The 451,675-nt window shown below is 67.2% G+C and carries 421 protein-coding genes, 13 tRNA genes, 1 other RNA gene, 2 pseudogenes and 2 riboswitches (2 of these 439 cut by a window edge); of the genes and pseudogenes, 187 read left to right on the top strand and 250 right to left on the bottom strand.

Annotated features, from left to right (window positions below; all coding sequences use genetic code 11):
- The 9 genes from LGM89_RS16415 to madL all read right to left on the bottom strand — a co-directional run.
- Positions 1-160 carry the beginning of an acyltransferase domain-containing protein gene (locus LGM89_RS16415; RefSeq protein ID WP_226273437.1) on the bottom strand. It extends 773 nt beyond the left edge of the window, so the window shows 160 of its 933 coding nt (coding positions 1-160); it begins with the start codon at positions 158-160; the stop codon falls past the left edge of the window.
- Positions 157-1,023 (bottom strand): triphosphoribosyl-dephospho-CoA synthase MdcB, encoded by an 867-nt coding sequence (mdcB, locus tag LGM89_RS16420; RefSeq protein ID WP_226273438.1) that lies wholly within the window; start codon positions 1,021-1,023, stop codon positions 157-159. The genes LGM89_RS16415 and mdcB overlap by 4 nt, the downstream gene beginning before the upstream one ends.
- Positions 1,020-1,688, bottom strand: a complete 669-nt coding sequence (mdcG, locus tag LGM89_RS16425) for a malonate decarboxylase holo-[acyl-carrier-protein] synthase (RefSeq protein ID WP_226273439.1) — start codon at positions 1,686-1,688, stop codon at positions 1,020-1,022. Before mdcG ends, mdcB begins: the two co-directional genes overlap by 4 nt.
- Positions 1,675-2,382: a biotin-independent malonate decarboxylase subunit gamma gene (mdcE, locus tag LGM89_RS16430; RefSeq protein WP_226273440.1), complete on the bottom strand. Its 708-nt coding sequence runs from the start codon at positions 2,380-2,382 to the stop codon at positions 1,675-1,677. Before mdcE ends, mdcG begins: the two co-directional genes overlap by 14 nt.
- A complete protein-coding gene (locus LGM89_RS16435; protein WP_226273441.1) occupies positions 2,369-3,322 on the bottom strand; it encodes a biotin-independent malonate decarboxylase subunit beta in 954 nt (317 codons plus the stop codon). The genes mdcE and LGM89_RS16435 overlap by 14 nt, the downstream gene beginning before the upstream one ends.
- Positions 3,319-3,633, bottom strand: coding sequence for a malonate decarboxylase acyl carrier protein (gene mdcC, locus LGM89_RS16440; RefSeq protein ID WP_047900325.1), 315 nt, complete (start codon positions 3,631-3,633; stop codon positions 3,319-3,321). The genes LGM89_RS16435 and mdcC overlap by 4 nt, the downstream gene beginning before the upstream one ends.
- Before the next feature lie 10 nt (positions 3,634-3,643).
- The gene (gene mdcA, locus LGM89_RS16445) at positions 3,644-5,290 is read right to left on the bottom strand and encodes a malonate decarboxylase subunit alpha (RefSeq protein WP_089494558.1); all 1,647 of its coding nucleotides are present in this window, start codon (positions 5,288-5,290) and stop codon (positions 3,644-3,646) included.
- A 134-nt stretch (positions 5,291-5,424) separates the two neighbouring features.
- A complete protein-coding gene (gene madM / locus LGM89_RS16450; protein ID WP_089439681.1) occupies positions 5,425-6,192 on the bottom strand; it encodes a malonate transporter subunit MadM in 768 nt (255 codons plus the stop codon).
- An 11-nt stretch (positions 6,193-6,203) separates the two neighbouring features.
- Complete coding sequence (gene madL / locus LGM89_RS16455; protein WP_034186756.1) at positions 6,204-6,599, bottom strand: malonate transporter subunit MadL; 396 nt, start codon at positions 6,597-6,599, stop codon at positions 6,204-6,206.
- Between the two features lie 328 nt (positions 6,600-6,927).
- Between madL and LGM89_RS16460 the strand changes: the two genes are divergently transcribed.
- Both LGM89_RS16460 and LGM89_RS16465 read left to right on the top strand, forming a co-directional pair.
- Positions 6,928-7,776: a LysR substrate-binding domain-containing protein gene (locus LGM89_RS16460; protein ID WP_085040476.1), complete on the top strand. Its 849-nt coding sequence runs from the start codon at positions 6,928-6,930 to the stop codon at positions 7,774-7,776.
- A gap of 166 nt (positions 7,777-7,942) precedes the next feature.
- The gene (locus LGM89_RS16465; protein ID WP_089494557.1) at positions 7,943-8,227 is read left to right on the top strand and encodes a DUF4148 domain-containing protein; all 285 of its coding nucleotides are present in this window, start codon (positions 7,943-7,945) and stop codon (positions 8,225-8,227) included.
- Positions 8,228-8,261: 34 nt separating this feature from the next.
- Here the strand turns inward: LGM89_RS16465 and LGM89_RS16470 are convergent, their stop codons facing one another.
- Entirely contained in the window at positions 8,262-9,179 is a 918-nt protein-coding gene (locus LGM89_RS16470) for a 3-hydroxyacyl-CoA dehydrogenase family protein (RefSeq protein ID WP_226273442.1), read from the bottom strand.
- A 247-nt stretch (positions 9,180-9,426) separates the two neighbouring features.
- On the opposite strand from LGM89_RS16470, the gene LGM89_RS16475 reads away from it, so the two are divergent.
- The gene (locus tag LGM89_RS16475) at positions 9,427-9,867 is read left to right on the top strand and encodes an Hsp20/alpha crystallin family protein (protein WP_089494555.1); all 441 of its coding nucleotides are present in this window, start codon (positions 9,427-9,429) and stop codon (positions 9,865-9,867) included.
- A 16-nt stretch (positions 9,868-9,883) separates the two neighbouring features.
- Entirely contained in the window at positions 9,884-10,294 is a 411-nt protein-coding gene (locus LGM89_RS16480) for an Hsp20/alpha crystallin family protein (RefSeq protein ID WP_226273443.1), read from the top strand.
- A gap of 89 nt (positions 10,295-10,383) precedes the next feature.
- Here the strand turns inward: LGM89_RS16480 and LGM89_RS16485 are convergent, their stop codons facing one another.
- Both LGM89_RS16485 and LGM89_RS16490 read right to left on the bottom strand, forming a co-directional pair.
- On the bottom strand, positions 10,384-10,719 hold the full coding sequence (locus tag LGM89_RS16485; protein ID WP_089494553.1) for a zf-TFIIB domain-containing protein: 336 nt from the start codon (positions 10,717-10,719) through the stop codon (positions 10,384-10,386).
- Between the two features lie 93 nt (positions 10,720-10,812).
- Positions 10,813-11,568, bottom strand: coding sequence for a TerC family protein (locus LGM89_RS16490; RefSeq protein ID WP_089460756.1), 756 nt, complete (start codon positions 11,566-11,568; stop codon positions 10,813-10,815).
- A 108-nt stretch (positions 11,569-11,676) separates the two neighbouring features.
- Between LGM89_RS16490 and LGM89_RS16495 the strand changes: the two genes are divergently transcribed.
- Both LGM89_RS16495 and LGM89_RS16500 read left to right on the top strand, forming a co-directional pair.
- Positions 11,677-12,570, top strand: coding sequence for a LysR family transcriptional regulator (locus tag LGM89_RS16495; protein ID WP_226273444.1), 894 nt, complete (start codon positions 11,677-11,679; stop codon positions 12,568-12,570).
- 115 nt (positions 12,571-12,685) lie between these two features.
- A complete protein-coding gene (locus LGM89_RS16500; protein WP_226273445.1) occupies positions 12,686-13,774 on the top strand; it encodes a DUF2242 domain-containing protein in 1,089 nt (362 codons plus the stop codon).
- A 229-nt stretch (positions 13,775-14,003) separates the two neighbouring features.
- Here LGM89_RS16500 and LGM89_RS16505 read toward each other — a convergent pair whose 3' ends face one another.
- Positions 14,004-14,924: a pyridoxal-phosphate dependent enzyme gene (locus LGM89_RS16505; RefSeq protein WP_089494551.1), complete on the bottom strand. Its 921-nt coding sequence runs from the start codon at positions 14,922-14,924 to the stop codon at positions 14,004-14,006.
- 158 nt (positions 14,925-15,082) lie between these two features.
- Between LGM89_RS16505 and LGM89_RS16510 the strand changes: the two genes are divergently transcribed.
- From LGM89_RS16510 to LGM89_RS16535, 6 genes are all read left to right on the top strand, one after another.
- The gene (locus LGM89_RS16510) at positions 15,083-15,994 is read left to right on the top strand and encodes a LysR family transcriptional regulator (protein ID WP_089495270.1); all 912 of its coding nucleotides are present in this window, start codon (positions 15,083-15,085) and stop codon (positions 15,992-15,994) included.
- Between the two features lie 743 nt (positions 15,995-16,737).
- Entirely contained in the window at positions 16,738-17,943 is a 1,206-nt protein-coding gene (locus LGM89_RS16515) for an MFS transporter (protein ID WP_226273446.1), read from the top strand.
- Positions 17,944-18,523: 580 nt separating this feature from the next.
- Positions 18,524-19,024 carry a spore coat U domain-containing protein gene (locus LGM89_RS16520; RefSeq protein WP_089495269.1) on the top strand — a complete coding sequence of 167 codons (501 nt, stop codon included), beginning with the start codon at positions 18,524-18,526 and terminating at the stop codon, positions 19,022-19,024.
- Between the two features lie 15 nt (positions 19,025-19,039).
- Complete coding sequence (locus LGM89_RS16525) at positions 19,040-19,759, top strand: molecular chaperone (protein ID WP_226273447.1); 720 nt, start codon at positions 19,040-19,042, stop codon at positions 19,757-19,759.
- A gap of 7 nt (positions 19,760-19,766) precedes the next feature.
- The gene (locus LGM89_RS16530) at positions 19,767-22,151 is read left to right on the top strand and encodes a fimbria/pilus outer membrane usher protein (RefSeq protein ID WP_226273448.1); all 2,385 of its coding nucleotides are present in this window, start codon (positions 19,767-19,769) and stop codon (positions 22,149-22,151) included.
- The gene (locus LGM89_RS16535; RefSeq protein WP_319000775.1) at positions 22,133-23,110 is read left to right on the top strand and encodes a spore coat U domain-containing protein; all 978 of its coding nucleotides are present in this window, start codon (positions 22,133-22,135) and stop codon (positions 23,108-23,110) included. The genes LGM89_RS16530 and LGM89_RS16535 overlap by 19 nt, the downstream gene beginning before the upstream one ends.
- 36 nt (positions 23,111-23,146) lie before the next feature.
- Here the strand turns inward: LGM89_RS16535 and LGM89_RS16540 are convergent, their stop codons facing one another.
- The 4 genes from LGM89_RS16540 to LGM89_RS16555 all read right to left on the bottom strand — a co-directional run bounded on the left by LGM89_RS16540 (position 23,147) and on the right by LGM89_RS16555 (position 27,237).
- Positions 23,147-23,455: a hypothetical protein gene (locus LGM89_RS16540; RefSeq protein WP_226273449.1), complete on the bottom strand. Its 309-nt coding sequence runs from the start codon at positions 23,453-23,455 to the stop codon at positions 23,147-23,149.
- 104 nt (positions 23,456-23,559) lie between these two features.
- The gene (locus LGM89_RS16545; RefSeq protein ID WP_226273450.1) at positions 23,560-24,582 is read right to left on the bottom strand and encodes a histone deacetylase family protein; all 1,023 of its coding nucleotides are present in this window, start codon (positions 24,580-24,582) and stop codon (positions 23,560-23,562) included.
- A 41-nt stretch (positions 24,583-24,623) separates the two neighbouring features.
- On the bottom strand, positions 24,624-25,895 hold the full coding sequence (locus LGM89_RS16550; protein WP_226273451.1) for a Zn-dependent hydrolase: 1,272 nt from the start codon (positions 25,893-25,895) through the stop codon (positions 24,624-24,626).
- Between the two features lie 31 nt (positions 25,896-25,926).
- Entirely contained in the window at positions 25,927-27,237 is a 1,311-nt protein-coding gene (locus LGM89_RS16555; protein WP_089424965.1) for an MFS transporter, read from the bottom strand.
- A gap of 188 nt (positions 27,238-27,425) precedes the next feature.
- On the opposite strand from LGM89_RS16555, the gene LGM89_RS16560 reads away from it, so the two are divergent.
- Positions 27,426-28,382 (top strand): LysR family transcriptional regulator, encoded by a 957-nt coding sequence (locus LGM89_RS16560; RefSeq protein ID WP_124575889.1) that lies wholly within the window; start codon positions 27,426-27,428, stop codon positions 28,380-28,382.
- A 57-nt stretch (positions 28,383-28,439) separates the two neighbouring features.
- On the opposite strand, the gene LGM89_RS16565 is transcribed toward LGM89_RS16560, so the two are convergent.
- The 4 genes from LGM89_RS16565 to speB all read right to left on the bottom strand — a co-directional run bounded on the left by LGM89_RS16565 (position 28,440) and on the right by speB (position 33,133).
- Positions 28,440-29,510, bottom strand: coding sequence for a porin (locus LGM89_RS16565; protein ID WP_226273452.1), 1,071 nt, complete (start codon positions 29,508-29,510; stop codon positions 28,440-28,442).
- A 160-nt stretch (positions 29,511-29,670) separates the two neighbouring features.
- Positions 29,671-31,101: a purine-cytosine permease family protein gene (locus LGM89_RS16570; RefSeq protein WP_089494541.1), complete on the bottom strand. Its 1,431-nt coding sequence runs from the start codon at positions 31,099-31,101 to the stop codon at positions 29,671-29,673.
- Between the two features lie 303 nt (positions 31,102-31,404).
- Positions 31,405-32,082, bottom strand: coding sequence for an SOS response-associated peptidase family protein (locus tag LGM89_RS16575; RefSeq protein WP_226273453.1), 678 nt, complete (start codon positions 32,080-32,082; stop codon positions 31,405-31,407).
- A 94-nt stretch (positions 32,083-32,176) separates the two neighbouring features.
- On the bottom strand, positions 32,177-33,133 hold the full coding sequence (gene speB / locus LGM89_RS16580) for an agmatinase (protein ID WP_089494539.1): 957 nt from the start codon (positions 33,131-33,133) through the stop codon (positions 32,177-32,179).
- A gap of 127 nt (positions 33,134-33,260) precedes the next feature.
- On the opposite strand from speB, the gene LGM89_RS16585 reads away from it, so the two are divergent.
- Positions 33,261-34,178, top strand: a complete 918-nt coding sequence (locus tag LGM89_RS16585; RefSeq protein WP_226273454.1) for a LysR family transcriptional regulator — start codon at positions 33,261-33,263, stop codon at positions 34,176-34,178.
- 24 nt (positions 34,179-34,202) lie between these two features.
- On the opposite strand, the gene LGM89_RS16590 is transcribed toward LGM89_RS16585, so the two are convergent.
- Together LGM89_RS16590 and LGM89_RS16595 are read right to left on the bottom strand one after the other, a co-directional pair.
- The gene (locus LGM89_RS16590) at positions 34,203-34,832 is read right to left on the bottom strand and encodes an NAD(P)H-binding protein (protein ID WP_226273455.1); all 630 of its coding nucleotides are present in this window, start codon (positions 34,830-34,832) and stop codon (positions 34,203-34,205) included.
- A gap of 126 nt (positions 34,833-34,958) precedes the next feature.
- On the bottom strand, positions 34,959-35,987 hold the full coding sequence (locus tag LGM89_RS16595) for an AraC family transcriptional regulator (protein WP_226273456.1): 1,029 nt from the start codon (positions 35,985-35,987) through the stop codon (positions 34,959-34,961).
- A 245-nt stretch (positions 35,988-36,232) separates the two neighbouring features.
- Between LGM89_RS16595 and LGM89_RS16600 the strand changes: the two genes are divergently transcribed.
- Complete coding sequence (locus tag LGM89_RS16600) at positions 36,233-37,183, top strand: alpha/beta hydrolase (RefSeq protein ID WP_089495267.1); 951 nt, start codon at positions 36,233-36,235, stop codon at positions 37,181-37,183.
- Positions 37,184-37,201: 18 nt separating this feature from the next.
- Here LGM89_RS16600 and LGM89_RS16605 read toward each other — a convergent pair whose 3' ends face one another.
- The 4 genes from LGM89_RS16605 to LGM89_RS16620 form a co-directional block, all read right to left on the bottom strand.
- The gene (locus LGM89_RS16605) at positions 37,202-38,266 is read right to left on the bottom strand and encodes a porin (protein ID WP_226273644.1); all 1,065 of its coding nucleotides are present in this window, start codon (positions 38,264-38,266) and stop codon (positions 37,202-37,204) included.
- 238 nt (positions 38,267-38,504) lie between these two features.
- Positions 38,505-39,956, bottom strand: a complete 1,452-nt coding sequence (locus LGM89_RS16610; RefSeq protein WP_089494534.1) for an aldehyde dehydrogenase family protein — start codon at positions 39,954-39,956, stop codon at positions 38,505-38,507.
- A 29-nt stretch (positions 39,957-39,985) separates the two neighbouring features.
- Positions 39,986-40,780, bottom strand: a complete 795-nt coding sequence (locus LGM89_RS16615; RefSeq protein ID WP_089494533.1) for a class II aldolase/adducin family protein — start codon at positions 40,778-40,780, stop codon at positions 39,986-39,988.
- A 142-nt stretch (positions 40,781-40,922) separates the two neighbouring features.
- Entirely contained in the window at positions 40,923-41,879 is a 957-nt protein-coding gene (locus LGM89_RS16620) for a LysR family transcriptional regulator (protein WP_226273458.1), read from the bottom strand.
- Between the two features lie 211 nt (positions 41,880-42,090).
- On the opposite strand from LGM89_RS16620, the gene LGM89_RS16625 reads away from it, so the two are divergent.
- Both LGM89_RS16625 and LGM89_RS16630 read left to right on the top strand, forming a co-directional pair.
- On the top strand, positions 42,091-43,767 hold the full coding sequence (locus LGM89_RS16625; protein WP_226273459.1) for a GMC family oxidoreductase: 1,677 nt from the start codon (positions 42,091-42,093) through the stop codon (positions 43,765-43,767).
- Between the two features lie 67 nt (positions 43,768-43,834).
- Positions 43,835-44,782 (top strand): MBL fold metallo-hydrolase, encoded by a 948-nt coding sequence (locus LGM89_RS16630; RefSeq protein WP_089430852.1) that lies wholly within the window; start codon positions 43,835-43,837, stop codon positions 44,780-44,782.
- Between the two features lie 46 nt (positions 44,783-44,828).
- Here LGM89_RS16630 and LGM89_RS16635 read toward each other — a convergent pair whose 3' ends face one another.
- The 8 genes from LGM89_RS16635 to LGM89_RS16670 form a co-directional block, all read right to left on the bottom strand.
- Entirely contained in the window at positions 44,829-45,392 is a 564-nt protein-coding gene (locus LGM89_RS16635) for a DUF924 family protein (protein WP_226273460.1), read from the bottom strand.
- Between the two features lie 80 nt (positions 45,393-45,472).
- A complete protein-coding gene (locus LGM89_RS16640; protein WP_089424952.1) occupies positions 45,473-45,742 on the bottom strand; it encodes a hypothetical protein in 270 nt (89 codons plus the stop codon).
- Between the two features lie 11 nt (positions 45,743-45,753).
- Positions 45,754-47,130 carry an aldehyde dehydrogenase family protein gene (locus LGM89_RS16645; RefSeq protein ID WP_226273461.1) on the bottom strand — a complete coding sequence of 459 codons (1,377 nt, stop codon included), beginning with the start codon at positions 47,128-47,130 and terminating at the stop codon, positions 45,754-45,756.
- A 60-nt stretch (positions 47,131-47,190) separates the two neighbouring features.
- Positions 47,191-47,508 (bottom strand): nuclear transport factor 2 family protein, encoded by a 318-nt coding sequence (locus LGM89_RS16650; protein ID WP_069353673.1) that lies wholly within the window; start codon positions 47,506-47,508, stop codon positions 47,191-47,193.
- Positions 47,509-47,607: 99 nt separating this feature from the next.
- Positions 47,608-48,381, bottom strand: a complete 774-nt coding sequence (locus tag LGM89_RS16655; protein WP_069353701.1) for an SDR family oxidoreductase — start codon at positions 48,379-48,381, stop codon at positions 47,608-47,610.
- Positions 48,382-48,475: 94 nt separating this feature from the next.
- A complete protein-coding gene (locus tag LGM89_RS16660; protein WP_069353672.1) occupies positions 48,476-49,375 on the bottom strand; it encodes an SDR family oxidoreductase in 900 nt (299 codons plus the stop codon).
- Positions 49,376-49,427: 52 nt separating this feature from the next.
- Complete coding sequence (locus tag LGM89_RS16665) at positions 49,428-50,165, bottom strand: SDR family oxidoreductase (protein ID WP_069353671.1); 738 nt, start codon at positions 50,163-50,165, stop codon at positions 49,428-49,430.
- Positions 50,166-50,323: 158 nt separating this feature from the next.
- Entirely contained in the window at positions 50,324-51,175 is an 852-nt protein-coding gene (locus LGM89_RS16670) for an oxidoreductase (RefSeq protein WP_174975752.1), read from the bottom strand.
- A gap of 388 nt (positions 51,176-51,563) precedes the next feature.
- Here LGM89_RS16670 and LGM89_RS16675 point away from each other — a divergent pair, with 388 nt between their 5' ends.
- On the top strand, positions 51,564-52,925 hold the full coding sequence (locus LGM89_RS16675; RefSeq protein WP_226273462.1) for an AraC family transcriptional regulator: 1,362 nt from the start codon (positions 51,564-51,566) through the stop codon (positions 52,923-52,925).
- Positions 52,926-53,056: 131 nt separating this feature from the next.
- Here the strand turns inward: LGM89_RS16675 and lpdA are convergent, their stop codons facing one another.
- The 5 genes from lpdA to LGM89_RS16700 all read right to left on the bottom strand — a co-directional run bounded on the left by lpdA (position 53,057) and on the right by LGM89_RS16700 (position 59,242).
- Positions 53,057-54,448, bottom strand: coding sequence for a dihydrolipoyl dehydrogenase (lpdA, locus tag LGM89_RS16680; RefSeq protein WP_226273463.1), 1,392 nt, complete (start codon positions 54,446-54,448; stop codon positions 53,057-53,059).
- Between the two features lie 7 nt (positions 54,449-54,455).
- Positions 54,456-55,784 carry a dihydrolipoamide acetyltransferase family protein gene (locus LGM89_RS16685; RefSeq protein WP_226273464.1) on the bottom strand — a complete coding sequence of 443 codons (1,329 nt, stop codon included), beginning with the start codon at positions 55,782-55,784 and terminating at the stop codon, positions 54,456-54,458.
- Between the two features lies 1 nt (position 55,785).
- Positions 55,786-56,826: an alpha-ketoacid dehydrogenase subunit beta gene (locus LGM89_RS16690; RefSeq protein WP_043182180.1), complete on the bottom strand. Its 1,041-nt coding sequence runs from the start codon at positions 56,824-56,826 to the stop codon at positions 55,786-55,788.
- A gap of 2 nt (positions 56,827-56,828) precedes the next feature.
- Complete coding sequence (locus tag LGM89_RS16695) at positions 56,829-58,061, bottom strand: 3-methyl-2-oxobutanoate dehydrogenase (2-methylpropanoyl-transferring) subunit alpha (RefSeq protein WP_089424947.1); 1,233 nt, start codon at positions 58,059-58,061, stop codon at positions 56,829-56,831.
- A gap of 470 nt (positions 58,062-58,531) precedes the next feature.
- On the bottom strand, positions 58,532-59,242 hold the full coding sequence (locus tag LGM89_RS16700; RefSeq protein ID WP_197523792.1) for a response regulator: 711 nt from the start codon (positions 59,240-59,242) through the stop codon (positions 58,532-58,534).
- 372 nt (positions 59,243-59,614) lie between these two features.
- On the opposite strand from LGM89_RS16700, the gene LGM89_RS16705 reads away from it, so the two are divergent.
- Genes LGM89_RS16705 through LGM89_RS16735 form a run of 7 tightly spaced genes read left to right on the top strand, consistent with a single transcriptional unit; the run spans position 59,615 to position 66,089 of the window.
- Entirely contained in the window at positions 59,615-60,253 is a 639-nt protein-coding gene (locus tag LGM89_RS16705) for an energy transducer TonB (RefSeq protein ID WP_226273465.1), read from the top strand.
- A gap of 56 nt (positions 60,254-60,309) precedes the next feature.
- Entirely contained in the window at positions 60,310-61,098 is a 789-nt protein-coding gene (locus tag LGM89_RS16710) for a MotA/TolQ/ExbB proton channel family protein (protein ID WP_226206660.1), read from the top strand.
- 3 nt (positions 61,099-61,101) lie between these two features.
- Entirely contained in the window at positions 61,102-61,533 is a 432-nt protein-coding gene (locus tag LGM89_RS16715) for an ExbD/TolR family protein (RefSeq protein WP_089494523.1), read from the top strand.
- 28 nt (positions 61,534-61,561) lie between these two features.
- Positions 61,562-61,990: an ExbD/TolR family protein gene (locus LGM89_RS16720; RefSeq protein WP_089494522.1), complete on the top strand. Its 429-nt coding sequence runs from the start codon at positions 61,562-61,564 to the stop codon at positions 61,988-61,990.
- 24 nt (positions 61,991-62,014) lie between these two features.
- Positions 62,015-63,376: an MFS transporter gene (locus LGM89_RS16725; RefSeq protein WP_226273466.1), complete on the top strand. Its 1,362-nt coding sequence runs from the start codon at positions 62,015-62,017 to the stop codon at positions 63,374-63,376.
- Positions 63,369-64,418: a dipeptide epimerase gene (locus LGM89_RS16730; protein WP_089494520.1), complete on the top strand. Its 1,050-nt coding sequence runs from the start codon at positions 63,369-63,371 to the stop codon at positions 64,416-64,418. Before LGM89_RS16725 ends, LGM89_RS16730 begins: the two co-directional genes overlap by 8 nt.
- Before the next feature lie 9 nt (positions 64,419-64,427).
- Positions 64,428-66,089: a serine hydrolase domain-containing protein gene (locus tag LGM89_RS16735; protein WP_226273467.1), complete on the top strand. Its 1,662-nt coding sequence runs from the start codon at positions 64,428-64,430 to the stop codon at positions 66,087-66,089.
- A 33-nt stretch (positions 66,090-66,122) separates the two neighbouring features.
- Here the strand turns inward: LGM89_RS16735 and LGM89_RS16740 are convergent, their stop codons facing one another.
- Together LGM89_RS16740 and LGM89_RS16745 are read right to left on the bottom strand one after the other, a co-directional pair.
- Entirely contained in the window at positions 66,123-67,589 is a 1,467-nt protein-coding gene (locus LGM89_RS16740; RefSeq protein WP_226273468.1) for a M81 family metallopeptidase, read from the bottom strand.
- A gap of 127 nt (positions 67,590-67,716) precedes the next feature.
- A complete protein-coding gene (locus tag LGM89_RS16745; RefSeq protein WP_089494517.1) occupies positions 67,717-68,709 on the bottom strand; it encodes an ATP-binding protein in 993 nt (330 codons plus the stop codon).
- 264 nt (positions 68,710-68,973) lie between these two features.
- On the opposite strand from LGM89_RS16745, the gene LGM89_RS16750 reads away from it, so the two are divergent.
- The 9 genes from LGM89_RS16750 (at position 68,974) to LGM89_RS16790 (ending at position 81,113) form a co-directional block, all read left to right on the top strand.
- Positions 68,974-71,352 (top strand): TonB-dependent receptor, encoded by a 2,379-nt coding sequence (locus LGM89_RS16750; protein WP_226273469.1) that lies wholly within the window; start codon positions 68,974-68,976, stop codon positions 71,350-71,352.
- A gap of 18 nt (positions 71,353-71,370) precedes the next feature.
- Positions 71,371-73,038, top strand: a complete 1,668-nt coding sequence (locus LGM89_RS16755) for a serine hydrolase domain-containing protein (protein WP_226273470.1) — start codon at positions 71,371-71,373, stop codon at positions 73,036-73,038.
- A gap of 857 nt (positions 73,039-73,895) precedes the next feature.
- Positions 73,896-74,921: a substrate-binding domain-containing protein gene (locus tag LGM89_RS16760; RefSeq protein WP_089494469.1), complete on the top strand. Its 1,026-nt coding sequence runs from the start codon at positions 73,896-73,898 to the stop codon at positions 74,919-74,921.
- A 63-nt stretch (positions 74,922-74,984) separates the two neighbouring features.
- Positions 74,985-76,013, top strand: a complete 1,029-nt coding sequence (locus LGM89_RS16765) for an ABC transporter substrate-binding protein (RefSeq protein WP_089494468.1) — start codon at positions 74,985-74,987, stop codon at positions 76,011-76,013.
- 16 nt (positions 76,014-76,029) lie between these two features.
- Positions 76,030-76,854 carry an ABC transporter permease gene (locus tag LGM89_RS16770; RefSeq protein WP_089430828.1) on the top strand — a complete coding sequence of 275 codons (825 nt, stop codon included), beginning with the start codon at positions 76,030-76,032 and terminating at the stop codon, positions 76,852-76,854.
- 10 nt (positions 76,855-76,864) lie between these two features.
- A complete protein-coding gene (locus LGM89_RS16775; RefSeq protein WP_089494467.1) occupies positions 76,865-77,767 on the top strand; it encodes an ABC transporter permease in 903 nt (300 codons plus the stop codon).
- Positions 77,768-77,780: 13 nt separating this feature from the next.
- Positions 77,781-78,812 (top strand): ABC transporter ATP-binding protein, encoded by a 1,032-nt coding sequence (locus LGM89_RS16780; RefSeq protein ID WP_089460689.1) that lies wholly within the window; start codon positions 77,781-77,783, stop codon positions 78,810-78,812.
- An 84-nt stretch (positions 78,813-78,896) separates the two neighbouring features.
- Positions 78,897-79,721: a phosphodiesterase gene (locus LGM89_RS16785; RefSeq protein WP_226273471.1), complete on the top strand. Its 825-nt coding sequence runs from the start codon at positions 78,897-78,899 to the stop codon at positions 79,719-79,721.
- Between the two features lie 192 nt (positions 79,722-79,913).
- Positions 79,914-81,113, top strand: coding sequence for an MFS transporter (locus LGM89_RS16790; RefSeq protein WP_226273472.1), 1,200 nt, complete (start codon positions 79,914-79,916; stop codon positions 81,111-81,113).
- A gap of 21 nt (positions 81,114-81,134) precedes the next feature.
- Here the strand turns inward: LGM89_RS16790 and LGM89_RS16795 are convergent, their stop codons facing one another.
- The gene (locus LGM89_RS16795) at positions 81,135-82,343 is read right to left on the bottom strand and encodes an EamA family transporter (protein WP_226273473.1); all 1,209 of its coding nucleotides are present in this window, start codon (positions 82,341-82,343) and stop codon (positions 81,135-81,137) included.
- A gap of 513 nt (positions 82,344-82,856) precedes the next feature.
- Here LGM89_RS16795 and LGM89_RS16800 point away from each other — a divergent pair.
- Both LGM89_RS16800 and LGM89_RS16805 read left to right on the top strand, forming a co-directional pair.
- Complete coding sequence (locus LGM89_RS16800; RefSeq protein ID WP_226273474.1) at positions 82,857-83,210, top strand: type II toxin-antitoxin system RelE/ParE family toxin; 354 nt, start codon at positions 82,857-82,859, stop codon at positions 83,208-83,210.
- Positions 83,207-83,488, top strand: a complete 282-nt coding sequence (locus tag LGM89_RS16805) for a helix-turn-helix domain-containing protein (RefSeq protein WP_089439637.1) — start codon at positions 83,207-83,209, stop codon at positions 83,486-83,488. Before LGM89_RS16800 ends, LGM89_RS16805 begins: the two co-directional genes overlap by 4 nt.
- 69 nt (positions 83,489-83,557) lie before the next feature.
- Here the strand turns inward: LGM89_RS16805 and LGM89_RS16810 are convergent, their stop codons facing one another.
- The 3 genes from LGM89_RS16810 to LGM89_RS16820 all read right to left on the bottom strand — a co-directional run bounded on the left by LGM89_RS16810 (position 83,558) and on the right by LGM89_RS16820 (position 85,377).
- The gene (locus LGM89_RS16810) at positions 83,558-84,346 is read right to left on the bottom strand and encodes a molybdopterin-dependent oxidoreductase (RefSeq protein WP_089494463.1); all 789 of its coding nucleotides are present in this window, start codon (positions 84,344-84,346) and stop codon (positions 83,558-83,560) included.
- Positions 84,347-84,375: 29 nt separating this feature from the next.
- Complete coding sequence (locus LGM89_RS16815; RefSeq protein WP_089494462.1) at positions 84,376-85,008, bottom strand: cytochrome b/b6 domain-containing protein; 633 nt, start codon at positions 85,006-85,008, stop codon at positions 84,376-84,378.
- A 93-nt stretch (positions 85,009-85,101) separates the two neighbouring features.
- Positions 85,102-85,377 (bottom strand): pentapeptide MXKDX repeat protein, encoded by a 276-nt coding sequence (locus tag LGM89_RS16820; RefSeq protein ID WP_011351498.1) that lies wholly within the window; start codon positions 85,375-85,377, stop codon positions 85,102-85,104.
- Between the two features lie 272 nt (positions 85,378-85,649).
- Positions 85,650-85,766: riboswitch (TPP riboswitch) on the top strand.
- Positions 85,767-85,890: 124 nt separating this feature from the next.
- Between LGM89_RS16820 and thiC the strand changes: the two genes are divergently transcribed.
- The 5 genes from thiC to LGM89_RS16845 all read left to right on the top strand — a co-directional run bounded on the left by thiC (position 85,891) and on the right by LGM89_RS16845 (position 91,560).
- Positions 85,891-87,822 (top strand): phosphomethylpyrimidine synthase ThiC, encoded by a 1,932-nt coding sequence (thiC, locus tag LGM89_RS16825; RefSeq protein WP_226273475.1) that lies wholly within the window; start codon positions 85,891-85,893, stop codon positions 87,820-87,822.
- Positions 87,823-88,061: 239 nt separating this feature from the next.
- Positions 88,062-88,274 (top strand): glycine zipper 2TM domain-containing protein, encoded by a 213-nt coding sequence (locus LGM89_RS16830; RefSeq protein ID WP_069247576.1) that lies wholly within the window; start codon positions 88,062-88,064, stop codon positions 88,272-88,274.
- 218 nt (positions 88,275-88,492) lie between these two features.
- On the top strand, positions 88,493-88,747 hold the full coding sequence (locus LGM89_RS16835) for a hypothetical protein (protein ID WP_226273476.1): 255 nt from the start codon (positions 88,493-88,495) through the stop codon (positions 88,745-88,747).
- A 151-nt stretch (positions 88,748-88,898) separates the two neighbouring features.
- Positions 88,899-89,825 carry a DMT family transporter gene (locus LGM89_RS16840; RefSeq protein ID WP_226273477.1) on the top strand — a complete coding sequence of 309 codons (927 nt, stop codon included), beginning with the start codon at positions 88,899-88,901 and terminating at the stop codon, positions 89,823-89,825.
- Positions 89,826-90,279: 454 nt separating this feature from the next.
- Positions 90,280-91,560, top strand: coding sequence for an EAL domain-containing protein (locus tag LGM89_RS16845; RefSeq protein ID WP_089495262.1), 1,281 nt, complete (start codon positions 90,280-90,282; stop codon positions 91,558-91,560).
- A gap of 58 nt (positions 91,561-91,618) precedes the next feature.
- Here the strand turns inward: LGM89_RS16845 and arfB are convergent, their stop codons facing one another.
- Genes arfB through recC form a run of 4 tightly spaced genes read right to left on the bottom strand, consistent with a single transcriptional unit; the run spans position 91,619 to position 101,362 of the window.
- Positions 91,619-92,023 (bottom strand): alternative ribosome rescue aminoacyl-tRNA hydrolase ArfB, encoded by a 405-nt coding sequence (gene arfB / locus LGM89_RS16850; protein ID WP_011351491.1) that lies wholly within the window; start codon positions 92,021-92,023, stop codon positions 91,619-91,621.
- Entirely contained in the window at positions 92,020-94,320 is a 2,301-nt protein-coding gene (locus LGM89_RS16855; RefSeq protein ID WP_226273478.1) for an AAA family ATPase, read from the bottom strand. Before LGM89_RS16855 ends, arfB begins: the two co-directional genes overlap by 4 nt.
- Complete coding sequence (gene recB / locus LGM89_RS16860; protein WP_089494458.1) at positions 94,317-98,027, bottom strand: exodeoxyribonuclease V subunit beta; 3,711 nt, start codon at positions 98,025-98,027, stop codon at positions 94,317-94,319. The genes LGM89_RS16855 and recB overlap by 4 nt, the downstream gene beginning before the upstream one ends.
- On the bottom strand, positions 98,024-101,362 hold the full coding sequence (recC, locus tag LGM89_RS16865) for an exodeoxyribonuclease V subunit gamma (RefSeq protein WP_226273479.1): 3,339 nt from the start codon (positions 101,360-101,362) through the stop codon (positions 98,024-98,026). Before recC ends, recB begins: the two co-directional genes overlap by 4 nt.
- 182 nt (positions 101,363-101,544) lie before the next feature.
- Here recC and LGM89_RS16870 point away from each other — a divergent pair, with 182 nt between their 5' ends.
- Together LGM89_RS16870 and LGM89_RS16875 are read left to right on the top strand one after the other, a co-directional pair.
- Positions 101,545-103,836: an FUSC family protein gene (locus tag LGM89_RS16870; protein ID WP_226273480.1), complete on the top strand. Its 2,292-nt coding sequence runs from the start codon at positions 101,545-101,547 to the stop codon at positions 103,834-103,836.
- Positions 103,837-104,129: 293 nt separating this feature from the next.
- Entirely contained in the window at positions 104,130-105,497 is a 1,368-nt protein-coding gene (locus LGM89_RS16875; RefSeq protein WP_089472452.1) for an amino acid permease, read from the top strand.
- A 148-nt stretch (positions 105,498-105,645) separates the two neighbouring features.
- Here LGM89_RS16875 and LGM89_RS16880 read toward each other — a convergent pair whose 3' ends face one another.
- Positions 105,646-105,807 carry a hypothetical protein gene (locus LGM89_RS16880; protein ID WP_006476417.1) on the bottom strand — a complete coding sequence of 54 codons (162 nt, stop codon included), beginning with the start codon at positions 105,805-105,807 and terminating at the stop codon, positions 105,646-105,648.
- A gap of 243 nt (positions 105,808-106,050) precedes the next feature.
- Here LGM89_RS16880 and LGM89_RS16885 point away from each other — a divergent pair, with 243 nt between their 5' ends.
- Genes LGM89_RS16885 through LGM89_RS16895 form a run of 3 tightly spaced genes read left to right on the top strand, consistent with a single transcriptional unit; the run spans position 106,051 to position 109,553 of the window.
- Entirely contained in the window at positions 106,051-107,094 is a 1,044-nt protein-coding gene (locus tag LGM89_RS16885) for a Fe(3+) ABC transporter substrate-binding protein (RefSeq protein WP_089424913.1), read from the top strand.
- The gene (locus tag LGM89_RS16890; RefSeq protein WP_089494452.1) at positions 107,084-108,775 is read left to right on the top strand and encodes an ABC transporter permease; all 1,692 of its coding nucleotides are present in this window, start codon (positions 107,084-107,086) and stop codon (positions 108,773-108,775) included. The genes LGM89_RS16885 and LGM89_RS16890 overlap by 11 nt, the downstream gene beginning before the upstream one ends.
- 4 nt (positions 108,776-108,779) lie before the next feature.
- Positions 108,780-109,553 carry an ABC transporter ATP-binding protein gene (locus tag LGM89_RS16895; RefSeq protein ID WP_226206678.1) on the top strand — a complete coding sequence of 258 codons (774 nt, stop codon included), beginning with the start codon at positions 108,780-108,782 and terminating at the stop codon, positions 109,551-109,553.
- A gap of 55 nt (positions 109,554-109,608) precedes the next feature.
- Here LGM89_RS16895 and LGM89_RS16900 read toward each other — a convergent pair whose 3' ends face one another.
- The 4 genes from LGM89_RS16900 to LGM89_RS16915 form a co-directional block, all read right to left on the bottom strand.
- Complete coding sequence (locus tag LGM89_RS16900) at positions 109,609-110,079, bottom strand: Lrp/AsnC family transcriptional regulator (RefSeq protein ID WP_069247564.1); 471 nt, start codon at positions 110,077-110,079, stop codon at positions 109,609-109,611.
- A gap of 252 nt (positions 110,080-110,331) precedes the next feature.
- Entirely contained in the window at positions 110,332-110,973 is a 642-nt protein-coding gene (locus LGM89_RS16905) for an NAD(P)-dependent oxidoreductase (RefSeq protein ID WP_089494450.1), read from the bottom strand.
- A gap of 129 nt (positions 110,974-111,102) precedes the next feature.
- Complete coding sequence (locus tag LGM89_RS16910) at positions 111,103-111,558, bottom strand: Rrf2 family transcriptional regulator (protein WP_089494449.1); 456 nt, start codon at positions 111,556-111,558, stop codon at positions 111,103-111,105.
- Between the two features lie 90 nt (positions 111,559-111,648).
- Positions 111,649-112,077 carry a hypothetical protein gene (locus tag LGM89_RS16915; RefSeq protein ID WP_089494448.1) on the bottom strand — a complete coding sequence of 143 codons (429 nt, stop codon included), beginning with the start codon at positions 112,075-112,077 and terminating at the stop codon, positions 111,649-111,651.
- Positions 112,078-112,270: 193 nt separating this feature from the next.
- Between LGM89_RS16915 and LGM89_RS16920 the strand changes: the two genes are divergently transcribed.
- The 3 genes from LGM89_RS16920 to LGM89_RS16930 all read left to right on the top strand — a co-directional run bounded on the left by LGM89_RS16920 (position 112,271) and on the right by LGM89_RS16930 (position 116,219).
- Positions 112,271-112,606 (top strand): hypothetical protein, encoded by a 336-nt coding sequence (locus tag LGM89_RS16920; protein ID WP_089494447.1) that lies wholly within the window; start codon positions 112,271-112,273, stop codon positions 112,604-112,606.
- A gap of 264 nt (positions 112,607-112,870) precedes the next feature.
- On the top strand, positions 112,871-114,064 hold the full coding sequence (locus LGM89_RS16925) for an ammonium transporter (protein WP_069256214.1): 1,194 nt from the start codon (positions 112,871-112,873) through the stop codon (positions 114,062-114,064).
- 190 nt (positions 114,065-114,254) lie between these two features.
- Entirely contained in the window at positions 114,255-116,219 is a 1,965-nt protein-coding gene (locus LGM89_RS16930) for a PhoX family protein (RefSeq protein WP_089494446.1), read from the top strand.
- Between the two features lie 132 nt (positions 116,220-116,351).
- Here LGM89_RS16930 and LGM89_RS16935 read toward each other — a convergent pair whose 3' ends face one another.
- From LGM89_RS16935 to LGM89_RS37315, 13 genes are all read right to left on the bottom strand, one after another.
- Positions 116,352-116,957: a type II secretion system protein gene (locus LGM89_RS16935; RefSeq protein ID WP_413227469.1), complete on the bottom strand. Its 606-nt coding sequence runs from the start codon at positions 116,955-116,957 to the stop codon at positions 116,352-116,354.
- Positions 116,954-117,358, bottom strand: coding sequence for a type II secretion system protein (locus LGM89_RS16940; protein ID WP_226273481.1), 405 nt, complete (start codon positions 117,356-117,358; stop codon positions 116,954-116,956). The genes LGM89_RS16935 and LGM89_RS16940 overlap by 4 nt, the downstream gene beginning before the upstream one ends.
- Before the next feature lie 9 nt (positions 117,359-117,367).
- The gene (locus LGM89_RS16945; protein WP_226206682.1) at positions 117,368-117,910 is read right to left on the bottom strand and encodes a type II secretion system protein; all 543 of its coding nucleotides are present in this window, start codon (positions 117,908-117,910) and stop codon (positions 117,368-117,370) included.
- A gap of 3 nt (positions 117,911-117,913) precedes the next feature.
- The gene (locus LGM89_RS16950) at positions 117,914-120,034 is read right to left on the bottom strand and encodes a secretin N-terminal domain-containing protein (protein WP_413227470.1); all 2,121 of its coding nucleotides are present in this window, start codon (positions 120,032-120,034) and stop codon (positions 117,914-117,916) included.
- 174 nt (positions 120,035-120,208) lie between these two features.
- Entirely contained in the window at positions 120,209-120,808 is a 600-nt protein-coding gene (locus tag LGM89_RS16955; protein ID WP_226273483.1) for a hypothetical protein, read from the bottom strand.
- Positions 120,805-121,371 (bottom strand): hypothetical protein, encoded by a 567-nt coding sequence (locus LGM89_RS16960; RefSeq protein WP_089439615.1) that lies wholly within the window; start codon positions 121,369-121,371, stop codon positions 120,805-120,807. The genes LGM89_RS16955 and LGM89_RS16960 overlap by 4 nt, the downstream gene beginning before the upstream one ends.
- Entirely contained in the window at positions 121,368-121,898 is a 531-nt protein-coding gene (locus LGM89_RS16965) for a hypothetical protein (protein WP_089494439.1), read from the bottom strand. The genes LGM89_RS16960 and LGM89_RS16965 overlap by 4 nt, the downstream gene beginning before the upstream one ends.
- Positions 121,895-122,761 carry a hypothetical protein gene (locus LGM89_RS16970; RefSeq protein WP_226273484.1) on the bottom strand — a complete coding sequence of 289 codons (867 nt, stop codon included), beginning with the start codon at positions 122,759-122,761 and terminating at the stop codon, positions 121,895-121,897. The genes LGM89_RS16965 and LGM89_RS16970 overlap by 4 nt, the downstream gene beginning before the upstream one ends.
- Positions 122,742-124,469 carry a GspE/PulE family protein gene (locus LGM89_RS16975; protein ID WP_226273485.1) on the bottom strand — a complete coding sequence of 576 codons (1,728 nt, stop codon included), beginning with the start codon at positions 124,467-124,469 and terminating at the stop codon, positions 122,742-122,744. Before LGM89_RS16975 ends, LGM89_RS16970 begins: the two co-directional genes overlap by 20 nt.
- Before the next feature lie 18 nt (positions 124,470-124,487).
- Entirely contained in the window at positions 124,488-125,690 is a 1,203-nt protein-coding gene (locus tag LGM89_RS16980) for a type II secretion system F family protein (RefSeq protein ID WP_226273486.1), read from the bottom strand.
- 47 nt (positions 125,691-125,737) lie between these two features.
- A complete protein-coding gene (gene gspG, locus LGM89_RS16985) occupies positions 125,738-126,199 on the bottom strand; it encodes a type II secretion system major pseudopilin GspG (protein WP_089494435.1) in 462 nt (153 codons plus the stop codon).
- Between the two features lie 172 nt (positions 126,200-126,371).
- The gene (locus LGM89_RS16990) at positions 126,372-127,046 is read right to left on the bottom strand and encodes a response regulator (RefSeq protein ID WP_089494434.1); all 675 of its coding nucleotides are present in this window, start codon (positions 127,044-127,046) and stop codon (positions 126,372-126,374) included.
- A 59-nt stretch (positions 127,047-127,105) separates the two neighbouring features.
- Positions 127,106-127,738: an SCO family protein gene (locus LGM89_RS37315; protein ID WP_373452537.1), complete on the bottom strand. Its 633-nt coding sequence runs from the start codon at positions 127,736-127,738 to the stop codon at positions 127,106-127,108.
- 614 nt (positions 127,739-128,352) lie between these two features.
- On the opposite strand from LGM89_RS37315, the gene LGM89_RS17000 reads away from it, so the two are divergent.
- Entirely contained in the window at positions 128,353-129,471 is a 1,119-nt protein-coding gene (locus tag LGM89_RS17000) for an ATP-binding protein (protein WP_226273488.1), read from the top strand.
- A 12-nt stretch (positions 129,472-129,483) separates the two neighbouring features.
- Here the strand turns inward: LGM89_RS17000 and LGM89_RS17005 are convergent, their stop codons facing one another.
- Positions 129,484-130,263 (bottom strand): response regulator, encoded by a 780-nt coding sequence (locus LGM89_RS17005; RefSeq protein ID WP_226273489.1) that lies wholly within the window; start codon positions 130,261-130,263, stop codon positions 129,484-129,486.
- 530 nt (positions 130,264-130,793) lie between these two features.
- Here LGM89_RS17005 and LGM89_RS17010 point away from each other — a divergent pair.
- Positions 130,794-131,417: a lytic transglycosylase domain-containing protein gene (locus LGM89_RS17010; protein WP_226273645.1), complete on the top strand. Its 624-nt coding sequence runs from the start codon at positions 130,794-130,796 to the stop codon at positions 131,415-131,417.
- Positions 131,418-131,540: 123 nt separating this feature from the next.
- On the opposite strand, the gene LGM89_RS17015 is transcribed toward LGM89_RS17010, so the two are convergent.
- From LGM89_RS17015 to LGM89_RS17065, 11 genes are all read right to left on the bottom strand, one after another.
- Positions 131,541-132,050, bottom strand: coding sequence for a DUF1269 domain-containing protein (locus LGM89_RS17015; protein ID WP_226206691.1), 510 nt, complete (start codon positions 132,048-132,050; stop codon positions 131,541-131,543).
- 131 nt (positions 132,051-132,181) lie between these two features.
- The gene (gene ccsB / locus LGM89_RS17020) at positions 132,182-133,396 is read right to left on the bottom strand and encodes a c-type cytochrome biogenesis protein CcsB (RefSeq protein ID WP_226273646.1); all 1,215 of its coding nucleotides are present in this window, start codon (positions 133,394-133,396) and stop codon (positions 132,182-132,184) included.
- Positions 133,397-133,548: 152 nt separating this feature from the next.
- Positions 133,549-134,274 carry a c-type cytochrome gene (locus LGM89_RS17025; RefSeq protein WP_226273490.1) on the bottom strand — a complete coding sequence of 242 codons (726 nt, stop codon included), beginning with the start codon at positions 134,272-134,274 and terminating at the stop codon, positions 133,549-133,551.
- A gap of 156 nt (positions 134,275-134,430) precedes the next feature.
- The gene (locus LGM89_RS17030) at positions 134,431-135,819 is read right to left on the bottom strand and encodes a cytochrome C (protein ID WP_226273491.1); all 1,389 of its coding nucleotides are present in this window, start codon (positions 135,817-135,819) and stop codon (positions 134,431-134,433) included.
- A 158-nt stretch (positions 135,820-135,977) separates the two neighbouring features.
- A complete protein-coding gene (locus LGM89_RS17035; RefSeq protein WP_226273492.1) occupies positions 135,978-137,666 on the bottom strand; it encodes a c-type cytochrome in 1,689 nt (562 codons plus the stop codon).
- The gene (locus LGM89_RS17040; protein WP_226273493.1) at positions 137,663-138,493 is read right to left on the bottom strand and encodes a hypothetical protein; all 831 of its coding nucleotides are present in this window, start codon (positions 138,491-138,493) and stop codon (positions 137,663-137,665) included. Before LGM89_RS17040 ends, LGM89_RS17035 begins: the two co-directional genes overlap by 4 nt.
- 5 nt (positions 138,494-138,498) lie before the next feature.
- Entirely contained in the window at positions 138,499-139,338 is an 840-nt protein-coding gene (locus tag LGM89_RS17045) for an outer membrane lipoprotein-sorting protein (RefSeq protein WP_089494425.1), read from the bottom strand.
- A gap of 63 nt (positions 139,339-139,401) precedes the next feature.
- Complete coding sequence (locus LGM89_RS17050; protein WP_226273494.1) at positions 139,402-139,905, bottom strand: hypothetical protein; 504 nt, start codon at positions 139,903-139,905, stop codon at positions 139,402-139,404.
- Positions 139,902-148,793, bottom strand: a complete 8,892-nt coding sequence (locus LGM89_RS17055; RefSeq protein WP_226273495.1) for a choice-of-anchor Q domain-containing protein — start codon at positions 148,791-148,793, stop codon at positions 139,902-139,904. Before LGM89_RS17055 ends, LGM89_RS17050 begins: the two co-directional genes overlap by 4 nt.
- 17 nt (positions 148,794-148,810) lie before the next feature.
- Positions 148,811-150,460 carry a multicopper oxidase domain-containing protein gene (locus LGM89_RS17060; protein WP_089439599.1) on the bottom strand — a complete coding sequence of 550 codons (1,650 nt, stop codon included), beginning with the start codon at positions 150,458-150,460 and terminating at the stop codon, positions 148,811-148,813.
- Between the two features lie 66 nt (positions 150,461-150,526).
- Positions 150,527-152,110: a multicopper oxidase domain-containing protein gene (locus tag LGM89_RS17065; protein WP_226204748.1), complete on the bottom strand. Its 1,584-nt coding sequence runs from the start codon at positions 152,108-152,110 to the stop codon at positions 150,527-150,529.
- A 766-nt stretch (positions 152,111-152,876) separates the two neighbouring features.
- Here LGM89_RS17065 and LGM89_RS17070 point away from each other — a divergent pair.
- The 5 genes from LGM89_RS17070 (at position 152,877) to LGM89_RS17090 (ending at position 162,249) form a co-directional block, all read left to right on the top strand.
- Positions 152,877-153,701 carry an IclR family transcriptional regulator gene (locus LGM89_RS17070; RefSeq protein ID WP_089494421.1) on the top strand — a complete coding sequence of 275 codons (825 nt, stop codon included), beginning with the start codon at positions 152,877-152,879 and terminating at the stop codon, positions 153,699-153,701.
- 254 nt (positions 153,702-153,955) lie between these two features.
- A complete protein-coding gene (locus LGM89_RS17075; protein WP_089494420.1) occupies positions 153,956-155,317 on the top strand; it encodes an MdtA/MuxA family multidrug efflux RND transporter periplasmic adaptor subunit in 1,362 nt (453 codons plus the stop codon).
- 15 nt (positions 155,318-155,332) lie between these two features.
- Positions 155,333-158,446 (top strand): MdtB/MuxB family multidrug efflux RND transporter permease subunit, encoded by a 3,114-nt coding sequence (locus LGM89_RS17080; protein WP_226273496.1) that lies wholly within the window; start codon positions 155,333-155,335, stop codon positions 158,444-158,446.
- 6 nt (positions 158,447-158,452) lie between these two features.
- On the top strand, positions 158,453-161,761 hold the full coding sequence (locus LGM89_RS17085; protein WP_226204744.1) for an efflux RND transporter permease subunit: 3,309 nt from the start codon (positions 158,453-158,455) through the stop codon (positions 161,759-161,761).
- A gap of 104 nt (positions 161,762-161,865) precedes the next feature.
- A complete protein-coding gene (locus LGM89_RS17090; protein ID WP_226273497.1) occupies positions 161,866-162,249 on the top strand; it encodes a VOC family protein in 384 nt (127 codons plus the stop codon).
- A gap of 79 nt (positions 162,250-162,328) precedes the next feature.
- On the opposite strand, the gene LGM89_RS17095 is transcribed toward LGM89_RS17090, so the two are convergent.
- Positions 162,329-163,828, bottom strand: a complete 1,500-nt coding sequence (locus tag LGM89_RS17095) for an NYN domain-containing protein (protein WP_226273498.1) — start codon at positions 163,826-163,828, stop codon at positions 162,329-162,331.
- 267 nt (positions 163,829-164,095) lie between these two features.
- Here LGM89_RS17095 and LGM89_RS17100 point away from each other — a divergent pair, with 267 nt between their 5' ends.
- Positions 164,096-164,725 (top strand): NAD(P)H-binding protein, encoded by a 630-nt coding sequence (locus LGM89_RS17100; protein ID WP_089439591.1) that lies wholly within the window; start codon positions 164,096-164,098, stop codon positions 164,723-164,725.
- Positions 164,726-164,805: 80 nt separating this feature from the next.
- On the opposite strand, the gene LGM89_RS17105 is transcribed toward LGM89_RS17100, so the two are convergent.
- Positions 164,806-165,357 (bottom strand): peroxiredoxin, encoded by a 552-nt coding sequence (locus LGM89_RS17105; protein WP_226273499.1) that lies wholly within the window; start codon positions 165,355-165,357, stop codon positions 164,806-164,808.
- A gap of 279 nt (positions 165,358-165,636) precedes the next feature.
- Here LGM89_RS17105 and cdpA point away from each other — a divergent pair, with 279 nt between their 5' ends.
- Together cdpA and LGM89_RS17115 are read left to right on the top strand one after the other, a co-directional pair.
- A complete protein-coding gene (gene cdpA, locus LGM89_RS17110) occupies positions 165,637-167,379 on the top strand; it encodes a putative bifunctional diguanylate cyclase/phosphodiesterase (protein WP_206150870.1) in 1,743 nt (580 codons plus the stop codon).
- A 27-nt stretch (positions 167,380-167,406) separates the two neighbouring features.
- Positions 167,407-168,906, top strand: coding sequence for an HDOD domain-containing protein (locus LGM89_RS17115; RefSeq protein WP_226273500.1), 1,500 nt, complete (start codon positions 167,407-167,409; stop codon positions 168,904-168,906).
- A gap of 120 nt (positions 168,907-169,026) precedes the next feature.
- On the opposite strand, the gene LGM89_RS17120 is transcribed toward LGM89_RS17115, so the two are convergent.
- The 16 genes from LGM89_RS17120 to hpnI form a co-directional block, all read right to left on the bottom strand.
- Positions 169,027-169,821 (bottom strand): ABC transporter substrate-binding protein, encoded by a 795-nt coding sequence (locus LGM89_RS17120; RefSeq protein ID WP_043182082.1) that lies wholly within the window; start codon positions 169,819-169,821, stop codon positions 169,027-169,029.
- A 355-nt stretch (positions 169,822-170,176) separates the two neighbouring features.
- Positions 170,177-171,232 (bottom strand): succinylglutamate desuccinylase, encoded by a 1,056-nt coding sequence (gene astE, locus LGM89_RS17125; protein WP_226273501.1) that lies wholly within the window; start codon positions 171,230-171,232, stop codon positions 170,177-170,179.
- Positions 171,216-172,556: an N-succinylarginine dihydrolase gene (gene astB / locus LGM89_RS17130; protein ID WP_047850485.1), complete on the bottom strand. Its 1,341-nt coding sequence runs from the start codon at positions 172,554-172,556 to the stop codon at positions 171,216-171,218. Before astB ends, astE begins: the two co-directional genes overlap by 17 nt.
- Before the next feature lie 14 nt (positions 172,557-172,570).
- Positions 172,571-174,034: a succinylglutamate-semialdehyde dehydrogenase gene (astD, locus tag LGM89_RS17135; RefSeq protein ID WP_226273502.1), complete on the bottom strand. Its 1,464-nt coding sequence runs from the start codon at positions 174,032-174,034 to the stop codon at positions 172,571-172,573.
- A gap of 7 nt (positions 174,035-174,041) precedes the next feature.
- Positions 174,042-175,073: an arginine N-succinyltransferase gene (gene astA, locus LGM89_RS17140; RefSeq protein WP_226273503.1), complete on the bottom strand. Its 1,032-nt coding sequence runs from the start codon at positions 175,071-175,073 to the stop codon at positions 174,042-174,044.
- Positions 175,070-176,122, bottom strand: coding sequence for an arginine/ornithine succinyltransferase subunit alpha (gene aruF / locus LGM89_RS17145; protein WP_226273504.1), 1,053 nt, complete (start codon positions 176,120-176,122; stop codon positions 175,070-175,072). Before aruF ends, astA begins: the two co-directional genes overlap by 4 nt.
- A gap of 30 nt (positions 176,123-176,152) precedes the next feature.
- A complete protein-coding gene (locus LGM89_RS17150; RefSeq protein ID WP_226204733.1) occupies positions 176,153-177,385 on the bottom strand; it encodes an aspartate aminotransferase family protein in 1,233 nt (410 codons plus the stop codon).
- A gap of 1,037 nt (positions 177,386-178,422) precedes the next feature.
- Complete coding sequence (locus LGM89_RS17155) at positions 178,423-179,466, bottom strand: GlxA family transcriptional regulator (RefSeq protein WP_089494408.1); 1,044 nt, start codon at positions 179,464-179,466, stop codon at positions 178,423-178,425.
- 22 nt (positions 179,467-179,488) lie between these two features.
- Entirely contained in the window at positions 179,489-180,289 is an 801-nt protein-coding gene (locus LGM89_RS17160) for an ABC transporter ATP-binding protein (RefSeq protein ID WP_039348269.1), read from the bottom strand.
- A 20-nt stretch (positions 180,290-180,309) separates the two neighbouring features.
- Positions 180,310-181,023, bottom strand: coding sequence for an ABC transporter permease (locus LGM89_RS17165; protein ID WP_011351456.1), 714 nt, complete (start codon positions 181,021-181,023; stop codon positions 180,310-180,312).
- Complete coding sequence (locus LGM89_RS17170) at positions 181,020-181,709, bottom strand: ABC transporter permease (RefSeq protein WP_089439580.1); 690 nt, start codon at positions 181,707-181,709, stop codon at positions 181,020-181,022. Before LGM89_RS17170 ends, LGM89_RS17165 begins: the two co-directional genes overlap by 4 nt.
- A 271-nt stretch (positions 181,710-181,980) precedes the next feature.
- The gene (locus LGM89_RS17175; protein ID WP_011351454.1) at positions 181,981-182,538 is read right to left on the bottom strand and encodes a hypothetical protein; all 558 of its coding nucleotides are present in this window, start codon (positions 182,536-182,538) and stop codon (positions 181,981-181,983) included.
- Positions 182,539-182,625: 87 nt separating this feature from the next.
- Positions 182,626-183,675 (bottom strand): lysylphosphatidylglycerol synthase domain-containing protein, encoded by a 1,050-nt coding sequence (locus LGM89_RS17180; protein WP_226204730.1) that lies wholly within the window; start codon positions 183,673-183,675, stop codon positions 182,626-182,628.
- Positions 183,672-184,556: a hopanoid biosynthesis-associated protein HpnK gene (hpnK, locus tag LGM89_RS17185; RefSeq protein ID WP_226273505.1), complete on the bottom strand. Its 885-nt coding sequence runs from the start codon at positions 184,554-184,556 to the stop codon at positions 183,672-183,674. The genes LGM89_RS17180 and hpnK overlap by 4 nt, the downstream gene beginning before the upstream one ends.
- A gap of 3 nt (positions 184,557-184,559) precedes the next feature.
- Positions 184,560-186,002, bottom strand: a complete 1,443-nt coding sequence (hpnJ, locus tag LGM89_RS17190) for a hopanoid biosynthesis associated radical SAM protein HpnJ (RefSeq protein ID WP_306426902.1) — start codon at positions 186,000-186,002, stop codon at positions 184,560-184,562.
- A gap of 136 nt (positions 186,003-186,138) precedes the next feature.
- Positions 186,139-187,314, bottom strand: a complete 1,176-nt coding sequence (gene hpnI / locus LGM89_RS17195) for a bacteriohopanetetrol glucosamine biosynthesis glycosyltransferase HpnI (protein WP_089494404.1) — start codon at positions 187,312-187,314, stop codon at positions 186,139-186,141.
- A gap of 641 nt (positions 187,315-187,955) precedes the next feature.
- On the opposite strand from hpnI, the gene LGM89_RS17200 reads away from it, so the two are divergent.
- On the top strand, positions 187,956-188,954 hold the full coding sequence (locus tag LGM89_RS17200; RefSeq protein WP_226273506.1) for an LLM class flavin-dependent oxidoreductase: 999 nt from the start codon (positions 187,956-187,958) through the stop codon (positions 188,952-188,954).
- 36 nt (positions 188,955-188,990) lie between these two features.
- Here LGM89_RS17200 and LGM89_RS17205 read toward each other — a convergent pair whose 3' ends face one another.
- The gene (locus LGM89_RS17205) at positions 188,991-190,052 is read right to left on the bottom strand and encodes an alpha/beta fold hydrolase (RefSeq protein ID WP_089494403.1); all 1,062 of its coding nucleotides are present in this window, start codon (positions 190,050-190,052) and stop codon (positions 188,991-188,993) included.
- 173 nt (positions 190,053-190,225) lie between these two features.
- Between LGM89_RS17205 and pdxY the strand changes: the two genes are divergently transcribed.
- From pdxY to LGM89_RS17220, 3 genes are all read left to right on the top strand, one after another.
- Positions 190,226-191,086, top strand: a complete 861-nt coding sequence (gene pdxY / locus LGM89_RS17210; RefSeq protein ID WP_039348286.1) for a pyridoxal kinase PdxY — start codon at positions 190,226-190,228, stop codon at positions 191,084-191,086.
- Between the two features lie 278 nt (positions 191,087-191,364).
- Positions 191,365-193,509, top strand: coding sequence for a phosphocholine-specific phospholipase C (locus LGM89_RS17215; protein WP_089494402.1), 2,145 nt, complete (start codon positions 191,365-191,367; stop codon positions 193,507-193,509).
- A gap of 364 nt (positions 193,510-193,873) precedes the next feature.
- Positions 193,874-195,022 carry a branched-chain amino acid ABC transporter substrate-binding protein gene (locus tag LGM89_RS17220; RefSeq protein ID WP_226204722.1) on the top strand — a complete coding sequence of 383 codons (1,149 nt, stop codon included), beginning with the start codon at positions 193,874-193,876 and terminating at the stop codon, positions 195,020-195,022.
- 137 nt (positions 195,023-195,159) lie between these two features.
- Here the strand turns inward: LGM89_RS17220 and LGM89_RS17225 are convergent, their stop codons facing one another.
- Positions 195,160-195,909 carry a FadR/GntR family transcriptional regulator gene (locus tag LGM89_RS17225; RefSeq protein ID WP_089483607.1) on the bottom strand — a complete coding sequence of 250 codons (750 nt, stop codon included), beginning with the start codon at positions 195,907-195,909 and terminating at the stop codon, positions 195,160-195,162.
- A gap of 358 nt (positions 195,910-196,267) precedes the next feature.
- Here LGM89_RS17225 and gudD point away from each other — a divergent pair, with 358 nt between their 5' ends.
- Positions 196,268-197,620: a glucarate dehydratase gene (gene gudD, locus LGM89_RS17230; RefSeq protein WP_089473229.1), complete on the top strand. Its 1,353-nt coding sequence runs from the start codon at positions 196,268-196,270 to the stop codon at positions 197,618-197,620.
- A 78-nt stretch (positions 197,621-197,698) separates the two neighbouring features.
- Here the strand turns inward: gudD and LGM89_RS17235 are convergent, their stop codons facing one another.
- From LGM89_RS17235 to LGM89_RS17245, 3 genes are all read right to left on the bottom strand, one after another.
- Positions 197,699-198,163 carry a DUF2214 family protein gene (locus LGM89_RS17235; RefSeq protein WP_089494399.1) on the bottom strand — a complete coding sequence of 155 codons (465 nt, stop codon included), beginning with the start codon at positions 198,161-198,163 and terminating at the stop codon, positions 197,699-197,701.
- Between the two features lie 39 nt (positions 198,164-198,202).
- Entirely contained in the window at positions 198,203-199,009 is an 807-nt protein-coding gene (locus tag LGM89_RS17240; RefSeq protein WP_089494398.1) for a hypothetical protein, read from the bottom strand.
- A 237-nt stretch (positions 199,010-199,246) separates the two neighbouring features.
- On the bottom strand, positions 199,247-200,311 hold the full coding sequence (locus LGM89_RS17245; RefSeq protein ID WP_089494397.1) for a glycosyltransferase family 4 protein: 1,065 nt from the start codon (positions 200,309-200,311) through the stop codon (positions 199,247-199,249).
- Positions 200,312-200,874: 563 nt separating this feature from the next.
- On the opposite strand from LGM89_RS17245, the gene LGM89_RS17250 reads away from it, so the two are divergent.
- On the top strand, positions 200,875-202,707 hold the full coding sequence (locus LGM89_RS17250; RefSeq protein WP_089494396.1) for an ABC transporter ATP-binding protein: 1,833 nt from the start codon (positions 200,875-200,877) through the stop codon (positions 202,705-202,707).
- A 78-nt stretch (positions 202,708-202,785) separates the two neighbouring features.
- Here LGM89_RS17250 and otsA read toward each other — a convergent pair whose 3' ends face one another.
- Positions 202,786-204,165: an alpha,alpha-trehalose-phosphate synthase (UDP-forming) gene (otsA, locus tag LGM89_RS17255; protein WP_089494395.1), complete on the bottom strand. Its 1,380-nt coding sequence runs from the start codon at positions 204,163-204,165 to the stop codon at positions 202,786-202,788.
- The gene (gene otsB, locus LGM89_RS17260) at positions 204,162-204,914 is read right to left on the bottom strand and encodes a trehalose-phosphatase (protein WP_089494394.1); all 753 of its coding nucleotides are present in this window, start codon (positions 204,912-204,914) and stop codon (positions 204,162-204,164) included. The genes otsA and otsB overlap by 4 nt, the downstream gene beginning before the upstream one ends.
- 282 nt (positions 204,915-205,196) lie before the next feature.
- Between otsB and LGM89_RS17265 the strand changes: the two genes are divergently transcribed.
- The 3 genes from LGM89_RS17265 to LGM89_RS17275 are packed head-to-tail and all read left to right on the top strand — an operon-like array spanning position 205,197 to position 207,168.
- A complete protein-coding gene (locus tag LGM89_RS17265; protein WP_226273507.1) occupies positions 205,197-205,829 on the top strand; it encodes an SCO family protein in 633 nt (210 codons plus the stop codon).
- A 12-nt stretch (positions 205,830-205,841) separates the two neighbouring features.
- Positions 205,842-206,288: a copper chaperone PCu(A)C gene (locus LGM89_RS17270; protein WP_226273508.1), complete on the top strand. Its 447-nt coding sequence runs from the start codon at positions 205,842-205,844 to the stop codon at positions 206,286-206,288.
- A gap of 10 nt (positions 206,289-206,298) precedes the next feature.
- On the top strand, positions 206,299-207,168 hold the full coding sequence (locus tag LGM89_RS17275; RefSeq protein WP_226273509.1) for a cytochrome c oxidase assembly protein: 870 nt from the start codon (positions 206,299-206,301) through the stop codon (positions 207,166-207,168).
- 22 nt (positions 207,169-207,190) lie between these two features.
- On the opposite strand, the gene LGM89_RS17280 is transcribed toward LGM89_RS17275, so the two are convergent.
- Together LGM89_RS17280 and LGM89_RS17285 are read right to left on the bottom strand one after the other, a co-directional pair.
- Positions 207,191-207,676 carry a GNAT family N-acetyltransferase gene (locus tag LGM89_RS17280; protein WP_034186526.1) on the bottom strand — a complete coding sequence of 162 codons (486 nt, stop codon included), beginning with the start codon at positions 207,674-207,676 and terminating at the stop codon, positions 207,191-207,193.
- 126 nt (positions 207,677-207,802) lie between these two features.
- The gene (locus LGM89_RS17285) at positions 207,803-208,675 is read right to left on the bottom strand and encodes a pirin family protein (RefSeq protein WP_124575952.1); all 873 of its coding nucleotides are present in this window, start codon (positions 208,673-208,675) and stop codon (positions 207,803-207,805) included.
- Between the two features lie 109 nt (positions 208,676-208,784).
- Between LGM89_RS17285 and LGM89_RS17290 the strand changes: the two genes are divergently transcribed.
- Entirely contained in the window at positions 208,785-209,702 is a 918-nt protein-coding gene (locus tag LGM89_RS17290) for a LysR family transcriptional regulator (protein ID WP_226273510.1), read from the top strand.
- A gap of 102 nt (positions 209,703-209,804) precedes the next feature.
- The gene (locus LGM89_RS17295) at positions 209,805-210,308 is read left to right on the top strand and encodes a GAF domain-containing protein (RefSeq protein WP_011351430.1); all 504 of its coding nucleotides are present in this window, start codon (positions 209,805-209,807) and stop codon (positions 210,306-210,308) included.
- 158 nt (positions 210,309-210,466) lie between these two features.
- Here LGM89_RS17295 and map read toward each other — a convergent pair whose 3' ends face one another.
- Complete coding sequence (map, locus tag LGM89_RS17300; protein WP_226273511.1) at positions 210,467-211,273, bottom strand: type I methionyl aminopeptidase; 807 nt, start codon at positions 211,271-211,273, stop codon at positions 210,467-210,469.
- On the bottom strand, positions 211,273-211,509 hold the full coding sequence (locus LGM89_RS17305) for a ParD-like family protein (RefSeq protein ID WP_089439561.1): 237 nt from the start codon (positions 211,507-211,509) through the stop codon (positions 211,273-211,275). Before LGM89_RS17305 ends, map begins: the two co-directional genes overlap by 1 nt.
- Positions 211,510-211,649: 140 nt before the next feature.
- Here LGM89_RS17305 and LGM89_RS17310 point away from each other — a divergent pair, with 140 nt between their 5' ends.
- Together LGM89_RS17310 and LGM89_RS17315 are read left to right on the top strand one after the other, a co-directional pair.
- Positions 211,650-212,273, top strand: coding sequence for a helix-turn-helix domain-containing protein (locus tag LGM89_RS17310; protein WP_089494388.1), 624 nt, complete (start codon positions 211,650-211,652; stop codon positions 212,271-212,273).
- Positions 212,274-212,329: 56 nt separating this feature from the next.
- A complete protein-coding gene (locus LGM89_RS17315; protein WP_226273512.1) occupies positions 212,330-212,878 on the top strand; it encodes a GNAT family N-acetyltransferase in 549 nt (182 codons plus the stop codon).
- A gap of 102 nt (positions 212,879-212,980) precedes the next feature.
- Here LGM89_RS17315 and LGM89_RS17320 read toward each other — a convergent pair whose 3' ends face one another.
- From LGM89_RS17320 to uvrC, 9 genes are all read right to left on the bottom strand, one after another.
- Positions 212,981-213,544: a TlpA disulfide reductase family protein gene (locus LGM89_RS17320; RefSeq protein WP_089494386.1), complete on the bottom strand. Its 564-nt coding sequence runs from the start codon at positions 213,542-213,544 to the stop codon at positions 212,981-212,983.
- Positions 213,534-214,601: a transporter gene (locus LGM89_RS17325; protein WP_226273513.1), complete on the bottom strand. Its 1,068-nt coding sequence runs from the start codon at positions 214,599-214,601 to the stop codon at positions 213,534-213,536. The genes LGM89_RS17320 and LGM89_RS17325 overlap by 11 nt, the downstream gene beginning before the upstream one ends.
- A gap of 151 nt (positions 214,602-214,752) precedes the next feature.
- Positions 214,753-215,127, bottom strand: a complete 375-nt coding sequence (locus LGM89_RS37320; protein WP_319001503.1) for a DUF2946 domain-containing protein — start codon at positions 215,125-215,127, stop codon at positions 214,753-214,755.
- Between the two features lie 754 nt (positions 215,128-215,881).
- Positions 215,882-215,955, bottom strand: a tRNA-Cys gene (locus LGM89_RS17335).
- 100 nt (positions 215,956-216,055) lie between these two features.
- A tRNA-Gly gene (locus LGM89_RS17340) sits at positions 216,056-216,131 on the bottom strand.
- A 51-nt stretch (positions 216,132-216,182) separates the two neighbouring features.
- Positions 216,183-216,258 (bottom strand) — tRNA-Gly (locus LGM89_RS17345).
- Between the two features lie 53 nt (positions 216,259-216,311).
- Positions 216,312-216,387, bottom strand: a tRNA-Gly gene (locus tag LGM89_RS17350).
- Positions 216,388-216,522: 135 nt separating this feature from the next.
- The gene (gene pgsA, locus LGM89_RS17355; protein ID WP_011351424.1) at positions 216,523-217,110 is read right to left on the bottom strand and encodes a CDP-diacylglycerol--glycerol-3-phosphate 3-phosphatidyltransferase; all 588 of its coding nucleotides are present in this window, start codon (positions 217,108-217,110) and stop codon (positions 216,523-216,525) included.
- Positions 217,111-217,192: 82 nt separating this feature from the next.
- Complete coding sequence (uvrC, locus tag LGM89_RS17360; protein ID WP_226273515.1) at positions 217,193-219,226, bottom strand: excinuclease ABC subunit UvrC; 2,034 nt, start codon at positions 219,224-219,226, stop codon at positions 217,193-217,195.
- A gap of 76 nt (positions 219,227-219,302) precedes the next feature.
- On the opposite strand from uvrC, the gene earP reads away from it, so the two are divergent.
- From earP to LGM89_RS17375, 3 genes are all read left to right on the top strand, one after another.
- On the top strand, positions 219,303-220,496 hold the full coding sequence (earP, locus tag LGM89_RS17365) for an elongation factor P maturation arginine rhamnosyltransferase EarP (protein ID WP_226273516.1): 1,194 nt from the start codon (positions 219,303-219,305) through the stop codon (positions 220,494-220,496).
- 127 nt (positions 220,497-220,623) lie between these two features.
- Positions 220,624-221,181, top strand: coding sequence for an elongation factor P (gene efp / locus LGM89_RS17370; RefSeq protein ID WP_011351421.1), 558 nt, complete (start codon positions 220,624-220,626; stop codon positions 221,179-221,181).
- 269 nt (positions 221,182-221,450) lie between these two features.
- Positions 221,451-222,836 (top strand): sigma-54-dependent transcriptional regulator, encoded by a 1,386-nt coding sequence (locus tag LGM89_RS17375; protein ID WP_089494381.1) that lies wholly within the window; start codon positions 221,451-221,453, stop codon positions 222,834-222,836.
- 189 nt (positions 222,837-223,025) lie between these two features.
- Here the strand turns inward: LGM89_RS17375 and nagZ are convergent, their stop codons facing one another.
- The 22 genes from nagZ to LGM89_RS17485 form a co-directional block, all read right to left on the bottom strand.
- Complete coding sequence (nagZ, locus tag LGM89_RS17380; protein ID WP_226273517.1) at positions 223,026-224,054, bottom strand: beta-N-acetylhexosaminidase; 1,029 nt, start codon at positions 224,052-224,054, stop codon at positions 223,026-223,028.
- A 16-nt stretch (positions 224,055-224,070) separates the two neighbouring features.
- A complete protein-coding gene (gene acpS, locus LGM89_RS17385) occupies positions 224,071-224,499 on the bottom strand; it encodes a holo-ACP synthase (protein WP_011351418.1) in 429 nt (142 codons plus the stop codon).
- A 72-nt stretch (positions 224,500-224,571) separates the two neighbouring features.
- Complete coding sequence (gene pdxJ / locus LGM89_RS17390; protein WP_046545252.1) at positions 224,572-225,348, bottom strand: pyridoxine 5'-phosphate synthase; 777 nt, start codon at positions 225,346-225,348, stop codon at positions 224,572-224,574.
- Entirely contained in the window at positions 225,345-226,181 is an 837-nt protein-coding gene (recO, locus tag LGM89_RS17395) for a DNA repair protein RecO (RefSeq protein WP_011351416.1), read from the bottom strand. The genes pdxJ and recO overlap by 4 nt, the downstream gene beginning before the upstream one ends.
- On the bottom strand, positions 226,168-227,067 hold the full coding sequence (gene era / locus LGM89_RS17400) for a GTPase Era (protein WP_006476493.1): 900 nt from the start codon (positions 227,065-227,067) through the stop codon (positions 226,168-226,170). Before era ends, recO begins: the two co-directional genes overlap by 14 nt.
- A 60-nt stretch (positions 227,068-227,127) precedes the next feature.
- Positions 227,128-228,354: a ribonuclease III gene (rnc, locus tag LGM89_RS17405; RefSeq protein ID WP_226273518.1), complete on the bottom strand. Its 1,227-nt coding sequence runs from the start codon at positions 228,352-228,354 to the stop codon at positions 227,128-227,130.
- 154 nt (positions 228,355-228,508) lie between these two features.
- Positions 228,509-229,402, bottom strand: coding sequence for a signal peptidase I (lepB, locus tag LGM89_RS17410; RefSeq protein ID WP_027788005.1), 894 nt, complete (start codon positions 229,400-229,402; stop codon positions 228,509-228,511).
- 16 nt (positions 229,403-229,418) lie between these two features.
- Positions 229,419-231,212 carry a translation elongation factor 4 gene (gene lepA / locus LGM89_RS17415; RefSeq protein WP_089494377.1) on the bottom strand — a complete coding sequence of 598 codons (1,794 nt, stop codon included), beginning with the start codon at positions 231,210-231,212 and terminating at the stop codon, positions 229,419-229,421.
- A 160-nt stretch (positions 231,213-231,372) separates the two neighbouring features.
- Entirely contained in the window at positions 231,373-231,615 is a 243-nt protein-coding gene (locus LGM89_RS17420; RefSeq protein WP_089494376.1) for a glutaredoxin family protein, read from the bottom strand.
- A gap of 7 nt (positions 231,616-231,622) precedes the next feature.
- Positions 231,623-233,125 (bottom strand): DegQ family serine endoprotease, encoded by a 1,503-nt coding sequence (locus LGM89_RS17425; protein ID WP_226204692.1) that lies wholly within the window; start codon positions 233,123-233,125, stop codon positions 231,623-231,625.
- A 16-nt stretch (positions 233,126-233,141) separates the two neighbouring features.
- Entirely contained in the window at positions 233,142-234,194 is a 1,053-nt protein-coding gene (locus tag LGM89_RS17430) for a MucB/RseB C-terminal domain-containing protein (protein ID WP_059527587.1), read from the bottom strand.
- Positions 234,195-234,199: 5 nt separating this feature from the next.
- Complete coding sequence (locus tag LGM89_RS17435) at positions 234,200-234,817, bottom strand: sigma-E factor negative regulatory protein (protein ID WP_226273647.1); 618 nt, start codon at positions 234,815-234,817, stop codon at positions 234,200-234,202.
- 86 nt (positions 234,818-234,903) lie between these two features.
- Complete coding sequence (gene rpoE / locus LGM89_RS17440; RefSeq protein WP_006490873.1) at positions 234,904-235,503, bottom strand: RNA polymerase sigma factor RpoE; 600 nt, start codon at positions 235,501-235,503, stop codon at positions 234,904-234,906.
- 91 nt (positions 235,504-235,594) lie between these two features.
- Complete coding sequence (locus LGM89_RS17445; RefSeq protein ID WP_089494373.1) at positions 235,595-236,059, bottom strand: hypothetical protein; 465 nt, start codon at positions 236,057-236,059, stop codon at positions 235,595-235,597.
- Between the two features lie 12 nt (positions 236,060-236,071).
- Positions 236,072-237,304 carry a beta-ketoacyl-ACP synthase II gene (gene fabF, locus LGM89_RS17450; protein ID WP_226273519.1) on the bottom strand — a complete coding sequence of 411 codons (1,233 nt, stop codon included), beginning with the start codon at positions 237,302-237,304 and terminating at the stop codon, positions 236,072-236,074.
- Positions 237,305-237,468: 164 nt separating this feature from the next.
- Entirely contained in the window at positions 237,469-237,708 is a 240-nt protein-coding gene (acpP, locus tag LGM89_RS17455; RefSeq protein WP_004197638.1) for an acyl carrier protein, read from the bottom strand.
- Positions 237,709-237,852: 144 nt separating this feature from the next.
- Positions 237,853-238,602, bottom strand: coding sequence for a 3-oxoacyl-ACP reductase FabG (gene fabG, locus LGM89_RS17460; protein ID WP_006476504.1), 750 nt, complete (start codon positions 238,600-238,602; stop codon positions 237,853-237,855).
- Positions 238,603-238,638: 36 nt separating this feature from the next.
- Positions 238,639-239,571 (bottom strand): ACP S-malonyltransferase, encoded by a 933-nt coding sequence (gene fabD, locus LGM89_RS17465; RefSeq protein ID WP_226273520.1) that lies wholly within the window; start codon positions 239,569-239,571, stop codon positions 238,639-238,641.
- An 83-nt stretch (positions 239,572-239,654) separates the two neighbouring features.
- Positions 239,655-240,644 (bottom strand): beta-ketoacyl-ACP synthase III, encoded by a 990-nt coding sequence (locus LGM89_RS17470; protein WP_027788011.1) that lies wholly within the window; start codon positions 240,642-240,644, stop codon positions 239,655-239,657.
- On the bottom strand, positions 240,645-241,751 hold the full coding sequence (gene plsX / locus LGM89_RS17475) for a phosphate acyltransferase PlsX (protein WP_089494370.1): 1,107 nt from the start codon (positions 241,749-241,751) through the stop codon (positions 240,645-240,647). It abuts the gene before it with no gap.
- Between the two features lie 129 nt (positions 241,752-241,880).
- Positions 241,881-242,060 carry a 50S ribosomal protein L32 gene (gene rpmF / locus LGM89_RS17480; protein WP_006051932.1) on the bottom strand — a complete coding sequence of 60 codons (180 nt, stop codon included), beginning with the start codon at positions 242,058-242,060 and terminating at the stop codon, positions 241,881-241,883.
- Positions 242,061-242,158: 98 nt separating this feature from the next.
- On the bottom strand, positions 242,159-242,794 hold the full coding sequence (locus LGM89_RS17485) for a YceD family protein (protein WP_089494369.1): 636 nt from the start codon (positions 242,792-242,794) through the stop codon (positions 242,159-242,161).
- 229 nt (positions 242,795-243,023) lie between these two features.
- Here LGM89_RS17485 and LGM89_RS17490 point away from each other — a divergent pair, with 229 nt between their 5' ends.
- Both LGM89_RS17490 and LGM89_RS17495 read left to right on the top strand, forming a co-directional pair.
- Positions 243,024-243,656 (top strand): Maf-like protein, encoded by a 633-nt coding sequence (locus tag LGM89_RS17490; RefSeq protein ID WP_089494368.1) that lies wholly within the window; start codon positions 243,024-243,026, stop codon positions 243,654-243,656.
- On the top strand, positions 243,653-244,375 hold the full coding sequence (locus tag LGM89_RS17495) for an SAM-dependent methyltransferase (RefSeq protein WP_089494367.1): 723 nt from the start codon (positions 243,653-243,655) through the stop codon (positions 244,373-244,375). Before LGM89_RS17490 ends, LGM89_RS17495 begins: the two co-directional genes overlap by 4 nt.
- A gap of 63 nt (positions 244,376-244,438) precedes the next feature.
- On the opposite strand, the gene LGM89_RS17500 is transcribed toward LGM89_RS17495, so the two are convergent.
- Genes LGM89_RS17500 through LGM89_RS17515 form a run of 4 tightly spaced genes read right to left on the bottom strand, consistent with a single transcriptional unit; the run spans position 244,439 to position 247,511 of the window.
- Positions 244,439-245,431, bottom strand: a complete 993-nt coding sequence (locus LGM89_RS17500) for a S49 family peptidase (protein ID WP_089494366.1) — start codon at positions 245,429-245,431, stop codon at positions 244,439-244,441.
- Positions 245,432-245,443: 12 nt separating this feature from the next.
- Positions 245,444-245,845, bottom strand: coding sequence for a Rieske (2Fe-2S) protein (locus tag LGM89_RS17505; protein ID WP_089494365.1), 402 nt, complete (start codon positions 245,843-245,845; stop codon positions 245,444-245,446).
- Entirely contained in the window at positions 245,842-246,501 is a 660-nt protein-coding gene (locus LGM89_RS17510) for an HAD-IA family hydrolase (RefSeq protein ID WP_089494364.1), read from the bottom strand. Before LGM89_RS17510 ends, LGM89_RS17505 begins: the two co-directional genes overlap by 4 nt.
- A 5-nt stretch (positions 246,502-246,506) precedes the next feature.
- A complete protein-coding gene (locus tag LGM89_RS17515; RefSeq protein ID WP_039348433.1) occupies positions 246,507-247,511 on the bottom strand; it encodes an RluA family pseudouridine synthase in 1,005 nt (334 codons plus the stop codon).
- Between the two features lie 725 nt (positions 247,512-248,236).
- Between LGM89_RS17515 and LGM89_RS17520 the strand changes: the two genes are divergently transcribed.
- The 6 genes from LGM89_RS17520 to LGM89_RS17545 all read left to right on the top strand — a co-directional run bounded on the left by LGM89_RS17520 (position 248,237) and on the right by LGM89_RS17545 (position 255,462).
- The gene (locus LGM89_RS17520; RefSeq protein ID WP_226273521.1) at positions 248,237-251,371 is read left to right on the top strand and encodes an Rne/Rng family ribonuclease; all 3,135 of its coding nucleotides are present in this window, start codon (positions 248,237-248,239) and stop codon (positions 251,369-251,371) included.
- A gap of 131 nt (positions 251,372-251,502) precedes the next feature.
- Positions 251,503-252,615 carry a GTP 3',8-cyclase MoaA gene (moaA, locus tag LGM89_RS17525; protein WP_226273522.1) on the top strand — a complete coding sequence of 371 codons (1,113 nt, stop codon included), beginning with the start codon at positions 251,503-251,505 and terminating at the stop codon, positions 252,613-252,615.
- Between the two features lie 28 nt (positions 252,616-252,643).
- Positions 252,644-253,261: a molybdenum cofactor guanylyltransferase MobA gene (gene mobA / locus LGM89_RS17530; RefSeq protein ID WP_089494361.1), complete on the top strand. Its 618-nt coding sequence runs from the start codon at positions 252,644-252,646 to the stop codon at positions 253,259-253,261.
- A 105-nt stretch (positions 253,262-253,366) separates the two neighbouring features.
- Complete coding sequence (glp, locus tag LGM89_RS17535; protein ID WP_226273523.1) at positions 253,367-254,665, top strand: gephyrin-like molybdotransferase Glp; 1,299 nt, start codon at positions 253,367-253,369, stop codon at positions 254,663-254,665.
- A 39-nt stretch (positions 254,666-254,704) separates the two neighbouring features.
- Positions 254,705-254,980: a hypothetical protein gene (locus LGM89_RS17540; RefSeq protein ID WP_006401288.1), complete on the top strand. Its 276-nt coding sequence runs from the start codon at positions 254,705-254,707 to the stop codon at positions 254,978-254,980.
- A complete protein-coding gene (locus tag LGM89_RS17545) occupies positions 254,977-255,462 on the top strand; it encodes a GNAT family N-acetyltransferase (RefSeq protein ID WP_089424836.1) in 486 nt (161 codons plus the stop codon). Before LGM89_RS17540 ends, LGM89_RS17545 begins: the two co-directional genes overlap by 4 nt.
- Positions 255,463-255,552: 90 nt before the next feature.
- On the opposite strand, the gene rmuC is transcribed toward LGM89_RS17545, so the two are convergent.
- From rmuC to pncB, 5 genes are all read right to left on the bottom strand, one after another.
- Complete coding sequence (gene rmuC, locus LGM89_RS17550; protein ID WP_089430778.1) at positions 255,553-257,031, bottom strand: DNA recombination protein RmuC; 1,479 nt, start codon at positions 257,029-257,031, stop codon at positions 255,553-255,555.
- On the bottom strand, positions 257,028-258,017 hold the full coding sequence (locus LGM89_RS17555) for a 2-hydroxyacid dehydrogenase (protein WP_089425869.1): 990 nt from the start codon (positions 258,015-258,017) through the stop codon (positions 257,028-257,030). Before LGM89_RS17555 ends, rmuC begins: the two co-directional genes overlap by 4 nt.
- A gap of 81 nt (positions 258,018-258,098) precedes the next feature.
- Positions 258,099-259,529, bottom strand: a complete 1,431-nt coding sequence (locus LGM89_RS17560) for a sodium:proton antiporter (RefSeq protein WP_226273524.1) — start codon at positions 259,527-259,529, stop codon at positions 258,099-258,101.
- 43 nt (positions 259,530-259,572) lie between these two features.
- A complete protein-coding gene (locus LGM89_RS17565) occupies positions 259,573-260,235 on the bottom strand; it encodes a LutC/YkgG family protein (RefSeq protein ID WP_089494357.1) in 663 nt (220 codons plus the stop codon).
- An 88-nt stretch (positions 260,236-260,323) separates the two neighbouring features.
- Entirely contained in the window at positions 260,324-261,523 is a 1,200-nt protein-coding gene (gene pncB / locus LGM89_RS17570; RefSeq protein WP_226273525.1) for a nicotinate phosphoribosyltransferase, read from the bottom strand.
- A 320-nt stretch (positions 261,524-261,843) separates the two neighbouring features.
- On the opposite strand from pncB, the gene fdxA reads away from it, so the two are divergent.
- The 8 genes from fdxA (at position 261,844) to LGM89_RS17610 (ending at position 266,208) form a co-directional block, all read left to right on the top strand.
- Positions 261,844-262,167 (top strand): ferredoxin FdxA, encoded by a 324-nt coding sequence (gene fdxA, locus LGM89_RS17575; protein ID WP_011351384.1) that lies wholly within the window; start codon positions 261,844-261,846, stop codon positions 262,165-262,167.
- A gap of 102 nt (positions 262,168-262,269) precedes the next feature.
- Positions 262,270-262,345, top strand: a tRNA-Asn gene (locus tag LGM89_RS17580).
- A 75-nt stretch (positions 262,346-262,420) separates the two neighbouring features.
- Positions 262,421-262,496 (top strand) — tRNA-Asn (locus tag LGM89_RS17585).
- Between the two features lie 121 nt (positions 262,497-262,617).
- A complete protein-coding gene (locus LGM89_RS17590) occupies positions 262,618-263,103 on the top strand; it encodes a CreA family protein (RefSeq protein WP_089455827.1) in 486 nt (161 codons plus the stop codon).
- 62 nt (positions 263,104-263,165) lie between these two features.
- Complete coding sequence (locus LGM89_RS17595; protein ID WP_226273526.1) at positions 263,166-264,065, top strand: AraC family transcriptional regulator; 900 nt, start codon at positions 263,166-263,168, stop codon at positions 264,063-264,065.
- 93 nt (positions 264,066-264,158) lie between these two features.
- Positions 264,159-264,926 carry an AzlC family ABC transporter permease gene (locus LGM89_RS17600; protein WP_226273648.1) on the top strand — a complete coding sequence of 256 codons (768 nt, stop codon included), beginning with the start codon at positions 264,159-264,161 and terminating at the stop codon, positions 264,924-264,926.
- Positions 264,923-265,261, top strand: coding sequence for an AzlD domain-containing protein (locus LGM89_RS17605; protein ID WP_226204662.1), 339 nt, complete (start codon positions 264,923-264,925; stop codon positions 265,259-265,261). Before LGM89_RS17600 ends, LGM89_RS17605 begins: the two co-directional genes overlap by 4 nt.
- A 161-nt stretch (positions 265,262-265,422) precedes the next feature.
- Complete coding sequence (locus tag LGM89_RS17610; RefSeq protein WP_089494353.1) at positions 265,423-266,208, top strand: DUF4088 family protein; 786 nt, start codon at positions 265,423-265,425, stop codon at positions 266,206-266,208.
- 123 nt (positions 266,209-266,331) lie between these two features.
- Here LGM89_RS17610 and LGM89_RS17615 read toward each other — a convergent pair whose 3' ends face one another.
- Positions 266,332-266,727, bottom strand: coding sequence for a hypothetical protein (locus tag LGM89_RS17615; RefSeq protein WP_089494352.1), 396 nt, complete (start codon positions 266,725-266,727; stop codon positions 266,332-266,334).
- 270 nt (positions 266,728-266,997) lie between these two features.
- Between LGM89_RS17615 and LGM89_RS17620 the strand changes: the two genes are divergently transcribed.
- From LGM89_RS17620 to fumC, 3 genes are all read left to right on the top strand, one after another.
- Complete coding sequence (locus LGM89_RS17620; protein ID WP_006486208.1) at positions 266,998-267,216, top strand: RNA-binding S4 domain-containing protein; 219 nt, start codon at positions 266,998-267,000, stop codon at positions 267,214-267,216.
- Between the two features lie 135 nt (positions 267,217-267,351).
- The gene (gene norM, locus LGM89_RS17625; protein WP_226273527.1) at positions 267,352-268,740 is read left to right on the top strand and encodes a multidrug efflux MATE transporter NorM; all 1,389 of its coding nucleotides are present in this window, start codon (positions 267,352-267,354) and stop codon (positions 268,738-268,740) included.
- A gap of 155 nt (positions 268,741-268,895) precedes the next feature.
- Positions 268,896-270,290, top strand: coding sequence for a class II fumarate hydratase (gene fumC / locus LGM89_RS17630; RefSeq protein WP_226273528.1), 1,395 nt, complete (start codon positions 268,896-268,898; stop codon positions 270,288-270,290).
- Positions 270,291-270,362: 72 nt separating this feature from the next.
- On the opposite strand, the gene LGM89_RS17635 is transcribed toward fumC, so the two are convergent.
- Together LGM89_RS17635 and LGM89_RS17640 are read right to left on the bottom strand one after the other, a co-directional pair.
- Positions 270,363-270,875, bottom strand: a complete 513-nt coding sequence (locus tag LGM89_RS17635; RefSeq protein WP_039370920.1) for an acyl-CoA thioesterase — start codon at positions 270,873-270,875, stop codon at positions 270,363-270,365.
- Between the two features lie 129 nt (positions 270,876-271,004).
- Positions 271,005-271,148 carry a hypothetical protein gene (locus LGM89_RS17640; protein WP_179254789.1) on the bottom strand — a complete coding sequence of 48 codons (144 nt, stop codon included), beginning with the start codon at positions 271,146-271,148 and terminating at the stop codon, positions 271,005-271,007.
- A 193-nt stretch (positions 271,149-271,341) separates the two neighbouring features.
- Between LGM89_RS17640 and LGM89_RS17645 the strand changes: the two genes are divergently transcribed.
- A complete protein-coding gene (locus LGM89_RS17645) occupies positions 271,342-272,049 on the top strand; it encodes an ArsR/SmtB family transcription factor (RefSeq protein WP_226273529.1) in 708 nt (235 codons plus the stop codon).
- A gap of 162 nt (positions 272,050-272,211) precedes the next feature.
- The gene (locus LGM89_RS17650; protein WP_226273649.1) at positions 272,212-274,758 is read left to right on the top strand and encodes a DUF6600 domain-containing protein; all 2,547 of its coding nucleotides are present in this window, start codon (positions 272,212-272,214) and stop codon (positions 274,756-274,758) included.
- Between the two features lie 104 nt (positions 274,759-274,862).
- On the opposite strand, the gene LGM89_RS17655 is transcribed toward LGM89_RS17650, so the two are convergent.
- Together LGM89_RS17655 and LGM89_RS17660 are read right to left on the bottom strand one after the other, a co-directional pair.
- Complete coding sequence (locus tag LGM89_RS17655; protein WP_089494348.1) at positions 274,863-275,834, bottom strand: thymidylate synthase; 972 nt, start codon at positions 275,832-275,834, stop codon at positions 274,863-274,865.
- 41 nt (positions 275,835-275,875) lie between these two features.
- Complete coding sequence (locus tag LGM89_RS17660) at positions 275,876-277,273, bottom strand: sigma-54 dependent transcriptional regulator (RefSeq protein WP_089494347.1); 1,398 nt, start codon at positions 277,271-277,273, stop codon at positions 275,876-275,878.
- Between LGM89_RS17660 and LGM89_RS17665 the strand changes: the two genes are divergently transcribed.
- The 3 genes from LGM89_RS17665 (at position 277,274) to LGM89_RS17675 (ending at position 278,877) form a co-directional block, all read left to right on the top strand.
- Positions 277,274-277,492 (top strand): hypothetical protein, encoded by a 219-nt coding sequence (locus tag LGM89_RS17665; protein WP_089495254.1) that lies wholly within the window; start codon positions 277,274-277,276, stop codon positions 277,490-277,492.
- A gap of 392 nt (positions 277,493-277,884) precedes the next feature.
- Positions 277,885-278,103 (top strand): hypothetical protein, encoded by a 219-nt coding sequence (locus LGM89_RS17670; RefSeq protein WP_413227471.1) that lies wholly within the window; start codon positions 277,885-277,887, stop codon positions 278,101-278,103.
- A gap of 273 nt (positions 278,104-278,376) precedes the next feature.
- The gene (locus tag LGM89_RS17675) at positions 278,377-278,877 is read left to right on the top strand and encodes a dihydrofolate reductase (protein ID WP_089494345.1); all 501 of its coding nucleotides are present in this window, start codon (positions 278,377-278,379) and stop codon (positions 278,875-278,877) included.
- A gap of 83 nt (positions 278,878-278,960) precedes the next feature.
- On the opposite strand, the gene pmbA is transcribed toward LGM89_RS17675, so the two are convergent.
- On the bottom strand, positions 278,961-280,331 hold the full coding sequence (gene pmbA, locus LGM89_RS17680; protein ID WP_226273530.1) for a metalloprotease PmbA: 1,371 nt from the start codon (positions 280,329-280,331) through the stop codon (positions 278,961-278,963).
- A 127-nt stretch (positions 280,332-280,458) separates the two neighbouring features.
- On the opposite strand from pmbA, the gene yjgA reads away from it, so the two are divergent.
- Together yjgA and mog are read left to right on the top strand one after the other, a co-directional pair.
- Positions 280,459-281,064 (top strand): ribosome biogenesis factor YjgA, encoded by a 606-nt coding sequence (gene yjgA, locus LGM89_RS17685; protein WP_272482667.1) that lies wholly within the window; start codon positions 280,459-280,461, stop codon positions 281,062-281,064.
- Positions 281,045-281,665, top strand: coding sequence for a molybdopterin adenylyltransferase (mog, locus tag LGM89_RS17690; protein WP_011351366.1), 621 nt, complete (start codon positions 281,045-281,047; stop codon positions 281,663-281,665). Before yjgA ends, mog begins: the two co-directional genes overlap by 20 nt.
- Positions 281,666-281,681: 16 nt before the next feature.
- Here the strand turns inward: mog and orn are convergent, their stop codons facing one another.
- Complete coding sequence (gene orn / locus LGM89_RS17695) at positions 281,682-282,302, bottom strand: oligoribonuclease (RefSeq protein WP_089494343.1); 621 nt, start codon at positions 282,300-282,302, stop codon at positions 281,682-281,684.
- A 117-nt stretch (positions 282,303-282,419) separates the two neighbouring features.
- Here orn and LGM89_RS17700 point away from each other — a divergent pair, with 117 nt between their 5' ends.
- The 3 genes from LGM89_RS17700 to LGM89_RS17710 all read left to right on the top strand — a co-directional run bounded on the left by LGM89_RS17700 (position 282,420) and on the right by LGM89_RS17710 (position 285,004).
- On the top strand, positions 282,420-283,679 hold the full coding sequence (locus LGM89_RS17700) for a M48 family metallopeptidase (RefSeq protein ID WP_011351364.1): 1,260 nt from the start codon (positions 282,420-282,422) through the stop codon (positions 283,677-283,679).
- A complete protein-coding gene (gene rsgA / locus LGM89_RS17705) occupies positions 283,676-284,617 on the top strand; it encodes a ribosome small subunit-dependent GTPase A (RefSeq protein WP_226273531.1) in 942 nt (313 codons plus the stop codon). Before LGM89_RS17700 ends, rsgA begins: the two co-directional genes overlap by 4 nt.
- 66 nt (positions 284,618-284,683) lie before the next feature.
- Positions 284,684-285,004 (top strand): putative signal transducing protein, encoded by a 321-nt coding sequence (locus tag LGM89_RS17710; protein WP_089424817.1) that lies wholly within the window; start codon positions 284,684-284,686, stop codon positions 285,002-285,004.
- Between the two features lie 64 nt (positions 285,005-285,068).
- Here the strand turns inward: LGM89_RS17710 and LGM89_RS17715 are convergent, their stop codons facing one another.
- The 6 genes from LGM89_RS17715 to rpsP form a co-directional block, all read right to left on the bottom strand.
- Entirely contained in the window at positions 285,069-286,007 is a 939-nt protein-coding gene (locus tag LGM89_RS17715) for a CobD/CbiB family protein (RefSeq protein WP_011351361.1), read from the bottom strand.
- Between the two features lie 120 nt (positions 286,008-286,127).
- Positions 286,128-286,814, bottom strand: a complete 687-nt coding sequence (locus tag LGM89_RS17720) for a CoA pyrophosphatase (RefSeq protein ID WP_069247448.1) — start codon at positions 286,812-286,814, stop codon at positions 286,128-286,130.
- 87 nt (positions 286,815-286,901) lie between these two features.
- Complete coding sequence (gene rplS, locus LGM89_RS17725) at positions 286,902-287,294, bottom strand: 50S ribosomal protein L19 (RefSeq protein ID WP_006753174.1); 393 nt, start codon at positions 287,292-287,294, stop codon at positions 286,902-286,904.
- 133 nt (positions 287,295-287,427) lie between these two features.
- On the bottom strand, positions 287,428-288,222 hold the full coding sequence (gene trmD / locus LGM89_RS17730) for a tRNA (guanosine(37)-N1)-methyltransferase TrmD (RefSeq protein WP_089472387.1): 795 nt from the start codon (positions 288,220-288,222) through the stop codon (positions 287,428-287,430).
- A 1-nt stretch (position 288,223) separates the two neighbouring features.
- A complete protein-coding gene (rimM, locus tag LGM89_RS17735) occupies positions 288,224-288,904 on the bottom strand; it encodes a ribosome maturation factor RimM (RefSeq protein ID WP_226273532.1) in 681 nt (226 codons plus the stop codon).
- Positions 288,905-288,946: 42 nt separating this feature from the next.
- Positions 288,947-289,201, bottom strand: a complete 255-nt coding sequence (gene rpsP, locus LGM89_RS17740) for a 30S ribosomal protein S16 (RefSeq protein WP_006476550.1) — start codon at positions 289,199-289,201, stop codon at positions 288,947-288,949.
- Positions 289,202-289,354: 153 nt separating this feature from the next.
- Here rpsP and LGM89_RS17745 point away from each other — a divergent pair, with 153 nt between their 5' ends.
- Both LGM89_RS17745 and LGM89_RS17750 read left to right on the top strand, forming a co-directional pair.
- Positions 289,355-290,494 carry a PQQ-dependent sugar dehydrogenase gene (locus LGM89_RS17745; RefSeq protein ID WP_226204639.1) on the top strand — a complete coding sequence of 380 codons (1,140 nt, stop codon included), beginning with the start codon at positions 289,355-289,357 and terminating at the stop codon, positions 290,492-290,494.
- A 109-nt stretch (positions 290,495-290,603) separates the two neighbouring features.
- The gene (locus LGM89_RS17750) at positions 290,604-291,071 is read left to right on the top strand and encodes an NINE protein (protein ID WP_226273533.1); all 468 of its coding nucleotides are present in this window, start codon (positions 290,604-290,606) and stop codon (positions 291,069-291,071) included.
- 49 nt (positions 291,072-291,120) lie between these two features.
- On the opposite strand, the gene LGM89_RS17755 is transcribed toward LGM89_RS17750, so the two are convergent.
- Together LGM89_RS17755 and LGM89_RS17760 are read right to left on the bottom strand one after the other, a co-directional pair.
- Positions 291,121-292,302, bottom strand: a complete 1,182-nt coding sequence (locus LGM89_RS17755) for a PA0069 family radical SAM protein (protein WP_089494341.1) — start codon at positions 292,300-292,302, stop codon at positions 291,121-291,123.
- Between the two features lie 90 nt (positions 292,303-292,392).
- On the bottom strand, positions 292,393-292,881 hold the full coding sequence (locus LGM89_RS17760) for an Lrp/AsnC ligand binding domain-containing protein (protein WP_011351353.1): 489 nt from the start codon (positions 292,879-292,881) through the stop codon (positions 292,393-292,395).
- Between the two features lie 145 nt (positions 292,882-293,026).
- On the opposite strand from LGM89_RS17760, the gene LGM89_RS17765 reads away from it, so the two are divergent.
- A complete protein-coding gene (locus LGM89_RS17765) occupies positions 293,027-294,313 on the top strand; it encodes a D-amino acid dehydrogenase (RefSeq protein ID WP_226273534.1) in 1,287 nt (428 codons plus the stop codon).
- A gap of 207 nt (positions 294,314-294,520) precedes the next feature.
- Here LGM89_RS17765 and LGM89_RS17770 read toward each other — a convergent pair whose 3' ends face one another.
- The 5 genes from LGM89_RS17770 to LGM89_RS17790 all read right to left on the bottom strand — a co-directional run bounded on the left by LGM89_RS17770 (position 294,521) and on the right by LGM89_RS17790 (position 298,952).
- Positions 294,521-295,456 (bottom strand): electron transfer flavoprotein subunit alpha/FixB family protein, encoded by a 936-nt coding sequence (locus LGM89_RS17770; protein WP_059666582.1) that lies wholly within the window; start codon positions 295,454-295,456, stop codon positions 294,521-294,523.
- Between the two features lie 16 nt (positions 295,457-295,472).
- Positions 295,473-296,222, bottom strand: coding sequence for an electron transfer flavoprotein subunit beta/FixA family protein (locus LGM89_RS17775; RefSeq protein ID WP_089439507.1), 750 nt, complete (start codon positions 296,220-296,222; stop codon positions 295,473-295,475).
- Between the two features lie 228 nt (positions 296,223-296,450).
- On the bottom strand, positions 296,451-297,245 hold the full coding sequence (locus LGM89_RS17780; protein ID WP_089494339.1) for a MetQ/NlpA family ABC transporter substrate-binding protein: 795 nt from the start codon (positions 297,243-297,245) through the stop codon (positions 296,451-296,453).
- Positions 297,246-297,274: 29 nt separating this feature from the next.
- The gene (locus LGM89_RS17785; RefSeq protein ID WP_011351347.1) at positions 297,275-297,928 is read right to left on the bottom strand and encodes a methionine ABC transporter permease; all 654 of its coding nucleotides are present in this window, start codon (positions 297,926-297,928) and stop codon (positions 297,275-297,277) included.
- Positions 297,918-298,952, bottom strand: a complete 1,035-nt coding sequence (locus LGM89_RS17790; RefSeq protein WP_226273535.1) for a methionine ABC transporter ATP-binding protein — start codon at positions 298,950-298,952, stop codon at positions 297,918-297,920. The genes LGM89_RS17785 and LGM89_RS17790 overlap by 11 nt, the downstream gene beginning before the upstream one ends.
- A gap of 219 nt (positions 298,953-299,171) precedes the next feature.
- Between LGM89_RS17790 and LGM89_RS17795 the strand changes: the two genes are divergently transcribed.
- The gene (locus tag LGM89_RS17795) at positions 299,172-300,092 is read left to right on the top strand and encodes an alpha/beta hydrolase (RefSeq protein WP_226273536.1); all 921 of its coding nucleotides are present in this window, start codon (positions 299,172-299,174) and stop codon (positions 300,090-300,092) included.
- Between the two features lie 30 nt (positions 300,093-300,122).
- Here the strand turns inward: LGM89_RS17795 and LGM89_RS17800 are convergent, their stop codons facing one another.
- Positions 300,123-301,046 carry a histone deacetylase family protein gene (locus LGM89_RS17800; protein WP_226273537.1) on the bottom strand — a complete coding sequence of 308 codons (924 nt, stop codon included), beginning with the start codon at positions 301,044-301,046 and terminating at the stop codon, positions 300,123-300,125.
- A 43-nt stretch (positions 301,047-301,089) separates the two neighbouring features.
- Between LGM89_RS17800 and mltB the strand changes: the two genes are divergently transcribed.
- Positions 301,090-302,433: a lytic murein transglycosylase B gene (gene mltB / locus LGM89_RS17805; protein ID WP_226204631.1), complete on the top strand. Its 1,344-nt coding sequence runs from the start codon at positions 301,090-301,092 to the stop codon at positions 302,431-302,433.
- A 79-nt stretch (positions 302,434-302,512) separates the two neighbouring features.
- Here the strand turns inward: mltB and cysM are convergent, their stop codons facing one another.
- From cysM to gyrA, 16 genes are all read right to left on the bottom strand, one after another.
- A complete protein-coding gene (cysM, locus tag LGM89_RS17810) occupies positions 302,513-303,415 on the bottom strand; it encodes a cysteine synthase CysM (RefSeq protein ID WP_089494336.1) in 903 nt (300 codons plus the stop codon).
- Between the two features lie 211 nt (positions 303,416-303,626).
- Positions 303,627-303,968 carry a ComEA family DNA-binding protein gene (locus LGM89_RS17815; protein ID WP_089494335.1) on the bottom strand — a complete coding sequence of 114 codons (342 nt, stop codon included), beginning with the start codon at positions 303,966-303,968 and terminating at the stop codon, positions 303,627-303,629.
- Between the two features lie 74 nt (positions 303,969-304,042).
- Positions 304,043-305,035 carry an ADP-glyceromanno-heptose 6-epimerase gene (rfaD, locus tag LGM89_RS17820; RefSeq protein ID WP_089472377.1) on the bottom strand — a complete coding sequence of 331 codons (993 nt, stop codon included), beginning with the start codon at positions 305,033-305,035 and terminating at the stop codon, positions 304,043-304,045.
- 63 nt (positions 305,036-305,098) lie between these two features.
- Positions 305,099-306,049 (bottom strand): D-glycero-beta-D-manno-heptose-7-phosphate kinase, encoded by a 951-nt coding sequence (rfaE1, locus tag LGM89_RS17825; protein ID WP_011351339.1) that lies wholly within the window; start codon positions 306,047-306,049, stop codon positions 305,099-305,101.
- A 7-nt stretch (positions 306,050-306,056) separates the two neighbouring features.
- Positions 306,057-307,457 carry a UDP-glucose dehydrogenase family protein gene (locus tag LGM89_RS17830; RefSeq protein WP_089494334.1) on the bottom strand — a complete coding sequence of 467 codons (1,401 nt, stop codon included), beginning with the start codon at positions 307,455-307,457 and terminating at the stop codon, positions 306,057-306,059.
- A gap of 90 nt (positions 307,458-307,547) precedes the next feature.
- Positions 307,548-308,720, bottom strand: coding sequence for a lipopolysaccharide assembly protein LapB (gene lapB / locus LGM89_RS17835; RefSeq protein ID WP_089494333.1), 1,173 nt, complete (start codon positions 308,718-308,720; stop codon positions 307,548-307,550).
- A gap of 53 nt (positions 308,721-308,773) precedes the next feature.
- On the bottom strand, positions 308,774-309,067 hold the full coding sequence (locus LGM89_RS17840; RefSeq protein WP_021157458.1) for a lipopolysaccharide assembly protein LapA domain-containing protein: 294 nt from the start codon (positions 309,065-309,067) through the stop codon (positions 308,774-308,776).
- Positions 309,068-309,276: 209 nt separating this feature from the next.
- A complete protein-coding gene (locus tag LGM89_RS17845; RefSeq protein ID WP_006486894.1) occupies positions 309,277-309,600 on the bottom strand; it encodes an integration host factor subunit beta in 324 nt (107 codons plus the stop codon).
- A 22-nt stretch (positions 309,601-309,622) separates the two neighbouring features.
- Positions 309,623-311,335 carry a 30S ribosomal protein S1 gene (gene rpsA / locus LGM89_RS17850; protein ID WP_011544885.1) on the bottom strand — a complete coding sequence of 571 codons (1,713 nt, stop codon included), beginning with the start codon at positions 311,333-311,335 and terminating at the stop codon, positions 309,623-309,625.
- 141 nt (positions 311,336-311,476) lie between these two features.
- On the bottom strand, positions 311,477-312,163 hold the full coding sequence (cmk, locus tag LGM89_RS17855) for a (d)CMP kinase (RefSeq protein WP_226273538.1): 687 nt from the start codon (positions 312,161-312,163) through the stop codon (positions 311,477-311,479).
- A 13-nt stretch (positions 312,164-312,176) separates the two neighbouring features.
- Positions 312,177-313,481: a 3-phosphoshikimate 1-carboxyvinyltransferase gene (aroA, locus tag LGM89_RS17860; protein ID WP_226273539.1), complete on the bottom strand. Its 1,305-nt coding sequence runs from the start codon at positions 313,479-313,481 to the stop codon at positions 312,177-312,179.
- A 13-nt stretch (positions 313,482-313,494) separates the two neighbouring features.
- Complete coding sequence (locus LGM89_RS17865; protein ID WP_089424800.1) at positions 313,495-314,421, bottom strand: prephenate dehydrogenase/arogenate dehydrogenase family protein; 927 nt, start codon at positions 314,419-314,421, stop codon at positions 313,495-313,497.
- A 186-nt stretch (positions 314,422-314,607) separates the two neighbouring features.
- Entirely contained in the window at positions 314,608-315,690 is a 1,083-nt protein-coding gene (gene pheA / locus LGM89_RS17870) for a prephenate dehydratase (RefSeq protein WP_069247429.1), read from the bottom strand.
- Positions 315,691-315,723: 33 nt separating this feature from the next.
- Positions 315,724-316,806 carry a 3-phosphoserine/phosphohydroxythreonine transaminase gene (serC, locus tag LGM89_RS17875; RefSeq protein ID WP_089494330.1) on the bottom strand — a complete coding sequence of 361 codons (1,083 nt, stop codon included), beginning with the start codon at positions 316,804-316,806 and terminating at the stop codon, positions 315,724-315,726.
- A 155-nt stretch (positions 316,807-316,961) separates the two neighbouring features.
- Positions 316,962-317,561 (bottom strand): DUF2059 domain-containing protein, encoded by a 600-nt coding sequence (locus LGM89_RS17880; protein ID WP_011351329.1) that lies wholly within the window; start codon positions 317,559-317,561, stop codon positions 316,962-316,964.
- Between the two features lie 83 nt (positions 317,562-317,644).
- Entirely contained in the window at positions 317,645-320,248 is a 2,604-nt protein-coding gene (gyrA, locus tag LGM89_RS17885; protein WP_089424798.1) for a DNA gyrase subunit A, read from the bottom strand.
- A 539-nt stretch (positions 320,249-320,787) separates the two neighbouring features.
- Between gyrA and ompA the strand changes: the two genes are divergently transcribed.
- The 7 genes from ompA (at position 320,788) to LGM89_RS17920 (ending at position 325,381) form a co-directional block, all read left to right on the top strand.
- Complete coding sequence (ompA, locus tag LGM89_RS17890) at positions 320,788-321,459, top strand: outer membrane protein OmpA (RefSeq protein WP_039343284.1); 672 nt, start codon at positions 320,788-320,790, stop codon at positions 321,457-321,459.
- A 155-nt stretch (positions 321,460-321,614) separates the two neighbouring features.
- Positions 321,615-322,313, top strand: a complete 699-nt coding sequence (gene ubiG / locus LGM89_RS17895; RefSeq protein ID WP_089424797.1) for a bifunctional 2-polyprenyl-6-hydroxyphenol methylase/3-demethylubiquinol 3-O-methyltransferase UbiG — start codon at positions 321,615-321,617, stop codon at positions 322,311-322,313.
- Positions 322,314-322,326: 13 nt separating this feature from the next.
- Positions 322,327-323,043 carry a phosphoglycolate phosphatase gene (gph, locus tag LGM89_RS17900; protein WP_089494329.1) on the top strand — a complete coding sequence of 239 codons (717 nt, stop codon included), beginning with the start codon at positions 322,327-322,329 and terminating at the stop codon, positions 323,041-323,043.
- A gap of 17 nt (positions 323,044-323,060) precedes the next feature.
- Positions 323,061-323,430: a transfer-messenger RNA gene (ssrA, locus tag LGM89_RS17905) on the top strand.
- Between the two features lie 176 nt (positions 323,431-323,606).
- Complete coding sequence (locus LGM89_RS17910; protein ID WP_226273540.1) at positions 323,607-324,848, top strand: tyrosine-type recombinase/integrase; 1,242 nt, start codon at positions 323,607-323,609, stop codon at positions 324,846-324,848.
- 20 nt (positions 324,849-324,868) lie between these two features.
- The gene (locus LGM89_RS17915) at positions 324,869-325,138 is read left to right on the top strand and encodes a hypothetical protein (RefSeq protein ID WP_226273541.1); all 270 of its coding nucleotides are present in this window, start codon (positions 324,869-324,871) and stop codon (positions 325,136-325,138) included.
- Between the two features lie 54 nt (positions 325,139-325,192).
- Positions 325,193-325,381 carry a hypothetical protein gene (locus LGM89_RS17920; protein ID WP_226273542.1) on the top strand — a complete coding sequence of 63 codons (189 nt, stop codon included), beginning with the start codon at positions 325,193-325,195 and terminating at the stop codon, positions 325,379-325,381.
- Between the two features lie 4 nt (positions 325,382-325,385).
- On the opposite strand, the gene LGM89_RS17925 is transcribed toward LGM89_RS17920, so the two are convergent.
- The 16 genes from LGM89_RS17925 to LGM89_RS18000 all read right to left on the bottom strand — a co-directional run bounded on the left by LGM89_RS17925 (position 325,386) and on the right by LGM89_RS18000 (position 335,503).
- Positions 325,386-325,883: a hypothetical protein gene (locus tag LGM89_RS17925; RefSeq protein WP_226273543.1), complete on the bottom strand. Its 498-nt coding sequence runs from the start codon at positions 325,881-325,883 to the stop codon at positions 325,386-325,388.
- 18 nt (positions 325,884-325,901) lie between these two features.
- The gene (locus LGM89_RS17930; RefSeq protein ID WP_226273544.1) at positions 325,902-326,204 is read right to left on the bottom strand and encodes an excisionase; all 303 of its coding nucleotides are present in this window, start codon (positions 326,202-326,204) and stop codon (positions 325,902-325,904) included.
- Between the two features lie 94 nt (positions 326,205-326,298).
- Positions 326,299-326,649: a hypothetical protein gene (locus tag LGM89_RS17935; protein WP_226273545.1), complete on the bottom strand. Its 351-nt coding sequence runs from the start codon at positions 326,647-326,649 to the stop codon at positions 326,299-326,301.
- The gene (locus LGM89_RS17940) at positions 326,646-327,671 is read right to left on the bottom strand and encodes a phosphoadenosine phosphosulfate reductase family protein (RefSeq protein ID WP_226273546.1); all 1,026 of its coding nucleotides are present in this window, start codon (positions 327,669-327,671) and stop codon (positions 326,646-326,648) included. The genes LGM89_RS17935 and LGM89_RS17940 overlap by 4 nt, the downstream gene beginning before the upstream one ends.
- Before the next feature lie 2 nt (positions 327,672-327,673).
- The gene (locus tag LGM89_RS17945) at positions 327,674-328,639 is read right to left on the bottom strand and encodes an AAA family ATPase (protein WP_226273547.1); all 966 of its coding nucleotides are present in this window, start codon (positions 328,637-328,639) and stop codon (positions 327,674-327,676) included.
- Entirely contained in the window at positions 328,639-329,148 is a 510-nt protein-coding gene (locus LGM89_RS17950; RefSeq protein WP_226273548.1) for a histidine ammonia-lyase, read from the bottom strand. Before LGM89_RS17950 ends, LGM89_RS17945 begins: the two co-directional genes overlap by 1 nt.
- A gap of 5 nt (positions 329,149-329,153) precedes the next feature.
- Entirely contained in the window at positions 329,154-329,960 is an 807-nt protein-coding gene (locus LGM89_RS17955) for a hypothetical protein (RefSeq protein WP_226273549.1), read from the bottom strand.
- A complete protein-coding gene (locus LGM89_RS17960; protein WP_226273550.1) occupies positions 329,957-330,232 on the bottom strand; it encodes a hypothetical protein in 276 nt (91 codons plus the stop codon). The genes LGM89_RS17955 and LGM89_RS17960 overlap by 4 nt, the downstream gene beginning before the upstream one ends.
- 8 nt (positions 330,233-330,240) lie before the next feature.
- Positions 330,241-330,456, bottom strand: a complete 216-nt coding sequence (locus LGM89_RS17965) for a helix-turn-helix transcriptional regulator (RefSeq protein WP_226273551.1) — start codon at positions 330,454-330,456, stop codon at positions 330,241-330,243.
- Positions 330,457-330,579: 123 nt separating this feature from the next.
- Entirely contained in the window at positions 330,580-331,137 is a 558-nt protein-coding gene (locus LGM89_RS17970) for a hypothetical protein (protein ID WP_226273552.1), read from the bottom strand.
- Between the two features lie 92 nt (positions 331,138-331,229).
- Positions 331,230-331,592, bottom strand: a complete 363-nt coding sequence (locus LGM89_RS17975) for a hypothetical protein (protein WP_226273553.1) — start codon at positions 331,590-331,592, stop codon at positions 331,230-331,232.
- Complete coding sequence (locus LGM89_RS17980; RefSeq protein ID WP_226273554.1) at positions 331,589-331,756, bottom strand: hypothetical protein; 168 nt, start codon at positions 331,754-331,756, stop codon at positions 331,589-331,591. Before LGM89_RS17980 ends, LGM89_RS17975 begins: the two co-directional genes overlap by 4 nt.
- A gap of 301 nt (positions 331,757-332,057) precedes the next feature.
- Complete coding sequence (locus LGM89_RS17985) at positions 332,058-332,783, bottom strand: hypothetical protein (RefSeq protein WP_226273555.1); 726 nt, start codon at positions 332,781-332,783, stop codon at positions 332,058-332,060.
- Between the two features lie 608 nt (positions 332,784-333,391).
- Complete coding sequence (locus LGM89_RS17990; RefSeq protein WP_069247423.1) at positions 333,392-333,745, bottom strand: DUF4148 domain-containing protein; 354 nt, start codon at positions 333,743-333,745, stop codon at positions 333,392-333,394.
- A 280-nt stretch (positions 333,746-334,025) separates the two neighbouring features.
- Entirely contained in the window at positions 334,026-334,295 is a 270-nt protein-coding gene (locus LGM89_RS17995; RefSeq protein ID WP_089494314.1) for a hypothetical protein, read from the bottom strand.
- Between the two features lie 101 nt (positions 334,296-334,396).
- Positions 334,397-335,503: a substrate-binding domain-containing protein gene (locus LGM89_RS18000; RefSeq protein ID WP_226273556.1), complete on the bottom strand. Its 1,107-nt coding sequence runs from the start codon at positions 335,501-335,503 to the stop codon at positions 334,397-334,399.
- 131 nt (positions 335,504-335,634) lie between these two features.
- Here LGM89_RS18000 and LGM89_RS18005 point away from each other — a divergent pair, with 131 nt between their 5' ends.
- Genes LGM89_RS18005 through LGM89_RS18020 form a run of 4 tightly spaced genes read left to right on the top strand, consistent with a single transcriptional unit; the run spans position 335,635 to position 340,937 of the window.
- Positions 335,635-336,135 carry an NAD(P)H-dependent oxidoreductase subunit E gene (locus LGM89_RS18005; protein WP_089494313.1) on the top strand — a complete coding sequence of 167 codons (501 nt, stop codon included), beginning with the start codon at positions 335,635-335,637 and terminating at the stop codon, positions 336,133-336,135.
- The gene (locus tag LGM89_RS18010) at positions 336,132-337,709 is read left to right on the top strand and encodes a formate dehydrogenase beta subunit (RefSeq protein ID WP_089494312.1); all 1,578 of its coding nucleotides are present in this window, start codon (positions 336,132-336,134) and stop codon (positions 337,707-337,709) included. The genes LGM89_RS18005 and LGM89_RS18010 overlap by 4 nt, the downstream gene beginning before the upstream one ends.
- Before the next feature lie 17 nt (positions 337,710-337,726).
- On the top strand, positions 337,727-340,678 hold the full coding sequence (gene fdhF, locus LGM89_RS18015) for a formate dehydrogenase subunit alpha (RefSeq protein WP_089494311.1): 2,952 nt from the start codon (positions 337,727-337,729) through the stop codon (positions 340,676-340,678).
- Between the two features lie 7 nt (positions 340,679-340,685).
- A complete protein-coding gene (locus LGM89_RS18020) occupies positions 340,686-340,937 on the top strand; it encodes a formate dehydrogenase subunit delta (protein WP_047850534.1) in 252 nt (83 codons plus the stop codon).
- A gap of 8 nt (positions 340,938-340,945) precedes the next feature.
- Here LGM89_RS18020 and LGM89_RS18025 read toward each other — a convergent pair whose 3' ends face one another.
- Positions 340,946-342,589 (bottom strand): FAD-dependent monooxygenase, encoded by a 1,644-nt coding sequence (locus LGM89_RS18025; RefSeq protein WP_226273557.1) that lies wholly within the window; start codon positions 342,587-342,589, stop codon positions 340,946-340,948.
- Positions 342,590-342,719: 130 nt separating this feature from the next.
- On the opposite strand from LGM89_RS18025, the gene LGM89_RS18030 reads away from it, so the two are divergent.
- Complete coding sequence (locus tag LGM89_RS18030; RefSeq protein WP_413227472.1) at positions 342,720-344,561, top strand: tetratricopeptide repeat protein; 1,842 nt, start codon at positions 342,720-342,722, stop codon at positions 344,559-344,561.
- Between the two features lie 84 nt (positions 344,562-344,645).
- On the opposite strand, the gene LGM89_RS18035 is transcribed toward LGM89_RS18030, so the two are convergent.
- Positions 344,646-345,941: an MFS transporter gene (locus LGM89_RS18035; protein ID WP_089495251.1), complete on the bottom strand. Its 1,296-nt coding sequence runs from the start codon at positions 345,939-345,941 to the stop codon at positions 344,646-344,648.
- Between the two features lie 420 nt (positions 345,942-346,361).
- Between LGM89_RS18035 and LGM89_RS18040 the strand changes: the two genes are divergently transcribed.
- Positions 346,362-347,243, top strand: coding sequence for a hypothetical protein (locus LGM89_RS18040; protein ID WP_319001504.1), 882 nt, complete (start codon positions 346,362-346,364; stop codon positions 347,241-347,243).
- A gap of 76 nt (positions 347,244-347,319) precedes the next feature.
- On the opposite strand, the gene LGM89_RS18045 is transcribed toward LGM89_RS18040, so the two are convergent.
- Together LGM89_RS18045 and LGM89_RS18050 are read right to left on the bottom strand one after the other, a co-directional pair.
- Positions 347,320-348,012 carry a DUF2968 domain-containing protein gene (locus LGM89_RS18045; RefSeq protein WP_226273560.1) on the bottom strand — a complete coding sequence of 231 codons (693 nt, stop codon included), beginning with the start codon at positions 348,010-348,012 and terminating at the stop codon, positions 347,320-347,322.
- A 115-nt stretch (positions 348,013-348,127) separates the two neighbouring features.
- Complete coding sequence (locus tag LGM89_RS18050; protein ID WP_226273561.1) at positions 348,128-349,318, bottom strand: gamma-glutamyl-gamma-aminobutyrate hydrolase family protein; 1,191 nt, start codon at positions 349,316-349,318, stop codon at positions 348,128-348,130.
- Positions 349,319-349,598: 280 nt separating this feature from the next.
- Between LGM89_RS18050 and LGM89_RS18055 the strand changes: the two genes are divergently transcribed.
- The 8 genes from LGM89_RS18055 to LGM89_RS18090 all read left to right on the top strand — a co-directional run bounded on the left by LGM89_RS18055 (position 349,599) and on the right by LGM89_RS18090 (position 357,628).
- Entirely contained in the window at positions 349,599-350,279 is a 681-nt protein-coding gene (locus LGM89_RS18055) for a GntR family transcriptional regulator (protein ID WP_089494305.1), read from the top strand.
- A 7-nt stretch (positions 350,280-350,286) separates the two neighbouring features.
- On the top strand, positions 350,287-351,663 hold the full coding sequence (locus LGM89_RS18060; protein WP_226204608.1) for an amidase: 1,377 nt from the start codon (positions 350,287-350,289) through the stop codon (positions 351,661-351,663).
- Positions 351,664-351,801: 138 nt separating this feature from the next.
- Positions 351,802-352,314 (top strand): disulfide bond formation protein B, encoded by a 513-nt coding sequence (locus LGM89_RS18065; protein ID WP_089424765.1) that lies wholly within the window; start codon positions 351,802-351,804, stop codon positions 352,312-352,314.
- A 632-nt stretch (positions 352,315-352,946) separates the two neighbouring features.
- Positions 352,947-353,963 (top strand): xanthine dehydrogenase accessory protein XdhC, encoded by a 1,017-nt coding sequence (gene xdhC, locus LGM89_RS18070; RefSeq protein WP_226273562.1) that lies wholly within the window; start codon positions 352,947-352,949, stop codon positions 353,961-353,963.
- 18 nt (positions 353,964-353,981) lie between these two features.
- On the top strand, positions 353,982-355,007 hold the full coding sequence (locus LGM89_RS18075; RefSeq protein WP_226273563.1) for an adenosine deaminase: 1,026 nt from the start codon (positions 353,982-353,984) through the stop codon (positions 355,005-355,007).
- Between the two features lie 26 nt (positions 355,008-355,033).
- Positions 355,034-355,360, top strand: coding sequence for a hypothetical protein (locus LGM89_RS18080; protein WP_226273564.1), 327 nt, complete (start codon positions 355,034-355,036; stop codon positions 355,358-355,360).
- A gap of 16 nt (positions 355,361-355,376) precedes the next feature.
- Complete coding sequence (gene guaD, locus LGM89_RS18085) at positions 355,377-356,693, top strand: guanine deaminase (protein ID WP_226204600.1); 1,317 nt, start codon at positions 355,377-355,379, stop codon at positions 356,691-356,693.
- Positions 356,694-356,839: 146 nt separating this feature from the next.
- Positions 356,840-356,977, top strand: a riboswitch (yybP-ykoY riboswitch).
- 78 nt (positions 356,978-357,055) lie between these two features.
- Positions 357,056-357,628, top strand: a complete 573-nt coding sequence (locus LGM89_RS18090) for a TMEM165/GDT1 family protein (RefSeq protein ID WP_089494301.1) — start codon at positions 357,056-357,058, stop codon at positions 357,626-357,628.
- A gap of 66 nt (positions 357,629-357,694) precedes the next feature.
- On the opposite strand, the gene LGM89_RS18095 is transcribed toward LGM89_RS18090, so the two are convergent.
- Positions 357,695-358,393, bottom strand: coding sequence for a DUF4136 domain-containing protein (locus LGM89_RS18095; RefSeq protein ID WP_226273565.1), 699 nt, complete (start codon positions 358,391-358,393; stop codon positions 357,695-357,697).
- A 187-nt stretch (positions 358,394-358,580) separates the two neighbouring features.
- Between LGM89_RS18095 and pepN the strand changes: the two genes are divergently transcribed.
- The 7 genes from pepN to LGM89_RS18130 all read left to right on the top strand — a co-directional run bounded on the left by pepN (position 358,581) and on the right by LGM89_RS18130 (position 366,455).
- Complete coding sequence (gene pepN / locus LGM89_RS18100; protein ID WP_226273566.1) at positions 358,581-361,274, top strand: aminopeptidase N; 2,694 nt, start codon at positions 358,581-358,583, stop codon at positions 361,272-361,274.
- 281 nt (positions 361,275-361,555) lie between these two features.
- On the top strand, positions 361,556-362,569 hold the full coding sequence (locus LGM89_RS18105) for a class 1 fructose-bisphosphatase (RefSeq protein ID WP_089439471.1): 1,014 nt from the start codon (positions 361,556-361,558) through the stop codon (positions 362,567-362,569).
- A 208-nt stretch (positions 362,570-362,777) separates the two neighbouring features.
- Positions 362,778-362,853: transfer RNA gene (locus LGM89_RS18110), tRNA-Thr, on the top strand.
- A gap of 171 nt (positions 362,854-363,024) precedes the next feature.
- Positions 363,025-363,834, top strand: coding sequence for a helix-turn-helix transcriptional regulator (locus LGM89_RS18115; protein ID WP_226273567.1), 810 nt, complete (start codon positions 363,025-363,027; stop codon positions 363,832-363,834).
- 163 nt (positions 363,835-363,997) lie between these two features.
- Positions 363,998-365,731, top strand: coding sequence for an FAD-dependent oxidoreductase (locus LGM89_RS18120; protein WP_226273568.1), 1,734 nt, complete (start codon positions 363,998-364,000; stop codon positions 365,729-365,731).
- The gene (locus tag LGM89_RS18125; protein ID WP_089494297.1) at positions 365,728-365,946 is read left to right on the top strand and encodes a hypothetical protein; all 219 of its coding nucleotides are present in this window, start codon (positions 365,728-365,730) and stop codon (positions 365,944-365,946) included. The genes LGM89_RS18120 and LGM89_RS18125 overlap by 4 nt, the downstream gene beginning before the upstream one ends.
- Positions 365,947-366,200: 254 nt before the next feature.
- Positions 366,201-366,455, top strand: coding sequence for a GlsB/YeaQ/YmgE family stress response membrane protein (locus tag LGM89_RS18130; RefSeq protein WP_089439467.1), 255 nt, complete (start codon positions 366,201-366,203; stop codon positions 366,453-366,455).
- 79 nt (positions 366,456-366,534) lie between these two features.
- Here LGM89_RS18130 and LGM89_RS18135 read toward each other — a convergent pair.
- From LGM89_RS18135 to LGM89_RS18145, 3 genes and pseudogenes are all read right to left on the bottom strand, one after another.
- A pseudogene (locus LGM89_RS18135) lies at positions 366,535-366,693 on the bottom strand (TlpA family protein disulfide reductase); the annotation flags it as partial.
- Positions 366,694-366,738: 45 nt separating this feature from the next.
- The gene (locus tag LGM89_RS18140) at positions 366,739-369,105 is read right to left on the bottom strand and encodes a TonB-dependent receptor (RefSeq protein ID WP_226273569.1); all 2,367 of its coding nucleotides are present in this window, start codon (positions 369,103-369,105) and stop codon (positions 366,739-366,741) included.
- A gap of 124 nt (positions 369,106-369,229) precedes the next feature.
- The gene (locus LGM89_RS18145; RefSeq protein WP_226273570.1) at positions 369,230-369,619 is read right to left on the bottom strand and encodes a DUF2946 domain-containing protein; all 390 of its coding nucleotides are present in this window, start codon (positions 369,617-369,619) and stop codon (positions 369,230-369,232) included.
- A gap of 197 nt (positions 369,620-369,816) precedes the next feature.
- Here LGM89_RS18145 and LGM89_RS18150 point away from each other — a divergent pair, with 197 nt between their 5' ends.
- Both LGM89_RS18150 and LGM89_RS18155 read left to right on the top strand, forming a co-directional pair.
- Complete coding sequence (locus LGM89_RS18150) at positions 369,817-369,963, top strand: hypothetical protein (RefSeq protein WP_006756195.1); 147 nt, start codon at positions 369,817-369,819, stop codon at positions 369,961-369,963.
- Between the two features lie 223 nt (positions 369,964-370,186).
- A complete protein-coding gene (locus tag LGM89_RS18155) occupies positions 370,187-370,780 on the top strand; it encodes a chorismate mutase (protein WP_089494294.1) in 594 nt (197 codons plus the stop codon).
- A gap of 34 nt (positions 370,781-370,814) precedes the next feature.
- Here the strand turns inward: LGM89_RS18155 and LGM89_RS18160 are convergent, their stop codons facing one another.
- Together LGM89_RS18160 and LGM89_RS18165 are read right to left on the bottom strand one after the other, a co-directional pair.
- A complete protein-coding gene (locus LGM89_RS18160) occupies positions 370,815-371,951 on the bottom strand; it encodes an exonuclease domain-containing protein (protein ID WP_226273571.1) in 1,137 nt (378 codons plus the stop codon).
- Positions 371,952-372,092: 141 nt separating this feature from the next.
- On the bottom strand, positions 372,093-372,296 hold the full coding sequence (locus LGM89_RS18165; RefSeq protein WP_011351289.1) for a cold-shock protein: 204 nt from the start codon (positions 372,294-372,296) through the stop codon (positions 372,093-372,095).
- A 394-nt stretch (positions 372,297-372,690) separates the two neighbouring features.
- Between LGM89_RS18165 and LGM89_RS18170 the strand changes: the two genes are divergently transcribed.
- Both LGM89_RS18170 and LGM89_RS18175 read left to right on the top strand, forming a co-directional pair.
- Complete coding sequence (locus LGM89_RS18170) at positions 372,691-372,963, top strand: hypothetical protein (RefSeq protein WP_089494292.1); 273 nt, start codon at positions 372,691-372,693, stop codon at positions 372,961-372,963.
- 499 nt (positions 372,964-373,462) lie between these two features.
- Positions 373,463-374,614, top strand: coding sequence for a porin (locus LGM89_RS18175; RefSeq protein ID WP_089494291.1), 1,152 nt, complete (start codon positions 373,463-373,465; stop codon positions 374,612-374,614).
- 83 nt (positions 374,615-374,697) lie between these two features.
- Here LGM89_RS18175 and greB read toward each other — a convergent pair whose 3' ends face one another.
- Complete coding sequence (gene greB / locus LGM89_RS18180) at positions 374,698-375,261, bottom strand: transcription elongation factor GreB (protein WP_089439460.1); 564 nt, start codon at positions 375,259-375,261, stop codon at positions 374,698-374,700.
- Positions 375,262-375,389: 128 nt separating this feature from the next.
- On the opposite strand from greB, the gene LGM89_RS18185 reads away from it, so the two are divergent.
- The 3 genes from LGM89_RS18185 to LGM89_RS18195 all read left to right on the top strand — a co-directional run bounded on the left by LGM89_RS18185 (position 375,390) and on the right by LGM89_RS18195 (position 375,747).
- Positions 375,390-375,466, top strand: a tRNA-Arg gene (locus LGM89_RS18185).
- A gap of 67 nt (positions 375,467-375,533) precedes the next feature.
- A tRNA-Arg gene (locus LGM89_RS18190) sits at positions 375,534-375,610 on the top strand.
- Positions 375,611-375,670: 60 nt separating this feature from the next.
- Positions 375,671-375,747 (top strand) — tRNA-Arg (locus tag LGM89_RS18195).
- 205 nt (positions 375,748-375,952) lie between these two features.
- On the opposite strand, the gene LGM89_RS18200 is transcribed toward LGM89_RS18195, so the two are convergent.
- The 4 genes from LGM89_RS18200 to LGM89_RS18215 form a co-directional block, all read right to left on the bottom strand.
- The gene (locus LGM89_RS18200; protein ID WP_089494290.1) at positions 375,953-378,319 is read right to left on the bottom strand and encodes a RelA/SpoT family protein; all 2,367 of its coding nucleotides are present in this window, start codon (positions 378,317-378,319) and stop codon (positions 375,953-375,955) included.
- A 63-nt stretch (positions 378,320-378,382) separates the two neighbouring features.
- Positions 378,383-378,586 (bottom strand): DNA-directed RNA polymerase subunit omega, encoded by a 204-nt coding sequence (gene rpoZ, locus LGM89_RS18205; protein WP_006025620.1) that lies wholly within the window; start codon positions 378,584-378,586, stop codon positions 378,383-378,385.
- Between the two features lie 58 nt (positions 378,587-378,644).
- Positions 378,645-379,328 (bottom strand): guanylate kinase, encoded by a 684-nt coding sequence (gmk, locus tag LGM89_RS18210; protein ID WP_089494289.1) that lies wholly within the window; start codon positions 379,326-379,328, stop codon positions 378,645-378,647.
- A 6-nt stretch (positions 379,329-379,334) separates the two neighbouring features.
- Positions 379,335-380,258, bottom strand: coding sequence for a YicC/YloC family endoribonuclease (locus tag LGM89_RS18215; protein ID WP_011351283.1), 924 nt, complete (start codon positions 380,256-380,258; stop codon positions 379,335-379,337).
- Between the two features lie 173 nt (positions 380,259-380,431).
- On the opposite strand from LGM89_RS18215, the gene rph reads away from it, so the two are divergent.
- From rph to LGM89_RS18260, 9 genes are all read left to right on the top strand, one after another.
- The gene (rph, locus tag LGM89_RS18220; RefSeq protein WP_089472331.1) at positions 380,432-381,163 is read left to right on the top strand and encodes a ribonuclease PH; all 732 of its coding nucleotides are present in this window, start codon (positions 380,432-380,434) and stop codon (positions 381,161-381,163) included.
- A gap of 1 nt (position 381,164) precedes the next feature.
- On the top strand, positions 381,165-381,791 hold the full coding sequence (rdgB, locus tag LGM89_RS18225; protein ID WP_089494288.1) for an RdgB/HAM1 family non-canonical purine NTP pyrophosphatase: 627 nt from the start codon (positions 381,165-381,167) through the stop codon (positions 381,789-381,791).
- 34 nt (positions 381,792-381,825) lie between these two features.
- Positions 381,826-383,040: a radical SAM family heme chaperone HemW gene (hemW, locus tag LGM89_RS18230; RefSeq protein WP_089455780.1), complete on the top strand. Its 1,215-nt coding sequence runs from the start codon at positions 381,826-381,828 to the stop codon at positions 383,038-383,040.
- Positions 383,041-383,084: 44 nt separating this feature from the next.
- Positions 383,085-383,172 (top strand) — tRNA-Ser (locus LGM89_RS18235).
- Positions 383,173-383,314: 142 nt separating this feature from the next.
- Positions 383,315-383,710, top strand: coding sequence for a hypothetical protein (locus LGM89_RS18240; RefSeq protein ID WP_089494287.1), 396 nt, complete (start codon positions 383,315-383,317; stop codon positions 383,708-383,710).
- Between the two features lie 236 nt (positions 383,711-383,946).
- Positions 383,947-384,240: a hypothetical protein gene (locus tag LGM89_RS18245; RefSeq protein ID WP_089494286.1), complete on the top strand. Its 294-nt coding sequence runs from the start codon at positions 383,947-383,949 to the stop codon at positions 384,238-384,240.
- Positions 384,241-384,575: 335 nt separating this feature from the next.
- Complete coding sequence (locus LGM89_RS18250; protein WP_089494285.1) at positions 384,576-385,067, top strand: energy transducer TonB; 492 nt, start codon at positions 384,576-384,578, stop codon at positions 385,065-385,067.
- A gap of 293 nt (positions 385,068-385,360) precedes the next feature.
- Positions 385,361-386,671 (top strand): MFS transporter, encoded by a 1,311-nt coding sequence (locus tag LGM89_RS18255; RefSeq protein WP_089494284.1) that lies wholly within the window; start codon positions 385,361-385,363, stop codon positions 386,669-386,671.
- Positions 386,672-386,775: 104 nt separating this feature from the next.
- Entirely contained in the window at positions 386,776-386,955 is a 180-nt protein-coding gene (locus LGM89_RS18260) for a hypothetical protein (RefSeq protein ID WP_089494283.1), read from the top strand.
- Between the two features lie 19 nt (positions 386,956-386,974).
- Here LGM89_RS18260 and waaC read toward each other — a convergent pair whose 3' ends face one another.
- Complete coding sequence (gene waaC, locus LGM89_RS18265) at positions 386,975-387,973, bottom strand: lipopolysaccharide heptosyltransferase I (RefSeq protein ID WP_226273650.1); 999 nt, start codon at positions 387,971-387,973, stop codon at positions 386,975-386,977.
- A gap of 169 nt (positions 387,974-388,142) precedes the next feature.
- Between waaC and LGM89_RS18270 the strand changes: the two genes are divergently transcribed.
- Positions 388,143-389,702 (top strand): chloride channel protein, encoded by a 1,560-nt coding sequence (locus LGM89_RS18270; protein ID WP_226273572.1) that lies wholly within the window; start codon positions 388,143-388,145, stop codon positions 389,700-389,702.
- A gap of 116 nt (positions 389,703-389,818) precedes the next feature.
- On the opposite strand, the gene LGM89_RS18275 is transcribed toward LGM89_RS18270, so the two are convergent.
- The 5 genes from LGM89_RS18275 to LGM89_RS18295 form a co-directional block, all read right to left on the bottom strand.
- On the bottom strand, positions 389,819-390,220 hold the full coding sequence (locus LGM89_RS18275) for a YXWGXW repeat-containing protein (RefSeq protein ID WP_226273573.1): 402 nt from the start codon (positions 390,218-390,220) through the stop codon (positions 389,819-389,821).
- Positions 390,221-390,380: 160 nt separating this feature from the next.
- Positions 390,381-390,635 carry a cell division topological specificity factor MinE gene (gene minE / locus LGM89_RS18280; protein ID WP_006476634.1) on the bottom strand — a complete coding sequence of 85 codons (255 nt, stop codon included), beginning with the start codon at positions 390,633-390,635 and terminating at the stop codon, positions 390,381-390,383.
- 12 nt (positions 390,636-390,647) lie between these two features.
- Complete coding sequence (minD, locus tag LGM89_RS18285) at positions 390,648-391,463, bottom strand: septum site-determining protein MinD (RefSeq protein WP_046545140.1); 816 nt, start codon at positions 391,461-391,463, stop codon at positions 390,648-390,650.
- 59 nt (positions 391,464-391,522) lie between these two features.
- Complete coding sequence (gene minC / locus LGM89_RS18290) at positions 391,523-392,308, bottom strand: septum site-determining protein MinC (RefSeq protein WP_226273574.1); 786 nt, start codon at positions 392,306-392,308, stop codon at positions 391,523-391,525.
- A gap of 169 nt (positions 392,309-392,477) precedes the next feature.
- Entirely contained in the window at positions 392,478-393,194 is a 717-nt protein-coding gene (locus tag LGM89_RS18295) for a GNAT family N-acetyltransferase (RefSeq protein WP_226273575.1), read from the bottom strand.
- A gap of 464 nt (positions 393,195-393,658) precedes the next feature.
- On the opposite strand from LGM89_RS18295, the gene LGM89_RS18300 reads away from it, so the two are divergent.
- Positions 393,659-394,819 carry an alkane 1-monooxygenase gene (locus LGM89_RS18300; protein WP_089494279.1) on the top strand — a complete coding sequence of 387 codons (1,161 nt, stop codon included), beginning with the start codon at positions 393,659-393,661 and terminating at the stop codon, positions 394,817-394,819.
- A gap of 102 nt (positions 394,820-394,921) precedes the next feature.
- Here LGM89_RS18300 and LGM89_RS18305 read toward each other — a convergent pair whose 3' ends face one another.
- The 3 genes from LGM89_RS18305 to serS all read right to left on the bottom strand — a co-directional run bounded on the left by LGM89_RS18305 (position 394,922) and on the right by serS (position 398,479).
- Positions 394,922-396,457 (bottom strand): methyl-accepting chemotaxis protein, encoded by a 1,536-nt coding sequence (locus LGM89_RS18305; RefSeq protein WP_226273576.1) that lies wholly within the window; start codon positions 396,455-396,457, stop codon positions 394,922-394,924.
- A gap of 515 nt (positions 396,458-396,972) precedes the next feature.
- Positions 396,973-397,063: transfer RNA gene (locus LGM89_RS18310), tRNA-Ser, on the bottom strand.
- Between the two features lie 114 nt (positions 397,064-397,177).
- Positions 397,178-398,479: a serine--tRNA ligase gene (gene serS / locus LGM89_RS18315; protein WP_226273577.1), complete on the bottom strand. Its 1,302-nt coding sequence runs from the start codon at positions 398,477-398,479 to the stop codon at positions 397,178-397,180.
- A gap of 263 nt (positions 398,480-398,742) precedes the next feature.
- On the opposite strand from serS, the gene LGM89_RS18320 reads away from it, so the two are divergent.
- Positions 398,743-399,009 carry a DUF2164 domain-containing protein gene (locus LGM89_RS18320; RefSeq protein WP_047850576.1) on the top strand — a complete coding sequence of 89 codons (267 nt, stop codon included), beginning with the start codon at positions 398,743-398,745 and terminating at the stop codon, positions 399,007-399,009.
- Positions 399,010-399,052: 43 nt separating this feature from the next.
- On the opposite strand, the gene LGM89_RS18325 is transcribed toward LGM89_RS18320, so the two are convergent.
- The 3 genes from LGM89_RS18325 to LGM89_RS18335 all read right to left on the bottom strand — a co-directional run bounded on the left by LGM89_RS18325 (position 399,053) and on the right by LGM89_RS18335 (position 403,588).
- A complete protein-coding gene (locus LGM89_RS18325) occupies positions 399,053-400,363 on the bottom strand; it encodes a replication-associated recombination protein A (RefSeq protein WP_046545133.1) in 1,311 nt (436 codons plus the stop codon).
- Positions 400,364-400,542: 179 nt separating this feature from the next.
- Complete coding sequence (lolA, locus tag LGM89_RS18330; RefSeq protein WP_089424729.1) at positions 400,543-401,232, bottom strand: outer membrane lipoprotein chaperone LolA; 690 nt, start codon at positions 401,230-401,232, stop codon at positions 400,543-400,545.
- A 46-nt stretch (positions 401,233-401,278) separates the two neighbouring features.
- The gene (locus tag LGM89_RS18335) at positions 401,279-403,588 is read right to left on the bottom strand and encodes a DNA translocase FtsK (RefSeq protein ID WP_226273578.1); all 2,310 of its coding nucleotides are present in this window, start codon (positions 403,586-403,588) and stop codon (positions 401,279-401,281) included.
- Between the two features lie 440 nt (positions 403,589-404,028).
- Here LGM89_RS18335 and trxB point away from each other — a divergent pair, with 440 nt between their 5' ends.
- The 5 genes from trxB (at position 404,029) to LGM89_RS18360 (ending at position 408,092) form a co-directional block, all read left to right on the top strand.
- Positions 404,029-404,991 carry a thioredoxin-disulfide reductase gene (gene trxB / locus LGM89_RS18340; RefSeq protein WP_226204574.1) on the top strand — a complete coding sequence of 321 codons (963 nt, stop codon included), beginning with the start codon at positions 404,029-404,031 and terminating at the stop codon, positions 404,989-404,991.
- A 137-nt stretch (positions 404,992-405,128) separates the two neighbouring features.
- Complete coding sequence (locus LGM89_RS18345; protein ID WP_089439440.1) at positions 405,129-405,908, top strand: Smr/MutS family protein; 780 nt, start codon at positions 405,129-405,131, stop codon at positions 405,906-405,908.
- Entirely contained in the window at positions 405,895-406,518 is a 624-nt protein-coding gene (locus LGM89_RS18350) for a trimeric intracellular cation channel family protein (protein ID WP_039343458.1), read from the top strand. Before LGM89_RS18345 ends, LGM89_RS18350 begins: the two co-directional genes overlap by 14 nt.
- 177 nt (positions 406,519-406,695) lie before the next feature.
- Positions 406,696-407,265 carry a PAAR domain-containing protein gene (locus LGM89_RS18355; protein ID WP_226273579.1) on the top strand — a complete coding sequence of 190 codons (570 nt, stop codon included), beginning with the start codon at positions 406,696-406,698 and terminating at the stop codon, positions 407,263-407,265.
- A gap of 2 nt (positions 407,266-407,267) precedes the next feature.
- A complete protein-coding gene (locus LGM89_RS18360) occupies positions 407,268-408,092 on the top strand; it encodes a hypothetical protein (protein ID WP_226273580.1) in 825 nt (274 codons plus the stop codon).
- A gap of 359 nt (positions 408,093-408,451) precedes the next feature.
- On the opposite strand, the gene LGM89_RS18365 is transcribed toward LGM89_RS18360, so the two are convergent.
- From LGM89_RS18365 to LGM89_RS18380, 4 genes are all read right to left on the bottom strand, one after another.
- Positions 408,452-409,570, bottom strand: coding sequence for an ABC transporter ATP-binding protein (locus LGM89_RS18365; protein WP_226273581.1), 1,119 nt, complete (start codon positions 409,568-409,570; stop codon positions 408,452-408,454).
- A 112-nt stretch (positions 409,571-409,682) separates the two neighbouring features.
- A complete protein-coding gene (locus LGM89_RS18370) occupies positions 409,683-410,540 on the bottom strand; it encodes a carbohydrate ABC transporter permease (protein ID WP_011544828.1) in 858 nt (285 codons plus the stop codon).
- Positions 410,530-411,468, bottom strand: coding sequence for a carbohydrate ABC transporter permease (locus LGM89_RS18375; RefSeq protein WP_089439437.1), 939 nt, complete (start codon positions 411,466-411,468; stop codon positions 410,530-410,532). Before LGM89_RS18375 ends, LGM89_RS18370 begins: the two co-directional genes overlap by 11 nt.
- Before the next feature lie 139 nt (positions 411,469-411,607).
- Positions 411,608-412,855, bottom strand: coding sequence for an ABC transporter substrate-binding protein (locus LGM89_RS18380; protein WP_089494270.1), 1,248 nt, complete (start codon positions 412,853-412,855; stop codon positions 411,608-411,610).
- Between the two features lie 431 nt (positions 412,856-413,286).
- On the opposite strand from LGM89_RS18380, the gene zwf reads away from it, so the two are divergent.
- The 3 genes from zwf (at position 413,287) to LGM89_RS18395 (ending at position 417,431) form a co-directional block, all read left to right on the top strand.
- Complete coding sequence (gene zwf / locus LGM89_RS18385; RefSeq protein WP_226273582.1) at positions 413,287-414,756, top strand: glucose-6-phosphate dehydrogenase; 1,470 nt, start codon at positions 413,287-413,289, stop codon at positions 414,754-414,756.
- 88 nt (positions 414,757-414,844) lie between these two features.
- Complete coding sequence (pgl, locus tag LGM89_RS18390) at positions 414,845-415,525, top strand: 6-phosphogluconolactonase (RefSeq protein ID WP_089424724.1); 681 nt, start codon at positions 414,845-414,847, stop codon at positions 415,523-415,525.
- On the top strand, positions 415,503-417,431 hold the full coding sequence (locus LGM89_RS18395; protein WP_089439434.1) for a bifunctional transcriptional regulator/glucokinase: 1,929 nt from the start codon (positions 415,503-415,505) through the stop codon (positions 417,429-417,431). Before pgl ends, LGM89_RS18395 begins: the two co-directional genes overlap by 23 nt.
- Positions 417,432-417,527: 96 nt before the next feature.
- On the opposite strand, the gene LGM89_RS18400 is transcribed toward LGM89_RS18395, so the two are convergent.
- Entirely contained in the window at positions 417,528-418,745 is a 1,218-nt protein-coding gene (locus tag LGM89_RS18400; RefSeq protein ID WP_089494268.1) for a Bcr/CflA family multidrug efflux MFS transporter, read from the bottom strand.
- Between the two features lie 247 nt (positions 418,746-418,992).
- On the opposite strand from LGM89_RS18400, the gene LGM89_RS18405 reads away from it, so the two are divergent.
- From LGM89_RS18405 to LGM89_RS18445, 9 genes and pseudogenes are all read left to right on the top strand, one after another.
- Positions 418,993-419,457: a hypothetical protein gene (locus LGM89_RS18405; RefSeq protein WP_011351244.1), complete on the top strand. Its 465-nt coding sequence runs from the start codon at positions 418,993-418,995 to the stop codon at positions 419,455-419,457.
- A gap of 177 nt (positions 419,458-419,634) precedes the next feature.
- The gene (gene hemL / locus LGM89_RS18410; protein WP_226273583.1) at positions 419,635-420,918 is read left to right on the top strand and encodes a glutamate-1-semialdehyde 2,1-aminomutase; all 1,284 of its coding nucleotides are present in this window, start codon (positions 419,635-419,637) and stop codon (positions 420,916-420,918) included.
- Between the two features lie 15 nt (positions 420,919-420,933).
- Complete coding sequence (gene ribD, locus LGM89_RS18415; RefSeq protein ID WP_089494266.1) at positions 420,934-422,055, top strand: bifunctional diaminohydroxyphosphoribosylaminopyrimidine deaminase/5-amino-6-(5-phosphoribosylamino)uracil reductase RibD; 1,122 nt, start codon at positions 420,934-420,936, stop codon at positions 422,053-422,055.
- Positions 422,056-422,058: 3 nt separating this feature from the next.
- Positions 422,059-422,157, top strand: a pseudogene (locus tag LGM89_RS18420) (riboflavin synthase); the annotation flags it as partial.
- A gap of 193 nt (positions 422,158-422,350) precedes the next feature.
- The gene (locus tag LGM89_RS18425) at positions 422,351-422,869 is read left to right on the top strand and encodes a DUF1993 family protein (protein WP_069247362.1); all 519 of its coding nucleotides are present in this window, start codon (positions 422,351-422,353) and stop codon (positions 422,867-422,869) included.
- A 187-nt stretch (positions 422,870-423,056) separates the two neighbouring features.
- Positions 423,057-424,199 (top strand): bifunctional 3,4-dihydroxy-2-butanone-4-phosphate synthase/GTP cyclohydrolase II, encoded by a 1,143-nt coding sequence (ribBA, locus tag LGM89_RS18430; RefSeq protein ID WP_089439431.1) that lies wholly within the window; start codon positions 423,057-423,059, stop codon positions 424,197-424,199.
- Positions 424,200-424,252: 53 nt separating this feature from the next.
- Positions 424,253-424,768, top strand: a complete 516-nt coding sequence (gene ribH / locus LGM89_RS18435; protein WP_039371042.1) for a 6,7-dimethyl-8-ribityllumazine synthase — start codon at positions 424,253-424,255, stop codon at positions 424,766-424,768.
- Positions 424,765-425,202 (top strand): transcription antitermination factor NusB, encoded by a 438-nt coding sequence (gene nusB, locus LGM89_RS18440; RefSeq protein WP_021157083.1) that lies wholly within the window; start codon positions 424,765-424,767, stop codon positions 425,200-425,202. Before ribH ends, nusB begins: the two co-directional genes overlap by 4 nt.
- Before the next feature lie 73 nt (positions 425,203-425,275).
- Positions 425,276-426,472 (top strand): pyridoxal phosphate-dependent aminotransferase, encoded by a 1,197-nt coding sequence (locus LGM89_RS18445; RefSeq protein ID WP_226204559.1) that lies wholly within the window; start codon positions 425,276-425,278, stop codon positions 426,470-426,472.
- A gap of 100 nt (positions 426,473-426,572) precedes the next feature.
- Here LGM89_RS18445 and LGM89_RS18450 read toward each other — a convergent pair whose 3' ends face one another.
- Positions 426,573-427,685, bottom strand: a complete 1,113-nt coding sequence (locus tag LGM89_RS18450) for a transglycosylase SLT domain-containing protein (RefSeq protein WP_089494264.1) — start codon at positions 427,683-427,685, stop codon at positions 426,573-426,575.
- Positions 427,686-428,281: 596 nt separating this feature from the next.
- Between LGM89_RS18450 and LGM89_RS18455 the strand changes: the two genes are divergently transcribed.
- Positions 428,282-429,838 (top strand): UbiD family decarboxylase, encoded by a 1,557-nt coding sequence (locus LGM89_RS18455; protein ID WP_089494263.1) that lies wholly within the window; start codon positions 428,282-428,284, stop codon positions 429,836-429,838.
- Positions 429,839-429,896: 58 nt separating this feature from the next.
- A complete protein-coding gene (locus tag LGM89_RS18460) occupies positions 429,897-430,565 on the top strand; it encodes a LysE family translocator (protein ID WP_089494262.1) in 669 nt (222 codons plus the stop codon).
- A gap of 111 nt (positions 430,566-430,676) precedes the next feature.
- Here LGM89_RS18460 and LGM89_RS18465 read toward each other — a convergent pair whose 3' ends face one another.
- Entirely contained in the window at positions 430,677-430,976 is a 300-nt protein-coding gene (locus tag LGM89_RS18465; RefSeq protein WP_089494261.1) for a hypothetical protein, read from the bottom strand.
- A 515-nt stretch (positions 430,977-431,491) separates the two neighbouring features.
- Here LGM89_RS18465 and LGM89_RS18470 point away from each other — a divergent pair.
- Positions 431,492-432,421 carry a Rossmann-like and DUF2520 domain-containing protein gene (locus LGM89_RS18470; protein WP_226204555.1) on the top strand — a complete coding sequence of 310 codons (930 nt, stop codon included), beginning with the start codon at positions 431,492-431,494 and terminating at the stop codon, positions 432,419-432,421.
- 71 nt (positions 432,422-432,492) lie between these two features.
- Positions 432,493-433,056: a YggT family protein gene (locus LGM89_RS18475; RefSeq protein ID WP_006488584.1), complete on the top strand. Its 564-nt coding sequence runs from the start codon at positions 432,493-432,495 to the stop codon at positions 433,054-433,056.
- 23 nt (positions 433,057-433,079) lie between these two features.
- Here the strand turns inward: LGM89_RS18475 and LGM89_RS18480 are convergent, their stop codons facing one another.
- The 5 genes from LGM89_RS18480 to LGM89_RS18500 form a co-directional block, all read right to left on the bottom strand.
- The gene (locus LGM89_RS18480; protein WP_089495250.1) at positions 433,080-433,430 is read right to left on the bottom strand and encodes a DUF190 domain-containing protein; all 351 of its coding nucleotides are present in this window, start codon (positions 433,428-433,430) and stop codon (positions 433,080-433,082) included.
- Positions 433,431-433,453: 23 nt separating this feature from the next.
- Positions 433,454-433,840: a fluoride efflux transporter CrcB gene (gene crcB, locus LGM89_RS18485; protein WP_011351225.1), complete on the bottom strand. Its 387-nt coding sequence runs from the start codon at positions 433,838-433,840 to the stop codon at positions 433,454-433,456.
- Positions 433,841-434,041: 201 nt separating this feature from the next.
- Positions 434,042-434,914 (bottom strand): SIR2 family NAD-dependent protein deacylase, encoded by an 873-nt coding sequence (locus LGM89_RS18490; RefSeq protein WP_226273584.1) that lies wholly within the window; start codon positions 434,912-434,914, stop codon positions 434,042-434,044.
- Positions 434,915-435,098: 184 nt separating this feature from the next.
- On the bottom strand, positions 435,099-435,479 hold the full coding sequence (locus LGM89_RS18495; RefSeq protein WP_226204553.1) for a DUF4406 domain-containing protein: 381 nt from the start codon (positions 435,477-435,479) through the stop codon (positions 435,099-435,101).
- A complete protein-coding gene (locus tag LGM89_RS18500) occupies positions 435,476-436,075 on the bottom strand; it encodes an NUDIX domain-containing protein (protein ID WP_226273585.1) in 600 nt (199 codons plus the stop codon). Before LGM89_RS18500 ends, LGM89_RS18495 begins: the two co-directional genes overlap by 4 nt.
- Before the next feature lie 81 nt (positions 436,076-436,156).
- Between LGM89_RS18500 and LGM89_RS18505 the strand changes: the two genes are divergently transcribed.
- From LGM89_RS18505 to LGM89_RS18515, 3 genes are all read left to right on the top strand, one after another.
- Complete coding sequence (locus LGM89_RS18505) at positions 436,157-436,912, top strand: DeoR/GlpR family DNA-binding transcription regulator (protein ID WP_089494256.1); 756 nt, start codon at positions 436,157-436,159, stop codon at positions 436,910-436,912.
- Positions 436,913-437,314: 402 nt separating this feature from the next.
- The gene (locus tag LGM89_RS18510; protein ID WP_226273586.1) at positions 437,315-437,926 is read left to right on the top strand and encodes a chromate transporter; all 612 of its coding nucleotides are present in this window, start codon (positions 437,315-437,317) and stop codon (positions 437,924-437,926) included.
- Entirely contained in the window at positions 437,923-438,462 is a 540-nt protein-coding gene (locus LGM89_RS18515; protein ID WP_226273587.1) for a chromate transporter, read from the top strand. The genes LGM89_RS18510 and LGM89_RS18515 overlap by 4 nt, the downstream gene beginning before the upstream one ends.
- A 118-nt stretch (positions 438,463-438,580) precedes the next feature.
- Here LGM89_RS18515 and scpB read toward each other — a convergent pair whose 3' ends face one another.
- The 3 genes from scpB to LGM89_RS18530 all read right to left on the bottom strand — a co-directional run bounded on the left by scpB (position 438,581) and on the right by LGM89_RS18530 (position 441,994).
- Positions 438,581-439,390, bottom strand: coding sequence for a methylmalonyl-CoA decarboxylase (scpB, locus tag LGM89_RS18520; protein WP_226273588.1), 810 nt, complete (start codon positions 439,388-439,390; stop codon positions 438,581-438,583).
- Positions 439,387-440,610, bottom strand: coding sequence for a CaiB/BaiF CoA transferase family protein (locus LGM89_RS18525; RefSeq protein WP_226273589.1), 1,224 nt, complete (start codon positions 440,608-440,610; stop codon positions 439,387-439,389). The genes scpB and LGM89_RS18525 overlap by 4 nt, the downstream gene beginning before the upstream one ends.
- 61 nt (positions 440,611-440,671) lie before the next feature.
- Complete coding sequence (locus tag LGM89_RS18530; protein WP_226204545.1) at positions 440,672-441,994, bottom strand: MFS transporter; 1,323 nt, start codon at positions 441,992-441,994, stop codon at positions 440,672-440,674.
- A 167-nt stretch (positions 441,995-442,161) separates the two neighbouring features.
- Here LGM89_RS18530 and LGM89_RS18535 point away from each other — a divergent pair, with 167 nt between their 5' ends.
- Both LGM89_RS18535 and LGM89_RS18540 read left to right on the top strand, forming a co-directional pair.
- Positions 442,162-443,094, top strand: a complete 933-nt coding sequence (locus LGM89_RS18535) for a LysR substrate-binding domain-containing protein (RefSeq protein ID WP_226273590.1) — start codon at positions 442,162-442,164, stop codon at positions 443,092-443,094.
- 55 nt (positions 443,095-443,149) lie between these two features.
- Entirely contained in the window at positions 443,150-443,794 is a 645-nt protein-coding gene (locus tag LGM89_RS18540) for a LysE/ArgO family amino acid transporter (protein WP_226273591.1), read from the top strand.
- Here LGM89_RS18540 and LGM89_RS18545 read toward each other — a convergent pair.
- The 3 genes from LGM89_RS18545 to LGM89_RS18555 all read right to left on the bottom strand — a co-directional run bounded on the left by LGM89_RS18545 (position 443,780) and on the right by LGM89_RS18555 (position 446,208).
- Positions 443,780-444,940, bottom strand: a complete 1,161-nt coding sequence (locus LGM89_RS18545; protein ID WP_226273592.1) for a mandelate racemase/muconate lactonizing enzyme family protein — start codon at positions 444,938-444,940, stop codon at positions 443,780-443,782. The genes LGM89_RS18540 and LGM89_RS18545 overlap by 15 nt on opposite strands.
- A gap of 116 nt (positions 444,941-445,056) precedes the next feature.
- Positions 445,057-445,521 carry an ion channel gene (locus LGM89_RS18550; RefSeq protein WP_226273593.1) on the bottom strand — a complete coding sequence of 155 codons (465 nt, stop codon included), beginning with the start codon at positions 445,519-445,521 and terminating at the stop codon, positions 445,057-445,059.
- A gap of 342 nt (positions 445,522-445,863) precedes the next feature.
- Positions 445,864-446,208 carry a cupin domain-containing protein gene (locus LGM89_RS18555; RefSeq protein WP_006752094.1) on the bottom strand — a complete coding sequence of 115 codons (345 nt, stop codon included), beginning with the start codon at positions 446,206-446,208 and terminating at the stop codon, positions 445,864-445,866.
- Between the two features lie 293 nt (positions 446,209-446,501).
- Here LGM89_RS18555 and LGM89_RS18560 point away from each other — a divergent pair.
- Together LGM89_RS18560 and trmB are read left to right on the top strand one after the other, a co-directional pair.
- Positions 446,502-446,576: transfer RNA gene (locus LGM89_RS18560), tRNA-Gly, on the top strand.
- 134 nt (positions 446,577-446,710) lie between these two features.
- Positions 446,711-447,478, top strand: coding sequence for a tRNA (guanosine(46)-N7)-methyltransferase TrmB (gene trmB / locus LGM89_RS18565; protein ID WP_226273594.1), 768 nt, complete (start codon positions 446,711-446,713; stop codon positions 447,476-447,478).
- Between the two features lie 116 nt (positions 447,479-447,594).
- On the opposite strand, the gene LGM89_RS18570 is transcribed toward trmB, so the two are convergent.
- The 3 genes from LGM89_RS18570 to LGM89_RS18580 form a co-directional block, all read right to left on the bottom strand.
- Positions 447,595-448,425, bottom strand: coding sequence for an undecaprenyl-diphosphate phosphatase (locus LGM89_RS18570; protein WP_039367732.1), 831 nt, complete (start codon positions 448,423-448,425; stop codon positions 447,595-447,597).
- Between the two features lie 81 nt (positions 448,426-448,506).
- Positions 448,507-449,088, bottom strand: coding sequence for a DUF1439 domain-containing protein (locus LGM89_RS18575; RefSeq protein ID WP_011351198.1), 582 nt, complete (start codon positions 449,086-449,088; stop codon positions 448,507-448,509).
- Positions 449,085-449,411 (bottom strand): YkgJ family cysteine cluster protein, encoded by a 327-nt coding sequence (locus tag LGM89_RS18580; RefSeq protein ID WP_226273595.1) that lies wholly within the window; start codon positions 449,409-449,411, stop codon positions 449,085-449,087. The genes LGM89_RS18575 and LGM89_RS18580 overlap by 4 nt, the downstream gene beginning before the upstream one ends.
- A gap of 160 nt (positions 449,412-449,571) precedes the next feature.
- Here LGM89_RS18580 and hemN point away from each other — a divergent pair, with 160 nt between their 5' ends.
- The 3 genes from hemN to LGM89_RS18595 all read left to right on the top strand — a co-directional run.
- Positions 449,572-450,963, top strand: coding sequence for an oxygen-independent coproporphyrinogen III oxidase (gene hemN, locus LGM89_RS18585; protein WP_226273596.1), 1,392 nt, complete (start codon positions 449,572-449,574; stop codon positions 450,961-450,963).
- Between the two features lie 80 nt (positions 450,964-451,043).
- A complete protein-coding gene (locus LGM89_RS18590; protein ID WP_006488573.1) occupies positions 451,044-451,301 on the top strand; it encodes a hypothetical protein in 258 nt (85 codons plus the stop codon).
- A 104-nt stretch (positions 451,302-451,405) separates the two neighbouring features.
- A protein-coding gene (locus tag LGM89_RS18595) for a protein-L-isoaspartate O-methyltransferase family protein (protein ID WP_089494245.1) crosses the window boundary here: on the top strand, positions 451,406-451,675 show its 5' end (the start). Its footprint extends 384 nt past the window's final position; the window shows 270 of its 654 coding nt (coding positions 1-270); its start codon is at positions 451,406-451,408; its stop codon lies off the right edge, out of view.

Here is a 451,675-nt window from a genome sequence, read left to right on the forward strand (position 1 = left end):
GCGCATCCGGCCCGGCCTGCCGGACCCACGCGCGCGGATCGTCGCCGAGGAGCCGACCGGCATGCGCGAACAGCGCGTCGGCCTGCGGCGCGGTGCCGGTCAGGTCGAACATGTCGGCGCGCTGCGCGCCCTGCCCCGAACAGAGGATGGCCAGCGTCATCGCGCGCCCTCGTCAACTTCGAGCGCATCGACGAAGACGCTCATCGCGAGCAGGTCGGCCGCGCCGCCCGGGCTGAGCCGCCGTGCCACGAACGCACGATGCGCGGCGGCCGCGCGCAGCCGCCAGTCGCGCGCCCGCACGCCGCCCCGTGCCGCGAACGCGCGTGCGGTCGCCCGCGCGAACGCGAGGCCGGCCTGCCCGCCCCGGTGCAGCAGGTTCGTATCGTCGAGCGCGGCGATCAGCGCGAAGCATGCATCGACGCGCGCGGCTTCCGGGTCGCCCGGCAGGTCACGCTGCGCGCGACGCAGCGCGGGCAGCCCGACCGCATAGACCGTTGTGAACCCGTCGGCCGCCTCGCGACGTGCGCCGCCGACGCCGTAGCGGCGGCTCGCGCGTTCGCCGTGGCTGTCGGGCAAGCGCGGGCCGCCGAGGATATCGGCTCCCCAGCGGCGGGAGACGAACGCACCGAGCGTCATTCCTGCCGGCATCGTTCCCGGCATCGCGCGCCGACCGGCAGCCGCACACAGCAGCCCGAGCCCGAAAATTGCGCCGCGATGCGTGTTGACGCCACCGGTCGCGGCGAGCATCGCGTGCTCGGCACGCAGGCCGATCTTGCGCAGCACGGCCATGTCCGCATCGCGTGCGCCCGCGTCGGCCAACTCGGCGAAGTACGGCCGCAGCACGGCGGCGCTGCGGGCGAACGTCCCGGCATCCATGTCGGTGTGACTGCCGGTGTCGACGTGACTGACGAGCCCCGGCTTCGGATAGGTCTCGATTTCCAGCACGAGGCTGCGCTCGGCCAGGTCGGCGATGCGCTCGGCTTCGGACGGCGCCGGTACGCGGCAGGCAGCCCATGCGCTCATCGTGCCCCTCCGAGGAACGCGTCGGCCGGCATCAGTTCGACGGTGATCGCGGTCTTGACCGCGACTTCAGGCTGCCGCGCGTGCAGTTCGCGCCAGTTGACGCCGGCGCCGTCGTCGCGCAGCAGTTCGCCGTCGATGCGCATCGGCGCGCGCGCGTCGATCGCCGCGAGGCCGTCGAGCAGCGGCGCGAGCGACGCAGGGTCCGGCAGCGGGAACACGACGTCGAGATCGGACGACGCCCCCAGGTAACGTTCGCCCGTCAGTGCCTGCCACGCGAGGCTGCCGAACACGCGGCCCTGCACGCCGCAACGCTCACCGAGCGCATCGAGTTCGCGCAACGCCGTGCGCCATGCGTCGGGCGCGGCGGCGAGCACGTCGGACAACGCCGGTAGCGGGCCGACCGTCGCGAGCGCGTCGGCCGCCGCGTTCAGCGCGATGCGCCGCTTGCCCGCGGAAGGCGGCAGCGGCAGGCCGAGCGGCACGTGGCCGGCATCGGCCTCGTCGGGCGACGCGCGGCGCACGATCAGCGGCCAGCCGCGTTCGGCCCACGCGCGCACGAGCGGATCGGCCGCGAGCGCGGGATCGCGCGCGAATGCCGCGCCCCACCCCGCCGCCGTCAGCGTGACGAGCGTGTGGCGGCGCAGCGGCAGCTCAGCGTGCGGCACGCGCGAGTGCCTCGACGCGCTGGGCGACATCGGCGGCAACCGGCCGGCCGCGTGACGCACGCCGGTCGACGCGGTCGGCCGGCTTGCCGAGCCATTCGCCGACCTGCGCGTCGAGCGCGCGGGCGGGATCGAGCACGGCGTCGACGGCGCCCATCTTCACGAGATTCTCGAGCCCCGGTGCGAACACCGGCGTCGAGCGCGACATTTCCTTCAGCACGTCGATCGACAGCTTGGTCACGCGCGACATCGACGGCAGGTCCATCACCTCCGGCTCCGCGCCCGGCACCGCGAGCAGCGTGCGCGTCGCGAGCGCGGTCGCGATGAAGGCGCCGGCGGCCGTGTGGCCATACAGCACGCCGATCGTCCGGTGCCCGGCGAGATCCGCGTGCATCAGGCACTTCGCGAGATGCGACAGCCCTTCGTTCAGGCCGAGCAGTTCGTCGCGCTTGCTCATCCGCTGGCTGTCGCTGTCGACCAGCACGAGGATCGGCGTGTCGCCGCCACGTTCGATCGTGTCGAGCACGTGCGACGCGAGCGTCAGCGCCTCGTCGATGCCGAACGGCAGACGGTCGGCAACGCCGATCACGTCGACGCGCGTGCCGGCCAGTTCCGCGTGGCCAGTCAGCAGGCCGCCGCGACGGGCGATCGAGTGGCCTTGCGGGAACAGTGAATTCAGAACTTCATCGAGCGTCATGCGGGCTCTCCTGCAGTTGGTCCGCGAGCGCGGCGAAGGCTTCGTCGGGCATCCCCGGAATCGCTTCCGGCGCCGATGCGCCCAGCGCACGCCACACGTCGAGCGCATCCTTGCACGCGCCGAACCGTTCGACCCGCGCTTCGAGGCGGGCCTGCTCCGCGCGCAACATCGCCGCATCGAACGTCGGCGCTCGGCCGATCAGCGCGAGCGCCGCCGCACGGAACGCAGCGGGCGTATCGGCAACGTAGCGATCCGTGCCGCCGATCAGCCGTCGGTGCTTGCCGCCCATCGTGCGCCAGATCAGCGCGCGGTCCTTCGCATCGAATTCCTCGACGCCGCGATTGGTCTCGATCACCTCGGGGCCCGACACGCTGATGCGGCCCTGCTCCGATACCGCGAGCGCCGAGCAGCACGCGGCGAGCAATCCGCCGCCGCCATAGCAGCCCGCGCGCCCGCCGATCAACCCGATCACCGGCACGCCGGCCGCGCGCGCTTCGACGAGTGCGCGCATGATCTCGGCGATCGCGAGTTCGCCCGCGTTCGCCTCCTGCAACCGCACGCCGCCCGTATCGAACAGGATCAGCACCGGCTTGCCGGTGTCGCGCGCGGCCCGCAGCAGCCCGGTGAGCTTCGCGCCATGCACTTCGCCGAACGCGCCGCCCATGAAGCGGCCTTCCTGCGCGGCGACGAACACCGGCTGGCCGTCGAGCCGGCCGTGGCCGACCATCATCCCGTCGTCGAATTGCTGCGGCAGGTCGAACAGCGGCAGGTGCGGGCTAGTCACGCGCTCGGCCGGGCCGAGGAATTCGCTGAAGCTGCCGGCGTCCAGCAGCCCGTCGATGCGCTGCCGCGCCGATGCTTCGTACCAGCTCGCGGCATTCGCGACGAACGCGGGCGTATCGCGCGTATCGTGCGTATCGTGGATCGCGTCGTTCATCATGCGTCCCCCTCGATCGCCCGCACGGCTTGCGCGAGCCGCAGCGACACCATGTCGGGCCGCGCGCCGCCGTCGTTGATCGACAGCTTCAGGCCACCCGGCGTGCGCCGCTCGACGAAATCCGCGACGACGGCCTGCCACACCGCGCCGAACCCGACCGCCGCCGTGCGGATGTCGATCTCGCATTCGTTGCCGGGCAGCACGCGCTCGACGAGCACTTCGAGATTGCCGGACGCCACCACGCCGACGAGCGCCGCGGCCTGCTCGCCCTTCGCGCGCTCGCGCGCGGTGAAGCGATAGTTCAACTGTTCCATGCCGTTGTCCTTACCAGTTGCGGAACCGGGCCGGCGGCGCATACAGGCCGCCCGACCAGTGCACGAGATCCTTGATCGAACGCGCGGCGAGCCAGCGGCGGTCGGCGTCGAGCGGATCGATGCCGAGATCCTCCGGGCGACGGATCACGCCGCGTTCGCGCAGCCGCTCGACCATCTTGCGGTCGCGGCCGCGGCCGACTTCCGTATAGCCGGCGACGCCGCGGATCGCGTGCTCGCGTTCGTCCTTGTCGCGGCACATCAGCAGGTTCGCGATCCCTTCCTCGGTGACGATGTGCGTGACGTCGTCGCCGTAGACCATGATCGGCGCGAGGTCGAGCTGCAGCTTGTCGGCGAGTTTCAGCGCGTCGAGCTTCTCGACGAACATCGGCACGTTCTTGTCGCCGAACGTCTCGCCGATCTGCACGACGAGCTTGCGGCCGCGCCTGAGCGCCGCTGGCGTGTCGGGGTCGGCCTCCGCACCCGCCTTCAGCCACGGCTCGCTCGGATGGCGCCGGCCGCGCGCGTCGCTGCCCATGTTCGGCGCGCCGCCGAAACCGGCGATGCGCTCGGCCGTGACCGTCGACGAATGGCCGGACAGGTCGATCTGCAGCGTCGAGCCGATGAACATGTCGCACGCATAGAGGCCCGCGGTCTGGCAGAACGCGCGGTTCGAGCGCAGCGACCCGTCGGGGCCCGTGAACCAGATGTCGGAACGCGCGCGGATGTAGTCGTCCATCCCGACTTCCGAGCCGAAGCAGTGGATCTGCTCGACCCAGCCCGACTCGATCGCGGGAATCAGCGTCGGGTGCGGATTGAGCGCCCAGTGCGAGCAGACCTTGCCCTTCAGCCCGAGCTTCTCGCCGTAGGTCGGCAGCAGCAGCTCGATCGCGGCCGTGTTGAAGCCGATCCCGTGGTTCAGGCGCTTGATGCCGTACGGCGCGTAGATGCCCTTGATCGCGAGCATCGCGGTGAGGATCTGCGTTTCGGTGATCGCCGCCGGATCGCGCGTGAACAGCGGCTCGACGTAGAACGGCCGGCCGGCCTCGACGACGAAATGCACGCGATCGCCCGGGATGTCGACGCGCGGCACCTTGTCGACGATGCGGTCGACCTGCGCGATCACGATGCCGTCCTTGAACGCGGTGGCTTCGACGACGGTCGGCGTGTCTTCGGTGTTCGGGCCGGTGTAGAGATTGCCGTCGCGGTCGGCGCTGACCGCCGCGATCAGCGCGACCTGCGGCGTGAGGTCAATGAAGTAGCGCGCGAACAGCTCGAGATAGGTGTGCACCGCGCCGAGCGCGATCTTGCCGCCGAACAGCAGCTTCGCGATGCGCTGCGACTGCGGGCCCGAATACGCGAAGTCGAGACGCTTCGCGATGCCGCGCTCGAACACGTCGAGATGCTCGGGCAGCACGACGCCCGACTGCACCATGTGCAGGTCGTGGATCTTCGCGCTGTCGACGTCGGCGAGCGCAGTGGCGAGCAGGTCGGCCTGCTTCTGGTTGTCGCCTTCGAGGCAGACGCGGTCGCCGGGCCGCAGCACCGCTTCGAGCAACGCCACGGTGTCGCGCGCATCGACCCGCTTGCCCTGCGCGTAAACCGCGCCGGCCGCGAGCCGTGCATCGCGCGCCTGCCGCGCGTGATTCCATCCCGTCATGAACAGTTCTCCCGCTTCGATGGTTCAGCGGCATTCTAAGCCTGGCGCCGCCGCCGATTGATGATGTTGACGAATGCGACTCAGAGGACGCCGCGATGGATGCGGCCCGCGCACGGGCCGCCCGTCGGTGGGGCCTACGCGCCGACCAGCGCGCGCGTCGTGAAGAACAGCAGCGACGGCCCGAGCAGGCAGCCGACGCCCGTATGGAACGTCGCGACCAGCGCGCCGTACGGGACGAGCCGTCGGTCCGTCGCGGCGAGCCCCGCGCTCACGCCGCTGACGGTGCCGGCCAGGCCGCCGAAGATCATCGCGGAGCGCGGCGTCTTCAGGCCCATGAAGTTGGCCGCGACCGGCGTGCCGACCATCACGATGATCGCCTTGACCAGCCCCGTCGCGATGCTGAGCGCGATCACGTCGGAGCTTGCGCCGATCGCCGCGCCCGTGACGGGACCGACGATGTAGGTGACGGCGCCCGCGCCGATCGTCGTCATGCTGACCGCGTCGGTATAGCCGAAGGCGCGCGCGATGCACGCGCCGACGATGAACGGCAGCACGGTACCGAGCAGCAGCGACACGACGCCGACGAGCCCGGCCTTGCGCGCCTCGGCCGGCTGCACTTCGAACGCGGTCGCGACGATCGCGAAATCGCGCAGCATGGCGCCGCCCATCAGGCCGATGCCGGCGAACAGCTTGACGTCGGCCAGCCCCTTCTCGCCGCCGGTGAATGCGCCGCCGACATAGGCCAGCACGAGACCGATCACGATCGCGATCGCGGAGCCGTGCACGCGGCCGAACGTGAGCTTGCGCGACGCGATCGACGACAGCCACATGATCAGGCCGACCAGCGCGAACGACGCGACGAGCCCGTTGTGGGCGACGGTTTTTTCGAGCATCTGCAGCATGGCGGCCTCCGTTACTGTTCTTCGAATTGCGGCACGCCCGCGAAGGCCGTGTCGTCGCGCCCGGTGCGCACGAGTACCGCGATGCAGCATGCGCAGATCGCGACCGCGCCGACGGCGGCCAGCAGCGCGACCGGGCCGCCCTTCAGCGCGGCGACGACGTTCTGGTTCGCGGCCATCGCGACGACGACGGGGATGTACATCGCGCCCCAGAAACCGACGCCGGCCTCGGTCTCCTTCGGCAGCCAGCCGCGGCGGTGCAGCCACAGGCGCAGGCAGATCAGCAGCAGCATCGCGATGCCGACGCCGCCCACGTTGGTCTTCACGCCGATCGCGCTGCCGAGCAGGTCGCCGAGGAACAGTCCGGCGAGATGGCAGAACGCCAGTAGCGCGGTTCCGTAGATGATCATGAGTCGTCTCCAGTCTCTTCGTGACGGGCGCATGGCCGCCAGCAGGAGCCGAATCGTGCCCGCCGATCCCGTGCCGGGCGTGTCTCCTGCGGCGGTGCGCCGCGGCCCGGCGGGCCCGTCATGCGGGCACGTTCTCGGGCGGTCGATGGGATGATGCGGTTTCGGGCCGGACGCCGGATGCCGTAGACTGAATGAAGCAGCCGCCGGCCGACGCGGGCTACGCGTCCGGTGCGCCCCGTTGCGGGCCGCACCGGCGCGTGATCCGATACTAGCGCCGCAATATCCGGCCATTTATGAAGTTGTCGAAACCGATTCAGTGGATTTAGCAATGCGCCCGTTACCGCCCGAGCTGCTGCGCAGCTTCGTCGCCGTCGCCCAGTCCGGCAGCTTCACCGCCGCGTCCGAGCGCGTGAGCCTGTCGCAGTCGACCGTCAGCCAGCATATCCGCCGCCTCGAGGAGCTGCTCGACCGGCCGCTGTTCGAACGCGACACGCGCAACGTGCACTTGTCGCAGCACGGCGACGCGCTGTTCCGCTACGCGGTGCGCATTCTCGAACTGATGGACGAGGCCGTCACGTCGGTGTGCGGGCCGCCGCTGTCGGGCAAGGTGCGGCTCGCGATGTCGGAGGATTTCGCGTCGGCGCACCTGACGGCCGCGCTCGCGAGCTTCGTGCAGCGCAATCCGGAAGTCGAGCTCGCGATCTCGACCGGGCTGTCGGGCGACCTGTTCGACGCGCTCGACGAAGGGCGGCACGATCTCGTGTTCGCGAAGCGCATCGCCGGCAGCCGGCGCGGCCGCGTGATCCGCAGCGAGCCGCTGTACTGGTGCACGGGCCCCGATTCGCGGATCACCGGGCACGAGGCCGTGCTGCCGCTCGCGATGCATCCGGAGCCGAGCGTGTCGCGCCGCCGCGTGCTCGAATCGCTCGAGGCCGTCGGGCGGCCGTACCGGATCGCGGTCGTGAGCAGCAGCGTCGCGGTGTTGCGCGCCGCCGCGAGCGCGGGGCTCGGCGTCAGCGCGTTCGCCGGCTACGTGATCCCGGCCGGGCTCGCACGGCTCGACGCCGGGCTGCCCGAACTCGGCGAACTCGAATACGTGATCGACCGGCCGACGGCCGCGTCGCGTTCGACGCTCGCACTCGAAGCGACGCTGATTACCGCCGCGTCGGAGTTGTAACCGCGCCTGGCGCGACCCACGCAGGGGGCGTCGCACCCGCACCTGACAGCTTTGCCCGGAACGCGTCATCGTCCGCGCAGCACCCGCTCGCGACAATGGAACCCATCGGAACGCACGGCCAGCCGCCGCGCGCGTCCGGTACCCGTCCCCTTGATCGGAGCCCGCCATGAACAACGTCCTGCGATTCGCCGTCGCGATCGCTGCAGCCGCCTTGCTCTCCCCCGCCTTTGCCCAGACCGACGCTTCGGCCCCGGCACAACAGGGCCTGACACGCGCGGAAGTCATCGACCAGCTCAAGCAGGCCTATCTCGACGGCGAACTGCCGACCAACGACGGCAACTACCCGCCGGACGCCGCGACACGTTCGCGCAACCGCGAACTCGTGCAGGCCGTGAGCCCGGCGTGGCTGGCCCACACGCCGCCCGCCAGCCAGGCGACTTCGCAGCAGTGACCGGCGCCGCCGCGCCGGCGCAACGCAATCAGGATCACGGCAGGAAGCTGCGGCGCCGCGCGTCGATCAGCTCGACGAGCAGGCGGTCGCGTTCGGCCGCGAGTTCCTGCATCGAGTGCTCGCCCTGGATCGTGCGCAATGCGTCGTTCAGCTTGCGATCGACGTCCGGATCGAACGAAGGCGTGCCGAGATCGTCCCACCAGCTCGTGATCGGCCCCGACAGGTGCTCGAGAAAGTGCGCGATCCCGCCCGCGCCGCCGCCGAGGTGATAGGTCAGGCATTGCCCCATCAACCCCCAGCGCAGGCCGGGCCCCCATGCGACGGCCTTGTCCGCATCGGCCACGCTCACGACGCCTTCGCCGACGAGGTGATACACCTCGCGGAACAGCGCGGCCGCGAGCCGGTTTGCGACGTGGCCGGTCATCTCCTTGTTGAGGACGATCGTCTGCTTGCCGAGCGCATCGTAGAAATCCTTCACGCGCGCGATCACGTCCTGGCTGGTGGCATCGCCACCGACCAGCTCGACGAGCGGAATCAGGTGCGGCGGATTGAACGGATGCGCGATCAGGCAACGTTCCGGATGCTTGTCGCACGCAGCCTGGATGTCCGACATCTTCAGGCCCGATGAACTCGACGCGATCGGCACATGCGCGGGCAGCACGTCGTCCATCTGCCGGTACAGCGCGCGCTTCAGGTCGAGCCGCTCCGGGCCGTTCTCCTGCACGAAGTCGACGCCGTCGAGCGCACGCACGAGATCGGCGTCGAACGACAGCCGCGCGGAAAGTTCGGCGGCCCGGTCGCCGAGAAACGCGGCCAGCGCATCGCGCAACCGCGTGTCGGCTTGCGGCGCCGGATCAGTCGCGACGACGTCGAAGCCCTGCGTCAGATAGAAGGCGGCCCAGCTCGCGCCGATCACGCCGGCGCCGACGATCGCGATGCGTCGAATGTCCATGATTGTCCCGTGTCGTTGGTCTGCCAATAGATCGCGGCGATTGTCGCATCGAATCGCGCGGGCCTGCATTGACGCGGATTGCGGATTCCCTCTTGAAATGCGCTTCGGCTGCCACTAATTACGCGTCGTCGGGCGGTGCAGCATGCAGCGCACCGCCCCCGTTTCGACCCAGTGGAGCTTCCACGACGCGCCCGCCGCAGGCGTGGCGCCGTCACGTCTCCCGCGTTCCCTGTTCAGGAGGACCAACATGAGCGGTATCCATTTCGGCAGCGACCTGTTCGACGAATTCGCCCGCGTGCAGCGGCAAGTGGCCCACCTGCTCGGCGATCGTCCGGCCGGCATTCGCGCGGTACGCCCCGGCGCCTTTCCCGCGCTCAACGTCGGCGCCACCGACGGCGCGATCGAGATCGTCGCGTTCGCACCCGGCATGGCCGCGGCCGATTTCGACGTGTCGATCGACAAGGATCTGCTGACGATCAGCGGCGAGCGCAAGCCCGCACCGCGCGGCGAAGGCGACGACCTGCGCACCTATGCGCAGGAACGCTTTCACGGCGCATTCCGCCGTGTCGTCGAGCTGCCGCGGGACGCGGATCCCGACCAGGTCAGCGCCCGCTACGAAAACGGCTGCCTGCTGATTCGCGTCGGCCGGCGCGAGGCATCGAAGCCGCGTGCGATCACCATTCAATAATACTCAGGATACCGACATGAATGCGAACCCGACCCTGGCCGAGCGTCAGACCAACACCGTCCACCCCGCTGCCGCCGAAGCGGCCCGCCGTCCCGCGATCACGCCGGCCGTCGACATCGTCGAGAATCATCTCGGCGTCACGCTGCGGGCCGACCTGCCCGGCGTGCCGCGCGAGAACCTCGACGTGAAGGTGCACGACAACACGCTGACGATCGAAGCCGACACGCGTCTCGACACGCCGGCCGACCTGCGCGTGCGGCATGCCGAAATCCGTGCGACGCGCTATGCGCGCAGCTTCGTGCTGAGCCCGGACCTCGACACGTCAAGGATCGACGCGAACCTGCGCGACGGCGTGCTGACGCTGACGATTCCGCGCCGCGAGGAAACGCGTCCGCGCCGGATCGACGTGACGGCCGGCACCGCGTAAGCATTGGTGCGTGCCGTTATCACGCACGCATGAAGAAGCCCCGCCGGGTACGCGCCCAGCGGGGCTTTCTGTTATGACGTGCGGTGCGATCAGTCGAAGTCGAACAGGTCGAACACCGATTTCTTGCGACGCTGGCCGTCGTGCTTGTAGCGATCGTCGTGCGAGCGGCCATCGTGTCGGTCACGGCTGTCGTGCGAACGAGCGTCGCGCCCCCACCCGCCAGCATGGTCGCGCGGCGCTTGCGCATCGTGCCGCACGGAGGCTTCATCGCGGCGCGCTGGCGCATCGCCGGCCTCGCGCGCGATCAGCTTGTCGAGTTCGCCGCGGTCGAGCCACACGCCGCGGCAGGTCGGACAGTAGTCGATCTCGATCGACTGGCGCTCGGCCATCAGCAGGTCGGGCGTCTTGCAGACAGGGCATTTCATCGCGCTTCTCCTTTCGGTGCGAATTTCATCCGGATTCCATATGACGCGCGTAACGCCGGCCGCTGCAGCAGCAGCCGTGTCACGCGCGCCGGTTCAGTGGCCATCCGTCGGCGCCGAGCGCTTCGCCTTCGCGCGCCGCGCCAGCATGTTCATGCCTTCGACGAAGGCCGAGAACGCCATCGCCGCGTAGATGTAGCCCTTCGGCACATGCGAACCGAAACCTTCGGCGATCAGCGTCATGCCGATCACGACCAGGAACGACAGCGCGAGCATCACGATGGTCGGGTTGCGGTCGATGAAGCGTGCGAGCGGCTGTGCCGCGAACAGCATCACGGCGACGGCGACGATCACGGCGACGAACATGATCGGCACGTGCTCGGTCATGCCGATCGCGGTCACGATGCTGTCGATCGAGAACACGATGTCGAGCATCACGATCTGGCCGATCGCGGCCCACATCGTCAGGCCGACCGCCCCGCCCGAACCGCCCGCGCCTTCACCGTCGCGCGACACGTGGTGATGGATCTCGGTGGTCGCCTTCCACACGAGGAACAGGCCGCCCGACAGCAGGATCAGGTCGCGCCACGAGAACGCATGGTCGAACAGCGTGAACACGGGTTCGGTGAGGCTCGCGATCCACGCGACGCTGCCGAGCAGCGCAAGGCGCATCACCAGCGCGAGCGCGATGCCGAGGCGCTGCGTGCGGGCGCGCTGCGCCTCGGGCAGCTTGTTGCTGAGGATCGAGATGAAGATCAGGTTGTCGATGCCGAGCACGACTTCCATCACGACGAGCGTCAGGAGCGCCGCCCAGACGGCGGGGTCAACGGCAAGCGTCAGCAGGTAGTCCATGAGATGGGCCGATACGAAAGTGGAAAGCCCGATCATAGGCCGCCCCGAACTTCGAAAAAATCAGAGAGAATCTGATTTTTTGTTCGGTTTTTCCGAAATATCGCTCCGATGCTCAATTTCCGACATCTGTACTACTTTTGGGTCGTCGTGAAGGAAGGCGGCTTCGCGCGCGCGGCCGCGCGGCTCGACATGGCCGTGCAGACCATCAGCGCGCAGGTGCGCGAGCTCGAAAAAGCGCTCGGGCACCAGTTATTGCGCCCGGCCGGGCGCGGCGTCACGATGACCGACGCCGGCCAGGCCGCGTTTGCGCGCGCGGAGGCGATCTTCGAGATGGGCCGGCTGATTCCCGACGAAGTGCGCGCGGCGGCCAGCCAGCCGACCGTGCGGCTCGCGGTCGGCCTCGCGGACGGCATCTCCAAGCTCGCCGCGCACGCGATCCTGGCACCCGTGCTGGATACCCCCACGCTGCGGCTGCTGTGCCACGAAGGCGAGCACGATGCGCTGCTCGCGGAGCTGGCGCTGCATCATCTCGACCTGGTGCTGGCCGGCCAGGGCGCGCCGTCCGGCTCGAACCTGCGGGTGACGAGCGAGCGGCTCGTCGCGTCGCCGGTCGACTGGTATGGCCCCGCGGCGCTCGTCACGCCGGCCGCTCGGCAGCACTTTCCGGCGTGCCTCGCCGACCTGCCCGTGCTGTTGCCGACCGCGCATTCGGCGCTGCGCGCGCGCCTCGACCGGTGGCTGGAGGGTGAACGGATCGTGCCGCGCGTGGCCGGCGAATTCGAGGACAGCGCGCTGATGGCCGTGTTCGCGGCGCGCGGCCTCGGCGTGTTTCCGCTGAGCGAACTCGGCGCGAACGACGCGTCGCTGCTGCGCGGGTTGCGGCGGCTCGGGCGTGCCGGCGACGTGACCGAGGAGATCCACGCGATCCGCTCGCGGCGCGGCGAACACCATCCGCTGACGTCGCAATTGCTGGCCGCGGCACGCGGCGCGTCGGCCGACTGAAGCGAGCGCGACATCAAACGAAACTATAATGACGCCCCGGCCTTACGAGATTGCCGCGCGCTTCATCCAGGCACCGCCGTTGCGCGGCCTCTCGCCAAGCCTTCTGAAAGACGCCATGCACAACCGATTTCGCCTGTTTTCCGTTTCGTGCGCGCTCGCGGCCGCGACCGTGCTGGCGGCGTGCTCGTCGCCGCCCAAGCCGATCTACCAGCAGGAACAGTTCGACGCGACCAGCAGCCCGTACGCGCACACGTTCCACTCGAAATCCGACGCGGCCTGCGAGGCCGCGCGGCGCGCGCTGCTGAGCCAGGGCTATGTGGTGTCGTCGTCGCGCAACGATGCGGTCGACGGCAGCAAGAATTTCCAGCCGAACAACGACATGCACGTCGTGATCGAGTTTCACGTCGTGTGCGCGGACGCGAACGCGGACGGCACGTCGAGCATCGCGTACGTGAACGCGGTGCAGGATCGCTATACGCTGAAGAAGTCGAATACGTCGGCCAGTGTCGGCTTGAGCGTGTTCGGCTCGCTGTCGCTGCCGATCGGGTCGAGCGACGACGCGCTCGTCAAGACCGCCAGCGAGACGATTCCCGCCGGCGTGTTCTACGAGCGCTTTTTCAATCTCGTCGAGCATTTCCTGAAGATCGACCCGGCCCGCCGCGACCGCGCGACCGTCAAGGCCGCCGAGAAGGAACCCGTCACGCCGCTGCCCGAACCCGCGCCGACGCCGCAAGGCGAGCCGATGAAGATGACGACCCCGGTCGTGCCGACGCCGCCTGCGGCGCCGGTGCCGCTTTCGTTGCCGGCGGTCGCGCCCGAGTCGGGGGCGAACGCCGTGCCGGCCGCGGCGTCGGCCGTGGTCGCGCCAGCGGCGATGCGGGCTGCCGCGCCGGTGGCGGCGTCGGGTTCGGGGTCGGGTTCGGCTTCGGGTGGGGCGCCTGCAGCGGCCGCGTCGTCGATGCCCGCACCGGCGTCCGCGCCGGTTTCGGCTTCCGTGCCTGCATCCGCTTCCGGTCCGGCATCGTCGCCGGCCGCTTCGGCACCGGCCGCTGCAACACCGACACCGGTCACACCGGCGCCTGCCCCCCCCGCCTCGGCCCCCGTATCGGCATCGGCGCCCCCGAGCACATCGCCCGCGCCTGCCGCCGCGAACCCCGTCGCCTCGTCCGCACCGTCCGCCGCGAGCGCACCGGCCGCCCACTGACCGGCCGTCCGTATCGTCGCGCCCGGCCCCATCCGGCGCCGCGCGACGATACGCACCTTTCTCCCTCATTCATCACGGGAATTTCCGTGCTGCCGGCTGCATACCCGTTGTGTCGCTGAGGTTGCTTCGATGCTTCGCGACGGTGTATGCGCAGCCGATGCCGACGTTCGCCGGGATCGGCTGCCGTCCGGCCGTCATCCGACAGGCCAGCCAGCGCCGGTCGCCCCGCCTACCGCAACGTCGCGCGCAGCGTCTGCATCTGCTCGACGGTCGCCGTCACGCCGCCGCAGACGATCACGGCGATCTCCTTCGCCGACGCGAGCCCGGTCACCGGCCGCTCGAGCGCGGCCAGCGCGGCGCCGCACGCGGGCTCGACGACGATCCGGTGCTCGTCGAGGAAACGCAGCGAGGCGGCCACCGCCTCGGCATCGGACACGACGACCGGGTGAATTTCGTGTCGCGCGGCCCATTCGACCGCCGCGTCGCACGGCCGCTTCGCGCCGAGCGACGTCGCGATGCTCGTGATCGCCGGCAATTCGACCGCATGCCCCTGCGCGAGGGAGCGCGCATAGCAGTCGGCGCCTTCCGTTTCGGCCGCGACCACCGGCACGTCGTGCCAGCCGTTGCGCGCCAGCCCTTCGAGCACGCCGCACAGCAGCCCGCCGCCGCCCACCGCGACCACGATCGCGTCGGGCTTCGGGCCGGCTGCCGCCATCTCGTCGATCATCGTCGCGTGGCCCTGCCACAGCACGCGATCGTCGAACGGATGCACGAACGCATCATGCTCGCCGAGCGCCGACTGCGCGAACGCATTCGCCTCGGCCCAGCTCGCCCCGTGCACGACGAGTTCGGCGCCCTCGACGCGGATCAGCTCGCGGGCGCGGGCCGACGCGCTTTCCGGTACGACGACGAGCACCGGCACGCCGAGTTCGCGGCCGCAATACGCGACCGCGATGCCCGCGTTGCCGCCCGACGACGACACGAACCGCCGCGCGCCGGCCGCGTGCCGCGCTTCGCAGACGGCGCCGATGCCCCGCAGCTTGAACGAGCCCGACGGCTGCAGCGCATCGAGCTTCAGCCGGATGGTCCTGCCGAGCCGGCGGGAGGCGATTGGCGAGCGGAGATAAGGGGTCGGGATATGAAGGGGCATGGGGCGGGACCAGTGGGGAACGGGGGGAAACGCGCGCGACGTGCAACGGCGGGCGGCAATGGCGGTCATCGTACGGCACGCCCCCCATGCTTTCCAATACCATTGAATGGCATTTGCTATGCTCGACAGGTATATCAATGAACCTGAAGGGATGCCGCATGCGCCAGATCGAATTGCGTCACCTGCGCTACTTCGTGGCCGTCGCGCAAGCCGGCAGCGTGATGGCCGGCGCCCGGGCGGCCGGCATCGTCCAGCCCGCGCTGTCGCGACAGATCCGCGAACTCGAGGACGCGATCGGCACGCCGCTGCTGGTGCGCCGCGCAACGGGCGTCACGCTCACGGCGGCCGGCGCCAGCTTCCTGCAGGACGCGACCGGCCTGCTCGCGACGCTGCAGGACAGCCGTGAGCGCGCGCTGCGCAGCGCGGCCGGCCAATTGGGCGAGCTGCGGCTCGGTGCGTTGCCGAACTGCCTGCCGCTGCCCGTCGTCGGCACCGTCCTCAAGGCGTTTCGCGACGCGTGCCCGGACGTGAAGCTGTCGATCGCGCCGATGCTGTCGGCCGAACAGGCGAACGCGCTGATGCGCGGCCAGCTCGACGGCGGGATCATGGCGTGGCGTCAGGACGAGGCGCCGCACCTGTCGGGCGTGCGGCTGCTGAGCGACCGCTTCGTGCTCGCGATGCCCGCGCCGCCGGGTGGACGCCTCACCGCGCCGCGCACGCTGGCCGACGTCGCGCACGAGCCGTTCGTCTGGTTCGACGCGCAGCGCTCCGCCGCGCACCACCGGTTCCTGATGGCGCAGTGCCAGCGTGCCGGCTTCACGCCGCGCATCGCGCAGGTGGGCAGCGACATTCCGACGTTGATCGGCCTCGTCGCGGCCGGAATGGGCTGTGCATTCGTGCCGGAAAGCGCGTCGCCGACCTGCCCGCACACGGTCCGGCTCGTCGCGCTCGACGAACTCGCGCGCCGCTTCGACATCGAGTTCGTGTTCGACGGTGCGGCCGTGCCCCGGTCGCCCGTCGTCGCGCGGTTTCTCGAAGCCGTGCGTGATGCGACCGGCGAAGCGAGCTGAGCGGGCTGAATGTGCAGCAGATGCGGCGAACTCACCCGGCACTTGAGCGACCCGATTCGCGATGCCGAATGACGGGCGCCCCCCTTCCGCCCAACCGTCGCTTCGGCTGCCGAAACACGCTAAACAGCCGCATCTTTTTTGCGCAAATTCTTACAAAATGACGACACCGGACGCCGCAGCACCGGTGTTTTTAAATTGGCACCAAAAACGGCCGTTTAACGTCGCTTCGAATTGTCATGGCTCGAAATATACTGCGCGCGCATCCAACCCTCGTGCCAAAGAGAGGATGCGTTTCCGCCCCGGTCACGGTCCCCCTGTGATCGGGGCTTTTTTTGCCTGCGGGCCTTGTCTGCAAAGGGTTTTCCGCGACGATGCGAGATTCGCCCGGCGCGATGCCGGCCGCCTGGGCGGCCCGTCCGATCCGCGCGACCACCCATCGCCGCGCAGTCGGCACGCGGCTTCCGGTTCATCCGGCGGGAGCGACCGTCAGTCCGCGTCGAAGCGCCGATGGATCGCGATCTCCCGGCCTGAAGCCACCCGCCAGACTTTACAAATATCTTTCACAAAAGCAGCGCTTTCACCCGCCGCGCCACCCGGCCTCAAGCGCCCGCTGCATTGTTGACATGAAATCAAGATAATTTCGTCCGTACACGGCTTTTTCCGCAAAAGTCATGCAGGCACACTTCTTCCTGTCCTCAACGGTCCGTGCCGTTCGCTGTTTCTCGACTCCAGGAGCCCATCGCGTGAAGACCACGACTTCCTCTCCTTCCCGCCCGGGCGGCAGCGCCGCGCTGCCGCTGCTGGCACTCGCCGCCGGCGCGTTCGGCATCGGCACGACCGAGTTCTCGCCGATGGGCCTGCTGCCCGTGATTGCCGACGGCGTGCACGTGTCGATTCCGCAAGCCGGGATGCTGATCAGCGCCTATGCGATCGGCGTGATGGTCGGCGCGCCGCTGATGACGCTGCTGCTCGCGCGCTGGTCGCGCCGCTCGGCGCTGATCGCGCTGATGTCGATCTTCACGATCGGCAACCTGCTGTCGGCGTTCGCGCCGGACTACACGACGCTGCTGCTCGCCCGCCTCGTGACGAGCCTCAACCATGGCGCCTTCTTCGGACTGGGCTCGGTGGTCGCGGCCAGCCTCGTGCCGCGCGAGAAGCAGGCGAGCGCGGTCGCGACGATGTTCATGGGTCTCACGATCGCGAACGTCGGCGGCGTGCCGGCCGCGACCTGGCTCGGCCAGATCATCGGCTGGCGCATGTCGTTCGCGGCGACCGCGGGCCTCGGCCTGGTTGCGATCGCCGGGCTGTTCGCCGCGCTGCCGAAGGGCGAAGCCGGCAAGATGCCCGACCTGCGCGCCGAACTCTCGGTGCTGACGCGCCCCGTCGTGCTCGGCGCGCTCGGGACGACCGTGCTCGGCGCCGGCGCGATGTTCACGCTCTACACCTATGTCGCGCCGACGCTCGAACACCTGACCGGCGCGACACCCGGCTTCGTGACCGCAATGCTGGTGCTGATCGGCGTCGGCTTCTCGATCGGCAACATCGCGGGCGGCCGCCTCGCCGACCGCTCGCTCGACGGCACGCTGATCGGGTTCCTGCTGTTGCTGATCGCGACGATGGCCGCGTTCCCGGTGCTCGGCCGCACGCATGCGGGCGCCGCCGCCACGCTGCTCGTGTGGGGTGTCGCGACGTTCGCGGTCGTGCCGCCGCTGCAGATGCGCGTGATGCGGGCGGCCCACGAAGCGCCGGGGCTCGCGTCGGCCGTCAACATCGGCGCATTCAACCTCGGCAACGCGCTCGGCGCGGCGGCCGGCGGCGCGGCGCTGTCGGCGGGCTTCGGTTATGCGGCCGTGCCGCTCGTCGGCGGACTGATCGCCGCGGCGGGACTCGCACTCGTCTTCGTGCAGATCGCGCAGCAGCGCCGCGCACCGGCCGCTGCGAATTCGTAAGCGCGACACGTCGCGCGCCGGAGATGCATGCCGGGCCGCCGATCCGTACCGACCCACGCTCACGGCCGCGCAATGCGCGCCGTTTTCGTTTTCAACGGTCGACTTCGATTCAACGCCCCGCGAGCGGGAAAAGTCCCGAATCTCCAGCAATCTTTCAGCGCTCCCAATGCAATACGTTTTCGGAATGAAAAACGATTCAATTCATTCAAATGATTCACTTTCATTTCTTCTTCACCGCATCCAGCACATTATTTAGCCCATTCCCCGCCGGCCGACTCAATCCTTCCAATCAGCCCGAAAAATAGTCCCGAACCCCGCATGAATTACTCGTTTTTGCTGCAATGCAAGGTAATGACTTATGCCAATCCCACACGAGAAATCGAGAAAAGAAATTCCCCGTACCTTTATTCAATTAATAGACCCGCAAATGTAACAAAATGAAACAGGGTGAATTTAAAGATTGAAAGAATTGCCGATTCGTATCAGGATTTGCGACAACGTAGCGCGATCAAGCGCGGCATAAATCCAACGAAAAATCGATCGATGAGGGATCAGTGTGAAACTCGCCATCGCTTCCACGATGTTGTCGCTCGCGCTGTCCATCGGCCTGTCGACACCCGCCGCCGACGCAGCCACCTATTCGAACGGCACCGCGACCGCGACCTTCAACGTCACGCTGACGCTGCAGCCGAACTGCACGATCGCCGCGAACCCGCTCGCGTTCGGCACCAACGGGGTGCTGGCCACCGCGATCAACCAGCAGACGACCGTCAGCGTCACCTGCACCAATACGACGCCGTACAACGTCGGCCTCGACGCCGGCACGGTCACGGGCTCGACCGTCGCGAGCCGCCTGATGGCCGGCACGACCACCGGCAACACGACCACGACCGTCGACTTCCAGCTCTACCAGGACGCCGGGCGCACGACGATCTGGGGCAACACGCAAGGCACGAACACCGTGGCCGGCACCGGCACGGGCGCCGCGCAATCGCTGACCGTCTATGGCCAGGTGCCCGCACAGGCGACGCCGAAACCGGACACCTATCAGACGACCGTCACCGCAACCGTCTACTTCTGACCGGCGCCGCAACGCATGACCGCATTCCGTCGAACGCTCGTCGCGCTGCTGTGCGCGGCCGGCGCCGCGCACGCCGCGTCGCTGCAGATTTCCCCCGTCACGATCGAGTTCGGCGCCGACGACACGGCCAGCGGCATCACGCTGCGCAATCCGGGCGAACGCCCGGTGTACGGACAGGTGCGCGTGTTCCTCTGGAACCAGAGCGATGGCCAGGACACCTTGACGCCCACGCAGGATCTGCTGGCCAGCCCACCGCTGATCGAGGTCGGCACACAGGCCGAGCAACTGATCCGCGTGGTGCGCGCATCGCGCGTGCCATCCGGCACCGAGCAGGCCTACCGGCTGCTGATCGACGAATTGCCGCCGCCCGGCGAAACGCCGGCCAACGGCGTGTCGATCCGGCTGCGCTATTCGATTCCGGTATTCGTCGAGCCTGCCGCCGACGGCGCACCGCGACTCGACTGGGCGCTGCTGCGCAACAACGGCGGCTGGGTGCTGCGGGTGCGCAACGGCGGCACGCGGCGCGCGCAACTGGCGTCCGTCGAACTCGTGACCGGCGACGGGCAGACATACCCGCTCACGCGCGGCCTGCTCGGCTATGCACTCGCGGGCCGCACGGGCCAGTGGAGCGTGCCGCTGCCGGCCGGCGTCACGCTCGGCGGCAAGGTCACGGTGCGGGCGACCGTCAATTCGCAGCCAGCCAGCGCGGTCGTCGCGGTGGAGCCGCCGGGCTAGTCCGCCGGTGCGCCGCCCGGCCCCTCCCCCTTCGCCACACACCGGCTCGGTCCCGGCCAGCGGACGCGGTGCGCCGCGACGCTCCCCGCGCACCGCGGTCGCGGCCGTCGTGGCCGGCGGCCTCTTCGCGCTCGGCTGGGCGCATGCGGACGAACCCTCGGCGCTCGTGATGACCGACAGCACGCACGACGTGATCCTCGAAGTCAGCGTCAACGGCGAAAACACGGCGCTGCTCGCGCACTTCCGGGAGCGCGACGGCCATCTGTCGGCGAGCGGCGCCGACCTGCACACGATCGGCGTCGCGACCGACCGGCTCGGCATCGCCGATGCGGCGACGGTCGACCTCGACACGATTCCCGGCCTGCGCTACCGCTACGACGCGGCACGCCAGCGCGTCGAACTGCAGATGCCCGATACGCTGCGCCGCCCCTACGCGATCGACAGCCGCGCATTGCCGCCGACGCAGGCGGCCAGCGCGTCGCGCGGCGTCGCGATCAACTACGAGGCGTACGCGCAGACGCTCGGCGACCGGCAGTACTCGCTTTACACCGACGTGCGCTACTTCGATCCGGGCGGCGTGTTCGACACCACGGGCGTCGCGACCTTCTATGACGGCCGCCGGCGCTACACGCGCTTCGATACGTCATGGAGCCGCTCGGACCCGGCGCGGCCGAGCACGACGCAGATCGGCGACGCGATCTCGGGATCGCTCGCGTGGACCCGCTCGGTGCGCCTCGGCGGCTTCCAGTGGCGCAGCAATTTCGCCCTGCGCCCCGATCTCGTGACGTTCCCGATCCCGTCGCTCGCCGGCTCCGCGGCCGTGCCGTCGGCTGTCGACCTGTACATCAACAACGTGCGCCAGTACACCGGCAACGTGCCGAGCGGCCCGTTCATCATTCACGACGTGCCGGGCATCACGGGCGCCGGCCAGGCGACCGTCATCACGCGCGACGCGCTCGGGCGCACCGTCGCGACGTCCATGCCGCTCTATGTCGATACGCGCATGCTGTCCGCCGGGCTGTCGAGCTATTCGTTCGAGGCCGGCTTCCTGCGGCGCAACTACGGGCTGCAGTCGTTCGACTACGACGCGCGGCCGGCCGTCAGCGGCTCGCTGCGACGCGGGATCAGCCACGCGCTGACCGTCGAAGGGCATGCGGAAGCAACCGGCGGCGTGGTCAACGCGGGCGTCGGCGCGCTGCTGCGCCTCGGCTACGCGGGCGTCGTGAGCGGTGCGGTCGCGGGCAGCGCCGGCCGCTTTCCGGGCACGCAGGTCAGCGCCGGCTACCAGTTGATCGAACCGCGCTTCTCGATCAACGCGCAGACGATCCGCGCGTTCGGCCGCTACGGCGATCTCGCCTCGCGCGACGGCGCGACCGTGCCGGCGGCCACCGACCAGGCGACGCTCGCGCTGCCCTTCATCCGCCGCCAGACACTGTCGCTCAGCTACATCGGCTTCCGGATGCCGCAAGGCCCGAGCGCGCGGATCGGCACCGTGTCGTACACGCTGGGCCTCGGCGATCTCGCGTCGCTGACCGTGAGCGCGTACCGCGATTTCGCGCAGCAGGGCGCGAGCGGCGCGTTCGTGTCGCTGAACGTCGGGCTCGGCCGCAACACGTCGATCAACACGACCGTCGGGCGCCAGCGCGGCCAGTCGAACTACAGCGTCGACGCGAGCCGCCCGCCCGACTACGACGGCGGCTGGGGCTGGGGCGTACAGGCCGGCGGCACGGGCGCGGTGCCGTACCGGCAGGCGCAAGTCCGCTATCTCGGTCATGCGGGCGAAGTCATCGCGGCCGCGCAGAACATCGACCGCCAGAGCGGCGCGTCGCTCGACGTCAGCGGCGCGCTCGTGTTCATGGACGGCAGCCTCCTGTTGTCGCGCCGCATCACCGACGGCTTCGCGCTCGTGTCGACCGACGGCGTCGCGGGCATCCCGGTGCTGCACGAAAACCGCGTGATCGGCACGACCGATCGTGCCGGGCACCTGCTTGTGCCCGACCTGAATGCGTACCAGAACAACCGGATCGCGATCGATGCGATGAAGCTGCCCGCCGATGCGCGGATCGCCCGCACGTCGATGACGGTCGTGCCGCAGGCGCAATCGGGCGTGTTCACGCATTTCGGCGTGTCACGCTATCGCGCGGCATCGGTGATCCTGCACGACGATACCGGCCGCCCGCTGCCGGCCGGCGCGCGCGTGCATCACGCCGAAAGCGGCGCGGATACGATCGTCGGCTACGACGGGCTCACGTTCATCGACGGACTGCAGGACGACAACCACCTCGCGATCGACTACGGCACGCAGCACTGTGTCGCGGCATTCGCGTTCACCGCGCCCGGCAACGGCACGCTGCCGACCATCGGGCCCCTCACGTGCCGGACGACGCCGTGAGGATCGCGCTGCTGGTTCTCGTCGCCTTCATCGCGTGGTGCGGCTCGCCCCGTCACGCACAGGCCGAAAGCTGCACGGCGACCGCATCGAACGTGAGCTTCGGCTCGGTCAGCCCGATCTCGAACGCGCCGGTCGCCGCGACCGGTACGGTCAGCATCACCTGCACGTGGTCGGCCGTCTCGCTGACGCCAAACGTGCTCGTGTGCCTGAACCTCGGCGGCACGAGCCCGCGCAGCCTCGTCAACGGCAGCAACGCGATGCAATACGACCTCTATCTCGACGGCGGGCATTCGGTCGCATGGGGCTCGGTGTATTCCGGCACGACCCCGGCGTCCGTCACGCTGGTCAAGCCCGCGCTCGGCACGAGCGCGTCCGCGACGGTCACCGTGTACGGACAGATCACCGGGAACCAGCCGACCGTCCCGACGACCGGCAACAGCACCACGACCTACTCGCAGACCTTCGGCGGCAACACGACATCGATCAACACCGGGTTCTACCTGCTCGGCGCGCCGACCTGCGCGTCGCTGACGACGTCGAACGGGACCTTCCCGTTCAGCGCGACGGCGAACGTCGTCAACAACTGCAACATCAGCGCGACCAATGTGAGCTTCGGCACCGCGAGCCTGCTGTCGGGCTCGCTCACGGCGAGCGGTTCGATCACCGCGCAGTGCACCAACGGCGACGCATGGCAAATCGCGCTGAACGGCGGCGGCAGCGGCAGCGTGACGGCGCGCCAGATGCAGCGCAGCGGCGGTGGCGGCGCGATCGGCTACGGGCTTTACACGGACGCCGCGCGCTCGATCGCGTGGGGCGACGGCACGGGCGGCAGTTCGACGGTCACGGGCGTCGGCACGGGCACGTCGCAGGTCGTGACCGTGTACGGCGCGGTGCCGGCGCAAACGACGCCCGCGCCCGGCAACTACAGCGACACGATCACCGCGACGATCAGTTTCTAGCGTTCAGGGGCATGAGCGGGCGCGGGCGCCGCCCGCTCAAAACATGACGGTCCATGCGGACGGCGCGCCCGCACCCGCGCCCACGCCGCTCGACGCCGACCGCGCATCGGGCAGCGGCGCGTGGCTGAGCATGAACGGCGTGCCGTGCGCGCAACTGACACTCGGGATGCCGGTATCGGCGACGCCCTGCGACGCGCCGGTGCCGATCGTGCACGTTTCCGGAATGGTGAGACTGACGCGCAGCGGAATCGAGGGCTCCGTCGCGTTCGCGAGGGACCCTACGCCGGGCGCGGCCAGCGCGAGCACGAGCGCGATCGCACCGCGTCTGATTGGGTCGGCTGTCATCGTGCGGCTCTCCTTCGTGCATCCACTCAGCATATGCGCGAATTATCGGCGTGCGGGCGGAAAACCTGAACCCGCACGCACGTGGCCGTGCGCCGCCGCGCCGGTCAGCGCGCGGCGGCGAACCCACCGAAAAACGCCCGCGCATTCGCATCGAGGCTGTCGAGGTGATAGCCGCCTTCCTGCACGATCACCGTCGGCAACCCGAGCGCGCCGATCGCGCCGCCGAGCCGCCCGAAACCGTCGGTCGTGACGGCCACCTGCGATTGCGGATCGTCCTTGTAGATATCGAAGCCGAGCGCGAGCACGAGCGCATCGGGCTGGAACCGCACGAGCGCGCGCAGCGCATCGTCGAGCCGCTCGAAGAACGCCGACTCCGGCGCACCGTGCGGCATCGGCAGGTTGAGGTTGAAGCCGTCGCCGGCCCCCGTGCCCGTCTCTTCCTCATAGCCCGCGACGACCGGGTAGAAGTTGGTCGGGTCGCCGTGGATCGACACGTACAGCACGTCGTCGCGGCCGTAGAAGATCTCCTGCACGCCCTGCCCGTGATGCATGTCGGTGTCGAGGATCGCGACCCGGCGGTGGCGGCCGAGCAGCGACTGCGCGGCGATCGCCGCATTGTTCAGGTAGCAGAAGCCGCCGGCCGCGTCGCGACGCGCGTGATGGCCGGGCGGCCGGCACAGCGCGTACGCCTCGCGCGCGCCGTCGTTGACGTCGGCCGCGGCCGCCAGCGCGCCCTGCGCGGACCAGTACGCGGCGCGCCACGTGTTCGCGCCGACCGGGCAACTGCCGTCGGCGAGGTAGCGCGCGGCTTTCGCGAGCACGCCGCGCAGCGGATTCGGGTCGCGCACGAACACGTTCGACATCACTTCGTCGCCCCAGTCGTCGGGCATCTGCTTCCAGTCGCGATGCGCCTCTTCCAGGAAGCGCAGGTAGTTCATGTCGTGCACGGCCGCGATCGGCGCGGTGCCGCGGTCGGCCGGCTCGCGCACGTCGAAGTCGAGCGACCGCACGGCCGCGACGAGCCGCGCCGCGCGCTCGGGGACTTCCTGCGGCTCGCGCATCTGGCCGCGCGACAGGTAGCTGCGCGGATGGTGCAGCAACTGCTCGGGATGGAAATAGGTTTTCATCGTTCGCCCTCGTCGGTTTTTCGAATTATCGGTTCGCTGCGTCATGCATCCTGCATGGCGACCGCCACGGCAACGCCCGCCGCGACGCCGGCGCGCGCGAGCACCGCATGAAGCAGCACGTTCGTGCCGCGCGTCACGTCATCCGGCAGCGCATCCTCGGCTTCGTTGTGCGACAGGCCGTCGACGCACGGGATGAACACCATCGCGGTCGGCACGCAACGCGCGAGCAGGATCGCGTCGTGCCCGGCGCCGCTGACGATCCGTTCGTTCGTATAGCCGAACGCGGCCGCCGCCTGCGCGACCTGCTCGACGCAGTCGCGATCGAACGGCGTCGCCGGGCTGCGCCAGCAGGTTTCAATCGCGACCTGCACGCCGCGCGCGGCGGCGACACGCGTGCACGCGTCGCGCAAGTCGCGCTCCATTGCATCGACCTGCGCATCGTCGTGATGGCGGAGGTCGACCGTGAACGTCACGTCGCCGGCAATGGTGTTGCGCGATGCGTTGCGGATGCCGACCTGACCGATCGTCGCGAGCCCGCGCGGTGCATGACCGGCAACGATCCGTTCGAGTTCGAGCGCCATCTGCGCGCTCGCGAAAGTCGCGTCCTTGCGATACGGCATCGGCGTCGTGCCCGCGTGCGCGGCCACACCCGTCACCGTCACGTCGAGCCAGCGGATCGCCTGCCCGCCCGTGACGATGCCGATCGTCGTGCCGTTCGCCTCGAGCACGGGGCCCTGCTCGATATGCGCTTCGAAGTACGCATCGACCGCGCCGCCGGTCGCCCGCGTGCCGCGATAGCCGCATGCGTCGAGCGCCGCGCCGAGCGTGACGCCGTCGGCGTCCTGCTTCGCGAGCGCTTCGTCGAGCGGCAACGCGCCCGTAAACACCGCCGAGCCGAGCATCGCCGGCGCGAAGCGCGCGCCCTCCTCGTTGGTCCAGGACACGATCTCCAGCGGCTTGTCGGTCGCGATGCCCGCGTCATTCAGCGTGCGCACGAGTTCGAGCGCGGCGAGCACGCCATAGACACCATCGAAGCGGCCGCCTTCGGGCTGCGTGTCGAGATGGCTGCCGATCAGCACAGGAGCCGCCTGCGCATCGGTGCCGTCGCGCCGCGCGAACAGGTTGCCGACGGCGTCGACGCTCACCGTCATTCCCGCGTCGCTGCACCACTGCGCGAACAGGTCGCGCCCGCGACGATCGTCGTCGGTGAGCGCGAGGCGCCGCACGCCGCCGCGCGGCGTCGCGCCGACACGCGCCATGTCCGCCAGGCTCTGCCACAAACGGGCGCCGTCGATTTCCAGCAGGTCTTTCATGTGCACTCCGGATGAATTCTTTTGTTGAGGATCACTGCGAGCCGAGCGCTTCGGCGGCGGCCGGCCGTGCCGCGCGGCGGGCGTCGAGCGCGACGATGCACAGCAGCGAGATGCCGGCGAGACACGTGTAGAACACCGCGAGCGGCCACCACTGGCCCGCGAAGCGATGGGCGAGCCACGTGCCGACGAGCGGCGTCAGCCCGCCCGCGATCGCACCACAAACCTGGTAGGCGAGCGAGATCGCCGAATAGCGCACGTGCGCGGGAAACACGTCGCTGACGAAGCCCGCGATCACCGAATAGAAGCCGGCCATGCAGACCACCGCGAGTGCGATGCCCGCGATCAGCGACGCGGACGTGCCGCCCTGCACGAGCATGAACATCGGATACGGCGACAGCATCGCGAGCAGCGCCGCGAGCTTCAGGAAGCGCGCGCCGCCGATGCGCTCGGCGATCCATGCGGCGATCGGTTGCGCGACGAACTGGATGATCGCGACCGCGAACAGGCTGTCGAGGATCAGCGAGCGCGACACGCCGACGTACTGCGTCGTGTACGCGATCATGAACGTGTTCGTGAAATAGACGCCCGCGATGCCGATCGTGTTCGCGCCGATGCAGAGCGCCACGAGCCCCGACGCGGAGCGGAACACTTCCGCGACCGGCAGCTTCACCGTGCGGTGGGCTTCCTTCACACGCGCGAATTCCGGCGACTCGTTCACGCCGAGCCGGATCAGGATGCCGACCACGAGCAGCACCGAACTCGCGAGAAACGGCAGACGCCAGCCCCACGCGAGGAAGTCCGCCTTGTCCATCGACGTGACCGCGCGGAATGCGATCAGCGACAGGATCAGCCCGGCCGGGCTGCCGAGCTGCGCGAACGACGCGAAGAACGTGCGGCGCCCCTGCGGCGCATGCTCGCCCGCCATCAGCACGGCACCGCCCCATTCGCCGCCGACCGCGATCCCCTGCACCACGCGCAGCGCGACGAGCAGCACCGGCGCGAGCATGCCGACCTTCGAATAGTCGGGCAACAGCCCGACGCAGACGGTCGCGACGCCCATCATCATCAGCGTCGTCATCAACGCCTTCTTGCGGCCGATTCGATCGCCGAGATGGCCGAAGATCACGCCGCCGAGCGGCCGCGCGAAGAAGCCGACCGCGAACGTCGCGAACGACGCCATCGTGCTGACGAAGCGGTCATGCGACGGAAAATAGAGTTCGCCGAACACGAGCGCGGCGGCGGTCGCGTAGATGTAGAAGTCGTACCACTCGATCATCGTGCCGATGAATGCGGCCGTCGCGGCGCGCGCCGGCTGGCGGGCGGAAGAAAGGGACTGGGTCATGCGGGCTCCTGATGCGCGCCGCCACGGGCGACGCGCAATTCGTGTGACGGCCGTCTGTCGCGGCCTTGCGCCGCACGCTGCGGCGCCCCTCCTTTATCGGCGACCGCAAATCATTAGTCAAATTTCAAGTTATTATTCGCCGTATAAATTCAGCTAATACCCACCTTGACGGCTCGCCCGGAGACCCGATGCGCCCCGACCTCGCCCCGTTCCTGAACGACCGCCTCGACTGGAACCTGTTGCGCACCTATCTCGTGATCATCCAGGAGCGCAGCGTGAGCCGCGCGGCCGCGCGCCTGCACGTCACGCAGCCTGCGGTGAGCCAGGCGTTGCGGCGGCTCGAGGACGCGCTCGAGCGCAAGCTGATCGAGCGGCGCGGCACGCACTTCGCGCCAACGCCTGCCGGCGAAGCCGTCTACCGGATCGCGAGCGACATCTACGGCGGCATCTCGCGCCTCGAAACCGAAATCGACGACAGCACCGCCGACCTGACCGGATCGATCCGGCTGCTGACGGTGAGCCGCATCGAGTCGCCCGTCTACGACGAATTCCTCGCGGACTTCCATCGCGCGTACCCGCGCATCGACCTGCAGATCGAGGTGATGCGCTCGTCGGACATTCTGTCTTCGCTGCTGCAGAAAACGGCCACGGCCGGGCTCGGCCTGTGCCGCACGCCGCACGACAAGCTGGAGATGCGCTGCTTCCTGCGCCAGCGCTATGCGATCTACTGCGGCCGCCATCACCGGCTGTTCGGGCAGACGCAACTGCGGATGGACGATCTGCTCGCCGAGAATTTCGTGTCGTTCACGAGCGACCAGATCGGCGACAGCCTGTCGCCGCTCACCGTGTTTCGCGACCAGCGGGGCTTCACGGGGCGCATCGTCGCGTCGTCGCCGAGCCTCGAGGAAGTGCGGCGGCTGATCTTCGCCGGCTACGGGATCGGCTGCCTGCCCGAGCACATCGTGCGCGACGACATCGCCCAGCAGCGACTGTGGCGGCTGCCGCCCGACGACGGGCTCGTCGATGTCGACGTGTTCCTGCTGTGGCATCGCGATCGCAAGATGAACGCGGCCGAGCACGCGTTTCTCGACGCGATGGAGCGCTGCATGCAGCGCTATTCGCTGGCGGAGCGGTTGGGGAAGTAACGGCGCGAATGCGCGGGAAAAAGCGCCGGGCACACACGGCCCGGCGCGTCGGCCTCGTCAGAACCGATGCACGATCCCCAGCTGCACACCCCGTGCATTCGCCCCCGGATACGCGAGCGGCAGGCCGGGGTTCGCCGCACCGGCGAGCGTATAGCCGGCCTGCTTGCGGTTGCGCAGGTACGACAGCGCACCGTAGAAGCTCGTGCGCTTCGACAGGTCGTACTCGTACATCAGCCCGAGCTGGTCCGCATGGTTGCCCTGCGACGACTGGTCGTGCAGATATGCATAGCCGAGCGCCACGTAGTTCGCCGGATTGAACTGGTATTTGACCGACAGCCCGTACACACGCGAATCGATGCCGAGATCGGCCCACTTCACCGCGGAGAAGCCGCCGTACACGGTGGCCTTGCCGATCTCGTACGACGCGCCGGCCATGATCGTGCGATCGGTCGTGGTCGCCGTCGCGTTCTTCAGCCATTGGCCCGCGACGAACGCGCCGAACGGCCCGTGTTCGTAGGTCAGGTCGAACTGCTGGCTCGAGCCTGCCGAGCGCACGCCGCCCGCATCGCCGAATCCGAAGTACAGCCCGCCCTGGAAGCCGGCAATCTCCGGGCTCTGGTACGACAGCGTATTGCTGGTGCGGAACGCGAACACGGTCAGGTTGTCCATGCCGGACGCCTGCGTGACGCCGCCGAACGCATCCTGTCCGCCCTGGTCGTTGAACAGCGGCGAATTCTGGCGGCCCGCCCGCACCTTGCCCCACTGCCCCGCGATGCCGACCCACGCCTGCCGGTTGAACAGGCTGCCCGCACTCGCGAGCGAACCGTCGTTCGGATTGAAGCCGTTCTCCAGCGCGAACTCGATCTTCTGCCCGCCGCCGAGATCCTCGCCGCCCTTCAGCCCGAATCGGCTGCCCCACTGGCCGCCCGAATTGATCGCCGCCGTGTAGCCGTTGCCCGTATTCACGTACTGCGCGAATTCGTCGATCACGCCGTACAGCGTGACGCCGTCCTGAGCGAACGCGGCGCCCGGTCCGGCGACGCACGCCACCGCGACCGTCATGCGAAGACCGGCGTGCACCACCCGCGCCCGGGAATCGCTTCCGCGCGCTATCGTTTGTTTAGTCATACTATTCAATGGTCAGAGAATGAAACGACACCGGGCGCGGCAGTCGCGCCGCACCGGCATCGCGGGAAAGAAAACGTGGGGAAGAACCGGGCGCAGGCGGCGCCCGGCTCGCGCGACAGTCAGGCCGGCAGCCGGCCGGCCCGAGGCGCGTGACGTGTCGTCAGTGGTGAACTTCGCTGCGTTCGAGCGGCAGGATCAGGCGCTCGGGAATGCTGCGGCGCGATGCGCGTGCGCCGATGTAGTACAGCACGGCCGGCACGACCAGGCCGAGGATCCACGAGATGTCGGTGCCGCCGAGCGCGTCGACCAGTGGCCCCGTGTAGATGTGCGTCGACATGAACGGCAACTGCACGAGGATGCCGACCACGTAGATCGTGATCGCCATCACGTTCCAGCGGCCGTAGCGGCCGTCCGGATCGGACAGCGCCGGCACGTCGTAGCGCGAGCGCGTGAAGCAGTAGTAATCGACCAGGTTGATCGCGCTCCACGGCGTGAAGAACGCGAGCAGGAACAGGATGAACGCGGTGAATTCCTTCAGGAACGAATGGCGGCCCGCGAGCGCGATGAGCGTGGAGACGCAGATCATCCCGAAGATGTACACGAGGCGGCTGCGCGACGACACGGCGTGCTTGCCGCGAAAGCCGCTGACGATCGTCGCCATCGACATGAAGCTGCCGTACGCGTTGAGCGCCGTCACCGTCACCTTGCCGAACGCGATGCTGAAGTACAGCAGCGCGGCCACGGCGCCCGTCGAGCCGAGACCGACGATATACGCGACCTCATGGTGCGCGAACTGGCCGCCGGCCAGCGCGGCCGCAAACACGCCGAACACCATCGCCGCCTGCGCGCCGATCACCGAGCCGAGGCCGACCGCGACGAACGTCGCGACCGATGAGGTCGAGCGCGGCAGGTAGCGCGAATAGTCGGCGACGTACGGGCCGAACGCGATCTGCCACGACGCGGACAGCGACATCGACAGCAGGAAGCTCGCGAGCGAGAAATGCTTGTTCGCGAGCAGCGCGCCGATGTCGTGGTTCGCGAACAGCTGCGTGAACATGTAGACGAACGCAGCGATGCCGACCACGCTCGCGATCCGGCCGACGGCGTGGATCGCGCGATAGCCGAACACGGTCAGCACGACGATCACGGCCGCGAACAGCAGGATGCCGGCCGCGTCGTCGATGTGCAGCAGCTGCGCGACGGCCTGCCCGGCCAGCACCGAGCCGCTCGCGGAAAAGCCGATGTACATCAGGCACACGAGCACGATCGGGATCATCGCGCCATAGACGCCGAACTGCACGCGGCTCGAGATCATCTGCGGCAGCCCGAGCTGCGGACCCTGCGCGCCATGCAGCGCCATCACCGCGCCGCCGATGAACTGGCCGAGCAGCAGCGCGACCAGCGACCAGAACACGTCGCCGCCGAGCACGACCGCGAGCGCGCCCGTGACGATGGCCGTGATCTGCATGTTCGCCGACAGCCACAGCGTGAACTGGCTCAGCAAGCCGCCGTGGCGCTCGGCGTCGGGAATGAAGTCGATCGAACGGACTTCGATCAGGCCGCCGGCTTTTCCACTGGGATTCGTTGACACGGGGAAATCTCCAAAATACTCAGGATCACAAATGGTTTGAACGAGACGGGAAGCTGCGAGCCGCCCTTTCGGCTCGGCGGGTGCGGGGCGCCGTGGATCGCCGGCATGCGCCACGCACGCATGGTCTGCGCACTGGCGCGCAAGCGGCACGATGTGTGCCGACATTGCCAGCGGATGATCTTGTATATACAACTTGCGAGGTATCGGTGATTACCCGGAATCCGCCGATTTTCGAAAATGTCCGAATGATCGGGCCACGTTCGGCGTGTCCGGTCGAAAGATGAATGTCGGAATAATGAAAGCTCAGGCGCGTGCGGGCGATGCCTGATCGGGCTCGGCCGTCATGTCGGCGGCGGGAAGGAGATTCAGCATGCGCCGGGCGGCCTCGATGTCGCGCACGTGCAGCCATTCGTCGTAATCGTCGCGGCGCAGCATCACGACGCCCCGCTTCTCTTCGCCGGGCCGATGCATCCGCGCGAACAGCGGGTGCGTATCCGCGTTGACCGTGAGCATCGCCATGCCCACGCGCTCGCGGCCGTCGTCACCTTCGTAGCGCCGCCAGATGCCGGCGACACAGTACGGCTGCCAGCCGTCGACGCCGATCTGCTGCCACACGTTGCGGCCGGTTTCGTAGCAGGGTTCGAAGATCCAGCGCACCGGAATCAGGCAGCGCTGGCCGTTGCGCCACGCGTTGCCGTAGAGCCGTGACGAGCCGACCGTTTCCGCGCGCGCGTTCACCGTGTCGAGCTTCTTCTTTTTACGGCCGTTCTCGTCGAGCCGCTCCGGCTGCATGAATTTCGGCCAGAAGCCGAACACGGCCGCGACGACTTCGAGGCCGTCGCTATCGGCACGCGCGATCGGCGCCGCGTAGTCGGGATACACGTCGGGGGCCCACGGGTCGCGGCGATACAGATCGCCGATGCCGATCTTCAGTTCGCTGATGCCCGGGTCTTCGTCGGGGGCGCGGTAGTGAGTGCACACGGCTCGGCGGATGATGGATGCAATGTTTCCATCGTAGGTCAGCGCAGGGCCGCGATCGCACTACTGTTTGGTAAGACGAAACAGTTTTACGAATCTATTTTTCCATGGCTCGCCGCCGGCGCGATGCGTACAGGCAGATCAGCTCCAGCGCGATCGTCGCGCCGGCCAGCGACGTGATTTCCGCATGATCGTACGGCGGCGACACTTCGACCACATCCATGCCGACCAGGTTGATGCCGTCCAGATGCCGCAGGATCTCGAGCGCCTGATGGCTCGACAACCCGCCCGAGACCGGCGTCCCCGTGCCCGGCGCGAACGCCGGATCGAGGCAGTCGATGTCGAACGTCAGGTACACGGGATGGTCGCCGACCCGCTCGCGAATGCGCGCGGCGACCGCGGCGGGCGTCGACGCATGCACCCGGCGCGCATCCTGGATGTCGAAGCCCATCGGCTCGTCGTTGGTCGTCCGGATCCCGATCTGCGCCGACCGTTCGGGCACGACCCACCCTTCCCGCGCCGCGTGATAGAACATCGTGCCGTGATCGATGCGCTTCACGTCGCGGTCGGGCCACGTGTCGGTATGCGCATCGAAGTGCACGAGCGACAGCGGCCCGTGCACCTTCGCATGCGCCTTCAGCAGCGGATACGTGATGAAGTGATCGCCGCCGAGCGTCAGCATCGCGCAGCCGCGCGCGAGGATCGCATCCGCATGCCGCTCGATCGCACCCGGCACCGATTCGGGCTGCCCGAGATCGAATGCGCAATCGCCGTAGTCGACCGCGGCCAGCACGTCGAACGGATCGAACGACCACGGCCACGGGCGCTCCCACGCGATGCCCGTCGACGCGATCCGCAACCCGCGCGGGCCGAAGCGCGTGCCGGGCCGGTGCGACGCGGCGGAGTCGAACGGCACGCCGGTGATCGCGAGGTCGACGCCGCCGAGATCGCGGCTGAAACGCCGGCGCATGAAGCTCGTCGCGCCCGCGAAGGTCGGTTCGGCCTGCGTGCCGTAGAGGCTGTCGCGCGTGAAGGCGAAATCGTTCTGGCTCATCGTCGGATTCCTGTCTGGTGGGAAACGGCCGCGCGGCTCGCGACCTCGTGCCCGATTCTGCCGTCACGGCATCCGACGAAAAATATGAACTAACATAAGCCGACTTCACGAAACGCGACGTATCGCCATGCTGACCCGATTGAGAGACATGGATTTGCAGTTGCTGCGGCTCTTTCTGACGATCGTCGAAAGCGGCGGCTTCAGCGCCGCGCAGGGCACGCTCGGCATGGCGCCTTCGACGATCAGCACGCAGATGGCCAAGCTCGAGACGCGCCTCGGGTTCCGGCTGTGCGATCGCGGCAAGAGCGGCTTCCGGCTGACGCCGAAGGGCGAGCGCGTGCTGCAGTCGACGCGGCGGCTCCTGCACGCGATGGACGTGTTCACGCGCGATACGCAGCACGTGTCGGGTACGTTGCTCGGCGAACTGCGCATCGGGCTGTCCGAGCGGCTCGCACCGGACGTCGTCGAATCGATCGCGGCGAGCGTCGGCCGCTTCCGCGAACGGGCGCCCGATGTGCTGATCGAAATGATCGAGGTGCCGCCCGACGAACTGGAGCGCCGGCTGCTGAAGGGCGAACTGCAGCTCGCGATCGGCTACTTTTCCGGCCACCAGGCCGGCCTGCACTACGCACCGCTGTTCGTCGAACACCAGTCGCTGCACTGCGGCGCGCGGCATCCGCTGTTCGCGAAGAAGACCGTGTCGGTCAACGACATTGCGAACGCGAGCAACGTCGCGCGGCTCTACAAGACGAATACGTCGGGTGCGGTGCCGCGCAACGCGCAACCGACCGCGTTCTCCGAAAACGTCGACGCCGACGTGATCTTCATCCTGTCCGGCGCGCATGTCGGCTTCCTGCCCGACCATGTCGCGGCGCCGTGGGTCGCCGCAGGCAAGATGCGCCGGCTGCTCGCGAGCAAGCTGAGCCATACGGTCGAATTCCAGCTCGCGACGCCAAGGAACTGCGATGGCAGCGAAGCGCTGGCGGCGTTCACGGCGGCGCTTGTCGAACGGTTCGGCGGGCTCGACGGCTTCGCGGATCAGTGACCGGCGCGCGCCGCCCGCTTTGCGTCAGACGAGTTGGTCCGACGCAATGACCTGCACGCCCGGCCGCGCGTCGATCGCCGCGTCGAGCATCGCGCGGGCGATCCGCGACGCGGGATTCACGCGCCACTTCGCCGGCAAAACAGGCCGGGCCACGTTCAGCACGGACACCAGCAGCCGCTCGCCGAACCTGAATTCGTCGCGGCTGCCGCCGATCAGGCCGGGCCGCACGTAAGTGAGCGACGTGAACCCGACGCCGGCGAGCGCCTGCTCGACCTCGCCCTTCACGCGGTTGTAGAAAATGCGCGACGCCGGATCCGCGCCGAGTGCGGAATTCAGCACGTAAGCCGGCGTGCCGGAGCGGTGTGCGCGCCGCGCGATCGCGAGCGGATAGTCGTGGTCGACGCGCCGGAATGCCGCCTGGGAGCCCGCAGCCCGCATCGTGGTGCCGAGCGCGCAGATCACGGCATCGGCGTGCCACCAGTCGGCCGTGTCGGGCAGATGATCGAAATCGACCTCGAGCGCGCGCATCTTCGGGTGCGGCGACAACGGGCGGCGCGCGACGACGATCACCTGATCGACCCGCGCATCGGCGAGCGCGACTTCGAGGACGTGACGCCCGACGAGTCCGGTCGCGCCGACGAGCAGCAATTTCATGTCCGATCCTTCCGAGTAGAGCCTGCGTTGGCGAGCCGGGAACGGCCCGGCTTACGGCTTCCCCCATGATCGTCGGCCGACTCGGCGCCGACAACCCTCCAACATCTCCAAAAGTTACAGGGTGCGCTACAAACCCGCCGCCTGTCGCGACACGCTCGGCGCGACACCCGTCCAGCGCTTGTACGCCTGCGAGAACGACGACATGTCGCTGAATCCCAGTTCCTGCGCGATTTCCTTGATCGACAGCCGCCCTTCCGCGATCAACGCCTGCGCGCGGGTCTTGCGCACCGCGCTCGAAATGTCCCGGAAGCACGCGCCCTCCTCCTGCAGCCGGCGCTTCAACGTGCGCTCGCTGGTGTTGAGCAGCGTCGCGATGTCCTTCAGCTGCGGCGGCCGGTCGAACGGGCGCGTGGCCAGGTACTCGTTCAGGAACGACACGAGGTCGACGCGCGTCCGCCTGCGCGTGATCAGCTCGGCACACATGCGCTCGCACATCGCCGCGGTCGCGGCATTCGCCTGCGGCAACGGCCGCTCGATATGCGCATGCTCGAACGTGAGCGTGCTGGCGGGCTGGCCGTGCCGGATCTTCGCGCCGAGCACCGGTTGCTGCGCGTCAGCGTCAGTGCCGGGGCCGACGCCATACGCAAGATCGAACGTCGCGAGTGCGAACGCGCTGCCGATCACGTCGCGCAGCACGCGGCACGTCGCGCCCATCGCGCGTTCGACGAAGAAGCGCTGCACGTTCGCTGCGAGCTCCGGCGACGCGTCGAACTGAATCACGTCGCGCTGCCCGGCCCGGCGGAACGTCATCCCGACGAACGTATAGGTCAGCGCCAGGTAGCGGCCCGCGAGCGCGATCGCGTCCATGCCGGTCGCGCTGCTCAGCAGCCCGTAGCCGAGCAGCCCGTATGCCGAAAGCTGGTACGACAGGCCGACCTTGAGGCCGACGCCGGCCTCGCCGGCGGTCAGGTCGAGCAGGTTCGACGCCACCGCCAGTTCCTGCGCGGCCAGCACCGTGAAGTCCGGGTCAGCAAGCTGCTTCAGCGTGAGCTGCGCCCCCTTGAGCAACGCCTGCGGCGCGATCTTGCGGTCGCGGCCGAAGTCGATCATCAGCAGGACGGAAGCCGGGCTGCGGGCAAAGTTCCAGACATTCATCAGACGCCTCGCGACGTGGGTTGGCCTAGATTCTAAAGCGGTTGGCCCGCCCCAGCATGGATCGCGCGAGCCCGCGCGCCGATGATGAACGACATCGCAACCGCACGGCGTCGATCCCCATGAAGCGCTCCTCGCTCTTTCGTCCTGCCCGCACGCTGCTGCTGGCCGCCGGCCTGTCGAGCGCATCGCTCGCACCGGCACTGGCCGACGACGCCGTTTCGCCCAATCCACCGGAGTCCGCCACCATGCCCAAGACCTACGCCGACCATCCCGTCTGGCGCGACATGCAGACATTCCTTCCGACCGACTTCCAGTGGAAGGACGGCCAGCAACCGGCGGAAGAATGGTGGTCCTGGCACGGCCATCGCATGCATCTCGACACGTACCGCAACCGCCAGGCGCGGGTGAAGGTGATCCTGTTCCATGGCGTGGGCACCAACGGCCGGCAGATGTCGATGATCCTCGGCGAGCAACTGGCGCGCCGCGGCTATGAAACGCTCGCGGTCGATATGCCCGAGTACGGGATGACCGAAGTCGCCAAGGGCACACTGGTCCGCTATGACGACTGGGTGCGGGCGGGCAGCGACCTGATCGACGCGGAGCGCGCGAAGGACGGCCGGCCGATCGTGCTCTACGGGCTGAGCGCGGGCGGCATGCTCACGTATCACGTGGCCGTGATGAACGGCAAGGTCAAGGGCATCATCGGGATGACCTTCCTCGACCAGCGCCTTCAGCAGGTGCGCGATGAAACCGCGCGCAGCGTGTTCATGAGCCGCGTCGGCGGCCCGATGATGCATCTCACCGCGATGACCCCGCTGAAATCGATGCGCGTGCCGATGACGCTCGCCAGCAAGATGTCCGCGCTCGTCAACGATCGGGACGCGCTGAAGGTGTGGCTGTCCGATCGCACGTCCGCCGGCAACGCGATGACGATCGCGTTTCTCGATTCCTACATGTCGTACCGGCCGGCGGTCGAGCCGGAGGATTTCGCCGTGTGCCCGATCCTGCTCACGCAACCGGCCGCGGACCGCTGGACGCCGTTGCACCTGAGCGAACCGTTCCTGCAGCGCGTGCGGAAAGTGCCGGTGAAGGTCGTCATGCTGGACAACGCGGGCCACTATCCGCTCGAACAGCCGGGGCTGTCGCAGATGGTGGAGGCGATCGATGCGTTCTATCGGGAGGTGACGGCAAAGTGAATGCCGGGCGCGGATCGCCTAGAACACCGTTCGAACGCCGACCCGCAACACGCCCTGCCGCGCGCCCGACGATGCGGTGAACGTACCGCACACCGATGCGATCACGTCCTCGCCGCCGCTCGCCTGTTGATACACGGCACTCATGTAGACGTCGGTCTTCTTCGACAACAGGTAATCGAGCGTGATGCCGGCCTGGTTCGAATGATTGCCGGTCAGTTGCCGGTTGCCCTTCGCGTACAGGTAGTTCGCATACGCGAAGAAATCCGGCGCGAACCGGTACAGCCCGCCGATCTCGTAGGTGTCGACGTGCGCGCCCGTCAGCGTGTTGCGCGTATTCACGTACAGCGCGTCGAGCGCGAAGTCGCCGAATGTATAGCGTCCGCCCGCGCCGGCATTGCGGATGCCGAGGTGCCCGTTGTCGATTCCCTCTTCTTTCGAATACGTGTACGCCGCATCCAGCCGCAACGGCCCGTTGTCGTAGGACACGCCGAAGCTCGACAGGCTGTTGCTGCCGGTCTGCCCGGCGATGTTGCTGAAGCCATACAACGCGCCGAACCGGAACCCGCCGTAATACGCGGACGTGAACTTGATCGCGTTCGGTGTTGCGCCCCCGCCCGCCGTACGCGTGTAGTCGAAGGTGCCGAGCGCCGCGCCCAGTTTCGAGAACGGGCCGCCCGGCAGCTGGTACAGGCTGACATACGAAATCTCGTGCCCCCAGCGATGCAGCGACAGGTTGTCGAACATGTAGTCGAACTGCCTGCCAAGCGTCACGGTGCCGTACGGCGTGACGATGCCGACATAGGACTCGCGTCCGGACAGTGCGCCGCCGCGCACCGTGCCGCTGTTGATATCGGGCTGCGACGCCATGAAGACGAGCGCCTGGAACCCGCCGCCGAGATCCTCGACCGTGCGGATCCCGATCAGGTTGGGCGCCTGGATGCCGGACATCGCCTGAACCAGCGCCTTGCCGCCCGAATTGCTCACGTACGAAATGCCGTTGTCGACCAGACCAAACAGCGTGACCGAACTCTGCGCGTGCACGTGGCACGACACCATCGCCAACGCGACGGCCATTGTCTTCATTCTCACGGATGCTGTCTCCAAACCGTCAGTGTCCGACGCACCGTTCGCATACGAGCGAACCGCACGCCGGCCTGTCATTTTTATTAGTAAAACTATCTAATCGGCGCGTGCGAGATATGTGTTCCCCGCTCGATGCGCCGCCGTGGGCCGTGTTACCCGGCGTCGACTGATGGATCGCGCGCGCCGTCGCCGGCCGAACCCGTCGATGACGGGAACGACCGGCGGCGAGTCGCGCCTGTTACAGCATCACGTTGATGACCTTCTTCTCGACATAGCTGACCATTTCCTCGATCCCCTCTTCCCGGTCGACGCCGCTGTTCTTGAAGCCGCCCCATGGCACGCCGAGGAAGTGCGTGTTGCTGCCGTTGACGAACACGCTGCCCGCACGGATGCGACGCGCGGTGTTGAGCGCCTGCCGGATGTCGTTGGTCCAGATCGCTGCCGAGAGCCCGTATTCCGTGTCGTTGGCCATCGCGACCACTTCGTCGACATCACGCCATCGTGCGACCGACAGAATCGGGCCGAAGACTTCCTCGCGCCACAGCCGCATCTCGGGCGTGACATCGGCATAGACGGTCGGCTCGACCCAGAAGCCTTTTTCGAAAGCGTGCCCGGGCGGGCGGCGGCCGCCCGTCATCAGCCGCGCGCCATGCGTCTGCGCCGGGTCGAGAAAGCTCATCACGTGTTCGTAGCTCTTGCGCGAATTGATCGGGCCCATGCCCGTGTCGGGCAACATCGGATCGCCGACGCGGATCGCGGCCACGCGCTCGACGACACGCGCGAGCACGTCGTCGTAAATGTCGTCGTGCACCAGCAGCCGCGAATTGGATCCGCACGACTGGCCCTGCCACGAGAAATTCATCCCGCGCACCGCGCTCTCGGCGGCCGCGTCCGGATCCGCGTCCGGAAACACGATCATCGGATTCTTGCCGCCCAGCTCGAGCGTCACGTGCTTGACGCCCACCTCCGCCGCACTGCGCTGGATCGCCTGCCCGGTCGGCACGGACCCGATCAGCGCAAGACGCTTCACGTCCGGATGGCGCACCAACGCATCGCCGACTTCCGCGCCCGTGCCGTTGACGATGTTGAACACGCCGGCCGGCAATGTCTCGCGCGCGACCTCACCGAGCACGAGCACGGACAACGGCGACGTTTCGGGCGGCTTCACCACCACCGTGTTGCCGGTCACGAGCGCAGATGCGGTACGCGCCGCGGAGAACATCGCCGGATGATTGAACGCGGCGATCCGGCCGACGACGCCGTACGGCTCGTACACGGTCATGTGCAGATGGCGGCCGGTGGCCGGGATCGTCTCGCCGTGCAGCCCGTGCACGAGCCCCGCGTAATAGCGCAGGCTGCGCACCGTCTCGTGCATGCTCGCGAGCGTCGGCACGTAGGTGTTGCCTGAATCGAGCACCTCGATGCGTGACAACGCCTCCGCGCGTTCGAGCAAGCGCTCGCCAAACCCGCGCAACAGTTCGCCGCGCTCCTCGCCGGTGCGTTCGGCCCACGCAGGCCACGCGCGCTGCGCAGCGTCTACTGCACGCGCGACGTCCTTGCGCGAACCGGCTGGCGCGCGGCCGATCACTTCCTCGGTAGCCGGGTTGATCGACGCCGCCCACTCGCCGGTCTCGCTTTCCACCAGTTCGCCGTCGATCAGCAAACGGCCGGTTATCCACTGCTCGTCCATACTCGTCTCCTCGATGATTCGATCGCCGGTCAACGCGCGCCCGTGTGTTGCTCGTGCTGCACGCGCCGCTTCCACAGCGCCCACGGGCGCTCGACCTGCGTTTCGATGTTCGCGCACGCGGTCGCGGCTTCCTGCTCGCTCAGATAAACCACGTCACCCAGTTGCAGGGCCTCGATCTGCATCCGCGCATTCACTTCCGCGTAGACCGCGCGATACACGGCCTGCTTGAGCGTCGGCGCGACCACGGTCGAACCGTGACCGCGCATCAGTACGAACGCCGCACTGCCGAGCCGCTGCGCCAGCGCCGCGCCGAGCGCGTTGTCGCGCACGAGCAGGTCCGTCGCATCGCCGGCGGTATCGCGAATCTCGAACACCGGCGTACCCGCGCCAAGAAATCCGCTCATGTGGCACACCGGCCGCAGCGGCGTGCGTTGCGTCACGCTGAACGGCAGCACGGTCGGCGAATGGCTGTGCACGATCGCGTGCACGTCCGGACGCGCTTTGTAGATCTCGCCGTGGATGAAACGCTCCAGATAGACGGCGCGCCCGCCGGCATTGACCGGCACGCCGTCCAGCGTGAATTCGACGATGTCGTCGATGCCGACGGTGCCCGGCGCCATGTTGCGCGCCAGCAGGAAGCGCTGCGGATCCTTGTCGTGACGGACGCTGACGTGACCGAAGGCATCGACGATGCCCTGGTCGAACAGGATGCGGTTCGCGCAGACGAGATCCTCGACGAGCGCGGGATCCGGCGCATCGGCGGGACGCCCGGCATCGTCCGCATACGCGGCTGCGCCGCCGGATTGAAGATGAAGAGTACACATGGGTCGGCCTGTTTTTCGGGTTGACTGGCAGTGCGCACGCCCGCTTCGCGTCGCGAGGCGGACCGTCAAGCACCCGGCCAGCTTAGGACCGCGCCGACCATAGGTCTATTAGCTATTGATCGCCAAACAGATAGCCCGATGACTATGAATTCGGGACGCCCGCTGCCGCGCCCGGCGACGCGGAATCGACGATGAACTGCACGAGTTCGGCCTGGAACGCCGAGAAGCGCTTGTCGTCGCGATGCACGAGATAGATCGGCACCTTCATCGACAGCTCCGGGCGATCGAGCACGACCAGTTCGCCGCGCTCGATCTCCGCACGCACCGCCGACGCGAACATGAAGCTCACGCCGAGGTTCGCGCGCACCACGTGTTTCATCGCCTCCGGATGCCCGAGTTCCATCACGACCTTGCGCTGTTCGAGGCCGCGCTCGCGCAGCCGCGCCTCTTCGAGCTCGCGGCGCGGCTGGTTGCGCGGCGTGCTCACGAACGGTACGCGGCGCAGGTCGAGATCGCCGGCCGGCTGCGCGGCCCACGGGCTCGACGCGCCGCACACGAGCAGCAGTTCGTCCTCCCACACGGGAATGGTCGCCAACCCTTCGAGATCCTGATTGGCCGCGATCAGGATGACCGCGAAATCGCAACCGCCGACACGGGTCGCATCGACGGCCGCCTGCGGCGTCAGGATCTGCACGGTCACGAGCCCGTCGGGCTGCCGCCGGTGGAACTCGGCGAACAGCGGCGGCAACGCGTACGAGCCGATCGACATCGACGTCGCCACCACCGCGGTGCCCATTTCGCCCTGCTCGAGACCGGCGAGTTCGCGCTCGACCTCGCGAGTGCGCGTGATCACCTCGGTCGCCCAGCGATAGATGCGCTCGCCGGCTTCCGTGAGTGCGATGTTGCGGCCGGCGCGCTTCACGAGCGCGTAGCCGAGCCGCTTCTCCATGCTGCGCACGTGCGCGGTCACGACCGGCTGCGCGATGCACAGGCGGTCGGCCGCGCGCGTGACGCTGCCGAGCTCGACCACCGTGCAGAACACCTCGAGCTTCTGAAAAGTGAGATACGAATCGAATCCGCGCACAGTCCCCTCGCCCATAGCCATCCGGGTATCGGATAGCACCGTAATACGTATTGGAAGATATGTTTCAGGTTACGCACAATCGAATGAACCCACAACCGAGAGGCCTGCGTTCAGGCCCACCTGGAGACATCATGGTTCGTTCGACGTCTGTTCCGGCCGGTCGCCGCGCCCCGCGTTCGCGGGTCGCGCCGGCCTGCCCTGCCGCCCGGCACCGCGAGGTGCGTCGATGAAAACCGATACGTACGACTACGTGATCGTCGGCGCCGGCTCGGCCGGTTGCGCACTCGCCTACCGGCTCGGCGAGGACGCGAACGTCCGCATCCTCGTGATCGAGGCCGGCGAGCAGGATCGCTCGCCGTACATCAAGGTGCCGCTGACGTGGGGCCAGATCCTGAAGAACCGGCTGTTCGACTGGGGCTATTTCACCGAGCCGGAAGCCGGCATGGACGGCCGCCGGATCGAATGCGCGCGCGGCAAGGTAGTAGGCGGCTCGTCGTCGATCAACGGCATGGCCTACGCACGCGGCGCGCGGGAAGACTACGAAGGCTGGGCCGACGAATTCGGCCTGACCGACTGGTCCTACGACGCGGTGCTGCCGTACTTCAAGCGCTCCGAATCGTGGGAGCGCGGCGAATCGGCGCTGCGCGGCGGCCGCGGTCCGCTCACCGTGATCCGGCTCGACTATCGCGACCCGTTGGTGGGTGGCTTCCTCGACGCGACACGTGCCTGCGGCTATCCCGAGAACGACGACTACAACGGCGCATCCGTCGAAGGCTTCGGGCCGATGCAGGCCACGATCCGCAACGGCCTGCGCTGTAGCGCCGCGGTCGCCTACCTGCGCCCGGCGCTCGCGCGCGGCAACGTCACGCTGGTGACGGGTGCCCTCGCGAAGCGCATCGTGCTCGATACCGACCGGGGCGCGCCGCGCGCCATCGCGATCGAGTATCGCCGGGGCGAATCCGACTACCGCGCCGATGCGCGCCGCGAAGTCATCCTCTGCGGCGGCGTGATCAATTCGCCGCAACTGCTGATGCTCTCCGGCATCGGCGCGGCCGACAGCCTGCGCGCGCACGGCATCGCGTCGACAGTCGAATTGCCCGGCGTGGGCACGAACCTTCACGATCACATCGTGTTCGACCTGCGCTGGAGCCGCAAGGAACCCGGCCCGCTGCACCGGATGATGCGTGCCGATCGCATCGCGTTCGACGTCGTGCGCACGTTTGCCGGCGGCAACGGCTTCTCGAGCACGATCCCCGCCGCCGCGCTTGGCCTGGTCAGGAGCCAGCCTCACCTGCCGCTGCCGGACGTGCAGCTGATCCTCGCGGCCGGCGCGATGAACGCCGCGCCTTATTTCGAGCCGTTCAAGCATGCGTATGCCGATTCGTTCGCGATCAAGGGCATTTTCCTCACGCCCGAAAGTCGCGGACGCGTGTCGCTGAAGTCGGCCGATCCGGCCGAGCATGCGCGGATCGAACAAAACTTTCTCGCCACCGAGAACGATCGCATCGCTGCGCGGGAGATGTTCCGGCGCATGCGGGAAATCGGCGCGCAGGCCGGACTGCGCCCGTTCATCGACGCAGAGATCGCACCGGGCCCGCAAGTCCAGAGCGATGCAGATGTCGACGCGTTCATTCGCCGCATCGCGATCACCCTTCATCACCCGGTCGGCACGTGCCGCATGGGCCGCGACGACGATCCGGCGGCCGTGGTGGATACGCAGATGCGCGTGCGCGGCGTGGCCGGATTGCGGGTGGTCGACGGCTCCGCGATCCCGCGCATCATCCGCGGGCCGACCAACGCGCTGATCATGATGATGGCCGAACGCGCGGCGGATTTCATGACCGGGAAAGCTGTGCCGGTGCCGGTGCCGCAGGCGCAGGCACGCGCCACGGCACGGATATAAACAGTTGCGCGCGGGGCAGCGCACCACGCCCCGCTTCGATTCATTCCAATTCATTCAGGAGACACCGATGACCCATTCCTGCGGGCATGCGCATTGCCATGCGCACATCACGAATGCCGAACCGCATGCCTTCTCTCTCGCGCTCGGCAACGTCGAAATCATCCGGCTGTACGACACGACGCTGCTCGGCGAAACCGCGCAGAGCTGGCTGCCGGACTTCGACCGCGCACGCGTGGCGGAACACGAGCACTGGCTCGCGCCGACGCACTACGATCCCGAAAGCGGCCGCATCCCGATGCCCGTGCACAGCTGGATCGTGCGGACCGGCCGGCATACGGTGCTGATCGACAGTTGTATCGGCAACCACAAGGAGCGGCCGGGGCTGCCGGAAATGCACCGGCTGTCGACGCGCTATCTCGACCGGATGCGCGCACTCGGCATCCAGCCCGAGGAAATCGACTACGTGATGTGCAGCCACCTTCACGCCGATCACGTCGGCTGGAACACGCAGCTCGTCAATGGTGTGTGGGTGCCGACCTTCCCGAACGCGCGCTACGTGATCTCGCAGGTCGAGCACGATCACCTGGTCCGCGCGATCCGGGGCGAAGGCCCCGCCGGCCCCGCGTGGTTCAGCCCGATGTACAACGACAGCGTGCTGCCCGTGATCGAGGCCGGCCAGGCCACGATGTTCGACGACACCTACGAGCTCGATGACACGTTCCTGATCCGCCACGCGCCGGGCCATTCTCCGGGTCACGTGCGCATCGAGCTGACGTCGCAAGGCTCGCGCGGCGTGTTCAGCGGCGACATGCTGCACTCGCCGATCCAGATCCCGTTCTGGCAATGGAGCAGCAAGGTCTGCGACGATCGCACGCTCGCCGCGAAGAGCCGCTTCGAGCTGCTCGCGCATTGCGTCGAGCACGGCGCACTGCTGCTGCCCGGTCATTTCGAGGCACCGCACGCGGGGCATATCGTCGATACGGCCGGCACGTTCGGCATCGAGTTCCTGCGCTGACGCACGCATGGCCGCCGCGGCGGCCATGCCGCGCGAACCGGTGGGCTCATCCGGCGAAGCCGCCGGATGCGAGAAAGCGCGCCTCGTCGCGCGTCGTCTCGCGGCCGAGCAGCGCGTTGCGATGCGGGAAGCGGCCGAAGCGCGCGACGATCTCCCGGTGCCCGATCGCATGCGACAGCCACGGCTGGCCGAGCCTGCCGTTCAGTTTGACGGAAATCCGCTGGTCGTCGAGGTCTTCGGAATGGGCGAACGGCAAACAGAAGAACAGGCGCAGCGGCCGTTCGACCTGCGCCATCTGATCGTGCTCGTACGCGTGCATCGCGAACTGCCGTGCGAGCGCGTCGGTCGCATACATGCGCGCGGTGCCGCGAAACGCATTGCGCGGAAACTGGTCGGTGAGCAACAGCAGCGCGAGCGTCCCGTATGGCGTCGACAACCAGCCGTCCAGCTCGCGCCTTGCAGCGGCCAGGTGCGTATCGAGAAAGCGCTCGCGAAAGCGGCGATCGAAATCGGGATGTTTTGCGAACCATTGCGCGGGCCCGGCATCGATCCAGAACGTGATGACGGCCTGCGCCGGCGGCGCGGCAAACAATGGCATATCGATCTTCATGGCGAAGAGATGAACGACGGGTGAATGGAAGCGGCACGTCGACGACGGCCGTGCCCGCACCCGGCCCGTCGTCCGGCGATTCAGGTGCGTTGGAACAGCAGCGTGGCAGCCACCGCAACCACGGCCGGCACGCCGAATACGATCGCGAGGATCGGCAGCTCCTCGCGTACACCGTAGCCGGCCCGATGCACGCCAACCCACAGGTTGGCCAGCGAGACAACGAGCCAGACCGGCACGAACGCCTGCGCGGCAAACGCCAGCGATGCCGCGTGCGTCCCCCACAATTGCCCGAACAACAGGAACACGGCCAGCAACAGCACGCCGGCGACGATCGTCCAAAGTGTATGCATCGTGCCCCCGGTTACGCGAAGACGCCGAGCATCTTGCCGATGTCCTTTCCCGCATACGGCGGGAACACGTCGAGCACCGCGTCGGGATTGCCGATCAGCATCGCTTTGGTATTGCTCAACGCGTCGAAACCGGCCTTGCCGTAGTACTTCCCCATCCCGCTGTTGCCGACGCCGCCGAACGGCAAACTGTCGATCCAGCAATGCAGGTTGGTCTGGTTCACGCATCCGCCGCCGAACGACAGGCTGTTGAGCACGCAGTCGATGCTCGCCTGCCGCTTGCTGAACACGTAGCACGCGAGCGGCTTCGGCTTGCGCTTCATGATGCCGACGATCTCGCGCAGGTCGCGGTACGGCAGCACGGGCAGCACCGGGCCGAACACTTCCTGTTGCATCGCCGGATCGTCCCAGGTCGACGGGTACAGCACGGTCGGCTCGACATAGCGTGCCGCGATGTCGTGGCGGCCTCCGTGCACGACCTTGTCGGCGACGATGTAAGACGCGACGCGTTCGGCATCGTGTTCGCTGATCATTCGCGCGAAATCGGGGCTTTGTTGCGGATCGTCGCCGTACATCGCGGTGATCGACGCCTTGAGCTTCGCGATGAAGGCCTCGGCCACCGATTCATGCACGTACACATAGCCGGGCGCGATGCACCATTGTCCCGAGATCGCGTTGTGCCCCCACGCGACACGGTCGGCCGCGATGTCGAGATTCGCGGTTTCGTCGACGATGCACGGGTTCTGCCCGCCGAGTTCCAGCAAGACCGGTGTCAAATGCTCGGCGGCGGCGCGCATCACGACCTTGCCAACCGCCGAGCTGCCGGTGAAGAAGATGAAGTCGAACGGCAACGCCAGCAATGCGCCGATTTCCTGGCGACCGCCCGTGACGACGGCGACGTCCTCCGGTAAGAAGTACTGCGGCACGAGCCGGCTCAGCACCGCGGCCGTCGCGGGCGTGGTGTTCGCCGGCTTCAGCACCACCGTATTGCCGGCTGCCAATGCCGCGATCGCCGGATCCAGCAGCAACAGAATCGGCGCGTTGAACGGGCCGATCACGAGCGTCACGCCGTACGGCTCCTTGTAGATCATGCCGGCGTTGCCGGCCGCCTCCAGCGCGGGCGGAATCGCCACTGTCTGCGGCGCCATCAGTTCGTGCAGATGCTCGCGGTAGTAGCGGATGACACCGGTCGGCACGGAAATTTCGAACAGTTGCTCGAACGGCGGCTTGCCGAAATCCTCGTACAGCGCCGCGCACAGCGCGTCCTGGTGATCGTGCAGCATCCGCTCCATCCGGTCGAGCTGCGCGATGCGCCATGCATGGGTTTTCGTGACGTCCGAGTCGAAACGCGCACGTTGCGCGTCGAGCACGGACTGGTAGGGGTTCGACATGGTCGCGTTCTCCTTGGGGAAGCCGCCGGCCGGAGCGGCAACGGGCGGCATGCGGACGGCTCAGGCCTGCCCGATGTCGAGCCGGGTAATCCGGCCATCGGCGTCGACCCGGAACTTGAAGTACGTACGGAACGTGCCCCAGCGATCCGAATGAAACCGGCCGTGGATCTCGAGCCCGTCGTTGTCGACGCGATCGATCGTCGTGAAGCGCTCGGTCCCGATCGCGTCCCGGTTGAATGCGTGCAGGTCTCGTGGCCGGCCGTCGTCGTACAGCGTCGCATCGGGCGCGAACAGCGCGGCCCATGCCGCGCCATCGCCTTGCTGGAGCGCGTCGATCGCGCGCCGCACGACCGGATGGTGGAGTATGTCGGTGTTCACGATGCCGATCCTCGATGAAAGAAGGCCGCCCGTCGTCCTGCCCCGACCCGTGACGGGCAGGCAACGCGCGCCGGACGAAACTCGGGCAGCCGAGGTGTGTTACTTGGTCGTATAGCCGCCGTTGATCAGGATCGTCTGGCCGGTGATCCACCAGCCGTCGCTGACCAGGTGACGAATGAACGGCACGACGTCCTCGATGTCGGTCAGCCCCGTCTTCGAATACTTCGACAGCGCGGCGGCCGTCTTGTGATACGCGACCGCGTCCGCCCCCTCCTCCGGGTAGAAGAACGGCGTGTCCATCGGTCCGGGCCCCACTGCCGTCACCGAAATGCCGCGCTCGCCGAACTCCTTCGCCGCCGCGCGCGTGTAGTGCTCGACGGGCGCCTTCGTACCCGCATACGCGGCGTAATAAGGCGTGAATGCGCCGAGCAGCGCCGTCACCAGCGAGACGATCTTGCCGTTGTCGTTCACGTGCCGCCCCGCTTCGCGCAGGAAAAAGAACGCCGACTTCGCGTTCACCGCGCTCATCTGGTCGTATTCCGCTTCGCTGATTTCGGTGAACGGCTTTTTCAGCACCTTGCCGACCGTGTTGATCGCGATGTCCGGGCGGCCGACCGCCGCAACCGCATCGGCGAACAGCTTCTCGACGGCCGCCGCGCTCGTCAGGTCCGCCTGGAATGCGACCGCCTCGGCGCCGGCCGCCTTGATCGCCGCGACCGTCGTCTCCGCGTCCGCCTTCGAGCTTGCGCTGTTGTAGTGAATCGCGACGGCCTTCGCGCCATGCGCGGCCAGATCGCGTGCGATCAGGCCACCCAGGTTCTTCGCGCCGCCGGCGATCAGTACGGTCTTGCCCTTGATTTCATGATTTGCCATTTCGCTCTCCTGATTCATTTGCTGTTCGATCCACGTCCGAGATGACGTTCCGGATCAGTGGCCCCGCGCCGGCTGCGGCCGGCCGCCCGGCACGTTACGCATTCGCTTTCGGCTGCAGCAGGTCGGACAGGCCGACGCGATGCAGCATCTCCGCACGCACGCGGTCGAGCACCGCGAAGCCGACAGCCGCGCCGTCCTGCGTCGGATCGATGTGCACGCGGAACGGACGCTTGCCGAACGGCATGCCCACGATGTCGACGATCGCACGTGCCACCTCGCTTGCGTCGGCGTCGGCCGGCACGATGTCCGCAAACGCCTTCAGCACCTGCTCGCCGAAGCCCGCATACGGCCCCGCATCGTATTCGGCCGCACGCGACGCGTCGGCTGGCGCGCCCGCATGCGCGAAATGGTTGGTGCCGCCGGTAAATGCGCCCGGCACGACGATCGACGTCTCGATGCCCCAGCGCGACAGCTCGCGCGCATACTGCACCGCGATCGCATCCATTGCGGCCTTCGCCGCGAAATACGGCGCCAGGTACGGCGGCGTGCCGCCCGCCGAGCTGCTGCTGGAGACCCAGAGCAGCAGGCCTCGGGCGCTTTTCCGCATATGCGGCAACACCGCGCGGTTCACGCGCTGCGTACTCAGCACGTTCACGTCGTACAGGTGCGCATACTGCTCCGGCGTAAACGCTTCGGCGGGACCGAACACCATGTGCCCCGCGTTGTGCACCAGCACGTCGATGCGGCCGGCCTCGGCGATCACGCTGGCGACGCCGGCGTCGACGGAATCCTGCGACTGCACGTCGATCTCGACGGTGCGCAGATCGATGCCCTGCGCTTTCGACTGCGCGGCCATCTGCGCGACGACCGGCGCATTGCGTCCGGCCGTATCGCGCATCGACGCGAACACGGTGTGGCCGGCCGCCGCCAGCGCTTCGGCCGTCAGGCGGCCGAAGCCGCTCGACGCACCGGTAATGAGAATGGTCTTGCCCATGACGACGCTCCTTGATTGACGACTGCGATCCTTCGATACGATCCGTGCGGACTCAAACCATCCCGCCGTTGCTGCGCAGCACCTGCCCGTTGATCCAGCCACCGTCCGGACCGACGAGGAACGCGACCGCGTTCGCGATATCGGCCGGTGTACCGAGACGCTCCAGCGGATTCATCTTCGACAGGCGCTCGATCAGCTCCGCCGACTTGCCGTTCAGGAACAGGTCGGTCGCGGTCGGCCCCGGCGCGACGGCGTTGACGGTGATCGAGCGACCGCGCAGCTCCTTGGACAGGATGCCCGTCATCGCTTCGACCGCTGCCTTGGTGGCCGTATAGACGCCGTACGTCTCGGGCCTCAGTCCGACCACGCTGCTCGACAGGTTGACGATGCGCCCGCCGTTGCGCAGCCGGCGCGCCGCCGCGCGCAGCGTGTTGAACGTCCCCTTCAGGTTGATGGCGATCTGCGTGTCGAACAGCGCGTCGTCGCTATCGACCAGTGGCGCCAGCTTCATGATCCCGGCGTTGTTCACCAGCACGTCGACGCCGCCGAACTTCGCTTCGGCCACATCGAACAGCCGCGCCACGGCAGCCGGATCGCTGACGTCCGCCTGGACCGCGACCGCCTGCCCGCCCTCGCCCGCGAGATCGCTCGCCAGCTCCTCGGCCTCGCTCGCCTTGCCTGCGTAATTGATGACGACGGCCAGCCCGTCGTCCACCAGGCGCCGCGCGATTGCCGCGCCGATACCTCGTGATGCGCCGGTCACGATCGCCACGCTTGTTCGATTGTTCATGTCTGCTTCTCCACGGTTTCGCGTCCAGCGCATCCGGACGCATGCCTGGCCCGCGCGATATCGATCGCGACGAGGGCCGATTCACGACGTTTCCTTCCTGTTACTTAGCACACCGATACTATTAATCCGGACCTTACCCGAACGAACCGGATACCCGCTCAGTCGCGCTGAGTCGATCGCGACACGGTTTCCCATGCGCGGATATCACGCTCGATCGATTCGGCTCGGCCGAGCATCGTTCCCACCGCATCGGCACCGAGCGCGAGATGGACCGGCGGCTTCTCCGCCTTGAGGATATCGACGATCGCCTGTGCGCCCTTTTCCGGCACATTGGGCTGCTTGCCTTGCAGTTGGCCGATGAATCCGCGGAACTGGCCGGCCGGCGTGTCCGCGTAGTCGTCGATCCGGTTCGACGTATACGCCAGCGAACGTCCGGCGAACTGGGTTTCGAAAATGCCGATCGTCAGCACCGTCACATGAATGCCGAGCGGTGCGAGCTCGCCGGCCAATGCCTCGCCGAGCACGCCGGTCGCGGCCTTGGCCGCGGCGTACACGCCCAGCCCCGGGTAGCCCGCGAACCCGGCGATCGACGAGAACTGCACGATGTGCCCCGAGCGCTGGCGGCGCATGGTGGGCAAGACCGCATGGATCAGGCGCAACCCGCCGAAAAAATTCACGTCGAAGATCTGCTGCGCATCGGCTTCGGTCGTCTCTTCGACCGCGCCGACCGTGCCAACGCCAGCATTGTTGGCGAGCACGTCGATCCGGCCGAACTGCTCGATCACACGCTGCACGCCCGCCGCTACCGTGTCGGGCTGCGTGATGTCCATCAGGACACCGAGCGCACGCCCGGGCGCAAGCCGTTCGAATTCGGCGACCTGCTCCGCGCCGCGTACGGTGCCCGCGACCCGCGCACCTTCTGCGAGCAGCCGTTGCGCCAGTTCGCGACCGAGACCGGACGAGACGCCAGTGATCAATACGACCTTGTCTGCCATCGATGCTGTGTTCATTCGAAAACTCCGGATCACTGAAAGTATTGGGATGGATCGAGTGTAGTCGAGCCGATGGCGCGAATGAACGGGGCGCGTCGAGATGCACTATCCACGATTGACTAACAATCGGTTCAACCATATTAGCGTTCCGACCGTGCCGGTTCTTTCAAGAATGCGTACCGGAAAAATGAAAATCCGGAAGCCGGCCGAGCGGACACATCGACGTTGCCGCGCGGTGTTTCATCAGACAACACGGGCCTTCCGTGTGCAGCCTCCCGTTTGACAATTCTTGACGCACGATGCGCCGGCAAGGTGCAATAGTGGGCACGCACGCCGGTTGCGTGCGTCCCGTCACGCCGCCGCCGGCATCGAGTCGCGCCGGCATCCGTTCGGAGTGGAAACCAGCATGAGCGACCCGCTTCACAGGACGCACCGGTTTCACAGCGACGACCCCGACGAAGTGTCCGATTTCATCGGCACGATCTATGCCGACAACCAGTTCACGGCGCAGCACGCGGTTCGTCGGAATGTCAGCATGACGGGACATGAATGGAACGGCATCGGCGTCTACGACGTCGACTACCTGATGCCTTTTCACTTCCGCTCGAACGATGCGCGTCCGAATTACCTGTTCCTGTCCTGCCGTCGTGGTCAGGCTCGTTACGAAAGCAACGGAGACGATGCGGCCTGCGCGACGGGTGACGTCATGCCGATTTCGTCGACTGGCCACTCGTTCTGCACGACGGGTGGCGACGGATTCGGCCATCTGTCGGTCATCATCGATGCGGACCGGGTCAACCGCTTTCTCGCACAATGGATTGGCCGGCCGGGGCTCGAGCCGGTCGAGTTCGGGCTGACACCGGTCTCGCCCGAGCTGCGGATGCAATGGAACGCCGCGGCCGGCTGCCTGCGCCGGATGATCAGGATGTCGCCCATTCCCGGCGTCGCCGTCGACGCGTTGCTCGAACACATGCTGAAGATCATGGTGGCCGGCCACGCGAACAACCACGGCGCGCTGTTCGACCGCGACCATTGCACGCCCGAACACCAGACGCGCATGGCAATCCACATGCTCGAGGACGCGCCGCTGCGGTGGAAAACGCTCGGCGCGATCGCGCACGTGCTCGGCTGCGCGACCGAGGCGCTGGAGCACGGCATCCGCCGCCTGACAGGCCGGTCATCGACCGAGCTGCGCTACGAAGCGCGCTTTCGCCACGTGAACCGCGCGCTCGCGCGAGGCGACGGGCCGGATTTCGATGCGACATTGCATGCGCATGGATTCTCGATCACGGCGCGCTTCATTCGGGAGTACTACCGTCGCTTCGGCGAACCGCCCGGCGCCACCTACCGGCGAAACCCGCACGCCGCCGATCAGCCGTTGACAGCCGACACCGCCAGCGCGCCGCTGTGCGCACAGACGATCAACCGGTTCATCGATGCGTCGCTGGAAAGCCGTATCGACACGGCCGACCTCTGCCGACTGGTTGGCATGAGCGAGCGCGCGACGATCGACGCATTCAGGATGCAGTTTTCCCGCACGCCGGCGCAATACATCATCGAGCGGCGGCTGGAACGCGCACGCCTGCTGCTCGAACATACGTCGGACAGCATCCTGTCGATCGCGCTGGACTGCGGATTCGGCACGCAAAGCTACCTGTCGACCGCGATTCGGCGGCACTTCGGCGTAACGCCGCGGGAATTGAGGATGCGGGCGGCATCCGCCGGCCGCAGCAGGACGGACGACGGTCAATACGGTCCGGAGGACTAGGCGAAACCCCGGAGTACCGGCATCGCAGCGTGCCGGATATCGAATGAACGTGTCTGCCGTCAACCTGGCGCAAATATCGCCGCGGATACGCACGTTGCGCATCCGCGGCGCTTTTTCAGGAGGCTCGCCCGTCACACATGCACCGCATGCCCGAGCGCGCGCAGCGCGGCCTCCTGCAGCGCTTCGCCGAGCGTCGGGTGCGCGTGGATCGTGCCGCCGATGTCCTCCAGCCGCGCGCCCATCTCCAGCGACTGCGAGAACGCCGCCGCCAGCTCCGACACGCCGCGCCCGACTGCCTGCCAGCCGACGATCAGGTGGTTGTCGCGCCGCGCGACGACACGCACGAAGCCGTCGGTCGCCTGCAGCGTCATCGCGCGCCCATTCGCCGCGAACGGGAACGACGCGCTCACGCAATCGACATCGGCCGCCCGCGCGTCGTCCGGCGACCAGCCGGCCGTGACAATCTCCGGATCGGTGAAGCACACGGCCGGAATCGACGCGGGCATGAACTTGCGGCGCTTGCCGGCGATCAGCTCGGCCACCATCTCGCCCTGCGCCATCGCACGATGCGCCAGCATCGGCTCGCCGGCGACGTCGCCGATCGCCCAGACGTTGCGCATCGACGTCCGGCATTCGTCGTCGATCCACAGCGCGCGGCCGTTGCGATCGAGCGGCAGCGACTCGAGCCCGAAGCCGTCGACGCGCGGCCGGCGGCCCACCGCCACCAGCACGCGGTCGGCCGGCAACGTCTGCTCCGCGCCATCGGCGGCCTGCACGCGCACCGCGCCGTGCTCCGCGAGGCCGAGCACCGTGTGGCCGAGCAGCAGCCGCACGCCCAGCCGCGCGAGCGAATCGGCAACCGGCCGCGCGAGTTCGGCATCGTACGCGGGCAACACGCGCTCCGCCGCTTCGACGACGCTCACGTCGACGCCGAGCTTGCGATAGACGATCCCGAGCTCGAGCCCGATATACCCGGCCCCGACGACGACCAGCCGCTTCGGCAACGTCTCGGGCGACAGCGCCTCGGTGGACGACACGACATGCCCGCCGAACGGCATCGACGGCAGCGCGACCGGCTCGGAGCCGGTCGCGAGCAACAGGTGCTCGCAGCTGATGCGCGTCGTATGGCCGCCGCCGACGACGTCGACGGTCTTGCCGTCGACCACCTGCGCATCGCCGTGCAGCACGCGCACGCCGTTCTTCTTGAGCAGCGCGCCGACCCCGCGCGTCAGCCGGTCGACGATGCCGTCCTTCCAGGCGACGCTTTTCCCGATGTCGATCTCGGGCGTGCGCACGCGGATCCCGAGTGCGCCCTCGCCCGCGTGACCGCGGGCCTGTTCGAATGCATCGGCCACGTGGATCAGCGCCTTCGACGGAATGCAGCCGATGTTCAGGCACGTGCCGCCGAGCCGGTCGCGCTCGACGAGCACGGTCGGAATGCCGAGCTGGCCGGCGCGAATCGCGGCGACATAGCCGCCCGGGCCGCCGCCGATCACCAGCAGCGTGGTGTGTTCGTTCTTCATTGCGTGATCACTCCACGAACAGCAGTGCCGGGCGCTCGAGCACCGCGCGCACGGCCTGGATGAATTCGGCCGCATCCGCGCCGTCGACGACGCGATGGTCGAACGACGACGACAGGTTCATCATCTTGCGCGCGACGACCGCGCCGTCGCGGATCATCGGCCGCTCGACGATGCGGTTCACGCCGACGATGCCGACTTCAGGATGATTGATGACCGGTGTCGACACGATGCCGCCGAGCGCGCCGAGGCTCGAGATCGTGATCGTCGAGCCGCTCAGCTCGTCGCGCTGCGCGCGGTTCGCGCGCACTGCGTCGGCAAGCCGCGCGATCTCGGCGGAAATCGACCACACGTCGCGCGCTTCCGCATGACGCAGCACGGGCACCGTGAGGCCGCCGTCCGTCTGTGTCGCGACGCCCATGTGCACCGCGCCGTAGCGCGTGACGACACCCGCTTCGTCGTCGAAACGCGCGTTGATCTGCGGGAAGTCGCGCAACGCGATCACCATCGCGCGGATCAGCAGCGGCAGCGGCGTGAGCTTGCCGCGCGTGTCGCCGTGGCGGCGATTCAGTTCCGTGCGCAACGATTCGAGCTCGGTGACGTCGATCTCCTCGACGTAGCTAAAGTGCGGAATGCGGCGCTTCGCTTCCTGCATCTTGCGTGCGATCGCGCGCCGCAGGCCGATCACCGGCACGTCGGTTTCGTCGTTGCGTTCGGCGTAGCCCTGCGCGTGCGAACCGCGCGCCGCACCGCTGCCAGTGCCCGCATACGCATCGAGGTCCGCGTGCAGGATCCGCCCTGCTTCACCGGTGCCGCGCACATAGCGCAGCTCGATGCCCATGTCCCATGCGCGCTGGCGCACCGCCGGCGACGCGAGCGGCCGTTCGCCCGGCGCGAGCGCCGCGCGCGGCGGCTCCGCTTTCTCCGCGTGCTCGGCCTGCTTCGCACGACGCGGCTCCGCCGGTGCGTGCTTCGCGGCGGGCTTGGCGGACGATTCCGCCGGCGCCTCGGCTACCGCCTGCGACGGCGCCGAAGCGACCGGTGCGGTTGCTACCTTTGATTCCCGCACCGGTGCGCCGGCCTTCAGGTTGCCGTCGCCTTCGACCTCGAGGCGGATCAGCTCGCTGCCGACCGCCATCATCTCGCCGATCCGGCCGCCGAGCTCGATCACCTTGCCCGTCACCGGCGACGGAATCTCGACCGCCGCCTTGTCGGTCATCACATCGGCGAGCGGCTGGTCTTCCTTGATCGTCTGCCCGACTTCCACGTGCCAGGCCACCAGCTCGACCTCGGCAATCCCTTCGCCGATATCCGGCATCTTGATGACATGAATCCCCATCTCACGCCTCCATCACGCGTCGCAACGCTTCACCGACCCGGGCCGGGCCCGGAAAGTACGCCCACTCCTGCGCATGCGGATACGGCGTATCCCAGCCCGTCGTGCGCTCGACCGGCGCCTCCAGGTGGTAGAAGCAATGTTCCTGGACCAGCGACACCAGTTCCGCACCGTAGCCGCAGGTGCGCGTCGCCTCGTGCACGACGACGCAGCGGCCGGTCTTGCGCACCGACGCGACGATCGTGTCGAGATCGAGCGGCCACAGCGTGCGCAGGTCGATCACCTCCGCGTCGATGCCCGTCTCCTCGGCCGCGGCGAGCGACACGTGCACCGTCGTGCCGTAGGTCAGCACCGTCACGTCGTTGCCGGGGCGCACCACGGCGGCCGTATCGAGCGGCACCGTGTAGTAGCCTTCGGGCACCGCGCTGGCCGGATGCTTGAGCCACGACGTGACCGGCCGGTCGTGATGGCCGTCGAACGGCCCGTTGTACAGCCGTTTCGGCTCGAGGAAGATCACCGGATCGTCGTTCTCGATCGACGCGATCAGCAGCCCCTTCGCGTCGTACGGATTCGACGGCATCACCGTGCGCAGCCCGCACACCTGCGTGAACATCGCCTCCGGGCTCTGGCTGTGCGTCTGGCCGCCGTAGATGCCGCCGCCGCAGGGCATGCGGATCGTCATCGGCGCGATGAACTGGCCGGCCGAGCGATAGCGCAGCCGCGCGCCTTCCGACACGATCTGGTCGGACGCCGGATAGAAATAGTCGGCGAACTGGATCTCGCACACCGGGCGCAGCCCATACGCGCCCATCCCCACCGCCGCGCCGACGATCCCGCTTTCGGAGATCGGCGCGTCGAACACGCGCGACTTGCCGTATTTGTTCTGCAGTCCTTCGGTGCAGCGGAACACGCCGCCGAAATAACCGACGTCCTGCCCGAACACGACCACGTCGCTGTCGCGCCCGAGCATCACATCCATCGCCGAGCGCAGCGCCTGGATCATCGTCATCGGCTGCGTTGCCGTGCCTGTCTCTTGTTGCGCCATGATCACGCTCCCAGTTCCTGGCGCTGACGGCGCAGGTGCGCGGGCAGCTCCTTGTACACGTCGTCGAACATCGACGCCGGCGACGGAATCCGGTCGTCGGCCAGCGTGCCGAATTTCTCCGCTTCCTTCTGCGCGGCGATCACCTCGGCCTCGAGCTCGGCCGTCAGCGCTTCGTGCGCGCTGTCGGACCAGATGCCCTTGACGATCAGGTGGCGCTTGAAGCGCTCGATCGGATCGCCGAGCGGGAAATGGGACCAGTCGTCGCTCGGCCGGTACTTGGTCGGGTCGTCCGACGTCGAATGCGCGCCCGCACGGTAGGTCACCCACTCGATCAGCGTCGGGCCGAGATTGCGGCGCGCGCGTTCGGCCGCCCAGCTCGACGCCGCGTAGATCGCGAGGAAGTCGTTGCCGTCGACGCGCAGCGACGCGATCCCGCAGCCGACGCCGCGCCCGGCGAAGGTCGTGCCTTCGCCGCCCGCGATCGCCTGGAACGTCGAGATCGCCCACTGGTTGTTGACGACGTTCAGCACGACCGGCGCGCGGTACACGTGCGCGAACGTGAGCGCGGTATGGAAGTCGGATTCGGCTGTCGCACCGTCGCCGATCCACGCGGACGCGATCTTCGTGTCGCCCTTGATCGCCGACGCCATCGCCCAGCCGACCGCCTGGATGAACTGCGTCGCGAGGTTGCCGGAGATGGAGAAGAAGCCCGCGTCGCGATCCGAGTACATCACGGGGAGCTGGCGGCCTTTCAGCGGGTCGCCTTCGTTCGACATCAGCTGGCAGATCATCCGTTCGAGCGGGACGTCGCGCGTGATCAGGATGCTCTGCTGCCGGTAGGTCGGGAAGCACATGTCGCCGTCGCGCAGCGCCATCGTGTGCGCGGTGCCGATCGCCTCTTCGCCGAGGCTCAACATGTAGAAGGAGATTTTCTTCTGACGCTGCGCGATCATCATGCGCGCGTCGAAAATGCGGGTCTTGAGCATCGCGCGCAGGCCGGCGATCAGCCGCGCATCGTCGAGATCCGGTGCCCACGGGCCGACGGCCTTGCCGCTGTCGTCGAGCACGCGCACGAGGCTGCGGGCGAGATCGGCGGTGTCCGCCGCGGCAACGTCGATCGGCGGGCGGCGAACGGCGCCGGCCGGCGATAGATGCAGATAGGAAAAGTCCGTCTTGCAGCCCGGGCGCCCGGTGGGCTCCGGCACATGCAGACGCAATGGCTCTGACAGGCTCATCGTGTCGTCTCCACGCTCGATTGTGTCTCACGCTGATTGGGAACGCGCGGCCGGTTGCCGGCCTGCGCGCGGGTTGGCGTGCGGATAGGCACGTCAACCTCGGAAATCTATGCCTTGCGGCGGCGGACGTCGATGCCCAAGCCGCTCGATTGCGGTGAGCAGATTTGCCATGTCGGACACCGGACGACCAGCGGGCGGGGCCGCCGTGGCGCGCGAACACGCGTGGCCGTGCCGCTTCGAACCGGGCCCGGACGGGAATTTGCCGGCGTCGCCGCGGCCGCATACCGAATGCGTCGGACGATATCGCCACCCTGCCGCCGACGCGGGAATCAGCCGATCCCGGGTGGGATGCCACGCCCGCCCGATCGCGGCAGGCACGTACCCGCGAGCGACCACGACGACCCGCGGCTCACGTTCGGCTGCGCGCCGCAACAACCGCACGCGATCACGGCCACGATCGGCACGCAACCCTAACGATGACCGACATCCAGCATGTACCCTTCCCCGCGAATCGTGCGAATCAGGCGCGGCTCCTTGATGTCCTCGCGCAACTTCTGACGCAAGCGTGATATCTGCACGTCGATGCTGCGGTCGAACGTGTCGATCGACTTGCCGCGCGCGGTATCCATCAGGTATTCGCGGCTGAGGACTCGCCCCGGCGCGGCGAGGAACGCATTGAGCAGGCGAAATTCCGCGTTCGACAACGGAATGACCGTGTTGTCGGCCGCGATCAGGTGGCGTCCGATCTGGTGAAGCCGCCATCCGGCGAAGCGGCTTTCCTCCTGCGCCCGCGTCCGGCCCTGCGTTTGCGCACGCACGCGGCGCAGGATCGTCTGGATGCGCGCGACCAGTTCACGCGGCTCGAACGGCTTGACGATGTAGTCGTCGGCGCCCAGTTCCAGCCCGACGATCCGGTCGGTCATCTCGCCGCGCGCGGTCAGGATGATCAACGGAATCTCCGAGGTCGCACGAATCTCGCGGCAGAGATTGAGGCCGTCGTCGTCCGGCAGCATCAGGTCGAGCACCACGAGATCGAAGCCGCCCTCGCCGAGCGCGTGATGCATTTCCGCGCCGCTGCCGGCTTGCGCGGTCGTCATGCCGAAGTCTGCCAGGCAGTCGCACAACAGGCTGCGAATCTGCGAGTCGTCGTCGACGACGAGAATACGAATCGCTTTGTTCACGGCGTCTTGTCTCCGATGTTGCGGCGGTGAGATGTGCCTCACTCATTATTGCCCGCCAATATAAGGGCTTTTTGCACGAATTGTTGCAGCGTTGAAATAATTGCCCCGGCACCTTGCCCCACAAGGTCATCCGGAACGATCGGGATGCCTGACGAGCGTTCACGTCATGGATAACCCGCCCGGTATTTTCCCGAAGAGACGCCACTGGCCATCGTCCGCCTTCGCCGCTCCGTCTGGTTTCCCGAGTCCCGCCGCGACATGGCCCATCCGGAAAGACTTTGTGTCAGCGCCGATACAAAGCCGATATGAACCAGAAATGCCCGGGTTTTAACGTGGCTCCCAAGTCATATCGACGCAGGAGACACGCGGGACATGAACTACGCACAACCCAAGCCGCCTGTCCGGCGCATCGGCGGCATCGCCTTCGTGGTCGGATTGCATGCGGTGATCGTCTACGCACTGCTCACCGGTCTCGCGACGAAAGTCGTAGACGTGATTCGTCAGCCGATCGAGACGCGCATCATCGAAGAGATCAAGCCGCCGCCGCCCCCACCGCCGCCGCCGAAGCACATCGCGCCGCCGCCGCCGAAGCACGTCGCGCCCCCGCCGCCGTTCGTGCCGCCCCCGGAAGTGCGCGTCGCGGCACCGCCGTCGCCGAACGCGATCGCCGCGCAGTCGACCACGCCCGCGCCGTCGGCCCCCGTCGCGCCGCCGGCGCCACCCGCCCCGGCGGCACCGGTGTCGACGAGCGTCGGCGTGGTGTGTCCCAACTCGACGCAGGTCCGCGCCGCCATTCGCTATCCGCGTGAAGCGCTCAAGGACAACCTGACCGGCGACGTCGTCGTGACGTTCGTGGTCGGCACCGACGGCAACGTCAAGGACCTGAGCGTGACCCAGTCGGCCGCGCCCGTTCTCGACCGGGCCGCGGAAAACGCCGTGCGGCAGTTCCACTGCGTCGCACAGGGCGAGGAAGTCCGCGTGCAGGTGCCCTTCTCTTTCAAGCTCGATTGAGGCTGCCCTCGACAGCCGTTCCCGTTCCACTTGGCAACGCATTTCAGGAGACATTCATGCTCAACCGAACCCGCAAGGCCGCCCTGGCGACGGCACTGTTCCTCGCGGCCAGCGCCGCCCACGCCGCCACCGACACGGTGACGAATCCCTACGGCCTCGATGCGCTCTGGAAAGGCGGGGATTTCATCGCACGCGGCACGCTGCTCATCCTGGTCGTCATGTCGATGGGCAGCTGGTACATCATCGTCGCGAAACTGCTCGAGCAAGCGCGTGTGCTGCGCCGCGCGAAGGCGGCGGAAACGGGTTTCTGGAAAGCGGGCAGTCTCAGCGAAGGCACGAAAAAACTGGACGCCGGCAGCCCGTTCCGCTTCATCGCCGAAACCGGTCTCGCGGCGTTCGACCATCACGAAGGCGCGCTGGTCGAACAGGTCGACCTCAACCAGTGGGTCGCGGCGGCCATCGAGCGGGCGACCACGTCCGTCTCGAGCCGCCTGCAGGACGGCCTCGCGTTTCTCGGCACCGTCGGATCGACCGCGCCGTTCATCGGCCTGTTCGGCACGGTGTGGGGCATCTATCACGCGCTGACGGCGATCGGCATCGCCGGTCAGGCCTCCATCGACAAGGTCGCGGGGCCGGTCGGCGAAGCGCTGATCATGACGGCCATCGGCCTGGCCGTCGCGGTGCCCGCCGTGCTCGGCTACAACTGGCTCGTGCGCCGCAACAAGGCGGTGATGGAACGCGTGCGCGGGTTTTCGACGGAACTGCACATCGTCCTCCTGACCGGCACGACCACGGCCGGGGCCGCCGCCGCGACCAAGGCCGCCGCCCTGACCCGCGTGGGGTAAGCCATGGCCATGACCACAGGCTCCCGCGACGGCGCCGAGCACGACGAGACCATGTCGTCCATCAACACGACGCCGCTGGTCGACGTGATGCTGGTGCTGCTGATCATCTTCCTCATCACGATTCCGGTGGTCTCGCACACCGTGCCGGTCACGCTGCCCAAGGAGACCGTGCAGCCGCTGCAAACGACGCCGCAGAACGTGATTCTCGCCGTGACAAAAGAGGGCGACGTGTTCTGGGACGAACGGCGCGTGCCCGATGCCGCAACGCTCGTCGAGAAACTCAAGGCGGTTGCCGTGCAGTCGCCGCAACCGGAAGTCCACATCCGCGGCGATCTCGACGCGCGCTACGCCGCCATCGGCCGGGTCGTGTTTGCCTGCCAGCGGGCGGGCATCGTCAAGGTCGACTTCATCACCGAACCGCCGCCGCGCCAATGATCCCTTCATACCGACCAGGAGACCCGAGATGGCCATGACGATGCCCACCGGCAACGCCGACGAACCCGACGTGATGATCGAGATCAACACCACACCGCTCATCGACGTGATGCTGGTCCTGCTCATCATGCTGATCCTCACCATTCCGATCCAGACGAACGCGGTCAAGCTGGACATGCCGACCGGCGCACCGCCGTCGCAGCCGCGGACACCGCCGGTGGTGCAGATCGATATCGCGGCCGACGGCGCCATCGCATGGAACGGCGAGACGCTGCATTCGCGCGAGCAACTGGAAACGCGCTTGCACGACGTCGCCGTCGACCCCGCGCCGACCGAACTGCATTTGCGACCCGACAAGGCGGCGCCTTACCGCGCCGTCGCCATGGTCATGGCCTCCGCGCAGCGGCTCGGCGCGAACCGCATCGGGCTCGTGGGCAACGAGCAGTTCATGCAGTAACCGCCTTCTCATCACGGAGCCCTCATGTTCGACTCCAACCCCGACGTGCTCGCCCCCGTGGCGGCCTCGAGCCCGCCATCCGATTCACCGGCCGGGCCGCGCGCATGGTTCGGTCTCGCGATTCTGGTGATCGTGGCGTTCTTCGCGTTCGTCGATCGTCAGATGCTGATCCTGCTGACGGAACCCATCCGCCACGATTTCGGGCTGACCGACACGCAAATCGGCCTGATGCAAGGCGCCGGCATCGCCCTGTTCGCCGGCGTGGCGTCGTTGCCGATCGGCTGGGTCGCCGACCGCGTGGATCGCCGTGTCGTGCTGGTCGCGTGCGTCCTCGTCTGGAGCGCCGCCACCGCGATCTGCGGCATGACCACCCACTTCTGGCAGTTGTTCATCGCCACCGTCGGGCTGGGAATCGGCGAAGCCGGACTGGTGCCGGTGATCTACGGCCTGATTCCCGATCTGTTCCCTGCGCGCCGGCGCGTGCTCGCCAATGCGATCTTCGCGCTCGCCAACCTGTTGGGCTCAGGGGCGGGGATGGCGCTCGGCGGCGCACTGATGCACGGCATCGCGGCGGCGCACGGCGCGTTGCCGGCGGGACTCGCCGATCTCGAACCGTGGCGGCTCGCGTTCTTTGCCGTTGCGTTGCCCGCCCCCGTGCTGGCCGTGCTGGTTCTGCTCATCCGCCCCGGCAAGCACGGCGATACGGAAGCAGCCACCGCGCGTCACCGGACTTCCGCGCCGCTGCCGTCCGCACCGGTCTACTTCCGGCGCGAAGCCATCATGATGCTCAAGTTCTTTGGCGCCATCGGGCTGGTCAACCTGTCGTTCGGCGGTGTCGCGACATGGATGCCGGTCGTGGCGGTGCGAACCTTCGGCGCGACACCGGCTGAAGCGGGCGGCGGCATGGGTGTGGCGGCGATGGCCGGCGGCATCGCGGGCTGCGTGCTCAGCGGACTCGTTGCAGGCCGCATGCGAGCGCGCTTCGGCGTACTCGCGCCATTGCGTGTGTGTGAATGTGGCGCGCTGGTCGCCGGCGGCCTGTCGTTCCTGTATCTGGCCGTGGGCTCGCTGACGCCGGTCTACGCGCTCTTCGGCGCACAGCTCGCCTGCATGGTCGCCGGCATGGTGCTGTTTCCCACCCTCATGCAGAACATCTGCCCCGCTCACCTGCGCTCGCGCGTGGCGGCGATCGGCGCGCTGACGTCGATCATCGTGCAGTCCGGCAGCCCCGTGTTCATCGGGTTCATGTCGGATCGTCTGCATGCGTTCAGCCAGGGCTTGCTGTGGTCGATCGTCTGCGTGGCGGCGTTCGGCTTCTTTGCCGCCTGCCTGTTGATGCGTGCGGCGGGCCGTGGTGTGCGCGACGCGATCGAACGCTATGCGTAATTCCCCTCCTCCTTCCGCTCCCATGTCACCCCGCCCGCTCTCACTTTCGCTGCGTATCGAACGTTGGCCGTTGGCCACGCCGTTCCATATCACCGGCCACGTCATCGACGCCGCTCGCCTCGTGAGCGTGACCGTCGACGACGGGCACCACGCCGGCAACGGCGAAGCCTCCGGGGTCTTTTACCTCGGTGAAACGCCGGAATCCATCGCCGCGCAAATCGAGCGCGTCCGACCATCGATCGAAGCGGGCATCACGCGCGCGCGATTGCTCGACGTATTGCCGCCCGGCGGCGCACGCAATGCGGTCGATGCGGCATTGTGGGCGCTCGAATCGCAACGGCAAGCGATGCCTGCCTGGCGCATCGCGGGCCTCTCCGAGCCGCGCCCGTTGCGGACCACGATGACGATCGGCGTGGATACGCCGAATGCGATGGCCGGGGTCGCGCAGGGATTGCCCCACGCGCGGGCGCTGAAGGTCAAGCTGGACGGCAGCGCCGCCGACGCCGCGCGCCTCTTCGCCATCCGTGACGTGCACCCGGAAATACCGCTCGCCGTCGACGCGAATCAGGGCTGGTCACGCGCGCACTTCGACACGATGCTCCTCGTGCTGCAACAGCTTGATGTCGGCATGCTCGAACAGCCGTTTGCGATCGGCGTGGACGCCTGTCTCGAAGCAATCGATTGTCCGGTCCCGCTCGCGGCCGACGAATCGTTTCAGGATCTCGGCGACCTGTCCGCCGTCGCGCGCCGCTACGACATCGTCAACCTCAAGCTCGACAAATGCGGCGGCCTGACGCGCGCACTCGACCTTGCCGCGCGGGTGCGCGAAGCGGGCTTGTCCGTGATGGTCGGTTGCATGGCAGGCACCTCGCTGGCGATCGCCCCCGCGTTTCTGCTCGGGCAACTGTGCGATCACGTCGATCTCGACGGACCGATCTTCCTCGCACGCGATCGCGAGCCGGGTGTCGCGTACACCGACGGCCTGCTGCACTGCCCGTCCAACGTCTGGGGCCACGCCGGCGCCCCCGCCTCCTCTCGCTGAGCCATCGACATGACATCCGACTCATCCACCACGACGACGCAGCTCGACACGCTGTTCGCGCGTGATCACCGCGCCGATGCACCCGGATTGATCGCCGGCATCGTCCATCGCGACCAGCTGCTGTATCGGCGCGCGTTCGGCCTGGCCAGCCTCGAACACGGCATCGCCAACACGCCGGCCACCCGCATGCGCATCGGCTCGGTCAGCAAGCATGTCACTTGCCTCGCCGTGCTGCTCCTGTGCGAGCGCGGCGCGCTCGACGCCGATGCCCCCATCGGCGCGTATCTGCCGGCGCTGCCGCCGGCCGCGGGCCGCCCGACGCTGCGGCAGTTGATGTCGCATCGCGGCGGGCAGCGATGCGCACTGGATCTGGCGCTCCTGACACAGGGTCTCGCCATGTCGCCGCCTGGCGCGTTCCTCGCCTCGCAGCAACGTCAGCACGACGAAAATTTTCCGCCGGGAGAACGCATGATGTACTCGAACGGCGGCTATCACCTGCTTTCGCTTGCCGTCGAACGTGCGAGCGGGATGCCGTTCGACGCGTTCCTCGCGACCCATATTTTCGCGCCCCTTCTCATGCATGACACCGCATGTGTACCCAACGACATGAAGATCGAGCACGGCATCGCGACGATGCATGTGCCTGACGGCATGGGCGGATTCCGGCGCGGCATCTTTCCGACGTGGGAACTGCTCGGCGAAGGCTCGATCGTCTCGACCGTCGACGACATGCTGCGATGGACCGCGCACCTGCGATGCAGCGAGAAGATCGTCGGCAACGCCGACACCTGGCGCCAGATGCTGGCGTTGCCCGTATTCTCCAGCGGTCTGCGCAGCCAATACTCGCTCGGTCTCACGCAGAGCACCTACCGAGGTGTCGAGCTGATGCAGCATTCCGGTGGCGTCGTGGGTGGAACTTGCCAGATGCTGGTATCGGTGGCGCACGGGCTTGACATCGTATTGCTCAGCAACGGCGCGCTCGACGCACCGCTTGAACTGTCGAAGCGTGTCGTCGACATCGTGCTGGCGGACGAGCTGGATGGCGATGGCCCGCCTGTCGCGGCGCGCGCCGCGGATCACGCGGCACGCCTCGGCAGCTACCGGTCGACCCGCACCGGCGCCGTGTATGCCCTGGAGGATCATGACGGTGCGCTGGTGCTGGCGGGCCCCCTTTGCCCCAGACGCTCGATGACGCTCTACGACAGCGCCGATGAACTGGACGACGTCCAGCTGGAAGCGAGCGGCGACGGTCTGTTGGCGCTGCGGTGGGGATCGTCCTGCACACCGAACGATCTCTCCAGCCTGCGCATCGTGCATTGCGGCCATGTCGACACGTTCGCACGCGTCGGCGAAGCGCCCGCGATGACGCCGGATCTCGCCGCTGCGATGTCCGGCACATTTGCAAGCCACGACGCCGATGCCCACGCGATCATTCGGCTCGACGACGAAGCCATCGTGCTTCGCCTGCACGGCGCGGTGGGCCATTGCGACTACCGCCTCACGCCGCTGGCCCACGATGCTTTCGAACTGGTGCCGATCGATCCAGTGAACATCACGACCGGAATGCTTACGTTGACGCGCGACGCAACGCGCGGCGACATGACCGGCTTTCGCGTCGATACCGCGCGTACCCGGCATCTGGTTTTCACACGGGTACACGCCGAAGCCTGATACGTGCCGGCGCCGAACCGCGCCGGCATGTATTCACCTCGCCGACGCAAACGGATTCGACACGCGCGGCCAGTAGTTGAGGTCACGAAGCCGATAGTCCAGTTCGGCAAAGTTCATCGTGAGCGCCCCTGGCGCGGCGATATGAAAGACGGCTTTCGAACGCGGCGCGAAGTTGGTCTGGAAATGCTGCGTCGATTTCACGACCACGAGCTTCTTGCCGGCGAAGTCGATGCCAAGGCCGGTGAATGCGTCCACGCCGAGCACCTGGGTGCGAACCGATATCAGCGCGATGTCGAGCCCGTTGTCCGCTTCCACCCACACTGCCCGGCCAAGCGGTTGCTCGAGGCCCATGATGCTTTGCGTATGCCGCTCGACCACGTTGCGGACGGTGACGCGCAGGTCCACCGGTTCGCCGGAGTACACACTGCACTTGCCGCCGATGCGCAGATCCAGCGTGGCCCCGACACCCGCGTCCTTGCAGATCTGGATGGCACCGAGATCCCAGAAGCACCCGATCGCTACATTGGAAATCCGTCGCTCGACCACGCGACGCAGAATGAACGTGCTGTCGCACGGCGCGCCGCCGCCGGGATTGTCCGCGACATCCGCCAGCACGACCGGCCCGCCCTCGAACGCCAGCGCGCGATCCAGCCCGGCATCGATATCGAGCCATGCGGGGCGTGTCGCGTCGCGCAACTCCCAGAACTCGCGCGCCAGTTGCGCCGCCAGCGCGTCGGCCTTGGCGAGATCGTCGTCCGTCACCACCCAGAGTTTCGCGCCGGCTTCCGGCACGTCGCCCCACGGAAACCCATGGCCGAGCGACACCGACAGCACGCCGTCGCGCCCTTCGAACGACTGCATGCGCCGGACGAACCCCGCCATCGGCTCGCTAGTGGTGTGCCAGGCGCCGACCATCCGGCAGTCGAACACGCCGATCGTCGGACGGATGCGTCCGGCAGCCATATCGAGCGTCAGTCGATAGGCGTCGCGCGCCCGCTCGACGGCGTCGATGTGCGGATACTCCTTGTAAGCGATCAGGACATCGGCCGATGCCTTCATCAATTGCGTGAAGTGACAGTGCGGGTCGAGCGTGACCGAGATCGGCACGTCGGGGCCGACCACCGCGCGAACGCCGGCGAGCAGGTCGCCTTCGCAATCGTCGTAGCCCTCCGCCACCATCGCGCCGTGCAGCAGCAGAATCACGGCATCCAGCGGCAAGGCGGCCTTTACGCCATCGAGAATTTCGTCCCTCAGGGATTCGTAGACCGCACGAATCGTGCGGCCAGACGGCTGGGCTTCGGCACACAGGCCTTCGACGATGTAGTGACCGTCGGCCTGCGCGAGGCGCCGCACTTCCGCGAGCACGTGCCCCACGCCGTCGGGCTCGCGCACACTCGCGTCGCCATGAAAAATCGTGAACTCTTCGAAGCCGCCCCATCCGGTCGGGCACGGGGCAAAGGTATTGGTTTCCGTCGAAAGCTGAGCCGTGAATATCTTCATGACGAGGTCTGCCGAATGGGAGTGAAGGACGTGAATCGACTATAAGCACCCGCCATTTCCGCTTTGTGAGCAGTCTGTATCAAGCGTGAAACAGAGCAGTGCCAACGGTCGCTCCGGGCTCTTCTCCCTATCGACGCGGCAACGTGACCTGTGCGACCAGCCCGCCTTCCGGACTGTTGCGCAACACCAGTTCCCCGCCGTGACGCTTCACGACGTCGTTCGCGATGGCGAGGCCCAGCCCCGTCCCGCCCGTGTTCCGGTTGCGCGAACTTTCCACGCGGTAGAACGGCTCCAGCGCGCGCTCCAGTTGCGACTCCGGGATGCCCGGGCCGTGATCGACGATCTGGATCCGCACGCACGACGGTGCGTCGATCAGGCGGATGTGCGCGTCTTCACCGTATCGAATCGCGTTGGCGACCAGATTCGTCAGGCAGCGCTTGAGGCCCAGCGGCTGCGCCGAGATCGGCGGCACCTCACCACTGATCGTCACTTTTTGACCGTGTTCGGCCGCATCTTCCGCGATGGCATCCACCAGTGCATTGATATCGACCGGACTGAACGCCTCGACCACCTCTTCATTGCGCAGGAACGACAGGGTGGCTTCCAGAAGCTGCGTCATCTCGTCGATATCGTCCCTGATTCGTTCGCTCAATTCGGTATCCTGAGCGGATCGAAGACGCAGCTTCATGCGCGTCAGCGGCGTGCGCAGATCGTGCGATACGGCGGCGAGGAAGCGGTTGCGCTCACTCATTTGCCGCCGCAGCGACGCCTGCATCGTGTTGAACACGCTGGCGGCCTGACGTGCCTCGACAGGACCGATTTCCCGGATGGGCGGCGCATCGATATTCCTCGACAGCTCGGCGGCGCCGACGGCCAGCGTTCGGAACGGGGCCGCCAGCATGCGCGCGCCGATCCAGGACGAGATCAGCGCGGGCATCACCTGGATCATCACCGCGGCGCCCCACTGCAACGCCGCGCTCATCCCGGGCGGCGGCTTGAACGGCGCGGTGCTGTAGAGCTTGAAGAGCAACAGGCCGGCACTGATCTGCATCACGAGGATGATCGAGATCATCACGAAGAACAGGCGATAGAAAGCTGAATCGAAGCGGGGTTTGTGCATGGTCCTGGCCAACGGCGAGCGATGGCGTCGATTATCGCCCGTGAATGTAGGGGCCATGTGAGCCCTTTATTGCAAACCCGAAACAAGTCTTCGTCCCGGTTTTGCACCGCGTCGGCCCGTGTGGCGGCCCCGCTCCGTCACCGATCGTTTGTATCAGCACCGATACAAACGCCACATGAACCAGAAATAACCGGCACTTACCGTTCACCCTGAGTTGCGCTACACGGCATCGCGTTCAGTCGATTGCAAAACCAGGAGGAGACAATGGTGAAGATGAAAAACCGGACGAAGCACGCGGCGGTTTCGGTAACGCTACCGCTGCGGCACGGCAGACGTTACGCTCCGCTCTTCGTCGGCCCCGTATTCGGGTTGGCATCGTTGGGCGTGCACGCGCAGGAACAGGCGCGAACGCCCGCGACGACGCAGCAGGTCGCCGCGCCTGACGCGGCGTCCACCGCGACGCCCATCGCCGCGCCCGGCGCCGCGACGCCGAACACCCCTGCGGCCGAGGTGACGAAGGCGCAAGGCAAGGGTGGCGCGACGCTCAATACCGTCGTGGTGACCGCGACACGCCGACGTGAACCGGCTCGCGAAGTCCCCATGCAGGTCAATGTATTGTCGGCCGACGAACTGCAGAAGAGCGGCGCGAAAACGATGTCCGACTTCCTGTCGTCGGAGCCGGGGGTCGACTTGAACGCCAGCGGCGGCAGCGGGGCCGGTCAGGTCAGTATTCGCGGCGTGACGACCGGTGTGCAGACGGGGCCGACGGTCGGCATGTACGTCGACGACGTCGCGTTCGGCGGCAGCACGCTGTTCTCCCAAAGTGCAACGTTCTCGCTCGACATGAGCCTGCTCGACCTCAACCACGTCGAAATCCTGCGAGGTCCGCAGGGCACGTTGTATGGCGCGGGTGCGATGGGCGGCTTGCTGAAATACGTGACCAACGAACCGGACTCCAGTCAATTTTCCGGGCAAGTCGGCACCGGCGTATCGGGAACGGCGCATGGCGGGGTGAGCGGGACGGCCAACGCAACGTTGAACATCCCGCTGAAGACCGACGTTGCCGCGCTGCGCGTCTCCGTGTTCGGCCAGCACGATGGCGGGTATGTCGACGCAGTGGGCCCCAAGGCGGACACCCACATCGATCGCGGCGACACCTACGGTGCTCGCGCGTCGTTACTGCTGACGCCCACCCGCGATCTGACGGTCCGGCTGACCGCGCTCTCGCAAAACATCAATCGCAACGATCCGAACTACGTTGAATATGGCGCCGACGGCAAGCCGGTCTGGGGGGACCTGACCACGCGACAGTTCGCCCCGCAGCCCTTTCATCAAAACATCCAGCTCTATTCGGCCGGAATCGAATACGAGCTCGGCTGGGCGCGCCTGAACTCGATCACGTCGTATCAAAGGATCAACACGAGTGCGCCGCAGGACCTGACCGGTGTCTACGGGCCGCTATTTGCCGCCCAAGGGCTGAACCTGGGGTCGGTGGTCGCCAAGGATGTGGCCACCACGAACAAGGTGACCCAGGAGTTTCGCCTGACTTCGCCAGGCAACCAGCGACTCGAATGGCTGGCCGGCCTCTTCTATACGCACGAGCGCAGCCATTCGAGCGAAGGCTTTCTGACGACCTTGCCCGACGGCTCGCCCGGCCCGGACCTGTCGGAGCTCCAGGCGCCCAGCACGTACAACGAGTACGCGGCATACGGCGATATCACTTATCACCTGACGCCGCGGCTTTCGCTGACCGGCGGCGTGCGGATCGCCCACAATACCCAGACCTACGAGCAGACGACCTACGGCACGCTCGCCGGCCCGACCCAGACCATCTCGGCACCGTCGTCGGACACCAGCAAGACCTACATGTTCACCGCGCGCTATGCGCTGACCGCCAACAGCAATGCGTATGTCCGCATCGCGAGCGGATACCGGCCCGGCGGCCCGAATGCGCTGCTGATCGATCCCCTCACCGGCATGCGCGCGGCGGGTAGCCCGACCTTCGCACCCGACACGCTGTGGAGCTATGAGGCGGGCTACAAGGCCGACCTGCTCGACAAGCGGCTGTCGCTGGAAACGTCGGTCTACGACATCGAGTGGAAGAACATCCAGCAGCTCGGCACGGTCGATGGCGTCAATCAGGTCATCAACGCCGGCAACGCGCGCATCAAGGGCCTGGAGTTCTCCGGCACGTTCCGCCCCAACCCGCACTGGAACTTCAGTGCGAACCTGTCGCTCATCGACGCCAGCCTGACGAGCGGCAACGCCAACGCGGGGACGACCGCGGGCGCGCCCTTGCCGAACTCGGCCAAGGTCGCCGCCACGCTCTCGGGCACCTATCTGTTCACCGCGCAAGGGTATCCGTCGTATGCGGGTGTGACCCAACGTTTTGTCGGCCGACGTCATAGCGGGTTCGACGCCAGCTCGGGCCGGCCGGATTATCCGTTGCCGGGCTACGCGATCACGGATCTGCAAGCGGGCGTGGATTTCAGGAAGTTCAGCCTGGCATTCTATGTTCGCAACCTGTTCGACCGTCGCGCGTTGATCGCCGCCGGTACGTCGCTGATACCGATGGGCGGCCCGGCGCTCGTCAGCGTGATTCAGCCCCGCACGATCGGCGCGGCGCTGACCGTTCCGTTCTAAATCATAGGGATACCTAAAATGACTCAAGCATCGCACGACATCGTCGAGCAACTGGATACCCTTTTCGACCGCTTCAACAGGAGCGACGAACCCGGCCTCGTCGTGGCCGTCGCGCATCGAGGCGACGTCCTCTACCGGCGAGGCTTCGGCATGGCAAGCCTGGAACACGGCGTCGCCAACACGCCGGCCACGCGCTTGCGCATCGGCTCGACGAGCAAACACTTCACCTGCCTTGCCGCCCTCCTGCTCGCCGAAGACGGCAAGCTCGACGTCGACGCCGGGATCCGCACGTACCTGCCCGAGCTGCCGCTGCTCGCAGGCGACCCCAGCTTGCGCCAACTGATGACGCATACGGGCGGCTACCGCTGCTATCTCGATCTCACGCTGCTCGCGCAAGGCGTCGCGACGTTGCCGCGTGGCGGCGTGCTGGCGGCGCAAGTGCGGCAACGCGACGTCAATTTTCCGCCGGGCGAGCGGATGATCTACTGCAACGGCGGATATCACCTGCTGTCGCTCGCGATCGAGCGGGTCAGCGGCATCCCCTTCGAGACCTTCCTGAAGGCGCGCATCTTCGACGTGATGGGCATGGTCGACACGGAATCGGTCGCCGACGACATACGCATTCGCCCGCGCATGGCGACCCAGCATGTGCCGGATGGAAAAGGCGGATTCATGCGCGGCCTCTTTCCGACGTGGGAAGTGCTCGGCGAAGGCGGGATCGTGTCGACGGTCGACGACATGCTGCGCTGGCTCGCGCATCTGCGCGGCCCCAAACGGGTCGGCAGCGAAGCAAGCTGGCGCCAGATGCTGACCCGACCACACTATTCGAGCGGCGCGGAAGGCGTCTACGCGCTCGGGCTGATGCTCACGCCGCATCGCGACGTGGAGGTGCTGCACCATGCCGGCGGGGTGTTCGGTGGATCTTGTCAGATGTTGACGGTGGCCGAGCACGCACTGGACGTCATCATTCTCACGAACGGCGCAGCAGTCAATCCGGTTGAAGTGGCGACGCAAATCGTCGATATCGTGCTGGGCGATGCCGTCCTTGGCGCGAAGCCCGCCACGCCCCTGCAAACTGCCGGGCACGAAACCTTGCTCGGCAGGTTCCACTCCCGTGTGTCCGGGACGTATTGCGTGATCGGCGATCGCAACGGGCAGCTCAACGCGAGCTTTCAGAACGTCGAGCAGATGCCCCAGCCGCTCATCGAGACGGCGGCCGGATTGCGGGTTGACGACGGCACAGGCAGAGCGCTGCTGATCAAACCTCGAGCGTCGACGGCGGCGGCTCGCGTGACGGCGATCGAGCTGGTGGACTGCGGTCACGCGGAGACGCTCGAGCGCTTGCCCGATCACGCGCCGTCGCTCTCCGATGCGTCGGCGGGCCTGGCGGGCACGTATCACAGTCACGATGCCGCGGCACGTGCGACGATCGCCGTGACGAACGGTGAACTCACCCTCACCATGACCGGCGCCGCCGGCAGTGCCGGCTACCGGCTGGAGCCGGTGGCCGACGACATTTTCACGTTCGACCCTGCCGGTCAGATGGCCGTCATGCGCGGCGTCGTGACGGTGGAACGCTCGGGTCACGAGGTGACGGGCTTTCGCATCGACACGTCGCGCACGCGCAATCTGGCCTTCGTGCGCGAGCGGTGTGATTCGTACACTCCGAGTCACTTCATGGCGTGACGTTTGCGTGGTGGGGCGCGCGGCTTCGTCAGGCGGCGCGAGTTCCACCACATGCCTGATGCCGCCGCAGACCGACCTGCCCGTCCATTCGACGCGTCTCTGATGGCAGTGGCGTCGCCGTTCGGTCGCGGGCAACTACCGCCGATGCCACGCCACAAAAACAAAAAACCCGCGAGCGCATGGCTTCTCGCGGGCTTTCGTCCCTTTATCGAATCGCGATGAAGCGATCGTGGTGCCGGGGACCGGACTCGAACCGGCAAGCCAGTTAAGGCGGCGGATTTTCGTCACACTGCTTCTTTCAAAGCCGGCGTCGCGTGCGCGATGCCGTTCGTGCGCTGGACTATGCCTTCGCCGTCGCGCGCGGGCTGACCTGCTGCCCATGCGCCTTAGGCGCCCCCCGTCTAGTCTCTACACCTTCCTCGCGGATGCCGCGAGGCTTGGCTCGGCGTTGCCTCGATGCGCGCATCAGGGGTTTCGCCGAATTTGAAGGGTTCTGCACCGACCGTTTCCGACCGGGCACTCAATCGTTTAAGTCCGCTATGTTTACCAATTTCATCACCCCGGCAAGAGGGCGGACGCGATTCTACCATTGCTTGCCCATGCGTTCCCTTATTCCGCGGCGCCGCATCACACCCCCCACGGATTCATCCGTTGTCGTCGACGCCGCCGCACCGCCGCCAACGATTTCCTCCCGCGCCGCAGCATCCCCGATACAATCGAGTCCGCGTCGTCCAACGGCCCTATCCGTCAGACTTTTGTCTCGTGCTTTTTGCGAAACAAGCGTCGCCTAAGTCATCGCGAAGTCACAAACGTTTTCGATAATTTCCCGGCCGAAAACGTTTACATCGCAAGGTTTCATGACCTCGACCATCAAGGACGTCGCTGCCCTCGCGGGCTTCTCGATCGCCACCGTCTCGCGCGCGATCAACGCCCCGCATACCGTCAGCCCCGCCACGCTGCAAACGATCCGCACCGCGATCGATACGCTGCAGTTCCGCCCGAGCCCGCTCGGCCGGCAACTGCGCGGCGAGCGCACGCGGCTCGTCGGCGTCGTCGTGCCGACGTTGTCGAACCCCGTGTTCGCCGACTGCCTGCAAGGCATCGACGAACTCGCGACCGCGGCCGGCTTCAAGCTGATCCTGATGACGACCGAATACGACGCGGCGCGCGAGCGCCACGCGATCGAGACGCTGCGCGAGCAGCGCGTCGAAGGGCTGATCCTCACCGTCGCCGACGCGGATACCCACCCGCTGCTCGACATGCTCGACCACGACGGCCCGCACTACGTGCTGATGCACAACGACACGCAGCGTCGCCCGTCGGTGTCGGTCGACAACCGCCGTGCCGCGTACGACGGCGTGCGGCTGCTGACCGCGCGCGGCCACCGCCGCGTGCTGATGCTGGCCGGCTCGCTCGCCGCGTCGGATCGCGCACGCCAGCGTCATCTCGGCTATGCGCAGGCCCTCGAGGAAATCGGCGTCACCACGCTGCCGCCGGTCGAAGTCGACTTCAACGCGCCCGAGCTGCCCGACGCGGTGCTCGCGCATCTCACCGCGCACGCGACGCGCCCGACCGCGCTCTTCTGCAGCAACGACCTGCTCGCGATGGTCGTGATGCGCGGCCTGCGCCGCGCGGGCTTCTCGATTCCCGACGACCTGTCGGTGCTCGGCTTCGACGGGATCGCGCTCGGCGAACTGCTCGCGCCGCCGCTCGCGAGCGTCGCGACGCCGAATCGCGACATCGGCCGCCACGCATGGCAGCGTCTCGTCGAAAGCATCGGCGGCGCGGCGATCGAACGCACGTCGCTGATCCTGCCGCACGTAGTACGCGACGGCGCAACCGTGGCGCCGCCGGCCACCGACCTGCAATTGCGCAAGGCCTGAACCCGCGCCGCACACCCTGCACCCCCCCCACCCCAGCGCCTCACCCTCGCCCGGAGACCTACCGTGTCCTTTCGCCTGACCTCGCTGCTGCGCGCGCTTGCAGCGCCCGTCGCCTGCGCCGCGCTCCTCGCCGGCACGCCCGCCGCCCACGCCGACGAAACGGCGATCTGCTACAACTGCCCGCCCGAATGGGCCGACTGGGCCGCACAGATCGCGGCGATCAAGCAGAAGACCGGCATCCGCGTGCCGTTCGACAACAAGAACTCGGGCCAGTCGATCGCGCAGCTGATCGCCGAGCAGAAGAGCCCGGTCGCCGACGTGGTCTATCTCGGCGTGTCGTCGGCGTTCCAGGCGAAGGACAAGGGCGTGATCGCGCCGTACAAGCCCTCGCACTGGAACGACATCCCCGCGAACCTGAAGGACCCGCAAGGCTACTGGTTCGCGATCCATTCGGGCACGCTCGGCTTCTTCGTGAACAAGGACGCGCTCGACGGCAAGCCGGTACCGCGCTCGTGGGCCGATCTGCTGAAGCCGGAATACAAGGGCATGGTCGGCTATCTCGACCCGTCGAGCGCGTTCGTCGGCTATGCGGGCGCGGTGGCCGTGAACCAGGCGCTCGGCGGCAGCCTCGACAACTTCAAGCCGGCGCTCGACTGGTTCAGGAAGCTGAAGGCGAACGCACCGATCGTGCCGAAGCAGACCGCGTACGCGCGCGTGCTGTCGGGTGAAATTCCGATCCTGCTCGACTACGACTTCGACGCGTATCGCGCGAAGTACAAGGACAGCGCGAACGTCGAGTTCGTGATTCCGAAGGAAGGCACGATCGCCGTGCCGTACGTGATGAGTCTCGTGAAGGGCGCCCCGCACGACGCGAACGGCAAGAAGGTGCTCGACTTCGTGTTGTCGGACGAAGGCCAGAAGCTGTGGGCCAATGCGTACCTGCGTCCGGTGCGCGCGCAGACGCTCGGCGCCGACATCGCGTCGAAGTTCCTGCCGGCGAGCGAATATGCGCGTGCGAAACCGGTCGACTTCGGCAAGATGGCAGCCGGCCAGCAGGCATTCGGCCAGCAATACCTGCAGGTCATGCAGTAAGCGGCGGACCTCATCGATGCTCGACCTGACTTTCCCGCTGCGCTGGCGCGTCGCGCTCGTCGCGCCGGCGCTCGCGGTGTTCGCCGCGTTCTGGCTGCTGCCGATGGCGGCACTCGTGCAGGTGTCCGCCGACGGCGCGTTCTTCCCGCACTACGCGGCGCTGCTCGGCAATGCGCGCTACATGAAGAGCCTCGGCGAAACCATCGCGCTGTCCGCGGGCGTCACGCTCGCGACGCTCGCGCTGTCGACGATCTCGGGCCTCCTGCTTGCTCGCCGCGAATTCGCCGGCAAGCGCGTGCTGCTCGCGCTGCTCACGTTCCCGCTCGCGTTCCCGGGCGTCGTCGTCGGCTTCATGGTGATCATGCTCGCCGGCCGGCAGGGGTTGATCGGCATGCTGTCCGCGAAGCTCACCGGCGACAAGTGGGTGTTCGCGTACTCGGTCGCCGGGCTGTTCATCGGCTACCTGTACTTCTCGATTCCGCGCGTGATCGTCACCGTGATCGCGGCCGCGTCGAAGCTCGACGCGTCGCTCGAGGAAGCCGCGCGTTCGCTCGGCGCATCGCCGTGGCGCATCTTCGTCGACATCGTGCTGCCCGCGCTCGCGCCCGGGCTGATCGCGGCCGGCGCGATCTGCTTCGCGACGGCGATGGGCGCGTTCGGCACCGCGTTCACGCTCGCCACCGACCTGAACGTGCTGCCGATGACGATCTATACCGAGTTCACGCTGAACGCGAACATCGCGACGGCGGCCGGCCTGTCGATCGTGCTCGGCATCGTCACCTGGGCCGTGCTCGCGCTCGCGCGCCGCTTCACCGGCCACACCGCCGCCGCCGCGGCCTGAGGATTCCCGCATGCAATCGCTTTCCGGCTCTTCCGCGCCGTCGCCCTCACCGGCACCCGCTCCCGCTCAGGCGAACGGCGTCGCCCGCCGCGCGCCGCGCGTCACCGGCGCGCGCGCGATCGCCGCGCTGCAATGGGGCGTCACGCTGCTGCTGTGCGCGTTCCTGATCGTGCCCGTCGTGATGTCGGTGCTCGCGGGCCTCACCGTCAACTATTTCCGCGGCCTGTCGAGCGGCCTCACGCTGCGCTGGCTCGAACAGGTGTGGCAGCAGTATCACGGCTCGGTCGCGCTGTCGCTCTATGTCGCGTTCGCGACGCTCGCGATCGTGCTCGCGGTCGGCGTGCCGGCCGGCTATGCGCTCGCGCGCAGCAAGAGCCGCGCCGCGCGCGCGATCGAGGAGGCGCTCGTGCTGCCGGTCGCGCTGCCCGGCCTCGCGTCGGCGCTCGCGCTGCTGGTCGTGTACGGCGGCTTCACCACGTTCCGGATGAGCCTGTGGTTCATCGTCGTCGGCCACGTCGTGTTCACGCTGCCGTTCATGGTGCGTGCGGTGGCGGCCGTCGCGGCCGGCGCCGACCTGCGCACGCTCGAGGAAGGCGCGGCCAGCCTCGGCGCATCGTTCGTCACGCGCTTCGTCACGATCGTGCTGCCGAACCTGCGCCCCGGCATCGTCGCGGGGGCGCTCGCGGTGCTCACGCTGTCGATCGGCGAATTCAACCTCACGTGGATGCTGCATACGCCCGACACCAAGACGCTGCCGGTCGGGCTCGCCGATACGTATGCGTCGTTGCGTCTCGAAGTCGGCAGCGCGTACACGATCCTGTTCCTGCTGATGACGCTGCCGCTGCTCGTCGCGATGCAGTGGCTCGGCGTCGATCCGTCCGGCACGCGGGCACTCAAGAAGCGCCCGCGCTGAATTTCTCGCAGACATGAAACTCGATTCCACCCCCATCACCCTGACCCGCTGCGCGAAGACGTTCCGCGGCACGCGCGTGCTCGAACCGCTCGACCTGTCGATCGGCGCGGGCGAAACGCTCGTGCTGCTCGGGCCGTCGGGCTGCGGCAAGACCACGACGCTGCGCCTGATCGCGGGCCTCGACACGCCGGACGCCGGCGGCACGATCGCATTCGGCAACGACGACGTCACCGCGCTGCCGATCGAGCGCCGGCAGGTCGGCATGGTGTTCCAGAACTACGCGCTGTTTCCGAACCTGACGGTGCGCGGCAACGTCGGCTACGGGCTGAAGATCCGCAAGACCGAGCCGCGCGCGCTGCGCGAGCGTGTCGACGAGCTGCTCGCGATGATGCGGCTCGACGCGCATGCGGACAAGCCGATCGACCAGCTGTCGGGCGGCCAGCGCCAGCGCGTCGCACTGGCCCGCGCACTGGCGGTGCGGCCGCGCGTGCTGCTGCTCGACGAGCCGCTGACCGCGCTCGACGCGAAGCTGCGCGACACGCTGCGTCGCGAGATGAATGCGCTGCTGCGCGAACTCGGCGTGACGACGGTCTACGTGACGCACGACCAGGCCGAGGCGATGGAGCTCGGCGACCGGATCGTCGTGATGGGCGCGGGCCGCATCGAACAGATCGGCACGCCGCGCGACATCTACTACCACCCGGCCAACCGCACGGTCGCGCAGTTCATCGGCACGCTGAACCGGCTCGCCGGGCAATGGCGCGACGGCACGCTGGTGACCACGGGCGGCGCGATCGCGACGCCGCACGCCGCCGACGAGTGGTTCTTCCGCCCCGAGGATGCGCAACTGGCCGATCCCGCGCATGCGCCGCTGCGCGGTGCCGTAAGCGCATGCGCGTTCCTCGGCGAGCGCACGCGGCTCACGATCGAGCACGCGGCCCCCGACGCGCTCGTGATCGACGTGCCGGGCCGCATCGCGCTCGCACGCGGCACGGCGGTCGGCCTCACGGTCGCACCGGAAGGCCTGATCGCGCTCGGCGCCTGATCCGTCCTTCCGGCATCATTCATGCAGCACCCCACCGCGGCGCACGACGCCGCGACAACAATCAGACAATTCCGAGGAACGACGATGCTGCTTGCTCAAATCAGCGATCTCCACATCAAGCGTCCGGGACAGCTCGCGTACCGGCGCGTCGACACCGCGGCCGCGCTCACGCGCTGCATCGAAAAACTGAACGCGCTCGTGCCGCGCCCGGATGCGGTGCTCGTCACCGGCGACCTGACCGATTTCGGCCACGACGAGGAGTACGGCAACCTGCGCGGGCTGCTCGCCGCGCTCGAGATTCCGTACTACCTGATGATCGGCAATCACGACGACCGCGCCGGGCTGCGCCGCGCGTTCGCCGATCGCGCCGAACTGCAGGCGGGCGAATTCGTGCAGTACGCGCTCGACGTCGGTGCGGTGCGCGTGCTGGCGCTCGATTCGCAGGTGCCGGGCGCCAGCCATGGCGACCTGTGCGATGCACGGCTCGCCTGGCTCGCCGCGCAGCTCGACGCCGCGCGCGACCGTCCGGTGATCGTCGCGCTGCATCACCCGCCGTTCGCGTCGGGCATCGGCCACATGGACAAGCTGCGCCTCGCGCCCGCCGCTTCCGCGAAACTCGACGCGCTGCTGCGCGGCCATCCGAACGTCGAGCGCGTGCTGTGCGGCCACGTGCATCGCACGATGTTCACGCGCTTCGGCGGCACGCTCGCCGCCGCGGTGCCGTCGCCCGCCCATCAGGTCGCATTCGACCTGCGGACCGATGGGCCCTCCGCGTTCCGGCTCGAACCGCCGGCGTTCGCGGTCCATCACTATGTGCCCGATGCGGGGATGACGTCGCATCACGTGTATGTCGATGAAGGCGCCGGGCCCTATCCGTTCTATGAACCGACGGGTGAGCTGGTCGACTGACGGGTTGACGCACGCACGATGACGGGCCGCGGCCGGCCGGTTACGCAGGTTCGGCCGGTTTGGCCGATCTGCCCCCGTCCGGCAGGATTCCCGTCGCTCCGGTATGATCGGCAGCCTCGACGGCGCCCCGCCGGCCTGCGCACCCGCCGCGTGCGCCGCGCGCTGCGCCGCCCCACTTCCGTTCGCGCAGCCATGTCCACCGCCTCCACCAACCGTCCGACCGACGCCGCCTCGCCCCACTATTCGCGCAGCCTGCTGGTGCTGCTGGCAACGATCGCGGGGGTGTCCGTCGCGAACATCTACTACAACCAGCCGCTACTCGACAGCTTCCGCTTGGCGTTTCCCGACGGCGCTTCGTGGATCGGCGCGGTGCCCACCGCGACGCAGCTCGGCTACGCGGCCGGCATGTTCCTGCTTGCGCCGCTCGGCGACCGCTTCGACCGCCGCGGGCTGATCCTGATGCAGATCGCCGGCCTGTCGGTCGCGCTGATCGTCGCGGCCACCGCGCCGTCGCTGGCCGTGCTCGCCGTCGCGAGCCTCGCGATCGGCGTACTCGCGACGATCGCGCAACAGGCCGTGCCGTTCGCCGCCGAGATCGCGCCGCCGGCCGAACGCGGGCATGCGGTCGGCACCGTGATGAGCGGCCTGCTGCTCGGCATCCTGCTCGCGCGCACGGCCGCCGGTTTCGTCGCCGAGTATTTCGGCTGGCGCGCGGTATTCGCCGCGTCGGTCGCGGCGCTCGTCGCACTCGCCGCCGTGATCGTGCTGCGGCTGCCGCGCAGCTCGCCGACGTCGACGCTGTCGTACGGCAAGCTGCTCGGCTCGATGTGGCATCTGGCGGTCGAATTGCGCGGGCTGCGCGAGGCATCGCTGACGGGCGCCGCGCTGTTCGCGGCATTCAGCGCGTTCTGGCCCGTGCTCACGCTGCTGCTCGCCGGCGCGCCGTTCCATCTCGGCCCGCAGGCCGCCGGCCTGTTCGGGATCGTCGGCGCGGCGGGTGCGCTCGCGGCACCGTACGCGGGCCGCTTCGCGGACAAGCGCGGCCCGCGCGCGATCATCTCGCTCGCGATCGCGCTGCTCGCGCTGTCGTTCGTGATCTTCGCGCTGTCGGGCTCGAGCCTCGTCGGGCTCGTGATCGGCGTGATCGTGCTGGACGTCGGCGTGCAGGCCGCGCAGATCTCGAACCAGTCGCGCATCTATGCGCTGAAGCCCGAGGCGCGCAGCCGCGTCAACACGGTGTACATGGTGTGCTATTTCATCGGCGGCGCACTCGGCTCGTCGGCCGGCGTCGCCGCATGGCACGCGTTCGGCTGGATCGGGATGTGTGCAACCGGGCTGGTGTTCACCGCGCTCGGGGGCTGGCTCCACCATCGCGGCGGCCGGCGCGACTGAGCGCGACCGGCCACGGCCACGTCACGCGTCGGCGCGGGGTGCGGCCGGTTCGGCGGCGGGTGACGGGGCGAACGCCGGCGCCGGTTCAGCGATCGGCGGCGTAGCGAACGCCGGTGCCGGTTCAATGACCGCGGCTGGATCCATCACGGCGCCCGGCGCCGGCACGGCCAGCGGAACGGCGGAAGGCGCCAGGATCGGCGCCGCATCCGGCACCGCGATCGGTTCGGGCGCCGCTGCGGCCTCCGCCGTCGACGCAGCCGCCATGGCCGCCGAGCTGGCAGCCGCCGCGCGCGCCGCGGGGCGGCGCGCGGGATCGAACACGAACGACAGCCCGACGCTGCCGAGGATCGCGACCGTCGCGACCACCGTCGCCATCGTCACCGGCTCGCCAAGCAGCAGCGCACCGAGCGCGACCGCGACGATCGGGTTCACGTACATGCAGCTGCTCGCGATGATCGGGCTCGTGTGGCGGATCAGGTAGCCGTACGCGACGTACGCGGCCATCGTGCAGAACACCATCAGGTACAGGAACGCGAACACCGGCCCCACCATCAGGTGCTCGACGCGTTCGCCGACCAGCCATGCGACGAGCGTCGAGATCATGCCGCCGAGGCCGATCTGCAGCGACGTCGACAGGAACAGGTCGGACGGCAGCTTGAGCCGCGTCGCGAGATGCGCGCCGCCGGCCCAGAACAGGGCGCCGGCCAGCACGCAGATCGTGCCGAGCGCCGAACTCTGCGCGGCCGCGCCGCCCGAATTCAGCACGACGATGCCGACCATCCCGAGCGCCACGGCCGACCACTCGCCTTTCGTGACCGGCCGCCCGGCAACCGCGGCGATCACGGTCGCGAACAGCGGCACCGTGGCCACCATCACCGCGGCCGAGCCGCTACTGACCAGACTGATCCCGAGCGCGATCGTGCCGGACGACAGCGCGACGAGCATCGTGCCGACGATCCCCGCATTGCGGATTTCGAGCAGCGTCGGCCATTCGGGCTTGCGCCGCAGCGCGAAGATGAACAGGCCGATGCCGCCGAGCAGGTTGCGCAGCCCCGACAGCAGCAGCGGCGGGAACGACTGCAGCGCGAAATGCAGGCCGCTGTAGGTCGAACCCCACACGAAATAAATGAAGACGAGCGCCAGCGCGACGCGGCCGCCGCGGCTTTGCGGCAGGCGGATCCGGAACGAGAAGCGGGCGAAGAAATCGAGGAGACGGTCGAGCGGCGTCATCGAGCAGCCTGCCCGCACGTCACGCCGCGTGCTCCGCTGAAGGACACCGGCGATGCCGGCAAACGGCCCTGGCGGGACCGGGAAGGCAGAGCGAACGTGCGGAACGACATGGCAGTGCGAACGGCGACGAAAGAGAACCGGCAAGCGGCGGCAGAGGGACAAAAAAACGCGCGCAACCGTTTCGGCTGCGCTCGCTCGGCATTATGGCATCAAGGATTCGAAAGCATCGTCGGACCAGTCTGAAAGGATCGCGAATGATGTTTCCGCGCGACATTTCCCGGCCGGCGTGCAGGTGAAATCGGGGGCCGGATACGCGACACGCGTGCGTTGCCACGGTGTCGATCCGACCCGCCATTCACGCCATTCACGCGATCCGTCGCGATCGAGTCAGCCATCGGCCGAACGGCCAGTCCTGCGCGCCAGCCAGCACTTCCCCCTTATCGTGACGGTCGGCTCACGCGCCGCATGCGCTGAACGACCTTCCTTCGACACCTGTACCGCCCATACAAAATTTTGTATAATCCAACCATTCTCCCGCCGAAGCCTGTTGTTTTCGTCGGCAGCGCGCTCGCGGATCTGCGCGGCTTTCCGCTGCCTGCGCGACGCGAAGCCGGCCACCAGATCGACCAGGCACAACGCGGGTTCGCACCCGACGACTGGAAGCCGATGCGCACCGTCGGCGTCGGCGTGCGGGAAATTCGCCTGCGCGATGCGAGCGGCGCGTTCCGGATCATTTACGTCGCGACGTTCGCCGACGCCGTCTACGTGCTGCACTGCTTCCGCAAGCAAGCGACGCGCACCACCCGAGCCGATATCGAACTGGCCGCCCGGCGCTATCGCGCACTGACGATGGAGAGGAAACGATGACCACCGACCGTTATTCAAGCGTCTGGGACGCAATCGAGGGCCAGCCGGCTGAAGCCGAGAACATGAAGCTGCGATCCGAACTGATGATCGCGCTCAAGCAGCGCATCGCGCAGCTCGAACTCAGTCAGGCCCAGGCTGCGGAACGACTGGGCGTCACGCAGCCGCGCGTGTCCGACCTGATGCGCGGCAAGATCAACCTGTTCGGGCTCGACGCGCTCGTGAACATGGCGGCGGCCGTCGGCCTGCGCGTCGACCTCCAGGTGCGCGAATCCGCGTGACGCGTCACGTGCGATGCCGCGACGCCCGACGCATCGCGGCACGCGCCGCCATCGCACGCCATGCACCGCTCACGATCCGCCGAACCAGTTGTACCCCTGGTCGACCCAGTAGCCGCCCGGAAACGTATCGGTCACGAAGATCTCCATGATGTGCTTCGGATTCTTGTAGCCGAGCTTGGTCGGCATCCGCAGCTTCATCGGGAAGCCGAACTCCGGCGGCAACCGATGGCCGTCGTAGTCGAATGCGAGCAGCGTCTGCGGATGCAGCGCGGTCGGCATGTCGATGCTCTCGTAGTAATCGTCCGCGCACTTGAAGCCGACGTACTTCGCCCGCGTGTCGGCGCCGGCGCGGGCGAGAAACGCGCCGAACGGCGTACCGCCCCAGCGGCCGATCGCGCTCCACCCTTCCACGCAGATATGCCGCGTGATCTGTTCCGCGTGCGGCAGCGCATACAGTTCGTCGAGCGTCCACACGCGCTTGCCCGTCACGCGGCCGGACAGCACGAGCCGATACGTCGACGCGTCGACGTGCGGCACGTCGTCGATCCCGTAGTACGCGTTGAACGGGAACGGTCGCGTGATGTCGGCTTCGGTGTAGGTCGGCGCGAGCCGCTCGCCGCTGAACAGCCAGGCCTGCACGCGGTCGTTCATGCGCGACACCGTCTCGAGGAACGTGTTGACCGACGCGTCGTCCTTCAGCGTGCAGCCGGTCAGCATCGTCAGCCCGCCAAGCGTCAGCACGCGCCGGTTGAACAGCCGCCGCGACGGCATCTCGAGCTCGCGGCGCACGTCGAGTTCGAGCGACTTCCGGTCGAGCGTCCAGCGCGAACCGTCGCGCGTGTATTCGGATTCCGACATGATGATTTCCTTCACCCGAGGTTGACGGGTCAGCGCCCACGCAGCATCGCGAGCAGCGAGCGCGGCACCAGCAGCGCCATCGCAACGTGAACGACAATGAATCCGACGAGCAGCGACATTGCCCAGAAGTGCACGACACGCGCGTTGTCGTAGCCGCCGAACAATTCGCGCAGCAGCGGGAATTGCACGGATTTCCAGATCGTGAGCCCCGACAGCACCAGCACGACGAGATCGACGATCGCGGTCAGGTACGCGGCGCGCTGCACCGCGTTGTACACGCTCAGGTCGGCGTGCGATAGCCGCCCGCTCACCGCGGCACGGATGTCGCGCCAGATCGACGCCGGCGTGACGGGCAGCATCTTGCGCGCGAGGCGCCCCGTCGCGATCGACATCGTCAGATAGAACAGTCCGTTGAAGACGAGCAGCCACATCGCCGCGAAATGCCATTGCAGCGCGCCGCCGAGCCAGCCGCCGATCGTGATCCCGTGCGGGAACGTGAACGGCGGATAGATCGGCGACGCGTCGTAGATACGCCAGCCGGACAGCACCATCAGGATCGCCGCGAGCGCGTTGAGCCAGTGGCTCGCGCGCACCCACAGCGGATGGATCGGGCGCGCGGGCGGCGTGGCGGCCGCGCGGCCGGTGGCGGGAACGGTTTGCATGATGAAGACTCCCGGAATGAGTCGACGGGACAGGACGCGATGCGGGCGGCCGCCGTGCGACGCACGCGCCGGCCGCGCCGCGTCCGCCTTTCGTCAGTTCGACGGCGCCATCTTGTCGCCCGACGGCTTGCCCATCTCGTCGTGCGACATCGCGTCCTTCTTCATCGCGTCTTTCTTCATCGCATGCTTCTTCATGCCGTCCTTCTTCATCGCGTCGTGGCCCATTGCATCCTTGGCCATCGCGTCGTGGCCCATCGCGTCCTTCGACATCGACGACCCCGGCTGCGACATCGCGTCGTTCTGCGCATACGCGCCCGTGGCGATCGTGGCGAAAGCGGCGACGCAAGCGGCAATCAGTACTTTTTTCATGACATCTCTCCAGAACAACATGGGTTTAAGGAGCCGAATAGACGGACGACGTCGCGGGAAATGACAGCCGCTGCGAAAATTTTTTTTGAGGTTGCGCGAAAGCGCGTCATGCTGCACCGCTTTGCCGTGGCCGGCCAAGCCGGGAGGCCATGCGGCGGCGACGCGCGCTGCCATTTCGACGGGCCACCGTGCCGCCCGCCATGCTGCGGCCGCACCGGGACAGCCGATCCTCTCCCGGTTGAAACCGCCGCCAAGCCAGTGTATCGTGTGCCCTGCTAACGCGGGGGTCCTGCAATGCGCCCGGTCAAACAACCGGCATTGCGGGTGAGAAATACCCTTTGAACCTGATCTGGATAATGCCAGCGCAGGGAAGCGTACGGATTTCGCCGCCATCCTTCTGACGAAATCCGCCGCCTCACCAAGCCTCGTCTCCTGCTTAGCTCGAGCCCCACATACGTCAAGGGCTCCGGGCAAGCGCCGAAGCGCCTGTCCGGCGCTCACACAGGAGATTGCATGAACGCCAATCCGAAGTTTCTGTCCGCCGACGCTCATGTCGATGCCGCGGCCGTCGCCCCGCTGCCGAATTCCCGCAAGGTTTATGTCACCGGCTCCCAGCCCGACATCCGCGTGCCGATGCGTGAAATCACGCAGGCCGACACGCCGACCGGCTTCGGCGGCGAAAAGAATCCGCCGATCTACGTGTACGACACGTCGGGCCCCTACACCGATCCGGACGCGAAGATCGACATCCGCGCGGGCCTGGCCGCGCTGCGTCAGGGCTGGATCGAGGCGCGCGGCGACACCGAAGTGCTCGGCGGCCTGTCGAGCCAGTACGGCCTCGAGCGCGCGGCCGACCCGGCCACCGCCGACCTGCGCTTCCCGGGCCTGCACCGCAACCCGCGCCGCGCCCGGGCCGGCAAGAACGTCACGCAAATGCACTACGCGCGCCAGGGCATCATCACGCCGGAAATGGAATACATCGCGATCCGCGAGAACCAGCGCCGCGCCGAGTACCTCGAGAGCCTGAAGGCGAGCGGCCCGAACGGCGCGAAGCTCGCCGCGATGATGGGCCGCCAGCACCCGGGCCAGGCGTTCGGCGCAGCGGCCTTCGGCGCGAACGCGCCGGCCGAGATCACGCCGGAATTCGTGCGCTCGGAAGTGGCGTGCGGCCGCGCGATCATCCCCGCGAACATCAACCACCCGGAATCCGAGCCGATGATCATCGGCCGCAACTTCCTCGTGAAGATCAACGCGAACATCGGCAACTCGGCCGTCACGTCGTCGATCGGCGAGGAAGTCGACAAGATGACGTGGGCGATCCGCTGGGGCGGCGACACGGTGATGGACCTGTCGACCGGCAAGCACATCCATGAAACGCGCGAGTGGATCATCCGCAACAGCCCGGTGCCGATCGGCACGGTGCCGATCTACCAGGCGCTGGAAAAGGTCAACGGCAAGGCCGAGGACCTCACCTGGGAAATCTTCCGCGACACGCTGATCGAACAGGCCGAGCAAGGCGTCGACTACTTCACGATCCATGCGGGCGTGCGCCTGCAATACGTGCCGCTCACCGCGAACCGGATGACCGGCATCGTGTCGCGCGGCGGCTCGATCATGGCGAAGTGGTGCCTCGCGCATCACAAGGAAAGCTTCCTGTACGAACACTTCGAAGAGATCTGCGAGATCATGAAGGCGTACGACGTGAGCTTCTCGCTCGGTGACGGCCTGCGCCCCGGCTCGATCTACGACGCGAACGACGAAGCGCAGCTCGGCGAGCTGAAGACGCTCGGCGAACTCACGCAGATCGCGTGGAAGCACGACGTGCAGGTGATGATCGAAGGCCCCGGCCACGTGCCGATGCAGCTGATCAAGGAGAACATGGATCTCCAGCTTGACTGGTGCAAGGAAGCGCCGTTCTACACGCTCGGGCCGCTGACCACCGACATCGCACCGGGCTACGACCACATCACGTCCGGCATCGGCGCCGCGATGATCGGCTGGTTCGGCACCGCGATGCTCTGCTACGTGACGCCGAAGGAGCACCTGGGCCTGCCGAACAAGGACGACGTGAAGGAAGGCATCATCACGTACAAGCTCGCCGCGCACGCCGCCGACCTCGCGAAGGGCCACCCGGGCGCGCAGGTGCGCGACAACGCGCTGTCGAAGGCGCGCTTCGAGTTCCGCTGGGAAGACCAGTTCAACATCGGCCTCGATCCGGACAAGGCGCGCGAATTCCACGACGAAACGCTGCCGAAGGATTCGGCGAAGGTCGCGCACTTCTGCTCGATGTGCGGCCCGCACTTCTGCTCGATGAAGATCACGCAGGACGTGCGCGAGTTCGCGGCGCAGCAGGGCGTGTCGGAAACCGAAGCGCTGAAGAAGGGGATGGAAGTGAAGGCGGTCGAGTTCGTGAAGACCGGCGCCGAAATCTATCATCGCCAGTAAGCGAACGCGCGATCCGGCGCTTCCGCCGGATCGCCGCGCCACGCACGAAGCCCGCTTTCGAGCGGGCTTTTTTGCGCACGTCGCATGCCTGCCGGCCCATGCGAAACAATTGATTACGAAACCGCGCGAGCCTTAACAAGTCCTTACAGCAGCGTCGGGGGACGGCGCGTAGATTGGGTTCATGCGCGGCCGCCAGCCGGTCGTGCGCCTTCCCGTTCACTACCACAAGGACAACGATCATGAATTCGATTCGGCGTTTTGGGGTATACGCTCTCCTCGTCGCGACAGTGGCCAGCCTGTCGGCCTGCGATTCGATGTCGCGACGCCAGCGCGATACGGCAATCGGTGCGGGCGTCGGTGGTGTCGCCGGCGCGGCGATCGGCGGCAACGCGCTGTCGACGCTGGGCGGCGCGGCGGCCGGCGGCATCATCGGTAACCAGGTCGGCAAGTAAGCAGTCCGAGATCGGCCGGCTGGGCGTCGCCGCCCAGCCGCAGGCCGGTGGTTCAACGGCGTTTCCGCGGTGCGGAAGCGCCGTTTTCGTCTGTCGTGCCGCAACACGCGCGGCCGCGCCACCCGGAAATGATCGGTTACCGTTTCTCATACCGTGTCATCGGGACTCGGCCTAAGCTTCAAGCATCTGCCGATAGCCGGCTCCGCCGGAGACACATCATGAACAGGACCCTCGTCGCCGCGGCGCTTGCCTGCACGACGCTTGCCGGCTGCTACTACCCGTACGGCTATTATCCGGGCGGCTATTACATGGCGGCGCCGGTGCCGGTACAGCCCGCGCCCGTGTATGTCGATCCGGCCCCCGCCTACTACTATCCGGCGCCGGCCTATGCGCCCGCATGGGGCGGTTATTGGGGCCCGGCGCTGTCGCTCAATTTCGGCTTCGGCGGACGCGGCGGCTGGCGTCATCACTGACCTGATCGGCCGCGCCGCATGTGGCGGGGCGTGCGCCGCCCGGCGGCAAACGGCCGGAATGGCCGTTTCTTGTCGTTTCATCCGATCGTGAAACGACCGGGCGGTAACGCGGTGTAAGATTCCTCGCATCCCGTCCCGCCCTCGCCGATCGATGTCACCCAAGAACGCTTTCCTGCTGACCGTGCTCGCCGCCCTGTGGGGCGCGTCCTTCCTGTTCATCCGAGTCGGCGTCGTCGATTTCGGCGTCGCGCCGCTGATGGCGTTGCGGGTGGGCATCGGCGCGCTGTTTCTCGCCGGCTTCGCGCTGACGCGCTTCAAACCCGCCGATCTCGGCGCCCGCCTGCGCCGTCATGCGTGGCCGTTGTTCGTCGTCGGCGCACTGAACTCGGGCATCCCGTTCTGCCTGTTCGCGTTCGCCGAACTGACGCTGTCGGCCGGCGTGACGTCGGTGATCAACGCGACGACGCCGCTGTGGGGCGCGCTCGTCGCCTACCTGTGGCTGAAGGACAAGCTGTCGCTGCCGCGCGCGCTCGGCCTCGTGATCGGGTTCGCCGGCGTGCTCACACTCGTATGGAACCAGATCGCGAATGCGCACGGCGAAACGGGCGCCGCCGCGACCGCACTCGCCGCCGCCGCGGCGCTCGGCGCGACGCTGCTGTACGGCATCGCGGCCAATTACACGAAGCGCAAGTTGACCGGCGTCGACCCGCTCGTCAACGCGACCGGCAGCATGATCGGCTCGACCGTCCTGCTGCTGCCGTTCGCGATCGCCACCTGGCCGACCGCGCCGGTCAGCGCGCACGCATGGAGCTCGGTGCTCGCGCTGGGCGTCGCCTGCACCGGCATCGCATATTTCATCTTCTTCCACCTGATCGCGCACATCGGCCCCGCCCGCGCGATTACCGTGACGTTCGTGATCCCCGTGTTCGGCCTGCTGTGGGGCGCGCTGTTCCTCGGCGAACACGTGTCGGCCGTGATGATCGAAGGCTGCGCGATCGTACTCGTCGGCACCGCGCTCGCGACCGGCGCGATCAAGCGGATTCCCGGGATCCGGCCGCGCAGCGGCGAAGCGACCTGACGATACATTCGGGTGCACGCGCCGCCATCGTTCCGGGCGTGATGCGTGACGACCGGGCGCCGGCTATTCATCGCCGCGCCCTCGAATAGTGCCGCGGTCCGGCCGGCATTCCGCTGACGGCGACGTTCGTTCGCCATTTGGCGGCTGTCGGGATTTCCCGCCTCGCCTTGCCGCGCATGCCATGCGGCCGGATTGTCATGTGCGGCGGCGACGCCCGACGCTACGCGGCGATCATGCGCGGCACGCATGCGAGCAGCGCCGGCCGCGGTCGCATTCCCGCGTGCGTCTGGAGTTTCCCTGATACGCGAGCGGCCGCGTTCCCGTTACACTCCGAACACTTACCCGCAGAAGGCGGTCTCGATGCCCCACGTCCTTTCGCGTCCGCCGGCGCGTGCGACTGCTTCAGCGTGGCGGCGCGCTGCCGTTCCGCCGCTCATTCCCGGGCACCGTTGACATGAAGCCCGCCCGCGACCTCTCGCTCGACTCCCTGCTCGAACGCCTCACGCCGACGCCCGGCGGCTGGGTCGCCACCTATCGCACCACGACATTGCGCAGCGTGTTCCAGCCCGTGCTGTCGATCACGCACAAGCGGGTCGTCGGCTACGAAGCGCTGCTGCGCGTCGTCGATTCGAACGGCGCAATGATCTCGCCCGCCGCGCTGTTCGACAAGACGCGCGCCGACGCCGACGCGCTGCTGCTCGACCGGCTCGCGCGCTGCCTGCACACGGCCAACTTCATCGCGCAGGGCATCGGCGACGGCTGGTTGTTCCTGAACGTCAACCCGCGCGTGCTCGACTCGGGCCTCGTGCAGCGCGAATTCGTCGAGGCGCTGTGCCGGCATTTCGCGCTGCCGCCGAACCGCATCGTGCTGGAAGTCGTCGAACAGCCGTCGCGCGACGAAGCCGAGCTCGCCCGCACGATCGACATGATCCAGCATCGCGACTTCCTGATCGCGATCGACGACTTCGGCACGGGATTCTCGAACTTCGACCGCGTGTGGCGCGCGCGCCCCGACATCGTCAAGCTCGATCGCTCGCTCGTCGTACGCTCGACCGGTTCGGCCGACGATCGCCGCATCATGCATCACCTCGTGTCGATGCTGCATCAGGCCGGTGCGATGGTGCTCGCCGAGGGCGTCGAGAGCGACGACTCGCTGCAGGCGCTGATGGAAGCCGACATCGATTTCGTGCAGGGTTTCCAGTTCGGCCAGCCCGATGCATCGATCGCCCATGCCAGCGCGGCAGCACCCGCGATGCTCGACGCCGCGTGGCAGCGCTTCATCGCGCGCCGGCACGCGCCGGTCGTCGCCGAGCAGCCCGGCTTCGACGCGATCGAGCGGCTCGTGCTGTCCGGCGCGGCGGCGTTTTCCGCAAGCGGCAACCTGCAGGACGCCGCGCAGCGCGTGTTCGCGGTGCCGGCCGCGCGCCGCGTGTTCGTCACCGACGAAACCGGCGAGCAGTTCCTGCCGTCGATCGGCGCGCGCGCCGACGACGGCCAGGCGGGCGTCACCCGCCTCTCGCCGCTCTTCCCGGAAACCCACAGCAACTGGTCGCGGCGCCCGTATTTCCAGCGCGCGATCGCCGCGCCCGGACGCGTCGCGCTGATGGGCCCGCACTTCTCGCTGACGGAAGGCCGCGACTGCTATACGGCCGCCGTCGCGATCCGCGCGCAGAACCGGCTGGTCGTGTTCTGCGTCGACTTCGTGCTCGACAGCGCCGGGACCGTGATGCGGTAGCCGGTGCGACGGCGGGCGACCGGCTACCGCACCCGTCGTTCGGCCGCTCATCCATTCGTCAGTCGGTCACCTTCCCTCTTCCCGACTTCACCACGCTGCGGCGCGACTTGTGCTCGAGCCGCCGCTCCTTCGACGCACGCGTCGGCCGCGTGGCGACCCGCGCGCGCGGCGTGAATGCAACGCCGCTGATCAACGCATCGAGTCGCGCCAGCGCGGCTTCGCGATTCTTCTCCTGGGTGCGATATTCCTGCGACTTGATCACGACGATGCCGTCACGCGTGATGCGCTGGTCGGACAATGCAAGGAGCCGCTCCTTGATGACGGGCGGCAACGACGACGCGCGGATATCGAAGCGCAGGTGAATCGCGCTCGACACCTTGTTCACGTTCTGCCCGCCCGCGCCCTGCGCGCGCACGGCCGTCCATTCGACTTCGGCCGGATCGAGCGTGTAGCGGATCATCATCGCGCAGCCTCCCTGCGGCGCCGTTCCAGCGCCTCGTCGACGCGTGCCGCGAGCCCCGAATCGCGCTGCGTACGCGTCGCGACCGCCTGCGCGAGCACGCGCCGCGGCCCGATCACTTGCACACGCGTGCGGGCACGCGTGACGGCCGTATAGACGAGTTCGCGCGTGAGCACGCGGCCGAACGACGCCGGCAGCACGAGCGCGGCTTCGTCGAATTCCGAGCCCTGCGACTTGTGGACCGTCAGCGCGAACGCGGTTTCGTGCGGCGGCAGCGCGGCCGGCGACACCGCGCGCGCGGTGCCGTCCGCGCGCCTGAACCACACGCGCAGCACGCCGTGCGCGTCGGGCAGCGCAATGCCGATATCGCCGTTGAACAGCCCGAGCGCATAGTCGTTGCGCGTCACCATGATCGGCCGCCCCGTGAACCAGTGCGCGCCGACCGCGAGCGGCACCCGCGCCGCGTGGCGCACGTGCGCGGCCACGAGCGCATTGACGTGCTCCGCGCCGCGCAAGCCGCTGCGGGTCGCGCACAGGATCCGGAACCGGTTGAGCGCGTCGAACAGCGGCAGCGGATCGGGCGCCGGCGCGGCCAGTGTGTCGCGCAACGCGTCGAGGTAAGCGCCGAAGCGCCGCGCGAGCCGCTCGACCGTCGACGACGCGAGCGACTCGCCCGCATCGTCGTGGAATGACGCGGCGGCCGAATCGTCGGCGGGCAGCGCGTCGAGCGCGGCCTGCACGTCGCCGCTGCGGATCGCGAGCGACAGCCGCCCAATCGGTGAATCGAGACCGAAGCGGTAATTGCGTTCGAGCCAGACCACGCAGTCGGCGAGCGGTGCGGGTGCGGGTGAGGCTGGCGCGGCGGCGGGTTCGCCCGGCGGTATCGATGTGATCAACGCAAGCGCCGCGTCGCCCGCGTCGAACGGCGGCAGCTCGACGGCGTCGAGCCACGCAAGCTCGTCGACCTCGATCCACGCAGGGGCGTCGCCTGTCGCGCCAGCGTCACCAGCCTCGCCGGTTTCGGTCAGCACCGGGCCTGCGGCCGGCGGCGGCGCGACGCTGGACGGCGCACTGTCGTCATCCTGCGGTTCGTCGTCGAAAAGCGATGCCTGTCGCACGTCGACTTTCCGTCGCGACGCTGGTTTGCGCGTAGCGGCTGCGGCAGGCGCCGGCGCCTCGACCGCGGCGGAAGCCGGACGCGCAGCGGGAGCGGCGGCGGTCGCGGCTTCGTCCTGCACCGGCAGCGCCGCGACGAATGCGGCCTCGTCGATGCCGAGCGCCTGCGCGATGCGCGTGCGCGCCGCGGCGGTAAACGCCGGCCGCGCGCTCAACTCTGCAAACACGGCGCCCGCCTCGACCGCGGCGAGTTGGTCCTTGTCGCCGAGCAGCACGAGCCGCGCACCCGGCGCGAGCGCATCGAGCAGATGCGCGGCGAGCGCGACGTCGATCATCGACGCCTCGTCGACGACGATCAGGTCGTACGGCAGCGGATTGTCGCGATGATGCCGGAACCCGGCCGCCCCGCCGCCGCCCAGCAACCGGTGCAGCGTGTATGACGTATCCGGCAGGCGCGCCGCGAGTTCGGGCGGCAGGTCGCCGGCCCGTGCGTGCAGCGCTTCCTGCATCCGTTGCGCGGCCTTGCCGGTCGGTGCGGCCAGCGCGACGCGCAGCCCCGGATGCGCGTCGAGCAGACAGGCCAGCACGCCGACGACGGTCGTCGTCTTGCCCGTGCCCGGGCCGCCGCTGACGATCGTCACGCGGCCCGTCAGCGCGACGATCGCCGCGACGCGCTGCCAGTCGACTTCGCCGGTTGCCGGCCCGAAGTAACGCGCGAGGCTGTCGCGCAACCGGTCGGGCGCGAGACCTTCGTCCGGCGCGGCCACGCCGGCCTGCGCGACGAGCGCATCGGCAAGCCGCCGCTCGTAGTCGAAATAGCGCGACAGGTACAGGTGGTCGTGGCGATCGACGATCAGCGGCCGCTCGTCGCCGCGTGCGAGCGTGCCGAACGCGACCACGCCGCTCGCGGCAAGCGCCGCGCGGACTTCGTCGAGCGGGGCTTCGTAGCGTTGCGCGAGCGCGCCGAGCGCGACGCATACGTGGCCGCCCGCGGTCGCACGACTCGTCGCGAACGCGGCACGCGCCGCCCAGCGCGCGGCCGCGGCCGGCGCACCGGCGCGACGAGCCAGATCGCCGATGCGACGCGCGAAACCTTCCGCGAGTGCGATGCCGAAATCGGCGGGTTCGGGCAGGCGCGCGACGAGGCCGCCGGTAAATTCGAGCGTGTCGTCCTGCGCGTTCATGCGCGGCCCCCGTCCATCATCCGGTCGAGTGCGTCGACGAGCGCGCGCTCGGGCCGCCGCGCATGCACGCCGGCCGGTTTGCCGTCGCTGCGCCAGCCGGGCCGCACACCACGCACGAACAGGTACAGGTAACCCGCGATATGCGTGTCGTAGTCGTAATCGGGCAGCCGGCCGCGCAGGTAGCGGTGCAGTGCGACCGTATAGAGCAGCGCCTGCAGGTGATACGCGTGATCGGCCATCGCGACGTCGAGCGCGCGCGGCCCATAGGCGTCCGGCGTCGTGCCGAGATGGTTCGACTTCCAGTCGACGATCCAGAAGCGGCCGTCGTGTTCGACGATCATGTCGATGAAACCCTTGATGAAACCGGCGAGCATGCCCGCCTCCAGTGCAACGTCCGGATAGCCGTGCGCGACCAGCAGGCGGCGCAGCGCCATCAGGTCGAGCGCGGGCGCCGGGAACAGGAAACCCATTTCGTCGAGCCGCTTCGCGGGATCGAGATCGGCGAGCCGCATGCCCGGCACGAGCTCGGTGCGCACGACATCGTCGACCAGCTGCACCATCATCGCCGGCAGGCGCGCGGCCAGCTCGGGCACGGCCTCGACCGGCCGGTCGTGCAGCGCGCCGAGCGCGGCCCTGGGCCACGACTCGGGCTCGGTGAAGCGGCTGAGTTCGAACAGGCGGTGCAGGCACTCGCCGGCCGCCGCGCCGCGCGGGAACACGAGGATATCGTCGTCCGGCGGCTCGGGCGCGACCGTATCGGCCAAGAGCCATTCGCCATCCGGCGCCACCTCGGCAAGCGCATCGTGATCGGGCCGCAGCTCGTCGTCGGGCACGGCCGCGACGCCCGCCTCCTCGCGCGCCATCGACGCGGTCAGCGAACTGAAGCTGGCCATCCGCCACGCATCGCGCAGCACGCGCGTCGCATGGCGCGCCGCGAGCGTCTGTGACGCGTCGTGCCCCGCCGCGAGCCGCTCGGGGCGCACGGGCGCCGGCAGCGGCGCGACGCTCACGGGGCCACCCGCGAGCGCCTGCCACGCCATATCGAGCGCGGCTTCGTCGGGCGGCTCGTCGAGCCACGCATCGAACGACTGGCCGGCACCCGCGACGAGCCAGTTGAGCACGCTGCGCCGCGATTCACGCGTCGAGCGCGACGACAGGTACGGCCCGGCGACGACGTAGCAGCGATAGACCGCGCGCGTGAGCGCCACATAGACGAGCCGCGCGCGTTCCGCCGCCTGCTCGCGCAGCGCCTGCCGCGCCGCATGCTCGGCTGCCTCGTCGTCGCAGCCGTAATGCAGCACCGCGTCGCCCGCCTCGTCGTGATACTCGCGCGCATCGGGCAATGCGGACGCGGGCGGCTCGCGCAACCCGCCGTCGTTCAGGAACGGACAGAACACGATCGCGTATTCGAGGCCTTTCGACTTGTGCACGGTGACGATCTGCACGAGGTTGCGATCGGATTCGAGCCGCAGCTGCGCTTCCTCGCCGCCGCCGTCGAGCCGTTGCGCGGCGAGCCAGCGCAGCGTCGGCGCGATGCCCGGCTGCGCGGACGCGCGCGCCTGCGTCAGTTCGGCCAGATGGTTGATGTCGGTCACGCGGCGCTCGCCGTCCGCGCCGGCCATCAGGCGCTCGGCAATCCGCAGCTCCCGCGTGAACGTGCGCCACATCACCGCGAAGCCGCGTTCGCGCCACAACAGCCGATACCGCGAGAAGCGCTCGACCCAGCTCATCGCGTCGGCGCTGTCCGCCGCCGATGCTTCCCGTTGCGCGTCGCCTTCGCCCTGCTCCATCCGCCACAGCGCGCCGGCATCGAGGCCGAACCAGTCGGATGCGAGCGCCGCGCGCAGGCGCCGCAGGTCGCCCGGTGCATCGATCGCCGCCAGCACGCGTTCGAGCTGCTCGGCGTCGCCGGTCGAGAACACCGAGGCCTGCGCCAGTTCGACACTGCCGATGCCCCACGTGGCCAGCACGCGCTTCACGAGACTGCCCTGCCGGTGCGTCTGCACGAGCACCGCGATATCGCCCGGCGACAGCGGTGTCTCGCCGAGCCGCACGCGCCCTTCGCGCGCGCCGCGCATCAGCCGTGCGATCTCGGCGGCGCAGGCCTGCGCGGCCTGTGCCTGTGCATCACGCTTGAGCAACGTGCCTTCGCCGCCTGGCAACGCCCACACCCGGAAGTCGCCTGCCGGGCCCGGATCGGTTGCGTCGACGAACGGCGCGCGCACGCGTGTGCCGGCACGCACCGCGTAGTAGTCGAGCCCGTCGAGCACGAAGGCGCGCGGATTCGACATGAAGAAACGGTTGCACGCGTCGACGATCGCGGGCGTCGAACGCTGGTTGACCGCGAGTGTGTAGCACGCGCTCGCCCGTGCGCGTGCGGCGAGATAGGTATGCAGATCGGCCGCGCGGAAGCTGTAGATCGCCTGCTTCGGATCGCCGACCAGGAACAGCGGCCCGCCCGGCGCGAAGATCCGGTCGAAGATCGCGAACTGCAGCGGGTCGGTATCCTGGAACTCGTCGATCAGCGCGGCCGGATAGCGCGCGCGCAGCGTCTCGGCGAGCCACGGATGCGCATGCAGCGCGTGGTACAGGTTCGCGAGCAGATCGTCGAACGAGACGACGCGCCGCGTGCGCTTGCGCTCGGCCAGCTCGCCCGGCGCCATGTCGAGCCATTCGGCGATCAGCGCGAGCCAGCGCGCGCGCTGCGCGGCCTCGGCCGCGGCCACGGCCGCTTCGAGCGCGTCGGCCACGTCGAAGAATGCGTGTTCGGGCGTCGCGCCGCCTTTTTTCGTCGCCTTCACGAGCGCGGTGCGGGTGAGCTTCAGCGCAGCCTTCGGCAGCGCAGCCGTCGCGTCGCCCTGCGCGAAATGCGCGGTCCATGCAGCCAGCGCATCGGCCACGGCCTCGGGTTTGTGCGAGCGCTGGTTGAGCGCGGGTTGCGCGACGCGCAGCAACGCATCGATCGCGTCGCGCTCGGCGGCCCACATCCGCTCGGCCTCGGCGAAGCATTCGGCGGCCGCCGCCTCGGCCGATTCGTCCGGCTCGACCACGCCGTCCCACCGCAGCGCGGCAAGCGGCTTCTTCAGCCGGCGCGCGAGCTGCGCATCGAGCGCGGCCGGGCCGGCGCCCGATTCGACGAGCCAGGTCGCGAAGCCCGGCCAGCGCGCGGCTGCCGGCTCGACGCGCGTGCGCCAGAAATCCGCTGCCAGTTCGAAGCGCAGCGACGCGTCGTCGGCCTCCATGTCGAACGCGAACGGCATCGCCGCCGCGAACGGCGCTTCCTGCAGCGCGCGCTGGCAGAACGCATGGATCGTATGGATCGCGGCCTGGTCGAATGCGCGCAGCGCACGGCCGATCCGCTTTTGGGCCATTTTGCGATCAATCGCAGCGCCTGCACCGAGCGTAGTCTCGAATAAGCGCGTTACAAACGGATCACTACCGTCATCTCCGTTGACAAGCATGTGCGCGAGCTGCGCGAGCCGGCCGCGAATCCGTTCGTGCAGCTCGGCGGTCGCCGCTTTCGTGAAGGTCACGACGAGGATTTGATCCGCACCGAGATCCTTCTCCAGCAGCAGGCGCACATACAGCGCGCAGATGTTCCAGGTCTTGCCGGTACCGGCCGACGCCTCGATCTGGTTGACACCGTCGAGCGGGCACGCGAACACATCGAGTTCGAGCGCCTGCTGCGGCTGCGAGACGGCGCTCATGCGACCTCCTTCAGATGGGCGACGAGCGGATCGAACACGAGCCGCGCAAGGGTGCCGAACGGCTCGTCGAGCGATGCATGCGCGCCGCGCCACGCGATCGCGATGGCCGGATCGTCGGCTTCGCTCACGACCCGCTCGTTGATCCAGACGCTCGCGGCCTTCGCCTCGCCGTCGGACACCCTCGCCCACGCGCTGCGCGGGAAAAACCGCAGCGGCATGCGCCGCCCCGCGCGAAACAGCGCGGCCAGCGGCGCGAGCTGCTCGAGCGGCGCCGCGACGGGCGTCAGCTCGAATGCACCGCCGCTGCCGAACCACAGCGTGCGGCGCGGGCCGCCAGGCTCCACCGCGCAGTAGACGAGATGCGCGAGCCACGCGGACAGGTAGTCGCGCGCACTCGGCCGCGCATAGCGATAGATGATCTGCCCGGCCGGCGTGAGCCGGTTCAGCGTGCCGTGCAGGTCGAGCGGCGCGCTCACCGCGTCGCCCGACAGCTGCGCGTCGTCGGCGCCGAACAGCGCCTGTTCGGTGTCCGGCCAGGCCGGCACGACGGTGAGCGTGAACGGCCGCCGCTCCATCCCGTCGGCCAGCGCGCGGCGCACGTTCGACGCAAGCTGCGTCATCGAGCCGAGCGCCTGGTCGCGCCACACGGCGCCCGTCGCGCCGCCCGGCAGTTCGGGGCTCGCGTCCGCAATGCGCAGCGCGTGATCGTGCACGCCGCCCTCGTCCGACTCGATCAGCAACGGCAGCACGCGCTCGGCGAGTGCATCGCTGCCGGCGAAGTCGAGCGCGAACGGCTCGGTGTCGAGCAGTTCGGCCTGCGCGTCGGCGAGCACGATGCCGAGCCGCGCGCGGAGCAGCGCACGCGCGGGATGGCGCCAGAAGCGTTCGAATTCGCTGAATGCGACAGGCTCGACCGGTTCGGCCGGCAGCGGCTGCGCGAAGAACGGCAGCTCGCGCGGCCCGTCGCGCGACGCCTCGGCGGCCAGCAGCGACGCGAGCGTCGCACGCTCGGCGTCGAAGGAAACGAGTTCGCTGCCGGGCTGGAAATACGCGGCCGCGAACGGTTGCAGCGGATGCTCGACGACGAATGCGCGCCGCGCGGCATCGACCGCGTCCGGCGCCGCGTCGGGCCCGGCCGTGACGAGCGCGAGATGGTCGAGCAGTTCGTCGACGAGTGCCGCGGGCGGCAACGGCGCGTTGTCGCGAATGCTGCGGCCCGTGTAGGCAATCATCAACCGGTCGCGCGCGGCGAGCAGCAGGTCGAGAAACAGGTTGCGCTCGTCGTCGCGGCGCTGGCGGTCGCCGAGCTTCGGCAACACGGCCATCAGGTCGAATTCGTCGGTACGCGCGAGGCTCGGCAGCACGCCATCGTCCATCCCGAGCAGGCAGACGACGCGATAAGGCAGGCCGCGCAGGCTCGTCAGCGACGAGAACGTGACGCCGCCCCACGGCACGCCGCCGCGCGCCGGATCGTCGAGCGCGGCGGCCAGCCCCGCCCGGACGACGGCCGCCGGCAACGCCTCATCGGGCGCCCCCTCCGTCATCGCGGCCAGCATCGCGTCGAGCGCGTCGCGCACGCCCGCGAGCGCGTCCGCATACGCGGCGCCCGAATCGAAGAACCGCGCGAGCGTATCGGCGAACAGCTCGCTCCAGCCTTGCGGCGTATGCGATTCGGCCAGCCGCCGCGAGAAGCCGTCGAGATCGTCGGTGAAGCGTGCGAGCCGGCCGAGCAGTTCGGCCTCGCTGCCGGTGGCCGCCTCGATCGGCAGCCACGCGCCGACCGGCGCCGCGCCCTCCGGCATCGCATAACCGAGAAAGAGCCGCGCGAGCGCATCGGAGAACGTATGGCGCGGCGACGGCACGGCGGCATCGTCGCTCACGAGCGGCGACAGCCCGCGCCGCGCGCCGGCCGCCGCGAGCCAGGTCTGCACCGTCTCCAGCGCCGCCGCATCGATGCCGTAGCGCGCCGCCACCGCGTCGACACGCAGCCATTCGACCAGCTCGGGCGCGCCGACCTGCCGCTCCGGCAACGCGAGCCAGTCGAGCAGCACGCGCGCGACCGGGTTCGCCTGCGACGGCGGCAAGCCGGTGATCCGGTAAGGCACACGCGAGCCGCCGGCGCCGGCCGTGCCGAACACGGCGTCGATCAGCGGCCCGGCGGCCGCGAGATCGGCCACCGCGACGAGCACGTCGGACGGCTGCAGGCTCGCGTCGGCGTCGAACCACGCGAGCAGCCGGTCGTGCAGCACCTCGAGCTGGCGCGCGAGGCTGTGGCACACGTGCACCTCGATCCCGCGCTCGGCCGGCGTGTCGCCGATTTCGGCCTCCGGCTGCAGTTCGAGGATCGCGTTCTGCACGCGCGCGAGCCAGGTCGGTGCGGGATTCTCGACGAAACGCGCCGCGTCGCCCGACGCGGCGCTTTCGGTCAGCTCGTGCAGCATGTGCAGCTGCGCCTGGGTCTGCCGGCCCCATTCGGCGAGCAGCGGATGACCGACTTCCTGGTAATCGAGCCGCCCGGCCGCATCGAGCGCCTCGGCATGCGCGGCGGTCACGATGTCGAACCAGAATTCGCGGCACGGGTTCAGCGCATAGACGCGCACGTCGATCCAGCGCGACAGCTCGCGCAGCAACGCGACGTGCAGCGGCGGCATCGTCGGCAGCGCGAACACGCTGACCGATTCCGGCCAGTCCGCGCGCGCGATGGCTTCGGGATCGAGATGGCGCGCCTCGACGAGGAAACGGTGCGCCGGCGGCGTGCCGCTGTCGCTCAGCTCGGCGAGTAGCGCGCGCCACAGCGCGGCCTGCCAGCGCTCGTCGTCGCGCGCGGCGTCGCTGATCCCGCGCGGCGCGCCGTCGCCCGCGAGCACGGACTCGCCGGCCTGCCATGCGGCCAGCCATTCGGGACGATAGGTCAGGTAATGATCGAGCACGGCCGCGACGCGGTGTGCCAGCTCGTAGCGCATCGCATCGTCGGACGCGGACAGATACGCGGCCAGCCGCGGCGACGCGAGCCACGGCGCACCGTCGGCCGCCTGCGCGAACAGCCGGTAGCAGCGCCACACGAGGCGATCGGGCGCGAACGGCGAACGCGCAGGCACCGTCAGCACGCGGCCGATCTGCGCCCACAGCCATTGCGCGAGATACGTGAACTCGACGTTCGCGCACACGCCGTTGCGCGCGGCGATGTCGAGCTCGAGACGGCGGCGCAGCGCCGCGCTCGGCACGATGACCTGTTGCGGCGCCCACGGGCCATTGCGGGCCGGGAACGCGGCCAGATCCTCGAGCAGCGCATCGGCCAGCGTTTCGTGACGGTTCGAATAGAAGAGATGGAGCATGAAGCGGGCGTCGGAACCTCGCGCCGGCCGGGCCGGGCGAACAGGATCACCAAGGATAGCAAATGGGCCGCCGTCGCGAACCTCGTCCGGAAGGCCAGGTTTTACGGATCGCGAAATACGATAGACTCGTCGCCAGTCAAGATGCCGCCCCCGGGCGTCTTCGTCTGCTATTCAGCCCATCGATGCGCTATTCGGTCGAAATCAGAAAGTTTTTCTACAGCCAGTACTTTTTCGGCGGCCTGCGGATCGCGGTCGGCGTTTCGCTGCCGGCCGTGCTGTGCCTGATCGTGTTTCACAACCGGGAGCTCGGCTTCACGATCTCGACGGGCGCGCTCGGCGCCTGTGTCGTCGACATGCCCGGCCCGCTCAAGTACAAGCACAACGAAATGCTCGCTTGCAGCGTGATCGGTTTTCTGGCCGCGCTCGCCACCGGCCTTGCGACACCGAACATCTTCGTGCTGTGGCTCACCATCGTGCCGCTCACCTTCGTGCTGTCGCTGATCGTCGTCTACGGCAACCGCTGGCCGCAGATCAGCTTCGCGACGCTGTTCATGATGGTGATGACGCTCGAGGAGAAGTTCACGCCGCTGCAGGCGTTCATCAACGCCGGCTGGATTCTCGCGGGCGGCCTCTGGTACACGTACTGGGCCACGCTCGTGTCGCAATGGCAGGCGCGCCGGATCGAGCAGCAGGCGTTGGCCGAGAGCCTGTTCGCGTGCGCCGACTACCTGCTCGCGCGCGCGCAGTTCTACGATCTCGACGCCGATCTCGACGAGTGCTACCGCAATCTCGTCGCCAAGCAGATCACGGCGGTCGAAACGCAGGAAACCGCGCGCGACATCGTGCTGCGCAACCTGCCGAAGCTGCGCCGCGGCAAGCTCGACCCCGGCCGCACGACGATGTACAACCTGTTCATCAACAGCGTCGACCTGCACGAGCTGTTCGTCGGCGCGCACACCGACTACCCGCTGGTGCGCAACACGTTCGGCGGCTCCGATCTGATCATTTTCTACCGCGACCTGATCCGCAAGGCGGCTGCCGATCTCGAGGAAATCGGCCTCGCGGTGCTCGAGAACCGCGCACCGCATTCGCGGATCAGCGTGAAGGCCGAGCTGCGCGCGATCGAGTACGAGATCGAGCTGATGCGCAAGAAGAACTTCCCGGCCACCAATGCGGAAGCGTATGCGGCCGTGCTGGCCACGTTCCGGCGCATCTGGAGCGCGACGCGCCTGATCGACCGGATGCGCCGCAACCTGTCGGGCCACGCCGATCCGCAGCAAACCGAACTGAAGATCGACAAGGCGCTCACGCGCTTCCTGCAGCGCCGCCGGATGTCGCCGCTCCTGATCTTCTCGAACCTGAACATGCGCTCGCCGAGCTTCCGCCACGCGCTGCGCGTGACGATCGCGGTGGCGGTCGGGTTCTGGCTCGGCCGGCTGCTGCCGCTCACGAACGCGTACTGGATCGTGATGACCACCATCATCATCCTGAAGCCCGGCTATTCGCTCACCAAGCAGCGCAACGCGGCGCGTATCGTCGGTACGCTGATCGGCTGCGCGGCGAGCGTCGCGCTGATCTACACGGTCAAGGATACGCACCTGCTGATCGCGATCATGTTCGGGTCGATGGTGATGAGCTACAGCCTGCTGCTGTTCAACTACGCGGCGAGCGTCGTGTTCACGTCGTCGTACGTGCTGCTGATGTTCCACCTGCTCGCGCCGGGCAGCATGCGGATCATCGGCGAGCGCGCGATCGACACGGTGGTCGGCTGCATGATCGCGATCGCCGCGAGCCGGCTGTTCCCGTACTGGGAATACCGGCTGATGGGCAAGCAGGTCGCCGACATGCTCACCGCCACCCGCAAGTATTTCGAAGCCGTGTGGCGCGCCGGGCGCGGCATGTCGCCGCCGCCGGTGCCGGCCGCCGACGGCGCGGCCGTCGTGCCGGTCGTCGCCGCGGCCATCGAGACGCCGGCCACGGCCCTCGACGACGACTACCGCTACCGCCTCGCGCGCAAGGACGTGCACATCGCGTTCGCGAATCTCGGGCAGGCGTTCCAGCGGATGATGATCGAGCCGAAGGCGCACCAGCGCTTCGTGCCCGAACTGAACGACCTGCTCGTGCAGACGCACGTGCTCGGCGCGCAGATCACGGCCGCCGCGCCGCTGATCCGCACGGCCTGCGCGGCCGACGGCAGCATCCTCCACGACGACGCGCTGCATCGCGGCCTCGCCGCGGTGCTCGACAATCTCGAGAAGGCCGAGGCGGGCGAGCCGCCGCCCGCCGACCAGCTCGACGCGTCGAAGCAGATCACGCGCGACCTCGACGCGATGGTCGTGTCCGCGGAGCAATCCGATGCGGTGGGGGCCGAGCTCACGCACGACCTGAAGGTGCTCGCGCACCAGTGCAAGCAGATGCTCGCGTCGTCGCTGCTGATCCGCAAGGATGCGAGTGTGATCCGCCTGCCTGCCTGACTACGGCTTTACCCCGCCGGTGGCCGGCCCGCGCATGCCGCGGCTCGGCCCCGGCGCTCCCCGATTCAGCGATCCCCAAAGCATGATGACCCGCCCGTCCCACGCGGCCCGCGCCCTCGAGGTACGACCGCCCCGCCCCGCATTGCGCCCGTCGCGCCAGTCAGGGAATACCCGATTCCGGTCACCCGGCCCGGCTTGTTATCATTTGTTCACATTTAAGTTGTCTATACAACTTGAGCCAATCGGACCGGCCCCGCTCGCCCGGTCCGTCGCATAACGATATCGGAGACACGATGAAAAACTTGCAGCGCCACCTGAGCGCGCGGCACATCCGCTTTCTCGCGCTGGGTTCGGCGATCGGCACGGGCCTGTTCTACGGGTCGGCGTCCGCGATCCAGCTCGCGGGCCCCGCCGTGATCCTGGCGTACATCCTGGGCGGCGCGGCCGTCTACATGGTGATGCGCGCGCTCGGCGAGATGGCCGTGCGCGAGCCCGTCGCCGGCTCGTTCGGCCACTACGCGACCGAGAACCTCGGCCCGTTCGCCGGTTTCGTCACCGGCTGGACCTACACGCTCGAAATGGTGATCGTCGCGATCGCCGACATCACCGCGTTCGGCATCTACATGGGCTTCTGGTTTCCGGATGTCCCGCAATGGATCTGGGTGCTCGGCGTGGTCGCGATCATCTGCGGGCTGAACCTGTGCCACGTGAAGGTGTTCGGCGAACTCGAGTTCTGGCTGTCGATCATCAAGGTCGGCGCGATCGTCGCGATGATCGGCGGCGGCGTCGCGATCCTGCTGACCGGCATGCACTTCGGCCATTCGGCCGACGTGCCGACGTTCGCGAACCTGTGGAACCATGGCGGCTTTTTGCCGAACGGCGTCGGCGGGCTGATCGCGTCGCTGTCGGTCGTGATCTTCGCGTACGGCGGGATCGAGGTGATCGGCATGAGCGCCGGCGAAGCGAAGGATCCGGAGCGCGTGATTCCGCGCGCGATCAACGCGGTGCCCGCGCGCATCCTGCTGTTCTACGTGCTGACGATGGTCGTGCTGATGTCGATCAGCCCGTGGACGGGTGTCGGCAACGATGGCAGCCCGTTCGTGCAGATCTTCTCGGCGCTCGGCGTGAAGTCGGCCGCGACGATCCTCAACCTGGTGGTGATCAGCGCGGCGATCTCCGCGATCAACAGCGACATCTTCGGCGCGGGCCGGATGATGTTCGGGATGGCGCGCCAGGGCCAGGCGCCGGCCGTGCTGATGACGACGTCGCGGCACGGTGTGCCGTGGGTCACGGTGCTCGTGATGGCGGTCGCGCTGCTCGTCGGCGTGCTGCTCAACTACCTGATGCCGAAGGACGTGTTCCTGATGGTCGCCGCGATCGCGACGTTCGCCACCGTGTGGGTGTGGCTGATGATCCTGCTGTCGCAGGTCGCGATGCGCCGCCGGCTGTCGAGCGCCGAAGTCGCGGCGCTGAAGTTCAAGGTGCCGTTGTGGCCGGTCGCGCCGGCACTGACGATCGCGTTCATGGGCTTCGTGATCGTGATGCTCGGCTGGTTCGAGGACACGCGCGTCGCGCTGTATGTCGGCGCGGCCTGGCTCGCGCTGCTCGCGGCCGTGTTCTACGCACGGATCCGCCCGAAGTTCGCCCCTGCGTCACGTTGACGCACGGCTGACCTGCCTACGCGGCGCGCCGGCTCGGGCGCCCGCTTCTCTTCCGGCTCCGCGCGGCATCCCGCGCGCCAACAGCCGGGGCCTCATCCCCTTCACATCCACCCTGCGTGCGCGGCCCGGCGGGCCGCGCATCGGCACGTCAGTGCGACGCCGCGCTCGCGGCCTCGGCCGGATGGGCCTCGTCGTACGCGTGCTTCTGCGAAATCGCGTTGTACAGGATCGTCCCGATCACGAGCAGCACGGCCACGACGATCAGGATGCTCACGTTGCGGACAGGGTTCTTCTTGCGCTGATCGTTCATGGTCGGGGCGACTCCGTCAAATTCATCGAAGCGGGCATTCTACGCGCTTGCGCGCCCGCTGCGACGCGCCGTTTCCGATCCCCTTCCCCGCCCTCCGCCCGCCCGCCGCAAGCTTTCATTTGATAATCGTTCCCATTTCGATCTAGAATCTCGAGTCTTTCATTTTGTAATGTTTCGGGTCGCTCGGGCGGCAGGCGCGCCCCGGAACGCTCCCATCGTCCACCTGCCCCTTCCGGAGTCTTCATGTCGAATCCGCGCACCCGCCTGCTGCCGCTTGCCGGCGCCCTCGCCCTTGCCGCCGCCGCATTCGCGCCGCTGGCCCACGCGGCCGAGGAAGTGAGCCTGTACACCACCCGCGAACCGAAGCTGATCCAGCCGCTCATCGATGCCTTCACGAAGCAGAGCGGCGTCAAGGTCAACACCGTGTTCGTGAAGGACGGCCTGCTCGAGCGCGTGAAGGCGGAAGGCGCGCAGTCGCCGGCCGACGTGCTGATGACGGTCGACGTCGGCAACCTGCTCGACCTCGTCGACGGCGGGCTCACGCAGCCGGTGCGCTCGAAGGCGCTCGACGACGCGATTCCCGCGAACCTGCGCGGCGCGAACGGCGACTGGTACGCGCTGTCGCTGCGCGACCGCGTGCTGTACGTCGAGAAGGACCTGAAGGTCGACGCGTTCCGCTACGAGGATCTCGCCGATCCGAAATGGAAGGGCAAGGTCTGCATCCGCTCGGGCCAGCACCCGTACAACACGGCGCTCGTCGCGGCGATGATCGCGCACGACGGCGAAGCGGCGACCGAGAAGTGGCTGCGCGGCGTGAAGGCGAACCTCGCGCGCAAGGCGACGGGCGGCGACCGCGACGTCGCGCGCGACATCCTCGGCGGCATCTGTGACGTCGGCCTCGCGAACGCTTACTACGTCGGCCACATGAAGAATGCGGAGCCCGGCAGCGATGCGCGCAAGTGGGGCGACGCGATCAAGGTCGTGCGGCCGACGTTCGCGAACGCGAAGAGCGGCGGCACGCACGTGAACATCAGCGGCGCGACGGTCGCGAAGCATGCGCCGCACAAGGCCAACGCGGTGAAACTGCTCGAGTACCTCGTGTCGCCGGAAGCGCAGGCGCTGTATGCGCAGGCGAACTACGAATACCCGGTGCGCGCGAACGTGAAGCTCGACCCGGTGATCGCCAGCTTCGGCACGCTGAAGATCGACCCGCTGCCGCTGGCGGACATCGCGAAGCATCGCAAGCAGGCGAGCCAGTTGGTCGACAAGGTCGGTTTTGACAACTGACGCAACCCCCGCCGGCGGTGGGCGCCGCCCGCCCTGCCGGCCGCGCGTGCTGCCGCGCGCGGGCAGCCTGTGGCTGCTCGCGGCGCTGGCGATCGCCGCGGCTGTGGCGGCGCCGCTCGCGGTGCTCGTGGCCGCCGCGTTCGACGCCGATCTCGCGCACTGGCGCCATCTCGCCGAATTCGTGCTGCCGCAGGCGCTCGTCAATACGCTGCTGCTGCTCGCGGGCGTCGGCGCGATCGTGTCGATCGTCGGCACCGGCTGCGCGTGGCTCGTCACCGCATACGACTTTCCCGGCCGCCGGATGCTGACGTGGGCGCTGCTGCTGCCGCTCGCGGTTCCCACCTACATCGTCGCGTTCGCCTATCTCGACCTGCTGCACCCGATCGGCCCGGTGCAGGGCGCGGTCCGCTGGCTGCTCGGCTTCGACAGCCCGCGCCAGTTCCGCCTGCCCGACCTGCGCTCGCTGCCCGGCGCGATCTTCGTGCTCGGCTTCGTGCTGTATCCGTATGTTTACCTGAGCACGCGCGCGATGTTCGTCACGCAGTCCGCGAGCCTGCTCGAAGCCGCGCGCACGCTCGGCGCGGGACGCATCGCCACGTTCTGGCGCGTCGTCGTGCCGCTCGCGCGGCCCGCGATCGCGGTGGGCGTGAGCCTCGCGCTGCTCGAAACGCTGAACGACATCGGCGCGTCGGAATTCCTCGGTGTGCAAACGCTCACCGTATCCGTCTACACGACGTGGATCACGCGCTCCGACCTCGCCGGTGCCGCGCAGATCGCACTCGCGATGCTCGCGATCGTCGTCGGCATGATCGTCCTCGAACGCTACGGGCGCCGCCGCCAGCGCTACGCGCATGGCCGGCGCATGCGGCCGATCGCGCCGCGCCGCCTGACGGGCACGGCCGCATTGGGCGCCGCCGTGATCGGCTGGCTGCCCGTGCTGCTCGGTTTCGGCGCACCGGCTGCGTACCTCGCGGTCGAGACGGCCAAGCGGCTGCATCTGGTCGGCGGCGTATCCGCACAGTTGATGACCGGGCTCGCGAACACGCTGACGATCGCCACCGCCGCCACCGTCGCGACGCTCGCGTGCGGGCTCGTCGTCGCATGGGCCGCGCGCGCGCAACGCGACAGCGCCCGCGCGGGCCCGGCCCGCGTGTGCGCGCGAATCGCGAGCCTCGGCTATGCGGTGCCCGGCACCGTGCTCGCGATCGGCCTGCTGATCCCGTTCGCGGCGGCCGACCGGCTGTTCGGCGCGGCGCTCGGCCGCGACGGGCTGCTGCTGATGGGCTCGTCGGCCGCGCTCGTGATCGCCTATACCGTGCGCTTTCTCGCGATCCCGGCCGGCAGCATCGAGGCCGGCCTCGCGCGCATTCCGCCGTCGCTCGAACAGGCGGCGCGCTCGCTCGGCGAGACGGCCGGCGGCACGCTGCGCCGCGTGCACCTGCCGCTGCTGCGGCCCGCGCTCACGACGAGCGCGCTGCTGGTGTTCGTCGACGCGATGAAGGAATTGCCGGCGACGCTGCTGCTGCGTCCGCTGAACTTCGACACGCTCGCGACCTGGCTGTATGCGGAAGCCGCGCGCGGCACCTACGAGGAAGGCGCGGTCGCCGCGCTCGCGATCGTGCTGGCCGGGCTCGTGCCCGTGATCCTGCTCGCCCGCACCCGCCACAAGATCGGAGCCTGACACCGTGAATCTGCTCGAACTCGATGACCTCTGCCTCGCCTACGACACGCCGCACGGCCGCCGCACCGTCGTCGACGGGCTGAGCCTCGCGCTGCCGCGCGGCGACATCGGCTGCCTGCTCGGCGCGTCCGGCTGCGGCAAGACCACCGTGCTGCGCGCGATCGCCGGCTTCGAGCCGGTGCGCATGGGACGCATCATGCTGGACGGCGTGCCCATCGCGGCGCCATCGCTCGACGTGCCGCCCGAGCGGCGGCGCATCGGCATGATGTTCCAGGATTACGCGCTGTTCCCGCACCTGAGCGCGGCGGACAACGTCGCGTTCGGCCTGCGGCGCATGCCGAAGGCCGAACGGCGCGTGCGTGTCGCGGAAATGCTCGAACTCGTCGGCCTCGCCGATGCCGGCGGCGCGTATCCGCACGAGCTGTCGGGCGGCCAGCAGCAGCGCGTCGCACTCGCGCGTGCGCTCGCACCGTCGCCGGAGCTACTGCTCCTCGACGAGCCGTTCTCGAACCTCGACGTCGATACCCGCGAGCGGCTCGCGTTCGAGCTGCGCGACATCCTGAAACGCACGGGCCATACCGCGATCCTCGTCACGCACAACCAGGCCGAGGCGTTCGCGATCGCCGACCGGATCGGCGTGATGAAGGACGGCCAGCTCGCGCAATGGGATACGCCGTACGCGCTGCATCACCATCCGGCCAGCCCGTTCGTCGCGGATTTCGTGCGCCGCGACGCGCTGGCCGACGAACGCGCGCGCGCCCTGGCGCGCGGCCGCTGAACTCGCGAGCACGCTGCGCACCTGCGTCGTTTCAACGACGCGTTTCATTGCCGGGTCAGGCCGGCTCGGCAAGATCGCGCACGGGCAGCGCGGTCGAATACTTGATCTGCTCCATCGCAAACGACGAGCTCACGTCGAACAGCGGCACCGCGCGAATCAGCTGCTTGTAGACGCGGTCGTAATCGTCGATGCCGGTTACCACGACACGCAGCAGGTAATCGGTCTCGCCGCTCATCCGGTACACCTCGACCACTTCCGGCATGTCGCGCACGGCCTGCGTGAAACGCTGCGCCCATTCCTCGGTGTGCTGGTTCGTGCGGATCGCGACGAACACGGTCGTGCCGACCCCGAGCTTGCGCGGATCGCACAGCGCAACCTGCGCGCGAATCGCGCCGGTTTCCTTGAGCCGCTGCACGCGCTTCCAGCACGGCGTCTGCGACAGGTTCACGCGCTGCGCCAGTTCCGCGATCGGCAGCGTGGCATCCGCCTGCAACAGCTCCAGCAGCTTGCGATCGATGGCGTCCATTTCTCCAGTCCCTCGTCGATAGAAATTTATTCTATGCATCCTGCACAACGGGGAACAATATGAAAACGGCTTCGCCGCGTCGACCGGTATAAATACCGATCCCGCACGCGCGCGGAGCGAGCGAATCCGCCGCCACACCGCACGCGCCAAAAGAAACAGGCGACTCCGCCCGTGAAGGGGAATCGCCTGGCGTTCCTGCAAATCGTAGCCAGCCCGGCGCTCACGCGCCACTGGCCAGCGTCAGCGCACCGCTCAATACGCGACCGTCGCGATCTCGTGCACGAAGCTGCCTTGCTCGAGCGCGTCGACGAACGCGACCGCGTAGTCTTCCGCCGAGATCTTGCTGTTGCCTTGTGCGTCCGCGATCAGCTTGCCGACGCCCGTGCGGAACGTACCCGTGCGCTCGCCCGGGGCGATCAGCGCGGCCGGCGCGAAGAACGTCCAGTCGAGATCGCCGACCGTCTTCAGGTAGTCGAGTGCATCGCGGTGCGCGAGTGCGACCGCCTTGTACGCTTCCGGAAAACCTTCGCTGTCGACGAGCTGCTTGCCCGGCGCAACTTCGAGCGAACCGGCGCCGCCCACCACGACGAGCCGCTTCAGCCCCGCCTGGCGCGTGCCGGCAACCAGCGCCTTCGCAGCCGCGACGACCTTCGCCGCATCCTCCTGCTTCGGGCCGTACGCGCTCGCGACGACGTCATGGCCCGGCAGCGCGGCCGCAATGCTGGCCGCGTCGAACAGGTCGGCCGCCTTCGCGGTGATGCCATCGCCGGCTGCACCCGGATGGCGCGACAGCGCGGTCACGCGATGGCCGCGTCGTGCCGCTTCCGCGGCGATGCGCGAGCCGATCGTGCCGGTGGCGCCGAACAGCGCGATATTCAAGGTACGTTGCGTCATATCGATTCTCCAGTAAGAAAAATATGTAACGTAGTTAATTACATATAAGACCGAAAAAAACGGGGCAAAGCCCCCGTTGCGCCGGCCGCCACGCCTCTCGCGCCGTCCGGCCTCCTGCCCTGCCGCCAGTCACCCGCCGGCGCGTGCCGCCTGCTGCGTGCGCTGCTCCAGATCCAGCACGTCGGCCGTCACGTCGGCCAGCGTGCGCGTGCCCAGCGACGCTTCCATCGCCCGCTGCGCGTCGCCGATGTAGTCGACCAGCGCGCTCTGGATGTGCCGCCCGACGAGACACGCGGGATTCGGCGCCTCACGGTGCAGCGCGAACAGTTGCGCATCGTCGACCGCGCGATACACGTCGAGCAGCGTGATCGCGCCGGGCTCGCGCGCCAGCAGCGCACCGCCGCCCGCGCCCAGTTGCGACGTGGTCAGCCCCGCGGCCGCCAGCATCGACAGCAACCGGCGGATCAGCGCCGGATTCGTGTTCACGCTGCCCGCGATGATGTCGGACGACAACGGCACGCCCTCCTGCATCGACAGCAAGGCAAGCACGTGGACGGCAAACGCGAACCGGCTGCTGGTATTCATTCCTGACTCACTTGACGACGCCGGCCCATCCCGCAGCCGGCGACATATGTAACCATCATAATTACATTTAGCGGATCATGCAAGCCCGCGTCACTCTCCGCTCGCGGGCTTGGCGCCCGGCGCGTTCTGCTGGCTCCACTGCTGGAGCTTCTTGCCGGCTTCGGCGATTTTCGCGCCGGCTTCGGAAGCCGCATGCGCGACGACCGCGGACGCGGCCGCGTCGATCTGTGCCTGCGCGGCGGAGGCGAGGCCGCTCGCGGACAGCGGCGGCACGGCCGACGCCGCGGACGCGATGCCGGCCTTCGCGGCGTTGAGCTGCTGGTTGACGGTGCTCGCGACCTGGTCGAGCGCCTTGGCCGCATTGTTCGCGGCATCGGCGGCCGCACTCGCGGCCGTATCGGGTTGCGTGACCGGCGCGCCGGACTTCTCGCAGCCCGCAAGCAACAACAGCGCACCCGCGGCCACGGCCGCCAGTACGGACCCGGGCACGCGACGCGCCCGCGATGTCTTCATGTTCATCAGCAATCTCCGGCCGCGCGTCGCGCGGCCTCGTGGTTGGACCGACGTCGATGATACCGCCTGTGGAACAGGGCCAATCACGCACCGTGATTAAAAATGGCTTTCAATTTCGGACTCGTCTGATTCAATCGCACACGCGAGGACACTAAAGTGGGCACGCTTCAATCCGCTTGGGACGCGCCCCCTTTTTCTCATGGATTTCCTCGTCGACTGGCTCATCGCCCTGGCCGCCGTGCTCGCCGCCACCCTGTTCCTGTGCCTGCGCCCGCCGTCGGCGCGCCGCCTGGCCGAATCCGGGCGCCCGCGCCGCGTCGCGTCCGCGCGCCTGCTCACGCAGGCCGTGATCGGCTTCTGGACGGCCGCGCTGATCGTCGCGGAAGGCATCCTCGGCCCCACCGCCGACGGTCAGTCGCTGGCGGGCTTCGCGGCACTCGCGTTTGCCGCGCTCGGGCTGACGACCGTCGCCGCCTACTGGTCGGCGTGCGCGCTGCGGCTGCGCCGGCCGCCGCCGCTGTTCCCGCGCCACTGACGCGCCGCAACGGTGCGCGGCAACGCACCATCACGCACCACGCCGCGCCAATCGACATATCTCGCGCACCAGTTCCGCACACGTCGCACCACACGCGTGCATCCGGCATCACGTCACCCCCGCACCGGCCACGCCCCCTTCCCGTGCACGATTCACCGGATTGCCGCAACCCACGGCATTGAAGCACCAACTCCACGCAGCCGTTCACCAAGTTGGCTCGATACTTGCATTCCTTGCCCGTTTTTTGCGCAAGGAAGCCACGGCATGGATGGTCTGAAATCCGGCGTCGACACACTGTTCCTGTTGATCGGCGCCGTCATGGTGCTCGCGATGCACGCGGGCTTCGCATTTCTCGAACTCGGCACGGTCCGCAAGAAGAACCAGGTCAACGCGCTCGTGAAGATCCTGGTCGACTTCTCGGTGTCGACGCTCGCGTATTTCTTCATCGGCTACACGATCGCGTACGGCGTCGAGTTCTTCGACGACATCGGCACGCTGTCGCAGCACAGCGGCTATGCGCTCGTGCGCTTCTTCTTCCTGCTGACCTTCGCGGCGGCGATCCCCGCGATCGTGTCCGGCGGCATCGCCGAACGCGCGAAGTTCAATCCGCAGCTCGTCGCGACGCTGATCATCGTCGGCTTCATCTATCCGTTCTTCGAAGGGATCGCCTGGAACGAGCGCTTCGGCGTGCAGGCCTGGCTCACGCACGCGTTCGGTGCGCCGTTCCATGATTTCGCGGGCTCCGTCGTCGTGCACGCGTTCGGCGGCTGGGTCGCGCTGCCCGCCGTGCTGCTGCTCGGCGCGCGCCACGGCCGTTATGCGAAGGACGGCCGGATCGCCGCGCACCCGCCGTCGAACATCCCGTTCCTCGCGCTCGGCGCGTGGGTGCTCGCGGTCGGCTGGTTCGGCTTCAACGTGATGAGCGCGCAGACGCTCGACAAGATCAGCGGCCTCGTCGCCGTGAACTCGCTGATGGCGATGGTCGGCGGCACGCTCGCCGCGTGGATGGCCGGCCGCAACGACCCGGGCTTCACGTACAACGGGCCGCTCGCGGGCCTCGTCGCCGTGTGCGCGGGCTCCGACGTGATGCACCCGATCGGCGCGCTCGTCACGGGCGCCGCGGCCGGTGCGCTGTTCGTCGCGATGTTCACCTGCGTGCAGAACAAATGGCGCATCGACGACGTGCTCGGCGTGTGGCCGCTGCACGGCATGTGCGGCGCGCTCGGCGGCCTCGCGGCCGGCGTGTTCGGCCTGCCCGCGCTCGGCGGTCTCGGCGGCGTGTCGTTCCTGTCGCAACTCGTCGGCACGCTCGGCGGCATCGCGATCGCGACCGCCGGCGGCACGCTCGTCTACGGCGCGCTGAAAGCGACCGTCGGGCTGCGCCTCGACCGCGAAGCCGAGTTCGACGGCGCGGACCTGTCGATCCACCGCATCTCGGCAACGCCCGAACGCGATTGAGCGCAAACGCTTGCGCCCGGCGGCCGTCCGTTCACCTGACGGCCGCCCGACACATCATTACGTTTTCAATTCAAAAAACTTTCATCTAGCGTCCCTACACTTCCGTCCAGTTTTCAATTTGCCTTCGCCGAGCTTGCCGACCGCCTGCTTCGCGAAGGCCATTCTTCCAACAACCGAAACTGGACTCCACATGCCCGCGTTGCCCAATGCTGCCCGTCGTCAGGCCCTGAAGATCCTCGCCGGCGCGCCGATGCTTCCCCTTTCCGGCCTCGCGCTGCCGGCCCTGCTGACGGGTTGCGGCGGCGACGACAATCCCGCGTCGACGCCGGCCCCGGTCGCCGCCGCGTACACGTCGGCGACGTTCTCGGCGATGGCCGCCCCGACGCTCGACAATGCGGCCGCGATGGCCACGACAACGGTCGGCTCGACGCTGTCGGTGTCGTTCTCGGACGGCTCGGCACGCAACTTCAAGCTGGCGTACCGGCCGTTCTTCGTGACGGGCGACCTGGTGCCGGACGGCAAGGGCGGCACGACGCTCGCGGGCGGCTACTACGACATCAACAACCAGCCGATCATCGATCGCTCGGTGGCCGGCAAGGAGCGCCAGTTCTATTCCGACTGCCCGGACGGCAGCTCGCTGCTGACGCTGAAGAACGCGAACGTGCCCGGCGTGAAGGGCAACACGGTGTTCGCCGTCGTGCAGTTCGAATACACGACGCGCGACCAGGCCAGCGCATCGCAATACGGCCAGCTGCCGTCGCCGATCGCGGTGATCACGCTCGACCAGGATCCGGCCAACGGCGCGCTGAAGGTCGTCAAGTACCACAACGTCGACACGTCGAAGGCGCACGGCCTGTGGATCACGTGCGGCGCGAGCCTGTCGCCGTGGGGCACGCACCTGTCGAGCGAGGAGTACGAGCCGGACGCGACGAAGGTCGCGACCGACGCGCAGTTCAAGGCGTTCAGCAAGAACACGTTCGGCGACGAGACGAAGGCGAACCCCTACCACTACGGCCACCTGCCCGAGATCACCGTGAATCCGGACGGCACGGGCACCGTGAAGAAGCACTACTGCCTTGGCCGCATCTCGCACGAGCTGATCCAGGTGATGCCGGACCAGCGCACCGTGATGATGGGTGACGACGCCACCAACGGCGGCCTGTTCATGTTCGTCGCCGACAAGGCGGCCGACCTGTCCGCCGGCACGCTGTACGTCGCGAAGTGGACGCAGACGTCGTCCGCCGGCGCGGGCACCGCGACGCTCACGTGGATCAGGATCGGCCACGCAACCAGCGGCGAGATCGAGGCGCTCGCGAACACGCTGAAGGCGTCGGACATCATGGACCTGACGACCACCGACCCGAACGATGCGAGCTACACGAAGATCCACTTCGGCGGCAAGTTCAACTGGATGCGCGTGAAGCCGGGGATGGAAAAGGCGGCCGCGTTCCTCGAGACGCACCGCTACGCGGCGCTGCTCGGCGGCAGCATGGGCTTCACGAAGCTCGAAGGCACGACCGTGAACGCGAAGGACAAGATCGTCTACACGGCGATGTCGCGGATCGAGACGTCGATGGTCAAGGGCAACGCGGTATCGCGCGACGTCGCGGTCGACAAGAAGATCGCCGCGGGCGCCGTCTATGCGCTGAACCTGAAGGGCAGCCAGCGCGACACGACCGGCAGCGCGATCGACAGCGAATGGGTGCCGGTCGACATGGGCGCGCCGGCCGCGCTCGTCGGCGAGGATCTCGCCGCGGCCGACGGGCTCGGCAACCTCGCGAACCCGGACAAGATCGCGAACCCGGACAACCTGAAGTTCTCCGAAAAGCTGCGCACGCTCTTCATCGGCGAAGACTCGGGCATGCACGTGAACAACTTCCTGTGGGCCTACAACGTCGACACGAAGTCGCTCGTGCGCGTGCTGTCGTGCCCGGCCGGCGCCGAATCGACGGGCCTGCACGCGGTCGACGAGATCAACGGCTGGACCTACATCATGAGCAACTTCCAGCACGCCGGCGACTGGGAATCGCCGCTGCACGACAAGGTCAAGCCGACGCTCGATCCGCTCGTGCGCACGAACTTCAAGGACCGCTTCGGCGCCAGCGTCGGCTACCTGACGGCCGAGCAGACCAGCATCCAGCTCGCGAAGGCCTGACCGGGTCACGCGAGGAGGTCCGCCCCCCTGGTGGGCCCCGTTCTTCATCACCGTTCATTCGTCGGCGCTCCACGCCGTTTGATGCGCGATGCCCGTTGCGGGCGTCGCGCTTTTTTTTGTGCGGCGAGCGCGTCAATGCCGGCCGGCCAGGCCCTGTCCCGGCAGCGTGCCTCCCGGAAAACCGGACAGGCTCGGCGCACTGGCCGGCATCGCCGGGGCAATCGCCGGCGCGTCGGCGGGCGGCGCGGACAGCCCGGGCGCGAGGTAAAGGAACTTCCATTGCCGATAGGTCTCGGCTCCTTCGAAATCCATGTACCGATCCGGAAATCCCGTGCGCTTGATCGTCGCGCCGTCCGAGCTGCTGAACACGCCGTAGAAGCGCTCGCCCCGCCACAAGAAGGACCAGTCGTTCTTGCCGCTGACCGGATCCGGATACGCGCGGCGCAGGTGGTGCATCGGCTTCGCGAAGCGGGTGTCTTCCAGCAGATCGTCGACCGTCTGCGGGTACGCGCGCGCGAGCCGGTAATAGCCGACGATGGCCTTCCGGTACTGGTCGCCGACGAACAGCAGTTGCCGCTCCTGCTCGCGGCGCCGCTGCAGCGACCAGACATCCAGCGCGCCGGCCAGGGCGATCGACATCAGCATCAGCGCGATCAGCAAGGCAAGCAGCACGAGCCCGCGCTGCCGCCGGCGGCGGGCATGCGGCGCGCGCGCGACGCGGCGCCCGGCCCGCTTCATTTCGCCGCCCCAGCCGCAGCAGTTGCCGCGACGCCCGGCGGCACGCCCTGCGCGGCGCTCGCGGGCCCGACGTCGTACACGCCGGGCTTGTTCTCGTCCGGCGAGGCAAGCGTCGTCCATTTGTCGTCGCCGTTGACCGGATCGACCGGCACCGCCCGCAAATAGTGCTTCGCGACCAGCTCGTCGAGCGTCTCGGGATACTGCCCGTTGTCGCCGTAATACTGGTCGATCGCATTGCGCATCACCGCGAGGTTCTGCAGCCTCACCTGCTCCTTGCCATGCTCGATGCTGTGCATGTAGCGCGGCACGGCCAACGTCAGAAGCAGTCCGATGAGCGCCATCACGACCACGATTTCGATCAGCGTAAAGCCGCGGATCCTGCGGATGCGAGCGAGTTTCATGATGGCCGGTCACCACTGTTTGTACGGAATGCCGTTGATGCCGATACGTGCCGATTTCGACGTCACGTCGAACACGTCCTTGCCGGGCTCGAAGCCCCCCGGAGGCCCGTCCGCCGCCGGCTCCGGCGGCGTGCCGTATGCACGCACGTCCCAGGTGTCCTCGTCCGGCGTATCGGGGTCGCCGGTGAAGAACGGATCGCGCGGCACGCGGCGCAGGAACATCACCAGGCCGCCCTTCGGGTCGCGGGCGTTTTTCACGCCCGTCACGAGCACGGTCAGCGACGGCGGATAGCCGGACGATTCGGCTTCCTTGTCGATCTTCCCCGCGTCGCTCGCCTCCTTGTACGCATCGAGCGCGGTGCGGATCTCGCGCAACGCGGCACTCAACGCCTGTTCCTTCTGCCGCTGCACGAGCAGTTCGGAGAACGGCATGACCGCGAGCGCGAGGATCGCCACGAGCGCGAGCGTGATGACCATCTCGATCAACGTGAAGCCGCGCAGGCCGATGCGGCTGCCGCGGCCGACGCAAGTCGCTGCATTGCGCGCGGCCACGGCTCACTTCCCGACCGGGCGAAGCGGGTTTTCGCTCGGAATGTCGCCCGCCGGCATCTGCAGCGTCGGAGGCGGGGCCGCCGGTGCGGCGGCGGGTGCATTGGCAGCCGCGGCAGGCTGCTCGGCCGGCGCGGGCGACGCAACCGGCGTCACGGTGGTGCCCGGCGCCGGCGCGACTTCGTTGCCCGCGGGCGGCGGCTCCGCCGCGGCTGCCCCGCCGCCCCCGCCGGCCGGTGCAGGCAATGCCGTTTGCGGCCTCGAGAACCGCCCGCCGTAGGGTTCGGGGGGCGGCGTCGTACGCGGTGCGGCCGGCATCTGTCCGAACGCGCCGCTCTCGGGCGACGGCTGCGCGCGGATTGCGGCAGCCTCCAACGGGGTCGGCGCCCTGCCGCCCGACGTCCCGCCTCCCACGCTGCCCGGAACGACCTTCGCCGTCGGCGCGGCGGGCGCCTCCGCGTTCTGCGCCTCCGCGTTCAGCGCAACCGGATCGAGTCGCAGCTGATCGGCGTGCACGTTGACGTCGGTGCCCGACCATACCTCCTGGGTGTCCGCGTCCGCCGCCACTTGCGGCCGGACGATATGCGGCGTGATCTGCAGCACGATCTCGGTCTTCTTGTGATCGCCGCCGTGATCGGAGAACAGGCGGCCGAGCACCGGCAACTGCCCGAGACCCGGCACCTTGTTCGCGTTGCGGCGATCCTCGTCCGAGATCAGGCCGCCCATGATCTGCGTTTCGCCGTCCCGCAGCCGCAGGCTGGTCGCCGCACTGCGCGTACCGATCTGGTAGGCGAGCGAGCTCAGCCCCTGCGAGTTGCCGCTCGAGATCGTGTTGGTGATGTTGCTGACCTCGAGATTCAGCTTGATGCCGACGTCGCCGTCGCGATAGACCTGCGGCTCGACCTCGAGCTTGATGCCCACGTCGAGGTACTGGATCATCTGCGTAAACGACGGGCCGCTGGTGCTCGGCGTGCTCGAGCTCGAGATCACCGGGACCTTGTCGCCGATCATGATGCGCGCCTTCTCCTTGTTGCGCGCGCGGATGCGCGGGCTCGCGAGCAGATTCGCGTCGGTATCGGTCAGCTTGAAGTCCGCGGTGGCCGACAGGCTGCTGACGTTCAGCGCATTGATCGGCAGATGGTGCAGCACGCCCCAGGTATCGGCCGAGCTCGGCGTCGACACCGTAAACGAGCTGGGCCAGTTGATGCCCAGCTGCGACATCCGGTCATGCGACACCTCCAGTACCTCGACCTCGAGCATCACTTCCGGCTCCGGCAAGTCCTGGGCGGCGATCATCTCCTCGGCGACCTTGATCATGTCGGGGGTGCCGCGGATCGTCACCGTGTTCGCGCGCTCGTCGATCACCGCTTCCTTCACCTTCAACAGGCTCTTCAGCAGCGACTGCACCTGCTTCGCGTCGACGTTCGACAACTGGAACGTCCGCACCTTGAGCTCCTGGTACTCGAGCTCCTTGGCCGGCGTCGCCGGGTAGATGAACAGCGTGTTCGCGTTCATCTGCTTCTTGTCGAGCTGGTTCTGCAACAGGATCATGTCGACCGTGTCCTGCAGCGACGCGTTCTGCACGAAGATCGTCGTTTTCAGATCGGCGCGCACGTCGCGATCGAAAATGACGTTCAGCCCGGATGTCCGCGACAAGGCCTCGAACACCATCCGCACGTTCGCGTCGCGGAACTGCAGCGACACCGGCGTGCGCATGATCGACGACGCCGCGAGCTTGTCGTCGCGCTCCGCGTGTTGCTGGCGGCGCTTCTCGCTGAGCTCCGCCTGCATCCTTGCCGCCATCGCATTGGCCGGATCCTCGACCAGCACGCGATGCACGCGCTCGGCCGCCTGCGCGTACGAACCGCGCTTCATCATGCGGTCCGCTTCCTGCAGAATCGCAAGATGCTTGCGGTCCTGGTCGATCATCGTGCCGATCCGGCGCGCGCGCTCGCTGGTCGGATCGAGTTGCATCGCCATGTAGACGGAGCGGGCCGCGTCGTCGAACTCGTTCTTCTGGCGAAACGCGTCCGCGTTGTCGAGCAGATCGTCGACGGCCTCCTTGCGGTCGTGCATTGCGTCGATCTTCACCTGTGCGTTGGTCGGATCGTCGTGAAGGTTCGGCACATGCGCACATCCGCCGCATGCGAGCAGCGCCACGGCGATCGCCAGCGCGCGTTTCGTCGCGCACCGGCCGGCCGGCGGCGCCAAGCGCGCAGCGGCCCGGGGGGCGGAGCCAGGACATGTCGACCGGCCGTCGTCCCCATCGCGGCGCGCATCCCGTGTACGTATGGTTTTCATTTACTTTCCTTCCACTGGAATGAGCACCGTCTGGACCTGGTTCAGCGGCAGATAGGTGAGCACCACGTTCGACGCGGACACCGACTCCACCCGATACTGGCCGCCGATCACGTCACCCGGCGAAACAATCAGCAACTGATCTCCGTTGCCGAGGAACACCTGCGGCTTCGCCGACCTGGCATCCTGCTGGCCGAGATAGACGAACGGCACCGGCGGCGCGGTCGGCGGCGCCGGACGCGTCTCGGGCGGCGGCGGCACGACGGGCGGCGGCGGCAGCCATGACGACGCCGTGAATGGATCGTGTGCGGCTTCGACGGACACGGGCGCACGCAATGCGGCGAGCTGCTCGCGCGGGGTCGCCGCCGCTGCATGCGACGCGGGCGCGGGCGCTGCGGCCTGAGAGGCCGGCGCGACGCGCGCACGGGCCGGCGCGGGCGCCGCCCGCACCCCGTCGTGACGCACCACGATGCTTGCGGCAGCCGGCGCCGGCTGCTGCATCGCCGCCACCAGCACGCGATATCCGGCACCGGCGACGACGAGGCAAGCCAGCGCGAGTGCGAGCCGATGGCGCGAAGCGGGCTTCATGGCGGCGGAGATCATGGCTGGGCGCTCCGGTAGACGAGCTCGAAACGCACCCGCGCGTCGAGAATGCTGCTGCCCACTGCCGGACGCTCGACGTGGATCTCCTGCAGCGCCGCGTTCGGCACGTTGTTCAGCACCGATGCAAGAAAATGGCGGATCGCGCCGTACTGGTCCTTCACCGGCAGCAGCACCTGGTAGCGCGCGAAGCGGCCGCCCGACTCGGTCGTCATCTGGTACTCGGCCGACCCGAGTGTCAGATGGCTGTCGCGTGCCTGCTCGAAGATCGACGCGATGTCTTCCGCGCTTTGCGAAGACGCCGGAAAGAGCGCGGGCAGCGCGTCGAGCGGGGTCGCGTCCGCCGCCGTGCCGCGCACATCCACGCGACGATGGCCGGGTGCGGCGCGCACCACACTGGCCGGCGCAAGCATCGCGCGCGTGTCGGACTCGACGCCCGCGATCGCCGCGTACGTGATGGCGGCGGCGCCGAGCATCAGCACGCCGGCGAGCCCCGGCAGACCGAAGGCGCGTCGCCACTCGAAGCGAAGCGTGAGCAGGCGGTCCGCGAAACGATCGGCTTTCATGATTTCCTCCAGACGGCCGTGATCTGGAAACGCACCGGCTTGCCCGCCACGTTCTCCTCGACGAGATGACCGTTGAGCGTCGCCTCGCGCAGCACGACGCTCGTCTGCAAGTACTTCAGGTACGCGATCATCGCGTCCGGGTCCTTCGCTTCGGCCGTGATGCGAATCTGGCCCTGCGCCGGGTTCTGGTCGATGCCGATGAGCGCGACGTCATGGCCCGGATAGTCCTCGACGATCGAGAAGAGCGTCTGCCACGGCACGGTCAGCTCGCGCAGCACGGCCTGGCTCTGCTTTTCCGCAAGCCGGGCGGCCGCGGTCGGTGGCGGCTTCGCGACGTGTTGCTGCGCGAGCAGGCGATGCTGGACGACCGTCAGGCTCTCCCTGATGCGATCGTTTTCCGCGTACGTGTGCCAGAGCCGGACGGCGCACGCGCTCCACAGCAACGCGGCGACAACGAGGAGGATCACTCCGCCGGCGCCGATGCGCGCGCGGCGCCGGCAAAAATCGATGTCGAGCGTGCGGATCATGGCGCGTACTCCAGCAATCGGCGCGCGGGCGAACCGTCGTGCGCCGCGCGGCCCGGCAGCGCGACCGCGGCGCAACGCGCGCCGAACGGCGCAACGTCCAGGTCGGTGCCGGACAGATAGACCTTGCAGGCGTCGAGCTTCAGGCCCGTGCGCATCGCCGAGCGCTCGAACAGCTGCTCGGCGAGCTCGGCGAGCCGCGACGCGTCGCCGGACTCGCCCGGAAAGAGGCGCTGCGTGTCGTACGCGGCCCACTCGCCGTGCTCGATCATGACCGCTTGCAGCAGCGCCTCGTCGACGACGAGCAGCATCGCATCGCCGTCCGGCTTCACCGCGAACCGGCCGAGCGTCTCCGGAAGGGCCGCGCGCAGGCAGCGGATCGGCACGTCGCCGGCCGCACCGGTACCGAGGATGCCGTCGTACAGCGTACGCGGCAGCGCGCTGGCAAAGAGCACCCGGCCACCGCGCCGCACGTCGAAGCGCGCGACCAGCGACTCCGCGGCGACGCCGTACGTGTCGGAGAAATGCGCGAGCGCGATTTCCTCCAGCTCGCGTGCGTGCAGCGCGCGAAAGTCTCCGCGCAGGATCGCATGACAACACCAGAAATCGTCGAGCACGACATGCGCGCCGCGCACCGGCGCCCGCTTCGCGCCGGCATCGGCATCGTGCGTCGCGGCCAGCGCGGCGCGCAGCGCATCGAGCATCCCCGCCTCGCTGCCGAACTGCGCATCGGGAATGGCGACGCTGAGCGGATCGGCGACGAACCCGCGCCGGTCCGGCCGCCACAGTGCGCGCGTGCGGATGCCGACGGCGATCTCGCGCGTCCCGACACCGACGGCAAGACGATCATTCGACCATGGTGACACGATTGATCTCCTCGAGCGTCGTTTCGCCGCGCCGGACCAGGTCGAGCGCCGCCGCCCGCAACGTCGTCATCCCGTAGCGCAGCGCCGCGGCCTTGATGTGCCCGAGCGGCGCGCGCTCGGACAGCAGTTGCCGCAGTTCGTCGTTCATGCGCAGCGCCTCCGCGATCGCCCGCCGGCCGCGATAGCCGCTGCCGCGGCACATCGCGCACCCGGTGCCGCGTCGAAACAGGTAGCTGCCGGCCGTATCCGGGTCGATGCCCGAACGGGCGAGCGCATCCGCGTCCACCGTGTCCTCGTCGAGACAGTCCGTGCAGCACTGGCGCAGCAGCCGCTGCGCGATGACGCCGTTCAGCGCCGATACGAAGCTGTACGGATCGACCTCCATGTTCGTGAACCGGCCGATCACGTCGAACACGTTGTTCGCGTGCACGGTGGTGAACACCTGGTGGCCGGTCAACGCGGCCTGCACGGCGATCTGCGCGGTTTCGGGATCGCGGATCTCGCCGACCATGATCTTGTCCGGGTCGTGCCGCAGGATCGAGCGCAAGCCGCGCGCGAACGTCAGGCCCTTCGCCTCGTTGACCGGAATCTGCAGGATCTCGCCCAGCTGGTACTCGACCGGATCCTCGATCGTCACGATCTTCTCGAGCCCGTTGTTGATTTCGGTGAGGATCGCGTAAAGCGTCGTGGTCTTGCCGCTGCCGGTCGGCCCCGTGACGAGCAGCATGCCGTACGGCATCGACGCGACCGACCGCATGAAGCGCGTGTCGGCCGGCTGGAACCCCAGCGCCTCGAGCGTCAGGCCGCCCGACGCCTGGGAGAGCTGATAGCGGTCGAGAATCCGCAACACGGCATCCTCGCCGAACTGATTCGGCATGATCGACACGCGGAAATCGATTTCGCGTCCCGCGTACATCGCCTTGAAGCGCCCGTCCTGCGGGATGCGGCGCTCCGCGATATCGAGTTCGGAAATCACCTTCACGCGCGACAGCACCTGATCCGCGACGTCGCGGCCCTCCACCCGCCCCACCACCGTGAGCACGCCGTCGACGCGGCACTTGATCATCAAGCCGGCCGCCCTGCATTCGAGGTGGATGTCGCTCGCCAGCATCTTGAGCGCATCGTAGATCGTCGAATTGAGCAGGCGCACCACGGGGCTGTCGTCGCTGCTGATGCCCTGCAGCGTCAACGCGAGCGACGCCGGATCGGGCGCGCACTGGATCGGGTCGTCGAACGCGAGCGAATCCATCGCGCGGATGTCCTTCTCGCGCACCGCCAGATACGCGCTCAGGTCGCCCGCGCTCGCGAGCGCCCATCGGTACGGCAGCGTCGGGTGCGCGCGCATCCGGTGTTCGACCCAGCCGCGCGTGCGGGCATCGAGCGGATCGGCAATCGCGAACAGCAGCGCGCCGCTGTCGGGATCGCGCAGGCACACGCAGAGACGCGCCATCGCCTCGACGAACGGCACCAACTCGAAATCCGGCTCCAGGCGGTTCAGCTCGCGTATGCCGATCGGTTTCATCCTGAACTGCGCGGCGAGCCGCTCGCGTATTTCGTCCGCGCCGAGCGCCGTGTGCGCGGTCAATGCCTCGAGCGCGCGAATACCGGACCCGTGGCGTTCGCCGAGCGTGCGAAGCAGGTCGCGCAGGTCGCGCCGGCCGGCATCCGCGTCGGGATCGGGATCGACGGGAGAAATGACGGTGTCCATGCGAATCTCCGGGGCGGCCTACTGGATGCTCGACGCGATCTCGAAGATCGGCATGTACATCAACACGACGATGCCGCCGATCACCACGCCGATCACGATCATCATCGCGGGTTCGATCAGTCGCGAGATCAGGTCGATCGTGCGCGAAACCTGCGCTTCCTGGAATCCGGCGATCCGGTCGAGGACGGGCCCGAGCGCGCCGGTCTTTTCGGCCACCGTCAGCAGGCGATAGCCGATCGCGTCCGCGAGGCCGGCCTGCTGAAACGCATCGGACATCTTCGCGCCGTTGCGGATCTGCTGGAGCGCGGCTGCGAGCGCGGCCTGATCGGCACGGCCCACCAGGCCGCGCGCGAGGTCGAACGCGCGAATCGCGGGAATGCCGCCGTCGACCAGCATCGCGGTCGTGCGATAGAACTGCGACTGGCGGAACACGCGGAAGTGTTGCCCGATGCCGGGCAGCGCCAGCAGGCGATCGGCGAGCCAGATCCGCAGGGCCGGCCGCCGCAGCGCGAGCCCGGCGGCGACCGCCAGCACGGCCAGGCCAACGGCCAGCCCGCTGCCATGCGCGTGCACCATGCCGCCCCACGCCATCAGCAGCCGGGACATCAGCGGCAGTTCGCGCCCGCTGTGTTCGAGGAGCGTGGCGAACCGCGGCACCACGAAGCCGAGCAGGAACAGCACGACGGCCGCGCCGACGAACAGCAGCACCGTCGGGTAGATCGCCGCCGACACGACGCGTGCGCGCAGCTCCCGCAGCGTCGCGCTGTTGACCGAATAACGCGTGAGGCTGTCGGCCAGTCCGCCGGTCTGCTCGCTCGCCTTCACGCACGCCACCAGCACCGGCGGAAAGATCGGGCTCGCGTGCTCGAGCGCCATCGACAGCGCCTGCCCTTCCTCGAGATGCCGCAGCAGGTCGTGATACACCTGGACGGACGCTTCGCGCCGGGTGCTGCCGCCGAGCGTGCGCAATGCGTCGACGAGGCCGACGCCCGCATCGAGCAGCGCCGCCAGCTCGCGCGCGAACATGTCGACGTCGAAGCGCGCACGCGGCATCCCGAACCGGTTCGTACTGCGCCGCTGCCGCGCGGCGTCCGCGCTGACCGACACGACGCGCAGGCCGCGCGCGCGCGCGAGCGATGCGGCGTTCGCCGGCGAATCGCTGTCGATCCGCAGCGTCTGCACCGACCCGCCCGTATCGAATACCCGCAGCACGAATTTCACGTCGACTCTCCTTGCGGTTGCTCACGCCGCGCACCATGACCGCGCCGCTACCACGACGAGATCGTCACGTTCTCGCCGGTCCCGCCCCCGCGTCCGTCCTTGCCGAGCGAAAACAGGTCGTAGTCGCCGTGTTCGCCCGGTGAGCGATACTGATAGGGCCGATCCCACGGATCCGCCGGGACGGCCTTCTGCAGATAGGGGCCGCTCCACCGCGATGCGCTTTGCGGCTTGTTCACGAGCGCATCGAGCCCTTCCTCGGTGGTCGGATACGAACCGACGTCGAGCCGGTACTGATCCAGTGCCTGGCCGAGCGACACGATCTGCGCGCGCGCGACCTTCACGTTCGACTTGCCGACCTGTTCGAAATACCGTGGCGCGACGAGCCCCGCCAGCAGCCCGATGATGACCATCACGACAAGCAGTTCGAGCAACGTGAAGCCGCGGCTCGCGCGTGCGCGGCACACGCTTCGTTCGTCGCGCGGCCGCCGGTCCGGCCCGCCGGCCGGCATCGAGGACGATCCATGGCTCACGGCTTCCCTCCCTGTATCAACCCGCGGCGTCGGCGCCGCGGATGCCGTTGATTGCATTCTTGTTCACGCGGGTACGCGCCAGAAGTAGGGAGTGCCGTCCATCCCCATGGGTAGATCCCCCCCAGTTGAGCGATGCGTCAATGGAGGGAATTCACACACGGTCGTCGTCGTTCAGCGCGAGCACGCCGATGTCGATCGCGAAATGAACCAGGCCGGTCAGGTTGGCGATGCCGAGCTTGCGCATCAGATTGGCGCGGTGCTTGTCCACGGTTTTCGGACTGACCTTGAGGCACTCGCCGACCTGCCGGCTCGTGTGCCCCTCGACGACGAGGCGCAACACGGTGCGCTCGCGATTGGTCAGCGCGCTCCACAAGCGCGCCTTGTGCGCGTTCGCGTCGCGCAACCCATGCAGGCCGGCGCGGGCGCGATAGGCGTCGAGGCTGACCACGCACTTGCCCTGCATCACGAAGCGCATCTCGCGCACCAGGTCGGCGAACGGCGAGTCCTTGAGCACGTAGCCGTCCGCACCGGCGGCGAAAGCCTCGCTCACGTCGTCTTCGCCGTGATGAACCGTGAGGACGATGATCCGCGCATGCGGCACGTTGCGCTTGAGCGTCGCGATTGCCTCGAAGCCGCTGCCGCCCGGCATCGACAGATCCATCAGGACCAGGTCGGGTCGGGTCTTCTCGGCGAGATGACATGCCTCGACCCCGCCGCTCGCCGCGCCGACGATGCAGTAGTCGGCCAGCTCGGAAACCAGATGACTCAGGCCGACGCGCAACAGATGCTGATCCTCGACGATCAGCACACGATGCTTGTTGTCCAATTTCGACGCTCCCTCGCAGAAACGTGGCACCCACGGCCCGCTGTCGGCGGGAACAGGCACTAGTTGGACGCGACGACGTCGCGATAGGCAGCGAGCAGCTCGGTGGGCGTCGCGAAACCGTCGATCCTCAGCCACGGCTGGCCCGGCGCGGCCCGCACGAACGTCACCGGCGTGTGGTTCATCTTGTCGCCGCGAAAGACGTTGAACGCGCGCTGCGCGGCCACGCTCGCCTCGACGGTCCCGGTGTAGTGCTGCCATTCGGGGCCGGCGCCGAAGCGTGCCGCGTAAGCCTTGAGCCGCTCCGGCGTGTCGGCCTCCGGATCGATCGAGATCGACATGATGTGGACCTTGTCGCGGTCGGCGCCGAGTTCGCCCTGCAATTGCTCGAGCGTCTGGCTGATCATCGGGCAGATGGTCGTGCAGCTGGTGTAGATGAACGTCAGGATCACCGGCCGGCCGTCGTCGAGCTCCTTGGCCAGCAAGACGGTCCGACCGTCGTCTCGCACGAGCTGAACCGTCGGCGCCGCATACTGGACCATCGTGTGCACGGTTCCCGGCATCATCGCGTGATGCATGTGCATGCCCGCGGCTTCCGTCGCGCCGTCGCTCACGGGTGCGCCGGCCTTGTCGACCGCGTTACCGGCAGGCGCGGCCGGTACGGGCTGCGCGGGAGCGTCGGTCGGGGGCGCCATCGCGGGTCCCGCGGCGGGCGCCGCGGCAGGGTCACTCGCCGGCTCCATCGCGTGCTCCATCGGGTGCGCCGGCGCGGGCATCGCCGCGCCGGCGGCGGCATTCCCGTCGGTGCCGTCCGCTGCGTTTCCGGCAGCGTGTTCGACACCGTTCTGCATGTCCTTGTCCATCGAACTGTCGACGGCTTCCGGTGCCGGGTTGTCCGTGGCGCTCCCGGTCGCCGCCGCGCTTTCGACCGCCGCTGCGCCGGCGTTCTCCATCGCGCCGCCGTCGGACGCGCACCATGCGGGCGCCGCGGCGAGGGCGACGCCCGCGACCACGAATGCGCCCATCGTCGATCTGGCGATCCTGTTCATACCGGCCTCCATGACACGAGCGAGGCAGCGGACAATTCCGTGCCCCGCCCATGCAGTGTCATGAATTTGCCGGAGAGCGTCATGGGATGACGCCCCCCAAAGGCCGGTAGGACATGCCCGCCCGGCACGATCCCGCAATGCACGCGGCAGGCGTTTCCCTATGACGAACACGCGCAATCCCCATGTTGCGGCCCGCATCGGTCACGTCCTAGAATGGTCGAAACCTTACGTTTTCCTGAAGACGCGCCTCGGGAGCCACCATGACTGAACGCCAGCCCGAAGGGCCAAGGATCAGGCTGCTCGATCTGATCGACGCGATGCGCAAGCTGCGCAGTGCGCTTCGTCACGACGATCGCCGCCGCGCCGTCGTCACCGACGCACGGGGCGCGGCGCTCGCCATTCTCGCCGACGACGGCACGTTCGTATCGGTCAATCGCAGCACCGCCGCGCTGTTCGGATACAAGGGCGCCGAACTCGTCGGCCGGCAGCTGCGCGACCTGGCACCCGACGACGCCCACGTCGGGCTCGTGGACAATCTCGCCGCGAGTGCCGCGCGCGAGCAACATTCGTTCACGGCGATGCTCGGCGGGCGAAGCGGCCATCCCGCGCAATTCGTCATCTATCGGCAGGCACTGCCCGGCACCGGGCTGTGGCTGACGCTGTTCGAGGAATCGCCGATGCCCGAGCCCGCACGACGCGGCGACGCGGCCAACGATGCGGGCGTCCATGCGTGCCACACGTATCTGCTGATGGGCCAGCAGAAGGAGCGGCATCGGCTCGCCGCGGAATTGCACGACGGGCTCGGCCAGGCACTGACGCTCATCAAGCTGATGAATGAGGACGCGCTCATGCGGCTTCGTCGCGGCGAGATCGCCGACGCGACGATTCTGCTCGACGTCGCCGTGCTGCGGATTCGTGAGACGATCGGCGAGGTGCGCCAGATCTGCGGCGAACTGAAGCCGCCGATGCTCGACAGGCTCGGGCTGCCGGCCGCGCTCGCGTCGCTGTGCCGCCGCATCGAGCGTGACGCGAGCCAGTTGTCGGTCGAGTTCAATTGCAACGTCGACGACGACGAGATTCCCGAGCATCTGAAAGCGGACATGTTCCGGGTCGCGCAGGAGGCGCTGCACAACGTCGTCAAGCATGCGCAGGCCACCGAAATCGTGCTCGGCCTGCAACACGATGCCGGTGGGCTGCTGCTGACGATCGACGACAACGGCGTCGGCTACGAGCGCCATCCGCTTGCGACCGACGACGCACGCGCGGCGGGGCTCGGGCTGATCGGCATGCAGCATCGCATCGAGTCGCACGGCGGCACGTTCGGGATCCAGTCGTCCGCCACGACGGGCACGCGTGTCTCGGCAACCTGGCCGCTCTGATACCGGCGACGCTCAGCGCTTCGCGCCGCCAGCGGGATAGTCGTCCAGCCGCGCGACGGCGTCGGGCACCTGCACGTCGTCGTCGACCGGCCTGGTCGGCACGTCGGCCACATCCGTTTCCGCGCATTTCGCCGCGAGCGTGGTCAACAGACCCATGTTCATCGCGACGAGCACCAGTTCCGTCAGATTCGCGAGATGGAGCTTGTGCATCATGCTCGCCCGGTACTTCTCGATCGTCTTCGGGCTCAGGCTCAGGTACTGGCCGACCTGCCGGTTCGTGCGCCCTTCCGCGATCAGCTTCAACACGCTGCGTTCGCGCGCGGTCAGGATGTCCCACGCCTTTTTGGGCGCGGGCGTTTCGCGGCCGGTCACGAACGAGTCGACCATGTAGCCGTACACATCCGCGCTCAGGTGCCGCTTTCCCTGCATGACCATGCGCATCGCGAGCAGCAATTCGTCAAACGAAACGTCCTTGAGCACGTAGCCTTCGACGCCTGCACGCAGCGCCTCGCGCACGTACTCCTCGTTCTGATGCACGGTGAGCACGACGATGCGGATCGTCGGTACCCGCCGCTTGATCGTCGCGCTCGCATCGATACCGTTCATCCCGCGCATCGACAGATCCATCAGGATCAGGTCCGGCGCGAGCGTCATGGCCAGGTGGCACGCTTCCTTGCCGTCGCGCGCCTCGCCGACGACTTCGTAGTCGCCTTGCGCGGAAAGCATCGACCGTAGCCCGTTTCGCAGCAGATCGTGATCTTCTGCAATCATCACGCGACATTTTGTATTCACGGCTTCCCCCAAGTTTTCCGCGCTTGCACCACGTCGGATCTCGACGCCTCGTTTGCACGGTGCCGGACGATTTCTTCGCTGCGTTCCGCGATCCGGTCTGATGGCCCCGTCTCGCGAGCGACAGGCCACGTCCGTCTTCCGAGCAAGGATCGCGCCACCGCGCCACGCGCGGGCACCCCGGCCGGAGACGCGCCCGCGCGAACGTCGCGCAATGGCAGGAATGTTGCAGGGTTGAATCGCTCCGACGTGGTGCGTCGCATCAGTAGGACTACGGATAGCGGGACTATCCGATCCGTTCCGCCGCGCAGGAAACGATTCATGCTGCAACGACGCGCGCATTGAGGAGAAACCAACTTCTGCGCGTAAGAATCGTCAACTTCGCCCGGTTATCGGGCGCTACCGACCATTACTTGTGTAACAGTTTTGCAGCGCCGCCGCGGGGGTGTTTCGCGGCATCGAAGTGTAGGAGGTCGCCCCATTGCCGATCCGATGTACCCGCAACGACAATGCAGATGCAGGAGGCCAGAAAGATGCACAGCCGCCCTTCATCGGTATTGGGAACAGCGCTCGTTGCCGCATGCGTGGGAATCGGCTCGGCATGGTCGTGCGCCGCGCACGCGCAGATTTACGGCACGGTGGCGAGCAATGGCGCCATCGTCCTGACCAACGAGCCCGGCACGGCCAATCTGAAAGTGATCGTCGCGGCCGAAGGGCCGAGCGCATCGGCAGTGAGGCATGCCGCGCCGAAATCGACGGTCGCGTCGTCGTTCGCGGACGTGATCACCGAGGCAAGCGCGGCGTTCAACGTTCCGCCCGAACTCCTTCGCGCGGTGATCGACGTCGAATCGGGATACAACCCGAAGGCGGTCTCGGACAAAGGCGCGCGCGGGCTCATGCAATTGATGCCGGAAACGGCGCGGCGCTTCTCGGGCGGCGACATGCTCGATCCGCGCGACAACGTGCTGGCCGGCGCGCGGTATCTGCGTTTCCTGCTCGACCTGTTCAAGGAAAACGTCGAACTCACGCTCGCTGCCTACAACGCCGGGGAGAACGCCGTGATTCGGGCCGGTTATCGCATTCCGTCGTTTCCGCAGACGCGCGAGTACGTGCCGCGCGTCCTGGCGCGCTACAAACGGCTCCTCACCGCGAACTGAAACGCGGGCGGCACCCGATGCCGCCGGCGACGCGCGGACGATCCGCGGCCCGGCGTCATCGAGCGATGGCGTGCGGCCGCGCATGGCGGCCGGCGTGACACCGGCCGACGGGTCGAGCGACGATCAAGGAAAAGCGGGGATGGTCGGATCTTCGCCCTGCAGATGCGCATCCGTGTGGTGAAGCTTGATCGCGTCCTCGATCTCGTGAACGCGGTCGGTCGGAACGTCGATCATCATCAGCAATTCACCGTGCTCGATGCCGTCCTCGAAGCGCTTCAGGCGCGTGCTCGGCACGTCGACGCCGATCATCGTCGCCACCCATGCGCCGAAGGCCGCGCCGAACAGCGTGATCGCCACGACGACGCCGCCGCCGATCCGCAAGCCGTCGGGTGGGAACACCAGCAAGAGCAGCCCGAGCAGCATGCCGGTCCCGAAGCCGACCGCGGTGCCGCGCGCGAGCGACGGCAGCAGGTCGCTGCGCTGCGCGAGCGTCGCCTCCGGCAACCCGTCGCGCATCACATCGTGATTGGCGAGGCAATGGATATGTCGCCACTCGATTCGCAGCGACAGCAACTCGCCGACGATCGACTGCGCGCATTGCGTCGTCGGCAACAGAAAGTAGACCCGTCTCATGGCTCCTCCTACGTCACCGCGCAATGCGGCGATCCCCCTTCAGACATTCTGGTTCGGCACGCGTCCGGCTTGTAGTGGTAATGCTCGCCGAAGTGCATGGGTAGAACACGGTAGGCGCCGCCGCGCGCGCCTCAGAGCCGCCCGTAGCTGTGCAGCCCGGACAGGAACATGTTGACGCCGAGGAACGCGAAGGTCGTCACGAGCAGGCCCGTGAGCGCCCACCATGCGGCCACCGTGCCGCGCAGGCCCTTCATCAGGCGCATGTGCAGCCACGCCGCGTAGTTGAGCCACACGATCAGCGCCCAGGTTTCCTTCGGGTCCCAGCTCCAGTAGCCGCCCCATGCTTCGGCGGCCCACAGCGCGCCGAGGATCGTCGCGATCGTAAAGAACGCGAAACCGACCGCGATCGACTTGACCATCACGTCGTGGAGCACGTCGAGCGTCGGCAGGCGATCGGCGAGCACGCCGCGCTCCTTCATCAGGTACGCGACCGACACCATCGCCGACAGCGCGAAGCTGCCATAGCCGATGAAGTTCGCCGGCACGTGGATCTTCATCCACCAGCTCTGCAGCGCCGGCACGAGCGGCTGGATCTGCTGCGCGTCGCGCGCGACCGAGTACCACATCAGGAAGCCGACGGCCGCGCTGATCACCAGCAGCACGAATGCGCCGAGCGCGCGCGTGCCGTAGTGGCCTTCGTAATACAGATAGAGCAGCGCGGTGATCAGGCTGAACAGCACGAACACTTCATACAGGTTCGATACCGGAATGTGCCCGACGTCCGCCCCGATCAGGTAGGACTCGTACCAGCGCACCATCAGGCCGGTGAAGCCCATCAGCACGGCGACCCACGTGAGCTTCTGGCCGATCGCGGAGCCCGACGCCGAGCGCGCGAGCAAGCCGATCCAGTAGAAAATCGTTGCGAGCACGAACAGCGCGCTCATCCACAGGATCGCCGACTGGCTCGACAGCAAGTACTTGAGGAAGAACGCCGAATCGGCGCGCGCGAGATCGCCCTGGTAGATCTGGATCGACAGCAACGCCAGCACGGCGATCGACGCCATCATCAGCCGCGCGGGCTTCCAGCGCCAGCCGAGCGCGATGAGCGCCGGCACGGTGCCGATCATCACCGCCTTGTCGTAGTCATCCATGTGCGCGTGGTCGTGCACGAGCGCATAGCCCGCGCCCACCACGAGCGCCAGGGCGAACAGCCAGTCGAGCAACGACAGGCGCGCGAGGAACGGACGGTCGTGGTCCGGCTCGCATGCACGCACCGCGGCGGACGCGCGTTGTCGCAGATACGACAGCCTGGCGACCGAGGCCGTGCCGCCGCGTGAGGATTGCATCGCTTTCATGGCATTCACCGGAATGGAACTGCGCAGGGTTGGAAGAAAAAGAGGCGCCCCGCCCCGGGGGAGACGAGACACCTAAATGATCACGGTCGGCGCCGGTCGCCTGCCTGCCGCGGCACGTGCGCCGCCGATCAGGCGGGGCGTGCTCATTGGTCGGACGGCGGGCTCGCCGATGGGCCGGCTTCCGGCGGGTTCACCGATGCGCCGGCTTTCGCCGGGCTCGCCGGTACGCCGGTTTCAGCCGGAAATGCCTCGACGAATGCCGCGACCGCGCGCATGTCCTGCTCCGTCATGTTCGCGCATACGCTCTTCATGATCGCGCCGCGAGGCCGTGTGTCGGTTTCCCGGAAAATCGCGAGCTGCTTCCGAACGTAATCCGCATGCTGGCCGGCGAGGCGAGGAAAACCGCTCGCGCCTTCTCCATGCTGGCCGTGACATCCGACACACGCCGCAACGCCCTTGTCCGGCAGGCCCCCCACGAAAATCGCCCGGCCCGCGTCGATGAGCGCGCGATCGTCGGCTTCGCCGAGCACGGCGGGCTGACTCGAAAAATAGGTGGCGAGTTCGTCGATCTGCGCGTCGGTCAGGTGCGTGAAGCCCCACATGAACCGCTTCGCGTTCGGGTCGGCACGCGCGTGACTCTTGAAGTCGGTCAACTGATCGACGAGGTATTCCTTGCGCTGTCCGGCGAGCTTCGGAAACATCGGCGACACCGACACACCGGTCGCGCCGTGACAGTTCGAGCACACCTGCAGCGCGATGGTCTTGCCCGATACGGCCGGGTTGTCGACTTGCCGCGACCGCTCCAGGTCGTGGCAACCCGCCCCGGCCAGCACCATCGCGAGCGAGACGATATGGGCCACTTTGTTCATGTCACCGACCTCCCTGCCGCCTTTTCTGCCACCTTCCGATGCGATCCCGTTCGGCGCCGCCGCGCATTCTCATCGACACGCGATGCGAAATGCGCGCTCCTCTCCCATCGCGCGGGGTCCAATCAGCCGGATGCGCGGGAGAGGCCGAACGGGAGGTCAGAAGGAAGCGAGCCATAGATAGAGAAACAACGTATCGTTATCCCTCGCATTGCGCCCGTTGCCGTCGTAGTTGGTCGTCGCGCCGAGGTACTTGGTGAAGTGCGTGTACTGGATGCCGATGCGCACGTGTTGATCCGGCATCCAGAATATTTCCGGCGTCCAGCCCTGGGTATTCGGATGGAAGTTCGCGCTCGCCGCGTAGGCCGTGCTGTCGGCCGTACCCGTCGTATTGAAGAACGACAGGCTGACGCCGTACTTGGCCTGGTAGACGTACGACGCCTTGAGCCGCAACGAATTCAGGTTCGCGGACGTGTTGTCGCTCACGATGAAATTGTTCGGATCGTGGATGTTCTCCCGCACGTAGCGCGCCTGCGCGGTGATCGTGTGCGGCTCGAGCAAGTATTCGTATTGCGCGTCGAGACCATAGTCGCGAAAACGCGTGACGCCGGTCCCGAAAATCGGGAAATTGTTCGCGTCGTTCGGGTAGACGTCGACGCTGAAGCCGAATGCGCCGACCATCACGCTATGCGGCCCCCAGTCGTGGGTCAGCGCGATACGCGCATACGGGTTGTAGCCGCGCAGATAGATTTGCGGGTGATTCGGGTTCCCTTCGTTGTTCCCGTGGCTCAGGAACGACCAGATGCCGTCCGCGGTGCTGTAGGTGGTCAGCTCCGCGTACAGCAGGCTGTTCCAGTACAGGTAGGCGCCGGTGCCGACCGCCTGCGTCGCGAGCGCCCCGCTTTCGAGCAAGGGCAGGTTCGGGATCTTCGCCACCGGGCTGATGGTCGACGAGACGTACGGGTAACCCCATGCCGGCGCGGTGTTGAATACGTCCTGCACGGTCGGGTTGTTGTGCACCGTCAAGCCGACGATCAGGTCGTTCGCCGACGTCATGATCCGGTCGACGAAGCGGAAGTCGGTATTGTCCGACGTCCAGTGGCCTTTCCATCGCCCGTCGCCGTCCTGATGATCGTGGGCGATGTAGGTGAACTGCGCGAAGCCGCCGAGATGGTCGGTGATCTTCCCGGCGAGGAACACGCTCGCGAAGTCGAAGATCGGCAGGCCGTCCTTGGGGTTGATCGGCGCGCCGCTGGAGTCGCTGTTGTAGCGGGTCTTGCTCAGGTCGCCAATCGCCATCGCGGCAAGCGGAATCGTTCGTTCGCCGAACGTGTAGCCGTTCAGCTTGAACATGCGCCCGTACGGCGTGAGTTCCGGAAACTGTCCGCCGGCATGGCACGCGACGCAGCTCTGCCCGGTCTGGCGCGCGAAGATCGGCAACGCGTGCGCAACCGGCAATTGCAGCAACGCGAGCACCGCGAGCGCGGCCAGCCAGCCGCGACGTGCCCGGCGATGTCGAACACCATGGCCGGCCAGGAACGTTGTCATGACGGTTTCCCTCCCCGCATCGTATGCCGCGATGCTCCGGCGCGACATCGCCATGTCGCACGATGTCTTCAGTGTGCGATGCACGCGTCGAAACCGACATGGGGCGACTCCCTCCATACGCGGCCTGTTTCCTACTCCATCCGAAGGCGCGCGACGGCTCAGGGAACGATCCAGTCTCCGTCGGCGGAGATCTTCGTGCGGTCCGGCCCGGCGAACCGGACGATATAGCCGCCCTTCGACGCGAAGCGCTGCCCGGTCGCGAGCGTCAGGCGCGGGTAGTAGCCGGTCAGGATGCGGCGTTCGAGCATGTCCTGGATGCGCTCGACGAGATACTCGCGCACGAACGCGTCGACCATGTGGCTCAGCGTCTCGGCGAGCAGGCCGCACGCGAGATAGGTATCCGCCTGCACCTGCGGCGCGACCATCGGAATCTTGCGGATCGTGAACCAGCCGAACGCGTAGTCGACGCGCACGCGCCGCCCTTCGGGCAGGTCGAACGGATAGGCAACGCGCGTGACGGCGCGCCAGCTCGTCGGCAGCGGCGTGCCGTCGAGCCCGCCGAGCAGCCCCGACATGAACACGGTGTCCACCGTCGGCGGCACATGCTCGAGCGCCGCGAGATCGGGCGGCCTCAGCCACAGCACGAGCACATCGTCGCGCGGCATCCCGCGCAACGCGCGCGCGACGCCGTCGTGCGGTGCGAGCGCATGATTCGACACCGCGATGCCGCGCGCCTTCAGCGCCGCGGCGAGCGCCTGTGCGCCGCGCTCGCCGTTGTCGCCCGCGCGATAGACTTGCCTGACCGTCTTCACCGGCCGCGCGCCGACTTCGTCCAGCACGCGCTTCGCGATCAGGTCCGACTCGAGCAGCACGCCGCGCGAGAAGTACACCGAGTAGAAATCGTGCTCGGCTTCGACCGGCACCTCGACGTTCGGAAAGAGGCAGGGCACGGCCTGCGCCTCGCAGAAGTCGTGAACGGGCGCCCAGTTCCTGCCGCCGAGCCCCGACACCACGGCCAGCACCGGCTGTCGGGCGAGCAACTGCGTCAACTGCGCGCGCCACGTGTCCGGCGGACCGTTCAGTTCCCACACGTGCAGTTCCCAGCGGCGATTGACCATGAACATCATTTTTCGCGTGGAACGCAGCGGCGGCGTCGTGCCGAACGGAAACGCGTTCTTGTCCGCGAAGTAATGCTGCAGGACGTCGAGCATGCCCGCCCGTTTCACCGGGTCCGCGTCCGGCGTGACGATCGTCGCGAAATGCAGCACCGTGTCCGTCACGCCCGACGGCGGGCGGCGATCGAGACGCTTCAGATAGCCCGTCAGCGCGGCCATGTCGGCGTCGCCGAGCGCGTATTGCGGCATCAGTCCGCCGAGCGGCCTGCCCTCCGGGTCGATCCCGTCGCGCACGGCGCGCGCGAGCCGCTCTTCCGTGTACGGCTCGCGATCGGTGCGCATGCCGGGAACGTACGGGATGTCGAGATCCTCGGCGGTCTGCGCGCGCGGATGCACCAGGTAGCGCCACGTGATCGGCGGAATGATGTTGTTGCCCTCCTTCGAGCCCAGCCCGCTGCGCCGATGGCAATTGACGCAGGCGGCAGCGGCGCCTTGCAGGCGCACGCCGTCCTGATGCACGGCTTCGAGCGGCGCACCGGAACCGAGGATGCCACGCTGGAAGAGGGCTTCTCCCGCGTCCGCGGGCACGACGGGTGCCGCCGGCTCGCCGCCGATCGCGTGGCCCGCGCTTGCGCACAGCGCGGCCAGCACCAGCCACCGCGCCAGCCGCCCGCGCGAGACCGGCGGCCACGCCGCCGCGAGGGCGCGCGCTCGCCCCCGGATGCCGTTCATGGCCGTGCCGTCGGCCGGGCCACGCCCGGCGGGGCCGCCGACACGCGCGCATCGATCGACGCCGCCCGGCGTCCGCCCGGCGATACGGGCCGGCCGAAGAGCGCATCGTCGAGCGGCGGATTCAGCGACACCTTGTCGATGATCAGCGTGTCCTTGGTCGGCGAGGCTGCCGTTCCGCTCTCGATCCTGAGCGGGATTTGCAGGCCGTCGATGAGCTTGAAGTTGCCGTAGTTCACCTCCACCGTGAGCGGGCCGCTCGGCCCGCGCACCTGGCGGTCGGCCTTCACGTCCAGGAAGCTCCGCCCGTCGATCCACACATGCCGGACCGCGCCGGACGGCAGCTTCACCGCCAGGCGGTATGCATCGTGCCCGCCGATCGGGTCGACGCCCTCCAGCGTCACGCCGATGCCCTTCGCATCGTGGTCGAACAGCGGGCCGTCGATCACCTGCTCATCGCGCGCGGACAGCAGCTCGCCCGGCGTATACGGCCGCACGCCGGCGCTGCCGCTCGCGGCCTGTTTCCAGCCTTCGCGGCCATCGAACACGCGCACGGCCTTCTGGTTGAGCACGGTGATCTCGAAGCGCGTCTTGTTCGGGCGCTTCATCGCCAGGACGAACGGCATGTTGCGCACCGGTGCGTTCGGGCTGTCCACATGGCCCGACCAGACCATCGTCTGGAGCTTGCGCCACGCGTCGAGCCCGCCTCTCGCCGCGATGTTCTTCTCGACGATCTGGTCCACGCCGAGGCCCTGCCCCGGCAATTGCTCGCACCCGCACAAGGCCGCCATCGCGCAGCCGGCGAGCACCCACGATCCGATCCGTCCCATGGTGGTCACCTCGTCCGGGTCTCGGCGGGGTGACTCGGCGCCTTCGCGAAGGTAAGCGGCGGCTTGCCGAACATCGCATCGTCGGCCGGCTCGTTGAGCGCGACATGCTCGATCGTGATCCGGTGCGCTCCCTTGACGCCGCTCACGACGGTCTCGAGCGTGTGCGGCAAGACGAGGCCGTTCTCCTTCCGGTAGTCGCGATAGAACACGGCGACGCTGTGCGTCTTGCCGTCCAGCACGCGCGGCTCGCCGTCGATCTTCAGTTCGAGAAAGCTCGACGCGTCGACCCACAGGCGGCGCGTCGCGCCCTCCTTCGACGTCAGCTTCAGCACATACGCGCGGTGCCCTTCCACCTGCTCCGTGCCGAGCGCCTGGATCGTGGTGCCCTTGGCCGCGTAATCGATCAGCGGCCCGTCGAGTTCGGCCGATGACGCGGCGGACTTGAGTTGCGCCGGCGTATACGGCTCGACATCGTTGCGGCCGAGGTACGGCCGGACCAGCCAGCCCTGCGAGCCGTCGTACACCTGCAGCGCCGTTTGCTGCTCGAACTGGATTTCGAGCCGGCTCTTGCGCGGACGCTTCAACGTCAGCGTGAACGGCAGCCTGACGTTCTTCGTGCCGCCCGCATCGAGCTGCCCCGTCATCCTGATCGACGACACCGCCCGCCACGCCTGCAGCCCGCCACGGGCCGCCGCATTGCGCTCGGCGATCTGCGCGGCGTCCATGTGCGACGCCGACGCCTCCTGCGCATTCCCCGCCGCCGAGGCCGCGGATGCGACCTGGCCGCAAGTCAACAAGCCGGCGGCACATGCCGCCGAAATCGACTTGAAAAGAAACCGGTTCATGACTGCTCTCCCCGCATGCAGGCCGCCCGTTGCCGATGCGCGGCGGCATGCGCATGTATGTGATTACTCGACCACCAGCCCGTCGATGTGCAGCGAATCGATCAGGATGCTGACCCGTTCGCCGCGCTTGATCGGCCCTCCCTTGTTGGAAAACACCATCCAGTATTCGCGTCCGGTCTCGAGCTGACCGGTCTGCCGCAGCGCGCCGATCTGGTCCATCACCGGAATCACGAGCATGGCGTGGCTCGTTTCGCCGTACAGGTAGACGGTCACTTTCGTGTCGCCGAGCAGCCGCGCCTTGTCGGGATCGGTCACGCGATAGCTGAAACGGATCAGGTTGCCGGACGCGGTGCTGCGCACGTGCAAGTTGTCGATACCCTTCGCCATCTGGTAGTAGGCCTTCGCCTGCCGCGGCAGGCTCACCGGCAGGTAAGGCGAGTGCCGGATGGCCGCGGGCCCGGCCGGCGCATCCTGCCCGGCCGCGGCCGGCTGAGGCCGGACCGCGGCAAGGCAGGCAGCGCCCGCGAGCAGCAGCATCGATGCCGCACGGACGGCCGCCCGTTTCATTGCATCGCTCCCGTGAGCGGCGCGGGTAGCGCCTGCGCCGGGGTCGGCGCCGGCAGCCGCACGGGCGGCTGCGCGCGTGTCTGCGCAGGCAACTGCCCAGGCGTCTGCGTGCGGGCGCGCGGCGTCGTCCGGGCCGGGGCCTGCAGCAGCGCAGCCGATTGCGGCCGCGCCAGCGCCGGAGACTGCGCCAACGCGCCGGCCGGCAGCGGCCGGGTCACCGGCGGAGCCAGCCGCGCCCCTGCCTGCGGCCGCCTCAGCGCCGGCGCCTTGATCGGCGGCAGCGGCACGTTACGGCTGAAGATGGCCGGGATTCCGCCGATCCCCGGGATGCCGCCGATGCCCGGGATACCTCCACCGCCCGGGATGCCACGGACACCCGGAATACCGCCACCGCCCGGGATGCCACCGACACCCGGAATACCGCCGCCGCCCGGAATTCCACCGCCGCCCGGGATGCCACCGACACCCGGAATTCCACCGCCGCCCGGGATGCCACCGCCGCCCGGAATACCGCCGACACCCGGGATGCCTCCGCCGCCCGGAATTCCGCCGCCTCCGGGGATCAGCGCGGCCAGGCCGGTCGGCTGGCTCCCCAATGCGAGCGGGTCGATCGGCGTACCGCCGCCGAGCAGGCCGCCGAGCAGGCCAGGCGCGACGTACTCGACCGCGCCGATGTCGTAGCCGTTGGCTTGCGGCCGCGGCGTGCCGAAGATGTCGTGATTCGGCGCGCCGTTCGCGGTGGCCGCCCCGATCGCCGGCGACGTGCCCTTGATCGAGTAGTTGCCCATCATCACGTTGTAGCCGGCACTGCCCGGCTGGAGCGCCTCGTTGGACAGCGACAGCGGCCCGTACGACATGTTGATCCACTGGTTGCCTTCATCGGGCGTGGCCGACGGCATCAGCCCGAACAACGGGTTCGGCAACACCGCGTCGGCGATCCCGGGCGGTACGGCAAAGCCGTTCCCGCCGGCTTCCGGCGGCACGCGCGAGCCGTTGCAGTACTGGCTGGTTGTCTGCGGGTCCGCTGCCTTGTTGGTCGCGGCGTAGCCGGCCGTGCTGGTCATGATCGAGTACTGCGGGTTCATGGTCAGCCCGGACTGGTGATTGGCCGGCCCGGTGTCGCCGTACGCGCCGATGTCCCAGTAGAACGGCGGGGTCGCGCCGCCCGTCACGCAGAAGCCTGTCGATTGCCCCTTCTGGTTCAGGACCGGGTTCAGCGTGACCGCGTTCTGCAAGCCGGGTATGTTCGGGTTCGGCTGCGCACTCACCGAGATGTAGAACGAGCGGTTTTGCCAGAACAGGTTGTTGCTCAGCACCGGATTCGAGAACTTCGTGCAGTTCGGCGCGTTCGCGGGACAGGTGACTTGCCCCGTGAAACCCGCGGGCGGAACGAACGCCGCCATCAGGTTCTGCGTATGCGTCGTCGTCTCCAGCCCGGCCGGCTGCTGCGTCGATGTCTCGATGAAACTCGTGCAGGTCGAGTCCGCGCTGGTCGTGCTGCTCGTGCATCCCGGCGGCGCCACGTTCGACTGCGACGCGGCCGGCGTATTGAAGAGCACGCCCGCCGACGCCGTCGCATCGTTCGCGATCACCGTGTTGTTGATGAAGCTGACGCGCACCGCATCCTGCAGCGACACGCCGCCGCCCGACCAGCCGGCCACGTTGTTCGCGATGATGTTGTTGATCACGCGCACCTGGTACCAGTTGTTCGGATTGCCGAGATTGCGTTGCACGTCCGTGCCGTTGACGTTCTGCAGCCGCAGGCCGCCGCCCTTCCCGCTTTCCGCCGTGTTGCCCATGATCAGGTTGCCGTCGATCACGAGATTCGGGCCGATGCCGTCGGACAGCTGCGGCGCGCAATCGACGTCGACGGTCGAGTTCTCGCAGAACGTGCCGTCGGGCGGCACCCCCTGCGCGATGATCCCGCCGCCATACGTCGGCAACGTCGGGTTGTTGCTCTGGTTGAACAACACCACGTTGTGCGACAGGTCGCCGTTGTAGCTGAACCCGAAGTGCGAAACGCCGCCGCCGTCACCGCTGCTCATGTTGCCGCAGACCCAGTTGTAGTTGAAGCGGTAGTAGTCGGCGCCCGAGCACAGGGTCACGCCGCCGGCCGAGGATGGCGTGGTCGAGTTGATCTCGTCGCCATACGACGCGTTTGCCGTGACGGCGTTGTGGTGAACGTTGACGAACGTGTTGTACATGAACGGCAACTGCGTCACGCCGTCCGCGGCGATGTTGCCGTCCGGCACTTCCACCTGGCCGACCGTGATGCCGCCCGACAGCGTGCCGGCATTGCCGGTCACGCGGTTGTTCGATACCTCCGTGTAATGGTTCCAGCCGTGCAGGAAGATCCCGCCGCCGCCCTGCGAGCTGTTGGTGACCGTGACCCCGTCGATGCGCGACGGGTTGCACAGGAAGTTGCCGTAGTTCGGGTTGTTCGGGTCCGTCGTGCAGTCGTGCGCCGTGAGCATCGTGCAGATGCCGTTCGCGGTGCAGTTCGTGCTCGGCTGCACACCCTTGGCCAGTACCGTGATGCCCGCGCCTTCATACGCGCCCAGCAGCGACGGCTCGATCAGCAGCTCGCCCAGGTTGCCGTTCTGATTGCTGTCCCAACCGACGGTCGGCTCGAACGGAATCGGGTCCACGTGCCCCTGCATCTGCACCGGGCACTGGTAGGTGCCAGACGGATCGTACGGGTTGTTGGTCGACGAGATCGGCTTCGTCGGGTCGTACGTGGCCGAAATCACCCCGCCGTTCAGCGACGTGCCGAACAGGCACGCGATCAGCCTGCGCCACGGATCGAGCTTGCCGGACGGATGCGTATTCGCATTGATCGTCACCGACGCTGCGCCCACGCCTTGCAGCCGCACCGGCTTCCACATCACCAGCATCTCGTTGTACGTGCCCGGACCGACGACGATCATGTCGCCCGCGCTCGCATTGTTGATCGCCGTCTGGAGCGCATTGCTCGCGCCGTTCTCGCCGCTCACGTAGGTCGGCGCCTTGCCGCCGATCGTCACCGTGACCGCATCGATCGACCGCTTGCCGTTGCCGGCCGTGATCACGAGCTCGCCGCACTGCGTCGCGGGTGCGCCCATCTGCTGGATCGTGCAGGTCGACGGCACCTTCAGCGACGGGAGCGACGGAAGGCTCAGGTCGGGCGCGAGCACCACGATCTTCGAATCGCTCCACGACACGACCGTCGCATTGACGCCCGCGATCGTGACCGTGCCGGTGCCCTGCGTCGCGCCGAAGCCGTAGTGGCGCGTGATGAACTTCTGGTTGAACGGCGCCGTGGTCTGGCTCGGTCCGGTATACGCGTGGTTCACCACCTGCTGGTCGCCCAGCGCGTTGATCGTCAGTTGCTTGCCGGGCGCGCTGACCCACGGGCCCGCGCCGGCGCCGATCGCGTCGCCGGTCACGCTCGAGATCGCCGGCGTCGCATCCGGATACGCGCAGTCGGGCTGGTTATAGCCGTCCGCGAAGGACTGCACCGGCACCACCGGCGTATCCATGTACTGCGTCTGTCCGGGCATGAACGGAATCTCGTAACAGAACTGGCTGTATGCCGGGTTGTACAGCGGATCGGCAATCGTCTTGCCGGGGTGCTGCGGATCGGGGATCGGGCCCGGATCGTTCATGCAGGCGACCATCATCGTCGGCGCATACCCGGTCGGGTTCGGGGGGTTCACTTCCCAGGTCGAGAACGTCAGCCCGTTGTAGATGCCCCATTGATCCGTATAGGTGCGCGAGGTTTCGTTGCCGGAGAAATCCTTGAACGAGATCGGCACGTTCGGCACCGCGAACTTCTCGCCGAACTGCGGCGAATACGGGTCGAACTCCGACGAGAAGTCGTCAAGCATGAAGCCCGTGTAGTGCGCCGCGACGTGCGTCGAGCTGAAAATCCAGAACTTCGCGAGCACCGATTCCTCGTCGGTCAGCATCACCTCCTTGCGATCGCACAGATGCCGCGATGCACCGGCGAACGGCGCGACTTCCTTCGATCCCGGGAACAGGCTGATGTAGTCCGGCACGATGCGCAGCTCGCCGACGCACGGCCAGAACCGCTCGACGCTGCCGGTGTCGCCTTCGGCATGCGGCGTCGAACCGAGGTTCGTGGTCGGGTTCTGCGGGTTGTTCTTGTTGTACGTCGAGTTCACCGCGGCCTGGTCGGGCAGGATGAAGATCGCGCCGATGCCGGCGAACTGCTGCGTCACCGGAGCGATGTAGTTGTCGCCGATCAGGATGTTCTTGTCTTCCTCCTTCACCAGCTCGTAGCCCGGCGGCACGATGATCTCGACCACGTACTTGCCGGCCGGCAGCATCGGCGTGCCGTCGACGGGGTTCTTCCCGACGCAGATCGTGCAGTTCGACGCGACCGGCTTGCCGTTCGCATCCGTCGCGGTCACGCTCGGGAACTTGTACATCCCGTCATACGGCGCCGGCTGGATCTGGTTGAACGCGTGCATGCCGTCGTAGCACTTGTACTGTGCGTTCGCGGGCAGCTGGCGATGTTGCGGATCGAGCCAGTTGGTGCTGTTCTTCAGCGTGAAGTAGAACGGGTCGTTCGGATCCTGGCCCGGGCAGTTCATGTTCGGCGTCACGCCGTCCGCGCGGAAGCCCTGCGCCCAGTCGTCCCAGCTCGCCGTCTTGGTCGTGTCCACCAGCGTCAGGTTGGTCGTGCCGTCCGTGGCCGTGCCCTCCTGGTACAGGTTGACCGTGACGTTCGGCACGTCGGGGGTCCACTTCGTGTGGATCAGCAGCGTCGGATCGTCGAACGGCCGCGTCGACGCGTAGATCACCTCGCCGCGTATCCCGCCGTTCTCGCCCTTCGCGAACGGCGTCTTGCCGTACTCGATGAACGAGTTCTGGCCGGAGAAGCCCTGCCATGCCTCCGTGCCCGTCCAGGGCGGATCGACCCGCCCGGTCGAACCGCTGCCGGTCGACGCGCAATCCGCGTCCGCGCAATACCGGGCGCCCGGCACATGCAGGTTCGACGGCAGCGGCACGGTTTCGGCCGTGTTCGCGAAGTTCGCGGCCACCGTCGAGTGCCCGCTGCCGGCAGCGCCGGTGCCGTCCACCGGACCGCCCGCGTCGTACACCACGTGCGTGCCGGTCGACTTGAAGCGCGTCAGGTCGTCGTCGACCACGTACCAGTTGAACAGCGGAAACACTTCGTTGAACGGCGCGTAACCATTGCCGTCCGTGTTGTTGAAGTTCGAGAAGCTGCCGTCGCGGAACCGCATGTTGACCGATGCCAGCGCGATGCCGGGGTCGTCAGGATGCGAGACGCCGTCGCCGTGCAGGTCGATGAAGGTCCGCGTATAGAGGTTCGTATGCCACTGCAGCACGGACAGGTCGCCGACGTCGACCGTCGTGCTCCCGTTGGCCGCGGGCAACTGGACCGCCTTGGCCAGCCCGTCGACGATCTGGTCGTTCCATTGATCGAACACGGTGATGCGGGTCGTGCCGCTCGGCAAGCCGCTGATCGTGAACCGCCCCTGGCTGTCGCATTTCGTGAAGCCGTAGTCCTCGCTGTCCGGATCGCCGACGCTCACATAGCATTGCGAGAACGCCAGCGAATCGCGCGATCCGCTGCTGTACAGATTCTCGTTCGGCGGGCGGCTGTAGTGCAGGTTCGTCACGCGGCCCGTGAGCGTGTTCGGGCACGGACCGGTGTCGCATATCCCGGTCTTGGCCGCGTTGGTCCTGCGCGCGTTGATGATCTTCGGATTCGCGAAGCCGATCGACACGTGATAGCCGGCCGGCCCGAACTCCTGGAAGTACGCGGGTCCGCCGACCTTGATGAACGCGTCGTGCGCCTTCTGTCCGTCGAGCGTGTTGGTCTGCAGCCACTCCTCGCCGCGGCCGATCCGGTCGGCCGCCGGTGTCGCGATCACGCCGTAGCGGCCCGGCATCAGGTTGGCGATGATGGCCTGGCCGACGAGCGGCGACAGCGTCTTGCCGTCCGATTCGTATTTCGGGCAGGTCGGAATCATGCCGACCAGGCCGTCGGTCGCCGTCGAGATCGGGCACGCATTGAGCCCGGTGAGCGGATCGACGGTGCCTTGCAGCGAATTCGACAGCGGCATGTTGAACATGTCGTAGGTCATCTGTCCGGTCGGGTCGCCGGTGCCGCCCGCATCGTCCCAGAGCTTGATCTCGAATCCGCCGAGCCCCGGCTCGCGTGCGGTGCCGAATCCGTCGGACCCGCCGCTGACATCCACTTCGCCGTTCAGCGGCGCATCGTCCTCGAACACGAACACCGACAGCTTCGCGGTCTGGTACGGCGTTTCCGTCAGCAGCACGTTGAGCTGCCCGGCCTGTCCCGCACCGGTCTGTCCGGCCTTCGCCGCCGCGACCTGCGCGGGCGCAATCGGCGCGCCGCCCATGCTGTGGCCGCACTTGCCGGTGCCCGGCGCGAAATCCGCGCCGCTCGGGCCCGACGGGCAGTCGAGCGCGATGCTGAATGGCCGCTTGCCGTCCGGCGACACGCCGCCGCCGTTCGTGAACGTGTTACCGGCATCGCCCGGCAGGATCGAGATGTAGTAATGCTTGGTCGGATCGAGCGCCACGTACTTCGGATCGACCGGCGCCTGTTGCGAGACGTTCGGGCCGGTACGGCACACGCCGTTGCCGACGTCGCATACGGTCGCCACGTGCGTGTTGGACACCGGGTCGTACACGGTCTGGCCGGATTCGCATGCGACGGTGCCGACGCAACCCGACGCCACCACCGGCATATAGCTCGTATGGAAGTTCGTGCCGAGGCTCGGGACCGGCAGCGGCGGGCAGTTCGCCGGCCGTCCCGTCGCGGAATTCACCTGGCAGGCCGGATCGATCTGCATCGTGCGGTCTTCCTCGATGATCCAGCGATAGTCGGCGAGCTTGACCGCCTTGTTCGGCGCGGTCGCATCCGGCGCCATGCTCGGCGCGTCCATCACGTTCACGACCAGCCCGCTGCCGGGATTGAAGGTCACGGTCACCGTCCCTGCATTCGCGCTCGTCTGCATCTGCGTATTGGTGACCTTGTACTGGAACGTCATCGTCTGCGCGGCCGCGCCGTTGCCGACCCGCGGCGTCGACGGCACCGCGGTAAACGAGCCGTCCGGATTCAGCGTCACGGTGCCGTTCGTCGCGCTCGACGCGACGATTTGCGCGGTGAGCGGCAACCCGGCCGGATCGTTCGCGCTGGCGAGCACGCCCGGTGCACCGACCTGGATCTGCGACGCGATGTTGCTCGCGAAACTCGCATTGCCGGCCGTCGGGACCGACAGGCACTTGTTGCTCGTGGTGCAGGCGGTCAACGTCACTTTCGCCGTCACCGGCGGCGTGCCGTTGGTCGACTGATAGACGAAACTGTCGTTCGCAGTGCTACTCGATAGATACGTGAACGTACCGTCGGTATTCAACGTGAGCGTGCCGCTCGCGGGCGGCGTCTGGACCTTCACGCCGTACACGCCGGAGTCGCTCGCGATCACGCCCTTGGCCGGATCCGACACGGTCAGCGTCGTGCCCGGCACGAAGTAATAGTTCGCGCCCGCGGCGGTCGGCGTTTCGCCGATGCCGGCAGTCGCCGACGGTTGGGCGTTGTTGACCGCGATGTAGCCTTGCATCCCGCCATCGCGCATGTTGTTGGTCGACAGGCTCAACTGCCGGTCGTATACCGGCATCGCACCGGCGGCCGGCGCGTTCAGCATCAGGTCGTAGGTCTTGCCGGCCGCCATGAACACGGCGTTCTGGATGCGCGCGGCGCCGGGAATCACGTTGCCGTCCTCGGCGATCAGCGTGAAGCCGGGAGCGGACGGATTGCCCGTTTGCGCGCCGACCACCGCCGGAACGTGCATGCGCAGCCCGGCATTCACCAGGCGCACGAGCACCTGCCCGGTCGACGGCGGCACCATCGCGCTCGGCGGGAAGGCCGACGCGTTCGGGTTGGTGCGATCGAAGGCCACGCCGTTGATCAGGTAGTAGCGCGGATCGTAGTTCACCACCGGCGGATAGCAGGTGCCGAACGTGACCGACTTCGAGTCGCCGCATCCGCCGGGCTGCCCCGACCACGCGGCGGTTTCGCTGAAGCCCTTGGTCGCGACGGCCGCGGCGACCGCGGCGTTCTGCACCGGATCGATCTCGCTCATCACGAGCGGCACGTCGGCGTCATAGCAGGACACCGAATTCGGATAGGCCTGTTTCGTCGATGCGCACGTCGAGCTGGGGACGCTCGGGCTCTTCACCACCAGCACCCCGTAGAGGCCCATCGGCCCCTGGATCGACGGGTGCGTGCCCGACTCGAGCAGGTAGGTGCCGGGCTTGAGATTGGTCCAGGTGAGCGTCGTGTGCGATTTCGGATCGGTCGACGGCGCCACCTCGGTCCCGAACGACTGGACGCGCGGCCCTTGCGCGGGCGGCACGAACGATGCCATCGGCGCGGTCGAGGTCGCCGTGACGATCGGCCAGGTCGTGGCGGTCTGCGTCGGATGGACCGGGCTCGGCGTGGTCGTCGGCTTGTCGCCCAGACCGCCGCCCAGCTGGCCGACGATGACGAGCGAGGTCGGCACGGGCGCGGGCAGGTTGTTCGTCAGGTTGATCTGCAGCTGCCCGGCCGGCACGGTGACGACCACCGGCGACCAGTTCGCGCCGGCGGCCGGATTCGCCGCCGCGCAGGTCGCATTCGCGGCCGGCACCGTCGCCACGGCAGCCGGCGTGCAGCTGTAGCCCCACATCGGCACGGCCTGCCCGTCCGGCATCAACGCCGTGGACGCCTTCGCCGTCAGATTGACGACCGCTTGCGCGAAACAGGCTTCGCCTGCCGTCAGCAAGATGGATGCCGCGACCCCCGCCTTGAACAGATCAAGGAGCGTCGCCGTGAGCTTGGTGGATCTCATCGTCTTTCTCCCCACCCCTAATTGGATTCGTCGATCGGAAATACCGGAGGATCAACGAGCATCATCATCATCATTCCGCCCGGGAAGATGTTGTTCGTCGTGATCTCGCGCTCGTTATGCGAGTGCCACATGAACGCGAAGCCTGCTTCCGTCGCCGGCGGGTTCAGGATCGTGTTGCTGGGTGGCGACGTGCCGGTCGGCGCCGTCGCGCGCACGGTCGCGTCCGGCCCGAGATAGGGACTGCCGCCATACCAGAAGCCGTTCGTCAGGATGTTCGAGTCCGGCAACGTGACCGGCCCGCCGCTGGCGACCTTGCCGAACGGCGCCTTCTCGAGCGCCTTGCCGTGGTCTTGGCACCACTCGTAGTAGTTCGGCGCGTTGCGCGGCGCCGGCGGGTTCGACGCCGTCGTGTAGTAGCCGTTCGCGTCGGGCACGCAGACGGAGCCGTCGCCCGGGTAGTGCGCGTAGACGTCCCAGTTCAGGCCCTTGCCGGTCCAGTAGAAAATCCCGTCCATCGTCGCGCCCGGCGTCGTGGTGGTCGTGAACAGCAGCGGGCCGGCCGGCAGCCGCGGGTTCGCCGGGTGGTTCGGGTCGACCGGGCTGAGCAACAGGTTGCCGTCGCGCGCCAGCACGCGCACGTGGTTGCCATGCTCGTGGAACGGATGCTGCCAGCGGCCGGTGCCGATGATCCGCAGCAGCACCAGTTCGCCCGGATGCATGTGCGGATTGCCGTTGTACGGCTGGTGCGGGTACTGCGGCGCGTAGTTCGGATCCATGTCGTCCGGCATCGAGCGGCCGTTGACCATGAAATAGGCCGGGTGATAAGGCTCGGTCTCGACCGTCATGCAGCCGGTCGGCCTGGTGCACGACGTATTCGCCGCGACCTGCTGCTCCGCCTGCTGATGGATGCGTGGATCCATTTCGGAGAACTGAAAAAGATACTCACGGTCATAGCAGGCGGCGCTGTTGTCGAATGCCGCCGCCGCGTTGCGGAAATCGCGCTGGCCGAACGGCCGGCCCGAATCCGGCAGCGCCATGCAGCCCGCCGTGTTGACCGCCGTATTCGGCAGCACGATGATCGCGCCGTACATCCCCATCTCGATCTGCAGATCGCCCTGCGTGCCGCTGTAGTACGCATGCGTACCCGGCGTCGCCGCGACGAACGTGTAGGTGACCGTCGCGCCGTGCTGCGCCTCCTGCGCGAGCAGCCCGGCAACGCCGGAGGTGCCGGTGCAGGTCTTGCCGTCCGGGCTCAGGGTGCCGGTGCACACGACGAAGCCGGGAAACAGCATCGACGTGTTGCCGGCTGCCGCCGGCAGGTTGTTGGTGAGTGTCACGGTGATGATGTCGCCCTGCCTGACGATCAGCGTCGGACCGGGGATCTGCATCGTCGGACAGGTCGCGCCGGTGATCGTCGACGGCGAGAAGACGAGCGGCGTCGCGCTGGTCGCCGCGCAGCCGTAGCCCCACGAATAGACGCTCGTGCCGTCCGGCTGGGTGATGCGCGCTTCCTGGGCCGTGAGGTTGAAGACCTTGCCGGTGATGCCCGGCGCGGCGGCGTGCGCGTGCACCGACAGCAACGCGGCGAGCGTCGCGACGCCGACGCGTGCGAGCCGTCCGAGACGGGCGAGCGTCGCGGTCCACGCATGATGAGTGATGTGTCCCACGGCTTTTCTCCTCAGGGCAGGACTTCCCGGCCGGGCGCGCCCGCATCCGCGGGCGCGCCCTGGTCATCAAAGAGTGCAGTGCTTCGTGACCGGGTCCACGGCGCTGCAGATGTGGACCTCGGTCATCAGGCCGCCGAAGTTCTCCTGATCGTTCGACAGGTGATCGAGGTTCGGCGTGTACAGGTAGAAAATCTGGCCGGAGTGGTACTTCGTCTTGTCGCTGGCGTCGAGAATCAGGTCGAGCGACTCGCCGCCCGCGAGCGTGATCGAGTTCGTGTCGTAGGCCATGTTGTTGCCGGCCATGTCGCGCAACATGCGGGCATTCAGCGCGATCACGTGCATCGGGATGCCGAGCGACGCCAGCGTCTGGTATTCGGTCACGTCGAGATCCGAGATCCGCAACAGCGCGCGGCCGCCGGCCGGAATGTTGACCAGCGTCGGCAGCGGTTGCGACGGATGCATCGAGCTGTCCGAAGCGGGCGTCGACATCGCCCCTTCGGTCACCGTGTCCGGATAGCTGCGGCCGTTCAGCAGGAAGAACTTGTCCTTCATGTCGGTGAACGGTTCGGGATTGAACGTCATGCCGACGAAGTGGAAGTTCGGATCGAAGCCATGGATCTGGATCGGATACTCGACGTCGTACGCGGTCGAGCCGTCGCCGTCGTTGTATGCGTAGAGCGACAGCGTCTCCGGCGTGGTCGGCGGAATGTTGACGTTGGCCGCCCGCACGAGGCCGTTGTTCTGCGGCGGCAGCGGCGTCGAGCACAGGATGTCGTTGCCGCAGCGCGTGCGCAGGTCCGACTGCTGCGTCATGAGCGCGTCGTACAGCGACACGCCCTTCGGCACCCGGTCCTGGCGCGGCCGCACGTAGATCTGGCCGACCATGCCCATCTGCAGGTGCTCCGGCGGCGTGATGTGGCAGTGCCAGAAATAGGTGCCCGCATCCGGCGCGAGATAGTAGTACGTGAAGCTCGCGCCGATGTTGATCGCGACCGACGCGTCCGGCACGCCGTCATAGAACGACGACGCGTTCGGATAGCCGTGGAAGTGCACCGTATGCTTCTCGAACAGGTCGGGGCGCATGATCATCCCGACGTTCGTGAGCGTGAGGAAGAACTCGTCGTCCTCGTCGATCGCCATCATCGGCGCGGGCTGGTTGCCGTTCATCACGCCGATGTCCATGATCGGGCGCGGATCGACGTGGCCGGTCAGCGCGCCGCCGGCATCCGGATCGGGCGCGAGCCCGACCGCGCCGTTGTAGGTCGGGTCCGTCCTCGGGTCGCCGACGGTGTTGAACACCGACGCGAGCTCCGTGCCGGGCAGGCCGGCCTTGATGTCCGCGAGCCCGGACAGCGGGCCGAACGCGAACAGATAGGTCTGCACGCCGTTGGCCATCGTGGCGTAGCCGTCGCCGCCCGAGATCTGCTGGCACTTGATCGCGCCGTTCACGGTGCCGGTCGACGTGGAATTCTGGCCGGTATAGGTCGGCTTCGTGTAAGCGGGTTCGCCGACACCGGGCGCCAGCGCGGTCGGGTGCGACGGCGTGGTGAACGGGCACTGGACCCGGAACGACTGGGCGAACGAGGGAACGGCGCACATCAGGAGCAACAGTGCCGCCACACTGCTGCAACACGCGCGGGTACTGAACATATGACCTCCATCCAAGGGGTCAACCAGCGATACGGGCTGGGCGTCATGCTGTGCTGCGGACGCGGGCCGGCGAAGTGTTCGCATCGGCCCGTATCTGGATTCTGCAGAGGTGCGCGGCTGGCCGGGATGGGTCACCCCCCTACTTTTGCATAGGGGGGCTCCGGCACACGGAGGGGCGACATGCTCCGCACGGATGGGACGTGCGACGTTCGGGCAGACGCGTCGTGGCACTGGATTTGTCCGATGCAAGACGCACGACGACCGGCGACGTATTGCCGAAATTTTCCCGATAGCAGAAATTAATTAAAATCGCGGGGGGTGGCGGTGGATCGTGCAGGACGCGGCAAGCGGTGCCGGCCCCGCTCCAACGAAGCGGACCTTCGATCGCGGCAAACCGGGCGGTCGCCGGAAAACGGGCAAAAAAAAGCGCCACGGAGACCGTGGCGCTAAAAAAGTTCTAGCCATTCCGAGGGCCGTGCTAGAACCTGAGAGACTGCGCGAAACATCGTTGCCGGTTAAACTCTTGAAACGATGTTTCGAAAACGTGAGACATTCTTTCCGTTTCCGCCCGACAAGTCAAGCGGTATTTGCACCGGTTCATGCACTTTCTGGCAACGCTCATTTGAGCGTTTTCCTAATAAACCAAGGGTGAACCCGTAAAATCTCATCCAATGACCGGTTCGCCCGCAGAACATGCATCCTTTGACAATAGTCCTACAATACCAACAAAATTGAAATCGAGTTTCGGAATTAGAGAGAATCCCTCGTGTCGACAACTGTAACCCCTCCCGCGTCGCGGGACCGTGAATCGTCGCCCGACGAGATCACCGCCCTGGCCCGCGGCCTCGCCGTGCTACGCCGCATCGCGGCGGCCGACGCGCCCGTCAGCAACCGCGAGCTGACCGAACTGACCGGCATCCCGAAGCCGACCGTCTCGCGCATCACCGCGACGCTCGTCAGCGCCGGCTTCCTGTTCCAGTTGCCCGACAGCGAGCGCTTCGTGCTCACCGCGTCGGTGCTCGAACTGAGCCACGGCTTCCTGCGCAACTTCGACATCCGCGCGCGTTCGCGGCCGTTCATGATCGAGCTGGCCGAACGCACGTCGCTGTCCGTACACCTCGCGGTGCGCGACCGGCTCGACATGGTCGCGATCGACGTGATCCGCCCGCGTTCGGCCGTGCTCGTCACGCGCCTCGAAATCGGCTCGCGGATGGACATCGCGCGCACCGCGGTCGGCCGTGCGTATCTTGCCGCACTCGAGGACGACGAACGCCGCCTGCTGCTCGAGTCGCTGCGCACCACGGCGGGCGACGACTGGCCGCATGTGTCGGCCCGCCTGACCCCCGCGCTGGACGACGCGATGCGCGACGGCCACGCGATCGCGATCGGCGAATGGCGCGAGGGCCTGAATGCCGTCGCGGCCGGTTTCGTCGGTCCGTCGGGCCAGCGCTATTCGGTGAATTGCGGTGGCGCGTCGCACCAGTGCCCGCCCGAATGGCTGCACGAACACGTGGTGCCCGCGCTGCACGAATGTATCGCGAAAATCACCCGCGAGATCGGCGGCGCACCGGCCCGTCGCATCAGCGTGTAAGCGTTCCGTCATCGCACTGTCGCGTTCTGTAACGACCGTAACCCGTTGAAAGATAGACCACTGGACTGTAACGGGGACGGGACGTAGGATCATGCCCATCGTCGCGCCGCACTCGCGGTGCGCACCGCTCTTTTCCCGCGCAGACCGGCGGGGGCCCGGACCGAGCCGGGCGCCCCCTCCCCGGCACCGCTCGCCCACGCGCAGCCCAGCAGTCCGATTTCCGGCCCGCCGCGCCGTCTTCCTGACAGATCACGATGGATAACGAACAAAAGCCCACGCCCCCTTCGAAAGACCCCGCGTCCCCCGCCGCGCGGCGCCCGCGCCGCACGCTGATGGCCGGCGCGCTCGCGGTCGTCGTCATCGGCGGCCTGCTGTGGTGGCATCCGTGGAACCGCACGCCGGCGGCCGGCAGCACGGCGCAAGGTACCGCGGCCAGCGCCGGCAGCGCAAAGCGCGGCCGTGGCGGCCCCGCCGCGATGGCGAATATTCCGCAGCCCGTGCAGGTCGCGACCGCGACCCAGGGCGAAATGCCGATCGTGCTGTCCGCGCTCGGCACCGTCACGCCGCTCGCGAACGTGACGGTCAAGACCCAGCTGTCCGGCTACCTGCAGTCGGTCGCATTCCAGGAAGGCCAGATCGTCAAGAAAGGCGACCTGCTCGCGCAGATCGACCCGCGCCCGTACCAGGTCGCGCTCGAGAACGCCGAAGGCACGCACGCGCGCGACTCGGCGCTGCTCGCGACGGCCCGCCTCGACCTGAAGCGTTACCAGACCCTGCTGTCGCAGGACTCGATCGCGTCGCAGACCGTCGATACGCAGGCCTCCCTCGTCAAGCAATACGAAGGCGCGGTGAAGACCGACCAGGCCGCGATCGATTCCGCGAAGCTGAACCTCACGTACGCGCGCATCACCGCGCCGGTGTCGGGCCGCGTCGGCCTGCGCCAGGTCGACCCCGGCAACTACGTGACGCCCGGCGATGCCAATGGCCTCGTCGTGATCACGCAGCTGCAGCCGATGAGCGTGATCTTCACGACGTCGGAAGACAACCTGCCGCAGATCCTCAAGCAGGTGAACGCGGGCCAGAAGCTGTCGGTCACCGCGTACAACCGCAACAACACGGTGCCGCTCGAGACGGGCTCGCTCGCGACGCTCGACAACCAGATCGACACGAGCACGGGCACGGTCAAGCTGCGCGCGAACTTCGATAACAAGGAAGGCATGCTGTTCCCGAATCAGTTCGTGAACACGCGCCTGCTCGTCGACGTGCTGCGCAACGCGACGATCGTGCCGACCTCGGCCGTGCTGACCGGCTCGATCGGCCAGTTCGTCTACGTCGTGAAACCCGACAACACGGTGACCGTGCGCAAGGTCACGATCGGCCCGGTCGACGGCGAACGCACGAGCATCGTCAGCGGCGTGTCGCTCGGCGAGCGCGTGGTGACCGACGGCTCCGACCGCCTGCGCGAAGGCGCGAAGATCTCGATCCCGGCCGACAAGCCGAAAGGCGCGTCGGGCGCACGCGGCGCCGGTGCGGCGTCGGGCGCATCGGGCGCCGGCGGCCATCGCGGCGGGCACAAGCACGGCGCGTCGCAGGCAGCGGCCTCCGCGGCCCAGTAACGCGCGGGCCGCTCGATGAATCCATCCCGCCTCTTCATTCTCCGGCCGGTCGGCACCGCCCTCCTGATGGCGGCGATCATGCTGGCCGGTCTCGTCGCGCTGCGCTTCCTGCCGCTCGCCGCGCTGCCGGAAGTCGACTATCCGACGATCCAGGTCCAGACCTTCTACCCGGGCGCGAGCCCGGAAGTGATGACCTCGTCGGTCACCGCGCCGCTCGAACGGCAGTTCGGGCAGATGCCGTCGCTGAACCAGATGTCGTCGCAGAGTTCGGCCGGCTCGTCCGTGATCACGTTGCAGTTCTCGCTCGACCTGCCGCTCGACATCGCCGAACAGGAAGTGCAGGCCGCGATCAACGCGGCCGGCAACCTGCTGCCGTCCGACCTCCCTGCCCCGCCGATCTACGCGAAGGTCAACCCGGCCGATGCGCCGGTGCTGACGCTCGCCGTCAAGTCGAAGACGCTGCCGCTCACGCAGGTGCAGGATCTCGCCGACACGCGCCTCGCGATGAAGATCTCGCAGGTCGCGGGCGTCGGTCTCGTCAGCCTGTCGGGCGGCAACCGCCCGGCCGTGCGGATCCAGGCGAACCCCACCGCGCTCGCGAAGTACGGGATGAACCTCGACGACCTGCGCACGACGATCTCGAACCTGAACGTGAACACGCCGAAGGGCAACTTCGACGGCCCGACGCGCGCGTACACGATCAACGCGAACGACCAGCTGACGAGCGCCGACCAGTACAACAGCGCGGTCGTCGCCTACAAGAACGGCCGCCCGGTGATGCTCACCGACGTCGCGACGGTCGTCGCCGGCTCGGAGAACACCAAGCTCGGCGCGTGGGTGAATGCCGACCCGGCGATCATCCTGAACGTGCAGCGCCAGCCGGGCGCGAACGTGATCGCGACCGTCGACGCGATCAAGGCGCAGCTGCCGAAGCTGCAGGAAACGCTGCCGGCCGCGCTCGACGTGGAGATCGTCACCGACCGCACGACGATGATCCGCGCCGCCGTGCGCGACGTGCAGTTCGAACTGATGCTCGCGGTCGCGCTGGTCGTGCTCGTGATGTACCTGTTCCTCGCGAACGTCTACGCGACGATCATCCCGAGCCTGTCGGTGCCGCTGTCGCTGATCGGCACGCTCGCGGTGATGTACATGGCCGGCTTCTCGCTGAACAACCTGTCGCTGATGGCGCTCACCATCGCGACCGGCTTCGTCGTCGACGACGCGATCGTGATGATCGAGAACATCGCACGCTACGTCGAGGAAGGCGAAACGGGGCTCGAGGCCGCGCTGAAGGGCTCGAGGCAGATCGGCTTCACGATCATCTCGCTGACGGTGTCGCTGATCGCGGTGCTGATCCCGCTGCTGTTCATGGGCGACGTGGTCGGGCGCCTGTTCCATGAATTCGCGATCACGCTCGCGGTGACGATCGTGATCTCGGCGATCGTGTCGCTCACGCTCGTGCCGATGATGTGCGCGAAGCTGCTGCGCCATTCGCCGCCGCCCGAGAGCCATCGCTTCGAGGCGCGCGTGCACCGGGCGATCGACTGGGTGATCGCGCGCTACGCGGTCGCGCTCGAATGGGTGCTGAACCGCCAGCGCTCGACGCTCGTCGTCGCGCTGCTGACGCTCGCGCTGACCGGCCTGCTGTACGTCTACGTGCCGAAGGGCTTCTTCCCCGCGCAGGATACCGGCGTGATCCAGGCGATCACGCAGGCGCCGCAGTCGATCTCGTACGGCGCGATGGCGGAGCGCCAGCAGGCGCTCGCGGCCGAGATCCTGAAGGATCCGAACGTCGAGAGCCTCACGTCGTTCATCGGCGTCGACGGCAGCAACATCACGCTGAACAGCGGCCGGATGCTGATCAACCTGAAGGCGCGCGACGAACGCACCGAGACGGCCGCGCAGATCATCCGCGACCTGCAGCACCGCGTCGCCAACATCACCGGCATCTCGCTGTTCATGCAGTCGGTGCAGGACCTGACGATCGACTCGACCGTCAGCCCGACGCAGTACCAGTTCATGCTGACGAGCCCGAACTCGGAAGAATTCGCGACCTGGGTGCCGAAGCTCGTGGCCCGGCTGCAGCAGGAGCCGTCGCTCGCCGACGTCGCGACCGACCTGCAGAGCAACGGCCAGTCCGTCTACATCGAGATCGACCGCCCGAGCGCCGCGCGCTTCGGCATCACGCCGGCGACCGTCGACAACGCGCTGTACGACGCGTTCGGCCAGCGCATCGTGTCGACGATCTTCACGCAGTCGAACCAGTACCGCGTGATTCTCGAGTCCGAGCCGAAGGAGCAGCACTATGCGCAATCGCTGAACGACATCTACCTGCCGTCGGCGGGCGGCGGCCAGGTGCCGCTGGCGTCGATCGCGTCGTTCCACGAGCGGCCGTCGCCGCTCTTGGTCGCGCACCTGTCGCAGTTCCCGTCGACCACCATCTCGTTCAACCTCGCGCCGGGCGCGTCGCTCGGCGAGGCGGTCAAGGCGATCGGCGCCGCGGAGAAGGACATCGGGTTGCCCGCGTCGTTCCAGACGCGCTTCCAGGGCGCGGCGCTCGCGTTCCAGGCATCGCTGTCGAACCAGCTGTTCCTGATCCTCGCCGCGGTCGTCACGATGTACATCGTGCTCGGCGTGCTGTACGAGAGCTACATCCACCCGATCACGATCCTGTCGACGCTGCCGTCGGCCGGCGTCGGCGCGCTGCTCGCGCTGATGATCACCGGGCACGACCTCGACATCATCGGGATCATCGGCATCGTGCTGCTGATCGGCATCGTGAAGAAGAACGCGATCATGATGATCGACTTCGCGCTCGAGGCCGAGCGCGTCGAAGGCAAGCCGCCGCGCGAGGCGATCTACCAGGCGTGCCTGCTGCGCTTCCGGCCGATCCTGATGACCACGCTCGCCGCGCTGCTCGGCGCGGTGCCGCTGATCGTCGGCTCCGGCGCGGGCTCCGAGCTGCGCCAGCCGCTCGGGATCGCGATCGCCGGCGGCCTGATCGTGTCGCAGGTGCTGACGCTGTTCACGACGCCCGTGATCTACCTCGGCTTCGATTCGCTCGCGCGCCGCGTGCGCGGCTGGTTCGAACGCCACGGCCCGCAAGCCGGCCCGCGCACGGATGCGTAGCAAGCAATGAACCTGTCACGCCCCTTCATCACCCGCCCCGTCGCGACGACGCTGCTCGCGATCGGTGTCGCGCTCGCGGGCCTGTTCGCGTTCGTCAAGCTGCCGGTGTCGCCGCTGCCGCAGGTCGACTTCCCGACCATCTCGGTGCAGGCGTCGCTGCCGGGCGCGAGCCCGGAAACGGTCGCGACCAGCGTGACGAGCCCGCTCGAGCGGCACCTCGGCTCGATCGCCGACGTGTCCGAAATGACGTCGACGAGCACGGTCGGCAACGCGCGGATCATCCTGCAGTTCGGGCTGAACCGCGACATCGACGGCGCCGCGCGCGACGTGCAGGCCGCGATCAACGCGGCGCGCGCCGACCTGCCCGCCGCGCTGAAGAGCAACCCGACCTACCGCAAGGTCAACCCGGCCGATTCGCCGATCATGATCGTGTCGCTGACGTCGGAGACCTCGTCGCCCGCGAAGCTGTACGACGCCGCGTCGACGGTGCTGCAGCAGTCGCTGTCGCAGATCGACGGGATCGGCCAGGTGTCGGTCAGCGGCTCCGCGAACCCGGCCGTGCGCGTCGAGCTCGAGCCGCAGGCGCTGTTCCACTACGGGATCGGCCTCGAGGACGTGCGCGCGGCGCTGGCCTCCGCGAACGCCAACGCGCCGAAGGGCGCGATCGAATTCGGCCCGCAGCGCTACCAGCTCTATACGAACGACCAGGCATCCCAGGCGTCGCAATACCGCGACCTCGTCGTGGCCTACCGCAACGGCTCGGCCGTGCGGCTGTCCGACCTGTCGGACGTCGTCGATTCGGTCGAGGATCTCCGCAACCTCGGCCTGTCGAACGGCAAGCGCGCGGTGCTCGTGATCCTCTACCGCTCGCCCGGCGCGAACATCATCGACACGATCGACCGCGTGCGCGCGGCGCTGCCGCAACTCACCGCGTCGCTGCCGGCCGACATCACCGTCACGCCCGTGCTCGACCGCTCGACCACGATTCGCGCGTCGCTGAAGGACACCGAGCACACGCTGCTGATCGCGGTCAGCCTCGTCGTGATGGTCGTGTTCCTGTTCCTGCGCAACTGGCGCGCGACATTGATCCCGAGCGTCGCGGTGCCGATCTCGATTATCGGCACGTTCGGCGCGATGTACCTGCTCGGCTTCTCGATCGACAACCTGTCGCTGATGGCGCTGATCGTCGCGACCGGCTTCGTCGTCGACGATGCGATCGTCGTGCTCGAGAACATCTCGCGGCATATCGAGAACGGCAAGTCGCGCATGCAGGCCGCGTTCGACGGCGCGCGCGAGGTCGGCTTCACGGTGTTGTCGATGAGCATTTCGCTCGTCGCGGTGTTCCTGCCGATCCTGCTGATGGGCGGCATCGTCGGGCGGCTGTTCCGCGAGTTCGCGCTGACGCTGTCGCTCGCGATCGCCGTCTCGCTCGCGGTGTCGCTCACGGTCACGCCGATGATGTGCGCGCGCCTGCTGCCCGAGTCGCACGACCCGCAAAACGAAGGCCGCTTCGGGCGTTTCCTGGAACGCTGTTTCAGCCGCATGCAGCGCGGCTACGAGCGCTCGCTGTCGTGGGCGCTGCGCCGGCCGCTCCTGATCCTGCTGACCCTGTTCGCGACCATCGGGCTGAACGTCTACCTGTACATCGTCGTGCCGAAGGGTTTCTTCCCGCAGCAGGACACCGGGCTGATGATCGGCGGCATCCGGGCCGACCAGTCGACGTCGTTCCAGGCGATGAAGCTGAAGTTCTCCGAGATGATGCGCATCGTGCAGAGCAACCCGAACGTGAAGAGCGTCGCGGGCTTCACCGGCGGCACGCAGACCAACTCGGGCTTCATGTTCGTCACGCTGAAGGATCGCACCGAGCGCAAGCTGTCGGCCGACCAGGTGATCCAGCAACTGCGCGTCCCGCTGTCGGATGTCGCCGGCGCGAGCACGTTCCTGCAGGCGGCGCAGGACATTCGCGTCGGGGGCCGGCAGAGCAACGCGCAGTACCAGTTCACGCTGCTCGGCGATTCGAGCGCCGACCTGTACAAGTGGGGGCCGATCCTGACCGAGGCGCTGCAGAAGCGCCCCGAGCTGACCGACGTGAACTCCGACCAGCAGCAAGGCGGCATGGAAGCCATGGTGACGATCGACCGGGCGACGGCCGCGCGGTTCGGCATCAAGCCCGCGCAGATCGACAATACGCTGTACGACGCATTCGGCCAGCGCCAGGTCTCGACGATCTACAACCCGCTGAACCAGTACCACGTGGTGATGGAAGTCGCGCCGAAGTACTGGCAGAGCCCCGAGATGCTGAACCAGGTGTGGATCAGCACGTCGGGCGGCAGCGCGAACGGCTCGCAGACCACCAACGCAGCGGCCGGCACCTACGTCGCGACCTCCGCCGGCACGTCGAGCGCCGGCACGGCCACGCAGAGCGCCGCGGCGATCGCGTCCGACTCCGCACGCAACCAGGCGCTCAACTCGATCGCGGCGAGCGGCAAGTCGAGCGCGTCGTCGGGTGCGTCGGTGTCGACGTCGAAGTCGACGATGATCCCGCTGTCGGCGATCGCGACGTTCGGGCCGAGCACGACGCCGCTGTCGGTCAACCACCAGGGGCTGTTCGTCGCGACGACGATCTCGTTCAACCTGCCGCCCGGCGTGTCGCTGTCGCAGGCGACGCAGGTGATCTACCAGACGATGGCGCAGGTCGGCGTCCCGCCGACCATCGTCGGCAGCTTCCAGGGCACCGCGCAGGCGTTCCAGCAGTCGACGAACGACCAGCCGATCCTGATCCTCGCGGCGCTGCTGGCCGTCTACATCGTGCTCGGGATCCTGTACGAGAGCTACATCCACCCGATCACGATCCTGTCGACGCTGCCGTCGGCCGGCGTCGGCGCGCTGCTCGCGCTGCTGCTGTTCAAGACCGAGTTCAGCATCATCGCGCTGATCGGCGTGATCCTGCTGATCGGGATCGTGAAGAAGAACGCGATCATGATGGTCGACTTCGCGATCGACCAGACGCGCAACCACCAGAAGTCGTCGTTCGACGCGATCCACGAGGCGTGCCTGCTGCGCTTCCGCCCGATCATGATGACGACGATGGCCGCGCTGCTCGGCGCGCTGCCGCTCGCGTTCGGCCACGGCGACGGCGCCGAGCTGCGCGCGCCGCTCGGGATCGCGATCGCCGGCGGCCTGATCGTGTCGCAGGTGCTGACGCTCTATACGACGCCGGTCGTCTACCTGTACATGGACCGCTTCCGCGTGTGGGCCGAGAAGCGACGCAACCGCCGCGGGAATAACGGCGGGCCGGCCGTCGCCGGCGAGTGATGAAGCGGCCGCCTCGTGCGGCCGTTTTTTTTGCGCTTGAACCGCGCCGACGATCGGCTATCGTGAGTCCATGCCCACCGCTGCGCCCTTCCCGGGGACCCACCATGAACGTCCAGCTCAACCATACGATCGTCTGGTGCCGCGACAAGCGCGCGTCGAGCCGCTTCCTCACCGAGCTGCTGGAATTGCCGCCGCCGACGTCGTTCGGCGCGATGCTGGTCGTCGCGCTCGACAACGGCGTGTCGCTCGATTTTTATGAACGGTCGGGAGCGATCGCGTCGCAGCATTACGCGTTCCTGCTCGACGAAGCAGGCTTCGATCGCGTACTCGCGCGCATTCGCGAGCGCGGGCTGCCGCACTGGGCGGATCCGGCCAAGCGGCAGCCCGATGACATCTACCGCCACAACGGCGGCCGAGGCGTGTACTTCGACGATCCGGACGGCCACTTCCTCGAAGTGATGACGCAGCCTTATGTGCTGAACGGCTAGCTCGACGGGCCGGCGTTGCACCGGCCGGTACCGTGGCGCGGATGCCGCCCCGCTCGGGACGGCATCCGGCCGACCGACGTTACTCGGCAGCGTCCGCCGCCGGCTTGCGCGGACGACGGGCGCGCGGTGCGGCCTTGCGTGCCGGCTTCTTCGGCTTGGCAGCGGCCGGCGTTTGCGCAACCGCTTCGGCATGGGCTTCAGCCGGTGCCGCGTCGTGCGACGGATGGGCGGCGGCACGCTCGCCGCCGGCATCGCCTGGCGCCGGCCCGGCGTGCGTCATCGTGACATGCCGCTCGTCGCCCTGCTCCGCGTCGCGATGCGCGTCGTCGGCATGCTTGCCGTGCGCGTGCTGGTCGCCGCCGTGCGTCGGCGCGCCATGCCCGGCGGCGTCCGGCTCCCCGGCTGCCTGACGGCCTGCGCGCTTCGCGGCGGCGCCCTTCTTCGCGCCAGCCTTTTTCGCCGCGGTCTTGCGCGCGCGCTTGCGGCCATCCTTCGCATCGCCATGCGCGTCGGCCATTTCGGCCGTTTCCGCCGGCGACATCATCGGTGCCGCGTCGGCCACCTCGGCGACCTCGGCCACTTCCGCCTCGTCCGCCTCGACCGGCACGCTTTCGTGCATGACCGCTTCCGCCCGCTGCCCGCGACGTTGCGCATTGCGTCCGGCCCGCGCCGGCTCGGCCGCGCGCGTACCGTGGTGCGCGCCGCCGTGTCCGCCGCCTTCACCGCCCGCCGTGACGTGCTCCGCGGCCGCCTGCTGGCGTGCCCGCGACACGAACGCGCCCGACTTGTCGTCACGCCCCACTTCGAGCAGGCCGCGCGCCTGCGCCTCGTCGAGCAGGTTGCCGAACGCGCGGAATCCGTAGTACGACTCGTTGAAATCCGGCTTGCGACGCTTGATCGCGCTCTTGAGCACCGACGCCCAGATCTTGCCGACGTCGTCCCGCTCCGATGCCAACGCGTCGAACGTCTCGACGGCCAGCGCGATCGCCTCGGCCTTGCGCGCGTCCATGTCGTGCTTGCGCGACGACGGCTCGTCGGGTCGCTTCGCGCCGCCGTTGCCCGCGCGCTGCTGCTGTTCGCGCTTCGCGAGCGCGCGCTGCTGCTCGCGCACCAGGTCGTCGTAGAAGATGAATTCGTCGCAGTTCGCGACCAGCAGGTCCGACGTCGATTTCTTCACGCCGACGCCGATCACCTTTTTCGCGTTCTCGCGCAGCTTCGACACCAGCGGCGAAAAATCCGAGTCGCCGCTGATGATCACGAACGTATCGACGTGCGACTTCGTGTAGCAAAGGTCGAGCGCATCGACGACGAGCCGGATGTCGGCCGAATTCTTGCCCGACTGGCGCACGTGCGGAATCTCGATCAGCTCGAAGCTCGCCTCGTGCATCGACGCCTTGAAGCCCTTGTAGCGATCCCAGTCGCAATAGGCCTTCTTCACGACGATGCTGCCCTTCAGCAGCAGGCGCTCCAGCACGGGCTTGATGTCGAACTTCTCGTACTTCGCGTCGCGCACGCCGAGCGCGACGTTCTCGAAGTCGCAGAACACGGCCATGCTGACGTTGTCCAGGGGTATTGCCATGTGTACTCCAACCAGTGGGCCGATGCGTTGTATGACGTAACGGCGAAAAATGCATCGCGCACATGATAGCCGGTCGGCGCGGCATTCCCGCATCCGTGTGAACGAATGGCGGCCGGAATGTCGGTGTCGTTCGCGCGCTGCCGGTATGCCCGCTGCCGGTATGCCCCTTAATACACCCCCGCCGCGGCGGCAAATCGACATTACACTTGAGTTATCGGTCGTCCGTCCCTATCTGGAAGGATGACGCATCGAGCAAGGAGCGGTTTCATGACGACGAAGGTACTGCTGATTGGCGCGACCGGCCGAACGGGCCAGGCCTGCGCGGATCTGCTGCTCAAGCAGCCGGAGTTCGAGGTCACGGCGCTCGTGCGCCGCCACGGCTATGCGCTGGCAGGCGCACGAGTGGTCGAAGCCGACCTGACGAACGATTTCTCGCACGCATTCCAGGGCATCTCGCACGTGATCTACGCGGCCGGCTCGGCCGAATCGGAGGGCGCGGCCGAAGAGGAGCAGGTCGACCGCGACGCGGTCGCCCGCGCGGCCGAATACGCGCTGGCTTACAACGCGCAGAAGCTGGTGGTGATCAGCTCGCTGTCCGCGTACCGGCCCGAGCTCGGCCCGGACGCGCTGCGCCACTATTCGCAGATGAAGCGCGAAGGCGACGATCGCGTGATCGCGTCGGGCGTCGACTACGCGATCCTGCGCCCCGGCCCGCTCACGGACGATCCGGGTGTCGGCAAGATCGCGCTCACCGACGCATGGTTCGATGGCGCCCCACCCGTATCGCGCCAGGATGTCGCCTGGGCCGCGATCGAGGCGATCAAGCTGGGCATCTCGCGCAAGATCGTCGGCTTCGTCGGCGGCAGCGTGCCGATCGAGCAGGCATTGCGCGCATAACGGCCTCTCACGCGCGGCGGCTGCGTCGCTCCGTACCGGCGGCCCGCACGACGGGCCGCTTTGCCGTGCGGGCCGCCCGCTTACTGCTTCGGATGCGCGTCCGCCCACGCCTTCACGGCGGCGAGCGTGTTCTCGACGTGCTTGTCGGGCGACAGGCTCGTGTATTCGTAGAGCACCTTCCCTTCCGGCGAAATCACGTAGGACACGCGGTTCGCCTTGTCGATCGCCGGCAGCTTCGCGTCATATTCCCGGATGATCTTCGCGTCCGGATCGGCCGCGACCGGGAACTTGCTCCGGCACTCGCTCACCGAGAACTTCGTCAGCGTGTCGATCTTGTCGGCCGAGACGCCGATCACCGTCGCGCCGTAAGCCTTGTAACGGTCGACCGCGTCCGCGAACGCATGCGCCTCGATCGTGCAGCCCTTCGTGAACGCGGCCGGATAGAAATACAGCACGACCGGCCCCTGCTTCAGCGCGTCCGCGAGCGAGTATGTGTAAGTCTTGCCGCCCAGCGACGCCTGCGTCGTGAAATCGGGCGCCGCGGCACCCGGCTTCAATTCCGCCCGCGCCATCAGCGCATGGCCGGCCACCAGCGCCGCCACGGCGGCGCCCAGCAACAGTTTTCGCTTCATCTGCGTCCTCATTTCTTATAAAGTCAGCCTCAATGTAGGCCCCGCCGGCGTTCGCCTGTCGAACACCCGCGTGGCCGATCCGGTCCAGCGGCAACGCCATCCGCGGCCGGTCCGTTAAAGATTCCGCACAGTCTGCCGTTATTCCTTCCGGACAACCGGTTCCAGCCCTTCACGTCAGCGAGAAACATGGAAGCCAACAGGAAACAGACGTCACGCAAGGGCTCCTGGCGCAGCGCCTTGCATACGCTGCGCCGCTTCGCCTGGTCGGGCGGCGCGCTGATGCCCGCGCGCGCCGGTGCGCCGCGACGCGACGACTCCGTGCGCAACTGGCTGGAACAGACGGTCGGCACGGTGGATTTCCTCGCCCATGTCGACCGCGAGCTGCGCTTTCTGTACGTGTCGGACGCGAGCCTGCGCTTCATCGGCTACCACCGCGACTACCTGCACACGCTGACGCTGCGCGACCTGATCGCCGAACAGGATACCGCGGCGCTCGAAGGCCTGCTTGCACGCGCCGCGCGTTCCGGCCAGGTCGAGAAGGCGACGATGTGCATCGTCAAGTCGCTCACCTACCCGCTGGACGTCGAGATCCGCGCGTTCAAGAGCCGCCATCACGGGGTCGACGGATTCGCGATCGCGGCGTTCGACGTGTCGTCGTGGCGCGCGCTCGAGGCGCGCCTGACTTACGAGATGCACCACGACCCGATGACGGGGCTCGACAACCTGTCCGCGCTCGTGCCCGCGCTGATGCGCGCGCAGCAGGCCGCCGACGGGGACGGCTCGTGCGCGGCGCTGCTGCTGCTCGATCTCGACGACTACCAGCGGATCAACCGCGCGCTCGGCTACGACGCGGGCGATACGCTGCTGCGCGAGACCGCGCAGCGGCTGAAGGCGCTCGTCACGCCGAACGAGCAGCTCGCGCGCGTCGCGAGCGACAAGTTCGCGGTCGTGCTCGGCGCACCGAACCGTACGCAGGCGAGCAATGCGGCGGACGCACTCGCCCGCCGGCTGCAGGCCGCGGTGCGCGAGCCCTACGTGTACCAGGGGCAGACCGTGCACCTGTCCGCGAGCATCGGCATCGCGCTCTACCCTGACGAGCGCTCGGCGCCGCACCGCGCGCAGCACCACAGCCCGCTGCTGCGCCGCGCCGACCACGCGCTCGCGCAGGCGAAGGCGTCGGGCGGCAATGCGCTCGCGTTCCACGCCCCCGTCGACGATCCGGCCGACGCCGAACGGCTGAAGCTCGAGGCCGACCTGTACGACGGCGTGCGCAACGGCGAGTTTTCGCTCCATTTCCAGCCGATCACGCGCAGCCAGTCGGGCGCGGTGGTCGGGGTCGAGGCGCTGATCCGCTGGCGCCATCCGGTGCACGGCCTCGTGCCGCCGGCGACCTTCATTCCGCTCGCCGAATCGATCGGCCTGATCAACTATCTCGGCAACTGGGTGCTCAAGGCCGCGTGCATGCAGCTCGTCGCCTGGGATCGCCAGGGGCTCGCGCTGCAGTACGTGGCGGTCAACGTGTCGCCGCAGCAGTTCCGCGACCCGCGCTTCACGCAGAGCGTGCGCGAGGCGATCGCGCTGACGGGCATCGACCCGCGCCGCATCGTGCTCGAAATCACCGAAAGCCTGCTGATGCACGATCCCGCGCAGGCCAAGGGGCTGCTCGAGGAGCTGACCGATCTCGGCATCCGCTTCGCGATCGACGATTTCGGCACCGGCTATTCGAGCCTCGCGTACCTGCAGCGCTTCCCGCTCGCGAAGCTGAAGATCGACCGCAGTTTCGTCGAGAACCTGCTGACCTCGCGCAACGATCGCGCGATCGTGTCGGCGGTGGTCGGCCTCGCGCAGACGCTCGATCTCGAACTCGTCGCCGAAGGCGTCGAGACCGAGGCGCAGCGCGAATTGCTGACGGAGATGGGCTGCAACCATATCCAGGGCTGGCTCGTCTGCCAGGCGCTGCCGTCCGAGGAGCTCGCGCGGCGCTTCGAGGCGCAGCAGCTGCACCTGCACGCCGCCGCCTGACGCGCGCCGCGAACCGGACAGATCCGTATGTCAATCACCGAACACCTGCCCCGCACCGCATTGCTCGACAAGCTGTGGGCCCGGATGAACGAACGGGGCGATTTCCCGCTGCTGTCGGAATCGCTGCGTGCGACGATGGCCGCGATGAAGAACGACGACCTCGACTTCACCGCGCTCGTGCGCGTCGTGCTGTCGGACTTCGCGCTCACGCAGAAAGTGCTGCGGCTCGCGAACTCCGCGATGTACATGGCGTTCGGCGGCAACATCACGACCGTGACCCGCGCCCTGATGGTGCTCGGCATGGACGCCGTCGGCCACCTGGTCGTCGGGCTCAAGCTCGTCGACCATTTCCACCACAGTACGCCGCGGCGCATCGACGCGAAGCTCGAGCTGAACCGCGCGCTGCTGTCCGGCTGCGTCGCACGCAAGCTCACCGAGCGCGCCGAGCTGCGCGCGGGCGAGGAAGCCGTCGTCTGCACGCTGATGCGCCAGGTCGGCAAGCTGCTCGTGGTCTGCTATCTCGACAGCGAATGGGACCGGATCCGCCGTCGCGCGGCCGAGCTGAATGGCGACGAAGCTGCCGCCTGCATCGATGTGCTCGGCGTCGGCTTCGACGAGATCGGGCTCGAGGCGGCCGCGCGCTGGCGCTTGCCCGACGTGATCCGCGCGGGGATGGCCGATCACGACCACGTGGTCCACGCCGATGCGTTCGGCAACGACGATGACGACCACGATGCGGGCCGTGCGACCGATGACGGCCCGGCTGACCGCGTCCGCTGGCTGCGCGCGATCAGCCGCTGCTCGACCGACGTCGCGGGCGCGCTGGTGATGCCCGCGAGCCCGCAGCGCGACGCGCGTATCGCGGCGCTCGCGCAGCACTACGGCGCGGAGCTCGACATGGAATCCGACGCGCTCGTCGAGATCGCCGAGCGGCTCGCACGCGAGGAAGCGAGCGACACCGTGATGCGCGAGATCGTCGAGCTGCGCGCGAACGCCGATGCGATCGCGCGCGCCCAGGCCGAGCCCGAGGCGTGCCTCGAAGCCGGCCTCGCGGACCTGCGTGCGCTGCCGTCCGAGCACGTGCTGACGCCGGTGCTCGCGCTCGCGTCGGAAAGCCTGCTGGCCGGCCTCGCATTCACGCGCACCGTGATGTTCGTGCGCCACGACGACGGCATGTTCGCCGCGCGCCTCGGCTTCGGCCCCGGCGTCGATACGACGCTCGACCGGCTGCGCTTCGACGAGCGTTTCGAGCCGGACGTGTTTCATCTCGCGATCTCGAACTCGGTCGGCATCTTCATCGAGCAGGCGCAGGAGCCGAAGATGCTCAAGCGCCTGCCCGCGTGGTATCTCGACGCATTCGACGACACGCGCGCGTTCGTGCTGCTGCCGGTGCGCGTCGGCACGACGACCGTCGCGCTGCTGTACGGCGACTGGGCCGGCGCGCAGCCCGCGCGCAAGATCACGCAGCAGGAGATGGCCGTGCTCAACGAGCTGGCGCGCGAACTGGGCCGGTTCTTTCCGGCCTGACGCGCCGCCGGCCGCTGCTGCGCGGTTTCCCGTCCGCGGTTTTCCGTCATTTCCCGCCCCAAAAACAAACCGGCCGCATCAGCGGCCGGTTTGCTTGCATCGTGCGATCGAACGCAGCGCTTACTTGAGCGTCACGGGCACGCTGAAGTACTTCTTCGCGAGGTTGTCGATCGTGCCGTCGGCCTTCAGTTCCTTCAGCGCCTGATCGAGCGCGGTCTTCAGCGCCGCGTCGTTCTTGCGCAGGCCGAAGCCGACGCCCGAGCCGAGGATCTCGGCGTCGCTCACGGTACCGCCCGCGAACGCGAAGCCCTGGCCTTGCGGCTTCGTCAGGAAGCCCTTCGAACCGGCTTCCGCGTCCTGGAACGTCGCGTCGAGACGGCCCGACTTCAGGTCGGCGTAGGCCAGGTCCTGCGTCTGGTACGGCACGACTTCGACGCCGGCCGGCGCCCACTTCTTCTTCGCGTACGCTTCCTGGATCGTGCCCTGCAGCACGCCCACGCGCTTGCCCTTCAGCGATTGCGGGGTCGGCAGCAGGCCGCTGCCCTGCTTCGCGATCAGCTGGTTCGGGATCGTGTAGATCGCATCGGTGAACGCGATCGCGTGCTTGCGCTGGTCGGTGATCGTCATGTCCGAGTTGATCGCGTCGAACTTGCGCGCCTGCAGCGCCGGGATCAGGCCGTCGAAGTCGTTCTCGACCCACACGCACTTCGTCTTCAGCTTCGCGCACACCGCGTTGCCGATATCGATGTCGAAGCCGGTCAGCTTGCCGTCGGGCGTCTTGTATTCGAACGGCGCGTACGAGGCTTCGACGCCGAAACGGATCTCTTTCAGATCCGCTGCCATCGCGCTGCCTGCCGCCACGGCCGATGCCGCCACCACCGCATGCGCGGCCACTTTACGCCAATCCAACTTCATCAGGTGTTCTCCTCGATACTCGAATGTTCCGGAACTACGGGCGCATGCATCATTGCAGGGTCGGATGACCACGGCAATGCTGCCGCCGCGCCGTGATGCGGCGCAACAGCCGCAAGGCCGCGATTGTACCAATCCGCGCGGCCCGATATGGCAAAGCAGCCGCCGGCCCGCGATGCTGCGCTGCGGGCGCCGACGCCAGCCGGGCGGCCCGTCGAACTTGCAAGACGATGTCGCAAATACGCAAGCGCGACCCGCGGGCCTTCCGCGCGGCAGGTGGACGCTATCTCTAAACAGGAATGGTGGCCGGGCGAGGCGCGGGCCGCGGGTTGCCGCGGCCACGCACAACCGGTCACCGTCAGACGAGCGCGGCGACCGTCTCGCGGGTCGTATCGACGACGAGCAGGCCCGCGCGCAAACCCGGCTTCACCGACGGATTCGGGAACACGATGCGCTCCTCGTCGTGCGTCACCGTGTAGCGGTAATCGCCGTCCTGCGCGAGCACCGTGCCGCGTGCGAACGCGGTGAAGTTCGCGACGTCGGCCGCGACGAACAGCTCGAGCGCATCGCTCTGCTTCGTGATCTGGTCGATCACCGTGAAGACGCGCGGCAACGGCGCGTCGGCCTCGCAAGCGGCGCCCGACACGAGCTTGCGCACCGCGCGGTCGGCCGGCGCGAAGCGCGCCAGGTCGTTCTGGCCGAACGGGCGCACCTTGCCGAGTTCCAGCGTGCACGCGAGCGCACCGCAATGCTCGGCCGTGAAATGCGAATACGTGTTGCCCTTCGCGGTATGCAGCAGCACGGCCGCGATCCGCGCGTCGCCGAGCCATTCGAACATCGTGCGCGTCGGCGGCATGCCCGTGTGCGGCAGCAGCGCGAACTGCTCGAACACCGACGCGCGGATCGCCGTATGCATGTCGATGTGCCAGCGTGCGGCGCCGGCCGGCGCGGCCGCGAAGAATGCGGCGGCGGCCGCTTCGAGCTGCGCGGCGCGCGGTGCTTCGCGGCTGTCGGGCACCTGCGCGTGACGGCCGCTGAACAGGCGGTTCAGGTCGTCGTCGAGATAGCGTTCGCCGGCGCGCATCGCCGGTACGTTGCCGAGCACGACGAGCAACCGGCACGCGAGCGGCAGCGCGCCCGAGGCGAGATCGCGCACGAGCATCGACAGCAGCTCGATCGGCGCCGTCTCGTCACCGTGCACGCCGGCCGACACGAGCACGCTCGCGCGCGCCGCGCCGGCGGCCTCGGCCGCCACCGGTTCGAGCGTGAGCAGCCCGTCGCCGCGCCACTGCCAGCGCACGGCGCCGGCCGCGCAGGTGCCGTCCGTCGCGGACGGTGCGCCGCCGGTCAGCGTGAACGCGAGGAAGTCGTCGAGCAGCGCGCCGGCCATGCGGGAATCAGCGCTGGAAGTCATACAGCGAACCGACGCGCAGGATCTGCGTGAGCTCGTCGAGCGCGGTGCGCGATTCGTCGAGCAGCGCCGGATCGGCGAGGTCTTCCGGTGCAAGGCGGTCGCGATAGTGCCGGTCGATCCACGTGTCGAGCGACGCGAACAGCGTGTCGTTGATCCACACGTTCGACGTGACGGCCGCGCGCTCCGCTTCGTTCAGCACGACGCGCAGGCGCAGGCACGCAGGGCCGCCGCCGTTCTTCATGCTTTCGCGCAGGTCGAACACGAGCACGTCGTGGATCGGGCCGTTGCCGGCCGCGAGTTCGTCGAGATAGGCCGCGACGTTGCCGTTCTCGCGGCATTCCTGCGGCACGACGAGCACCTGCGAGCCGTCCGCGCGCGACAGCAGCTGGCTGTTGAACAGGTACGACGTCACCGCGTCGTTCACGCTCACGGCGGCCTCGGGCACCTCGATCACGTTCAGGCGCGCACCGCGTGCGTCGAGCGCGGCGGTCAGCGTGTCGTAGATCGCCTGCTTGTTGACGAACGCGCGCTCGTGCGTGAACAGCGTGTCGCGGTTGCCGACCGAGATCACGTCGTTGTGGAACACGCCTGCGTCGATCACGTCCGGATCCTGCTGCGCATAGACCGTCGCCTCTTCGGCGAGCCCGTGGCGATGCGCGACCGCGCGGCTCGCCTCGAAGGTCTGGCGCGCCGGGAAGCGCTTCGGCTCGGGCCCGCGGCGGTACTCCGCGCGGCCGTACACGAAGAACTCGATGCCCGGCTTGCCGTATTCGGCGCAAAAGCGCGTGTGGTTCGCCGCGCCTTCGTCGCCGAGTGCCGGCGTGCCGGTCAGCGCTTCGTGCACCGCGAAATGCGCGGGATCGGCGAACAGCGTCGACAGCGTGCGGCGCGTCGCTTCGTGCTCGATCGCGCGATGCAGCTTGCTGCACAGGTTGGCCGGCGTGAAGTGCACGCGGCCGTCGCTCGTGTCGGCCGACGGGCTGACGGTGGCCGCGTTCGCGGTCCACATCGCCGATGCCGAGCTCGCCGCGGCGAGCAGTTCGGGCGCCTGCTTCGCGGCCTTCGCGATCACGTCCGCGTCCTTGCCGGAGAAGCCGAGCTCGCGCAGCAGGCGCAGCGACGGCCGCTCCTGCGGCGGCAGCACGCCTTGCGCGAAGCCGAGATCCGCGAGCTGCTTCATCTTGCGCAGCCCCTGCTTCGCGGCGGCCTTCGGGTTCGCGGCCGACTTTTCGTTGTTGAGCGACGCCACGTTGCCGAACGACAGCCCGGCGTAGTTGTGGGTCGGGCCGACGAGCCCGTCGAAATTGGCTTCTTGTGCGTTCATCGTCGTTCCCTCGATCAGAAATGCAGGCCCGGCGACAGGCTCGCGGGCAAGGTCAGTTGCGTGCTTTCCACCGACGCCATCGGATACGCGCAATAGTCGGCCGCGTAGTACGCGCTCGGGCGATGGTTGCCCGAGCGGCCGGTGCCGCCGAACGGCGCGGCGGACGACGCGCCGTTGGTCGGCCGGTTCCAGTTGACGATCCCGGCGCGAATCGTGCGGCGGAAGTGTTCCCATGCGTTCGCGTCGTCCGCCAGCAAGCCGGCGGACAGGCCGAACGCCGTGTCGTTCGCGCGCTCGATCGCTTCGTCGAACGTCGCGTAGCGGACGATCTGCGCGAGCGGGCCGAAGTGTTCTTCGTCCGGCAGGTTCGCGGCGCCCGTCACGTCGACGATCGCCGCGTTCACGAAGCCGAGGCGCGGATCGCGCTGCGTCATCGCGATGATCGGCTTCGCGCCCTGCTCGATCAGGCGCGACTGTGCGTCGACGAGCTTCGCCGCGGCACGCGCCGAGATCACCGCGCCCATGAACGGCTGCGGATCGGCGTCGAACACGTCGGCCGTGATCTTCGACGTGACGTCGGCGAAGCGCGCGAGGAAGCGGTCGCCGAACGCGCCCTGCGGCACGAAGATGCGGCGCGCGCACGTGCAGCGCTGGCCGGCCGACAGGAACGCCGACTGGATGGTGTGATGGACGGCCGCGTCGATATCCTCGACTTCGCCGATCACGAGCGGGTTGTTGCCGCCCATCTCGAGCGCGAGCACGATTTCAGGACGGCCGCCGAACTGCTTGTGCAGCAGCGTGCCGGTATCCGAGCTGCCGGTGAAGAACAGCCCGTCGATCTGCCGATGATTCGCGAGCGCGATGCCCGTGTCCTTCTCGCCCTGCACGAGGTTCAGCACGCCGTCCGGCAGCCCCGCTTCCTTCCACACTTCGACCGTCGCACGCGCGACGCCCGGTGCGAGCTCCGACGGCTTGAACACGACCGCATTGCCGGCGATCAGCGCGGGCACGATATGGCCGTTCGGCAAGTGGCCGGGGAAGTTGTACGGGCCGAACACCGCGACCACGCCGTGCGGGCGATGGCGCAGCACCGCGACGCCATCGGCCATGTCCTGACGCTTCTCGCCGGTGCGTTCCTGGTAAGCCTGGATCGAAATGCCGACCTTCGCGGCCATCGACGCGACTTCCGTGCGCGCTTCCCACAGCGGCTTGCCCGTCTCGCGGCCGATCGCGGTCGCGATTGCTTCCTTGCGTTCGGTGAGCAACGCGGCGAAACGCTTGACGATCGCGCAGCGCGATTCGAAGTCGAGCGCCGACCAGCCGGCGAAGGCGCGGCGCGCGCTTGCGACCGCACGATCGACGTCGGCTGCCGACGCGCTTTCACCCTGCCATGCGATCTCGTCGGTGCCGGGGTTGCGCGAAGCGAACACGGGGCCCGAGCCTGCGACCCAGGCGCCGTCGATGAAGAGTTCCGTCATGATTCGTTTATCCCTGTTTGACTTTGAGCGGCAGCACGCGGACCGGATCGCCGGCCTTCACGTCGAGCGCGACGGCATCGTCGGCCGACAGCACGAACGAGCCGTTCGCGACCACGCCCGGCGCGACGCCGACGCGGAAGTCGGTGAGCGACGTGTTCGACACGAGCGACTTCGGGGCGTCTTCCCGCGCATCCGGCACGCCGATCGCAACCGGCACGACGGCGCTCTCGCGCACCGTGCGCAGGTCGTTGACGTGGCATTCGAGCACGGGGCCCGCGTCGAAGATGTCGACGTGATTCTGGTAACGCAGCCCTTCCGCCTCGAGCATCTTGCGGGCCGGCAGCGTATCGCGGTGCGTGAGGCCGACCGCGTCCTGCGCGTCCTGCGGCAGCAGGTCGACATACACCGGGTAGCGCGGCATCAGTTCCGCGAGGAACGACTTCCGGCCGTGCGAGCTGAGATAGTCGGCCGCGTTGAAATCGATCTGGTAGAAGTGCGAACCGACCGCGCGCCAGAACGGCGACGTGCCGTCGTCGTCGAAGTGGCCGCGCAGTTCCGCGCAGATGCGTTCCGGGAAGCGCTCACGGAACTGCGCGATGAACATGAAGCGCGAGCGCGACAGCAGGCCGCCCACGCCGCCCGTGCGATAGCGCGGGCTCAGGAACAGCGAGCACACTTCCGCGTAACCGGTCAGGTCGTGCGAGATGTTCAGCGCGGACATCCGCGTCCACACGCCGAGCTCCTGGCTCGCGTGCACGACCGTGCTCACGCGATAGTTGTAGAACGGCTGTTCGAGGCCGACCTGCGTCTCGATCCCGCACACGCCCGCGATGTCGCCCGTCTTCGATTCTTCCATCACGAAGAAGTAGCCGGCCTCGCCGGCCGCCGCCTCGCCCGCGAGCGTGCGGCGCGTGCGCTCGATGCGCGCGGCGAGCGCGTCGCGGTCGGGCTTGAACGTGGTCAGGCCCGGCCCGGTTTCCTTCGCGAGCGACACGAGCGCGTCGACGTCGCCCGTTTGTACGACCCGAACGACGATCATGCTGCGTCTCCCTTCAAATCTTCATCGTCGCGGCGGTGCAGCGGCACGCAGCGCACGACATCGCCATCCTTCACATCGAGCGCCGCGCGCACGTCGCCGGCCAGCGGCGCGTCACCCGCGTCGCCCGGCAGGTCGGCCAGCACGCAGCGGAACGATTCGCCGCTGCCCGTCGACACCATGTAGGCGACATCGCCCTGCTGGTGCGCGGCCTCGCGCACGGTGCGCTCGGCGCCGTGCTTCACGCACGCGGTGCGGTCGACTTGCGCGGTCAGCACCGGGCCCGCGTCGAAGATGTCGACGAAGCGGTCGGGCTCGAAGCCTTCCTCGAGATGGATGTCATAGGCGAGCAGCGCCGATTCGTTCGGCTCGCCGAGCACGCGCTGCGCGGCTTCCGGCAGCAGCGGCACGTAGAGCGGATACGCCGGCATCACTTCCGCGATGAAGGTCCGGCTGCGGCCGCCCGACGCGATGTCGACGTCGGTGAAGTCGCGGCCGAAGAACTTGCGGCCCACCGCTTCCCAGAACGGCGATGCGCCGTTGCCGTCGCTCACGCCGAGCAGCAGCGTGAACACTTCCGGCGTGAAGCGGCGGCGGTTCGCGGCGATGTACATCATCCGCGCACGCGAGATCAGGTGCGCGGCCGCGTCGCCGCGCAGCGACGGATCGACGTAGAAGCCCGCCAGCCGGCTCTTGCCGGTCAGCTCGTGCGACATCGTGAGCGCGTGGATCTTGCGGTTCACGTGCAGCTCGCGCGACGCGTGGATCAATGCGTCGTTGCGGAACGCATAGAACGGCTCCGAGTAACCGGCTGCGGCCACGATGCTCGCCGTGCCGAGCAGCTTGCCGGTCGACGAATCCTCGAGCACGAAGAGGTAGAACTCCTCGCCGGCGAAGTCGACGTCCGCGCGAAACGAATCCTCGGAGAGCGCCACGCGCGCTTCGAGCGCCGTGCGGTCGTGCGGCAGCGAGTGCAGGACCGGCTGCGCGGTGCGCGCCATGTGCGCGAGCGCATCGAGATCCGTGAGTTTGCCGGGGCGAACAAATAGCATCGTCGTTCCTGTCTGCGATGGGTGCGCCGATCAGCGCGCGGTGGCTTCCTGGGCGGCGAGCACTTGCTCGACTGCCTTCTCGAAGCGCTTCATGCCTTCGTCGAGCAGGTCGAACGGAATCACCAGCGACGGCACGAAGCGCAGCACGTTCGGGCCGGCGATCAGCATGATCAGGCCGTTTTCCGCGGCGGCGGTGACGAAGTCCTTCGCGCGGCCGTCGAATGCCGCGGTGAGTTCCGCGCCGACGAGCAGGCCCTTGCCGCGTACGTCCTTGAAGATGCCGAAGCGCGCGTTGATGCGCTCGAGCGCGCCTTTCAGGCGCACGCTGCGTTCGCGCACGCCTTCGAGCAGTGCCGGGTCGCTGATCAGTTCGACGACCTTGTCGCCGATCGCCGATGCGAGCGGGTTGCCGCCGTACGTCGTGCCGTGCACGCCGACCTTGAAGTGCGCAGCGAGTTCGTTCGTCGTCAGCATCGCGCCGATCGGGAAGCCGTTGCCGAGCGCCTTGGCGGTCGTCAGGATGTCCGGCGTGACGCCGGAATCCATGTAAGCGTAAAACTGGCCCGTGCGGCCGACGCCCGTTTGCACTTCGTCGAAAATCAGCAGCGCGCCGTGCGCGTCGCACGCTTCGCGCAGCGCCTTCAGGAAGGCCGGATCGGCCGGGATCACGCCGCCTTCGCCTTGCACGGGTTCGACGATCACGGCACAGGTTTGCGGGCCGATCGCGGCCTTCGCGGCTTCGATGTCGTTGTACGGCAGGTGCTTGATGCCTTCCGGCACGGGGCCGAAGCCTTCCGAGTATTTCGGCTGGCCGCCGACGCTGACCGTGAAGAACGTGCGGCCGTGGAACGACTGGACGAACGACACGATTTCATATTTGTCGGCGCCGTGGCGGTCGAATGCGACGCGGCGCGCGAGTTTCAGGGCGGCTTCGTTCGCTTCCGCGCCGGAGTTCGCGAAGAACGCGCGGTCGGCGAAAGTCAGCGATTCGAGACGCTTCGCGAGGCGCAGCACCGGCTCGTTCGTGTAGCCGTTGCCGATGTGCCAGAGCTTGCGGCCTTGTTCGTCCAGGACTTTCAGCAGTTCCGGGTGGCCGTGGCCGAGCGACGTCACGGCGATGCCGCACGCGAAGTCGATGTACTCGCGGCCGGCCGTGTCCCACACGCGGGAGCCCTCTGCGCGATCCGGCACGAACGGCGCGGGGGAAAATACCGGCACCATCACTTCATCGAATGTCTGGCGGTTCACGGTCGAGGTCGTCATGGTCGTTCCTTTCGGTTTCGTAAGAGGGTTCAACAGGATCAAGTTTAGGTAAGGGTGACGCAAGCGTCTTGCGGAATTGCGACGGGTTCTATCGGAAGCGGATAGTGCGGTTTGGTTTTGCCCTTTCGGGCGGGCGGGGGTTCGGTTTCGGTGGGCGTATTTTGAGGCTTTTTGGGTGGGTCGCTTGCGGTTGGCGTGAAGCACCTGTTGTCTTAGCGGTCTATTAGCGTCGCCCCTGCGCGGGGCGGCGGTTACTTTTCTTTGTCTTGCCAAAGAAAAGTAACCAAAAGAAAGGCGCTCGGAGAACGCATGACCTCCCGGTGCCGTGGCACTCGGAGTGGATCGCGCCTAAGTGTCCGCGCCAGTCCAGAACACGGAGTGGTTCGAGCAATGGTTCTGACACCCTCCACTACCCAACAGAGCGGTATACCGCCCGCTAGCTCCGCCCTCGCTGCGCTCGGCCGACAGGGACACCCCCGCCAGTAACGCTCCAGGTCAATCAGTTCCAGCAATCGCTCGCGAGCCCCCGAATTCAGCGAATCAAGGCATGCCCTCATTCGCCACGAAAAAGGGACGCAGCACGCACTTAGGTGCTCACGCCGTTATCCAACACTCACCGATGGCAAGCAGTCCGATCGGGTACGAATGGTGTGAGAAAAGAGGGTTGCGTGCTTTGCTGATGCAGCGCTGGCAGAAGCATGTGAGCGCATGCAACGCGACGTGAAGTACCTTGCAGCCGAGCGTAGCGAGGATGGAGCTAGCGGGCGGTATACCGCTCTGTCGGGTAGTGGGGGGGTATCAGAACCATTGCTCGAACCACTCCGTGTTCGTGACTGGCGCGGACACTTAGGCGCGGTCCACTCCGAGTGCCATGGCACCGGGAGGTCTTGCGTTCTCACAGCGCCTTTCTTTTGGTTACTTTTCTTTGGCAAGACAAAGAAAAGTAACCGCCGCCCCGCGCAGGGGCGACGCTAATAGACCGCTGAGACAACAGGTGCTTCACGCCAACCGCAAGCGAACCGCCAAAAAAACCAAAATCAATCCTTCCCCCCGCGCTCGACAAGCGCGCCCCCGCGAGGCTCGCCGCCGCCCCCGGTTTGCTTCTCGAGCCAGGCTCTCCGATCCTCCCGAGGCGTGACTCCAAACCTTTCGCGGTAAGCGTTAGAAAAGTGCGCAGCAGAAGAGAACCCACAGGCAAGGCTAACCTGAACAACCGACTTGCTAGTCCGCTGCAACTGAGTCCGAGCCTTGAGCAACCGAAGATTGAGGTAATACTTGGAGGGCATCGCCCCGAGATACTGTCGAAAGAGCCGCTCCAGTTGCCGGCGTGACACGCCAACGAGCTCGGCGATCTCATCGGTGGTCAACGGATCCTCGACATTGGCTTCCATCAAAAGCAAAGCATCATTCAACCGAGGATGCCGCTCGCCCGGCGCAGTCACAAAAGGAATCCGCTGCCGCTCTTCGCCACTGCGCAAAGTCCCGGCGCCGAGCGCATCGGCGATCCTCTCCGCGAGGTCCGGCCCATGTTCCCGGCCAATCATGGCCAGCATGAAATCAACAGTAGCCTGCCCACCGGCACAGGTCGCCCGATCGCGATCGATCTCGAAGATCTGCTGCGTGACGATCGACCGCTCGAACTGTTCGGCGAACTGCTGATACGTCTCCCAGTTCACGCTCACGCGATACCCGGAAAGCTGCCCGGCCATGGCCAGCCACCAAACGCCATGATGAATACCGGTCACGACAGGCGTGCGCTGCCCCACCCTCGCGAGACTCGCGAGAAACAACCGATAGTCGGCAAACTGCTGAAACCGCTCCGACACGACGATCACCCAGTCACACGCGATCGCATCGTTGAACGCCGCATCGGCATGCCACTGCGCGCCGCCGGCGAGCGGCACCGGCCGCCCGTCCCACGAACACACCTGCCACCGATACAGCAGCCGCCCGTCGATCTCGTTCGCGAGATTCAGCGCATCGACGATCGGACCCACGCCCGACATCGACACGGGCGGCAATGCAACGATCGCCACCTGCGTCGTGCGGGTGGCGCCTGCGGGACGAGACACCGGTACCACGGTCGAAACCTGCCCTGTCGCGTTACTTGAGACTGCCCGACAGGAACTGCTTCAGCCGCTCGCTCTGCGGGCGGACCAGCACTTCCTTCGGATCGCCCTCTTCCTCGGTCCGCCCCTGATGCAGGAACATCACGTGGTTCGACACGTTGCGCGCAAAGCCCATCTCGTGCGTGACGACGATCATCGTGCGGCCTTCCTCGGCCAGCTTCTGCATCACCTTCAGCACTTCACCGACGAGTTCCGGGTCGAGCGCCGACGTCGGCTCGTCGAACAGCATCACGTCCGGATGCATCGCGAGCGCCCGCGCAATCGCCACGCGCTGCTGCTGGCCACCCGACAGATGCGACGGATACTGCTTCTCGACGCGCGGCGGCAAGCCGACCTTCTCCAGGTACTCGCGCGCCCGCTCCTCGGCTTCCTTCTTCGAAATGCCGAGCACGTGCACCGGCGCTTCCATCACGTTCTCGAGCACGTTCATGTGCGCCCAGAGGTTGAAGTGCTGGAACACCATCGCGAGCTTCGTGCGAATGCGCTGCAGCTGCTTGTGATCGGCGACTTCGAGCGCGCCGGCGCGGTCGGTCTTCGTGCGCACGGCCTCGCCGTCGACGACGATCTGCCCCGCATTCGGCCGCTCGAGAAAATTGATGCAGCGCAGGAACGTGCTCTTGCCCGAGCCGCTCGCGCCGATGATGCTGATGACGTCGCCGGCCTTCGCGTTCAGCGACACGCCCTTGAGCACTTCGTTGTCACCGTAGCGCTTGTGAATGTCGACCGCGGCAAGCTTGGTGGAAGCGGCAGCGCTCGTTTGAGTGATCTCGGCCAACTGGCTCTCCTCGAAGTAATTCAATGACGGGCGGCCGCGAGATACGCAAGCCAGTGGCGCTCCGCGCGGCGAAACGCCGCGACGAGTGCGAACGATACCGCAAGATAGATCAGCGCGGCGATCCCGAACGACTGGAACGCCATGTAGGTCGCCGAATTCGCGTCGCGCGCGACCTTCAGGATGTCCGGCACGGTCGCGGTAAACGCAACGGTCGTCGCGTGCAGCATCAGGATCACCTCGTTGCTGTACAGCGGCAGCGCGCGGCGCAGCGCCGACGGCAGGATCACGCGGCGGTACATCGTGAACGGCGACATCCCGTACGCCCGCGCCGCCTCCACTTCACCGTGCGGAATCGCGCGGATCGCACCCGCGAAGATCTCCGTGGTGTACGCGCAGGTGTTCAGCGCGAACGCGAGAATCGCGCAGTTGAAGCCGCTGCGGAAGAACGCGTCGAGCAGCGAGTGCGACCGCACGAACTCGAGGCTGTACATGCCCGTGTACAGCAGCAGCAACTGCACGTAGAGCGGCGTGCCGCGGAACACGTACGTGTAGAACCGCACCGGCGTCGACACCCACTTGTTCTTCGACACGCGTGCGACCGCGAGCGGCACCGCGCACACGAAGCCGAGCGAAATCGACGCGACGAGCAGCCACAGCGTCACCGCGAGGCCGGAGAGGCGCTGGCCGTCCCAGTAAAGGAACGCCTGGCCGAATTCCTGGAGAATTTCGATCATAGATCTGCGTGCCGCACGCCCATGGAATAACGCTTCTCGAGCTGGATCAGCACGAGGTTGGAAACGGTCGTGATCGCGAGATAGATCAGCGCCGCGACGAGGATGAAGAAGAACATGTTGAACGTGCTCTTGCCGGCGTCCTGCGCGGCCTTCACGACGTCCGCGAGACCGATGATCGACACCAGCGCGGTGGCCTTCACGAGCACCTGCCAGTTGTTCCCGATCCCGGGCAGCGCGAAGCGCATCATCTGCGGAAACATGATCCGGGCGAACACGCGCGCGCCGCTCATCCCGTACGCCGCGCCGGCTTCGAGCTGGCCGCGCGGCACCGACAGGAACGCGCCGCGGAACGTCTCGGTGAAGTACGCGCCATAGATGAAGCCGAGCGTCAGCACGCCGGCCACGAACGGGTCGATGTCGATCTGGTTCCAGCCGACGAAGTCGGTGAACTGGTTCAGCCAGATCTGGATGCTGTAGAACAACAGCAGCATCAGGACGAGATCGGGCACCGAGCGGATCAGCGTCGTATAGCCGGTCGCGATCGCTCGCAGCACCCGGTTGTGCGACAGCTTCGCCACCGCGCCGATCAGCCCCAGCGCCACCGCAGTGGCGAGCGACAGCACCGACAGCTCGATGGTCTGCACGGTGCCGGCCCAGAGGACAGGACCAAAGCCGTAAAGGAACACGCGCGTCTCCAGAGTTGGAATGGATGCCGACGCGTATGCCTGTCCCGCGCCGGGCTGACGCGGATAGTCGCAAGCGAAATTGATTGCCTCAAACCACCTTGCCGGTGATTGCTGCGTCGCAACAATCTGTCCCATCATTTGCAACCACGGCCTACGCCGCTGTTTCAAAAGGAAAAAAGCCGCTTCCTGACAACCGGATAACCGGCGGGGAAGCGGACTTTTTGCAATTTTCCGGTCGCTTTTTCGATATAGCGCCGAAGACGGGTTGCGCCTACCGCCCTTTCAGGATGTCGGAGCGCGAAGTCGTATAGACAAGCCCGTCCGGGCCGAAATGGACGTTGAAGAATGCGTCGGTGTTGACGCCGTCCTCGAGCCAGCGCCAGCTCCAGACGATCTCGGGCTTGAGCGGATATTGCGCGATGTCGCCGGGCTTGCCGAGCAGGCGCCGCACCTCGTCCTCGTTCATCCCGGGGCGCACCTTCGCGAAATTCTCGGCGGTCAGCACCTGCGTCGCGCCCGTGTAGCGGCCGTTCGCATCGAGATCGACGAACCACGTCTGGTTGCCCATCGGGCCGCGCGGGTATTCGAGCCGCTTCGAGCCGTCGGTGAAGTCGCGCTCGGTCTCGGGCTTGCCCATCGTGCCGCGCACGTCGGCCTCGGTCGATTCGCCGACCTTCAGCCCCTTCAGCAGCAGCGGCGCGGGCTTGATCGCGTTGAAGAAGTCCCTGATACGTTGCACGTCGAGATTGCCTTGCTTGTCGTCGCAGCCGGTCAGCGCCAGCGCGGCGGCCAGCATCGTCACGGGAAGCAGCCGGAAACGGAAATTCATTGGAAGAAATGCGCGTCGAGAAAACACGCGGCAAGGATACCCGCGCAATGCCAAAAGCGCGAGACGGGCGCGCGGCCCGTCTCGTGTTCAATGCATCGTTTCGGTTTCAGTCTCGGCCCGGGTCGTGCGGCTCGTCGCTTGCGGCGCGCGCGGCACGGCCGGCGGCACGCCGATACGGCGGCGTGTGCGCACGAGTTCGGCCAGCTGCCACGAACCGAGCGCCAGGCAGCCGAACAGCACCTCGCGGCCGCGCTTGACCAGCGCGAGCGACAACGCCGTCTCGCGATCGACGCCGAACATCTGCGCGAGCAGCACGACGGTCGCCTCCTGCACACCAAGGCCGCCCGGCACCATGAACGCCGCATGGCGCACGGCCTGCGCCATCGCCTCGATCGCGATCGCGCCGCCGATCGACACCGGATGGCCGAGCAGCGCGAGCGCCCAGTAGATCTCGAGCGCGCCGAGCACGTAGCCGGCCAGTTGCCAGAAGAATGCGCTGAACAGCAGGCCCGTGCGCGACATCAGCCCGTCGATATCGGCGTCGAGCCGCTTGCCGTCGACGCCCTGCAGCAGCCGGTGCGAATCGCCGAGCAGGCGGCCCGCGAAACGCTCGATGGCATGGAAGATGCCGCCACGGCGCATCAGCACGACGCCGAGCACCGGCAGCGGCAGCGTGAGCAGCAACGCGAGTCCGATCGTGCCGCCGCCCATGCTGTCCGTTGTCGCAAGCAGCAGCACGAGGCCGAGCGCGGCGAACGCATACTGGACGACGATCGTCACGAGCAACTCGACGATCACCGATGCCGTCACGCGGCTCGCGTCGGGCACCTGCCAGCGCGCGAGGCGGATGCCGACGATCTCGCCGCCGATCCCGACCACCGGCAGCAGCCGGTTCACGGCCTCGCGCACGGTCGCGATCCACCACAGGAAGGGCAGCGACGAGCGCTTGTCGAGCAGCAGGTGCCACGCGTAGGCGTCGAGCAGCAGCGGCAGCGCATGGAACGGCACGAGCCACAGCAACGCGTAACCGGCGCGCGCGAGCATCTGCGATACGTCGCCGATGCCCTCGTGCAGCCCCAGCGCGAGCAGGATGCCGATGCCGAGCGGCCAGCCGAGCCATTTGATCCACTTGGTCATGACGGCTGCGCTCCCGCTGCGCGCGACGCCGGCGCGGCGCGCCGTGCGGCGGGCTGGCCGAACACGTCGGCAAAGCCGCCGGTCGCGACGCCCGCCGCCTTCAGCGCGGCCGCGACGCGCGGCGACAGCAGCGCATCGAGTTCGTCCGCCGGACGGTAGCCGGCCATCGTCGGCGTGATCGGGCCGTCGCCGGCCTCGGCCGGATGGCAGTAGATCTCGCCGACACCCGGCGGCAGCTTGGCGAGCGCATCGAGCAGCACGGCCTCGTCCATCGCGCCCGTATGCTCGATCCCGACCACGTAGTCGTTGTGCGCAAGCCCCGCGCGGTCGAGCCGCGCGCGCACGAGCGCGATCCACGGCTTGAGCAGCGCGGGTGCGCTCGTCTCGTATGGCAGCCGCACCGCGCGCAACCCGTAGTCGCGGCCGATCTCGATGATCAGCGACAGGACGGTCGGATGCAGGTGGAAATGCTTGTGCGCGTTCACGTGGTCGAGCGGCAAGCCGCTCGCCGCGAACGCGTCGAACTGCGCACGAATCTCGCGGCGCAGCTGCGCCCGCACGTGCGGCAGGAAGAAGAAGCGGCAGCCGTCCTTCGCCATCGCATCGCCGAACCGCCCGTCGGGGCCGACGAGCGCGGGAATCTCATGGGCGGGCAGCGTGGCCGGCCCGTCCGCGAGGACGAGATGCAGGCCGACCGCGAGCGACGGCAGCCGCCGCGCGCGCTCGATCGCATCTTGCGCGGCGAGCGCGCCGACCATCAGGCTGGCGGCATTCAGCACGCCGTCGCGGTGCGCGCGCTCGACCGCCGCGTTGACACGCGGGTGCAGCCCAAAGTCGTCCGCGGTGAAGATCAGCGCCCGCGCCGCCGGCTGCGTCGCCATGAATCAGGCCTCGTGTGCGCGCAGGAAGCGGAAGAACTCGACACCTTCGCGCAGGCGGCGCTTCATCATGTCCCAGCTCGTCAGCATCTCGCGGACGATCTCCCAGATCTTCGACGGACGGAAGTAGAACTGGCGATAGAACTGCTCGAGGTGGTGATAGATCTCGTCGCGCGACAGGTGCGCATAGCCGATCGCCGCGAGCTGCACGCCTTCCTTGCTCACCAGGTTGATGGTCTTGTTCTCTTCCATCCAGCCGTTTTCCACGGCCTGCTTGTAGAGCGTCGTGCCCGGATACGGTGCGGCGAGCGAGACCTGGATCGTGTGCGGATTGATTTCCTTCGCGTACTCGATCGTCTTCTTGATGGTCTCCTGCGTCTCGCCCGGCAGGCCGAGGATGAAGGTGCCGTGGATCTTGATGCCGAGCTTCTTGCAGTCCGCGCTGAAGCGGCGCGCGAAATCGGTGCGCACGCCCTTCTTGATGTTCACGAGGATCTGGTCGTCGCCGGATTCGAAGCCGACCAGCAGCAGGCGCAGGCCGTTTTCCTTCATGACCTTCAGCGTCTTGTACGGCACGTTCGCCTTCGCGTTGCACGACCACGTGATGCCGAGCTTGCCCAGGCCGATGGCGATGGCTTCCGCGCGCGGCAGGTCGTCGGTGAAGGTGTCGTCGTCGAACATCAGCTCCTTCACTTCCGGCATGTTGTCGCGGATCCACTTCGCTTCCGCGAGCACGTTCTCGACCGAACGCGTGCGGTAGCGATGGCCGCTGACCGTCTGCGGCCACAGGCAGAAGGTGCAGCGCGACTTGCAGCCGCGGCCCGTGTAGATCGACACGTACGGATAGTTGAGGTAGCCGATGAAGTAATTGTCGATCTTCAGGTCGCGCTTGTAGACGGGCGCGACGAACGGCAGTTCGTCCATGTTCTCGAGGATCGGACGCGCTTCGTTGTGCTCGATCGAGCCGTCCTTCGCGCGCCAGCTCAAGCCCTTGATCTCCGGGAACGGCTTGCCTTCGGCGATTTCCTTGCAGGTGTAGTCGAATTCCTCGCGGCACACGAAGTCGATGGCCTCGCTCGCCGTGAGCGAGTTGTGCGGATCGACCATCACCTTCGCGCCGACCATGCCGACCAGCATCGACGGCTTCATCTTCTTCAGGTCCTGCGCGAACATCGCGTCGGTCGGGAACGACGGCGTGCTCGTGTGGATGATCACGAGGTCGTAGTCGTTGGCGATCTTCAGCGTTTCCTCGACCGACAGGCCGTCGGCCGGTGCGTCGACGACGCGGCTGCCCGGCACGAGCGCGGCCGGCTGCGCGAGCCACGTCGGATACCAGAAGGAACGGATTTCGCGCTTCGCCTGATAGCGCGAGCCGGCTCCGCCGTCGAAGCCGTCATACGAAGGGGCCTGCAAGAACAGCGTTTTCATGAATGCTCCGGTAGCCTGCATAGTTCGATTCGTCACAACGATTCAGTCAAAAAACCGCGGGCCGCCCTGCCGGCGCCCGCCTCTCTGTCATGTCGCGCCGCGCGGCCTCGCCGCGCAGCGCGTCTCGGCCCTCGGGCCGGGTTCGGTCGGAACGGCCCTAGCGGCCGTCCACTGCTTCCACTGCCGCCGTCGCGCGCTCGCCGCCGACGACCGTCATCCTCGCGCCGCGCCACACCACGTGCGTGCCGAACGCGGCTACAAGCCATTCGAGCGCGAGCAGCGTATCGCGCACCGCGACGAGCGGCAGGTCGCGCCAGAACGCGCGCCAGCCGTCCTCGCCGCGCGCGTGCAGCACCAGCCGCCCGAACGCGCCCACCACGGCCGCCCAGCCCGCCAGCGCGCCGGCGAAGGTGCCGTCGAGGCGCAGCGCGAGCGCCGCGCCGATCGCGAGCCACGGCACGGTAAACGTAATGAACAGGAACGCGAAGCCGGCCGGGTTCAGCGAACGGATCGTGCGCAGCCAGCGGGTCTCGCGGTGCCACAGCGGCCCGAACGACGGCTCGATCACGTCGGTCGCGACCTCGACCTCCGACAGCACGGTGCGTCGCCCGAGGCGGCGCGGCAGCTCGGCCAGCCAGAAATCGTCGGCCAGTTCGTCCTTCAGCGCGGGAAAGCCGCCGATCCGGTCGAGCGTGTCGCGCGTCAGCGCGAGCGTCGCGCCGAAGCCGAAGCGGCTCGAGCGCCCGAGGTGCGTGATCCGCACCGACGGGGCGAACCATGCGTCGACGAATTGCGCGCCGATCCGCGTCCAGAACCCGCCGACGCTGCGCGCATGATACAGGCACGTGACGACACCGACCGACACGTCGGCGAGCGGCGCCGTCACGCGCTCCAGATAGTCGGGCTTCACCGCGATGTCGCTGTCCGCGATCACGATGCGGCCGTACTTCGCGCGCTCGGCGAGGTTGATCAGGTTGCTGACCTTCAGGTTCTTGCCATGCACGCGCGCGTCGATCACGAGCGTGATGTCGCACTCGGGATAATCGGCGCGCAGCCGTTCGACCACGGCAATCGCCGGATCGACCGCCGATGCGACGCCGAACAGCACTTCATACCGCGGATGGCGCTGCTCGCAGAACGTCGCGAGGTTTTCGTACAGGTGCGGCTCCGCGCCGCATAGCGGCTTGAGCACGCTGACCGGCTCGAAGCCGTCGCGCACGGCCGTGCGCGGCGTACGCGGCCGCGGCGCGAACGCGGCGACGAGCGCATAGCCGGCCGCGGCCAGCGTGAATACGATCAGGAGCCAGTCGAGCATCGTTGCGGTGGCCGTCATGCGCGACGCCTCCCGGCGAACTGAACGCCATGGAGAACGCTTGCACATGATTGAGCGTGATTCGGTATTCCGACAACGACGAACGCGGGCACGACCCGACTCCTTGTTCCAGCAGCGCCTGTATATAGGGGGAGGCTCGACCCATCCTTCGGATACGGCCATGCCCGGCTTCGCGTGGTGCATCTCCGCGCGACGCCCGGACGGGATGCGGGAAGATTCGTATGGCTACCTTCGGCACAACATGGGTAGGCGCCGGATTTTAGCAGCCTGCGGCACCCCGCGCTCGGCACTACGAGAAACGGACTGGTGCAATTCCGGCAAAGCTGTGCTGTCGGCGAACCATTTGGGCGCACCCGCGTTCACATTAGCGTAAGCGGTTTGCAGGCGTATTGCAGTCTTGAAAATCATACGTTTCGTGCAAATTTGTACGTCGATGCGGATTCACGTCCAATCGCCGTAAAGATCGGTAATTAATCGGCGATTAGATTGATTTTTGCAACGATCGCCGAATTCGACCCTGCACCCCTGAAACGCGCATGGGTATCGGGCCACCGGCAGCACGTTCCGGAACCCTTTGGCAAAATCCTTGGCATTTGTTGCGTCAGCGCATCACCGCGCGCGCCCCTTTCGAAGGCCATCCGATGACTCCGTTTTCCGTACTCGATCTCGCCCCCATTCCGGCCGGCGCCGACGCCGCCCAGGCATTCCGCAACACCGTCGATCTCGCGCAGCATGCGGAACGCTGGGGTTACCAGCGCTACTGGCTCGCCGAGCATCACAACATGCCCGGCATCGCGAGCGCGGCCACGGCCGTCGTGATCGGCCATGTCGCGGGCGCCACGCGGACGATCCGGGTCGGGTCGGGCGGCATCATGCTGCCGAACCACGCGCCGCTGGTGATCGCCGAGCAGTTCGGCACGCTCGCGTCGCTGTATCCGGGGCGCATCGACCTCGGCCTCGGCCGCGCGCCCGGCACCGACCAGACCACGTCGCGCGCGCTGCGCCGCGACCTGATCGGCAGCGCCGACTCGTTTCCGGATGATGTCGCCGAGCTGCAGCGCTACTTCGCCGAGCCGGTGCCCGGCCAGCGCGTGCGCGCGGTGCCCGGCGCAGGGCTCGACGTGCCCGTGTGGCTGCTCGGCTCGAGCCTGTTCAGCGCCCAGCTCGCCGCGATGCTCGGGCTGCCGTTCGCGTTCGCGTCGCACTTCGCGCCGGATTACCTGATGCGCGCGCTCGAGATCTATCGCGCGCAGTACCGGCCGTCGGCCGCGTGGCCGAAGCCGCATGCGATGGTCGGCGTCAACGTGTTCGTCGCCGATACCGACGACGAGGCGCAGCGCCTGTTCACGTCGCTGCAGCAGCAGTTCATCAATCTGCGGCGCGGCACGCCGGGCAAGCTGCCCCCGCCGGTCGACATGCTCGAGGCAAACGAGCTCGAACTCGCGACCGTTGCGCATTCGCTGTCGTTCGCGGCCGTCGGTTCGCGCGACACGGTGCGCGACAAGCTGCGCGACCGCATCGCGCAGACGGGGGCCGACGAGCTGATCGTCACCGCGCAGATCTACGATCACGCGGCACGGCTGCGCTCGTTCGAATTGACCGCGCAGATTCGCGACGAGCTCGCGAGCGAAGCGCGCTGACGGCACGCGCCCGGGCCGCCTGCGGCCGGCCCCGCATCACTGCGGGTGCACGGCCTCCAGCCCGTCGAGCAGCGCCTTATGGAACGCGTCCGGATCCTGGATCTGCGGCGCATGGCCGAGCGCCGGGAACTCGACGAGCTGCGCGCCGGGAATCGCCGCCTGCGTGCGCTTCGCGAGTTCCGGGTAGCGGCCGAGCTTCGCATGCACGTCGGGCGGCGAAACGTCCTTGCCGATCGCGGTCGTGTCCTTGTCGCCGATCATCAGCAGCGTCGGCACGCGGATCGCGCCGAGTTCGTAGACCACCGGTTGCGTGAGGATCATGTCGTAGATCAGCGCGGAGTTCCACGCGACCGCGTCGCGACCGGCGCCACGGTACATCCCGGCCAGCATCTGCACCCAGCGCTCGTACGACGGCGACCACTTGCCCGCGTAGTACGTGCCCTGCTCGTAGCGGCGAATGCCGTCGGCCGTGGTCTTCAGCTCGCGCGCATACCAGTAGTCGACCGGCAAAGGCGGCACGCCGAGCGCCTTCCAGTCCTCGAGGCCGATCGGGTTCACGAGCACGAGCTGGTCGGTCGCCTTCGGATACATCAGCGCGTAGCGCATCGCGAGCATCCCGCCTGTCGAGTGGCCGACGATCGTCGCCGACTTCACCCCCACCGATTCGAGCAGCGCATGCGTATTGCGTGCGAGCTGCTGGAAGCTGTACTGGTAGCGATCGGGCTTCGACGACTTGCAGAAGCCGATCTGGTCCGGTGCGATCACGCGATAGCCGGCGCGGCTCAGCACGCCGATCGTGTCCTCCCAGGTCGCCGCGCAGAAGTTCTTCCCGTGCAGCAGCACGACGGTGCGGCCGTTCGGGTGGGCCGGCTGCACGTCGAGGTAGGCCATCTCGAGGGTTTCGCGCTGCGACACGAACGTGTAGAGATGCACGGGCGCCGGATAGGTGAACCCTTCCAGGCGCGGGCCATACACGGGCCCGTCGTTGCCGGCGGGCGATGCGGCGGCGGCCATGGCAGGCACGGCGCACGCGACGGCGACACCCGCGCCGAGCACGGCGGCGCGCACGGCAAACAACATCTTGCGAATCGAAAGCATGGCGATCACGGTGATTGGAGACGCACGCGGGCGGCCGGGCCGTCTCGCGCCCCGCGATTCTACGCGGTCGCGCTGACGACGGCGCGCAACACTCCGGCGCCGCGCGACTTCCGCGCGCGCGACGAACTCGGGTATCGTGTGACGTGACCCTGAAACGCGTGCAGGCGCTTCCCATGAAAAACGTCCTCAGCATTCAGTCGCACGTCATCTACGGCCATGCCGGCAACAGTGCGGCCGTGTTCCCGATGCAGCGCCTCGGCGTCAACGTCTGGCCGCTCAATACCGTCCAGTTGTCGAATCACATGCAGTACGGTCACTGGGCCGGCAGCGCGATCGATGCCGCGAAGATGGAGCAGCTCGTCGACGGCATCGCCGCGATCGGCGCACTCAAGCGCTGCGACGCCGTGCTGTCCGGCTTCCTCGGTTCGCCGCCGCAGGCGCGTGCGGCCGTCGAAATCGTCCGCTCGGTGAAGGCGATGAACCCGAACGCGTGGTACTTCTGCGATCCGGCGATGGGCCAGACGGGCGGCATCCGGCCCGAGCCCGGCGTCGAGGAGTTCATCGTCCAGGAGATGCCGGCGCTCGCGGACGGCATGTCGCCGAACCACACCGAACTGCAGAAGCTCGCCGGGCGGCGCATCGAAACCGTCGCCGAAGCCGTCGAAGCCTGCCGCTCGCTGATCCGTCGCGGCCCGCAGATCATCCTCGTCAAGCACCTGCACGACCGCAACAGCCCCGCCGATCGTTTCAACATGCTCGCGGTCACCGAAACCGAAGCGTGGATCGGCCAGCGCCCGCTGTACGCGTTTCCGCGCCATCCGGTCGGCGTCGGCGACCTGACCAGCGCGATCTTCGTCGCGTGCCGGCTGCGCGGCGACTCCGTGCGCGCGGCGTTCGAGCACACGCTCGCGGCCGTGCATGCGGTCGTGAAGGCGACCTACGATGCGCGCCGCTACGAGCTCGAACTCGTCGCCGCGCAGGACGAAATCGCGCGCCCGAGCGAATGGTTCGGCGCGTGGGTCACGGACGCCTGACACGCCGGCATCGCCTCCGCTTCACCGGTGCGCATCCCGCGCCGCATTGCTTTCCCGCCTCATCCCTGCCGCACCGCGACCACTGGCGACATTCGCCCGACGCCGCTTCGAGATCGCTTCGATGCGGATGCAAACGTTTTCGGACTTCACATGAATGACACCGATTCCCCGCTATGCTCGCGGCGGCACCACCCGGCGCAGCCGCATCCTGCGACCCGGGTGCGCCCTTCCAGCAGGTCCCGCCAATCGGCTCCCCCCTTTACCGCACGATAACGACCATGACCCGATCGAACCGTCGTGACTTCCTGCGCGTCGCTGCCGGCACCGCCGGCGCCGCCGCGCTGAACCTGTTCCCCCCCGTGATTCGCGATGCGCTTGCGATTCCCGCGAACCGCCGCACCGGCACCATCCGCGACATCGAACACATCGTGATCCTGATGCAGGAGAACCGCTCGTTCGACCACTACTTCGGCACGATGCGCGGTGTCCGCGGCTTCGGCGACCCGCGTCCGCTGCGCCTCGCGAACGGCAAGTCGGTGTTCCACCAGCCGGTCGGCCCGGCCGAGCTGCTGCCGTTCCATCCGGGCGCGGACAAGCTCGGCCTGCAGTTCCTGCAGGACCTGCCGCACGGCTGGCAGGACATGCACGCCGCGTGGAACAAGGGCCGCTACGACCAGTGGGTGCCGAACAAGGGCACCACGACGATGGCGTACCTGAAGCGCGACGACATCCCGTTCCACTACCAGCTCGCCGACGCATTCACGATCTGCGACGCGTACCACTGCGCGATCCCGAGCTCGACCGACCCGAACCGCTACTACATGTGGACGGGTTACGTCGGCAACGACGGCACGGGCGGCGGCCCGGTGCTCGGCAACGAGGAAGCGGGCTACGGCTGGACGACCTATCCGGAAGTGCTGGAAAACGCCGGCGTGTCGTGGAAGATCTACCAGGACGTCGGCACCGGCCTGAACGCCACCGGGTCGTGGGGCTGGACGCAGAACCCGTACATCGGCAACTACGGCGACAACTCGCTGCTCTACTTCAACCAGTACCGCAACGCGCTGCCCGGCACGCCGCTGTACGACAAGGCGCGCACCGGCACCAACATCAGCGCGGGCGGCACGCTGTTCGACATCCTGCAGCAGGACGTGAAGAACGGCACGCTGCCGCAGGTGTCGTGGATCTGCGCGCCGGAGGCGTATTCCGAGCATCCGAACTGGCCGGCGAACTACGGCGCGTGGTACATCGAGCAAGTACTGAAGGCGCTCGTGTCGAATCCGGAGGTATGGAGCAAGACCGCGCTCTTCATCACGTACGACGAAAACGACGGCTTCTTCGACCACGTGCAGCCGCCGTTCGCGCCGCAGTCGCGCGACAACGGGCTGTCGACGGTCGCGACGACCAACGAGGTGTTCCCCGGCGACGCATCGCACATGGCCGGCCCGTACGGGCTCGGGCCGCGGGTGCCGATGCTCGTCGTGTCGCCGTGGACGAAGGGCGGCTGGGTCTGCTCGCAGACCTACGATCACACGTCGCTGCTGCAATTCATCGAGGCACGTTTCGGCGCGCAATACCCGGTCAAGGCCGGCAACATCTCGCCGTGGCGCCGCGCGGTGTGCGGCGATCTGACCGCCGCGTTCGATTTCGCGACGGCCGATGCCGGCTGGCCGACGCTGCCTGACACGAGCGGCTACGCGCCGCCCGACCGCCTGCGCCATCCCGACTACATCCCCGTGCCGCCGGTGCTGCAGAAGCTGCCGAAGCAGGAGGCCGGGCTGCGGCCGGCGCGCGCGCTGCCGTACGAGCTGTTCGTGCACGGCCGCGTCGAATCGGTGAACGGCCTGTTCCGGCTGACCTTCGCGAACACGGGCCGGGCAGGCGCCGCGTTCCAGGTGCAGTCGCGCAATCGCCTCGACGGCCCGTGGGCGTACACGGTCGAAGCCGGCAAGCGGATCGCCGACACGTGGAGCGCCGCGGCGTCGCTCGGCCTGTACGACCTCGACGTGTACGGCCCGAACGGCTTCTACTGCCATTTCCGCGGCCCGTTCGCGACCGGCGTCGGCAGCGCGAACGTGAATCCCGAGGTGATCTACGGCTACGACGTCGCGAACGGCAACATCACGCTGCGCCTGATGAACCGCGGCCACAAGGCCGTGCGGCTCAAGGTCACGAACGCGTACGGCCACGGCCGCGCGCGCACGTTCGACCTCGCGCCGGGCCAGCACGTCGACGACTACTGGGATCTGCGCGGCAGCCACGGCTGGTACGACCTGACCGTCAGCGACGGCCGCCTGCTCGGCTTCCTGCGCCGCTTCGCGGGTCACGTCGAGACCGGCCGCCCGAGCACCAGCGATCCGCTGATCCGCACGCACGCATCGCACGACGATGCCGAAGCCGCATCGGACGCCCTGTCCGACTGACGGCATCCCGTGCGCGGCGCGGCCCCGGCGGGCCGCGCCGCCTCCCTGTCTCCCCCTCCTCTCCGCCCGCTCCGTTCGCGACGGGAAACTCCCGATACCGGCTGCCGCCGCACGCGCGGAAGCTATGCGCAAATCCGCACCGAATGCGCGGCGAATTGCCAAGACCCGGGCATATCGGCGACCTATAAATCGAGGCGATCGGGGCGCTTCTTCGCGGCGCCTGACGGGAGATTCTTCCGAGGATAACGATGCCGACCTCCCTGCCCGATTCCGAGAAGCGGTCGAACCGCCCGCCCGTCGCACGCACCCGGCCCGCCCGGGCGCATGCGGTACTCACTCGCAGGTGTCGAACAAGAGGAACAACATGAAATTCCGTCATTCCCTGCTGTCGGTGTCGATTGCATCCGCGCTTGCCCTCCTCTCGCAACAGGCCGCCCAGGCCGCCGATACGACCGACGTGAAGGTCGGCTTCGCCGCGCCGCTCACCGGCGTGAACGCCGGTTACGGCAAGGACCTGCAGAACGGCGTGCAGCTCGCGCTCGATGACGCCGCCGCGCAAAAGGTGCAGATCGCCGGCAAGCCGGCCCACTTCAACCTCGTCGTGCAGGACGACCAGGCCGACCCGCGCATCGGCGTGCAGGCCGCGCAGGCGCTCGTCGACCAGAACGTGTCGGTCGTGGTCGGCCACTTCAACTCGGGGACGACGATTCCGGCATCGGTCGTCTACGACAAGGCCGGCATCCCGGTGATCGATCCGGCCGCGACCAACCCGACGCTCACCGCGCGCGGGCTCGCGAACATGTTCATGGTGATCGCGACCGACGGCCAGAACGCGGGCAACGCGGGCAAGTACGCGGTCGACGTGACGAAGGCGAAGCGCATCGCGATCATCGACGACCGCACCGCGTTCGGCCAGGGCGAGGCCGACGAGTTCGAGAAGGCCGTGAAGGCAGCGGGCGGCAACCTCATCGGCCGCGAATTCACCAGCAACCAGGCGGTCGACTTCCGCGCGCAGATCACGAGCCTGAAGGCGAAGAATCCCGACCTGATCTTCTTCGGCGGCCTCGATTCGCTCGCCGCGAACTTCATCAAGCAGATGCGCCAGCTTGGGCTGAACGCGCAGTTCGTCGGCGGCGGCGGCGTGAAGGACAACGAGTTCATCAAGATCGCGGGCCCGGCCGCCGAAGGCGCGATGGCGTGGGAGTACGGCCGGCCGCTCGACGAGCTGCCGCAAGGGAAGGATTTCGAGGCGCGCTTCAAGAAGCGCTTCGGCGTCGACGTGCTGTCGTACGCGCAGTTCGGCTACGACGCGGCGTGGGCGGCGATCAAGGCGATGCAGGCGGCCGCCTCGACCGACCCGAAGGTCTATCGCCCGGCGCTGAAGAAGATCGACTTCGAAGGCGTGACCGGCCGCATCTCGTTCGCGAACGACGGCTCGCTGAAGAGCGGGATGTCGACGCTGTACCAGGTGAAGAGCGGCGCGTGGAAGACGATCACGACGAAGGGAGGCTGATCGGCGGTGCCGGCGGCCGGCGGCGGCAACGCCGCCCGGCCCCGGCGATCGATGAACGGATATCGATCTCGTATGACGACTGATGTTGAGGCGATTCGACCGGGCCGGCGGCACTGTGGGCCGCGCCGCCCGGTGCGTCAGCCGGCCTCGGCCTCGGCCGCCTCGTGCGCGCGGCGCAGCCGCTCGCGGCTGTTGGTGAGGTGCGTGCGCATCGCCGCGCGTGCCGCTTCCGGGTCGTGGCGCGCGATCGCCTCGTAGATATCCTCGTGCTCGTGGTTCAGCCGGCCGACGTAGCGCTCCAGATCGTCGCCGGCAAAGCGGGCCGAATTCACGCGCGTGCGCGGAATGATCGACGTGCCGAGCTGCGTCATGATGTCGACGAAATAGCGGTTGCCGGTGGACTGCGCGATCTGCAGGTGGAACTGGAAGTCGAGCTGCGCCGTGTCGCGGCCGCCGCCCGCCCCCGATGCGATCGCGTCGAGCGCGCGCCGCAGCGCGGCCAGGTCGGTATCGTTCGCGCGTTGCGCGGCCAGGCTCGCGCATTCGCTTTCGAGGCTGATGCGCAGTTCCAGCACCGCGAGCACGTCGCGCAGCGTCGTGATCGTCGCCGGGTCGATGCCGAGCGTCTGGCGGCGCGACGGCTCCAGCACGAAGCTGCCGATGCCGTGGCGCGTCTCGACGAGGCCGCTCGCCTGCATCCGCGAGATCGCCTCGCGCACGACCGTCCGGCTCACTCCCTGCGCCGCCATGACTTCGGTTTCGGTCGGCAGCTTGTCGCCGGGACGCAGCGTGCCGTTTTCGATCTGCGCGGTCAGCGCGTCGACGACATCTTGTGCGAGGCTGCGTGCGCGACGGCGCGGCGCTGCGGGAAGCGTAGGCACGGACATGAGGCCGGTTCCTTTTTGAATGATCGTAATGTGAGCCGAGGGTTTACGCGGGGTTTGAGCGAAAGCCGATGATTCATTATACTGCGTCACAAGTCATCCGACGACTGATGATCGAAACACGGATCTCCTGTCGACTCAAGCGAGCAGTCCTGCGCCGCCTGGTCCCATGTCTTACGATCAGCCAGCGTTCGCGTTCTGCGCTCCGCTGGTCAGGTTGTCGCTCCCACCCCGTTTCGGGTTGCGTCGACCTGCGGGGCTTGCGCGCCGCGCATGTCGGTTGTCGAATGATCGCACCTCCCGTCGCGCGCGGCAAAGCTTTTGCCGCACGGCATTGCCCACCCTTTCGCCATCGCCGCCCATGAACGCCGTCACTGCCTCGCCCTCCCACGACACGCCGCGTATCGTCGACCTGCAAGCGATTCCGGTCGCCGGCCACGACAGCATGCTGCTCAACCTGAGCGGCGCACACGGCCCGTTCTTCACCCGCAACCTCGTGATCCTGAAGGACAGCGCGGGCCGCACCGGCGTCGGCGAAGTCCCGGGCGGCGAAAGCATCCGCCGCACGCTCGACGATGCGCGCGCGCTCGTCGTCGGCCAGCCGGTCGGCAATTACCACGCGGTGCTCAACGACGTGCGGCGCACCTTCGCCGACCGTGACGCGAGCGGCCGCGGGCTGCAGACCTTCGACCTGCGCACGACGATCCACGCGGTCACCGCGCTCGAAGCCGCGCTGCTCGACCTGCTCGGCCAGCATCTCGGCGTGCCGGTCGCCGCGCTGCTCGGCGAGGGCCAGCAGCGCGAGCGCGTCGAAATGCTCGGCTACCTGTTCTACATCGGCGACCGCACGAAGACCGCGCTCGCCTACCGCGACGGCAGCGGCGCGACCGACGACTGGACGCGCGTGCGAGACGAAGCCGCGCTGACGCCCGAGGCCGTCGTGCGGCTGGCCGAGGCCGCGCATGCGCGCTACGGCTTCAACGACTTCAAGCTGAAGGGCGGCGTATTCGAAGGCGCGCGCGAGATCGAGGCCGTGACCGCGCTCGCCGAGCGCTTCCCCGACGCGCGCGTGACGCTCGACCCGAACGGCGCGTGGTCGCTCGACGAGGCCGTGCGGCTGTGCCGCGACCAGCATCACGTGCTCGCGTACGCGGAAGATCCGTGCGGCGCGGAGAACGGCTACTCCGGCCGCGAGGTGATGGCCGAATTCCGCCGCGCGACGGGGCTGCCGACCGCCACCAACATGATTGCGACCGACTGGCGGCAAATGGGTCACGCGGTGCAGCTGCAGGCCGTCGACATCCCGCTCGCCGATCCGCACTTCTGGACGATGCAGGGTTCGGTGCGCGTCGCGCAGATGTGCCGCGACTGGGGCCTCACGTGGGGTTCGCATTCGAACAACCACTTCGACGTGTCGCTCGCGATGTTCACGCACGTCGCGGCCGCCGCGCCGGGCCAGGTCACCGCGATCGACACGCACTGGATCTGGCAGGACGGCGAGCGGCTGACGCGCGAACCGCTGAAGATCGAGAACGGGCTGGTAGAGGTGCCGAAGCGGCCGGGGCTCGGCATCGATATCGACATGGATGCCGTCGCGGTCGCGCACGAGCTGTACAAGCAGCACGGGCTCGGTGCCCGCGACGACGCGGCGGCGATGCAGTATTTGATTCCGGGCTGGACCTTCAACAACAAGCGCCCCTGCCTCGTGCGCTGAGTGCGGGTGCGGCCGGGCGGCAGGGTCGCCCGGTCGAACTTGGGCCGGGCCTACTCGGCCAGCCCTAGCCGGCCGCACCTACCCGGCCAGCCCAATCCCCCTCGCCATCCCCGACGCGGCGAACACGATGACGATCACCAGCACCGCCTGCCAATGGCCGATCCGCACATAGGTGCGCGCACGGCCGAGATCGGGCATCTGCTGCTGCCGCGCGGCGATGCGCCACCGGATCAGCCCGAGCATCGGCACGACCTCGAGCAGCAGGATCACCACGAGCGCGGTCATCTTCAAGTGAAAGAGCGGTTCGTGCAGGTAATACGCGGCGCCCTTCTCGAAACCGCCGAACGCGCGCATCAGGCCCGTCACGATCAGCACGAGCGCCGATAGCCCCCACGCGGCATCCGCCTTGAATACGCCGGGCAAGTCGGCCGCCTGCGCCGACGCGATGAGCCGGCGCAACGCGCGGTTACGCCCCGCGATCGCGGCAAACGCGACGCCGAACGCACTCAGGTGAACGGCAGCCAGCAACCAGCGGACGATCATCACGCCTCCTTGTCGCCCGCACGCCGTGCGCGGGACTTGTCAGACGATCTGCTTGAGCGCGGCGTCGAGCGCGAGCACCGCGACGCGGTCGCCCTCGGTCGCGAGCGGCGCACGCATGACGATCTGCCGGTTATGGCCGACGGCCGCCGGGGAATCCCACAGCAGTTCGACCTTCGGTCGATTGAAGAAGCTGCCGCGGCGCGGCGGCACGACGGCCGGCTGCGCGTCCGCTGCACCGTCGCCTGCGGCAGGCGCCGCGCGGCCGGGCCAGCGCACCGACAGTTCGCGCGCATCGTACTGGCCGACCTTGCGGCTTTCCATCCACACGATCGCGGTGCGCGTCAGCACGTCGAGCGAAATCGCATAACGGCCGACCGCGAAGCGGCGCGCGGCCACGTTGGTCCGCCACAGCGGCCGCGGGCGGCAGATCCAGACGATCGCCGCATAAAGTGCCGGTGCGGCGACGAGCCAGCCGTTGGTCGCCGTCACCGCATGCAGCGCGAGGCGCCAGCCGTCCACCCAGACGAACATGCCGATCGACCAGACCGCGAACAGGAAACCGATCAGCGCGAAGACGCGCAGCGCCTGGCGCAGCCACTGCGGCAGCGGATGAAACGGCCGTTCGGCGCGCGCGACGGCGCCCGGCAATGCGAGCAGCAGGAAGATCAGGAGAAGGTAGACGAACGCCCAGGGCGACGACACCATCGCCGACAGCGACGAGCGATAGCCCATCTGGGACATCGAGAACAGCCAGCGCGCGAGCAGCACGAGACCGATCGCACGCAACGCGAAGATCACACCGGCGCCGGGGGCCGGCGCTGCGCGCGTGGATTTCGTTCTCGCCAAGACTGCTCTCCTCTGGATATTCGTGCGGGGCCGGATTTCACGGCACGGCCATTATAGGGACATTACCGTCTGGACAGACGGACGGATGCCCTCCCGGGCCGCTTCGGGGGCCGTTCGCGGCGTCGGGCGCGGCGAGAATACAACAGATCCGCGCCGTGGATGTGACAACGCCCCGCCGGGAACCCGGACGGGGCGTCGATGGCAAGCCACGCGCCGCAGCGCGGCGGCGGCCCGCAATCAGCTTGCGTTGACTTCGCGCAGCACCGTGCGGCGCTTCTGGCGCAGCAGCTCCTCGTAGCCCTTCACGTAGTTCTGCGCCATCACCTTCGACGAGAAGCGGGCTTCGAACGCGGCGCGGACCTTCTCGCGCGGCAGCGTATCGAGGCGCTTGAGCGCGGCAACGGCCGACAGCTCGTCTTCGACGACGAAGCCCGACACGCCGTTGTCGATCACTTCCGGCACCGAGCCGCGCTTGAACGCGATCACCGGCGTGCCGCAAGCCATCGCCTCGATCATCACCAGGCCGAAGGGCTCCGGCCAGTCGATCGGGAACAGCAGCGCGTGCGCGTTGCCGAGGAATTCGGTCTTTTCGGACTCGCTGATTTCGCCGATGTACTCGACGTGCGGCAGCGCGAACAGCGGCTTGATCTTCTCTTCGTAGTACGCGCGGTCAGCCTTGTCGAGCTTCGCGGCGATCTTGATCGGCAGGCCGGCCTGCTCCGCGATGCGGATCGCCGTGTCGACGCGTTTCTCCGGCGAGATGCGGCCCAGGAACGCGAGGTAGCTCGGCTTCACGTCCGGGATCGGCGTCAGCAGGTTTTCCGGCAGGCCGTGGTAGACGGTCGACAGCCAGTTCGCCTGCGGCAGCGGGATGCGCTGGTTGTCGGAGATCGACACGACCGGCACGTCGCTGAATGCGTTGAAGATCGGCTGCAGTTCCGGCAGGTCGAGACGGCCGTGCATCGTCGTCAGATGCGGGACCGGCTGGCGCGAGAACAGCGAGAACGGGTAGTAGTCGATGTGGCAGTGCAGGACATCGAACTCTTCCGCGCGACGGCGCACCTGCTCGAGGAGCAGCATGTGCGGGGCCATCACGTCGCGGATCGTCGGGTCGAGGCGCAGTGCCTGCGGCCAGCAGGCTTCGAGCTTCGCGGAGGTTTGCGAATCGCCGCTCGCGAAGAGCGTGACGTCATGCCCCATCTCGACAAGTGCTTCGGTGAGGTAGGACACCACTCGCTCGGTGCCACCGTACAGTTTCGGGGGCACCGCTTCGTGCAACGGAGCGATTTGGGCGATTCGCATGCGTAACTCCTAAAAAATCGGCTAAAAACCAGGTATGGGTCGGCAACCTGCCGGCGGTCCGGGCTGGATGCAGATCGTCCGAAGATCGGACGAATCAGCCTGCCGGGGGCGTCGAACCCGCGCTGCTCAAGGAGCGTCGGCGACGCGACAGGCATAGAACGTTTGAAACGAAGACCCGTTGACAGGGGTTCGTAAAAAACCTGGAATCGAACCCGGAGCCGATTATCTAGGGTTAATCCCGATACGGCGCACAACATTTCAAACACTTTACTTTGTTACAAAGGTGCAACACTTTGCAACCCGCGGACTTGGGTGTCCGTTCTAGAGTGGAAGGCCCTTTTGGCATTCCTTGACCCCGTGACCGCCGGCAGCGTGATTCCGGCACATGAGGCAGGACGGGATGCCGGATTTTATCTCAAAATCGACCGCGAGCCCCTGGCCAAGGCAAGATTCGCGCAGCGCGACACGCGGGCTTGTTTACAATGCCGGATTATTCAGTCCGGGCGAACGCCGGCCTGCGATCCAGCCGCCACGCTCACTCACCGAATCACCGCACGCATATTTTGGAATCTCTCACCCCTGCCCAGCGCAACGCCCACAACGCGAAGCTGTCGAGCTACGCGCATCGACCGATCGCGTTCCTGTTCCGCTACATCCGCCTGCATCCCGTCGCCCACCTGATCGTGCTCTGCAGCGTGCTGGCCGCCGTCGGCTGCGCGCTCGGCTCGCAATACGCGATCAAGCACCTGATCGACGTGCTGGCGACCGGGCGGCATCACCCCGGCCCGCTGTGGAGCGCGTTCGCGCTGCTCGTCGGGCTGATCGCGGCCGACAACCTGCTGTGGCGCGTCGGCGGCTGGTTCGCCGCGCACACGTTCGTCGCGGTCACCGGCGATCTGCGGCGCGACTTGTTCCAGTACCTGATCGGCCATTCGCCCACCTACTACGCCGAAAAGCAGCCCGGCACGCTGGCGAGCCGCATCACGGCCACGTCGAACGCGGTCTACACGTCGGAGAACACGATGGCGTGGAACGTGCTGCCGCCGTGCATCGCGGTGATGGGCGCGATCCTGATGATCATCGTCGTCAATCCGATGATGGCCGCCGGCCTGCTCGGCTGTTCGGCCGTGCTGTCCGTCATCCTGTTCAAGCTCGCCGGGCGCGGCTCGGCCCGCCACCACGCGTTCGCGGCGAAGGCCGCGGCAGTCGACGGCGAGCTCGTCGACGTGATCGGCAACATGGGCCTCGTGCGTGCGTTCGGGATGACGCTGCGCGAGCAGAAGCGCTTTGGCGCAACGGTCAAGGCCGAGATGGATGCGCGCCAGCAGAGCCTGCTCTATCTCGAGAAGCTGCGCCTGCTGCACGCGGTGATCACCGCGATGCTGTCCGCCGGCCTGCTCGGCTGGGCGCTGTGGCTGTGGGACCAGGGCCGCGCGACGTCGGGCGACATCGTGCTCGTCAGCTCGCTCGGCTTCACGATCCTGCACGGCACGCGCGATCTCGCGGTCGCACTCGTCGACGTCACGCAACACATCGCGCGCCTGTCCGAAGCCGTCAAGACGCTGCTCGAGCCGCACGGGATGCCGGACCGCTCCGACGCACAGCCGCTGTCGGCCACGGGCGGCCGTGTCGATTTCGAGCGCGTGACGTTCGCGTATCCGCACCGCCGCGCGATCCTCGACCACTTCGACCTCCGTATCGAGCCGGGCCAGCGCGTCGGCCTGATCGGCAAGTCGGGCGCCGGCAAGTCGACCGTGCTTGCGCTGCTGCAACGCTTCTACGACACGCAGGACGGCGCCGTGAAGGTCGACGGCCAGGACGTGAAGACGATCACGCAGGACAGCCTGCGCCACGCGATCGCGCTCGTGCCGCAGGACATCTCGCTGCTGCACCGGACGATCTACGACAACATCGCGTACGGCCGCCCCGACGCGACCCGCGACGAAGTGCTCGCCGCCGCGCGCGACGCGCGCTGCGCGGAATTCATTGAAGCGATGCCGGAAGGCTATGACACGATCGTCGGCGACCGCGGCGTCAAGCTGTCGGGCGGCCAGCGCCAGCGCATCGCGATCGCGCGCGCGATCCTGAAGGATGCGCCGATCCTGCTGCTCGACGAAGCGACGTCCGCACTCGACAGCGCGTCCGAGGAAGCGATCCAGAGCGCGCTCGACCGCCTGATGGTCGGCCGCACGGTGATCGCGATCGCCCACCGCCTGTCGACGCTGCGCAACTTCGACCGGATCATCGTGATGAACAACGGCAAGGTGATCGACGACGGCCCGCCCGACGTGCTGCGCAACCGTCCGGGCCTGTACCGCGACCTGCTCGCGAAACAGCACGGCCGCCATCACTCCGCACCGGACGGCAGCACGCCGACCGGCGAACGCGTGGCCTGACACACCGGCCCGCAGCCGACAAAAAAAGCCGCAGTGCGCGTCGCACTGCGGCTTTTTTATTGCTCGATGACCCGCCGGTTACGCGTGCTGCAGATCGCGCAGGAAGTTGTCGCGCCACACCGACACGTTGTTCTCGCGAAGCTGCGCGATCATGTCCGTATAACGCGCGCGCCGCTCGGCGAGCGGCATCGTCAGCGCCTGCGACAGCGCATCGGCCATCCCGTCGATATCGATCGGATTGACGATCAGCGCCCCCGTCAGCTCGCGCGCGGCGCCGGCGAAGCGCGACAGCACGAGCACGCCCGGATCGTCCGGATTCTGCGCGGACACGTACTCCTTCGCGACGAGGTTCATCCCGTCGCGCAGCGGCGTCACATAGCCGACCCGCGCGAGCCGGTACAGCGCAGCGAGCAGTTGGCGGTCGTACTGGCGATGGATATAGAGGATCGGCGCCCAGTCGAGCTCGGCGAAGCGTCCGTTGATGCGCCCCGACTCCCCTTCGAGCTGCAGGCGGATGTCCTGGTACGCGCGCAGTTCCGCCCGGGTCGACGGCGCGATCTGCAGGAACGACACGCGATTGCGATGCGACGGCTCGTGCTCGAGCAGCTTCTCGAACGCGCGAAAGCGCTCGACGAGCCCCTTCGAGTAATCGAGCCGGTCGACGCTCATGATCAGCTTGCGGCCGCGCAGCGACGTCGCCAGCGTGCGCACCGCCTTGCCGTGCTCGCCGGCCTGCGCGAGCGACGCGATCTCGTCCGGATGCACGCCGATCGGATAGGCGGCCGCGCGCAGCGTCCGGCCGAATGCGCGCACCGTCGCCAGGTGGCCGTCGCGCTCGATCGTGCCGCCCGCTTCCGACTCGACGTAGTCGCAGAACGCGCGCAGGTCGGGTTCGGTCTGGAAGCCGAGCAGGTCGAACGCACACAGCGACTCGACGAGATCGCGATGCGGCGGCACGCTGACGAGCACCTGCGCAGCCGGAAACGGAATGTGCAGGAAGAAGCCGATGCGGTTCTTCACGCCGGCCGCGCGCAGCGCGCGCGCGAACGGGATCAGGTGATAGTCGTGCACCCAGATCACGTCGTCGTCCTGCAGCAGCGGCACGAGCTGCTGGGCAAGCCACACGTTCACGCGGCCATAGCCTTCGAACTCGTGACGGTCGTACTGGATCAGGTCGGTGCGGTAGTGAAACGCGGGCCACAGCGTCGCATTCGAGAAGCCGCGGTAATACTGGTCGTAGTCGCGCCGCGACAGGCCGATGGTCGCGAACGTGACCGGCCCGTGCTCCTCGACGCGGATCTGCGGCGCACCGGACGCGACGACCTCGCCGCTCCAGCCGAACCACATGCCGCCCGTCTCCTTCAGCGCATCGTAGACGCCGATCGCGAGGCCGCCCGCTGCCGGTTCGCCTTCCGAAATCGGCGCGACGCGGTTTGAAACAATGATGAGGCGACTCATGCGTCAGGCTGCTCCGCACCGAGCCAGCGCGCGATCTGCTCATGCAGCGCGTCGACCGAATCGAGCCGCGCGCGGGCAGACGTCTCGCCCGCGCCGACCTTGATCGACAGGCCGCCGCGCGCGTTGACCACCGCGAAGCCCTTCTCGTCGGTCAGGTCGTCGCCCGCGAACACGGGCACGCGCCCCGCGAACGGCGGCTCGTCGAGGAACGCAGCGAGCGCGCGCCCCTTGTCGACGCCTTTCGGCTTGATCTCGAACACCATCTTGCCGGGCTGCAGCACATACGCATCGGCATAGTCGGCGACGAGGCGCTCGGTGGCCGCGCGTGCAGCCGCCTCGCGCTCGGGCGCGTTGCGGTAGTGCAGCGCGACGGCCGCGCCCTTGATTTCGAGCAGCATGCCCGGATGACGGTCGACGACGGCCGCCAGCTCGCGCTCGATGCGCAGCAGGCGTTCGTCGTTGAAGCCGATGCGCTGCGTGTCGCCGTTCGCATCGCGGCGCTCCGCGCCGTGCAGGCCGGCGATCGGCATGCCGGGCATCTTCAGGAACGTGTCGATATTGTCGATGCCGCGCCCGGACACGATCGCGACCGCGCCGTGCGAGCGGCGCCGCAACTCGTCGAGCAGCGTCAGCAGCGACGGCGGAACATGAATGCTGTCGGGCGTCGGCGCCAGTTCGACGAGCGTGCCGTCGAAGTCGAAGAAGAACGCGGTATCGGTCAGGGACAGGGAAGCCGGAACGGATTGCATCGATTCGATAGTGTGAGGGCCGGCGGGCAAACGCCGGGCGGCCGCTGCGCGAATGGAATTGTGCGCATCTTACCGCGCCTGCGCATCGAGATGGGCGAAACCGGTGCGGCGCCGGCTTCGCGCCGCCGCGCGCGTCAACTGCGACATATTGCCCCGCTCGCCCGCGGCGTACGGGTTTCGAAAGGACGCGGGCGCGCGAATTGCGCTACAGTCGCAACCGCCTGCCGCGCGACGCATGGCGCCGCGCCGGCCGGCACACCTTCCGTCCGATCGAGCCCCAGGATGTCGTCTCGCACCACGCCGCACCGGCGCTTCTCCCGCCTCATCCGCACGGCCGCGGCTCTCGCCGCCGCCGTGGCGCTCGCCGCGTGCACGCACGACGAGCCGCGCTGGAACCTGACCAACGTCACCGGCCACCTGCCCGACCTGTCGTTCACGCTGACGGGCGGCGACGGCCACCCCGTCGACGCCGATGCGTTCCATGGCCAGGTCGCGCTCGTCTACTTCGGCTACACGCACTGCCCCGATGTCTGCCCCGAAACGATGGCGCGGCTGATGGAAGTGCTGGCGAAGCTCGGCCCGCAGGCCAACAACGTGCGCATCCTGTTCGTCTCGGTCGATCCTGCACGCGACACGCCGCAGGCAATGCAATCGTATGTCGCCGCATTCGATGCCGCGCATGCGCGCGGCCTGACCGGCACCGACCGCCAGATCGAATCGCTCGCGAAGCGCTATCGCGTCGCCTACCAGATGGAAAAGCGCGATCCGTCCGGCGGCTACGAAGTCACGCACAGCTCGGCCGTCTATATCTTCGACGCGAGCGGCCGCGCCCGCCTGCTGGCGACCGACCGCGACTCGCCCGACGCCATCGCCGCCGATCTGCGCCGGATCATCGACACCGCCCCCACTACCTGAATGCATCCCGACATGAAAACGACAACGACCCTCAAGACGCTCGCCCTCCTCGCCGCGCTGTGTGCCGGCGCCCACGCGTATGCCGCCGGCGCGGTCACCGCGCAGAACGCCTGGGTGCGCTGGCTGCCGAACAAGCTGCCGGCCGGCGGCTACGTGACGCTCGTGAACACGAGCGACAAGCCGGTCGATCTCGTCGACGTCGACAGCCCCGACTACGGGATGGCGATGCTGCACCAGACCGTCTCGAACGGCTCCACGCAGAAAATGGAAATGGTCGACAAGCTGACGATCCCCGCGCGCGGCAAGGTCGACATCGCGCCGGGCGGCTACCACTTCATGCTCGAGGAGCCGAAGCACGCGATCAAGCCAGGCGACACCGTGCACCTGCGCCTGAAGTTCTCCGACGGCGAAACGGTCGATGCGCCGTTCGCCGTGAAATCGCCGGCCCAGGCGAAGTGATGCGCGCGCGATGAACCTCCTGTACTGGCTCGATCCGTGGGAACCGTCGCCCACCGTGGTGATCGCGGTGCTGACCGCCGCCGTGCTGTTCGCACGCGGCGTGAAGAAGGCGAAGGTGTCGCCGCTGCGGCAGTTCTCGTTCTGGTTCGGGCTGACGGCGCTCTACATCGCGCTGCATACGCGGCTCGACTATTTCTTCGAGCACGAATTCTTCCTGCACCGCGCGCAGCATCTGGTGCTGCACCACCTCGGGCCGTTCTTCATCGCGCTGTCGTATCCGGGCGCCGCGATGCGCGCGGGCATTCCGTTCCGCTGGCGGCAGCGTTTCGTGCGCCCCGCGCTCGCGTGGGCGCCCGTGCGCGCGACGCTCGACGTGGTGTTCCATCCCGTCGTCGCGGTCGTGCTGTTCGTCGGGCTGATCTATTTCTGGCTGCTGTCGCCGATTCACTTCATCGCGATGCTCGACTGGCGTCTCTATCGCGTGATGAACTGGAGCATGGTGATCGACGGGCTGCTGTTCTGGTGGCTCGTCGTCGATCCGCGTCCCGCGCCGCCCGCGCGGTTGTCGCCGGGCCGCCGGATCCTGATCGTCGTCGCGGCGATTCCGCCGCAGATCGCGCTCGGCGCGCTGATCTTCTTCTCGCCGCACGAGCTGTATCCGATCTATTCGATCTGCGGCCGTGCGTTCACATGGCTGAGCCCGCTGCGTGACCAGCAGATCGGCGGCCTGCTGCTGTGGATTCCCGGCTCGATGATGAGCGTGATCGGCGCGCTGATCGCGCTGCGCCACTGGCTGCGGCTGTCCGCGCGCGGCCGCCTGATCGATGAACGGGCCGCGCAGCGCGCGAACCGGCCGCCGGTGGCGCACGCCGCGCACTGACGGCGGCACGGCGCATCGCGCATTACGCGCGTGCGCTGCTCATCCACACGTGCGGGATGCCGTCCTCGTCGTGCACGTCCGAACTCGGCGTGAAGCCGAATGCGCCGTAAAAACGCTGCAAGTGGGCCTGCGCATGCAGGCTCACCGGCGTATCCGGCCACTGCGCGCGGATATGCTCGAGCGCGCGCGACAGCAGCCCGTTGCCGAGGCCCGCGCCGCGAAACGCGGCGGTCGTCAGCACGCGGCCGATGCGGACGTCGGTGTGCTGCGCATCGGGCAGCAGCACCCGCAGATAGCCGGCCAGGCGGCCTGCCGGATCAAAGGCGGCCAGGTGCCATGCGGCCTGGTCCGCGTCGTCGATGTCGCGATACACGCAGTTCTGCTCGACGACGAACACCGCGCTGCGTGCTTCGAGGATCGAATAGACTTCGCGCGCCGTCAGCGCGTCGAAGGATTTCCAGCGCCAGTCGAGATCGGCGGCGCTCGGGGATGCAGCGGATGCGTTCATGGTCGGTCCTGATTCAGGCGCGCCGGCCGGCGCGCGGCAATCGACGATTATGCCTCGAAGCGCACGCGCCGCGCGACCGACTGCCCGCGCATATAAACAGGCCCCGCATTGCGCGGGGCCTGTCCGTCATGCCGGCATCTGGCCGAAGCGGCCGCTGTTGAAGTCCTCGATCGCGGTACGAATCTCCGCTTGCGAGTTCATCACGAACGGCCCGTAACCGACGACGGGTTCGTCGATCGGTTCGCCGCTCAGGATCAGCAGCTTCGCGTCGCCGTTCGCTTCGATCTCGACATCGCTGCCATCGCGGCCAAGTTGCACGAACTGCGCTTCGCGGGCGACCGTCTCGCCATTCACCTGCACGGTGCCGCTCAGCACGACCACCGCGAGCGTACGCCCTTCGGCGATCGGGAACCGCGCATGGCCACCGGCCACGAGCCGCACGTCCCACACGTCGATCGGCGTATGCGTGCGGGCCGGCCCGCGTCGCCCGTCGAACTCACCCGCGATGATCCGCGCGCGCCCCGCGCCGTCCGGCAGCTCGACCACGGGGATGTCGGCGTTCAGCAGCGTCTGGTAGCCGGGCGCGCCCATCTTGTCCGCGGCGGGCAAGTTCACCCACAGCTGCACCATCTCGAGCGGGCCACCGCGCTGCGTGAACCCTTCCGAGTGGAATTCCTCATGCAGGATCCCGCTCGCGGCCGTCATCCACTGCACGTCGCCCGGGCCGATCACGCCGCCCGCGCCGGTCGAGTCGCGGTGCGCAACTTCACCGTCATAGACGATCGTCACCGTCTCGAACCCGCGGTGCGGATGCTGGCCGACACCGCGCGGTGCCGAGGCCGAGCCCGGCTCGAACGTGGTCGGGCCGGCGTAATCGAGCAGCAGGAACGGGCTCAGGTGCGCACCGTGGGACTGGTAGCTGAACATCGAACGCACCGGGAAACCGTCGCCGACCCAATGGCCGCGCGGCGCACTGTACACACCCTGGATCTTCTTCATTGCCTTCTCCGAATTGCGGCGAAACACGTGTTTCGCATCCTGGGTAGAAATATAGTGATGGAACGATCGATCCGGTAGACTGCCAAAATCGCACGCAGCGTTCCATTTCATGAACGATAAAGCGCGGGATCTGAACGATCTCTATTACTTCGTACAAGTCGTCGAACACGGCGGCTTCGCGCCAGCCGGGCGGGCGCTGGACATGCCGAAATCGAAGCTGAGCCGCCGCATCGCGCTGCTCGAGGCGCGGCTCGGGATGCGGCTGATCCAGCGCTCGACGCGCCGCTTCACGGTCACCGACGTCGGTCAGACCTATTACGCGCATTGCCGCGCGATGCTCGTCGAGGCCGATGCCGCCGACGAGGCGGCCGCGCTGCTGCACGAGGAGCCGCGCGGCATCGTGCGCGTCAGTTGCCCGATCGTGCTGCTCGATTCGCTGGTCGGCACGATGATCGCCGCGTTCATGGTCGCGTGCCCGCGCGTCGAGATTCATCTGGAAGCGACCAACCGGCGCGTCGACGTGGTCGGCGAAGGGATCGACGTCGCGATCCGTGTACGCCCGCCGCCGCTCGAAGACAGCGATCTCGCGCTGCGCGTGCTGGCCGAGCGCGGCCAGTGCCTCGTCGCAAGCCCGGCGCTGCTGCGCGAGCATGGCGCCCCGGCCGTTCCCGCCGATCTCGCGCGCCTGCCGAGCCTCGATCACGGCGCCCCGCAGTCCGCGCACGTGTGGCGGCTGCGCGGGCCCGACGGCGCTCACGCGGAAATTCATCACCAGCCGCGCTTCGTGACGGGCGGCATGCTCGCGCTGCGCGCGGCAGCCGTCGCGGGCGTCGGCATCGTGCAGTTGCCGACGATGATGGTGCGCGATGAGGTCGCGCGCGGCGAGCTGGTGACCGTGCTGCCCGACTGGGCGCCGCGCCGCGAAATCGTGCATGCGGTGTTCGCGTCGCGCCGGGGATTGCTGCCAGCGGTGCGCGCCCTGCTCGATTTTCTCGCGGAGCGGTTTGCCGAACTCGAACCCGATTGAGCGCGCCGCTTCACGCGTGACCGGGCGCTGCAAACCCTGCGCGCGTGCCGTAGACTGCGGTACGCGCATCGCGCATTCCACAACCCTGATCGCTTTCCCGCCATGTTCACGCTGTCCAACGACCCCAACGCCTCCAAGGCCGATCAATACGCGACGCTCGTCGAGCAGGCACGCGCGCTCGTCGAGTCCGAACGCGACCTGACCGCGAACGCGGCCAACTTCTCCGCGCTGGTCTACCACTCGCTCGACCGTCTCAACTGGGCCGGCTTCTACTTCTTCGACGGGACGGAACTCGTGGTCGGGCCGTTCCAGGGCAAGCCGGCCTGCGTGCGGATCGCGCTCGGCAAGGGCGTGTGCGGCACGGCCGCGCAGACGCGCGAGACGCAGGTCGTGCGCGATGTGCATGACTTCCCCGGCCATATCGCGTGCGACGCCGCCTCGGAATCGGAAATCGTCGTGCCGCTGGTGGCCGCCGACGGCACGCTGATCGGCGTGTGGGACGTCGACAGCCCGGTCGCCGCGCGCTTCGACGACGAAGACCGCAAGGGGATGGAAGCGCTGTGCCGCGTGTTCGTCGAATCCGCGTGGCAGAAGGCACGCGGTTGAGGGGCGGCTAAGCCGCGCTCCGCCACCGAGCAGCTGGTCACCGCGTTCACGCGTAAATCGCGCCGCGCTTCGCGACCTCGAACGAAAACGAAACGGGCCCCGCAAAGGGGCCCGCTCCACTATGCCACCGCACCACCGTTCGTGGCGCACTGCAGGTATCAGGCGGCGTGCGTGCCCGACAACACCGGGAACGCCTGAGGCTTCGCGTCCTCGGTCAGCACCTCGAAGCCCGTTTCCGTCACGACGACCATGTGCTCCCATTGTGCCGACAGCGAATGGTCCTTCGTGACCACCGTCCAGCCGTCCGCCAGCATGCGCGTGTCGCGCTTGCCCGCGTTGAGCATCGGCTCGATCGTGAAGATCATCCCCGGCCGGAGCGGCACGCCGGTGCCCGGGCGGCCGTAGTGCAGCACCTGCGGCTCGTCGTGATAGACGTCGCCGATGCCGTGCCCGCAGTACTCGCGAACCACGCTGAATCCTTCGCGATGCGCGACCTGCTGGATCGCGTAGCCGACGTCGCCGAGCGTCGCTCCCGGACGCACCGCGCGAATGCCCGCGTGCATCGCCTCATAGGTCGTCGCGACGAGGCGCCGCGCGAGTTCGTTCGGTTCGCCGACGAAATACATGCGGCTCGTATCGCCGAACCAGCCGTCCTTGATCACCGCGATGTCGAGGTTCACGATGTCGCCGTCGCGCAGCGGCCGCGACGTCGGAATGCCGTGGCACACGACATGATTGACCGACGCGCACACGGTCTTCGGATAGCCGTGATAGCCGATGTTCGCCGGGATCGCGCCGAGCACGTCGACGATGTAGTTGCGGCAGAGCACGTCCAGCTCGTCGGTGGTGACACCCGGCTTCACGTGCTCGGTGATCATCGTCAGCACCTGCGACGCGAGCTTCGCCGCTTCACGCGACTTGGCGATTTCCGCGGCGCCGCGGATCGGGATGTCTCGTTTCGCCATTACGCCACCTGCTCGATGCGGTGCTCGACCGGTTCCGCCGGCCCCGTCTCGCCGCCCCGTGCCTCGGCCTCGATCAGCATTCGGCAGATGTCGCCGTAGGACAGCGCCGGATTGAGTTCCGCCAGCATCCCGACGCGCAGCCAGTGTTCGGCCTGCGCATTGATCGAGCGGCTCAGCGCCGTGCTGGTCGAGCGCAGCCGCTCGTGCATGTGCTCGGAAATCTTGATGATGCCCATATATCCCCAATTAAACGAAACGTAGCCGAATCGTATATTACGCCGTGCACGACCGCCGAGCAAGCCGTTCGAATTCCGTCGCGCCGCTTGAGGTCGACCCGTTGACATCGAATTCCAGTTTGCTGGAAAATAAATCCATCATGAAAGAATCAGCGACCGCCGTTGCCGACGACACCGGCATCAACGAACGCATCGCCCGGCGCGTACGCGACCTGCGCACCGAGCGAGGCTACACGCTCGATGCGCTGGCCGCGCGCTCCGGCGTCAGCCGTTCGATGATCTCGCTCATCGAACGCGCATCGGCCAGCCCGACGGCGGTCGTGCTCGACAAGCTCGCGGCCGGGCTCGGCGTGTCGCTGGCCGGCCTGTTCGGCGGCGATCAGGACGACACGCCCGTGCAGCCGCTGGCCCGCCGCGCGCAGCAGGCCGAATGGCGAGATCCGGCGTCCGGCTACGTGCGGCGCAACCTCTCCCCGGCCGGCTGGCCGTCGCCGATCCAGCTCGTCGAGGTGGATTTCCCGCCCGGTGCACGCGTCGCGTACGACAGCGGCGGGCGCGAAAGCGCGCTGCATCAGCAGGTGTGGGTCATCAGCGGCCGCGTCGACGTCACGTTCGGCGACGCGCTTCACGAACTTCACGAAGGTGACTGCCTGGCCATGCGGCTCGACCAGCCGCTGATTTTCAGCAATCCGTCGTCGCAGGCCGCGCGTTATGTCGTCGCGATCTGCGATGCGTCTGCCGCCGCCGGCGTGCGGAATCCCTGATGAACGCGTCGCCGCAATGGCCGCGCGCGCCCTATCCATTGCCCACAGGAGCCGGTATGAATTCCCCGAAACAGCGCGACGACGTGCGCCTGATCGATTGCAGCGAGGCCGAGCATGCGCCGGCCATCCTCGAGATCCTGAACGACGCGATCGCGAACTCGACCGCGCTGTACGACTACAAGCCGCGTCCGCCGGAAGCGATGGTCGCGTGGTTCGCGGCGAAGCGCGCGGGCGGCTTCCCGGTCATCGGCGCGGTCGATGCATCGGGCACCCTGCTGGGCTTTGCGAGCTGGGGCACGTTCCGCGCGTTTCCCGCCTTCAAGTACACGGTCGAACACAGTGTGTACGTGCATCGCGACCAGCGCGGCCGCGGGCTGGGCGAGGTGCTGCTGCGCGAAGTGGTCCGGCGCGCGCGCGAAGCGCAGGTGCACGTGGTGATCGGCTGTATCGATACGACCAATGCGGGAAGCATCGCACTGCATACGAAACTGGGCTTCGTGCACTCGGGCACGATCACGCAGGCCGGCTTCAAGTTCGGCCGCTGGCTCGATGCGGCGTTCTATCAGCTGACGCTCGACACGCCGGCGCAGCCGGTGGATGGTTGAGCCGAATGATGTCGCGCACAACCCGTGTGCGCGACATGCTGCCGCTCGGCCGGACCGACAGCGGCGTTCACTTCGTTCGCACGCTGCCGGATCTTGGGCCCGCTATTTCCGCAAGAGCGGCGCAACGACGCGCTCGAGGCGCTCGGCAGTCCACGACGGTTGCGGATCGTCCCAGCCATTGTCGACGAGGAGCCCGTTCCGGTCGATCGTGAAGTTTACCGGGATCCGCCACATGCGCCCGTAGCCTCCGGCATAGGCACTACCCAACAGCCCCACCGGAAAGCTCAGGCCGGCCGCCACCTGCCGCACCTCCGCGAGGTTGTCCGCCCCGTCCAGGCTGAAGCCGAGCACGCGCAGGCCGTCCGCCGCATGGCGCGCGGCATACGCGGACAACAGCGGCAGTTCGGTCCGGCAGGGCTCGCACCATGTAGCCCAGAAGGTCAGGATGACGACATAACCCCGCCAATCCTCGCTGGCGATGCTTTGTCCGTCGAGCGTATGCAGGACGAGGCCGGGCGCCGGACGGCCGACCGTCAGACTGCCGGCCTGCGCCGCCGGCAGCCATCCGCCGACGCCGGCGCCCAGTGCAAGCCCTCCGGCCATGCGCAGCCAGTCGCGCCTCGCCCGGCGACGCCCGCTGCTTCGGCCAAAACCGTCAGAACGCATAGCTCGCCCCCACCGTGCCCGACCAGCGCGGAAACAGCTGATAGCCGCTGAGCCTGCTGTACAGCGCCTTCTGGACGAACGCATAGACGTTCAGGTTCTTCACGACGTTCACCGTCACGCCGGGCGACAGATAAACGACCGTGCCGGCCGTGTTGCCGGTGTCGGCGAGCGCCCCCTGGTCCGAACTCTTGCGCGTCACGTTGACCTGGAGCTGCGGCACGATCCTCGGGTTCTCCTCGTAACGCAGGCCGACGCTGACCGTCGCCTGGTTACCGGGCCGGAAGTCCTCGCCGAGGCCGCGAAGATTCTCGACCACCGCAGCCTGGAATTGACCGTTGATGAACGCGTCGAAATTCTGGCTGATCGGCTGATAGTAGTACGCACCGACGATCAGATCGGTACTGCCCGTCCCGGGCTGCAGGCTCGTATCGAGGGCCTGGCCGTTCGCGCTGTTCGGGCCTGACGAGAAAAACACCGGGCTACGCCCGACGTTGGCGCCCGTCAGCACGTTCTGGCCGCCGTACTTTCCCGTCGGCAGCTTGACCCCCAGTTGCACGCCGAGATTGCGGGTCGGCAGGAAGCCCTGATAGCTGGCGATCAGCTTGATGTCGCCCAGCCCCTTGCTGGTGACGCCGCTCAGATTGTCGGGGGTGAGCTGGTCCGGCGTGGCATTCCCGTACGTCGAGTGGCCCCGATCGACGAACGGCACGATCGCGCTGAAGTTCCACTTGGGATTCGGGCTGTAGCTGATGCCCAGGTTCCAGTAGCGGTTGATCGTCTGGTTCTCGACCTCCTGGCTGCCGCCTGCCGCATTGATCGCCGCCGGTACGACGGCCGAAACCGCATGCGATCCGCTGCGCAACTGGTTCTGCGGGATGAAAGTGTAGTCCAGGCTGATACGCCAGCCCGGCATGGCCGAATACCCCGTCGCGGCATCCGTGCTCAGCGAGCAGCCACAGGTCGCGCAGGCGTGGGCGGCCCCCGGCAGGGTCAAGCCAGTCAGACAGGCGAACGCGGCCAACGCCGCGCCGACGGTCTGCTTCGATTCGATTCGCATCTCGTTCCCCTCTCATGTCGTGTGCATGCACGCGCGTGATCCGCAACATGGCGGACGCGCGGTGCGAGATGACCCGATTGCCGGCTCGTGGCCGCGGGCGTTTCACGCGCCGCGGGGGAGCCTGTCCGGATCAACTGCTGGAGTGCCTACGTCAGAGATAGAACGGCGAATCGCGGGGCCGGCCCGCGCTGGGGATATCCCGACGGACGAACGGGAAATAGGCCGGTGGATGTGCGACGGCATAGCCGGGAACCGCCAGCCATTGCGGCAAGGACGGTGACGGTGCAGCCGCATGATGCACGAGCAGGTCGCAATACCCGCAAGCCGCGAAATGGTCAGCGGCAAGGGCGTGATTGTCTGCGTCGGGCTGTCCGTCGACCGAACAGATCGATGCGACTGGCGCATTCTGGTCATGGGAGACCAGGCCATGGCTCACGAGCGGCGCAATGACGACGAGCAGCATGGCAAACATGCCAAGCCACGCTGCCAGACGATTGCGGGAACGTACGGTCATGATGAGCGGCATCTGGACGGTGGCTGGATCTTAGCCGAAGCGAGCCGCGGCAACCGGACAATCGTCGTCGGCACGATGCGGCCCTGCCCTGGACGGTTCTCGTGACCGCGCGCGTTCGAAACCGGCCGCCGGGATCCGGCAGCCGTTTGCGATGACGATCGTGCTGCGGATCGATACGCGCGCACTGTCCGCTCGTCGATTTGACTTCATTGAACTGTCCCCCGCCTGGTCGATTGGCCAGGTGGCGCCGAAGTCGCATGGCGCGCGTTGAGCCTTTCGATTTCTGAATTCGATCATGCAAACGGCGTGCCATATGAAGCAAGCGCCCGCTGTCATTACACGTCAGGCGTATGCCAAAAAAAACGCCACCGTGTTGATCGCATGAAGTGTTTCAGACCTGCAACGCTGTCGTCGACATCGTGACGAACGTGTCGGGCACGACGCGTCATACGGACGTTCTTCCAAGCTGACGTCGAACGGATACGGCCACTTGCCTGCTTTGCGCGAGACACTCAATCGAAGTCGCGCAACACCATCGGTACGATGCGCGCTGTCGCAGACAATTTCGCGTACGACAGGTCATTCTGTCGCATCAAAGAATGCGTTCGTTTCAGCCTCGTAACGCATACGTGAATTTCGCTCCAGACGACTCATGTTCAATCCGCGCGTCGAACGTCGGACGCTTGGCGTTTGCAACGTCGGGGAGTCGGGGAAAGTGGCTCTGGGCGCAGAAAAAAGAAAAGCCCCGCCGAAGCGGGGCTTTATCTGGAGGCGCGAGCCGGAGTCGAACCGGCCTAAACGGCTTTGCAGGCCGCTGCATAACCGCTTTGCTATCGCGCCAAAAGCGGACTGTGCGAATGCCGTGAGGCAAGCGACAGATTTTTTATCCGAGGACGGAAAGTCCATCAAATAAAAAGGGAAGCGTGGCTTCCCCATTACTTGGAGCGGGAGACGAGTCTCGAACTCGCGACCTCAACCTTGGCAAGGTTGCGCTCTACCAACTGAGCTACTCCCGCATTGTCCTGCATCTGCAGCGCTTCGCCGACCAACACGCTGCCAGAAAAATCTGGAGCGGGAGACGAGTCTCGAACTCGCGACCTCAACCTTGGCAAGGTTGCGCTCTACCAACTGAGCTACTCCCGCATGTGTCCTGCATCTGCAGCGCTTTGCCGACCAACACGCTGCCAGAAAAAATCTGGAGCGGGAGACGAGTCTCGAACTCGCGACCTCAACCTTGGCAAGGTTGCGCTCTACCAACTGAGCTACTCCCGCGTATTGCTGCGTTACTGCTTCCCCGTCACACACTTACTTCGTCGTGCAGCGGAGAAGCGAGATTATGTCGAAGGCACATTCGTGTGTCAAGGGCTTTTCCAGCCCTTTTTCCAAAAACCTGCTCGACCGGACGCATCACGCGCCGCCGCGCTCGCGAATCTGCGGCCACGCGAGCTTCATGTAGTACAGCATCGACCAGATCGTCAGCACCGCGGCGAGATACATCAGCCATTCACCCCACACGCGCGTGTCGATCGTCGCGACGCCGAGCGGCAGCGGCCCGTAGAACAGCAGCATCGGAATCGCGACCATCTGGCATGCCGTCTTGAACTTGCCGAGCTGGTTCACCGCGACGCTCTTCGACGCGCCGATCTGCGCCATCCACTCGCGCAGCGCCGAAATCGCGATCTCGCGGCCGACGATCACGAGTGCGATTGCCGCATCGACCCGCGAAATCTGCACGAGGATCAGCAGCGCGGCCGTCACCATCAGCTTGTCCGCCACCGGATCGAGAAATGCGCCGAACGACGACGTCTGGTTCCACTTGCGGGCCAGGTAGCCGTCGAACCAGTCGGTCAGCGCCGCAAGAATGAAGATCGCCGCCGCCGCGAGATTGCGGTGCGCGCCGCCCATCACCGTGTCCGGCAGATAGAACACGCCGACGACGAGCGGAATCAGCACGATCCGTACCCACGTCAGGAAAATCGGGAAATTGAACGGCATGGCATGCGGGACAGTAAAGGATTCGCAATTGTGCCGTGTCGACCGGCCTGCCACAAGAACGGCGGCCGGCTGCACGGCCGCGTCAGTGAAGCTGCTTGTAGATCTGCTCGGCGAGCGCGTGCGAGATGCCCTCGACGCTCGCGAGTTCCTCGACGCTCGCGGCCACCACGCCGCGCAACCCGCCGAACCGCGCGAGCAGCCGCTGCCGGCGCTTCGCGCCGACGCCCTCGAGTTCCTCGAGCCGCGATGTCTGGCGCGCCTTCGCCCGCTTGGCACGCATGCCGGTGATCGCGAAACGGTGCGCCTCGTCGCGGATCTGCGCGACGAGCATGAGCGCGGCGCTTTCCTTGCCGAGTTCGAGCGGCGTGCGGCCGTCCGCGAACACGAGCGTCTCGAGGCCGACCTTGCGCCCCTCGCCTTTCGCGACGCCAACCAGCATCGACGTGTCGAGACCGAGCTCGGTGAACACCTGGCGCGCGATTTCGACCTGACCCTTGCCGCCGTCGATCAGCACGATGTTCGGCAGCAGGCTCGACGCCTCGGCCTGGCGCGTCGACTCGCCGTCGATGCCGGCCGCATCGTCGGCGGCAGCCGCCTGCGCCGCCTGCTCGACCATCTTCTCGTAGCGGCGCGTAAGCACCTGCCGCATCGCCGCGTAGTCGTCGCCGGGCGTGATCCCGGTGATGTTGTAGCGGCGGTATTCGCCCGACTGCATCTTGTGATGGTGGTAGACCACGCACGACGCCTGCGTCGCCTCGCCCATCGTGTGGCTGATGTCGAAGCATTCGATCCGCAGCGTCGCGAGATCGTCGCATTCGTAGCTGAGCGTCTCCGCGAGCGCGCGCGTGCGCGCCTGCTGCGAGCCCTGCTCGGACAGCAGACGCATGAGCGCGATCTGCGCATTCTGCTCGGCCATCGACAGCCACGCGCGCCGCTGCCCCTGCGGCTGCCGCACCAGCGACACCTTGTGGCCGGCCTGCTCGGACAGCAGCTCGAGCAGGTCGCGGCTCGCGGGCGCATGACTCACGACCAGCACCGGCGGCACGCGGTTGCCGAGATAGTGCTGCGCGATGAACGCGTCGAGCACTTCGGCCTCGACCGACGCCCCCGCGTCACCGCCCGTGCGGCCGGGTTCTTCCGCGGGCAGGTCGGGCAATACATCGGCGGACACATCGGCGGCCTCCGCCAGCTCGGACTCGTCGCCGATCCCGCCCTCGGCGAGCGTCAGCGCGCTTTCGACGTGCGTCGGGAAATACGCCTTGTCGCCGAGATGCCGGCCGCCGCGCACCATCGCGAGGTTCACGCACACGCGGCCGCCTTGCGCGACGACGGCCAGGATGTCGACGTCGCTGTCGCTGCCGACCTCGATCGCCTGCTGATGCAGCACCGTCGCGAGCGAGCTCATCTGGTTGCGCACGGCCGCCGCCTGCTCGAATTTCAGTTCGGCCGCGAACGCGTGCATCTTCTGCTCGAGTTCCTTCATCACTTCGGACTGCCGGCCGAGCAGGAAACGCGCGGCGTTCGATACGTCGATCGCGTAATCCTCGTCGGAGATCGCGCCGACGCACGGCGCCGTGCAGCGCCCGATCTGGTGCAGCAGGCACGGCCGCGTACGGTTGTTGAAGACCGAATCCTCGCAGGTGCGCAGCTGGAACACGCGCTGCAGGATCTGGATGCTCTCGCGCACGGCCCAGGCGCTCGGGAACGGCCCGAAGTACTGGTTCTGCTTGTCGACCGAGCCGCGGTAGTAGGCCATCCGCGGAAAACGGTGCGCGGTGAGCTTCAGGTACGGATACGACTTGTCGTCGCGAAACAGGATGTTGTAGCGCGGCGCGAGCGCCTTGATCAGGTTGTTCTCGAGCAGCAGCGCCTCGGCCTCCGAGCGCGTGACGGTCGTCTCGATGCGCGCGATGCGCGTGACCATCATCGCGATGCGCGGCGACAGCTGCGTCTTCGTGAAATAGCTCGATACGCGCTTCTTCAGGTCGCGCGCCTTGCCGACATAGAGCACGGCGCCCGCCGTGTCGTAATAGCGATAGACGCCCGGCATGTGCGGCAACTGCGCAAGGATCTTCTTCGGTTCGAACGGGGTATCGGAAGCTTCAGGGGATGTCATGCGTGATCCGGGCGCCTTGTAACGCGGAACGGGTCTATTAGAATCGCCAGTTTAGAGCATTCACCGGCCCGCTTCGATGCCCCGCACCACCGCTGCCCCCCGGCCCGCCGCGCCGCTCGCGCCGGGCGAACCGATCGCCTGCGACCTCTTCTGTACGGTGATCGACAATTTCGGCGACATCGGCGTCTGCTGGCGCGTCGCGCGCCAGCTCGCGCACGAGCACGGCTGGCAGGTTCGCCTGTTCGTCGACGACCTGCGCACGTTCGCGCGCCTGCTGCCCGGGGTCGATCCCGACGCGGGGCGGCAGACGGTCGACGCGATCGTGATCGAGCACTGGCATGCGCAAGCCGGCGACGCGCTGGAGATCGCCGATGTCGTCATCGAAGCGTTTGCGTGCGAGCTGCCCGGCGCGTATCTCGCGGCGATGGCGCAGCGCGAACGGCGCCCGGTGTGGATCAACCTCGAATACCTGAGCGCCGAAGACTGGGTCGCCGATTTCCATCTGCGGCCGTCGCCGCATCCGCGCTACCCGCTGCTGAAGACGTTTTTCTTCCCCGGCCTGTCGGCCGGCACCGGCGGCGTCCTGAAGGAACACGACCTCGATGCGCGCCGCACCGCCTTCGACGCCGATGCGGCGGCGCGCGACGCCTGGTGGCAGCGCGCGACCGGCGGCGCGCCGCCGGCCGCCGGCACGACGGTCGTCAGCCTGTTCGCGTACGAGAATCCGGCCGTCGACGCGCTGCTCGCGCAGTGGCGCGACGGCCCGACACCGGTCGTCGCGCTCGTGCCGGCCGGCCGCGTGTCGCCTGCCGTTGCGCGTTTTTTCGGGGTCGAGTCGTTCGGCGCGGGCGCGCATGCGCGCAGCGGCAACCTGACTGCCCACGGGCTCGCGTTCGTCCCCCAGGCCGAATTCGATCCGTTGCTGTGGGTGGCCGACCTCAATTTCGTGCGCGGCGAGGATTCGTTCGTCCGGGCGCAGTGGGCCCGCAAACCGTTCGTGTGGCACATCTACCCGCAGGCCGACGACGTCCACCTGCCGAAGCTCGACGCCGCGCTCGCGCACCTGTCTGCCGGCCTCGCCGACGCGCCGCGCGCGGCGCTCGAACGGTTCTGGCATGCATGGAACGGCGTCGGCACGCCCGACTGGGCCGATTTCTGGCAGCACCGCGCCGCACTGGACGCCAACGCGGCCCGCTGGGCCGATGCGCTCGCGGCCGTCGGCGATCTCGCCGGAAAGCTGGCGGAATACGCAAAATCTCAGTTAAAATAAGCGGTTATCCGACGGCTGACCAGGCAAGCGCTCGCTTTTGGCGTCCACCGGAACGCACCGCTTGCGCCGTCAGCCGTTGCGCAACGCTCAGGCACCTATTTATTTGATTTGATCAGGACAGTTTTTTATGAAAACCGCACAGGAACTCCGCGTAGGCAACGTCGTGCAGATCGGCAGCGACGCATGGGTCATCGCCAAGGCTGAATACAACAAGTCGGGCCGCAACTCCGCCGTCGTCAAGATGAAGATGAAGAACCTGCTGACGAACGCAGGCCAGGAAGCGGTCTACAAGGCTGACGACAAGTTCGACGTCGTCGTGCTCGACCGCAAGGAAGTGACGTACTCGTACTTCGCCGATCCGATGTACGTGTTCATGGACGCCGACTACAACCAGTTCGAAGTCGAAGCGGAAATGATGGGCGAAGCGCTGAACTACCTCGAAGACGGCATGGCTTGCGAAGTCGTGTTCTACAACGAGAAGGCAATCTCGGTCGAACTGCCGACGGTCCTGGTTCGCGAGATCACCTACACGGAACCGGCAGTCAAGGGTGACACGTCGTCGGGCAAGGTGCTGAAGAACGCCAAGCTCGCAACGGGCTTCGAACTGCAAGTGCCGCTGTTCTGCAACACCGGCGACAAGATCGAAATCGATACGCGTACGAACGAATACCGCAGCCGCGCGTAATCGCCAGCGATACCCGCATCGAACAAAGCGCCCTTCGGGGCGCTTTTTGTTTGTCCGGCGCCAACAACCGGGCGAGAGTCAGGCTCATGTAAAGCACAAAAGCCACCGGTAAAGATATTCAATTTGTATCATCGGTAACTGTTTTATAGCGCCGGAGAAATATTGCTCGTTACGCGTTCAGCGGGGCATAAAATCAGTTTTTAATCTGACATGCGGCTGCGGTCACGATGGCCGACAGCCCGCCTCTCTTGACTCGACTTGCGTCCACCATGCCACACGCCCTGATTGTCGAAGACGATCCCAACAGTCTGTCCGGCCTCACCGCGCTGCTCGCCGCGGACGGCTTCTCGGTCGACACGGCCACGTCGCTCGCAGAAGCGCGCACGGCGCTCGGCCGCTCGATTCCCGATGTCGTTCTGGTCGACCTGAACCTGCCGGACGGCAGCGGGTTCGACCTGCTCCAGCACCTGCCGCAGCAACAGCCGAACGGCTCGCTGCCCGTCATCGTGCTGACCGGCAATGCGACGGTCGAGAGCGCCATCGAGGGGCTGCGTCACGGCATCTGGGACTACCTGCTGAAGCCGATCAACATCCCGCGCCTGCGCAGCCTGCTCGCGCGGATCCCGCGTCCGTACGAACTGATCGACGAAGTGCAGTCGCTGCGCGCGTCGCTGCGCCATCTCGGCCGCTTCGGCGCACTGGTCGGCCGCAGCGACGCGATGCAGCACGTGTACGACATGATCGAGCACAACGCGCGCACCGAAACGGCGGTGCTGTTCTCGGGCGAAGCCGGTACCGGCAAGAAGCTGGCGGCGCGCACGCTGCACGACCTGAGCCGGCGCCGCAAGGGACCGTTCGTGTCGTTCGACTGCCGGACGATCGCACAGGCCGGCCGGCACGGTGCGTCGCTCGACAGCGTGCTGTTCGGCCATGAGCGCGGTGCGTTCGATGGCGCCGAGCGCCGCGAATCGGGCCTGTTCGAACAGGCCGGCGGCGGCACGCTGTTCCTCGACGAAATCACCGCACTGCCGCTCGTGCTGCAGGAAGCGCTACTGCATGCGCTCGATTCGCAGAACTTCATGCGGATCGGCGGCACGAGCTCGATCACGAGCGATTTCCGGCTGATCGCGACCACGCGCCGCCCGGCGCGCGAAGCGGTCGCGAACGGCACGTTGCGCGAGGATCTGTGGCTGCGCCTCGATGCGGCATCGATCACGATGCCGCCGCTGCGCGATCGCGACGGCGATGCGCTCGCGATCGCGGATGCGCTGATCGACGAACTGAATCGCGACGCGCGCGCAACCGGCCGCAGCACGACCGACAAGCGCACGGCGCCGGGCTTCGTCCGTGAATGCCTGTCCTACGAATGGCCGGGCAACGTGCGCGAGTTGCAGGAGCGCGTGCGCTTCGCGTACGACGCATCGGGCGATTTCATCGAGACGCTGCGCGCGGGCGAGCCGAGCTTCTCGGCCGGCGCCGCACTGAACGGCAGCAGCGTGCAGATCAAGGTCGGCACGCCGCTGTCCGACGTCGAGGATCTGCTGATCCGCGCGACGCTCGACGCCGTCGGCGGCACGCGCCACCGTGCGGCAACGCTGCTCGGCATCAGTCCGAAGACGCTGTACAACAAGCTGCAGCGGATGAAGGTGAACTGAGCAGGCGGCGATGCTTGGGGGCTCTGGTAGGGCTTGACCGTTAGTTGCACCAAAGCACACTGCGTCGACCTGCCTGACTCTAGAAGCTGCCGGGTTCGCACCGGCGGGAAGGCATAAAAAAGCCGCGCGATTGCGCGGCTTTCTGTTTTGGTAACCGGAATGGCGCGGGGCGCGCCATCCCCTCCCCGCTCAGGCCAGTGCGCTGCTCAACAGCGCCTGCGCCTGCAGATACTCGGGCTGCGCGATCAGCTTGTCCCACTTGAGCGCCTTGCCGCGCCCACGCATCCGCTTGATGCGTCGCACCGACTCGTCCGTGGCCCGCGCTTTCAGCCCGTTCAGCACGACCTCGGCCGCGTCCGGCTGATTGCAGACGAGCACCATGTCGCAACCGGCCGCGAGTGCGGCGTCGGCCGCCTGCGTGAGCGTGCCGCCTTCGCGCGCGGCTTCCATCGACAGGTCGTCGCTGAAGATCGCGCCCGTGAAGCCGAGCCGTCCGCGCAGAATGTCCTGCAGCCACACGCGCGAGAAACCGGCCGGCCGCTTGTCGACCTGCGTGTAGATCACGTGCGCGGGAATCACCGCGGACAGCGACAAACCGAGCCAGTCGTACGGTGCGACGTCCTGCTTGAGGATCGCGTCGAGCGTACGGTCGTCGGTCGGCAGCGCGACGTGCGAGTCGGCCTCCGCGAAGCCGTGCCCCGGGAAATGCTTGCCGCAGTTCGCCATCCCGGCGAGCGACAGCCCGTGGTTCAGGCTCTTCGCGAGCAGCGTGACGACGCGCGGATCTCGATGGAACGCGCGATCGCCGATCACTTTCGAGTGCCCGTAGTCGAGGTCGAGCACGGGCGTGAAGCTCAGGTCGATCCCGCACGCGCGCAGCTCGGCGGCCAGGACGTAGCCGACGGCCGTGGCGACCTTCGTCGCGAGCAGCACGTCGCGATCCCACAGCTCGCCCAGGCGGCGCATCGCGGGCAGCACCGTGAAGCCGTCGGTGCGGAAACGCTGCACGCGCCCGCCTTCGTGATCGACGGCGATCAGGATGTCTTCACGCACCGCGCGGATCGAGTCGGTCAGCGCGGTCAGTTGCGCGCGGTTCTGGAAGTGCCGCGCGAACAGGATCACGCCGCCGGTTTTCGGATGCGCGAGGCGCCGCGCATCGTCGCGCGACAGGGCCGTGCCGACGACGTCGAGCATGACCGGGCCGGGAGTCGTTTTCATCGAATCGGAAAGTTCGTCAGGAGGAGGTTCGGGAAACAGGTGCAGGCGCGGCGTCCGTCTCGGCGACCACGAACGACACCGCATAGTCGCGTTCGTCGCTGACCGTCACGCGCGCCGTGATGCCACGGGCCGCCAGCCAGTCGGCCAGCTCGCCCGACGCGACCACGTACGGCTCGCCGCTCGGGTGGTTGAGGGTCTGCAGCGCACGCCACGTCATCGGCCAGTGCATGCCGAGCCCGATCGCCTTCGAGAACGCTTCCTTCGCGGAAAAGCGCGTCGCGAGGAACGCGATGCCGCGCGCCTCGGAGCGGGCGCGGCGCGCATGGAACACGCGCAGCTCGTCGGGACCCAGCACCTTCTCGGCAAACCGGCCGCCCGTGCGTTCGAGCACGGCCGCGATGCGGCTCACCTGGGCGATGTCGGTACCGATGCCGTAGATCGCCATGTCAGTACGCGCCGGTACGACCCGGCCGGGCCGGGTCAGGCATGACGCGCGACGCGCGGCGGCATGCCATCTTCAGCGCGCGCCGCCATGCAGCGCGGCAACGCGTGCGGCGACCATGATCGCCTTCATTTCGCGCACCGCGTTGTCCCAGCCCGCGAAAATCGCGTGCGCGACGATCGCGTGGCCGATGTTCAGTTCGACGATGCCGTCGATCGCGGCGATCTGCTGCACGTTCGTGTAGTGCAGGCCATGACCGGCATTGACCTTCAGGCCGAGCTGCGCGCCGGCCTGAACGCCCGCGACGATGCGCTCGTATTCGCGCTGCTGCTCGGCTTCGTCGTGCGCTTCGGCGTAACGGCCCGTATGCAGCTCGATCACCGGCGCGCCCGCTTCGTGCGCGGCACGGATCTGCGTCTCGTCCGGATCGATGAACAGCGACACGCGCACGCCCACGTCGGCAAGCTGCTTGCATGCCGCACGCACGGCCTCGAAGTGGCCGGCGACATCGAGACCGCCTTCGGTCGTCAGTTCCTCGCGCTTCTCGGGCACGAGGCACGCGTCGTGCGGACGCACTTCGCAGGCGATATCGAGCATCTCGGCCGTCACCGCGCATTCGAGATTCATGCGCGTCTTCAGCAGCGGACGCAGCTTGCGCACATCCGCATCGACGATGTGGCGGCGATCCTCGCGCAGGTGCAGCGTGATCGCATCCGCACCGGCTTCTTCGGCGGCGAGCGCCGCGCGGATCGGATCGGGATAGGTCGTGCCGCGCACATTGCGCAGCGTCGCGACGTGGTCGATGTTGACGCCGAGGTCGATGGCGGTGGGCGTGGTCAGGAAGAAGCTCATAGGTTTTGCAGGTCGATCAGGATCTGACGCGTGGCAAGCGGCGTACCGCCGAGATAGGTGTTCAGCAGGAAGCGCATCAGCGTCTTGCTTTGCGCAACCGTCTGGGCTCGATGGTAATCGTCCTGCTCCATATCGAGCAACGTCTGTCCGGAAATGACCGGCCAGTGCGACGGGACTTCGTCGTCCGCATTGCGCACGCCACGCTCGGGATCGAACACGTAGCGACGATCAGGCTCGACCGCGCGGCGCGCGACCGTGCGGTTCAGCGCCATCGCGTAGCCGGTCTCGCGCAGCAGCACGCGCTCGAACGAGCGCAGCACCTGCACCGCGGGTTCGCCGTGCGCAAGGCGCGTGAGGGTCAGCACGTAATGATTGAAGAGCGGCGGCTGGGGATCCTCGCGTGCGCAGAATTTCACGAGCAGCTCGTTCGCGTAGAAGCCGCACAAGAGCCCGTCGCCGCCGAGCGGCAGCATCCCGCCGACCCACTCGGCGCCCGTCAGCGTGCGCACCTCGGATTTGCCGGACCAGGACAGCAGCAGCGGCTGGAAGGTCTGCAGTACGCCGCGCAGCGCGGAGTGCGGACGCTTCGCGCCCTTCGCGACGAGCGCGAGCCGGCCATGATCACGCGTCAGCACGTCGATGATCAGGCTCGTTTCCCGATACGGATAACTGTGCAGCACATACGCCGGTTGCTCGGCGACGCGGAAATCGGACGTGCGTGACGTCGCGCGCCGCGCCTTGCGCGGCGGTTCAGGCGGTGCCGGCAGCGGCGCGTCGTTCGCGCCGGCCGTCACCGCGTCTTCAGTCGACGTCAGCGCGTCATTCGTACCCATAGGCGCGCAGCCCCGCCTCGTTGTCGGCCCAGCCGCTCTTCACCTTCACGAAGGTCTCGAGGTACACGGGGCCGTCGAACAGCTTCTCCATGTCCATCCGCGCTTCGGTGCTGATCTGCTTGAGCTTCTCGCCCTTCTTGCCGATCACCATCGCCTTGTGCGAATCACGCTCGACGAGGATCGTCGCGAAGATGCGCTTCAGGCGCCCTTCTTCCTCGAACTTGTCGATCAGCACGGTGCTCGTGTACGGCAGTTCGTCGCCGGTCCAGCGGAACACCTTCTCGCGCAGGATTTCGGCTGCGAGGAAACGCGAGCTGCGGTCGGTCAGCTCGTCCTCGCCGTAGATCGGCTCGCCTTCCGGCAGGTACGGCTTGATCGTGTCCAGCAGGCGCTTGATGTCTTCCGGCTTCTGCGCCGACAGCGGCACGAGCTCGGTGAATTCGCGCAACTCGCTCACCTTCTGCATGAACGGGAACAGCGTGGCCTTGTCGTTCACGCGGTCGATCTTGTTCGCGATCAGCAGCGTCGGCATGCCGGGCGGGATCAGGTCGAGCACCTTCTGGTCGTCGGGGCCGAAGCGGCCGGCCTCGATCACGAACAGGATCACGTCGACCGACGTGAGCGTCGACGTGACCGCACGGTTCAGCGAACGGTTCAGCGCGGTGCTGTGGCGGGTCTGGAAACCCGGCGTGTCGACGAACACGAATTGCGCGTCGTCGAACGTATTGATGCCGGTGATGCGGTGGCGGGTCGTCTGCGCCTTGCGCGACGTGATGCTGATCTTCTGGCCGACGAGTGCGTTCATCAACGTCGACTTGCCGACGTTCGGGCGGCCCACGATCGCGATCATGCCGCAACGGAAACCGGTAGGAGCGGGAGTGTTCATATCGTTTGGGAGACAGGTTCGGAAACGGCCGCGCGGCGCGCGGCACGAACGATGGGCAATTCAGTGGTCGGCATCGGCCACGCGCGCCTGCGCGGCGGCGAGGCTCGCGCCGCCCGGCGGCGTCTCGGCATCCGGTGCCGCGGCGTCGCGTGTGCGCGCAGCCGCACGCGAAGCGGGGTCGGTACCGGCGGAAGACTTGTCGGCGGACGACGATGCCGGATCGGCGGCCTGGCCAGCCGGCTTGTCGGCTGCGCGTGCAGCGGGCACGGCTTCCGCGGCCTTCTCCGCGACCTTGTCGGCTCGCTCGGCCGGCTTGTCGACAGCCTTGTCGGCCGCCGGCTTCGCCGCCCGTTCGCCCTTTTCCGCCGCCGCGTCGACATGCGCCGCGCGAATCGCGGCCATCGGCGCCGCGGCCGTCTCGGTGCCGGCCAGAGCGGTTGCCGCAGGCGCCGCACCGGCCGCCCTCGCCTCGCGCGCCGCCGCGCGTTCCTTCCGCTCCGGCGAGCGCAGGTCGAGCGCTTCCTGCACGCCCTTCACACCCGGCACGATTTCAGGTTCGACGTGCTTCGACCCGCGCGCGTTTTTCGAGCGCTTCGGCTTCGCGGCCAACATCGGCGCGGCCGCCATCACTTCATCGAGCGCCTTCTTCGCGGCAGCCTGCTCGGCTGCGCGCCGGCTCGCACCGGAGCCCGACACCTTCACGTCGAGCTTCGGCACCGTGCATTCGACTTCGAATTGCTGATTGTGCGCCGCACCATGCGTCGCGACCACCGTGTAGGTCGGCAGCGCGATCTTGTGCCCCTGCAGGTATTCCTGCAGCAGCGTCTTCGCGTCCTTGCCGAGCGTGCGCGGATCGATATGGTCGAGAATCGGGATATAGAGGCGCTTGATGACCCCTTGGGCGGCTTCGAAGCCGCCATCGAGGAATACGGCCCCGATGATGGCTTCGAACGCGTCCGCGAGGATCGACGGGCGGCGGAACCCGCCGCTGCGCAGCTCGCCCTCGCCGAGCCGCAGTCCATCCGAGATATTCAGGGCCTGAGCAATTTCGTACAGCGACTGCTGTTTGACGAGATTGGCGCGGACGCGCGACAGATCGCCTTCGTCCAGCTTGCTGAAACGCTGGAACAAAAGGGCAGCCACCGCGCAATTCAGAACGGAATCGCCGAGAAACTCGAGCCGTTCGTTGTGCGTGGCACTGTGACTACGATGGGTCAAAGCCTGGCGCAACAATTCCGCATTGCGAAATTCGTAGCGCAGCCGGCTTTCCAACTGGGATGAGGGCATGTGCAGGAGTATAACGCGGGCGCCCGGTCGGGCCGAAACGGCACGGCCGGACGCGAAAAGGCGTGACGAGGCGGTGTTACCGCCGGTTCTTAAAGTAGTTCGGCACTACGCGACGCGGCCCGTGCGTCGCGTAGTGCGAGTGAGTCGATTGCGATCAGTTGAAGGAACCGATGCGCTTGAGGTCGCTGAAGTTCATCCAGATGAAGAACGCGCGGCCGACGATGTTCTGGTCCGGCACGAAACCCCAGTAGCGGCTGTCCGCACTGTTGTCGCGGTTGTCGCCCATCATGAAGTAGTGACCGGGCGGCACCTTGCAGATCACGCCGCGGCTGTTGTACGTGCAGTTGTCGCGAAACGGATAGTCGTATGCGCCCATCACGAACGGCGGCACGGCCGGGTTGTTGAGGATCGCGTTCTTCTTGTTGCCGATCGTCTCCTCGAACTGCTTCGCGTAGTTCTGGCGCTCGTCGTCGAAGAAATCGGGCAGCGGCGTTTCGGGCACCGGCTGGCCGTTGATCGTGAGCTGCTTGTCCTGGTACGCGACGGTATCGCCCGGCAGGCCGATCACACGCTTGATGTAGTCGACCGACTCGTCCTTCGGATAACGGAACACGACGACGTCGCCGCGCGACAGCGGGCTGCCCTGCGTGATCTTCGTGTTCGTGACCGGCAGGCGCAGCCCGTATTCGAACTTGTTGACGAGGATGAAATCGCCGACGAGCAGCGTCGGCACCATCGAGCCCGACGGAATCTTGAACGGCTCGACGACGAACGAACGCACGACGAACACCGCCAGGATCACCGGAAAGAAGCTCGCCGTGTACTCGAGCCACCACGGCTGGCGCAGCTTCTCGTCACGCAGCTTCGAACGCGTCTGCACCGCGTTTTCATCCGCGAAGCGCTTGTCGATGCGCGACTGCTGGCGATCGAACTCCTCGATCGCCGAGTCGGCCGCCTTGCGACGCTGCGGCAGGAACACCAGTTTGTCCAGCACCCACGCTACGCCCGTCAAGATGACGAGCACAAAAAGAATCAGCGCAAAATTCATAAAAGGATCAGTCCTGTTATTTGTCTTCGACGCGCAAGATCGCAAGGAACGCTTCCTGCGGGATCTCGACCGAGCCCACCTGCTTCATTCGTTTCTTGCCTTCCTTCTGCTTCTCGAGCAGCTTCTTCTTTCGCGTGATGTCGCCGCCGTAGCACTTCGCGAGCACGTTCTTGCGCAGCGCCTTGATGTTCTCGCGCGCGACGATGTGCGCGCCGATCGCGGCCTGGATCGCCACGTCGTACATCTGGCGCGGGATGATCTCGCGCATCTTCGCGGCCACTTCGCGGCCGCGGTATTGCGACTGCGAACGGTGCACGATGATCGACAGCGCATCGACCTTGTCGCCGTTGATCAGCATGTCGACCTTCACGACGTCCGACGAACGGTACTCCTTGAACTCGTAGTCCATCGACGCATAGCCGCGCGACACCGACTTCAGGCGATCGAAGAAGTCGAGCACGATCTCGGCCATCGGGATCTCGTACGTGAGCTGCACCTGGCGGCCGTGATACTGCATGTTGATCTGCGAGCCGCGCTTCTGCTCGCACAGCGTGATCACCGAGCCCACGTAATCCTGCGGCATGTACAGGTTCACGGTGACGATCGGCTCGCGGACTTCGGCGATGCGGCCCGGCTCCGGCATCTTCGCCGGGTTCTCGACCATGATCGTCGAGCCGTCGCTCTGCACGACCTCGTAGACGACCGTCGGTGCGGTCGTGATGAGATCCATGTCGAACTCGCGCTCGAGCCGCTCCTGCACGATTTCCATGTGCAGCAGCCCGAGGAAGCCGCAACGGAAACCGAAACCGAGCGCCTGCGACACTTCCGGCTCGTACTGCAGCGAGGCATCGTTCAGCTTCAGCTTCTCGAGCGATTCGCGCAGCGCGTCGTACTGGTTCGCCTCGACCGGATACAGCCCCGCGAACACCTGCGGCTTCACTTCCTTGAAGCCCGGCAGCGGCTCGGCGGCGGCCTTGGTTGCGTGCGTGACGGTGTCGCCCACCTTCGCGGCCGTCAGCTCCTTGATGCCGGCGATGATGAAGCCCACCTGCCCTGCCGACAGCGAGTCGAGATTGCGCGACTTCGGCGTGAACACGCCAACGTGCTCGACCGGATACTGCGCGCCGGTCGCCATCATCTTGATTTTGTCCTTCGGGCGCAGCGTGCCGTTGACGATGCGCACCAGCATCACGACGCCGACGTAGTTGTCGAACCACGAATCGATGATGAGCGCCTGCAGCGGCGCGGCCGGGTCGCCCTTCGGCGGCGGCACCTTCGCGATCAGCGACTCGAGCACGTCCTCGACGCCGAGGCCCGTCTTCGCGCTGCAACGCGTCGCGTCGGTCGCGTCGATGCCGATCACGTCCTCGATCTCCTCGATCGCGTTCTCGGGGTTCGCGGCCGGCAGGTCGATCTTGTTCAGCACGGGAACGACCTCGACGCCGAGCTCGATCGCCGTATAGCAGTTCGCGACGGTTTGCGCCTCGACGCCCTGGCTCGCATCGACGACCAGCAGTGCGCCTTCGCACGCGGACAGCGAACGGCTGACTTCGTACGAGAAGTCGACGTGCCCCGGCGTGTCGATCAGGTTCAGGTTGTAGACCTTGCCGTCGCGCGCGCGATAGGACAGCGCGGCAGTCTGCGCCTTGATCGTGATGCCGCGCTCGCGCTCGATATCCATCGAGTCGAGCACCTGCGCTTCCATTTCACGGTCGGCGAGGCCGCCGCATACCTGGATGATGCGATCCGCGAGCGTCGACTTGCCATGGTCGATGTGCGCGATGATCGAGAAATTGCGAATATGATCCATTCAGTGCCGATCAAGCGAAAAAGGCGCGCTCGACGACTGCAGAGCACGCCTTGTGTAAGTCGGTGAAAAAACAGCTTATTTTAGCCGAAAAGGCCTTTGCCGGGCGGTATTTCCAACGCCGGGCCAAGCCCCGTGCGAAACGACACCCGCCATCGGCAAGTCAGGCTCGGCGCCGGGCCGCCAGCGCGTCGCGCACCCGCGCGTCGTCGAACCGGTGGCGGCATACCTCCGCCCCGTCCAGCAACAGTACGGGCACGTCCTCGTCGTAGCGGGCGACGAGTGTCGGATCGGTGTCGATGTCGACGTAATCGACCGCGACGCCGAATTCGGCCGCCACCGGCGCCAGTGCGTCGCGCAGGTCGTCGCACAGGTGGCACCAGCCGCGGCCGTAGAGCGTGAACATCGGCGCGTTACTTCTGGCGCGGCCGCACGGGCACGAACTGCGTGTTGTCGCCACGCCGCACCAGCACCGCGACCGCCTTCTGCGGATCGAGCTGCGCGGTCACGTCGGCGAACTGCTTCGCGTTCGTGATGTCGGTGTCGCCGACGCGCAGCACGATGTCACCGCGCTGCAGGCCCGCACGGGCGGCCGGGCCGTCGACGCCGTCGATCTGCACGCCGTTCTTCAGCTTCAGCGTCTTCATCTGCTCCGCCGTCAGGTCGCTGACCGTCAGACCGAGCGAATTGGTCTGGCGCGGCTTCTGCGGCGCGTTCTTGCGCTGCTCGGCCTTTGCCGTCGTTTCGGCCGGCGTTTCCGCGATCGTGATCGGCAGATCGCGTGCCTGACCCTTGCGCCATACGCTGACCGTCGCCTTCGTGCCGGGCTTCGTGTCGCCGACCATGCGCGGCAGATCCGAAGCCGTGTCGACAGAACGGCCATTGAACTTCAGGATGATGTCGCCCGGCTGGATACCCGCCTTGTCGGCCGGGCCACCCGGCTCGACGCTGCTGACGAGCGCGCCCTCGGCCTTCGGCAACCCGATCGAATCGGCCACGTCCTTCGTCACCTCGCCGATCGCCACCGCGATCCGGCCGCGCGTGACCTTGCCCGTCGCCTTCAGCTGGTCGGCCACGCGCATCGCCTCGTCGATCGGAATCGCGAACGAGATGCCCATGAAGCCGCCGGTACGGCTGTAGATCTGCGAGTTGATGCCGATCACCTCGCCCTGCATGTTGATCAGCGGGCCGCCCGAGTTGCCGGGGTTCACGGCGACGTCGGTCTGGATGAACGGCAGGTAGTCACCCGTATTGCGGCTCTTCGAGCTGACGATGCCGGCCGTGACCGTGTTGTCGAGGCCGAACGGCGAACCGATCGCGACGACCCACTCGCCAACGCGCACCTTGTTCGAATCGCCGATCGCGACGACCGGCAGGTTCGACGCCTGGATCTTCACGACCGCGACGTCCGTGCGATCGTCGACGCCGATCAGCTTCGCCTTGAATTCGCGCTTGTCGGTCAGCGTCACGTAGATGGTGTCCGCATCGTCGACGACGTGCGCATTGGTCATCACGTAGCCGTCGGCCGACACGATGAAGCCCGAGCCGACGCCGCGATTCTGTTCGGTGTCGGGCGGATTGTCCGGCGTCGGCGCGTTCTTCGGATTGCCGCCGCCATTGCCGCTACCGTTGCCCGGCGCCTGCGGCAAAGGAATGCCGAAGAAGCGGCGGAAGAATTCCGACATGTCGCCGTTGTCGAAGCCCGGCGGAAGCATGCCGCGCGGGCCGCTGCTCGTCGGCACGTTGGCGGTGGTCCGGATGTTCACGACGGCCGGCCCGACCTTTTCGACCAGATCGGCGAAGTCGGGCAGACTGGCAGCGGGAGCCGTCACCGCAAACGCGGTATGCGGCACGAGCGGCAGGCAGGCAGACAGCGCCGCCGCCGCGAGCCATTTGCGCAGCGCGAGTTTCATCATGTCGGAAGCCGTAGCGTTACTTGGAAGCCTTGTATTCTATGGCAGACGCGAACTGCTGCAACGTAGCCGGCGGCACTTCTCCGAGTACGGTGATCCAGTAGTCGCCACGGCGCTTCACGAGCACGTTCGTTGCGCCGGTGCTGCCCGCGCCTTCCTTGCGCGTATTCTTTTCGGCCGGCTCGATGAAAACCGAGATCGTCGCGAGACCGTCGGTGAAGACGGCCTGATCGACCGGGATCGGCGGCTCGCCCGCGTCGCGCGCGGCCATCGGCCGGCGCACTTCACGAATCTTCTGGAAACCGGCCACGCTCGGGGCAAGCTGCCAGCCCTGCGCTTCCATGTCGACCGTCGCGACCGGCGGCCGCACGACCGTCCAGCCGCTCAGGTTGCGCATGCCGGCCGCGATCGCGGCCTTGTCGCCGCTTGCACCGCCCGTCTGCAGTTGCGAGAACGCGATCTGCTCGAGCACGTGATCGTTCGCATCGAGCGTCTGCGAGCGCAGCAGCAGCCCCGTGCGCGCGTCCGCCCACAGCTTGTACGTGAAACGGTACGCATCCTTCGGCACGAGTTCGACGACCTGCGCGTCGATCCCTGCCACGCGGTCCTTGCCGAGCGACTTCGCGTCGTAGACGGACATCACGTGCTCGCCGCTCGCGCCGAGCAGCGCGGGGAACGAGTCACGCGTCTGACGGCGCTCGACCACGCACAGCTTGCGCTCGGGCACGAACGTGTACAGCTCGTCGTTATGTCGCAGCAGCTTGCGCGGCTTGCCGTCGAGCGTCTCGATGCGCTCGAACTCGCCGTCGCGGGACGCGACGTGCGCGATGCGCGACGACTGCACATACCCGCCGCGCTGGTAGACGAACGTGCCTTCGTAGCTCTGCTGCTGCGCCGCTTGCTGGACGCGGTCGAGCCAGTCGGCGGCACCCTTGCGGGTCGCGACGGGATCGTCCGGTTGCTGGGCGCTGGCAGGAAGGGATTGAACGGACAACAGGGCGGCTGCGCAAAGCAGGAGGGCCGGCAGCCGCTTCCATCCGGAGATGGCGTGATTCAACTGCAATGTCCGCATCGGGTTTATTGGCCTGGCGTGGTGGTCACGGCAGCGCGGATCAGCGGCATCGAACCCGTGACGACGGGCTGCTGCGCGAATTGCTGGTGCGCTTCAAGATATTGGTCGAGGCTGGCGTCGCGGATGATGTTGACGTCCTGCAGGCCCGGCTGGGCCGATGCCTGCGCAACCGCCACGCGCTGCAGGTTGCCGCCTTGCGGCGCACCGGCCGACGCGACCTGGACGGCGCCCGGGGCACCGGCCGTCTGCATTTGCGGGACGACGATCCACGTCAGCGTGGCCGCTGCGGCAGCGACCGCGAACGCGGGCACGACGCGCCGGCGCAGCGACAGAAGCTTGCGCGCAACGGGTGCGGCCGCCGGCGCGAGCAGGTGCGGCTCGCTTTCGAGCGCAGCCGACATGCGCGCGGTGAACGCCACGCTCAGCGCGGGCGACAGCGCGAGTTCGTCCGAGCGCAGCGCATCGCCGATCAGGTGGTAATGGGCCCACGTGGCGCGATCCGCGCGGTTGAGCTCAGCTAGAAACTGCCCGTTGTCCGGGCCCTCGAACATTTCGCCGTCGACCAGCGCGGAAAGGCGCTCGCCGCGCGAGCACGCTTGCGACTGCGTATTGACCGACCCCATGATGCTCCCCATCTTGCACACCCCGTCGTGACATCACGACTCTAACCGTAACTAGACCCCGACCCGCGTCGCTCCGCCTGTCGCGCTTACCAGCGCTTGCCTTCGGGCGTATCGAGCAGCGGACGCAATTTGGCAGCGATTGCCTCGCGTGCGCGGAAGATCCGCGACCGGACCGTCCCGATCGGACAGCCCATCATTTCCGCGATCTCTTCGTAGCTCAGGCCCTCGATCTCGCGCAGCGTAATTGCCTGGCGCAGTTCTTCGGGCAGCAGAGCCATGGCAGCGTTGACCGTCTCGGCAATCTGCTTGCTCATCAACATCGACTCAGGCGTGTTGATATCCCTTAGTTGGTCTGCGTCGGAGAAAGTTTCCGCTTCCTCCGCATCGGCCTCCGTCGAAGTCGGCGCCCGGCGGCCTTGCGTCGCAAGGTAGTTCTTCGCCGTGTTGACGGCAATTCGGTACAACCACGTATAGAACGCCGACTCGCCGCGGAATTGCGGCAGCGCACGATACGCCTTGATGAACGCGTCCTGGGCCACATCCTCGACCTCGGCGGGATCCCGCACGAGGCGCGAAATCAGCCGAATGATCTTGCGGTGGTATTTGGAGACCAGGAGTTCGAACGCTGCCTTGTCGCCCTTCTGTACGCGCTCGACCAGAGCCTGATCGATTTCTTTTTCACTCACCTGACAAATCCGTTAACTAGGGATGCAACGCGGAGCGCTATTGTAGCGTTCCCGCGCCGGCCGCTGGTTACGGTAGGTAACCGTGCCGCCGTCAAACCCGCCCCGCCGCGCCCGCCGTTCTCGCCAGCACGGACAGCGCGCTGAACGATGCGGCGTCGAGCGCATCGGCCGGAATCAGCAGCGGCCGGGCCCGCCGGGCGCCCTGCCCGACCGACAGCACCAGCAGCAGGCTGCTCCAGTGCGCATGCCCCGTCACGCGGCCGCGTGCCAGCAGGCGCCCGGTGCGGCCAAACGCCGCGACTTCCCCGAATGCATCGATCTGCAACTCGGCCGGCAGCCGGCGGGCACAGGCCCGCGCAGCGCACACGGCCAGCAGCGCGGCCGTCACGGCTGACACGCCTGCGCCGACGGCCGCGCCCGCGCGCGGCGCCCAGAACAGATAGGCCGACGCGGTAGCCGACGCGACGAACACGGCCAGCACGAAATACGACACGGCCGAGGCCCGCAACGCAAAGCGTTGCGGGCGCCCGGCCGGAGCATCGAATGGACTCGTCAAGCGATTGCGGCGTCAGACGCGCTTGAACACCAGCGTGCCGTTGGTACCGCCGAAGCCGAAGTTGTTCTTCACGGCAACGTCGATCTTCATGTCACGCGCTGTGTTCGCGCAGTAGTCGAGATCGCACTCCGGGTCCTGGTTGAAGATGTTGATGGTCGGCGGCGACACGTTGTTGTGCAGCGCCAGCACCGTGAACACCGATTCGAGGCCGCCCGCGCCGCCCAGCAGGTGGCCCGTCATCGACTTCGTCGAGTTCACGATGAGCTTGTACGCATGCTCGCCGAAGGCCGCCTTCACCGCGTCGGACTCGTTCTTGTCGCCCAGCGGCGTCGACGTGCCGTGCGCGTTCAGGTACTGGACCTCGTCCGCGTTCACGCCGGCGTCGCGCAGTGCCGCGACCATGCAGCGGCGCGGGCCGTCCATGTTCGGCGCGGTCATATGGTATGCGTCGCCCGTCATGCCGAAGCCCGAGACTTCCGCGTAGATCTTCGCGCCGCGCGCCTTCGCCGCTTCGTACTCCTCGAGCACCATCACGCCGGCACCCTCGCCCAGCACGAAGCCGTCGCGGTCCTTGTCCCACGGACGGGATGCGCTGGCCGGATCGTCGTTGCGGGTCGACAGCGCACGCGCTGCCGCGAAACCGCCGATGCCGAGCGGCGACACGGTCGATTCGGCGCCGCCCGCAACCATCACGTCGGCGTCGCCGGCCTGGATCAGGCGCGCTGCGAGGCCGATGCTGTGCAGGCCGGTCGTGCAGGCCGTCACGGCCGCGAGGTTCGGGCCCTTCAGGCCGAACATGATGCTCAGGTGACCCGAGATCATGTTGATGATCGAACCCGGCACGAAGAATGGCGAAATCCGGCGCGGGCCGCGATCGACGTAGGTCTGGTGCGTATCTTCGATCATCGGCAGGCCGCCGATGCCGGAACCGACCATCACGCCGATGCGCTCCGCATTGGCTTCGTTCACTTCCAGCCCGCTGTCCTTGATGGCCTGGACGCCGGCGGCGATGCCGTAATGGATGAACGTATCCATGCTCCGGGCTTCCTTCGCCGGGAGGTACTCCTCGGCGCTGAAACCCTTCACTTCGCCCGCGAAATGGCAGGCGAGGTTCGACGCATCGAACTTCGTGACGGTGGCGATACCGGACTTGCCGGCGACGAGATTGGCCCAGCCGTCGGCAACATTATTGCCAACAGGCGAAATCAGCCCCAGGCCTGTAACAACAACACGACGGCGGCTCACGGTAACCTCTTTTCCATTATTGGATGACAAAAACAAAAGCCACAGAGGCCACAGGAACCAGCCCTGCGAGCCCTGTGGCTGTTAGTCCGTCCGGCGCGAAGCCGGCAGGATGGCGCGTCAATCGCGAAGATCGCGGCGACGTGGCGGACAAGCGCGAAAGGCGCTTACGCCTTGACGTTTGCGCGAGCGTAGTCGATCGCTTGCTGAACGGTCGTGATCTTCTCTGCTTCTTCGTCCGGGATTTCCATGCCGAACTCGTCTTCCAGAGCCATCACCAGCTCGACCGTGTCGAGCGAGTCGGCGCCCAGGTCGTTCACGAACGAAGCTTCGTTCTTGATCTCGGCTTCCGCGACGCCCAGTTGTTCAGCGACGATCTTCTTGACACGTTGTTCGATGTTGTCCATTACCCCTCCGAGGGAAAGTTCAGATTTACAAGTGCGCGCATTTTATCAGGTTTGCTGACGCCAAAACGCGCGGTGGCTTGATGGTCGATCAAGCGCCGATCCGCCTGAAAAACGGGATACGGCGCGGATGGTAAACGAAAATCGTTACGACATGTACATGCCGCCGTTCACGTGCAGCGTCGTACCGGTGATGTAACCGGCTTGCGGCGATGCGAGGAACGCGACGGCATGGGCGATGTCTTCCGGGCTGCCGAGGCGGCCGAGCGGAATCTGGGTCTTGAGCGCGGCCTGCTGTTCTTCCGGCAGCGTCTTCGTCATGTCGGTGTCGATGAAGCCCGGCGCCACGCAGTTCACGGTGATGCCGCGGCTGCCGATTTCACGCGCAAGCGCACGCGTCATGCCCGCCACGCCGGCCTTCGCAGCCGCGTAGTTGACCTGACCCGGGTTGCCGGCCGAGCCGACCACCGACGTGATGTTGATGATGCGGCCGCCACGCGCCTTCATCATCGGGCGCAGCACCGCGCGCGACAGGCGGAACACCGACTTCAGGTTGGTGTCGATCACCGCGTCCCAGTCCTCGTCCTTCATCCGCATCGCGAGCTGGTCCTGCGTGATGCCCGCGTTGTTGACGAGCACGTTCAGCGCGCCGAATTCCTTCACGGTCGCGTCGATCAGCGCCTCGGCGGCTGCCGCGTCGTTGACGTTCAGCACCGCGCCGCGGCCCGTGACGCCCGCTTCCGCGAACGCCGCGGTAATCGCAGCGGCGCCCGATTCGCTCGTCGCCGTGCCGATCACCGTCGCACCCAGGCGCGCGAGTTCGAGCGCGATCGAACGGCCGATGCCGCGCGATGCGCCGGTGACGATCGCAACCTGTTTATCGAGAGTCTTGTCCATGAATCGAATATCCGTCTCTTGAGAAAAGGCGCCGCGTCAGGCGGTCACCAGCTTGAGTGCTTCGTCGAGCGAAGCCGGATCGAATACCGACGCGCCCGTCAGGTTGCCGTCGATGCGTTTCGTCAGACCGGCGAGCACCTTGCCCGGGCCGCATTCGATCACGTGCGTGACGCCCGTGCCGGCGATGTGCTGCACGCACTCGACCCAGCGCACCGGGCCCGCGGCCTGGCGCACCAGCGCATCCTTGATCGCAGCCGGATCGCTGACCACGGCGACGTCGATGTTGTTGACGACGGGAATCTGCGGCGCCTTGACGTCGACGTTCGCAAGATAGTCGCGCAGTTGATCCGATGCCGGCTTGAGCAGCGACGAATGGAACGGCGCCGACACCGGCAGCGGCAGTGCGCGCTTCGCGCCCTTCGCCTTCGCGATCTCGCAGGCCTTTTCGACCGCGGCCTTGTTGCCTGCGATAACGACCTGCGCGGGTGCATTGAAGTTCACCGCTTCGACGACGCCCGCTTCCGCGGCTTCGGCGCAGACCGCGCGCACCGTGTCGTCATCGAGGCCCAGGATCGCGGCCATGCCGCCCTGGCCGACCGGCACGGCCGTCTGCATCGCCTGCGCACGGAAGCGCACGAGCGGCACCGCGTCCTTGAACGCGAGCGCGCCGGCAGTGACGAGCGCCGTGTATTCGCCGAGGCTGTGGCCGGCGACGATCGCCGGCGCCGGGCCGCCTGCCTGCTGCCACGCGCGATAGCACGCATAGGCTGCGGTCAGCATCACGGGCTGCGTGTTGGTGGTGAGGCTCAGCTCTTCGGCCGGGCCTTCGGCGATCAGCTTGCCGAGATCCTGATTGAGTGCATCGGACGCTTCCTGGAGCGTCTCGCGCACGACGGCCAGATCGGCGAATGCGTTGAGCATGCCGACCGCCTGCGAGCCCTGCCCCGGAAATACGAATGCAAATTTCATATCGTCCCCAATTGAATCGATTCGGACGGCGCGCACGAATGGCGCGCCGATGGGATCCGCGCGCAGCAGTCGCGCGCCGCGGATCAGTAGCGGAAGACCGACGCGCCCCAGGTGAAGCCGCCGCCGACGCCTTCGATCAGCACGTGCTGGCCGCGCTGGATACGACCGTCGCGCACTGCGGTATCGAGCGCCAGCGGGATCGACGCGGCCGACGTGTTGCCGTGCTGGTCGACCGTCACGACCATGCGCTCCTGCGGCAGGCCGAGCTTGCGGCAGGTACTGGTCATGATGCGGATGTTGGCCTGGTGCGGAATCAGCCAGTCGATCTGCTCGGGCGCGAGATTCGCCTTCGCGAGCGCCTCGATCGCGACCTTCTCGAGCACGTTGACCGCGAGCTTGAACACGGCCTGACCGTCCATGTACAGGAACGCGCTGCCTTCGATCACGCCGCGATTGACGTTGCCTGGCGTGCAGAGGATGTGCGAATAGCTGCCGTCCGCGTGCAGCGCGCTGCCGAGCACGCCCGGCTCTTCCGATGCGGACAGGATCACCGCGCCCGCGCCGTCACCGAACAGCACGCAGGTCGTGCGGTCCTTGAAGTCGAGAATGCGCGAAAACGTCTCCGCGCCGACGACGAGCGCCGTGCGGTGCTGGCCGCTGCGGATGAAGCTGTCGGCCGTCGCCATCGCGTACGCGAAGCCCGAACACACGGCCTGCACGTCGAATGCCGCGCCGCCGTTCTTGATGCCGAGCTTGTTCTGCAGCAGGCACGCGGTGCTCGGGAACACGAAATCGGGGGTCGAAGTCGCGACGATGATCAGGTCGATCGACTGCGGATCGATGCCGGCGGCTTCGATCGCGCGACGCGACGCCTCGAGCGCGAGATCGCTGGTCGTGACGTCGGGTGCGGCGAAATGGCGCGCATGGATACCCGTGCGCGCAACGATCCATTCATCGCTCGTCTCGATGCCTTCCTTCGCAAGGCGATCGGTCAACTGCTGGTTCGTGACGCGGTCAGGCGGCAGGTAGCTGCCCGTGCCGAGCACGCGGGAATAGAGAGTCGATTGGGCCATTTATGCTTTAGAGGATTGCGCAGCGGAAGGGTCGGCGTGATGGCCTGCGGCGGGGCTTGCATGGCCCGCACCGCCCGCGTCGTGTTCGCCTTCGCCGAGCGACACTGAATTATCCGCCATCGCGCGCGCGAGGCGCTCCAGCACGCCGTTTTTGACGGCATCATACCCGCGTTTGATCGCCCACTCAAACGCGTAGGCATCGGCCGAACCGTGGCTCTTGATCACGAGGCTTTTCAGCCCCAGCAGCGCCGCGCCGTTGTACTGGCGGTGGTCGACGCGCTTCTTGAAACGCATCAGGACCGGCAGCGCGAGCAGCGCCATCAGCTTCGACATCAGCGAACGGCCGAACTCCTCGCGGATGATGTCCGACAGCATCTGCGCGAGCCCCTCGGACGTCTTCAGCGCGACGTTGCCGACGAAGCCGTCGCACACGATCACGTCGACCGTGCCCTTGTAGATGTCGTTGCCTTCGACGTTGCCGCGGAAATTGAGCGTGCTGGCACGCAGCAGTTCGCCTGCGCGCTTGATCGTCTCGTTGCCCTTGATCATCTCTTCGCCGATGTTCAGCAGGCCGATCGTCGGACGCTCCTTGCCTTCGAGCGCCGCCACGAGTGCGTGCCCCATTTCCGCGAACTGCAGCAGGTGCTGCGGCTCGCAGTCGACGTTCGCGCCGAGGTCCAGCATCATCGTGTAGCCGGTCGGGTTCGGCAGCGCAAACGCGATCGCGGGCCGCTCGATGCCGGGCAGCGTCTTGAGAACGTAACGGGAAACGGCCATCAGCGCGCCGGTATTGCCGGCGGAGATGCAGGCCTGCGCCGCGCCTTCCTTGACGTGGTTGAGTGCGACGCGCATCGAAGAATCCTTCTTCTTGCGCAGCGCCACTTCGACAGGGTCGTCCATCGCCACGACTTCGGTGGCGGGAACGATGGTCAGCGCGGGATCGTCGAGGGCTTTCAGCTTTTTCAACTGAGCGCGGATCGCGCTTTCGATGCCGACGAGCATCAGGTGCGCATCGGGATGCGCGCGGACGAACTTGACTGCTGCGGGAACGGTCACGGACGGGCCGTGGTCGCCTCCCATGCAATCGATTGTGAGCTTTACGGTCATGGAATGCGACGAATTTCAGGCACAAAAAAGCGGCAGTTGAATGCCGCCTTTTTGTTGAGCCAGGAAAGTGTCAAGCGAACCAGTTGTCACGCGAACGGCAAGCGTAGCGCGCAACGCGTGACTTGACGCTTAGTCGTTCTTCGTCTTGACGACTTTCTTGCCGCGGTAGTAGCCGTTCGGGCTGACGTGGTGACGCAGATGCACTTCACCCGTGCTCGGCTCGACTGCCAGCGGCGCTGCCGTCAGGAAATCGTGCGAACGATGCATGCCGCGCTTCGACGGCGACTTCTTGTTTTGCTGGACTGCCATGACTAACTCCTAAATAATTTTCCGGATTCTAACACAGCCCGATCCGGCGCTTAACTACCCTGGCCCAAAGCCTTTACGCCTTCCCGCGCCACAACTGCTTAGTGTTTCTTGGTGCCGTCACCGTCCTTCTTCAGCGCTTCCAGCGCTGCGAACGGATTCGGCCGTTTGCCTTCGTCCCCGGCTTCGTCGGACTCTTCGTCCGCCTCTTCCGCGGGACCGCTCGCACCCGACACGAGGCTTTCGTGAACTGCCGGGCAAACCTCGTGCTTGGGCACGAGCGGCAACGAAAGCAGCAACTCCTCTTCGATCAAGTCGACGAGATCGAACTGGCGTGAGCCCACGATCACATCGGCTTCATCGTCGTCGAGCGGAAATTCTTCAGCTTCTTCTTCGGTCGCGACGACCCGGTACGTCATGTCGACGTCGAACGTCTGGTCGTACGGGGTCATGCAGCGCTGGCACGTGAGCCACGCATCGCCGTGCACCGCAAGGCGCAGATACGGCTGCTGCCCGTCGGCGCCGTCGTCCTGCAATTCCTTCTGGGTGAACCCTTCCGCCTGCCATGTGAAGACCGTGTCGCGATCTGGCGCGTCCGCGGGCACTTCGTTTAACATGCGCGGCAGTTGCGAGAGGCGCACCGCACCCGCTGCCTGCCGCCCGCTGCGGGCGAACTCGAACAGGTCGATTGCATGCGGATCAAGCGCCGCAGCCGGTTTGCCAGAAGAAGTGTTCATATGCGCTCCTGCCTACAGGCTGACTTGCGAATCCGGCTTGGTACCGCTCGCGTACGGCTCATCCGCGGATGACGTACTTTACTTCCGAAGACCCGGCAGGCGCCACCACACGGAAGCCTGCCGACGAAAAGCGGGAAAGCATACCTGTTTTACCTTTTGCGGTCAATCACTTAAGCTTGCGTCCGCGCAACGCCGCACAACACCTGACGACTCACCGATCCAACCGACCATGCCGGATACCGTTTGCCGCCCGCCGCGGCTGATTCTTGCCTCCAGTTCACGCTACCGCCGCGCGCTCCTCGAGCGCCTCGGCATCCCCTTCGACGTCGTGTCGCCCGACCTCGACGAAACCCCGCACGACGGCGAAACGCCGGCCGCGACCGCCCTCCGGCTCGCCGGCGCGAAAGCGCGCGCCGTCGCCGCGACGATCGACGCGCCCGACGGCGTGCTCGTGATCGGGTCGGATCAGGTCGCGACCTTCGACGGGCTCCAGATCGGCAAGCCCGGCACCCATGAGCGCGCGCTCGCGCAACTCGTGTCGATGCAGGGCCGCGCAGTCGAGTTCCACAGCGCGCTCTGCCTGTACGACAGCCGGACGGGCGAAGCGCAGGTCGAGGACGTCGTCACGCACGTGCGCTTCCGCTCGCTGCCCGAGGCCGAACTCGACGCGTACCTGCGCGCCGAAACGCCGTACGACGTCGCCGGCAGCGCGAAGTCCGAGGGACTCGGCATCGCGCTGCTCGACGCGATCGACTCGAATGACCCGACCGCGCTCGTCGGCCTGCCGCTGATCGCGCTCACGCGCATGCTGCGCGCCGCCGACTATCCGTTGTTTGCAACCACCCGTGGAGACCGCGCATGACCGCCGGCACGCTTTACCTCGTCCCGAACACGCTCGGCGAAGGCGACGAATCGATGCTCGCGGCCGCCCTGCCCGCGGCCGTGCAGGCGCGCGCCGGCACGCTCGGCTATTACATCGGCGAGAACGCGAAGACGACGCGTGCATTTCTGAAGAAGATCGGCACGACGCGCCCGATCCAGGAAATCGAGATCAGCGAACTGAACGTCAACACGCCGGCCGGCGCCATCGACCGGCTGCTTGCGCCCGTGCTGGCCGGTGCGGACGCCGGCCTCGTGTCCGAAGCCGGCTGCCCGGCCGTCGCCGATCCCGGTGCGTTGCTGGTGCGCCGCGCGCACGAGCGCGGCGTGAAGGTGGTGCCGCTCGTCGGGCCGAGTTCGATCCTGCTTGCGCTGATGGCATCGGGCCTGAACGGCCAGAGCTTCGCGTTCAACGGCTACCTGCCGGTCGACGCGGCCGCGCGCGCCAAACGCCTGCGCGAACTCGAACAACTGTCACGCAAGGCGCGGCAGACGCAGATCTTCATCGAAACGCCGTACCGGAATCAGGCGATGCTCGACACGCTCGTCGCGACCTGCGCACCGTCGACGCAGATCTGCGTCGCGGCCGACCTGACCCTCCCGACCGAGACGATCGCGAGCCGCACCGTCACGGACTGGAAAAAGGCGCCTGCGCCGAATCTGCACAAGCGCCCTGCGATCTTCCTGCTGCTGGCGAACTGAACGCGGCAGGCGATCCGCCAGAGCCAGATGAACGGCAGGCCATCGCGGCCCGCCCGCCTCCGGTCAGCGCAGGCTGACCGACGCGCCGCCGGCGGTCAGTGCCTTCATCGCGGCGCCGCCGACGGCCGCGCCGAACTTGCGCGCGACGCGGTTCGTCAGGCTTTCCTTCACCGTATAGTCGACGAGATCCGGCGCCTTCAGTACGTCACGCGCGACCGTGTCGGTCGTGCCGTAACCATCCGCCAGCCCGAGCTCGACGCTCTTCTCGCCGGTCCAGAACAGGCCCGAGAACATGTCGGGCGTCTCGTGCAGCCGCTTGCCGCGGCCATCCTTCACGGCCTTGATGAACTGCGCGTGCACCTGGTCGAGCAATGCCTGCGCATGCGCGTCCATCTTCGGCGTTTCCGGCGAGAACGGGTCGTAGAAGCCCTTGTTTTCACCCGACGTATGCAGGCGCCGCTCGACGCCGAGCTTGCCCATCAGCCCGGTAAAGCCGAACCCGTCCATCAGCACGCCGATCGACCCGACGATGCTCGCCTTGTCGACGAAAATCTTGTCGGCCGCGGACGCGATGTAATAGCCGCCCGATGCGCACATGTCGGTCACGACGACATACAACGGCTTGTCCGGATGCTTCGCGCGCAGCCGGCGGATCTCGTCGTAGACCATCCCGGCCTGCACCGGGCTGCCGCCCGGGCTGTTGATCCGCAGCACGACACCGGCCGTGCCGTCGTCGTCGAACGCGGCGTCGAGCGCCGTGTTGATGTCGTCGGCGTTTGCATTGACGCCGGCCGCGATCTCGCCGTCGATCGTCACGAGCGCCGTATGCCGCCCGCTCGACGAGAACTTCGAATCGCTCGAGAAATCGATCAGCGCGAACGCGAACAGCACGAATACGGCGAGGAACGCGAAGCGGAAGAAGATCTTCCAGCGCCGCGCCGCGCGCTGCTCCTTGACGGCCGCGAGCGCAATCCGCTCGAGCGCGGCACGCTCCCAGTTCGGTTCACGGCTATCGGGACGGGAGGAAGAATCCGGGGAATTCGGTTGGTCGGCCATGCAGGGTTGTCGTTAGTCGGTCGTGGCGGGAATGGCGGGACGCAGGTCGGCGTCGGGCACCCAGAATACCGCACGCCCGTCGGACGTGTCGCGCTCGTCGACCTCGACCGGCCGCAGGCGGCCACCGCGGCACGGGCCGCCGACGCACTTGCCGGTGTTCGGTTCGTAGATCGCGCCATGCGTCGCGCACATCAGATAGAGGCCCGACGATTCGAAGAACTGCCCTTCGGCCCAGTCGAGCTCCATCGGCACATGCGCGCAGCGATTCAGGTAACCGTATGCCTGGCCCTCGTAGCGCACGAAGAACACGACGGCCTGCTCGCCGCGCAGCGTCGCGTCGACGCGCACGCCGGCGCCGCCGTCGGCCAGCGCATCCGATGCGCACACGCGCACGGCGTCCGGCGCCGCGCTCATGCGTATTCCCGCAGCCACGTGGCCAGCGCGCCGACGTCCGGCGCGACGAAGCGTGGCGCGAGCGCGGCCAGTGCGTCGGCCGTGTGCGCGCCGTACGCGACGCCGACGCCAGCGGCCCCGGCACTCGCGGCCATCTGCAGGTCGTGGGTCGTGTCGCCGATCATCACGGTGCGCGACAGGTCCTGCCCCAATTCCCGCGACAGTTCGTGCAGCATCGCCGGATGCGGTTTCGAGAAGGTTTCGTCGGCGCAGCGCGTCGCATCGAACAGGCTCGTCAGCTTCGACTGGTCGAGCACGCGGTTCAACCCGACCCGACCCTTGCCGGTTGCAACGGCGAGCAGATAGCCCGTGTCGCGCAGTTCGGCGAGCAGTTCGCGCACGCCGGCGAACAACTCGATGCGCTGGTCGTCGAGCAGATAGTGATAGCGGTAGCGCTCGGCGAGCCGAGAATAGTCGGACGGATCGAGGGTCGGAGCCGTAATCTGCAGCGCATCGCGCAAGCCGAGGCCGATCACGTAGCGTGACGCCTCGTCGGACGGCGTGGGCAGGCCGAGATCGCGGCATGCGGCCTGGATGCTGTGCGCGATGTGCGCAGTCGAATCCATCAGCGTGCCGTCCCAGTCGAAGACGATCAGGTCAAATTGCTGTCGAGCCATGCGGTTCAGGCGGTATCGCGCAGTGCGCTGAGTTGATCGAGGAAGCGCCGGCATTCGTCCGGCAGCGGCGCATCGAACTGCAGCGCCTCGCCGGTCAGCGGATGGGCGAGCCGCAGCCGGTACGCATGCAGGAACATCCGTTTCAACGACGGCTGCGCATTCGCGCGCGCCAGCGCCTTGTTCAGTGCGAAATCGCCATACTTGGCGTCGCCGGCGATCGGCAGGCCGAGATGCGCGAGGTGCACACGGATCTGATGGGTCCGGCCCGTTTTGAGTTCCGCTTCGAGAAGCGCGTACTCGGGCCACAGGTCGACGAGGTTGAACACCGTATGCGACGGGAGCCCGTCGTCCTGCACTCGCACGCGGCGCTCCCCTTCCGGGGTCGAATACTTGAACAGTGGCGCCTTCACCGCGCGGCGACGCCCCCAGTCGGACTGCCATTCACCGTGGACGCACGCGAAGTAGCGCTTGTCCATCTTGTTCTCGCGAATCTGTTCGTGCAGGCCCACCAGCGCCGTGCGCTTCTTCGCGAGCATCAGGATCCCGGACGTCTCGCGGTCGAGCCGGTGCACGAGTTCGAGGAATTTCGCGCGCGGGCGCGCCTGGCGCATCTGCTCGATCACGCCGAACGCGACGCCGCTGCCCCCGTGGACCGCCACCCCGGCCGGCTTGTTGATGACGAGCATCGCGTCGTCCTCGAACAGCACGTCGAAGTGCGCGGGCGGCACGATGGTGGCTTCGGCACGCGCGAGGTCGGCGGCGGCCACGCGCACGGGCGGCACGCGGACGATGTCGCCGAACGCGAGCCGGTACTGCGCATCGACCCGGCCCTTGTTCACGCGCACTTCGCCGCTGCGCAGGATCCGGTAAATATGGCTTTTCGGCACGCCTTTACAGACGCGCAACAGGAAGTTGTCGATACGCTGACCGGCCGAGTTTTCGTCGATCTCGATCATCGATACCTGGCCGCTTGCGACCGAATTCTGGGATATTTTGCCTAACTCGTTCATACTGAATATAATTTTGCCCAGCCTGACGTTGCGGGCGGCCTCACCGGCCGGCCCGGACCAACCGGGCAAGGCGCAAGCGCAAACCGTTATTTTACTTGCGCCGGGGGTCTGCTGCTCGCCCCTAATCAAAGAGATGCAGCAAGTTGCACGCACGGCGCCGCCCGTCGGCAAGGATCGCGCCCACAGGCGGATTCGGTCGGCAAGGCGCCGCGGTAACGGAAAGTTGGTTGAAAAGAATTTGATCGGCAGCCCGACGGCGCGAAGTGCGTCCGCGCAGGCTGCCGGTTGCGAAAATTACGGCGTTGCGCCCGATTTGGCTCCGCGAAGCGTGCGGGGCCTGGCGACGTCAAACCAGGGAAGTACACCCCAGGCGGGAAAGTCGGGCTGGATTCGATACTCCCCGCTGCGGCCCGAGCCGCAGCATCTGCCGCCCGTTGGCACGCGCGTCGCATGGCGACGCGCCCCGCGGCAGTGCCCGGCCTCAGGCTTAGCGCGCTTTGACAGCGTGCGGTGTGTGGACGCCGTGCTTTGAAGCCGTGTTCGCAGGTGCCCTATGGCCGCCGGCCCCGTCTTTCGGGCCCAAGCGCCTCTTCAGGCAATTCTCCCCGCCATCGTTCCCGCTCCAGCGTGCTCGTGACAACACAACAAGGCGCGGCCTGCCGTCGTTCCCGCCCTCGCGACTGACAACCGCGAGGCGCCGCCAGCAGAGCCGCCTGGAGTCGTTCATGAAACGCATGCTGTTCAATGCGACGCAGCAGGAGGAGCTGCGCGTCGCCATCGTCGATGGGCAAAAGCTCATCGACATCGACATCGAGACAGCCGGGCGCGAACAGCGCAAAGGCAATATCTACAAAGGTGTCATCACCCGTATCGAGCCGTCGCTCGAAGCGTGCTTCGTCAACTACGGCGAGGACCGCCACGGCTTCCTGCCGTTCAAGGAAGTCGCCCGCCAGTACTTCAAGGAAGGCATCGACATGCGCTCCGCGCGCATCCAGGATGCCCTGCGCGAAGGCCAGGAACTGATCGTCCAGGTCGAGAAGGAAGAGCGCGGCAACAAGGGCGCCGCCCTCACCACGTTCATCTCGCTCGCCGGCCGCTACCTGGTGCTGATGCCGAACAATCCGCGCGGCGGCGGCGTGTCGCGCCGGATCGAAGGCGACGAGCGTCAGGAACTGCGCGAGACGATGGCGCAACTGCAGATCCCGGACGGCATGAGCATGATCGCCCGTACCGCGGGCATCGGCCGCAGCGCCGAGGAACTGCAGTGGGACCTGAACTACCTGCTGCAACTGTGGCGCGCGATCGAAGCGGCGTCGCAAAGCGGCAACCCCGGCCAGCCGATGCTGATCTATCTGGAATCGAGCCTCGTGATCCGCGCGATCCGGGACTATTTCCAGCCCGACATCGGCGAAATCCTGATCGATACGAACGAAATCCACGATCAGGCCCGCGCATTCATGGACATCGTGATGCCGGACAACGTCGCGAAGGTGAAGCGCTACCACGACGACGTGCCGCTGTTCTCCCGCTTCCAGATCGAACACCAGATCGAAACCGCGTACTCGCGCACGGTGCCGCTGCCGTCGGGTGGCGCGATCGTGATCGACCACACCGAAGCGCTCGTCGCGATCGACGTGAACTCGGCGCGTGCGACCAAGGGCGCGGACATCGAGGAAACGGCGACCCGCACGAACCTCGAAGCGGCCGACGAAGTCGCCCGTCAGCTCCGCCTGCGCGACCTCGGCGGCCTGATCGTGATCGATTTCATCGACATGGAATCGGCGAAGAGCCAGCGCGAAGTCGAGCAGCGCCTGAAAGACGCGCTCAAGCATGACCGCGCACGCGTCCAGATGGGCAAGATCTCCCGTTTCGGCCTGATGGAACTGTCGCGCCAGCGCCTGCGTCCGGCCCTGTCGGAAGGCAGCCACGTGACCTGCCCGCGTTGTAACGGCACCGGCCACATTCGCGATACCGAATCGTCCGCGCTGCAGGTCCTGCGGATCATTCAGGAAGAAGCGATGAAGGAAAACACCGCGGCGATCCACTGCCAGGTGCCGGTCGAGGTGACCGCCTTCCTGCTCAACGAAAAGCGTCAGGAAATCAACAAGATCGAGTCGCGCTTCAAGGTCGGCATCGTGCTGATCCCGAACAAGCACCTCGATACGCCGCACTATAAGCTCGAGCGCCTGCGCCACGACGACGCCCGTCTCGACGACCCGCGCGCGTCCTGGAAGATGGCCGAGGAAGCCGCCCGCGAACTCGAGTCGGAAACCGGCTACAGCAAGCGCGCGGCGGAAGTGAAGCCGAAGCAGGAAGCCGCGGTCAAGGGCATCACGCCCGAGCGTCCGGCACCGAGCCCGGCACCGCAGCGCCCGGTCGAACCCGTTGCAGCGCCCGCGCCTGTCGCGCCGGCAACCGGCGGCTTCATCGGCTGGCTGAAAGGCCTGTTCGGCGTATCGCCGGCGCCCGCAGCCGCACCGGTTGCTCCGGCCCCGGCGAAGGAGCAAACAGCCCGTCCGGCTCGCGGCGAACGCGCCGAGAAGTCCGAGCAACGCGGCGAACGCGGCGGCGATCGCAACCGCAACCGTCGCGGCGGCGCCCAGCAGGCGCAAGGCGGCCGCGACCAGGTCGCGGCAGGCCGTGGCCAGCCGCAACGCCAGGAGCGCGAAGGCAAGGAAGTGCGCGAACCGCGTGAGGCTCGCGAGCCGCGTGAAGGCCGCGAACCGCGCGAGGGTCGTGAACCGCGTGAAGGTCGCGAGAACCGCGAAGGTCGCGAGGGCCGTAGCCCGCGCGAAGGCCGCGAGCCGCGTGAAAGCCGTGAGCCGCGCGAACCGCGCGAGAACCGCGAACCGCGTGAACCGCGCGAGCGTGTCGAGCAGCCGGACGGCGTTGAAGCTGCGGGTCGTGGCGAGCGCCAGGAACGTCGCGAGCGCCGCAAGCCGACTCAGCATGCGGCCACGCTGGAAACCGTCACCCGCGGCGAAACCCATCCGGACCCGGAAGCCGACAAGGCCGTCGCAGAAGCCCTGCCCGGCGCCGAACTGGCAGCCGACGCGGAAGCCGGCGCGCGTGATGGCGAGGAACGTCGCCGTCGCCGTCGCGGCCGCCGTGGCGGTCGTCGCGAGCGCGAGGAAGACGGCGCAGTCGTCGACCACGCCGAGCAAGGCGCAGAGGGTGAAGTGACGGTGCAAGCCGTGACGCCGGAAGCACCGGCTGCTGCCGAACCGGCCCACACGGCCGCACCGGCAGTCGTCGTGGCAGCCGCCGCGGCAAGCGCCGTCGTCGCCGAAGCCGTGGTCGAGCACCATGCCGAACCGGCAGCACCGGCCGCTGTCGAGCCGCAGCCGGCACCGGTACACGTCGAAGCAGCGCCGGTCGAAGCAGCAGTGGTCGCCCAGGCAGCGGAACCGGCACCGGTCGCCCCGGCCGTCGATACGGAAGCCGGTCCGGCTCCGGTCGCGGTTTCGCCGACCGACGCGTTCGAAGTGCCGGCAGCACCTGTCGCCGTCGAGGCGCCGCAGCCGGCCCCCGTCGAGCAAGCCGCACCGGCCGTGACGACCGAAGCCGCTCCGGTGGCTGCGGAGCCGGCCCATGTCGAAGCCGCGCCGGTCGAGGCCGTCGCCGCACCGGCACCGACTCCGGCCCCCGCCCAACCGGCAGCCGCGCCCGCTTCGGCGAGCCTGGATACCGTGCTGGAGCAGGCTGGTCTCGTCTGGGTGAACACGGACGCCGGCAAGTTCGCCGCTGCGCAGGAAGCCGCGTCGCGCCTCCCGCGTCCGGCTCGCGTGCCGCGCGAACGCAAGGCGCTGCCGCCGGTCGATACGGCCCCGATGCAGCAGGTCGAAACGACGCATCACTGATCGATGCATCGTCCGACCAGAAAAAGCCCGCCTCCGGCGGGCTTTTTCATGTCCGCGCTGCGGGTTTCCGCCCACCGGACCAACCCGCCGCTTGCGGCTAAAATAGAGGTCTGGTTCGCACTTCTTTCAACATGTCCCGACGCATCATTCCTCTCGCCGACGTCAGCGGGATGCCGGACGTCTCCGGCGTCGCGCACGCCCCGGACGGCACGCTGGCCGACACGTTCGCCAGGCCGCTGCGCGACCTGCGCATTTCGGTGACGGATCGCTGCAACTTCCGCTGCGTGTACTGCATGCCGCGCGCCGTCTTCGACAAGGACTACCCGTTCCTGCCGCACAGCGCGCTGCTCACGCACGAGGAAATCGAACGCGTGGCGCGACTCTTTGTCGCACATGGCGTCGAGAAGATCCGCATCACGGGTGGCGAGCCGCTGCTGCGCAAGAATCTCGAATTCCTGATCGAGCGCCTCGCCCGCCTGACCACGCACGACGGCCGCCCGCTCGACCTGACGCTCACGACCAACGGTTCGCTGCTCGCACGCAAGGCGCGCGCGCTGAAGGACGCCGGGCTCACGCGCGTGACGGTCAGCCTCGACGCGCTCGACGATACGTTGTTCAAGCTCATGAACGATGCCGAGTTCGCGAGCGCCGACGTGCTCGACGGCATCTTCGCGGCCCAGGCCGCGGGTCTCGCGCCGGTCAAGGTCAACATGGTCGTGAAGCGCGGCACCAACGACAGCGAGATCCTGCCGATGGCCGAGCGTTTCCGCGGTACCGGCGTGATCCTGCGCTTCATCGAATACATGGACGTCGGCACGTCGAACGGCTGGAACATGACCGAGGTGCTGCCATCGGCCGACGTCATCGCTCGGATCGCCGAACACTTCCCGCTCGTGCCGCTCGATCCGCACACGGCGGCAGAGACCGCGCAGCGCTGGGGCTATGCGGACGGCAGCGGCGAGATCGGCGTGATTTCCAGCGTCACGCAGGCCTTCTGCGGCGACTGCACGCGCGCGCGGCTGTCGACCGAAGGCAAGCTGTACCTGTGCCTGTTCGCGTCGACCGGCCACGACCTGCGCGCGCTCGTGCGCGGCGGCGCGAGCGACGCCGAGATCGCGACCGCGATCGCCCGCATCTGGCAGGCCCGCACCGACCGTTACTCGCAACTGCGCGGCAGCGCGTCGGCCGACGCCGTGCCCGACGGCGCCGGCAAGCGGGTCGAGATGTCGTATATCGGCGGCTGACGCACGCCGCCCATCCCGCCCGCTTACCATGCCCGCCTCCGCTTCTCCCTCGATTGCCGGCCTGCTGCTCGCAGGCGGGCGCGCCACACGCATGGACGGCGTCGACAAGGGCCTGCAGTTGCTCGACGGCATGCCGCTCGCGCTGCACGTGCTGCGTCGGCTCTCGCCGCAGGTCGACGAGACGCTGATCAGCGCGAATCGCCATGCCGATCGCTATGCCGAACTCGGTGCGCCATTCGATGCGCGCATCGTCGCGGACGAAACACCCGACTTCCCCGGCCCGCTCGCGGGCCTGCTCGCCGGCATGCGGGCGGCACGCGCGCCGCTCGTCGCGTGCTCGCCATGCGATACACCCTATCTGCCGGCCGACCTCGTCGCACGGCTACAGGCGGCGCTCGACGCGCAGCAGGCCGACATCGCCATGGCGGTGACCGTCGATGCACAACAAGTGCGCTCGCCGCAGCCGACGTTCGCGCTGCTGCGCACGTCGCTGGCCGACGATCTCGCCGCCCGGCTCGCCGCCGGCGACCGCAAGGTGCGTGCGTGGTACGCACGCCACAAGACGGTCGAAGTCGAGTTTCATGACGAGCGTGCGTTTTACAATGCCAACTCCTGGCAGGAACTCGCCGCGCTGGCCCGCCGCTGACGGCACCCGCGCGGTTCCCGCCCGCCGCACGCGCAACCCGCGCCCAGGCACCCTCCTCGCGCCACCGGCCACGAACCCGATACGCCTTGCGGCGCAGTCCGACTGATGATCACGCAATCCTCGCCCGCCCCCCGAACCGCACCCGATTCCGATGCCCCGCTGTCGCTCGCCGACGCGCAGGCGCTCGCGTGCCGCTTCGCGGTGCCGGTCGACGCGTGTGACACGGTGGCGCTGCGCGAGGCACTCGATCGCGTGCTCGCGGCCGACGTGAACGCCCCGTTCGACATTCCCGCGTACGACAACTCGGCGATGGACGGCTACGCGTTCGACGGCAGTACGGGCACGCACGCATCGCCGCAAGCGGAGGTCACGCTGGCGGTCGCCGGCACCGCGCTCGCCGGCCATCCGTTCGACGGCGCCGTGGCGGCCGGATCATGCGTGCGCATCATGACGGGCGCGCCGATGCCGGCCGGCTGCGACACGGTGATTCCGCAGGAACGCGTGCGCGTCGACGGCGACACGATCGACTTCGCCGCGCACGACATCGCGCGCGGCGCGAACTGCCGCAAGGCCGGCGAGGATCTCGCGCGCGGCGCGTGCGCGCTCGCCGCGGGCCGCATCCTGCGGCCGTCCGATCTCGGCCTGCTCGCGTCATTCGGTGTCACCGAGGTTTCGGTGCGCCGACGCGTGCGCGTCGCCGTGTTCTCCACCGGCGACGAACTGCGCGAGCCCGGCGAGCCGCTCGGCCCCGGCACCCTGTACGACAGCAATCGCGGGATGCTGATCGCGATGCTCGAAAGGCTGCATGTCGACGTTGTCGATCTCGGGATCGTCCGCGACGACCCGGCCGCACTCGAAGCCGCGTTGCGCGGCGCGGTCGCCGCGCAGGCCGACGCAGTGATCACGTCGGGCGGCGTATCGGTCGGCGAAGCCGACTTCACGCGTGACGTCATGGCACGGCTCGGCGACGTGACGTTCGCCAGCGTCGCGCTGCGTCCCGGCCGGCCGCTCGCGTGCGGCACGCTCGCACGCGCCGCCGACGGCGCCGGTCACGCACTGTTCTTCGGGCTGCCCGGCAACCCGGTCGCGTCTGCCGTAACGTTCTACGCGATCGTGCGCCCCGCGCTGCTGACGCTGGCCGGCGCGCAGGCCCAGCCGCCGGCGATGCATTCCGCACTCAGCACGCAAGCGCTGAAGACGCGCCCGGGCCGCACCGACTACCTGCGCGGCGTCGCGACGCGCGCCGCCGACGGCCGCTGGCACGTCGCACCGGCCGGCTCGCAGAGTTCCGCGTCGCTGAGCGGCCTCGCGGCCGCCAACTGTTTCATCGTCCTGGGCCACGATACCGCGGCAGTCGACGCGGGCACCCCGGTCGACATCCTGCCGCTCGACGGCCTGATCTGAATTCCACTATCGGTATATCTCTACGGGGGCAATCCGCACATGAAGAAACAAATTTCGTCGATCGCAGCGGGGCAGACCGCAAAAGCGCTGATCCTCGTCTACCTGACGTTCAGCGTGCCGATCGTGCTGCTCGGCATTCTCGTCGCCTACGTCCGCTACGGGATGGTCGAACTGAGCACGATCCTGAGCGCGCTGCTGCTGAACGCCATCCTCGGCTTCGTGCTGCTGTGGATCGCGTGCCACGCATACAACTGGGTCGCATCGCGCTTCGGCGGCATCGAGATCGTGCTGTCCGACCCGCCGGAAGAAGCGTGAGCGGCACACCGCTGATCCGCGCGGCCCAGGCACGCGACGTCGGCGCGATCCTCGCGCTGATGCGCGAGCTGGCCGAGTTCGAGAAACTTGCGCACCTGTTCGTCGCGACCGAGGCCGATCTCGCCGACGCGCTGTTCGGCGAGCAGCCTGCCGCCGAGGCAAGGGTGGCCGAGCACGACGGCGCGATCGTCGCGTATGCGCTGTTCTTCCACAATTATTCGACGTTCCTCGGCCGTCGCGGCCTCTATCTCGAGGACCTGTACGTGCAGCCGTCGCAGCGCGGCACGGGCCTCGGCACCGCGATGCTGCGTCACCTCGCAGCCTTGGCCGTCGAGCGCCGTTGCGGGCGCTTCGAATGGTCGGTCCTCGACTGGAACCAGCCGGCGATCGATTTCTACGAAAAGATGGGCGCAACCGTACTGCCCGACTGGCGCATCGTTCGCGTCACGGGCGACGCACTGGATACGCTCGCCGGGCATTGACCGCGAGCCGGCCGCGCCGGCCATCGCGTCAAAAGAAAACGGGCGCCGCGGCGCCCGTTTTTGCTTTCCAGCCGATGTCGGCCATGTGCGTCATGCGTCGTCCGCATCGGCACCGTCGGCCCCTTCCGCACCCAGCAGCCCTGCCGCCGTATCGCCCGGCAGCGCCTCGACCTGCTTCAGCTTGCGATTCATCACGCGCGTGCGCTGCTCGGCGGCCTCGATCGAGCGCGTGACCGTTTCGAGCTGCGACTTCGTTCGCGCGAGCACGTCGCCGAACTTGCCGAACTCCGTCTTCACCGCCCCGAGCACCTGCCACACCTCGCTCGACCGCTGCTCGATCGCGAGCGTACGGAAACCCATCTGCAGGCTGTTCAACAGTGCGGTGAGCGTCGTCGGGCCAGCGACCGTCACGCGATAGTCGCGCTGCAGCAGGTCGGTCAGCCCCGGACGACGCAGGATCTCCGCATAGAGCCCCTCGGTCGGCAGGAACAGCAGCGCGAAATCGGTCGTGTGCGGCGGCGCCACATACTTCTCGGCGATCGTGCGCGCCTCCAGCCGCACGCGTGCCTCGAGCGCGCGAGCCGCTTCCTCGACCGCTACCGCATCGGCACGCTCCTGCGCGTCGATCAGTCGCTCGTAGTCCTCGCGCGGGAATTTCGCGTCGATCGGCAGCCACACGGGCGGCGCGTCACGCGTGCCGGCCTCACGCCCCGGTAGCCGGATCGCGAACTCGACGCGCTCGCTGCTCTTCGGCACCGTCGCGACGTTCTTCGCGTACTGCTCGGGCGTCAGCATCTGTTCGAGCAGCGCCTCGAGCTGCACTTCGCCCCAGGTGCCGCGCGTCTTCACGTTGGTCAGCACCTTCTTCAGGTCGCCAACGCCCGCCGCGAGCGTCTGCATCTCGCCGAGCCCGCGATGCACCTGCTCGAGCCGGTCCGACACGAGCTTGAACGATTCGCCGAGCCGCTGCTCGAGCGTCGCGTGCAGTTTCTCGTCGACGGTGCGGCGCATCTCCTCGAGCTTCGCCGCGTTGTTCGTCTCGATTTCCTTCAGCCGCTGTTCGAGCGTCGCGCGCACCTCGCCGATCCGGCGGTCGTTCGCTTCGGTCAGTTGCGTGAGCTGCCGGTTCAACGTGTCGCCGAACAGCCTGAGCGCGCCTGTCTGCTCTTCGCGCGCCTGCTGCGCCTGGCGCTGCACGCTTTCGCGCATCGCGTCGAACTGCTGCGCGTTGCCGGCGACGAGCTTGCCGAGCTGCTGTGCAAAACCTTCGATCTGGTTGTTCTGCACGGTCGCGACGCTCGTCAGTTGCGCGGCGAGCGTCTGCTGAAGCTGCGCGAAGCTGCCGGCCAGCTCGGTGCGCGAGCCGCGCGCGTTCTCGACGATCTCGCCGCGCAATTCGCGTTCGAGCCGCTCGACTGCGCGCGCCTGCGCATGCGCGGCGTCCTCGATCTGGTCGCCGAGTATCGCCGCATCGTCGTGGCGGCCCCCGCCACGCACGAGCGCGACGATCGCCACCGCAAGCGCGACGGCCAGCACGACGACCGCCGCAAGCAACAACGTCATCGTCATGCGCGCGGCTTCCCGATCACGTCAGGGTTGATCGGATTCGGCGGCTGCCCAGCGCGCGGCCCTTCGCCCAGCGCGGCGATCAGGTTGTCGGCGGCGAGGTTCGCCATCGCGCGGCGCGTCTTTTCGGTCGCGCTCGCGATATGCGGCGTCAGCACGACGTTCGGCACCTCGAGCAGCGCCGGATGGACCGTCGGCTCGCCTTCGTACACGTCGAGGCCGGCCGCGGCAATCGTCCCAGCGCGCAGCGCGACGGCCAGCGCCGCGTCGTCGACGATCCCGCCGCGCGCGATGTTGGTCAGCGTCGCGGTGGGCTTCATCTTCGCGAGCTCGGCCGCGCCGATCGTGTGATGGTTCTCCTTCGTATACGGCAGCACGAGCACGACGTGATCGGCGCGGGCGAGCAGCGCGTCCTTCGACACGTACTCGGCATTGAGCTCGGCCTCGATCTCGGGCGCGACCCGCGACCGGTTGTGATAGATCACCTGCATCCCGAAACCGCGCGCGCGGCGCGCGAGCGCCTGGCCGATGCGCCCCATCCCGATGACGCCGAGCGTCGAGCCGTAGATGTCGCTGCCGAGGAAACCGTCGTACGCCCACTTCTGCCAGTGGCCGGCCCGCAGCCAGTGCTCGGATTCGGCGATCCGTCGGGCCGCGGCCATCATCAGCGCCCAGCCGAAATCGGCGGTCGACTCGTTCAGCACGTCGGGCGTGTTGGTGCCGAGCACATTCGCCGCGTTGAACGCGGCCATGTCGAAATTGTTGTAGCCGACCGCCATGTTCGCCACGACGCGCAGGCGCGGCGCTGCCGCGAGCTCCGCCGCGCCGACCGGATCGCCGGCCGTCAGCGCGCCGTCCTTGTCGGCCAGACGCGCGGCGAGCGCGTCGGGCGCGAGTGCGTCGCCGTTGTTCCAGTCGACGTCGAAATACTGCTTGAGCCGCTCGATCACGTCCGGAAAGATCGGACGCGCGACCAGGATCTTCTGCATCGCCATCTCCGCATGCCACGGACGGATCGCCGCGCGCCATGCGCCGCCGGGACCGCCCGTTCTAGGTTGAAAATCGTCAGCTTACGCCGAGAAGAAGATCCACGACGTCAGCAGGAATACCGGTATCAGCACGACCAGCGCCCAGCCGAGATACGCGAAGAAGCTCGGCATCTTCACGCCGCGCGATTCGGCGATCGCTTTCACCATGAAGTTCGGCGCGTTGCCGATATAGCTGTTCGCGCCCATGAACACCGCGCCTGCGGAAATCGCGGCCAGCGTCGACGCGCCGGTCGTCATCAGCGACTGCGCATCGCCGCCCGCGAGGTTGAAGAACACGAGATAGGTCGGCGCATTGTCGAGGAACGACGACAGGATGCCGGTCGCCCAGAAGTACATCGCGTCGATCGGCTTGCCGTCCGGCCCCGTGACGAGATCGACGATCTGCGCGAATGCGCCGTCGGCACCGGCGCGCAGGATCACGATCACCGGCGCGATCGTCACGAAGATCCCCGCGAACAGCTTTGCGACTTCCTCGATCGGCGCCCAGTTGAACGCGTTGCCCTCGCGCGCGGAACGCGGCGTCAGCGCGAGCGACGCGAGCGTCACGCCCACGAGCGCGACGTCGCGCACGAAATTCTGCAACGCGACGTGCGTGCCCCACACGTCGAACGTGACGCCCGGCTTCCAGATGCCGCTCATCAGCACCAGGCCGATCACGGCCGCGAGCAGCACGAAATTGATCTTGCCGTCGATCGACAGCCGGTCGCTGTCGGGCGTCGGGTCGAGCGCGACCGGCCGCTCCTCGCCGCCCTTCCGGTAGAAGTACGTATCGAGCGCGAAGAACAGCGTCAGCAGCACCGCGCAGATGAACAGCATCGGCAGCGCAAGGTGCGTGGTCGTCCAGAAGAAGCTCACGCCATTCAGGAAACCGAGGAACAGCGGCGGATCGCCGAGCGGCGACAGCGAGCCGCCCGCGTTCGCGACGAGGAAGATGAAGAAGATCACGACGTGCACGACATGCTTGCGGTTGTCGTTGGCGCGCAGCAGCGGCCGGATCAGCAGCATCGCGGCGCCCGTCGTGCCCATCACGCTGGCGAGCACCGTGCCGAGCGCGAGGATCGCGGTGTTCAGCTTCGGCGTGCCGTGCAGGTTGCCGTTCACGCAGATGCCGCCCGCGACCGTATAGAGCGCGGTGAGCAGCACGATGAAGGGGATATATTCCTCGAGCAGCGCATGCAAGAGCGTGCCGAACGCGGTACCCGCGCCGAACGCGAACGCGAACGGGACCAGGAACAAGACTGCCCACCCGGCCGCGATCTTGCCGAAGTGGTGATGCCAGAACACGGGGGCGACGAGCGGGAACAGTGCGATGGACAGCAGGATCCCGGCGAACGGGATGCCCCAGAGAGCGGACAGCGTGGCACCGTCGAGCGTTGCGGCCGATGCAAGCGCGGGGACGGCGCCAAGCGCGATCCCCGACGCCATGCCCGCCCAGGCGGCATGTCGTTTCATGCAGAACTTCCTTGTTCGAGTGGTAGTGGATGCAGCGGGCGCGTCATGCGCCCCGTACGACGATCACGTGAACGCGGTACGGGCCATGCGCGCCCAGTACGATGGTCTGCTCGATATCGCCCGTGCGCGACGGGCCCGATACGAAGTTGACCGCGCGCGGCAATTCGCCGCGCTCCGAGCGGATCAGCGCAAAGGCGTCTTCGTGACCGGCGACGATCCGCGACGCGGGAACGATCGCGATGTGCGTTTCCGGCAGCAGGCCGGCCGACGCATAGGTGTCAGGGCCGGACAGCAGCACCAGCGAGCCCGTTTCGGCCGTCGCGCAAAAGCAGCCGGTGAGGCCGACCAGATCGCCGTCGCGCGGCTTGCGGCATTCGACCGACAGGCCTGCGCCCGCCCAGTCGAAATCGGCCAGCGTGCGCCACGCGACGGCCTGCGTCGGCAGGCCGTGGGCGCAAAGGTAGCGAGCCGCGGCGGCCGGTACGTCGGCAAGCGTCGCGACTTCGTCGACCGTCGTCGACAGGCGTACCGCTTCGTCGACGAACGCAGCGACGAGATCGGCCGGCGCCGGCGGGCGCGGGCCTTCCGGATGACGGGCGAGATAATCGGTAACGCCGTCGCGCTCGGCCGCATCGGGTTCGGCCGCACGCCCCTGCGCCGCGCGAATGCGCGCGAGGATCTGGCGACGGGCAGCGGAAGTGTCCATGAACGGTCCTCGTGACGTTGGCGGGCGATACCGTCGGATTATACCGGCCGACCTCGCCGCCACGCAGTTTTGGCCGTTCGGCCGACGCTTACTTCGACGCGTCTTCCTCGAGTGGCTGCGCGATGCCGAACACCTGGCGCAGGTAGGCGAGATACGCCTTGTCGTCGCACATGCTCTTGCCCGGCGAATCCGACAGCTTCGCGACCGGCTGGCCGTTGCAGCGGACCATCTTGATCACGATCTGCAGCGGCACGTAGCCGAGATCGTTGGTGAGGTTCGTGCCGACGCCGAACGCAAGCTTGCAGCGGCCGCGGAAACGTTCGTACAACTGCATGACCTTCGGGATGTCGAGTGCGTCCGAGAACACGAGCACCTTGGTCCGCGGGTCGCAACGGTTCATCTCGAAATGACGCAGCATCCGCTCGCCCCATTCGAACGGATCGCCCGAATCGTGGCGCGCGCCGTCGAACAGCTTGCAGAAGTACATGTCGAAGTCGTTCAGGAATGCATCCATCCCGTAGACGTCCGACAGCGCGATCCCGAGGTCGCCGCGGTATTCCTTCGCCCACATCTCGAAGCCGTAGATCTGCGAATCGCGCAGCCGCGGGCCGAGGGCCTGGCAGGCCTGCAGGTACTCGTGCGCCATCGTGCCGAGCGGCGTGATGCCGTGCTTCATCGCATACAGCACGTTGCTGGTGCCCGCGAACTGCGGGCCGAGGCCGTCGCGCAGCGTGAGCGCGACCTCCTCGTGCCAGACCTTCGAGAAGCGCCGGCGCGTGCCGTAGTCGGCGATCTTGCAGTCGGCGAATTCGGGCTTCGCACCGAGCAGCTTGATCTTCTCGCGCAGCCGCTCGCGGCCCTCGCGATAGTCGGGCTCGCGCTGGGTATTGCGGAAATACACTTCGTTGACGATCGCGAGCACCGGGATCTCGAACAGGATCGTGTGCAGCCACGGCCCCGTGATCTCGATGTCGATTTCACCGTTGCCCTTCGGCGACGGCGTGATCGAGATGTACTTCTCGTTCAGGTGGAACAGCGCGAGGAAGTCGACGAAATCGCTCTTGATGAAACGCATCCGCCGCAGGTAGTCGAGTTCGACGTCGGAAAAACGCAGCGCGCACAGGCCGCGCACCTCGTCGCGGATCTCGTCGATGTACGGCACGAGATCGACGCCGGGCGTGCGGCACCGGAAACGGTATTCGACGCTTGCAGCGGGGAAGTGATGCAGGACGACCTGCATCATCGTGAACTTGTAGAGATCCGTGTCGAGCAGCGAAGTGATGATCATGATGACGGCAGCGCCAATATCGTGACAGGGCCCCGGCGCACCGCGCGCCGCCCGGTCTGCCGGCCATGTTACCCGAATGCGGGCCCGACCATCGTGAAACCGCCTGCCGCCACGCTCCGGCCGCACTGCCCGTTCCGGCGTATCGGACACGCACTGCCGCCGGGGCGTCCCTTCAGCGCCCCGTGGACGGCCCCATAAACTAATCACGAAACGATATAAGCCGGATAGCCGACCACGCCATGCGGGTTTTGCGCTTCAGTTACAATGCCAGTTTTGGCGCAAACGCCACCCCATATATACCGCCAAGCAGGAGCGTTTTAATGACTCACGTTGTGACCGAAGGCTGCATCAAGTGCAAATACACGGACTGCGTGGATGTGTGCCCGGTGGATTGCTTCCGTGAAGGTCCCAACTTTCTCGCCATCGATCCGGACGAGTGCATCGACTGCGCCGTGTGCGTCGCCGAGTGCCCGACCAATGCGATCTATGCCGAAGAAGACGTTCCGGGCGACCAGCAGCAGTTCACCGCGCTGAACGCCGAGCTGGCGAAGGACTGGCCGTCGATCACGAAGACCAAGCCGGCACCCGCCGACGCGGACGAGTGGAAGGACGTGCAGGACAAGCTGCACCTGCTCGAGCGCTGATCGCGCAGCGGCCGAGAAATTTTTTTATGCGCCGCGGCTCAAAAGTATTGACGACCTGATCAACGCTCCATATAATCTCGTTTCTCTGCTGTTGTTGTTTGTTCCCCGATAGCTCAGTCGGTAGAGCGCCGGACTGTTAATCCGTAGGTCCCTGGTTCGAGCCCAGGTCGGGGAGCCAAAAACGCAAAGGCCCGTTGAAAGTGGACGGGCTTTTTGCTGGTAGACAAACACGCATGCAGATGTACCGATTTATTCCCCGATAGCTCAGTCGGTAGAGCGCCGGACTGTTAATCCGTAGGTCCCTGGTTCGAGCCCAGGTCGGGGAGCCAAATAGCGAAAGGCCCGTCATTCGACGGGCCTTTTGTTTTTCCGGCCCACCATTCGGCTTTCGTCGTCCGGTCGCGCGCGCATGCTAGAGTCTCTGTCCCGCATTCGCATCCGGTTCCGTCGATGAAGCACCGCCTCCTCCGCTCAGCCCCCTTCGCCCTCCTGCTTTCCGCGTTCGCCGCGGCGCCGCTCGCGCACGCGGAGGAAGTCGGCAGCGTCAACACCCATTTCCGCGTCACGGGCTCCGATCGCGTGGTCGTCGAGGCGTATGACGATCCGATCGTGAACGGCGTGACCTGCTACGTGTCGCGCGCCCGCACCGGCGGGATCAAGGGCACGCTCGGCGTCGCCGAGGATCCGAGCGAAGCGTCGATCGCATGCCGGCAGGTCGGCCCGATCAGCTTCAAGGAGCCGCTCAAGCAGCAGACCGACGTGTTCAGCGAGCGCATGTCGTTCATCTTCAAGACCCTGCACGTCGTGCGCGTGGTCGACACCAAGCGCAACACGATCGTCTACCTGACCTACAGCGACCGCATCGTGAGCGGCAGCCCGAAGAACGCCGTCACCGCGGTACCGATGCCGGCCGGCACGACGATTCCGGTCAAGTAAAGCCCGCGCCTGCCGGGCGCGCGAGCGATACACTGTCGATTCGACCGCTCCCGCGCCCGATCATGTCCGCCACCCGCCTTCCCGACTCCGCACGCTACTGGCGCACGCCGCTGCTGCCGGACGCGGATCTCCTCACGGCCACCTATCGCGATCATGCGTTCGCCCCCCATTGGCACGACGCGTACACGATCCCCGTGATTCTCGAGGGGGCGGAACGCTTCACCTATCGCGGCAGCGGCTATGTCGCCGAAACCGGCTCCGTGCCCGTCATCAATCCCGGCGAGGTGCATACGGGGTCGCGCGCGGCCGATGAAGGCTGGTGCTATCGCGTCAGCTACATGCCGGTCGAATTCATTCGCGAACTCACCTGTTCGATCGCCGGCCGCCCGCAGGACGCGCCGTGGTTTGCTCCCGGCGTGATTCGCGACGCCGATCTTGCGGCCCGGCTCACGCTGGCGCACCGGATGATGGAGGCCGGCAGCGAGCGCGCACTGCCCTTGCAGGCACATGGGCAGCCGGCTCATGATCCGGCGAGCGGCGCACCGCGCGCCTACGATCCGCTCGCCGCCGAAACGGCGATGCTCGATGCGTTGTCGACGCTGATCGTGCGCCATGCTGACGCACAGCCGCGACCGGCGCCGCTCGCGGCGGACGAACCGCGCGTCGACGTCATGCGCGAGCGGCTCGCCGCCGACCTCGTGTGCACGGTGACACTCGACGAAGTCGCGCAGGCGGCCGGCCTGTCCCCATTTCACGCGGCGCGCCTGTTCACCCGCACGACCGGCATGCCGCCGCATGCGTGGCGCAACCAGTTGCGCTTGCAGCGCGCGCTGGCGCCGCTGCGCGCGGGCGTGCCCGTCGCCGACGTCGCGGCGGCCAGCGGCTTCGTCGACCAAAGCCACTTCACCCGGCATTTCAAACGCATGTTCGGCGTGCCGCCCGGGCGCTGGCAGGCGAGCTGACGCGCAGCGTCCGGCCCGCCACCGCGATACTGCCGTCCCGCAAGCGCAAGAACATACAAGCCGGCACCCCCCTTGCCCGCTATCCTCCCGTTCATGGAGGAGCACCCTTTGAATCCGATACCCGCATCGCCTGCCCGCCGCCCATTGAACGAATGGCTCGACGGTGCGCGCGACACGATCCCGATGATGATCGGCGCCGCCCCGTTCGGCGTGATTTTCGGCACGCTCGTGAGCGGCGGCCCGCTCGCCGCATGGCATGGCGCGCTGATGTCGCTCGCCGTGTTCGCGGGCTCCGCGCAGTTCATCGCGCTCGGCCTGATCGCGGGCAGCGCGAGCTTCGTCGTCGTGCTCGCGACCACGCTGATCGTGAACCTGCGTCACCTGCTGTACAGCGCGACGCTCGCGCCCTATGTCGCCCACCTGCCGCTGCGCTGGCGTGCGACGCTCGGCGCACTGATGACCGACGAGGTGTTCGCGGTCGCCTACGCGCACTACCGGCATTTCCCGCCGGGCGCGATCGGCCCCCACTACTTCTTCGGCTCGGGGCTTGCGATGTACCTGAACTGGCAGATCTGGACGCTCGCAGGCATCGGCTTCGGCGCGGCATTCCCGGGCCTGCAGTCGCTTGGCCTCGATTTCGCGATGGCGGCAACCTTCATCGCGATCGTCGTCCCGCAACTCGGCACCCTGCGCTATTTCGCGGCAGCCGTGACGGCCGGCACGCTCGCGTACTTCTGGCAGGGCTGGCCGTACAAGCTCGGGCTGCTCGGCGCGGTCGCCGCCGGCGTCGCGGTCGGTGTCGCGCTCACGTTGCTGCACGAACGCACGCGCGCCGGCTCGCGCACGGAGGCCGCATCGTGAGCTACGCGCTGCTGATCCTCGGGATGGCCGTCATCACTTACGCGATCCGCTCGACGCTGTTCCTGTTCGGCGAACGGCTGACCTTCCCGCCGCTCGTGCGGACCGCGCTCGGCTTCGTGCCCGTCACCGTGCTGACCGCGATCATCGTGCCGATGGTCGTCTCGCCGCACGGCGGCACCGCCGAGCTGACCTGGCGCAATCCACAGCTCGTCGGCGCGCTCGCCGCCGTGCTCGTGTCGGCCGCCACCCGCCGCCCGCTCGTGACGATCGCGGCGGGGCTCGCGGTGTTCTTTTTCTGGCAAGGGGTCGTGCTGCCCCACTGGCTGCCCGCCTGAGTACTCACTCGGTCATTCGTACTCAAGTTTCCGCCCGGCGCGCCGATATAGGGAATGAATACCCGCCACCGGCCTCGGCGCGCACCGGTCAGTCGACGCTGCGCCCGTCCCGGTGCGCCGTGCCGGCCGCCGGCTGGCACGGGCCGCCATCGAGACGATTCATGGGCCAGATCACCCTTTCCCTCAAGGACGACACGCTCGAGTCCCTGCGCAAGGACTACGACGCGTTCGTCCGCGTGTCGCTGAAACTCGACCCGCAGTTCGCGACGCCGTCGTTCGAGGATTTCCTGCGCGCCAAGCTGCTCGACAACATGGTGCCGCTGACCGAGCACGCGGTGCAGCGGATGCTGCAGGGCGGCCAGTACGCGTGGGCAAAACGCACGCTCGACAAGGAATTTCCGGACGTCGTCGCGATCCTGATGCGACAGGCCGGTGAATTCGGCTTCGGCTTCGCGTCACGCTCCGAATGGACCCCCGACGAACTCGCGAAGGCTTGCCGCGACTGGGCGAAAGCGATCGTCGCCGAAGCGCAGGGCGACCCGTCGCTGATCGATCCGCTCGCCTCGCAGATCAAGGGGGCCGCGCAAGATATCCAGACGCTCGAGGAACTGATGCAGACGCCTGCGTGGCGGCTCGCGGAATCGCTGCGACAACGGGTCTACGAGGCCAAGCTCGCATGCGAGATGAGCGTCGGCAGCACCGCGCGCGACAAGCTCGGCGAACTGCGCGGGCTGCTGCGGCTCGGGCTCGCGCACGGCTCGTTCCAGAAGCAGGAAGCGCAGCAGATCATGGAGTACCTGCGGCTGCTGAAGCCGGAGATCTTCGTCGAGGAACCGTACGACGTCTTCGCCCGGCTCGCCGCGTGGCTGCGCAACGTCTTCACCCCGACGGCCGCGCGGCCGGCGCAGGGTCAGCCGGGCCAAGGGCAAAGCCAACGGCGGCCGTAACGGCGCGCCCGATCGCACCGACCAATGAAAGCAGCCCGGTTCGCGCAACGCGAACCGGGCCGTCGGATGGCCGCCGTCGCGACGCGCCGTCGAGGGCGAGCGTCGCGCGGCGCCTGCCGCGCCTTACTGCGTGGCGCCCTGGGCCGATGCACCGCCCTCGGCACCGACCGACGCACCGCCTTCGGTCGCTTCGCCGGCCTTCGCCTTGGCCGAGCCGACATGGCTCTTGGCCGACTTCGCGGCATGCTTCGTGTGCTTCTTGGCCGAGTGGACAGCCGACGACGTCGACTCCTTCGCGCCATCGGCTGCCGCGCCGACCGCATCGGTTGCGCCGCCGACCGCATTACCCGACGCGTTCGCGCCCGCACCGCCCTGCACGCCGGCACCGGCCGCCGGCGTCTGCGCCTGTACGCCGGCACCGGCTGCACCCTGCACCGCCGTACCCGTCTGGGCAAATGCGGCCGAAGTGGCGAACGCCGTCAACGCGGCACCGATCAGCATCGTACGAATCTTGGACATGGCAATTCTCCTCAGGAAGTTGTGCGCCCGAACCGCAGCGATGCGGTCCGTTGCGTCCCCCGCCGCAACACGCAGCAGGTACGACAAAAGACCCGCGGCCCGCGCGGCCGGTTCTCGAATCTCTCAGACTGTTACCCACCGTTTCATTTGCTGACGAATGGCTCACACTCCCTCACAACTGAGGGCCGCAGCCGGCCGCGCTCGCGCGCCGGCCCGCGGTGCCGTATGATGCGAGGCGATTCCTCCCGCGCAATGCGCACCTCCTTCGTCATGCCCAATCTGGATTTCACGCTGACCGGCGAATACGTCGAGCTGCACAACCTCCTCAAGATCACCGGCCTCGCGGATAGCGGCGGCACCGCGAAGCTGATCGTCGCGTCCGGCGCGGTGAAAGTCGACGGCGCTGTCGAGCTGCGCAAGACCTGCAAGATCCGCGCGGGCCAGGTCGTCCTGCTCGGCGACACGCGCATTGCAGTGCGCGAAGCCTAGGGCCGACGGTTCCCCCTGCCTGCGACATGGCCATCGGCGCGCGCGTTCGACACCGTTCGAATAAAGCCGTAAGCTAGCCGTCTCTCAAAATAAATACATATAGCGCGGGCCCGCACCCGCGCGAGCGCCCATTCCATGTCGCATTCCGGTCTTACGCGGACGGCCGCCGCGCCGCCGTCCCTGTCCAGTCATGCCGCCGATACCGCGCGCCTCGCCGCGCCGCTCGCGATCGCGCAGCTCTCGCAGATGGCGATGAGCGTCACCGACACGGTGCTGCTCGGCTCGCTCGGCCCCGATTCGCTCGCGGCGGGCGGGCTCGGGGCGAACTTCTTCTTCGTCATCGTGACCGTGCTGCAAGGCGTGCTGTCGTCGGTCAGCGTCAGCGTCGCGCATGCGCGTGGCGCCAAGGCCGACGAGCGCGTCCCGCACATCTACTGGACCGGCTTCGCGCTGTCCGTGCTGCTCGCGATTCCGGCCGTCATCGCCCTGTCGCTGTCCGAACCGATCCTGCTGATGTTCCACGAGCCGCCGCTGCTCGCCCATCACGTCGGCGAATACACCGGCATCCTGCGCTTCGCCGCGCTCGGCAGCCTGATCGGCGTCGGGCTGATGCGCGCGTTCCTGCCGGCGATCGGCGCGGCGCGCCGGCTGCTGTGGGTGTCGATCGGCGGCGTCGGCGTGAACGGCGTGCTGAACTACGGGCTGATCCACGGCGCGTTCGGGCTGCCGCGCCTGGGTTTCCTCGGTTCAGCGGTCGCGACGACGATCACGATCTGGCTCACCGCATTCGCCCTGATCTGGCTGCTGCACGGCCGGCAACGCTTCCGTCATTTCGTCACGGCCGCCCGCCCGAAGCTGCCGATGATGGGCGAGCTGATCGGCATCGGCTGGCCCGTCGCGATCACGTACGGGGTCGAGTCGACGCTGTTTCTCGCGACCGGCCTGACGGTCGGCGTGCTCGGCGCGACGTCGCTGGCCGCGCACCAGATCGCGCTGAACGTCGCGTCGGTGGCGTTCATGGTGCCGCTCGCGATCGGCCAGGCCGCGAACGTGCGGGTCGGTTACTGGGTCGGCGCAGGGGCGCCCGTCGCCGCGCGGCATGCCGGCTTCGTCGCACTCGGCCTCGGTGTCGCGTTCATGACGCTGTCGGGCATCGTGCTGATCGTCGCGCCGCATGCGATCGTCGGCCTGTACCTGAACCTCGACGATCCGGCCAACGCGGCCACCGTGTCGCTCGCCGCGTCGCTGCTCGGCATCGCCGCGGTGTTCCAGATCGTCGACGGCGCGCAGACCGTCGCGTCGGGTGCGCTGCGTGGCCTGAAGGACACGCGCATCCCGATGCTCGCGGCCACCCTCGGCTACTGGGGCATCGGTTTTCCGACCGGCTACTGGTTCGCGTTCCATGTGGGCCTCGGCGCCCGCGGCCTCTGGTGGGGCCTCGCGGCCGGCCTCGCCAGCGTGGCCGTGCTGATGGCGTGGCGCTTTCATCTGAAGAGCGCGTCGCTCGTGACGTCGCCGCACTGAACGCGACAAGACGCGAAATCCGGGCCGGCGCTATGCTAGTCGGCTGAAGATCTCGAGACGCCGCGCAAGCGGCGCGACTGCCTCACGATACGTCTGATTACGTCTGATGCCGCGCGACCACGCGCGGCCTTTCCCCTTTTCTGGAGGAGTGGATCATGAACGAAGCAGTTCGGATGGAACGCGATACGTTCGGCGAGATCGCCGTGCCGGCCGACCGGCTCTGGGGCGCGCAGACCGAGCGCTCGCTGCAGAATTTCCGGATCTCGACCGAGAAGCAGTCGCCCGAGCTGATCCACGCGCTCGCGATCGTCAAGCGCGCCGCGGCGGCCGTGAACCAGTCGCTCGGCGTGCTGGCCGACGACAAGGCGCGCGCGATCATCGACGCGGCCGACGAGATCATCGCCGGCAAGCATCCGCGCGAATTCCCGCTCGCCGTGTGGCAGACGGGCTCCGGCACGCAGACCAACATGAACCTCAACGAGGTGATCGCGAATCGCGCGAGCGAACTGATGGGCGGCGAGCGCGGCGAAGCGCGCAAGGTTCATCCGAACGACGACGTGAACCGCGGCCAGTCGTCGAACGACGTCTTTCCGACCGCGATGCACGTCGCGGCCGCGTACGCGATCGTCAACCACTTGCTGCCGGCGCTGCGCACGCTGCGCACGACCCTCGACGCGAAGTCGAAGGCGTTCGCCGACATCGTGAAGATCGGCCGCACGCACCTGCAGGACGCGACGCCGCTCACGCTCGGCCAGGAGTTTTCCGGTTACGTCGCGCAGCTCGACCAGGGCATCCGTCACGTCGAATCGGCATTGCCGCACCTGTACGAACTCGCGCTCGGCGGCACCGCGGTCGGCACGGGGCTGAACGCGCATCCGGAGTTCGCGGTGCGCGTCGCCGATGAAATCGGCCGGCTCGCGAAGCTGCCGTTCGTGACGGCGCCGAGCAAGTTCGAGGTGATGGCAGCGGCCGATGCGCTGGTGTTCGCTCACGGCGCGCTGAAAACGGTCGCGGCCGGCCTGATGAAGATCGCGAACGATGTCCGCTGGCTCGCGAGCGGGCCGCGCTGCGGGCTCGGCGAGCTGTCGATTCCGGAAAACGAGCCGGGCAGCTCGATCATGCCGGGCAAGGTGAACCCGACGCAGTCCGAAGCCGTAACGATGCTGTGCTGCCAGGTGTTCGGCAACGACGTCGCGGTCAACGTCGGCGGCGCAAGCGGCAATTTCGAGCTGAACGTGTTCCGGCCGATGATCGCGCACAACGTGCTGCAGTCGGTGCGGCTGCTCGCCGACGGCGCGCAGAGCTTCAACGACCACTGCGCGGTGGGCATCGAGCCGAACCGCTCGCGGATCGACCTGCTGCTGAACGAATCGCTGATGCTGGTGACGGCGCTCAATCCGCACATCGGCTACGACAAGTCGGCGCAGATCGCGAAGAAGGCGCACAAGGAAGGCACGACGCTGAAGGCGGCCGCGCTCGCGCTCGGCTACCTGACCGAGGCGGAATTCGATGCGTGGGTACGTCCCGAGCAGATGATCGGGACGCAGTAACGGCAGTAACCGCAGTTACGGCAGGAAGAGGCAGGATGACGGGCGCGGCGCGATGCGCGGCGCCCGCAGCGGTCAGACCGCGCCCTTCGCGACCTCTTCCGGCTTCATCTCGACGATCTTGTCGAGCGCGGCCCGCACGTCGGCCGCATATTTCGCGAGCACCTTCTGCTCGTCGGTCTCGGGCACGAACGGCGGCACCGGCACCGGGTTGCCGTTCTCGTCGACCGCGACGAACACGACGAGGCAATCGGTCGTCTGGCGCAGCATGCCGCCCTTCGGATCGCCGGCATGCACGGACACATGGATGTGCATGCTGGTGCGGCCCGTCGCGACGACGCGCGCCTTCAGCTCGACCAGATTGCCGACCATGATCGGACGCTGGAAACGGATGTTGCCGACGCTGACCGTCACGCAATAGCGGCTCGACCAGACGGCCGCGCACGCATACGCAACCTCGTCGATCCACTTCATCAGCGCGCCGCCGTGCACCTTGCCGCCGAAGTTCACGGACGACGGCTCGGCGAGGAAGCGGAAGACGGTTTCGGTGCGGTCGAGGGCGGCCGGTACGGGGGACGGTTGGGACATCTTGTTGGCTCCAGGCGGCAGGGGCGCTGTAATCGGGCCATTATACGTTGCACTGCGGCAACGCGTCGCGGGGCGCCCCGTGTGGCGCGGCTTCCGGCGATATGCCCAGCGCGCGCACGGCCGCCTCGGTCAGCGACGCACCGTGATGCCCTGATCGATCGTTCCGTACATCTCGATGCTGCCGCCGCGCTCGCCGGACGCGCCCGCACCGCCTTGCACACAGGCCGCGCAGACGAGCGCGGCCGCCAGCAAACAGAAAATCGTCTTCATCATTGCATCGTGTCCCGTGCGGCCGCCCGCTGCGGCCGCTTTCGGCCATTCTACGCGCGCGCCGCAAGCTGCCGCAGCCGGGGTCCGCCGCATCGCCGACGCCCGCGCCAGTGCATCCGACATTTCAGCCAAAAGCGAAACATCGCATGCGCGCGCCCACTACACTGAAGCTCATCCCGCCTGACGAGACACGACGATGACCGACCAAGACGACCACCACTTTCCGGGCCTGAGCCGCATCGGCTCGCTGATCGCCGACCCGGGGCGCGCCGCGATGCTGTGGGTGCTGATGGACGGCAGCGCGCGACCGGCAGGCGAGTTGACGATGATCGCGGGGCTGTCGCCGTCCGCCGCAAGCGCCCATCTCGCGCGCTTGACCGAGGGCGGCCTGCTCGCGCTCGACGTGCGCGGCCGGCACCGCTACTACCGCATCGCATCGGCCGACATCGCGGCATCGCTCGAGGCGCTCGCGAACGTCGCCCGCGCAGCCGCGCCGCATCGCCCGGTTCCGGCGCCGTCCCGCACGGTTCCGGCCGAGTTGCGCTATGCGCGCACCTGCTACGACCACATGGCCGGCGAACTCGCGGTGCGCATCTTCGACGGGCTCACCGCGCGCGGCTGGCTGCTTGCCGACGGCGATGCGATCGAGACTACCGAGCTCGGCACCCAGGCGCTCGAGCAATGGGGCATCGACGTCGCTCAGCAGCGCACGCGCCGGCGGCGCTTCGCATGCGGCTGCCTCGACTGGAGCGAACGGCGCTCGCATCTCGGCGGCGCACTCGGTGCGGCGCTGCTCGAGCGCTTCTGCGCGCACGGCTGGATCGAACGCGCCGCACGGCCGCGCGTGCTGCGCGTCACAGTGCCCGGACAGCAGGTTTTCGACGAGTGGCTTACGTCCGCTTGACGCCCGGATTGCGTCTGCACGACAACGGCGCGCGATGGACAGGTTTTGTTACATCGCGTGCCATTCGACTTACAAAACACCGAGCATTGAAACAGGCCGAACGGATATTGTGAACTCAGCGGCACGAATCGACGCGCCGCGACAATGACGAAGACGCTCACCATGGCCACCCTGTTCACGCTCAAGCGAACCGCCCGCTGCACGCTGGTCGCGTTCGTCGCGCTTGCGGCACTGCCCCCCGCATTCGCGCAATCGGCCGGCGCGCCGCCCTATGCGGCTGCGGCACGGCAACCGGGCGGCGATCCACCCAGCCGTGTCGCGCGGCTCAATTACCTGTCGGGCGCCGTGACGACCGAACCGGCCGGCACCGATACGTGGTCGTATGCTGCCGTGAACCGGCCGCTGACGACCGGCGACCAGCTCTGGAACGATGCCGGTGCGCGCTCGGAACTGCACATCGGCTCGACCGCGGTGCGGCTCGGTGAATCGACGAGTTTGTCGGTGCTGAACCTGGACGACACGACGACCCAGTTGAAAGTGGGGCTCGGCACCGTATCGACGCACGTGCGCGATCTGCCGGCCGGTGGATCGTACGAAATCGACACGCCTAATCTCGCGCTCGGCATCACGGGCCCCGGCGACTATCGCGTCGACGTCGCGCCGAACGGTGCGAGCACGACGGTCACGGTGCGCAGCGGCAGTGCGACCGTCTACGGCAGCAACGGCCAGTACCCGCTGTCGCCCGGGCAGCAGGTCGTGTTCACGGGCACCGACCTGCAGGTCGCGCAGCAATCCGCCGCCCCGGGCCCCGATCCGCTCGACCAGTGGGCCGCCAGCCGCGACGCGGCCGAGGAGCGCTCGGTATCGGCCCGCTATGTGTCCCGCGACATCCCCGGCTACCAGGATCTCGACGCGAACGGCACGTGGCGCGAAACCCCGAACTACGGCCAGGTCTGGGTGCCGAACGACACGCCGGCCGACTGGGCGCCGTATCACGACGGCCACTGGATCTGGCAGGCACCGTGGGGCTGGACGTGGGTCGACGACGCGCCGTGGGGTTTCGCACCGTATCACTACGGCCGCTGGGCATACGTTGACGATAGCTGGGCCTGGGTGCCGGGCCCGATGGTCGTCAGCCAGCCGCCGGTCTATGCGCCGGCACTGGTCGCGTTCGTCGGCGGTGGCGGCGGCCCCGATTGGAGTGTCGCGCTCACGGTGGGCGGCGTCGCCGCGGCCGGCTGCGCGTGGTTCGCGCTCGGCCCGGGCGAACCGTGGCATCCGGGCTGGGGCGGCTGGAGCCCGCACTACTACGACCGCGTGAACCGCAACGTCGTGGTGAACAACGTCAACGTGAACAAGACCGTGAACGTGACGAACATCACCAATGTCACCAACATCAACAAGACGTACGTGAACTTCCGCGCGCCGCACGCGATCACGGCCGTACCGGCCTCCACGTTCGTGCACGGCCAGCCGGTCGCGCACTTCTCGCAGCACATCGATCCGCAACAATGGCGCAACGCGCACGTCACGCCGGGGACACCGGGCATTGCACCGGTGCGCCAGAGCTTCACGGGCGAGTTGCGCAATGCGAGCTACCGTCCGCCTGCCGCGATTGCCCAGCACCCGTACGTCGCGACGCGCAATCCCGCCGTGCCGGCCGCGTATCGCGACCATGCGGCGGCCCACCTCGCGCAGCAAGGCGGGCGCGTACCGGGTGCCGGCGCACCTGTCGTGAAGACGAACGTGCCGGCCGACTATACGGCTCGCCCGGTCCGCATTCCGGGCAAGCCGGACGGCGGCGCATGGGCGATGCGCAACGTGCAGCTCGTGAATCCGCACGGCCCCGTCGTGCAACCGGCTCGCGCGCCTCGCGAAGGCCAGCCGGCCGCCGTGCAGGCCGGGCGGCCTGGCACACCGATGCCGGGCATGCCGAATGTCGCGCGGCCGGCGAACGGCGCCCCCCCCAACGCAGCGCATTTCGCCAACGGCGGCATGCCGCAGGCGCCCGGCAACCCGGTGCCGCATCAGGCATTCGGCCCCGGCAACGGCGTCCCGCATCCGCCGGTCGCGAACAACGGTCCGGCGGGCATCGGCAATGCACACGCGGCCGAAACGCCGTCACCCGCGTGGATGCAGCCGCACACGCCGATGGAGCGTCAACGCCCTGCGCCGCCGACCGCGCTTCACGCGGCGGGCCAGAATGCGCTGCCGCCCGTGCGAAGCGCGGCGGTACCACATCCGGAAGGTGTGCCGACGCCGCAGGGCGCGCAGCCCGGCAGCCGGAACGAAGCGCCGCGCGCCCTGCCGCAACCGCGGCTCGACAACACCGCGCAGATTCCGCAGCCGCGTCCGCGCCCCGATTTCCAGTCGCCAGCCCAGCATGGGCAATCGCAACCGCACGCCGATTTCGCACAACCGGAGCCGCATCGCGAAGTCGCGCCACCCCGTGTGAACGAGTACCGTCCGCCGGCCCCCGCCGTGCACGACATGCCGCGCCCGCAACCGCAGGCGCCGCGCATGGAGCCTCGGCCGCAACCTGCACCGCGTATGGAGCCGCGACCGCAGCCGGCGCCGCGCATGGAACCGCGTCCGTCGATGCCCGCTCCGCGCATGGAACCGCGGCCGCAACCGGCGCCGCACGTCGAGGCGCCTCACCCGAGCAACCCGCCGCCGCAAGGCGGTCACGAAGAGCGGCATCGCCAGTAAAAGCGCCGCAAACGTGAAACAAAAAGGCCCGACCGGGATCAGCCGGTCGGGCCATTTTTCCACGGGGCGCGGCGCGATGCATCCGCGCGGCCCGGGTTGCTCGATCAGACCGCCATCGGTGCGGTCAGCGGCTCATGGTGGCGGTAGCCGACGAGCGAGAAATCGGACGGCTCGATCTGTTCCAGCCACTCGGGCGCGTAGACGCCCGTCTTCGCGTATTCCGGCACGCGCGCGGCAATCTCGAGCCGCGGGCTCTCGTAAGGCTCGCGCGTGAGCTGGCGCTGCAGCATGTCGAGCTGGTTCTCGTAGATGTGCGCGTCGCCGATGAAATACGTGAACCAGCGCGGCGTGTAGCCCGTCAGGCGGCCAACGAGTTCCAGCAGCGCGGCCCCTTCCGTCAGGTTGAACGGCGTACCGAGGCCGACGTCGTTGCTGCGGATGTACAGGCACAGCGAGATTTCGCGCTTCGTCGCATTCGGCAGGAACTGGTACAGCAGGTGGCACGCGGGTAGCGCGATCTGGTCGAGCACGGCCGGATTCCACGCGTGAAACAGGATGCGGCGGTCGGACGGATTCTCCATGATCGTGTCCAGGCACTGGCGCAACTGGTCGATCGCCTTGTACAGCAGCACCTTCGGCGCGCCGTCTTCGTCGAAACGCGTGACGATCCGGAAGCCGCGGCGCGTCGCATCGGCGATCTGCGCGTCGGCGCCCGCGTCGAGCACCTTGTAGCCCGGCCACTGGCGCCATTGCACGCCGTACACGTCACCGAGATCGTCGACGCCCTGGCGATACGGGTTCGCGAGCCATTGAGCGTTCTCGTTCGCGTTCGCATCCCACACCTTGCAACCGAGCGCGCGGAAATCGGCCGCGCTGCGCGTCGCGCGCAGGAAGCCGACCAGTTCGCCGATCGCGGACTTGAATGCCAGCTTCTTGGTCGTCACGGCCGGGAAGCCTTGCTGCAGGTCGAAGCGCAGCATCGCGCCCGGCATGCTGATGGTGCGGATCCCCGTGCGGTTCTCCTGCCAGGTGCCGGTATCGAGAATGGTACGAACGAGATCGAGATACTGTTTCATGCGGGTTCCTTCGGCCGCGAGGGCGACCGTACCCGCCAATTTTAGCAAGCGTGGTGAGGAAGTTCCGGCAACGGCGCCGAAAATCCTGCCAGCGTGTCGCCGCGATCGCGCATGCCGTGTGCGCACATCAGCCGGTAGAGCGTGACGCGCGACACACCGAGTTCGCGTGCGGCATCCGCGAAACGGCCGCGATGACGCAACAGCGCCTGCTCGATCGCCTGCCGTTCGGCCGCCTCGCGTGCCTCCAGCAGCGATACGGGCGCGAGCGTCGCGAAGTCGTTCAGCTCGAGATCGGCCGCGGTGATCATCCGGCCTTCCGACATGACGATCGCACGGCGCACGCGATTGATCAGCTCGCGCACGTTGCCCGGCCACGAATAGCCGTACAGCGACGCGACCGCATCAGGGGAAAAGCCGCGCAAGCGACGATGCGCGTCGCCCTTGAAACGCTCGAGCATGTGGCGCGCGAGCACCTCGATGTCCTTGCCGCGAGCACGCAGCGGCGGCTCCTCGATCTTCAGCACGCACAGGCGATGGAACAGGTCCTCGCGGAACCGCCCTTCGCGCAGCGCCGCTTCCATGTCCACGTGCGTCGCGCAGATCACGCGCACGTCGACGGGCACCGACACATGGGCACCCAACCGCTCGATCTTGCCTTCCTGCAAGAAGCGCAGCAGGCTCGCCTGGCTTTCGAGCGGCAAGTCGCCGATTTCGTCGAGAAACAGCGTGCCGCCATTGGCGGCCTCGACGCGGCCGATCTTGCGCTGGTTCGCGCCGGTGAACGCGCCGCGCTCATAGCCGAACAGTTCGGCCTGCAGCAGCGTCGACGGAATCGCACCGCAATTGATCGCGATGAAAGGCGCCTGCGCGCGCGACGAACGTTCGTGAATCGCGACCGCGGTCAGTTCCTTGCCCGTACCCGATTCGCCGGAGATGAACACCGGCGCGTCGGTCGCCGCGACGCGGCGTATCGTCCTGAAGAGCCCGAGCATCGCATCGCAGGTCCCGACCATTTCGCCTTCGCTGCGTCCGGCGCCGACGGGCGGTGCAACGGTTTCGGTCAGCGCGATCATCCCGTGTGCATGGCCGACGGTCTCGACGATCCGCGCCGTCTCGTACGGCATCGTCACGTAGTCGAAACAGTAGTCGCGAATGAGATGGCGCAGCGTAGCGTCCTGCAACTGGCCGCGTCGCGTCGCCGCGATCCAGCCGATGTGCTGAATGCTCAGACATGATTCGAGTTCGCGCAGGTCGGAAGGCTTGAAGCCCGGCGAAAAATCGAGCAGCCCGGCCGTTGCGACACCATGCTGCACGACGCGCCGTACGTCTCGCACGGTCTCCGCGAGATCGACACGCCAACCGCATTCGTCGAAATGGCCGCGCAACGCATCGTTCGGTTCGCGCGAATAGTAGATCACGTGCCGCAGATCGGCGCCCATATGCTCACCCCGTTCATCAACCGTCTAACGATTGCCGTGCACGCCAGGTCACGTGCGAAAAGGATCGAATCGGGTCAGCCGAAGGCGGCTCGATTCGCCATGCCGATGCGTGGCGACGACAAAGCCTCGCATGATGGCGCTTATCTCGCGTCCAGTTATTTTGATCAAGACAGCTTAGTTATAGGCACTGAATACGACAATCCGATTTCAGCGCGGTGAGCGATGCGGCCGTATCGCTCAGGAGGTCGATGCATGTCAATCGTCTGCACATAGCCCCCGGCGCAGCGATACGCTCTGTCATCAACACTTGCGACGATTTTCATCCTTGAAGCGTATCGATTGAATCAGCAGTATTCCCGAGCCCCCTCGTTTCACGCCTGAAACATTTTCAGCGGTTTTTCGAGACAATTCGCAACGCTTGAGCACGAATCGCAGTCTCGACAACGGTCCCGGCGCGATGGCATGCATTTCGCTGAACATGGAAACCGTCGGAGACAGCGACCATGCGAAAACATCTTTTACTTTCTTTCGTGCCGATGGCCATTGCGGTCGCGGCCGCCGGCCCGCCCGCGCCCGCACGCGCAGACGAAAGCACGAATCCGGATCGCGCCATGCTGCTTGCGGCAAACACGCCGAGCATGCAGCACGGCAACGGGTTCGGCATCGTGACCGTGTCGTCACCGCAACCGTTGCCGGCCGGCAGGACGTCGGTGACCCTGTGGGACGAGATCCCGCCACCGCCTCAATTGCCGACGCCACTTCCGGCACCGCAGCAGGGCGATTTGCAGCACGCGATGGAAGGCACCACGCAAGGCAGTACCCACCAGTGATGCACGAGCCGATCCATTTGATCAGGATGACGTATTGATTTGAGCGAGCCGCCAGCCTCGACCCGATGCCGGCATCGTCGTGCTCGCAACACGAAGCGGTTCTTGTGCTCCGTCCCCCGGCGGGCACTCTATTTATTCATTCCGTCGCCGCGACGCCTTGCCTCGAGCGTCGCGGCGCGCAGTGAGGAGAGGCGGACGCGCGCACCCGGAACCGGCGCGTGCCGCCGTTCCGGTAGAATCGGCGCCATTCCGGTTTTCCTTTCCCCGACCTTCATGACGACGTTGACCCTGATCGTCGCGCGTGCCCGCAACGGCATCATCGGCCGCGACAACCAGTTGCCCTGGAAACTTCCCGAGGATCTCGCCTTCTTCAAGCGCACGACGATGGGCGCACCGATCGTGATGGGCCGCAAGACCCACGAGTCGATCGGCCGGCCGCTGCCGGGCCGCCGCAATATCGTGGTCACGCGCGACGCAACGCGTCGCTTCGACGGCTGCGACACGGTCACGTCGCTCGCCGATGCGCTGACGCTCGCCGCACGCGACGGCGTGCCCGAGGCGTTCCTGATCGGCGGCGCGCAGCTCTATACCGAAGGTCTCGCACTCGCCGACAAACTGGTCGTCACCGAGATCGATGCCGACTTCGACGGTGACGCCTCGTTCCCGGCACCCGACGCCGCGCAGTGGCAGGAAGTGTCGCGCGATGCGCACCAGGCGGCCGCGCCGAATACGTTCGGCTATGCGTTCGTCGTCTACGAACGCAAGCGCGGCTGACGCGTCACGCGCCATGAAAAAAGCCCGACCGGTTCATGGCGGTCGGGCTTTTTCGTTTGATGGCGGCCGATGCCGCGCGCCGCTTACTGCCCGGCGATCGTCATCTGCTCGATCAGCACCGAGCCCGTTTCCTTCGTGCCGCGCACGATCGAATCGGCACCGATCGCGACGATATGCCGGAACATTTCCTGCAGCGTGCTCGCGACGGTGATTTCCTCGACCGGATACTGGATCACGCCGTTCTCGACCCAGAAGCCCGCCGCACCGCGCGAATAGTCACCCGTCACGTAGTTCACGCCCTGTCCCATCAGCTCGGTCAGCAACAGGCCCGTGCCGAGCTTCTTCAGCATCGCGTCGAAATCGTCGCCCGCCTGCGTGTTCGAGCTGCGCAGCGCGAGGTTGTGCGAGCCACCCGCGTTGCCGGTGGTCTGCGTGCCGAGCTTGCGCGCCGAATAGGTCGACAGGAAGTAGCCTTCGACGACGCCGTCCTTGACGACGCTGCGCGCACGCGTGCGCACGCCTTCCTCGTCGAACGGCGCGCTGCCCATCGCGCGCGGCACGTGCGGATCCTCGACGACCTGGATGTGCGGCGCGAACACCGGCTTGCCGAGGCTGTCGACGAGGAACGACGTCTTGCGGTAGAGCGCGCCGCCGCTCACCGCCTGCACGAATGCGCCGAGCAGGCCGGCCGCGAGCGGCGCCTCGAACAGCACGGGCACCTTGCGGGTATCGAGGCGGCGCGCGCCCATCCGGGCAAGCGCACGCTCGGCCGCGTAACGGCCCACCGCTTCGGGCGCCGCGAGATCGATCGCGCTGCGCTTCGACGAATACCAGTCGTCGCGCTGCATGTGACGGCCGCTGCCCGCGATCGGCGCGCATGCGATGTAATGACGCGAGTACGGGTAGCCGGACAGGAAGCCGCGCGACGTGGCCAGCACGAACTGCGAATGCTGGGCCGACACGCTCGCGCCTTCCGAGTTGCGGATCTGCGGGCTGACCGCGAATGCGGCGTCTTCCGCGCGGCGGGCGAGCTCGACGGCCTCGTCGGCCGACAGCGCCCACGGGTGGTAGAGGTCGAGGTCACGCGGGTCGGTTTCGAGCAGCTCGGCTTCGGCCAGGCCGGCCGCCTCGTCCTCGGCCGTGAAGCGCGCGATGTTGTACGCCGCGGCGACGGTATCCTTGATCGCGCCCGGCGAGAAATCCGACGTGCTCGCGTTGCCGCGCTTCTTGCCGATGAACACGGTCACGCCGACCATCTTGTCGCGGTTGTGCTCGATCGTTTCGACTTCGCCGCGGCGCACCGACACCGACAGGCCATCGCCCTGGGAGATTTCGGTCGCGGCGTCCGTCGCGCCGAGCGCCTTCGCATGGCGAAGGATGTCCGAGGCGATTTCCTTGAGCTGGTCCTGCGTGTGCGGGAAATAGCGCGCTTGTACGTCGAGATTGGCTGCCATCGTCTTGGTATCCGGTGGCGGGCGGGCGCCCGCATGTTCAAAATGTTGCGTATCCCGCGATCATAGCAAGGTCCGGGGCCGGACACCGACAAGCTTGGGGTGTCCGCGGCGCGATACAATGCCGTCCATGACACGCAAAACCCGAATCCAGCCGATCGAGCATGCCGCCGAAGACGACGACAATGGCTACGATCGCCCCAGCAAATCCCAGTTGAAGCGCGAGATGCACGAGCTGCAGGTGCTCGGCCAGGCACTCGTCGATCTGCCGAAGGACGCGCTGAAACGCATGCCGATGCCCGAAAGCCTCGGCGACGCCGTGCGCGAGGCGCGCCGGATCACCGATCACGAAGGCAAGCGCCGCCAGCTCCAGTACGTCGGCCGCGTGATGCGCTCGCTGACCGACGACGAGACGGCCGCGCTGCGCACCGCGCTCGACGCGCAGCGCGGCGTGAACAAGGCCGCGACGGCCCGCCTGCACTGGATCGAACGCACCCGCGAACAGTTGCTCGCGAGCGACGACGCGCTGACCGAATTCCTGCGCCAGCATCCGGAAGCCGACATCCAGGAAGGCCGCACGCTGATTCGCAACGCACGCAAGGAAGCGCAGCAAGGCAAGCCGCCGCGCTATTTCCGCGAGCTGTTCCAGTGGATCAAGACCGCCGGCGGCACGTCCCATGCGGACGACGAAGCGGCGGACGATGCCGGAGACGACCATGACGACGACGAAGCGTAACCATCCGGACGAGCTCGTCGTCGGCCTCGTGTCGATCAGCGACCGCGCGAGCACCGGTGTCTACGAGGACAAAGGCATTCCCGCGCTGCAGGAGTGGCTCGCCGGCGCGCTGGTGTCGCCGTGGCGCGCCGAAACGCGCCTGATCCAGGACGACGCGCCGACGATCTCCGCCACGCTCGCCGAACTCGTCGACGTCGCGGGGTGCGACCTCGTGCTGACGACGGGCGGCACGGGCCCGGCGCGCCGCGACGTGACGCCCGAGGCCACGCTGGCCGTGGCGACGAAGGAAATGCCGGGATTCGGCGAACAGATGCGGCAGATCAGCCTGAATTTCGTGCCGACCGCGATCCTGTCGCGGCAGGTCGCGGTGATCCGCGAGACGGCCGACCATGCGGCGCTGATCGTCAACCTGCCCGGCCAGCCGAAGTCGATCCGGGAAACGCTCGAAGGGCTCCGCGACGCCGACGGCAAGTCGACCGTGCCCGGCATCTTCGCCGCGGTGCCCTACTGCATCGACCTGATCGGCGGCCCTTACATCGAGACCGACGCCGCGGTGGTCGCGGCGTTCCGGCCGAAAAGCGCTCAGCGCGCACCGCGCTAGGCGCGTGCCGGATCGCTCAGGCGGCCGGCGCGGACTCGCCTGCCGAAGCCGATGCGGCCGGAATCAGGAAATGCTCGCGGTAGTACTTCAGCTCGTCGATCGACTCGTGGATGTCCGCGAGCGCCGTGTGCATTGCCCGCTTCTGGAAACCCTTGTAGATCGCGGGCTGCCAGCGACGGCACAGCTCCTTGAGCGTGCTGACGTCGAGGTTGCGGTAGTGAAAGAACCGCTCGAATTCGGGCATCCAGCGCGCCATGAAGCGGCGGTCCTGGCAGATCGAGTTGCCGCACATCGGCGACTTGCCGGGCGACACGTACTGCGCGAGGAAGGCCTGCAATTGCGCGGCGGCTTCCGCCTCGGTCACGGTCGACGCGCGCACGCGGTCGATCAGGCCCGAGCGGCCGTGCGTCGACTTGTTCCAGTCGTCCATCTTCGCGAGCGTTTCGTCGCTCTGGTGGATCGCGAACACGGGGCCTTCGACGGCGATGTCGAGCGTGGAATTGGTCACGACGACCGCGATCTCGATGATGCGGTCGTTATCCGGGTCGAGGCCCGTCATCTCCATGTCGAGCCAGACGAGGTTCAACTCGTTGCGCACGAGCGCGGGCTGGCTGGCGGAAGCGGCGGTATCGGTCATGAGTCATCCTGGAAAATGGCGGACGGCGCGCGGCGCCGCCCGGGCGGCCGGCATCGCATCAGCGGGGCCGGTCCGCTAGAACATATAATTCTCGCATAGAACCCTTTGGCGCCTTCGATGTCACCCTTTTCGTTCACCCTGCTGTTCGCGCTCGCCGTGCTCGCGATGGTCGTCACCAAGCTGTGGCTCGCGTCGCGGCAGATCCGCTTCGTCGCGGCGCACCGCAACGGCGTCCCCGCGCAGTTCAGCGCAACCATCCCGCTGACCGCCCACCAGCGCGCGGCCGACTATACGGTCGAGCGCACCCGGTTGACGATGCTCGAAATCGTCGTCAGCGCGGCCGTGCTGGTCGGCCTCACGCTGCTCGGCGGCGTCGGCGCACTCGACACGCTGCTCACCGGCTGGATCGGCCGCGGCTACGGGCAGCAGGTCGCGCTCGTCGCCGCCGTGCTCGTGATCACGAGCGTCATCGACGTCCCGTTCGAGTATTACCGCCAGTTCGGGATCGAACAGCGTTTCGGCTTCAACCGGATGACCAAGCGGCTGTTCTTCACCGACATGCTGAAAAACTCGCTGCTCGGCGCCGCGCTCGGCCTGCCGCTGCTGTTCGTCGTGCTGTGGCTGATGAACCAGGCCGGCAGCCTGTGGTGGCTGTGGACCTGGATCGTCTGGGTCGCGTTCCAGATGCTCGTGCTGCTGATCTACCCGACCTTCATCGCACCGATCTTCAACAAGTTCGAACCGCTGAAGGACGACGCGCTGCGCGCGCGCATCGAGTCGCTGATGAAGCGCTGCGGCTTTGCGGCGAAGGGGCTGTTCGTGATGGACGGCAGCCGCCGCTCCGCGCACGGCAACGCATACTTCACGGGCTTCGGCGCGTCGAAGCGGATCGTGTTCTTCGACACGCTGCTCGCGCGCCTGTCCGGCCAGGAAATCGAAGCCGTGCTCGCGCACGAACTCGGCCACTTCAAGCGTCGCCACGTGATGAAGCGGATGCTCGTGTCGTTCGTGCTGAGCCTCGTGCTGCTCGCGCTGCTCGGCTGGCTGGCGCAACGCACGTGGTTCTACACGGGGCTCGGCGTCACGCCATCGCTCGACACGAGCAACGCGGGCGCCGCGCTCGTGCTGTTCTTCCTCGCGATTCCCGTGTTCCTGTTCTTCGCAACGCCGTTCGGCAGCCTCACGTCGCGCAAGCACGAATTCGAGGCCGACGCATTCGCCGCCAGCCAGACCGACGCGCAGGATCTCGTCAGCGCGCTCGTGAAGCTCTATGAGGACAACGCGTCGACGCTGACGCCCGACCCCGTCTACACGGCCTTCTACTACTCGCATCCGCCTGCATCGCAGCGGATCGACCGCCTGATGCAGCACGCATGAGCCGGCCGACCTCCCGCAAGCCGACCCCGCGCGCGTCGAATGCGCAACGGGTCGAAGGCCGCGTGATCGCGGCACACGGGCGCCACTACATCGTCGCGCCCGACGACGGCGGCCCGATGCTGCAGTGCTTCCCGCGCGGCAAGAAGAGCGACATCGCGGTCGGCGACCGTGTCGTGTACGAACTCGCATCGGCCGACCAGGGCGTCATCGTCGAGATCGGCGAGCGGCGCAACCTGCTGTACCGTTCCGACCAGTTCAAGTCGAAGCTGTTCGCGGCCAACCTCGATCAATTGCTGATCGTGCTCGCGACCGAGCCCTACTTCAGCGAGGACCTGCTCGGCCGCGCGCTGATCGCCGCCGAGGCGAACGAGCTGAAGCCGCTCGTCGTGCTGAACAAGATCGACGTCGAAGCCGCGCTGCCGGTCGCGCGCGAGCGCCTCGCGCCCTACCGCGCCCTTGGCTACGACGTGCTCGAGCTGTCCGTGAAGGGCTCACCCGACGACGCGCGCGCACAACTGATGCCGCACCTCGCCGGGCATTCGACGATCCTGCTCGGCCAGTCCGGGATGGGCAAGTCGACGCTCGTGAACCTGCTCGTTCCCGATGCCGAAGCCGCCACGCGCGAGATTTCGGCCGCGCTCAACAGCGGCCGTCACACGACGACGTTCACGCGCCTCTACCCATTGGCGGGCGGCGGCGCGCTGATCGATTCGCCGGGCTTCCAGGAATTCGGCCTCTACCACCTGACGGAAGGCCGTCTCGAGCGCGCCTTTCCGGAGTTCCGGCCGCTGCTGGCCGACTGCCGTTTCTATAATTGCCATCATCTGCACGAACCCGGCTGCGCGATTCTCGACGCTGTCGCCGACGGCCGCATCGCACCGTCGCGGCATGCGCTGTATGCGCAGCTCGTGCACGAGGCGAGCCAGATCGTCCGCTGACCGCACGGCACGCGCGCGGCGGCCAGCCGGCGCCATGCGGGCCGGCGTTCACCAACAGGAGCCGCGATGCGTTTCAAGGCACCCGATCTCGCGACGGCGCAGCATTGGGCCAACGTGCTTCAGGTAGCCGGCATCGGTTGCGAACTGCATAACTGCTACGCGACCGGCGCGCTCGGCGGCCTGCCCGCCGACGCCTGCACGCCCGAACTGTGGCTCGACGACGAACGCGACGACGCACTCGCACGCCGGCTCCTCGATGCCGCGTCGCACGGCCCGTCGGCCGGCGCCGCGCCGTGGCGCTGCCGGCAGTGCGGTGAGGCGCTCGAAGCCCAGTTCACCGCGTGCTGGCAATGCGGCGCCGTGCGCGATCCGCTGGAGGACGACTGACCCACAGCAAAAAGGCCGGCTTCAAGCCGGCCTTCTGCCTTTCATCGGGTACCGCACTGCCCCGTCACGACACCCAGACGGCGAGCGTCAGCATCAGCAGCAGAATCATCCACAGGATCACCGCACGCCAGACGAGGCCCACCGCGGATTGCAGCGTCCGCGGCGTGCAATCGTCACCGACCGTCAGCGGGCCGCTGTCGCCGACGGCCAGCGCATCGAGGCTCGACGGTTCCGCGAGCGGCCCCGCGAGGCGTGCGCCGAGCGCACCGCTGCCGGCTGCCAGCAGGACGCCATCGTTCGGATCGGGCCATTGGCGCGTGTGGTTGCGCCACGCATAGATCGCGTCCTCGAAATTGCCGACGATCGCGAAGCCGAGCGCGGTCAATCGCGCGGGAATCCAGTCGATCACGAAGAACGCACGCTGCGCGAACGTCGAGAACGCCGCCGTGCGGTCGTCGCCCGGCGTCGACCAGCTGCGCGCGAGGTATTCGGAAATCCGGTAGAGCACGGCACCGGCCGGCCCGATCGGCAGCACGTACCAGAAGAACACGCCGAACACGTGGCGATGCGATGCGACCACGGCGTGAATCAGCGTATGGCGGACGATTTCGCCGACCGGCATGTCGACCGTGTCGATGCCTGTCCACTCGTGCAGGATTTCGCGCGCACGCGGCACGTCGTCGTTATTGAGCGCGAGGTGGATGTCGGTGAAGTAATGGCTGAACTGACGGAAACCGAGCGTGAAATACACGACGACGACGTTCCAGATGAATGCGAGCACGAAGCTCACCTTGAACAGCAGGAAATAGATCAGCGCGACGATCAGCACCCACGGCAGCACGACCGCGAGCCAGGCGAGGATGCCGTGCTTCTGCTTGCCCGCGTCGAGACCATGCGCGACGGTTTCCGCATGAAACTGGAACAGCGCGAACACCGGATTGTTCGGCGACAACGCGCGGACCTGTTCGATGATGAGAGCGAGGAGAACCGAAAAGAAAGTCATGCGTGGCGCCGTCTTCGGAGTTATGTCATTTTTTGCATAACGATAGCACAGCGTAAGCACCGGATGGCTGCCGGTGCAGTCGCCCGCCAGCCGGCCACGCACGCCGATAATCGTGCACGCCTAGCCGGCGGCCAAGAAGCGGTACAGATTGCGCAACATGCCGGCAGTTGCGCCCCAGATGAAGTAATGCCCGCCGGGTTCGCCATTCGGATAGGGCATCGCAAAAAAACGACGCTCGCCGCCTTCCCAGCGGAACACACGAACCTGATGGTTCGCGGGATTCATCAGGAACGCGAGCGGGACCTCGAAAATCTCGGCCACTTCGAACGTGTCGGCCTGCACGGTGAACGGCGGATGCACGAGGCCGACCACCGGTGTCACGCAAAAGCCCGTACCGGTCAGGTAGTCGGGCAGCGCGCCGAGGATCTCGACACGCTCGTCTGCCAGACCGATCTCTTCCTTCGCCTCGCGCAACGCGGTGGCGGTTGCATCGCGATCGAACGGCTCGCGACGACCGCCGGGGAAGCTGATTTGTCCGGCGTGGTCGTTCAGGTGGTCGGCGCGCTGGGTCAGCAGCATGGTGAGACCGGACTCGCGGACGACGAGCGGCACGAGGACGGCCGCGCTGCGTGGATCGACGCCCTCCTGCAGCCTCGCCTCGCCGGGCTCGACGCTCCATTCGAGCGTGCGCGCGAAACGGTCGCGCAGGCCGGACGGCGTCATCAGGCGGGAATCGATGGCCGGCAGGCCGGCGCCGGTGCCTTCGACCGGCAGGACTTCGGGATCGATGATGGGGCGGCGATTCAATGGGGCTCTCGGGTTCGTGTCGTATCGAGCATATTCTCGCGCCAGAATGAAAAAAGCACCCGGTTGGGTGCTTTTTCCTTACAGCTCTTACTCTTGGGAAGCTGCTGCGGCGCGATCCTTCGACACCAGCTTTTCCTTGATACGAGCCGACTTGCCCGAACGCTCGCGCAGGTAGTACAGCTTCGCACGACGCACATCACCGCGGCGCTTCACGACGATGCTTGCCAGCAGCGGCGAGTACGTCTGGAACGTACGCTCGACGCCTTCGCCCGACGAGATCTTGCGGACGATGAAGTTCGAGTTCAGACCACGGTTGCGAATCGCGATCACGACGCCTTCGTAAGCCTGAACGCGCTTGCGGTTACCTTCAACCACGTTCACGTTCACGATCACCGTGTCGCCCGGGGCGAATTCGGGGATCGTCTTGCCGGCGAGCGCGCGCTCGATTTCTTCCTGCTCAAGTTTTGCGATCAGATTCATTACTGACTCCTTATGCCATCGTGTCGGCGTTCACACCCGCCTGCTTCCAGGCCTGGCCCCGATAGAGGATGGATTCACATCAGGCGCCGCACACGCATGTACGGCACCGCCAATTCCCGCTCGCGCAGCCGCCTCAGGAGGCGTCCTTCGCTTCGCGTGCGAGGTTCGCGAGCCACGCCTCGTCGGCACGGCTCAACAACTTCTCGCGGCGCGCCCGGACGATCAGGTCCGGCCGCTTCCGCAACGTATTTCTCAATGCTTCCTGGCGCCGCCACTTCTCGATCTCGGCATGATGCCCGCCGAGCAGCACGTCCGGTACGCGCACGCCGTCGTATTCCTCGGGGCGCGTGTAGTGCGGACAATCGAGCAGGCCGTCAGCGAAACTGTCCTGCACGGCCGACAGCGAATCGTTCAGCACACCAGGCAGCAACCGTACGACAGCATCCATCATCGCCATCGCCGGCAATTCTCCGCCGGACAGGACGAAATCGCCGAGGCTGATTTCCTCGTCGACGCAACGATCGAGCAGGCGCTGGTCGATCGCTTCGTAGCGGCCGCACAGCACGACGACACCGGGTTCCTGCGCCATCCGCACCGCACGCTCGTGCGTGAGCGGCGCGCCCTGCGGCGACATCATCACGACACGCGTGCTCGCGATGCCCTGCTCCGCCTGCGCCGCTTTCGCGGCATCGATTGCGGCTTCGAGCGGCCTGGCCAGCATCACCATGCCCGGACCACCGCCGTACGGACGATCGTCGACCGTGCGGTAGTTGTCCGTCGTGAAATCACGCGGATTCCAGGTGCGCAGCCCGAAGCGCCCTTGCTTGACGGCCCGGCTGGTGATCCCCCAGTCGGTCAGTGCACGGAACATCTCGGGAAAGAGCGTGACGACGTCGAACTGCACCGCGCTCTCGGTAACCTGGTTCATTTCAGTAATCGGCTTCCCAGTCGACGACGATGCGACGCGCCGCCTGATCCACCGTTTTGACGTATACGCCGACGAACGGAATCAACCGCTCGTCGGTAGTCGGCTGACCGTCTTTGCCGGTCGCCGGATACTCGACACGCATGATCGAATGCACGCCATTGTCGATCATCCCGCTCACCTTCCCGAGCGCCACCGATTGCTCGTTGACGACGTCGAGACCGATCAGGTCGACCCAATAGAATTCGTCCGCGGCCAATGCCGGGAAATCTTCCCGGCGCACGAACACGCGAAAGCCGCGCATCGCGTACGCGGCATCGCGGTCGCTGACGCCCGCGGGTTGCGCAACGACGGTGTCGCTGTGCGCCTTCGACTGCACGATGCGGACGGAAAGCCGCTCCGCACCGCGTTCCAGCCACCAGTGGCGCGCCTTGAGCAGCGCATCGCCACCGCGGCCGGCGTCGGCATGCGTCGCCACCTTGACCCAACCCTTCAGGCCATAGGCGTCGACCAACGCTCCGACCTCGACGGCATCGTCGGGCCAGGCTTGCGCCACTTCGAGACTGCCCTGCTGCTCGGCAGCCTGACCGGCGTTCGCGACAGCGTCGCGCTCGACCGGCTTGCGGACGAATGCGCCAAACGACGCACGCCCGCGCCTTGCATTACCGGAATCGTGACCCGCCATCAATGCACCTCACAGCCGGCACGACCGGCACACCGTGCCATGTTAGGCAGCCGGTTGCGCCTTTTGCGCTTCCTTCACGAGACGCTGGACGGTCGGCGACAGTTGCGCGCCAACACCTTGCCAGTACGTCAGACGATCCTGAGCGATACGCAGCGATTCGCCCTTCGTAGCGACCGGGTTGTAGAAGCCGACGCGCTCGATGAAGCGGCCGTCACGACGGTTGCGCGAATCGGTAGCAACGATGTTGTAGAACGGGCGCTTCTTCGAGCCGCCACGAGCCAGACGGATGATAACCATATGATGTCCTTCGGGAAAACCGGGTTCGAAACTACTGAAACACGCGATTATAGCCGGAAACTAGAGGTACAACAAACACTTACGCGGAAAAAATCCGGAGGCGGCCTGTCCGCCGGGCATACAATCGTCGTGTCCGGGAGGTTCCACACCGTCATGCCGCCCCTTCGCGCCGCCTCGATGCGCCGCGCGCAGCACCATTTCGCGGCGCTGCTTGCCGGCCTTGCCTGCCTCGTGTCCGCACTGGCGTTTGCCGCGCCGTTGCCGGTGGGCGAACTCGTCGTGCCGCCCGGCTTCCACGTCGAAGTGCTGGTCGACGCGGTACCGACCGCGCGCGAAATGGCGTGGTCGCCGCGCGGCATCCTGTATGTCGGCACCCGGGAAGGCCGCGTTCACGCATTCGTCATGCACGAGGGCCGGATCAGTGCGCGCTATGTTGTAGCGTCCGGGCTCGACATGCCCGTCGGCGTCGCCTACCGTGGCGGCGCGCTCTATATATCCGCCGTCTCACGCATTCTGCGTCTGGATCGTATCGACGACCGGCTGGCCACGCCGCCCGCACCTGCCGTCGTCACCGACGCGCTGCCGACCGAACACCATCACGGCTGGAAATTCATCGCGTTCGGCCCCGACGGCAAGCTGTATGTCCCGACCGGCGCACCGTGCAACGTCTGTCTCGCCGATCGCAACCGCTACGCGATCATCGCACGCATGAAGGCGGACGGCAGCGGGAACGAGGTGGTCGCCCGCGGCGTACGCAATACGGTCGGCTTCGCGTGGCACCCCGATTCGGGCGAGCTTTGGTTTACCGACAACGGGCGCGACATGATGGGCGACGACGTGCCCGACGACAAGCTGAACCGCGCACCGCGCGCCGGCCTCGACTTCGGCTTCCCATACTGCCATGGCGGCGACACGCCCGACCCCGAATTCGGCGGCGCCGACGTATGCCGCCGTTATGTGCCGCCCGTATTGAAACTCGGGGCTCACGTCGCAGCACTCGGCATGCGCTTCTATACAGGGTCGATGTTTCCGGCCTCGTATCGCAATAATGTCTTCATCGCCGAACACGGCTCGTGGAATCGCAGCACGAAGGTCGGCTACCGCGTGATGCGCGTCGTCGTCTCGGCGGATGGCAGCCAGTCGCGCCAGACCCCGTTCGTCACGGGCTGGCTACGACCCGACGGCACGGTATGGGGGCGCCCCGCCGACGTACTGCCGCTGCCGGACGGCTCGCTGCTTGTCAGCGACGACTACGCGGGTGCGATCTACCGCGTGACCTATGCGGCACCTTGACGCAGGACAGGGATGACCGGGCCCGACCGGGCATCGTAGAATGCGTGCCGGGCCGCGCGCCCGCGCCGGCCCGCCGGCCGCCCATGCCAACGACAATACGCCGCCATCCATGTCCAGCAGCACCGCACCGTCCCGCCGCTTTCGCTCCAAGACGCTCACCGCCGCCCTCGCGTTCCTGTTCGGATCGCTCGGCGCGCACCGCTTCTATCTGTATGGCTTTCGCGACGTGTTCGGCTGGGCGCACCTGCTCGCGACGATCGTCGGCATTCCGGGCTTCCTCCTGCTCGCCGCAACCCAGCGCAGCGCGGGCCTCGGCTGGTGGCTTGCCGTTCCCGGCGGGATCTCGCTGCTGGCGGCGTTCCTTGCCGCGCTCGTCTACGGGCTGCGCCCCGATGAAAAATGGGACACGCAATTCAACTCGGAGACAGGCAAGCACAGCAAGTCGGGCTGGACCGTGATCTTCGTGGTGATCTTCTCGCTGCTGATCGGTGCCTTCCTGCTGATGACCGCACTCGCGCTGTCGTTCCAGACGTACTTCGAGTCACAGGTCGAAGCGGCGAAGCAGATTTCGCAGTAAGCGTAACGGCCGCTACGCACAGGCGCCCTGCTTCGGTTTGGCACGCCGGTCAGAACAGGTTCAATTGCGAGTCGTCACGCGACTGCATCGACCGCGTTGCGGCTGAACGAACAGCAACGCGCGGCGCCGCGGCGGCCGGCGCACCGCGAAACTGCGACAGATCGAGAATCCCGTTCGTGCGCTCGTTCAACCCGAGCCGCTTGACGGCCTGGCGGAAACGCTGCCGCAGCAGGTCGGCCCAGATCCCCTCGCCCTTCATCCGTTTCGAGAAATCCGAGTCGTAGTCCTTCCCGCCGCGCATGTCGCGCACGCGGTTCATCACGCGCTCCGCGCGATCCGGAAAATGCGCGGCAAGCCAGTTCTTGAACAGCGGCGCGACTTCCCACGGCAGCCTCAAGATGATGTAGCTCGCATGCGTCGCGCCGGCTTGCGCGCACGCCTCGAGCACGCGCTCCATGTCGGGCTCGGTGACGAACGGAATCATCGGGGCAATGCTCACGCCGACCGGCACGCCCGCCTCGCTCAGCGCACGAATCGTACGCAACCTGCGCGCCGGTGTTGCCGCGCGCGGCTCGAGCGTGCGCGCGAGATCGGCATCGAGTGTCGTGATCGTGACCGCCGCCATCACCTGCCCGCGTTCGGCCATCGGCGCGAGCAGGTCGAGATCACGCTCGATCAGCGACGACTTCGTGATCGCGGCGAACGGCAACCCGCGATCGTGCATCACCTGGATCACGCTGCGCGTGATGCGCAGGTCGCGCTCGACCGGCTGGTAGGCGTCGGTGTTGACGCCGAGCGCGATCGGCTCCGGCACGTAGCGCTTGCGTGAAATCTCGCGCTCGAGCAGTTCGGCCGCATTGACCTTCGCATAGATGCGGCTTTCGAAATCGAGCCCCGGCGACAGACCGAGATAACTGTGCGTCGGCCGTGCAAAACAATAGATGCAACCGTGCTCGCAGCCGCGATACGGATTGAGCGATACGCTGAATGGAATGTCGGGCGACTGGTTGCGCGTCAGGATGCTCTTCGCACGCTCCTCGAAGACCTGCGTGCGCAGCGGCGCGGGGAAATCGGTATCGTCCGACTCGTGTGTCCAGCCGTCGTCGACCGCTTCGCGCTGCGCGATCTCGTACCGCCCCTGCAAGTTGTCGACCGCACCGCGCCCCTTGCGGGGCACGGGCGGCGCTATCGGAAATTCGTTGTCGGATCGATCGTCCATGTGCCCACCCATTCGCCTGCACCCAATACTGTATATTTATACAGTATTGGGTGCAGGCTGCCAAGGGCGGGATAAAGGGCCCGACGGGCCGCCGCGGGCGCGTCAGTCGCCCACCGCGATCGTCAGCGTCTCCTTGATTTCTTCCATCACGACATAGCTCTTCGACTGCACGGCGCCGGGCAGCTGCAGCAGGATGTCGCCGAGCAGCTTCCGGTAGTCGGCCATCTCGCCGATCCGCGCCTTGATCAGATAGTCGAAATCACCGGACACGAGGTGACACTCGAGCACCTCGTCGATCTTCATCACTTCGCGGCGGAACTGCTCGAACATGTTGCCGCCCTTGTGGCCGAGCGTGATCTCGACAAACACCAGCAGCGCGGCATCCAGCTGGTGCGGGTCGACCCGCGCGTGATAGCCGGTGATCACGCCATCGCGCTCCATACGCCGCACACGCTCGATACACGGCGTCACGGTCAGTCCAACCTGTTCCGCAAGGTCTTTCATCGCCATCCGGCCGTCGTCCTGCAGCAGTTTCAGGATGCGTCGGTCGAGCTTGTCGAGCGAGCGTACGGGCTGACGTTGCGTTCTCATTTGTTTATGCTGAAAACCTGAAAAATACGATAACAAAACCTACACATTCGACAATACCATAGCGCAAAAAACTAGATCAGCTAGAGGTTACACGGAGACGCAGGTGCGCCCGGCCTCGATCTGGTCCCTTCCATCTGGAGCAGCTATGCGAGTCGTCATTCTGGGCAGCGGTGTGGTGGGCGTGGCAAGCGCGTATTACCTCGCGCGCGCCGGCCATGAAGTCACGGTGATCGACCGGGAAGCCGGCCCGGCGCTCGAGACGAGCTTCGCGAACGCAGGCCAGATCTCCCCCGGCTATGCCGCGCCGTGGGCCGCACCCGGCGTACCGCTGAAGGCCGTCAAGTGGATGTTCGAAAAGCACGCGCCGCTCGCGATCCGCCTCGACGGCACGCGCTTCCAGCTCCAATGGATGTATCAGATGCTGCGCAACTGCACGGCCGAGCGCTACGCGGTCAACAAGGGCCGCATGGTCCGCCTTGCCGAATACAGCCGCGACTGCCTGCAGGCACTGCGCGCCGATACCGGCATCCAGTACGAAGGCCGCACGGGCGGCACGCTGCAACTGTTCCGCACGCAGCAGCAACTCGACGGCGCGGCGAAGGACATCGCCGTCCTGCAGGAAGCGAACGTGCCGTTCGAACTGCTTTCCCCGGCCGACCTGAAGAAAGCCGAGCCGGCGCTTGCCGCCGTCTCGCACAAGCTGACGGGCGGCCTGCGCCTGCCGGGTGACGAAACGGGCGACTGCCAGCTGTTCACGACGCGCCTTGCCGCGCTCGCCGAATCGCTTGGCGTGAAGTTCCGCTACAACACGCCGATCGATGCGCTCGCGATCGCGGGCGGCAAGATCGCCGGCGTGCAGTGCGGCAGCGAAACGGTGCGCGCGGACGCGTACGTCGTCGCGCTCGGCTCGTACTCGACGAGCTTCATCTCGAACCTGATGAAGATCCCCGTCTATCCGCTGAAGGGCTATTCGATCACCGCGCCGATCGTCAACGAAGCGGCCGCGCCCGTGTCGACCGTGCTCGACGAGACCTACAAGATCGCGATCACGCGTTTCGACCAGCGCATCCGCGTCGGCGGCATGGCGGAAATCGTCGGCTTCGACAAGAAGCTGCGTGCCGCACGCCGCGAAACGCTCGAAATGTGCGTGAACGACCTGTTCCCGGGCGGCGGCGACACGTCGAAGGCAACGTTCTGGACGGGCCTGCGCCCGATGACGCCGGACGGCACGCCGATCGTCGGCCGTACGCCGGTGTCGAACCTGTTCCTGAACACCGGCCACGGCACGCTCGGCTGGACGATGTCGTGCGGCTCGGGCCAGCTGCTCGCGGACCTGATCTCGGGCAAGATGCCTACGATCCAGGCCGACGACCTGTCGGTGCATCGTTACCTGAAGGACGTGGCCGGCCAGACGCGCCCGGCATACGCATAAGCCGACACAGCCCGCGGCCGTGCAAACGGCCGGCATCAAAAAGAACGGCGCCCTTCGGGGCGCCTTTTTCATTTCATCGAATCGCGTTGTCATGCCGGGCAGCGGCGTGATGGTTCATGAGGTGTCACCCTCTTTCCCCGCTGTCGATGGCGAAAAAAGGGGCGCTCGTCGCGCCCCTCTTCTCGTGTGCTTACCGCTGAAGCGGCTTTAGCCTAGCTCGGCTACGAGCTCCGGCACGAGCGCGAACAGATCACCGACGAGGCCATAGTCGGCCACGCTGAAGATCGGTGCTTCCGGATCCTTGTTGATCGCGACGATCACCTTCGAATCCTTCATGCCGGCCAGATGCTGGATCGCACCCGAGATGCCGACCGCGATGTACAGCTGCGGTGCGACGATCTTGCCGGTCTGGCCGACCTGATAGTCGTTCGGCACGTAGCCTGCGTCGACTGCCGCGCGCGAAGCACCCAGTGCTGCCGACAGCTTGTCCGCCAGCGGCTCCAGCACCTTCGTGTAGTTCTCGCCGCTGCCCAGACCGCGGCCGCCCGACACGATGATGCTTGCGCTCGTCAGTTCCGGACGGTCCAGCTTCGTCACTTCACGGCTCACGAACTGCGACTTGCCGGCATCGGCTGCCGCTTCGATCTTCTCGACCGACGCGCTGCCGCCCTCCGCTGCCACCGGATCGAAGCCCGTCGCACGCACCGTGATGACCTTGATCGGATCGCTCGACTGCACCGTCGCGATCGCGTTGCCTGCGTAGATCGGGCGCTCGAACGTGTCGGCCGAATCGACTGCCGTGATGTCCGAGATCTGCGCGACGTCCAGCTTCGCGGCGATGCGCGGCGCGATGTTCTTGCCGTAGGCCGTCGCCGGCGCGAGGATGTGCGAGTAGTCCTTCGCGATGTTCAGTGCGGTCGCTTCGACGTTTTCCGCGAGGCCCGCTTCGAGTTGCGGCGCGTCGGCCAGGAGGACCTTCGACACACCTGCGATCTTCGCTGCTGCGTCCGCAGCCGCTTGCGCGTTGTGGCCCGCGACCAGCACGTGAATGTCACCGCCGATCTTCGCTGCCGCCGCCACCGTGTTCAACGTCGCGGCCTTGATCGACGCGTTGTCGTGTTCTGCAATCACCAGAATCGTCATTTCTTTCCGCTCCCTCTTACAGCACCTTGGCTTCGGTCTTCAGCTTCTCGACCAGCGTCTTCACGTCCGGCACCTTCACGCCGGCTGCGCGCTTCGGCGGCTCGACCACCTTCAGCGTCTTCAGACGCGGCGTAACGTCGACGCCCAGGTCTTCCGGCTTCACGGTTTCGAGCGGCTTCTTCTTCGCCTTCATGATGTTCGGCAGCGTCACGTAGCGCGGCTCGTTCAGGCGCAGGTCGGTCGTGATGACGGCCGGCAGCGACAGCGACAGCGTTTCCGCGCCGCCGTCCACTTCGCGGGCGACCGTTGCCTTACCGTCGGCCACCGTGACCTTCGATGCGAACGTCGCTTGCGGCAGGCCAGCCAGCGCAGCCAGCATCTGGCCGGTCTGGTTCGAATCGTCGTCGATCGCCTGCTTGCCGAGGATCACCAGTTGCGGCTGTTCCTTGTCGACCAGCGCCTTCAGGATCTTTGCGACGCCCAGCGGCTCGACGCCATCGTTCGATTCGACGAGGATCGCGCGATCCGCGCCGATCGCCAGCGCCGTACGCAGCGTTTCCTGCGCCTGTGCGACACCGACCGACACGGCGATCACTTCGGTCGCCACGCCCGCTTCCTTCAGGCGCACGGCTTCTTCAACCGCGATTTCGTCGAACGGGTTCATCGACATCTTCACGTTCGCGATGTCGACACCCGTGTTGTCCGACTTCACGCGGACCTTCACGTTGTAATCGACCACTCTTTTCACTGGCACCAGGATTTTCATGCACACGCTCCAAAGTTACGAATACGACCAGAGGCCATTCTATAGCGAGGCCTCATGACTGCGCGGCCAAGCGGACCCAACCTTCGTGGTTGTCGAGGATACCGCTTCTTGGCGACGCGCCAATGATAGCGAACGGTCGTTCTATTTTAAAAGAGAAAAAACCCGGACGCAAAGCCCGGGTTTTCGATCATCGACTCTAATCTCGCCGGGCGCCGCGTGCTTCACCTGTTACCAGGCGGCAATGACCGCGCCGCCGAACTTGCCTTCGATGAACTGCTTCACGTCGGCCGAATGATAGGCCGCGACCAGTTTCGCGACCCACGGCTTGTTCCGGTCCGCCTCGCGGATCGCGAGGATGTTCGCGTACGGGCCGTTCGGGCCCTCGATCGCGATCGCGTCCTGTTTCGGTTTCAACCCCGCTTCCATCGCGTAGTTGGTATTGATCGCAGCCGCGTCGACGTCACCGAGCGAGCGCGGAATCTGCGCCGCATCGAGTTCGACGATCTTCAGCTTGCGCGGATTGTCGACGATATCGAGCGGCGTCGCCTTCAGCCCCGCGTCCGCGCGCAGCTTCAGCAGGCCCTGCTTCTGCAGCAACAGCAGCGCACGGCCGCCGTTGGTCGGATCGTTCGGGACCGCGATGCGCGCGCCCGGCTTCAATTCGGCCAGCGACTTCACGCGCTTCGAATAGATGCCCATCGGGAACGTGACGGTATCCGCGACCTTGACCAGCTTGTAGCCGCGGTCCTTCACCTGCGCCTGCAGATACGGATCGTGCTGGTAGCTGTTCGCATCGAGGTCGCCCGACGCAAGCGCGGCGTTCGGCTGCACGTAATCGGAGAATTCGACGATGCGGATGTCGAGGCCGCTCTTCGCCGCGACCTTCTTCACCACTTCCATGATCTGCGCGTGCGGCCCGCCCGTCACGCCCACCTTGATGGTTTCGGCCTGCGCGTGTGCGCCCGCGAACAGCGCGGCCGCGCCCAGTGCCGTCGCGAATTTCAGCATGAAGCGTCGTTGCATCGAGTGTCCCCTGACGGATCAATCTTGTTTTACTTGTGGCTCAGCCGGCGGACGAGCCAGTCGCCGAACGACTGCACGATCTGCACGAACACGATCAGGATCGCGACCACCGTCCACATCACTTCGGGCAGATAGCGCTGGTAGCCGTAGCGGATCCCGAGATCGCCGAGGCCGCCGCCGCCGATCGCGCCCGCCATCGCCGAATAGCCGACCAGCGACACGAACGTGATCGTCAGGCCCGCGACGACGCCCGGCAGCGATTCGGGCAGCAGCACCTTGAAGACGATCTGCGACGTGGTCGCGCCCATCGATTGCGCAGCTTCGATCAGCCCGCGGTCGACTTCGCGCAACGCCGTCTCGACGAGACGCGCGATGAACGGCGCGGCCGCCAGCGTCAGCGGCACGACCGCCGCGGCCGTGCCGATCGACGAACCCGTGACGAGCCGCGTAAACGGAATCACCGCGACCAGCAGGATGATGAACGGCGTCGAGCGGACGGCATTCACGATGCCGCCGAGCACGCGATTCACCGCGAGGTTCTGCAGCACGCCCTGGCGGTCGGTCAGGTAGAGCAGCACGCCGAGCGGCAGGCCGACGAGCGCGCCGACCACCCCGGAGATGCCGACCATGATCAGCGTCTCCCAGAACGACTGCACGAACATATCGAACATCTCACTCAACATACGAAAGCTCCTCTACCACCACACCTTGCTCGCGCAGGAACGCGAGCGCCTGCCCGACCTTGCCCGGCTCCCCTCCCGCGAGCACCGCGAGCGAACCGAACGCCTGCCCCTGGATCTCGTCGATCTGGCCATGCAGGATGTTGAAATCGAGTTCGTACCGGCGAATCGTCTCCGACAGGATCGGCTGGTCGACACCCGAGCCCGTGAACGCGAGCCGCAGCAAATGCCCGCTGCCCGTCTTCAGCCGCTCGGCCACGCGCGCCTTCAACGCGGGCGGCAATTCCTGCGCGATCACGTCGCCGATCAGCGCGCGCGTCACTTCGTGATGCGGCTGCAGGAACACGTCGATCACGCGGCCTTCCTCGACCACGCGCCCCGCATCGAGTACCGCGACGCGATCGCACACCTGCTTGATCACTTCCATCTGGTGCGTGATCAGCACGATCGTCAGGCCGAGCTCACGGTTGATGCGCTTCAGCAGGTCGAGAATCGAACGCGTGGTCTCGGGATCGAGCGCGGATGTCGCTTCGTCCGACAGCAGCACCTTCGGCCGGCTCGCGAGCGCGCGGGCGATGCCGACGCGCTGCTTCTGCCCGCCGCTGATCTGCGACGGATAGCGATCCTTCTGCGCGGACAACCCGACGAGATCGAGCAGCGGCAGCACGGCGGCCTCGATCTCGGCACGGCTTGCGCCGGCCAGTTCGAGCGGCAGCGCGACGTTGTCGAACACCGTGCGCGACGACAGCAGGTTGAAGTGCTGGAAGATCATGCCGATCTCGCGGCGCGCCTCGCGCAGCGCGCCAGCCGGCAGCAGCGTGAGATCACGCCCGCCGACGACGACATTGCCTTCGGTCGGCCGCGTGAGCAGGTTGATGGTGCGCACGAGCGTGCTCTTGCCGGCGCCGCTTCGGCCGATGATGCCGAACACCTCACCCTGCGGAATCGTCAGGTTGATGTTGCGCAGCGCCTCGACCCAGCCACCCGGCCCGGGAAATCGCTGCGAAAGATTGCGTAATTCGATCATGTAAACAAAACGGCGGCCCGGCTGGCGAGTTGGCCCGCCAGTCGGCCGCCGATGCATCTGGAATAGCCGTCGATTTTACCGCAAACCCCTCATTCCCCTTAATAATCGATTTCGATCTTTTCATAACCGCACGAAATTAGAGGAGCTCCGCTGGCGCGCCGCGACGGCGCCGCGACTATGATCCGGAACACACATGCCAACCGACAGGGGACACGCCAGATGACCGCCACCACTACGCCGGCCGCCGCACTCGCCACCGCCGGACCGGCGCCTTCGTCGCCGCCCGCGCCGACCATGGGCCGGCTGCGTACCGCTGACGGGCTCGAACTGGCATCGTACCGGTGGCGCGCCGGCGACGGCTCCACGCCGCCGCGCGCGACGATCGCGCTCGTTCACGGTCTTGCCGAACACGCGGGCCGCTATGCCGCGCTCGCCGGCCGGCTGAATGCGGCCGGCATCGACGTGCTCGCGATCGACCTGCGCGGACACGGCCAGTCACCCGGCAAGCGCGCGTGGGTCGAGCGCTTCGACGGCTACCTGAACGATGCGGATGTGCTTGTCGCCGAAGCCGCGCGCGGCAATTCGCCGCTGTTCCTGATGGGGCACAGCATGGGCGGCGCGGTCGCGGCGCTGTACGCGATCGAACGCGCGCCGACGCGCGGCCACGTGCTGACGGGCCTCGTGCTGTCGAGCCCGGCGCTCGCGCCGGGACGCGACGTGCCGCGCTGGATGCTCGCGGTGAGCCGCGTCATCAGCCGCGTATGGCCGACCTTCCCTGCCATCAGGATCGATGCAGCACTGCTGTCGCGCGATCCGGCCATCGTCGCGGCCAATCGTGCCGATCCGCTCGTGCATCACGGCGCGGTGCCCGCGCGCACCGGCGCGGAGATTCTCGACGCGATGGCGCGCATCGAAAGCGGCCGCGGTGGGCTGCGCGTTCCGGTGCTCGTCTATCACGGGACCGAGGACAAGCTGACCGAGCCCGACGGCAGCCGGGCGTTCGGCGCACGCGTCGGCTCGCCCGATCGCACGCTGACGCTATACGAAGGTGGCTTTCACGAAACGATGAACGATCTCGAACGCGATCGCGTGATCGACGCGCTGATCGCGTGGATTCACGCGCGCGTGCCGGCGCGCTGAGCACGCGCGACACTGGCGGTCAATCGATAATCAGATACCGGCCAGCACGCGCAGATGCGCGACGACGCTGCGCCCGAGCGCGGACAGGTTGTAGCCGCCTTCGAGGCAGCTCACGATGCGGCCCTGCGCATGCCGGCGCGCCACGTCGACGATCTGCGCGGTCAGCCATTCGAAGTCGGCTTCGACGAGGCCGAGGTTGCCGATATCGTCCTCGCGATGCGCATCGAAACCCGCCGACACGAACAGCATCTGCGGCTTGAACGCATCAAGGCGCGGCAGCCAGAACATGTCGACGGCTTCGCGGATCGCCATCCCGTTGCTGCGCGCTGGCATCGGCAGGTTGACCATGTTCGGCGCCTGGTGATCGACGCCCGAGAACGGGTACAGCGGATGCTGGAAGAAGCTGCACATCAGCACGCGCTCGTCATTCGCGAATGCGGCCTCGGTGCCGTTGCCGTGATGCACGTCGAAATCGATGATCGCCACACGCTCCAGACCGCGTACGTCGAGCGCGTGCCGCGCGGCGATCGCGACGTTGTTGAAGAAGCAGAAACCCATCGCACGCGCCGGCTCCGCATGGTGGCCAGGCGGGCGCACGCCGCAGAACGCATTCGCATAGCGGCCTTCGATCACCGCGTCGGTCGCCGCGATCGCGGCACCGGCCGCGCGCAGCGCCGCACGCCATGTATCGCGGTTCATCAGCGTATCGGGATCGATCTCGACGTAGCCGTCGACCGGCGTCATGCTCCGGATGTAGTCGATGTGCGCCTGCGTATGCACCCGGCCCAGCGCCACCTCGCTCGCGAACGGCGCGGTTTCGTGCACGATCAGGTCGTCGATGCGGCTCGCGATCAGTTGATCCTGGATCGCCGACAGGCGGGCCGGGCATTCCGGATGCCATTCCCCCATCTCGTGCAGCATGCAGTCGGGGTGCGTATAGAAAGCGGTTGCCATAAGCTGTCATCCGCGGCGCACGGTGCGCCGCAGGTCTCCATCAATGATGTCCATCGTCTGCCGCGAATTCGCCGCTAACTTACCACAACGGGGGCCCGCCACGCCCCGGCGCGCCGGATCCGTCGGGTATACTGCGCCGAACCCAATCGCCTCGTCCGCCCGCTTCGACATGAATTCCAGCAAGCCTGCCGCCCTTCTCTCCGCGCTGTTCCGTGCTCGCGTGCCGCTCGTCGCGGCCGCTGTGGTCGCGGCCCTCGGCACCGCGCCTGCCGGCGCGCAGACGCAACCCGCGAAGTCCTCGGGCAAGCTCGTCGCACAGGCCCAGCCGCAGCAGCCGACACCGCAAGGCCAGACCTTCGAAGAGGAAATTGTTCCGCAGCGTTACGCGAACAACGCGAAGGTCGATGCGTTCATCGACGAGATGGTCAGCCGCAACGGCTTCGACTCCGCGAGCCTGCATGCGCTGTTCTCGCGCATCAGCTATTCGGCGACGGCCGTCAAGCTCGTGAAGCCGGCCCCGTCGCCGACGGTCAAGAACTGGCGGGTCTATCGCTCGCGCTTCATCGAGCCGATCCGCATCAACGCGGGCGTGAAATTCTGGAAGGCGAACCAGGCAACGCTGCAGCGCGCATCCGCGCAATTCGGCGTGCCGCCCGAGGTGATCGTCGGCATCATCGGCGTCGAGACGATCTACGGCCGCTACATGGGCAATTTCCGCGTGCTCGACGCGCTGACGACGCTCACGTTCGACTATCCGGACACGCCGAATCGCGACAGCCGCCAGGCGACGTTCCGCAAGAACCTCGAGGACTTCCTGGTCTGGACGCGCGACAACCAGCTCGACCCGACCACCGTGCTCGGCTCGTATACGGGCGCGATCGGGATTCCGCAGTTCCTGCCGAGCAGCATCCGCGAGTATGCGGTCGACTTCGACGGCACGGGCCATGTCGACCTGCGCAGCAGTCCTGTCGATGCGATCGGCAGCGTCGCGAACTACCTGAAGCAGCACGGCTGGGAAACCGACCGCCCGGTGGTCTGGCAGATCACGCCCGATACGGGCAGCCTGGGGATCGCCCAGGCCGCCGCCGACGGCCAGCCCGAACCGCACTGGGCGCTGTCGCAACTGCTGCGCGCGGGCATGACGCTGAACGAGCCGACGGTCAACATCACGACCGAAGGCGGTACCCCTGTGACGGTGGTCGACCTGCCGTCGCCGGGGCGGGCGACCGAGTACATGCTCGGCCTCAAGAATTTCTATGTGCTGACGCGCTACAACCGCAGCTTCTTCTATGCGCTCACCGTGTACCAGCTTGGCGAGGCGGTGAAGGCGCAGATGGAAGCGAGCGGCGCACTTCAGCCGGCCACCGTCGACACCGAGTCGCAATAAGCACCAACCGCTCAAAGAAAAAGCGCCGCACAAGCGGCGCTTTTTTTATCGCACGCGCGTTGCGCGCACCTGCCTGCGTTCAGGCAGGGAACACGCCCGTGGACAGGTAGCGGTCGCCGCGATCGCAGATGATGAACACGATCGTCGCATTCTCGACCTGACGCGCGATGCGCATCGCGACTTCACATGCGCCGCCCGACGAAATGCCCGCGAAGATGCCTTCGACCGACGCGAGCCGGCGCGCCATCGTTTCCGCCGCGGCCTGGCTCACGTTCTCGACGCGGTCGACCCGGCTGCGATCGAAGATGGTCGGCATGTACGCTTCCGGCCACTTGCGGATGCCCGGAATGCGCGAACCGTCTTCCGGCTGCGCACCGACGATCTCGATCGCCGGATTCTGTTCCTTCAGATAGTGCGACGTGCCCATGATCGTACCCGTCGTGCCCATGGCCGACACGAAGTGCGTGATGCGCCCTTCGGTATCGCGCCAGATTTCCGGGCCCGTCGCTTCGTAGTGCGCAATCGGATTGTCGGGGTTCGCGAACTGGTCGAGGATCACGCCCTTGCCTTCGCGCTGCATCTGGTCCGCGAGATCGCGTGCGAGCTCCATGCCGCCCTTCACCGGCGTCAGGATGATTTCGGCGCCGTAGGCAGCCATGCTCTGGCGGCGCTCGACCGACAGGTCCTCCGGCATGATCAGCACCATCTTGTAGCCGCGGATCGCCGCTGCCATTGCCAGTGCGATACCCGTATTGCCGCTCGTCGCCTCGATCAGCGTATCGCCCGGCTTGATGCGCCCGCGCGCCTCGGCCTTGCTGATCATCGACAGTGCCGGACGATCCTTCACGGAACCCGCCGGATTGTTGCCTTCGAGCTTCGCGAGCACCACGTTGTTGCGCGCGCGAATTTCATCGTCCGGCAAGCGGACCAGTTGGACGAGCGGCGTATTGCCGATCGTGTCTTCGATAGTTTTGTAAGCCATGGAGATACCGTGAGTACGAGGCCGATCAATCGATCGATTGTAAACCAGCACCGCTGCTCACGCCGGCAACCCCATTGCGACGATGGAATACGCGTGCCGTGCAACCCGTCGCCGCCTACACCGCGCCCACGCAAAAAACCCGCGGCATGCCGCGGGAAGCCGTCGCAATGACGGCGACTGAAGGAGCTCGTTGTCGGTCGCGCGCGACGCGTTACTTCTGTGCGGTGCGGGCAGGTGGTGCCGCGGGCTTGCCGGGCGGCTTGCCCGGTGCCGGCGGCGTGGCACCCGTGCCGGCCGCGCCGACCGTCAGGCCTTCCTGCTGAAGCCGCTCGACGGTATGGCCGCCCATGCCTTTCACGCGCGACGCGAGATCTTCCGCATTCTTGAACGGACCGCGTGCGCCGCGTTCGTCGAGAATCGCCTTCGCCCGTGCCGGGCCGATGCCTTTGATGCCGACGAGCGCATCCTCGTTCGCGGTGTTGACGTCAACGGCCGCCCAGGCCGACGCGATCGTGCCGAGCATTGCCGCTGCGGCCAACCATTTCCTGATCATGTACTGGATCTCCGATGAAAAACGGCCGGCGGCTGCCGACCGTGAGACCCAGTCTATCGATGCAACGCTTCCGCTTAAACCTGGCCAGATAGCCAACGCACATAGCGGTCGACGCCTTCCTGCACGGTCAGGAACGGTGCGTCGTAACCGGCCGCGCGCAGCTTCGTCTGATCGGCCTGCGTGAAGCACTGGTACTTGCCGCGCAGTGCATCGGGGAACGGCACGTATTCGATCAGCCCTTGCTCGACCTGCTGCGCAAGCGTCAGCGGCGGCTGGTTGTCGAGTGCACGTAGCGTGTTCACGACCGTCGACGCGATATCGTTGAACGGCTGCGCACGGCCCGTGCCGAGGTTGAAGATGCCCGACTTCTCCGGATGATCGAAGAAGAACAGGTTCACCTTCGTCACGTCCTCGACCGACACGAAGTCGCGCGTCTGCTCGCCCGGCGCATAGCCGTTGTACTCGCCGAACAGCTTCACCTTGCCTTCCGCACGGAACTGGTTGAAGTTGTGGAACGCGACCGACGCCATGCGCCCCTTGTGCGTCTCGCGCGGGCCGTACACGTTGAAATAGCGGAAGCCGGCGATCTGGCTCTTCGCGGTCGGCAGCACGCGACGGATCACCTGGTCGAACAGGAACTTCGAATAGCCGTAGATGTTCAGCGGCGCCTCGACCTCGCGCTCCTCGACGAAGCGCGTCGATCCGCCGTAGGTCGCGGCCGACGATGCGTACAGGAACTGCGTGCCCTGCGCGAGGCAGGCGTCGAGCACCGCGCGGCTGTAGCGGAAGTTGTTGTCCATCATGTAGCGGCCGTCGGTTTCCATCGTGTCCGAACAGGCGCCTTCGTGGAAAATCGCGCGTACCTTGCCGAAATCACCGCGCGCGAAACGTTCGACGAATTCCGTCTTGTCCAGATAGTCGTCGATCTCGCAATCGACGAGATTCCGGAACTTGTCCGCACGCGTCAGGTTGTCGACTGCGATGATGCGCGTTTCGCCGCGCTCGTTGAGCGCCTTGACGAGGTTCGCGCCGATAAAACCGGCTGCGCCGGTGACGATGAGGGTCATGATCGTCCTGCCTGAAAAGTGCGAGCCATGCGTGCGGCGCGCTCGTCGCGCCACCGCATGCGCTCAGTGAAACAGTTCGTCGTAGTCCACCGTGGCCGTGCCGAGCTTGCCGACCACGATGCCTGCCGCGCGATTCGCGAGCACGACGGCATCGACGAGCGGCACGCCCGCGCCGAGCATCGTCGCGACCGTTGCAATCACGGTATCGCCCGCGCCCGACACGTCGAACACCTCCCGCGCGAGCGCCGGTGCGTGCAGTTCGCCGGTGGCGGAAAACAGCGTCATCCCTTCTTCCGAACGCGTGAGCAGCAGCGCGTCGATGCCGAGTTCCGCGCGCAGCTTCGCGACGCGCGCGCGCAGATCGTCTTCCGACTTCCACTGCCCGACCACTTCGCGCAGTTCAGCGCGATTCGGCGTGATCAGCGACGCGCCGCGATAGCGTGCCCAGTCGTCGCCCTTCGGGTCGACGAGGACGGACTTGCCAGCCGCACGCGCCTTCTCGATCATCGTCGTGACGTGCGTCAGGCCGCCTTTCGCGTAATCCGACATCAGCACGACGTCGTGCTGCGGCAGCAACGCATCGAAGCGCGCGAGCCCCGCGAGCAGCACCTCGTGCGTCGGCATGGCCTCGAAGTCGACGCGCAGCAGTTGCTGCTGGCGCGCGAGCACGCGCAGCTTGATCGTGGTCGGCAGCGCCGGGTCGCGCTCGAGATGCGGCGTCACGCCGCTGCTGCCGAGCAGCTCGACGATCCGCTCGCCGGGTTCGTCGCAACCGACGACGCACAGCAACCCGGCCTGGCCGCCGAGCGTCACGGCGTTGCGCGCGACGTTGGCCGCACCGCCGAGGCGCTCTTCCTGACGCTGCACGTGCACGACCGGCACCGGCGCTTCAGGCGAAATACGATCGACGTTGCCGAACCAGTAACGGTCGAGCATCACGTCGCCGACGACAAGCACGCGCGAGCGCGCGAGCTGCTCGCGCGGCACCGGAACGACTTCGCGGAGAGTATTCATCGTGTGGTCAGCCACGGGTGAACGACTGGGGATCGACATACGGCCGGCCGATCGCGTAGTAGTCGATGCCCAGTTCGGCCATCGCATCCGGCTCATAGAGGTTGCGACCGTCGAAGATCACCGGCGCCTTCAGTTCGGCCTTCAGGCGCGTGAAGTCGGGGCTCCGGAATTCCTTCCACTCGGTCACGATCACGAGCGCGTCCGCCCCCGTCACGGCGATGTCCTGCGTCTCGACGAGATGCAGCCGCGCCAGCGCGTCCGGATCGGCGCCGAAATCGAGCGCAAACACGCGCCGCGCCTCGTCGACCGCGACCGGATCGTACGCACGCACGGTCGCGCCGCGTTCGAGCAGCGCGGCGATCAGGCGGCGGCTCGGTGCCTCGCGCATGTCGTCGGTGTTCGGCTTGAACGCCAGGCCCCAGACCGCGAACTCGCGGCCGGTCAGGTCGGCGCCGAAGCGCTGCTCGATCTTGCTGATCAGCACGTCCTTCTGCGCATAGTTGGCCGCCTCGACGGCCTCCAGGATGCGCAGCGGCTGGCCGTTCTCACCGGCCGTGCGAATCAGCGCCTGGACGTCCTTCGGGAAGCACGAGCCGCCGTAGCCGACGCCGGCGTACAGGAAGTGATAGCCGATGCGCGGATCGGAGCCGATCCCGCGGCGCACGGCCTCGATGTCGGCGCCGACCTTGTCGGCCAGATTCGACATCTCGTTCATGAACGAGATGCGCGTGGCGAGCATCGCGTTCGCCGCATATTTCGCGAATTCGGCCGAACGCACGTCCATGTAGATCGTGCGCTCATGATTGCGATTGAACGGCGCGTAAAGCTTCTTCATCTTCTCGCGCGCGATCGTGCCCGTCTCGTCGTCGTCGACGCCGATGATGATCCGGTCCGGACGCATGAAGTCTTCGACCGCGGCGCCTTCCTTCAGGAACTCGGGGTTCGACACGACCGAGAACCGATGCGCGACGCTGCCTGCCAGACCGCGGGCGGCAAGCGCCTCGTCGACCACGCCGCGCACGCGCTGCGCGGTGCCGACCGGCACCGTCGACTTGTCGACGATCACCTTGAAGCCCGTCATGTGGCGGCCGATGTTGCGTGCGGCTTCGAGCACGTACTGCAGGTCGGCCGAGCCGTCCTCGTCGGGCGGCGTGCCGACGGCGATGAACTGGATCTCGCCATGCGCGACGCTCGCCTCGATATCGGTCGAGAAGCGCAGGCGCCCCGCCGCGCGGTTGCGCGCGATGATGTCCAGCAGCCCCGGTTCGTGAATCGGCATCCCGCCGTTGTTCAGGATGTCGATCTTGCGTTGATCGACGTCGAGACAGAAGACGTCGTGACCGATCTCCGCGAGACAGGCGCCCGTGACGAGACCGACATAGCCGGTGCCGATGATGGTGATTTTCATAGATGTTCCGGTACTTCCCGGTAATTGACTAACTTGGCCGCCGGGACGAGCCCGGCGACAACCGCAGCGCGTTGGCTCCGCGTGCCGGGATCAGCCCGGCATCGCAGGTTCGACGCGGCGCGGCGCATAGGTTTCCCAGCCGCTGCATCCGGGGCACTGCCAATAGAAGAGCCGTGCCCGGAAACCGCAATTCTGGCACGTATACCGTGGCAGATTCTTCGTGCGCTGCTTGATCAGCGCACGCATCATTTCAAGTTCCTTACGGCGCGGTTCGTCGGCCGCCGCGATTTGCGCATCGAGCAGATGCAGCATCCCCGACAGGTTCGGCGACTTCTCCATCTGCGTGCGCGCGAGCGTGTGCGCCGCATCCTGGCCGCGCAACCCCGCGATGTGCTGGTACGCGATGTCGAGCAGGTCGTTCGACGGATAGCGGTCGATATACCCCATCAGCAGCTCGGCGCCTTCGGCATGCTTGCCGAGCGCGACATACGCCTTCATCAGCTTGTCGGCGACGAGCGGCAGATACGCTGGATTCTGCGCCTCGACGCGCTTCCAGTGCGCGATCGCGGCCGCGTGGTTGCCCTCCGCTTCCGCCGCGTCGCCGGACAGCACCGTCGCGCGCACGTTTTGCGGGTTCACGGCCAGCGCCAGGCGCAGCTGTTCGGCGGCCGCTGCCGCGTTCTTGCGCTGCAGCGCGTCCTGCGCGAGTTCGCAGTGAAACTGGGCAATTTCGACGCCGAGCGGCTTGTCGCTCATCGACTCGATGCGCTTTGCCGTATCGATCGACTTGTTCCAGTCCTTCTCGATCTCGTAGATCGTCAGCAGCGCCCGCTGCGCGCCGAGCGCGTAATCGCCGTCGGCGAGCTTGTGAAACGCCTCTTCGGCACGATCGAGCAGCCCGGCCTTCAGAAAATCCTGGCCGAGCTCGTACAGCGCGTGGTCGCGCTCGTTGACCGGCAGGTCCGTGCGGCTCAGCAGGTTCTGGTGAACGCGGATCGCGCGATCGGTCTCGCCGCGGCGGCGAAACAGGTTGCCGAGTGCGAAGTGCAGCTCGACCGTCTCGGGATCGAGCTTGGCGACCTCGATGAACGCATCGATCGCCTTGTCAGGTTGTTCGTTCAACAGAAAATTCAGGCCGCGAAAATACGATCGCGGCAGGTTGGCACTCTCCGACAGGAGATTCTTCAGGTCATAGCGTGACGCCGCCCAACCCAGCGCGAACGCGACCGGAATCGCGAGCAACCACCAGAAATCCAGATCCATGCGAAATATCGAAGCAGAGACGAAAACCGCGCGATGATCGCGCGGCGTCCGTGTTAAATGACGGGCGGCATCGGCGGCTGGTCGATGACGGCCGGCGTTTCGCGCGCCGCACGCAGATCCCGCTTCAGGCGCCCGTTCTCGAGACGCAGGCGGAAGATCGAAGGCAGCGCGGACAGCAAGCCGGCCAGCAGCCCCACGGCGAAGAACGCCAGGCCGATCAGGATCAGCGGCGCTTGCCATGAATAGCCGGCAACGAAATTCAGCGTCGCGGTTTGCGTATTGGCCAGCGCAAGCACCAGCAGCAGTACGAACACCAATACCCGGATCAGCCAGACGATAAACTTCATGAAGCCCTCTCTTTGTTGAGGTTTGCCGCGGCGCGCGACTCCCCTTCGTCGCGCCGAATCGACCCGTATTGTAAAGGATGCGTTTCCGCGGCTGCGCAGATCCTGCGCGCCCCCGTTGCGCGGCGATCGCCGGAAATGAAAAAAGCGCCCGCAAGGGGCGCTTTTCTTTTCAGCCTTCGCCGGATGGGTCCGGGCAACCCGGATGACGTTCAACGCTCGTCGTCCGGATCATCAGCCTTCAGCGGTTCACCGGCGCGGCCGTCGACGCGTTCGCGCAATTCCTTGCCAGGCTTGAAGTGCGGCACGAACTTCTCGGGCACCTGCACTTTCTCCCCTGATTTCGGGTTGCGTCCGACGCGCGCCGGGCGACGGTTGAGGCCAAAGCTGCCGAAACCCCGAATTTCAATGCGATGCCCTTTCGCCAGGGCATCAGACATCGCATCGAGCATCGTTTTCACCGCGAAATCCGCATCCTTGAGGACAAGTTGCGGAAATCGCGATGCCAGCTGCGCGACCAACTCGGATTTGGTCATACTTCAGCAGACCTCGTGAGGCTTACTGGTTCTGGCCGTCGAGCTTCGCCTTCAGCAGCGCGCCGAGGTTGGTCGTACCGGTCGCAGCAGCGCTGGAGTCCGACTGCAGGCCGCGGATCGCTTCCTGTTGTTCAGCCGAATCCTTCGCCTTGATCGACAGGTTGATGCCGCGCGACTTGCGATCGATGTTGATCACCATCGCGTTGACCTTGTCGCCTTCCTTCAGCACGTTGCGTGCGTCTTCGACGCGATCCTGCGAGATTTCCGACGCGCGCAGGTAGCCTTCGATGTCACCCGTCAGCGTAACGACCGCACCCTTCGCATCGACCGTCTTCACGACGCCGTCGACGATCGAGCCCTTGTCGTTCATTGCAACGTAGTTGCTGAACGGGTCGCCTTCGAGCTGCTTGATGCCGAGCGAAATACGTTCCTTCTCGACGTCGATACCGAGGACGATTGCTTCGACTTCGTCGCCCTTCTTGTACTTGCGAACCGCTTCTTCGCCAGCTTCGCTCCACGACAGGTCCGACAGGTGAACCAGGCCGTCGATGCCGCCCGGCAGACCGATGAACACGCCGAAGTCGGTGATCGACTTGATTGCGCCCGTGATCTTGTCGCCCTTCTTGAAGTTGCGGCTGAAGTCATCCCACGGATTCGGCTTGCACTGCTTCATGCCGAGGCTGATACGACGACGGTCTTCGTCGATCTCGAGGACCATGACTTCGACTTCGTCGCCCAGCTGGACAACCTTCGACGGAGCAACGTTCTTGTTGGTCCAGTCCATTTCCGACACGTGGACGAGGCCTTCGATGCCCGATTCCACTTCGACGAATGCGCCGTAGTCGGTGATGTTCGTGACCTTGCCGAACAGGCGCGTGCCCGACGGGTAACGGCGCGAGATGCCTTCCCACGGATCGTCGCCCAGTTGCTTGATGCCCAGCGAGACGCGGTTCTTCTCTTGGTCGAACTTGAGGATCTTCGCGGTGACTTCCTGGCCAACCGACAGGACTTCGCTCGGGTGACGCACACGACGCCATGCGATGTCGGTGATGTGCAGCAGGCCGTCGATGCCGCCGAGGTCGACGAACGCGCCGTAGTCGGTGATGTTCTTGACCACGCCGTTGACGATCGCGCCTTCCTTCAGCGTCTCGAGCAGCTTCGCGCGCTCTTCGCCTTGGGTTGCTTCGATCACTGCACGACGCGACAGCACGACGTTGTTACGCTTGCGATCGAGCTTGATCACGCGGAATTCGAGCGTCTTGCCTTCGTACGGGGTCGTGTCCTTGACCGGACGCGTGTCGACCAGCGAACCCGGCAGGAACGCGCGGATGCCGTTGACCATCACGGTCATGCCGCCCTTCACCTTGCCGGTGATCGTGCCGGTGACGAGTTCGTTGTTGTCGAGCGCCTTTTCCAGCGACAGCCACGATGCAAGGCGCTTCGCCTTGTCGCGCGACAGGATCGTGTCGCCGTAGCCGTTTTCGAGTGCGTCGATCGCGACGGACACGAAATCGCCCGACTGCACCTCAACCTCGCCCTGATCGTTCAGGAATTCCTCGATCGGAATGTAAGCCTCGGACTTCAGGCCTGCATTGACGACCACGAAGTTGTGGTCGACGCGCACGACTTCGGCGGAAATCACTTCGCCGGCGCGCATGTCTTGGCGGGTCAGCGACTCTTCGAACAGAGCCGCGAAAGATTCAGTATTCGGGGTAGAGGTTTGCAGGTCGGACATAAAAATCTGATTGTGCATGGATCGCTGTGCCACGCCGGCCGGAATGGCAGGCTGAAAGGGCCAGATCGAGGTCCACACGGGGTTAAGGGTTCGAAACACGCTCCGCACTTACGCACGGAGCACCTACCGCTGCCCGCCTTCTCAGGCCGGCTGGCCGAGCGCCCGGTACCACTGCAGCACCTGGTCGACCGCTTCATCGACCGACAGCGCCGACGTATCGAGCAGCTTGGCATCTGCTGCGGGCTTGAGCGGCGCGGCCGCGCGATTGCTGTCGCGCGCATCACGTTCACGAAGATCCCGGAGCAAGTCATCTATATTAGCAGAAAAACCTTTTTGCATCAATTGCTTATGCCGTCTGGTCGCGCGCGCCTCGGCGCTGGCCGTCAGGAACACCTTCAGCACGGCGTCCGGGAAGATCACGGTACCCATGTCGCGCCCGTCCGCAACGAGGCCCGGCGTCTTGCGGAACGCGCGCTGGCGCGCGACGAGCGCGGTGCGCACCGGCCCGTGCACGGCGATCGCCGATGCGCGGTTGCCGACCGCTTCGGCGCGGATGTCGTTCGACACATCGACGCCGTCGAGCTGCGCGCAGCCTTCGCGGAACGTGATGTGGAGATCGTCGATCAGCTTCACCAGCGCGTCGACGTCCTCAGCCTCGATGCCGTAGCGCACGCTCGCAAGCGCGGCGAGCCGGTACAGCGCGCCGCTGTCGAGCAAGTGGAAGCCAAGATGCGCGGCGACGAGCGCGGCGACGGTGCCCTTGCCGGAAGCAGTCGGGCCGTCGATCGTGATGACGGGAGTCGGGTGAAAGGGTCGGGTCGATTTCATCAGAACAGTGGGGTCAGGCTTTGGCGAGCGCGGCGAAGCGGTCGAAATAGTCGGGGAACGTCTTGCCGACGCACTTCGGATCGTTGATCCGCACGGGCACGCCGCCCAGGCTGACGAGCGAGAAGCACATCGCCATCCGGTGATCGTCGTACGTGTCGATCGCCGCGTTCGGCGTGAGCTTTTCCGGCGGCGTGACGACGAGGTAGTCGGGGCCTTCCTCGACGATCGCGCCGACCTTGCGCAGCTCGGTCGCCATCGCGGCGATGCGGTCGGTTTCCTTCACGCGCCAGCTCGCGATGTTGCGCAGCGTGCTCGTGCCGTTCGCGAACAGCGCCGCGACCGCGATGGTCATCGCCGCATCGGGGATCAGGTTGAAGTCCATGTCGATTGGCTCGAGCTTGCCGTGGTCGTGGCCGATGCCGCGTACGTCGATCCAGTCGTCGCCCATCGTCACGTTCGCGCCCATCTGCATCAGCGCGTTCGCGAAGCCGACATCGCCCTGGATGCTCGCCCGCCCCACGCCTTCGACGCGCAGCGGGCCGCCGCCGAGCGCGCCGGCCGCGAGGAAGTACGACGCGGACGACGCATCGCCCTCGACCATGATCCGCCCCGGCGAGCGGTAGCGGACGCCGGCCGGCACGACGAAGCGCTGCCAGCCGTCGCGCTCGACGGTCACGCCGAAGCGCTCCATCAGCCGGATCGTGATGTCGATGTACGGCTTCGAGATCAGCTCGCCATCGACCTCGACGACGATCTTGCCGTCCTTCGCCTTGACGAGCGGCAGCGTCATCAGCAACGCCGTGAGGAACTGGCTCGACACGTCACCGCGCACGCGGATCGGCGCGTCGACGGAAATGTTCGCCGGCTTGATCCGCAGCGGCGGGTAGCCTTCGTTCAGCTCGTAGTCGATCTGCGCGCCAATTTGCCTCAGGCCGTCGACGAGATCGCCGATCGGCCGCTCGTGCATGCGCGGCACGCCGTGCACGCGATAGTCGCCGCCGTTCACCGCGAGCGCGGCGGTCAGCGGCCGCACGGCCGTGCCCGCGTTGCCGAGGAACAGGTCGGCCGTCTTCGTGGTGAATGCGCCCCGCGTGCCCATCACGACGCAGGTGTCGCCATCGCGCGCTAGCTTCACGCCGAGCTTGCCGAGTGCGTCGAGCATCACGCGCGTGTCGTCGGAGTCGAGCAGGTTGGTGATCGTGGTTTCGCCTTCGGCAAGCGCCGCGAGCAGCAGCACGCGGTTCGAAATGCTTTTCGAGCCGGGCAGGCGCACGGTGCCCGATGCGCTGGAGTACGGGCCGAGATCGAGATAGTCCATGGGAATCGTCCTGTTATTTCTTGACCGGTTCGGCAGCGGGCGTACCGCCACGCTCCTGCCATGCCTTGCGCGCAGCGCGCGAGCGCGTGAACACCGCTTCGAGCGCGGCGCCGTCGCCGGCGTCGATCGCCGCGCGCAGCCGCGTGAGCACACGCGTGTAGCCATCGAGCTCATCGAGCAGCGCCGCGCGGTTCGCGACGCACACGTCGCGCCACATCTCCGGGCTCGACGCCGCGATGCGCGTGAAATCGCGGAAGCCGCCCGCCGCGTATGAAAATTTCAGTTCCGCATCGGCCTCGCCGAGGATCTGCTCGACGAGCGCGAACGACAGCACGTGCGGCAGATGGCTGATCGACGCGAACACGCGATCGTGCTGCTCCGTGCTCATCGTGCGCACGTCGGCGCCGGTCGCACGCCACATCGCGTCGATCCGCGCGACCGATTCGGGGGCGTTCTCCGGCAGCGGGCACAGCACGACGTTGCGGCCGACGTACAGATCCGGCAATGCGGCCTCGACGCCGCTCGACTCTCGACCGGCGATCGGATGCCCCGGCACGAACTGCGCGATCCGCGCGCCGAGCGCTTCGCGCGCGGCAGCGACGACATCGGACTTGGTGCTGCCCGCGTCGGTGACGATCGTCGCCGCTTCAAGCCACGGCGCAATGCGCGCGAGCAACGGGCCCGTCTGCGCGACAGGCGCCGCCAGCAGCACCAGATCGGCGCCAGTCAGCGCGTCGCGCAATTGCGCGTCGTCGTCGAGCGCTGCCGCACGGTCGATCACGCCGAGTGCGAGCGCACGCTCGACCGAAGCACGCGAACGGCCCACGCCGACAACCTCGCCCGCGCCGCCCGGCGCGCGCTCGCGCAGCGCGCGGGCCAGCGATCCGCCGATCAGGCCGACGCCGAAGATGACCAGTTTGTTGAATGCAAAGCCTGACACGACAAGAGCCAAGTTACGCGCACAGGACGACACCCCGCACGCGGAATTCCAGATTCCGGGCCACGGGCCCGCATCCGGCGCAACCTGCGCCGGATGCCGCCCGAACCCGCCTTCGGCAGCGCCGATCGGCCTGCCCTGCCCGCGTGGACCCAACGCCTGCGCGAACAGGCGACGGGCCGCCACGCATCAGCGTGCGCGCGGATACGAACCGAGTATCTTCAGGAACGCGGCCTTCTGGCCGAGTTCCGCGAGCGCGGCCGCAACCGACGCATCGTCCCGGTGCCCTTCGATGTCGATGTAGAAGTAGTACTCCCACGTGCCGACGCGCGCCGGACGCGACTCGAAGCGCGTCATCGACACGCCGTGCCGCGCGAGCGGCTCGAGCAGCTTGAACACGGCGCCCGGCTCGTTCTTCACCGACACGATCAGCGACGTCTGGTCGTGACCGCTCTGCCCGGCCGGCTGCTTGCCGATGATCACGAAGCGCGTGCGGTTGTGCGGATCGTCCTGGATCAGCGAGAACGCGATCTGCAAGCCGTAGTGTGCGGCCGCGCGGTCGCCCGCGATCGCCGCGACGGTCGGATCGGCCGCCGCGAGACGCGCAGCCTCCGCGTTGCTCGCCACCGCCTGCCGCTCGAGCTGCGGCGCATTCGCCGCGAGCCACTGCTGGCATTGCGCAAGCGCCTGCGCGTGTGCACAGACGCGCTTCACGCCGTCGAGCGTGCCGCTCTGCGTCAGCAGGTTGTGATGGATCGGCAGCGCGAGTTCGCCGCTGATCAGCAGTTGCGTCTGCAGCAGCAGGTCGAGCGTGCGCGACACGGCGCCTTCGGTCGAATTTTCGACCGGCGCGATACCGAACGCGGACGCACCGGCCTCGACCGAGCGGAACACCTCGTCGATCGACGGGCACGGCAGCCCTTCGATCGACTGGCCGAAATACTCGAGCATCGCCTGCTCGCTATACGTGCCGACCGGCCCGAGGAACGCGACGTGGATCGTCTGCTCGAGCGCGCGGCTCGCGGCCATGATCTCGCGCCAGATGGCGCTGATATGCTCGCTCGCGAGCGGCCCCGCGCTCATGTCCTGCAGCCGGGCGATCACTTGCAGCTCGCGCTCCGGCCGGAACACCGGCGCGTTGAAATGCTTCTTGACCTCGCCCACCTCCAGCGCCACCGCGGCGCGCTGGTTCAGGAGCGCGATCAGCTGCGCGTCGATCGCATCGATGCGATCGCGCAGCGGTTTCAGGCGGGAATTCAGTTCGTCGTCCATGCGTTTTGCCGTGCTGTTTGAACAGCGCCGCCGTCAGGCGCCGCGCTGCTCGAAGTCCTTCATGTACTCGACGAGCGCTTTCACGCCCTCGAGCGGCACCGCGTTGTAGATCGACGCCCGCATGCCGCCGACGGACTTGTGGCCCTTCAGCTGCAGCAGCCCGCGCGCCTTTGCGCCGGCAAGGAAGTCTTCGTTGCGCGTTTCGTCGGCCAGGAAAAACGGCACGTTCATCCGCGAACGTGCTGCCGGCTCGACCTTGTTCAGATAGAAACTGCTCGCATCGATCGTGTCGTAGAGCAGCTTCGCCTTTTCGATATTGCGGGCCTCGATCGCTTCGAGGCCACCCTGCCGCTTCAGCCACTGGAACACCAGGCCCGCGATGTAGATCGCGTAGGTGGGCGGCGTGTTGTACAGCGAGTTGTTCGCGGCGATGGTCTTCCATTCGAACGCGGACGGGCAGATCGACAGCGCGCGGTCGAGCAGATCCTCGCGTACGATCACGAGCGTCACGCCGGCCATCCCGATGTTCTTCTGCGCACCGCCGAACAGCACGCCGTACTTCGCGACGTCCATCGGACGCGACAGGATGTGCGACGAGACATCCGCGACCAGCGGCACGTCGCCGAGATCGGGAATCTCGAACGTCTCGACGCCGTCGATCGTCTCGTTGGTACACAGATGCACGTAGGCCGGATCATCCGACAGCTGCCATTCGGCGCGCGCGGGTGCGCGCGTGAAGCCGTCTTCCGTCTTGCCGGTCGCGGCGAGATGCGGCGTGCCGTATTTCTTCGCTTCGGTGAACGATTTCTGCGACCACGAGCCCGTGACGACGAAGTCGGCCGTCTTGCGCGACCCGAGCAGGTTCATCGGCACGATCGCGTTTTCCGCGATACCGCCGCCCTGCAGGAACAGGATCCGGTGGCTGGCCGGCACGCCGAGCAGGTCGCGCAGGTCGGCCAGCGCGGCCTCGTGGATCGACATGAATTCCTTGCCGCGATGGCTCATCTCCATCACGCTCATGCCGCTACCATGCCAGTCGAGCATTTCGTCGGCAGCTTGCCGCAGCACTTCCTCGGGCATCGCCGCAGGGCCGGCGGAGAAATTAAAGACGCGCATCGTGAAAACCTCGGAGGGACGCGACCGGCTCGCCGCCGGCAGAACGCGCCAGAAAAGAAATGGCCGCTTGCGCTCGCGCGCAAACGGCCATTATCGCACTGTCGTCAGGCTCCCGCCAAACCCGGCCGACCGGCCGGGGGCGTGCCCGGACGGCTTTACTTGCCCGGCTTGACTGCTGCGACTTCCTTGTCAGCCTGCGTGCGCGTTGCCTGGATAGCTTGCGGCATGTACTTCTGCATCAGGCCGTTGACCACGTCGCGACCGACCTGATCCTGAACCTGGATGAACTTGCGGCCCGTCGGGCTCTTGTAGAACGTCGTCAGATCCTTGATCTCCGACGTGCTGTAGTACTTCGCGTATGCGTCGTACTGAGCCGACATCGCGTCGTTCTGGAACTGCTGCGTACCGAACACCTTGCCTGCGCCGTCGACCAGCTTCGGCACCGCGTTCTTCTGCAGCGTCGGAACGGCAGCCTGCTTCTGCTTGTCGTTCAGCGTCTTGTTTTCCGACAGCGCGTCCGACAGGATCGCCGGAACGAGTTGCTTGGCCTGCATTTCGGCGCTGTTGCCGATTGCCGACACGAGCTTCGGCGCGTCGATCGCGTCGAGCAGATCCTTGATCGCTGCCTTCTTGTCGGCGTCGATCGGCGCAGCTGCTGCCGGAGCTGCCGGTGCGGAATTCGACAGCGCTTGCGCCATCGCGAACGTCGGCACCAGTGCAGCCAGCAGAACCAGTTGCTTGAATTGCTTTTGCATCATCACTCCCTTTTGGAAATATGAATGGTTGCTCGCCGGCCGCGGCGCTTCGCGCCTGCGGCGGCTAGAGTCTCATCCGTTCTTCAGGCTTCGCCGTCCGACGCCTCGTCGGCTTCGCCCTCTCCCTCTTCGGCCTCCGCGATCTGCTGCAGGCCAGAGAGCTTGGTACCCTCATCGAGACTGATGAGTGTAACACCTTGCGTGGCGCGCCCCATCTCGCGAATCTCCGAGACACGGGTGCGAATCAACACGCCGGCCGTCGTGATCAGCATGATCTGATCTTCGGCATCGACGAGCGTTGCAGCCACGACCTTGCCGTTACGCTCGGACGTCTGGATCGCGATCATACCCTTCGTGCCGCGGCCGTGACGCGTGTACTCGGTGATCGGCGTGCGCTTGCCGTAGCCGTTCTCGGTCGCGGTGAGCACCGTCTGCTCCTCGCTGCCGGCAACCAGCAGCGCGATGACCTGCTGGCCATCCTCGAGCTGCATGCCGCGCACGCCGCGCGCCTCGCGCCCCATCGGACGCACGTCGTTCTCGTCGAAGCGCACGGCCTTGCCGGAGTCGGAGAACAGCATCACGTCGTGCGCGCCGTCGGTGATCGACGCACCGATCAGGAAGTCGCCTTCGTCGAGGCCGACCGCGATGATGCCCTTCTTCATCGGACGGCTGAACGCCTCGAGCGGCGTCTTCTTCACGGTGCCGAGCGACGTTGCCATGAAGATGAACTTGTCGGCCGAGAATTCCTTGACCGGCAGCACGACGTTGATCTTCTCGCCTTCCTGCAGCGGGAACATGTTGACGATCGGGCGGCCGCGCGAGTTGCGCGAGCCCTGCGGCACTTCGTAGACCTTGACCCAGTACACGCGGCCGCGGTTCGAGAAGCACAGGATGTAATCGTGCGTGTTCGCGATGAACAGCGTCTCGATCCAGTCGTCTTCCTTCATCTGCGTCGCCTGCTTGCCGCGACCGCCGCGCTTCTGCGCACGGTACTCGGACAGCGGCTGCGACTTCACGTAGCCCGCATGCGACATCGTGACAACCATGTCCTGCGGCGTGATCAGATCTTCGGTGTTCAGCTCGGTCGCGTTCAGCTCGATCTTCGAGCGGCGCGCGTCGCCGAACTCGGCCTTCACCGAGGTCAGCTCCTCGCCGATCATCGTCGTGATCCGCTCGGGGCGCGCGAGGATGTCCAGCAGGTCGGCAATCTGGGCCATCACTTCGCGGTACTCGCCGATGATCTTGTCCTGCTCGAGGCCGGTCAGGCGCTGCAGACGCATCTGCAGGATTTCCTGGGCCTGCGTGTCGGACAGGCGGTACAGCCCGTCGGCCTGCATGCCGAACGCCGGGTTCAGGCCTTCCGGGCGGTACGCGGAGCGGCCGCCGGCCGCCGCGTTCTCGCTCTCGGCACGCGTGAGCATCTCGCGCACGAGCGACGAATCCCACGGCTTCGCCATCAACTCCGCCTTCGCGATCGGCGGCGTCGGCGCGGCCTTGATGATCGCGATGAACTCGTCGATATTCGCGAGCGCGACCGCGAGACCTTCGAGCACGTGGCCGCGTTCGCGGGCCTTGCGCAGTTCGTAGATCGTGCGGCGCGTCAGCACTTCGCGTCGATGCGACAGGAAGCACTGCAGGATTTCCTTCAGGTTCAGCAGCTTCGGCTGGCCGTCGACGAGCGCGACCATGTTCATGCCGAACGTATCCTGGAGCTGCGTCGCCTTGTACAGGTTGTTCAGCACCACTTCCGGCACTTCACCGCGCTTGAGCTCGATCACGACGCGCATGCCGCTCTTGTCGGACTCGTCGCGGATGTCGGAGATGCCCTCGAGCTTCTTCTCGTTGACGAGCTCGGCGATCCGCTCGAGCAGCGAGCGCTTGTTCACCTGGTACGGCAGTTCGTCGACGATGATCGCCATCCGCTGGCCGCGGTCGATCTCCTCGAAGTGCGTGGCCGCTCGCATCACGACGCGGCCGCGCCCGGTGCGATAGCCGTCGCGCACGCCGGCGACGCCATAGATGATGCCGGCCGTCGGGAAATCCGGCGCCGGGATGATCTCGATCAGCTCGTCGATCGTCGCTTCCGGGTTGCCCAGCAGGTGCTGGCACGCGTCGACGACCTCGTTCAGGTTGTGCGGGGGGATGTTGGTCGCCATGCCGACCGCAATACCCGACGAGCCATTGATCAGCAGGTTCGGGATGCGCGACGGCAGGACCGACGGCTGCATTTCGTTGCCGTCGTAGTTCGGCTCGAAATCGACCGTTTCCTTGTCGATGTCGGCGAGCAGCTCGTGACCGATCTTCGCCATGCGAATTTCGGTGTAACGCATCGCCGCGGCATTGTCGCCGTCGATCGAGCCGAAGTTGCCCTGCCCGTCGATCAGCATGTAGCGCAGCGAAAAGTCCTGCGCCATCCGCACGATCGTGTCGTAGACCGCGGTATCGCCGTGAGGGTGGTACTTACCGATCACGTCACCGACGATACGCGCCGACTTCTTGTACGCGCGGTTCCAATCGTTGTTCAGTTCGTGCATCGCGAACAACACGCGCCGGTGCACGGGTTTCAGGCCATCGCGGACATCCGGGAGGGCACGTCCGACGATCACGCTCATCGCGTAATCGAGATACGAACGGCGCATTTCCTCTTCTAGGGAGGTGGGCAGGGTCTCTTTGGCGAATTGATCCATGTATCCGTATCGTTTCGGAGCGAAGACGGCGAACGCCTTTCGCGTGGGCGCTGCATGCGCAACGCAACGCGAGATTCTAACATGCGCCCATCAGCCGCCAATTCGCCCCCTCTATATATGAATAGCAAAAATCGCGGCGTCGGCGAATCGGCCGCAATTGCACATCGCAATCCTCCCCGACTCGGCATCACAGACGATTGCCACGTCACGCGTTCTTCGCGCACGAGTAAACAACTGCATTCATCGGCGCAATTTCGCCGCCACACTCTTGACAATTTCTAAAAGTTACGGCAGGCCAGTGTTGCGCATGCACCACAAAGTTGAAGCGATCTTGGGGTGGGGAGGATTTTTTTTCGTAGGAAGGGAACGATATGGCAAAATGCCAACGCACTGAAAGTTAGACGCTGCTCGAAGTCTACACAGAGGCGGCGCCGCGTTTTTTGTGCCGCACCAATGTTATACTTCGAGCAATGTATGACTTGTCACCGTCAACAGGCTCGCAGTAAACCTGCGGTAATCTCAATTTCGAGAGGAGAAATATGAATAAACTTTCAAAGCTCGCGTTCATTGCAGCTACCGCAGTTATGGCTGCATCCGCTTCGGCACAGTCGGTGCCGGCGTCGCGCCAAGCCGTCAATGACAACTGGGTCAACGGCACGGGCGAATGGGTGTGGATGAACGGTACGAACGAGCTCTGCTGGCGCGATGCGTTCTGGACGCCGGCCACCGCCAACGCGAAGTGCGATGGCGCACTGGTCGCCCAGGCACCGGCACCGGCTCCGGTCGCTCCGGTCGCTCCGGCCATCACGAGCCAGAAGATCACGTATCAAGCTGACGCACTGTTCGACTTCGACAAGGCAACGCTCAAGCCGCTGGGCAAGCAAAAGCTGGACGAACTGTCGTCGAAGATCCAGGGCATGAACACGGAAGTGGTCGTCGCAACGGGCTACACGGACCGCATCGGTTCGGACAAGTACAACGACCGTCTGTCGCTGCGCCGTGCGCAAGCCGTGAAGTCGTACCTGGTCAGCAAGGGTGTGCCGGCCAACAAGATCTACACGGAAGGCAAGGGCAAGCGCAACCCGGTTACGACTGGCTGCAACCAGAAGAACCGCAAGCAACTCATCGCCTGCCTCGCACCGGATCGCCGCGTGGAAGTCGAAGTGGTTGGTACGCAAGAAGTCCAGAAGACGACCGTTCCGGCAAACTAAGCCGCGGTTTTCGACTGCTTCAAAGCCCCGCTCCGGCGGGGCTTTTTCTTTGTCGCCCGTCCAAGGCGCTCGCCGCTTCGCCGCTCGTCCGCTTCTTATATACTCGGGGCTGACGAATCGCAGCACCGCCCTCCTTCCGTAGCCCGTTTGCCGACATGACCAACGCCGATCCGCACGAACTCCAGAAATTCAGCGACCTCGCCCATCGGTGGTGGGATCCGAATGCCGAATTCAAGCCGCTGCACGACCTGAACCCGGTCCGGCTCGGCTGGATCGATGCGCATGCGCACCTCGCCGGCAAGCGCGCACTCGACATTGGCTGCGGCGGCGGCATCCTGTCCGAATCGATGGCCGGACTCGGCGCGCAGGTGAAAGGCATCGACCTGTCGACCGAAGCACTCGGCGTCGCCGACCTGCACAGTCTCGAAAGCGGCATCTCGGTCGATTACGAGGCCATCGCGGCCGAAGCAATTGCCGCGCGCGAACCGGGCACCTACGATGTCGTCACGTGCATGGAAATGCTCGAGCACGTGCCGTCGCCCGGCGATATCGTCGCCGCCTGCGCGACGCTCGTGAAGCCGGGTGGCTGGGTGTTCTTCTCGACGCTGAACCGCAACCTGAAGGCATACCTGTTCGCCGTGATCGGCGCGGAGTACATCGCACAAATGCTGCCGAAGGGCACGCACGACTACGCGCGCTTCATCCGTCCGTCGGAACTGGCCAGCTTCGTGCGGGCAACGGACCTGCACATCGTGGAGATCAAGGGCATCACGTATCACCCGATCGGCAAGCGCTTCGCGCTGTCGAACGACGCCGACATCAACTACCTCGTCGCGTGCCGTCGCGGCGCGTGACCTTCCAACCGGCATGACGACTCCCCTCTCGACCGCGCGGGCGGCACTCGACGAACCGCGCCTGCTGCACTGCGATGCCGTGCTGTTCGACCTGGACGGCACGCTCGCCGACACGGCTCCCGATCTCGCGGCCGCCGTCAACAAGATGCAACGCGTGCGCGACCTGCCCGAGACACCGCTCGACGTGTTGCGGCCGCTAGCCTCGGCCGGCGCGCGCGGCCTGCTCGGCGGCGCGTTCGGCATCGATCCGCACACGCCCGGTTATGAAGCGATGCGCGACGAGTTCCTGGCCAACTACGCGACGGATCTATGCGTGCATACGACGCTGTTCCCCGGCATCGACGACGTGCTCGACGAACTCGACGCGCGCGGCGTGCGCTGGGGCATCGTCACGAACAAGGCCATGCGGCTCACGGCGCCGCTCGTCGACCTGCTCGGCCTCGCGCGGCGCGCCGCCTGCGTCGTCGGGGGCGACACAACGCCGCACCCGAAGCCGCACCCGGCCCCGCTACTGCATGCGGCCGACCAGTTGACGCTCGCGCCTGCGCGCATCGTCTACGTCGGCGACGACCTGCGCGACATTCAAGCCGGCAGCGCCGCCGGCATGGCGACGGTCGCGGCGGCGTACGGCTATTGCGGGGAGGGCGCCGCGCCGGCCGACTGGCAAGCGCAGCATCTCGTCGACACGACGCTGCAACTGCGCGAACTGCTGCGCGATGTTGGGCTATAATGATCGATCTTATCCGCGGGGGCGACCTGGTTTCGACAGGGGTTGTGAAGCGGCTAGGGCATGTCGAGGACCCGTCACCTCGTTAATCAATGGGAAAATCGTAACTGCAAACGACGATACGTTCGCACTGGCAGCCTAAGGGCCGCCGTCCTCTGCCTAGTTCACTGACGGGCTAGTGTCGCAAGACCGGTAGCAATACCGCCAGAGGTCATTTACGTCAGTTAAGCCCTGTCGGCGTCGCGACGCCAGGGTCGAAAACCTAGCGAATCGCCGTAGTGCAGCGTGTTCGTCCGCGTCGCTGCGGTTAAATCAAATGACTGAACTAAACATGTAGAACTAGTCGTGGAGCGCTTCTGGACGCGGGTTCGATTCCCGCCGCCTCCACCAAATTCTCTTCCGTGATGTTCCGAGGAAGTACAGAAACCCGCGATAGCTCAAGGCTTCGCGGGTTTTTTCATTCCGAATTGGTCCGGATTCGCCCGTAGACAGCCGGGGGCAAGTGGGGGCAAGATTGGGGGCATGCGGGGTTCGCCCGCCAGCTGTTGCCCCCATCGAGGTGCCCCATGCCCCTGACCGATACCGCGATCAAGAACGCCAAGCCGGCCGACAAGCCAATCCGTCTGTTCGACGGCGGCGGCCTGTACCTGGAAATTGCCCCCGGCGGGGGCAAGTGGTGGCGACTCAAATACCGCTTCGGGGGCAAGGAAAAGCGCATCTCCCTGGGCGTCTACCCTGATGTGCCCCTGAAAGAGGCGCGCGAGCGGCGCGACAAGGCGCGTGCGCTGCTGGACGGCGGCGCCGATCCCGGCGAGGCCAAGAAGGCCGAGAAGCGAGCCGCACGGTTGAGCACTGAAAACTCGTTCGAGGCGGTCGCCCGGGAATGGCATGCGAAGTACGCGCCGAGCTGGTCCGCCAGCCACGGCGCCCGCCTGCTCCGCCGGCTTGAGGTCGACGCATTCCCTTGGATCGGCGGCAAAGCGATTGCCGAGCTCGCGCCGCCCGACGTGCTCGACGTACTGCGCCGGGTCGAGAAGCGCGGCGCGCTCGAAACGGCCCATCGCGCCCATGCGAACATCGGCCAGGTGTGCCGCTATGCGGTCGCGACCGGCCGCGCCGCCCGCGATGTGACTGCCGACCTTCGTGGCGCGCTGCCGCCGGTGCAGCAGGAGCACATGGCCGCGATCACGGACCCGAAACAGGTCGCCGAGTTGCTGCGGGCGATCGACGGCTATCAAGGCACCCTCCCCGTTTCGTGCGCACTGCGTCTTGCCCCGCTGCTGTTCCAGCGGCCCGGCGAGCTGCGCGCCGCCGAGTGGGCCGAATTCGACCTCGACGCGGGCACATGGGAGATTCCCAGCGACCGGATGAAGCGCACGAAGCAAGGCAAGGCGGCCGGCGGCGCGCATATCGTTCCGCTGCCGGGCCAAGCCGTCGCCATCCTGCGCGAACTGCAGCCGCTCACCGGCAACGGACGTTTGCTGTTCCCCAGCGTGCGCACGAAGGATCGCCCGATGTCCGACAACACAGTGAACGCGGCACTGCGGCGTCTCGGCTACGACGGCGACACCATGACCGGGCACGGCTTCCGCGCGATGGCACGCACGATCCTCGACGAAGTGATCGGCGTGCCAGCGCCGATCATCGAGGCCCAGCTTGCGCATACCGTCAAGGATCCGCTCGGGCGCGCATACAACCGCACTGCGCACCTGCAGCAGCGCCGCGAGATGATGCAGAAGTGGGCGGACTACCTCGACCGGCTCAAGGCCGGCGCGCAGATCATCCCGATCGGAGCAGCGGCCGGCTGACGGGCGCCTGCGGAGGCCACATGGAAATCGTCACGGCGTATCTGGCTGGCATCGTCACTGCAGGCGTCCTCTGGTTCCTCGTGCGCTGGTTCGAAGTCGCACGCGATCCCGAACTGGAAGCCGTTTATCGGCAACGCGCCGAGGAAGAACGGGTACGGCAGCCGCACCGTCAGGGCGTTTTTTGGGCGGAAGAATCGTCATTGCGACACCACGTCGCCGCAGATCTGGATCGACGCTGCACGAGCATCGGCCGGCCGCGCACTGCGCTTCGCGCGCGCGCGTGCGCGTAGTGGCGGTCATCGCATCGACGCAGAGCCATTGAACACCGCACGGGGAGACAACACATGAGAGCATCGAACGGGTTCACGCGCCTCGGCGCAGTCCTGAAGGTCGTCGGATACGTCCTCTTCGCCTTCGCCGCATCTGCTTGGATTTTCGGGCCCGCGGGCGTGGCCGGCGCGCTCTTTTTCGGCGTGCCCGCCGCCGGAGTCTGGGCACTCGGCTGGGTCATTGGCGGATTCGGAGAAGCGTGAGCGGTTAGCTATCGTCGAACGGCTGGCCGACCTTTCCCCCGATCGCTTCGATTGCATTCAACACTGTGAACATTGCGTCCCGAGCCCGCTGCCTCTGTTCGTCCATCCACTCGGCCGTGAGGAGCTGGTTGAACTCGACCTTGACGCGACCTCTCACGGGGCGCGAGAACTTCACCAATCGCATGTCCGCGTCCCCCTCATGCAACATGATCCGCCCATGTGCGAATGCATCTCGAATCGCAACGATCCCGCGATCAATCACCATACCTAGGTCTCGGCGTACAGAGATCGTATTGAAGTCGTCGATCAATTGCCCAAGGGAACGCCAATCCGTCATTGGCGTCTCGTCTACCTCTTCGCCGATACCACGGTTCCAGTCGCCTTGATGCGGCGCGGCATGTGCACGGGCATCTTGCGAAAGAAAGAGCCGTAGCGTGGCCTCCAGGCTGCTGAGATTGCCATGCAATTTCCCAAGCAGGTTGCTGTGCTCGTCCAGTTTCAATTCACTCTCCAAGCGTGCTCATTTTCTCGCGCGAACAGCCAGCGGCAGTGGGCTCGACGCGGCCCCGTTCCTGGTCGCGGGCTCCTTCAACGGCAGGGGTGACTGCGCGCGGGGTGCGGCTGATTGCGCAGGCTCCCGCGCTGATTCCACCCATGCCTCGTACCCTTCGAGGTCCATCAGAATGCGGCCGTCTGGCGCCTTGATCCAGAGCTGGCCCGCCAGCCAGACACCGTCGCGCCGCTTCGACTTCACGGCCTCTTCGGTATAGCCGGTCAACTCGCAGAATTTCAGGACGGTGACGTATCGCGGAAACACTCTCATCGCGGTCTCCTGTCGGCGGGTATGCGATCACAAACTGCCGACCGACAGGGTACCCGTTCCCGGCGGCGCGCAGCGAAGCTCAACCGCCACGCGATCACGATCGAAACCGCGGAATCGCCATGCAGAGGTCGCGGAACCGCCGGAGCGACTCGGTATAGCCCGTCAGCTCACCGATGCCATGCAGGCTTGCCAGCGGCCAGATACGGCGGCCGGCGATGCTTGGCGACTCGCACTCGGGGATCCAGTAGCCCACACGAAAGCCGCGCCGCCGCGGCCGCTCTCTGACCTTGCCGAGCACGATCGCGCCGAGCATCACCGGCCGCACCGCATCGGCGGGCACCCCGAACTTGAGGGAAATCGCCTCCGCGGAATAGACGCGGCCGGGCACCAGATCGCGCAGCACGTTCTCGAGGGTGAATGGCGGCGGGTTCTTGCGGGCCCTCAATCCCCCTCCCCTTCGCCGTCGACGGAATCGAGCTCACCGAGCGCGATCTTCGTCAGGCGCATGTGCCGCTCTTGCTCGTCGTGAATCAGCCGCAGGCGGCGCTCGTACTCGACAGCGACCTCCGGGTGGAAATCGCGGAGGTAGCGCAGCTTCCCGCCGTTCTCATCCAGATACGCCGTGCAGTGCAGGCAATCGAGCGATGCCATGCCGTACCCGTATTGCCGCGGGATCTCGATGCCTTCGGCCTGCAGGTAGGCGATCACGTCACCCTTCGTCCAATGCTGGATCGGCAACACGTAGGCGCGCCCATCACCGTCGCAAGCCCCGGACGCGAACGGCGCACGCTTCGCCTCGTCATCGCGCTGACCGCGGATCACCAGGTCGAAGCCGCCCGCAGCGACGGCGGCAGCCATCGGCTGCCAGAAATTCGCGAGACAGCAATCGTAACGATTGACGAGCCCGAACCCGTCATCGGTCGGCTCAACCATTCGGCCGAACCAGGTCGCGCGCGCTGGGACACAATCTGCCGGCCACGTATTGGCCGACGCTGCACGCCACTGCGCGTCGCCGCCGACTTCAATGACGTCATGCACCTTCCTGCGAACGTCCTCGAATAGCTCGCGCGCCTCGGGATACGCATCGCTACGGCTCGACCATATGACCGTCAACCGATCCCAGTACGGACGCAGCAGATACAGGCAGGCGAGCGAGTCCTTGCCGCCGGAAAACTGCAGACACGGCCGCCGGCACGCTGCCATCGCTCGGTCGATCTCCTTGCGCGCAGCATCGACCAGGAACTCCATGCGGGGAACGGTGCCCACCGAGCCTGCCGCGAGCAGCTTCCGTCGCATCTCATCGATGTCCGCGTCCCAATACGGCGACTTCTCTCCGTATCGAAACAGCGAGAGCGCGGCGGCCGAGCTGAGAATCGGTATTGACGAGTCTCCGTCAGGTACGGGTGGGGATGCCTCTGCGTTGCCCGCAATCAACGCTGGATCCGGCTTGCTCATGATCGTCTTCATCGTCATCGCGTCCACCCCTGCTTCCAGGCGCCCGCCCCCAAGTCAAGATGCCGCGCGCCGCCGGCACGCACATCGCGAAACTGCAGGCTGGCCGCATCGAACCAGAGGCGCACGATGCCCTCCCACGCGAAATGCCGCTGCTTCGCGCAGATCAGCACGGTGTCGGCCTGCTGCTCGGCCTCCGCGCGCTTCTCGTCAGAGATCGTCTCCTTGCGCAGCAGCACCTCCTTGGCCTTGTTCCGATGCACGATCAGCACGTTGTCGACCAGGTCTGTGATCTCGCCGGCGCCCTTCATATCGAACTTGTCCGGGATGTCGGTTTCGCGCTCGCCCTTGCGGATGTGGTGCACGAGGTGGATATGCACGCCCGTGTCCCGCGCCAGAGAGCACAGCGCGTCGACGAAGGCCTTCTGGCCGGCGTAATCGTCCGGGGCGATACCGCACTTCAGCAGGCTGTCGATCACGACGTGGTGCACGCCAAGCTCCTTGCGGCAATACCGCGCGACTGCGAGCATGCGCGTGCGCTCGACCGTGCCGACATGCGCATACAGCCACAGCCGATCGTTCGTCCACCGACCGAAGCCTCGGATGAACTCGGGTGCCGGCCTCGCAGTTGCAGCAGCCTGGCGCGTCAGGCGCTCCATGGTCGCGATCGGTCGCATTTCCATCGACGCGATGCATGCGCGGTCGCCGGCCGACATGGCGTGCAGCATCACCTCACCGAGGACGGCAGACTTGCCGTGACCGTTGATGCCGCCCCAGAGTGTTACCTCGCCCTCGCGGAAGCGGAGGGAGTCACCGACGCCGGCCCATGGTGATGCAGTGCCGGACGCGACCTCTTTCGGGCTGTGCAGGTGCGTGACCAAGTCCTCCATGAACTCGCTCGCGCGGCGCACGTCCGCTCGGCCGTCATCCTCGTCTCTGGCGTAGACCGCCCAGTCGATCGAATCGGGAATCGTTCGGGCCATCAGGTCACCTCCTTGGCGTTTCTGTTTCGTTCAGCGGCGAGCTGCACGACGAGCTCGCACGCGTGGTCATAGGGATTCGGGAGCGTGTCGCCCAAGGCATCGAACAGGCGGCGCGCCAGCGTGTGCGATGCCGGCCAGCACATCGGCGCAATCGGCATCGGAAACCAGTCGAAAAGTGCGAAGTCCTCGCCGGGCACTGCGCGCCGCTCGCCGCAGTGCACGCGCGGACCTTCGCGGAACGCGATCACCAGCGTGTCGGGTACTGCGGCCGCGATGTCGGCGAGCGTCCGCAGCAGATCGCCCCACGGCACGTCCGCGGATGCGAATACCTCGACGTCGAGCGCGGCAACTGGGCGCCAGTCATAGGGCTGGCCGGCGCTGGCCGAGAGCGTCACGTTGTCGAAGCGGAGCGACCCAGCGAGCGCCACCAGCACCGGCAGTTCCGGCACGCGGCCGGCTCGACGCATGGACACGAGCACGGCACCGTTGGAGGGATAGGGAAGGCTCATAGCGATCACGCGAACGGGTTGTCGGAGGAGCGCCCATTCGTGCGCGGCGATGAGTCAGCCACCCAGTCCGCCTTGAAGCCGCCCCAGCCGTTCTCGCAGGCCAGCTTGACCGCGGCAGCCATCGACAGCCCGGCCTTGGCCGCTTCCGCAGCAACCCGATCGAGCGAGGTCTGCGTCGGTGCAAGCCTCTTGCCCTTCCGGGTCTTCAGCCAGTCAGCGGCGATCGTCTGGTCGACACCCAGAGACACGAGATGCGCATGCGCATCGAAGCGCGGAGCGCGCTGTGTTTGTTTCTTTGAAGACGAAGATGAAGATGAAGATGAAGAGCCGTCACCCAAGGGGGGCTTTGGTGAAGCTTTGGTGCTATCACCCAAGGGGGGCTTTGGTGCGCCCTTCGGCGAGCTGTCGTCGTCGCTCTGGAAGCGCGACGACTCGCCACGAACCGCGCGCACGTACTCGTCCTTGACCATCCTGGACGAGTACCAGATCGGCCCTTCCTGCTCGGCAACCAGCGTCACCGGATCGCCGTCACGGCGGCCGGACCGCGGGACATAGATACACGCGGCGCACGACTGCCCGTTGTCGGCGCCCTTCAACACGCCCTTGCTGACGATGGCCCTGAGCGTCGGGAGCGGCGCGCCGATCGCCTGCGCGATCTCCTTGAGCGGCCAGCGCAGGACGCCGTATTCCTCCGAGTCGTGCAGCAGGCACATCACGTCGATCCACACGCCCTTCTCAGCATGGGTGCAGCGTCGCAAGTTGCTGTTCGCCTGCCAGTCGCCCGGGTAGAACTGGAACGATGGACGTGTCATACCGTGAGCCCCATCGCATCCTCCATGCGTCGGATCTGCGCCGCGCTGCGGTGCCTGATTTCCTGACGCATGAGGTGGCTGCAGCGAGCCCGCAGCACACGCGTGCCGGCGGCGCACATCAGCCGCCCGAGCGCGTCGATACGCAGCTCGCGCGCGTGGTCATCGACAGATCGCCCGAGCGCGGCCGCAGAGAGGATGGCGGCGCGCGTCGACCAGCTTCGCAACTGGATCGCGCCGACGCGGCGCGCGCGGGTCGCAAGGATTGCCGTCATGGCGCACCTCACGCGTTTTCGGGAACACGGTAACCGGCCGGGTCAGCCAGCCATGCGTCGATGTCCGCGCGCCGCCAGACGATGCTGCGGGCGCCGATGCGGATCGCCTTGGGGAAGGTGCCGGCCTTCATACGATCGTAGATCGTGCTGCGCGCCAGGCTCGTTTCGGCTTCGACTTGCTTGCGACGCATCAGCGTCTGCGGGTTGGGCTGCTGATCGGACATTCTCGGCTCCTGTCGGGAGTGCCGGACAAACCCGGCACTTGGGAGCCATGATGTCGACCGCCTGAACGACGGTCACGGTATGAAATTGCGAATTAAATACCGTGCGGAGTAGGCCGCGGAACGCTATTCACCGTCCGTCGCGGCGGACGCTGCCCGGGATTCTGCGCTCCTCACAAGCGCGAGCCAGGCCTGATAGCCCTTCTTTACGGCGTCTGTGCTTTTCGGAGAGAATTTCGGCGCATAGCTTTCGGCCCAAGCGACCTTTTCAATGGTGCGCGCATCGGCCACGAACTGGATTGCCTTCTCGACCGTGAAAGCTTCGAGAGGCCGCAGCAACTCAGGGACGCGCTTCGCGATGCGGAGGAGTTCGTGAACGTGTTGACCGCGTGCAAGGGATTCTTCGCGCGCTTCGCTGGATGCAGGCCGGCCGCGCCGCCCTTGAACAGCGGCCCTGAGCACGACGCCACTGTCGCCCCGAAAGCTCTCGACGAGAAAGTCGAGCAGCCGCTCATCAAACGCAGTGTATGGAACGAGGGGGGTGCCCCCAGGCTCCCCATTCGCTCGATTCTGTCGCACCGTCGCACAAAACTCCTCGACAAGACGACGTGCGGCTTCTATATCGCCATCACGCGCCGCATCGATCCAGAGCGAGAGCTGATCACGCCCACTGTCCGCGCCCATTGCGCCCTCACGCAAAGCCCCTTGAGAGAAGCCGCGCCGTCCGGGTAAGGGAGCCCGGTTTTCGCCCCGTCGAGCTAGGCGCGGTGGAACGATTATGCCGCGTTCGTGCGCGCCGGCCGCACCGCATGCTCGTCGGCCCAGTCCGACAGCTCCCCGATATCCTCCACGAGCAAGCCCGACACGGCCACGCCCATCGCGAGCAGCGCCTCCACGGTCGTCGGTTTCAGGGGTGGCTCTACGTCGCAGCCCTCCCCGGCGCTCCGGTATGACGACTCCTGAACCATGTTCGCGCGTGCGATCGCGAAAATCTGCTCGAGCCCACGAACCACCGCATAGGTGCGCTCAAGACGGCTCAGCAACGGGCCGGCCCTGACGACAGAATCGTCTGCGGCAGCAGCGGACACGCGTTCGCTGAAGATCGGGAATCGCGAGTCGAGGAAGTTCTCGCCGCTCATCGCGCCACCTCCGCGCGAGCGAGTTCGGCCAGGCGGCGCAGCGCGTCGCCGGTGGCGTCGAGTGCATCCTGATGGGTCAGCGCGAGCGCGGCGGTGCCAAGGGCGGCGCGAATGATTTCGAGAGGGGATTGCAGTTGCTCAGGACGAGCGAGGGCTTGGCGCATGGTGCGGCCTCCTTGTACGGTTGAGGCCCACTGTCCCGTCGCCAAACGGGGTGAGCGGGCACTGAGCAGGGTTGGCGAACCGGCGTACAAGGTAACCGGCAGACCCGAAGGTCTCCCCGCCCAGGCCCGCCCATTGAAGGCGTGCAAAGGCAGCGCAAATAGAAAAGCCGCGGGTCGAACGACGGCGCGGCTTCATTGCGCCTTGTACACGTCAGGTCGCCAAACCCGGCCGCTGTTGTCTCAGCGGCACATACAGGCTATCCCCGCCGGTTGGGAGGCGTCAAGAGGGAATTGAACCCATCTATTGAGCTCGACGGCGATGGCAGAAAAACAGCTTGCCCGATTCGATGAAGAGCTGCAGTTGCAGCGGCCACGCCACCGCGCACGTCGGTCGATACTGATGCGGCATCGGCGGCGACGCCCATCGCCCAGCCAATGGCATGAAATCCGCGGGAATCGCCTCGATGCCATCGAACATCGACGGCTGCGTTTCCTCGATACGTGACGCACGCGCCACTCGTCGATTGAGCGTCTCCGGCCCGATCGCCAGATAGGTCGCCGTGCGCACTGCGTCACCATCGAACCGCTCGAACGTGCGGAGGTATGCGATAGCCTCGGAGAATCGGTCGCCGATCGCACGCGCCGCCGCGGCGGCGTCCTCACGTATCTCGAGCGCAACGAGCGGCTCGTACTTTTCTGGGGCTGAAAGTCGCGCGCCGACAGCACTGGGCAGAAGGTCTCCATTGTCGTCGATATCGTCTCGGTCGATTCGTAACGCGAACCGCTCCTTCCGATTGACGAATTTCCCGAACTGGCGCTGCAGCCGGGCAACGATCATGTCGCGCAGATTTTCGTCATCCGGGTCAGGAGTTGCATCAGGATCCGCGTGGAGCTCGTCCACGATCAGCCAGGTTTCGCTCGTCAGGTCGTCAACGGAGTGATCCCCCTCCGAAGACCAGGCGATTCGCTCGAGCTGCTTGCGAATCAGGCTCGTGACGCGCTGGAAGAATGCGAAGGCCCTGTTCAACGGCCCTCCCAGTCGGCTAGGGACGCGTTACCCGTGCCTGTATCGGCAGCGCAGCAATTCCTCGGCAGCGATAGCCGGGCGCGGCGCCCGGTACTCGATCTGGAGTGCATCGCGCGATGCTAAATCATTCGTCTGAAAGATCAACGTGTCGTCACTACAAGATGAGTAGCAGTGCTTCTGACGATCGACGCGAATCCACGAGAAAACGAGTGGTGAAGCAGGGGTAGCGGAGATAGTTCGGGGGCAACTTTGGGGGCATCTTTTCTTTCGAAGCGCACCTCACCCTTTACTGTCGTGGCTTCCACGCCACAATTTGAGTGACGCCGCCCCACCATATTCCGCGCTCGCCGCACGAACCCCGCATGACGCAAGTCTGCGGGGTTTTTTGTTGCCGGCGAAACGCACTCGCCCTCTCCTTCCGAAAAAGCGCCCAGCCACGGGTGGGCCGGGCGGAATGCCACCGGACTTCCGGCGACAGGAGGTGACGGATAGCCTGCCGTGCCCGCGCACTCATCGATCGCGCCAGGCAGCGGCCCGCCCGGGTGCTGCGGCTCCAGGCGCGACGCGTCGTCGCACCCGGCATTCACGCACACCGGGCAATACACGGTTTAGCTGCCGCGATACAGCGATTTCATTTCTTCAGCGGTGGCCGGACGCACGCCCATCGCACGCGAACCCGATGCCGATGCGCCCTGTGCCTGTGCGCCGTAACCGCTGGCGTCGGCGCCTTGCGCTTGCGCCAGCGCAGCGCGCTGCTGCTCTGCAACACGCGCCGTGGCAGCCTGGATCGCTTCCGGGTAGTGCGGATCTTCACCGCGAGCGGAGTTGTAACCAGCCTGCTGCAGCTGGACCAGTTCGGCACGAACCTGCGCGCGGGTGATCGTCGAACCCGACTGGGCGAACGACACGACCGGGGCAACGAGAGCGGCAGCAACGACAACAGCTTGAACGAGCGATTTCATGATGACCTACCTCCAGATTTGTCTGTGTTCGCGGTGAACACCTTGTTCATCGCTGACAATCCGAAGTTTATGTAGGCGGATGCTTAAGAATAAGGCAGGTTTCTGGAAGACATCCTTCCTGATTTACGGGTTAACCCTAAATCACCGGCCGGGCCGGCAATGCACCTCCCCTTCATCGTCCGGCATCGAATCGCATGACGATTCGACGGAAAGCAAAAGCCCCGCCCGTCGAATCGGTGCTGCGGGCGGGCCCCTCGTTCGGACGCGCCCGTCAGCCAGGTTACCGGCTATCCATCGGACACTTCAGATTGCAGCCGTTGGGGTCCCCCAGGTCACCCTTGCGGCGCAAGGCCGACTTCTTGCCGCTCTGGTATTTCTGCGACGGCGCGGACGCTGCGAACGGCATCTGCGGATGCTCGTTCAGGCGAAACTGTTCGCTCAGGATACCGCCAGGCACACCGGGCGAATTCTGCGCGAGCGCAAACGGCGAAACAGCGGCCAGCAGCCCCGCGGTCAACACTGCCGCGGCGAGGGGAACGGAAAATTTCATGGCGGGATGACGCTTGAACGGCGTACTTGTTGGAACATTGGTCAAGCGGCAAGCGTAGCGTAAATCCCCTGCTGCTGCATCGCGGTTCGATTGCGTCCGCGTTACCGGGCATTGCCCGCCGGCACGCTCGCGCCGTCGCCGCCGGCCAGCCCCGACGCGATGCTCGTCAGCGTTCCACACGCAGCCGGATCGTAGCCGTCGAGATGCGCGACGCGCTCGACGAAGCGCGCATCGCGCAGCAGCGCCAGCACGCCGGCAAGCGGCCGCGCATCGAGCCGCGCGCGCTCACATGCGAAGTAATAGTCTTCGTCGACGACCGGGATGAAATCGAGCCCGAAATGATGGGCGGCCGGTTCGACGCCGAAGCCGAGATCGGCCATCCCGCTCGCGACGAACGCCGCGATCGCCGAATGCGTGAGCTCGGCCGATGCGTAGCCGTCGATGCGCTCGGGATCGATGCCGATCGCGCGCAGCGCGAGATCCAGCAACATGCGCGTGCCCGACCCCGGCTGGCGGTTGACGAAGCGGATGTCATTGCGCGCGAGATCCGCGAGCCCGCGAACCTGCTTCGGGTTGCCGCGCGGAATGAATAGCCCCTGCTGGCGCCGTGTCAGGTGGATCAGCACATGGCGCGTGTCGTCGAGCCACGGCCGGTAGATCTGCGCGCACTGCGCGCGAAACGCGCCGCGCGGCAGATGGAAGCCGGCCAGGTCGCACTCGCCGCGGGCAAGCGCCTGCACGGCCTCGACGCTCTCGCGATACTTGATGTCGACAGCCGCCTGCGCATCGACCAGCGCGGAGACGAGCGTCGCGACTGCGTAGCCGTGCGACGCATGGATACGCACGGCGCCGTCGCGCTGCGCGAGCCGCCGGTTCAGGTCGCTCGCCACTTCGGCGGCCAGCGCGCGCAGGTTCCCGTCGAGCCGGCTGCGCGCGAGGCGCTGCGCATCGACGACGGCCTGCCCGAGCGCCGACAGCGTCGAGCCCTTGCCGCGCGCGGTTTCGATCAGTTCCCCGCCGATGCACGCCTCGAGCGCGCGCAGCATGCCCCACGCGTGCCGATAAGACAGCCCTTTCGCTTGCGCGGCCTGCGCAATGCTGCCCGTGTCGGCCACGAGTTCGAGCAACGGCGCGACATCCGACAGGCTGGCCGCACGGCCTTCCGTGTCGCGCACGGTCAGATACGCGTCGCATTCGATGCGAATCAATTATGCACTCCGATTTCCTATTGCGACCGCCAAATCTTCCGCTTATCGTTGGTCAAAATCAATCTGAACGAAGTCGCGATGCGCACTATATGAACCTCGAGCGCATATGAGACTTTGGAGGAGCACAACCGATGTCCCCGAATTCCCAAGCGCCCGACGCGCTCGTCGAGCGCCATGCGCGCGCCGGCCGGTCGCTCGTGGCGATCCTGCACGCGATCCAGGACGACGCAGGTTACGTGCCGCCAGGCTGCGTCGCGCCGCTCGCCCGCGCACTCAACCTGTCTCGCGCGGAAGTGCACGGCGTCCTGACCTACTACCACCACTTCCGCACCGCGCCGCCCGCCCGCGTGACGATCCAGATGTGCCGCGCCGAAGCGTGCCGCAGCATGGGCTGCGAAGCGCTGGCCGCGCATGCGGAAGCCCGCACGGGTTGCCGGTTCGACACGGCGCACGGCGATGCCGCCGATGCGCATGCCCCCGGTGACGTCGCACTCGAATCGGTCTACTGCCTCGGACTGTGTGCGCAGTCGCCGTCGCTGACGGTCAATGGCGTGCTGCATGCCAAGGTCACGCCGGAGAAATTCGACGCGCTGCTTGCCGACGCCGTCACCCGCACCCCGGAGGCCGCATGACGACCCGCGTCTATGTCCCGCGCGATTCGTCCGCGCTGGCGCTCGGCGCCGACGCGCTCGCCGCCGCGATCGAGGCGGAAGCCGTACGCCGCGGCATCGCCATCGAACTGGTCCGCAACGGTTCGCGCGGGCTGCTGTGGCTCGAGCCGCTCGTCGAGGTCGGCACGGCCGCCGGCCGCGTCGGCTATGCGAACCTGTCGCCCGCCGACGTGCCGGCCCTGTTCGACGCAAACTGGCTCGAAGGCGGCACGCATCCGAGCGGCGTCGGCCTCGTCGACGCACTGCCCTATCTCGCGCGCCAGCAACGCCTCACGTTCGCCCGCATCGGCCTGACCGACCCGCTGTCGATCGACGACTACCTGCGATACGAAGGCCTCGCCGGCCTGAAGAACGCGCTCGCGCTCGACGGCGATGCCGCGTGCGAAACATTGATCGAATCGGGGCTGCGCGGCCGCGGAGGCGCAGCGTTCCCGGCCGGCATCAAGTGGCGCACGGTCCGGCAAGCACGCGCCACGCAGAAATACATCGTCTGCAATGCGGACGAAGGCGATTCGGGCACCTTCTCCGACCGCCTGCTCATGGAATGCGACCCGTACTGCCTGATCGAAGGGATGATCATCGCGGGCGTCGCGACCGGTGCGACGGTCGGCTACATCTACGTGCGCAGCGAATACCCGCACGCAATCGCCACGCTCGAAGCCGCGATCGTCCGCGCACGCGAAGCCGGCTGGCTCGGCGAGCACGTGCTCGGCTCCGCGCACGCGTTCGAGCTGCATGTCGCGAAAGGCGCGGGCTCGTACGTGTGCGGCGAGGAAACGGCGCTGCTCGAATCGCTCGAAGGCAAGCGCGGCGTCGTGCGCGCGAAACCGCCGCTGCCCGCGCTCGCCGGCCTGTACGGCCAGCCGACCGTCATCAACAACGTGATCACGCTCGCGACCGCGCCCGTGATCTTCGCGCGCGGCGCCGCGTTCTATCGCGATTACGGGATGGGCCGCTCGCGCGGCACGCTGCCGTTCCAGCTCGCCGGCAACATCCGCCACGGCGGCCTCGTCGAACTCGCGTTCGGGGTCACGCTGCGCGAGTTGCTGTTCGACTTCGGCGGCGGCACGGCCAGCGGCCGGCCCGCACGTGCCGCGCAGGTGGGCGGCCCGCTCGGCACCTACCTGCCCGACCAGCAGTGGGACGTGCCGCTCGACTACGAAGCGTATACGGCGATTGGCGCGGTGGTCGGCCACGGCGGCATCGTGCTGCACGACGACACGTCGAACCTCGCCGAGCTCGCCGAATACGCGATGAAGTTCTGTGCGATCGAGTCGTGCGGCAAGTGCACGCCGTGCCGGATCGGTTCGACGCGCGGCGTCGAGACCATCGCACGCATTCGCCACGGCGATACGTCGGAGCGGCAGGTCACGCTGCTGCGCGACCTGTGCGACACGATGCTGGCCGGTTCGCTGTGCGCCATGGGCGGCATGACACCCTACCCGGTGCTGTCCGCGCTCGACCATTTCCCCGAAGATTTCGGGCTCGCTGCCGGCAAACATGCCGCGTCGGGTCCGGTCAAGGCTGCGGCCTGACCCAGAAGGAGCCCTGCATGTCCCTCGACACGAACAACGTCCGCCAAGGCGGCTGCGGCTCAGGCCAATGCGCGTGCAAGCGCGCTGCGCAGGCGCGTGCCCTCGATCCGTTCGACGATACCGACTACGGCACGCCGCAACGGCATGCCGATACCGACGTCACGCTCGAAATCGACGGCCAGCCGGTCACGGTGCCGGCCGGCACGTCGGTGATGCGTGCGGCGATCGAAGCCGGCGTCAACGTCCCGAAGCTCTGCGCGACCGATTCGCTCGAACCGTTCGGCTCGTGCCGGCTGTGCCTCGTCGAAATCGAAGGCCGGCGCGGTTATCCGGCGTCGTGCACGACACCTGCGGAAGCGGGCATGAAGGTGCGCACGCAGTCGGACCGGCTGCAGTCGCTGCGTCGCAACGTGATGGAGCTGTACATCTCCGACCATCCGCTCGACTGCCTCACCTGCCCCGCCAACGGCGACTGCGAGCTGCAGGACATGGCCGGCGTCGTCGGGCTGCGCGAGGTGCGTTACGGCTTCGACGGTGCGAATCACCTGCGCGACAAGAAGGACGAATCGAATCCGTACTTCACGTACGACCCGTCGAAGTGCATCGTCTGCAACCGCTGCGTGCGCGCCTGCGAGGAAACGCAGGGCACGTTCGCGCTGACGATCGCCGCACGCGGCTTCGAATCGCGCGTCGCGGCCGGCGAAAGCGAATCGTTCATGGCGTCGGAATGCGTGTCGTGCGGCGCGTGCGTCGCCGCCTGCCCGACCGCCACGCTGCAGGAAAAATCGGTCGTGCAACTCGGGCAGGCCGAACACTCGGTCGTCACGACCTGCGCGTACTGCGGCGTCGGCTGCTCGTTCAAGGCCGAGATGAAAGGCACGCAGGTCGTGCGCATGACGCCGCACAAGAACGGCCTCGCGAACGAAGGTCACGCATGCGTGAAAGGACGCTTCGCGTGGGGCTATGCGACGCACAAGGATCGCATCACGAAGCCGATGATCCGCGAGAAGATCACCGACCCGTGGCGCGAAGTCAGCTGGGACGAAGCGCTCACCTACGCGGCAACGCAATTCCGTAAGCTGCAGGACAAGTACGGCCGCGATTCCATCGGCGGCATCACGTCGTCGCGCTGCACGAACGAGGAAACCTACCTCGTGCAGAAGCTGGTGCGCGCCGCGTTCGGCAACAACAACGTCGACACCTGCGCACGCGTGTGCCACTCGCCGACGGGCTATGGCCTCAAGACGACGCTCGGCGAATCGGCCGGCACGCAGACGTTCGCATCGGTCGGCCAGGCCGACGTGATCGTCGTGATGGGCGCGAACCCGACCGACGGCCATCCGGTGTTCGGCTCCCGGCTGAAGCGGCGCGTACGTGAAGGCGCGAAGCTGATCGTGATCGACCCGCGCCGCATCGACGTCGTCGACGGCCCGCATGTAAAGGCCACGCACCACCTGCAACTGCGCCCCGGCACCAACGTCGCGATCGTCAATGCGCTCGCGCACGTGATCGTCACCGAAGGGCTCGTCGCCGACGCATTTGTCGCCGAGCGCTGCGACACGCGCGCATTCGAGCAATGGCGCGAGTTCGTCTCGCGAGCCGACAACTCGCCCGAGGCGAGCGCCGACGTGACGGGCGTGCCGGCCGACCTGGTACGCGAAGCCGCGCGCCTCTATGCGACGGGCGGTAATGCCGCGATCTATTACGGCCTGGGCGTGACCGAACACGCGCAGGGCTCGACGACGGTGATGGGCATCGCGAACCTCGCGATGGCGACCGGCAACATCGGCCGCGAGGGCGTCGGCGTCAATCCGCTGCGCGGCCAGAACAACGTGCAGGGCTCATGCGACATGGGCTCGTTTCCGCACGAACTGCCCGGCTACCGACACATCGGCGACGAAGTCGTGCGCACGCAGTTCGAAGCGGCGTGGTCGGCGAAGCTGCAACCGGAACCGGGGCTGCGCATCCCGAACATGTTCGACGCGGCGCTCGACGGCAGCTTCAAGGGGCTTTACTGCCAGGGCGAGGACATCGTCCAGTCGGACCCGAATACGCAGCACGTCGCGGCCGCGCTGTCGGCAATGGAATGCATCGTCGTGCAGGACATCTTCCTGAACGAGACCGCGAAATACGCGCACGTGCTGCTGCCCGGCTCGTCGTTCCTCGAGAAGGACGGCACGTTCACGAACGCGGAGCGCCGCATCTCGCGCGTGCGCAAGGTGATGCCGCCGCTCGCGGGCTACGCGGACTGGGAAGTCACGCTGATGCTGTCGCGCGCGCTCGGCTACGAGATGGACTATGCGCATCCGTCGGAAATCATGGACGAGATCGCACGGCTCACGCCGACCTTCTCGGGTGTGTCGTACGCGAAGCTCGACACGCTCGGCAGCATTCAGTGGCCGTGCAACGAGCACGCGCCGGAAGGCACGCCGACGATGCACATCGACGCATTCGTGCGCGGCAAGGGCAAGTTCGTGATCACGCAGTTCATCGCGTCGCCGGAGAAGGTCACGCAACGCTATCCGCTGATCCTGACGACGGGCCGCATCCTGTCGCAGTACAACGTCGGCGCGCAGACGCGCCGCACCGAGAACGTGCGGTGGCACGAAGAGGATCGCCTCGAGATCCATCCGCACGACGCGCAGGATCGCGGTATCCGCAGCGGCGACTGGGTGGGCATCGAATCGCGTGCGGGGCAGACGGTGCTGCGCGCGCTCGTGACCGAACGCATGCAACCGGGTGTCGTTTATACGACGTTCCACTTCCCGGAATCGGGCGCGAACGTGATCACGACGGACAGCTCGGACTGGGCGACGAACTGCCCGGAGTACAAGGTGACGGCCGTGCAGGTGCTGCCCGTCGCGCAGCCGTCCGACTGGCAGCAAGCGTATGCGCGCTTCAACGCGGAGCAGCTCGACCTGCTCGAGCGCCGCGCCGCCGCGACCGCCGGCGTGACGACAGGCAAGTGAGGAAGCGATGGACAACGGACACCTGATCGACATGGCCAACCAGATCGGCGCATTCTTCGAATCGATGCCCGATCGGGACGAAGCGCTGACCGGCATCGCCGACCATATCCGGCGCTTCTGGGAACCGCGGATGCGTCGCGCATTGCTCGCGGCGCTCGACGATCCGTCGAGCGAGGCCGGGCAACGTGCGGCACCGATCGTGCGCGACGCGATCGCCGTTCACCGCGCGTCGCTCGTACCCGCCGCGGCGAGCGCCTGACGGCACCGCTACGCGGACCGCGACATGCCCGCGAACCAGCTTTCGCAATGGCGCAGCAGCGCGTTCGCGTCGGTCGCCGTGCGCCCGCGCACGGCGACGTAACCATCCGGCCGCAGCAGGTAAAACGACGGCCGCGAGCGGCCGTATTCCTGCGCGAGCCCGGCATCGCCGCCGTCGGCATCGGTGACGCGCCAGACGCGCACCGCATCCGGCATGATCCGGTCGAGCCCCTGCACGAGCGCCTGCGCGTCGGTCGGCATCGGCGGCACCGCGCCGGTGTCGGCATTCACCGGCTCTTCCAGCAGCAGCAACGTGAAGCTCGCCGGATCGTGCAGATCGTATAGCCGCGCCGTTCCGGGCGCCTGACCGAGCGGCCCGTCGAGCACCCGCACGCGCGCGTCGGGGGCCCGCTCGCCTGCGCGCGGCCCGCCATCGAGCACGCGCTCGAGCGTCAGCGGGCTCTTCCGGTACTGCACGCCGAGCTCGCTGACCGTGCGCCGCACCGCGTCGCGCATCGGCCCGAACGACGCCAGCACCGGCACGACGTGATCGCGCAGCAGCTTCATCGCGCCGCGCTCGGCTTCAACGATCTGCGTGACGAAACCGGTCTGCCGCAACACGTCGCGCTCGATCGGATGACGCTCCGCGTGATACGTGTCGAGCAACCGCTCAGGCGTGCCCGCGCCGAGCACGCGCGCGAGCTTCCAGCCGAGATTGAACGCTTCCTGGATGCCGGTGTTCATGCCCTGCGCGCCGGCCGGGCTGTGGACGTGCGCGGCGTCGCCCGCGAAGAACACGCGGCCGTGACGCAGCCGGTCGACCATCCGGCTGTGCAGATGAAAATACGCCGACCACGCGAGATCGCTCGGCGAGATCGACGCGCCGGCTCGGGCACGCACGATCGCGTCGCATTCCGCGAGCGACGGGGTCGGCGCATCGGGCGACGCGTCGCTGCCGGGCGGCCGGTCGGCCACGAGCCGGTAACGGCCGCCGCCCATCGGAAACAGGCCGGCGATGCCTTCGGATGTCGTGAACAGGTGGATCTCTTCGTCCGGCCAGTCGGGTATCGCCGCGAAATCGGCGAGCAGGAAGGTCTGCTCGAACGCATGCCCGGCGAAGCCCAGGCCGAGCAGATGCCGGACCGTGCTGTGCGCGCCGTCGGCGGCGATCAGGTACGACGGCGCGAATGATTCGTCGCGGCCGTCGGCGCAGCGGATCGACACGTCGAGCGACGCACCGCCCGCCTCGCACGCGGTCAGCGTCGCACCGCGCTCGACCGTCACGCCGAGCCGGGCCAGATGTTCGGCAAGCAGGCGCTCGGTGACGGTCTGGTCGAGAAACAGCAGGTACGGATAGCGCGTTTGCAACGGATCGAAATCGAGCCGCGCGATCACGCGGCCGTCGGCATGCAGCGCGGCCGCATGGGCACGATGACCGAGCGCGAGAAATGGTTCGACCGCGCGATGCTGCTCCAGCAGTTCGAGCGTGCGCGCCTGGATGCCGATCGCGCGCGAATACGGCGCGGCCGCGGCGAGCCGATCGATGATGCGCACCGGCACTCGGGCTCGCGCGAGGCTCATCGCCGCGGCAAGGCCGGTCGGCCCCGCACCGACGATCAGCACGGGCGGGATATCGGGCAGTGTGTCAGCCATGAGAACCTCGATGACACGCGATCCTGCAAGTCTACGCTGCTCCGCGTGACGGGGCCATATGCCGATCGGCCGACGCGCGGCACCGCCGCGCGGTGTGGGAAAATACCCGCTTTCCGTCAGTTTTCGCGTTATGGATTCCGCATTCGACCGGGCGTATGCCGCACACCGCGCGGGCCGCCTCGCCGAGGCCGAGCACGGCTATCGCAACGCGCTCGCCTCCAATCCCGCCGACGCCGACGCGCTGCATCTATTCGGCGTGCTGCGGCACCAGCAGGGCCAGCATGCCGAGGCAGCCGATCTCGTCGGCCGCGCCGTCGCGCTGCGGCCGGGCGATGCCGCGCTGCAGCTCAATCTCGGCAACGCGCTGAAGGCGCTCGGCCGGCTCGACGAAGCAGTCGACCGCTTTCGCAACGCGCTGACGCTCGCGCCCGAATTTCCGCTCGCGCACTACAACCTCGGCAACGCGTATGCGGCGCTGCAGCGCCACGACGATGCGATCGACGCATTCGGCCGCGCGCTGCGGCTCACGCCCGACGATGCCTCGATCCACAACAATCTCGGCAACGCGCTGAACGCGCTCGGCCGCCACGACGATGCGCTCGCCGCGTTCCATCGTGCGCTCGAGCTGCGGCCCGGGCATGCGGGCGCGCACAACAACCTCGCGATGGCGCTGAACGCGATGGGCCGTGCCGACGACGCAATCGCGCATTTCCAGGCCGCGATCGCCGCGCAGCCGCGCTTCGTCGCCGCCCATTTCAATCTCGGCAACACGTTCGATGCGGTCGGCCGACATGCGGAGGCGGCCGCCGCGTTCGAGGCCGCGCTCGCGCTGCATCCGTCGTTTCCGCTCGCGCTGTTCGGGCTCGCGAACGCCCTGAGCGCGCAGGCCCGCCACCGCGACGCGCTGCCCTACTACGAGCGTGCCGTCGGGCTCGATCCGTCGTTCAGCCTGGCCTGGCTGAATCTCGGCAACGCCCATCACGCGCTCGGTGCGCACGAGATGGCGCTGCGCGCTTTCGACCAGGCACTGCGCGTCGCGCCCGATCTCACGCTGGCACGGCTGCACCGCGCGGTCACGCTGCTGACGCTCGGCGACTTCACGCGCGGCCTGCCCGCCTACGAAGCGCGCCACGACACGCCCGGCGCGACGCCGCTCGGCACGCTGCCCCGCTGGCAAGGCGAGCCGATTGCGTCGCGCACGCTGCTGATCCGCGCGGAACAGGGCTTCGGCGACACGCTGCAGTTCGTCCGTTTCGTGCCGCTCGCCCGCGCACGCTGCGCGCGCGTCGTGCTCGAAGTCCAGCCGGAACTGGTTACGCTGCTGGCGCCGGCCGCGGCGCGCTGGCGCGTGACGCTCGTCGCGCTGGGCGCGGCAAAACCGCCTGCCGCGGATGTCGCGTGCACGCTGATGAGCCTGCCGTTCCTGCTCGGGCTTCAAACGAAGGAGGAGATCGTCGCGGGCGCGCGCTACCTCGACGCGCCCGACGGCGCCGGCCGGCGCTTTCGCGGCTCGCTCGGCGGGCAATCGAAGCGCAAGTTCGGCCTGGCATGGTCGGGGCGCCGGCAGGCGCAGGAAAACCGTTCGATGCCGTTCGACGCGCTCGCACCGCTGCTGGCGCTGCCGGACATCGACTGGATCGTGCTGCAGCCCGCACTCGACGACGACGAACGCGCGCGCGTCGACGCGCATCCGCGCGTGCATCGGCTCGACGGCCGGCTGAACGACTTTGCCGACACGGCCGCGCTGATCGATCGGCTCGACGGCGTCGTCACGATCGATACGGCGGTCGCGCACCTGGCCGGCGCGCTCGGCAAGCCGCTGTGGGTGATGCTGCCGTTCGCGCCCGACTGGCGCTGGTTCACCGGCGACGACTGCCCGTGGTATCCGCAGGCCAGACTCGCCCGCCAGCCCGCGCCGGGCGAATGGCACGACGTGGCGGCCGCGGTCGCCGGCATGCTGCGCGAAGCCTGAACGCAGACGAAAAAAGGGAGCGCGCCGCGCTCCCTTTTTCATTGCATGGTGTGCGGCCGGCGCCGCGCGTCATACCGCTGCCGGTCAGGCCGCCTTGTACTGGTTGCGCGCCTCGGTCGTGCGATACAGCACGAGTGTCGCGATCAGCCCGCAAATCGCGGCAACGCTCAGCCACAACCCCGGCGCCGCCTTGTTCCCGGTCTGATGAATCAGCAGCGTCGAGATCGCGGGCGTAAAGCCGCCGATCGTCGTCGCCAGGCTGTATGCAAGCGAGAAACCGGCCGTGCGCACGTCGGCCGGCATCACTTCGGTCAGCGCGACGACCATCGCCCCGTTGTACGACGCGTACAGGAACGACAGCCACAGCTCGACCGCGAGCAGCCGCAGGAACGACGGATCGCCGACGAGCCACAGCACGGCCGGGTAAGCCGTCAGCAGCGTCAGCACCGTGAACGCGATCAGCACCGGGCGGCGACCGACGCGGTCGGACAACGCACCGGACAGCGGCAGCCACACGAGATTGGAGATCCCCACGCAGACGGTCACGACGAGTGCATCGAGCGACGACAGGTGCAGCACTTCCTTGCCGAACGTCGGCGTATAGGCGGTGATCATGTAGAACGACACCGTCGTCATGATCACCATCCCCATGCCCGCCACCACGACGCCCCAGTTGTCGAGCATCGAACGCATGATCTCGCCCATCGTCGGACGATGACGCTTCGCGAGGAACTCGTCGGTCTCCTTCAGCGAACGACGGATCAGGAACAGGAACGGCACGATCAGGCAGCCGATCAGGAACGGAATGCGCCAGCCCCACGCGGTCATCTCCTCGGCCGGCAGTGCGCGGTTCAGCAGCACGCCGACGAGCGCGGCGAACACGACGGCCACCTGCTGGCTGCCCGACTGCCACGACGTATAGAACCCCTTGTGCCCCTTCGTCGCGATCTCCGACAGGTAGACCGACACGCCGCCGAGTTCGACGCCGGCCGAGAAACCCTGCAGCAGCCGACCGAGCAATACGAGCACCGGCGCGAGCACGCCGATCGTCGCATAGCCGGGTATCGCGGCCACCGCGAGCGTGCCGATCGCCATCAGCCCGAGCGTCAGGATCAGCCCCTTGCGGCGGCCGTGATGGTCGATGTACGCGCCGAGCACGATTGCGCCGACCGGCCGCATCAGGAAGCCCGCGCCGAACACCGACAGCGACAGCATCAGCGACGCGAATGCATTGCCGCTCGGAAAGTAGGTTTTCGCGATGGCCGACGCGTAATAGCCGTAGACCATGAAGTCGTACATTTCCAGGAAGTTGCCGCTGACGACTCGGAACACGGTGCGGACTTTCGATTCCTGCGCGATGGCGTGTGACGCTGTGGACATGTTTTTCTCGCTCAGCTCGGATGGCGCGAATCCGCGCCGCATGGATCCGACGACGCACGCGGCGCCGGGCCGGCGCGCACGGGCATCGCTGCCCGCCGGCGGCGCACCGCGCAACGACGCGCGCACCGGCATGGTTCGCGCATCATGCCACGCCAACCCGACATTTGCCTTGTGTCGCCCCTGCCGGTGCGGCCGCGGCGTTCTCCTCGTACAAGTCGTCCCGAAACGGCAGCAAAAATCAGATTGATCTGATCGACCGGCCTTCGCTGGCTGACGACAATGTCTCGATTTGCGACGACATATCCGCGCCGCACCGGCACGGATGCCCGTGCCGCATGGCGCACCGCCCTCATGACTCCATCGTCCCTCGTCCCCGTTGCAGGCGCACTCGCCCGCCCCCGCGTCGCTCCGCTCGATCACGTGCCGTCGCTCGGCCGCGACTGGACCTTTCGCGGCGCCCCCGGTGCGCGGCCCGGCAAGCACTGCCTCGCGACACTGACGACATCCTGCATCGACGTGGACCGACCGCACCGCGCATGCCAATGGCAGCCGCTGCCGATCACGGCGGCGGCACCGACGCGTGCCGGGTCGCCGGTTGCACGGCCTGCCACTGCGGCCCCGTGCTCCCGCCATATCGCCGGCGGCTTTCGCGACCGGCGTGCGAAGTACGCGATCTGCTGGAGTATCGGCGCGCTCGGCATCATCGGCTGGCTGATTGCCGCATATGAACCGATTGCAGGGTTCGGGCCTCCCTACGCGATTCATGCGGCCGGTGGCGTACGGGATCACGCTACGTCGTCGTCCGGTGCCGTGCGGGTCGCTGCGGGTCAACCGAGTACGTCGACGAGCGCGCCATCGCAGCGCAAGATGGGCGCGCCCGTCGCGACAACGGCCGCATCACCGCCGGCCACGCACCAGGTCGCGCGTCCTCCAGCATCGCTTCGTCCAAAGGCAACCTCCAGCGTACCGCCGACCGCCACTGCCGCGTCGCCTCGTTGGAGCGGCAAGCGCATGGCGACGGCGCCGGTCCGAACACCGACCGTGGTGCGAATGGCCACGCTGCCGCCGACCCGCGGCAGCACGGTCGACACCCGCACCCGCGACCGGCTCGCCGCATTGCCGCGTGCAACTGACGACATGCGCGACACGCTCGACGATCCGCTCACGCTGATCGCGATGGCGAGCGCGCTGCGCGCTACCGAGCCTGTCCCTGCAACGCACGCGCCCGCCACCGGCGTGGACTGGACGGCACAGCTGTCCCACCGCCGCCTGACCGATACGCCGGGCGCATTCTCGCGCTGACGGCCCGGCCATAAAAAAACCCGGCGAAGCTTGCTTCGCCGGGTTTTGCTCGTCTCTGCGTCCGTCGGACGATGCGTTACTTGTGCGCGGGCAGCCCCGTCTCGTTCTGCTTCTCGAGCTGTCGCACCTGCTCCTGCAGATCGCGCAGCTGCATCTGTGCAGCCCGCTTCTCGACCTGCAGCGCCTGCGCCTGCTCCTGCGCCGAGCGCTGCCGCTGCGCGACTTCAGCCTGCTGGCTGCGCGCCACGCTCAGGTCGGCCTGCAACTGCTGCGCACGATTCGCCTGCAACGCAATCACGCGCTCGAGAAACGCCTTCTGCGCGTCCAGCTCGGTACGGCGGATCTCGATATCGGCGAGTTGTACGGTTTGTTGAACGAAGTTCGCGTAGACCATCTCCGCGCGGGTCTTTTCCTGCGACCGGATCACGCGCCACAGATGCTTGTCCTGGAACAGCGCGACGTAGTACGTCATCTCGCGCGGGTCGAACATCAGGCTCGCGCCGTAGCTGCCGTTGTACGTCGTGCGCATCTCGACGATCCGGCCGTCGTGCAGCATCTGCGTCAACTCCGCGACGTTGCCTTGTGCGGCGGCATCCGTCGCAGCCGTGGCGGATGCCGCCGTGTCGCCGCGCAGGCTCGTGACCGCCGGACGCGTACCGGCGGCGGGCGCCGTCGCGTCGGCGGACCAGGCCACGCCCGCTTGCGCGCAGGCAACCAGCGCAACGATCCACGTGGCGCATCGTGCAGGGGAAAAATTTCGGAAAGCCAACGTCAGACTCCGGCAAACGAATCGGAACTCGCGATTATCGTTCAAAACGAAACGGCCGCATCTCGAATTTGTCGGGATGCGGCCGGCCGTCGTACGACGCGAAGCATACGGCTTGCTACAGGCGGGTTTCGCGCGCCGCGCGCAGGAATGCATCGAGCAGCGGCGTGCAGTCGAGCAGCTCCGACCCGCCGGCACGATGGAACTCGGGGTGCCACTGCACGCCGACGACGAACGGCGAACGGCGATGGCGAATGCCTTCGATGATCCCGTCGCCGGCCGACACGGCCTCGATATTCAGATCGCGGCCGAGATCGCGGATCGCCTGATGGTGGATCGAGTTGACGATCGCTTCGCTGCGTCCCGGGAACATGCTCGCGAGCGTCGACGAATCCGGGAAGCGGATCGCGTGACGATGCTGGTCGTAATGCTCGCTCACGTGCGCATTCGCGGTCGGCACGTCGGTGGCGATGTCCTGGTACAGCGAGCCACCGAACGCGACGTTGATCAGCTGGCAGCCGCGGCACACGCCGAGCACGGGTTTGCCGGACTCGACGAACTCGTGCAGCAGCTCGAGCTCGTACATGTCGCGCACGCGATCGCCCGGCCATTCGGGGCGGGCGTCGGACGCGGCATAGGTTTGCGGCGATACGTCTGCACCGCCCTGCAGCAGCAGGCCGTCGAGATGCTTCGCGTAGTCGCGCAGGCGGATGTTGCTCGGATGAATCATGCCCTGATGGCCGACGGTCGGAATCATGAACACGAGCACGTCGCGCGACATCACCCAGTGCGCGATCGATTCCTCGAGGTACTGGAGCGTCTTGCCTCGCAGCCCCTTCGCCCCCGGTTCCGGATGGAAGATCCGCGCCGACACGCCGATGCGCAGCGTGCGCTGCGTGATGCGCTGGCCGGCACGGTCGAACAGCCGGCGGGCGCGGGCGGCCACGATCCGGCCGAATACCGACCACGGCGTGTCGCTCTGCTTCAGATAGGCCGGCGGCGCATTCTGCGCGCTCGCGGGCGGCGGGCGCGGCGTGTCGAAATCAGGCTGCGCGCCGAAACCGGGTGGCGGCGTGCCAGCCTTCGGCGGCGCGACGGCGGCGGCGCCATTGATGGCGGCGCCGGTCGCCCCGGGCGCGCCCGGCTCGGACGCAGCCGTAACCGGTGACGCGCCGTCGGCAGCGACGTTGCGCGCGGCGGCCTGGGCGGCCGGCGCATCGGGCGCTTTCGCCGGATCGGTACGGGGTGAATCGGAAGAAACGGAGGAGGTGCCGGGCAGACCGGCCGGGGAAGGCGTGTTTTCGCTCATGACGATGGTCTGGTACGTCGCTCACGCGTATGGATAAACGAAGATTCATTATGCTTCAGCGCACGATCGAGCGGCAAACCTGCAACATCCTGTCGATATTGTTGCAAGTCGACGGCAAACTGCGTCGGGGGAGCGCCCCGCCCGCGGGCCGGCCAGGCGGATGCGGCACCGCCCATACTGGACATCAGTGATATATCACAATAATATCCACGCATCGTCCACGCTTCCCGACCGCCTGCGCCATGATCGCGCCCCGTCCGGCCGCCGCGCCGCACCCTGCATGAATGCCCTCGCCGACGTCACCCACGAGCACCCGGCCGCACCGACGGCCAGCCTCGCCGACCGCGCGTATGCGCTGATCCAGCACGACATCATCACGATGCGCCTGAAGCCCGGCGCCGCCCTCAACGAAGCCGACCTCGTCGCCCGCACCGGCATCGGCCGCACGCCGGTGCACCAGGCCGTGCATCGGCTCGTGCTCGAAGGGCTGCTGTCCGTGATGCCGCGCAAGGGATTGATGGTGCGGCCGCTGTCGCTCGACGACATCGTCGCGGTGATCGACGTGCGGCGCATCAACGAAGCGCACTGCGCGGAACTCGCCGCGCGCCATGCAACGCCCGACGATCTCGCGCGCCTCGCCGCGCTGCTCGACGACGGGCAGGCCTGTGTCGACACGCACGACGTCGAAGGCATGATGGAACTCGACCGCGCCTTCCACCAGGCGATCGCCGCGGCCGCGCGCAATGCCGTCCTCGCCGACATCCTGCGCGGGCTGCATGAGCGCTCGCTGCGCTTCTGGTTCGTCACGCTGTCCGAACCTCACCATCTCGTCGACGTCCAGCGCGAGCATCGCGAGCTGTTCGATCGGCTGTCCGCGCGTGACGCCGCCGGCGCACGCGCGGCCGTTGAAAGTCATATCGATTCGTTCCGCTCCACGCTTCTTCAACATCTTCGCCCCTGAGCCGCCCATGACCACTTTCACGCCCTTCCCCCCGCTCGCCCAGCTCGCCGCCGACCTCGCCGCCGGCCGGACCACGAGCCGCGCGCTCGTCGACACCGCGCTCGACCGGATCGCCGATCCGTCGGGCCAGGGCGCAGTCGTCTTCACCGAAGTCGATGCCGACAACGCGCGCGCAGCCGCCGACGCGCACGACCGGCTGCGCGCCGCGGGGACCGTGCTGTCGCCGCTCGCGGGCATCCCGGTGTCGGTCAAGGACCTGTTCGACGTCGCGGGTCAGGTGACGCGCGCCGGTTCGCGCGTGCTCGACGGCGCGCCGGCCGCGCGCACCGACGCGGTCGCGGTCGCGCGGCTCAAGCGCGCAGGTGCGGTGCTGGTCGGCCGCACCAACATGAGCGAGTTCGCGTTCTCGGGGCTCGGGCTGAACCCGCACTTCGGCCATCCGCGCTCGCCGTACCACCGTGACGTGCCGGGCGACGCGCGGATTTCCGGCGGTTCGTCGTCCGGCGCGGCCGCGTCCGTCGCCGACGGGATGGCCGCCGTCGCGCTCGGCACCGACACGGGCGGCTCGATCCGCATTCCGGCCGCGCTGTGCGGGCTGACCGGCTTCAAGCCGACCGCGAGCCGGATCCCGACGCACGGCGGCGTGCCGCTGTCGACGACGCTCGACTCGTTCGGCCCGATCGGCCTGACGGTCGCCTGCTGCGCGCTCGTCGACCGGATGCTCGCGGGCCTCGAACCGCACGTGCCGGCCGCCCGGCCGCTCGAAGGCGTGCGGCTCGGCGTGCTGACGAACTACGTGACGGACGGCGTCGATGCCGACGTCGCGGCCGCGCTCGACGCCGCGCTCAAGCATCTCGAAGCCGCCGGCGCGATCGTCACGGAAGTGCGCTTCCCCGCGCTCGACCGGCTGCCGGACGTCAACCGCTTCGGCTTCTCGCCGATCGAGGCCTACGCGTGGCATCGCCCGCTGCTCGCCAAGCACAGCGACCAGTACGACCCGCGCGTGCTCACGCGGATCCTGAAGGGCGAACCCGCGAGCGCGGCCGACTATCTCGACCTGCTCGCCGCGCGCACGGCGATGCTCGACGAAGCTGCGCACACGGTCTGGTCGCGCTTCGATGCGCTCGTCGCGCCGACGGTGCCGGTCGTGCCGCCGCGTATCGCCGACCTCGAAGCGGATGACGATGCCTTCACGCGCACCAACGCGCTGATCCTGCGCAACCCGAGCGCGTTCAACTTCCTCGACGCCTGCGCGTTGTCGCTGCCCTGCCATCCGCGCGACGCGGCGCCGGTCGGCCTGATGCTCGCGGCCGCGCCGCACCGCGACGACGCGCTGCTCGCGATCGGCCAGGCGGTCGAGGCCGTGCTGAACACGATCCGCTAAGCGCCGCCAACCGGGCGCCGACGGGCAGGACGCGCGGTGCGGCAGGTTGCCGCACGCGCGCTGTCAGTTTCGTGCCAGACCGTTCGCGCTAAAATCGCGAGATTGTTTTCCGGACCGACCACGAGGAACCCCGCCGACATGAACGACTACACGCTCGCCATCCGCCGCGAACGCCGCCTGCTAATGCTGCTCGGATGGGTGTGCATCGCCCTGCTGGCCGGTGCGCTCTACCTGCAGTACGTGAAGAACGAAGATCCGTGCCCGCTGTGCATCATCCAGCGATACTTCTTCTGCGCGATCGGGATCTTCGCGTTCCTGGCCGCCGGGATCCGCAACTGGCGCGGGGTCTGGGTGCTCGAGCTGCTGATCGCGATCGCCGCGGCCGGCGGTGTCGGCACGGCCGCCCGGCATCTGTCGATCCAGATGAATCCGGGCTTCAGCTGCGGCTTCGACACGCTGCAGCCGATCGTCGACAGCCTGCCGCCCGCGCAGTGGTTCCCCGGCATGTTCAAGGTCGCCGGGCTGTGCGAGACGGTCTACCCGCCGATCTTCGGCATCCTGCTGCCCGGCTGGGCGCTGATCGCCTTCGCCGTGATCCTGGTCGCGGTCGCCGCGAGCCTCTGGCGCCATCGCCGCAAGCTCGTGGCCTGACCGGCCGGTTTCGCAACGGCCTGCGCGTGGCCCGTTCGCCCGGGCCGCACACGACCGCCGGCCCGTGACCGCCCGGCTCCGGAGCGCCCGCCGGCCCAGCCCGGCGAGCCGCATCCGGCCCGTCAAGCGTAAACACCTACCCCGCCGCCGCCCGGGTCTCCGGGCGAACGCGCATCGCGCGAGTTCCGCGCCCAGCCCCGCCACGCCTGCGTTTCGGCCCGATGTGCACGCATCGGCGCCCCGATCCCGCGCGGCGGGCCTATGATCGACATGATCGCCTCCTGATAGCCCGGATCACCGCCCCGCGATGTTCCCGTCGCCTCGCGGTGCTATCTTCGTGACTGGATGGCGATCTACGTGCGCGAGGCCAGGCGGTCTCACCACCCCTGCGTAACGCGCGCCCGATCCGCAATGTCGACTGGATTCATCATGACAACGCAAACCATCCGCATCCGTCACCCTCATGGCGTCCGCGCATCCGGCGGGGCCGTCCGCGCGCGCCGTTCGCGCGCTGCCGCCGCACTGCATCGGCCGTGCGGCCGGCCCGCCTCGCTCCCGTCCGTCATCGTTGCCGCCACGCCCGCCAGCCCGCGCCGCATGTCGTGCCGCGTCGTCCCGAACGGAGCCTGCTGATGGAAGCCTGGCTCGGCGATCTGCAGCAACTGCTCGCGCACGGCGAAGCGGCCGTGCTCGTGACGGTCGCGCACACCGACGGCTCCGCGCCGCGCGAAGCCGGCACCAAGATGCTCGTCACGCGCGACACGGCCCGCCATACGATCGGTGGCGGTCATCTGGAATGGAAGGCGATCGAGATCGCGCGGCATCTGCTGAAGGATGGCGCGCACGTGCCGCACGCGCGCCGGCTCGAACGGCTCGCGCTCGGCCCGAGTCTCGGCCAGTGCTGCGGCGGCGCCGTGGTGCTCGCGTTCGAGCGGCTCGACGTGGGCGATCTCGGCTGGATCATGTCGCTCGCGAAGCGTGTCGCGGCCGGCGTCGCGACCGTGCGTAGCGTATCATTCGGCCCCTCGCCGGGCGCGCCGCTGTTGAGCGAGCCCGAATCGGAAGCCGCGCGTGCCGACTGCCTGCTGTGGGAAACCGGCGGCGTGTCGCTGATGACCGAAACGATCGCGCCGTATGCGTTCCCCGTCGTGCTGTTCGGCGCCGGGCACATCGGCACCGCGCTCGTGAAGGTGCTGGCGACGCTGCCGTGCCACGTGCGCTGGATCGACGGGCCCGATGCGGTGTTCCCGCCGGCCGACGCGCTCGCCGGCATCGGCAACCTCGCGATCGAAGCGGCCGCTGCCCCGGCCGACGCGGTCGACGCCGCACCGCCGCAGTCCTACTTCGTCGTGATGACGCACGACCACGCACTCGATTTCGTGCTGGCCGAGCGCATTCTGCGACGTGGCGACTATGCGTATTTCGGGATGACCGGCTCGCACGCGAAGCGCGCGCAGTTCGATCATCGCCTTGCAGCCATCGGCATCGACCCGGCCCAGGTCGCGCGGATGCACTGCCCGATCGGTGTCGAAGGCATCATCGACAAGGCGCCCGAGGTGATCGCGATCTCGGTGGCTGCGCAATTGCTGCAGGCCGTCGAGGCAAACGCGAATGCGAACGCGTCCACGCAGGCTTCCCCTACCTACTGACCGACCAAGAACGACGCCATGACCCCGACATTCAAGGACAAGATTGCCCGCGCGCCGAAAGCGGAGCTGCACATCCACATCGAAGGCTCGCTGGAGCCCGAACTGATTTTCGCGCTCGCGCAGCGCAACGGCGTGAAGCTCGCGTACGACTCGATCGACGCGCTGCGCGCCGCGTACGCGTTCACCGACCTGCAGTCGTTCCTCGACATCTATTACGCCGGCGCGAGCGTGCTGCTGACCGAGCAGGATTTCTACGACATGACGGCCGCGTACTGCGAACGCGCGCTCGCCGACAACGTCGTCCACACCGAGCTGTTCTTCGATCCGCAAACGCACACCGAGCGCGGCGTGCCGATCGAGACGGTGGTCGCGGGCATCGAGCGGGCACTCGCCGATGCCGAGCAACGCGGGCTGTCGAGCAAGCTGATCCTGTGCTTCCTGCGCCACCTGCCCGAAGAGGACGCGCTCGCGACGTTCGAATCCGCGCTGCCGCTGTTCGAGCGCTATCGCCATCGCCTGATCGGCGTCGGCCTCGACTCGTCCGAGCTCGGCCATCCGCCGACGAAATTCGCACGCGTGTTCGAGAAGGCGCGCGCGCTCGGGCTGAAGCTCGTCGCGCACGCTGGCGAGGAAGGCCCGCCGGCATACATCTACGAAGCGCTCGACGTGCTGAAGGTCGACCGGATCGACCACGGCGTGCGCAGCATCGAGGACCCGGCACTCGTCGAGCGCCTCGCGAAATCGCGCACGGCGCTCACCGTCTGCCCGCTGTCGAACATGAAGCTGTGCGTGTTCGACGACATGGCGAAGCACACGCTGAAGGCGCTGCTGGATCGCGGCGTCGCGGTGACGATCAACTCCGACGATCCGGCCTATTTCGGCGGCTACGTCAATGAAAACTACTTCGCGACGGCCGAAGGGCTGCAACTCACGGATGCCGAAGTCCATGCGGTGATCCGCAACGGCTTCGAGGCGTCGTTCATCGAACCGGCGCAGCGCGACGCACTGTACGCGCGCCTCGACGCGTACTGGCAGGCCGCGTGACGGCCGGCATCGAGGAACGCTGACAGATGAAACACGGCAACGGCATCCGCTTCGCGACCACCGGCCCGGCCTTGCGCCGGGACGACCGCGTGCGTGAGTGCGCGGCGACGGCGCTGTTCGTCGTCGCGCGCGCGTGCCTGCCGTCGCGATTTGCCGTTTCGCTCGCCACCGCATCGGCCGTGAGCGCAACGGCTGCGAGGCCCGCCGGCAACCACTCGCTGGCGGCTTCGGCCGCCACGTTCGCCCGCGCAATCGCATCCGCCGTGCCGCACGCAGCGTGCCGCACCCGCTCGCTAGGCACCGCCTTGCCGTCGTGCGGCGTCGCCCGTTTTCCTCTGTTCGCCTTACCTTGATGCAGGACCATTCGTCATGACGCAAACCGCTTTCCGTTCCCAGCTGCTGACCTTCAACGGCGACCCGGCCCAATCGAGCCAGGCCGCGAATTACGAGACCGACGGCCTCCTGATCGTCGACGACGGCAAGGTCGTCGCGGCCGGCCCGTACGCGCAACTCGCCGCGACGCTCGCGCGCGACGCGATCGTCCATGACCTGCGCGACAAGCTGATCGTGCCCGGCTTCATCGACACGCACATCCACTATCCGCAGACGGACATGATCGCGTCGCCGGCGCCGGGCCTGCTGCCGTGGCTGGACAAGTACACGTTCCCCACCGAGCGCCAGTTCGGCGATCCCGAGCATGCGCGCGAAGTCGCCGACTTCTTCGTCGATGAACTGCTCGCGTGCGGCACGACGAGCGCGCTCGTCTACTGCACGGTGCACAAGCAGTCGGCCGATGCACTGTTCGCGGCGAGCGACGCGCGTGACCTGCGGATGATCGCGGGCAAGGTGCTGATGGACCGCAACTGCCCCGAATTCCTGCGCGATACCGCGCAATCGGGTTATGACGACAGTGCCGAGCTGATCGACCGCTGGCACGGCAAGGGCCGCCAGATGTACGCGCTCACGCCGCGCTTCGCGCCGACGTCGACCGAGGCGCAGCTCGAGGCGTGCAGCGAACTCGCGCGCCGCCATCCGGACGTGTTCGTGCAGAGCCACGTCGCGGAAAACGTCGATGAAGTGAAATGGGTGGCCGAGCTGTTCCCCGGCCATCGCAGCTATCTCGACATCTACGACCGCTACGGGCTGCTGCGCCCGCGCGCGGTGTACGGCCACTGTATCCATCTCGACGACGAGGACCGCCGCCGGATGGCCGAGACACGCACCGTCGTCGCGCACTGCCCGACGTCGAACTTCTTCCTCGGCAGCGGGCTGTTCGATTTCGACAAGGCCGGCGAATACGACGTGCCGGTCACGCTCGCGACCGACGTCGGCGGCGGCACGTCGTTCTCGATGCTGCAGACGATGAACGAAGCGCACAAGGTCGCGCGGCTGTCGGGCCACCACCTGACCGCGACGCGGATGTTCTGGCTCGCAACGGCCGGCGCCGCGCAGGCACTCGACCTCGCCGATACGGTCGGCACGCTCGCCCCGCGCACCGAGGCCGACTTCGTCGTGCTCGATCCGCAGGCCACGCCGCTGCTCGCGCGCCGCACGAAGCACGCGGATTCGCTCGAGGAACTGCTGTTCGCGTTCGCGCTGCTCGGCGACGACCGTGCGGTGTACCGCACCTATGCCGCCGGCCAACTCGTCCACGAGCGCGGCGCGGCACGCCGCCCTGCCGCGTAACGACCTGCCGGGGTTCGCCCCGGCACGCGCGGGCCTCCACCGCTACGCGTGCCGGGCCGCCAAGATTGCCGTAGGCCGATCCCGCCCCGACGCCGGGCGCAGCGCCCGCCAACCGCTTTCCCGTGCGCAACGCACCGTGCTAGAATTCGCCGCTCATTGGGGAGTAGCCGCTCCGCTCGATGTCCCGCGCTCCCGGCGCGCATCGTGACGGAGGCGTCCGTCAACAGACTTGGCCGTACGGCCATGGCGGACGCAGCCACCTAGGCCTGGCGAGACCGATGGTTCACAGCGCGCCGCATCAGGGCCCGGCGCGCGGTGGATCGTCGCTCGCACGCACAACATCGGCCCGTGGAACCCCATCCGTGTCCCAAGCCTTCCTGATCTCCACCGGCGCCGTCGCCCTCGCTGAAATCGGCGACAAGACCCAACTGCTTTCCCTCGTACTGGCCGCGCGCTATCGCAAGCCGGTGCCGATCATCCTCGGCGTGCTCGTCGCGACGCTCGTGAACCACGGTTTCGCCGGCGCGCTCGGCGAGTGGCTCGGCGTGCTCGTCACGCCGTCGATCATGCGCTGGGCGCTCGCGTTCTCGTTCATCGCGATGGGGTTGTGGATCCTCGTGCCGGACAAGCTCGATGCCGACGAAGCCAATGCCAACCGCTCGCGGCTCGGCGTGTTCGGTGCGACCCTCGTCGCATTCTTCCTCGCGGAAATGGGCGACAAGACGCAGATCGCGACCGTCGCGCTGGCCGCGCGCTTCCAGGACTACCTCGGCGTCGTGGCCGGCACGACGTTCGGGATGATGCTCGCGAACGTGCCCGCGATCCTGCTCGGCGACCGCTTCGCGCACCGCCTGCCGACGAAGCTCGTGCACGCGATCGCGGCCGTGCTGTTCGTCGTGCTCGGCGCGCTGGCGCTGCTGGGTATCGGGGTCTGACTATCGGGGTCTGACGGAAGGGCATGGCCGGCGCGGCCGGACGGCCGCGCCGAGCGGGATCCCGCGTTATTTCGCGGCGGCGGCACCCGACGCGGGCGCGGCCGGCACCACGCGTTCGTTGGCAGCCGGCGCCGCCGGGCAGCCGCGCTTGTCGACCGGCAGCCGGACCGAGCGAACCGCGCCGTTGGACAGCGGGAAGTCGGCGAGCGCGCTGCGCGCGAGGAACGGCATCGCGTACAGCAGCGTGCCGTTGTCGCCGGTCGTGCGCGCGGACACGTTGTACACCTCCTTGCCCGTCGCGCGCTCAGTGATGCGGATGCCGAGCGTGTAGTCGAACACCTGGTACGTCTGCGCGACGTAGCCGGCCGGCATCGGCCCCCAGGGACCCCACGGGCCCCACGGCCCGCGCCGCCAGTACGGCCCGGGCGCGAACCACGGATCGTAATAGACCGGCTGCGGGACCGTCACGAGATCGCTGCCGACCGCATAGGTCAACCCGACGAGGTACCGCGCCTGCGCCTGCGGCACCTGCCGGAATGCATACGTCGACAGCTCGTTCGCGACGATCGGCTCGTAAGTCGACTGCTCGATGCTGTTCTTCTGCGCCTCGGTGCGCGTGAACGCATAGGTGCGTGTCGCGTCGCTGCCGCTCCAGTCGGAGAGGGCCGTGACCTGGGTCGTCACGTAGCTGGTGCAGCCGGTCAGCAGCGCCACGCACAGCACCGCCGCCCAGCCCGCACCGCGTTGAATCCATTCGCGTTTCATGTTGATCCTCTTCGATCCGTCACCCGTTCGTCGCACCGCGCGAACCGTAATGGGATGCCGATAATACGCGGACTCCCGGAACCGGTAAAAAGTTCGCCCGGCACGCGGCCGCCAGCCTTTGTACAATGGCCCGGTTCGCCCGGCCCGTGCCACGGGCCCGTCCCCCACTCCACCGATCTCGACGACCATGTCCGACAACGCCTCCTCCACCGTGATCCGCCGCGCCGACTACACGCCGCCGGCCTTCCTCATCGATGCCGTCGCGCTCGAATTCGATCTCGCGCCGGCCCGTACGATCGTCAGGAACACGATGCGCGTGCGCCGCAATCCGGACGCCGCGCCCGCGCCGCACCTGGAGCTGATGGGCGAAGCGCTCGAATTCGTCGGCGCCTGGCTGGATGGCGCGCCGCATGGCGCCGTGCGCGCGCACGAACACGGGTTGACGGTCGAGAACGTGCCCGAAGCCTTCGAGCTGACGCTCGAAAGCGCATGCGCACCCGACCAGAATACGACGCTGTCCGGCCTCTACGTGTCGAGCGGCAACTTCTTCACGCAGTGCGAAGCCGAAGGCTTTCGCCGCATCACCTATTTCCTCGACCGTCCGGACGTGATGGCGTCGTACACGGTGACGCTGCGCGCCGACAAGGCCGCGTACCCGGTGCTGCTGTCGAACGGCAACCTCGTGGATTCGGGCGACCTGCCCGACGGCCGCCACTTCGCGAAATGGGAAGACCCGTTCCGTAAGCCGAGCTACCTGTTCGCGCTCGTCGCGGGCAAGCTCGTTGCGATCGAGGAAACGATCACGTCGGGTTCGGGCAAGGAGAAGCTGCTGCAGGTGTGGGTCGAGCCCGCCGATCTCGACAAGACGCGTCATGCGATGGACTCGCTGATCCACTCGATCCGCTGGGACGAGCAGCGCTTCGGCCTCGAGCTCGATCTCGACCGCTTCATGATCGTCGCGGTGGGCGACTTCAACATGGGCGCGATGGAGAACAAGGGGCTCAACATCTTCAACACGAAGTACGTGCTGGCGAACCCCGAGACCGCGACCGACACCGACTTCGCGAACATCGAATCGGTGGTCGGCCACGAGTACTTCCACAACTGGACCGGCAACCGCGTGACCTGCCGCGACTGGTTCCAGCTGAGCCTGAAGGAAGGCCTGACGGTATTCCGCGACCAGGAGTTCTCGGCCGACATGGCCGCGGGCGACGACCTCGAATCGGCGGCCCGCGCGGTCAAGCGCATCGAGGACGTGCGCGTGCTGCGCCAGCTGCAGTTCGCCGAGGACGCGGGCCCGATGGCGCATCCGGTGCGCCCGGAAAGCTACGTCGAGATCAACAACTTCTACACGATGACCGTCTACGAAAAAGGCTCGGAAGTCGTGCGGATGTATCAGACGCTGTTCGGCCGCGACGGCTTCCGCAAGGGGATGGACCTGTACTTCAAGCGCCACGACGGGCACGCGGTGACCTGCGACGACTTCCGTCACGCGATGGCCGACGCGAACGGGCGCGACCTCGCGCAGTTCGAGCGCTGGTACAGTCAGGCCGGCACGCCGCGCGTGTCGGTGCGCACCGCGTACGACGCGGCCGCGCGCCGCTACACGGTGACGCTCGCGCAGGGCTACGGCGACGCGTCGCCGGCCGCGCGCGACACGCAGCAAGGGCCGCTGCTGATCCCGTTCGCGATCGGCCTGATCGGCCGCGACGGCCGCGACCTGCCGCTGCGTCTCGACGGCGAAGCCGCCGCCGCAGGCACGACGCGCGTGCTCGACTTCACCGACACCGAGCAGACCTTCACGTTCGTCGACGTGCCGGAACAGCCGCTGCCGTCGCTGCTGCGCAATTTCTCGTCGCCGGTGATCGTCGAGTACGACTACAGCGACGACGATCTCGCGTTCCTGCTCGCGCACGACAGCGATCCGTTCAACCGCTGGGAGGCCGGCCAGCGCCTCGCGACGCGCGCGCTGCTCACGCTCGCCGCGCGTGCGGCCGCGAACGAGCCGCTCACGCTCGGCGAGAACTTCGTCGCCGCATTCCGCCGCGTGCTGACCGATGAAAGCCTGTCGCCGGCGTTCCGCGAACTCGCGCTGACGCTGCCGTCGGAAACCTACCTCGCCGACCAGATGGCCGAAGCCGATCCGGCCGCCGTGCATCGCGCGCGCCAGTTCGTGCGCCGCCGGCTCGCCACCGCGCTGCACGCGGAATGGCTCGCCGCCTACGCGCAGCACCAGACGCCCGGCGCCTACGAGCCGACGCCGGAGGCCTCCGGCCGCCGCGCGCTGAAGAACCTCGCGCTCGCGTATCTCGCCGAACTCGAGGATCCGGCCGATGCGGTGCGCCTCGCCACTGCCCAGTACGACGCGGCGAACAACATGACCGATCGCGCGGCCGCACTCGGTGCGTTGCTGTCCGCCGCGGCCGCCGGCGCGACCGAACCGGCCGAGCATGCGCTCGACGACTTCTATCGTCGCTTCGAGAAGGAAGCGCTCGTGATCGACAAGTGGTTCGCGATGCAGGCGGCACAACGCGGCACGCCCGCGCAGCCGACGCTCGCGAAGGTCCGCAAGCTGCTCGCGCATCCGGCGTTCAACCTGAAGAATCCGAACCGCGCGCGCTCGCTGATCTTCAGCTTCTGCGCGGCCAACCCCGCGCAATTCCACGCGGCGGACGGCTCGGGCTACGCGTTCTGGGCCGAACAGGTGCTCGCGCTCGACGCGATCAACCCGCAGGTCGCGGCACGCCTCGCGCGCTCGCTGGAACTGTGGCGCCGCTTTACGCCGGCGCTGCGCGACCGGATGCGCGAAGCGCTCGAGCAGGTCGCCGCCGGTGCGAAATCACGTGACGTGCGCGAGATCGTCGAGAAGGCGCTCGCGTAACGCCATCGCCCGCGTCGCGCCTGCGCGATACAGCCGGTGCCGCCTGTCGCGGCACCGGCTTTTTTATGGTGTGAAGACTGCTGGAACCGCGCGCAATCGCGGAGGGCGACCGCGACACCTGCCGTTGGCGTCAAGCGCGTCCCGCCGGTTTCCATCACCGGAAAACCGGGCCGGGCTGGCCGCCCGGCCATGTAACCGGACGAAAAAAGCCGGTGGCACGGGAGGCGCGGCGGGTAAAATTGCGGCTATTCAAGGATTCTTTTGGCCTTCTGGAGTCTGTCATGTCCATTGCCCGCCGCACCACGCTGTCGAAGTTCCTGATCGAACAGCAACGTGAGACCAACAACCTCCCCGCCGACCTGCGCCTGCTGATCGAAGTCGTCGCGCGCGCATGCAAGGCGATCAGCTACAACGTGTCGAAGGGCGCGCTCGGCGAAGCGCTCGGCACCGCCGGCAGCGAGAACGTCCAGGGCGAAGTGCAGAAGAAGCTCGACATCCTGTCGAACGAAATCCTGCTCGACGCGAACGAATGGGGCGGCAACCTCGCCGCGATGGCATCGGAAGAAATGGAAACGTTCTTCCCGATCCCGGCGAACTACCCGCGCGGCGAATACCTGCTCGTGTTCGATCCGCTCGACGGCTCGTCGAACATCGACGTGAACGTGTCGATCGGCACGATCTTCTCGGTGCTGCGCTGCCCGGACGGCAAGCAGGCGACCGAGGAATCGTTCCTGCAACCCGGCACGCAGCAGGTTGCGGCCGGCTATGCCGTGTACGGCCCGCAGACAGTGTTCGTGCTGACGACCGGCAACGGCGTGAACTGCTTCACGCTCGACCGCGAAGTCGGCTCGTGGGTGCTCACGCAGAGCAACATGCAGATCCCGGCCGACACGCGCGAATACGCGATCAACGCATCGAACGCGCGCCACTGGTACGACCCGGTCAAGCGCTACGTCGACGAACTGAATGCCGGCAAGGACGGCCCGCGCGGCGACAACTTCAACATGCGCTGGATCGCGTCGATGGTGGCCGACGTGCACCGGATCCTGAACCGCGGCGGCATCTTCATGTACCCGGCCGACAAGCGCACGCCCGATCGTCCGGGCAAGCTGCGCCTGATGTACGAAGCGAACCCGATGTCGTTCATCGTCGAACAGGCTGGCGGCGCCGCGACGACCGGCACGCAGCGCATCATGGAAGTGCAGCCGACGGGCCTGCATCAGCGCGTCCCGGTGTTCCTCGGTTCGAAGAACGAAGTCGAGCGCGTGACGGGCTACCATCAGGAAAAGCAATAAATTTGCACTGCAGCACTAGACAGTGTCGCGCGACGTACGTAGAATCGCGGCTCTCGATGTGACCCCAACGGGTCGCATCGCAGTGAAACGAAGCGGGGAAGTTTGCCGAGTCGATGAGTTTCGCGAAACAGCAGCAGCAAGCTGAAAAAAATTCGCAAAACCTATTGCCAAGGTCTCAGATTTCACCTTATAATTTCGTTTCTCTGATGCCGGTGTAGCTCAGTTGGTAGAGCAGCGCATTCGTAATGCGAAGGTCGTAGGTTCGACTCCTATCTCCGGCACCAAGTTATAAAGGGCTGACAAGCAATGCTTGTCAGCCCTTTTCTCATTCCTGGCGCCCAATCGTGCGCTGCCCTTCTTCTCTCCGCGTCCGCTCCGCTTGCGGGCATCACCCGACTCCCGCGCCGCACGCCGCCGATTACAATCGCCGGACCCCTCCGCCCTTTCCGAGCATCATGCGCACCTGGCGTCTCGAGCGACAGAACCTCACCGGGCAACTGGACGTATCGCGTGCGACGCGCCTTGTCGCCGCGATCGGCGGCAACGAGCCCAACGCATTCGCAGCCGAAGTGCTGAAGCTGTTCGACGATGCGTTGTCGGTCACACAATGCACGATCTTCGCGTACGAGCTCGGCAACCGTCCGCGCACGCTATCCGTCGCCGACCACCGCGGCGGCCGCTACCTGCGCGACGTCGCCGACACCTACGCGCGACACTTCTACACGCTCGACGGCAACCAGAAGATCGTGTCGAGCGCACCTCGCGGCACGCGCCGCCACGACCTGGTGCTACACCAGCAGGCCGGCGACGAGATCGTTCATGAAGCGTATCGAGCGGCCTGCTACCGCGGCCCCGACGTGTCCGACCGGCTGTCGTTGCTGATGCAGCCCAACGATGCGAGCTGGCTGTCGATCAATTTGTACCGCGCGCATCGCAGCGGCGCGTTCCAGCCGCGCGAGATCGCGGAGATCGAAGCGCTCGCACCGCTGATCGCGCAGGCCGCGAAGCATCACTACGCGCTCGCCGGTGCCGCGCAGATCGGAATCCCGCAACGGATGCTCGCGCGGCTGCGCAGCGCCTGCCCGGCGCTGTCCAAGCGTGAACTCGACGTGCTGCGCGGTGTGCTCGAAGGCCAGACCGCACAAGAGATCGGCGAGACGATCGGCGTGAAGGCGTCGAGCGTCGTCACGTACCAGAAACGCGCGTTCCGGCGCCTGGGCATCTCGAGTCAGCGCCAGTTGTTCGCGCTCTGCCTGCAGCCCTGAACCGAACCGGCCTGCGATGACCGAATCGGGGTAAATCCCGGTCGGCTTGCTGTACCCGGAATGGGGACAGCGGACTTCCGCCCGGCTTCCATACTGCTTCGGCTGCCTGCACGCTTGCCCCGGCGCGCGTACACGTCGAACCACCCTCCCCCGGAAGCCACCAATGGATATCGACTTCAAGCCCTACCCGTTCGTCGCCGAGCGCCATCCCGCGCATCTGCCGGCCTGCGACGACGGTATCGATACGCACCGGCATCGCGTAGCGATCGTCGGCGGCGGCCCCGTCGGCCTCGCCGTCGCGCTCGGCCTCGCGAACCATGGCATCCGCAGCGTGCTGATCGAGGCCGACGATGCGGTCTGCCATGGCAGCCGTGCGATCTGCATCTCGCGGCGCAGCCTCGAGATCATCGAGCGGCTCGGCGCGCTCGACGACTTCCTGCGCACGGGGTTGCCGTGGACCGGCGGACGCAGCTTCTACCGTCGCGACGAAGTGCTGCATTTCACGATGCCGCAGGACGAAAACCAGAAGCTGCCGCCGATGATCAATCTCGCGCAGTATCACATCGAGCAATTCCTGCTCGACGCCGCGCTGCGCCGCCCCGAACTCATCGAGATCCGCTGGCAGGCGAAAGTCACCGGCGTGACCCGGCAACCGGACGGTGTGCGCCTGGACGTCGACACATCGCTCGGCAGCTACGCACTCGACGCCGACTGGGTCGTCGCGTGCGACGGCGGTCGCAGCACGATGCGCGAAGCGCTCGGCCTGTCGCTGCAGGGCACGAGCTACGAGGGCCGCTACGTGATCGTCGACATCGCGCTCGACAGCGACCGGCCGACCGAACGGCTCGCATACTTCGATCCGTCGTCGAACCCGGGCTCGACGGTACTCGTCCACAAGCAGCCCGACAACGTGTGGCGAATCGACTACCAGTTACGCGACGATGAAGATCCCGAAGCGGCCATCAAACCGGAGAACGTGATCCCCCGTGTGCAGAACCTGCTCGACATGATGGGCGAGCACGGCGACTGGTCGCCGATCTGGATCACGATCTACAAGGCGAATGCGCTGACGCTCGAACGCTATCGGCACGGCCGCGTGCTGTTCTGCGGCGACGCAGCGCATCTCGTGCCGATCTTCGGCGTGCGCGGTGCGAATTCGGGCATCGACGATGCCGACAACCTTGCATGGAAACTCGCGTACGTGACTCGCGGGCTCGCATCGGACACGCTGCTCGACAACTACTCGGACGAACGCGTGTTCGCGACGCACGAGAACCTGCGCTACGGCACGAAGAGCACCGAGTTCATGGCGCCGCCGTCGTTTGCGTTCGAACTGATGCGCAAGGCCGTGCTGTCGCTCGCGGTCCGGCATCCGGCGCTGCGCTCGCTGATCAATCCGCGCCAGACGACGGCCATCGCGTATGCGACGTCGTCGCTCAACGCAGCCGAACGCGACACGTTTTCAGACGGCCCCGCGCCCGGCACGGTGCTCGCCGAATGTCCGCTGATGCGGTACACGGCCCACGGCAGCGACACGCGCCGCGGCCACCTGACCGATCTCGTCGCCCCGCGCTTCACCGCGCTCTGCTTCACGTCCGACGGCGTACCCGATCCGACGCTGGCCGATCTCGAACGACGCCTGCAGGCCAAGCGGATACCGTTCGCGCTCGTCACGCTCGCTCGGCATGCGGTGCCGCAGCAACCGGCCTGCGGCGGGCATGACGAAGGCGGCCGGCTGTTCGACATGTACGGCGCGCGTGAGGGCACCGTCTATCTCGTGCGCCCGGACGGCCATGTACTCGGGCGCTGGCACGACGCTCGCGCCGGCGATGTGGCCGCCGCGCTCGAACGCGCGCTCCATCCGCGCGCATCAACCGATCCTCAGGAGATCGCATGATGACGAATACCGAACGCGACACCCTCTACACCGACCTGTGCCGCGCGATGACGCAGATCGGGGAAGCCGATGCATCGCTCTTTCTCGCCCGCTTCGCACTGCTGTCGATCGAGGCGATCGGCGATGTCGCGACCGTGGCACGGCTGATCGCCGATGCAAGCGACGGATTGCCGGACGCGGGCAGGCAGGCATCGACGCACGAACGCCCATGCTGATGGCTGACCGGCTTCACCGGCGGCCATACATTACAACTTCATTTCACCATGCACCGTTCACGCACGGGCCTCGCCGTATGCAGACGAATTCCCTGGAAAATCCCGCTAAGGGTGCATAACATTACTTAACGATTCCGACCCGTCTATCGCGTTACATTGCGTGGGCGGCGCGGCAGGTCGCGTTGCCGCCTTCATTCAGCTTGCGGCAACGCTGCCGACGTCCGGTCATTCGACAACTCAAGGAGAGGACAACCATGGCTCATGGCTTGATTATGTGGCTCATCATCGGTGCGATCGCCGGCTGGCTCGCCGGCTTGCTCGTCAAGGGCGGCGGCTTCGGGCTGATCGTCGACATCATCGTCGGGATCGTCGGCGCGGTGATCGGCGGCTGGCTCGCCGGGATACTCGGCATCAGCGTCGGCAGCGGCTTCATCGGTTCGGTGATCGTCGCGGTCGTCGGCGCGGTGATCCTGCTGTTCGTGATCCGGCTATTCAAGCGAGCGGCCTGACGCTTCTCTTCACGCGCCTTCGGGCGCGTTTTCGCATCAGGCCGGCGCGCGGCACGCTCGCCGCGCGCCGCCGGCCCGTTCAGCACTTCGCGCGCTGCAACCAGCCGTCGGGTATGTCGGCCGTCAGCAGTCCACTGCGCGCTTCGCGTGCATCATCGCGCCCGATCCATAGGGTGCGCGGCATTTCCCCTCCCCCTCCCGCATCGAGCGCCGCGCGCAAACGCTCGGGCATCGGCTGGCGACAGCAACGCGCACCACAGCGCACCGCCTGCCGCGAGCGATCTCACAGCGACCATTTCAGTTCTCCATAGAAAGTACGGCCCGGATACGGGTGGAACACGTAGTAGCGGCGGTCCGTCAGGTTGTCGATGCCGAGCGACGCGGTCCGGTGACGGTCGAAGCGGTAGCGCGCCTTCAGGTCGACGACCGTGAACGAGCTCGTGCCGCCGTAGACGTCCGGGTTCACGTCGCTGTTGTCGAGCGTGTTGAACTGACGGCCCGAGTAGCGCACACCGACGCTCGCGAGCCAGTGCTCGTCGAAGCGATACGACGCGAGCAGGTTCGCACGCATGCGCGGAATCCGCGGAAAGCGCGAGCCGACGTACGCGGGATTCGCGGCGTCGGCGAGGATCTGCGCGTTGCTCGCCGACACGTTCGCGTCGATCGCGAGCCCCTTCAAACCGACGTTCTCGCCGCTGAACGCGAGTTCGACGCCGCGCACGCGCACGCGATCGACGTTCGAGATGTTGGTCACCGTCGTCGCGCCCGACACCGTCGTCTGGCTGTAGATCGAATCGCGCAGGTCGCTCTGGAACACGCTGGCACGCAAGACGCCGACACCCACGTCGCGTTCGGCCGTGAAATCCCAGTCGATCGCCTTTTCCGGCCGCAGGTTCGGGTTGTTGTTGACGATCGCGTTGTTCGAGATCGTGCCCTGGAACAGTTCGCCGACCGTCGGGAAACGCGTGCCGGTCGCGAACGACAGCCGGAAGCGCCAGACGTCGGTCGCATCCCATTGCAACGCAACCTTCGGCGACAGCGCATTCGCGCTGCGGTCCGCATAGCCGAGCGTGCCCGTTGCATTGCCGAGCGCACCGCCGTACGCATCCCAGCGCTCGTAGCGCAGCCCCAGCGTCGCGAGCCAGCCCGGCGCGAAACGCCACGCGTCCTGCCCGAACAGCGCCTGCGTGCGCGTGTCGCCGCGATAGACGCTCGACAGCGACGTGGTCGGCCCCGCCAGCCAGTCGGCCGTGTTGTACGTGACGTTGCGCAGGAAGTAATTGTCGTAGTGATAGCCGAACGTGAACGTGTGGCCCTTCACTTCCGGCGCCTCGGCCTTCAGGTCGAGCGTGCGCCAGCCGGTGCCGTCGCCCTGGAACAGCGTGCCTGCGCCGCCCTGCACGGTCGACGCCGAGCGTTGCACGTCGCGCGACACGTCGTATGCGGATACGACGCCCGACAGGCGCCAGCCGGAATCGAGCCGGCCATTCAGGCCGAGCGCATATAGCCAGTTCTCCTGGTCGCCGCGCTGCGGCGCGAACGCGTTCGGCGCGACGGTCATGTTCCGGCCGCCGATCGACACGTTGCCGCCGTAGACTGGATTGCCGGCCGCATCGCGCAGGAAGGTTTCGCCGTGCTGCCGGTAATGGTTCTCCCAATGCCCGAGCGTGAGCGTTGCGTCGACGTGATCGGTGAACGCATAGCCCATCCGCACCGTCTCGTTGAGCTGCTCGGTCCGCTCGATCGTCTGCGCGCCGACGATCGTCCGCGGCTTGCCATTGGGCCCGATGTCGGTCGCGGCGCCCGTCACGGGCACGGCGGCGCCGAGCTTCGGGTTGTATGCCGAATTGGGGCTCGCATACTGCATCGGCTGACCGTTGTTCTCGAGCCGGTCGAGCGACAGCGCGAACCAGAACCGGCCGACCCGGTTAGCGATCCGCGCGGTCTGGTGATTGCCGCCGAAGCTGTCCGCGAATCCGTAGCCGTCGTGGTAGCGCTGCGTGAAGAGCTGCGTCGACAGCGACGCCTCGAGCTTTTCCGGGCGGCGCGTCGTGAGCAGCACGGTCGAGCCGATCGAGTTGCCCGGATACGGCGCTGAAAAGGGGCCATAGAGCACGTCGACGCGCGCGATATCGTCCGGCGGAATCAGCGACCAGCGCGGCGGATACGCGTAGCTCGAGCCGAGCAGGTTCGACAGCAGCACGCCGTCGGCGTAGACGAGCCCGCGCGCGCTCTGCAGTTCGTTGAAGTCGCGGCCGGCGAACACGCTGTTGCGGTCGCCGATATAGCGCTTGCGGACCATCAGGTTCGGCGCGTACTTCAGCGCGTCCTCGGTGGTGACGTTGGTGTGCGACTCGATCTGCTCGCGCGTGATCGACGTGACGACGGTCGGGGTATCCGGATCGACCGGTTGCCGCTGCGCGGTCACGCTGACGGCGGTCAGCGTCTCGCCGGCCGCCGGCGCCGGCGGCGCGATTGCGACGGCCGAAGCGGGAGCGGCGGCATTGGCGGTACGCTCGACGCGACCGCGCGTGGTGGCGCTGCGTGAAGCGTCGGTCGAGGCCGCATGGGCGGCGGGCCACGCGAAAGCGGCCGCGCATGCGAGCGCGAGCCTGCCGCGCGACGGCCGCGCGGCGAAGAGAGAGGACATGAGTGAATTCCTGAAAACGTGATCGGACGCCGCCGGACACGAGTGCGCGCCGCGCACGAACGGCGCGGCACACGGCCCGGCCGCGGACGGCACGCGCGCCACCGGGGCGCGCGGACGACATCAATCAGATCGGAGCGTTTTCAGGCGGGGCGCGAGGCTGCGCGAGACGGATGCCCTTGCGGGGAAAATCGGGAATGGCGGGCGCGGCCGCGCGATAGGCGAACGTCCGCACGAAGCCCGGCAGTGCGGGCAGGCTCGACCCGAGCGCCACGTTCGCCGCAAAGCCGGGGCAGTACACGCAGTGCGGCACGCCGGCATGGTCGAACGACGACGTACCGTGATCGCCGCCCGCCTGCGCGAGCACGACCTGGCGGGCGCCCGCTGCACTGCACAACTCGAGCGTGAGCTCGCCGGAGCCGCTCGATGCAAGACGCGCATAGCCGATGACAGGCGACAGTACGTTCAGTAACAGCGCCAGCCATACGAGGCCGATCCATCGCGTCGTTCGCTTCATCACGGTCCAAAAAAAGTGCGCGCAAGTATAACAAGCGGCCCGATTCTTGCCGATTCCACACGACGCAATAGTCGGCATCGCAGCGCGCGCCAGAGCGCATGTGCCGTTAATACAACAGAGACAAAATCTAACGATTCGCCACTGGCATAAATCCAAGCACGAGGTTGATAATCATCGAACCTGCTGGAGAAATGACCATGGACGAAAGACCAACCCGCATGCCACCGCCGGAGCAAGTGATGAGCCCGGATCCGGAACCCGTCGGCGTGGAATTCCTCGCCGAATTGCCTGACCATGTGCGGGCATTCTTCGACGAGCAGCACAAGCTGTACTCGCCGAAGTGAACGCCTGTCCGGTTCTGTAACCGCCACGTGCCGATCCTCGCTATCGTGCGGTTCATCACTGCGCATCGCGCACAATTCGCCTTGCACCCGGGCCGCAACAGCCTGACGGTGCCGGATCAGCTCGCCTGCTGATTCTCCGGTCGCTGCGCTACGCCGCGCGGCTGTCTTCGTCTATCCTTCTGGTTTTCCACTTCCGGCCCGCCCGGCTCTCCCGATCGTTCCGATGAAGCAAGCCATTCGTGCCAGCCTCGCTGTCGCCGCGCTCGGCGTCGCCCTCTTTTTGTCCCCGCGCGTCGCCAATGCAGACGGTGACGACACCGCCCTCACCAATATCGTCGCGCTCGCGTCGCAGCGCCTCGCGCTCGCCGAACCGGTCGCTCGATGGAAATGGGCGAATCACAAGGCAATCGAGGACCGACCGCGCGAAGCGGAACTGCTCGTGTCAGTCGAGAAGCGCGCGGCACAGGCCGGCGTCGATCCCGCGTTCGCACGGACGTTCTTCGAGGATCAGATCACCGCGAGCAAGGATGTGCAGAATGCGCTGTTCGCGACCTGGCGCACGACGCGGCCGCCGGAAGGCACGCCGCCCGATCTCGCGACCAGCACGCGCCCGGCGCTCGACCGGCTGACGCAGAAAATGCTCGCGGGGCTCGCGCAGGTTGCACCGCTGCGGGATGCGCCTGATTGCCAGGCGCGGCTCGCGCGCAGCATCGCCAACTGGAAGACGCTCACGCGCTACGACGCCACGCAAACGCAGGCACTCGACACCGCGCTGTCGCACGTCTGCTCGGCCGGCGGCGCAAGCGCGATCGGCTGACGACAGCGGGCGCGGGGCGCGCGAGCTCGCCTGACTAACCCGCCTGCCCCGCAGGCGTGAGCGCGGCGAGCGGAATCAGCTGCAGGCCGCGGGCGAGATGCGTCTGCAGCAGACGGTGGGTGAAGGGTTCGAACGCATCGTCCGTCCCGTCGGCCGCGAGTTGCGCGGCCGCGTCGAGCGACTCCGCCGCGCCGAGATAGCGCCAGCCGTCGATCACATGAAACAGGCTGCGCTCGCCGCTCGCCTCGAATGCGACCGCACCTTCGAACGGCCAGGGCGCAGCGCCGGCACGGGCATCGGCCGCGAGGCGCCGGTTGTATGACGGCCGCAGCCGGGCAATCCATTGCGCTTCGGCCAGCATCGCCCCCAACTCGTTGCCGGTCTCGCGCCATTCGATCCGCCGCACCTGCTGCGCCAATCGCATTTCCTTCGACGAACGGCGCTCGCCCGTCAGCAGCGCACGCAGCCGCTGCCGCACACGCACGCTGCGGCCGACATACAGCGGCACATCCTCCTCCCCGAACAGTGCGTACGCACCGCAGCCGGGCGGCGCGGTATCGAGCCAGGCTTCGGTCAGGTCGCCGCTCAGACGGAAGTGGCGCGTCGTGCGCGCGATCTGGTCACGCAGCCGCTCGAGCGGCACGATATCGTGCAACAGGCGCCAGAACTGCCACAGCAGGTCAGCATCCGCCAGCGCCCGGTGGCGGGCAGCCGGCACGAGGCCGTGGCGCTCGATCAACGCGTCGAGGCCGTGCCGCGACTCACGCGGGAACAGCGCTTTTGACAGCCGCACCGTACACAGCACATCGGGATTGAACGCGAAGCCGGCCCGCTCGAATTCGGCCCGCAGGAAGCCGCGGTCGAAGCTCGCGTTGTGCGCGACGAAAAGCTTGCCGTCGAGCCGCTCGAACAAACCCGGCGCCAGCGACGCAAATGACGGCGCCTCGCGCACCATCTCGTCCGAAATGCCTGTCAGTTGCTGGATGAACGGCGGAATCGGCTGCCCCGGATTGACGAGCGTCGTCCACGTCGACACGCCGAACGGGCCGATTTCGACCACGCCGATTTCGGTGATGCGGTGTTCGGCGGGCGAGCCGCCAGTGGTTTCAAGGTCGACGAAAACGAGCGGCTGTTCGCTGGCTGGATCGGACGGACGGGGGGAATCAGACATGAAAAGACTGGAAAACGATGCTTCCGTGAGTATGCACCGGCATACGGGTTCGCGGCCAGCCCGAACCGGAATGTTCCGCCCCCGTAAAACAAAAAGCCCCCGCAATGCGGGGGCCGGACGTGATCGGCAATGCGTGGCGCGTCAGACCGCCTGGATATTCGCTGCCTGCTTGCCTTTCGGCCCGACTTTCACGTCGAACGAAACACGCTGGTTTTCCTTCAGCGTCTTGAAGCCGTCCATCTTGATTTCGGAAAAGTGTGCAAACAAATCTTCACCGCCATTGTCCGACGTAATAAAGCCGAAACCTTTAGCATCGTTAAACCATTTCACGATACCGGTATCCATGTCTTCGTTCCCCACTCGATTAGATCCAAAAAAGCTATTTTTATAGCCGTTTCCCGAAATCCCGAAACATTGCGCCAGCACCCACACCAGCACGCCGCCCGAGGACGGAGTGCTGACTTTATAAATTGGACAATCCGGGTGCGTCAAGGAAATTTTTGACGATCGTTTTATCAAAAAAGAGCTAATACCACTGGAATCGGTACACCGACGCCTTTGATTAATTGATTCGCAACAAAAACCTGTCAATATTACCGGGATCAGAACATTAATAATCGCGGCCGTGAAATTCCTACCGGGGACAAATCGGTTCGGTAAATTCCTCGGGTTTTTTCCGGGTTGCGGAAATCCGGGGACATTGCGATGCTCACTTAACGTCGGAAGGAAGGAGAAGGTCATGTGGCTGGACGGAATCAAGCGCTTCGCGAGCCGGCTCGGACGCGTACACCGCAAGTCCCGCGCCCTGGCCGAGTCCGCGTCCTCGCGCGAAGCGCCGTGCGACACCGAATTCGATACGACCTGGCATGGCGATCACTGGCAGAACCTGCTCTCGTCGCCTCTCGATGCCCGTCACTATGTGATGGAAGACTGGACATACACGCCGCCGCCCAACGAAGCCAAGGAGGCCGCACCCGCGGCCAAGCGCAAGCGGCGTTCGTTCGCGCAATAGCGCGCGGACCGACGGGCAAAAAAAAGCGCGACTGGGAAGTCGCGCCGACAAAGGTTTGGAGATCTTTTCCGTCAACGAAAAAGTCTGCTTCGGAAAGCAGAGATCGCAGTATAGCGAGAGAACAACCTTTCATTAGCCATGCTCCACACAAACCTCTATTGCCGATGTGTCAATAATCGGATGACGACGATCCCCGCCTCCTGCTGACCATCTGTCGCGATCGCGCAACGCCCGTTACGTAGTCCTGATCGCCATTTTTCTTCGCTGCACCGCCGCAAATCCTTGATGGTCAATCGTTTGCGCCATATCGCCGATCTTTGCGGATTCCAAAATATATTATTGCTTAAAGCGCATCCTTCCCCCGCTCCACGCACTCCGTACACTGCAGATGGCTTTTTGATAAGCGCACCGCCGCTCTGCCGGACCGGCCGCAACGTCAAGCACAACATGCCAGTCCGCAGCAGGTTCGATCGACATCATCCTGTTTGGAGACAGATCCATGAAAAAAACCCTGATCGTCACCGCGTTGTCGGGTGTATTTGTTACGGCAGCTCACGCCCAAAGCAGCGTGACGCTCTATGGCCTGATCGATGCAGGCATCACCTATACGAACAACCAGGGTGGCCACAGCTCATGGTCGGAACGCAGCGGCCAGATCAACGGCAGCCGCTGGGGCCTGCGCGGCACGGAAGATCTCGGTGGCGGCCTGAAAGCAATCTTCGTGTTGGAAAACGGCTTCAACATCGCCAATGGCACGCTCGGCCAGAATGGCCGCGAATTCGGCCGCCAGGCGTTCGTCGGCCTGTCTCATGACCAGTTCGGCGCCGTCACCCTCGGTCGCCAATACGATAGCGTCGTCGACTACATCGGGCCGCTGTCGCTGACCGGTACGCAATTCGGCGGCACCCAGTTTGCCCACCCGTTCGACAACGACAACCTGAACAATTCGTTCCGGATCAATAACGCTGTCAAGTACACGAGCGTCAATTACGGCGGACTGAAGTTCGGCGCGTTGTACGGCTTCTCGAACAGCAGCCAGTTCTCGAACAATCGCGCGTATAGCGCAGGCGTGTCGTACACCTACGCCGGCTTCAATATCGGCGCCGGCTACCTGCAGTTGAACAATGACATCTCGGGCCTCACGTCGGCGGCGGTCACCAACGGCGGCGGCGCGGTGGCAGGCGACAATACGTTCGTCGGCAAGCGTCAGCGCGTGTTCGGCGGCGGCCTGAACTACACGTTCGGTCCGGCAACGGCCGGCTTCGTGTTCACGCAATCGCGCGTGAACCGGGCGCTCGGTATCTCCGCGGGTGCGTCGGGCGTGTCGAACGGGCTGGGTCTCGACGGCACGTTTGCCCGCTTCAACAACTACGAAGTGAACGCGCGCTACGCGCTCACGCCGGCCTTGTCTCTGGCCGGGTCGTACACGTACACCGCCGGCTTCCTGGACGGCCGCCACCCGGGCTGGAACCAGTTCAACCTGCAGACCGACTATGCCCTGTCCAAGCGGACCGACGTGTATGTGCAAGGCGTGTATCAGCGCGTCAGCACGGACGGCCTGGGCATCGGCGCCTATGTCAATGGCCTCGGTGGTGCTTCATCGACCAACAAGCAGATCGCGGTCACGGCCGGCCTGCGCCATCGCTTCTGAGCGCCCGGCAGTTCCGCCGCGCGCCGGATGACGAAGCGCCCCATCGGGGCGCTTTTTCTTTGCCGGGTTGCGCCGTGCGCCGCTCAGGCGTTGCCCGGCGCCGGGTAACGGACGTCGAGCACGTCGATCGGCTGCGGGCCGGCCGGCGTCATCAACATGACGGTATCGCCGATCTTCGCCTTGATCAGTGCGCGCGCGACCGGCGAAATCCAGCTGACACAGCCGCGATCGAGATCGACCTCGTCGATCCCGACGATCGTGATCGTGTGATCCTCGCCGTCCGGTGTCTCGTAATCGACCGTTGCGCCGAAAAACACCTGGTCGACATTCTCCTGCCGGCTCGCATCGACGACTTCGGCCAGATCGAGCCGCTTCGTCAGGAAGCGGATGCGGCGATCGATCTCGCGAAGCCGCCGCTTGCCGTAGATGTAGTCGCCATTCTCCGACCGGTCACCATTCGACGCGGCCCAGGACACGAGCCGCACGACCTCGGGACGCTCGACGTCGATCAGGTTCAGCAATTCGTCCCTCAGCCGCTTGTGGCCGGCGGGAGTGATGTAGTTCTTCGAGCCCGCTGGAATCGCTGGCTGGGCCTGGTCCAGATCGTCGTCGTCGCCGTCCGACTCTTTGACAAACGCCTTGTTCATGATGCAGATTCAACATGGATGACTGATGCTCCAAGGGTACACGAAGGGCGCCCCGGTCAGGCCATGCACCTAATTTGCGAATAAGGCTTCCCTTTTTATACAACCCTGCTATAATTTCGCTTCTGCGTGCGGCTGTAGCTCAGTTGGATAGAGTACTTGGCTACGAACCAAGGGGTCGTGGGTTCGAATCCTGCCAGCCGCGCCACTTTTTTCGAGGGCCTTCTGAACCGAAGGCCCTTTCAGTTCGAAGCAGTAGAAGTTTTGTTTTGCGTGCGGCTGTAGCTCAGTTGGATAGAGTACTTGGCTACGAACCAAGGGGTCGTGGGTTCGAATCCTGCCAGCCGCGCCACTTTTTTGGGGGCCTTCCCATCGCAGAAGGTTCCGACAGTTGAGAAGTACCGTTTTGCGTGCGGCTGTAGCTCAGTTGGATAGAGTACTTGGCTACGAACCAAGGGGTCGTGGGTTCGAATCCTGCCAGCCGCGCCACCTTAAAAGGGCTTTCCTCCGGGAAAGCCCTTTTTCTTTTCCGCCTCCCCTTCCTTCCCTTGCTCGACGCACGGCAACGTACGGTCGCGTCACGCCCCTTGTCGGAAGAACGCCGGCCACGACACCGCACGCGCTCGCCACCAAACAGCACAAATGAAAACGGCGGCCATTGGCCGCCGTCGATCGCTCGCGCACACGGGCCGCGTCAGTAATCCTGACGCTCGCGTTCGATGCGCATGCCGCCGTCGTGGCGCGCATGCGCACCGTCGTCGGTCGAACGCTCACGCATGATCCGCATCACGTCCGGATTGGTTCGCACGCGTCGCATCACGTTCGCGAGATGCACGCGGTCGCTGACCTGGATCACGAAGCGCAGCACCGTCGACTCGTGCGTCAGATCCTCGTCCATCGCGATATGCACGATGTTCGCGTCGGCCGACGTGATGTCCGCCGCCACGCGCGCAAAGATGCCCTTCGTGTTCTTCACGAGCGCCTTCACCGCGACATCGAACAGGCGGCCCGGCTGCGGCGCCCATTCGACGTCGATCCAGCGGCCCGGATCGCGGCGATGGATACGCTGCGCCACGCGGCAATCGGTCGTATGAATCGCCATCCCCAGGCCGATGCCGATGTAACCCATGATCGCGTCGCCCGGAATCGGCCGGCAGCATGCGGACAACTGCACGGACATCCCTTCGGTGCCGGTGATCACGACCGGCGGCGCGTGGTGCGCGGAATGCCGCTCGGACTTCGGCAGATCGTCGTCCGCATCGCGGCCGCTCATCAGCACCTCGATGCGCTTGGCCATCACCGCGGCCACGCGGCGGCCAAGGCCGATGTCCGCGAAGATTTCCTGACGGCTCTTGTTGCCCGTCCACTGCACGAGCTTCTCCCACACTTCCGGCTCGACATCGGCCAGCGCGAGACCGTAGCCCTTCAGGCTCTGGTCGACCAGTCGCTCGCCCAGCTGCACCGATTCGTTCAGGCGCATCGTCTTCAGGTAGTGCCGGATCGCCGAGCGCGCCTTGCCGGTACGCACGAAGCCGAGCCACGCAGGGTTCGGCTTCGAATACGGCGCCGTGATCACCTCGACGATGTCGCCGCTCTTCAGCTCGGTGCGCAGCGGCAGCAACTCGTTGTTGATCTTCACGGCCACGCACTGGTTGCCGAGATCGCTGTGGATCGAATACGCGAAATCGAGTGCCGTCGCGCCGCGCGGCAGCGCCATGATCTTCGACTTCGGCGTGAACACGTAGACCGCATCCGGGAACAGGTCGATCTTCACGTGCTCGAGGAATTCGCTCGAATCGCCGGCTTCGCTCTGGATGTCGAGCAGCGACTTCAGCCACTGGTGCGCGCGCTTCTGCACGTCGCTGAGATCCGCGCTGCCGTTCTTGTACAGCCAGTGCGCGGCGACCCCCGCCTCGGCGATCTCGTGCATCTTGCGCGTGCGCACCTGGAACTCGATCGGCGCGCCGAACGGGCCGACCAGCGTGGTGTGCAGCGACTGATAGCCGTTGATCTTCGGGATCGCGATGTAGTCCTTGAACTTGCCGGGTACGGGCTTGTACAGCGCGTGCAGCGCGCCGATGCATGTGTAGCAGTCGAGCGGGCTGTCGACGACGACGCGAAAGCCGTACACGTCGAGCACCTGCGAGAACGACAGCTGCTTGTCGCGCATCTTGCGGTACACGCTGTAGATGGTCTTTTCGCGGCCGGTGATCTCGGCGTCGATCTTCGCATCGGCCATCGCGCGCTGCGCGGCTTCGAGGATCTTGCTGATCACTTCGCGGCGGTTGCCGCGCGCGGCCTTCACGGCCTTCTCGAGCGTCGCGTAGCGATGCGGGTTGAAGTTCGCGAAGCTCATGTCCTGCAGCTCGCGATACGTGTTGTTCAACCCGAGGCGGTGCGCGATCGGCGCGTAGATGTCGAGCGTTTCGCGCGCGACGCGGCGGCGCTTTTCCATCGGCACCGCGCCGAGCGTGCGCATGTTGTGCAGACGATCGGCGAGCTTGACGAGAATGACGCGCACGTCGCGTGCCATCGCGAGCAGCATCTTGCGGAAGTTTTCCGCCTGCGCTTCCTCGCGGCTGCGGAATTCCATCTTGTCGAGCTTCGACAGCCCATCGACCAGTTCGGCGACCTTCGGGCCGAACCGTTCGGCCAGCTCGCTCTTGGTCACGCCCTGGTCTTCCATCACGTCGTGCAGCAGCGCGGCCATGACGGCCTGCGCGTCGAGCTTCCAGCCGGCGCAGATTTCCGCGACGGCGACGGGATGGGTGATGTAGGGTTCGCCGCTCTGGCGATATTGACCGAGGTGGGCTTCGTCACTGAAGTGGAACGCCGCCTTGACCTCTTTGATTTCTTCCGGAGGAAGATACTCGGCAAGCACGGCCGTCAGTTTCGCGATCGAAACGACGCCGTGCTTGCGGGGCTGCTCCGGTGTGGCGGTCGGCCCGAACAGATGCCGGAAGGACTGTTCGAGGACCGCGTCGATGTACTGGCGCGCAGGCGACTGGGCCGTGGCTTCGGTGGTCGAATCCGCGGAGGCGGACGATGGGGTGGTGCTCATATTCGCCTCCAGGTCGAGTCGTTGCGCGCGTGGATTACATGGCTGGAACGGGCCGGATGCGCGTTACACCGGCACCTTCTTCAGCATCTCGACGCCGACCTGGCCGGCAGCGATTTCGCGCAGCGCGACGACGGTCGGCTTGTCGCGGCTTTCGATCTTCGGCGTATGGCCTTGCGCGAGCTGCCGCGCGCGATAGGTGGCGGCGAGCGCCAGTTCGAAGCGGTTCGGGATTTGCTTCAGGCAGTCTTCGACGGTAATGCGAGCCATGTTGGTAATTCCTTCTGAATATAGTCCTTATTCTACCTTATGTCCCTCGTCCCCCGCGTCATTCCGCGTGGGGCAGATGGATGCCGAGCTCGATGAACAGCTCCGTGTGTCGCGCGTACTGCGAAGCAAAGCGCAGGCGCGTGGCCGCGACGATGCATTCGAGCTCCGCGAGCGCACGCTCGAAGTTCTCGTTGATCACCACGTATTCCGCTTCGGACGCGTGCGCGATCTCGCTGCCGGCGGCCAGCAGGCGGCGCGTGATCACGTTCGGCTCGTCCTGGCCGCGCTTCTTCAGGCGCTCCTCGAGCGCGTCGAGCGACGGCGGCAGGATGAAGATGCCGACCGCGTTGCGGAACTGCTTCTTCACCTGCAGCGCGCCTTGCCAGTCGATCTCGAGCAGCACGTCGTGGCCGTTCCTCATCTGCTCTTCGATCCAGACGCGCGACGTGCCGTAGTAGTTGCCGTGCACTTCCGCGCTCTCGAGGAATTCGTGCGCCGCGTGACGCGCGCGGAAATCCTCGACCGTCGTGAAGTGATAGTGCTGGCCGTCCTGCTCGCCCGGGCGCGGCTTGCGTGTCGTGTACGAGATCGACAGGCAGATGTCGCTGTCCTTCGACAGCAGCGCATTCACGAGCGTCGACTTGCCGGCGCCCGACGGCGCGACGACCATGAACAGGTTGCCGGGATAGACGCCGCCGTGCAGCGAATGCGACGCGTGCGCGTCGCGGGTAGATTCCGTCATGTTGCTTTACTCCAGGTTTTGCACTTGCTCGCGCATCTGCTCGATCAACAGCTTGAGCGCCATCGACGCGTCGGCGAGTTCCTTCGCCGCCGCCTTCGAGCCGAGCGTGTTCGCTTCGCGATTCAGTTCCTGCATCATGAAGTCGAGACGCTTGCCGACGCGGCCGCCCTTCTCGATCACATGGCGCGTTTCGTTCAGGTGCGCGGTGAGCCGCGACAGCTCTTCCGCGATGTCGATCCGGATCCCGTACATCGTCACTTCCTGACGAATGCGCTCCGCGGCTTCCTCGCGCGTGACGATCGTCGAGCTGCCTTCGGGCGCCGCGATGCCGAGCGCCTCCTGCAGCCGTTCGACGATCTTCTGCTGGTGCTTCGCGATCAGCTCCGGCACGAGCGGCGTGATGCGCGCGACGATCGCTTCCATCTCGGTGACGTTCGACAGCAGCATCGTCGCCAGTTGCGCGCCTTCGCGCGAACGCACGACGACGAGCTCGCCGATCGCTTCCTTGCCGCACGCGAGCACCGCCTCGCGAATCGCGTCAGCCGACACGCCGCTCTCGGCGATCACGCCGGGCCAGCGCAGGATCTCGCCCGCGCGCAGGCGGCCAACGCCCGGGAACGAGTCGAGCACCGAGCGCTCGAGCTCGGCAAGCTGGCCGAGCGCGGACTGGTTCAGCGCGCCCGCGCCGATACTCTGCTCGCCGCGCTGCAGGTTGATGCGGATGTCGACCTTGCCGCGCGACAGCTTGTTCATCAGCATTTCGCGCAGCGCGGGTTCGCACGCGCGCACGTCGTCCGGCATCCGGAAATTCAGGTCGAGAAAGCGCGAGTTCACGGTGCGCAGTTCGACCGACACGCTGGTGCCGCCGTTACCGGTGGCCGTCGCGAGTTCGCGCGTCGCGCTCGCGTAGCCCGTCATGCTGTAGATCATGGTTCGTCTCGCCGTCTGGGTGCCCTCGCGGGCGGGGATATGTCGAGGCGCCCGGCGCATCGGAAAGCGCGGGGCGGGAAGCGCGCATTATCCCATTTTTGCGGACCACCCCGCCGGGCACGCCCGCGGTTCGGCGCTAAAATCGGGGTTTCCTCTCGTTCCGCGATTCCCACATGACGTCCTCCGTTTCCCGCCCGAGCGGCCGCCGCGCCGACGAACTGCGCAAGGTCGCCCTGACCCGCCACTACACGAAACATGCCGAAGGCTCGGTGCTGGTCGAGTTCGGCGACACCAAGGTGCTCTGCACCGCGAGCGTGTCCGAGCGCGTGCCCGACTTCCTGCGCGACCGCGGGCAAGGCTGGCTGACCGCCGAATACGGGATGCTGCCGCGCGCGACGCATACGCGCAGCGACCGCGAAGCCGCCCGCGGCAAGCAGACCGGCCGCACGCAGGAAATTCAGCGCCTGATCGGCCGCGCACTGCGCGCGGTGTTCGACCTCGAAGCGCTCGGCCCGCGCACGATCCACATCGACTGCGACGTGATCCAGGCCGACGGCGGCACGCGCACGGCGAGCATCACCGGCGCGTTCGTCGCCGCGCACGACGCCGTGTCGAAGCTGATCGCGGCCGGCAAGCTCACCCGCTCGCCGATCACCGACCACGTCGCCGCGATCTCGGTCGGCGTGTACCAGGGCGCGCCCGTGCTCGACCTCGATTACGCGGAAGATTCGCAGTGCGACACCGACATGAACGTCGTGATGACGGGCGCCGGCGGTTTCGTCGAAGTCCAGGGCACGGCCGAAGGCGTGCCGTTCTCGCGCGCCGAGATGAACGCGCTGCTCGACCTCGCGCAAGGCGGGATCGCCGAACTCGTGCAGCTTCAGAAAGACGTGCTGGGCGCCTGACATGCCGGACGACCACACCACCGCGCCGCTGTCGCGCATCGTTCTCGCGTCGAACAACGCGGGCAAGCTGCGCGAATTCACCGCGCTGTTCTCGACGGTCGGCATCGAGATCGTCCCGCAGGGCGACCTTGCCGTGCCGGAAGCGGAGGAACCGTTCGGCACCTTCATCGAGAATGCGCTGACGAAGGCACGCCACGCGTCGCGGCTCACCGGGCTGCCGGCGATCGCTGACGATTCGGGCCTGTGCGTGCGCGTGCTGCGCGGCGCGCCGGGCGTCTATTCGGCACGCTACGCGCAGCGCGCGGGCCGTGACAAGGGCGACGCGGCGAACAACGCGTATCTCGTCGAGCGGCTGCGCGGCGTCGACGACCGGCGCGCATACTACTGCTGCGTGCTCGCGCTCGTGCGCCATGCGGACGACCCCGAGCCGCTGTTCGCCGAAGGACGCTGGGCGGGCGAGATCGTCGACACGCCGCGCGGCGAGCACGGATTCGGCTACGACCCGTATTTCTACCTGCCGTCGCTCGGCGCGACGGCCGCCGAACTCGAGCCGGCCGTGAAGAACACGCACAGCCATCGCGCGCTGGCGCTGAAGGCGCTGCTGGCGCGGCTCGCGGAGGAAGCATGAGCACGCCCGATACCCGTTCGCCAGCGGAGGTCGCATGAGCCAGGCCGCGCAAACCGGCGCGCGCGTCGTCGCGACCTTCACGTCGCCCGGCCAGGTGCGGCTCACGTCGCTGCCGCCGCTCGCGCTGTACGTGCATTTCCCGTGGTGCGTGCGCAAGTGCCCGTACTGCGATTTCAATTCGCACGAGTGGAAGGGCGAACGGTTTCCGGAAACCGAGTATCTCGACGCGCTGCGCGCCGATCTCGAGCAGGCGCTGCCGCTCGTATGGGGCCGCCAGGTGCATACGGTATTCATCGGCGGCGGCACGCCGAGCCTGCTGTCGGCGGCCGGCCTCGACCGGATGCTGTCCGACGTGCGTGCGCTGCTGCCGCTCGACGCCGATGCCGAGATCACGCTCGAGGCAAATCCGGGCACGTTCGAGGCCGCGAAGTTCGCGCAGTTCCGCGCGAGTGGCGTGAATCGCCTGTCGGTCGGCATCCAGAGCTTCAACGAAACGCACCTGAAGGCGCTCGGCCGGATTCACGACACGACGCAGGCACGCGCCGCGGTCGAGATCGCCGCGAAGAACTTCGACAACTTCAACCTCGACCTGATGTTCGCGCTGCCGAACCAGACGCTCGACGAATGCCGCACCGACATCGAGACCGCGCTGTCGTACGCGCCGCCGCATCTGTCGCTGTATCACCTGACGCTCGAGCCGAATACGCTGTTCGCGAAGTTCCCGCCGGTCGTGCCCGACGACGACGCGTCGGCGGACATGCAGGAATGGATTCACGCGCGCACGGCCGAGGCCGGTTACGGGCGCTACGAAGTGTCCGCGTATGCGAAGCCGAATCATCAGTGCAAGCACAACCTGAACTACTGGCGCTTCGGCGACTATCTCGGGATCGGTGCGGGCGCACACACGAAGCTGTCGTTCCCGAACCGGATCCTGCGGCAGGCACGCTACAAGCATCCGGCGACCTTCATCGAGCAGGCGATGGCGGGCACGGCCGTGCAGGAAGAGCGTGAAGTCGGCGCGCGCGACCTGCCGTTCGAGTTCATGCTGAACACGCTGCGGCTCGTCGAGGGCTTCCCCGTGCACAGCTTCGCCGAACGCACGGGCCTGCCGATGAGCACGATCGAGCCGGCGCTGCAGGAAGCGGAACGGCGCGGGCTGATCGCGCGCGATTTCGCGCAGATCGCGCCGACGCCGCTGGGCCAGCGTTTCCTCAACGACCTGCAGGAATTGTTCCTGCGCGACGATTGAAGGGATGAACCACGCGGCATTTCGGTTACAATGCCGCCTCGTGTGGAAGCGTGGCCGAGCGGTTTAAGGCACCGGTCTTGAAAACCGGCGACGGGAAACTGTCCGTGAGTTCGAATCTCACCGCTTCCGCCAGGAAGTTCGCCAAACCCCGTCCATTCACCGAATGACGGGGTTTTTTGTTGGTCCGCGCGCGCCCCTCCCCCACGTTCCGACGCGTCACGCCGGATGCCGTTACAATCCGGCGCTCCGATTCGCGAAACGGGAAACCCACGTCATGAAGCCCTTCATCGCCCCGTCGCTCGCCGCACTGCTGGTTGCCGTCAGCACGCCGGCGACGGCCGACACCGCCGCCGGCAGTGACGCGCAAGCGTCGTGCGCGATCGCCTACGTGACGGGCGTCGGCGGTTCGCCGCGCGGCCTGAGCGAATACCTCGCGAGCCCGTCGCCCTACAACTACGTGAAGGACAACGACCTCCAGTGCAAGGTGGGCGACGATGGACGCACGTCGAACTGCACCGGCGTGACCTACCTCAGGAACGAACAGGTCAGCGTGTACGACGATTCCGATCCGGCGACGCTGACCGTCGTGGCGCGCGTGGAGCTTGATCACGGCCAGAAATACCCGGTGATCATCGTCGTGCAGCGCAAGGACGCGCGCTGCAAGCAATGATGCAGCGCCGCGCGCGAGCCCGTCCGCCGAAACGGCACGGGCGTTCGCGCCGGCCCTCGCGCGGCCCCTGAGCTGCGGGCACCGGCAGCGGCCCGCCATCGCATCGCAGCGCGCCGGAAGCCACCCTCCCGGCCGGCCGCTCGATCACCTAGAATTCGATCATCACGGCGACACGACCGCCGCCGCGTACTCGATGCCGCGCGCGCCACCCCTGCGTGCGGTACACGGAGATCGCCATGACCGAACTGTCGACACCGGCGGAACACGTCGATTACGAAGGCTTCGAGATCCATGTCGTGCCGGCCGTCGTGCCCGGCAGCGACACGCGCTACACCTATACCGGTTACGTGTGCCATCCGGGCGCGAATCCCGCATTGCCCGGCCACGCGGTGCCCTTCCATGCGGACGGCGAGGAAAGCTTCGCGAGCCTCGATGAAGCCGTCCACGAAGCCGTGCACATCGGCAAGAGCATCATCGACGGCACGCACCCCGACCTGTCGATCCTGTCACTCGTCACGCACGGCTTCTGAACCGGGCCGCACGCATCGCCGAAGATGGCGCGGGCGCGCCCGTGGTGCTGCCTGCCGCGATCCGCTGCACACGCGCCGGCTCCTCGCCACGCGCCTGCGTGCCACTCGCGTTCCTCGCGTTTCTTTCAACCTTGCAACAGGCACGCCGGGATGCACACGTGCGGCAGCCACGCGAGCGTGCTGTCATATGTCACGTCACACCGCGCTGCGCGAGCGCACGCCGTCTCGTCATCAGCGATCGCAACATCCGGCATCGCCCCTTATGCGTTTCTCCCGATATCGGCCCGCGTCCGTGCGCCTATCATTTTTTTATAGTCACTTCCGGCTAGCCTCCCATGCGCCCTCTTCCCCGTTTGCATGTCGACCGGCTGCGTGCAGTTGCGCTGGCCGTCGTCGCCATGCTCGCGGCGTGCACGATCACGCCGCCTCCGTCGCTGCACTCGATCCTGACGGTTCCGTCGATCACCCGCAGCGGCAGCCTCGACCAGTACCGCGTCGAAGTCGCGCAGCGTGTCGCCGAACGCAATCCGTCCGGCATGCTGCACGGCATACCACAGGCCATGCTCCGCTCGCTCGTCGTCGTGGCCTTCACCGTCGATGGCAGCGGCCGGCTCGTCAACGCGTCCGTCTATCGCAGCAACGGCGACAGCGAAGCGGAAGCACTCGCGCTCGCGTCGCTGCGCCGCTCGGCGCCGCTGCCACCGCCACCGTCGCGACTGCTCGACGGCAACGGCCGGCTCGAATTGATGGAAGGCTGGCTCTTCAACGACGACGGCCACTTCCAGTTGCAAAGCACCGCGTCGGCGCAGGCGCAATCGATCGACTGACCGGTCGCCGCCCCGCGATTGCCGGTGCGCGGCGGCGCTGGCTATAATTTTCCGCAATCGCGCGGCCATCACGCCGCGCGCGCGTTCGCGCGCCGCACCCGGCATGCGAGCCGACCACGCCGGCACCGGGCGGCGGCGACGTACCCGTCTCCATCGTCGACCGGCGGGTGACGTCCGCGCCACGGCGCGCGTCCACGCCGCCACCGCATCATCCGCTCGGCTGCCCCCGGCAGGCATCCGCCTGCCCGACCGCACGCTCAGCCGACCGCCCCAACGACAAAACGGAGACATCCATGTCCGCATCCCCCCCGACCGTTGCACACGCAACCGGTTCGGCCGGCGCCGTCAGCCACCGGCGCATCGTGTTCGCCAGCTTCATCGGCACCGCGATCGAGTTCTACGATTTCTACGTATACGCAACGGCCGCCGCGCTCGTCATCGGCCCCGTGTTCTTCCCGCACGGGTCCGCGACCGCCCAGGCGCTGTCCGCCTTCGTCACGTTCGGCATCGCGTTCATCGCTCGCCCGATCGGCTCGTTCCTGTTCGGGCACTTCGGCGACCGCATCGGCCGCAAGTCGACGCTCGTCGCATCGCTGCTCGTGATGGGCGTATCCACCACCGCCATCGGCTTCGTGCCCGGCTACGACGCGATCGGCGCGCTCGCGCCGGTGCTGCTGTGCGTGCTGCGCTTCGGCCAGGGGATCGGCCTTGGCGGCGAATGGGGCGGCGCCGCGCTGCTCGCGACCGAGCACGCGCCGCAGGGCAAGCGCGGCTGGTTCGGGATGTTCCCGCAGCTCGGGCCATCGGTTGGCTTCCTGATGTCGAACGGACTGTTCTTCGCGCTTGCGCTGTCGCTGTCGGACGAGCAGTTCCGCAGCTGGGGCTGGCGCATCCCGTTCCTGGTCAGTGCGGTGCTCGTCGCACTCGGCCTGTACGTGCGGCTCAAGATCACCGAAACACCCGCATTCCAGGCCGCGCTCGATCGCAACGAGCGCGTGCGCGTGCCGGTCGCGACGCTGCTCACGCAACACTGGCGGCCAACGCTGCTCGGTGCGCTCGCCATGGTCGTCTGCTACACGCTGTTCTACATCTCGACGGTGTTCTCGCTGTCCTACGGCGTGTCGGCGCTGCATATTCCGCGCCAGAGTTTCCTCGGCCTGCTGTGTTTCGCGGTCGTGTTCATGGGACTCGCGACGCCGCTGTCCGCGTGGGCATCGGACCGCTTCGGCCGCAAGCCGGTGCTCGTCGTGGGCGCGATCGCCGCACTGCTGTCGGGTTTTGCGATGGAGCCGCTGCTCGGCAGCGGCTCCATGCCGCTCGTCGCGTTGTTCCTGACGATCGAGCTGTTCCTGATGGGCGTGACGTTCGCGCCGATGGGCGCGCTGCTGCCGGAGCTGTTCCCGACCAACGTCCGCTACACGGGCGCGGGCGTCGCGTACAACCTCGGCGGGATCCTCGGCGCGTCGATCGCGCCGTATATCGCGCAACTGCTGGCGGCGCGCGGCGGGCTGTCGTGGGTCGGCGGTTATGTATCGGTTGCGGCGGCAATCAGCCTGATCGGCGTGCTGCTGATGCGCGAGACGCGCGACGCATCGCTCGTCTGAGACTCCGGGGCGACCCGGGTTGTGCGCGGGCCGGCGCTGCCTATACTCGATCCTGGGTGCGCCGCTGCGCGCCCCCGGGATCCCGCCCCGAAGGAGCCGCCGCCATGCACATCCGCCTCGGCAATGCCGATCTCGTCCTGATCCTCGCACTCGCGCTGGGTGGCGCGATCCTGCTCGCGATGCGCTTCCGGCCGCAGACCTGGCGCGGCCTCGTGTTCGAGGCGCTGCTGGCGAATCTGGCGGCCGTCGCCGCCGTCCTCACGGTCGAGGCGCTGCTCGCCTGAACCACCGCGCCCCACCTCGTCAGGCGGTCAGCCGCGCGCGCAGCGCGCCATAGGCCGGGCTGACCGTATCGATCGCGTCCAGCGCCTCGTCGACCGACGGCATCGTGCCCGGCTCGCCGATCGACAGCGCATTCGGCGCGCCGCCGATGCCGCAATGATGGCGCGACGTCGCGACGAAAATCATCACGGTCGGCCGCTGCAGCGCGTGCGCCATGTGTACGAACCCCGTATCGACCCCCACCACGAGCGCAGCCCGGCCGAGCGCCGCACCGAGCTCGCGCACCGTCATCGCGGGCAGCACGACCGCACCCGGCGCGCGTGCGGCTATGTCCTGCGCATCGCCATGCTCGGCAGCCGATCCCCACGGCAACAGCACGCGTACGCCACGCGCCATCATCTGCGTGGCGAGCGCGGCCCAGTGGTCGGCCGGCCATTTCTTGTCGGGGTTGGACGTCGCATGGAACAGCAGCATGAATGGGGCGCCATCGGTCACGGCAGCCGGCAGGTTCACGTCCCGGGGCGGAACGATGCCGTACGTGGCGATACCTTCAGGCACATAGCCGAGCGCCTCGCCGGCGCTCACGCGCATCCCGTGCCACGCGTCGCAGTCCGGCCGCGGGCCGAAGCGATGCGAATACGCGAAGCGTGCGCCCGTTTCGCCGAGATCCTGCGTCTGGTAGCCGACGCGGCGCGCGGCGCGCGCGAGCGCCGAAATGATCGCGCTCTTGTAGACGCCGTGCAGATCGATCACCGCATCGTAGCGATGCGCCCGCAGCGCGCCGATCGACGCCGTGATCGCCTTCAGGTCGCCACGATTGCGCATCTTCTTGAAACGGCGCAGCGGCGCGCACAGGACACGGCTGACGCCCGGATGCCAGCGCACGACCTCCGCGCACGATTCATCCACTGCCCAGTCGACCGTTACGCCGGGAAAGGCGCGATGCAGATCCGCGACGACGGGTAGCGTCTGGACAACGTCGCCGAGCGACGTCACTTTCACGATGAGAATACGTTTCACGATGTGTGGAGATAAGCCAGTCAATTTGGCATGCTCACGATGGTTACATGCGCAGACATTACGTGAAATTACTTTTGCAACAAAATGCATCTCCTTTCAGGAACATTCTCGCTCCCCGCCCGCATCCGGTTCTTTTTATAATTCGATCTTTGCCTGCCGGCCCGCGCCGATGCCACGCCCCGCTCTTCCCGCCCTGTTTCCCGCCCTCACCCGTCGTTCGCTGAGGATCTGGCGCCAGTATGGCGTTTTCTGGCTCGGTGCGATCGTCGTCGGCCTCGCGGCCGTACTTTACGCGCGTCTGATCGACTGGGGTTACGAAACCTTCCGCACGATGCGCGATCACGCCGCGTGGCTGCCGCTGCTGCTGACGCCGGCCATCGCCGCGCTGTCGGTATGGATCACGCGGCGCTTCTTCCGCGGCGCCGAGGGCAGCGGCATCCCGCAGGTGATCGCGACGCTGCATGCGCGCCCGAGCGCGTTCGGCTCCCGGCTGCTGACGCTGCGCATCCTGTTCGGCAAGGTGCTGGTGTCGTTCCTCGGCATTCTGGGCGGCTTCACGATCGGCCGCGAAGGGCCGACCGTACAGGTCGGCGCGGCGCTGATGTTCAACCTGCGACGCTTCTACCCGCGCTCGAACGCGCAGATCGAACGCCAACTGGTGCTCGCCGGCGCGGCGGCCGGGCTGTCGGCCGCGTTCAATACGCCGCTCGCCGGGATCGTGTTCGCGATCGAGGAGCTGACGCGCAGCTTCTCCGCGCGCGCCAGCGGCGTGCTGATCACCGCGATCATCCTCGCCGGCGTCGTCGCGCTCGGCCTGAACGGCAACTACACGTACTTCGGCACGATCGATGCCGGCCCCCATTTCCCGAAACTGCTCGCGCTCGCCGTGCTGGTCACCGCGATCGTCACGGGGATCGCAGGCGGCGTGTTCTGCTGGCTGCTGCTCAACACGGGACGCTGGCTGCCCGCGCAGTTGCTGGGCCTGTATCGCGAGCGGCCGATAACGTTCGCCGCACTGTGCGGCTTCGCAATCGCCGTCGTCGGCCTCGTATCGGGCGGCACGACCTTCGGCAGCGGCTATGCCGAGGCGCGCGGCCTGCTCGACGGCAGCCAGCACCTGTCGGTTTTCTATCCGTTCCTGAAGATGATTTCGATGGTGGCGTCGTACCTGCCGGGCATCCCGGGCGGGATCTTCGCGCCGTCGCTGTCGATCGGCGCCGGGTTCGGCAACCTGTTGCATATCGTGTTCAGCAACATGAGCCTGCCGATGCTGATCGCGCTCGCGATGGTCGGCTACATGGCGGCCGTCACGCAGTCGCCGATCACGTCGTTCGTGATCGTGATGGAGATGATCAACGGTCACGCGCTCGTGATTTCGCTGATGGCCACCGCGCTGGTGTCGAGCCGCGTGTCGCGCGTCTTCGCGCCGCCGCTCTACGAGACGCTCGCGCTGCGCTATCTCGCGCCGCCCGTCACAGCCGCCGAACCGGCTGCGGCAACCGCGGCGAGCGCGACGGCGGCAACCGGCATCACCGAGCCGCAGGATGCGGCCGCGGCGCCCGCCGATCCGCTCGACACGCTGCGCGACGAAGGCGGCACGGGCGACGAAGCGTCCCCCGCCACCGCGCCGGCCGAGGACGCGGCCCATGCACCGGCGCCGCACGACGGCGAGCCGGCCGCAGCCGGGACGCACGCCCCGGCACAGTCCGGCCCGCGCGACGCTCAATAGATCACGACGGGCGCCGGCCGGTAGTACACGGGCCGCGCCGGCACGACGATGCACCCGGCCAGCGTGATCGCGACGAGCGCGATGGCGATTGCGGTTCGTTTCATCGTCCGCCTCCATCACGCCCAGTGGCCACGAGTCCAGAACCAGTTCGGACCACGCTGGTCCCAGTGGCCCGGCACCCATTGCATGCCGACGCGCTCGGCTTCCCAGTGGCCGCCGATCCACACGTAGCGCCCATGCTCCCAGTGCCAGTGCCCGCGATCCCACACGTAGCCCACGCGCGAGGCCGGCACGACCTCGTAGCGCTCCGGCGGCGGTGCGTTCGGCGCGACGATCACGACTTCCTCGGTGCGCACGGCGACCGGCTCGGCGACGACCATGCGGCCCTGCGGCACGATCACGGGGGTGCCGACGAGAATCTCGTCCGCGTGTGCGGCAAGCGGCGCGACGACGGCTGACAGGCTCGCGGCAAGCAATGCGAGCGAAACGATACGACGTTGAACGGTAGAGACAGCCATCACAACCTCCTGGTTGAACAAGTTACGCGAGCGTATTCGTTCAATGCGGGAGGCGCGGTAACGGCCGACAGACGCCGTGTTACGGCATGCCCGAAAGTGCAACAGGGCGTAAGACGCGCACGGCGGCGAGTGCCGCCGTGCGGAGGGATACCCGCAACGGTCAGGCTTGCGGAATCTCGATCTTCACTTCGAGGACTTCGAGATCGTCCTGGCGCTCGAGGCTCACGCGGATGTCATCGTCCGAAATATGGACGTACTTCGAGATGACCGCGACCAGCTCCTTCTGCAGCGCCGGCAGATAATCGGCCGGCGGCCGGCCGCCGACGCGCTCGTGCGCGATGATGAGCTGCAGGCGCTCCTTCGCGACCGACGCGGACTTTTTCTTCTCGCCGAGGAGAAACGAAAGGATGGACATGGGCGGCCTCCGTTACTTGCTGCCGAAGAGGCGCTGCAGCAGGCCCGGCTTCTGGTAATCAGTGAAGCGCAGCGGCTTGTCTTCGCCGAGGAAACGCGCGACGACGTCCTTGTACGCTTCCGCGACGTCGGTACCGTCGATATGGACGGCCGGCAGACCCTGGTTCGATGCATGCAGCACGGCTTCCGACTCGGGCACCACGCCGATCAGCTTGATGCGCAGGATCTCGCTGATGTCCTCGAGCGACAGCATCTCGCCTTCGCTGACGCGCTTCGGGCTGTAGCGCGTGATCAGCAGGTGTTCCTTGATCGGATCCTTGCCTTCGGTCGCGCGCTTCGTCTTCGACGACAGGATGCCGAGAATGCGATCCGAGTCACGCACCGACGACACTTCCGGGTTCGTGACGATCAGCGCTTCGTCCGCGAAGTACATCGCGTGCAGTGCGCCCGCCTCGATACCGGCCGGCGAATCGCAGACGATGTATTCGAAGTCCATCGCGACCAGATCGTTCAGCACCTTCTCGACGCCGTCACGCGTGAGCGCATCCTTGTCGCGCGTCTGCGACGCGGGCAGGATGAACAGGTTCTCGCACTTCTTGTCCTTGATCAGCGCCTGGTTCAGGTTCGCTTCGCCCTGGATCACGTTCACGAGGTCGTACACCACGCGGCGCTCGCAGCCCATGATGAGATCGAGGTTGCGCAGGCCGACGTCGAAGTCGATCACGGCCGTCTTGTGGCCGCGCAGCGCGAGACCGGACGCAAAGCTCGCGCTCGTCGTCGTCTTGCCCACGCCGCCCTTGCCCGAGGTCACCACGATGATTTTTGCCATTTACCCAATACCCTGTGTTCGTCAATGAGAGCCGATCGATCCGGAGCGCTCCGCGTGTTTTACGTCAGGCGCAGCGGTTCGATCATCAGTTTTTCCTCTTCGAGCCGGATCTGCACCGATTTGCCCAGTACTTCGGCGGGCAACGGGTTCTCGGTTGTTCGATAGATACCCGCGATCGAAATCAGTTCCGGCTCGAGACACGTGCAGAAAATGCGCGCGTCGTGATTGCCGTGCACGCCCGCGAGTGCGCGGCCGCGCAACGGCGCGTAGATGTGGATATTGCCTTCCGCGATGATCTCCGCGCCGTGACTGACCGGCGCGAGCACCACGAGGTCTCCTTTCGCGTAAATCTGCTGCCCCGAACGCAACGGCCGGTCGATCACGAGCGTCTGGCCGCCGGCCTGCACGGGCGTCGGCGCGGGATCCGACGGCTGTTCGGGCGCCGCTGCGGCTGCCGCAGCGGTGGCGGGCTCGACGGCTGGCACTGCCGCCGGTTCCGCTTCGTCGGCAGGTTTCGCGGCCGGCGCGCGGCGATCGCGCGCCTCCAGCAACGGCAGGCCGGCTTCCCCCGCCCAGCCCTGCGTTGCCAGTGCGACGACGCCCACCGGACGCATCCGCACGTCGTTCAGCATCTGGCGGATGTCCGCGAGCGCGACGCGTTCGCCGTCAGCCAGGCGGCGGACGTCGATCGCGACGACATCGTCGGCGAAAAACTCGGGAGTCGCTTCGAAGCGCTTGACCAGTTCGGTACGCAACGCATCGAGATCGGTCGTCTTCACGGTGAACAGCAACGTATCGACCGATCCGCTGCGCAGCTCGAAGAATGGCGATTTTTTAAGCGACATGGACACTCTGCAAAAATTTTTTGCGTATTTTACAGGCGTCCACGCGCGCGGCCATTATTTTTGGGGAACCGGGTGGCGGCGGCCCGGGCGGGCGCGCAACCGGCAGGCGGGCAGGCAAGCGGGCGACCCGATCCTCATCGCGCCGAACGGCCCGCTTTCTGACGTCACGTCAGTGCTTCATCTGCGATACGTACAGCGATTTCATCGCGCCGGGCATCCGTGCGATCGGCGCGTGTTCGCCGGTATTGCCGAACCCCGCCCGCTCGTAGAAGCGGATCGCGTTGCGGTTCGCATCGGCAATCCACGCGTAGACGTCCTGGGCACCGCGCTCGGCGAGCCAGGCGGTGGCCGTCTCCAGCAGCAGCACGCCGCCGCGCAGATGACGCACCGCATGCGCCACCCACAGCTCGCTGACGAACGCGCGCCGATCGGGCGTATTGTCGAAATACGCGCCGATCATGCCGGCCGGATGGCCTTCGGTATACAGCAGGAAAGTCGTCGACTCGTCGGACACGGCGCGCTGCGCGGCAATCGCCGACGCCGCGTCCGTTTCGACGTTCAGCAATTCGGCCTCCGGCGCTTCGCCGGGCGCGTAGGGCTCGCGCAGCGATGCGGCGCGGAGTTCGCGATACACGCCGCCCTGGTCGGCAACGATACGACGAACGGTCAAGGTCGAACTCATGCAGGCACAGCCCCCTTCGGACAGCAAGCTACTAGCTTCAACCGAAAGCGGGGCATGAGTCAAATCGTAATTTTCAAATGACAGCGCGAATCGAAAGGCAGCACGCACCGCCGGCGGCCAGTCGGCCCGTTCGTGTGCAGGTGCAGCATCGCCATGCCGATGCGTGCCGCCGAAAGACGGTTGCGGCAGCCTCGTTCGACGCATGCCGGCACTCGCCTTGCGACATGCGGCAGTTGCCCGTCAGACCCCGTGGATTTCAACGCGAAAGCCGTAATGATCCGTAAGATTGGCGACCCCGGGAATAGATATCACGAGCACCTGCCGTCCTCTCAATATTGCATTGCAACATTTGTTGCGGATCCGTGGCGCCGACATCCGCACGCGTCACGACACGCCATCCGTCTGACGAACCGCTCGGCCGTACGGGTCGATCCGGCGTTCGCCGCATGTTTCAATCAGCGTGCGCGGGCCCTTCCCTGCCTGCGCCGCACACGCCCGTCCGTTTGGAGCCGCGCGCCTAGTGCCGGAGTTTGGCAAGCGTGCGCCTGGGTCGTATAACAGGCAGAACCGGGTGACGATCCGGCTCGACCGCGCGTGCTTCGCGGGCCCACGAGAATTCGAACAACCGTACCGGCGGCCCCCTCGGGCGGGCCGGCAGGAGGGAGACAATGGCAATGACCCACGGATCGGCTTCGGGCTGGTCGGATGGCAAGCGTTACCTGTGGCTGCTCGGCGCGCTGACGATCACGCTGCCGATCCTCGCCGCCCAGCTCGCGCTGTCGACGGGCCTGCACGTGTTCTGGTGGTTCGGCCCGCTGTTCGCGTTCGGCGTGATCCCGATCCTCGACACGCTGATCGGCGACGATCGCGACAACCCGCCCGAGGACGTCGTGCCGCACCTCGAACGGGAGCGCTACTACCGGTTGATCGTCTATCTCGCGACGCTCGTCGAATACGTCGCGTTCTTCGCGTGCGTCTGGATCGTCGGCACGCATGCGCTCGCCTGGTACGACTACGTCGGCTTCGCGCTGTCGCTCGGCGCCGCGACGGGCATCTCGATCAATACCGCGCACGAACTCGGGCACAAGACCAACCGCTTCGAGCGCTGGCTCGCGAAGATCACGCTCGCGCCGGTCGCATACGGCCACTTCTATGTCGAGCACAACCGCGGGCACCACGTCCGCGTCGCGACGGCGGAGGACCCGGCGAGCGCGCGCTACGGCGAATCGTTCTGGGCCTTCCTGCCGCGCACCGTGACCGGCAGTATCCGCTCGGCGTGGCGGCTCGAGAAGGCCCGCCTCGAACGGCTCGGGCATTCGCCGTGGACGTGGCGCAACGAGGTGCTGCACGCGTGGGCGATGACCGTCGTCGTGTGGGGCATCGCGATCGCGATGGCCGGCAAGGTCGTGATTCCGTTCCTCGTGATTCAGGCCGTCTACGGCGCGTCGCTGCTCGAAGTCGTGAACTACGTCGAGCATTACGGGCTCGGCCGCCGCAAGCTGCCGAACGGCCGCTACGAACGCTGCACGCCGCAGCATTCGTGGAACAGCAATCACGTCGTCACCAACCTGTTCCTGTACCAGTTGCAGCGGCACGCCGACCATCACGCGAATCCGACGCGCTCGTACCAGGCGCTGCGCCACTTCGACGATGCGCCGCAACTGCCGGCAGGCTACGCGACGATGATCCTGTTCGCGTACGTGCCGCCGCTCTGGTATCGCGTGATGAATCCGCGCGTCGTCGCGCACTATGGTGGCAACATGGCGCAATCGAACATCAAGCCGTCGATCCGCGCCCGCGTGCTCGCGCAATATCCGGCCGCGGCGTGACCGCGGGGGACGGGCCGCGGTCGATCGGCGCAGGTGCGCCGCTGAAAGCCGGCGCTGCGGCGGCCCCGGTTCCATCGAAGACCGGCGCGACGGCGGCCGCCGTCACGCCATTTCCGGCAGCCTGAACACGGCCACCGCATGCCGCAGCGCGCTCGCCTGCTCGGCCAGCGCCTGCGTCGCGGCCGAGGCCTGCTCGACGAGCGCCGCGTTGCGCTGCGTCGCTTCGTCCATCTGCGTCACCGCGATGTTCACCTGCTGGATGCCGCCGCTCTGCTCCTGCGACGCGGACGAGATCTCGCCGACGATCGTCGTGACGCGCTGCACCGCGCCGACGATCTCGTGAATCGATTCGCCCGCCCGGCCGATCAGCACGGCGCCCTCGTCGACCCGCCTCGTCGACTGCTCGATGAGCCCCTTGATCTCCTTCGCCGCGGCGGCGCTGCGCTGCGCGAGCGTGCGCACCTCCGCCGCGACGACCGCGAAGCCGCGCCCCTGTTCGCCCGCGCGAGCCGCCTCGACCGCTGCGTTCAGCGCGAGGATGTTGGTCTGGAACGCGATGCCGTCGATCACTGCGATGATCTCGCCGACCTCGGCGGAGCTGTCGGCAATGCCGTTCATCGTGCCGACGGCATCCGTCATCACGCCGCCGCCCGCCGCCGCGATGTTCGACGCATCGTGCGCCAGTTGCGCCGCGTGCTGCGCGTGCTCGGCCGACTGGCGGACGATGCCGGTGAGTTCGGTCATGCTGGCGGCCGTCTCCTCGAGCGACGCGGCCTGCGCCTCGGTCCGCGCCGACAGGTCGTGATTGCCCGACGCGATCTGGGCGCTCGCCGTCGCGACGGCTTCGGCATGCGTACGCACTTCGAGCACGACGCCCGACAGGCTCGTCTGCATCGTCTGCAACGCGCGCAGCAGATCGGCGATCTCGTCGCGGCCGGCCGCGTCGACGTCGCGCGTCAGGTCGCCTTCGGCGACGGCCTGCGCACACGCCACCGCACGGTCGAGCGGACGCAGGATCGCGCGGCTGAACAGGAATGCGCCGACCATCGCGACGCCGAGCACGACCAGCATCAGCACGAGGCTCGCGGTCGTGGCGTGCTGCGCATCGCGGCTTGCCTGCGCCGACACCGCGGCACTCTCGTCGGCGATCGACTTCGCGGCCCGCTCCAGCAGCGCCGCCGGCTCGCGGTCCACGCCCGCCACCGCGGCATCGCCCGCCGACGGCTCGAAGCCGGCCGCCTTGAACGCGTCGAACCCGCGCCGGTAGCCGTCGCCCATCGCCGTGTGCGCGCGCATGAACTGCTCGACGAGCGAGCGGCTCTCGCCAGGCGGCAACTGGTGAACGAGCTGCGCGGCGAGCGTATCGACCGTCCGCTCGCGCGTCTGGAAAGCCTGCCAATACTTGTCGAGCTTGTCGGGCTGCTTGCCGCGCAACAGCGTGTCCTTCCATTCCTGAACCTGCAGCTTGAACTGCACGAGCGTGGCCGACACGAGCCGTTCGTCGCCGACGTTCGTCTGCACGTCTTCGGCAAACGTATCGATCGACCGATTGAGAATGTGGATACCGTACAGCGCGCCACAGAACATCAGCAGTAGCGCGACGGCGAATGCGAGGGGAATCTTGTAGCTCAGCTTCATGGAACCTTGAATCGACGGGGAACGAGGCGATCCGGCACGAGCGCCGGCCGCCGCCCCGTGTTAACGGCGCGGCAAGCGCGGGCTTAAAGCAGAGGAAAGCGGCAAAGGCCGGACGCACGTATCGTGGCCGGCCAGTGCGCTGAGATGCGTGGCGCGCGGCCCGATTGTCGCGCCCCTGCGGCGGGCCCGCCATCCAGCGGCGCACGACGACGATCGACGGCACGCCGAGTACGATCCTCGCGATCACGTGGGACAGGCAGCGGAGCGGCCACCTCGGGCCGGCGTCGGCACGATCATCGCGGCATTCAGCACGATCGATGCTGCGTTTGCCATTCAGCGCGGCTGTATCGAGGACGTGGCACGATCATGCATGCGGTGGGCGCCCCCGCATCTGCACGATCCGAGTTGCCGAAGGTCGAGCTGTTGCCACGACAACGGCTTGCGACTCGACGCACGCACCGCGAACCCAAAACGAAAAACCCCTTGATCCTTCCGGATCAAGGGGCTTCGTATTTTGGCGGAGAGGGTGGGATTCGAACCCACGGTACGGGGAAACCGTACGCCTGATTTCGAGTCAGGTACATTCGACCACTCTGCCACCTCTCCTTCCTTGCTGCACCTCGCGGCTGGTCGTTTCCGCGAGAAAAAGATTATAAGACGATCGCTTCGTAGCTGACAAGCCCTTTCTGCAATTTTTTTGCGAAGGCTTTGAAGGCCGCGTTACGACGCCTGTGCCGGCGCGTCGATACGCTCGATGCCGCCCATGTATGGGCGCAGCACTTCCGGCACCGTGACCGAGCCGTCCGCGTTCTGGTAGTTCTCCAGCACCGCGACGAGCGTGCGGCCGACGGCGAGACCCGAACCGTTCAGCGTATGCACGAGCTCCGGCTTGCCCTGCGCGTTGCGGAAACGCGCCTGCATCCGGCGCGCCTGGAACGCTTCGGTGTTCGAGCAGCTCGAGATCTCGCGATAGGTGTTCTGAGCAGGCAGCCACACTTCGAGGTCGAACGTCTTCGCGGCCGAGAAACCCATGTCGCCCGTGCACAGCGTGATCACGCGGTACGGCAGGCCGAGCTTCTGCAGGATCGCTTCCGCGTGGCCAACCATCTCGTCGAGCGCGGCGTACGACGTTTCCGGCGCGACGACCTGCACCATCTCGACCTTGTCGAACTGGTGCTGACGGATCATGCCGCGCGTGTCGCGTCCGTACGAACCGGCTTCCGAGCGGAAGCACGGGGAATGCGCGGTCAGCTTGATCGGCAGTGCGGACGCGTCGACGATCGACTCGCGCACGGTGTTCGTCAGCGAGATTTCCGACGTGGAGATCAGGTATTGCGTGACCTTGTTGTCCTCGCCGCCCTTCTCGACGCGGAACATGTCGTCCGCGAACTTCGGCAGCTGGCCCGTGCCATACAGGATCTCGGGGTTCACGATGTACGGCGTATACGTCTCGGTATAGCCGTGCTGCTGCGTGTGCGTGTCGATCATGAACTGCGCGAGCGCGCGGTGCAGGCGTGCGATCGAGCCGCGCAGCATCGTGAAGCGCGCGCCGGCGAGCTTCGCGCCGGTCTCGAAATCGAGGCCGAGCGGCGTGCCGACGTCGACGTGATCCTTCACCTCGAAATCGAACTGGCGCGGCGTGCCCCAGCGGCGCACCTCGACGTTGTCGGCTTCGTCCTTGCCGACCGGCACGCTTTCATGCGCGACGTTCGGCATGCCCAGCATCAGGTCGGACAGGCGCGCCTGGATCTCGCCGAGCTTGGCTTCTCCCGCCTTCATTTCATCACCGATCCCGCCGACCTCGGCCATCACGGCCGACGTGTCCTCGCCCTTCCCCTTCATCGCGCCGATCTGCTTCGACAGGCTGTTGCGGCGCGCCTGGAGCTCTTCGGTGCGGGTCTGGATCGCGCGGCGTTCCGCTTCGAGCGCGGAGAAGGCGGCGATGTCGAGGGTGTAGCCGCGATCGGCGAGGCGCTGGGCGACGCCGTCGAGGTCTTTGCGCAGCAACTGGATGTCGAGCATGGGAGGACTTGGAGAATCGTTGTGTAAGACGGGAATTCTAACGCACCGCGAGGCCGCCACGGCACTGGCCGGACGGACAATGCTGCAAACGGGCGATGACCGTGGCGCGACGGCCATGGCAGTATCGCATTGCCGGTCCGCCCGTCGGCGCCCGCGAAATCGCGCGGCATCGACGCGCCGCGGTTCGCGAAACACCCGGGCGTGCCCGCCGCAACGCATCGAACGCGGCACGCGCCCCCCGTCACAACGACTCAAGGACCCCGATGGCCATCGAACTGGAGAAGGACGTACGCGACCGCGCGATCGCGTCGCTGCAACGCTATTTCACGGAAAACATGGATGAGCCGATCGGCAACATCCAGGCGGGTGCCCTGCTGCACTTCTTCGTCGAGGAAATCGCGCCCGCGATCTACAACCTCGCGATCGCGGATGCGCAGCAGAGCCTGCACGCCCGCGTCACCGAACTCGACATCGAGTGCCATCAGGAGCCGTTCGGCTACTGGAAGAAGCAGCCGGCCCGCAAGCGCTGACGCGTTCGCGGCACCGGCGCAGGCCGCGCCGGACGGTGCCCGCTCAGTCCTTCTTGCCGGCCTCGCGGTCGAGTTCGCGCAGCCACGCGAGCTTGTCGGCGATCTTCGATTCGAGCCCGCGCGGCACCGGCTTGTACCAGCGCGGCTCGCGCATCCCGTCCGGCAGGTACGTCTCGCCGGCCGCATACGCATTCGGCTCGTCGTGCGCGTAACGGTAGGCGTGACCGTAGCCGAGCTCCTTCATCAGCTTGGTCGGCGCGTTGCGCAGATGCACGGGCACCTCGCGCGATTTGTCCTGTTTCACGAACGCCATCGCCTGGTTGAACGCGTTGTAGCCCGCGTTGCTCTTCGCCGCGCACGCGAGATAGATCACCGCCTGCCCGAGCGCGAGCTCGCCTTCCGGCGAGCCGAGGCGCTCGTAGGTTTCGGCCGCGTCGTTCGCCATCTGCAGCGCGCGCGGATCGGCGAGGCCGATGTCCTCCCACGCCATCCGCACGATCCGCCGCGCGAGATACTTCGGATCCGCGCCGCCGTCGATCATCCGGCAGAACCAGTACAACGCGCCGTCCGGGCTCGAACCGCGCACCGACTTGTGCAGCGCCGAGATCTGGTCGTAGAAGTTGTCGCCGCCCTTGTCGAAGCGCCGTGCGTTCAGCGTCATCGCGCTGCTGACGAATTCGGCGTCGATCGTCGCGGTGCCGGCCGACGTGGCCGCCGTCTGCGCCTGCTCGAGCAGGTTCAGGAAGCGCCGCGCGTCGCCGTCCGCATAGCCGACCAGCGTATCGACCGCCTTGTCGTCGAACGACAGGCCGTCGAGTGCGATTTCCTGTGCGCGCTTCAGCAATTGGCGCATCTCGTCGTCGTCCAGCGACTTCAGCACGTACACCTGCGCACGCGACAGCAACGCCGAGTTGACCTCGAAGCTCGGGTTCTCGGTCGTCGCGCCGATGAAGGTCACGAGCCCCGACTCGACGAACGGCAGCAACGCGTCCTGCTGCCCCTTGTTGAAGCGGTGGATCTCGTCGACGAACAGGATCGTGTGGCGGCCGGTGCGGTTCAGCGTGTCCTTCGCCTGCTCCATCGACTCGCGGATGTCCTTCACGCCGCCGAGCACCGCGGACAGCGCGATGAACTCGCAGTCGAACGCGAGCGCGGTGAGCCGTGCGAGCGTCGTCTTGCCGACGCCGGGCGGCCCCCACAGGATCATCGAATGCGGCTTGCCCGATTCGAACGCGAGCCGCAGCGGCTTGCCTTCGCCCAGCAAATGCGTCTGGCCGATCACCTCGGCGAGCGTCTTCGGCCGCAGCGCCTCGGCGAGCGGGCGGCGCGGCTCGACTTGAAACAGGTCGGACATGAACCCTCGCTCCACATCAAACAATGGCGGCCGAACCGGCCGCCGGACCCGACATTATGACAGCCGCGCGAAAGCACCGCCGCGCCCGGTGCCGGGTGCCCGCGCCCGGCACCCAGAAACAACAAGGGCCTGCCGTCTCCGGCAGGCCCTTCGGTGAAACAGCGGCGCGCGGGCGCCGGTCAGCCGGTAATCACGTCGGCGCCCTTCGGCACGACGAACTTGAACGTATCGCCCTTCAGCGGCGGATTGGTCTGGATGTTCGTGAACGTCAGCAGCGTGACGTTGCCGAACACGTCGTGCAGTTCCATCGCGGCGAGCGTGCCGTTCTTGAAGCCGATGCCGATCCGCTGGAACTGCGTGTCCTGCGCCTTCGGCAGCATTTCGAGCCACTCGATGCCGCCCTTTTCACCGGCATCGCGCAGCGTGTAGTTCTTCTCCAGATCGTTGCTGCCGAACAGGATCGCGGCAGGGCTCGCGCCCAGCGCGCCGTTCAGCTTGCGCTCGGTGACCTGGTTCAGGTCGCGGTCGTACACGTAGAGCTTGTCGCCGTCGGCCTGCAGCACCTGCTGGTACGGCTTCTGGTACGTCCAGATGAACTTGCCCGGACGCGCGAACACGAACGTGCCGCTCGAATTGTCGGTGGGCTTCGGCACGGCCTGCGCAGCGCTCGCGCCCTTCGCCGGAGCCTTGACGATCTGCTGCGTGAAGTCGCCCTTCGCCGAACGCACCTGCGACACGAACGCCTTCAGTTGCTCGGTGCCGCCCGCGAACGCGTGCGTCGCCGCGAGCATCAGCGACGCGCCGGCGAGCGCCGCGCCGAGCCAGCGCCGCGTCGAACGAAGGGACATTGCGAACGAATGTTGCTGCATATTGCGGTTTTCTCCCTGGGTGGCCGGCGCTGCGAACGCCGCGGACTCATTCCGCGTCGCGTGCCGGCACAAGAATTTCGCGGTTGCCGCTCGACGACATCGCCGACACGAGCCCCGACTGCTCCATCTGCTCGAGCAGCCGCGCCGCGCGGTTGTAGCCGATCCGCAGGTGGCGCTGCACGAGCGAGATCGATGCGCGGCGGTTCTTGATGACGATCTCGACCGCCTGGTCGTACAGCGGATCAGACTCCTCGCCGCCTTCGCCGGTTCCTGCGCCGGCCGAGCCCTCGTCGCCGTCGGCGGTGCCGCCTTCGAGCAGGCCCTCGACGTAGTTCGGCTCGCCCTGCTCCTTGAGCTTCTCGACGACGCGGTGCACTTCGTCATCCGCGACGAACGCGCCATGCACGCGCACCGGCAGCCCGGTGCCCGGCGCCAGATACAGCATGTCGCCCATCCCGAGCAGCGATTCGGCGCCCATCTGGTCGAGAATCGTGCGCGAGTCGATCTTCGACGACACCTGGAACGCGATCCGCGTCGGCACGTTCGCCTTGATCAGGCCCGTGATCACGTCGACCGACGGACGCTGCGTCGCGAGGATCAGGTGGATGCCGGCCGCGCGCGCCTTCTGCGCGATCCGTGCAATCAGTTCCTCGACCTTCTTGCCGACGACCATCATCAGGTCGGCCAGCTCGTCGATCACCACGACGATGTTCGGCAGGCGGCCGAGCGGCTCCGGATCATCCGGCGTCAGGCTGAACGGATTCGGCAGCTTCTCCTCGCGCTTCGCGGCGTCGTCGATCTTGTTGTTGTAGCCCGCCAGGTTGCGCACGCCGAGCTTGCTCATCAGCTTGTAGCGGCGCTCCATCTCGGCGACCGTCCAGTTCAGCGCGTGGCCGGCCTGGCGCATGTCGGTGACGACCGGGCACAGCAGGTGCGGAATACCCTCGTAGACGCTCATTTCGAGCATCTTCGGATCGATCAGGATCAGGCGCACCTGGTCAGCCGTCGCCTTGTACAGCAGCGACAGGATCATCGCGTTGATCCCGACCGACTTGCCCGAACCGGTCGTGCCGGCCACCAGCAGGTGAGGCATCTTCGCGAGATCCGCGCACACCGGCTTGCCGCCGATGTCCTTGCCGAGGCTCAGCGTGAGCGCCGACGACGCGGCCGCGTACACCTCGGAACCGATGATCTCGGACAGGTGCACCGTCTGGCGGCGCTGGTTCGGCAGCTCGAGCGCCATGTAGTTCTTGCCGGGAATCGTCTCGACGACGCGGATCGACACGAGCGACAGCGAGCGTGCGAGATCCTTCGCGAGGTTGACGATCTGGCTGCCCTTCACGCCGGTGGCCGGTTCGATCTCGTAGCGTGTGACGACCGGCCCCGGATAGGCGGCGACGACGCTCGCCTCGACGCCGAAATCCTTCAGCTTCTTCTCGATCAGGCGCGACGTGAATTCGAGCGTGTCGGCCGAAATCGCCTCCTGCGCCTTTGGCGCGGGATCGAGCAGCGATACCGCGGGCAACGTCGAATCGCCCGGCAGGTCGGTGAAGAGCGGCACCTGGCGCTCACGCTCGACGCGCTCGGATTTCGCCGGCGTGACGACCGGCGGCACGATCGTCACCGGCTCGTGATCCTCGATGCGCACGCGCTCCTCTTCGACCTTGCCTTCGCGGCGCACGGCCGCGGCCTCGCCGAGCTTGCGGTCGCGCTCGGCCTCGCGGCGCAGCTTCGCGACGTTGACGGCGGACAGGATCGCGCCGCCGACGCGCTCGGCGACCGACAGCCACGAGAAACGGAAATACAGCGACAGGCCGATCGCGAGCGCGATCAGCAGCAGCAGCGTGCCGCCCGTGAAGCCGAACGCGTGCGACATCGCACCCGCGACGGCCTCGCCGACGACGCCGCCCGGCGCGCGCGGCAACTGCACCTTCAGCGACCACATGCGCAGCGCCTCGATGCCGTCGCACGCCAGCACGACGAGCACGAACGCGAGGATTTCGGTGAGCCAGCCGATCGGCCGCTCGGGTTCGTCCGAGACCGCCTCGTGGCGCGTGATGCGGCGATAGTTGACGGCGATGCGCCGCGCGAGCGGCACGATCAACCAGTAGGCCGACAGGCCGAACAGCAGCAGGATGATGTCGGCCGTCCACGCGCCGACGCGGCCGGCCCAGTTCGTGATGTGATCCACCTGGGCGGCGTGCGTCCAACTCGGATCGCGCCGGCTGTAGCTCAGCAGGGCCATCACCAGAAATGCGCAGAGCGCGACCTGGAGAATCCAGCGGATCTCCGTGAGGAGCTTCGACATCCGGTGCGGCAACGCCTGTGCCTGGGCGGAATAAGGAGCTTTTGCCATGAATCCGTATAAAGAGGACGGGCCGTGCGCCCGCCTGTCGTTCGATCCCGCTTATTGTAAACGCTGCACCGGGCCGCCAAGTGTAAATGACGGTTACATAACAGGGCCGGGGCGCCGACGACCCCGCGGGTGCATTTCCCGGCAGCCCTTTCGCCGTGGTACGGCCGCCCCCGTCGGGCACCGCCGCGACGCCCCTCGAGCCGGCGCCGGGCCCCGCTGCACACGTGCGGCAACGCGCCGCCGGGCGCCCTGCCCACCCCGCGTGCGCGGCCGTTGCACTGCCCGACACTATCGCGACGATTGAAACTCTCGTTCGGCAACGCAGCAACGGGGCCTTTATAATGCGCGTCTGATACCCATCTATGACGGCATCCCGGTCAACCCGGATCGTACGGCGAGCCCTACCCCGCCCGCCGCGGCCGCCTTTTACGGATTCGCACATGTCCACGCCCAAACACGCCAAAGTCCTGATTCTCGGTTCCGGCCCCGCCGGCTACACGGCTGCCGTCTACGCGGCACGCGCCAACCTGTCCCCGGTGCTGATCACCGGCATCGCGCAGGGCGGCCAGCTGATGACCACGACCGACGTCGAAAACTGGCCGGCAGACGCGAAAGGCGTGCAGGGTCCGGAGCTGATGGCGCGCTTCCTCGAGCACGCCGAGCGCTTCAACACCGAAATCGTGTTCGACCACATCCACACCGCGAAGCTGCACGAGCAGCCGATCCGCCTGATCGGCGACTCGGGCGAATACACGTGCGACTCGCTGATCATCGCGACTGGCGCGTCCGCGCAGTATCTCGGCCTGCCGTCCGAAGAAGCGTTCATGGGCAAGGGCGTGTCGGCCTGCGCGACCTGCGACGGCTTCTTCTATCGCGGCCAGGAAGTCGCGGTGATCGGCGGCGGCAACACGGCCGTCGAGGAAGCGCTCTACCTGACGGGCATCGCGAAGAAGGTCACGGTGATCCATCGCCGCGACAAGTTCCGCGCGGAGCCGATCCTGATCGACCGCCTGCTGGAGAAGGAAAAGGAAGGCGCGGTCGTGATCAAGTGGGATCACGTGCTCGACGAAGTGACCGGCGAGGATTCTGGCGTCACGGGCCTGCGCATCAAGAACGTGAAGACCGGCTCGACGGAAGATCTCGCCGTGCAGGGCGTGTTCGTCGCGATCGGCCACAAGCCGAACACCGACCTGTTCCAGGGCCAGCTCGAGATGAAGGACGGCTACATCCTGACGAAGAGCGGCCTGCACGGCAACGCGACGTCGACGAGCGTGCCGGGCGTGTTCGCCGCGGGCGACGTGCAGGACAACGTGTACCGCCAGGCGATCACCAGCGCCGGCACGGGCTGCATGGCCGCGCTCGACGCGCAGCGCTACCTCGAAAGCCTGCACGACAAGAAGTAAGCCGCGAGACCTGTCGCGCCGGGCGCTACAATGGCGTCCGCTGCCGCGAAGCGGGTCTGGCCGGACAAGCCGCTGCCGCCGTGCAGCGGCTTTTTTTTGCCCGCGCGCCCGAACGCGCCTGCCCTGCGTACCGAATCATGGCGAAGAACCAGCCCCATCCGAGCGATCCCGCGAAGCGGCAGATCGCCGCCCGTCCCGCGAACCCCGCGCCCGTCGCGCCGGCGCCCGCGCCCGATCCCGCCGCGTTGCGCGGCCAGGGGCTCGCGGGCCTCGGCGCGCTGCGCAAGTCGCTGCAAGGCGAAGCCGATCGCCGCGACCGCGAGCGCATCGAAACGGCCAAGGCCGAACGCAAGGCGGAAGCCGACGCGAACCTGTTCCGCAACGAGATCGGCGCGATCCGGCCGCTGAACGCGCCGCCGCGCGCGGCGGCCGGCCGCACGCCGCCCGACCCGGTGCCGAAGCAGACGCAGCGCGACGAGGAAGCCGTGCTGAACGCGACGTTGTCCGACGAATTCGACCCCGAGACGCTGCTCGACAGCGACGACTCGCTGTACTACCACCGCCCCGGCATCAGCCGCGACGTCGTGCGCAAGCTGCGCAGCGGCGCGTGGATCGTGCAGGCGCAGATCGACCTGCACGGGATGCGGCGCGACGAGGCGCGCGACGCGCTCGCCGAGTTCATCCGCGAAGCCGGCAAGAAAGGGCTGCGCTGCCTGCGCGTGATCCACGGCAAGGGGCTCGGCTCGATCGGCAAGGAACCCGTGCTGAAAGGCAAGGTGCGCGCGTGGCTCGTGCAGAAGGAAGAAGTGATCGCGTTCTGCGAGGCGCGCGGCCACGACGGCGGCGCGGGCGCGGTGCTGGTGCTGCTGCAGCCGTTCGCGGCGCCGGGCGACCGGGGGCCGCGTGCCGCATCCTAGGCTGACGCTCGCGATCGCGGTACTGGAGGCGATCGCCACGCTGGCCTTTGCGATCTCGGGCTTCATCGAGGCGCGCAAGAACCGCCTCGACTCGGTCGGCACGTTCGTCGTCGCGCTCGCCACCGCGTTCGGCGGCGGCACGCTGCGCGACATCCTGCTCGAGCGCCGGCCGTTCTACTGGGTCGTGCACGACGACTACGTGATCGCGATCTTCGTGCTCGCGCTGTTCGCGCCGTTCGTGCTGCGGATGCTGTCGCGGCTATCGGCCGAGCGATTGCTGCTCGTCGCCGATGCGATCGGGCTCGGGATCTTCAGCATCTCGGGCACGGCGATCGCGCTCGATGCCGAGATGCCGCGCTTCATCGCGGTGATGATGGGCGTGATCACGGGCGTGGTCGGCGGGATCGTCCGCGACGTGCTGTGCAACGACATCCCGCTGATCCTGCGCGATTCGCGGCCCTACGCGACCTGCGCGTTCGTCGGCTGCTGGTTCTACCTGCTGCTCGTGTGGCTGCAGTTCGATTCCGTCTACAGCGTGCTGCTCGCGACCGGCTTCATCCTCGTCGCGCGGCTCGCGACGTTCAAGTTCGACGTGCGGCTGCCGCACTGAGGCTAACGATTCCCGGAAACTCAAGGGACTGCTGAAGCAGCCCTTTGCCGTTGCCCGCTCGTGATTCAGGACCAAAGCGAGCTATTGCATACGGACACGATTTTTTACAATTGCCTTTCATAGCTCAGCGAAGCCATGCTACGTTCCGCGCCATGATTTCAAACGGACGGCAGGGGCATGGTCATCTTTTACGCGGTAGTCGAAGACGATCCGCTGGACAGTGGCGGCTACGTACTCGACGGAGGCGAATGCGGAACGATCGTCGGTGACGACGGCAAGCGCCGCAGAATCACATTCGTCGGACAGCGGGCTTGGTGCAGTACCTGCGAAAGCATCGGAACGATTGAAGCAGCGCCCGGTACGCCGAACAAAAGGCGACTGCGCGACTTCACTTCTGCAGGACGAGTTCAAGCCCTCAGTGGTGATTGGGTCCGATGCCGCTGTGAACGTCCTCCACGCATCAACTCGCGGTACGGGCGCACATGGAAAATAGCCGAAACCGAGCTCGATACCGGGATACCGGCCGCAGCCGCTGCAATGCCCGGCACCCCGGCAACTGCGCTGCCCACCTATGACGATCGCTTCGTCCTTCGGGACGCTGACGGCAACCCTCTGAGCTACACCGGTTATGCGCTGCGGCGTGACACGGGAACATTCGAATACGGCAGAACAGATGCGTCCGGACAAACGCACCTGCTCGCCGCTACGCCGCATGCTGAAAATATCACGATCTATCTCGCCGAATAGCCATGCCGGAAAATACTCACGTCTCCCCTAACGGTAACCGATACAAGCTGGTCGCGGCACGCACGACCACGCCAACGAGTGATGCTTCACCTAAGCCGGTCACTGTCCGCTCCAAGACATTCTGGAAATCGATCCGTGAATGGACTGATACCGACATCGCTGAATATCACCGCACCGTCCCACAACTCGCAGCGCAGATCCAGGCCGAAACGTACTGGGATCGAAATGGAAGCACGCGCGCAAATCGATTTACGTGCGAGGACTTCGCGCTACGGTTGCTCATCCAGTTTTCCGCATTGCGAGGACTGCCGCTCAACGTGACAACCGGCGTGCGAAGCTATCGGAATGAGGAAATCTACGGCGAACCCGAGCACCGACGATACGATTCGACAATGTACGGTTTCGCCGACATGGTATCGCTGACTTTCGGTGCACCAGACGTACAGCGTACAGGTTCGAATACCACACAACTCCAGACACCGGAGTCGCTCCTGCCCGGAGACATGCTTGTACAGGCCAATGATCGTGCGGGTATTGGACACCACGTTCAAATGGTCACGAGGGTCTCACCGTCTTCCATTGCGATCATGCAGGGGAATTCGAGTGGCGTGATCGTTCGTCCGTTCACAACAATCATGCGAATATTCGGCCGCAATCGCGCGGACCCGCAAAGCGCCAGCTATGCAGGCATGGGCGTCGAAAACGGACATTACACGCCCGGCGAAGATGGGTGGGACTACAGAAACGAGACGACAGGAGCCGAGGTCAAAAACTTTCTGAAGCAGTTTCAGCTGTATCGCTGGAATTTCACTGCATTCAACCAGTAACCCGCGGAGCGGACATGCGTGCGTTTTTTTCAGTGATCGCGGACAGCGATCTATTTGGTGCACTCGCGACCGTATGCTTGCTTGTCGCAGTGGGCGGCTTGTTTCCCAGGGTGCGTCACTCGAAGCATTATTTTCCGGCCGTCTTCGCGTGTCTCCTGTTCATGCCGGTGCTACATGCAATCGGCTCGTATTTTTTGTCACTGCCGAGTCCATGACTGCAACCTCCGGCCGTCAGGCATCGAGGGAAAGGCGATAACTGCAGCGAATGCAGCGACCCCGCTTGCGCCGGAGCAATCGACGCGCCGCCAAAAGCCACGTGTGGCCCGGACACCTCATCGATCGCCCCAAGCGACTTTGCATCACGCGATCCGCTCCTCCGACGCCGGATCGAACAGCACCGCCTTCGACACGTCGAACAGCAGCGACAGCGTCTGGTCGGGTTGCGGGTTCGCGGCCGGATGCACGCGGCTCACGATGCGCTTACCGTTCACCTGCGCGAACACGTGCGTATCCGGCCCGGTCGGCTCGGTCACGTCGACGCGCACGTCGAACGGCTGCAGGTGCGACGCGTCGCCGTTGTGCGCGTGGCGCACGTCGGTGATGCGCTCCGGGCGCAGGCCGAGGATCACCTCGCGGCCGACGTGTGACTTCAGCTTCGCCGCATCGAACGGCAGGTTCAGCACGCCGCGCTTGACGCCCGTGTCGACTTCAAGCGCGATCCCGCTGCCCTGCTCGACCAGCTTGCCGATGATGAAGTTCATCGGCGGCGCGCCGATGAAGCCCGCGACGAACAGGTTCGACGGCGAATCGTAGATCTCCTGCGGCGCGCCGAACTGCTGGACCACGCCGTCCTTCATCACCGCGATCCGGTCGCCGAGCGTCATCGCCTCGATCTGGTCGTGCGTCACGTAGACGATCGTCGTGCCGAGGCGCTGGTGCAGCAGCTTGATTTCCGCGCGCATCTCGATGCGCAGCTTCGCGTCGAGGTTCGACAGCGGCTCGTCGAACAGGAACAGCGACGGATCGCGCGCGAGTGCCCGGCCCATCGCGACACGCTGGCGCTGGCCGCCCGACAGCTGGCCCGGCTTGCGGTCGAGCAGGTGCTGGATCTGCAGCATCTGCGACACGCGGTCGACGATCTGCTGCTGTTCGCTCTTCGGCACCTTGCGGATGTTCAGGCCGAACGAGATGTTCTCGCGCACCGTCATCGACGGATACAGCGCGTACGACTGGAACACCATCGCGATGTCGCGATCCTTCGGCGACAGGTCGTTGACGACCTTGCCGTCGATGCAGATCTCGCCGCTCGTCACGGTCTCGAGCCCGGCGATCATGTTGAGCAGCGTCGACTTCCCGCAGCCCGACCCGCCGACCAGGATCAGGAACTGTCCGTCCTCGATCTCGATGTCGACACCCTTCAGGACCGGCACCCCGTTCGGGTAGGTCTTGTACACGTCACGGATGGAAAGGCTTGCCATGCTGTGAATCCTCTGTCTCGTCTCGCGCGGCGCACTCCGGCGCCGCGTCGGGTTCGTTTCGATGCGCCGCGCGCGAGGCGCGGCCGGTTCGTCGTATCGGATGAAGCCGCGCTTACCCCTTCACCGCGCCCGCCGTCAGCCCGCGCACGAAGTAGCGGCCGGCGACGATGTAGACGAGCAGCGTCGGCAGCGCGGCGATGATCGCGCCGGCCATGTCGACGTTGTATTCCTTCACGCCCGTCGACGTGTTGACGAGGTTGTTCAGCGCAACCGTGATCGGCATCGAATCGACGCCGGAGAACACGATCCCGAACAGGAAGTCGTTCCAGATCTGCGTGAATTGCCAGATCAGGCACACCATGAAGATCGGCAGCGACACGGGCAGCAGGATCTTCGTGAAGATCGTGAAGAAGCCCGCGCCGTCGATGCGCGCGGCCTTCACGAGCTCGGCCGGCACGCTCACGTAGAAGTTGCGGAAGAACATCGTCGTGAACGCGATGCCGTACACGACGTGCACGAACACGAGGCCCGGAATCGTGTTGGCGAGGCCGAGCATGCCCTGCAGGCGCGCCATCGGCAGCAGGATCACCTGGAACGGGATGAAGCAGCCGACCAGCATCATCGTGAACAGCGCGTCGGCGCCGCGAAAGCGCCAGTGCGTGAGCACGTAGCCGTTGAACGCGCCGATCAGCGACGAGATCAGCACGGCCGGGATCACCATCTGCAGCGAGTTCAGGAAGAACGGCTTCATGCCGTCGCAGCGCACGCCGGTGCATGCGCCGCTCCAGGCTTTCACCCACGGGTCGACGGTCCACGTGGTGGGCGGCGTCAGCAGGTTGCCGGTGCGCAGCTGGTCGAGATCCTTGAACGACGTCGACAGCATCACGTAGATCGGAAACAGGAAATACAGCGCGAACAGGATCAGTGCCGCATAGATCACTGCCCGGCTGATCGTCATCTTAGGCTGCATTGCGGGTGCTCCTCGATTCCATATACATCAGCGGCACCAGCACCGCGACCACGGTCGCGAGCATCATCACCGAGGACGCCGCGCCGAGCCCGAGCTGGCCGCGGTTGAACGAAAACGTGTACATGAACATGGCCGGCAGCGACGACGACGTGCCCGGGCCGCCCGCCGTCAGCGCGACGACGAGGTCGAAGGTCTTGATCGTGATGTGGCAGAGGATCAGCAGCACCGAGAAGAACACCGGGCGCATGCTCGGGATCACGATCTTGCGGTAGATGGTCGGCAGCGTCGCGCCATCGACCTGCGCGGCCTTGAAGATCTCCGCGTCGACCCCGCGCAGCCCCGCGAGGAACAGCGCCATCACGAAGCCGGTCGACTGCCACACGGCCGCGATCACCACGCAGAAGATCGCCTTGTCCGGATCGTCGAGCCAGCCGAACGAGAAGCTCGTCCAGCCCCAGTCGTGCATCACCTTCTCGAGGCCGAGGCCCGGGTTCAGGATCCACTGCCACGCGGTGCCGGTGACGATGAACGACAGCGCCATCGGGTACAGGAAGACCGCGCGCAGCGCGCCTTCGTTGCGGATCCGCTGGTCGAGCAGGATCGCGAGGAACAGCCCGAGCGCGACGCAGATCACGATGAACGGAATCCCGAACCAGCCGAGGTTCGCGGCGGAGGTCCACCACACGTCGTTCTGGAACAGGTCCGAGTAACGGCCGAAGCCGTCGAATTCGTAGTTCGGCAACAGCCGCGAACGGGTCAGCGACAGATAGCCGGTAATCAGGATGAAGCCGTAGATGAACACCACGGCGATCGCGACGCTCGGCGCAAGCACGAGCTTCGGGATCCAGCGATCGGCGAAGGCCGACATCGGCGACGTACGCCGTGCGGCGGCAGCGCCGGATCCGTTTCCGCTAAGAGGGGCAGCCACTTGATTCGACTCCTGGAACGAGGGCGACGCAGGCCTGGCCGGCGCCGGGTACGGCACGGGCTTCGCGGGCGAGCCCGTTTGCTGCACATGCAAAAACGCCCGGCCGATGAAGCGTTTCCGGCCGGGCGCCTGTCGCGCGTTACTTGACCTTCGCGGCCTTCGCGAGCGCGGCGACCGCGCTCTTCGAATCCTGCTGCGAGTTCATGAACTTCGTCACGACGTCCGTGATCGCGCCGGCGGTCGCGTCGCTCTGCGCCATCCCGTGCGCGAGCGACGGCACGAAGCCGCCCGACTTGATCGCGGTCTGCTCGTCGGCATACGACTTCTTCGCGCAGTCGTCGAACTTGTCCATCTTCACGCCGAGGCGGACCGGCACCGAACCCTTCAGCAGGCTGAACTGTTCCTGGAAGTCCGGCGTCATGATCGTCTTCGCGAGCGCGAGCTGGCCCGGCGTCGCGTTCTTCTCGCCCTTCTGCTGGAAGAACACGAACGAATCGACGTTGAACGTATAGGCATTCGCCGTGCCCGGCACCGCCGCGCAGATGTAGTCCTTGCCCGCCTTCTTGCCGGCGTTCTCGAACTCGCCCTTCGCCCAGTCGCCCATGAACTGCATGCCGGCCTTGCCGTTGATGACCATCGCGGTCGCGAGGTTCCAGTCGCGGCCGTTACGGCCGGTGTCGAAGTAGCCCTGGATCTTGCGCACCGTGTCGAACACGGACAGCATCTGCGGCGAGGTCAGCGTCGCCTGGTCGAGGTCGACCAGCGCCTTCTTGTAGAACGCCGGGCCCTGAGACAGCACGACATCTTCCCACAGCGTCAGGTCCTGCCACGGCTGGCCGCCCATCGCGACCGGCTGGATGCCCGCGGCCTTCAGCTTGTCGGCCACCGCGAAGAATTCAGGCCAGGTGGTCGGCACCTTCGCGCCGACCTTGTCGAGCGCAGCCTTGTTGATGTACAGCCAGTTCACGCGGTGCACCGAGAACGGCGCCGCGACGGTGTGGCCCTTGTACTTGATGATCTTGTCGATTTCCGGCGGCAGGTTCTGCTTCCAGTCGCCGGCAGCGGAATCGATGTTGACGAGCACGCCCTGATCGGCCCAGTCCTGGATCAGCGGGCCCTTGATCTGCGCGGCCGACGGAGAATCGCCGCTGATCACCTTGGTCTTCAGCGCGGTCATGGCCGCGGCGCCGGCGCCGCCCGCTACCGCGAAGTCCTTCCACACGTAGCCCTGCTTCTGCACGTCGTCCTTCAGCACGCCGACGGCCTTCGACTCGCCACCCGAGGTCCACCAGTGCAGCACCGTCACATTCTCGGCTGCCTGCGCCGCCACGGCGCCGGCCATCAGACCTGCGGCGCAGAGCGCGCCCATGATCGAGCGAACTTTCATTACTTATCTCCTCCAGACTGAATCAACTCGTGAGGTTCCCTGACAGGGAACCGGCTTCTTGATAACGACGGGGAAATCGAGCCGCGGGACGCATGCAGCGTACGGGGCCGATGACCGGCCGGGCTCTTACAGAAAGCGTGAATCGAGATTCAACGGCGTGTCTCCTCTTGGTGTTTCTGGCCCGCCGCGATGATGCGGCGCGAGCCCGGGGCCGACGCCGCGCTGACGATGCGCGCCGTCAATGTCCGATAACATTCGGCACAAGGCGTTCCCGAAGATGAAGCTCGCGCAGTTCATCGACCGCACTTCTTTTTTTCTTCACCCAGGTGCTACCCCTTGCGGCGGATTGTAGTTAAACTACAATTCAGTGTCAAAAATATTTTTATCGCACTACGGATCGCTTCCGAGCACCCCAAACCCGGCGGAGACACATGCATACCGATTCCAGCTTTACCTTCGTACTTTTCGGCGGCACCGGCGATCTGTCGATGCGCAAGATCCTGCCTGCGCTGTTCGAAGCGCACCGTGCGAACATGCTGGCGGAGAGCGGCCGGATCGTCGCCGTGGCGCGTCATGAGTCGGATCGGGCGTCCTATCTCGAATGGGTCGACACGCACGTGAAGCCGCACGCGGCCAAGGCCGCCGGCAACGCGTTCGACGAAGCTGCGTGGCAGTCCTTCCTCGATCGCATCGAGTACGTGCACCTCGATCTCGGCCGCGCGGAAGACTACGTCGTGCTGCGCGACGCGGTGGCATCGCTGCCCGGCATCCGCGTGTTCTATCTCGCGACGGGCCCGTCGCTGTTCGTGCCGATCTGCAAGGCGCTCGCGTCGGTCGGCCTGAGCGAAGGCTCGCGCATCGTGCTCGAGAAGCCGCTCGGCTACGACCTGAAGTCGTCGAACGCGATCAACGACGCGGTCGGCGAAATCTTCGCGGAAGACCAGATCTACCGGATCGACCACTACCTCGGTAAAGAACCCGTGCAGAACCTGCTCGCGCTGCGCTTCGGCAATGCGCTGTTCGAGCCGCTGTGGCGCCGCGAATGGGTCGAGAGCATCCAGATCACGATCGCCGAGGAGCTCGGCGTCGAGGCACGCGGCGATTTCTACGACAATACGGGCGCGCTGCGCGACATGGTGCAGAACCACCTGCTGCAGCTGCTGTCGATCGTCGCGATGGAGCCGCCGCATTCGATGGATTCGGATTCGGTGCGCGACGAAAAGCTGCGCGTGCTGCGCGCGCTGAAGCCCGTCGATCCGCGCGACATCGGCAAGGTGGCCGTGCGCGGCCAGTATCATGCGGGCGTGATCAAGGGCGCGCAGGTGCCGGCCTACGCGACCGAACCGGGCGTGAAGCCCGACAGCCAGACCGAAACCTTCGTCGCATTGAAGGTCGAGATCGAGAACTGGCGCTGGGCCGGCGTGCCGTTCTTCCTGCGCACCGGCAAGCGGCTGGCCGATCGCGTCGCGGAGATCGTCGTCAATTTCCGCCCGGTGCCGCATTCGGCGCTCGGGCCCACCGCGCTGCGTCCCGGTTCGAACCGCCTCGTGATCCGGCTGCAGCCGAACGAGACGATCCGCCTGTACTGCCTCGCGAAGCAGCCCGGCGAAGGGATGAACCTCGCGAGCGTGCACCTCGACCTCGCGTTCGACCAGTTCTTCAAGGAAGGGCAGATGGAGGCGTACCAGCGCCTGCTGCTCGACGTGATCAACGGCCGTCTCGCCCTCTTCGTGCGCCGCGACGAACAGGAAGCCGCGTGGCGCTGGGTCGAGCCTATCCTGAACGAATGGGCACGCACGCTGAAGCCGCCGAAGCCGTATGCGGCGGGCACGTGGGGGCCGGCCGCGGCGAGTGCGATGCTCGCGCAGCACGACACCTGCTGGCTCGAAGAAGAGAACTGATGCAAACCGTTGCCGCGCACGTCACCGTACGCGGCAACGTGCCCCACGATTCGTACGATTTGAACAGACAAAGCAGTCCGGAGGAGATGTGATCGAGATTCACGCTTTCGACACCCAGGAAGCGCAAAGCGAAGCGCTCGCGCGCGCCGTCGGCGATGCGCTGCGCGCCGCGCTCGCCGGCCCCGCGCGTCCGACGCTCGCGGTGTCCGGTGGCACGAGCCCGCGCCCGTTCCTGCACACGCTGTCGCACGCGGCGCTCGACTGGGCCGGCGTCGACGTGACGCTGGTCGACGACCGCTGGGTGCCGGAGGACGATGCAGCCAGCAACGCGCAGCTCGTGCGCGACACGCTGCTGCAGCACGCCGCCGCCCCCGCCCGCTTCCTGCCGCTCGTCGACACGCGCGCCGCGCTCGACGCGCACGTCGCCGCGCTGAACGCGAACGCCGACTACCGCGTGCCGAGCGTCGCGGTGCTCGGCATGGGCGAGGACGGCCATACCGCGTCGATCTTCGCCGATGCGCCCGAATGGGATCACGCGATCACGACGCCCGAGCGTTTCGTCGCCGTCCATCCCGGCGCCGCGCCGCATGCGCGCGTGAGCTTCTCGCTCGATGCGCTCAAGCGCGTCGACCGGCTGTTCCTGCTGATCGCGGGCGAACGCAAGCGCGCGGTGCTCGACGCCGCGGCCGCATCGCTGCAGAAGAACGCGATTTCCCAACTGGCCAACGACAAGGGGACCCAGCTCGATGTCTACTGGTGCGCAAAGTAAGGCGGTCGTCGCGGGCCAGCATGCCGACGGCCCGCGCCTGCTCGCGGACGTCGGCGGCACCAACGCGCGCTTCGCGCTGGAAACCGGCCCGGGCGAGATCACGCAGATTCGCGTCTATCCCGGCGCCGACTATCCGACGATCACCGACGCGATCCGCAAGTATCTGAAGGATGTGAAGATCAGCCGCGTGAACCACGCGGCGATCGCGATCGCGAACCCGGTCGACGGCGACCAGGTCACGATGACCAACCACGACTGGAGCTTCTCGATCGAGGCGACGCGCCGCGCGCTCGGCTTCGACACGCTGCTCGTCGTCAACGATTTCACCGCGCTCGCGATGGCGCTGCCAGGCCTGACCGACGCGCAACGCGTGCAGGTCGGCGGCGGCGCGCGCCGCCAGAACAGCGTGATCGGGCTGCTCGGGCCCGGCACCGGGCTCGGCGTGTCGGGGCTGATTCCGGCCGACGACCGCTGGATCGCGCTCGGCAGCGAAGGCGGCCATGCGTCGTTCGCGCCGCAGGACGAGCGCGAGGACCTGGTGCTGCAGTACGCGCGCAAGAAGTTTCCGCACGTGTCGTTCGAACGCGTGTGCGCGGGCCCCGGCATGGAGATCATCTATCGCGCGCTCGCCGCGCGCGACAAGAAGCGCGTGGCCGCGACCGTCGACACGGTCGAGATCGTCGAGCGCGCGCATGCGGGCGACGCACTCGCGCTCGAGACGGTCGAATGCTTCTGCGGGATTCTCGGCGCGTTCGCGGGCAGCGTCGCGCTGACGCTCGGCGCGCTCGGCGGCGTGTACATCGGCGGCGGCGTCGCGCTGAAGCTCGGCGAACTGTTCACGCGCTCGTCGTTCCGCGCGCGCTTCGAGGCGAAGGGCCGCTTCACGCACTACCTCGAGAACATCCCGACCTACCTGATCACCGCCGAATACCCGGCGTTCCTCGGCGTATCGGCGATCCTCGCGGAACAGTTGTCGAACCGCTCGGGCGGCGCGTCGTCGGCCGTGTTCGAACGGATCCGCCAGATGCGCGACGCGCTGACGCCGGCCGAGCGCCGCGTGGCCGATCTCGCGCTGAACCATCCGCGTTCGATCATCAACGATCCGATCGTCGACATCGCGCGCAAGGCCGACGTGAGCCAGCCGACCGTGATCCGCTTCTGCCGCTCGCTCGGCTGCCAGGGGCTGTCCGACTTCAAGCTGAAGCTCGCCACCGGCCTCACCGGCACGATCCCGATGAGCCACAGCCAGGTACATCTCGGCGACACGGCCACCGACTTCGGCGCGAAGGTGCTCGACAACACGGTGTCCGCGATCCTGCAGTTGCGCGAGCACCTGAATTTCGAGCATGTCGAGAACGCGATCGAGATCCTGAACGGCGCGCGGCGCATCGAGTTCTACGGGCTCGGCAACTCGAACATTGTCGCGCAGGACGCGCATTACAAGTTCTTCCGCTTCGGGATCCCGACGATCGCGTACGGCGACCTGTACATGCAGGCCGCATCGGCCGCGCTGCTCGGCAAGGGCGACGTGATCGTCGCGGTGTCGAAGTCGGGACGCGCGCCCGAGTTGCTGCGCGTGCTCGACGTCGCGATGCAGGCCGGCGCGAAGGTGATCGCGATCACGTCGAGCAACACGCCGCTCGCGAAGCGCGCGACCGTCGCGCTCGAAACCGACCACATCGAGATGCGCGAGTCGCAGCTGTCGATGATCTCGCGGATCCTGCATCTGCTGATGATCGACATCCTCGCGGTCGGCGTCGCGATTCGCCGTGCGTCGACGAACGGCGAACTGCCCGAGGCCGTCGCGCAGGCGAGGGCACGCGCGAGCGACGACGAAACGGCGGACGTGCTCGACTGGTTGAGCCACGGTGCGTCGCCGGCGGCGAAGGACGTCGCGCGGGATTGACTCGGTGCGGCGGCAGCCGCTTCCCGCGTTCGAAACGAAAACGCCACCGGCGCAGCGCGCGCGGTGGCGTTTTTCATGCTGCTGTCAGGCCGCGGATCAGGCGCCCGCCTTGACGGGCCGCCCGTGCCAGCGCAGCACGAGGTAGCGGCCGGCGAAACACAGCACGCCTGAAACGCCGATCGTCACGCCCATCGCGAACGGCGTGCCGTCCGCGAGTGCGCCGATCGCGACGCTCGCGAGCGCGCCGAGCGCCAGCTGCATCGCGCCGAACACGGCCGCCGACGCGCCCGCGTTGTGCGGATAGCGATGCATGAGGTCGGTCGTGCAGTTCGCCGACAGGATCCCGACCACGCCGACGACGAAGAACAGGCACACGACGATCGACCACAACCCGCCCCACCCCGTCAGCGCGACGAGCGCGACCGCGAGCGACGCGATGGAGCTCACGAGCGACGCGGCCGCGATGATGCGCAGCGAGCCGAGGCGGCCGACGAGCCGCGTGTTCGCGAAGTTGCCGATCATGATGCCGACGACGTTCAGGCCGAACAGCAGCCCGTAGTGCTGCGGCGACACGTGGAAATACTCGATGTACACGAACGGCGTGGCGGTGATGTACGAGAACATCGACGCGAACGCCATCCCGCCGCACAGCATGTGCCCCCAGGCGACGGGATCGGACAGGATGCGCCCGTACGACGCGAACGACGCGAGCACGGCCGCGCTCTTGCGTCGCTCCTTCGGCCAGGTTTCGGGCACGCGCAGGTACGCGGTCGCCGCGCATACCGCGCCGAACACGGCCAGCACGACGAACACGCCGCGCCAGCCGGAGAAGCGCAGGATCTGCCCGCCGATCAGCGGCGCGAGCAGCGGCCCGACCGCGGTGACGATCGCCACCATCGACAGCACCTTCGCCGCGTCGGTCGGCTCGTGCGCGTCGCGCGCGATCGCACGCGACAGCACCGACGCCGCGCCGGCGCCGAGCGCCTGCAGGAAGCGCACGAGGATCAGCATGTCGATCGACGTCGACACGAAGCAGCCGATGCTCGCGAGCGTGAACAGCGCGATGCCGCCGAGCAGCACGGGGCGGCGGCCCCACGTGTCGGACAGCGGGCCGTACAGCAGCATGCCGATCGAGAAGCCGGCCATGAAGCTCGTCAGCGTGCGCTGCGCGGCGCCGGCGCTGACGGAGAAGCCGGCGGCGATCGACGGCAGGCTCGGCAGGTACATGTCGGTAGCGATCGGCCCGCAGGCGGCGAGCGCGCCGAGCAACAGGATCAGCCGGGCATCGGGCCGGCGTCGGATGACGTGAGACATGGGTATCCGGAATGGAGCCCGCGCGCATCGGGGCGCGCGTGGCGGTGAAGACGGGAGGCCGCGCCGCGAACGGTACGCCCAGGCCCATGATTGTACGCGCAACTTTTTTACGTGCTGGCGGCGTGAGTGTGCAGCGGGCCGAAAGGTACCGGCGTGGCGCCCGACACGCGGGATCGCACGCGGGAATTCGATTAAGCTTGCAGCGCCTCCCCTTCTTGTCTGACCAATCCGACGCCCGACCGAACCGATGACCGCTTTCCTGTTGATCTGGAGCCCCAAGAAATGGCCGTGGCCCGAACTGCCCGACGTCGCCGCGCGCGTGAAGGCCGGCGAGGCCGTGCATGACGTGTGGGGCTGCGGCTTCGCGCGCGGCATCCTGCCGGGCGACCGCGTGTTCCTGCATCGCGTCGCGAAGGAGCCCAAGGGCGTGTTCGGCTCCGGCTACGTGACGCGCGCGCCGTACGAGGTGCCCGATCCGTCGACGAAACGCGGCTACCGGCTGTGCATCGACTTCGTGTACGACTGGCTGGTCGACGCGCACCAGGACGTCGTGATCGCGCGCGACGCGCTGCGGGTCCATCCGTACTCGGTGCAGACCTGGGATGCGCAGAGTTCCGGCACGGTGATCAAGCCGATGGTCGAAGGCCCGCTCGAGAAGCGCTGGGCCGAGCTGACCGGCAAGCGCAAGCCGCCCCCGTTGCCCGATCGATAACGGGGCCGAATCACCCCCTCTTCCTTCCCCGGCCCGCGCGATCCCGCGCGCGCCGATACGCCGCAGACCGCGCCGCGGGCTCGCCGCGCGCGTCTCCGGTACAATCGGACGATCGTTCCGCCCAGGCGCCGCGGCCCGTGCACAGGCCCCCGCGCCCTTCTCTCGCAGGTTTCGTCCATGTCCAACAATCAGATCCTCTTCGAACGCGCCCGGAAGACCATTCCCGGCGGCGTCAACTCGCCGGTGCGCGCATTCCGTTCGGTCGGCGGCACGCCGCGCTTCGTCGCACGCGCGCAAGGCCCGTATTTCTGGGATGCCGACGGCAAGCAGTACATCGACTACATCGGCTCGTGGGGCCCGATGATCGTCGGTCACGTCCATCCGGAAGTGCTGTCGGCCGTGCAGAACGTGCTCGCCGACGGCTTCTCGTTCGGCGCGCCGACCGAAGCCGAGATCGAGATCGCCGAGGAAATCTGCAAGCTCGTGCCGTCGATCGAGCAGGTGCGGATGGTGTCGAGCGGGACCGAGGCCACGATGAGCGCGCTGCGTCTCGCGCGCGGCTTCACGGGCCGCAGCCGCATCGTCAAGTTCGAGGGCTGCTACCACGGCCACGCGGACAGCCTGCTCGTGAAGGCCGGCTCGGGCCTGCTGACGTTCGGCAACCCGACGTCGGCCGGCGTGCCCGCCGACATCGCGAAGCACACGACCGTCCTCGAATACAACAACGTCGCCGCGCTCGAAGAAGCGTTCGGCGCGTTCGGCGACGAGATCGCCGCCGTGATCGTCGAACCGGTCGCCGGCAACATGAACCTCGTGCGCGGCACGCCCGAATTCCTGAACGCGCTGCGTGCGCTGTGCACGAAGCACGGCGCCGTGCTGATCTTCGACGAAGTGATGTGCGGGTTCCGCGTCGCGCTCGGCGGCGCACAGGCCCACTACGGAATCACGGCCGACCTCACCTGCCTCGGCAAGGTGATCGGCGGCGGGATGCCGGCTGCCGCGTTCGGCGGCCGCCGCGACATCATGGCTCACCTCGCGCCGCTCGGCGGCGTCTACCAGGCCGGCACGCTGTCGGGCAACCCGATCGCGGTCGCCGCGGGCCTGAAGACGCTGCAACTGATCCAGGCGCCCGGCTTCTACGACGCGCTCACCGCGCAGACCAAGCGCCTCGCCGACGGCCTCGCGGCCGAAGCGCGTGCGGCCGGCGTGCCGTTCGCGGCCGACTCGATCGGCGCGATGTTCGGCCTCTACTTCGCCGAACGCGTGCCGACCAGTTTCGCCGAAGTGACGAAGAGCGACACCGAGCGATTCAACCGCTTCTTCCACCTGATGCTCGACGAAGGCGTGTACTTCGCGCCGTCGGCGTATGAAGCCGGCTTCGTGTCGAGCACGCACGACGACGCGGTGATCGACGCGACGCTCGCGGCCGCGCGCCGCGCATTCGCGGCACTCGCTGCCTGACCCGGGGCCGCGCGCATGTTCTCGGACATCGATTTCGCCCACATGCAGCGCGCGCTCGCGCTCGCCGCGCGCGGCATGTATACGACGGCGCCGAACCCGCGTGTCGGCTGCGTGATCGTCAAGGACGGCGACGTGATCGGCGAAGGCTTCACGCAGCCGGCCGGCCAGGATCACGCGGAAGTGCAGGCGCTGAAAGATGCACGCGCCCGCGGCTACGACGTCGCGGGCTCGACCGTCTACGTGACGCTCGAGCCGTGCAGCCACTTCGGCCGCACGCCGCCGTGCGCGAACGCGCTGATTGAAGCGCGCGTCGCGAAGGTCGTCGCCGCGATGGAAGACCCGAACCCGCAGGTGTCGGGGCGCGGCCTCGGCATGCTGCGCGACGCGGGCATCGACGTGCGCTGCGGGCTGCTCGCGCATGAAGCGGGCGAACTGAACATCGGCTTCGTGTCGCGCATGACGCGCGGCCGCCCGTGGGTGCGGATGAAGACCGCCGCGTCGCTCGACGGCCGCACCGCGCTGCCGTCCGGCGAAAGCCAGTGGATCACCGGCGAGGCCGCTCGCCTCGACGGGCACGCATGGCGTGCGCGCGCCTGCGCGATCCTCACCGGCATCGGCACCGTGCGTGAAGACAACCCGCTGCTGACCGTGCGCGGCATCGACACGCCGCGCCAGCCGCAGCGCATCCTGGTGGACAGCCGCCTCGACCTGCCGCTCGACGCGCGGCTGCTCGAAGGCGCGCCGCTGCTGATCTTCTGCGGCCGGCTCGACGCCGCCGGCGAAGTGCGCGCGAACGTGCTGAAGTCCCGTGGCGCGGAAATCGTGCCGATCGCGAATGCGCAAGGCAAGGTCGACCTGCCCGCGATGCTGGCGGCGCTCGGCGCGCGCGGCGTCAACGAGCTGCACGTCGAGGCCGGCCACAAGCTGAACGGCTCGCTGCTGCGCGAGCAGTGCGTCGACGAATTGCTCGTCTACCTCGCGCCGAGCCTGCTGGGCGCCGATGCGGCCGGCATGTTCGACCTCGCCGCGCCGGCGAACCTCGACGCGCGTACGCGGCTGTCGTTCCACGGGTTCGAGCGGGTCGGCGACGACCTGCGGATCCTCGCGCGCTTCGCGCCGCCCGACGCCGCGCACTGAACGGGATCGATCACGGTCGACGGCGTAAGCCTGACCGTCAACACGATCGACGATCGCGCGGGCGGCTGCGCGTTCTCGATCAACCTGATCCCCCATCCCATTTCGCGCCGCGCGTCGCCGGTCGAAGCCCCGACGCGTGCGCTCGTCGCGCGCCCACCTGCCCCGACAGCTGGCCGAATGGCCAACGACGCGCACGGGTCATGCCGCCGCGCTAAGATGCGACGACGGCGGTTCCGGCGCCGCAACGCACGGCGCGGCCGCTATTGGTCACCCTCTTCCTCAAGGAGTCGTCCCCATGTCCATTTCGATGTATCAGGCCTCGGTGCCTGTCCTGATTCGTGGCCTGACCAATCTTCAGCACATTCTCGGCAAGGCGCAGGCGCATGCGGCCGAAAAGCAGATCGACCCGTCGGTGTTCGTCGGAGCCCGCCTGTACCCGGACATGCTGCCGCTCGTCCGCCAGGTCTACATCGCGACCGACACGGCCAAAGGCTGCGCCGCGCGCCTCGCCGATGTCGAAATCCCGAGCTACCCGGACGTCGAGCAGACCTTCGACGAACTGCACGCCCGCATCCAGAAGACGATCGACTACCTGAAAAGCTTCGACGCCGCGCAGATCGACGGCAGCGAGGCGCGCCAGATCGTGCTGAAGATGCGCGTCGGCCCGATCGAGTTCACCGGCCAGTCGTACCTGCTGAACTTCGTGCTGCCCAACTTCTTCTTCCACGTGACGACCGCATACGACATCCTGCGCCACAGCGGCGTCGAGCTCGGCAAGCTCGACTACCTGGGCGGGCGCGACCAGCACGCGTGACGCGCGGCCGGGCAGGCCCGCCACCGTCCGCACGCGCGTGCAGCCAATGCGCGGCCGCCCCGCCAGGCCTGCCGCGCAGGCCGGCCGCAGCGCTTTCCGGAGCGCTCGCCGGGCGCGCGCGGTCCCCGCCAGCCGAAACGTCGTCCGGCTGGCGTAAAATACGCACTTTCCTCTTTCACGCCCCCTTATGACGCTCGCCTCCACGCTCGACATCATCGCCGAGCTGAAAGCCGGCCGGATGGTGATCCTGGTCGACGAAGAAGACCGCGAAAACGAGGGCGACCTCGTGATCGCCGCCGAATTCGTCACGCCGGAAGCGATCAACTTCATGGCCAAGTACGGCCGCGGCCTGGTTTGTCTGACGTTGACGCAGGAACGCTGCAAGCAGCTGCACCTGCCGCTGATGACCTACCGCAACGGCACGCAGTACGGCACCGCGTTCACGGTCAGCATCGAAGCGGCCGAAGGCGTGACGACCGGCATCTCGGCCGCCGACCGTGCGCACACGATCGCCACGGCGGTCGCGCATGACGTGCGCCCCGAGCACATCGTGCAGCCGGGCCACGTGTTCCCGATCATGGCGCAGCCGGGCGGCGTGCTCGTGCGCGCGGGCCACACCGAGGCCGGTTGCGACTTCACCGCGCTGGCGGGCCTCACGCCGGCCGCGGTGATCTGCGAGATCATCAAGGACGACGGCACGATGGCGCGCCTGCCCGACCTGATCGAGTTCGCGCAGGAACACAACCTGAAGATCGGCACGATCGCCGACCTGATCCAGTACCGCAGCCGCACCGAATCGATCATCGAGCGGATCGCCGAGCGCACGATGCAGACCGCGCACGGCACGTTCCGCGCGGTGCTGTACCGCGACCAGCCGAGCGGCTCGCCGCACATCGCGCTGGTGCGCGGCACGCCGTCGCCGGACGTCGATACGCCGGTGCGCGTGCACGAGCCGCTGTCGGTGCTCGACCTGCTCGAGACAGGCGTGTCGACGCACTCGTGGACGCTCGACGCCGCAATGCGCGAGATCGCGGAGCGCGACCTCGGCGTGATCGTGCTGCTCAACTGCGGCGACACGAAGGAACACCTGATCGACGTCTTCAAGGCGTTCGACGAGGAAGAAAAGGCCGCTGTGCTCAAGCGCCGGCCGGTTGATTTCAAGACGTTCGGCATCGGCGCGCAGATCCTGCGCGATGTCGGGGTCAGCAAGATGCAGGTGCTGTCGAATCCGCGCAAGCTGGGCAGCATGTCCGGCTACGGCCTGGAAGTCACGGGCTTCATTCCGATGCCCGGCGGCGAAGCCAAGTCCTGCCCGGCGTCCAACGCGTAACCCGCCACGGCGCTTTCGCCCTATAACCGTTCATCCACACCACGGACAAGATCATGGAAATCGGACAATACCAACCGAATCTCGAAGGCGACGGCCTGCGTATCGGCATCGTGCAATCGCGCTTCAACGAGCCCGTGTGCAACGGCCTCGCCGACGCGTGCGTCGAGGAACTGGAACGCCTCGGCGTCACTGGTGAAGACGTGCTGCTCGTGTCGGTGCCCGGCGCGCTGGAAATCCCGCTCGCGCTGCAGAAGCTCGCGGAAAGCGGCCAGTTCGACGCGCTGATCGCGCTCGGCGCGGTGATCCGCGGCGAGACCTACCACTTCGAACTCGTGTCGAACGAGAGCGGCGCGGGCATCACCCGCATCGGCCTCGACTTCAACCTGCCGATCGCGAACGCGGTCCTGACCACCGAAAACGACGAGCAGGCCGTCGCGCGCATGACCGAAAAGGGTCGTGACGCCGCACGCGTCGCCGTCGAGATGGCCAACCTGACGATGGCCCTCGACCAGCTCGGCGATGACGACGAGGACGAAGAAGAGGAAGACGACGAAGAGGAGCGCGCATGAAGAAGAGCGCCCGCCGACAATCGCGCGAGCTGGCGACGCAGGGGCTGTACCAGTGGCTGCTGTCGAACGCGTCCTCCGGTGAGATCGACGCGCAACTGCGCGGCGCGCTCGGTTACGACAAGGCCGACAAGGAGCTGCTCGACGCGATCCTGCACGGCGTGATCCGCGAGCACGCCACGCTCGTCGAAGCGCTGACGCCGTCGCTCGATCGCCCGATCGACCAGTTGTCGCCGGTCGAACGCGCCGTGCTGCTGATCGCCACGTTCGAGCTCACGCACCACGTCGAAACGCCGTACCGCGTGATCATCAACGAAGCTGTCGAACTCGCGAAGACGTTCGGCGGCTCCGACGGCTACAAGTACGTGAACGGCGTGCTCGACAAGCTCGCCGCGAAGCTGCGCCCCGCCGAAACGCAGGCGCGCCGCAACGGCTGAACCCGTTGGTCCGGAACGGGCGCGCATGCGCCCGTTTTTTCTTTTGCCCCGCGTCCCTCGCCCTGCCCGCCCGATGAATACCGCCACCGATTCGCTCGTCAGACTCGCCGCACGCGTCGACGCGATCCAGCCCTTCTACGTGATGGAACTGATGAAGGAGGCACAGCGTCTGGAGTCCTCCGGGCGCGACGTTATCCACATGGGCATCGGCGAGCCGGATTTCACTGCGCCGGAGCCGGTCGTCGAAGCGGCCGCGGCCGCGCTGCGCCGTGGCGTCACCCAATATACGAGCGCGCTCGGCATCGCACCGCTGCGCGAGGCGATCGCCGCGCACTACGCACGCGCGTACGGCCTCACGATCAGTCCGGAACGGATCGTCGTGACGGCCGGCGCGTCGGCCGCGCTGCTGCTCGCGTGCCTCGCGCTCGTCGGGCGTGACGACGAGGTGCTGATGCCCGACCCGTCGTATCCGTGCAACCGGCACTTCGTCGCCGCGGCCGAAGGCCGCGCGGTGCTCGTGCCGAGCGGCCCGGATGCGCGCTTCCAGCTCACCGAGAACGACGTCCGCGCACGCTGGGGCGACCGCACGCGCGGCGTGCTGCTCGCGTCGCCGTCGAACCCGACCGGCACGTCGCTCGAACCCGACGAACTGAAACGGATCGTCGAAGCCGTGCGCGCACGCGGCGGCTTCACGATCGTCGACGAGATCTACCAGGGGCTCAGCTACGACGCGGCCCCCGTGTCGGCGCTGTCGTTCGGCGACGACGTCGTCACCGTGAACAGCTTTTCCAAGTATTTCAGCATGACGGGCTGGCGGCTCGGCTGGCTGGTGGTGCCGCCCGCGCTGGTCGGCACGTTCGAGAAGCTGGCGCAGAACCTGTTCATCTGCCCGTCCGCGCTCGCGCAACACGCGGCGCTCGCGTGCTTCGAGCCGGCCGCGCTCGACATCTACGAAGCCCGCCGGCTCGAATTCAAGCGCCGCCGCGATTTCATCGCACCGGCGCTCGAACGGCTCGGCTTCACGGTGCCCGTGATGCCGGACGGCGCGTTCTACGTGTATGCGCACTGCGGCGGCGTCGCCCACCCGGCGGCCGGCGACAGCGCCGCGCTCACGACGGCGATGCTGCACGACGCGGGCGTCGTGCTGGTGCCCGGCATGGACTTCGGTGTCCATGCACCGCGTGACTATATCCGCCTGTCCTATGCGACGGCCTACTCGCGGCTCGAGGAAGCGGTCGACCGGCTCGCGACGCTGTTCGGGCAGCGCTGACACGCGGCCGGCGCGGCGGCCATTCCGCACCCCGCAAAAGCAAAAAGGCACCCGACGCGGGTGCCTTTTTCATGTCTTGCCGGCTGAAGCCGTGCGTGAGTTACGCGCCAAGCTCCGAACGATCGCCGTGCGGCTGCTTCGCGGTATCGACGCTCGCGTCGTCCTGCGACGTGGATTCCTTCGATGCCGTCGACTTCGCCGACGTTTCGAGCGTCGCATGCACGCGCTTCGCGCCGCCTGCGGCTGCCGTCACGGCGGCGGCCGTGACGATCGGCTTCGCCGGCGCCTGCGGCGCATTGACCGGCACGCTACGACCCCGCGCGACGTCACGCAGGCGACCGCGCTCGGCCATCACCTTCGAACCGTAGCCGTTGTCGTCGGGGTTCGTCGAGCCGTTGTACAGGCGCAGGCCATTCGCAAGCGAGCCGCCGCGCGCGATGCAGTCCTTCAGCACGAGCGCGCCGACCTGGAGGTTCGCGAGCGGCTGCAGTGCGGTATCGGTGCCGCCGAAATACTCGAACTTGTCGGAATGAACCTTCGACATGACCTGCATCAGGCCCTTCGCACCGACGCCGCTCTCGGCGTACGGATTGAAGCCCGATTCGATCGCCATCACCGACAGCAGCAGCAGCGGATCGAGGCCGACGTCACGGCCGGTCTGGAACGCAGCCTTGACGAGCTGGCCGAGCGGCTCCTGCGCAACGCGGTAACGGCGCGACAGGTAGGTCGCGACGAGCGCCTGTTCGCGATTCGATGCGAGCGCACGGTCGTCACGCGCATCGGCCGCCACGCGCTGGGTCGGGATCAGCTTCGCCAGCGCGACGGGCGACGGGCCGTTGCGGGCCGGATCGGACGCATCGCCCTGCGCGGCGGCGGCTTCCGGTGCGACGTCGAGGCCGACCGCAAGTGCGTCCGTTTCGGGGCTGTTCTCTTCCTGCTGCGGCTGCGCGCCGGCGGGCGCGAAGTTCGGCAGCGGATGGCCGGTCAGCAGACGGGCCGGGCCGGCTTGCACGGCGGCGGATACGACCGGCATCAGCTTCGCGGCGAGCGTGCCGCGGACGGTTGGCAGCAGCCACAGTGCAAGCGCAACTGCGACGGCGAGACAGCCGACAACGCTGAATAGGTGGTGACTGACACGCGTCCCGCGACGCAGCATGCTGCGCACGAATTGCGCATGCTGCTCACTAGGACGCCACGATAACCAAGCGTTCATTCAGATCATCTCCCATGAACATGACTCGTGCGGCTCGCTCAGCTCGATGGCGAGACAGGTAACGCGCCGCGGAATCACGACGCCGCACGCTTTGGTTGGGGCGTGCAGACATCGGGGAAACGGTATAAGTACCGTTCGAGGCCACGGTGTAAGAGGGCCGGCACCTTCGCACATTGGGCGAGGCGGGCATACGCGGTGGCACCCACGCAAAAAACCAGCGTCTGGTGGCGCTGGCCGGGACTACGACTAAGGCCGTCGGATACGCCGTGCAGGATTCGGCGGACGGTGACGCGCTGCGTCAAAGATCGGTGATTGGCGGCTCGAAGCCTTTTACCCTGCAGCCAATGTGAGCGGATTCTAGCAGGGTTTTATAGATCGTCAACACTATAAAACATTGAAATCATAACAAAAAGTAATTTACCGGCACTCTTCAGAACGCAATCCCCGTGCCGTAGGGGGTTTGCGCGCGATCGACTTTTTTCTCCGCCGGGCGGGCATGCGGCCGCGCGGGTAAAATCGTCGGTCGAATCGGGGTCGCAGCCGGCCGCTGCGCCCACCCATCGCTGCCCGCTTGGCGGGTGGCCCGGACCCTCTTCATGAAATACAAAGACTTACGCGATTTCATTCAGCGCCTCGAGGCGCTCGGCGAACTGCGGCGCGTCACGCAGCCCGTGTCGCCCGTGCTCGAAATGACCGAGCTGTGCGACCGCGTGCTGCGCGCCGGCGGCCCTGCGCTGCTGTTCAACGCACCGACCGGCTACGACTTCCCCGTGCTCGGCAACCTGTTCGGCACGCCGCGCCGCGTCGCGCTCGGGATGGGCGTCGATGCGGGCGACGACGCCGCGCTCGATTCGCTGCGCGATCTCGGGCGCCTGCTGTCCGCATTGAAGGAACCCGATCCGCCGAAGAGCCTGAAGGACGCCGGCAAGCTGCTGTCGCTCGCGAAGGCCGTGTGGGACATGGCGCCGAAATCGGTGTCGTCGCCGCCGTGCCAGGAGATCGTCTGGGAAGGCGCCGACGTCGACCTGAACCGGCTGCCGATCCAGACCTGCTGGCCCGGCGACGCGGGGCCGCTCGTCACGTGGGGCCTGACGGTCACGCGCGGGCCGAACAAGTCGCGGCAGAACCTCGGGATCTACCGTCAGCAGCTGATCGGGCGCAACAAGCTGATCATGCGCTGGCTCGCGCATCGCGGCGGCGCGCTCGACTTCCGCGAATTCGCGCTGCAGAACCCCGGCAAGCCGTACCCGGTCGCGGTCGTGCTCGGCGCCGATCCGGCCACGACGCTCGGCGCCGTGACGCCTGTGCCCGATTCGCTGTCCGAATACCAGTTCGCCGGCCTGCTGCGCGGCAGCCGCACGGAGCTCGCGAAGTGCCTGACGCCCGGCGTCGACACGCTGCAGGTGCCCGCACGCGCGGAGATCGTGCTCGAAGGCTTCATTTATCCACAGGAAGGTACCCCTGCCCCGGCTCCGGCCGGCGCACCGCCGCGCCCGGCCGGCAATGCGTCCGCCAAGTACGAGCACGCGCTCGAAGGCCCGTACGGCGACCACACCGGCTATTACAACGAGCAGGAGTGGTTCCCGGTGTTCACCGTCGAGCGCATCACGATGCGCCGCGACGCGATCTACCACTCGACCTACACGGGCAAGCCGCCTGACGAGCCGGCCGTGCTCGGCGTCGCGCTCAACGAGGTGTTCGTGCCGCTGCTGCAGAAGCAGTTCACCGAGATCACCGACTTCTACCTGCCGCCCGAAGGCTGCAGCTACCGGATGGCCATCGTCCAGATGAAGAAGAGCTACGCGGGCCACGCGAAGCGCGTGATGTTCGGCGTGTGGAGCTTCCTGCGGCAGTTCATGTATACGAAGTTCATCGTGGTCGTCGACGAGGACGTGAACATCCGCGACTGGAAGGAAGTGATCTGGGCGATCACGACGCGCGTCGACCCCGTGCGCGACACCGTGATGGTCGACAGCACGCCGATCGACTATCTCGATTTCGCGTCGCCGGTGGCCGGCCTCGGGTCGAAGATGGGCCTCGACGCGACCAACAAGTGGCCCGGCGAGACCAGCCGCGAATGGGGTCGCCCGATCGAGATGGATGCGGCCGTGAAGGCGCGCGTCGACCGGCTCTGGCAGGAGATCGGTCTCTGACGCCCTGCGGCCGGCGCCTGCCGGCCCGTGGACTGTCGCCGCTACAAGAACAACGCAGATGACCTTTCCGCCCGCCTCCATGCTGTCCGACGGCTTCTTTCTGTCGCTGTCGCTGTGCCTCGACATCGGCCTCGTCAATGTCGCGATGCTGTCGCTGACGCTGTCGCACGGCTTCCGGCCGGGCTTCTGGCTCGGCATCGGCTCGTGCGTCGGCGATCTCGTCTATGCAGCGCTCGCGCTGGCGGGGATGGCCGTGCTGCTGCAGTTCGAGCCGGTGCGCTGGATCGTGTGGATCGGCGGCGGCGCCGTGCTGCTGTTCCTCACGTGGAAGATGGCGCGTGAAGCGCTCACGCCGACCAAGGCGGCCGGCGACGATGCCGCGGACACGCCGCCGCCGCGCGCCAGCGCACGGCGCAGTTTCCTGCGCGGGATGCTGCTCGCGATGTCGTCGCCGAGCGCGATCCTGTGGTTCGCGGCGGTCGGCGGCGCGCTGATCGCGAAGGCCGGCGCGACCACGCCGGCCACCGCATCGGTATTCCTGTCGGGCTTTTTCCTCGGCGGCCTCGCGTGGACACTCTTCATGTGCACGCTCGCAAGCCAGGGCCGCAAGCGCGCGGGCGCCGGGCTGATGCGCGCGTGTCACATCGCGTCGGCGCTGCTGTTCGCGTATTTCTCGTACAGCGTGATCGTCGGCGGCTACCGCGACCTGATCGTGCACGCGGTGTAATCGGAGTCGGCCTACCGACGTCTGGCGGCGGCTCCCAAGAAAAAACGGCGCAGCGCCCCTCGCGGGACGTTGCGCCGTTTTGCCACGCGCGGCCAGGCCGCGCGGCACGAATCAGCGACGCCAGCCGTGATGGCCCCAGCCGCCACCATAGTAGCCATGGTGCCAGTACGGTCGGCCATAGTAGCCGCCGACGACCACGGCGGGCGGCGGCGCATAGTAGGCCGGCGCCGGAGCGTAATAGACGGGCGGAGGCGGCGGCGCGTAGTACACGGGCGGCGGCGGTGCATAGACGGGATACGCGGGCGCGACCGGGATACCGATGCCGACCCCGATCGACACGTGAGCCTGCGCAACGCTTGCGGCACCCAGGCCCAGCGCGGCGGCGGCGATGAACGGAATGAGCTTTTTCACTTCGATTCTCCTGCTGGAGCGGTAATTTATGCGCCCCTGTCGGCAACGGCGGGCGTGCACGTCGCATGGAAGCAATGTAGCGAAAACCCGCCCCGCGCGTGTCGTGCATTTGTTGCAAATTGCAATTGCACGCGGGCGAGGCCGCCGTGCGGCATGGCTCGCGGCGCCTGCGGCGACCCTTGCCGGTCGCGCGATTCCGTCCGACGAGTCGGGTCGCAACATCATCGCCGGTCAGTCTTACCGGATACGGCGCGCGCAGCGGGCACGCAACCGTAATGAACGATTACAAATTTGAGACAAGATGCCGACATTTCAAGCCGGATACAGGGACGATATATTTCGGGGTCAGGTTCCGCGATCTTGAATCGACGGTGTGCCGGGCGGTGAAACACTTGCCGATATAGCGCGCATACCGTTAAGCCAGCCACGTGCGCGCACAGAAACTGCCCTTTCGCGGCCCGGCTGTCATTCCTGCGATACTGGCGGCTGCTTCGTTTTCGCTTACACCCGCCGCCATGTCCGCTCCCGACACACCCCGCCTCGGCTTTATCGGCGCCGGCCGTCTCGCGCGCTGCGTCGCGCAGCGCTTCGCGCAGGCCGGCTTTCCGGTCGTCGCGATCGCGAGCCGCACGCCCGCGTCGGCCGCGGCGCTCGCCGCGCGCCTCGACGGCTGCCAGGCGGTCGACACCCCGCAGCAGGTTGCCGACGCCGCCGACCTGATCTTCCTGACCGTGCCCGACGACCATCTCGCATCGGCCGCCGCGACGCTGCGCCTCGACGCGTCGCGCGCCGCGCAGCAGGCCGTCGTTCACTGCAGCGGCGCGTCGGCGGTCGCCCTGCTCGACCCGGCGAAGCGACAGGGCGCGGCCACCGGCGGCTTCCATCCGCTCTACCTGTTCGGCGGCACCGACGCCGACCTCGCCCGCATCGACGGCTGCTCGGTCACGATCGAAGCCGACGGCGCGTTGCACGCGACGCTGCTGCGACTTGCTGCCGCACTCGGCTGTCATCCGCTGTCGATTCCGGCCGGCGGCCGGATGCTCTATCACGCAGCCGCGCACTACGCGGCGAGCTTCGCGCTGTGCGGGCTGGCGGAAGCGGTCGAGCTGTGGCGCGGCCTCGGTTTCGACGAAGACGCCGCGCTGCGCGCGCTGCTGCCGATGCTGGCCGGCACGATCGAAACCGCGCGCGACAAGGGGCTCGCGAACGCGCTCTCCGGCCCGGTATCGCGCGGCGACACGGGCATCGTCGAACGCCAGTTGGCACTGCTTGAAACGCGCGGCGGCGATCACGCGACGCTGTACGCGCTGCTGACCCGCCGCGCGATCGCGCTCGCGGCGCAGCGCGCCACGCCGCCGGCATCGCTGCCGGCGCTCGCCGACGCCGTCGAAACGTCGCTCGCGCGCACCGCCGCCCCCCCCTCCCCGTCGCAAGACGAGGCGTGATAATGTGTCGGCCGATGCGCCGCCATCCGGCGTTGGCGGCCGCACGCTACTGACTAAAAAGGATGCCAACGATGTTCGGCGAGATCGCCCGTTTTCTGCTCAATACCGTCTTCACGCTGTTCGGCGCCGCGCTGATCCTGCGCGTCTGGATGCAGGCCGTCCGCGTGCCACCGTACAACCCCGTCACGCAGGCCGTGCTGCAGGCGACCAACTGGCTCGTGCTGCCGCTGCGCCGCGTCATCGCGGGCGTGCGCGGCATCGACTGGGCCAGCGTCGTCGCCGCACTGCTCACCGCGCTCGTCTACGTCGTGCTGATGGTGGTGATGGCCGGCTTCGATCCGGCGGCGGTGATCGCGACGCTCGTCGTGGTCGCGCTGCTCACCGTCGTGAAGTGGGCGCTCAACCTCGTGATCTGGATGACGATCCTGATGGCGCTGCTGTCGTGGCTCAACCCGCGCTCGCCGGCGATGCCGATCCTCTACCAGCTCACCGCGCCGTTCCTGAACCCGCTGCGCCGCGTCATTCCGAACCTCGGCGGCATCGACCTGTCGCCGATCCTGCTGTTCGTGATCGTGCAGGTGCTGCTGATGATCGTCACGCGCGCCGCCGTGTCGCTGACGATGTTCGGCATCTGACGCGAACGCTAGCGTCGCCCCCCCTACGCCGCCGGCCCCTGCGCCGGCGGTCCGCCGAGCGTGTCGATCACGCCGAAGCGCGCCGGCATCATCGCGTAGCACACGCGCACCTTCTCGTGCGACAGCCGCTCGAGCAAGCGCTGCGCCTCGTCCTCGGTGACGATGAATTCGATCTCGATCGCGAGCGACCCCTGCAGTTCGAAGAAGCGGTCCTCGTGCAGCACGCGATGCTGGCCGAACCCGGCCATCGCGCGAAACGCGGAACCGCCCGCGACGCCCATCCGGTTCGCTTCCTCCAGCAGCCATTCCCACAGCGGCTTCCAGTGCAGCCGGTGCTTCTCGTGCACATAGAAGCGCAGGAAGATCTTGTCCATCGCACCCTCCGATGGCGGCGCGCTCAGGCCGCCGCGAGCCACGCGCGCGCGGTCCACATGCCGAGCGCCGTCAGCGCGAACGATCCAGTCAAGTGTAGGGCAGCCACCGCAAACGCCCATCCGAATTCGCCCTGCACCGCATGCGTCATCACTTCGACCGAATAGGTCGAGAACGTCGTGAGGCCGCCGAGAAAGCCCGTGATCACGAACAGCCGCCACTCGGGTGGCAACCCGACGCGGGTCGTGAACACGACGGCGGCGATGCCGATCACGTAGCCGCCGATCAGGTTCGCGGCGAGCGTGCCGAGCGGCACGGCGGGAAAGAATTCGTTGAGCGCGAGACTCAGGAACCAGCGCAGCAACGCGCCGAGCCCGGCGCCGACGAAGATCGCGACGATCGAATAGAACAAGGGCGCTCCGGGTCGAAGATGCGGCTGGAGTCAGCCGCCGGCCCCGGTTGCCCGGGGCGAGGTCCGCTCCCGGACGCCGATGGCGCGGGCGCGGGCGGCACACGCTGAACTGTATGCGGATTCGCCGCGCACCTGCAACGGCGACCACCTGCGGGACGCCGGCCCGTTCGGGACGTCCGGGTCGTGAGTCCGCCCGCAGGCTCACGCGCGTTGCCAGGCTGCGTCGAGCACGCTCAGCGTCGCCAGCGCACCGCCCTTCAGGCCGATCACGTCCGCCCGGCGGGCATGCGCTTCGCGTGCGTTGATGCGGATCACATCGGCGCCGAGTCGTTCGCTCAGCAGGCGCACGGTCGGAATCGCGGTGCCCGCACCGATCTCGACCACGGCGACGCGCCCGGCCTGCGCGAGCCAGTCTTCCAGCGCACGCTCCTGCGCGTCGTAGCGCGCCCCGAGCCAGCCGGTGTCGCCGAACATCAGGATGTTCGGCCGCGCGAGGCTACCGCAGTGCGGGCAGCGCGGCATGTCGCCGACGAGGCGGCAGGTGGCTTCGTCGACGTCCGGCACGAACGGCGCCGCCTCCCACGTGTCGTCCGAACAGGGGCGCAGGCACTGCATCGCGTGGATCGAACCGTGGATCTCGACGATCCGTGCCGGATCGAAGCCGGCTTTCTGGAACTGGCCGTCGACGTTGCTCGTCATCACGAAGCCGCCGTTCGGCATCGCGTCGATCCAGCGGCGCAGGATCGCGAAGCCCGCATGCGGCTCCGTCGCGCGGTAAAGCGCGAGACGGTGCCCGTAGAAGCCCCACGCGAGCGGCGCGCGTGCGCGGAATGCGTGCGGCGAGGCGATCTCGTGGAATTCGAAACGCTCGTGGCGCAGCGCCGGATACGCACGCCAGAAGCCGTCCGTGCCGCGAAAATCGGGCAGCCCGGAATCGACGCCGATACCGGCGCCGGCCGTCACGAGCAAGGCATCGGCACGCGCGAGCGCGGCGACGGCGGCAGCGACGAGATCGGCGGGCAATTGCGCGGCGGCAGCCGCAGCGGTGGCGTCAGCGGAATCGGAGAACGGCATGATGGGGCGGCGGTAGCGTCGGGCGGTGCGCGGGTGGCGTCGCGATCATACGCCGGTTCGCGTGCGGCGCGGCGTGCGCAATGCAACGGCTTGACCTGCTGCTTGCCCCGCCGCGACGGATGCAGTCAGCCGGCCGATGCCGGGGGCGGCGGGCGGCGCTTCGGCTGGCCGCCTGCCCGCCTGTTCAGCTATCCGGATCGTCCTGCGCGACCGGAATGTCGTCGGCCGCGAAATAGACCGGCTTGGCGAGCTGCCGTGCAAGACCGACGTCCATGTCCGCCCCGCGCGACGCACCGTCGATGCGCAGCACCGCATCGCAGCGGCGCAGCAGCCGGTGCGCGGCCGGATACAGGAACGTCTCGCTGATCGCGTCGCCGACCTGTCGCGACCCGGCCGCGACGGCGAGCGGCAGCGACACCCATTCGCCGATCATCGGCACGTGCCCGCGGCGATACACGGCAAGCGCCGCTTCCTCCAGGCGGTGCAGGTTAGCGGCGATGCGCGCGGGGTCGCCGTCCGTGCCGCTGCGATAGGGGCCAGCGACCAGCACGAGCAGCGGCGTCATGCCGTGCGCGCGCCGGCGGTTTCCCGCAGCGCGACGTACTGGAGCAGCATGATGGTCTTCGCATCGACGATCTCGCCGCGCTCGATCGCGTCCAGCGCCGCCTGCAGCGGCATCTCGACGACCTCGAGATCCTCGCCCTCTTCCGCGACGCCGCCACCGTCGCCGGTGCGCAGCGACGCATCGTATTCGCCGACGAAGAAATGCAGCTTCTCCGTCACCGAGCCGGGGCTCATGAACGCCTCGAACACCTCGCGCACGCCGCGCACGCGGTAGCCGGTTTCCTCCTCGGCCTCCGCGCGGATGCGGGCTTCGGGCGTCGCGTCGTCGAGCAGGCCGGCGGCGGCCTCGAGCAGCATGCCGTCATGCCCGCTGACGAACGCCGGCATCCGGAACTGCCGCGTCAGCAGCACGTCGCCCGTCCCGGCATTGCGCAGCAGGATCGTCGCGCCATGGCCGCGATCGTAGGTCTCGCGGCTCAGGCGCTGCCACGTTCCGTCGCGGCGCAGGAAATCGAACGTCACCTTCTTCAGCACATACCAGTCATCGGACAGCACCGTCGTATCGACGATGCGGACACGGTCCCGCGTTGCAGCCATCCCAGCCTCCGATTCGACAAAAGACGGCGCTCATGGTAACGTGCATATTCGCGCAACTTCAAGAAAATTCGTGCAAACGCGATGCTGACGACACAACGCAAGAAAGCGATCCTCGACACACTCGCGCGCGACGGCCAGGTGCTGGCGGTCGAACTGAGCACGCAATTCGGCGTGTCCGAAGACACGGTCCGCCGCGACCTGCGGGAGCTCGCGTCCGAGGGGCTGCTGCAGCGCGTGCATGGCGGTGCGCTGCCGGCATCGCCCGCCGTTGCGCCGTTCGCGCAACGCGAGGCGCTCGAGACGGCAGAGAAGCGGCGCATCGCGCGGCGGGCCGCGGAGATGATCGCGCCCGGGCAAGTGGCGATCGTCGACGGCGGCACCACCTCGGCGCTGCTCGTCAGCCAGTTACCGTCCGACCTGCGCGCGACGATCGTCACGCACAGTCCGAGTGTCGCGGTGGCGCTCGCCGCGCATCCGTCGATCGACGTGATCCTGATCGGCGGGCGGCTCTACAAGCATTCGATCGTGGCCGTCGGCGCGGCGGCGATGGAGGGCATCGCGCGCATCCATGCGGACCTGTACTTCATGGGCGTCACGGGCGTGCATCCGGTCGCGGGGCTCAGCACCGGCGATTTCGAGGAAGCGGCGATCAAGCGCGCGCTCGCCGAACGCGCGGCCGAGACGGTCGTGCTCGCGTCGCAGTCGAAGCTGCGCGCGGCGTCGCAGTTCGTGATCGGCGAGCTCACGCTGGCGCATACCGTCGTGGTCGAAAAGGAAACCGACGCCGCACTGACGAAGCCGATCGAGGCGGCGGGGGTGACGGTCGTGCGCGCGTAGCGGCGACGGGATGCACCCGCGAGGGGAGTTGCGGATCACGCTGACGCATATCGTGGCGATCGAAAAGGAAACCGACGCCACGTTGACGAAGCAGATCAAGGCGGCAGGGGTGACGACAGTACGCGCGTAGCGGCGACGGGGTGCGGATGTACGGCGGTGCCGGAAGTGCTGAAGGAATGCATCGGATGTGCCGGATGTCCCGGATGCGCGAATGTGGTGGATATGTGGCTGTGCCGGAACGCCGGAGCGCATCGGATGCGCGGGTACATCGATCGTGCCGGAACACCTCCGTCGACTCGGCCTCGAGCGCGGATCGTGTCACCACCGAGCCCCTGTCAGCGTGCTGACAGGGTCCGCTTGCTAACATGAGCGACCGCCCAACCGTCACGCGCCGCCCGCCCGATGCCCCCGCCCTCCGCCGCCCCCTCGCCGGCACCGCCTGCAGGCGCCGCGCCGCCGCCCGGCGTCCTCGCGCTGTTCATCGCGTTCTCGCAGATCGGCCTGACCAGCTTCGGCGGCGGGCTCAGCGGGCGAATGATGCGCGACTTCGTCTACGAGCGGCGCTGGCTCGACGAGGAAGCCTTCCTCAACGGCCTCGCGCTGTCGCAGGCACTGCCGGGCGTCAACGTGAAGAACCTCGCGATCTGGATCGGCTACCGGCTCGCCGGATGGCGCGGCGCGGTGGCCGGCTTCACCGGCATCATCGCGCCGCCGGCCGTGCTGATCGTGCTGTTCGGCATCGCGTTCTCGACCCTCACGCGCTTTCCGCTCACGCATGTCGCGCTCGCCGGCGCGGCAGCCGCGGCGATCGGGCTGTCGATCTCGATGGCGATCACGGCCGTGCGCCGGCTGCCGCGTCGCGCGCTGCCGTTCGCGGTGATGGCGCTCACGTTCATATCGGTCGCCGTGCTGCACTGGCCGCTCGTGTGGACCGTGCTGGTCGGCGGCACGCTGAGCGTCGCGCTCGAATACCGCCGCGCGGCCGCGACGCCGGCCGGGAGCGACACGCGATGACCGCATCGCAACGCTACGCCGCGCTGTTCGGCGTGTTCGCGCCGCTGTCGATCGCGACGATCGGCGGCGGACAGGCGATCATCGCCGACATCCAGCGCCAGGTCGTCGACGTGCATCACTGGATGACCGCCACGCAATTCTTGAACGACTTCGCGATCGCGCGGATGGCGCCGGGCCCCGGCTCGCTGCTTGCAACATTGATCGGCTGGCAGGTGGCCGGCTTCTGGGGCGCGGTGATCGCGACGCTCGCGCTGTTCGGCCCGACCGCGTTCCTGATCTACGGCGTCGCGCATCTGTGGCGGCGGCACCAGAGCGCACGCTGGCAGATCGCGCTCGAGGCCGGCCTGCGCCCGGTCGCGGCGGGCATGATCCTCGCGTCGGTGTGGGTGCTGTTGCAGGCGCTCGACGGCGGCTGGGCCGCGCGCGCGATCGCGGTTGCGTCGACGCTGTGCGTGATTTACACGCGCATTCACGCGCTGCTGCTGATCGCGATCGGCGCGCTGTTGCTCGTCGGCGTGCACGCGCTCGGCATGTGATGCGCGGCAACGCGGCACGCGACGGCGGCCGCGCATGACGCAACCGCTACCTGCACAACGACACGAGCGCGTCCGTACGCTTTTTACCGCTTGCGCGCCCGCTCGCACACCCCATCGCCTAGACGCCGCGGAACACCGGCGCGCGCCGCTCCGAAAACGCACGCAGCCCCTCGTCGAAATCCGCGCCTTCGCACGCTTGCCGGCGAAGCTCGGCAATCCGTTCGAACGCATCGGCCGGCAACGGCCGCGCGTCCTGCAGCACGCGCAATTGCTCCTTCACCGCGTACACCGCGAGCGGCGCCTTCGCGGCGATCGTGCGCGCGACGTCGAGCGCCGTATCGTCGACGCCGCCCGCGTCGGCCAGCCGGTTCACGAGCCCGTGATGCGCGGCGCGCTCCGCATCGAGCGGCTGCGCGCAGAAGAACATCTCCTTCAGCACGTGGATCGGCAAGTTGTCGTAGAAGCGCAGCAGGCCGCTCGTCGAATACGGCAGGCCGATGTTCGCGGGCGTCATCGCGAAACGCGCGTCGCGCGCCGCGACCACCAGGTCGCAGCTCATCACGAGATCGACCGCCCCGCCCCACGTCGAACCCGACACCGCCGCGATCACCGCACCCGGATAGGTCCGCACGCGCCGCAGCGCCCGTTCGAGCGGCTTGCCGTAGGCGAGCGGATCGCGATCGTCGGCCAGCTCGCGCAGGTCATGCCCCGCGCTCCAGACATCGCCGCTGCCGTCGTTCGACAGGATCACCACGGGTGGCGGACGGTGTTCGGCCAGTGCATCGAGGTGCGCCACAAGTGCATCGAGCAACGGTGCGTCGAGCGCATGCCGTCGCGCCGGATTCGCGAACCGCACGCGCGCGATCCGCTCGCCGATCATGTCGACCGACACGTTCGACGCCCCTTCGTGTTTCGTCGTGTCGCTCATTGCACGGCCTCCGCCAGCGCTTCCGCCTGGAAGATCGCGCGCTCGGCCAGCAGCGCGTCGATTGCGTCGTCGCCGTAGCCCGCTTCGCGCAGCACGTCGACCGTATGCTCGCCGAGCAGCGGCGGCGCATGGCGCGTGCGCGGCGCCGGCACCTCGTCGCCCATCCCGCCGAGCGGCGTGACGACCTGGCGCAGCGTGCCGAGCGTCGGATGCGCGACCGGCTCGACCAGCCCGCAATGCGCGAGCTGCGGGTCTTCGAACACTTCGTCGAGCGTGTTGATCGGCCCGGCCGGCAGCCCGGCGTCGACGAAACGCTCCGTCCATTCACGCTTGCCGCGCGCGCGCAGCCGGCTTTCGAGCAACGCCTTCAGTGCGTCGCGGTGCGCGACGCGCGCATCGTTGGTCGCGAAGCGCGGATCATTCGGCAGCTCCGGAAGATCCAGCAACTGGCACAGCCGCAGCCACATGTCGGTCGTGATCGGCGCGAGGTTGAGCGGCCCGTCGGCCGTCTCGAACACGCCGTACGGCGCGATCACCGCATGCGCGTTGCCGGTGCGCCGCGGCACGTCGCCGAGGCTCAGGTAGCGTTGCCCGTGCACGCTCAGCAGCGAAACGAGGCTTTCGAGCAGCGACGTGCCGACATGCTGCCCGCGCCCGGTGCGCTCACGCTCGTACAGCGCGGCCATCACGCCGGTCGCGACCCACATCCCCGAGCTGAGATCGCCGATCGCGGTGCCCGTGCGGATCGGCTCGCCGTCGGGAAAACCGGTGAGGCTCATCAGCCCCGCATAGCCCTGCGCGATCTGGTCGAAGCCCGGCCAGTCGCGCAACGGGCCGCGCGGGCCGAACGCGGTGACGCTGCCCATCACGAGCCGCGGATCGCGCGCACTCAGCGCGGCATAGCCGAGCCCCATCGCGTCCATCGTCCCCGCCTTGAAATTCTCGATCACGACGTCGGCCTGCGCGATCAGCCGGCGCACGACGTCGAGGCCGGCCGGCTGCCGAAAATCCACGCAGATGCCGCGCTTGTTGCGGTTGCAGGACAGGTAGTACGTGCTCACACCGCGGTCGAACGGCCCCCATGCGCGGCTCATGTCGCCGTGCGGCCCCGACTCGACCTTGATCACGTCGGCGCCGAGATCGGCGAGCACCATCGAGCAGAACGGCCCCGACAGCGCGCGGCTCAGATCGACGACCCTGATTCCTTGTAATGCCTGCATTCCGGACTCCTGATATTGATGACTGGGTGTGGCTGGATGGCGAGCGTTCGCGGCGCGCCGCTCATTCGGGCAGCGTCTGGTGGCGCGTTTCGACCGCGAACGGCAGGATCAGGATGCCGAGCCCGAACACGGCCGCGGTCCATGCGACCGGCACGCCGAGCGATCCGTAGCCGTGTATCGCGGCGCCGAGCAGGAAGTTCACGCCCGCGCCGATGAAGCGGCCGACCGACGCGTTGAACGCGAACGCGGTGGCACGCACGCGCGTCGGGTACTGCTCGGGCAGCCACAGCGAGAAAATCGCGAAATTGCCGCCGAAGAAACCGAGGAACGCCAGCGACACCATGAACGCCGCGAGCCCGTTCGGCTGGTAGAACGCCCAGCCGAACGCGAACACGATCGATGCGGCCATGCCCGCGAAATACACGCCGAGCGCGGTGCGCCGGCCGAGCCGCTCGGACAGCCACGGCGCCACCAGGCAGCCGCCGATCGTCGCGCACGACAGGATCGCCGCGCCGATCGATGCAAGCCGCATCGCGCCGATGTGGTCGATGCCCGCACGCGCCGCCAGCGTGCTGACCGCACTCGCCTCGTAGACGGAGCCGGCCCACAGCCCGACGATCGCGACGCCGACGAGGCTTGCGCTTGTCAGCGTGCGGCGCAGAAAGGCCGGCGCGAAGATCTCGCGCAGCGGATGCGCGCGCCGCGCGTCGGCCACGTCGCCGTCGCGGGCGTCATGCCGGCGCCACTGGCCGGGCTCCTTCACGCGCATCACGGTGAACACCGCGAGCAACGCGGGCGCGAGGCCGCACAGGAACATCGCGCGCCAGCCGTAGGTCGCACCGATCGTGTAGTTCAGGCACGCCGCGATGAAGAAGCCGAAGTAGTAGCCCGTCTGCAGGTAGCCGGCGCCCATCTTGCGGCGGTCTTCCGGCCAGCTCTCCGCGACGTAGGTACCCGCCAGCGCCCATTCGCCACCGACGCCGATCCCGGCGATCAGCCGGCACGCGGCCAGCGCCCACACGTCGTGCACGAACGCGGCCGCGCCGGTGAACACCGAGTAGATCAGGATGCTCGCGGCAAGCGTACGAACGCGGCCGAAGCGGTCGGCGAGCGGCCCCCAGATGAACGACAGCCCCCAGCCGATCAGGAACAACGCGAACAGGATCGAGCCGTACATCCCGAGATTCGCGGGCGTCGCCGCGATGCCGGATGCCGGCAGCAACTCGGTCAACGCGGGAATCAGCACCAGTGCATAGATCACCGAATCCACGCCGTCGAGCACCCAGCCTGCATACACGGCCCAGAAGCCCTTGACCTGCTCGCGCGTGAGCGGCGTACGCCGCGGCTTCGCGCCGGCCGCCGGCGCGTCGATCGCCTTGAACATCTTCGTCTCCTTGCCGGCGGGGCCGGCGCTTTTGCCGCGTCCGGTCCGGGATGGCCGGGAGGCTGGCTCTTTTGTGAGACGAGTATAGAAACACCATCGATCGGGGAAAAATATGATATTCATCTTGCTCGATCGGATTGGCTTATGGCTCGAATCGGGAGACGGCGATGGACTTGAGGCAGTTGCGCTATTTCGTGAAGGTCGTCGAATGCGGCAACGTCACGCATGCGAGCGAGGCGCTGCATGTCGCGCAGCCGGCGGTCAGCCAGCAGATGCGCAATCTCGAACAGGATCTCGGGATGCAGCTGCTCGAACGCAGCGTGCGCGGCGTTGCGCCCACCGCCGCCGGCCGCACGCTGTACCAGCACGCGCTCGAGCTGCTGCGCCAGGCCGACGGCACGCGCGAGCTGCTGCGCCGCGATGCCGATACGCCGCAGGGCCGCGTGACGGTCGGCATGCCGTCGAGCACCGCGCGCGTGCTGGCCATCCCGCTCGCCCGCGCGGTGCGCGACCGCTTTCCCGGCATCATGCTGGAGCTGATCGAAGCGCCGAGCGCCGATCTCGACACGCTGCTCGAACGCTCGCGGCTCGATCTCGCGATCGTCGTCGACGCGGTCGACACGCGCGGCATCGCGGTTCACCGGCTGCTGACGGAAACGCTGTACCTGATCACGTGGCCCGGGTTCCCGGTACCGGACGGTCCCGTGCCGCTCGACGCGATCGCGCGGATGCCGCTCGTGCTGCCGAGCGCGCCGAACACGATCCGCAACCGCGTCGGCTGGGCGATGCGCGAGGCCGGGCTGTCGTACGAGATCAGCTTCGAGGCGAGCTCGACCGGGCTGCTGTTCGCGGCCGTGATGGCGCAGCTCGGCGTAACGATCCTGCCGTGGACGGCCGCGCACGTCGAGATCGAGGAGCGCAAGCTCAAGCTGTCGACGGTCGCGCACCGGCTGTTCGCGCGCGACCTGTCGCTGTGCTGGCACGATACGGCGCTCGTCAGCAACGCGGTGCAGAAGGTGAAAGCGGAGATCGTCCGGCTGTTCGACACGCTCGGGCAGCGGCCCGAGTGGGCATTGACAACGCCCCCGGGCGCCCCTTAACGTTTCGTTCATCGTAACCATCACCGGTTCAGCTTAAGAGGTTGTCGGCCCGCTCGTGCTCGACACCTCTGCCTTCACCGAAGGCCTGCTGCTTGGCGCCGGACTGTTCACGTCCGTCGGCCCCAAGGACGCTTTCGTCATCAAGCGCTCGATCTCGAGCCCCTATCTGCTTTCCATCGCCCTCGTCTGTGCAGGCAGCGACGCGCTGCTGATCGCGCTCGGCCCGCACGGGTTGTCGTCGTTGCTGTCGCGACATCCTGGCGTGGTGTCGGCCGCGCTGTGGACGGGCATCGCGTATCTCGCCGGCTATGGCCTGCTCGCGCTGCGCTCGGCGATCCGGCGACGACGGCCCGAGCACGTCGACGGTCCGCGCACGGGCAGCGAACCCACGCGCTCGCGCACGGTGCTCGCGACCGCCGCCGTCTCGCTGCTCAATCCGTATGCGTGGATCGATACCGTACTGCTGCTCGGCACCGTGATCGTGAGCCACACGCCCGCCGCGCGCGCGCCGTTTGCGATCGGCGCGATGACGGCTTCGCTCGCCTGGTTCCTGATGCTTGCGTATGGCGCCCGCGCATGCCGCGCGTGGTTCGCCCGCACGCTCGCATGGCGCATGCTCGATTGCTTCGTCGCGGTGATGATGCTGGGCTTCGCGGTGCGTTTTGCGATCGATGCACTGCGGGCGTCAGCGGCTCGATAACGTGCGAAACACGTCGTGCGCGCCGGCGTGCAGCTCGAAGCCGATGCCCGGCGCCTGCGGCACGCGCGCGTATCCGGCGTCGACGCTTGCGCCATCCGCCAGTCCGCTGAACGGATGAAACGCGAACGGACTGACTTCCGCGCCGCCGAGCCCGAGCGCCGCGACGACATGCAGCGAGAACAGGTGGCCGCCATGCGGCCAGAACGCATCGCGCCGCCAGCCGCGCGATGCGAAGTGGTCGACGATCTGCAGATAGCCCGGCAGCCCGTAGCCATGCACCGGATCGAATACGAGCACGTCGCGCTCGGGGCGCAAGCCGCCGTAGCGGTCGAGCAGCTTCGCTTCCGCGAGCGAGAACAGCGCCTCGCCAGCCGCGATCGGCGGTGCGTAGCGCGCGGCGATGTCCGCCTGGAGCGGCAGGTCGAGCGGATCGCAGATGTCCTCGAACCACCAGAGATCGAACGGCGCGAGCATCGCGGCGGCGGCTTCTACGGTCGTCGCGTCGTACGTGTTCATCGCGTCGACCGCGAGGTGCGAACTGTCCGCCAGTTGCGTGGCGGCCGCTTCGATGCGCCTGCGGTCCTGATCGAGATCCGCGCCACCGATCTTGATCTTCGCGTGCGTGTAGCCGAGATCGGCGATGCGGCGCATTTCGTCCGACAGACGCGCGAGATCGTCGTGCGGATAGCGGTAGCCGCCGCCGGCGTACACATGCACGCGTGGGGCGGCCGTGCGTTCAAGTCGGTCGGCGAGAAAGCGGGCGAGCGGCAGGTCGGCGATCTTCGCGGCGGCATCCCAGATCGCCATGTCGAGCGTGCCGACTGCGACGCATCGTTCTCCGTGCCCACCGGGCTTTTCGCCGGCCATCATCGCGCGCCACGCGCGGAACGGGTCGAGGTTCGTGCCGACCTCGTCGGCGAGTGAGTCGGCGGCGGCCAGCAGGCGCGGCGCGAACCGTTCGCGAATCAGGCCGCCCTGCGCGAAACGGCCGATCGACGCGTAGCCGTAGCCCGTCACCGGGCGGCCATCGCGCACGACGTCGGTGGTAACTGCGACAACGCTCGTCGTCAGGCCGCCGGACGGGATCGCCGGATCGGCATAGCGGGACACGGGAATCGCTTGTTCGTGGATCGCGGTGATGCGCATGGTCGGCGTTCCGATGGTGGCAGCCGAGGCGCTGGCAAACGACGTACGCGATGCGGCCGTAACAGTGGGCGGACCGCTGCATCATAGGCGCTGTCGCCGCAGGCTGCAGGCGTGCGCTACCGGGGCGGACGATCGTGCTGCAGCCGCTGCGTGATCGCCGAGAAGTCGGCCTGGATCACGGCAAAGATGAATGCAGTGGACATCCCGAACAGCAGAACGCCGCACGACGATTCGATCGCGCCGAGCATTCGCCAGTTCGCGGCGGGCACGATGCCTGACGCGCCCCGCGTCGACATCGTGTCGATCGAGAAGAACAGCGCATCGCTGAATGAACCGATCGCACCGACCTGCACGAACGTCGCGCCCCACGCGATCGCCTCCAGCGTATGCAGCAGCCCGAGCGCGATACAGATTAGCGCGATGATGCCCGTCACCTGGCGCAGTTGTTGGTGGATGTCGTCGCGGCGCACGTCGAGCGCTTCGCGAAGCCGGCGCGCGACGACCGCCAGGCCGACCATCGCCGCGGTGTGCACGAGGATCGTGGTCATGCCGAGCAGGATGCCGATCGTCCAGCTTTCCATGGGAGGCCTTTGGGGTCGGGGGCGGCAGCGGCGATGGGCGAAAGATTAACACCGGCGCCGCGCAATGGCGCGGGCGGGTGGCAATGGGTTTCCGGTGGCGGCACCAAGCGCGACGTCAGGCCATGCAATCGGCACGCTCGGCACTTCCGACCCTTTCGGGAGCGAACCTTGATATGTGCGCGTGCTCAGCCTCGCTGAAAGAAACGCGATCACGCTCGGCGAGCTGTTTCCGAACCGGAACGCGTTCTATTGAGCCGAAATCCTCCGCCTGCCCTCCCGGCTCCGGGAACCGGGAAGGGATCCGGCGACGCAGGGATGCGTCGCTCGAATCGACCGGCCCGCTCAGGCAAAGACGAAGTACTTGCGCACCGTTTCCACCACTTCCCACGTGCCTTTCATGCCGGGTTCGATCACGAACACGTCGCCGGCCTTCAGGTGCACCGCCTCCTCGCCTTCCGGCGTGATGATGCAGTAGCCGTCGAGGAAGTGGCAGTACTCCCATTTTTCGTAGTTCACCTCGAACTTGCCCGGCGTGCAGATCCAGGTGCCCATGATCTTGCTGCCGTCCTTCGAGAGGTAGGCGTTCAGGTTCACGGTGTGCGGATCGCCGCCGATGCGCTTCCACTTGGTCGCATCGAGGACGGGGGTCGGGCAGGTTTCGCGCAGAACGGTGATGAAATCGGACATGTCGGCTCCAGACTAACGATCGTGTAAGAGGCCTGTCACGTTAGTTCGAAAGCGTCGTGGGGACTTGCATGCTTCCGACGCGGACTCGTCTATTTTCGACACGGGCCTGCGGGCGGGCACGCCGTCGTTCGGTTCCGCGTTGCGCCGACGAACCGCTTCCAGCCGATCCCTTTCTGACGACCATTTTCAGCGGTGCCACCGCACCTCCGTCGAGCGTTACCGGCATCGAAGCCACCACCCAAAACACGCACACTTGCCACATCTCGGCCAAACCCTGTAGAATTGCGCGTTCTGCGGGCGTCGTATAATGGCCATTACCTCAGCTTCCCAAGCTGATGACGTGGGTTCGATTCCCATCGCCCGCTCCACTTTCCGGCTGCATCGCAGCCTGCGCATGAGCCGCCTCGTCGAAGGCGGCTTTTTTGTACCATGTGCCGGTTCCCCCGGCGCACTGCTGCGCGCAACGGGCCCTCGCCCGCAACCGAGCCTTTCTCTGTCACCGATGATGCACGACGATCCGAACGAAGCCGGCCTGCCGCCGCACGACGACGCCATTCCCGATGAAGCCGCCGAAGGCGCCGACGCAGTCAATCCGCTGCACCACCGCCGCATCCGCAGCTTCGTGACGCGCGCCGGCCGCGTGTCGACCGGCCAGCGCCGCGCGATGGACGAACTCGGCCCGCGCTTCGTGGTGCCGTATGCGCCGGAACTGCCCGACTGGAACGCCGTGTTCGGCCGCAGCGCACCGCGCATCCTCGAGATCGGCTTCGGCATGGGCGCATCGACCGCGGAAATCGCCGCGAACCGCCCCGGCGACGACTTCCTCGGCGTCGAGGTGCACGAGCCGGGCGTCGGCGCGCTGCTGAAGCTGATCGGCGAGCAGGATCTGACGAACATCCGCATCATCCAGCACGACGCGGTCGAAGTGCTCGAGCACATGCTCGCGCCGGAAAGCCTCGACGGCGTGCACATCTTCTTCCCCGACCCGTGGCACAAGGCGCGCCACCACAAGCGCCGGCTGATCCAGCCGCCGCTCGTCGCGCATCTCGCGTCGCGCCTGAAGCCCGGCGCGTACATTCATTGCGCGACCGACTGGCAGAACTACGCGGAACAGATGCTCGACGTGCTCGGCGCGGAGCCGACGCTCGAAAACACGGCCGCCGACTACGCGCCGCGCCCCGACTACCGCCCGGTGACGAAGTTCGAACGGCGCGGGCTGCGGCTCGGCCACGGCGTGTGGGATCTGGTGTTCCGCAAGCGCGCTGGCTGAGCCCTCCCGCTGGGTCGGGCGCACGCCGCCCTGCTCCGGACAAGCAAAAGCCCGACCGGCCTACGCCGATCGGGCTTTTGCTTTTCATGCGAGGCGCGCCCGCCTTCGTGTTCGCGTCACGCCCAGTTCAGCCAGCCGCTGTACCCGACCAGCAGCACGAACAGCCCGAACGCGATCCGGTACCACGCGAACACGGTGAAATCGTGCGACGCGACATAGCGCAGCAGCCAGCGCACGCACACGAACGCGCTGACGAATGCCGCGACGGCGCCCAGCACGAACAGGCCGAGCGAGTCGACGGTGAACGCCTGCCAGTCCTTGACGGTTTCATAGAGCGTCGCGCCGAAGATGATCGGGATCGCGAGGAAGAACGAGAATTCGGTGGCGACGCGCCGGTCGAGGCCGAACAGCATCCCGCCGATGATCGTCGAGCCCGAGCGCGACATGCCGGGAATCAGCGCAAAACACTGCGCGATGCCGACCTTGAGCGCGTCGAGCGGCGTCAGCGCATCGACCGACACCACGCGCGGCGGTTCGCTCCGCTCACGCTGCCGCGCCTCGGCCCACAGGATGATCGCGCCGCCCACGACGAGCGCAAACGCAACGGGGACCGGCGAGAACAGCACGGCCTTGATCTTCTTCTCGAACAGGAGGCCGAGCGCAATGGCGGGAATCGTCGCGATCACGACGTTCAGCGTGAAGCGCCGCGCGTCGGGCCGGCTGGGCAGTCCGGACACGATGGACGCGATCCGTTGCCGGTATTCCCAGCAGACCGCGAGGATCGCGCCGAACTGGATCACGACGTCGAACGTCTTCGCGTGTGAATCGTTGAAATTCAGGAAGCTGCCCGCGACGATCAGGTGACCGGTGCTCGACACCGGCAGGAATTCCGTCAGCCCCTCGACGACGCCGAGGATCAAAGCCTTGCAGATCAGGATCCAGTCCATCCGTGGCCCAACTCCGAAATGGTCGAATGAATGAGCCACTCTTCCACGCGCGGCCCCCCTCCGGCCGAGCGCGGTGCGTCGTCACTTTTCGACGATCGCCACGCGTATGCCGTTTGTAAGAATCGTAATTGTACCGGGTTCGTAGTTCACCCCGGCAAATTGCAGCTGTTCGGGCTTGAACGTGTAGATCGGATAGTTGGTCAGCAACTGCGTCGCGAGCAGGCCGGCGGCCGCGCCGACCTGCTGCGCGTACATCTGCGCGTCGCCGTCGAGCGCGAGGCTGTCGACGGCCGGCGACTTCAGCACGACCGAGCGGCTCGGCGCGTCGTAAGCCAGTTGGCCCGACACGGTGAACTTGCCGCTGACGGGCGCACGCAGGAACGGGCTCACGAAGTGCGCGTCGAGCTGCACGGCCACGCGGTTCTGGTCAGGCAGCAGGTTGACGGCCGGGTTCGCGAGCGACACGTCGACGACCTGCGCGACCGTCTTCTGGTACGGGAACTTGCGCGCGACGGCTTTCTGCACGTCACCGCGCGAGAACGTGTAGTGATCGGGGATGAACGGGAACGTCGACGCGCACGCGGCGAGCGACAGCGTCACGCCGATGGCGCCGACGGTTGCGGCGAGAAAACGGCGCCGGCCGGGCGCGCAAGGTGCGGTCATGCTGAACACTCTCCTGGTTGCGACGGCCGCGTCGCGGCCTCGAGACGCGTGAGCCACGCGAGCGCGTCGTCGCGCGACGCGCCGCACATGTCCGCGGCCGGCTGCAGCCCGGAGCAGCACGCGGGCCGCTCGGGTCGGCCGAAGATCCGGCAGCGCAGATCGTTGCCGAGCTGCACGCAGCGCACGCCGGCCGGCTTGCCGCCGGGCATGCCCGGAATCGGGCTGGAAATCGACGGCGCGATGCAGCACGCGCCGCAGCCCTCGCGGCACGCATGCGGCGGCGGGACGGCTGACGCCGGGCGGACAGGCAATTCGACGGACACTCGGCTCTCTCGAACGAACAACAAAAAACGGTGCGGCAACCGGACGCGGTGCCGGCAGCCCTACCCCGCATTGTGCCATCGCCTGCTGCGACGTTATTACACAATGCAGCCGAATCACGCGTTTATATACTCGAAAGCATCTAAAAAGCGCGAGACCGTCATGCATTCTGGTTCTGCCGACACACTGTTCCGTCCCGATTTGCTCGCGAAATACGGCGCGAACGGGCCGCGCTATACGTCGTACCCCACCGCGCTGCAGTTCCGCGACGATTTCGACCCGGCCGACTACGTGCGCGCGGCAAGCGACCCCGGCGCGTCGTCGAGCGAGCTGTCGCTGTACTTCCACATCCCGTTCTGCAACACCGCATGCTTCTACTGCGGCTGCAACAAGATCGCGACCAACAACCACCGGCGCGCGCGCCCGTATCTCGACCAGCTCAAGCGCGAGATGGCGCTGCAGGCCGCATTGTTCGATCCCGCGCGCCCGGTCACGCAGCTGCACTGGGGCGGCGGCACGCCCACCTTCCTGTCCGACGACGAAACGGCCGAGCTGATGGCGGCCACCCGCGAGCACTTCGCGCTCGCGCCGGATGCCGACGCCGAATTCTCGATCGAGATCGACCCGCGCACGGTCACGCCCGCGACGCTCGTCCACCTGCGCAACATCGGCTTCAACCGGCTGAGCCTCGGCGTACAGGATTTGGATCCAGTCGTGCAGCAGGCGATCAACCGCATCCAGCCGCTGGCGATGACGGCCGACCTGCTCTCCGCCGCGCGCACGACGGGCTTTCATTCGGTGAGCGTCGACCTGATCTACGGGCTGCCGCACCAGACCGTGTCCGTGTTCGCGCGCACGCTGGAAACGATCATCGAACTCGCACCCGACCGGCTGTCGGTGTTCGGCTACGCGCACATGCCGCATCTGTTCAAGATGCAGCGGCAGATCGACGACGCGACGCTGCCGCCGCCGGAAACGCGCATCGCGCTGCTCGGCCTCGCGATCGACATGCTGACGTCGGCCGGCTACGTGTACATCGGGATGGACCACTTCGCGCGGCCGTCCGACGAACTCGTGCGGGCGCAGAAGAACGGCACGCTGCAGCGCAATTTCCAGGGCTACAGCACGCGCGCGGATACCGATCTCGTCGGGTTCGGCGTGTCGTCGATCGGCAAGGTCGGCGACGTCTACGCGCAGAACGCGAAGGACCTGCCCGCGTACGGCACCGCGCTCCACGCGGGCCGGCTGCCGATCGCGCGCGGCGTGCGGCTCACACCCGACGACCGGCTGCGCCGCGACGTGATCACGCAGCTGATGTGCAACCTCGACCTGCCGTTCTCGCACGTCGAGGCCGCGCACGGCATCCGCTTCGCCGATCATTTCGCGCGCGAACTCGACGCGCTGCGCCCGTTCGAGCGCGACGGGCTGCTGACGGTCGCGGCCGACCGCCTGACGATCCATCCGGCCGGCCGGATGGTCGTGCGCAACATCGCGATGGCATTCGACGCGTATCTCGGCCAGACGCCGCAGCAACGCTACTCGCGCACGGTCTGAGCCTGACGGGCCCGGCCGGCCGCACGCGGGCGGCCGGTTTGATACAGTGTGGGGCTTACCGCCCCGCCAGAATCCGCACGATGCGCACCACCAAAGCGACCCACGCGGTCGAACGCCTGAAGACCCGCTCCGGCAACCCGCAATTCGCGGCCGTCGCGATGGCGGGCGGCCTGTTTTATCTCGTCGACCGCTCCGGCGGCACCGCCGAGAAGCGCTGCGAGCCGCTGCCGCTCGACGAGTTCGTCAAGTTCGTCGACGAATTCGGCCCCAAAAAACCGCGCAAGGCGAGCAAGCTCGACCTCGCGTTCGAGGCGCAGATCAAGAAGAGCAAGGGGTAAAGGTCTGTTGCAGGCCGCCTGAAGGCTTCGCGGCCGCCCCGTTTGGTACAATCACGAAGTTTCTCTATCCCCGCTGATAGCCGATCAGGCTGCGTGACCACACCATGAATATCGAAAACGCGCGTTTCAACATGATCGAACAACAGATCCGGCCGTGGGACGTGCTGGATCTCGACGTCCTGGGCCTGCTGTCGATCGTCAAGCGTGAAAACTACGTTCAGGCCGAATACCGCGATCTCGCATTCGCCGATCTCGAACTGCCGCTGCCGGGTGGCGGCAAGATGCTGTTCCCGCGCGTCGAGGCACGCGTGCTGCAGGAGCTGACGGTCAAGAAGCACGAGAACGTACTCATCATCGGCGCCGGCTCGGGCTAC

Source organism: Burkholderia sp. AU31624 (assembly GCF_020420065.1).
GTDB lineage: Bacteria > Pseudomonadota > Gammaproteobacteria > Burkholderiales > Burkholderiaceae > Burkholderia.

What these genes read in the sequence shown, in the direction of transcription:
- mdcB (WP_226273438.1), bottom strand. Translation starts at nt 1,023, where the DNA reads ATGAGCGCATGGGCTGCCTGCCGCGTACCGGCGCCGTCCGAAGCCGAG.
- mdcE (WP_226273440.1), bottom strand. Translation starts at nt 2,382, where the DNA reads ATGACGCTCGATGAAGTTCTGAATTCACTGTTCCCGCAAGGCCACTCG.
- LGM89_RS16435 (WP_226273441.1), bottom strand. Translation starts at nt 3,322, where the DNA reads ATGATGAACGACGCGATCCACGATACGCACGATACGCGCGATACGCCC.
- mdcC (WP_047900325.1), bottom strand. Translation starts at nt 3,633, where the DNA reads ATGGAACAGTTGAACTATCGCTTCACCGCGCGCGAGCGCGCGAAGGGC.
- mdcA (WP_089494558.1), bottom strand. Translation starts at nt 5,290, where the DNA reads ATGACGGGATGGAATCACGCGCGGCAGGCGCGCGATGCACGGCTCGCG.
- madM (WP_089439681.1), bottom strand. Translation starts at nt 6,192, where the DNA reads ATGCTGCAGATGCTCGAAAAAACCGTCGCCCACAACGGGCTCGTCGCG.
- madL (WP_034186756.1), bottom strand. Translation starts at nt 6,599, where the DNA reads ATGATCATCTACGGAACCGCGCTACTGGCGTTCTGCCATCTCGCCGGA.
- LGM89_RS16460 (WP_085040476.1), top strand. Translation starts at nt 6,928, where the DNA reads ATGCGCCCGTTACCGCCCGAGCTGCTGCGCAGCTTCGTCGCCGTCGCC.
- LGM89_RS16465 (WP_089494557.1), top strand. Translation starts at nt 7,943, where the DNA reads ATGAACAACGTCCTGCGATTCGCCGTCGCGATCGCTGCAGCCGCCTTG.
- LGM89_RS16470 (WP_226273442.1), bottom strand. Translation starts at nt 9,179, where the DNA reads ATGGACATTCGACGCATCGCGATCGTCGGCGCCGGCGTGATCGGCGCG.
- LGM89_RS16475 (WP_089494555.1), top strand. Translation starts at nt 9,427, where the DNA reads ATGAGCGGTATCCATTTCGGCAGCGACCTGTTCGACGAATTCGCCCGC.
- LGM89_RS16480 (WP_226273443.1), top strand. Translation starts at nt 9,884, where the DNA reads ATGAATGCGAACCCGACCCTGGCCGAGCGTCAGACCAACACCGTCCAC.
- LGM89_RS16485 (WP_089494553.1), bottom strand. Translation starts at nt 10,719, where the DNA reads ATGAAATGCCCTGTCTGCAAGACGCCCGACCTGCTGATGGCCGAGCGC.
- LGM89_RS16490 (WP_089460756.1), bottom strand. Translation starts at nt 11,568, where the DNA reads ATGGACTACCTGCTGACGCTTGCCGTTGACCCCGCCGTCTGGGCGGCG.
- LGM89_RS16495 (WP_226273444.1), top strand. Translation starts at nt 11,677, where the DNA reads ATGCTCAATTTCCGACATCTGTACTACTTTTGGGTCGTCGTGAAGGAA.
- LGM89_RS16500 (WP_226273445.1), top strand. Translation starts at nt 12,686, where the DNA reads ATGCACAACCGATTTCGCCTGTTTTCCGTTTCGTGCGCGCTCGCGGCC.
- LGM89_RS16505 (WP_089494551.1), bottom strand. Translation starts at nt 14,924, where the DNA reads ATGCCCCTTCATATCCCGACCCCTTATCTCCGCTCGCCAATCGCCTCC.
- LGM89_RS16510 (WP_089495270.1), top strand. Translation starts at nt 15,083, where the DNA reads ATGCGCCAGATCGAATTGCGTCACCTGCGCTACTTCGTGGCCGTCGCG.
- LGM89_RS16520 (WP_089495269.1), top strand. Translation starts at nt 18,524, where the DNA reads ATGTTGTCGCTCGCGCTGTCCATCGGCCTGTCGACACCCGCCGCCGAC.
- LGM89_RS16525 (WP_226273447.1), top strand. Translation starts at nt 19,040, where the DNA reads ATGACCGCATTCCGTCGAACGCTCGTCGCGCTGCTGTGCGCGGCCGGC.
- LGM89_RS16540 (WP_226273449.1), bottom strand. Translation starts at nt 23,455, where the DNA reads ATGACAGCCGACCCAATCAGACGCGGTGCGATCGCGCTCGTGCTCGCG.
- LGM89_RS16545 (WP_226273450.1), bottom strand. Translation starts at nt 24,582, where the DNA reads ATGAAAACCTATTTCCATCCCGAGCAGTTGCTGCACCATCCGCGCAGC.
- LGM89_RS16550 (WP_226273451.1), bottom strand. Translation starts at nt 25,895, where the DNA reads ATGAAAGACCTGCTGGAAATCGACGGCGCCCGTTTGTGGCAGAGCCTG.
- LGM89_RS16555 (WP_089424965.1), bottom strand. Translation starts at nt 27,237, where the DNA reads ATGACCCAGTCCCTTTCTTCCGCCCGCCAGCCGGCGCGCGCCGCGACG.
- LGM89_RS16560 (WP_124575889.1), top strand. Translation starts at nt 27,426, where the DNA reads ATGCGCCCCGACCTCGCCCCGTTCCTGAACGACCGCCTCGACTGGAAC.
- LGM89_RS16565 (WP_226273452.1), bottom strand. Translation starts at nt 29,510, where the DNA reads ATGACTAAACAAACGATAGCGCGCGGAAGCGATTCCCGGGCGCGGGTG.
- speB (WP_089494539.1), bottom strand. Translation starts at nt 33,133, where the DNA reads ATGAGCCAGAACGATTTCGCCTTCACGCGCGACAGCCTCTACGGCACG.
- LGM89_RS16585 (WP_226273454.1), top strand. Translation starts at nt 33,261, where the DNA reads ATGCTGACCCGATTGAGAGACATGGATTTGCAGTTGCTGCGGCTCTTT.
- LGM89_RS16590 (WP_226273455.1), bottom strand. Translation starts at nt 34,832, where the DNA reads ATGAAATTGCTGCTCGTCGGCGCGACCGGACTCGTCGGGCGTCACGTC.
- LGM89_RS16595 (WP_226273456.1), bottom strand. Translation starts at nt 35,987, where the DNA reads ATGAATGTCTGGAACTTTGCCCGCAGCCCGGCTTCCGTCCTGCTGATG.
- LGM89_RS16600 (WP_089495267.1), top strand. Translation starts at nt 36,233, where the DNA reads ATGCCCAAGACCTACGCCGACCATCCCGTCTGGCGCGACATGCAGACA.
- LGM89_RS16605 (WP_226273644.1), bottom strand. Translation starts at nt 38,266, where the DNA reads ATGAAGACAATGGCCGTCGCGTTGGCGATGGTGTCGTGCCACGTGCAC.
- LGM89_RS16610 (WP_089494534.1), bottom strand. Translation starts at nt 39,956, where the DNA reads ATGGACGAGCAGTGGATAACCGGCCGTTTGCTGATCGACGGCGAACTG.
- LGM89_RS16615 (WP_089494533.1), bottom strand. Translation starts at nt 40,780, where the DNA reads ATGTGTACTCTTCATCTTCAATCCGGCGGCGCAGCCGCGTATGCGGAC.
- LGM89_RS16620 (WP_226273458.1), bottom strand. Translation starts at nt 41,879, where the DNA reads ATGGGCGAGGGGACTGTGCGCGGATTCGATTCGTATCTCACTTTTCAG.
- LGM89_RS16625 (WP_226273459.1), top strand. Translation starts at nt 42,091, where the DNA reads ATGAAAACCGATACGTACGACTACGTGATCGTCGGCGCCGGCTCGGCC.
- LGM89_RS16630 (WP_089430852.1), top strand. Translation starts at nt 43,835, where the DNA reads ATGACCCATTCCTGCGGGCATGCGCATTGCCATGCGCACATCACGAAT.
- LGM89_RS16635 (WP_226273460.1), bottom strand. Translation starts at nt 45,392, where the DNA reads ATGAAGATCGATATGCCATTGTTTGCCGCGCCGCCGGCGCAGGCCGTC.
- LGM89_RS16640 (WP_089424952.1), bottom strand. Translation starts at nt 45,742, where the DNA reads ATGCATACACTTTGGACGATCGTCGCCGGCGTGCTGTTGCTGGCCGTG.
- LGM89_RS16645 (WP_226273461.1), bottom strand. Translation starts at nt 47,130, where the DNA reads ATGTCGAACCCCTACCAGTCCGTGCTCGACGCGCAACGTGCGCGTTTC.
- LGM89_RS16655 (WP_069353701.1), bottom strand. Translation starts at nt 48,381, where the DNA reads ATGGCAAATCATGAAATCAAGGGCAAGACCGTACTGATCGCCGGCGGC.
- LGM89_RS16660 (WP_069353672.1), bottom strand. Translation starts at nt 49,375, where the DNA reads ATGGGCAAGACCATTCTCATTACCGGTGCGTCGAGCGGCTTCGGCCGC.
- LGM89_RS16665 (WP_069353671.1), bottom strand. Translation starts at nt 50,165, where the DNA reads ATGAACAATCGAACAAGCGTGGCGATCGTGACCGGCGCATCACGAGGT.
- LGM89_RS16670 (WP_174975752.1), bottom strand. Translation starts at nt 51,175, where the DNA reads ATGAACACAGCATCGATGGCAGACAAGGTCGTATTGATCACTGGCGTC.
- LGM89_RS16675 (WP_226273462.1), top strand. Translation starts at nt 51,564, where the DNA reads ATGAGCGACCCGCTTCACAGGACGCACCGGTTTCACAGCGACGACCCC.
- lpdA (WP_226273463.1), bottom strand. Translation starts at nt 54,448, where the DNA reads ATGAAGAACGAACACACCACGCTGCTGGTGATCGGCGGCGGCCCGGGC.
- LGM89_RS16685 (WP_226273464.1), bottom strand. Translation starts at nt 55,784, where the DNA reads ATGGGGATTCATGTCATCAAGATGCCGGATATCGGCGAAGGGATTGCC.
- LGM89_RS16690 (WP_043182180.1), bottom strand. Translation starts at nt 56,826, where the DNA reads ATGGCGCAACAAGAGACAGGCACGGCAACGCAGCCGATGACGATGATC.
- LGM89_RS16695 (WP_089424947.1), bottom strand. Translation starts at nt 58,061, where the DNA reads ATGAGCCTGTCAGAGCCATTGCGTCTGCATGTGCCGGAGCCCACCGGG.
- LGM89_RS16705 (WP_226273465.1), top strand. Translation starts at nt 59,615, where the DNA reads ATGAACTACGCACAACCCAAGCCGCCTGTCCGGCGCATCGGCGGCATC.
- LGM89_RS16710 (WP_226206660.1), top strand. Translation starts at nt 60,310, where the DNA reads ATGCTCAACCGAACCCGCAAGGCCGCCCTGGCGACGGCACTGTTCCTC.
- LGM89_RS16715 (WP_089494523.1), top strand. Translation starts at nt 61,102, where the DNA reads ATGGCCATGACCACAGGCTCCCGCGACGGCGCCGAGCACGACGAGACC.
- LGM89_RS16720 (WP_089494522.1), top strand. Translation starts at nt 61,562, where the DNA reads ATGGCCATGACGATGCCCACCGGCAACGCCGACGAACCCGACGTGATG.
- LGM89_RS16725 (WP_226273466.1), top strand. Translation starts at nt 62,015, where the DNA reads ATGTTCGACTCCAACCCCGACGTGCTCGCCCCCGTGGCGGCCTCGAGC.
- LGM89_RS16730 (WP_089494520.1), top strand. Translation starts at nt 63,369, where the DNA reads ATGCGTAATTCCCCTCCTCCTTCCGCTCCCATGTCACCCCGCCCGCTC.
- LGM89_RS16735 (WP_226273467.1), top strand. Translation starts at nt 64,428, where the DNA reads ATGACATCCGACTCATCCACCACGACGACGCAGCTCGACACGCTGTTC.
- LGM89_RS16740 (WP_226273468.1), bottom strand. Translation starts at nt 67,589, where the DNA reads ATGAAGATATTCACGGCTCAGCTTTCGACGGAAACCAATACCTTTGCC.
- LGM89_RS16745 (WP_089494517.1), bottom strand. Translation starts at nt 68,709, where the DNA reads ATGCACAAACCCCGCTTCGATTCAGCTTTCTATCGCCTGTTCTTCGTG.
- LGM89_RS16750 (WP_226273469.1), top strand. Translation starts at nt 68,974, where the DNA reads ATGGTGAAGATGAAAAACCGGACGAAGCACGCGGCGGTTTCGGTAACG.
- LGM89_RS16755 (WP_226273470.1), top strand. Translation starts at nt 71,371, where the DNA reads ATGACTCAAGCATCGCACGACATCGTCGAGCAACTGGATACCCTTTTC.
- LGM89_RS16760 (WP_089494469.1), top strand. Translation starts at nt 73,896, where the DNA reads ATGACCTCGACCATCAAGGACGTCGCTGCCCTCGCGGGCTTCTCGATC.
- LGM89_RS16770 (WP_089430828.1), top strand. Translation starts at nt 76,030, where the DNA reads ATGCTCGACCTGACTTTCCCGCTGCGCTGGCGCGTCGCGCTCGTCGCG.
- LGM89_RS16775 (WP_089494467.1), top strand. Translation starts at nt 76,865, where the DNA reads ATGCAATCGCTTTCCGGCTCTTCCGCGCCGTCGCCCTCACCGGCACCC.
- LGM89_RS16780 (WP_089460689.1), top strand. Translation starts at nt 77,781, where the DNA reads ATGAAACTCGATTCCACCCCCATCACCCTGACCCGCTGCGCGAAGACG.
- LGM89_RS16785 (WP_226273471.1), top strand. Translation starts at nt 78,897, where the DNA reads ATGCTGCTTGCTCAAATCAGCGATCTCCACATCAAGCGTCCGGGACAG.
- LGM89_RS16790 (WP_226273472.1), top strand. Translation starts at nt 79,914, where the DNA reads ATGTCCACCGCCTCCACCAACCGTCCGACCGACGCCGCCTCGCCCCAC.
- LGM89_RS16795 (WP_226273473.1), bottom strand. Translation starts at nt 82,343, where the DNA reads ATGACGCCGCTCGACCGTCTCCTCGATTTCTTCGCCCGCTTCTCGTTC.
- LGM89_RS16805 (WP_089439637.1), top strand. Translation starts at nt 83,207, where the DNA reads ATGACCACCGACCGTTATTCAAGCGTCTGGGACGCAATCGAGGGCCAG.
- LGM89_RS16810 (WP_089494463.1), bottom strand. Translation starts at nt 84,346, where the DNA reads ATGTCGGAATCCGAATACACGCGCGACGGTTCGCGCTGGACGCTCGAC.
- LGM89_RS16815 (WP_089494462.1), bottom strand. Translation starts at nt 85,008, where the DNA reads ATGCAAACCGTTCCCGCCACCGGCCGCGCGGCCGCCACGCCGCCCGCG.
- LGM89_RS16820 (WP_011351498.1), bottom strand. Translation starts at nt 85,377, where the DNA reads ATGAAAAAAGTACTGATTGCCGCTTGCGTCGCCGCTTTCGCCACGATC.
- thiC (WP_226273475.1), top strand. Translation starts at nt 85,891, where the DNA reads ATGAACGCCAATCCGAAGTTTCTGTCCGCCGACGCTCATGTCGATGCC.
- LGM89_RS16830 (WP_069247576.1), top strand. Translation starts at nt 88,062, where the DNA reads ATGAATTCGATTCGGCGTTTTGGGGTATACGCTCTCCTCGTCGCGACA.
- LGM89_RS16835 (WP_226273476.1), top strand. Translation starts at nt 88,493, where the DNA reads ATGAACAGGACCCTCGTCGCCGCGGCGCTTGCCTGCACGACGCTTGCC.
- LGM89_RS16840 (WP_226273477.1), top strand. Translation starts at nt 88,899, where the DNA reads ATGTCACCCAAGAACGCTTTCCTGCTGACCGTGCTCGCCGCCCTGTGG.
- LGM89_RS16845 (WP_089495262.1), top strand. Translation starts at nt 90,280, where the DNA reads ATGAAGCCCGCCCGCGACCTCTCGCTCGACTCCCTGCTCGAACGCCTC.
- arfB (WP_011351491.1), bottom strand. Translation starts at nt 92,023, where the DNA reads ATGATGATCCGCTACACGCTCGATCCGGCCGAAGTCGAATGGACGGCC.
- LGM89_RS16855 (WP_226273478.1), bottom strand. Translation starts at nt 94,320, where the DNA reads ATGAACGCGCAGGACGACACGCTCGAATTTACCGGCGGCCTCGTCGCG.
- recB (WP_089494458.1), bottom strand. Translation starts at nt 98,027, where the DNA reads ATGAGCGCCGTCTCGCAGCCGCAGCAGGCGCTCGAACTCGATGTGTTC.
- recC (WP_226273479.1), bottom strand. Translation starts at nt 101,362, where the DNA reads ATGCTCCATCTCTTCTATTCGAACCGTCACGAAACGCTGGCCGATGCG.
- LGM89_RS16870 (WP_226273480.1), top strand. Translation starts at nt 101,545, where the DNA reads ATGCGCTATTCGGTCGAAATCAGAAAGTTTTTCTACAGCCAGTACTTT.
- LGM89_RS16875 (WP_089472452.1), top strand. Translation starts at nt 104,130, where the DNA reads ATGAAAAACTTGCAGCGCCACCTGAGCGCGCGGCACATCCGCTTTCTC.
- LGM89_RS16880 (WP_006476417.1), bottom strand. Translation starts at nt 105,807, where the DNA reads ATGAACGATCAGCGCAAGAAGAACCCTGTCCGCAACGTGAGCATCCTG.
- LGM89_RS16885 (WP_089424913.1), top strand. Translation starts at nt 106,051, where the DNA reads ATGTCGAATCCGCGCACCCGCCTGCTGCCGCTTGCCGGCGCCCTCGCC.
- LGM89_RS16900 (WP_069247564.1), bottom strand. Translation starts at nt 110,079, where the DNA reads ATGGACGCCATCGATCGCAAGCTGCTGGAGCTGTTGCAGGCGGATGCC.
- LGM89_RS16905 (WP_089494450.1), bottom strand. Translation starts at nt 110,973, where the DNA reads ATGACGCAACGTACCTTGAATATCGCGCTGTTCGGCGCCACCGGCACG.
- LGM89_RS16910 (WP_089494449.1), bottom strand. Translation starts at nt 111,558, where the DNA reads ATGAATACCAGCAGCCGGTTCGCGTTTGCCGTCCACGTGCTTGCCTTG.
- LGM89_RS16915 (WP_089494448.1), bottom strand. Translation starts at nt 112,077, where the DNA reads ATGAACATGAAGACATCGCGGGCGCGTCGCGTGCCCGGGTCCGTACTG.
- LGM89_RS16920 (WP_089494447.1), top strand. Translation starts at nt 112,271, where the DNA reads ATGGATTTCCTCGTCGACTGGCTCATCGCCCTGGCCGCCGTGCTCGCC.
- LGM89_RS16925 (WP_069256214.1), top strand. Translation starts at nt 112,871, where the DNA reads ATGGATGGTCTGAAATCCGGCGTCGACACACTGTTCCTGTTGATCGGC.
- LGM89_RS16930 (WP_089494446.1), top strand. Translation starts at nt 114,255, where the DNA reads ATGCCCGCGTTGCCCAATGCTGCCCGTCGTCAGGCCCTGAAGATCCTC.
- LGM89_RS16935 (WP_413227469.1), bottom strand. Translation starts at nt 116,957, where the DNA reads ATGAAGCGGGCCGGGCGCCGCGTCGCGCGCGCGCCGCATGCCCGCCGC.
- LGM89_RS16940 (WP_226273481.1), bottom strand. Translation starts at nt 117,358, where the DNA reads ATGAAACTCGCTCGCATCCGCAGGATCCGCGGCTTTACGCTGATCGAA.
- LGM89_RS16955 (WP_226273483.1), bottom strand. Translation starts at nt 120,808, where the DNA reads ATGATCTCCGCCGCCATGAAGCCCGCTTCGCGCCATCGGCTCGCACTC.
- LGM89_RS16960 (WP_089439615.1), bottom strand. Translation starts at nt 121,371, where the DNA reads ATGAAAGCCGATCGTTTCGCGGACCGCCTGCTCACGCTTCGCTTCGAG.
- LGM89_RS16965 (WP_089494439.1), bottom strand. Translation starts at nt 121,898, where the DNA reads ATGATCCGCACGCTCGACATCGATTTTTGCCGGCGCCGCGCGCGCATC.
- LGM89_RS16975 (WP_226273485.1), bottom strand. Translation starts at nt 124,469, where the DNA reads ATGGACACCGTCATTTCTCCCGTCGATCCCGATCCCGACGCGGATGCC.
- gspG (WP_089494435.1), bottom strand. Translation starts at nt 126,199, where the DNA reads ATGCCGGCCGGCGGGCCGGACCGGCGGCCGCGCGACGAACGAAGCGTG.
- LGM89_RS37315 (WP_373452537.1), bottom strand. Translation starts at nt 127,738, where the DNA reads ATGGCGCCCCCGACCGACGCTCCCGCGCAGCCCGTACCGGCCGCGCCT.
- LGM89_RS17000 (WP_226273488.1), top strand. Translation starts at nt 128,353, where the DNA reads ATGACTGAACGCCAGCCCGAAGGGCCAAGGATCAGGCTGCTCGATCTG.
- LGM89_RS17010 (WP_226273645.1), top strand. Translation starts at nt 130,794, where the DNA reads ATGCACAGCCGCCCTTCATCGGTATTGGGAACAGCGCTCGTTGCCGCA.
- LGM89_RS17015 (WP_226206691.1), bottom strand. Translation starts at nt 132,050, where the DNA reads ATGAGACGGGTCTACTTTCTGTTGCCGACGACGCAATGCGCGCAGTCG.
- ccsB (WP_226273646.1), bottom strand. Translation starts at nt 133,396, where the DNA reads ATGCAATCCTCACGCGGCGGCACGGCCTCGGTCGCCAGGCTGTCGTAT.
- LGM89_RS17025 (WP_226273490.1), bottom strand. Translation starts at nt 134,274, where the DNA reads ATGAACAAAGTGGCCCATATCGTCTCGCTCGCGATGGTGCTGGCCGGG.
- LGM89_RS17030 (WP_226273491.1), bottom strand. Translation starts at nt 135,819, where the DNA reads ATGACAACGTTCCTGGCCGGCCATGGTGTTCGACATCGCCGGGCACGT.
- LGM89_RS17035 (WP_226273492.1), bottom strand. Translation starts at nt 137,666, where the DNA reads ATGAACGGCATCCGGGGGCGAGCGCGCGCCCTCGCGGCGGCGTGGCCG.
- LGM89_RS17040 (WP_226273493.1), bottom strand. Translation starts at nt 138,493, where the DNA reads ATGGGACGGATCGGATCGTGGGTGCTCGCCGGCTGCGCGATGGCGGCC.
- LGM89_RS17045 (WP_089494425.1), bottom strand. Translation starts at nt 139,338, where the DNA reads ATGAACCGGTTTCTTTTCAAGTCGATTTCGGCGGCATGTGCCGCCGGC.
- LGM89_RS17050 (WP_226273494.1), bottom strand. Translation starts at nt 139,905, where the DNA reads ATGAAACGGGCGGCCGTCCGTGCGGCATCGATGCTGCTGCTCGCGGGC.
- LGM89_RS17055 (WP_226273495.1), bottom strand. Translation starts at nt 148,793, where the DNA reads ATGAGATCCACCAAGCTCACGGCGACGCTCCTTGATCTGTTCAAGGCG.
- LGM89_RS17065 (WP_226204748.1), bottom strand. Translation starts at nt 152,110, where the DNA reads ATGTTCAGTACCCGCGCGTGTTGCAGCAGTGTGGCGGCACTGTTGCTC.
- LGM89_RS17075 (WP_089494420.1), top strand. Translation starts at nt 153,956, where the DNA reads ATGGATAACGAACAAAAGCCCACGCCCCCTTCGAAAGACCCCGCGTCC.
- LGM89_RS17080 (WP_226273496.1), top strand. Translation starts at nt 155,333, where the DNA reads ATGAATCCATCCCGCCTCTTCATTCTCCGGCCGGTCGGCACCGCCCTC.
- LGM89_RS17085 (WP_226204744.1), top strand. Translation starts at nt 158,453, where the DNA reads ATGAACCTGTCACGCCCCTTCATCACCCGCCCCGTCGCGACGACGCTG.
- LGM89_RS17090 (WP_226273497.1), top strand. Translation starts at nt 161,866, where the DNA reads ATGAACGTCCAGCTCAACCATACGATCGTCTGGTGCCGCGACAAGCGC.
- LGM89_RS17095 (WP_226273498.1), bottom strand. Translation starts at nt 163,828, where the DNA reads ATGGCAATACCCCTGGACAACGTCAGCATGGCCGTGTTCTGCGACTTC.
- LGM89_RS17100 (WP_089439591.1), top strand. Translation starts at nt 164,096, where the DNA reads ATGACGACGAAGGTACTGCTGATTGGCGCGACCGGCCGAACGGGCCAG.
- LGM89_RS17105 (WP_226273499.1), bottom strand. Translation starts at nt 165,357, where the DNA reads ATGAAGCGAAAACTGTTGCTGGGCGCCGCCGTGGCGGCGCTGGTGGCC.
- cdpA (WP_206150870.1), top strand. Translation starts at nt 165,637, where the DNA reads ATGCCCGCGCGCGCCGGTGCGCCGCGACGCGACGACTCCGTGCGCAAC.
- LGM89_RS17115 (WP_226273500.1), top strand. Translation starts at nt 167,407, where the DNA reads ATGTCAATCACCGAACACCTGCCCCGCACCGCATTGCTCGACAAGCTG.
- LGM89_RS17120 (WP_043182082.1), bottom strand. Translation starts at nt 169,821, where the DNA reads ATGAAGTTGGATTGGCGTAAAGTGGCCGCGCATGCGGTGGTGGCGGCA.
- astE (WP_226273501.1), bottom strand. Translation starts at nt 171,232, where the DNA reads ATGACTTCCAGCGCTGATTCCCGCATGGCCGGCGCGCTGCTCGACGAC.
- astB (WP_047850485.1), bottom strand. Translation starts at nt 172,556, where the DNA reads ATGAACGCACAAGAAGCCAATTTCGACGGGCTCGTCGGCCCGACCCAC.
- astD (WP_226273502.1), bottom strand. Translation starts at nt 174,034, where the DNA reads ATGACGGAACTCTTCATCGACGGCGCCTGGGTCGCAGGCTCGGGCCCC.
- astA (WP_226273503.1), bottom strand. Translation starts at nt 175,073, where the DNA reads ATGATCGTCGTTCGGGTCGTACAAACGGGCGACGTCGACGCGCTCGTG.
- aruF (WP_226273504.1), bottom strand. Translation starts at nt 176,122, where the DNA reads ATGCTATTTGTTCGCCCCGGCAAACTCACGGATCTCGATGCGCTCGCG.
- LGM89_RS17150 (WP_226204733.1), bottom strand. Translation starts at nt 177,385, where the DNA reads ATGACGACCTCGACCGTGAACCGCCAGACATTCGATGAAGTGATGGTG.
- LGM89_RS17165 (WP_011351456.1), bottom strand. Translation starts at nt 181,023, where the DNA reads ATGATCGAAATTCTCCAGGAATTCGGCCAGGCGTTCCTTTACTGGGAC.
- LGM89_RS17175 (WP_011351454.1), bottom strand. Translation starts at nt 182,538, where the DNA reads ATGAATTTCCGTTTCCGGCTGCTTCCCGTGACGATGCTGGCCGCCGCG.
- LGM89_RS17180 (WP_226204730.1), bottom strand. Translation starts at nt 183,675, where the DNA reads ATGACCAAGTGGATCAAATGGCTCGGCTGGCCGCTCGGCATCGGCATC.
- hpnK (WP_226273505.1), bottom strand. Translation starts at nt 184,556, where the DNA reads ATGGCGACGCAGCCGGCGGCGCGGGCGCTGATCTTCACCGCGGACGAC.
- hpnJ (WP_306426902.1), bottom strand. Translation starts at nt 186,002, where the DNA reads ATGCAGGCTACCGGAGCATTCATGAAAACGCTGTTCTTGCAGGCCCCT.
- hpnI (WP_089494404.1), bottom strand. Translation starts at nt 187,314, where the DNA reads ATGACGGCCACCGCAACGATGCTCGACTGGCTCCTGATCGTATTCACG.
- LGM89_RS17200 (WP_226273506.1), top strand. Translation starts at nt 187,956, where the DNA reads ATGACTCCGTTTTCCGTACTCGATCTCGCCCCCATTCCGGCCGGCGCC.
- LGM89_RS17205 (WP_089494403.1), bottom strand. Translation starts at nt 190,052, where the DNA reads ATGCTTTCGATTCGCAAGATGTTGTTTGCCGTGCGCGCCGCCGTGCTC.
- pdxY (WP_039348286.1), top strand. Translation starts at nt 190,226, where the DNA reads ATGAAAAACGTCCTCAGCATTCAGTCGCACGTCATCTACGGCCATGCC.
- LGM89_RS17215 (WP_089494402.1), top strand. Translation starts at nt 191,365, where the DNA reads ATGACCCGATCGAACCGTCGTGACTTCCTGCGCGTCGCTGCCGGCACC.
- LGM89_RS17220 (WP_226204722.1), top strand. Translation starts at nt 193,874, where the DNA reads ATGAAATTCCGTCATTCCCTGCTGTCGGTGTCGATTGCATCCGCGCTT.
- LGM89_RS17225 (WP_089483607.1), bottom strand. Translation starts at nt 195,909, where the DNA reads ATGTCCGTGCCTACGCTTCCCGCAGCGCCGCGCCGTCGCGCACGCAGC.
- gudD (WP_089473229.1), top strand. Translation starts at nt 196,268, where the DNA reads ATGAACGCCGTCACTGCCTCGCCCTCCCACGACACGCCGCGTATCGTC.
- LGM89_RS17235 (WP_089494399.1), bottom strand. Translation starts at nt 198,163, where the DNA reads ATGATCGTCCGCTGGTTGCTGGCTGCCGTTCACCTGAGTGCGTTCGGC.
- LGM89_RS17245 (WP_089494397.1), bottom strand. Translation starts at nt 200,311, where the DNA reads ATGCGAATCGCCCAAATCGCTCCGTTGCACGAAGCGGTGCCCCCGAAA.
- otsA (WP_089494395.1), bottom strand. Translation starts at nt 204,165, where the DNA reads ATGAGTCGCCTCATCATTGTTTCAAACCGCGTCGCGCCGATTTCGGAA.
- otsB (WP_089494394.1), bottom strand. Translation starts at nt 204,914, where the DNA reads ATGCAATCCGTTCCGGCTTCCCTGTCCCTGACCGATACCGCGTTCTTC.
- LGM89_RS17265 (WP_226273507.1), top strand. Translation starts at nt 205,197, where the DNA reads ATGTCGTCTCGCACCACGCCGCACCGGCGCTTCTCCCGCCTCATCCGC.
- LGM89_RS17270 (WP_226273508.1), top strand. Translation starts at nt 205,842, where the DNA reads ATGAAAACGACAACGACCCTCAAGACGCTCGCCCTCCTCGCCGCGCTG.
- LGM89_RS17275 (WP_226273509.1), top strand. Translation starts at nt 206,299, where the DNA reads ATGAACCTCCTGTACTGGCTCGATCCGTGGGAACCGTCGCCCACCGTG.
- LGM89_RS17280 (WP_034186526.1), bottom strand. Translation starts at nt 207,676, where the DNA reads ATGAACGCATCCGCTGCATCCCCGAGCGCCGCCGATCTCGACTGGCGC.
- LGM89_RS17285 (WP_124575952.1), bottom strand. Translation starts at nt 208,675, where the DNA reads ATGAAGAAGATCCAGGGTGTGTACAGTGCGCCGCGCGGCCATTGGGTC.
- LGM89_RS17290 (WP_226273510.1), top strand. Translation starts at nt 208,785, where the DNA reads ATGAACGATAAAGCGCGGGATCTGAACGATCTCTATTACTTCGTACAA.
- LGM89_RS17295 (WP_011351430.1), top strand. Translation starts at nt 209,805, where the DNA reads ATGTTCACGCTGTCCAACGACCCCAACGCCTCCAAGGCCGATCAATAC.
- map (WP_226273511.1), bottom strand. Translation starts at nt 211,273, where the DNA reads ATGGCGAAACGAGACATCCCGATCCGCGGCGCCGCGGAAATCGCCAAG.
- LGM89_RS17305 (WP_089439561.1), bottom strand. Translation starts at nt 211,509, where the DNA reads ATGGGCATCATCAAGATTTCCGAGCACATGCACGAGCGGCTGCGCTCG.
- LGM89_RS17310 (WP_089494388.1), top strand. Translation starts at nt 211,650, where the DNA reads ATGAAAGAATCAGCGACCGCCGTTGCCGACGACACCGGCATCAACGAA.
- LGM89_RS17315 (WP_226273512.1), top strand. Translation starts at nt 212,330, where the DNA reads ATGAATTCCCCGAAACAGCGCGACGACGTGCGCCTGATCGATTGCAGC.
- LGM89_RS17320 (WP_089494386.1), bottom strand. Translation starts at nt 213,544, where the DNA reads ATGCGTTCTGACGGTTTTGGCCGAAGCAGCGGGCGTCGCCGGGCGAGG.
- LGM89_RS17325 (WP_226273513.1), bottom strand. Translation starts at nt 214,601, where the DNA reads ATGCGAATCGAATCGAAGCAGACCGTCGGCGCGGCGTTGGCCGCGTTC.
- LGM89_RS37320 (WP_319001503.1), bottom strand. Translation starts at nt 215,127, where the DNA reads ATGCCGCTCATCATGACCGTACGTTCCCGCAATCGTCTGGCAGCGTGG.
- pgsA (WP_011351424.1), bottom strand. Translation starts at nt 217,110, where the DNA reads ATGCCGTTCAATTTCCCGATTTTCCTGACGTGGGTACGGATCGTGCTG.
- uvrC (WP_226273515.1), bottom strand. Translation starts at nt 219,226, where the DNA reads ATGACATCCCCTGAAGCTTCCGATACCCCGTTCGAACCGAAGAAGATC.
- earP (WP_226273516.1), top strand. Translation starts at nt 219,303, where the DNA reads ATGCCCCGCACCACCGCTGCCCCCCGGCCCGCCGCGCCGCTCGCGCCG.
- efp (WP_011351421.1), top strand. Translation starts at nt 220,624, where the DNA reads ATGAAAACCGCACAGGAACTCCGCGTAGGCAACGTCGTGCAGATCGGC.
- LGM89_RS17375 (WP_089494381.1), top strand. Translation starts at nt 221,451, where the DNA reads ATGCCACACGCCCTGATTGTCGAAGACGATCCCAACAGTCTGTCCGGC.
- nagZ (WP_226273517.1), bottom strand. Translation starts at nt 224,054, where the DNA reads ATGAAAACGACTCCCGGCCCGGTCATGCTCGACGTCGTCGGCACGGCC.
- acpS (WP_011351418.1), bottom strand. Translation starts at nt 224,499, where the DNA reads ATGGCGATCTACGGCATCGGTACCGACATCGCCCAGGTGAGCCGCATC.
- pdxJ (WP_046545252.1), bottom strand. Translation starts at nt 225,348, where the DNA reads ATGAGCTTCTTCCTGACCACGCCCACCGCCATCGACCTCGGCGTCAAC.
- recO (WP_011351416.1), bottom strand. Translation starts at nt 226,181, where the DNA reads ATGGGTACGAATGACGCGCTGACGTCGACTGAAGACGCGGTGACGGCC.
- era (WP_006476493.1), bottom strand. Translation starts at nt 227,067, where the DNA reads ATGAACACTCCCGCTCCTACCGGTTTCCGTTGCGGCATGATCGCGATC.
- rnc (WP_226273518.1), bottom strand. Translation starts at nt 228,354, where the DNA reads ATGCCCTCATCCCAGTTGGAAAGCCGGCTGCGCTACGAATTTCGCAAT.
- lepB (WP_027788005.1), bottom strand. Translation starts at nt 229,402, where the DNA reads ATGAATTTTGCGCTGATTCTTTTTGTGCTCGTCATCTTGACGGGCGTA.
- lepA (WP_089494377.1), bottom strand. Translation starts at nt 231,212, where the DNA reads ATGGATCATATTCGCAATTTCTCGATCATCGCGCACATCGACCATGGC.
- LGM89_RS17420 (WP_089494376.1), bottom strand. Translation starts at nt 231,615, where the DNA reads ATGTTCACGCTCTACGGCCGCGGCTGGTGCCACCTGTGCGACGACCTG.
- LGM89_RS17425 (WP_226204692.1), bottom strand. Translation starts at nt 233,125, where the DNA reads ATGATGAAACTCGCGCTGCGCAAATGGCTCGCGGCGGCGGCGCTGTCT.
- LGM89_RS17430 (WP_059527587.1), bottom strand. Translation starts at nt 234,194, where the DNA reads ATGCGGACATTGCAGTTGAATCACGCCATCTCCGGATGGAAGCGGCTG.
- LGM89_RS17435 (WP_226273647.1), bottom strand. Translation starts at nt 234,817, where the DNA reads ATGGGGTCGGTCAATACGCAGTCGCAAGCGTGCTCGCGCGGCGAGCGC.
- acpP (WP_004197638.1), bottom strand. Translation starts at nt 237,708, where the DNA reads ATGGACAACATCGAACAACGTGTCAAGAAGATCGTCGCTGAACAACTG.
- fabG (WP_006476504.1), bottom strand. Translation starts at nt 238,602, where the DNA reads ATGGACAAGACTCTCGATAAACAGGTTGCGATCGTCACCGGCGCATCG.
- fabD (WP_226273520.1), bottom strand. Translation starts at nt 239,571, where the DNA reads ATGAAATTTGCATTCGTATTTCCGGGGCAGGGCTCGCAGGCGGTCGGC.
- LGM89_RS17470 (WP_027788011.1), bottom strand. Translation starts at nt 240,644, where the DNA reads ATGGCCCAATCGACTCTCTATTCCCGCGTGCTCGGCACGGGCAGCTAC.
- plsX (WP_089494370.1), bottom strand. Translation starts at nt 241,751, where the DNA reads ATGACCGTAAAGCTCACAATCGATTGCATGGGAGGCGACCACGGCCCG.
- rpmF (WP_006051932.1), bottom strand. Translation starts at nt 242,060, where the DNA reads ATGGCAGTCCAGCAAAACAAGAAGTCGCCGTCGAAGCGCGGCATGCAT.
- LGM89_RS17485 (WP_089494369.1), bottom strand. Translation starts at nt 242,794, where the DNA reads ATGAACACTTCTTCTGGCAAACCGGCTGCGGCGCTTGATCCGCATGCA.
- LGM89_RS17490 (WP_089494368.1), top strand. Translation starts at nt 243,024, where the DNA reads ATGCCGGATACCGTTTGCCGCCCGCCGCGGCTGATTCTTGCCTCCAGT.
- LGM89_RS17495 (WP_089494367.1), top strand. Translation starts at nt 243,653, where the DNA reads ATGACCGCCGGCACGCTTTACCTCGTCCCGAACACGCTCGGCGAAGGC.
- LGM89_RS17500 (WP_089494366.1), bottom strand. Translation starts at nt 245,431, where the DNA reads ATGGCCGACCAACCGAATTCCCCGGATTCTTCCTCCCGTCCCGATAGC.
- LGM89_RS17505 (WP_089494365.1), bottom strand. Translation starts at nt 245,845, where the DNA reads ATGAGCGCGGCGCCGGACGCCGTGCGCGTGTGCGCATCGGATGCGCTG.
- LGM89_RS17510 (WP_089494364.1), bottom strand. Translation starts at nt 246,501, where the DNA reads ATGGCTCGACAGCAATTTGACCTGATCGTCTTCGACTGGGACGGCACG.
- LGM89_RS17515 (WP_039348433.1), bottom strand. Translation starts at nt 247,511, where the DNA reads ATGAACGAGTTAGGCAAAATATCCCAGAATTCGGTCGCAAGCGGCCAG.
- LGM89_RS17520 (WP_226273521.1), top strand. Translation starts at nt 248,237, where the DNA reads ATGAAACGCATGCTGTTCAATGCGACGCAGCAGGAGGAGCTGCGCGTC.
- moaA (WP_226273522.1), top strand. Translation starts at nt 251,503, where the DNA reads ATGTCCCGACGCATCATTCCTCTCGCCGACGTCAGCGGGATGCCGGAC.
- mobA (WP_089494361.1), top strand. Translation starts at nt 252,644, where the DNA reads ATGCCCGCCTCCGCTTCTCCCTCGATTGCCGGCCTGCTGCTCGCAGGC.
- glp (WP_226273523.1), top strand. Translation starts at nt 253,367, where the DNA reads ATGATCACGCAATCCTCGCCCGCCCCCCGAACCGCACCCGATTCCGAT.
- LGM89_RS17540 (WP_006401288.1), top strand. Translation starts at nt 254,705, where the DNA reads ATGAAGAAACAAATTTCGTCGATCGCAGCGGGGCAGACCGCAAAAGCG.
- rmuC (WP_089430778.1), bottom strand. Translation starts at nt 257,031, where the DNA reads ATGACGATGACGTTGTTGCTTGCGGCGGTCGTCGTGCTGGCCGTCGCG.
- LGM89_RS17555 (WP_089425869.1), bottom strand. Translation starts at nt 258,017, where the DNA reads ATGCAGAAGATCCTGGTCGCGCGTCCGATCTTTCCGGACGTGATCGAG.
- LGM89_RS17560 (WP_226273524.1), bottom strand. Translation starts at nt 259,529, where the DNA reads ATGAAACGACATGCCGCCTGGGCGGGCATGGCGTCGGGGATCGCGCTT.
- LGM89_RS17565 (WP_089494357.1), bottom strand. Translation starts at nt 260,235, where the DNA reads ATGGACACTTCCGCTGCCCGTCGCCAGATCCTCGCGCGCATTCGCGCG.
- pncB (WP_226273525.1), bottom strand. Translation starts at nt 261,523, where the DNA reads ATGATCATCACTTCGCTGCTCGACACGGATCTCTACAAGTTCACGATG.
- fdxA (WP_011351384.1), top strand. Translation starts at nt 261,844, where the DNA reads ATGACTCACGTTGTGACCGAAGGCTGCATCAAGTGCAAATACACGGAC.
- LGM89_RS17590 (WP_089455827.1), top strand. Translation starts at nt 262,618, where the DNA reads ATGAAGCACCGCCTCCTCCGCTCAGCCCCCTTCGCCCTCCTGCTTTCC.
- LGM89_RS17595 (WP_226273526.1), top strand. Translation starts at nt 263,166, where the DNA reads ATGTCCGCCACCCGCCTTCCCGACTCCGCACGCTACTGGCGCACGCCG.
- LGM89_RS17600 (WP_226273648.1), top strand. Translation starts at nt 264,159, where the DNA reads ATGGAGGAGCACCCTTTGAATCCGATACCCGCATCGCCTGCCCGCCGC.
- LGM89_RS17610 (WP_089494353.1), top strand. Translation starts at nt 265,423, where the DNA reads ATGGGCCAGATCACCCTTTCCCTCAAGGACGACACGCTCGAGTCCCTG.
- LGM89_RS17615 (WP_089494352.1), bottom strand. Translation starts at nt 266,727, where the DNA reads ATGTCCAAGATTCGTACGATGCTGATCGGTGCCGCGTTGACGGCGTTC.
- LGM89_RS17620 (WP_006486208.1), top strand. Translation starts at nt 266,998, where the DNA reads ATGCCCAATCTGGATTTCACGCTGACCGGCGAATACGTCGAGCTGCAC.
- norM (WP_226273527.1), top strand. Translation starts at nt 267,352, where the DNA reads ATGTCGCATTCCGGTCTTACGCGGACGGCCGCCGCGCCGCCGTCCCTG.
- fumC (WP_226273528.1), top strand. Translation starts at nt 268,896, where the DNA reads ATGAACGAAGCAGTTCGGATGGAACGCGATACGTTCGGCGAGATCGCC.
- LGM89_RS17635 (WP_039370920.1), bottom strand. Translation starts at nt 270,875, where the DNA reads ATGTCCCAACCGTCCCCCGTACCGGCCGCCCTCGACCGCACCGAAACC.
- LGM89_RS17640 (WP_179254789.1), bottom strand. Translation starts at nt 271,148, where the DNA reads ATGATGAAGACGATTTTCTGTTTGCTGGCGGCCGCGCTCGTCTGCGCG.
- LGM89_RS17645 (WP_226273529.1), top strand. Translation starts at nt 271,342, where the DNA reads ATGACCGACCAAGACGACCACCACTTTCCGGGCCTGAGCCGCATCGGC.
- LGM89_RS17650 (WP_226273649.1), top strand. Translation starts at nt 272,212, where the DNA reads ATGGCCACCCTGTTCACGCTCAAGCGAACCGCCCGCTGCACGCTGGTC.
- LGM89_RS17655 (WP_089494348.1), bottom strand. Translation starts at nt 275,834, where the DNA reads ATGAAACAGTATCTCGATCTCGTTCGTACCATTCTCGATACCGGCACC.
- LGM89_RS17660 (WP_089494347.1), bottom strand. Translation starts at nt 277,273, where the DNA reads ATGGGCGCCGATCTGCGGCACGTGATCTACTATTCGCGCGAACCGAAC.
- LGM89_RS17665 (WP_089495254.1), top strand. Translation starts at nt 277,274, where the DNA reads ATGCTCACCCCGTTCATCAACCGTCTAACGATTGCCGTGCACGCCAGG.
- LGM89_RS17670 (WP_413227471.1), top strand. Translation starts at nt 277,885, where the DNA reads ATGCTGCTTGCGGCAAACACGCCGAGCATGCAGCACGGCAACGGGTTC.
- LGM89_RS17675 (WP_089494345.1), top strand. Translation starts at nt 278,377, where the DNA reads ATGACGACGTTGACCCTGATCGTCGCGCGTGCCCGCAACGGCATCATC.
- pmbA (WP_226273530.1), bottom strand. Translation starts at nt 280,331, where the DNA reads ATGGCAGCCAATCTCGACGTACAAGCGCGCTATTTCCCGCACACGCAG.
- yjgA (WP_272482667.1), top strand. Translation starts at nt 280,459, where the DNA reads ATGACACGCAAAACCCGAATCCAGCCGATCGAGCATGCCGCCGAAGAC.
- mog (WP_011351366.1), top strand. Translation starts at nt 281,045, where the DNA reads ATGACGACGACGAAGCGTAACCATCCGGACGAGCTCGTCGTCGGCCTC.
- orn (WP_089494343.1), bottom strand. Translation starts at nt 282,302, where the DNA reads ATGACCGATACCGCCGCTTCCGCCAGCCAGCCCGCGCTCGTGCGCAAC.
- LGM89_RS17700 (WP_011351364.1), top strand. Translation starts at nt 282,420, where the DNA reads ATGTCACCCTTTTCGTTCACCCTGCTGTTCGCGCTCGCCGTGCTCGCG.
- rsgA (WP_226273531.1), top strand. Translation starts at nt 283,676, where the DNA reads ATGAGCCGGCCGACCTCCCGCAAGCCGACCCCGCGCGCGTCGAATGCG.
- LGM89_RS17710 (WP_089424817.1), top strand. Translation starts at nt 284,684, where the DNA reads ATGCGTTTCAAGGCACCCGATCTCGCGACGGCGCAGCATTGGGCCAAC.
- LGM89_RS17715 (WP_011351361.1), bottom strand. Translation starts at nt 286,007, where the DNA reads ATGACTTTCTTTTCGGTTCTCCTCGCTCTCATCATCGAACAGGTCCGC.
- rplS (WP_006753174.1), bottom strand. Translation starts at nt 287,294, where the DNA reads ATGAATCTGATCGCAAAACTTGAGCAGGAAGAAATCGAGCGCGCGCTC.
- trmD (WP_089472387.1), bottom strand. Translation starts at nt 288,222, where the DNA reads ATGAACCAGGTTACCGAGAGCGCGGTGCAGTTCGACGTCGTCACGCTC.
- rimM (WP_226273532.1), bottom strand. Translation starts at nt 288,904, where the DNA reads ATGGCGGGTCACGATTCCGGTAATGCAAGGCGCGGGCGTGCGTCGTTT.
- rpsP (WP_006476550.1), bottom strand. Translation starts at nt 289,201, where the DNA reads ATGGTTATCATCCGTCTGGCTCGTGGCGGCTCGAAGAAGCGCCCGTTC.
- LGM89_RS17745 (WP_226204639.1), top strand. Translation starts at nt 289,355, where the DNA reads ATGCCGCCCCTTCGCGCCGCCTCGATGCGCCGCGCGCAGCACCATTTC.
- LGM89_RS17750 (WP_226273533.1), top strand. Translation starts at nt 290,604, where the DNA reads ATGTCCAGCAGCACCGCACCGTCCCGCCGCTTTCGCTCCAAGACGCTC.
- LGM89_RS17755 (WP_089494341.1), bottom strand. Translation starts at nt 292,302, where the DNA reads ATGGGTGGGCACATGGACGATCGATCCGACAACGAATTTCCGATAGCG.
- LGM89_RS17760 (WP_011351353.1), bottom strand. Translation starts at nt 292,881, where the DNA reads ATGAGAACGCAACGTCAGCCCGTACGCTCGCTCGACAAGCTCGACCGA.
- LGM89_RS17765 (WP_226273534.1), top strand. Translation starts at nt 293,027, where the DNA reads ATGCGAGTCGTCATTCTGGGCAGCGGTGTGGTGGGCGTGGCAAGCGCG.
- LGM89_RS17770 (WP_059666582.1), bottom strand. Translation starts at nt 295,456, where the DNA reads ATGACGATTCTGGTGATTGCAGAACACGACAACGCGTCGATCAAGGCC.
- LGM89_RS17775 (WP_089439507.1), bottom strand. Translation starts at nt 296,222, where the DNA reads ATGAAAATCCTGGTGCCAGTGAAAAGAGTGGTCGATTACAACGTGAAG.
- LGM89_RS17780 (WP_089494339.1), bottom strand. Translation starts at nt 297,245, where the DNA reads ATGCAACGACGCTTCATGCTGAAATTCGCGACGGCACTGGGCGCGGCC.
- LGM89_RS17785 (WP_011351347.1), bottom strand. Translation starts at nt 297,928, where the DNA reads ATGTTGAGTGAGATGTTCGATATGTTCGTGCAGTCGTTCTGGGAGACG.
- LGM89_RS17790 (WP_226273535.1), bottom strand. Translation starts at nt 298,952, where the DNA reads ATGATCGAATTACGCAATCTTTCGCAGCGATTTCCCGGGCCGGGTGGC.
- LGM89_RS17795 (WP_226273536.1), top strand. Translation starts at nt 299,172, where the DNA reads ATGACCGCCACCACTACGCCGGCCGCCGCACTCGCCACCGCCGGACCG.
- LGM89_RS17800 (WP_226273537.1), bottom strand. Translation starts at nt 301,046, where the DNA reads ATGGCAACCGCTTTCTATACGCACCCCGACTGCATGCTGCACGAGATG.
- mltB (WP_226204631.1), top strand. Translation starts at nt 301,090, where the DNA reads ATGATGTCCATCGTCTGCCGCGAATTCGCCGCTAACTTACCACAACGG.
- cysM (WP_089494336.1), bottom strand. Translation starts at nt 303,415, where the DNA reads ATGGCTTACAAAACTATCGAAGACACGATCGGCAATACGCCGCTCGTC.
- LGM89_RS17815 (WP_089494335.1), bottom strand. Translation starts at nt 303,968, where the DNA reads ATGATCAGGAAATGGTTGGCCGCAGCGGCAATGCTCGGCACGATCGCG.
- rfaD (WP_089472377.1), bottom strand. Translation starts at nt 305,035, where the DNA reads ATGACCCTCATCGTCACCGGCGCAGCCGGTTTTATCGGCGCGAACCTC.
- rfaE1 (WP_011351339.1), bottom strand. Translation starts at nt 306,049, where the DNA reads ATGAATACTCTCCGCGAAGTCGTTCCGGTGCCGCGCGAGCAGCTCGCG.
- LGM89_RS17830 (WP_089494334.1), bottom strand. Translation starts at nt 307,457, where the DNA reads ATGAAAATCACCATCATCGGCACCGGCTATGTCGGTCTCGTCACGGGC.
- lapB (WP_089494333.1), bottom strand. Translation starts at nt 308,720, where the DNA reads ATGGATCTGGATTTCTGGTGGTTGCTCGCGATTCCGGTCGCGTTCGCG.
- LGM89_RS17840 (WP_021157458.1), bottom strand. Translation starts at nt 309,067, where the DNA reads ATGAAGTTTATCGTCTGGCTGATCCGGGTATTGGTGTTCGTACTGCTG.
- LGM89_RS17845 (WP_006486894.1), bottom strand. Translation starts at nt 309,600, where the DNA reads ATGACCAAATCCGAGTTGGTCGCGCAGCTGGCATCGCGATTTCCGCAA.
- rpsA (WP_011544885.1), bottom strand. Translation starts at nt 311,335, where the DNA reads ATGTCCGACCTGCAAACCTCTACCCCGAATACTGAATCTTTCGCGGCT.
- cmk (WP_226273538.1), bottom strand. Translation starts at nt 312,163, where the DNA reads ATGAAATCGACCCGACCCTTTCACCCGACTCCCGTCATCACGATCGAC.
- aroA (WP_226273539.1), bottom strand. Translation starts at nt 313,481, where the DNA reads ATGGACTATCTCGATCTCGGCCCGTACTCCAGCGCATCGGGCACCGTG.
- pheA (WP_069247429.1), bottom strand. Translation starts at nt 315,690, where the DNA reads ATGGACGACGAACTGAATTCCCGCCTGAAACCGCTGCGCGATCGCATC.
- serC (WP_089494330.1), bottom strand. Translation starts at nt 316,806, where the DNA reads ATGCGCGTCTTTAATTTCTCCGCCGGCCCTGCGGCGATGCCCGAGGAA.
- LGM89_RS17880 (WP_011351329.1), bottom strand. Translation starts at nt 317,561, where the DNA reads ATGCAAAAGCAATTCAAGCAACTGGTTCTGCTGGCTGCACTGGTGCCG.
- gyrA (WP_089424798.1), bottom strand. Translation starts at nt 320,248, where the DNA reads ATGGATCAATTCGCCAAAGAGACCCTGCCCACCTCCCTAGAAGAGGAA.
- ompA (WP_039343284.1), top strand. Translation starts at nt 320,788, where the DNA reads ATGAATAAACTTTCAAAGCTCGCGTTCATTGCAGCTACCGCAGTTATG.
- ubiG (WP_089424797.1), top strand. Translation starts at nt 321,615, where the DNA reads ATGACCAACGCCGATCCGCACGAACTCCAGAAATTCAGCGACCTCGCC.
- gph (WP_089494329.1), top strand. Translation starts at nt 322,327, where the DNA reads ATGACGACTCCCCTCTCGACCGCGCGGGCGGCACTCGACGAACCGCGC.
- LGM89_RS17910 (WP_226273540.1), top strand. Translation starts at nt 323,607, where the DNA reads ATGCCCCTGACCGATACCGCGATCAAGAACGCCAAGCCGGCCGACAAG.
- LGM89_RS17915 (WP_226273541.1), top strand. Translation starts at nt 324,869, where the DNA reads ATGGAAATCGTCACGGCGTATCTGGCTGGCATCGTCACTGCAGGCGTC.
- LGM89_RS17920 (WP_226273542.1), top strand. Translation starts at nt 325,193, where the DNA reads ATGAGAGCATCGAACGGGTTCACGCGCCTCGGCGCAGTCCTGAAGGTC.
- LGM89_RS17930 (WP_226273544.1), bottom strand. Translation starts at nt 326,204, where the DNA reads ATGAGAGTGTTTCCGCGATACGTCACCGTCCTGAAATTCTGCGAGTTG.
- LGM89_RS17940 (WP_226273546.1), bottom strand. Translation starts at nt 327,671, where the DNA reads ATGAAGACGATCATGAGCAAGCCGGATCCAGCGTTGATTGCGGGCAAC.
- LGM89_RS17945 (WP_226273547.1), bottom strand. Translation starts at nt 328,639, where the DNA reads ATGGCCCGAACGATTCCCGATTCGATCGACTGGGCGGTCTACGCCAGA.
- LGM89_RS17950 (WP_226273548.1), bottom strand. Translation starts at nt 329,148, where the DNA reads ATGAGCCTTCCCTATCCCTCCAACGGTGCCGTGCTCGTGTCCATGCGT.
- LGM89_RS17955 (WP_226273549.1), bottom strand. Translation starts at nt 329,960, where the DNA reads ATGACACGTCCATCGTTCCAGTTCTACCCGGGCGACTGGCAGGCGAAC.
- LGM89_RS17960 (WP_226273550.1), bottom strand. Translation starts at nt 330,232, where the DNA reads ATGACGGCAATCCTTGCGACCCGCGCGCGCCGCGTCGGCGCGATCCAG.
- LGM89_RS17965 (WP_226273551.1), bottom strand. Translation starts at nt 330,456, where the DNA reads ATGTCCGATCAGCAGCCCAACCCGCAGACGCTGATGCGTCGCAAGCAA.
- LGM89_RS17970 (WP_226273552.1), bottom strand. Translation starts at nt 331,137, where the DNA reads ATGGGCGCGGACAGTGGGCGTGATCAGCTCTCGCTCTGGATCGATGCG.
- LGM89_RS17975 (WP_226273553.1), bottom strand. Translation starts at nt 331,592, where the DNA reads ATGAGCGGCGAGAACTTCCTCGACTCGCGATTCCCGATCTTCAGCGAA.
- LGM89_RS17980 (WP_226273554.1), bottom strand. Translation starts at nt 331,756, where the DNA reads ATGCGCCAAGCCCTCGCTCGTCCTGAGCAACTGCAATCCCCTCTCGAA.
- LGM89_RS17990 (WP_069247423.1), bottom strand. Translation starts at nt 333,745, where the DNA reads ATGAAATCGCTCGTTCAAGCTGTTGTCGTTGCTGCCGCTCTCGTTGCC.
- LGM89_RS17995 (WP_089494314.1), bottom strand. Translation starts at nt 334,295, where the DNA reads ATGAAATTTTCCGTTCCCCTCGCCGCGGCAGTGTTGACCGCGGGGCTG.
- LGM89_RS18005 (WP_089494313.1), top strand. Translation starts at nt 335,635, where the DNA reads ATGTCCCCGAATTCCCAAGCGCCCGACGCGCTCGTCGAGCGCCATGCG.
- LGM89_RS18010 (WP_089494312.1), top strand. Translation starts at nt 336,132, where the DNA reads ATGACGACCCGCGTCTATGTCCCGCGCGATTCGTCCGCGCTGGCGCTC.
- fdhF (WP_089494311.1), top strand. Translation starts at nt 337,727, where the DNA reads ATGTCCCTCGACACGAACAACGTCCGCCAAGGCGGCTGCGGCTCAGGC.
- LGM89_RS18020 (WP_047850534.1), top strand. Translation starts at nt 340,686, where the DNA reads ATGGACAACGGACACCTGATCGACATGGCCAACCAGATCGGCGCATTC.
- LGM89_RS18025 (WP_226273557.1), bottom strand. Translation starts at nt 342,589, where the DNA reads ATGGCTGACACACTGCCCGATATCCCGCCCGTGCTGATCGTCGGTGCG.
- LGM89_RS18030 (WP_413227472.1), top strand. Translation starts at nt 342,720, where the DNA reads ATGGATTCCGCATTCGACCGGGCGTATGCCGCACACCGCGCGGGCCGC.
- LGM89_RS18035 (WP_089495251.1), bottom strand. Translation starts at nt 345,941, where the DNA reads ATGTCCACAGCGTCACACGCCATCGCGCAGGAATCGAAAGTCCGCACC.
- LGM89_RS18050 (WP_226273561.1), bottom strand. Translation starts at nt 349,318, where the DNA reads ATGAGCGAAAACACGCCTTCCCCGGCCGGTCTGCCCGGCACCTCCTCC.
- LGM89_RS18055 (WP_089494305.1), top strand. Translation starts at nt 349,599, where the DNA reads ATGAATGCCCTCGCCGACGTCACCCACGAGCACCCGGCCGCACCGACG.
- LGM89_RS18060 (WP_226204608.1), top strand. Translation starts at nt 350,287, where the DNA reads ATGACCACTTTCACGCCCTTCCCCCCGCTCGCCCAGCTCGCCGCCGAC.
- LGM89_RS18065 (WP_089424765.1), top strand. Translation starts at nt 351,802, where the DNA reads ATGAACGACTACACGCTCGCCATCCGCCGCGAACGCCGCCTGCTAATG.
- xdhC (WP_226273562.1), top strand. Translation starts at nt 352,947, where the DNA reads ATGGAAGCCTGGCTCGGCGATCTGCAGCAACTGCTCGCGCACGGCGAA.
- LGM89_RS18075 (WP_226273563.1), top strand. Translation starts at nt 353,982, where the DNA reads ATGACCCCGACATTCAAGGACAAGATTGCCCGCGCGCCGAAAGCGGAG.
- LGM89_RS18080 (WP_226273564.1), top strand. Translation starts at nt 355,034, where the DNA reads ATGAAACACGGCAACGGCATCCGCTTCGCGACCACCGGCCCGGCCTTG.
- guaD (WP_226204600.1), top strand. Translation starts at nt 355,377, where the DNA reads ATGACGCAAACCGCTTTCCGTTCCCAGCTGCTGACCTTCAACGGCGAC.
- LGM89_RS18095 (WP_226273565.1), bottom strand. Translation starts at nt 358,393, where the DNA reads ATGAAACGCGAATGGATTCAACGCGGTGCGGGCTGGGCGGCGGTGCTG.
- pepN (WP_226273566.1), top strand. Translation starts at nt 358,581, where the DNA reads ATGTCCGACAACGCCTCCTCCACCGTGATCCGCCGCGCCGACTACACG.
- LGM89_RS18105 (WP_089439471.1), top strand. Translation starts at nt 361,556, where the DNA reads ATGTCCATTGCCCGCCGCACCACGCTGTCGAAGTTCCTGATCGAACAG.
- LGM89_RS18115 (WP_226273567.1), top strand. Translation starts at nt 363,025, where the DNA reads ATGCGCACCTGGCGTCTCGAGCGACAGAACCTCACCGGGCAACTGGAC.
- LGM89_RS18120 (WP_226273568.1), top strand. Translation starts at nt 363,998, where the DNA reads ATGGATATCGACTTCAAGCCCTACCCGTTCGTCGCCGAGCGCCATCCC.
- LGM89_RS18125 (WP_089494297.1), top strand. Translation starts at nt 365,728, where the DNA reads ATGATGACGAATACCGAACGCGACACCCTCTACACCGACCTGTGCCGC.
- LGM89_RS18130 (WP_089439467.1), top strand. Translation starts at nt 366,201, where the DNA reads ATGGCTCATGGCTTGATTATGTGGCTCATCATCGGTGCGATCGCCGGC.
- LGM89_RS18140 (WP_226273569.1), bottom strand. Translation starts at nt 369,105, where the DNA reads ATGTCCTCTCTCTTCGCCGCGCGGCCGTCGCGCGGCAGGCTCGCGCTC.
- LGM89_RS18145 (WP_226273570.1), bottom strand. Translation starts at nt 369,619, where the DNA reads ATGAAGCGAACGACGCGATGGATCGGCCTCGTATGGCTGGCGCTGTTA.
- LGM89_RS18150 (WP_006756195.1), top strand. Translation starts at nt 369,817, where the DNA reads ATGGACGAAAGACCAACCCGCATGCCACCGCCGGAGCAAGTGATGAGC.
- LGM89_RS18155 (WP_089494294.1), top strand. Translation starts at nt 370,187, where the DNA reads ATGAAGCAAGCCATTCGTGCCAGCCTCGCTGTCGCCGCGCTCGGCGTC.
- LGM89_RS18160 (WP_226273571.1), bottom strand. Translation starts at nt 371,951, where the DNA reads ATGTCTGATTCCCCCCGTCCGTCCGATCCAGCCAGCGAACAGCCGCTC.
- LGM89_RS18165 (WP_011351289.1), bottom strand. Translation starts at nt 372,296, where the DNA reads ATGGATACCGGTATCGTGAAATGGTTTAACGATGCTAAAGGTTTCGGC.
- LGM89_RS18170 (WP_089494292.1), top strand. Translation starts at nt 372,691, where the DNA reads ATGTGGCTGGACGGAATCAAGCGCTTCGCGAGCCGGCTCGGACGCGTA.
- LGM89_RS18175 (WP_089494291.1), top strand. Translation starts at nt 373,463, where the DNA reads ATGAAAAAAACCCTGATCGTCACCGCGTTGTCGGGTGTATTTGTTACG.
- greB (WP_089439460.1), bottom strand. Translation starts at nt 375,261, where the DNA reads ATGAACAAGGCGTTTGTCAAAGAGTCGGACGGCGACGACGACGATCTG.
- LGM89_RS18200 (WP_089494290.1), bottom strand. Translation starts at nt 378,319, where the DNA reads ATGAGCACCACCCCATCGTCCGCCTCCGCGGATTCGACCACCGAAGCC.
- rpoZ (WP_006025620.1), bottom strand. Translation starts at nt 378,586, where the DNA reads ATGGCTCGCATTACCGTCGAAGACTGCCTGAAGCAAATCCCGAACCGC.
- gmk (WP_089494289.1), bottom strand. Translation starts at nt 379,328, where the DNA reads ATGACGGAATCTACCCGCGACGCGCACGCGTCGCATTCGCTGCACGGC.
- LGM89_RS18215 (WP_011351283.1), bottom strand. Translation starts at nt 380,258, where the DNA reads ATGATCTACAGCATGACGGGCTACGCGAGCGCGACGCGCGAACTCGCG.
- rph (WP_089472331.1), top strand. Translation starts at nt 380,432, where the DNA reads ATGACGTCCTCCGTTTCCCGCCCGAGCGGCCGCCGCGCCGACGAACTG.
- rdgB (WP_089494288.1), top strand. Translation starts at nt 381,165, where the DNA reads ATGCCGGACGACCACACCACCGCGCCGCTGTCGCGCATCGTTCTCGCG.
- hemW (WP_089455780.1), top strand. Translation starts at nt 381,826, where the DNA reads ATGAGCCAGGCCGCGCAAACCGGCGCGCGCGTCGTCGCGACCTTCACG.
- LGM89_RS18240 (WP_089494287.1), top strand. Translation starts at nt 383,315, where the DNA reads ATGAAGCCCTTCATCGCCCCGTCGCTCGCCGCACTGCTGGTTGCCGTC.
- LGM89_RS18245 (WP_089494286.1), top strand. Translation starts at nt 383,947, where the DNA reads ATGACCGAACTGTCGACACCGGCGGAACACGTCGATTACGAAGGCTTC.
- LGM89_RS18250 (WP_089494285.1), top strand. Translation starts at nt 384,576, where the DNA reads ATGCGCCCTCTTCCCCGTTTGCATGTCGACCGGCTGCGTGCAGTTGCG.
- LGM89_RS18255 (WP_089494284.1), top strand. Translation starts at nt 385,361, where the DNA reads ATGTCCGCATCCCCCCCGACCGTTGCACACGCAACCGGTTCGGCCGGC.
- LGM89_RS18260 (WP_089494283.1), top strand. Translation starts at nt 386,776, where the DNA reads ATGCACATCCGCCTCGGCAATGCCGATCTCGTCCTGATCCTCGCACTC.
- LGM89_RS18270 (WP_226273572.1), top strand. Translation starts at nt 388,143, where the DNA reads ATGCCACGCCCCGCTCTTCCCGCCCTGTTTCCCGCCCTCACCCGTCGT.
- LGM89_RS18275 (WP_226273573.1), bottom strand. Translation starts at nt 390,220, where the DNA reads ATGGCTGTCTCTACCGTTCAACGTCGTATCGTTTCGCTCGCATTGCTT.
- minE (WP_006476634.1), bottom strand. Translation starts at nt 390,635, where the DNA reads ATGTCCATCCTTTCGTTTCTCCTCGGCGAGAAGAAAAAGTCCGCGTCG.
- minD (WP_046545140.1), bottom strand. Translation starts at nt 391,463, where the DNA reads ATGGCAAAAATCATCGTGGTGACCTCGGGCAAGGGCGGCGTGGGCAAG.
- minC (WP_226273574.1), bottom strand. Translation starts at nt 392,308, where the DNA reads ATGTCGCTTAAAAAATCGCCATTCTTCGAGCTGCGCAGCGGATCGGTC.
- LGM89_RS18295 (WP_226273575.1), bottom strand. Translation starts at nt 393,194, where the DNA reads ATGCGTCGAACGAGGCTGCCGCAACCGTCTTTCGGCGGCACGCATCGG.
- LGM89_RS18300 (WP_089494279.1), top strand. Translation starts at nt 393,659, where the DNA reads ATGGCAATGACCCACGGATCGGCTTCGGGCTGGTCGGATGGCAAGCGT.
- LGM89_RS18305 (WP_226273576.1), bottom strand. Translation starts at nt 396,457, where the DNA reads ATGAAGCTGAGCTACAAGATTCCCCTCGCATTCGCCGTCGCGCTACTG.
- serS (WP_226273577.1), bottom strand. Translation starts at nt 398,479, where the DNA reads ATGCTCGACATCCAGTTGCTGCGCAAAGACCTCGACGGCGTCGCCCAG.
- LGM89_RS18320 (WP_047850576.1), top strand. Translation starts at nt 398,743, where the DNA reads ATGGCCATCGAACTGGAGAAGGACGTACGCGACCGCGCGATCGCGTCG.
- LGM89_RS18325 (WP_046545133.1), bottom strand. Translation starts at nt 400,363, where the DNA reads ATGTCCGACCTGTTTCAAGTCGAGCCGCGCCGCCCGCTCGCCGAGGCG.
- lolA (WP_089424729.1), bottom strand. Translation starts at nt 401,232, where the DNA reads ATGCAGCAACATTCGTTCGCAATGTCCCTTCGTTCGACGCGGCGCTGG.
- LGM89_RS18335 (WP_226273578.1), bottom strand. Translation starts at nt 403,588, where the DNA reads ATGGCAAAAGCTCCTTATTCCGCCCAGGCACAGGCGTTGCCGCACCGG.
- trxB (WP_226204574.1), top strand. Translation starts at nt 404,029, where the DNA reads ATGTCCACGCCCAAACACGCCAAAGTCCTGATTCTCGGTTCCGGCCCC.
- LGM89_RS18345 (WP_089439440.1), top strand. Translation starts at nt 405,129, where the DNA reads ATGGCGAAGAACCAGCCCCATCCGAGCGATCCCGCGAAGCGGCAGATC.
- LGM89_RS18355 (WP_226273579.1), top strand. Translation starts at nt 406,696, where the DNA reads ATGGTCATCTTTTACGCGGTAGTCGAAGACGATCCGCTGGACAGTGGC.
- LGM89_RS18360 (WP_226273580.1), top strand. Translation starts at nt 407,268, where the DNA reads ATGCCGGAAAATACTCACGTCTCCCCTAACGGTAACCGATACAAGCTG.
- LGM89_RS18365 (WP_226273581.1), bottom strand. Translation starts at nt 409,570, where the DNA reads ATGGCAAGCCTTTCCATCCGTGACGTGTACAAGACCTACCCGAACGGG.
- LGM89_RS18370 (WP_011544828.1), bottom strand. Translation starts at nt 410,540, where the DNA reads ATGCAGCCTAAGATGACGATCAGCCGGGCAGTGATCTATGCGGCACTG.
- LGM89_RS18380 (WP_089494270.1), bottom strand. Translation starts at nt 412,855, where the DNA reads ATGAAAGTTCGCTCGATCATGGGCGCGCTCTGCGCCGCAGGTCTGATG.
- zwf (WP_226273582.1), top strand. Translation starts at nt 413,287, where the DNA reads ATGCATACCGATTCCAGCTTTACCTTCGTACTTTTCGGCGGCACCGGC.
- LGM89_RS18395 (WP_089439434.1), top strand. Translation starts at nt 415,503, where the DNA reads ATGTCTACTGGTGCGCAAAGTAAGGCGGTCGTCGCGGGCCAGCATGCC.
- LGM89_RS18400 (WP_089494268.1), bottom strand. Translation starts at nt 418,745, where the DNA reads ATGTCTCACGTCATCCGACGCCGGCCCGATGCCCGGCTGATCCTGTTG.
- LGM89_RS18405 (WP_011351244.1), top strand. Translation starts at nt 418,993, where the DNA reads ATGACCGCTTTCCTGTTGATCTGGAGCCCCAAGAAATGGCCGTGGCCC.
- hemL (WP_226273583.1), top strand. Translation starts at nt 419,635, where the DNA reads ATGTCCAACAATCAGATCCTCTTCGAACGCGCCCGGAAGACCATTCCC.
- ribD (WP_089494266.1), top strand. Translation starts at nt 420,934, where the DNA reads ATGTTCTCGGACATCGATTTCGCCCACATGCAGCGCGCGCTCGCGCTC.
- LGM89_RS18425 (WP_069247362.1), top strand. Translation starts at nt 422,351, where the DNA reads ATGTCCATTTCGATGTATCAGGCCTCGGTGCCTGTCCTGATTCGTGGC.
- ribBA (WP_089439431.1), top strand. Translation starts at nt 423,057, where the DNA reads ATGACGCTCGCCTCCACGCTCGACATCATCGCCGAGCTGAAAGCCGGC.
- ribH (WP_039371042.1), top strand. Translation starts at nt 424,253, where the DNA reads ATGGAAATCGGACAATACCAACCGAATCTCGAAGGCGACGGCCTGCGT.
- nusB (WP_021157083.1), top strand. Translation starts at nt 424,765, where the DNA reads ATGAAGAAGAGCGCCCGCCGACAATCGCGCGAGCTGGCGACGCAGGGG.
- LGM89_RS18445 (WP_226204559.1), top strand. Translation starts at nt 425,276, where the DNA reads ATGAATACCGCCACCGATTCGCTCGTCAGACTCGCCGCACGCGTCGAC.
- LGM89_RS18450 (WP_089494264.1), bottom strand. Translation starts at nt 427,685, where the DNA reads ATGAACGCTTGGTTATCGTGGCGTCCTAGTGAGCAGCATGCGCAATTC.
- LGM89_RS18455 (WP_089494263.1), top strand. Translation starts at nt 428,282, where the DNA reads ATGAAATACAAAGACTTACGCGATTTCATTCAGCGCCTCGAGGCGCTC.
- LGM89_RS18460 (WP_089494262.1), top strand. Translation starts at nt 429,897, where the DNA reads ATGACCTTTCCGCCCGCCTCCATGCTGTCCGACGGCTTCTTTCTGTCG.
- LGM89_RS18470 (WP_226204555.1), top strand. Translation starts at nt 431,492, where the DNA reads ATGTCCGCTCCCGACACACCCCGCCTCGGCTTTATCGGCGCCGGCCGT.
- LGM89_RS18475 (WP_006488584.1), top strand. Translation starts at nt 432,493, where the DNA reads ATGTTCGGCGAGATCGCCCGTTTTCTGCTCAATACCGTCTTCACGCTG.
- LGM89_RS18480 (WP_089495250.1), bottom strand. Translation starts at nt 433,430, where the DNA reads ATGGACAAGATCTTCCTGCGCTTCTATGTGCACGAGAAGCACCGGCTG.
- LGM89_RS18490 (WP_226273584.1), bottom strand. Translation starts at nt 434,914, where the DNA reads ATGCCGTTCTCCGATTCCGCTGACGCCACCGCTGCGGCTGCCGCCGCG.
- LGM89_RS18495 (WP_226204553.1), bottom strand. Translation starts at nt 435,479, where the DNA reads ATGACGCCGCTGCTCGTGCTGGTCGCTGGCCCCTATCGCAGCGGCACG.
- LGM89_RS18500 (WP_226273585.1), bottom strand. Translation starts at nt 436,075, where the DNA reads ATGGCTGCAACGCGGGACCGTGTCCGCATCGTCGATACGACGGTGCTG.
- LGM89_RS18505 (WP_089494256.1), top strand. Translation starts at nt 436,157, where the DNA reads ATGCTGACGACACAACGCAAGAAAGCGATCCTCGACACACTCGCGCGC.
- LGM89_RS18510 (WP_226273586.1), top strand. Translation starts at nt 437,315, where the DNA reads ATGCCCCCGCCCTCCGCCGCCCCCTCGCCGGCACCGCCTGCAGGCGCC.
- LGM89_RS18515 (WP_226273587.1), top strand. Translation starts at nt 437,923, where the DNA reads ATGACCGCATCGCAACGCTACGCCGCGCTGTTCGGCGTGTTCGCGCCG.
- scpB (WP_226273588.1), bottom strand. Translation starts at nt 439,390, where the DNA reads ATGAGCGACACGACGAAACACGAAGGGGCGTCGAACGTGTCGGTCGAC.
- LGM89_RS18525 (WP_226273589.1), bottom strand. Translation starts at nt 440,610, where the DNA reads ATGCAGGCATTACAAGGAATCAGGGTCGTCGATCTGAGCCGCGCGCTG.
- LGM89_RS18530 (WP_226204545.1), bottom strand. Translation starts at nt 441,994, where the DNA reads ATGTTCAAGGCGATCGACGCGCCGGCGGCCGGCGCGAAGCCGCGGCGT.
- LGM89_RS18535 (WP_226273590.1), top strand. Translation starts at nt 442,162, where the DNA reads ATGGACTTGAGGCAGTTGCGCTATTTCGTGAAGGTCGTCGAATGCGGC.
- LGM89_RS18545 (WP_226273592.1), bottom strand. Translation starts at nt 444,940, where the DNA reads ATGCGCATCACCGCGATCCACGAACAAGCGATTCCCGTGTCCCGCTAT.
- LGM89_RS18550 (WP_226273593.1), bottom strand. Translation starts at nt 445,521, where the DNA reads ATGGAAAGCTGGACGATCGGCATCCTGCTCGGCATGACCACGATCCTC.
- LGM89_RS18555 (WP_006752094.1), bottom strand. Translation starts at nt 446,208, where the DNA reads ATGTCCGATTTCATCACCGTTCTGCGCGAAACCTGCCCGACCCCCGTC.
- trmB (WP_226273594.1), top strand. Translation starts at nt 446,711, where the DNA reads ATGATGCACGACGATCCGAACGAAGCCGGCCTGCCGCCGCACGACGAC.
- LGM89_RS18570 (WP_039367732.1), bottom strand. Translation starts at nt 448,425, where the DNA reads ATGGACTGGATCCTGATCTGCAAGGCTTTGATCCTCGGCGTCGTCGAG.
- LGM89_RS18575 (WP_011351198.1), bottom strand. Translation starts at nt 449,088, where the DNA reads ATGACCGCACCTTGCGCGCCCGGCCGGCGCCGTTTTCTCGCCGCAACC.
- hemN (WP_226273596.1), top strand. Translation starts at nt 449,572, where the DNA reads ATGCATTCTGGTTCTGCCGACACACTGTTCCGTCCCGATTTGCTCGCG.
- LGM89_RS18590 (WP_006488573.1), top strand. Translation starts at nt 451,044, where the DNA reads ATGCGCACCACCAAAGCGACCCACGCGGTCGAACGCCTGAAGACCCGC.